Annotated in this window: 381 protein-coding genes, 5 tRNA genes, 23 pseudogenes and 2 riboswitches (1 of these 411 running past the window's edge); of the genes and pseudogenes, 218 read left to right on the forward strand and 191 right to left on the reverse strand. The window is 69.4% G+C overall.

The genetic code is table 11. The features are described 5' to 3' along the window. Positions 1-94 precede the first annotated feature (94 nt). The 3 genes from I8J32_RS09060 (at position 95) to I8J32_RS09070 (ending at position 3,176) form a co-directional block, all read left to right on the forward strand. Positions 95-898: an MOSC domain-containing protein gene (locus I8J32_RS09060; protein ID WP_200611075.1), complete on the forward strand. Its 804-nt coding sequence runs from the start codon at positions 95-97 to the stop codon at positions 896-898. Between the two features lie 186 nt (positions 899-1,084). Next, a complete protein-coding gene (locus tag I8J32_RS09065; protein ID WP_200611078.1) occupies positions 1,085-2,023 on the forward strand; it encodes a right-handed parallel beta-helix repeat-containing protein in 939 nt (312 codons plus the stop codon). 211 nt (positions 2,024-2,234) lie between these two features. Further along, positions 2,235-3,176, forward strand: a complete 942-nt coding sequence (locus tag I8J32_RS09070) for a right-handed parallel beta-helix repeat-containing protein (RefSeq protein ID WP_200611081.1) — start codon at positions 2,235-2,237, stop codon at positions 3,174-3,176. 660 nt (positions 3,177-3,836) lie between these two features. Here the strand turns inward: I8J32_RS09070 and I8J32_RS09075 are convergent. The 3 genes from I8J32_RS09075 to I8J32_RS09085 form a co-directional block, all read right to left on the reverse strand. Continuing rightward, positions 3,837-5,555, reverse strand: a complete 1,719-nt coding sequence (locus tag I8J32_RS09075) for a DUF2207 domain-containing protein (protein WP_200611085.1) — start codon at positions 5,553-5,555, stop codon at positions 3,837-3,839. After that, complete coding sequence (locus I8J32_RS09080) at positions 5,552-6,097, reverse strand: LemA family protein (RefSeq protein ID WP_245156504.1); 546 nt, start codon at positions 6,095-6,097, stop codon at positions 5,552-5,554. Before I8J32_RS09080 ends, I8J32_RS09075 begins: the two co-directional genes overlap by 4 nt. A 145-nt stretch (positions 6,098-6,242) precedes the next feature. Continuing rightward, on the reverse strand, positions 6,243-6,464 hold the full coding sequence (locus I8J32_RS09085; protein ID WP_200611091.1) for an RNA-binding S4 domain-containing protein: 222 nt from the start codon (positions 6,462-6,464) through the stop codon (positions 6,243-6,245). A 175-nt stretch (positions 6,465-6,639) separates the two neighbouring features. Between I8J32_RS09085 and I8J32_RS09090 the strand changes: the two genes are divergently transcribed. From I8J32_RS09090 to I8J32_RS09135, 10 genes and pseudogenes are all read left to right on the forward strand, one after another. After that, entirely contained in the window at positions 6,640-7,662 is a 1,023-nt protein-coding gene (locus I8J32_RS09090; protein ID WP_200611094.1) for a fatty acid desaturase, read from the forward strand. A gap of 374 nt (positions 7,663-8,036) precedes the next feature. Then, a complete protein-coding gene (locus tag I8J32_RS09095) occupies positions 8,037-8,483 on the forward strand; it encodes a hypothetical protein (RefSeq protein ID WP_200611096.1) in 447 nt (148 codons plus the stop codon). 88 nt (positions 8,484-8,571) lie between these two features. Next, on the forward strand, positions 8,572-8,964 hold the full coding sequence (locus I8J32_RS09100; RefSeq protein ID WP_200611099.1) for a hypothetical protein: 393 nt from the start codon (positions 8,572-8,574) through the stop codon (positions 8,962-8,964). 58 nt (positions 8,965-9,022) lie between these two features. Next, positions 9,023-9,418 (forward strand): hypothetical protein, encoded by a 396-nt coding sequence (locus I8J32_RS09105; protein WP_200611102.1) that lies wholly within the window; start codon positions 9,023-9,025, stop codon positions 9,416-9,418. A gap of 182 nt (positions 9,419-9,600) precedes the next feature. Beyond that, positions 9,601-9,867: a hypothetical protein gene (locus I8J32_RS09110; RefSeq protein ID WP_200611105.1), complete on the forward strand. Its 267-nt coding sequence runs from the start codon at positions 9,601-9,603 to the stop codon at positions 9,865-9,867. A 58-nt stretch (positions 9,868-9,925) separates the two neighbouring features. Then, complete coding sequence (locus I8J32_RS09115; RefSeq protein ID WP_200611112.1) at positions 9,926-10,276, forward strand: hypothetical protein; 351 nt, start codon at positions 9,926-9,928, stop codon at positions 10,274-10,276. Positions 10,277-10,362: 86 nt separating this feature from the next. Continuing rightward, positions 10,363-10,794 (forward strand): GFA family protein, encoded by a 432-nt coding sequence (locus tag I8J32_RS09120; RefSeq protein WP_207526514.1) that lies wholly within the window; start codon positions 10,363-10,365, stop codon positions 10,792-10,794. Between the two features lie 118 nt (positions 10,795-10,912). Further along, positions 10,913-11,377, forward strand: a complete 465-nt coding sequence (locus I8J32_RS09125; RefSeq protein ID WP_200611116.1) for a hypothetical protein — start codon at positions 10,913-10,915, stop codon at positions 11,375-11,377. Positions 11,378-11,430: 53 nt separating this feature from the next. Further along, a complete protein-coding gene (locus tag I8J32_RS09130) occupies positions 11,431-11,853 on the forward strand; it encodes a hypothetical protein (protein WP_200611119.1) in 423 nt (140 codons plus the stop codon). A 176-nt stretch (positions 11,854-12,029) separates the two neighbouring features. After that, positions 12,030-12,372: pseudogene (locus I8J32_RS09135) on the forward strand (cupin domain-containing protein). A 132-nt stretch (positions 12,373-12,504) separates the two neighbouring features. On the opposite strand, the gene I8J32_RS09140 reads toward I8J32_RS09135, so the two are convergent. Beyond that, a complete protein-coding gene (locus I8J32_RS09140; RefSeq protein WP_207526515.1) occupies positions 12,505-12,822 on the reverse strand; it encodes a general secretion pathway protein GspB in 318 nt (105 codons plus the stop codon). 8 nt (positions 12,823-12,830) lie between these two features. Here I8J32_RS09140 and I8J32_RS09145 point away from each other — a divergent pair, with 8 nt between their 5' ends. Then, a complete protein-coding gene (locus I8J32_RS09145; protein WP_207526516.1) occupies positions 12,831-13,259 on the forward strand; it encodes a hypothetical protein in 429 nt (142 codons plus the stop codon). Here I8J32_RS09145 and I8J32_RS09150 read toward each other — a convergent pair. The 3 genes from I8J32_RS09150 to I8J32_RS09160 all read right to left on the reverse strand — a co-directional run bounded on the left by I8J32_RS09150 (position 13,256) and on the right by I8J32_RS09160 (position 15,962). Further along, on the reverse strand, positions 13,256-13,855 hold the full coding sequence (locus tag I8J32_RS09150) for a peptidoglycan-binding protein (protein WP_207526517.1): 600 nt from the start codon (positions 13,853-13,855) through the stop codon (positions 13,256-13,258). The genes I8J32_RS09145 and I8J32_RS09150 overlap by 4 nt on opposite strands. Further along, positions 13,818-14,879, reverse strand: a complete 1,062-nt coding sequence (locus I8J32_RS09155) for an ExeA family protein (protein ID WP_207526518.1) — start codon at positions 14,877-14,879, stop codon at positions 13,818-13,820. Before I8J32_RS09155 ends, I8J32_RS09150 begins: the two co-directional genes overlap by 38 nt. Before the next feature lie 138 nt (positions 14,880-15,017). Further along, entirely contained in the window at positions 15,018-15,962 is a 945-nt protein-coding gene (locus tag I8J32_RS09160) for a DMT family transporter (RefSeq protein WP_200611143.1), read from the reverse strand. 135 nt (positions 15,963-16,097) lie between these two features. Here I8J32_RS09160 and I8J32_RS09165 point away from each other — a divergent pair, with 135 nt between their 5' ends. Both I8J32_RS09165 and I8J32_RS09170 read left to right on the forward strand, forming a co-directional pair. Next, complete coding sequence (locus tag I8J32_RS09165) at positions 16,098-16,991, forward strand: DUF2785 domain-containing protein (protein WP_200611146.1); 894 nt, start codon at positions 16,098-16,100, stop codon at positions 16,989-16,991. Positions 16,992-17,028: 37 nt separating this feature from the next. Beyond that, positions 17,029-17,394, forward strand: a complete 366-nt coding sequence (locus I8J32_RS09170; protein WP_200611147.1) for a TfoX/Sxy family protein — start codon at positions 17,029-17,031, stop codon at positions 17,392-17,394. On the opposite strand, the gene I8J32_RS09175 is transcribed toward I8J32_RS09170, so the two are convergent. Beyond that, positions 17,391-18,287 (reverse strand): LysR substrate-binding domain-containing protein, encoded by an 897-nt coding sequence (locus I8J32_RS09175; RefSeq protein ID WP_200611149.1) that lies wholly within the window; start codon positions 18,285-18,287, stop codon positions 17,391-17,393. The genes I8J32_RS09170 and I8J32_RS09175 overlap by 4 nt on opposite strands. 237 nt (positions 18,288-18,524) lie before the next feature. Here I8J32_RS09175 and I8J32_RS09180 point away from each other — a divergent pair, with 237 nt between their 5' ends. The 3 genes from I8J32_RS09180 (at position 18,525) to I8J32_RS09190 (ending at position 20,344) form a co-directional block, all read left to right on the forward strand. Next, complete coding sequence (locus I8J32_RS09180) at positions 18,525-18,917, forward strand: cupin domain-containing protein (protein WP_200611150.1); 393 nt, start codon at positions 18,525-18,527, stop codon at positions 18,915-18,917. 145 nt (positions 18,918-19,062) lie between these two features. After that, positions 19,063-20,007, forward strand: a complete 945-nt coding sequence (locus I8J32_RS09185; protein WP_200611151.1) for a DMT family transporter — start codon at positions 19,063-19,065, stop codon at positions 20,005-20,007. Positions 20,008-20,038: 31 nt separating this feature from the next. After that, on the forward strand, positions 20,039-20,344 hold the full coding sequence (locus tag I8J32_RS09190; RefSeq protein WP_200611152.1) for an antibiotic biosynthesis monooxygenase family protein: 306 nt from the start codon (positions 20,039-20,041) through the stop codon (positions 20,342-20,344). On the opposite strand, the gene I8J32_RS09195 is transcribed toward I8J32_RS09190, so the two are convergent. The 5 genes from I8J32_RS09195 to I8J32_RS09215 all read right to left on the reverse strand — a co-directional run bounded on the left by I8J32_RS09195 (position 20,328) and on the right by I8J32_RS09215 (position 25,936). Then, complete coding sequence (locus I8J32_RS09195; protein WP_200611155.1) at positions 20,328-21,185, reverse strand: DUF72 domain-containing protein; 858 nt, start codon at positions 21,183-21,185, stop codon at positions 20,328-20,330. The genes I8J32_RS09190 and I8J32_RS09195 overlap by 17 nt on opposite strands. A 304-nt stretch (positions 21,186-21,489) precedes the next feature. Beyond that, on the reverse strand, positions 21,490-22,986 hold the full coding sequence (locus I8J32_RS09200) for an amidohydrolase family protein (RefSeq protein WP_207526519.1): 1,497 nt from the start codon (positions 22,984-22,986) through the stop codon (positions 21,490-21,492). 157 nt (positions 22,987-23,143) lie between these two features. Continuing rightward, positions 23,144-24,958: a DUF885 domain-containing protein gene (locus tag I8J32_RS09205; protein WP_200611166.1), complete on the reverse strand. Its 1,815-nt coding sequence runs from the start codon at positions 24,956-24,958 to the stop codon at positions 23,144-23,146. A 135-nt stretch (positions 24,959-25,093) separates the two neighbouring features. Continuing rightward, positions 25,094-25,396, reverse strand: coding sequence for a hypothetical protein (locus I8J32_RS09210; protein WP_200611168.1), 303 nt, complete (start codon positions 25,394-25,396; stop codon positions 25,094-25,096). A 180-nt stretch (positions 25,397-25,576) separates the two neighbouring features. Further along, positions 25,577-25,936, reverse strand: a complete 360-nt coding sequence (locus I8J32_RS09215; RefSeq protein WP_200611170.1) for a helix-turn-helix transcriptional regulator — start codon at positions 25,934-25,936, stop codon at positions 25,577-25,579. Between the two features lie 351 nt (positions 25,937-26,287). On the opposite strand from I8J32_RS09215, the gene I8J32_RS09220 reads away from it, so the two are divergent. The 14 genes and pseudogenes from I8J32_RS09220 (at position 26,288) to I8J32_RS09285 (ending at position 46,041) form a co-directional block, all read left to right on the forward strand. Then, positions 26,288-27,253, forward strand: a complete 966-nt coding sequence (locus I8J32_RS09220; protein WP_200611172.1) for an AfsR/SARP family transcriptional regulator — start codon at positions 26,288-26,290, stop codon at positions 27,251-27,253. A gap of 255 nt (positions 27,254-27,508) precedes the next feature. Next, the gene (locus I8J32_RS09225) at positions 27,509-27,826 is read left to right on the forward strand and encodes a hypothetical protein (protein ID WP_200611174.1); all 318 of its coding nucleotides are present in this window, start codon (positions 27,509-27,511) and stop codon (positions 27,824-27,826) included. An 855-nt stretch (positions 27,827-28,681) separates the two neighbouring features. Further along, positions 28,682-29,197 (forward strand): annotated as a pseudogene (locus I8J32_RS18085) (trypsin-like serine peptidase); the annotation flags it as partial. 104 nt (positions 29,198-29,301) lie between these two features. After that, entirely contained in the window at positions 29,302-33,345 is a 4,044-nt protein-coding gene (locus I8J32_RS09235; RefSeq protein ID WP_245156281.1) for an N-acetylmuramoyl-L-alanine amidase, read from the forward strand. Positions 33,346-33,368: 23 nt separating this feature from the next. Beyond that, a complete protein-coding gene (locus tag I8J32_RS09240) occupies positions 33,369-34,421 on the forward strand; it encodes a hypothetical protein (protein ID WP_245156282.1) in 1,053 nt (350 codons plus the stop codon). After that, positions 34,421-34,654, forward strand: a complete 234-nt coding sequence (locus I8J32_RS09245; RefSeq protein ID WP_200611189.1) for a hypothetical protein — start codon at positions 34,421-34,423, stop codon at positions 34,652-34,654. The genes I8J32_RS09240 and I8J32_RS09245 overlap by 1 nt, the downstream gene beginning before the upstream one ends. Next, the gene (locus tag I8J32_RS09250) at positions 34,651-35,415 is read left to right on the forward strand and encodes a hypothetical protein (protein WP_200611191.1); all 765 of its coding nucleotides are present in this window, start codon (positions 34,651-34,653) and stop codon (positions 35,413-35,415) included. Before I8J32_RS09245 ends, I8J32_RS09250 begins: the two co-directional genes overlap by 4 nt. Next, the gene (locus I8J32_RS09255; protein ID WP_200611193.1) at positions 35,412-36,878 is read left to right on the forward strand and encodes a S8 family peptidase; all 1,467 of its coding nucleotides are present in this window, start codon (positions 35,412-35,414) and stop codon (positions 36,876-36,878) included. The genes I8J32_RS09250 and I8J32_RS09255 overlap by 4 nt, the downstream gene beginning before the upstream one ends. A gap of 151 nt (positions 36,879-37,029) precedes the next feature. Further along, on the forward strand, positions 37,030-39,192 hold the full coding sequence (locus I8J32_RS09260) for a hypothetical protein (protein WP_200611195.1): 2,163 nt from the start codon (positions 37,030-37,032) through the stop codon (positions 39,190-39,192). 101 nt (positions 39,193-39,293) lie between these two features. Continuing rightward, positions 39,294-40,367, forward strand: coding sequence for a hypothetical protein (locus tag I8J32_RS09265; protein ID WP_245156283.1), 1,074 nt, complete (start codon positions 39,294-39,296; stop codon positions 40,365-40,367). 63 nt (positions 40,368-40,430) lie between these two features. Then, positions 40,431-41,852 carry a hypothetical protein gene (locus tag I8J32_RS09270; RefSeq protein ID WP_200611197.1) on the forward strand — a complete coding sequence of 474 codons (1,422 nt, stop codon included), beginning with the start codon at positions 40,431-40,433 and terminating at the stop codon, positions 41,850-41,852. A 36-nt stretch (positions 41,853-41,888) separates the two neighbouring features. After that, a complete protein-coding gene (locus I8J32_RS09275) occupies positions 41,889-43,187 on the forward strand; it encodes a hypothetical protein (protein WP_245156284.1) in 1,299 nt (432 codons plus the stop codon). Positions 43,188-43,197: 10 nt separating this feature from the next. Then, the gene (locus tag I8J32_RS09280) at positions 43,198-44,142 is read left to right on the forward strand and encodes a hypothetical protein (RefSeq protein WP_200611200.1); all 945 of its coding nucleotides are present in this window, start codon (positions 43,198-43,200) and stop codon (positions 44,140-44,142) included. Between the two features lie 9 nt (positions 44,143-44,151). Continuing rightward, complete coding sequence (locus tag I8J32_RS09285) at positions 44,152-46,041, forward strand: hypothetical protein (RefSeq protein ID WP_200611203.1); 1,890 nt, start codon at positions 44,152-44,154, stop codon at positions 46,039-46,041. Positions 46,042-46,596: 555 nt separating this feature from the next. Here I8J32_RS09285 and I8J32_RS09290 read toward each other — a convergent pair. The 3 genes from I8J32_RS09290 to I8J32_RS09300 form a co-directional block, all read right to left on the reverse strand. Beyond that, positions 46,597-47,541 carry a peptidylprolyl isomerase gene (locus tag I8J32_RS09290; protein WP_200611215.1) on the reverse strand — a complete coding sequence of 315 codons (945 nt, stop codon included), beginning with the start codon at positions 47,539-47,541 and terminating at the stop codon, positions 46,597-46,599. An 88-nt stretch (positions 47,542-47,629) separates the two neighbouring features. Next, a complete protein-coding gene (locus tag I8J32_RS09295) occupies positions 47,630-48,139 on the reverse strand; it encodes a GNAT family N-acetyltransferase (RefSeq protein WP_200611217.1) in 510 nt (169 codons plus the stop codon). A gap of 84 nt (positions 48,140-48,223) precedes the next feature. Continuing rightward, the gene (locus I8J32_RS09300; RefSeq protein ID WP_343225236.1) at positions 48,224-48,880 is read right to left on the reverse strand and encodes a HupB; all 657 of its coding nucleotides are present in this window, start codon (positions 48,878-48,880) and stop codon (positions 48,224-48,226) included. Positions 48,881-49,014: 134 nt separating this feature from the next. Here I8J32_RS09300 and I8J32_RS09305 point away from each other — a divergent pair, with 134 nt between their 5' ends. Both I8J32_RS09305 and I8J32_RS09310 read left to right on the forward strand, forming a co-directional pair. Beyond that, complete coding sequence (locus I8J32_RS09305) at positions 49,015-49,377, forward strand: PadR family transcriptional regulator (protein WP_200611220.1); 363 nt, start codon at positions 49,015-49,017, stop codon at positions 49,375-49,377. Beyond that, positions 49,374-50,294, forward strand: a complete 921-nt coding sequence (locus tag I8J32_RS09310) for a sensor domain-containing protein (protein ID WP_200611223.1) — start codon at positions 49,374-49,376, stop codon at positions 50,292-50,294. The genes I8J32_RS09305 and I8J32_RS09310 overlap by 4 nt, the downstream gene beginning before the upstream one ends. 73 nt (positions 50,295-50,367) lie before the next feature. Here I8J32_RS09310 and I8J32_RS09315 read toward each other — a convergent pair whose 3' ends face one another. After that, positions 50,368-51,735, reverse strand: a complete 1,368-nt coding sequence (locus I8J32_RS09315; protein ID WP_200613039.1) for a polyhydroxyalkanoate depolymerase — start codon at positions 51,733-51,735, stop codon at positions 50,368-50,370. A gap of 191 nt (positions 51,736-51,926) precedes the next feature. Next, complete coding sequence (locus I8J32_RS09320; RefSeq protein WP_200611226.1) at positions 51,927-52,517, reverse strand: class I SAM-dependent DNA methyltransferase; 591 nt, start codon at positions 52,515-52,517, stop codon at positions 51,927-51,929. A gap of 201 nt (positions 52,518-52,718) precedes the next feature. On the opposite strand from I8J32_RS09320, the gene I8J32_RS09325 reads away from it, so the two are divergent. Then, positions 52,719-53,171 (forward strand): CopD family protein, encoded by a 453-nt coding sequence (locus tag I8J32_RS09325; RefSeq protein ID WP_200611228.1) that lies wholly within the window; start codon positions 52,719-52,721, stop codon positions 53,169-53,171. Between the two features lie 124 nt (positions 53,172-53,295). Here the strand turns inward: I8J32_RS09325 and I8J32_RS09330 are convergent. Beyond that, positions 53,296-55,003, reverse strand: a pseudogene (locus tag I8J32_RS09330) (alkaline phosphatase). A 151-nt stretch (positions 55,004-55,154) separates the two neighbouring features. On the opposite strand from I8J32_RS09330, the gene I8J32_RS09335 reads away from it, so the two are divergent. Together I8J32_RS09335 and I8J32_RS09340 are read left to right on the forward strand one after the other, a co-directional pair. Next, on the forward strand, positions 55,155-56,498 hold the full coding sequence (locus tag I8J32_RS09335) for a dicarboxylate/amino acid:cation symporter (protein WP_200611232.1): 1,344 nt from the start codon (positions 55,155-55,157) through the stop codon (positions 56,496-56,498). A gap of 174 nt (positions 56,499-56,672) precedes the next feature. Then, a complete protein-coding gene (locus I8J32_RS09340; protein WP_245156285.1) occupies positions 56,673-57,098 on the forward strand; it encodes a GNAT family N-acetyltransferase in 426 nt (141 codons plus the stop codon). A 93-nt stretch (positions 57,099-57,191) separates the two neighbouring features. Here the strand turns inward: I8J32_RS09340 and I8J32_RS09345 are convergent, their stop codons facing one another. From I8J32_RS09345 to I8J32_RS09355, 3 genes are all read right to left on the reverse strand, one after another. Continuing rightward, positions 57,192-57,680, reverse strand: coding sequence for an NUDIX hydrolase (locus tag I8J32_RS09345; RefSeq protein WP_200611234.1), 489 nt, complete (start codon positions 57,678-57,680; stop codon positions 57,192-57,194). 174 nt (positions 57,681-57,854) lie between these two features. Further along, on the reverse strand, positions 57,855-59,837 hold the full coding sequence (locus I8J32_RS09350; protein WP_200611235.1) for a serine hydrolase: 1,983 nt from the start codon (positions 59,835-59,837) through the stop codon (positions 57,855-57,857). 397 nt (positions 59,838-60,234) lie between these two features. Then, positions 60,235-60,750 carry a hypothetical protein gene (locus tag I8J32_RS09355; protein ID WP_207526521.1) on the reverse strand — a complete coding sequence of 172 codons (516 nt, stop codon included), beginning with the start codon at positions 60,748-60,750 and terminating at the stop codon, positions 60,235-60,237. A 107-nt stretch (positions 60,751-60,857) separates the two neighbouring features. Here I8J32_RS09355 and I8J32_RS09360 point away from each other — a divergent pair. Beyond that, positions 60,858-61,347 (forward strand): annotated as a pseudogene (locus I8J32_RS09360) (acyl-CoA thioesterase). A gap of 81 nt (positions 61,348-61,428) precedes the next feature. Here the strand turns inward: I8J32_RS09360 and I8J32_RS09365 are convergent. Beyond that, on the reverse strand, positions 61,429-62,217 hold the full coding sequence (locus I8J32_RS09365) for a C40 family peptidase (protein ID WP_245156286.1): 789 nt from the start codon (positions 62,215-62,217) through the stop codon (positions 61,429-61,431). Positions 62,218-62,333: 116 nt separating this feature from the next. Beyond that, the gene (locus I8J32_RS09370; protein WP_245156506.1) at positions 62,334-62,810 is read right to left on the reverse strand and encodes a C40 family peptidase; all 477 of its coding nucleotides are present in this window, start codon (positions 62,808-62,810) and stop codon (positions 62,334-62,336) included. 204 nt (positions 62,811-63,014) lie between these two features. Here I8J32_RS09370 and I8J32_RS09375 point away from each other — a divergent pair, with 204 nt between their 5' ends. Then, a complete protein-coding gene (locus I8J32_RS09375; protein ID WP_200611244.1) occupies positions 63,015-63,494 on the forward strand; it encodes an FKBP-type peptidyl-prolyl cis-trans isomerase in 480 nt (159 codons plus the stop codon). 120 nt (positions 63,495-63,614) lie between these two features. Then, positions 63,615-65,324 carry an N-acyl-D-amino-acid deacylase family protein gene (locus I8J32_RS09380; RefSeq protein WP_200611246.1) on the forward strand — a complete coding sequence of 570 codons (1,710 nt, stop codon included), beginning with the start codon at positions 63,615-63,617 and terminating at the stop codon, positions 65,322-65,324. Between the two features lie 118 nt (positions 65,325-65,442). On the opposite strand, the gene I8J32_RS09385 is transcribed toward I8J32_RS09380, so the two are convergent. After that, complete coding sequence (locus I8J32_RS09385; protein WP_200611249.1) at positions 65,443-66,549, reverse strand: M35 family metallo-endopeptidase; 1,107 nt, start codon at positions 66,547-66,549, stop codon at positions 65,443-65,445. 88 nt (positions 66,550-66,637) lie between these two features. After that, complete coding sequence (locus tag I8J32_RS09390) at positions 66,638-68,230, reverse strand: M4 family metallopeptidase (protein WP_207526523.1); 1,593 nt, start codon at positions 68,228-68,230, stop codon at positions 66,638-66,640. A 349-nt stretch (positions 68,231-68,579) separates the two neighbouring features. Here I8J32_RS09390 and I8J32_RS09395 point away from each other — a divergent pair, with 349 nt between their 5' ends. The 3 genes from I8J32_RS09395 to hutG all read left to right on the forward strand — a co-directional run bounded on the left by I8J32_RS09395 (position 68,580) and on the right by hutG (position 72,156). Continuing rightward, positions 68,580-69,830, forward strand: a complete 1,251-nt coding sequence (locus I8J32_RS09395; RefSeq protein ID WP_200613046.1) for a DUF418 domain-containing protein — start codon at positions 68,580-68,582, stop codon at positions 69,828-69,830. Between the two features lie 65 nt (positions 69,831-69,895). Continuing rightward, a complete protein-coding gene (locus I8J32_RS09400; protein WP_200611265.1) occupies positions 69,896-71,152 on the forward strand; it encodes an NAD(P)/FAD-dependent oxidoreductase in 1,257 nt (418 codons plus the stop codon). Positions 71,153-71,364: 212 nt separating this feature from the next. Then, positions 71,365-72,156, forward strand: a complete 792-nt coding sequence (gene hutG, locus I8J32_RS09405) for an N-formylglutamate deformylase (protein ID WP_200611279.1) — start codon at positions 71,365-71,367, stop codon at positions 72,154-72,156. Between the two features lie 175 nt (positions 72,157-72,331). Here the strand turns inward: hutG and parE are convergent, their stop codons facing one another. Both parE and I8J32_RS09415 read right to left on the reverse strand, forming a co-directional pair. Beyond that, complete coding sequence (gene parE / locus I8J32_RS09410) at positions 72,332-74,239, reverse strand: DNA topoisomerase IV subunit B (RefSeq protein WP_200611282.1); 1,908 nt, start codon at positions 74,237-74,239, stop codon at positions 72,332-72,334. A gap of 60 nt (positions 74,240-74,299) precedes the next feature. Then, complete coding sequence (locus I8J32_RS09415; protein WP_200611285.1) at positions 74,300-75,013, reverse strand: hypothetical protein; 714 nt, start codon at positions 75,011-75,013, stop codon at positions 74,300-74,302. A gap of 367 nt (positions 75,014-75,380) precedes the next feature. Between I8J32_RS09415 and I8J32_RS09420 the strand changes: the two genes are divergently transcribed. From I8J32_RS09420 to I8J32_RS09470, 11 genes and pseudogenes are all read left to right on the forward strand, one after another. Beyond that, entirely contained in the window at positions 75,381-75,644 is a 264-nt protein-coding gene (locus I8J32_RS09420; protein ID WP_200611287.1) for a hypothetical protein, read from the forward strand. A 176-nt stretch (positions 75,645-75,820) separates the two neighbouring features. Next, a pseudogene (locus I8J32_RS09425) lies at positions 75,821-77,496 on the forward strand (CTP synthase). Then, a pseudogene (kdsA, locus tag I8J32_RS09430) lies at positions 77,493-78,308 on the forward strand (3-deoxy-8-phosphooctulonate synthase); the annotation flags it as partial. The pseudogenes I8J32_RS09425 and kdsA, both read left to right, overlap by 4 nt. 13 nt (positions 78,309-78,321) lie before the next feature. Next, a complete protein-coding gene (locus I8J32_RS09435; RefSeq protein WP_200611290.1) occupies positions 78,322-78,831 on the forward strand; it encodes a hypothetical protein in 510 nt (169 codons plus the stop codon). Continuing rightward, the gene (gene eno / locus I8J32_RS09440; RefSeq protein WP_200611292.1) at positions 78,828-80,114 is read left to right on the forward strand and encodes a phosphopyruvate hydratase; all 1,287 of its coding nucleotides are present in this window, start codon (positions 78,828-78,830) and stop codon (positions 80,112-80,114) included. The genes I8J32_RS09435 and eno overlap by 4 nt, the downstream gene beginning before the upstream one ends. Positions 80,115-80,129: 15 nt before the next feature. Beyond that, positions 80,130-80,522 carry a cell division protein FtsB gene (gene ftsB / locus I8J32_RS09445; protein ID WP_200611306.1) on the forward strand — a complete coding sequence of 131 codons (393 nt, stop codon included), beginning with the start codon at positions 80,130-80,132 and terminating at the stop codon, positions 80,520-80,522. Then, complete coding sequence (gene ispD / locus I8J32_RS09450) at positions 80,519-81,229, forward strand: 2-C-methyl-D-erythritol 4-phosphate cytidylyltransferase (protein ID WP_200611308.1); 711 nt, start codon at positions 80,519-80,521, stop codon at positions 81,227-81,229. The genes ftsB and ispD overlap by 4 nt, the downstream gene beginning before the upstream one ends. Before the next feature lie 28 nt (positions 81,230-81,257). Next, a complete protein-coding gene (gene ispF, locus I8J32_RS09455; RefSeq protein WP_200611310.1) occupies positions 81,258-81,737 on the forward strand; it encodes a 2-C-methyl-D-erythritol 2,4-cyclodiphosphate synthase in 480 nt (159 codons plus the stop codon). Positions 81,738-81,786: 49 nt separating this feature from the next. Continuing rightward, a complete protein-coding gene (truD, locus tag I8J32_RS09460) occupies positions 81,787-82,836 on the forward strand; it encodes a tRNA pseudouridine(13) synthase TruD (protein WP_407061022.1) in 1,050 nt (349 codons plus the stop codon). Between the two features lie 128 nt (positions 82,837-82,964). Beyond that, on the forward strand, positions 82,965-83,198 hold the full coding sequence (locus tag I8J32_RS09465; protein WP_200611312.1) for a hypothetical protein: 234 nt from the start codon (positions 82,965-82,967) through the stop codon (positions 83,196-83,198). Beyond that, the gene (locus I8J32_RS09470) at positions 83,195-83,443 is read left to right on the forward strand and encodes a hypothetical protein (RefSeq protein ID WP_200611314.1); all 249 of its coding nucleotides are present in this window, start codon (positions 83,195-83,197) and stop codon (positions 83,441-83,443) included. Before I8J32_RS09465 ends, I8J32_RS09470 begins: the two co-directional genes overlap by 4 nt. A gap of 4 nt (positions 83,444-83,447) precedes the next feature. On the opposite strand, the gene I8J32_RS09475 is transcribed toward I8J32_RS09470, so the two are convergent. Continuing rightward, on the reverse strand, positions 83,448-84,011 hold the full coding sequence (locus I8J32_RS09475; RefSeq protein ID WP_200611318.1) for a Smr/MutS family protein: 564 nt from the start codon (positions 84,009-84,011) through the stop codon (positions 83,448-83,450). Between the two features lie 157 nt (positions 84,012-84,168). Here I8J32_RS09475 and surE point away from each other — a divergent pair, with 157 nt between their 5' ends. From surE to I8J32_RS09495, 4 genes are read left to right on the forward strand one after another with little or no spacing between them, the layout of a single operon-like run. Next, complete coding sequence (gene surE, locus I8J32_RS09480; RefSeq protein WP_200611320.1) at positions 84,169-84,948, forward strand: 5'/3'-nucleotidase SurE; 780 nt, start codon at positions 84,169-84,171, stop codon at positions 84,946-84,948. Beyond that, positions 84,945-85,622: a protein-L-isoaspartate(D-aspartate) O-methyltransferase gene (locus tag I8J32_RS09485; RefSeq protein WP_200611322.1), complete on the forward strand. Its 678-nt coding sequence runs from the start codon at positions 84,945-84,947 to the stop codon at positions 85,620-85,622. The genes surE and I8J32_RS09485 overlap by 4 nt, the downstream gene beginning before the upstream one ends. Then, the gene (locus I8J32_RS09490) at positions 85,619-86,236 is read left to right on the forward strand and encodes a YqaA family protein (protein WP_200611324.1); all 618 of its coding nucleotides are present in this window, start codon (positions 85,619-85,621) and stop codon (positions 86,234-86,236) included. Before I8J32_RS09485 ends, I8J32_RS09490 begins: the two co-directional genes overlap by 4 nt. Continuing rightward, positions 86,233-87,096, forward strand: coding sequence for a peptidoglycan DD-metalloendopeptidase family protein (locus I8J32_RS09495; RefSeq protein WP_200611327.1), 864 nt, complete (start codon positions 86,233-86,235; stop codon positions 87,094-87,096). Before I8J32_RS09490 ends, I8J32_RS09495 begins: the two co-directional genes overlap by 4 nt. 108 nt (positions 87,097-87,204) lie before the next feature. Here I8J32_RS09495 and I8J32_RS09500 read toward each other — a convergent pair whose 3' ends face one another. Beyond that, entirely contained in the window at positions 87,205-87,582 is a 378-nt protein-coding gene (locus I8J32_RS09500) for an Mth938-like domain-containing protein (RefSeq protein WP_200611328.1), read from the reverse strand. A 42-nt stretch (positions 87,583-87,624) separates the two neighbouring features. Then, positions 87,625-87,930: a ribosome assembly RNA-binding protein YhbY gene (gene yhbY / locus I8J32_RS09505; RefSeq protein WP_200611341.1), complete on the reverse strand. Its 306-nt coding sequence runs from the start codon at positions 87,928-87,930 to the stop codon at positions 87,625-87,627. A gap of 70 nt (positions 87,931-88,000) precedes the next feature. Here yhbY and rlmE point away from each other — a divergent pair, with 70 nt between their 5' ends. The 3 genes from rlmE to folP all read left to right on the forward strand — a co-directional run bounded on the left by rlmE (position 88,001) and on the right by folP (position 91,595). After that, on the forward strand, positions 88,001-88,633 hold the full coding sequence (gene rlmE / locus I8J32_RS09510) for a 23S rRNA (uridine(2552)-2'-O)-methyltransferase RlmE (RefSeq protein WP_200611343.1): 633 nt from the start codon (positions 88,001-88,003) through the stop codon (positions 88,631-88,633). 55 nt (positions 88,634-88,688) lie between these two features. Then, complete coding sequence (gene ftsH / locus I8J32_RS09515) at positions 88,689-90,608, forward strand: ATP-dependent zinc metalloprotease FtsH (protein WP_200611356.1); 1,920 nt, start codon at positions 88,689-88,691, stop codon at positions 90,606-90,608. Between the two features lie 90 nt (positions 90,609-90,698). Further along, on the forward strand, positions 90,699-91,595 hold the full coding sequence (gene folP / locus I8J32_RS09520) for a dihydropteroate synthase (RefSeq protein WP_200611358.1): 897 nt from the start codon (positions 90,699-90,701) through the stop codon (positions 91,593-91,595). Between the two features lie 512 nt (positions 91,596-92,107). On the opposite strand, the gene I8J32_RS09525 is transcribed toward folP, so the two are convergent. Continuing rightward, entirely contained in the window at positions 92,108-92,482 is a 375-nt protein-coding gene (locus I8J32_RS09525; protein ID WP_200611361.1) for a GFA family protein, read from the reverse strand. Between the two features lie 52 nt (positions 92,483-92,534). Further along, the gene (locus I8J32_RS09530) at positions 92,535-92,768 is read right to left on the reverse strand and encodes a hypothetical protein (protein ID WP_200611363.1); all 234 of its coding nucleotides are present in this window, start codon (positions 92,766-92,768) and stop codon (positions 92,535-92,537) included. Positions 92,769-93,024: 256 nt separating this feature from the next. On the opposite strand from I8J32_RS09530, the gene I8J32_RS09535 reads away from it, so the two are divergent. The 8 genes from I8J32_RS09535 (at position 93,025) to I8J32_RS09570 (ending at position 101,373) form a co-directional block, all read left to right on the forward strand. Beyond that, the gene (locus I8J32_RS09535) at positions 93,025-94,446 is read left to right on the forward strand and encodes an amino acid permease (RefSeq protein ID WP_200611364.1); all 1,422 of its coding nucleotides are present in this window, start codon (positions 93,025-93,027) and stop codon (positions 94,444-94,446) included. Positions 94,447-94,595: 149 nt separating this feature from the next. Next, entirely contained in the window at positions 94,596-95,573 is a 978-nt protein-coding gene (gene miaA, locus I8J32_RS09540; protein ID WP_200611365.1) for a tRNA (adenosine(37)-N6)-dimethylallyltransferase MiaA, read from the forward strand. A gap of 125 nt (positions 95,574-95,698) precedes the next feature. Beyond that, the gene (gene hfq, locus I8J32_RS09545) at positions 95,699-95,977 is read left to right on the forward strand and encodes an RNA chaperone Hfq (protein WP_200611372.1); all 279 of its coding nucleotides are present in this window, start codon (positions 95,699-95,701) and stop codon (positions 95,975-95,977) included. A gap of 192 nt (positions 95,978-96,169) precedes the next feature. Then, entirely contained in the window at positions 96,170-97,498 is a 1,329-nt protein-coding gene (gene hflX / locus I8J32_RS09550) for a ribosome rescue GTPase HflX (protein ID WP_200611387.1), read from the forward strand. A gap of 123 nt (positions 97,499-97,621) precedes the next feature. Further along, complete coding sequence (gene hflK, locus I8J32_RS09555) at positions 97,622-98,740, forward strand: FtsH protease activity modulator HflK (protein WP_200611406.1); 1,119 nt, start codon at positions 97,622-97,624, stop codon at positions 98,738-98,740. Beyond that, entirely contained in the window at positions 98,737-99,600 is an 864-nt protein-coding gene (gene hflC, locus I8J32_RS09560; protein ID WP_200611409.1) for a protease modulator HflC, read from the forward strand. The genes hflK and hflC overlap by 4 nt, the downstream gene beginning before the upstream one ends. A gap of 46 nt (positions 99,601-99,646) precedes the next feature. Then, positions 99,647-99,838 (forward strand): DUF2065 domain-containing protein, encoded by a 192-nt coding sequence (locus I8J32_RS09565; RefSeq protein ID WP_200611412.1) that lies wholly within the window; start codon positions 99,647-99,649, stop codon positions 99,836-99,838. A 242-nt stretch (positions 99,839-100,080) separates the two neighbouring features. Then, positions 100,081-101,373, forward strand: a complete 1,293-nt coding sequence (locus tag I8J32_RS09570) for an adenylosuccinate synthase (RefSeq protein ID WP_200611416.1) — start codon at positions 100,081-100,083, stop codon at positions 101,371-101,373. 355 nt (positions 101,374-101,728) lie between these two features. On the opposite strand, the gene I8J32_RS09575 is transcribed toward I8J32_RS09570, so the two are convergent. From I8J32_RS09575 to I8J32_RS09585, 3 genes are all read right to left on the reverse strand, one after another. Then, positions 101,729-102,820: a DUF4241 domain-containing protein gene (locus tag I8J32_RS09575; protein ID WP_200611420.1), complete on the reverse strand. Its 1,092-nt coding sequence runs from the start codon at positions 102,818-102,820 to the stop codon at positions 101,729-101,731. A 134-nt stretch (positions 102,821-102,954) separates the two neighbouring features. Then, a complete protein-coding gene (locus I8J32_RS09580; RefSeq protein WP_200611423.1) occupies positions 102,955-103,524 on the reverse strand; it encodes a hypothetical protein in 570 nt (189 codons plus the stop codon). Between the two features lie 264 nt (positions 103,525-103,788). Continuing rightward, entirely contained in the window at positions 103,789-104,553 is a 765-nt protein-coding gene (locus tag I8J32_RS09585) for a type 1 glutamine amidotransferase (RefSeq protein WP_200611426.1), read from the reverse strand. Positions 104,554-105,183: 630 nt separating this feature from the next. Between I8J32_RS09585 and I8J32_RS09590 the strand changes: the two genes are divergently transcribed. Next, complete coding sequence (locus I8J32_RS09590) at positions 105,184-105,738, forward strand: NADPH-dependent FMN reductase (protein WP_200611428.1); 555 nt, start codon at positions 105,184-105,186, stop codon at positions 105,736-105,738. Between the two features lie 395 nt (positions 105,739-106,133). On the opposite strand, the gene I8J32_RS09595 is transcribed toward I8J32_RS09590, so the two are convergent. The 3 genes from I8J32_RS09595 to ligD form a co-directional block, all read right to left on the reverse strand. Beyond that, positions 106,134-106,973, reverse strand: a complete 840-nt coding sequence (locus tag I8J32_RS09595) for a tetratricopeptide repeat protein (RefSeq protein ID WP_200611431.1) — start codon at positions 106,971-106,973, stop codon at positions 106,134-106,136. Positions 106,974-106,976: 3 nt separating this feature from the next. Continuing rightward, positions 106,977-107,879 carry a non-homologous end joining protein Ku gene (ku, locus tag I8J32_RS09600; protein WP_207526525.1) on the reverse strand — a complete coding sequence of 301 codons (903 nt, stop codon included), beginning with the start codon at positions 107,877-107,879 and terminating at the stop codon, positions 106,977-106,979. A gap of 162 nt (positions 107,880-108,041) precedes the next feature. After that, entirely contained in the window at positions 108,042-110,921 is a 2,880-nt protein-coding gene (gene ligD / locus I8J32_RS17640; protein WP_245156288.1) for a non-homologous end-joining DNA ligase, read from the reverse strand. Between the two features lie 185 nt (positions 110,922-111,106). On the opposite strand from ligD, the gene I8J32_RS09610 reads away from it, so the two are divergent. The 7 genes from I8J32_RS09610 to I8J32_RS09640 all read left to right on the forward strand — a co-directional run bounded on the left by I8J32_RS09610 (position 111,107) and on the right by I8J32_RS09640 (position 117,710). Beyond that, entirely contained in the window at positions 111,107-111,781 is a 675-nt protein-coding gene (locus I8J32_RS09610) for an alpha/beta hydrolase family protein (RefSeq protein WP_200611444.1), read from the forward strand. A gap of 125 nt (positions 111,782-111,906) precedes the next feature. After that, entirely contained in the window at positions 111,907-113,019 is a 1,113-nt protein-coding gene (locus I8J32_RS09615) for an S-(hydroxymethyl)glutathione dehydrogenase/class III alcohol dehydrogenase (protein WP_200611447.1), read from the forward strand. A 9-nt stretch (positions 113,020-113,028) separates the two neighbouring features. Next, positions 113,029-113,877: an S-formylglutathione hydrolase gene (gene fghA, locus I8J32_RS09620; protein WP_200611449.1), complete on the forward strand. Its 849-nt coding sequence runs from the start codon at positions 113,029-113,031 to the stop codon at positions 113,875-113,877. 149 nt (positions 113,878-114,026) lie between these two features. Next, positions 114,027-114,239, forward strand: coding sequence for a hypothetical protein (locus I8J32_RS09625; protein WP_200611452.1), 213 nt, complete (start codon positions 114,027-114,029; stop codon positions 114,237-114,239). 121 nt (positions 114,240-114,360) lie between these two features. Further along, the gene (locus tag I8J32_RS09630) at positions 114,361-115,422 is read left to right on the forward strand and encodes a diguanylate cyclase domain-containing protein (protein WP_200611458.1); all 1,062 of its coding nucleotides are present in this window, start codon (positions 114,361-114,363) and stop codon (positions 115,420-115,422) included. A 164-nt stretch (positions 115,423-115,586) separates the two neighbouring features. Then, positions 115,587-115,775 carry a hypothetical protein gene (locus tag I8J32_RS09635; RefSeq protein ID WP_200611460.1) on the forward strand — a complete coding sequence of 63 codons (189 nt, stop codon included), beginning with the start codon at positions 115,587-115,589 and terminating at the stop codon, positions 115,773-115,775. A gap of 693 nt (positions 115,776-116,468) precedes the next feature. Then, entirely contained in the window at positions 116,469-117,710 is a 1,242-nt protein-coding gene (locus I8J32_RS09640) for a DUF763 domain-containing protein (protein WP_407061023.1), read from the forward strand. A 169-nt stretch (positions 117,711-117,879) separates the two neighbouring features. Here I8J32_RS09640 and I8J32_RS09645 read toward each other — a convergent pair whose 3' ends face one another. Together I8J32_RS09645 and I8J32_RS09650 are read right to left on the reverse strand one after the other, a co-directional pair. Further along, entirely contained in the window at positions 117,880-120,459 is a 2,580-nt protein-coding gene (locus tag I8J32_RS09645; RefSeq protein ID WP_200611464.1) for an ABC transporter permease, read from the reverse strand. Next, on the reverse strand, positions 120,456-121,184 hold the full coding sequence (locus I8J32_RS09650) for an ABC transporter ATP-binding protein (protein WP_245156289.1): 729 nt from the start codon (positions 121,182-121,184) through the stop codon (positions 120,456-120,458). The genes I8J32_RS09645 and I8J32_RS09650 overlap by 4 nt, the downstream gene beginning before the upstream one ends. 283 nt (positions 121,185-121,467) lie before the next feature. On the opposite strand from I8J32_RS09650, the gene I8J32_RS09655 reads away from it, so the two are divergent. The 3 genes from I8J32_RS09655 to I8J32_RS09665 all read left to right on the forward strand — a co-directional run bounded on the left by I8J32_RS09655 (position 121,468) and on the right by I8J32_RS09665 (position 123,149). Continuing rightward, the gene (locus I8J32_RS09655; RefSeq protein ID WP_245156290.1) at positions 121,468-122,148 is read left to right on the forward strand and encodes an arylesterase; all 681 of its coding nucleotides are present in this window, start codon (positions 121,468-121,470) and stop codon (positions 122,146-122,148) included. 93 nt (positions 122,149-122,241) lie between these two features. Then, positions 122,242-122,697: a YeeE/YedE family protein gene (locus I8J32_RS09660; RefSeq protein WP_207526526.1), complete on the forward strand. Its 456-nt coding sequence runs from the start codon at positions 122,242-122,244 to the stop codon at positions 122,695-122,697. Next, positions 122,694-123,149, forward strand: coding sequence for a DUF6691 family protein (locus I8J32_RS09665; RefSeq protein WP_200611466.1), 456 nt, complete (start codon positions 122,694-122,696; stop codon positions 123,147-123,149). Before I8J32_RS09660 ends, I8J32_RS09665 begins: the two co-directional genes overlap by 4 nt. 83 nt (positions 123,150-123,232) lie before the next feature. On the opposite strand, the gene I8J32_RS09670 is transcribed toward I8J32_RS09665, so the two are convergent. The 5 genes from I8J32_RS09670 to I8J32_RS09690 form a co-directional block, all read right to left on the reverse strand. After that, the gene (locus tag I8J32_RS09670) at positions 123,233-124,864 is read right to left on the reverse strand and encodes an ATP-binding response regulator (RefSeq protein ID WP_207526527.1); all 1,632 of its coding nucleotides are present in this window, start codon (positions 124,862-124,864) and stop codon (positions 123,233-123,235) included. Then, on the reverse strand, positions 124,861-126,345 hold the full coding sequence (locus I8J32_RS09675; RefSeq protein WP_207526528.1) for an ATPase domain-containing protein: 1,485 nt from the start codon (positions 126,343-126,345) through the stop codon (positions 124,861-124,863). Before I8J32_RS09675 ends, I8J32_RS09670 begins: the two co-directional genes overlap by 4 nt. A 204-nt stretch (positions 126,346-126,549) precedes the next feature. Then, positions 126,550-126,969 carry a hypothetical protein gene (locus tag I8J32_RS09680; protein WP_207526529.1) on the reverse strand — a complete coding sequence of 140 codons (420 nt, stop codon included), beginning with the start codon at positions 126,967-126,969 and terminating at the stop codon, positions 126,550-126,552. A gap of 55 nt (positions 126,970-127,024) precedes the next feature. Continuing rightward, positions 127,025-127,825, reverse strand: coding sequence for a LytR/AlgR family response regulator transcription factor (locus I8J32_RS09685; protein ID WP_200611476.1), 801 nt, complete (start codon positions 127,823-127,825; stop codon positions 127,025-127,027). Further along, on the reverse strand, positions 127,818-129,071 hold the full coding sequence (locus I8J32_RS09690; protein ID WP_245156291.1) for a sensor histidine kinase: 1,254 nt from the start codon (positions 129,069-129,071) through the stop codon (positions 127,818-127,820). Before I8J32_RS09690 ends, I8J32_RS09685 begins: the two co-directional genes overlap by 8 nt. A 222-nt stretch (positions 129,072-129,293) precedes the next feature. On the opposite strand from I8J32_RS09690, the gene I8J32_RS09695 reads away from it, so the two are divergent. Further along, positions 129,294-131,945: an excinuclease ABC subunit UvrA gene (locus I8J32_RS09695; protein WP_200611480.1), complete on the forward strand. Its 2,652-nt coding sequence runs from the start codon at positions 129,294-129,296 to the stop codon at positions 131,943-131,945. 257 nt (positions 131,946-132,202) lie between these two features. Further along, positions 132,203-132,859 (forward strand): hypothetical protein, encoded by a 657-nt coding sequence (locus I8J32_RS09700; protein WP_200611482.1) that lies wholly within the window; start codon positions 132,203-132,205, stop codon positions 132,857-132,859. Positions 132,860-132,958: 99 nt separating this feature from the next. Here I8J32_RS09700 and I8J32_RS09705 read toward each other — a convergent pair whose 3' ends face one another. The 4 genes from I8J32_RS09705 to I8J32_RS09720 form a co-directional block, all read right to left on the reverse strand. After that, positions 132,959-133,711 carry a hypothetical protein gene (locus tag I8J32_RS09705; protein WP_245156292.1) on the reverse strand — a complete coding sequence of 251 codons (753 nt, stop codon included), beginning with the start codon at positions 133,709-133,711 and terminating at the stop codon, positions 132,959-132,961. A 373-nt stretch (positions 133,712-134,084) separates the two neighbouring features. Next, positions 134,085-134,816, reverse strand: coding sequence for an SOS response-associated peptidase (locus I8J32_RS09710; RefSeq protein ID WP_200611486.1), 732 nt, complete (start codon positions 134,814-134,816; stop codon positions 134,085-134,087). Positions 134,817-134,824: 8 nt separating this feature from the next. Continuing rightward, the gene (locus I8J32_RS09715; RefSeq protein WP_200611489.1) at positions 134,825-135,133 is read right to left on the reverse strand and encodes a hypothetical protein; all 309 of its coding nucleotides are present in this window, start codon (positions 135,131-135,133) and stop codon (positions 134,825-134,827) included. Between the two features lie 106 nt (positions 135,134-135,239). After that, a complete protein-coding gene (locus I8J32_RS09720; protein WP_200611492.1) occupies positions 135,240-135,698 on the reverse strand; it encodes a hemerythrin domain-containing protein in 459 nt (152 codons plus the stop codon). Positions 135,699-135,786: 88 nt separating this feature from the next. On the opposite strand from I8J32_RS09720, the gene I8J32_RS09725 reads away from it, so the two are divergent. After that, positions 135,787-137,001, forward strand: coding sequence for an NAD(P)/FAD-dependent oxidoreductase (locus tag I8J32_RS09725; protein ID WP_200611495.1), 1,215 nt, complete (start codon positions 135,787-135,789; stop codon positions 136,999-137,001). Between the two features lie 122 nt (positions 137,002-137,123). Here the strand turns inward: I8J32_RS09725 and I8J32_RS09730 are convergent, their stop codons facing one another. The 4 genes from I8J32_RS09730 to gcvP all read right to left on the reverse strand — a co-directional run bounded on the left by I8J32_RS09730 (position 137,124) and on the right by gcvP (position 143,907). Continuing rightward, positions 137,124-137,738: a ferritin family protein gene (locus I8J32_RS09730; protein WP_200611498.1), complete on the reverse strand. Its 615-nt coding sequence runs from the start codon at positions 137,736-137,738 to the stop codon at positions 137,124-137,126. Positions 137,739-137,907: 169 nt separating this feature from the next. Further along, complete coding sequence (locus I8J32_RS09735) at positions 137,908-139,950, reverse strand: catalase (RefSeq protein ID WP_245156293.1); 2,043 nt, start codon at positions 139,948-139,950, stop codon at positions 137,908-137,910. 467 nt (positions 139,951-140,417) lie between these two features. After that, positions 140,418-140,627 (reverse strand): hypothetical protein, encoded by a 210-nt coding sequence (locus I8J32_RS09740; RefSeq protein WP_200611501.1) that lies wholly within the window; start codon positions 140,625-140,627, stop codon positions 140,418-140,420. A gap of 361 nt (positions 140,628-140,988) precedes the next feature. Beyond that, complete coding sequence (gene gcvP / locus I8J32_RS09745; RefSeq protein WP_407060959.1) at positions 140,989-143,907, reverse strand: aminomethyl-transferring glycine dehydrogenase; 2,919 nt, start codon at positions 143,905-143,907, stop codon at positions 140,989-140,991. Between the two features lie 33 nt (positions 143,908-143,940). Next, positions 143,941-144,070, reverse strand: a riboswitch (glycine riboswitch). Between the two features lie 34 nt (positions 144,071-144,104). After that, a riboswitch (glycine riboswitch) is annotated at positions 144,105-144,194 on the reverse strand. Positions 144,195-144,342: 148 nt separating this feature from the next. Between gcvP and I8J32_RS09750 the strand changes: the two genes are divergently transcribed. The 3 genes from I8J32_RS09750 (at position 144,343) to I8J32_RS09760 (ending at position 147,098) form a co-directional block, all read left to right on the forward strand. Further along, positions 144,343-145,242: a hypothetical protein gene (locus I8J32_RS09750; protein WP_207526532.1), complete on the forward strand. Its 900-nt coding sequence runs from the start codon at positions 144,343-144,345 to the stop codon at positions 145,240-145,242. Between the two features lie 136 nt (positions 145,243-145,378). Further along, the gene (locus I8J32_RS09755) at positions 145,379-145,795 is read left to right on the forward strand and encodes a VOC family protein (protein ID WP_200611510.1); all 417 of its coding nucleotides are present in this window, start codon (positions 145,379-145,381) and stop codon (positions 145,793-145,795) included. A gap of 46 nt (positions 145,796-145,841) precedes the next feature. Then, positions 145,842-147,098, forward strand: a complete 1,257-nt coding sequence (locus I8J32_RS09760) for a multidrug effflux MFS transporter (protein ID WP_200611513.1) — start codon at positions 145,842-145,844, stop codon at positions 147,096-147,098. Positions 147,099-147,114: 16 nt separating this feature from the next. Here the strand turns inward: I8J32_RS09760 and I8J32_RS09765 are convergent, their stop codons facing one another. Further along, positions 147,115-148,380, reverse strand: coding sequence for an amino acid permease (locus I8J32_RS09765; RefSeq protein ID WP_200611515.1), 1,266 nt, complete (start codon positions 148,378-148,380; stop codon positions 147,115-147,117). Positions 148,381-148,618: 238 nt separating this feature from the next. Further along, the gene (locus I8J32_RS09770; RefSeq protein ID WP_200611517.1) at positions 148,619-149,746 is read right to left on the reverse strand and encodes an aromatic ring-hydroxylating oxygenase subunit alpha; all 1,128 of its coding nucleotides are present in this window, start codon (positions 149,744-149,746) and stop codon (positions 148,619-148,621) included. Between the two features lie 207 nt (positions 149,747-149,953). Between I8J32_RS09770 and I8J32_RS09775 the strand changes: the two genes are divergently transcribed. Beyond that, positions 149,954-150,655: a glutathione binding-like protein gene (locus I8J32_RS09775; RefSeq protein WP_200611519.1), complete on the forward strand. Its 702-nt coding sequence runs from the start codon at positions 149,954-149,956 to the stop codon at positions 150,653-150,655. A gap of 70 nt (positions 150,656-150,725) precedes the next feature. On the opposite strand, the gene I8J32_RS09780 is transcribed toward I8J32_RS09775, so the two are convergent. The 7 genes from I8J32_RS09780 to I8J32_RS09810 form a co-directional block, all read right to left on the reverse strand. Beyond that, the gene (locus tag I8J32_RS09780; RefSeq protein WP_200611521.1) at positions 150,726-153,233 is read right to left on the reverse strand and encodes a M64 family metallopeptidase; all 2,508 of its coding nucleotides are present in this window, start codon (positions 153,231-153,233) and stop codon (positions 150,726-150,728) included. A 180-nt stretch (positions 153,234-153,413) separates the two neighbouring features. Then, on the reverse strand, positions 153,414-155,693 hold the full coding sequence (locus I8J32_RS09785; RefSeq protein ID WP_200611531.1) for an FG-GAP repeat domain-containing protein: 2,280 nt from the start codon (positions 155,691-155,693) through the stop codon (positions 153,414-153,416). Between the two features lie 236 nt (positions 155,694-155,929). Then, positions 155,930-158,089 (reverse strand): M20/M25/M40 family metallo-hydrolase, encoded by a 2,160-nt coding sequence (locus I8J32_RS09790; RefSeq protein WP_200611533.1) that lies wholly within the window; start codon positions 158,087-158,089, stop codon positions 155,930-155,932. Between the two features lie 388 nt (positions 158,090-158,477). After that, complete coding sequence (locus I8J32_RS09795; protein ID WP_200611535.1) at positions 158,478-160,631, reverse strand: M20/M25/M40 family metallo-hydrolase; 2,154 nt, start codon at positions 160,629-160,631, stop codon at positions 158,478-158,480. Between the two features lie 227 nt (positions 160,632-160,858). Then, positions 160,859-162,619 carry a M28 family peptidase gene (locus I8J32_RS09800; RefSeq protein ID WP_207526533.1) on the reverse strand — a complete coding sequence of 587 codons (1,761 nt, stop codon included), beginning with the start codon at positions 162,617-162,619 and terminating at the stop codon, positions 160,859-160,861. Then, the gene (locus tag I8J32_RS09805) at positions 162,520-162,990 is read right to left on the reverse strand and encodes a hypothetical protein (RefSeq protein WP_207526534.1); all 471 of its coding nucleotides are present in this window, start codon (positions 162,988-162,990) and stop codon (positions 162,520-162,522) included. Before I8J32_RS09805 ends, I8J32_RS09800 begins: the two co-directional genes overlap by 100 nt. Before the next feature lie 235 nt (positions 162,991-163,225). Next, positions 163,226-165,238, reverse strand: a complete 2,013-nt coding sequence (locus I8J32_RS09810) for a M2 family metallopeptidase (protein ID WP_200611539.1) — start codon at positions 165,236-165,238, stop codon at positions 163,226-163,228. Positions 165,239-165,469: 231 nt separating this feature from the next. Between I8J32_RS09810 and I8J32_RS09815 the strand changes: the two genes are divergently transcribed. From I8J32_RS09815 to I8J32_RS09860, 10 genes are all read left to right on the forward strand, one after another. Beyond that, the gene (locus tag I8J32_RS09815; RefSeq protein ID WP_207526535.1) at positions 165,470-165,931 is read left to right on the forward strand and encodes a hypothetical protein; all 462 of its coding nucleotides are present in this window, start codon (positions 165,470-165,472) and stop codon (positions 165,929-165,931) included. Between the two features lie 65 nt (positions 165,932-165,996). Continuing rightward, the gene (locus I8J32_RS09820; protein ID WP_207526536.1) at positions 165,997-168,195 is read left to right on the forward strand and encodes an FG-GAP-like repeat-containing protein; all 2,199 of its coding nucleotides are present in this window, start codon (positions 165,997-165,999) and stop codon (positions 168,193-168,195) included. A gap of 66 nt (positions 168,196-168,261) precedes the next feature. Further along, positions 168,262-169,188: an FG-GAP repeat domain-containing protein gene (locus tag I8J32_RS09825; protein ID WP_207526537.1), complete on the forward strand. Its 927-nt coding sequence runs from the start codon at positions 168,262-168,264 to the stop codon at positions 169,186-169,188. Between the two features lie 285 nt (positions 169,189-169,473). After that, complete coding sequence (locus I8J32_RS09830; protein WP_200611561.1) at positions 169,474-172,245, forward strand: RHS repeat domain-containing protein; 2,772 nt, start codon at positions 169,474-169,476, stop codon at positions 172,243-172,245. Between the two features lie 3 nt (positions 172,246-172,248). Then, the gene (locus tag I8J32_RS09835) at positions 172,249-175,203 is read left to right on the forward strand and encodes an RHS repeat domain-containing protein (RefSeq protein ID WP_207526538.1); all 2,955 of its coding nucleotides are present in this window, start codon (positions 172,249-172,251) and stop codon (positions 175,201-175,203) included. 1,007 nt (positions 175,204-176,210) lie between these two features. Further along, positions 176,211-176,915, forward strand: a complete 705-nt coding sequence (locus I8J32_RS09840; RefSeq protein WP_207526539.1) for a DUF3300 domain-containing protein — start codon at positions 176,211-176,213, stop codon at positions 176,913-176,915. Positions 176,916-176,975: 60 nt separating this feature from the next. After that, positions 176,976-177,752 carry a hypothetical protein gene (locus I8J32_RS09845; protein WP_207526540.1) on the forward strand — a complete coding sequence of 259 codons (777 nt, stop codon included), beginning with the start codon at positions 176,976-176,978 and terminating at the stop codon, positions 177,750-177,752. A 59-nt stretch (positions 177,753-177,811) separates the two neighbouring features. Continuing rightward, positions 177,812-178,300, forward strand: coding sequence for a hypothetical protein (locus I8J32_RS09850; protein WP_200611570.1), 489 nt, complete (start codon positions 177,812-177,814; stop codon positions 178,298-178,300). A 200-nt stretch (positions 178,301-178,500) separates the two neighbouring features. Continuing rightward, positions 178,501-179,199 carry a hypothetical protein gene (locus I8J32_RS09855; RefSeq protein WP_207526541.1) on the forward strand — a complete coding sequence of 233 codons (699 nt, stop codon included), beginning with the start codon at positions 178,501-178,503 and terminating at the stop codon, positions 179,197-179,199. 599 nt (positions 179,200-179,798) lie between these two features. After that, complete coding sequence (locus I8J32_RS09860) at positions 179,799-180,692, forward strand: crotonase/enoyl-CoA hydratase family protein (RefSeq protein ID WP_200611572.1); 894 nt, start codon at positions 179,799-179,801, stop codon at positions 180,690-180,692. Between the two features lie 135 nt (positions 180,693-180,827). Here I8J32_RS09860 and I8J32_RS09865 read toward each other — a convergent pair whose 3' ends face one another. The 6 genes from I8J32_RS09865 to I8J32_RS09890 form a co-directional block, all read right to left on the reverse strand. Then, a complete protein-coding gene (locus I8J32_RS09865) occupies positions 180,828-182,978 on the reverse strand; it encodes a sensor histidine kinase (RefSeq protein ID WP_200611573.1) in 2,151 nt (716 codons plus the stop codon). Between the two features lie 387 nt (positions 182,979-183,365). Then, positions 183,366-183,842: a hypothetical protein gene (locus I8J32_RS09870; RefSeq protein ID WP_200611574.1), complete on the reverse strand. Its 477-nt coding sequence runs from the start codon at positions 183,840-183,842 to the stop codon at positions 183,366-183,368. A gap of 172 nt (positions 183,843-184,014) precedes the next feature. Beyond that, positions 184,015-184,272, reverse strand: a complete 258-nt coding sequence (gene minE / locus I8J32_RS09875) for a cell division topological specificity factor MinE (protein WP_200611575.1) — start codon at positions 184,270-184,272, stop codon at positions 184,015-184,017. 4 nt (positions 184,273-184,276) lie between these two features. Further along, positions 184,277-185,086 (reverse strand): septum site-determining protein MinD, encoded by an 810-nt coding sequence (minD, locus tag I8J32_RS09880; RefSeq protein ID WP_200611576.1) that lies wholly within the window; start codon positions 185,084-185,086, stop codon positions 184,277-184,279. Positions 185,087-185,221: 135 nt separating this feature from the next. Then, complete coding sequence (gene minC, locus I8J32_RS09885) at positions 185,222-185,995, reverse strand: septum site-determining protein MinC (protein WP_200611578.1); 774 nt, start codon at positions 185,993-185,995, stop codon at positions 185,222-185,224. Further along, on the reverse strand, positions 185,992-186,594 hold the full coding sequence (locus I8J32_RS09890; RefSeq protein WP_200611580.1) for a GNAT family N-acetyltransferase: 603 nt from the start codon (positions 186,592-186,594) through the stop codon (positions 185,992-185,994). The genes minC and I8J32_RS09890 overlap by 4 nt, the downstream gene beginning before the upstream one ends. Positions 186,595-186,746: 152 nt before the next feature. Between I8J32_RS09890 and I8J32_RS09895 the strand changes: the two genes are divergently transcribed. The 5 genes and pseudogenes from I8J32_RS09895 (at position 186,747) to I8J32_RS09915 (ending at position 191,222) form a co-directional block, all read left to right on the forward strand. Next, entirely contained in the window at positions 186,747-187,943 is a 1,197-nt protein-coding gene (locus I8J32_RS09895; RefSeq protein WP_200611582.1) for a sensor histidine kinase, read from the forward strand. After that, entirely contained in the window at positions 187,940-188,593 is a 654-nt protein-coding gene (locus tag I8J32_RS09900) for a response regulator (RefSeq protein WP_200611585.1), read from the forward strand. Before I8J32_RS09895 ends, I8J32_RS09900 begins: the two co-directional genes overlap by 4 nt. Positions 188,594-188,937: 344 nt before the next feature. After that, on the forward strand, positions 188,938-190,005 hold the full coding sequence (locus tag I8J32_RS09905; protein ID WP_200611588.1) for a polyketide cyclase: 1,068 nt from the start codon (positions 188,938-188,940) through the stop codon (positions 190,003-190,005). Between the two features lie 165 nt (positions 190,006-190,170). Further along, positions 190,171-190,542, forward strand: a complete 372-nt coding sequence (locus I8J32_RS09910; protein ID WP_200611591.1) for a DUF423 domain-containing protein — start codon at positions 190,171-190,173, stop codon at positions 190,540-190,542. Between the two features lie 3 nt (positions 190,543-190,545). Next, positions 190,546-191,222 (forward strand): annotated as a pseudogene (locus tag I8J32_RS09915) (DNA-3-methyladenine glycosylase family protein). 34 nt (positions 191,223-191,256) lie between these two features. On the opposite strand, the gene I8J32_RS09920 reads toward I8J32_RS09915, so the two are convergent. The 6 genes from I8J32_RS09920 to I8J32_RS09945 form a co-directional block, all read right to left on the reverse strand. Then, positions 191,257-192,054 carry a M15 family metallopeptidase gene (locus I8J32_RS09920; protein WP_200611596.1) on the reverse strand — a complete coding sequence of 266 codons (798 nt, stop codon included), beginning with the start codon at positions 192,052-192,054 and terminating at the stop codon, positions 191,257-191,259. Positions 192,055-192,122: 68 nt separating this feature from the next. Continuing rightward, entirely contained in the window at positions 192,123-192,308 is a 186-nt protein-coding gene (locus I8J32_RS09925) for a hypothetical protein (RefSeq protein ID WP_200611598.1), read from the reverse strand. Between the two features lie 88 nt (positions 192,309-192,396). Further along, positions 192,397-193,758 carry an alpha/beta hydrolase gene (locus I8J32_RS09930; protein ID WP_200611600.1) on the reverse strand — a complete coding sequence of 454 codons (1,362 nt, stop codon included), beginning with the start codon at positions 193,756-193,758 and terminating at the stop codon, positions 192,397-192,399. 43 nt (positions 193,759-193,801) lie between these two features. Then, entirely contained in the window at positions 193,802-194,008 is a 207-nt protein-coding gene (locus tag I8J32_RS09935; RefSeq protein ID WP_200611602.1) for an Arc family DNA binding domain-containing protein, read from the reverse strand. 169 nt (positions 194,009-194,177) lie between these two features. Then, positions 194,178-195,041, reverse strand: coding sequence for an SPFH domain-containing protein (locus I8J32_RS09940; protein ID WP_200611603.1), 864 nt, complete (start codon positions 195,039-195,041; stop codon positions 194,178-194,180). Positions 195,042-195,198: 157 nt separating this feature from the next. Then, positions 195,199-196,110, reverse strand: a complete 912-nt coding sequence (locus I8J32_RS09945) for a hypothetical protein (protein WP_200611604.1) — start codon at positions 196,108-196,110, stop codon at positions 195,199-195,201. Positions 196,111-196,205: 95 nt separating this feature from the next. Here I8J32_RS09945 and purT point away from each other — a divergent pair, with 95 nt between their 5' ends. Beyond that, entirely contained in the window at positions 196,206-197,408 is a 1,203-nt protein-coding gene (gene purT / locus I8J32_RS09950; RefSeq protein WP_200613062.1) for a formate-dependent phosphoribosylglycinamide formyltransferase, read from the forward strand. 15 nt (positions 197,409-197,423) lie between these two features. Then, on the forward strand, positions 197,424-197,825 hold the full coding sequence (locus I8J32_RS09955; protein ID WP_200611606.1) for a hypothetical protein: 402 nt from the start codon (positions 197,424-197,426) through the stop codon (positions 197,823-197,825). 121 nt (positions 197,826-197,946) lie between these two features. Here I8J32_RS09955 and I8J32_RS09960 read toward each other — a convergent pair whose 3' ends face one another. From I8J32_RS09960 to I8J32_RS09990, 7 genes are all read right to left on the reverse strand, one after another. Then, positions 197,947-199,173 carry an endonuclease/exonuclease/phosphatase family protein gene (locus I8J32_RS09960; RefSeq protein ID WP_200611608.1) on the reverse strand — a complete coding sequence of 409 codons (1,227 nt, stop codon included), beginning with the start codon at positions 199,171-199,173 and terminating at the stop codon, positions 197,947-197,949. Between the two features lie 120 nt (positions 199,174-199,293). Next, the gene (locus tag I8J32_RS09965) at positions 199,294-199,620 is read right to left on the reverse strand and encodes a hypothetical protein (protein WP_200611610.1); all 327 of its coding nucleotides are present in this window, start codon (positions 199,618-199,620) and stop codon (positions 199,294-199,296) included. A gap of 100 nt (positions 199,621-199,720) precedes the next feature. Beyond that, entirely contained in the window at positions 199,721-200,443 is a 723-nt protein-coding gene (locus I8J32_RS09970) for an arginyltransferase (RefSeq protein ID WP_200611613.1), read from the reverse strand. Between the two features lie 76 nt (positions 200,444-200,519). Next, positions 200,520-201,671, reverse strand: a complete 1,152-nt coding sequence (locus I8J32_RS09975) for an RNA polymerase sigma factor (protein WP_200611616.1) — start codon at positions 201,669-201,671, stop codon at positions 200,520-200,522. 147 nt (positions 201,672-201,818) lie between these two features. After that, positions 201,819-202,673 (reverse strand): hypothetical protein, encoded by an 855-nt coding sequence (locus tag I8J32_RS09980; protein ID WP_207526543.1) that lies wholly within the window; start codon positions 202,671-202,673, stop codon positions 201,819-201,821. Positions 202,674-202,677: 4 nt separating this feature from the next. Further along, entirely contained in the window at positions 202,678-203,559 is an 882-nt protein-coding gene (locus I8J32_RS09985) for an acyl-CoA thioesterase (RefSeq protein ID WP_200611622.1), read from the reverse strand. Between the two features lie 61 nt (positions 203,560-203,620). After that, the gene (locus I8J32_RS09990) at positions 203,621-204,211 is read right to left on the reverse strand and encodes an N-acetylmuramoyl-L-alanine amidase (RefSeq protein ID WP_200611624.1); all 591 of its coding nucleotides are present in this window, start codon (positions 204,209-204,211) and stop codon (positions 203,621-203,623) included. A gap of 43 nt (positions 204,212-204,254) precedes the next feature. On the opposite strand from I8J32_RS09990, the gene I8J32_RS09995 reads away from it, so the two are divergent. From I8J32_RS09995 to I8J32_RS10015, 5 genes are all read left to right on the forward strand, one after another. Next, positions 204,255-204,752, forward strand: coding sequence for an MOSC domain-containing protein (locus tag I8J32_RS09995; protein WP_200611626.1), 498 nt, complete (start codon positions 204,255-204,257; stop codon positions 204,750-204,752). A 55-nt stretch (positions 204,753-204,807) separates the two neighbouring features. After that, positions 204,808-205,332: an alpha/beta family hydrolase gene (locus I8J32_RS10000; RefSeq protein WP_200611628.1), complete on the forward strand. Its 525-nt coding sequence runs from the start codon at positions 204,808-204,810 to the stop codon at positions 205,330-205,332. Then, positions 205,329-207,473: a bifunctional 23S rRNA (guanine(2069)-N(7))-methyltransferase RlmK/23S rRNA (guanine(2445)-N(2))-methyltransferase RlmL gene (gene rlmKL / locus I8J32_RS10005; protein ID WP_200611630.1), complete on the forward strand. Its 2,145-nt coding sequence runs from the start codon at positions 205,329-205,331 to the stop codon at positions 207,471-207,473. Before I8J32_RS10000 ends, rlmKL begins: the two co-directional genes overlap by 4 nt. A 15-nt stretch (positions 207,474-207,488) precedes the next feature. After that, on the forward strand, positions 207,489-208,076 hold the full coding sequence (locus I8J32_RS10010) for a class I SAM-dependent methyltransferase (RefSeq protein ID WP_200611632.1): 588 nt from the start codon (positions 207,489-207,491) through the stop codon (positions 208,074-208,076). 103 nt (positions 208,077-208,179) lie between these two features. Beyond that, on the forward strand, positions 208,180-209,034 hold the full coding sequence (locus I8J32_RS10015) for a pirin family protein (protein ID WP_200611634.1): 855 nt from the start codon (positions 208,180-208,182) through the stop codon (positions 209,032-209,034). Positions 209,035-209,182: 148 nt separating this feature from the next. Here I8J32_RS10015 and I8J32_RS10020 read toward each other — a convergent pair whose 3' ends face one another. The 7 genes from I8J32_RS10020 to I8J32_RS10050 form a co-directional block, all read right to left on the reverse strand. Then, the gene (locus I8J32_RS10020) at positions 209,183-209,626 is read right to left on the reverse strand and encodes a P-loop NTPase family protein (RefSeq protein ID WP_200611637.1); all 444 of its coding nucleotides are present in this window, start codon (positions 209,624-209,626) and stop codon (positions 209,183-209,185) included. A gap of 157 nt (positions 209,627-209,783) precedes the next feature. Next, the gene (locus tag I8J32_RS10025; RefSeq protein ID WP_200611639.1) at positions 209,784-210,677 is read right to left on the reverse strand and encodes a pirin family protein; all 894 of its coding nucleotides are present in this window, start codon (positions 210,675-210,677) and stop codon (positions 209,784-209,786) included. Between the two features lie 6 nt (positions 210,678-210,683). Then, positions 210,684-211,055: a hypothetical protein gene (locus I8J32_RS10030; RefSeq protein WP_200611648.1), complete on the reverse strand. Its 372-nt coding sequence runs from the start codon at positions 211,053-211,055 to the stop codon at positions 210,684-210,686. Positions 211,056-211,247: 192 nt separating this feature from the next. Beyond that, a complete protein-coding gene (locus I8J32_RS10035) occupies positions 211,248-211,958 on the reverse strand; it encodes an endonuclease V (protein ID WP_200611649.1) in 711 nt (236 codons plus the stop codon). Next, the gene (locus I8J32_RS10040; protein ID WP_200611653.1) at positions 211,958-212,491 is read right to left on the reverse strand and encodes a phosphoglycerate mutase family protein; all 534 of its coding nucleotides are present in this window, start codon (positions 212,489-212,491) and stop codon (positions 211,958-211,960) included. Before I8J32_RS10040 ends, I8J32_RS10035 begins: the two co-directional genes overlap by 1 nt. A 79-nt stretch (positions 212,492-212,570) precedes the next feature. Then, positions 212,571-216,062, reverse strand: coding sequence for a transcription-repair coupling factor (gene mfd, locus I8J32_RS10045; RefSeq protein WP_207526544.1), 3,492 nt, complete (start codon positions 216,060-216,062; stop codon positions 212,571-212,573). A gap of 286 nt (positions 216,063-216,348) precedes the next feature. Beyond that, the gene (locus tag I8J32_RS10050) at positions 216,349-216,948 is read right to left on the reverse strand and encodes a GNAT family N-acetyltransferase (protein ID WP_207526545.1); all 600 of its coding nucleotides are present in this window, start codon (positions 216,946-216,948) and stop codon (positions 216,349-216,351) included. A 71-nt stretch (positions 216,949-217,019) separates the two neighbouring features. On the opposite strand from I8J32_RS10050, the gene I8J32_RS10055 reads away from it, so the two are divergent. Further along, on the forward strand, positions 217,020-217,367 hold the full coding sequence (locus I8J32_RS10055; RefSeq protein WP_200611660.1) for an MmcQ/YjbR family DNA-binding protein: 348 nt from the start codon (positions 217,020-217,022) through the stop codon (positions 217,365-217,367). Between the two features lie 106 nt (positions 217,368-217,473). Beyond that, positions 217,474-218,394, forward strand: coding sequence for a cation diffusion facilitator family transporter (locus I8J32_RS10060; protein WP_200611663.1), 921 nt, complete (start codon positions 217,474-217,476; stop codon positions 218,392-218,394). A gap of 55 nt (positions 218,395-218,449) precedes the next feature. Here the strand turns inward: I8J32_RS10060 and I8J32_RS10065 are convergent, their stop codons facing one another. Next, complete coding sequence (locus I8J32_RS10065) at positions 218,450-219,307, reverse strand: 23S rRNA (adenine(2030)-N(6))-methyltransferase RlmJ (protein WP_200611665.1); 858 nt, start codon at positions 219,305-219,307, stop codon at positions 218,450-218,452. Positions 219,308-219,365: 58 nt separating this feature from the next. Here I8J32_RS10065 and creB point away from each other — a divergent pair, with 58 nt between their 5' ends. The 4 genes from creB to I8J32_RS10085 all read left to right on the forward strand — a co-directional run bounded on the left by creB (position 219,366) and on the right by I8J32_RS10085 (position 223,488). Further along, positions 219,366-220,046 carry a two-component system response regulator CreB gene (creB, locus tag I8J32_RS10070; RefSeq protein WP_245156294.1) on the forward strand — a complete coding sequence of 227 codons (681 nt, stop codon included), beginning with the start codon at positions 219,366-219,368 and terminating at the stop codon, positions 220,044-220,046. 40 nt (positions 220,047-220,086) lie between these two features. Then, positions 220,087-221,574 carry a two-component system sensor histidine kinase CreC gene (gene creC, locus I8J32_RS10075; protein WP_200611669.1) on the forward strand — a complete coding sequence of 496 codons (1,488 nt, stop codon included), beginning with the start codon at positions 220,087-220,089 and terminating at the stop codon, positions 221,572-221,574. A 112-nt stretch (positions 221,575-221,686) separates the two neighbouring features. Next, on the forward strand, positions 221,687-223,021 hold the full coding sequence (gene creD, locus I8J32_RS10080) for a cell envelope integrity protein CreD (protein ID WP_455423546.1): 1,335 nt from the start codon (positions 221,687-221,689) through the stop codon (positions 223,019-223,021). Positions 223,022-223,086: 65 nt separating this feature from the next. Next, positions 223,087-223,488, forward strand: coding sequence for a hypothetical protein (locus I8J32_RS10085; protein WP_200611672.1), 402 nt, complete (start codon positions 223,087-223,089; stop codon positions 223,486-223,488). On the opposite strand, the gene I8J32_RS10090 is transcribed toward I8J32_RS10085, so the two are convergent. The 17 genes and pseudogenes from I8J32_RS10090 to I8J32_RS10170 all read right to left on the reverse strand — a co-directional run bounded on the left by I8J32_RS10090 (position 223,485) and on the right by I8J32_RS10170 (position 245,800). Next, positions 223,485-224,033, reverse strand: a complete 549-nt coding sequence (locus tag I8J32_RS10090; RefSeq protein WP_200611673.1) for a phosphatase PAP2 family protein — start codon at positions 224,031-224,033, stop codon at positions 223,485-223,487. The genes I8J32_RS10085 and I8J32_RS10090 overlap by 4 nt on opposite strands. Beyond that, positions 224,030-225,217, reverse strand: a complete 1,188-nt coding sequence (locus tag I8J32_RS10095) for a glycosyltransferase family 4 protein (RefSeq protein WP_200611674.1) — start codon at positions 225,215-225,217, stop codon at positions 224,030-224,032. Before I8J32_RS10095 ends, I8J32_RS10090 begins: the two co-directional genes overlap by 4 nt. A 117-nt stretch (positions 225,218-225,334) precedes the next feature. After that, complete coding sequence (locus tag I8J32_RS10100; RefSeq protein ID WP_200611675.1) at positions 225,335-226,213, reverse strand: DUF6999 family protein; 879 nt, start codon at positions 226,211-226,213, stop codon at positions 225,335-225,337. Continuing rightward, complete coding sequence (locus I8J32_RS10105; RefSeq protein ID WP_200611676.1) at positions 226,210-228,132, reverse strand: 3-oxoacyl-[acyl-carrier-protein] synthase III C-terminal domain-containing protein; 1,923 nt, start codon at positions 228,130-228,132, stop codon at positions 226,210-226,212. The genes I8J32_RS10100 and I8J32_RS10105 overlap by 4 nt, the downstream gene beginning before the upstream one ends. A 32-nt stretch (positions 228,133-228,164) precedes the next feature. Beyond that, complete coding sequence (locus I8J32_RS10110; RefSeq protein ID WP_200611678.1) at positions 228,165-228,992, reverse strand: sterol desaturase family protein; 828 nt, start codon at positions 228,990-228,992, stop codon at positions 228,165-228,167. A gap of 22 nt (positions 228,993-229,014) precedes the next feature. Continuing rightward, positions 229,015-230,920 (reverse strand): annotated as a pseudogene (gene dxs / locus I8J32_RS10115) (1-deoxy-D-xylulose-5-phosphate synthase). A gap of 43 nt (positions 230,921-230,963) precedes the next feature. After that, positions 230,964-231,545 carry a hypothetical protein gene (locus I8J32_RS10120; protein WP_207526546.1) on the reverse strand — a complete coding sequence of 194 codons (582 nt, stop codon included), beginning with the start codon at positions 231,543-231,545 and terminating at the stop codon, positions 230,964-230,966. Positions 231,546-232,443: 898 nt separating this feature from the next. Further along, positions 232,444-233,010 (reverse strand): annotated as a pseudogene (locus I8J32_RS10125) (HNH endonuclease); the annotation flags it as partial. Between the two features lie 236 nt (positions 233,011-233,246). Then, positions 233,247-233,708, reverse strand: coding sequence for a GNAT family N-acetyltransferase (locus I8J32_RS10130; protein ID WP_200611686.1), 462 nt, complete (start codon positions 233,706-233,708; stop codon positions 233,247-233,249). Then, entirely contained in the window at positions 233,705-235,495 is a 1,791-nt protein-coding gene (locus I8J32_RS10135; protein ID WP_200611689.1) for an acyl-CoA dehydrogenase C-terminal domain-containing protein, read from the reverse strand. The genes I8J32_RS10130 and I8J32_RS10135 overlap by 4 nt, the downstream gene beginning before the upstream one ends. Positions 235,496-235,654: 159 nt before the next feature. Further along, positions 235,655-236,086: an NDR1/HIN1-like protein gene (locus I8J32_RS10140; RefSeq protein WP_245156507.1), complete on the reverse strand. Its 432-nt coding sequence runs from the start codon at positions 236,084-236,086 to the stop codon at positions 235,655-235,657. A gap of 188 nt (positions 236,087-236,274) precedes the next feature. Beyond that, the gene (locus I8J32_RS10145; protein ID WP_207526548.1) at positions 236,275-238,962 is read right to left on the reverse strand and encodes a S8 family serine peptidase; all 2,688 of its coding nucleotides are present in this window, start codon (positions 238,960-238,962) and stop codon (positions 236,275-236,277) included. A 210-nt stretch (positions 238,963-239,172) separates the two neighbouring features. Next, positions 239,173-239,826 carry a response regulator gene (locus I8J32_RS10150; RefSeq protein WP_200611698.1) on the reverse strand — a complete coding sequence of 218 codons (654 nt, stop codon included), beginning with the start codon at positions 239,824-239,826 and terminating at the stop codon, positions 239,173-239,175. 34 nt (positions 239,827-239,860) lie between these two features. Continuing rightward, complete coding sequence (locus I8J32_RS10155; RefSeq protein WP_200611700.1) at positions 239,861-240,658, reverse strand: sensor histidine kinase; 798 nt, start codon at positions 240,656-240,658, stop codon at positions 239,861-239,863. Then, positions 240,594-243,602 (reverse strand): serine/threonine-protein kinase, encoded by a 3,009-nt coding sequence (locus I8J32_RS10160; RefSeq protein WP_207526549.1) that lies wholly within the window; start codon positions 243,600-243,602, stop codon positions 240,594-240,596. The genes I8J32_RS10155 and I8J32_RS10160 overlap by 65 nt, the downstream gene beginning before the upstream one ends. Positions 243,603-243,956: 354 nt before the next feature. Further along, positions 243,957-244,871 (reverse strand): FHA domain-containing protein, encoded by a 915-nt coding sequence (locus I8J32_RS10165; protein ID WP_207526550.1) that lies wholly within the window; start codon positions 244,869-244,871, stop codon positions 243,957-243,959. A 122-nt stretch (positions 244,872-244,993) separates the two neighbouring features. Next, on the reverse strand, positions 244,994-245,800 hold the full coding sequence (locus I8J32_RS10170; RefSeq protein ID WP_200611706.1) for a DUF6689 family protein: 807 nt from the start codon (positions 245,798-245,800) through the stop codon (positions 244,994-244,996). 438 nt (positions 245,801-246,238) lie between these two features. Here I8J32_RS10170 and I8J32_RS10175 point away from each other — a divergent pair, with 438 nt between their 5' ends. Further along, entirely contained in the window at positions 246,239-248,770 is a 2,532-nt protein-coding gene (locus I8J32_RS10175) for a S8 family peptidase (protein WP_245156295.1), read from the forward strand. Between the two features lie 108 nt (positions 248,771-248,878). Here I8J32_RS10175 and I8J32_RS10180 read toward each other — a convergent pair whose 3' ends face one another. Continuing rightward, the gene (locus I8J32_RS10180; RefSeq protein WP_200611708.1) at positions 248,879-249,265 is read right to left on the reverse strand and encodes a YybH family protein; all 387 of its coding nucleotides are present in this window, start codon (positions 249,263-249,265) and stop codon (positions 248,879-248,881) included. Between the two features lie 151 nt (positions 249,266-249,416). Here I8J32_RS10180 and I8J32_RS10185 point away from each other — a divergent pair, with 151 nt between their 5' ends. From I8J32_RS10185 to I8J32_RS10195, 3 genes are all read left to right on the forward strand, one after another. After that, entirely contained in the window at positions 249,417-249,815 is a 399-nt protein-coding gene (locus I8J32_RS10185; RefSeq protein ID WP_200611709.1) for a CopL family metal-binding regulatory protein, read from the forward strand. Between the two features lie 105 nt (positions 249,816-249,920). Further along, positions 249,921-251,798, forward strand: a complete 1,878-nt coding sequence (locus I8J32_RS10190; RefSeq protein WP_200611710.1) for a copper resistance system multicopper oxidase — start codon at positions 249,921-249,923, stop codon at positions 251,796-251,798. After that, complete coding sequence (locus tag I8J32_RS10195; RefSeq protein ID WP_245156296.1) at positions 251,795-253,039, forward strand: copper resistance protein B; 1,245 nt, start codon at positions 251,795-251,797, stop codon at positions 253,037-253,039. Before I8J32_RS10190 ends, I8J32_RS10195 begins: the two co-directional genes overlap by 4 nt. 577 nt (positions 253,040-253,616) lie before the next feature. Here the strand turns inward: I8J32_RS10195 and I8J32_RS10200 are convergent. Then, a tRNA-Phe gene (locus tag I8J32_RS10200) sits at positions 253,617-253,692 on the reverse strand. A gap of 162 nt (positions 253,693-253,854) precedes the next feature. On the opposite strand from I8J32_RS10200, the gene I8J32_RS10205 reads away from it, so the two are divergent. Beyond that, a complete protein-coding gene (locus I8J32_RS10205) occupies positions 253,855-254,301 on the forward strand; it encodes a DUF6491 family protein (protein WP_200611711.1) in 447 nt (148 codons plus the stop codon). Between the two features lie 13 nt (positions 254,302-254,314). Here I8J32_RS10205 and I8J32_RS10210 read toward each other — a convergent pair whose 3' ends face one another. The 4 genes and pseudogenes from I8J32_RS10210 to ftsY form a co-directional block, all read right to left on the reverse strand. Continuing rightward, positions 254,315-254,584, reverse strand: coding sequence for an oxidative damage protection protein (locus tag I8J32_RS10210; protein WP_200611713.1), 270 nt, complete (start codon positions 254,582-254,584; stop codon positions 254,315-254,317). Further along, positions 254,584-255,701, reverse strand: a pseudogene (gene mutY, locus I8J32_RS10215) (A/G-specific adenine glycosylase). Before mutY ends, I8J32_RS10210 begins: the two are co-directional and overlap by 1 nt. A gap of 8 nt (positions 255,702-255,709) precedes the next feature. Then, positions 255,710-256,975 (reverse strand): AsmA family protein, encoded by a 1,266-nt coding sequence (locus I8J32_RS17645; protein ID WP_245156297.1) that lies wholly within the window; start codon positions 256,973-256,975, stop codon positions 255,710-255,712. An 8-nt stretch (positions 256,976-256,983) separates the two neighbouring features. Next, the gene (gene ftsY, locus I8J32_RS10220) at positions 256,984-258,309 is read right to left on the reverse strand and encodes a signal recognition particle-docking protein FtsY (RefSeq protein WP_200611717.1); all 1,326 of its coding nucleotides are present in this window, start codon (positions 258,307-258,309) and stop codon (positions 256,984-256,986) included. A gap of 63 nt (positions 258,310-258,372) precedes the next feature. Here ftsY and rsmD point away from each other — a divergent pair, with 63 nt between their 5' ends. From rsmD to I8J32_RS10255, 7 genes are all read left to right on the forward strand, one after another. Then, the gene (gene rsmD / locus I8J32_RS10225; protein WP_200611720.1) at positions 258,373-259,023 is read left to right on the forward strand and encodes a 16S rRNA (guanine(966)-N(2))-methyltransferase RsmD; all 651 of its coding nucleotides are present in this window, start codon (positions 258,373-258,375) and stop codon (positions 259,021-259,023) included. A 15-nt stretch (positions 259,024-259,038) separates the two neighbouring features. After that, positions 259,039-259,542 (forward strand): pantetheine-phosphate adenylyltransferase, encoded by a 504-nt coding sequence (coaD, locus tag I8J32_RS10230; RefSeq protein ID WP_200611723.1) that lies wholly within the window; start codon positions 259,039-259,041, stop codon positions 259,540-259,542. Between the two features lie 142 nt (positions 259,543-259,684). Further along, complete coding sequence (locus tag I8J32_RS10235; RefSeq protein WP_207526551.1) at positions 259,685-260,170, forward strand: hypothetical protein; 486 nt, start codon at positions 259,685-259,687, stop codon at positions 260,168-260,170. A gap of 286 nt (positions 260,171-260,456) precedes the next feature. Continuing rightward, complete coding sequence (locus tag I8J32_RS10240; RefSeq protein ID WP_200611727.1) at positions 260,457-260,711, forward strand: YfhL family 4Fe-4S dicluster ferredoxin; 255 nt, start codon at positions 260,457-260,459, stop codon at positions 260,709-260,711. Next, entirely contained in the window at positions 260,711-262,495 is a 1,785-nt protein-coding gene (gene ggt, locus I8J32_RS10245; protein ID WP_200611729.1) for a gamma-glutamyltransferase, read from the forward strand. Before I8J32_RS10240 ends, ggt begins: the two co-directional genes overlap by 1 nt. 161 nt (positions 262,496-262,656) lie before the next feature. Beyond that, the gene (locus tag I8J32_RS10250; protein WP_200611731.1) at positions 262,657-263,547 is read left to right on the forward strand and encodes an MBL fold metallo-hydrolase; all 891 of its coding nucleotides are present in this window, start codon (positions 262,657-262,659) and stop codon (positions 263,545-263,547) included. After that, complete coding sequence (locus I8J32_RS10255; protein ID WP_200611733.1) at positions 263,544-264,269, forward strand: TMEM43 family protein; 726 nt, start codon at positions 263,544-263,546, stop codon at positions 264,267-264,269. The genes I8J32_RS10250 and I8J32_RS10255 overlap by 4 nt, the downstream gene beginning before the upstream one ends. Before the next feature lie 84 nt (positions 264,270-264,353). On the opposite strand, the gene upp is transcribed toward I8J32_RS10255, so the two are convergent. Together upp and I8J32_RS10265 are read right to left on the reverse strand one after the other, a co-directional pair. After that, positions 264,354-264,986 (reverse strand): uracil phosphoribosyltransferase, encoded by a 633-nt coding sequence (upp, locus tag I8J32_RS10260; protein WP_200611735.1) that lies wholly within the window; start codon positions 264,984-264,986, stop codon positions 264,354-264,356. Between the two features lie 106 nt (positions 264,987-265,092). Next, positions 265,093-266,589: an aminotransferase class III-fold pyridoxal phosphate-dependent enzyme gene (locus tag I8J32_RS10265; protein ID WP_207526552.1), complete on the reverse strand. Its 1,497-nt coding sequence runs from the start codon at positions 266,587-266,589 to the stop codon at positions 265,093-265,095. A gap of 119 nt (positions 266,590-266,708) precedes the next feature. Here I8J32_RS10265 and I8J32_RS10270 point away from each other — a divergent pair, with 119 nt between their 5' ends. The 6 genes from I8J32_RS10270 to secF all read left to right on the forward strand — a co-directional run bounded on the left by I8J32_RS10270 (position 266,709) and on the right by secF (position 272,932). After that, a complete protein-coding gene (locus I8J32_RS10270) occupies positions 266,709-267,140 on the forward strand; it encodes an Lrp/AsnC family transcriptional regulator (RefSeq protein ID WP_200611737.1) in 432 nt (143 codons plus the stop codon). A gap of 109 nt (positions 267,141-267,249) precedes the next feature. After that, a complete protein-coding gene (queA, locus tag I8J32_RS10275) occupies positions 267,250-268,317 on the forward strand; it encodes a tRNA preQ1(34) S-adenosylmethionine ribosyltransferase-isomerase QueA (RefSeq protein WP_200611739.1) in 1,068 nt (355 codons plus the stop codon). Positions 268,318-268,474: 157 nt separating this feature from the next. Continuing rightward, the gene (gene tgt, locus I8J32_RS10280; RefSeq protein WP_200611741.1) at positions 268,475-269,626 is read left to right on the forward strand and encodes a tRNA guanosine(34) transglycosylase Tgt; all 1,152 of its coding nucleotides are present in this window, start codon (positions 268,475-268,477) and stop codon (positions 269,624-269,626) included. 47 nt (positions 269,627-269,673) lie between these two features. Then, a complete protein-coding gene (gene yajC, locus I8J32_RS10285; protein WP_200611743.1) occupies positions 269,674-270,021 on the forward strand; it encodes a preprotein translocase subunit YajC in 348 nt (115 codons plus the stop codon). Between the two features lie 79 nt (positions 270,022-270,100). Further along, positions 270,101-271,969 (forward strand): protein translocase subunit SecD, encoded by a 1,869-nt coding sequence (gene secD / locus I8J32_RS10290; protein WP_200611745.1) that lies wholly within the window; start codon positions 270,101-270,103, stop codon positions 271,967-271,969. A gap of 12 nt (positions 271,970-271,981) precedes the next feature. Beyond that, positions 271,982-272,932, forward strand: coding sequence for a protein translocase subunit SecF (gene secF, locus I8J32_RS10295; RefSeq protein WP_200611747.1), 951 nt, complete (start codon positions 271,982-271,984; stop codon positions 272,930-272,932). A 90-nt stretch (positions 272,933-273,022) separates the two neighbouring features. Here secF and I8J32_RS10300 read toward each other — a convergent pair whose 3' ends face one another. Continuing rightward, a complete protein-coding gene (locus I8J32_RS10300) occupies positions 273,023-273,841 on the reverse strand; it encodes an inositol monophosphatase family protein (RefSeq protein WP_200611749.1) in 819 nt (272 codons plus the stop codon). Positions 273,842-274,018: 177 nt separating this feature from the next. Here I8J32_RS10300 and I8J32_RS10305 point away from each other — a divergent pair, with 177 nt between their 5' ends. The 3 genes from I8J32_RS10305 (at position 274,019) to I8J32_RS10315 (ending at position 278,034) form a co-directional block, all read left to right on the forward strand. Beyond that, positions 274,019-274,813 (forward strand): RNA methyltransferase, encoded by a 795-nt coding sequence (locus I8J32_RS10305; RefSeq protein ID WP_200611752.1) that lies wholly within the window; start codon positions 274,019-274,021, stop codon positions 274,811-274,813. Positions 274,814-274,985: 172 nt separating this feature from the next. Next, complete coding sequence (locus I8J32_RS10310; protein ID WP_200613072.1) at positions 274,986-275,888, forward strand: phosphate/phosphite/phosphonate ABC transporter substrate-binding protein; 903 nt, start codon at positions 274,986-274,988, stop codon at positions 275,886-275,888. A gap of 13 nt (positions 275,889-275,901) precedes the next feature. Next, complete coding sequence (locus tag I8J32_RS10315; protein WP_200611755.1) at positions 275,902-278,034, forward strand: putative bifunctional diguanylate cyclase/phosphodiesterase; 2,133 nt, start codon at positions 275,902-275,904, stop codon at positions 278,032-278,034. A 43-nt stretch (positions 278,035-278,077) separates the two neighbouring features. Here the strand turns inward: I8J32_RS10315 and I8J32_RS10320 are convergent, their stop codons facing one another. Then, a complete protein-coding gene (locus tag I8J32_RS10320) occupies positions 278,078-278,716 on the reverse strand; it encodes an exopolysaccharide biosynthesis protein (RefSeq protein ID WP_200611757.1) in 639 nt (212 codons plus the stop codon). Further along, the gene (locus I8J32_RS10325; RefSeq protein ID WP_200611759.1) at positions 278,700-280,028 is read right to left on the reverse strand and encodes a hemolysin family protein; all 1,329 of its coding nucleotides are present in this window, start codon (positions 280,026-280,028) and stop codon (positions 278,700-278,702) included. The genes I8J32_RS10320 and I8J32_RS10325 overlap by 17 nt, the downstream gene beginning before the upstream one ends. A gap of 337 nt (positions 280,029-280,365) precedes the next feature. Between I8J32_RS10325 and I8J32_RS10330 the strand changes: the two genes are divergently transcribed. Next, entirely contained in the window at positions 280,366-280,992 is a 627-nt protein-coding gene (locus I8J32_RS10330; RefSeq protein WP_200611761.1) for a DUF47 domain-containing protein, read from the forward strand. Between the two features lie 13 nt (positions 280,993-281,005). Next, entirely contained in the window at positions 281,006-282,133 is a 1,128-nt protein-coding gene (locus I8J32_RS10335) for an inorganic phosphate transporter (protein WP_200611763.1), read from the forward strand. Positions 282,134-282,219: 86 nt separating this feature from the next. Here the strand turns inward: I8J32_RS10335 and I8J32_RS10340 are convergent, their stop codons facing one another. Then, positions 282,220-282,630, reverse strand: coding sequence for a type III secretion system chaperone family protein (locus I8J32_RS10340; RefSeq protein ID WP_200611766.1), 411 nt, complete (start codon positions 282,628-282,630; stop codon positions 282,220-282,222). A gap of 76 nt (positions 282,631-282,706) precedes the next feature. On the opposite strand from I8J32_RS10340, the gene I8J32_RS10345 reads away from it, so the two are divergent. Together I8J32_RS10345 and I8J32_RS10350 are read left to right on the forward strand one after the other, a co-directional pair. Next, a complete protein-coding gene (locus I8J32_RS10345; protein ID WP_200611770.1) occupies positions 282,707-283,096 on the forward strand; it encodes an MGMT family protein in 390 nt (129 codons plus the stop codon). A gap of 60 nt (positions 283,097-283,156) precedes the next feature. After that, positions 283,157-283,813: a rhomboid family intramembrane serine protease gene (locus I8J32_RS10350; RefSeq protein WP_200613074.1), complete on the forward strand. Its 657-nt coding sequence runs from the start codon at positions 283,157-283,159 to the stop codon at positions 283,811-283,813. A gap of 127 nt (positions 283,814-283,940) precedes the next feature. Here I8J32_RS10350 and I8J32_RS10355 read toward each other — a convergent pair whose 3' ends face one another. From I8J32_RS10355 to trxA, 11 genes and pseudogenes are all read right to left on the reverse strand, one after another. After that, entirely contained in the window at positions 283,941-285,974 is a 2,034-nt protein-coding gene (locus tag I8J32_RS10355; RefSeq protein WP_200611773.1) for a M13 family metallopeptidase, read from the reverse strand. Positions 285,975-286,207: 233 nt separating this feature from the next. Further along, on the reverse strand, positions 286,208-288,325 hold the full coding sequence (locus I8J32_RS10360) for a M13 family metallopeptidase (RefSeq protein ID WP_245156299.1): 2,118 nt from the start codon (positions 288,323-288,325) through the stop codon (positions 286,208-286,210). A gap of 325 nt (positions 288,326-288,650) precedes the next feature. Then, entirely contained in the window at positions 288,651-289,121 is a 471-nt protein-coding gene (locus I8J32_RS10365) for a group II truncated hemoglobin (RefSeq protein ID WP_200611775.1), read from the reverse strand. 97 nt (positions 289,122-289,218) lie between these two features. Further along, positions 289,219-289,611 carry a DUF1801 domain-containing protein gene (locus I8J32_RS10370; protein ID WP_200611777.1) on the reverse strand — a complete coding sequence of 131 codons (393 nt, stop codon included), beginning with the start codon at positions 289,609-289,611 and terminating at the stop codon, positions 289,219-289,221. Between the two features lie 92 nt (positions 289,612-289,703). Next, positions 289,704-290,066, reverse strand: a complete 363-nt coding sequence (locus I8J32_RS10375) for a gamma-glutamylcyclotransferase family protein (protein WP_200611779.1) — start codon at positions 290,064-290,066, stop codon at positions 289,704-289,706. Between the two features lie 266 nt (positions 290,067-290,332). After that, the gene (locus I8J32_RS10380) at positions 290,333-292,153 is read right to left on the reverse strand and encodes a DUF885 domain-containing protein (RefSeq protein WP_245156300.1); all 1,821 of its coding nucleotides are present in this window, start codon (positions 292,151-292,153) and stop codon (positions 290,333-290,335) included. Positions 292,154-292,351: 198 nt separating this feature from the next. Beyond that, positions 292,352-293,131, reverse strand: coding sequence for a queuosine precursor transporter (locus I8J32_RS10385; RefSeq protein WP_245156508.1), 780 nt, complete (start codon positions 293,129-293,131; stop codon positions 292,352-292,354). 284 nt (positions 293,132-293,415) lie between these two features. Further along, positions 293,416-294,099, reverse strand: coding sequence for a DUF502 domain-containing protein (locus tag I8J32_RS10390; protein ID WP_207526553.1), 684 nt, complete (start codon positions 294,097-294,099; stop codon positions 293,416-293,418). Positions 294,100-294,288: 189 nt separating this feature from the next. Next, positions 294,289-296,286 (reverse strand): bifunctional serine/threonine-protein kinase/formylglycine-generating enzyme family protein, encoded by a 1,998-nt coding sequence (locus I8J32_RS10395; RefSeq protein WP_200611787.1) that lies wholly within the window; start codon positions 296,284-296,286, stop codon positions 294,289-294,291. Positions 296,287-296,545: 259 nt separating this feature from the next. Beyond that, a complete protein-coding gene (locus I8J32_RS10400) occupies positions 296,546-297,022 on the reverse strand; it encodes a DUF4442 domain-containing protein (RefSeq protein WP_200611789.1) in 477 nt (158 codons plus the stop codon). Between the two features lie 618 nt (positions 297,023-297,640). Next, positions 297,641-298,526 (reverse strand): annotated as a pseudogene (trxA, locus tag I8J32_RS10405) (thioredoxin). A gap of 89 nt (positions 298,527-298,615) precedes the next feature. On the opposite strand from trxA, the gene I8J32_RS10410 reads away from it, so the two are divergent. Further along, positions 298,616-299,263, forward strand: a complete 648-nt coding sequence (locus I8J32_RS10410) for a DUF998 domain-containing protein (protein WP_200611794.1) — start codon at positions 298,616-298,618, stop codon at positions 299,261-299,263. Here I8J32_RS10410 and I8J32_RS10415 read toward each other — a convergent pair. The 5 genes and pseudogenes from I8J32_RS10415 to I8J32_RS18090 form a co-directional block, all read right to left on the reverse strand. Beyond that, entirely contained in the window at positions 299,217-299,468 is a 252-nt protein-coding gene (locus I8J32_RS10415) for a SemiSWEET transporter (RefSeq protein WP_200611797.1), read from the reverse strand. The two genes, I8J32_RS10410 and I8J32_RS10415, sit on opposite strands and share 47 nt — an antisense overlap. Continuing rightward, positions 299,465-300,529 (reverse strand): DUF1176 domain-containing protein, encoded by a 1,065-nt coding sequence (locus tag I8J32_RS10420; RefSeq protein WP_200611801.1) that lies wholly within the window; start codon positions 300,527-300,529, stop codon positions 299,465-299,467. Before I8J32_RS10420 ends, I8J32_RS10415 begins: the two co-directional genes overlap by 4 nt. Further along, complete coding sequence (locus tag I8J32_RS10425; RefSeq protein WP_245156301.1) at positions 300,526-301,836, reverse strand: metal-dependent hydrolase family protein; 1,311 nt, start codon at positions 301,834-301,836, stop codon at positions 300,526-300,528. The genes I8J32_RS10420 and I8J32_RS10425 overlap by 4 nt, the downstream gene beginning before the upstream one ends. A gap of 78 nt (positions 301,837-301,914) precedes the next feature. Continuing rightward, positions 301,915-303,366: a diguanylate cyclase gene (locus tag I8J32_RS10430; RefSeq protein ID WP_207526554.1), complete on the reverse strand. Its 1,452-nt coding sequence runs from the start codon at positions 303,364-303,366 to the stop codon at positions 301,915-301,917. A 55-nt stretch (positions 303,367-303,421) separates the two neighbouring features. Beyond that, positions 303,422-303,619, reverse strand: a pseudogene (locus I8J32_RS18090) (hypothetical protein); the annotation flags it as partial. A gap of 151 nt (positions 303,620-303,770) precedes the next feature. On the opposite strand from I8J32_RS18090, the gene leuS reads away from it, so the two are divergent. The 8 genes from leuS to I8J32_RS10475 all read left to right on the forward strand — a co-directional run bounded on the left by leuS (position 303,771) and on the right by I8J32_RS10475 (position 311,469). Further along, positions 303,771-306,569, forward strand: coding sequence for a leucine--tRNA ligase (gene leuS, locus I8J32_RS10440; RefSeq protein WP_200611822.1), 2,799 nt, complete (start codon positions 303,771-303,773; stop codon positions 306,567-306,569). 140 nt (positions 306,570-306,709) lie between these two features. Further along, entirely contained in the window at positions 306,710-307,267 is a 558-nt protein-coding gene (locus I8J32_RS10445; RefSeq protein WP_200611825.1) for a hypothetical protein, read from the forward strand. A gap of 137 nt (positions 307,268-307,404) precedes the next feature. Then, positions 307,405-308,088 (forward strand): LPS-assembly lipoprotein LptE, encoded by a 684-nt coding sequence (gene lptE / locus I8J32_RS10450; RefSeq protein ID WP_200611827.1) that lies wholly within the window; start codon positions 307,405-307,407, stop codon positions 308,086-308,088. Continuing rightward, a complete protein-coding gene (holA, locus tag I8J32_RS10455) occupies positions 308,088-309,134 on the forward strand; it encodes a DNA polymerase III subunit delta (RefSeq protein ID WP_200611829.1) in 1,047 nt (348 codons plus the stop codon). The genes lptE and holA overlap by 1 nt, the downstream gene beginning before the upstream one ends. Continuing rightward, positions 309,131-309,793, forward strand: a complete 663-nt coding sequence (nadD, locus tag I8J32_RS10460) for a nicotinate-nucleotide adenylyltransferase (protein WP_200611831.1) — start codon at positions 309,131-309,133, stop codon at positions 309,791-309,793. The genes holA and nadD overlap by 4 nt, the downstream gene beginning before the upstream one ends. Positions 309,794-309,961: 168 nt before the next feature. After that, the gene (gene rsfS / locus I8J32_RS10465) at positions 309,962-310,396 is read left to right on the forward strand and encodes a ribosome silencing factor (protein ID WP_200611833.1); all 435 of its coding nucleotides are present in this window, start codon (positions 309,962-309,964) and stop codon (positions 310,394-310,396) included. A 233-nt stretch (positions 310,397-310,629) separates the two neighbouring features. Beyond that, on the forward strand, positions 310,630-311,100 hold the full coding sequence (gene rlmH, locus I8J32_RS10470; protein ID WP_200611834.1) for a 23S rRNA (pseudouridine(1915)-N(3))-methyltransferase RlmH: 471 nt from the start codon (positions 310,630-310,632) through the stop codon (positions 311,098-311,100). A gap of 63 nt (positions 311,101-311,163) precedes the next feature. Next, entirely contained in the window at positions 311,164-311,469 is a 306-nt protein-coding gene (locus tag I8J32_RS10475; protein ID WP_200611835.1) for a hypothetical protein, read from the forward strand. A gap of 145 nt (positions 311,470-311,614) precedes the next feature. On the opposite strand, the gene I8J32_RS10480 is transcribed toward I8J32_RS10475, so the two are convergent. Together I8J32_RS10480 and I8J32_RS10485 are read right to left on the reverse strand one after the other, a co-directional pair. Beyond that, on the reverse strand, positions 311,615-312,319 hold the full coding sequence (locus tag I8J32_RS10480) for an energy transducer TonB (RefSeq protein WP_245156302.1): 705 nt from the start codon (positions 312,317-312,319) through the stop codon (positions 311,615-311,617). A 156-nt stretch (positions 312,320-312,475) separates the two neighbouring features. Then, on the reverse strand, positions 312,476-313,219 hold the full coding sequence (locus I8J32_RS10485; RefSeq protein ID WP_200611836.1) for an SIMPL domain-containing protein: 744 nt from the start codon (positions 313,217-313,219) through the stop codon (positions 312,476-312,478). Between the two features lie 158 nt (positions 313,220-313,377). Between I8J32_RS10485 and I8J32_RS10490 the strand changes: the two genes are divergently transcribed. The 4 genes and pseudogenes from I8J32_RS10490 (at position 313,378) to tldD (ending at position 321,267) form a co-directional block, all read left to right on the forward strand. Next, positions 313,378-313,974: a Maf family protein gene (locus tag I8J32_RS10490; RefSeq protein WP_200611837.1), complete on the forward strand. Its 597-nt coding sequence runs from the start codon at positions 313,378-313,380 to the stop codon at positions 313,972-313,974. Beyond that, a pseudogene (gene rng, locus I8J32_RS10495) lies at positions 313,971-315,468 on the forward strand (ribonuclease G). The gene I8J32_RS10490 and the pseudogene rng overlap by 4 nt, the downstream one beginning before the upstream one ends. Positions 315,469-315,609: 141 nt before the next feature. Continuing rightward, positions 315,610-319,510, forward strand: a pseudogene (locus I8J32_RS10500) (YhdP family protein). Positions 319,511-319,821: 311 nt separating this feature from the next. Beyond that, the gene (tldD, locus tag I8J32_RS10505) at positions 319,822-321,267 is read left to right on the forward strand and encodes a metalloprotease TldD (RefSeq protein WP_200611843.1); all 1,446 of its coding nucleotides are present in this window, start codon (positions 319,822-319,824) and stop codon (positions 321,265-321,267) included. A 102-nt stretch (positions 321,268-321,369) separates the two neighbouring features. On the opposite strand, the gene yjgA is transcribed toward tldD, so the two are convergent. Next, positions 321,370-321,966 carry a ribosome biogenesis factor YjgA gene (gene yjgA, locus I8J32_RS10510; RefSeq protein WP_200611846.1) on the reverse strand — a complete coding sequence of 199 codons (597 nt, stop codon included), beginning with the start codon at positions 321,964-321,966 and terminating at the stop codon, positions 321,370-321,372. Between the two features lie 104 nt (positions 321,967-322,070). On the opposite strand from yjgA, the gene pmbA reads away from it, so the two are divergent. Continuing rightward, positions 322,071-323,462: a metalloprotease PmbA gene (pmbA, locus tag I8J32_RS10515; protein ID WP_407060960.1), complete on the forward strand. Its 1,392-nt coding sequence runs from the start codon at positions 322,071-322,073 to the stop codon at positions 323,460-323,462. A gap of 166 nt (positions 323,463-323,628) precedes the next feature. Next, on the forward strand, positions 323,629-323,976 hold the full coding sequence (locus tag I8J32_RS10520; protein ID WP_200613080.1) for a DUF4870 domain-containing protein: 348 nt from the start codon (positions 323,629-323,631) through the stop codon (positions 323,974-323,976). A 235-nt stretch (positions 323,977-324,211) separates the two neighbouring features. Here the strand turns inward: I8J32_RS10520 and I8J32_RS10525 are convergent, their stop codons facing one another. From I8J32_RS10525 to I8J32_RS10560, 8 genes and pseudogenes are all read right to left on the reverse strand, one after another. Further along, entirely contained in the window at positions 324,212-325,549 is a 1,338-nt protein-coding gene (locus I8J32_RS10525; RefSeq protein WP_200611851.1) for a M48 family metalloprotease, read from the reverse strand. Beyond that, entirely contained in the window at positions 325,525-327,405 is a 1,881-nt protein-coding gene (locus I8J32_RS10530) for a CHASE2 domain-containing protein (protein WP_200611853.1), read from the reverse strand. Before I8J32_RS10530 ends, I8J32_RS10525 begins: the two co-directional genes overlap by 25 nt. A 111-nt stretch (positions 327,406-327,516) precedes the next feature. After that, positions 327,517-328,398, reverse strand: coding sequence for a polyprenyl synthetase family protein (locus I8J32_RS10535; protein ID WP_200611855.1), 882 nt, complete (start codon positions 328,396-328,398; stop codon positions 327,517-327,519). Beyond that, positions 328,391-328,675 carry an exodeoxyribonuclease VII small subunit gene (locus tag I8J32_RS10540; protein ID WP_200613082.1) on the reverse strand — a complete coding sequence of 95 codons (285 nt, stop codon included), beginning with the start codon at positions 328,673-328,675 and terminating at the stop codon, positions 328,391-328,393. Before I8J32_RS10540 ends, I8J32_RS10535 begins: the two co-directional genes overlap by 8 nt. Positions 328,676-328,748: 73 nt before the next feature. Continuing rightward, a complete protein-coding gene (gene tilS / locus I8J32_RS10545; RefSeq protein WP_200613084.1) occupies positions 328,749-330,059 on the reverse strand; it encodes a tRNA lysidine(34) synthetase TilS in 1,311 nt (436 codons plus the stop codon). A gap of 99 nt (positions 330,060-330,158) precedes the next feature. Further along, positions 330,159-331,118: pseudogene (locus I8J32_RS10550) on the reverse strand (acetyl-CoA carboxylase carboxyltransferase subunit alpha). 128 nt (positions 331,119-331,246) lie between these two features. After that, on the reverse strand, positions 331,247-334,780 hold the full coding sequence (dnaE, locus tag I8J32_RS10555; protein ID WP_200611857.1) for a DNA polymerase III subunit alpha: 3,534 nt from the start codon (positions 334,778-334,780) through the stop codon (positions 331,247-331,249). A 264-nt stretch (positions 334,781-335,044) separates the two neighbouring features. Then, positions 335,045-335,683 carry a YkvA family protein gene (locus I8J32_RS10560; protein WP_200611858.1) on the reverse strand — a complete coding sequence of 213 codons (639 nt, stop codon included), beginning with the start codon at positions 335,681-335,683 and terminating at the stop codon, positions 335,045-335,047. Positions 335,684-335,817: 134 nt separating this feature from the next. On the opposite strand from I8J32_RS10560, the gene I8J32_RS10565 reads away from it, so the two are divergent. Continuing rightward, positions 335,818-338,022: a winged helix-turn-helix domain-containing protein gene (locus tag I8J32_RS10565; RefSeq protein WP_200611860.1), complete on the forward strand. Its 2,205-nt coding sequence runs from the start codon at positions 335,818-335,820 to the stop codon at positions 338,020-338,022. A gap of 10 nt (positions 338,023-338,032) precedes the next feature. Continuing rightward, positions 338,033-338,494: a hypothetical protein gene (locus I8J32_RS10570; RefSeq protein WP_200611862.1), complete on the forward strand. Its 462-nt coding sequence runs from the start codon at positions 338,033-338,035 to the stop codon at positions 338,492-338,494. A gap of 45 nt (positions 338,495-338,539) precedes the next feature. On the opposite strand, the gene I8J32_RS10575 is transcribed toward I8J32_RS10570, so the two are convergent. From I8J32_RS10575 to pyrH, 14 genes and pseudogenes are all read right to left on the reverse strand, one after another. After that, positions 338,540-339,175, reverse strand: coding sequence for a YkvA family protein (locus I8J32_RS10575; protein WP_200611864.1), 636 nt, complete (start codon positions 339,173-339,175; stop codon positions 338,540-338,542). A gap of 186 nt (positions 339,176-339,361) precedes the next feature. After that, on the reverse strand, positions 339,362-340,018 hold the full coding sequence (locus I8J32_RS10580) for a ribonuclease HII (protein WP_207526555.1): 657 nt from the start codon (positions 340,016-340,018) through the stop codon (positions 339,362-339,364). A gap of 77 nt (positions 340,019-340,095) precedes the next feature. Continuing rightward, positions 340,096-341,244 (reverse strand): lipid-A-disaccharide synthase, encoded by a 1,149-nt coding sequence (gene lpxB, locus I8J32_RS10585; RefSeq protein WP_245156509.1) that lies wholly within the window; start codon positions 341,242-341,244, stop codon positions 340,096-340,098. A gap of 203 nt (positions 341,245-341,447) precedes the next feature. After that, positions 341,448-342,230, reverse strand: coding sequence for an acyl-ACP--UDP-N-acetylglucosamine O-acyltransferase (gene lpxA, locus I8J32_RS10590; protein WP_200611872.1), 783 nt, complete (start codon positions 342,228-342,230; stop codon positions 341,448-341,450). Further along, complete coding sequence (gene fabZ, locus I8J32_RS10595; protein WP_200611875.1) at positions 342,227-342,688, reverse strand: 3-hydroxyacyl-ACP dehydratase FabZ; 462 nt, start codon at positions 342,686-342,688, stop codon at positions 342,227-342,229. Before fabZ ends, lpxA begins: the two co-directional genes overlap by 4 nt. Positions 342,689-342,823: 135 nt before the next feature. Continuing rightward, positions 342,824-343,843 carry a UDP-3-O-(3-hydroxymyristoyl)glucosamine N-acyltransferase gene (gene lpxD / locus I8J32_RS10600; protein ID WP_200611877.1) on the reverse strand — a complete coding sequence of 340 codons (1,020 nt, stop codon included), beginning with the start codon at positions 343,841-343,843 and terminating at the stop codon, positions 342,824-342,826. 23 nt (positions 343,844-343,866) lie between these two features. After that, entirely contained in the window at positions 343,867-346,392 is a 2,526-nt protein-coding gene (bamA, locus tag I8J32_RS10605; protein ID WP_207526557.1) for an outer membrane protein assembly factor BamA, read from the reverse strand. Between the two features lie 284 nt (positions 346,393-346,676). Beyond that, positions 346,677-348,042, reverse strand: a pseudogene (rseP, locus tag I8J32_RS10610) (RIP metalloprotease RseP). A gap of 132 nt (positions 348,043-348,174) precedes the next feature. Beyond that, positions 348,175-349,365 carry a 1-deoxy-D-xylulose-5-phosphate reductoisomerase gene (locus I8J32_RS10615; protein ID WP_407060961.1) on the reverse strand — a complete coding sequence of 397 codons (1,191 nt, stop codon included), beginning with the start codon at positions 349,363-349,365 and terminating at the stop codon, positions 348,175-348,177. 2 nt (positions 349,366-349,367) lie between these two features. Continuing rightward, positions 349,368-350,204, reverse strand: a complete 837-nt coding sequence (locus I8J32_RS10620) for a phosphatidate cytidylyltransferase (RefSeq protein WP_200611883.1) — start codon at positions 350,202-350,204, stop codon at positions 349,368-349,370. After that, positions 350,201-350,944 (reverse strand): polyprenyl diphosphate synthase, encoded by a 744-nt coding sequence (gene uppS / locus I8J32_RS10625; protein WP_200611885.1) that lies wholly within the window; start codon positions 350,942-350,944, stop codon positions 350,201-350,203. The genes I8J32_RS10620 and uppS overlap by 4 nt, the downstream gene beginning before the upstream one ends. 131 nt (positions 350,945-351,075) lie before the next feature. Next, positions 351,076-351,634 (reverse strand): annotated as a pseudogene (frr, locus tag I8J32_RS10630) (ribosome recycling factor). Between the two features lie 429 nt (positions 351,635-352,063). Continuing rightward, positions 352,064-353,017, reverse strand: a complete 954-nt coding sequence (locus tag I8J32_RS10635; protein WP_200611890.1) for a cation diffusion facilitator family transporter — start codon at positions 353,015-353,017, stop codon at positions 352,064-352,066. A 321-nt stretch (positions 353,018-353,338) separates the two neighbouring features. Beyond that, complete coding sequence (gene pyrH, locus I8J32_RS10640; RefSeq protein WP_200611892.1) at positions 353,339-354,070, reverse strand: UMP kinase; 732 nt, start codon at positions 354,068-354,070, stop codon at positions 353,339-353,341. 242 nt (positions 354,071-354,312) lie between these two features. On the opposite strand from pyrH, the gene I8J32_RS10645 reads away from it, so the two are divergent. Then, positions 354,313-355,047 carry an AIM24 family protein gene (locus tag I8J32_RS10645; protein WP_200611894.1) on the forward strand — a complete coding sequence of 245 codons (735 nt, stop codon included), beginning with the start codon at positions 354,313-354,315 and terminating at the stop codon, positions 355,045-355,047. Between the two features lie 625 nt (positions 355,048-355,672). Here the strand turns inward: I8J32_RS10645 and I8J32_RS10650 are convergent. Beyond that, positions 355,673-356,710 (reverse strand): LysR family transcriptional regulator, encoded by a 1,038-nt coding sequence (locus I8J32_RS10650; RefSeq protein WP_200611896.1) that lies wholly within the window; start codon positions 356,708-356,710, stop codon positions 355,673-355,675. 159 nt (positions 356,711-356,869) lie between these two features. Here I8J32_RS10650 and I8J32_RS10655 point away from each other — a divergent pair, with 159 nt between their 5' ends. The 6 genes from I8J32_RS10655 to I8J32_RS10680 all read left to right on the forward strand — a co-directional run bounded on the left by I8J32_RS10655 (position 356,870) and on the right by I8J32_RS10680 (position 365,173). Further along, entirely contained in the window at positions 356,870-357,127 is a 258-nt protein-coding gene (locus I8J32_RS10655; RefSeq protein ID WP_200611898.1) for a hypothetical protein, read from the forward strand. Continuing rightward, positions 357,124-358,071, forward strand: a complete 948-nt coding sequence (locus I8J32_RS10660) for an SDR family NAD(P)-dependent oxidoreductase (RefSeq protein ID WP_200611900.1) — start codon at positions 357,124-357,126, stop codon at positions 358,069-358,071. The genes I8J32_RS10655 and I8J32_RS10660 overlap by 4 nt, the downstream gene beginning before the upstream one ends. Continuing rightward, complete coding sequence (locus tag I8J32_RS10665) at positions 358,068-359,285, forward strand: efflux RND transporter periplasmic adaptor subunit (RefSeq protein WP_200611902.1); 1,218 nt, start codon at positions 358,068-358,070, stop codon at positions 359,283-359,285. Before I8J32_RS10660 ends, I8J32_RS10665 begins: the two co-directional genes overlap by 4 nt. A 255-nt stretch (positions 359,286-359,540) precedes the next feature. Then, positions 359,541-362,711 (forward strand): efflux RND transporter permease subunit, encoded by a 3,171-nt coding sequence (locus tag I8J32_RS10670; protein WP_200611904.1) that lies wholly within the window; start codon positions 359,541-359,543, stop codon positions 362,709-362,711. Between the two features lie 225 nt (positions 362,712-362,936). After that, positions 362,937-363,674 carry an SDR family oxidoreductase gene (locus I8J32_RS10675; protein ID WP_200611908.1) on the forward strand — a complete coding sequence of 246 codons (738 nt, stop codon included), beginning with the start codon at positions 362,937-362,939 and terminating at the stop codon, positions 363,672-363,674. Next, positions 363,671-365,173 (forward strand): efflux transporter outer membrane subunit, encoded by a 1,503-nt coding sequence (locus I8J32_RS10680; RefSeq protein WP_200611911.1) that lies wholly within the window; start codon positions 363,671-363,673, stop codon positions 365,171-365,173. Before I8J32_RS10675 ends, I8J32_RS10680 begins: the two co-directional genes overlap by 4 nt. Before the next feature lie 417 nt (positions 365,174-365,590). On the opposite strand, the gene tsf is transcribed toward I8J32_RS10680, so the two are convergent. Both tsf and rpsB read right to left on the reverse strand, forming a co-directional pair. Then, positions 365,591-366,469: a translation elongation factor Ts gene (gene tsf, locus I8J32_RS10685; protein WP_200611914.1), complete on the reverse strand. Its 879-nt coding sequence runs from the start codon at positions 366,467-366,469 to the stop codon at positions 365,591-365,593. Positions 366,470-366,653: 184 nt separating this feature from the next. Beyond that, positions 366,654-367,514, reverse strand: coding sequence for a 30S ribosomal protein S2 (gene rpsB / locus I8J32_RS10690; protein ID WP_200611916.1), 861 nt, complete (start codon positions 367,512-367,514; stop codon positions 366,654-366,656). A gap of 371 nt (positions 367,515-367,885) precedes the next feature. On the opposite strand from rpsB, the gene map reads away from it, so the two are divergent. From map to dapE, 7 genes are read left to right on the forward strand one after another with little or no spacing between them, the layout of a single operon-like run. After that, positions 367,886-368,662 (forward strand): type I methionyl aminopeptidase, encoded by a 777-nt coding sequence (map, locus tag I8J32_RS10695; RefSeq protein WP_200611920.1) that lies wholly within the window; start codon positions 367,886-367,888, stop codon positions 368,660-368,662. A 25-nt stretch (positions 368,663-368,687) separates the two neighbouring features. After that, positions 368,688-371,294, forward strand: a complete 2,607-nt coding sequence (gene glnD, locus I8J32_RS10700) for a [protein-PII] uridylyltransferase (RefSeq protein ID WP_200611923.1) — start codon at positions 368,688-368,690, stop codon at positions 371,292-371,294. Further along, positions 371,270-372,184 (forward strand): 2,3,4,5-tetrahydropyridine-2,6-dicarboxylate N-succinyltransferase, encoded by a 915-nt coding sequence (gene dapD / locus I8J32_RS10705; RefSeq protein WP_407061024.1) that lies wholly within the window; start codon positions 371,270-371,272, stop codon positions 372,182-372,184. Before glnD ends, dapD begins: the two co-directional genes overlap by 25 nt. An 8-nt stretch (positions 372,185-372,192) precedes the next feature. Further along, complete coding sequence (locus I8J32_RS10710; protein WP_200611929.1) at positions 372,193-372,654, forward strand: hypothetical protein; 462 nt, start codon at positions 372,193-372,195, stop codon at positions 372,652-372,654. 6 nt (positions 372,655-372,660) lie between these two features. Beyond that, positions 372,661-373,020, forward strand: a complete 360-nt coding sequence (locus I8J32_RS10715) for a Spx/MgsR family RNA polymerase-binding regulatory protein (protein WP_200611932.1) — start codon at positions 372,661-372,663, stop codon at positions 373,018-373,020. Next, positions 373,017-373,244, forward strand: a complete 228-nt coding sequence (locus tag I8J32_RS10720) for a hypothetical protein (protein WP_200611935.1) — start codon at positions 373,017-373,019, stop codon at positions 373,242-373,244. Before I8J32_RS10715 ends, I8J32_RS10720 begins: the two co-directional genes overlap by 4 nt. Further along, positions 373,241-374,365: a succinyl-diaminopimelate desuccinylase gene (gene dapE / locus I8J32_RS10725; protein WP_200611938.1), complete on the forward strand. Its 1,125-nt coding sequence runs from the start codon at positions 373,241-373,243 to the stop codon at positions 374,363-374,365. Before I8J32_RS10720 ends, dapE begins: the two co-directional genes overlap by 4 nt. Before the next feature lie 87 nt (positions 374,366-374,452). Here the strand turns inward: dapE and I8J32_RS10730 are convergent, their stop codons facing one another. Beyond that, positions 374,453-376,807 (reverse strand): penicillin acylase family protein, encoded by a 2,355-nt coding sequence (locus tag I8J32_RS10730; RefSeq protein ID WP_200611940.1) that lies wholly within the window; start codon positions 376,805-376,807, stop codon positions 374,453-374,455. Positions 376,808-377,166: 359 nt separating this feature from the next. Here I8J32_RS10730 and asnB point away from each other — a divergent pair. Continuing rightward, positions 377,167-378,877: pseudogene (gene asnB / locus I8J32_RS10735) on the forward strand (asparagine synthase B). Positions 378,878-378,968: 91 nt separating this feature from the next. Beyond that, on the forward strand, positions 378,969-381,935 hold the full coding sequence (locus I8J32_RS10740; protein WP_200611946.1) for an EAL domain-containing protein: 2,967 nt from the start codon (positions 378,969-378,971) through the stop codon (positions 381,933-381,935). A gap of 126 nt (positions 381,936-382,061) precedes the next feature. On the opposite strand, the gene I8J32_RS10745 is transcribed toward I8J32_RS10740, so the two are convergent. From I8J32_RS10745 to I8J32_RS10755, 3 genes are all read right to left on the reverse strand, one after another. Beyond that, on the reverse strand, positions 382,062-382,718 hold the full coding sequence (locus I8J32_RS10745) for a thiopurine S-methyltransferase (RefSeq protein WP_200611949.1): 657 nt from the start codon (positions 382,716-382,718) through the stop codon (positions 382,062-382,064). 51 nt (positions 382,719-382,769) lie between these two features. Beyond that, entirely contained in the window at positions 382,770-385,010 is a 2,241-nt protein-coding gene (parC, locus tag I8J32_RS10750) for a DNA topoisomerase IV subunit A (RefSeq protein WP_207526558.1), read from the reverse strand. Between the two features lie 180 nt (positions 385,011-385,190). Beyond that, positions 385,191-385,826 carry a helix-turn-helix domain-containing protein gene (locus I8J32_RS10755; RefSeq protein WP_200611953.1) on the reverse strand — a complete coding sequence of 212 codons (636 nt, stop codon included), beginning with the start codon at positions 385,824-385,826 and terminating at the stop codon, positions 385,191-385,193. A 217-nt stretch (positions 385,827-386,043) separates the two neighbouring features. On the opposite strand from I8J32_RS10755, the gene I8J32_RS10760 reads away from it, so the two are divergent. From I8J32_RS10760 to I8J32_RS10805, 10 genes are all read left to right on the forward strand, one after another. After that, positions 386,044-388,065 carry a serine hydrolase domain-containing protein gene (locus I8J32_RS10760; RefSeq protein WP_200611955.1) on the forward strand — a complete coding sequence of 674 codons (2,022 nt, stop codon included), beginning with the start codon at positions 386,044-386,046 and terminating at the stop codon, positions 388,063-388,065. 84 nt (positions 388,066-388,149) lie between these two features. Then, positions 388,150-389,166 (forward strand): dipeptide epimerase, encoded by a 1,017-nt coding sequence (locus I8J32_RS10765; RefSeq protein WP_245156304.1) that lies wholly within the window; start codon positions 388,150-388,152, stop codon positions 389,164-389,166. Continuing rightward, positions 389,163-390,461 (forward strand): peptide MFS transporter, encoded by a 1,299-nt coding sequence (locus I8J32_RS10770; RefSeq protein WP_200611959.1) that lies wholly within the window; start codon positions 389,163-389,165, stop codon positions 390,459-390,461. The genes I8J32_RS10765 and I8J32_RS10770 overlap by 4 nt, the downstream gene beginning before the upstream one ends. A 138-nt stretch (positions 390,462-390,599) precedes the next feature. Continuing rightward, a complete protein-coding gene (locus I8J32_RS10775; protein ID WP_200611962.1) occupies positions 390,600-390,857 on the forward strand; it encodes a hypothetical protein in 258 nt (85 codons plus the stop codon). Positions 390,858-390,907: 50 nt separating this feature from the next. Next, positions 390,908-393,286, forward strand: a complete 2,379-nt coding sequence (locus I8J32_RS10780) for a TonB-dependent receptor (RefSeq protein WP_200611965.1) — start codon at positions 390,908-390,910, stop codon at positions 393,284-393,286. Positions 393,287-393,375: 89 nt separating this feature from the next. After that, a complete protein-coding gene (locus I8J32_RS10785; protein WP_200611967.1) occupies positions 393,376-394,413 on the forward strand; it encodes a DUF1611 domain-containing protein in 1,038 nt (345 codons plus the stop codon). Between the two features lie 4 nt (positions 394,414-394,417). Beyond that, positions 394,418-395,554, forward strand: coding sequence for a YkvI family membrane protein (locus tag I8J32_RS10790; protein WP_200611970.1), 1,137 nt, complete (start codon positions 394,418-394,420; stop codon positions 395,552-395,554). 4 nt (positions 395,555-395,558) lie between these two features. Continuing rightward, on the forward strand, positions 395,559-397,181 hold the full coding sequence (locus I8J32_RS10795) for a serine hydrolase (protein WP_245156306.1): 1,623 nt from the start codon (positions 395,559-395,561) through the stop codon (positions 397,179-397,181). Between the two features lie 286 nt (positions 397,182-397,467). Then, positions 397,468-398,346 carry a transporter gene (locus I8J32_RS10800; RefSeq protein ID WP_200611972.1) on the forward strand — a complete coding sequence of 293 codons (879 nt, stop codon included), beginning with the start codon at positions 397,468-397,470 and terminating at the stop codon, positions 398,344-398,346. Next, positions 398,346-398,978 (forward strand): carbonic anhydrase, encoded by a 633-nt coding sequence (locus tag I8J32_RS10805; protein ID WP_200611975.1) that lies wholly within the window; start codon positions 398,346-398,348, stop codon positions 398,976-398,978. Before I8J32_RS10800 ends, I8J32_RS10805 begins: the two co-directional genes overlap by 1 nt. 122 nt (positions 398,979-399,100) lie before the next feature. On the opposite strand, the gene I8J32_RS10810 is transcribed toward I8J32_RS10805, so the two are convergent. Then, positions 399,101-399,185 (reverse strand) — tRNA-Leu (locus I8J32_RS10810). 292 nt (positions 399,186-399,477) lie between these two features. Here I8J32_RS10810 and rnr point away from each other — a divergent pair. From rnr to sugE, 3 genes and pseudogenes are all read left to right on the forward strand, one after another. Continuing rightward, positions 399,478-401,873 (forward strand): annotated as a pseudogene (gene rnr, locus I8J32_RS10815) (ribonuclease R). A gap of 250 nt (positions 401,874-402,123) precedes the next feature. Next, positions 402,124-402,885, forward strand: a complete 762-nt coding sequence (rlmB, locus tag I8J32_RS10820) for a 23S rRNA (guanosine(2251)-2'-O)-methyltransferase RlmB (RefSeq protein ID WP_200611980.1) — start codon at positions 402,124-402,126, stop codon at positions 402,883-402,885. Positions 402,886-403,063: 178 nt separating this feature from the next. Then, on the forward strand, positions 403,064-403,381 hold the full coding sequence (sugE, locus tag I8J32_RS10825) for a quaternary ammonium compound efflux SMR transporter SugE (protein WP_200611982.1): 318 nt from the start codon (positions 403,064-403,066) through the stop codon (positions 403,379-403,381). A gap of 141 nt (positions 403,382-403,522) precedes the next feature. Here the strand turns inward: sugE and rnt are convergent. From rnt to I8J32_RS10900, 15 genes and pseudogenes are all read right to left on the reverse strand, one after another. Next, positions 403,523-404,134: pseudogene (gene rnt, locus I8J32_RS10830) on the reverse strand (ribonuclease T); the annotation flags it as partial. Positions 404,135-404,203: 69 nt separating this feature from the next. Further along, positions 404,204-404,971 carry an HvfC family RiPP maturation protein gene (locus I8J32_RS10835; protein ID WP_200611985.1) on the reverse strand — a complete coding sequence of 256 codons (768 nt, stop codon included), beginning with the start codon at positions 404,969-404,971 and terminating at the stop codon, positions 404,204-404,206. After that, positions 404,964-405,818: an HvfB family MNIO-type RiPP peptide maturase gene (locus tag I8J32_RS10840; RefSeq protein ID WP_200611986.1), complete on the reverse strand. Its 855-nt coding sequence runs from the start codon at positions 405,816-405,818 to the stop codon at positions 404,964-404,966. The genes I8J32_RS10835 and I8J32_RS10840 overlap by 8 nt, the downstream gene beginning before the upstream one ends. 42 nt (positions 405,819-405,860) lie before the next feature. Further along, the gene (locus I8J32_RS10845; RefSeq protein WP_200611987.1) at positions 405,861-406,298 is read right to left on the reverse strand and encodes an HvfA family oxazolone/thioamide-modified RiPP metallophore; all 438 of its coding nucleotides are present in this window, start codon (positions 406,296-406,298) and stop codon (positions 405,861-405,863) included. A 95-nt stretch (positions 406,299-406,393) separates the two neighbouring features. Then, positions 406,394-406,909, reverse strand: coding sequence for an RNA polymerase sigma factor (locus I8J32_RS10850; RefSeq protein WP_200611988.1), 516 nt, complete (start codon positions 406,907-406,909; stop codon positions 406,394-406,396). Positions 406,910-407,230: 321 nt separating this feature from the next. Next, a complete protein-coding gene (gene phoU, locus I8J32_RS10855) occupies positions 407,231-407,920 on the reverse strand; it encodes a phosphate signaling complex protein PhoU (protein WP_407060962.1) in 690 nt (229 codons plus the stop codon). A gap of 70 nt (positions 407,921-407,990) precedes the next feature. Next, the gene (gene pstB / locus I8J32_RS10860; RefSeq protein ID WP_245156307.1) at positions 407,991-408,800 is read right to left on the reverse strand and encodes a phosphate ABC transporter ATP-binding protein PstB; all 810 of its coding nucleotides are present in this window, start codon (positions 408,798-408,800) and stop codon (positions 407,991-407,993) included. Positions 408,801-408,829: 29 nt separating this feature from the next. Next, positions 408,830-409,717: a phosphate ABC transporter permease PstA gene (gene pstA, locus I8J32_RS10865; protein ID WP_407061025.1), complete on the reverse strand. Its 888-nt coding sequence runs from the start codon at positions 409,715-409,717 to the stop codon at positions 408,830-408,832. Positions 409,718-409,731: 14 nt separating this feature from the next. After that, positions 409,732-410,701 (reverse strand): annotated as a pseudogene (gene pstC / locus I8J32_RS10870) (phosphate ABC transporter permease subunit PstC). A gap of 382 nt (positions 410,702-411,083) precedes the next feature. Next, on the reverse strand, positions 411,084-412,154 hold the full coding sequence (gene pstS, locus I8J32_RS10875) for a phosphate ABC transporter substrate-binding protein PstS (RefSeq protein ID WP_200611992.1): 1,071 nt from the start codon (positions 412,152-412,154) through the stop codon (positions 411,084-411,086). Between the two features lie 319 nt (positions 412,155-412,473). Next, positions 412,474-413,493, reverse strand: a complete 1,020-nt coding sequence (pstS, locus tag I8J32_RS10880) for a phosphate ABC transporter substrate-binding protein PstS (protein ID WP_245156308.1) — start codon at positions 413,491-413,493, stop codon at positions 412,474-412,476. A 772-nt stretch (positions 413,494-414,265) separates the two neighbouring features. After that, positions 414,266-415,450: an OprO/OprP family phosphate-selective porin gene (locus I8J32_RS10885; protein WP_200611996.1), complete on the reverse strand. Its 1,185-nt coding sequence runs from the start codon at positions 415,448-415,450 to the stop codon at positions 414,266-414,268. A gap of 140 nt (positions 415,451-415,590) precedes the next feature. Continuing rightward, positions 415,591-416,241: an endonuclease III gene (gene nth / locus I8J32_RS10890; RefSeq protein WP_207526559.1), complete on the reverse strand. Its 651-nt coding sequence runs from the start codon at positions 416,239-416,241 to the stop codon at positions 415,591-415,593. A 245-nt stretch (positions 416,242-416,486) separates the two neighbouring features. Next, complete coding sequence (locus tag I8J32_RS10895; protein ID WP_200613094.1) at positions 416,487-416,864, reverse strand: hypothetical protein; 378 nt, start codon at positions 416,862-416,864, stop codon at positions 416,487-416,489. Positions 416,865-416,943: 79 nt separating this feature from the next. Next, entirely contained in the window at positions 416,944-417,735 is a 792-nt protein-coding gene (locus I8J32_RS10900; RefSeq protein WP_207526560.1) for an enoyl-CoA hydratase/isomerase family protein, read from the reverse strand. A gap of 198 nt (positions 417,736-417,933) precedes the next feature. Here I8J32_RS10900 and I8J32_RS10905 point away from each other — a divergent pair, with 198 nt between their 5' ends. The 3 genes and pseudogenes from I8J32_RS10905 (at position 417,934) to I8J32_RS10920 (ending at position 420,501) form a co-directional block, all read left to right on the forward strand. Next, entirely contained in the window at positions 417,934-418,620 is a 687-nt protein-coding gene (locus tag I8J32_RS10905) for an FKBP-type peptidyl-prolyl cis-trans isomerase N-terminal domain-containing protein (protein ID WP_200612003.1), read from the forward strand. Positions 418,621-418,711: 91 nt separating this feature from the next. Continuing rightward, positions 418,712-419,589, forward strand: a pseudogene (locus I8J32_RS10915) (CoA pyrophosphatase). 51 nt (positions 419,590-419,640) lie between these two features. Next, positions 419,641-420,501 carry a sulfurtransferase gene (locus I8J32_RS10920; protein WP_200612010.1) on the forward strand — a complete coding sequence of 287 codons (861 nt, stop codon included), beginning with the start codon at positions 419,641-419,643 and terminating at the stop codon, positions 420,499-420,501. A gap of 25 nt (positions 420,502-420,526) precedes the next feature. Here I8J32_RS10920 and I8J32_RS10925 read toward each other — a convergent pair whose 3' ends face one another. Then, complete coding sequence (locus tag I8J32_RS10925) at positions 420,527-421,300, reverse strand: enoyl-CoA hydratase/isomerase family protein (protein WP_200612013.1); 774 nt, start codon at positions 421,298-421,300, stop codon at positions 420,527-420,529. A gap of 42 nt (positions 421,301-421,342) precedes the next feature. Here I8J32_RS10925 and I8J32_RS10930 point away from each other — a divergent pair, with 42 nt between their 5' ends. Further along, entirely contained in the window at positions 421,343-421,780 is a 438-nt protein-coding gene (locus tag I8J32_RS10930) for a copper chaperone PCu(A)C (RefSeq protein ID WP_200612015.1), read from the forward strand. Here I8J32_RS10930 and I8J32_RS10935 read toward each other — a convergent pair. Both I8J32_RS10935 and uvrA read right to left on the reverse strand, forming a co-directional pair. Beyond that, positions 421,777-422,211 carry an acyl-CoA thioesterase gene (locus I8J32_RS10935; RefSeq protein ID WP_200612017.1) on the reverse strand — a complete coding sequence of 145 codons (435 nt, stop codon included), beginning with the start codon at positions 422,209-422,211 and terminating at the stop codon, positions 421,777-421,779. The two genes, I8J32_RS10930 and I8J32_RS10935, sit on opposite strands and share 4 nt — an antisense overlap. Continuing rightward, on the reverse strand, positions 422,208-425,162 hold the full coding sequence (uvrA, locus tag I8J32_RS10940; protein WP_200612019.1) for an excinuclease ABC subunit UvrA: 2,955 nt from the start codon (positions 425,160-425,162) through the stop codon (positions 422,208-422,210). The genes I8J32_RS10935 and uvrA overlap by 4 nt, the downstream gene beginning before the upstream one ends. Positions 425,163-426,035: 873 nt before the next feature. On the opposite strand from uvrA, the gene rplU reads away from it, so the two are divergent. The 3 genes from rplU to cgtA all read left to right on the forward strand — a co-directional run bounded on the left by rplU (position 426,036) and on the right by cgtA (position 427,887). Beyond that, positions 426,036-426,344: a 50S ribosomal protein L21 gene (rplU, locus tag I8J32_RS10945; protein ID WP_200612022.1), complete on the forward strand. Its 309-nt coding sequence runs from the start codon at positions 426,036-426,038 to the stop codon at positions 426,342-426,344. Between the two features lie 15 nt (positions 426,345-426,359). Continuing rightward, on the forward strand, positions 426,360-426,617 hold the full coding sequence (rpmA, locus tag I8J32_RS10950) for a 50S ribosomal protein L27 (protein WP_200612024.1): 258 nt from the start codon (positions 426,360-426,362) through the stop codon (positions 426,615-426,617). Between the two features lie 199 nt (positions 426,618-426,816). Next, positions 426,817-427,887, forward strand: a complete 1,071-nt coding sequence (gene cgtA, locus I8J32_RS10955; protein ID WP_200612027.1) for an Obg family GTPase CgtA — start codon at positions 426,817-426,819, stop codon at positions 427,885-427,887. A gap of 251 nt (positions 427,888-428,138) precedes the next feature. On the opposite strand, the gene rpsT is transcribed toward cgtA, so the two are convergent. After that, on the reverse strand, positions 428,139-428,411 hold the full coding sequence (gene rpsT / locus I8J32_RS10960; protein ID WP_200612029.1) for a 30S ribosomal protein S20: 273 nt from the start codon (positions 428,409-428,411) through the stop codon (positions 428,139-428,141). 236 nt (positions 428,412-428,647) lie between these two features. Here rpsT and murJ point away from each other — a divergent pair, with 236 nt between their 5' ends. The 8 genes and pseudogenes from murJ (at position 428,648) to radA (ending at position 438,738) form a co-directional block, all read left to right on the forward strand. Next, a complete protein-coding gene (gene murJ, locus I8J32_RS10965) occupies positions 428,648-430,192 on the forward strand; it encodes a murein biosynthesis integral membrane protein MurJ (protein WP_200612031.1) in 1,545 nt (514 codons plus the stop codon). 158 nt (positions 430,193-430,350) lie between these two features. After that, positions 430,351-431,307 carry a bifunctional riboflavin kinase/FAD synthetase gene (locus I8J32_RS10970; RefSeq protein ID WP_200612033.1) on the forward strand — a complete coding sequence of 319 codons (957 nt, stop codon included), beginning with the start codon at positions 430,351-430,353 and terminating at the stop codon, positions 431,305-431,307. A gap of 73 nt (positions 431,308-431,380) precedes the next feature. Next, positions 431,381-434,194, forward strand: a pseudogene (gene ileS / locus I8J32_RS10975) (isoleucine--tRNA ligase). Beyond that, positions 434,194-434,709, forward strand: coding sequence for a signal peptidase II (gene lspA, locus I8J32_RS10980; RefSeq protein ID WP_200612035.1), 516 nt, complete (start codon positions 434,194-434,196; stop codon positions 434,707-434,709). The pseudogene ileS and the gene lspA overlap by 1 nt, the downstream one beginning before the upstream one ends. 9 nt (positions 434,710-434,718) lie before the next feature. Beyond that, positions 434,719-435,669, forward strand: coding sequence for a 4-hydroxy-3-methylbut-2-enyl diphosphate reductase (gene ispH, locus I8J32_RS10985; RefSeq protein WP_200612036.1), 951 nt, complete (start codon positions 434,719-434,721; stop codon positions 435,667-435,669). Between the two features lie 670 nt (positions 435,670-436,339). After that, positions 436,340-436,415: transfer RNA gene (locus tag I8J32_RS10990), tRNA-Thr, on the forward strand. A gap of 175 nt (positions 436,416-436,590) precedes the next feature. Next, positions 436,591-437,316 carry a class I SAM-dependent methyltransferase gene (locus I8J32_RS10995; protein ID WP_200612037.1) on the forward strand — a complete coding sequence of 242 codons (726 nt, stop codon included), beginning with the start codon at positions 436,591-436,593 and terminating at the stop codon, positions 437,314-437,316. 30 nt (positions 437,317-437,346) lie between these two features. Further along, positions 437,347-438,738: a DNA repair protein RadA gene (gene radA / locus I8J32_RS11000; RefSeq protein WP_200612039.1), complete on the forward strand. Its 1,392-nt coding sequence runs from the start codon at positions 437,347-437,349 to the stop codon at positions 438,736-438,738. Positions 438,739-438,916: 178 nt separating this feature from the next. On the opposite strand, the gene I8J32_RS11005 is transcribed toward radA, so the two are convergent. Next, a complete protein-coding gene (locus I8J32_RS11005) occupies positions 438,917-439,705 on the reverse strand; it encodes a cytochrome C assembly family protein (RefSeq protein WP_200612054.1) in 789 nt (262 codons plus the stop codon). A 239-nt stretch (positions 439,706-439,944) separates the two neighbouring features. Between I8J32_RS11005 and ffh the strand changes: the two genes are divergently transcribed. From ffh to I8J32_RS11040, 7 genes are all read left to right on the forward strand, one after another. After that, a complete protein-coding gene (ffh, locus tag I8J32_RS11010) occupies positions 439,945-441,312 on the forward strand; it encodes a signal recognition particle protein (protein WP_200612057.1) in 1,368 nt (455 codons plus the stop codon). A gap of 103 nt (positions 441,313-441,415) precedes the next feature. Then, positions 441,416-442,012 carry a flavodoxin family protein gene (locus I8J32_RS11015; protein WP_200612060.1) on the forward strand — a complete coding sequence of 199 codons (597 nt, stop codon included), beginning with the start codon at positions 441,416-441,418 and terminating at the stop codon, positions 442,010-442,012. Between the two features lie 63 nt (positions 442,013-442,075). Beyond that, complete coding sequence (rpsP, locus tag I8J32_RS11020) at positions 442,076-442,342, forward strand: 30S ribosomal protein S16 (RefSeq protein ID WP_200613097.1); 267 nt, start codon at positions 442,076-442,078, stop codon at positions 442,340-442,342. Positions 442,343-442,409: 67 nt separating this feature from the next. Next, positions 442,410-442,928 (forward strand): ribosome maturation factor RimM, encoded by a 519-nt coding sequence (gene rimM, locus I8J32_RS11025; protein WP_200612062.1) that lies wholly within the window; start codon positions 442,410-442,412, stop codon positions 442,926-442,928. 99 nt (positions 442,929-443,027) lie between these two features. Then, a complete protein-coding gene (trmD, locus tag I8J32_RS11030) occupies positions 443,028-443,789 on the forward strand; it encodes a tRNA (guanosine(37)-N1)-methyltransferase TrmD (protein ID WP_200612065.1) in 762 nt (253 codons plus the stop codon). Between the two features lie 185 nt (positions 443,790-443,974). Next, positions 443,975-444,373, forward strand: coding sequence for a 50S ribosomal protein L19 (gene rplS, locus I8J32_RS11035; protein WP_200612068.1), 399 nt, complete (start codon positions 443,975-443,977; stop codon positions 444,371-444,373). A gap of 150 nt (positions 444,374-444,523) precedes the next feature. Further along, a complete protein-coding gene (locus I8J32_RS11040; RefSeq protein WP_245156309.1) occupies positions 444,524-444,940 on the forward strand; it encodes an RNA-binding S4 domain-containing protein in 417 nt (138 codons plus the stop codon). Between the two features lie 39 nt (positions 444,941-444,979). Here the strand turns inward: I8J32_RS11040 and I8J32_RS11045 are convergent, their stop codons facing one another. Together I8J32_RS11045 and mutS are read right to left on the reverse strand one after the other, a co-directional pair. Next, the gene (locus I8J32_RS11045; protein ID WP_200612071.1) at positions 444,980-445,594 is read right to left on the reverse strand and encodes a DUF937 domain-containing protein; all 615 of its coding nucleotides are present in this window, start codon (positions 445,592-445,594) and stop codon (positions 444,980-444,982) included. Between the two features lie 202 nt (positions 445,595-445,796). After that, positions 445,797-448,334: a DNA mismatch repair protein MutS gene (gene mutS / locus I8J32_RS11050; protein ID WP_245156510.1), complete on the reverse strand. Its 2,538-nt coding sequence runs from the start codon at positions 448,332-448,334 to the stop codon at positions 445,797-445,799. 326 nt (positions 448,335-448,660) lie between these two features. Between mutS and I8J32_RS11055 the strand changes: the two genes are divergently transcribed. The 9 genes from I8J32_RS11055 to I8J32_RS11095 all read left to right on the forward strand — a co-directional run bounded on the left by I8J32_RS11055 (position 448,661) and on the right by I8J32_RS11095 (position 457,849). Continuing rightward, positions 448,661-451,324, forward strand: a complete 2,664-nt coding sequence (locus tag I8J32_RS11055; protein WP_245156310.1) for a TonB-dependent receptor — start codon at positions 448,661-448,663, stop codon at positions 451,322-451,324. Between the two features lie 77 nt (positions 451,325-451,401). Next, entirely contained in the window at positions 451,402-451,902 is a 501-nt protein-coding gene (locus I8J32_RS11060; protein ID WP_200612077.1) for a CinA family protein, read from the forward strand. 42 nt (positions 451,903-451,944) lie between these two features. Further along, positions 451,945-452,571 (forward strand): transcriptional repressor LexA, encoded by a 627-nt coding sequence (gene lexA / locus I8J32_RS11065; protein ID WP_200612079.1) that lies wholly within the window; start codon positions 451,945-451,947, stop codon positions 452,569-452,571. 189 nt (positions 452,572-452,760) lie between these two features. After that, positions 452,761-453,798, forward strand: a complete 1,038-nt coding sequence (recA, locus tag I8J32_RS11070; RefSeq protein ID WP_200612081.1) for a recombinase RecA — start codon at positions 452,761-452,763, stop codon at positions 453,796-453,798. A 101-nt stretch (positions 453,799-453,899) separates the two neighbouring features. After that, the gene (locus tag I8J32_RS11075; protein ID WP_200613106.1) at positions 453,900-454,391 is read left to right on the forward strand and encodes a regulatory protein RecX; all 492 of its coding nucleotides are present in this window, start codon (positions 453,900-453,902) and stop codon (positions 454,389-454,391) included. A gap of 143 nt (positions 454,392-454,534) precedes the next feature. Next, entirely contained in the window at positions 454,535-457,198 is a 2,664-nt protein-coding gene (gene alaS / locus I8J32_RS11080) for an alanine--tRNA ligase (RefSeq protein WP_200612082.1), read from the forward strand. 150 nt (positions 457,199-457,348) lie between these two features. After that, positions 457,349-457,552, forward strand: a complete 204-nt coding sequence (gene csrA, locus I8J32_RS11085) for a carbon storage regulator CsrA (protein ID WP_200612083.1) — start codon at positions 457,349-457,351, stop codon at positions 457,550-457,552. 58 nt (positions 457,553-457,610) lie between these two features. Next, positions 457,611-457,703: transfer RNA gene (locus I8J32_RS11090), tRNA-Ser, on the forward strand. Between the two features lie 69 nt (positions 457,704-457,772). Beyond that, positions 457,773-457,849, forward strand: a tRNA-Arg gene (locus I8J32_RS11095). Between the two features lie 422 nt (positions 457,850-458,271). On the opposite strand, the gene I8J32_RS11100 is transcribed toward I8J32_RS11095, so the two are convergent. Beyond that, on the reverse strand, positions 458,272-458,508 hold the 3' portion of the coding sequence (locus I8J32_RS11100; RefSeq protein WP_245156511.1) for an alpha/beta hydrolase family protein. Its footprint extends 549 nt past the window's final position; only the last 237 of its 786 coding nucleotides appear in the window; the start codon falls outside the window, past its right edge; it ends in the stop codon at positions 458,272-458,274.

The following is a 458,508-nucleotide window of genomic DNA, read 5'->3' on the forward strand; positions in this document are numbered from 1 at the left end:
GCGATCTGCATCCTTGGGGGGCCGGCAGATTACTCTGGAAGGACAGGGAGCCGCACGCAGGCGCGTGCCGGACCCGCGCGCCAAGGACGCTGCCATGAACCTCTCGGGCCTTTACCTCTATCCGATCAAGTCCACCGCCGCGCTGGCGGTGCGCGAGGCCGCGGTCGAAGCGCAGGGCCTGGCGAACGACCGGCGCTGGATGGTGGTCAATCCGGCCGGCCGTTTCGTCACCGGCCGCGAACTGGCCCGCCTGACCCTGGTGCGGGCACGGCCCGTCGCCGAGGGCCTGGTGCTCGAGGCGCCCGGCATGCCGTCGCTGGCCGTGGCGACGCCGGACAACGGCCGGCCGGTGGACGCGACGGTCTGGGACAGCACCGTGGCGGCGCGCGGCGCCGACCCGGCGGCGGACGCCTGGTTGAGCGACTTCCTGCTGCAGCCCGTGCGCCTGGTCCACATGGGCCCGGACAGCCACAGGACGATCGACGAGCCGCAGGCGCGCGCCGACGACACGGTCAGCTTCGCCGACGGCTATCCGCTGCTGCTGATTTCGCAGGCTTCGCTCGACGGCCTCAACGCCCGGCTGCCGCAGCCGGTGCCGATGCTGCGCTTCCGGCCCAACCTGGTCGTCGGCGGCGCCGATGCGCCACACGCGGAAGACCATTGGCGGCGCGTGCGCGTGGGCGAGGTGGAGTTCGACGTGGTCAAGACCTGCACGCGTTGCGTGTTCACCACGGTCGATCCGCAGCGCGGCGAACGCGATCCCGGCGGCGAGCCGCTGCGCACGCTGGCCAGCTACCGCCGCAGCGACAAGGGCATCACCTTCGGTCAGAACCTGATCCCGCGTTCGGCAGGCACGGTGCGCGCGGGCGATCCGGTCGAAGTGCTCGCGCGCGCCTGACAAGTTCTGCCGGCGCCGGCCGATATCGTGCAGGGCACACCGCATCGCCGCCGGTTGCATGCGCACCCGCATGGGCACCGCCCGGGCCGACGACCGGTTCCGTCCGGGCGCCACCTTCGGGCACCATAGGCACCGCCACACCGATGTGCTGCCGACCGGCGGCCGTCCACCAAAAAGGGGAACTCCATGAATCGTTTTGCTTCCGGCCTGCGCAAGGCCGCGCTGGGTCTCGGCCTGCTCGTCATCGCCACCTCCGCCCACGCGCAGGCCACGCGCACCTGGGTCTCGGGCGTGGGTGACGACGCCAACCCCTGCAGCCGCACGGCACCGTGCAAGACCTTCGCCGGCGCGATCAGCAAGACCGCTGCCAAGGGCGTGATCAGCGTGCTTGACCCGGGCGGCTTCGGCGCCGTCACCATCACCAAGGCGATCACCATCGACGGCGGCGGCGTCATCGGCAGCATCCTGGCGTCCGGCACCACCGGCGTGATCGTCAACGCCGGCGCCACCGACGTGGTCCGCCTGCGCAACATCTCCATCGACGGCGCGTCCACCGGCATCGACGGCGTGCGTTTCGCGGCCGGCGGCACGCTGATCATCGAGAACGTGCGCATCAACGACTTCACCGCCGACGGCGTGAAGTTCCAGCCGTCGGGCAACAGCCGCCTGGTCATCACCGACAGCCACATCAGCAACGTGGCCGGCACCGCCGTGCACACCGTCCCGGGCGTCGCCGGCACCGCCGTCGCGTCGCTGCAGAACGTGCGCCTGTACGAGAGCGGCTTCGGCGTGAAGGCCGAGGACCGCACCAACCAGATGTCGATCCGCGACAGCTTCATCAACAACAACCTCAACAGCGGCGTGCAGGCGCAGAGCACGTCGGGCGTGGTCACGGTGAACGTCGACAACTGCCACGTCAGCAACAACGGCCTGACCAACGCATCGGCCGCCGGCATCAAGTCCAAGGGCCCCTCCGCGACGCTCAACCTGTCCGAGACCCTGGTCACCGGCAATCCGACCGGCCTGGGTGCCGAGGGCGGCGGCGCGCTGGTGTCCTTCGGCAGCAACCGCGTGGTGTTCAACACCGTCAACGGCAACGCGACCGGCAACATCACCACCCGCTGACGTCGGCGGCGGCTCTGCCGGGCCAGCCCCGCTCCGCCAGCCCCGCACCGGAAATCAAGCGCCGCCTTCGGGCGGCGTTTTTTTTGCCCGAGATGACTGGATTGGCCGGCCCTTTGCGTTGGTAGGGGTGTCCCATCCCCCACATGGGGGAGGGGCCCGCGGCCCGACTGGACGACGGTCACCGCCGCCACCCCAACCAAGGAGAACCACGATGAAGAGCTTCAACACCACGGTACGCAAGGCCGCGCTCGGCCTGGGCCTGCTTCTGATCGCCACCTCGGCCCACGCGCAGGCGACCCGCACCTGGGTGTCGGGCGTGGGCGACGACGTCAATCCCTGCAGCCGCACGGCCCCTTGCAAGACCTTCGCCGGGGCGATCAGCAAGACCGCCGCCAAGGGCGTGATCAGCGTGCTCGACCCGGGCGGCTTCGGCACCGTCACCATCACCAAGTCCATCACCATCGACGGTGGCGGCATCCACGGCAGCATCCTGTCGACCGGTGCACCGGCGGGCGTCATCGTCAATGCCGGCGCCGCGGACGTCGTCAGGCTGCGCAACATCTCCATCGACGGTTCCACCACCGGCGTCGATGGCATCCGCTTCCTGGCCGGCGGCACGCTGATCGTCGAGAACGTGCGCATCAACGACGTCAGCGCCGACGGCATCAAGTTCAGCCCGTCGGGCAACAGCCGCCTGGTCGTCACCGACACCCACATCGGCAACGCCGCCGGTTCGGCCATCCATTCGATCCCGGGCGCGGTGGGCACCGCGGTGGTGTCGGTGCAGAACGTGCGGGTGTATGCCAGCGGCTTCGGCATCAAGGCCGAGGACCGGACCAACCAGATGTCGGTCCGCGACAGCTTCATCGGCAACAACCTCAACAGCGGCGTGCAGGCGCAGAGCACGTCGGCCGTGGTGAGCATGAACGTCGACAACTGCCACATCAGCAACAACGGCCTGGGCAATGCCGGCGCCGCGGGCATCAAGGCCAAGGGCGCCGCGGCGACGATCAACATCTCGGAAAACCTGGTCACGGGCAATCCGAACGGCCTGGGCCCGGAGACCGGCGGCGCCATCGTGTCGTTCGGCAGCAACCGCGTCGTGTTCAACACCGTCAACGGCAACGCGACGGGCAACATCACGACCCGCTGAGCCGGGCACGCCACGCGAATCGACGACGCCGCCTTCGGGCGGCGTCTTTTTTTGGTCTGTGTGAGCCGCAGGGTGGGGCGAGTCGTCGCCGGGCCAGTGATTCGAGTGCTTTGACCCGCCGCGAACCGGGCGCATCGGTTTGCCGGCAGGGAGGGTCGAATGGGGTCCGCGGGCTCTGGCGGGATTCAACCAGCCTGGAAACGCTTCTGGAATCCCGGAATGGCTTCACGAGTACCGAAAACGGCTTCGGGAATCCCGAAAAAGGATTCGCGAATACCAAATCGGTATTCGCGAAGGCAAAAAAAGCCTTCCGGAAGGCGGATCTGGTCTTCCCGAATGCGGATTTGGCCTTCCGCCAGACCGTGGAGGATTCGGGAATACCGGATTCGTATTCGGGAAGGGGAAAATCGGCTTCCGGAATACCAGATCCGGATTCGGGAAGGCCGTGGAGCCTTCCGGAATACCCTGGAGCCTTCCGGAAGACCGTGGACGCTTCCGGAAGACCGCGGAGGCTTCCGGAAGACCGTGGAGCCTTCCGGAAGACCGTGGAGCCTTCCGGAAGACCGCGGAGCCTTCCGGAAGACCGTGAAGGCTTCCGGAAGACCGCAGGGGATTCGGGAAGACCACGGAGGCTTACCGAAGGCCGCGGAGGATCCTGGTTCAGCGCCCGCCGCCGCCGCCGCCACCGCCGCCGCCGCCCGAGAAACCGCCACCGCCCGAGCCGGAGGAGCTGCCCGGTGGCGAGGACGACGACGCGATCTGCGAACTGAGCGTGCTGCCCAGCGACTTGGTGAAGCTGCCCAGGTCGCCGCTGTGGCCGCCGTGGTACCAGCCGATGGCGGACGTCGCGGCTGCCGCCGCGGCGGCGCCCACCGCCGCGGTGAACTTGCGCGTCCACGCGTCTTCGACTTCCAGCGCCACCGCGTAGGGCAGCAACTGCTCGAATCGCTTCGCGTCGAGCGCGGGCGGCGCGCCGGGCCCGCCCAGGCGCGCCAGGTCGTCGCGTTCGGCCACGCCCAGGTACAGCCGCAGGCCTTCGATGGCGTCCAGCAGCTTCCGGCCTTCCGGCGTGGGTGCATTCACCAGCACCGCGAAGGCGATGATGGTCAGCAGCATCACCACCGCCACCAGCACGGTCGCGGGCATGCCGGCCTGGCCGCCGACGATGGCGGCCAGCACCACCGAGGCCAGCGCGATGCCGGCCGCGGCCAGGATGCTCGCACCGTTGCGATTGAACATCGCGGGCTGGAACTGGGCGCCCAGCGCCTTGCCCTGTGCGGCCGTCGCGGCGGCCATCGTGGTGGCGTTGCTGTCCTTGAGCACCAGCCTCGGGCCGGACGAGAACAGCGTGGACAGCAGCGCGCGCTCGCTGGCGCCCAGGCCATCCATCTTCACGCCCTGGATGCGCTCGAGCGACCAGGTGTCCTTGAAGATGCCTTCCTCGCGGTGGATGCGCACCTGGCCGGCCACCGCCAGCGCCAGCAGGTCCGAGGAGAAGCAGCGCGTGTCCTGGCGCATCTTCCACATGTAGCGCAGGCCGGCCGGGGTGTGGCCTTCGGGCGGTTCGTACTGCGCGATGACCACGCCGGCGCGCGGGTCGCGGCCCACGCGATGCCAGCGGCGAACGCAGAACACCAGCAGCACGACCAGGCCCAGCAGCGCCACCAGCACGCCGCCGTTGTCACGGAAGAACCAGGCCCACCCCTGGGCCCGCGTCGGCGGCGTCACCACCCCTTTCGGGAACGTCAGCACCACGGCCAGGCCTTCGCGGGCCTGCAGCGGGCGGGTCAGGCGCCAGCGCGCCACGCCCGGCTGCGGAGTGATGGCGACGTAGTCCTGGTCCCTGGAACCCTGTGGACCGGTGTAACCCTCCACGTGGATCTGGTCGACGGGTACCGGCTGCGGCAAGCGCACCTCGACGCTGCCGGCATCGATGGGAAAGTCCCAGCCGGTGCCGATGGCATTGAAGTACAACTCGTCGTTGCCCGCGAAGAACCCCAGCTGGCGCGTGGTCCGGTAGCGCAGGGTGTAGGTGAACTGCGCGGGCACGGGCAGCAGGTCGTCGTTGCCGGTGTTGATGCGGACGCCGTTGCGCTTGTTCTCCGTGAACCAGGCCTCCTCGCGGCCGTCGCGCTGCACGTCCAGCACTTCGAAGCCGACCACCACGCGGTTGTCGAAGCGGTCCGAATAGCGGGTGGGGAAATCGCGGTAGATGCCGCGCCGGATGTTGGTGCCCTCGGCGCGCACCGTGATCTTCTCGGTGACCTCCAGGCTGCCGTCGGCGGCGACCTGGATGCGCGAGTCGTAGGCCAGGATGCGTTCGTCGGCGTGGGCGACGCCGGCGGCCAGCCACAGCAGCAGGACGAGCCAGCGCGTCATGGCGTCATGTCCACGGTGACGGCGGCGCGGCCGTCGGGCTGCGCCTCGAAGTACTCGACCTCCCTGAAGCCGAAGCTGCGCGCGATGACGACGTCGGGGACGCGGGCGATGCCGTTGTGGAAGTCGCGCACCGAGCCGTTGTAGAAGCGGCGGGCGAACTGCAGGTGGTCCTCGACCTCGACCAGATCACGCTGCAGCTGGGCGAAGTTCTCGCTGGCCTTGAGTTCGGGGTAGGCCTCCTTGAGCGCGAACAGGCGGCCCAGCGCCTGCTCCAGCGCCGTCTCGACCTGCGCCAGGGCGGTCGGGCTGCGCAGCGTGATGGCCTGCGCGCGCAGCTGGGTCACCGCTTCCAGCACCGAGCGCTCGTGCCCGGCGTAGGCCTGCACGGCCGTGACCAGCGACGGCACCAGGTCATGGCGGCGCTGCAGCTGCACATCGATGTCGGCCCAGGCGGTGCGGACCTGGTTGCGCAGGCGCACCAGCCGGTTGAAGGCGAACACGGCCCAGGCCAGCAGCGCCAGCGCGAGCACGGCGACGATCATTCCCACGGTGTCTCCCCATCCGGTAATCCCCGGGGAGATCTTAAGCGGTCGGTGCGGGCGTGAAGGAAGCCGGGGCAGGGGCACCCCATGCAAGGAGGCCTTCCGTCCGCGTAGGTTCGATCAGGTGCCCGAGCACCCGCCGACATCAGGGCGCCGCGACCACCTCGATGCGCACGCCGTCCAGGCTGACGGTCTGGCCCGCGTGGATCTTGCAGGTCTTGCGCAGCTCCACGACCCCGTCGACGCGCACCGCGCCACTGGCCACCAGCTGCTTGCCGGCACCCCCGCTGTCACACAGGCCGACCAGCTTGAGCAGCTGGTTGAGCTCCACGTGCTCGCGATCGAGATCGAAACGAAGGGTCTGCATGGCGGTTTCGCGCGTGAAGGCCGGCCAGCCTCGCAGCGTGTTTACCTGGGCGCAAGCGTCGGAAGGGCCGGAATGTGAAGCCCGGCCCATTCAGCCAGTACATCCATACGCCAGCGTCGTTGCGGTGATGGTGTGCGATGGGGACAATGGGTCCTCCACAAGGGGACCCCCGCCTTTGAACGCTGCTACTGCTGCTACTCCGTCCGACGCCTCCAACCTGCGCAAGCTCTGCGCGCAGTTCGCCCGACCCCACATGGGACGCGCGGTGTGGCAGTTGATCAACACCCTGGTGCCGTTTGCCGTGCTGTGGGGCCTGATGGCCTGGAGCGTGGTGGCCGAATGGGGCTACGGCTGGACCCTGCTGCTGGCACTGCCGGCCGCCGGCCTCTATGTGCGCACCTTCATCATCCAGCACGACTGCGGCCACGGTTCGTTCTTCGCCGACCAGCGCGTCAATGACATGGTCGGCCGCTGCCTGGGCGTGGTCACGCTCTTCCCCTACGGTTACTGGAAGAAGACCCACGCCATCCACCACGGCACCTCGGGCAACCTCGACCGCCGCGAGATGGGCGACATCGAGACCCTGACCGTCGCCGAGTACCGCTCGCGCTCGTGGCTGGGTCGCCTGGGCTACCGCCTGTACCGCAGCACGCCCGTGCTGCTGGGCATCGGCCCGGCCTACCAGTTCGTGCTCAAGCACCGTTTCCCGTTCGACCTGCCCTTCACCTGGAAGAAGGAATGGGCGAGCGTGCTGCTCAACAACCTGGTGCTGCTGATCGCCGGCGGCCTGATGGGCTGGTGGGTGGGCTGGCACACCGTGCTGATGGTGCACCTGCCGATCGTGCTGATCGCCGGCGCCGCGGGCGTGTGGCTGTTCTACGTGCAGCACACCTTCGAAGAGGCGTACTGGACCCGTGGCAAGGAGTGGGACTCCAGCCGCGCCGCCGTCGCCGGCAGCTCGTTCTACGACCTGCCCCGCGTGATGCATTGGTTCACCGGCAACATCGGCTACCACCACATCCACCACCTGGCCAGCCGCATCCCGAACTACCGCCTGCGCGAAGCCTTCGAGTCCAGCCCCCTGCTGCAGGCCGCTCCGCGCCTGACGCTGTGGACCAGCCTCAAGAGCGCCCGCATGAAGCTGTGGTGCGAGGAAACCCAGCGCATGGTGGGCTTCCCCAAGCGCGCGCACGCCTGAGACGGCAGCGCGGTGAGATGAGAAAAGCGGACCTTCGGGTCCGCTTTTTTTTGCGCGTTGCGTAAGACCCCTTCCCCCGTTCCACGGGGGAAGGTGGGGATGGGGGCAGCAGATCGCCGTGTCCTCACCCCAAGCCACGGCTTGGCCCCTTCCCCCGTTCCACGGGGGAAGGCTGGGATGGGGGCAGCAGATCGCCGTGTCCTCACCCCAAACCACGGCTTGGCCTCCTTCCCCCGTTCCACGGGGGAAGGTTGGGATGGGGGCCGCCGATCGCCGCGATCCAACTCGTAGCCGATGGGTACTAAGCTGCCGCCTGACAATTCATCCAAGCCGAAGCCGCTTCGCGGCTCGGCCCAATTAAGGCGTCAGGCGGCATGAAACTTCTCAGCATCCTGTTTCTCCTGATCCCATCCCTGGCCTTCGCGCGCGAAGGCACAGTGCCAGACAGGGAACTCGCACTGGGCGGTGTCGCTATCGGGGAGTCACCCGGCGCGGTCGTTGCGCTTCTGGGTCAGCCTCGCCGCAAAGTCGAGGCATCAGATTTCCTCAACCTCCACTATGTCTACCCGAACGTGCGCGTGTCTTTCAGCGACGGGGTTGTGGCCGGGCTCTATTCCGACAAAGCAAAGGGATGCACGCCAATGCATCTTTGCCCTGGAGATCCGCTGGACAGGATGCTCTCCCTGTACGGTCCGCCGCTTGTGGCAGATCGGGAGTCGGGCAGCTTCTATGAATACTATGGAGCCGACGCCGCCTGCTGGCTGCAGATTCCGGCAAAGGGCAAGACAGTCACCTCCATAACCGTTGCTTGCCAGCCTTGACTCTGCCGCCTGACAATTCATCCAGGCCCAAGCCTCTTCGCGGGCTCGGCTCAATCCAGACGTAAGACCCAAGAGTATGGAGAACCTTGTGAGAAAACTCGTCGCAGCCGTTGTCCTCGCGTCCGCTCCTTTGCTGGCTTACGCCGGTGGTGACGGAGTCCGCTTCGATGCCGTGGTAAGCGAAGGCGGCAAGCCCATCGCCACTCCAAGCGTATGGGTGCCATTCGGCCAGGACGCGGTGATCGAGGTGCCAGGCAAGGTGCGGGTCGTGGCAACGGCCGCCGCCCCGAACGGGAGCCTGTCCAATGTCACTGCTCGCATGTACTACTTCTCCCAGGGCGCCTGGGTGCTCGACTGGGATACGAGCATGGAAGCCAACATTGCCCAGACGCCGTCCTTTGAGAAGGATCTCGGAGACAAGGCCCACAGGGTCGTCGTCATGCCTCGTGCGGCGGGCAGGCCATCCGCGGACGGCATCTGACAATCCCGCTCAAGCCGAAGCCACTTCGCGGCGCGGCTCAACCCAGGCGTCAGCCCTCATGAAACGCTCCCTGCTGCTTGGACCTTTGATTGCATTGGCCACGTTCCCGGCCCTAGGGCAGTCCAGCCTGGCAGACCTGTCCGCGCGCGTGGATGCCGGGGACGCCGCTGCATTCCAGCAGGTCGTGGCATTGGCGCAGACAACACCGCCCGGCGAATCACTGGAGGATCTGGCGCAGATCGCCAGTCACTTCGTCCGGGTCGATCCGGCTGCGTTCCTGCGGGCTCAGACCCCGGGCAAGCCGTGCTTCGGCGTTTCCTTCATGGGGCCCGATTTCCTGGACAACCCGGCAGCGCGGGCGCATGAGCGCTCGCTGCGGCGCGCTGCACTGGAGTCCGTGCCCGAGTCGTCATTGTCGGCGGTCAAGCAGCAGTGCCTGGCGGAGCTGCGGTGAGGGCGGGCAGTTCGCTTCGCCACGCAGCTGACAATTCGTTCAAGCCAAGCCGATTCACCGATCGGAGGTAGCACGTCATGACTGAGCCAGCTTCCGATCAACATCCCTACGCTCCACCCCAGTCCGATCTCGGCGTCGGGGGTGGGGATCCCTCACCGCGACTGCGGTTCTGGTTGGCCAGCGTGTGGTCCCTGGTCTTTGCCCCGGTGCTGTTCTATGGGCTCCTGTGGTTGCAGGCGCCGGCGCTGGCGTTTCCGCTGGTCGCCCTGGCTGCCTGGCTGGTTCCGCTGATCTGGGTGCTGGCAGCGCATGTCCAGCTTTCTGGCGGACGAATCAGCGCGGGCCGGACCACGATCGTCGCTGCAGGGCTGACACTTGCCATGGGCATTGCGGCGCTCGTCGGGGTCGGTGCGGTAGCCTCGGTTTTATTTGATCGCGGCTTTGATTAGCTGCAGCATGTCGGCACGTTCGACCTTTCGCGGGTCGGCTCAATTCAGGCGTCAGGCCATGCATCGGGTAGAACGCGCTTGCCGCAGCATCCTCCTCCTCGCCGCCCTGGGTGTTGCCGGGTGCGGCCATCAGGCCCAATCCCAGCCAGGTCCCGACGCGGTGGAGCAGGAGTTGCTCTGCGTGGACGTCAGTATCGCCAGCCTGCCCATCAGTGAATCGGCGCTCTACGACAGGGTGTTCGAGCTCACTGGCCACAGGCAGGATGAGCTGACCGTCGAGCGCGTCTGCAAGGACAGGGATGGATACTTGTTTGGCGCTTACCCCACGGCCAAACGCAAGCAGTTCCACCGTGGCTTTCTCCTCATCATTTCCGCTGATGGAAATGTCCGCCTCGCCAATTCCCAGTAGTTGCGCCTGGGCGCTCCCGGCGATCCACAAACCGAAGCCGTCGCGCCCGGCTTCACTCAGGCGCCGCGTGCGCGGGGGAATCCGTCATGACCGATAGCCATGAGACCACGACCGGCGGCTGCCTTTGTGGAGCGGTCCGCTACGAGGTGAAAGGCCCCCTGCGCGATGTCGTGAATTGCCACTGCAGCATGTGCCAGCGCCTGCACGGCAACTTCGGTCCGCATTCCAAGGCGCGGAAGGTCAACATCACCATCACCGAAGACACCGGCCTGGCCTGGTACCAGACTTCGGATATCGCACGGCGCGGCTTCTGCCGCGTGTGCGGGTCCAGCCTGTTCTGGGAGCCTTTCGATCTGGATGCCATGGGGATCATCGCCGGATCGCTGGACGGGCCCACCGGCCTCAAGACCATCGGGCACATCTTCGTGGGCGAAAAGGCCGACTTCTACGAGATCACGGACGGGCTCCCGCAGTTCGAGGGTTCGTCGAATGGGGAGCTGGTCAATGACTACCGGTAGTCGTCGCGGCGCGCCTGGCATGCCACCGGGGCCGAAGCATGGGGCAGCCAGGCGGCGTGCCAGCATCCATTCAATCCAGAGCGGAGCGGCAACGGCGCCTCTCAGGCGTTCGTCGCCGATGAAATTGCTCTGGAAAATGGCGTTCTTCTTTTTCGGCGTCCTCGCCGTGGGAGTGGGCTTGCAGTTCGGGCGGTACTTCTCTGCGTCCTTCCTCTGCCTGGCCCTCGTGGCCGGCGCGGGCGTGTCGACGTTTGTGATCAAGCTCAGTGCCACGGAAAGGGAAGTGGTCTTTCGCGGAACGGCTGTCAACCCGGCAACCGTGGCCTTGTTCGCAGCCGTGCTGGTCGCATTTGCTTCCTACAACCTGGCTGCTCTGGCCAACATGGCCGTCGGAAGCAGGTCAGTGCAGGACGCCACTGTCGTCAGCGTCAGCAGTGGCAGGCGCTGCCCCCACCTGGCAAGCGCCGACTTGAGCAGCGGCGCCAACGTCACCTACTGTGCGGCCCGCGAGGTATCGGCCGGGGAGCGGGTTCGCCTGAAGCTGGTCAGCTCGCTGCTCGGCGTCTACGCGGCACGCGGCTAGCAATGCATGCGGGCCGGGCATGGGGCCGGCTCTGATCTGCCGACAGGACGCACATGGACAAGCACAAACTGATCCTTGCATGTCTGGCAGCCACCGCGCTCTCCGGTTGCGGCGAGGCTGCGTACCGGGATGTTTCCGGCGAGCATGGCGATCTCATCGGCACGCAGTGCGTCCTGCTGGAGACGCTTCGTGCTCATGGCGTCACCAAGGGGTTCGGGCCGGAGAAGAAAACCGACTTCGTATCGATCTGGAATCCGGGATTCCGGGGCTCGGAAGTCACCTTCGTCATGCCGCTGGAGGCCGGAACCAGAATGCGTGTCCTGGCGGCCCGGGAATGCAGCAACTGTCCGTTCGAACCCATGCTCGAATATCGCGTAGAGCTTGTCCCCGAGCCTGCCGAGTTCGAGGGCAGGCCGGCATTCGTGCGGGCGGCCTCGTTCCTGCCGCACCAGGTGCGGTGCGGCCAGGCGCCCTGACCCTTCGTTCAAGCCCAGGTGGCTCGCGGCGCGAGCGCGACTCACGCGTTCCGCGGGCCGAGGCTCCGGCCGCGTCTGACAGGCCCGGGCCAGCGCTCAACCGGCGCCGTCGATTCTTGTCCTCGCATTGACGTCGCCTGCCGCAGGGTGGAACCGGGTGCTTCCGGGAGATCGCCATGCAGCGCAAGTCACTTCGCTTTGGCAAGGGGTTCCGCGTCGCATTCAATGTGCGCAGGGCGCAGGCGGCGGAGATGGTGCTGGCGCCCGGTGATACCGAGGGCGACGAGGACAATCGCCATCGCGGCGCGGACCAGTGGCTGTTCGTGGTGTCCGGCACCGGGGTGGCCACGGTCGACGGCACGCGTGTGCCCCTGAAGGCCGGCATGTTGCTGGTGATCGAGAAGGGGGGAACGGCACCAGGTGCGCAACACCGGACGCACGCTGTTGAAGACGCTCAACTTCTATTACCCGCCGGCGTTCGCGAAGGATGGCGATGCGATGGGGCCGGGGCGGAAGTAGCCGCGCCGTAATCGGACGGGTCGAAGTCATCCGCGCCGAAACCAGCCGCGCGGGCCACGCATCGATCGCCACCGAGCCGCTGGTTCTCCCGCTCGGCACGAGCGCCGGTCGATCGCGACCGCGTCGCAGGCCTCAGCGGATCGGCAAGCGGATCTGCCGACCGCGCCAGGCCAGGGTGACGCCGTCGGCCTGGATCGCCTGGATGGTCGCATCGGCGACGCGGTCGCCTTCGGCCAGCCGCGTGCCGTCGATGATGACGAAGCGGTCGGCCGCGGCGGGTGCCCACATGTGCATGCTCACCTTGAGCGCGGGCAACTGGCTGCGTTCCTCGGGGGACAGGTCGGCCAGGCGGATCGTGGCCTGCGGGCTGATGAACTCGCTGGACACAGGCGCGGCGGGCGGCGCGGTGATGGGGGGCGGCGGCGAGACGGTCGCGGGCGAGGCCGGCATGGGCGGCGGTGTGGGCTGCCCCCGCGGCCGGCGTCTGCGGCGCGACCACGGCGTCGCTGGCCGCGGGTGCGGACTGCGTCGTCGCCGGTGCCGGCGGCGCGGCGGGCGGTGGCATGGCGATGGCCGTGGTGGTCGCCGCTGGCCGCGGCGTGCGCGCTGGCGCGGGCGACTGGCCGGCCGTGTCTGCAGATGCTTGCGCCGGCGTGGTCGTCACGGGGCTGACCGGTGCCGGCGCATCGCGCATCCGCCAGAGCGCGGCACCACCCAGCGCGACCAGCAGCGCGGCGGCGACGCCGGCGGGCATGGCCCACCGGGGCCCAGGCGCGGGTGGCCGTGGGCGCGACGTTGACGACGGGGGTGAGCAGGTCGGGCGAGGCGCCGCGACGGCGCTCGGCTTCGGACTTGCGCAGGGCTTCCAGGATCAGCGACATGGCTAGTCCAGCCTCTCGGCCAGGCGAGGACCCGGGCCATCGTCGGCGGCCAGCGCCATCAGTGTCTCCGGGCCGGGAACGCCGTCGACCGCGAGTCCGCGATCGGCCTGCAGGCGGCGCACGGCGGCCTGCAAGGTCGCGTCATCCGCGGCTCCGGCCTGGGCCACGTAACCCGGCCCCAGCTCGCGCTGCAGCCAGGCCAGGCGCGCGCTGTCGGCGCCCAGCGGCAGGGTCAGCCCGGTGGGGCCACGCCACAGCGCGGCGTACTCGCCGTTCCAGTGCCGGGGCAGGGTGATGCGGTCGATCTCGACGCGGCGGCCACCGAGCCAGACGCGCACCCGTCGGGAATCGGCGCCGAGCAGGACCGCCCAGGCCTGGGCCGGGCCGGCGCGCAGGCGCAGCAGCACGGGGCGTTCGAGCGCGACCAGGCGATCCAGGCGGGCCAGGCCACGCACGCAATAGAGGCCGTCGGCCTGCGCGAACGCGCAGCCGGCGGCGGCGCGCGCGGCTGCCGCGGGATTGGGTTGCGACCACAGCTCCAGCAGGTAGGCCCAGGGGGCGTGCTCACTCTGTGCGGCGGCGGCGTCGATCAGGGCCTGCAACGCCTCCGCGTCCACGCGCGCGGCCGCGCCGGACTTCTTCGCGACGATGGCTGACGGCGATGGCGCCGGCGTTGCCGCGGGCGTCGGAAGCGCGCGGCGTGCCGGGGCCGCGCGACCACATGCCGGCGGCCAGGGTGACCAGCGCGGCCGCTGCCAATCCGGCGGCCGCGAGCACGGGTCCGGCCCGGCGCCAGGTGCGCGACGAGATTGCCGGCGCCAGCGTCTCGCGCGCGGCGCGATCGACCGTGCGCGCGTCGATGCGCGTGTCGTCGTGCGCGTAGCCGCCCAGCAGGGCGCGTTCGGCGATGACGTTGATCAGCCGCGGGACGCCGCCGGAGTGCCGGTGCAGGCGCGCGATCGCGGCGGTGTCGAAGGGCAGGTGCTGCCCGCCGGCGACGCGATAGCGGTGGCGCAGGTAACCGGTGGTCTCGGCCGCGTCCAGCGGGGTGAGGTGGTAGCGCGCGGTGATGCGCTGGGCCAGCTGGCGCAGTTCCGGGCGGGCGAGCAGGTCACGCAGTTCCGGCTGCCCGAGCAGGATGATCTGCAGCAGCTTCTGGGTGTGGGTTTCCAGGTTGGTCAGCAGGCGCACCTGTTCCAGCGCCGGCGTCGACAGGTTCTGCGCCTCGTCGATGATCAGCACGACCCGCAGGCCCTGCGCGTACGCGTCCAGCAGGTAGGCGTTGAGCGCGTCGGTGAGTGCCTTGATGCTGCCGCGGCGACCTTCGACCGGGAGGTGCAGCTCCTCGCAGATGGTTTCCAGCAGTTCCTCGGGCGACAGGCGCGGGTTGAGCACCAGCGCGACCCGCGTGTTGTCGGGAATCTGTTCCAGCAGCAGCCGGCTGAGCGTGGTCTTGCCGGTGCCGACCTCGCCGGTCAGCTGCACGAAGCCGCCGCCGCCGCCCTGGCCGATGCCGAACAGCAGGTGCGCCAGCGCATCCCGGTGCCGCTCGCTGAGAAACACGAAACGGGGATCGGGGGTGATCGAGAACGGAGCCTCCTTCAGGCCGTAGTGCTCGAGATACATGCGAAGGCGGGATCCGGTGGTCGGGCGAGCGGCGAGCATACCCCGGCGCCGCGCCGGTGCACCCGGGTGAACGGGGGCAACGGGTGAATCGGTGCATGCCGGACGCGGCGGACCGGGCGTGGGGCGCGAGCGGGTCCGCTAGTCCGCGGCGCCCTTGGCCTCGGAGGTGGCCAGCACGTCGGCCTGCAGGGGCCGCGGCCGCCCCAGCAGCGGATGGATGAACACCGCGGCCAGGATCACCGCCACGCCGAGGTAGAACTGGCCGCTGAGCTCGCGCTGCTCGCCCAGCAGCGCGATGGCCAGGACGATCGCGTAGACCGGCTCCAGGTTGACCGCCAGCTGCTGGGCGAACGCGCTCATGTGGCGCAGCGCGATCAGCGACAGGGTGAAGGGCAGCAGCGTGCAGGCCAGGGAGAGGGCCAGCAGCAGCCAGGCATCGCGCGGCCCGGGCATCACCAGCAGGTCGCCGGCGAAGGCGGGGAAGAGCGTGGGCATCACCGGCGCCAGCGCGGTCAGCACCAGCGCGCCGGCGCCCAGCTCGATCGCGGTGACGGCGAGCGGGTCGCCATGTTCGACCAGGCGCTTGTTGAGCGAGCCGAACAGGGCCACCAGCACGGCGGAGATGGTGCCGACGATGATGCCGTCGTGCATGCCTGCGGGGACGCCGCCCACCACCAGCACGACGCCGGGCAGCACCAGCACGCCCAGCGCCAGTTCGCGCTTGGAAAAGCGGCTGCGCGCGAGCCAGGGCTCGAGCAGGGCCACGAACACGGTGCCCAGCGCGATGCAGGTCACGCCGACCGACGCGTTGGAGAGCTTGATGGCGCCGTAGAAGGTCAGCCAGTGCAGCGCCACCAGCGCCCCGATGCCGGCATAGGCCCAGCGCAGCCGCGCCGTCATCGCCCGCAGGCCGCGCCACACGCGCGGCACCAGCGCCAGGGCGGCCAGCACGATCACCAGGCGCCACCACACCAGCGGCAGCGCCGGCAGCGAGATCATCTTGCCCAGGATCGCGGTGAAGCCCCACAGCACGACGCAGAAGTGGATCTGCAGGTATGCCTTGCGGGAGTCGGTCAGGGCCATGCGGGCATTATCGGGTCTGGAGGCGTGCCGGACCGATGACGTCGCCGCGTGGCCGGATGCGGCAAATCCCCGGCGCCGTGCGTGACAGAATCCGCTCAACCGCCCGCACCGGGCATGAGCACCGGAGACACGGCGATGCGCAGATCCGCGGCCCTGCTGGCCCTGACCTTGTGGAGCGGCGCGGCGCTGGCCAGCTGCCCGCCGGCCGGACATGACGCCGGTGCGCGGGGCGCGCTGAAGGCCGCAGGCTTTGCCATCGAAACGGCGTCCACCCGCAACGCGCTGGCGCTGGCCCTGCTCGACTGCCTGGCCGATCCCGACCCGCAGCTGCGCGACGGCATCGCCTACGAGGCGCTGAGCACATGGATGCGGGAGTCGAAACTGGATGCGGCGACCCTGCAGTCCCTGCGGGCCCGGCTGACCGCGATGCTGCAGGCGCCCGATCCGCGGGGATTCGCGCCGCCGTTCGCGGCCCTCGTGCTGTCGGAGCTCGCCCGTACCGATCGCATCGCCGCGTGGATGAGCGACGCGCAGCGCGATGCGCTGGTCACCGATGCCGCCGGCTACCTGTCCGGCGTGCGCGACTATCGGGGTTTCATCGACGGACAGGGCTGGCGGCACGGGGTCGCGCACGGCGCGGACCTCGTGCTGCAGCTGGCGCTCAATCCGAAGCTGGACCGCGCGCAGCTCGCACGCCTGCGCGAAGCGGTGGCGGTGCAGGTCGCCCCGGCCGCGAATCCGTCCTACGTCCACGGGGAGTCCATGCGCCTGGCCCGCGCGGCGTACTACATCGCCCAGCGCGGCCTGCATGACACCGCCGACTGGGACGCATGGTTCGCCCGTCTCGCGACGCCGGCGCCATTGCCGGGCTGGGACGCGGCCTTCCTCAGCGAGGCGGGACTCGCGCGACGGCACGACACGGTGGCCTTCATGACAGCGCTGTATGTGCTGGTGCAGGAACACGGCGACGAGGCCTTGCGCGCACGCCTGCTGCCGGGCCTGCGCGCCACGCTGAAGGCCGTGCCGTGATCGCTGCACCGGCCACGGTCGCCACGGTCGCATCGCGATGAGCGCCGACCTGATCGGTCACCTGCGCGACCTGTTCGCGCCGATGGGCACCTTGACCGCGCGTGCCATGTTCGGCGGCCATGGGCTGTACCTGGATGGCCTGCTCGTCGGGGTGTTCATCGAGGACGCGCTCTATCTCAAGGTCGACGCCCACACCCAGCCCGACTTCGAGGCCGCCGGCTGCGCGCCGTACGTCTATGGTCTGACGGACAAGCCGCTGACCATGAGCTACTGGTCGGTCCCCGAGGACGCCATGGACTCGCCGCAGGCCATGCAGCCGTGGGCGCGTCGTGCCATCGAGGCGGCGCTGCGCAAGCCGGTAAAGAAGCCCGCGGCGCGCAAGCCGCGCGGTCGGACGCGCTAGACCGGCGCGGCGTCCTGCGGCAGGGCCAGCAGCCAGTCGACGAACGCGCGCGCGGCCGGCTTGAGGCGCTTGTGGCTGGGATAGACGACGTAATACCCCCAGCGCGCCTTGAGCGCGGGTCCGGGCAGGCGTTGCAGCACGCCGGCGGCCAGGTAGGGCGTGGCGAGCTTGTCGCGGGCCAGCGCCGCGCCCAGGCGGTGCACCGCGGCATTGAGCGCCGCCGTGCTGTCGCTGAAACGGAAGCGCTCCTCGACCGAGATCGCGTGCACGTCGGCGGCGCGGAACCAGTCCAGCCAGCCCTGCCGAGCCAGGTCGGTGACCAGCGGCAGCCGCGCGATGTCGGCCGGGCTGCGGATCTTCTCCAGCCCGGCCAGCGAAGGCGAGGCGACCGGGTACAGGTAATCGTCCATCAGGTGGTGCGCGGTGAGGCCCGGCCAATGCCCTGCGCCGTGGCGGATGCCCAAGTCGGGGCCGCCGTCGTCGAAGCGCGTGAGCGCGACTTCGGTGTCGACGGTCAGGCGCACGTCCGGATACTGGGCGGCGAACTGCGGCAGGCGGGGCTGCAGCCAGGTGTAGGTGAGCGAATGCAGCGTCGTCACGTGCACGCGGTCGCGCTCGTCGCGCGTGACGCGCAGCGTGCGCACCACGCTCTCCATGTCGGCCATCGCACTGCCGGCGGCGTCGGCCAGCTGCCGGCCCTGCGCGGTGAGCGACACGCCGCGCGCATGCCGCTGGAACAGCACCACGCCCAGCCGCGATTCCAGCCTGCGCACGTGATGGCTGACCGCGCTGGCGGTGAGGTGCAGTTCCTCGGCGGCGTGCGCGAAGTTCTGGTGGCGCGCGGCGGACTCGAAGGCGGCGAGGGCGGGCAGCAGGTCGGCGCGCAGGGCCATGGCGACTCCGGTGGCGTGGTGGTGTGTGGCGTTGTCTGGTGCCGCGTGGGCAGGCGCGAAAGCAGTGCGCGTGGCCCGCGACGAGGGCGTGGCAAGCCGCAAATCTGGCTTGTGCCTGCCGGAGAAAGTATGCGCTTGTGGATGTGGTCCGTCAGCCCAGAATGGACGCATCCGGTTGGCGCCCCGCATCACCGCCAACCGTCTCCCCCACGTCCCACCTTGCCTGGAATCCGCGCCATGGGCCGACTCGACGCCATCGCACCACTGCTGCAGGCCAGTGCCATCGACGACATCCATCCGATCCGCATCGGGCCCGGCTGTACCCGGCGCGACCTGGCCTCCGACCCCGGCGTGCGGGTGTGGGTCGTCGACATGGCGCCCGACAGCAGCTGGCCCTACGTGGACGACCACGACACCGGCGAGCACTACTACGTCGTCAGTGGCGAGGTGATCGAAGGCCACGCCCGCTATGGCGCCGGTACCTACGTCCGCTTCCTGCCCGGCAGCAGCCACCGGCCGCGAACCGAGAGCGGCGTGCGGCTGTTCGGGTTCAACCTGGACCCGGCCGCCGTGGGTGCGGCGCGCGAAGCCGCAAACCGCGCACATCGGTTCAACTCAAGCCAGGGTTGATCATCGACCGGCATCACCGATCAGCGATGTACCGATCAGGGATGTACCGATCAGGGATGTACCGATCAGGGATGTACCGATCAGGCAATGCGCATCCAGGCGTGGGCCCCACGCCTGGTCCTTCCGCCGCACGCGAGAATCTCCAATGACCACGCTGTCCACCCCCGTCCTCGATGGCAATGCGCTCGCCCGGCGCAACGCCTGGATTACGCCGCTGGAACTGGCCGCGCTCGGCGCGATCTGGGGCGCCTCGTTCCTGTTCATGCGCGTGGCGGCCCACGATTTCGGCGCGTTCGCGCTGGTGGTGGTGCGACTGGGCCTGGGCTCGCTCGTGCTGCTGCCCTTCCTGTGGCGCGCGCGCCGCCAGTTCGCCAGCCGTGCCCTGTGGGGCAAGCTGGCGCTGATCGGCGCGATCAACTCGGCCATTCCCTTCATCCTGTTCGCCTGGGCCGCCCAGCGCGCGCCGGCGGGCGTGGGCGCCATCACCAACGCGATGACCGTGCTGTTCACCGCCCTCGTGGGTTTCATGTTCTTCGGCGAAAAGATCGGCACCCAGCGCGCCATCGCGCTGTTCACCGGCTTCGCGGGCGTGGTGGTGCTGGCCAGCGGCAAGGTGGCCGGCGCCAGCATCGGCTGGGCCGTGCTGGCCGGCTGCGCCGCGTCGTTCCTGTATGGCATTGGCATCAACCTGGTGCGCCGCCACCTCACGGGGCTGCCGCCGGCGGCGGTCGCCGCGGCGACGCTGGGCGTCTCGACGCTGCTCACACTGCCTTTCGCCATCGCGACCTGGCCCGCGCATGCGATCCCGCTGAAGTCCTGGGGCTGCGCCGCGCTGCTTGGCGTGCTGTGCACCGGCCTGGCCTTCGTCATGTACTACCGGCTGATCGCGCGCATCGGCGCCAGCCGCGCGTCCACGGTCACCTACCTCATTCCCGTGTTCGGCGTGGCCTGGGCGTGGATGCTGCTCGACGAGCCGCTGACCTGGACCATGGCGATCTCGGCCGCGCTCATCCTGGGCAGCGTGGCGATGAGCCAGCGGCCGGCCGTTGGGCGGCCTGATGCAAGCAGGGCCGAAGGAAAGCGCGCCTGACCGCAGGCGAGCCTGACGGGAACGCCTGACGATGATCGCCCGCCTCTGGCACGGCCGCACGCCGCTCGCGCAGGCGGACGAATACGAGCGCTTCCTCGCGGCCCGCGCCATGCCCGACTACCGCGGCACACCGGGCAACCTGGGCGCGCAGGTGCTGCGCCGGGACGAGAGCGGGATCGCCCACTTCCTCACGCTGAGCTACTGGGACGGCGAGGCTTCGATCCGCGCCTTCGCCGGCGACGACCTGTTACGTGCGAAGTACTACCCGCAGGACGCGGACTTCCTGCTCGAGTTCGAGCCCCGGGTGACGCACTGGACGGTCACGTCGGCCGGCTAGTGGCCCGCAACTGCTCGATCAGCGCCATCGCGGCAGCCGGATTGCGCTCCTTGGCTGCGCTGATGAAGAAGACGAAGACATCGCGCGCCTCCGCGTGCGGAGTGCCATTGGCGCTGATGCGCGGCAGGTCGTCGGGGACGCCGCCGCGTGCCCAGATGCGCGCACGCGAGGCCCAGTGGGCCAGTTCGTCCTCGCTGTAGCCATCCGGGAACTCGCTGCGCGAGCGCATCAGCCGTGCGTAGACGAAGTCGGCGGTGATGTCGGAGAAGGACGGGAACTCGCGTGAATCGGTGAATACCGTCGCCACCCCGTGTTCCCGGGCCAGCGCCACGTAGCGCGCGTCGACGAAGGCCGAATCGCGCACGTCGAGCACGTGGCGCACGCGCCGCCCGTCAACCTGTGCGGGCAACTGCGCAATGAAGGTGGTGAAATCCTCGCGGTCCAGCCGGGGCGTTTCGAACTGCCACACCACCGGGCCGAGGCGGTCGCCCAGCGAGGCGATGCCGCCGAGGAAGTCCTCGACCTGGCCCGCGGCCTTGGCCAGCACCTTCGACTGGACGATGCGCATGGGCGCCTTGACCGAGAACACGAAGCCCTCGGGCGTCTGCGCGGCCCAGTTGGCGTACGTGGACGGCTTCTGCGCGCCGTAGAAGGTGCCGTTGATCTCGATCGCGCTCAGCCGGCGGCTGGCGTATTCCAGTTCCCGGCGCTGCACCAGCTTGGGCGGGTAGAAGTTGTCGCGCCAGGGCGCATAGGTCCACCCGCCCACGCCCACCCGGATGCCGTCGATGGCGGGCGTGGCGCCGGCGAAAGTGTCCTCGGGCAGCTTGCTCGCGGGCATGGAAGTCCGTTCTCCTGGGGCACGGGACATGCTGCGCTCGCGTACGTCAACCACGGGGGAAGGCGGGAGCGTCATGTCGAATCCGGGTCAGGTTAAACGGGTGGGCGTCGCGGCGCCACGCGTGGCTGCATGCCTTTCAGGCACGCACGCGTGGCCGCGCCGGGCGAGGCGTGGCCCAGCCAGCATCGTGCCGGGATGATCGGACTTGAATCCCCCGCGACGGGGGCGCAGGCGCACGGCCGGTCGCCGGGACTTCCCGCGTTACGCATCGGCGCCCTCGGCGGCGCCGGTCGTCCTCGCCCGGCTACGGCGCCGGAGGTTGCGCGCGATAGGTCGCCTCGCGCTGCGCGGTGCGTGCCCGCACCTGCTCCAGCAGGGCGTCCAGGGCGGCCCGGTCGAGGTAATCGCCCTTGAGCACGACGGCCTGGATGCGGCGCGTGGCCTCGATGTCCTGCAGCGGATCTGCATCCAGCAGGACCAGGTCGGCCACCTTGCCCACGGCGATCTCACCCGATTCGTCGCCATGGCCCAGGAAACCGGCGTTGCGCAGCGTCGCCGACTGCAGCGTCTGCAGCGGGGTCAGCCCGTAGCGCACGTACTCGCGCATCTCGTCATGCAGCCCGATGCCGGGATAGTTGTACGAGTTGAGGAAGCCGACGTCGGTGCCGATCAGCACGGTCACGCCGGCGCGCTGCAGCAGCGGCAGCAGCGAAGCGCTGCGTTCGTAGACCCGGTGCCGGGCGGCGATGGCCGCGGCGTCGTCGCGGGCGGCGCGCTCCACGCGCCAGTTGTAGGTCGCCTTCAGTCCGGGCCCGATGTAGGCGAGGAAGTCGTCGCCACGATGGTCCACCTGGTCCAGGTAGGCGGTGACGCGGCTGCCATAGAGGGTGGGCGTGATGGCGGTCCCGTGCGCGGCCAGGCGGCGGTAGGCGGCCAGCGCGCGGGTTTCGTCGAAGGTGTCCGCCGCCAGCGTCAGCGCGTCGCGGTAGGCCAGCGTGCCGTCGGCGGAGCGGGCGCTGATCTCGTCTTCGCGCGGCGAGCCGGACTTGAGCGCGTAGCCCATGTGTTCGATCGAACCCAGGCCGTCGGCGGCCACCGCGTCCAGGCTCAGGGACATCGGGATGTGGGCGGAGGTGACCATGCCGCGACGCCGGGCGCCGCGCAGCGCGGCTTCGAACAGTGGCGTGGGCAGCGCGTTGTCGGTGATCTTCACGAAGTCGACGTGCAGCGCCTGCAACTGGTCCAGGGCGGCGTCCAGTTCGGCCTGGTTGGCGACTTCCAAGTCGCCGGGCCAGATCGAACCCTTGCCTTCGATCTTCGGCCCCGAGGTGTAGAGCGTCGGCCCCTGCAGTTCCCCGCGCGCGATCTGGTCACGCCACTGGAGCACGTGCCCGCTCAGGTCGCCGGCCGCATCGCGCACCGTGGTGACGCCATGGGCGACATACAGGGGCAGCAGGTCGCGATTCTCGTCGACCAGCGCCTCGCCGCCGCCGAAATGCACGTGCATGTCCCACAGGCCCGGAATCAGGAAGCGTCCAGCGCCATCCACGGTCCGCCGCGCGGAGGCCGCGCCGGCGGGTTCGATGGCGACGATGCGGCCATGGTCGACCGACACGTCGCGATGGGCGAGCAGGGCGCCGCTGCGCACGTCGACCACGGTGGTGTCGACGATGGCCAGCTCGACCATGGCGGGATTCGCGTCGGCCCGATCAACGGCGGCCGGGGACTCCGCGCGGGGCGGATGGGCACAGCCGGCGAGCAGCGCGGCGAGCAGCAGAAGGGCGGGGGTCAGGAAGCGCATGGCGTGGGCGCAGGGCGGAGGTACCCCGATCCTGCGCCCTCGACCGCCGGCGTGCCAGCCAGCATCAGGCGGCTGGCGGGTTGACTGGTCCGTACCCGTTGCGGGCCGGATCCGTGACCGGCCAGGCGGACCTGGCCGGCCGGTACGCAACAGACAGTTACTTGATCGGTTCGTCCAGCATCAGCTGGCGCGCGAAGCGGCCCGGGGGCGAACCGAAGGACAGCACCTTGTCGTGGAAGGCCTTCAGGTTGAACTTGGCGCCGTCGCGCTTTTCCATTTCGCGGCGCAGGTCCAGGTGCTCGGCGTAGCCGACGAAGTAGGTCGGCAGCTGCGCCGAGGTGAGCCGCGCGCGCGTCCACTTGCCCGCCGCCTCGCGTTCCTGCTGGAACGTGGTGACGGTCATCAGCTTCATCGCGTCGGCTTCGCTCATGCCGTCGACGTGGATGGCCTGGTCCAGGATCGCGTTGGCGAACGCACGCAGCGCCCACTTGCGCTGGATCAGCTGCATCAGCGGATCGTTGTCCATGTAGCCGGCATCGGCCATGACTTTCTCGGCGTACATCGCCCAGCCTTCGATGAACGAGCCCGAGCCCAGCACCGCGCGCAGCACGGACGGATGCTTGTTGGCGTGCGCGATCTGCAGGTAGTGGCCGGGCATCGCCTCGTGGATGCTCAGCTCATGGATCGAGCGGGTGTTGTACTCGCGCAGGAACGAATCGACCTGCGCGGGCGTCCAGTCGTCGGGGATCGGCGATACCGCGTAGAACGTGTCCAGCCCCTTGTCGAGCGGGCCGGGCGAGTCGCAGTAGGCCACGGACACGCCGCGCTGGAATTCCGGCATCAGGATGATCTGCACCGGCGTGTCGGGCACGGTGACCAGGTCCTTCTCGCGGGCGAACTTTGTCGCCTCGGCGGTGGACGCCTTGGCCAGCTCGACGACCTTGTCGCGCGCCGGACGGTCCGCGTAGGCCAGTTCGAGCGCGGCCTCGATCGTCTTCTGCTGTTCTTCGTCGCTGGGCGCGTCGGGCATCGACGCCGGCGCGCCGGGCTTGCCGGCCAGCACCTTGCGGGAAATGTCGTACATCTCCTTGCGCGTTTCGGTGATGGCCGCCTCGGCACGCTGGCGGATGTCCTGGCGCGTCATCGGCGAGTTCAGGGCAAAGGCGAGCTTTTCGTCGTACAGCTGCTGGCCGATGCGGAAATCGCCCTTGGCGTTGGGCACCAGCGTCTCGTCCAGCCACTTCTGGTGTTCGGCCGCGGCGGTGCGCAGCGTGGTGACCGCGGCGTCCAGCTTCGTTCGGTCCGCGCCGCTGAGGGCCTTGGCTTCCGGCACGATCATCGAATCGACGATGCTCATGATGCCGGCGTGCTGCTTCTTCACCGTTTCGGCGTGGATGGCCGGCACGCGTGCGGGGTCGATGTTCTCGCGCATCTGCTGGAACAGCGCCGGGATCTTCTCCATGCGCGCCGTCGCTGCCTTGAGGCGCTGCGGCATCGGCGCGAAGTCCCGCGCCATGAGCGTGTACAGCGCGCCGCCGGCCAGCGAGTTGTAGACCTGCGGGTCCCAGGCCCAGCTCTGCAGCGTCTGCAGGGTCCAGATGTCGTAGCGGATCTGGTTGCGCAGGATCAGGGCGTCGACCTGGTTGTCGCGAGAGAGCCTGGTCAGGTCCAGCGCGTCCAGTTCGGCCAGCATCTTCGTGCTGAAATCGACGAGCTTCTGGCGGCCGGCGGCACTCAGGTCGTCGATGCGGTCATCGAAGGCGTGGTTGCCGGTCTGGGTGGCCGCCACCGGCTGCAGTTCCATCGAGCCGTCCAGCCAGCGCTTGGACAGGTCGGCGAACTTCGCGTCGGCCTGGGCGGTGGACACCTGCGCGGCGGCGGGGGCTTCCACGGGCGCCGTGGGAGCCTTCTGCTGGCAGGCGGAGGTGGCGATGAGGGTGGCGAGGGCAAGGGACAGCGGGCGAAGTCGCATGGGATCTCGGGCGGTTGGAGCGGACGGGGCCGCGACCGCCGGAGGATAGCGTCCCGCGCGCCGATCCGCCCGGGTCGTTGGTCCAAGTCGGGGCGGCTGCCGGGGGATTGGGTGCGGGGCCCAGGGGCGCGGGGGCTATTCGCCCCAGACGGCGTCGGACTCGAATTCCACCAGTACGTCCAGTTCGAAGGCCAGGGCTTCCACGGCCTCGCGGACCTTCCGGGCCGTGGCGTCGTTGGGAGCCTCGATTTCCAGCTCGTGGATGCCCGGTCCCTGGTCGTCGGGCAGGCCCGCGGAACTGGAGTCGTCGTCGTCCAGATGCGGCATCAGGTCGGCCACCTCTTCCACGTGCTCGATGCCTTCGATGCTGGACAGCAGGTTGGCGATGGTGCGGGCGGCGTCCTCGCTTCCGGTCACTCGCATGCGCAGCTGGGGCATGTCGGGGCGCTCTCTTGTTCGTCGGGGGGCGCCCTCAGGCTAGGAGGACGCGCCGCAAGGGAGTGTGACGGACGCCGGCGCGCGCCTCCGGTGCGGGCCCGCGCGGATTGCCGGGTCGACGGTGAGCCGCACGTCGAACGGCCCGGCCTGGGCGGCTTGTTTCGCGCCGATTCCAGCGACTCAGTGCGCCAGCAGGCGCAGGATGTCCAACGCCAGCCGGCGCCGGCTCGGCGAGAGTTGGCGCATCTGGCCGAGGACGAGGCTCTCGTGTTCGTCGCGCGCGTAATCGTCGACGATGACCGCCGTGGAAGCTTCGGCTTCCTCCAGCTGGCTGGCGCCGCGTCCGGTGGCGAGCCACTCGAAACGCGAGCCGGTTTCCATCGCGATCTGGATCAGGTGGTCCACGCTGGGGGTGGTGCCGGTGGGATGTTCCCACTGGGTGACGGCGCTGCGCTTGACGCCCACGCGGCGGGCCAGTTCCGCCTGCGACAGCTTGGCGAGGTTGCGCGCCTTTCGGATCCGTCCGGATAACCCGCTCATCACGCCTCCGTGGCCGCGCAGGGCCGTGAAACTCCATGGATTACGGGCGTTGCCGGGGTCAGCTTAACGGACAGGCAGGCTTGCACCAAATTGGTACGTATTGCTTGCCGCCGTCGTTGCCGCCTGCCGTGGCGCACCCGATCTGATCAACGGGCAGCGCGGCTTGCCTCGGCCACGGGTTTCCTTTGGCGCCGTTTCATGCGACACACGACACCCGCTTTCGCGCGACGTGCACGCCGACGGCGGGCGAAGGCAGCGGTCGAGGGCAGCAATCGAATCCGCGTCCGGCAGGCGCGCACCAGGCGGTGTGTCGATGCCAGCGGCGCCGGAACGAATGCCGGAGGGAAACGGATGTTCAGGATCTGGCTGTTCGGCTCGATGGCGATCGCCGCCGAGGGGATGTCCGAGGGCGCGCAGGGCATCAGTGGCCGCTGTGCGCACCTGCTCGCCTACCTGGCGCTGGGGCAGGGGCGGTACTTCAGCCGCGCCGAGTTGCAGGACACGCTGTGGCCCGAACGCGGGGCCGGCACGAGCGGGTCGTTCAACACGGCCCTGTGGCGGCTGCGGCGGATGATCGAGAAACCGCCCCTGCGCCACGGCGACCTGCTGGTGTGCGACCGCCGCGGCGCCATCGGGCTCAACCCGGAGGGCGTGTGGCTGGACGTCGACGAGTTCGAGCGACTGGTGCAGCCCGGGCTGAGCAAGCCGACCGAACGGCTGAGCGACGCCGACATCCAGCAGTTGCGAGACGGCGTGGCCCTGTACAAGTCGGACATCCTGCTCGACCTGACCGACGACTGGGCACTGCGCCAGCGCGAGAAGCACCGCCGGCATTACCTCAACGCGCTCGGGCGGCTGATGCAGCTGGCCACGATCCGGCGCGAATACGCCCTGGGCATCGGCTACGCGCAGGCCATCCTCGACAGCGACGCCCTGCGCGAGGACGTGCATCGCGACCTGATGCAGCTGTTCGTCCTCAACGGGCAGCGCGCCCAGGCGTTGCGCCAGTTCGAGCACTGCCGCGAGCTGCTGCGCCGGGAGCTGGCGATCCAGCCGATGCGCGAGACGCTTGCCGTCTACCAGCGCATCGCCGACAACGCGATCGGCGCCGTGCAGGCCGACGCGGCCCCGATGCAGGCGCCGCCGCGCGTGGTGGACGCCACCGAAGTCGCCGACTGGCAGGCGCTGGTCGATCCGCGCCAGCACACCCTGGACCTGGGTGACGAACCCGCCCATCGCCTCATCCATGCGGCGCGCCGCAGCCTGGCGACCGCGGACACCCAGTTGCAGCTGAGCCTGCAGCTCATGGCGCGCTAGCCCCGCTCCCCGCCGGGCGGGGGAAGCCGCACCCCACATCCGCGTACCCGCGAGCCATTCATTACGGCTGGCGCAGCCCTGCGCCGGCGTGCGTCCCACAGGGCGCCCGCCCGATCGCGGGTCCGGCATCACACGGATCACCGCTGCATCACAGCCCGCTCCGCCGATGTGAGACAGGCGTGATCCACGGGTGACCGGCGTGTGATGCCGGCCGTGCAGGCTGCGCTCACGCCTGGCGAAGGACCTCGCCGCACCATGACCCTGCTCGAAGACCGCACCGCCGTATTCATCGTTCGCATCTGGTGCGAACGGGGCGACGGCGAGAGTGCCGCCAGCGAATGGCGCGGCTCGGTCGAGCACGTCGACTCGGGGCAGCGGGTGTTCTTCCGCCACCTGGACGCCGTCCAGGAATTCATGAAGCCCCACCTGCAGGGCATCGGCATCGATGCGCAGCAGCGCTTCTGGGAACGCATCTCCACGGTCATCGAGGACGCGCCCGCGGCCGCCGCGCTCGCGCCGGTGACCGTGCGCGTCGAATCGCCCACCGTCATCACCGCACGCAAGCGCCGTTAGGAGTCTGTCATGGCACTCATTCGAGCCAACCGCGAATCGATCGACGACCGCTTCAGCGTGCTGGGCTTTACCGTCCGCACCCAGACGCCGCTGTTCGAAATCGGCCTGGCGACCGAGCCGGAGCTGCTGCGCGCCGAGAACCGCGGCCGCCGCACGCGCAACAACTTCTTCAGCAGCACCGTGCTGGGCGCGACCGGCCGCCGCGACGGCGAGTCGGTCTACCTGGTGCCGCCCAGCGTGGTGGCGCGCTTCGCCGGCCAGCAGCGGCTCTATTTCGGCCTGGCCACCTACCAGGAAGGCAACCGCGCGCTGCCGGTGGAAGTCCGCATTCCCGACCGCGGGAACATGTACGTCAACATGGCGGGCCTGACCGGGCGCGGCCTGCGTCGCACGGCGCGGGTCGACACCGGATCGGCCTATGGCAACGGCAGTGCCGAAGCGCTGCGCTGGGGCGGCGATTCCCTCACCGCCGGCACCGCGGCGGCGCCCGGAACCGCTGGCAATGGCGCTGCCAACGGCGCGGCGGCGGGCGAGCCCGCGCCCTACAACGATGGCTATTCCGACGATCTGTGGAAGCAGCCCGCGGCGGCCGCGCCCACGATGGCACCGGTATCGGCCCCGACACCGGCACTCGACGTCGCGCTCGCGCCCGCACCGCCCGCAGCTGGCGCGCCCGCCGCCGCGCAGGCCTATGGCTATGCGCCGCGGTCCGCGCAGGCGTACGGCTCGGCGCTTTCGGCGCAGCCCATGCCCGCGCGGCCATTCGCCAAGCCGCTGCTGGTCGGGCCCTACTACACACCCGAGGACTGGTGGGGCGCGCTGACCACGCAGATCGGCCATTTCGCCCGCGGCGCGATGTGGTTCCTCGGCGTGGCCGACACCACGCAACCGCCGTATTCGGCGATCTGCCAGGTGCGCACGCCCGACGGCTCCGCCGAGGGCGCGCACTCCGGCACCGCGTTCTTCATCGGCCCGCGCCTGCTGCTCACGGCGGCGCACGTGGTCGACGGCGAGAGCGAGCTGATCATCGTGCCGGGCAAGAACGGCGGCGGCATCAGCGCCACCGCCGAACCCTTCGGCCGCTTCACCGTCACCTCGGCCAATTTCTGCAAGCACCCGTCCTACGGCAGCGGCGTGCGCGACCACGACATGGCCCTGATCTGCGTTCCGCCGGCCAACGCGGCCCAGGGCGCGAACTATTTCAACCTGGTCGAGGAACTGACCCAGTCGCGGCCCGAGGGCGTGGTGGTCAGCGGCTACGCGGCCCGGTGGTTCGCCACCAGCGCGATCGAGGAGTACGTCAACGCCAACATCGACCAGAACCGCCAGCACATGCACGGCGGCTACATCCGCGAGATCCCCACCGAGGGCACCTTCACCTACGACCTGCAGACCCTGGCCGGCACCAGCGGCTCGCCGGTGTACTGGATCGAGGCCGGCGCCAGGCCGCAGGCGCACCTCTGGTCGGTGTGCACGTGGCCGCCCACGACGACACCACCAACAAGGGCTGCCGGATCACCCAGGAGAAACTGCGCTGGATCCGCGACACCGCGGCGCGCTGGGGCCAGACCCTTACTTTCTCGCTCGGCACCCGCGCGCTGGATGCGCCGCCGCAGGAGGAAGAGGAAGACGACCCCGAGATCTACGGCATCGGCGAGGGCGAGCCCGAATACGTCCAGGCGGCCACCGCGCAGGCGGTGCACGCGCTTACCGCGACCAGTCCGGACTATCCCGGCGCCAGCCGCTTCGCCCCGGCGCATTCCAACAACTTCCGGGTCGGCCGCCGGCGCAATGCCGCGGTCGACCGCATCGTCATCCACATCACGGCGGGCGGGCCGAACATCAACGGCACGATCAGCTGGTTCCAGAACGGCAGTCGCGTCACCTCCAAAGGCAAGCCCAACCGGTCCAGCGCGCACTACATCGTCGGCCGCGATGGCGAGGTGGTGCAGATGGTGCGCAACGCCGACACCGCCCACCACGCCAGCGCCGTCAACCCGCGCAGCATCGGCATCGAGCACAACGCCAACAAGCCCTCGCGCGGCAACGCGCGCGACCTGCCGCCGACCGACCCGCAGTACGAGGCCTCGGCCCGCCTGGTCGCCTGGCTGTGCCAGCAGTACGCACTGCCCATCGATCGCGAGCACATCGTCGGCCACTTCGAAGCCTCGCCGCGCGACAACCACGACTGCCCCAGCGACTACTGGGACTGGGACCGCTACATGGCCTGCGTGCAGCTCGCCGCCACCCAGCTGGCGAGCGGGCAGGGCGTGCGCAGCCTGGCGATGCCCGTCCCGCGCCGCGCGGTGTCCCGGGGATTGGAAATCATCAGCCCCTTCTATGACCCGGCCGACCCGTCCACCGCCCTGAGCTGCCAGGACAACGCCTTCAGCCTGGCCCGCGAGGAGTGGTTCGTGGGCGTGCCCAACACCTCGATCTTCCCGCATTCGGCGATCTGCCAGCTCAACATGACAGCGCCCGATGGCTCCCAGTACTCGGGCACCGGCTTCTACGTCGGCCGCAACCGCATCCTGACTTGCGCGCACAACCTGCATGGCATGAGCCGCTGCGAGATCATTCCCGGCCGCAACGGCGCGGGTAACCGCCCGTTCGGCAGCGCGACCGTGCAGAGTGCCTCATGGCGCATCGCACCGCGCTACAGCGGCAGCGGGGACTGGGACAACGACCTGGCGGTGATCGACAACGTGCCGATCGCCGCGCCCGGCGGCGCCTGCTTCGAATTCCTCAATGCCTCGCCGTCCGACCGCCTGCCGATCGTGGTGTGCGGCTACTCCGCCGCCTCGCGCACCGTGCCGGAACTGGACTACATCATCGACGGCGACAAGCAGCACCTGCACGGGGGCTACGTCTCCAGCGCGCCGACCGCCGACACCATCGACTACCCGATCCTGTCGCTGATGGGGGCGAGCGGTTCGCCGGTGTACACCCTGAGCCGGGCCAGCGGCACGCTGAAGGCGATGATCTGCGCCGTGCACGTCAGCGGCGAGCCGGCCGCGCAGGGTCTCAACCGCGGCTGCTTCATCACCCCGACCAAGATCGACTGGATCGAAGGCCGCGCCACCACGTTCTCCCTGGGCGTGACGGGGCGCGGCCTGTCGCAGGAAGTCGACGACGACAGCCAGCGCGGCATCGAAGGCCCCATCCCCGATGACAGCGCACGGGCACAGAGCCTGGCCGCGGTCGGCCGCGCGCTCACCGCGCCGAGCGCCGAATACCCGCAGGCGAGCCGCTTCGTGCCCGCCGACAGCGGCAACTTCCGCGCCAGCTCCAGCGCCCGCGCGATCGAGCGGATCGTCATCCACATCACCGACGGCGGCGCCAACATCAACGGCACCATCGGCTGGTTCCAGAACCCGGCCGCGCAGGTCAGCGCCCACTACGTGATCGGCCAGGACGGCGAAGTGGTGCAGATGGTGCGCCATAACGACGTGGCCTGGCATGCCCGTTCGGCCAATCGCACCAGCATCGGCATCGAGCACGTGGCCAACACGCGTGGCCTCGTCCCGACGACGGCGCAGCTGTGCGCATCGGCGGCGCTGGTCAACTGGCTGTGCGACACCTTCGGCATTCCCGCCGACCGCGCGCACATCCAGGGCCACAGCGAGGCCGACACCGCGACCACGCACACCGGCTGCCCGAACGCCGTTTGGGACTGGAACCACTACATGAGCCTGGTCAGCTCGCGCAGCTGCCACGCGCCCGACGCCGCCCGCGCGCAGGCGCTGTCCACACGCGCACTCGAGATTCCGCTGGACCCGGGCATCGGCGGCATGTCCATCGGGTACGAAGCGCTCGCACCGGGCGACATCATCGTGTCCACCGCACGCCATGCCGTCTCCTTCGCCATCCGCGCCGGCACGCTGTCGGCCATCAGCCACGCCATGATCTACGCCGGCAACGGCAATGTGATCGAGGCCGTCGGCGACGGCGTGCACGAGGTCCCGCTGGCAACCGCGATCGGCGATGCCATCCTGGCGGTGGCCTACCGCGATCCGCGTGTCGACGCGGCCCGCGCGCAGGCCATGGTCGACTTCGCCCGCGCGCAGGTGGGCCAGCCCTACAACTACACGGGCGTGGCGCGCATCGGCCACCGCATCCTGTTCCCGCTGCAGGCACGCCTGCTCGACGCGATCGCGTCGATCACCGGCGCCGACACCACCACGGCGCGCTCGTTCTACTGCTCCGAACTGGTGTTCGCCGCGTTCGAGGCGGCGGGCATCCCGCTGGTGGCCGCGGCCGCCGGCGACAGCACGCCGCAGGACGTCGTCGCGCTCACCCGCGGCAGCCTGGGCTACGTCGGGCACCTGAAGGCGCGCGACGAGTTCCTGGGCATCGCGCTGGGCCTGTCCGCGCAGGCCCTGTCGGGCGGCTCGGACTATCCGGTGCACCTGATCCCGCAACCGAACAAGGACGCCTGCTGGGCCGCGTCGATGGCGATGCTGCTGTCGTTCCGGCGCAACCAGTCGCTGACGCCGGAGACCCTGGCGCGGGACGTGGGCGCGTCGCTGGCCACCTGCTACAACTGGGACCTGCTGGAGGCCGTGCGCGACCGCTACGGCTTCCAGATCCTGCGCCAGCCGGACAACGCCAGCATCTACCACTCGCCCCAGCAGTGGGCGGACTGGCTGGCCTCGTACGGTCCGTTGTGGGTGGTGATCGTGGGCGCGCCGCATGCGGTGGTGCTCGCGGGCATCCGCGGCAACCTGGCCGATCCGGCGTCCGTGCAGGTCAAGATCCTCAATCCGTGGGATACGCGTGTCGGCTTCGACGCCGATCCGGTCGAGTTCCATCCGCGCAACAACGGCTACGAGGACTGGCTCGGCTTCAATCAGTTCGCCAGTGACTTCGGCAACATGGCCGAGCCCAACTACGGCAACTGGCGCGTGTTGCATCTGCCGGCCGTGGCGGCTTCCTCCCAGTCGCTGGGCCATGGGGGCGGCTATGCGCTCAAGCGCGCGCCCGCGGCGCTGTCGCTCGACCTGGGCGGGCCGCTGACCGGGCAGCCGCAGGAGCCGATCGAACCCACGAGGATCGCCGGGACGCGCATGCATACCGTGCGCGGCAGCGCCGGCGCGTCGCGCTGGGCGCTGGACCAGGTCGAGGGCCTGAAGTCGCCGGCCACGCCCAATCTCACCGTGGGTTCGGCCGCGACCGGCGAGGTCACCGTCGAGCTCAACGACTGGCCGGCCATCGACGGCGCGCCGTGTCCGCTGCCGCTCACGCTCAGCTTCCGCGCCTCGCAGGGCAGCGTCGGCGACGTGCGCATCCGCGCCGGGCTGCCCGCCAACCTCGCCTATGGCGTGGAGGCGACCGCCCGCATCGAGGACCACGAAGACCTGGGCGGCGTGGCGGCCATCCGCGTCACCGTCGATTACCGCTTCAGCGGCCTGGCGCAGGGCAACCCCGCTGCGCGCATCCGGCTGCGGCTGCTGGGTGACGGCCGCTTTGAACGCGAGAACGGCTGGGTGGATGCCGGCGGCATCCGCCAGGCCGCGTAACCAGTGCGACATGGGCCGGCGGCGTGTCCGCCGGCCTGCGACCCGGTCCAACCATCGCCACCTGCCTGCACGAGGAAGCCATCGTGTCCACCGTCAGTCCAACCAGCGGAAGTGGAATCATCTTCCCGCGCCAGGGGCAGGCGGGCGCGCACGCGAACGGATCGGCGAGCGCGCACGCGCTGGCCGACACGCCCGCCGCAGACGGCAAGACACCCAAGCCGCAGGCGACCGAGACCATCGCCGCGCGCACGGGCGCGATGGTCGATGAGATCGATTTCCCGGGCTTCGTCGCCGGACTCGTGCATGGCACCTTCGATGCGATCGTGGATGCCTCGATCCGGCAGATGGAGAGCTACTCCACGCTCATCGCGGCGGTGGCCAAGACAGTTGACCAGTTCACCGCCGAGAACGTGACGCCCAACCAGGCCCGCGACTGGCTGGCCACGCGCTACCCGGGCGAGGTGCGCATCCGCATGCCCGACGGCGGCGAGGTGACCGAGCCCACGCTGGAACCGCGCGCCGACGACCTCACCCCCGCCTGGCTGGCCGATTTCAACCTGGAGGGACAGACCCTCACCACCGAGCTGCTGGAAGAGCAGGTGGTGCCCAACGTCAAGCGCAGCATCGGCGCCGAACGCCACCAGCTGCTGACCTCGATGGTGCTGCTGGGCCTGAACCGCGTGGCGGTGAAGGACGGTTCGATCAGCGCCAAGGTCATGTTCCGCGCCGCGGCGCGCGACGCGGCGGGTGTGCAGTACGCCACCAGTTCCGATCCCAATTCGATCGCCAAGTGGGGCGAGCGCGGCGCGCAGACGTATGGCGGACAGACCTCGACGATGGTGTCCACGCTGCAGGTCAACGCGCAGAACGAATCGAGCGTGCGCGCCGACCTGTTCGGCGAGGTCAAGCTCAACTTCGTCAGCGAGACGCTGCCGCTGGACAAGATGGTCGAGCCGGCGAAGATGGCCATCCTGCAGCGCAATGCGCCCGGCATGCGGGCCCCCGCCGCTCCCGCCGCGGCGCCGGCCGCCGCCCCCGCGCCCGCCGCGCCCGCGCCCGGGCAGGGAGCCGCGTGATGCTGCGCGAACTGTCCCAGCTGCTCGACGAGCTGCATGAGGGCCTGGTGCAGCTGGAGCTGCGCGAGGGCGTCGCCCTGCGCGGCGTCGAGATGACGCTGCCTCTTGAATTCCGCGTGGTCCTGCGCGATGGCGGCTGCGCGCTGCTGGCCGACGTGCCGCGTGCGCGCGAAGGCCATGAATGGCTGCCGCGCGCCTCGCGCCTGAGCGTGGGCTGGGGAGAGTCGCCATGACCCAGATGCCACCGCTGCTGCAGGACGCCGGCGTGCCCTTCGACCTGTTCATCCAGGCGCTCACCGAGCAGCTGGACAAGGCGCAGGCGTCGATGGCGATCAAGGCCCGCGTCGGCAAGCTGCCACTGACCTTCGCGGTGAAGGACGTGTCGCTGGACCTTCGCGCCTTCGTGCAGATGGTCGACGACGAAGTGTTCCTGCGCCCAGCGGGGCCGGGCGAGACCGAAGCCAGTTCGGTGAAGCTGAGCCTGACCACGATCACCAAGCCGATGATCGAGGAGAACGCGGTCGACTACAAAGCCGAGGACCCCAAGTTCAGCCTGCGCGAGGCCATGGGCGGCTCCATGTCGGAGGACGAGCAACGCCGCCTGGCACGCATTGGCGTGCGCACGATCACCCAGCTCAACGAGCTCAAGGCGACGGCCGGGACGGACGTCATCGCGCGGCTGTCGCGCATGCCGGTCAACCGCCTGCAGCAGGCCCTGATGAACGCCGCCGCGCCGCGGGTGACCCGCGTGGAGCACAACGGCGGCGAGAACTCGCGCGTGCACCTGCAGGCGCCGAACCTGCGCATGAACCGCCTGCCCCGCATCTTCGCCGCCGGCCAGAGCGTGCCCGTGGTCGAAGCGCAGGACGGGCAGATCGTGTTGCAACCCCTGGCCATGCAGCTGGGCTGCGAGGCCGAGGTGGATTTCGGCGACGGTGAGGTCGCCCGCGTGCATCTGCGCGAAGGCCAGCTGGGCACCTGGAGCACGCCATGAACAACCGGCCGCCCGTGCGCACGAACCGCCTGCTGGTGACGCTGAAGCTGGGCGAGGTGCCCGAACACCTGCCGGGGCTGCGCGCGGTGCACGGCTATGGCACGCCGATGGCCGAGCACGTCGACCGCGGCGTCATCGACCGCTTGCTGCGCCACCATGGGGGCGCCTTCCGCGCCGCGCGCCTGCACAGCGCACGGACGCGCCGCATCGAGCGCGCCGTGGCCGGTGCGCGCCGCTTCGACGATGTCGAGCAGCTCAGCGGCGTGGCGCGCGTGCTGCGCATCGAAGTCCGCGACATCCTGCGCATGCCCGCGCTGCTGCAGGCGCTTGCCGAACTGCCGATGGTCGATCGGGTGAGCCTGGACCACGTGTGCCGGGCGCCGTTCTCGCAGCCACTGGCCGCGGGTGCGCCCCCGGATGCCGTATCGAACGCGCCCTGGGCGGGAGACGCGATCCACCTGGCGCAGGCGCTGGCCTTCGAGCCAGGCGATCCGGCGATCGTCGTCGGCCTGGCCGATACGGGCGTGGCCGTGGGCCATGCCGAACTCGACCAGCGCGTGCGGGCCGGCTTCGACAGCGTGGACCTGGATCCCGCCGCCGTGGGCGGGCTGCAACTGGTCGGCGACTACCGGCGCCGTGGCGAACGGCCGCAGGACGAAGTCGGGCATGGCAGTGGCTGTGCCGGCATCCTGGTCGCGCGTGGTCGCGGCATTCCTGGCGGGGCGGCCGGCGCCTGCGGACTGACGCCGGTGCGCGTGCTCGGCGCGGCGCTCGGTCCCGGCGACAAGCGCATCGGCGTGGGCGCGCTGGACAACATCGACGCCGGCATGAAGCGGCTGATCGACCTGGGCGTCAAGGTGATCAACATGAGTTTCGGCACGCCCGAATCCGCGCTGCCGGAAGAGGCGCCGCGCCCGCATGAGGAAATCATCCGCTACGCCTTGTCGCGCGGCGTGATCCTGGTCGCGGCCAGCGGCAACTCCGGGCTGACCGAGAAGTACTACCCCGCCGCCCACGAGGGCGTCATCGCCGTGGGCGCGGTGGACCGCCACCTCCAGCCGGCGCCCTTCAGCACCCGCGGCGACCACGTCGCCCTGTGCGCGCCGGGCCGCGACATCCGCACCTGTGGACTGGACGGCTACCAGACCGCCACCGGCACCAGTTTCGCCTCGCCCTTCGCCGCCGCCGTGTGCGCGCTGCTGGCGTCCCGCGCCGCGCGCCGCGCCTGGCCGCTGAGCAGCGAGGACGCGCGGCAGATCCTCGTCCAGAGCGCGCGCCCCTTCGCCGGCGCCGGCGTGCAGGGCTGCGGGCGCGGCGTGCTCGACGCCGCCGCCGCGCTGCGCGCGCTGGACGCCCGCATCGATGCGGCCATCGCCGAGGAAGAGGGCGAAGGGCTGCCGCAGGAATACGACGTTGTACCCGCACCACCCGCGCACGACTCGCTCGCGAGTCTGGCGGCCTGATGAGCAAGGCAAACGCTGCCGAGGAGAGTCCGATGGCGATCACCCGAAATCCCAGCAAGTCCCGCCGGAAAGCGGGCGCCGCGGCAGCCAGGTCCGATGCCGCACGCACCGCCTACGCGTTCCATTCCGCCACCATCACGAGAGAACAGCCATGAACCGCATCCTGCTGGTCGACCTTGGCGAACGCGAGCTGAAAAAGCGTCAGGAGCTGCGTGCACGCCGGCAAGTCCTCGAAACCATCAAGAACACCGCCGCGACCAGCGGCGGCCTGAGCCCGAAACAGAACGACGAGCTGGAGGAGATCCGCAAGCAGCTCGCCAGCGACATCACCACCGACACGTTCTACCAGCTGGTCGCCGCGACCCACCAGCAGAAGGACTGGTCCACGCTCGTTGCCGGTGCCGAGTTCGTCCACGAGTACGGCCTGGTGGGCAGCCAGCGCACTCTGGGCGCCGCGTTGTCACCCATGAAGGAGGCCGAGCGCGAGATCGCGGCGATCTGCGGCCTGCTGCAGGTGGACGGCTACACCGACGCCAGCCGCCCGGATTTCGTCCAGAAGGTCAGCGTGGCCCAGGGCGAGTACCGCAAGAACCGCAAGCTGTTCGATGCCGCATTCCTGCAGCTGGGCGACAAGTACAAGGTCAGCCTGCAGACGCAGATCGCCTCGTGCCAGGTCGACCGCCACATCCTGGGCTGCGTCACCCCGGGCGGTAATCCCGAGACGCGCGACCAGGGCGGCGACTTCGAGACCGCCAAGCGCGAAGCGGTGGCCAAGGCGCAGGCGGCGCAGGCGCAGGCGACCACCGCCCGCCAGGCGGCCAACACCGCGGCGGCGGCGGCCAAGACCGCCGAGGCCGCACGCCTGGCCGCCGACGCCGAGCTGGCCACGGCGGAAGCCAAGGCCACGCTGACCCGCGCGGCCCGCAAAGGCCTGACCGCCGACGAGCTCAAGGCGCTGTCGGATGCCTTGAAGCTCGCCAGGACCAAGGCCAAGACCGCCGCGGCCGACGCGAAAGTCGCCGAGCTGCAGGCCACCACCACGGCCGCGACGGCGACGGCGGCTGAAAACGACGCCACCGCCGCGAACCAGGCCGCGACCGACGCCGAAGTGAGTCGTTCGATCGCCGCCTCCATCGCCGCGATGACGCCCGGACCGAACGAGACCGTCTGCGCCCTGAGTGCCCGCAACCTGGCGGGCGTCGTGCGCCGCCTGGCCACCGATGGGGTCAGCGCCAACGACGCCTGGCTCGCCAGCCGCATCCAGAACGTCTACGACATGCAGACCGGCGTCGTGGCAGGCGCACCGCCTTCGGCGATGGAGATCATGCTGCCGGACCTGGATGAATCCACCGACGTGGAAATAATCAAGGAGAACCTGCATGCGGTGCAGGCGATCTACTTCGCCTACATGCTGGAGGAGATGCGGCTGCCGCAGGTCGTCGAGCGCATCGTCGAACTGTTCCGCGGCGGCCTGCTGCCGCTGGGCCGGGGCAAGGCGGGCGACTACCTGTTCCGCTACTTCAAGACGGCGTCCGAACGCATCACCGAAGGCGAGCGGCGCGACCTGTACATGCGGGCCTTCGGTGCGCCCGGTGGCGACGCCAACAACAACCAGCCCAACCGCGAGTTCAACGAACTGTGGCTGCGCTTCGTCTCGTCGGTGTCGTCCTTCGGCCGCCAGCTCAGCGTCGACCGCCTGCTGCGCACCAACATCCCGGTGGCGGTGTCGCAGGAGCAGGTGCGCAAGTCCGCGCGCGACCTGGCCGCCAGCCTGTCGCGCTGCGGCTACGGCATCGCGTATTTCGCCGCCACCGAGCTGCAGGCGATGATCCTGGAATACCGCGACCTGCTGAGCGACCCGGAAGTGCGCGGTGCATTCGGCGCACGCGACATGTGGCAGGTGATCGACCAGGTGAACGTCAACTACCTGGGCGGCGCGCGCAACACGCACCGCTACCGCACCCAGGCCCGCGCCGGCGCCGTGATCATCCGCTGGCTGGCCAACAACCACCAGCGCATCACCGGCCGCTTCGGCGAGGTGATCTCGCTCAGTGCACTGACCAACCCGCAGCTGCGCGGCAGCGACCAGCCCACGGTCGAGCCCAACGACTGGGATCTGGTCCAGGCCTGCGAGCAGTGGCTGGCGGTGGGCGGGGTGCAGGAGTCGAGCGTGGAGGAATACGCGCAGCCCATGGAATCGCCGGTCATCACCAGCAAGCCCATGGACCAGCTGCCGCAGTTCGCCCGCGACCTGCTCGACTCGGTGCCGATTCCCGCCGGGTTCAACGGCAATGGCGGGTTGCCGATGCATTGACGATGCATTGATCGGTGCCGCCCCACGGCGGACGCGACGGCCGCAGCCTGACCTCCGGCCGCCGCGTCCACCACCTCCCATCCTTCAATGGAACTGCCGTCATGAATGCCATGGTCCAACCGCAGACGCGCACGCAGCAGCCGCCCAAGGCGGTGTCCCACATGGTGAAGCACTCGCTCCAGCAGGCCTCGCAGGCGCTGGGGACGCGCGATCCGCTGCCCTACCTGGACGGGCTGATCGACCGCACGTTCTACCTGCCCGACGACGACACCTCGTACGCGCGCAACGCGCTGGCTCCCGGCGCGGTGCCCTACGAACCGTCGTTCTCCGAGTCCGAACCCAACGCACTGCGCTTCACCATCGCCCCGCTGGGCCCGAACGCACCGCCGGTGGCGCGCCGTGACGAGGCCACCCGCGAGATGCGCCGGCTGATCGCACCGATCTTCGGCCGCGACGCGCTGCGCTGGTTCGACTCGCGCAGCGAGCAATGGCGTGGCTTCGACGGTCTGAGCTGGATGAACTACGGTGCCTGGTTCGGCAGCGCGTTCGACGAGGACGGCCTGTACGCGGCCAAGATCTACTACGAGCTGCTGCCGACCCAGATCGACGCACTCGCGCCCGGCCTCGCCCAGCTCACGCGGCAGGTGATGACCGAGATGCCCAACCTGATGCCGATCTTCACCTCGATCGGCTGCAAGCGCGAAACCGGCAGCCAGCGCGTGACCTTCCTGCACCGCGGGCCGATGCAGGTCGCCTCGCTCGGGCCGCTGATGAACCGGCTTGGCATCGGCCACCAGTTGCCGAGCCTGATGCGCATCGTCGGCGTCGCCCTGGGCGGGCGCTTCGAGTTGCCCGCCGGCGGCGTGCTGGTGGGCATGCGCGAGACGGGCGAGGGCGTGGAGCTCAAGCTGGAGATCCTGCTGGCCGCGATCCCCGACCTGCCGGCGCGCTTCCTCGACCTGCTCAAGCTGGGCCTGGCCGAACGTCCGCGCCAGTTGGCCGCGCTGTCGCGCTGGCTGGACGCCTTCGGCATGGACGACGCCAACGAGCAGGGCCACTTCTCCGTGCTCAGCATCCGCGTGACGCCGCATTCGGCCGCGCGCATCAGCCTGTACGTGCGGCCGATCGAATTCGAGATGCGCGAGCAGATCGAGGAGGGCCGGGCCTTCCAGTAGTCGCCACAGCGCGCGTCGCAGCACGCGTGAGTTCCCGTCACCGCACCACTCCGGAGCGCCACCATGTCCGCCATCTTCCCCAGAACCGCCGCTGCCCCGGTCCGCGCCGTCACGCCGCCGGTGGACCGTTCGCTGATGGAAACCGCGCGGCACAAGGTCCGGGCGCTGCTGCAGAGCACCGACTCCTTCAGCCACCTGCCACCGGACAAGGCCCAGGCGCTGGCCAAGGGCATGGTCGACATCGCGACCTACCTCACCCAGCCCGACGGCGTGCACCTGAGCCGGGCGCAGGTGGCGCCGGCGGTGCGCTCGCTGGCGGGCGATGACAGCACGCCCCTGCCCAATGCCGACCAGCCCGAGTTCGGCACCGCGCTGAAGACCGGTGTCGAGCAGGCTGGCGCGCTGATGCAGGCGGTCAACTTCCCGTCCTTCGTCAGCGGGCTGATCGACGGCGTGTTCAATTCCATCGTGACCTCCTCGATCCAGCAGATGGAGGCCTACGCCAAGCTCGTGGCCGATGTATCCAAGAGCCTCAACCAGTTTCGCGACGACAACACCACGCAGAACCAGGGCCGCGACCATCTGGTCGAGCAGTTTCCGGAAATCTTCCAGCTGCAGATGGGCGGCGGCGACTGGGGCGACTTCGGCGGCTTCGGCGACGACAGCGGCCAGGCCGCGCCCGCCGGCCCGCGTGTCGCACTGCGCCCGGACGTGGACGAGAAGGCCGCGATCGCGCGTATCAACCAGAGCCTGCCGCTGGACCAGCCGATCACCCGGCTGGACGACGAACTGGTGGAGGCCCTGCTGGTGCCGGCCGCGCGCACCCAGATCGCCACCGGCCGGCAGCAGTTGCTGGCGACGATCGTGATGCTGGGCATCAACCGCATCGTGGTGACCGACGGCAAGATCTCCGCCAAGGTCATGTACGACTTCCAGGCGCGCGACAACCTCAAGTACCGCAACAGCGCGACCAAGTACGACCACCAGAAGGACGCCTACGGCAACGTGCAGATGGCACGCGCGGAGGAGGGATCGAACGAGAGCAACGTGGAGCAGGGCACCGTGGCCCGCGATTCCAGCGGCAACGCGATCCGCGGCGGGTACTACTACGGCAGCGGGTATTTCGGCGGCGGCGCGCCGGCGCGGGAGGGCGGTACTTCCTATGCCAAGGGCGACTACAAGTACAACGAGACGCCGATCATCAAGATGATGAGCACCTCGCAGCTGCAGAACGACGCCTCGCTGCAGGCCAAGGCCAGCCTGGCGGGGCAGGTGGAGGTCAACTTCAAGAGCGACTACATGCCGCTGGAGAAGCTCGCCAACCCGGAGGCCATCGCGGCGATCCAGATGAACGCACAACCGGGGATGGTCAGGACGATGGCCAACCGCCCGCCGGCACCGGCCGCCGGCGCCACACCCGCCGCTGGCACGACGCCCGCGGCGGCGACGCCGGCCGCCACGCCGGCACCCACCCCCACACCGTAATTCCGCGCGAGCCCCATTGCTGCCATGAGCGCCGCCATGAACGCATCCGCCACCACTTCCATCCTGCCCCGGCCGACCACCGCCGGGCCTGCGGTCGCCAGCGCGGGCGCCACGCCGGCATGGCTGGACGACGAGACGCTCGACGCCGTGCGTCCCGCGGTCAAGCAGTTGCTCCTGTCGTCCGACGGCTTCCGGCAGATGCCCGCCGCGCAGCAGCAGGAACTGGCCCGCAACATGGTGCGCGTGGCGTCCTACATGGCCAATCCGCAGGGCCTCGCCAAGGAGGAACTCACACCGGGTCGCGGCGTGCTGGCCAAGGAGCAATCGGCGCCGACCGACCTCGCGCGCGCGCTGGCCGGCGAAGTCGACCAGGCCAAGCGCAAGGCGTCGGAGAAGGTCGGCACGTTCGCCGGCAGTGATTTTGACGCAGGGTCGGTGCGGCAGGGCGCCGACAACTTCAAGAAGTTCGTGGGCTCGGTGGATTTTCCCGCGTTCGTCGGTGGCCTGATCCAGAATGTCTTCCAGGCGATCGTCAACGCATCGATCCAGCAGATGAACGCCTACGGCGAGCTGCTCAAGTCCGTGGCGCAGACGGTGGACCAGTTCGCCGCCGACAACATCAGCCTCAACAACGCACGCGACTGGCTGGTCGACCGCTTCCCCGGCGACGTGGTGATCGACACCAGCGATGACAGCAGTGGCCCGCGCCTGGGCGTGGGCAACGAGGACAATGCCGACGCGGCCCTGGCCAGGATGAACCAGGAACTGCAGCTGGCCGAGCCGATCACGGACCTGTCCGATCCCGACCAGGAAGGCCGCCTGGTGCAGGCCGCGCGCATGCAGATGGCGCGCAGCCGCCAGCAGCTGCTGTCGTCGATGGTGATCCTGGGCATCAACCGGATCGTCGTGACCGACGGCGCCATCAATGCCAAGGTCGTGTTCGACTTCCGTGCGTCCGACCAGGCCCAGCGCGTCGCGGCCGCCTCCCTGTACGACCGCGACAGCAGCTACAACAAGAACACCACTGTCGCCGGCGCGCACTTCGGCTGGGGCGGGGCGGCCAGTGCCAACACCAACGTGCAGTCACACATGACCACGGTGGGTTCCTCGGTGGACGAGAACTCCGAGTCGAAGCAGGAGATGAAGGCCAAGCTCACCGGCGAGGTGCGGGTGAACTTCAAGTCGGACTACTTCCCGATGGAAAAGCTGGCCTCGCCCGGCATGATCGCCAGCATCCAGGGCAACGCCACGCCGTTCGACCCCAACGTGCCCGCCAACCAGCGCGGCGCGCCAGCCGCAGCCGGCGGTGCCGCCGCCGCCGCGCCAGCACGTTGAGACAGGCGCCATGCCGCGCCTCGCCCCGCCCCCGCCGGACATCTGCTTCTACCCGAAGCAGGCCTATGCCGCGCTGCTGCACGCCGTGGCCACGGCCTTGTCGGCCCTGGACGCGCACGACGACGGGCTGGCGCGGGCGATGGACCTGGGCGACAGCATCGATCTGCCACCGGGTGCACCCAATGCGCTCGACCGCGCGGCACTGCAGGCCGCCGCGCCGCTGTATTTCGCCAGCGAACTGGAAAAGGCCGGCCTGCTGCCTACGGCAGACCTGGTCTGCGGACTGTTCGCCAGCGGCACGGTGACCCAGCCGCTGGGACCGACCGCGCAACTGCTGCATGCGTTCTGGCGCGGGCGGCGCGAACGGCTGGATGCGAACGAACGCGAAGCGATCTTCGCCCGCGTCATCGAGGCGCCGCACTTCGACGTGCTGATGGCCGGCCTGTGCGAAGCCCTCGTCGCCCAGGCCGACGGCAGCGACCTGCGCGAAGGCGTGACGTTGTCGGCTCGCGCGATGTCGATGGGCGAGTTCCTGGCGCAGCGCGTGGACCCGATGGCGACCCTCGCCGCGCGCGACATCGTGGCCACCATCAACACCGCCCTGGGTTTCCTGCGCGACCGCCTGCTGCAGGTGGCCTTCGGCGTCAATTCGCTGTGGGCACTGGTGGCGATCGCACGCCAGCAGGACGGCGCACCCGCCGGCGCGGGCGCCCTGCAGCAGCACGTGGAGGCTGGACGCAGCGGCCAGACAGTGCTGCTGTGGCTGGCCGAGCATTTCAGCGAAACCACGCCGCAGCTCGACCTGGGCGATCCGGCCCAGCGCGGCGCCGTGGAAGCCGCCCAGCGCTGGCTGGCCTCGCGTCCGCTGGCCGCGCGTCAGCAGCGGCCGCAGCGGCCTGAATCTGCGCCGGACGCGGCCTATCCAGGCTACCCCGCGCTGCAGATGGCCATGTGAGGCCGCGCGATGAACGCCATGGTCGCGCCCACCCCGAGCCTGCACGCACCACCGCCGTGGATCCGCACGGCCGTGCGCGACGTGCTGGAGCGGTCGCCGAATTTCCAGAGCCTGCCGGAGACGCAGCGGACCGCGTTGGCGAAGGCGATGGTGAAGGTGTCCACGCTGGCGGCCGAACTGATCGTCGAGGAAGACCAGGCGCAGGGCGAGATCGACGAGCGCAAGGGCCCGCGCACCGCGGCGCCGCTGGCACGCGCCCAGGAACAGCCCGACTTCGCCGCCTCCGCCGACCGCATGTCGCAGGTGACCCAGAACGTGCTCAACGCGGTGTCCTTCCCGCGCTTCTGTACCGACCTGATCAACGGCGTCTTCAAGGCCATGCTCGATTCCAGCGCGCAGCAGATGCAGCAGTACGTACAGCTGCTCAACGCCGTTGGCGCGTCCGCGGACGGATTCGAGCGCACGCAGTTCGGGTTGCCGCAGGTGCGGCAGTGGGTGGCCGACCACTTCCCGGAGGCCATCGAGTACGAGACCCCCGATCCCGACGACGGGCCGCCGGATCCGGAGGAGGTCGCCAACATCCGGTTGCGCCTCAAGGGCGGCGCTTCGATGCCCAACGCAGAGGAGATCCGCGCCAGCCTGGGCATGGGGCCCGAGGAATCGGTCGATGCCAGCAATCCGGAGCAGCTGGTGCCGCTGGCGCGCCGTTATCTGGCCCGGCAACGCCAGCAGATGCTGGCGACGATGGTGATGATGGGCATGCAGAGGATCGTGATCGACAGCGGCAAGATCAACGCTGCGATGCGCTTCCACATCGACACGCGCAGCGCAGCCAACGAAGACCGCGGCAGCCAGTTCGAGACCCGGCACAAGATGGGCGGCTCGGGCAGCTTCGGCGTCGGCCCGTGGGGCGTGAGTGCGCAGACCGAGCACAGCATCGGCTACGTCTCCACCCAGCGTTCGCAGCGGACCGAGGAGATGAACACCGACCTGGAGCTGAACTCCTCGGTCGAGCTCAACTTCCGCAGCGACTACCTGCCGCTCAACCAGATGGCCGCGCAGGCGCAGGCCGATCGCATCCGCAACGCCTCGATCAATCCCGCGGCGATGCCAGACCCCGGCGCCGAGCGGACCGCGCGACTGCAGGCGCAGATGGGTTCCGAACGCGAACGACGCGCCGGCATCGATACCGCGACGCGCAGTCCGGCGCCGGCGCCGGCGGCCGCGCCTGCCGCTGGGGCGCCCGCAGCTGGAGCGCCTGCGACAGGCGCACCCGCAGCGCGACCACCCGCGTCAGGTGCGCCCGCGGCAGGTGCGCCCGCGGCAGGTGCGCCCGCGGCAGGTGCGCCCGCGGCAGGTGCGCCCGCGGCCGGTGCGCCTGCGGCAGGTGCTCCCGCAGCAGGTACTCCCGCGACTGGTGCACCGGCGACAGGTGCGCCTGCAGCGCGACCCCCGGCAACAGGTGCGCCTGCGACCGGAGCACCCGCGACGGGCGCGCCGGCGGCCGGTGTGCCTGCGGCCGGTGCGCCCGCGACAGGTGCGCCCGCGGCTGGTGCACCCGCCACAGGTGCTCCAGCAACTGGTACTCCAGCGACTGGTACTCCAGCGACTGGTACTCCAGCGACTGGTGCGCCCGCAGCAGGTGCACCCGCCACCGGCAGCGTCGGTGCCACCGTCGGTTCGCAGGTCGGCGGGGCGGTGGGAGCAACGGCCGGCACCGCGGCGGGAACCGCCATTGGCGGCGCGATCGGTGCCGCCGCCGGCGGCGTCGGCGCTACGGTGGGCGCTCCCATCGGCGCGGCGGTGGGTGGTGCCGTGGGCACCGCCGTCGGCACTGCGGCGGGTGGTGCGATCGGTTCGACCATCGAGCAGATGGTGGCGGGCGCCACGCAGCGCTAGCCGGGGCCGGCTTGGCTATCTGCGTCGCTTCGCCGGTCGGGGGCACCAAAGCTCACCAGACGGGTCCAGGCTTGGCAATGTCTGGCCGCCTTTGGGGATAACGTTCCCGCTGCTGGGGATAAGTGTCCGGCGTCCCGGGCAATGACAGCCGAAGGCCGAGCAAAAGATCCCGTGGTTCGGTTCTCTGAGCTCGGCGCGCCGAGCTCTTTGCTCGTGGGTCAGCCGGATTTTCGCCCGACGCCGGCTCTATTTGCTCGGAGCGCCGCGCTTTTTGCTCGGACGCTCCGCGCATTTTGCCCGGGAACCCGGTAATTTTTCGCGGCGCGCCGGATACTTATCCCCAGCAGCGGGAAAGTTATCCCCACGCGACGATTCGGCTTCCTGCTCGGCTTCCTGCTCGGCTTGCCGGCGGAGGGCTGGGGACGGCATGTCGCCGCGGACTTCGAGCAGGCGCCGATTGGTTGTGTCTGTGTGCGATTCAAGGAATGGAAGCGCGGCGATCGTCTGCCCCCATCCCAGCCTTCCCCCGCAGAGCGGGGGAAGGAGCCCCCACCCTCAGGGCGTCTTCGGCGCGCGCACCGGCAGCGGCACGTTGCACAGGTCGATGTGGCCGGCCGGGCGCTTGTACCACTCGTCGCGGCGATTGCGGCGCGCTTCCACCAGGTCGGTGAATGCGGTGGTGTCGGTGCGCAGCAGTTCCAGCGGCGTGCGTTCCTTCTCCGGAACGTCCGAAGCCAGGCGGATGGCCTTGATCGGGGTGCGCTGCTTGGGCTTCTCGTAGAAGCCCAGCGGCCCGGTCCCGCGGGGCAGCACGGACAGCAGTTCCATGCCCTGCACGACGCGTCCGACCACGGTGATGTTGCGGTCCAGCTGGCGAGGCGCCTGGCCGGTGACCACGTACAGCTCGGTGCCATTGCTGGAGTCGGCGGCGACGTCGCGGCCGGCGCCGATCGCGCCGTAGCAATGCGTCAGCCAGGCCTTCTTCTCCTTGTTGTCGCGCGCGGCGGGGAAGCCATCGGCGAAGCCCACCTGCGACGCCCAGCCGTCCTTGTCGGGGAGGCGGGTGAAGTCCACGCCCTCGCTGGAGCGTTCGAATTCCGCCGGGACCTTCTGCTGCGCCGTGCCCAGGGCCTTGCGGTCCTTGTCTTCCTCCGCGGCGTCGCCCCACTGCACCACGAAGTTGTCCTGCGAACGGTTGATGCTCAGGCCGTTCCAGTAGCCTTCCTTCGCCAGCGTGCGGATGTTGGCCACGTGCGCGGGCGCGAAGCCGGGCGCGAGTTCCATCACCACGCGGCCGCTCTCCAGTTCCAGGTACAGCGTGTTCGCCGGGTCGAGCGCGCGCCAGTCCGACGGCTGCGTCGCATCGAGGATCTCCTGCATGGAGCGCGGTTTTGCGGCTTCCTTCTTCGCCGGCTCGGCGGCCGACGCGGACAGGGCGATCGCGAGCGGCGCGAGGGCGAGCAGGAGCGAAACGGCGGCAACGGTGCGCTTGGGATTCATCGGCAGGGCGTCCTCACGTGCGGAAGGGCGAGGATACGACACTCGCGGCGAGCGCCGCAGGTCCCGGGCTGGCGCCAGTGCCGCATGCTCAGCCGAGCGCGCGGCCCATGGCGATCATGTCGAGCACGCGGTCCTCCAGCTGGAATGAGACCGTGCCCAGCCGCTCGAAACCATGCCGGGAGTAGAAGCGCTGGGCGGCCTGGTTGGGCCCGAGCACGTTGAGCCACAGGTGGGGCTCGCCGCGTGCGACGGCTTGCGCGGTCACATGCGCGAGCAGGCCGGCGCCCAGGCCACGGCCGGTCCGCCCGGGCAGGAAATAGATCTTCTGGAGTTCCGCGCCCTGCATCCCGGAGCCGGGCTCGGTGCGGTGCCAGTTGACCTTGGCGAAGCCGGCCGGTCCATCGGCATCGAATGCCACATACCAGGCCTGGTCCTGCGCGGCCAGTGCGCGCAGGAGCATGGCCGGGGCGAACTCGCGCTGCAGGAACGCCGCCAGGCCCCGTGGGCTCCAGATCGATGCGAAGTGCGCGGCGTAGCTTTCGCAGGCCAGCGACGAAAGCCACGCGGCGTCGTCCGGTCGTGCCTGGCGGATCTGCATGGCGCGTCGTCGCGGGGGGAGTTCGACCGATGATCGCGCCGTTGCCGCCGCGGTGCACGGTGCGCCGCGGCGGTAGGTGCCGGGTCAGCCTGCGCGGCTGCGGGATGAGTTGCCGCCCCTCGTCCTGGCGGCGGTCTTCTTCGTCGCCTTTTTGGCTGTCGACCTGCGCGTGGTCTTCTTCGCCGTCTTTTTGGCCGGCGACCTGCGCGCGGTGGTCTTGGCCGCCTTCTTCGCCGTCGACTTGCGTGCAGTCTTCTTCGCCGCCTTCTTCGCCGTCGACTTGCGCGCGGTCTTCTTCGCCGCCTTCTTCGCCGGTGCCTTGCGCGCGGTCTTGCTTGCCGTCGACTTGCGAGTGGTCTTCTTCGCTGCCTTCTTGGCCGGCGCCTTGCGCGCGGTCTTTTTCGCCGTCGACTGGCGCGTGGCCTTCCGGGTCGCCTTCTTCGCCGGGCGGCGACCGGAGCCCGACGCTTTCCCACCGCCGTCCTGCTTGTTCACGGTCGCCCAGGCGATGCGTTCGGCGGTGTCGCGCGAGACGCCGCGCTCCATCTCGCTGTCTTCGATGTGTTCGGCCTGTCGCTTCTGCTTGCTGGTGTAGGCCGACTTGTCTCCACGGGGCATGGCCTTGCTCCGCGCCGCGGGTTCGGGCGGCGCCGGATGTCGTCTAGCAGGCGCGCGGTCGACGCGGAGTCGACGCCGAACCCGGCCCTGCGCCCCGGGGATGCTGCCCTCACGTCCCTTCATATCGGGCTCCGGGGCATGACCGATGGCCTCCCATGACTAATGGCAGAGCCGGTATAGCGAACCTGATAGTAGTGTTTGCTTCGAAATAGGCCGCACCTCGCAACACCCCCCCACGCCCGACCGAGTTCAACGCCATGACCGATCTCGAAATCCTGAGGCGCAAATTCCAGAAGGAGCTCAGCACCGGCACCGTGTCGCTGGCCCTGCTGGCCGTGCTGGCGGCCTCCGCCGAGCCGATGTACGGCTACCAGATCGCCAAGCGCCTGGAGCGCGAGGGCGAGGGGGTGCTGAGCGGCAAGCAGAGCGCCCTGTATCCCGTGCTGCGCAACCTGGAGGCCGGCGGCCTGCTCGACAGCTTCGTCGAGCCATCCGTCGCCGGGCCCCCGCGCCGCTACTACCGCATTACACAACCCGGTCGCGAGGTGCTCGGCGACTGGACCGCCGCCTGGCGCGCCACCCGTGATTCCGTCGACGCCGTCCTTGGGGAAACCAAATGAACGCCTCCCGCCTGCCCACCACCATCCCCGACTACCTGGAACAGCTGCGCCGTGAGCTGGCCGGCGCCGATCCGGCGCTCATCCAGGACGCGCTCTACGACGCCGAGGAGTACCTGCGCTCGGAACTGACCGAGAACCCGGGCAAGTCGGAGGCCGAGGTGATCGCCGCCGTCGCCGGCAGCTACGGCGCGCCGGACGAAGTCGCCGACATCTACCGCGATACCGAGGTGACCGTGCAGACCGCGCTGCGCACGCCCACGCCGCCGCGCAGCAAGCCCAGGGTGGAGCGCTCGCCGATGGCCCGCTTCTTCGGCGTCGCCGCCGACCCGCGCACCTACGCCTCGCTGTTCTACATGTTGCTGGCACTGGCCACCGGCATCTTCTACTTCACCTGGGTGGTCACCGGACTGTCGCTGTCGGCCGGCCTGGCCGTGCTGATCATCGGCGTGCCCTTCGTGATCCTGTACTTCGGATCGGTGCGGGTGCTGTCGCTGGTGGAGGGTCGGCTGGTCGAGGTGATGCTGGGTGAACGCATGCCGCGGCGTCCGCTCTACAGCGAACGCGGCCGACCGCTGCTGGAGCGCATCAAGGAGCTGTTCACCGACCCGCGCACCTGGGCCACGCAGCTCTACTTCCTGCTGATGCTGCCGCTGGGCATCGTGTACTTCACCATCGCCGTCACGCTGCTGGCCTTGTCGGTGTCCTTCATCGCCGCCCCGGTGCTGGTGCTGTTCGGGGTGCCGGCCGCGATCTCCCTGGACGGAGGCTACGTGGACTGGAACTACTGGTCGCTGCCCCTGCTGTTCGTCGGCGGCGTGCTGCTGCTGTTCGGCACGCTGCACCTGGCCCGCGGCATCGGCCGCCTGCATGGGCAGCTGGCCAAGCACATGCTGGTGAAGAGCGCGCAGTACGACTGAACCTGCGGCGCCACAAAAGAAGAAGGCCCGGTGGAGCGATCCACCGGGCCTTTCGTTGTCCGCAGTACTGCGGCTACTTCGAGTGCTTGGCCTGCCTGTGCTTCGGGTGCCTGGCGTGCTTCGAGAGCTCCGGCTGCCGTGCCGTCTGCTGCACCGGCTGCGCCTGCGTGGAAGCCTGCGGCTTCTGCGCGGACGCCACCGGCGCGTAGGCCGCGATGAAGTCGCGCACCTGCGGGTACACCTGGGTGCGCCAGCGACGGCCGCTGAAGATGCCGTAATGGCCGGCGCCTTCCACGGTCAGGTGGCGACGGTCCGGTTCCGGGATGCCGGTGCACAGCGTGTGCGCAGCGCGCGTCTGGCCCTGGCCCGAGATGTCGTCCAGTTCGCCCTCCACGGTCATGATCGCGGTGTCGCGGATCGCGCCGGGGTCGACGCGCTGGCCGCGCACCACCCACTCGCCGCGGGGCAGCAGGTGACGCTGGAACACGACGTCGACGGTTTCCAGGTAGTACTCGGCCGGCATGTCCAGCACGGCGTTGTACTCGTCGTAGAAGCGGCGATGCGAGGCGGCGTCCTCGAGGTCGCCCTTGACCAGGTCCTGGTAGAAGTCCCAGTGCGACTCGAAATGACGCTCGGGATTCATCGCCATGAAGCCGCCGTGCTGCAGGAAGCCCGGATACACGCGCCGGTTGTGGCCCGGATAGTTCGCGGGCACGGCGTGGACGAGGTTGGCCTCGAACCACCACAGCGGCTTCTGCGTGGCCAGGTCGTTGACCTTGGTCGGGTTCTGCCGCGGGTCGATCGGGCCGCCGAACATCACCAGCGAGCGCGGCGTGGGTTCGCCACGGGCAGCCATCAGCGAGACCGCCGCCAGCGTCGGCACGGTCGGCTGGCAGACGCTGATCACGTGCAGGTTGTCGGTGCCGATCGTGCGGATGAATTCCTCGATGTAGGCGACGTAGTCATCCAGGTGGAACGGCCCATCGGAAGTCGGCACCATGCGCGCGTCGACCCAGTCGGTGATGTACACCTTGTGGTCGCGCAGCAGGGTCTTGACCGTGTCGCGCAGCAGCGTGGCATGGTGGCCCGACAGCGGGGCGACGACGAGCACCGTGGGGTCGTCCTTGAAGTCGGCGATGTTTTCCGCGTCGTCGGCGAAGCGCTTGAAGCGCAGCAGGCGGCAGAACGGCTTGCGCAGGATCTCGCGCTCGACGACGGGATAGGACTTGCCGTCCTTCTCGATGCTGTGGATGCCGAACTCGGGCTTCTCGTAGTTCTTGCCCACGCGGTACAGCAGCTCGTAGCCGGCGGCCAGGCGCGAGGCGCCCGGAAGTGTCGACAGCCAGCTGCCCTGCGCGCCGAACATCTTGGCGCTGGCATCGGCCCAGTAATTGAGCGGCTGCATCCATGCGCGGCCCATTTCATGAAAGTGATAAAGCAGCATCTGGCTGTGGTTCCCCTGACCCACGGCTGGAGTGTGGTGCGCCGCAGCATAGCCGAAGGGGGACAAGGGAGTGTGATCCGGTGCGCAGTTCACGGCCGGCTTTCGCGGGGCCGGCTTGCGGGGCTGGGAGCAGGGCCGAAACGTTCAGGTGGGCCGCGCGCCCAGGGACTTCGCGCGGCGGGGGCGCGTCAGTCCGCGGTTTCCAGCGCCGTGGCGTGGTCGCGCAGGCCCGGCGACAGCCACAGGTGTGAACCCAGTGCCTGGAACCCGAGTTTCCGGAAGCGCTGCCGGTAGAACCGGGCGGGGCGCGCCTGGAAATCGTGTTCGTCGCCTTCGGCTTCGTCCTCTTTCGCAAACGTCTCCAGGAACGCGACCCCACCGGTCAGTTCGGCCAGACCGGGCAGGCCGCGATCGAGTTCGCGCGTGTCCAGGTAGTGCAGCACGTCGCTGCACACGAGCAGGTCGACGGGCGGGCAGGGACGCAGCAGGGCGAAATCACCGAAGCGCGCGAGATGCAGGTTGCGTCGTGCGCCGAAGCGCGTGACCGCGTACTGGCTGCTGTCGAAGCCCAGGTAGCGCGCCTTCGGCCGCAGCTTCAGCAGCGGCGCACGCCACACGCCCTCGCCGCAGCCCACGTCGAGCACCGTGCGCAGCGGACGTTCCAAGTGGTACTCGGCGGTCGCCACGGCCAGCGCCACCTTGCGCGCCAGCCGCGCGGCGTCGCCGATGCCGCGCTCGCGGTACCAGGTGTCGAAGTACTGCTGGTCGTAGGATTTCATCGGCGGGCGGCCATCGGGGAAAGGGGGTGGAAGAGGGCGGGCAGGTGGCGTGGAACTGGCCGTGCGGCAGGCTGCAACCGGTCGGCAGCCCTTGACATGAGTACCGGGGAAGAGCGCGCGCGGGTCGCTACGTGCCGTTCGCGGCGCCCATCCACGCAGCCCTCGCTCTATCCTATCGTCCCTGCCGCCCGGACCTGCCGCATGCACGCCTACCTCTGGCTCAAGACCGCACACCTGTTGTTCGTGATGGCCTGGATGGGGGGCGTCTTCTACCTTCCGCGCATCCTGGTGAACCTGGCCGAGGCCGGTGACCAGCCGCAGGTGCGCGCCCGGCTGGTGCTGATGGGACGACGCCTGTACCGCTTCGGGCACATGATGTTCGGCCTGGCCTTCGTGCTGGGCCTGGTGCTGTGGCAGGGCCATCGAATGGTTGCGGGCCTGCCGACCATGGTGGCCGAAGGCAGCGGCTGGCTGCACGCCAAGCTCGCCCTCGTCGTGGTCCTGCTGATCCACTACAGCATCGCCGGCCGCTGGCTGAAGGGCGTCGAGGCCGGTCGCGCGCTGCCTGGCTCGCGCGCGTTGCGCTGGTTCAACGAGATCCCGGTGTTCGTGCTGGTGGGCATCATCTACCTGGTGCTCGCCAAGCCGTTCTGAGCTGGCCGACCCCGGAGGCGGTGACCCGCTCCGGAGTGGAGATTGCCGTCTCCACGCAGGCGGGGGGCGGCGACTTCGCCGTACCCCGCCCCCACGCGTGCAGTGATTCGATCGGTGAATCCGATCAGTGCGCCCGGAATGCCGCCGGATCCGGCAGTTCCACCGGCACGCCGTTGGCATCGCAATCGCCCTTGGCGCACAGAGCCGCGCGTAGCGCGGGGGTGGACTGCAGCAGGAAGTGGAAGATCGCGTTCTGCTCGACGTTGCCGCGCACCGCCTCGCTGCCCGGCCCATGCGCCCAGATGCCGACATCGTCGCCACCGTGGGTTTCATACCCCAGCGGCGAGATCGCTTCCTGCATGTAGTCGGGATCCTGGGTGTCGACGTTGGTGAGGTCCGGTCGACCGTTCTTGGCCGGCTGCGCGCCGCGTGCGTCGTGCGGGAAACGCTTGGGGCCCTCGGCCTGCTTCGCACTGGCGCCCACGTAGCCCGGGCCGTTGCTGTAGTTGAGCGTGGTGTAGGGCAGGCCCAGGCCGTCCAGGGCGTACGGGCCTTCGGCCTCGCCCTCGCCGCTGCTGCCGCGGACCTTGCCCATGATCGGGTTGCCGCGCACGGGATAGCCCACGAAGCTCAGCGTGTGCGCGTGGTCGGCCGTGACCAGGACCAGCGTGTCCTGCGCGGAAGTCATCTCCACCGCCGCGCGCACCGCGTCGCTCAGCGCCACCGTGTCGGACAGGGCGCGGTAGGCGTTGCCGTTGTGGTGGGCGTGGTCGATGCGGCCGCCCTCCACCAGCAGTACGAACCCCTTGTCGTTGCGCTGTAGGCGGGCGATGGCCGCGCGGGTCATCTCCGCCAGGGACGGCTCGCCGGCCTTGTCGTGGCTGCGGTCGTGTTCGAAGTTCATGTGGTCCGGCTCGAACAGCGCCAGCAGCGGCTGGTCCTGCGGTGCCGCGGCGAGCTGGGTCGCGTTCCCACACGTAGGCGCCGGCTGGATGGCGCTGCTTCCACTGCGCCACCAGGTCCAGGCCGTCCTTGCGCCGGCCCATGCGGTCGGCGTACTCCGGGTCGGCCTGCGTCTTCGGCATGAAATTGCCGCGTCCGCCGCCCATCAGCACGTCGGGGCCGTGTCCGAAGGGCGTTTCGATGAATTGCCGGGCGATGTCGCGGCAGCCGGCCTCGCGCGCCTTCGCGCTCAGGTCGCCGTCGCTTTCCCAGTTGCGGTGCGCCGAATGGGAGAACGTCGCGCCCGGCGTGGCATGGGTCACCCGCGTGGTGGTCACCACGCCGGTGGACAGGCCGCTGCTGGCGGCCAGTTCCCACAAGGTGAGCACCGGCGCCTGCAGGGCACCGGCGCAGTCGCCCAGCTTCGGGCCCTGGGCGATGCTCAGCACCCCCGACCGCGTCTTGATGCCGGTCGCCATCGCGCTCATCGTGCCCGCCGAATCGGGCGTCTGCGCGTCGGTGTTGTAGGTCCTGCTCAGCGCGGTGGAGGGGAAATTCTCCCAGCTCAGCCGGTTCTCCTCGCCGGAGCCGCCATGCCGCTGGCCCTCCAGGATGCGCGCGGCGGCCACCGTGGTCAGGCTCATGCCATCGCCCACGAACAGGATCACGTTGCGCGCCTGTCCACCCATCGCGCCGCGCTGCGCCGCCTGCGCCGCACCGTCGCGGAACCACCACTGCGGGGTCTCGCCGTCGGGACGGCGGATCGCGGGGACTTCCACCGTCAGCGCGCGCGAGGCAGGTGCCGCAGGTGACGTGGCCGTACCCGTGGTGGCGCAGGCGCCGACCAGGGCCGTGGTGAGGGCGAGGCAGAGGATGCGGTGCGCGGTCATGGGGCCAGGACAAATGAATGAGGGGGGCGATTATGCCGCGTGGTCGTTACGGAGATGGAATGCTGGAATATGCCGCCCTCTCGGCCGGGCCCGGCCAGCTGCGCTATCGTCGCGGTTCCTTTCCGGCGCCCCGACGGACGACCTGACGATGATGAAGCTCGCGACCGCCTGGCTGCGCATCCCTTTCTGGCAACGGGTGGTGGGCGGATTCGTCCTGGGCGCGCTGGCCGGCTGGCTGCTGGGTGAGGACGCGGTGACGTGGTTCGGCCCGCTGGGCGACATCTACGTCAACCTGATCAAGATGATCGCCGTGCCGCTGGTGTTCTTCGCGGTGGTCAGCGCCGTGGGCGCGCTGCACGGGCAGAAGTCGATCGCCGCGCTGGGCGGGCGGACGTTCGCCTGGTTCGCGGCGACCGCGGTCCTGGCAGTCGTCGTGGGCCTGGCGGCGGGCTGGATCCTGCAGCCCGGCAGCGGCGTGGGCGCGCTGCAGGTCGCGGCTGACTACACCGCGAAAGAGGTCCCGCGGGTGGCCGACGTGCTGTTCAACATCGTGCCGTCCAACCCCTTCCAGGCGCTGGCGGGCGCCGCGCAGACGAAGCTGGCCGACGGCACGACGGTGCTGGTGCCGCGCAACGGCACGGTGCTGCAGGTGATCTTCTTCGCCGGGCTGCTGGGCTTTGCACTGGTGAAGCTGGGCGAGCGCACCGCCCAGCTGCGCAAGCTAATGGGCGAAGCCAGCGAGGCCATGATCCAGGTCACCCGCTTCGTGCTCGAGTTCACGCCGCTGGGCACGTTCGGCCTGATCGCCGCGCTGGTCGGCGGCTACGGTTTCGAGCAGCTGCGGCCGCTGCTCAGCTTCGTGGTGGCGCTGTACGTGGCCTGCGCCTTCCACATCGTGGTCGTTTACAGCGGACTGCTGCTCGCGCACGGCCTCAACCCCCTCAAGTTCTTCCGCGGCGCGGCCTCGGCGATGCAGGTGGCCTTCGTGGCTTCCAGCAGTTTCGCCGCGATGCCCGCTTCGCTGCGCAGCGCCATCCACAACCACGGCGTGGACCGCGACTACGCGGCCTTCGCCGTGCCACTGGGCGCCAGCATCAAGATGGATGGCTGCGGCGCGATCTATCCCGCGCTGGCGGCGGTTTTCATCGCGCAGTACACCGGCGTCGAACTGTCGATGTCGCAGTACCTGGTCATCATGCTGGCTTCGGTGCTGGGCAGCTTCGGCACCGCCGGCGTGCCCGGCACGGCGGTGATCATGGCCACCGTGGTGCTGAGCGCCGCGAACCTGCCGCTGGCGGCCATCGGCTATCTCTACGCGATCGACCGCATCCTCGACATGATGCGCACGATGACCAACGTCACCGGCCAGATGCTGGTGCCGGTGCTGGTGGCGAAGGAGACGGGGTTGCTGGACCGCGAAGTGTATGAAGCGGCGTCGAGCAACGTCGGCATCGCCGAAGGCGAAGTGGCCGAAGTCGCCCGCGAGAAGGCCTGAGCCGGGGCGCCTGACCCGGAATTCCCGGGGTGGATGCATGCCGGAGCCTGAATACATGAACCGGAACAGCGTCGATCCGCCGGCGGGCTCACGCCTCCTTGGCCGGAACCGCCGCATCATTTCCAGCAACCCGGCGCGCTATCCGCGCCAGCAGACAGTCCCCGGGGGCACACCATGACTGCACAGATTGAACTGGTCGAACACTTCCCCGAGGTCGAAGACTATTGCCGCCTGCGCACTGTGGCCGGCATGTCGCCCAAGACCGCGGAAGCCGCGCGCAAGGGACTGCCCAACACCCTGTACGGCGTCAGCCTGCGCCACGACGGCGAGGTGATCGGCATGGGCCGGATCATCGGCGACGGCGGCTGCTTCTACACGGTGGTCGACATCGCCGTGGCCCCGCCCTGGCAGGGGCAGGGCCTGGGCAAGCGGATCATGAATGCGCTGGACGCCTGGCTGCGCACCCACGCCGAACCTTCCGCCTACGTCACCCTGGTGGCCGATGGCGAAGCGCGCCATCTCTACTCGAAATATGGCTTCGTCGAAACCGCGCCGGCATCGGTCAACATGGAGTACATCGTGATGCCGCCGGCCGGGTGATCGGGCTTGTCGAGCTGATCGTCCTTGCAGGCGGTGCGTGCGATGGCCGGGGCGATCGCACGGGTTACCTCGCCGGCCGATCCGGGCGCGGTCTCACACGCGCGAATGGCTCCACGACACCATCCGCCCGTCGCGGTAGGGCATCACCCCGTGGAAGGGCCGCGGATCGCCGTCGAACACCATCGGCAGGAAGTGCCGGTCGCCTTCCCACATCGGGAGTTCATGCAGGCGGTCGAGGTCCACCCATTCCAGCGTGCCCTCGGGATTGCGCTCGAATGGTTCGCCGGCGAAACGGGTGATGAGGAAAACGAATCCCAGCCAGTCCTCGCCGTGCTTGCCGAAACCCGGCCAGCTGATCGTGCCGCGCAGCTGCAGCTCCAGGCAGTCGATGCCGGCTTCTTCGTCGATCTCCCGACGCATGCCCGCCAGCACGTCCTCGAGCGGTTCGAGCTTGCCTCCCAGCCCGTTGTACTTGCCCAACTGGTGGTCATCGGGCCGCGCGTTGCGGTGGACCATCAGCACGCGTTGGCCGTCGGCCGAAAGTACGTAGCCGAGCGTGGCGACGATGGGCGTGTAGGGCATGGAGGGCGGTGGCGAGCGGGGCGGGGCGCGACAGTGTCCGCCATTGCGCCGTGCGCCGCAAAGCGCCCGCGCTCCCGGACAAGAAAAAAGCGCCCGTGCATGCACGGGCGCCGGAAGGTCCGCGCGTGGCCTCCAGGGGAGAGGCCACGCCGGTTCACTTCAGTCAATCACCGATCACCAGGTCATCAGCGCCAGGCGGATCTCGTCGCGGTACAGCTCGTTGGCGGCCTTGGAGTAGGCGGCGGTGTAGTTGGTGTCGGCCGGGCATTCGATCGTGGCCGTATTGGTGTCTTCCCAGCAGCCCGTCTTGACGTCGGAGATGAAGCGGCCGAAGACGTAGGTGCGGTAGGAGGTGACACCGCTGACCTTGATCGGCAGGCGGATGATGCCGGTGCCGGAGCGGACGATCACCTTCTGGCCGCAGCCACCATTGGAGTCGGGCAGGCACGTGTTGTAGCTGCCGCCCTTGCCCCAGCGCTGGATCAGCTGGCCGAACTGCGAGGCCACGGTGGCCGACTTGCCCAGCTTGGTTGCTTCCTCGTTGATGATCGTCTGCAGCGCGGTGCCGGCGACGCTGCCTGCCGGGTTGGCCGATTCCAGGAACTCGGTGCGGGCGTTGTTGGTGTTGCTCAGGAGCGAGCTGTCCCACACGCCTTCGTAGATCCGCGCCAGGTCAGCCGCGGTGGTGTCGTTGCGGCGGTTGGCCGGGTCGATCTTGCCGGTGCTGAAGTTCTTGTAGGCGCAGCCGATGTTGTGGCGGAGCGTGGTGCCGGTCATGCCCGCCAGCGATGCGGTGGCGTTGAACGGGGCGAAGCCGCCGTAGCGGATCACCGAGCCGCGCGTGGTGCGGTTGTCGGAGATGGACATCATCTGGTCGAGACCGGTCTCGAAGTTGTAGTCCATCCGCGAGTTGGCCGGCGTTTCCAGCGACGGGTCCGGGCACGCGTTCTTGCGTTCGGTCAGGGTGCCGCTGCGGTAGTCGTAGTAGACGAACGACGAGGGCAGCGTGTCGGTGCCCGCGGCGACGCGGCGCATCGAGTGCAGCAGGTGCAGCGACTTGAGCGCGCTGGCGGTTTCGGCGCGGCGACGCGAGTTCAGGTCGACCTTGGTGGTGCCGCCGACCTGCTTGAGGTAGGACTCGAAGATGCCGATGGTCGGGTTGCCGTTGCTGTCCAGGAAGCTGGAATGCAGCGAACGCATGCGGCGCGTGCTGGCGTTGGCGGTGTCGATGAAGGCCGCGTCGTAGCGGCGGATGCCCAGGCCATCGACGTAGCTGTTGATGTCGACCGGACGCGAGGCGACCTGGTTGGCGTAGTTGATCAGGTCGGTGCCGGAGGTGAAGCCGTAGCGGTACCACCAGGCGGTGGCGTCCGAACCGGTGTTGCGGGTCAGGATGACGTTGTAGGTGCCGTCCTTCTGGCGGTCCATCTTGACCACGCGGCCATTGAAGGCGCTGACCTTGGCGGCGACGCCGGCCGTGGACTGGTTGATCCACCACTGCCACGCCTTCGCGTCGGCGCCGGTGTTGGCCACGGCCACCATCGAGTAGTACTTGGTCGCGCCGACGTAGTAGGTGTCCACGTCGATCATGCGGTGGCCCGAGTTGGCCAGGTGCGTGCTGATCTGCGGCTGGGTCACGCCGCTGAGGTAGCTCCACGCGCGCGCGGCGGTGCCGGTGTTGGAGACCATGACCACGGCGTAGCGGATGGCGCCGCCGCCGGCGTCGTAGGGTTCCATGTCGATCAGGCGCGCGTTGTTGGTGCTCAGGTAGCTGCCGACCTGCGCGAAGGTCAGGCCGTAGTACCACCACCAGCCCGGCACGGAGTAGCTGCCGGCGTTGCGCACCATGCGCACCGAGAAGCGTGGCGAACCGCTCACGACGCTGTCGACGTTCACCTGGGTCAGCCGCGCGCCATTGGTGCTGGCGTAGCTGCCGACCTGCGCGGCGGTGAGGCCGTGGTACATCCACCAGCCGGTGGGGACGTTCGTGTTGTGGTCGTTGGTGGATGCAGTCGCGTCAAGCGCGGCCTGCGCGGGCTGCGCGCCGGCCAGACAGGCCAGCGCCAGCACCGAGGCGGCAAGCATCGTCGACAGGCGGCGGGTTTGGGGGATGGAGCCAAGCATGGTGGTGTCCTCGTTGTGGAATGCGGTCTTCATTGAGAGCGTGCCGATCGGGGGAGAATCGATCGGCGAAGGTCGCGATCGAATTCCGGCACGTCCGAGTTAACGCATGGACACTGGTGATCCGGACAGAAAAACACGCAAAAAAATGCGATTGACGAACAATCGGCAGATTCTCGATTTGCGTGTCGGGTGGCGTCGTTCTTTTGCGATAAGCACTCCTTCGCCCTGCAGACAAGGCACGCCGCGAGCGTTGCCCGAGTGCGCGCAGACCACGCGCATCGCGGTGCGCGGCACTGCTGGTACGGCGTGATGGGCCGGGTCTTGGAGGCCTGTCGAAATTGAGGTCGCGAACGATGTCGGGATGGACGCCCGTTCTGCGATAAGCACAATGAAGGCCCCGGTTCGCACCGCGGTGCGGCGGTGGGGCAGGCTACCGGGTGCGTATTCGTGCCGCCCGGCGCGCGCCGTGCTGATGGTGTGTGGTGAGTCGGAGTGCGCTCGGCGCGCCGGAATTCAGCGTCGCGATGTCGGCCTGCGCGGGCCGGTCCGCCACGCCGCCAGCAGGGCGGCGGGGACGGGCAACAGCAGGCCGCACAGCGTCATCCACAGCGGGTGACCGGTGATCTCGCTCTGCATCGACCACGCCGCCGCGACCACCGCCAGGCCCACGCAGGCGGCGGCTGCGCGAGGCCAGTGGCGCGAGACGACGGCTGCCACGCCGCCACCCACGACCGCCCCCCAGGACCCAGGCCGCCACTACGCTTGCCAGGGCGCCGAACGGCGCTGCGGCCAGGATCCGCGCCAGGTCCCCGGGACGGGCCGGATCCAGGCCCGGCGGGAGCGGGTACAGGCGCATGCCGGCCCATTCCACGGCGGCGACGGTCAAGCCCATGGCCAGCAGGCCCAGCACCACGCCGACGACGAACAGCAGCACGGCCTTGGCCATCGGAGCGCTCCGGGAAAGGGATGGGGCAGGATTGCGCGTGGCGCCCGTCACCGCAAGGCGCGCACACTGGCAGGCGGCGCGGATGCGTCGCGGCACGAGGCGGTGTCATGAGCGGTCAGCAAAGCGAGATCACCCTGCGGTTCCCTGGCCGAGCCCACGGACGTGAACTACGGCGGCAATGTCCACGGCGGCACGGTGATGAAATGGATCGACCAGGCGGGCTACGCGGCGGCGGTGGGTTGGAGCGGGCACTACTGCGTGACCGTGGCCGTGGGCGGCATCCGCTTCGTCGCGCCCATCCACACGAGCGACCTGGTCACGGTGCGGGCGAAGCTGGTGCATACCGGCACGACGAGCATGCACATCGCGATCGGCGTGCGGGCCGGCGATCCGGTGAAGGGCGGGGCGGCGCGGCTGTGCGCACACTGCGTGATCGTCTTCGTCGCGGTCGACGGGGTGGGGGGCAAGCCGGTGCCCGTGTCGCCCTTGCCGCTGACCAGCGAGGACGACCGCAGCCTGGCGGAGTACGCCCAGAAGGTGATGGCCCTGAGCAAGGACATCGAGCAGCAGGTACTGCAGCTGGGGGTGGAAGGTTAGGGACCCGCGCGGCGCGGTCCCGGCGCCCGCAAATGCAAAGGCCGCCCGGAGGCGGCCTCGTCTGCGATCCGGGCCCGGGCCTCAGCCCTCGGTGCTGACCCGGCGTGCCTGCATGAAGCGTCCGCTCCAGTAGCCCTGCTCCAGGCTGGACACGGTCACGTCCTTGCCGCGGCTGGGGGCGTGCACGAATCGGCCTTCGCCCACGTAGATGCCGACGTGGTTGACCCGGCCCTTCAGGCCAAAGAAGACCAGGTCGCCGGCAACGAGCTTGGCGCGGTCGGTGATCAGTTCGCCGTTCTTGGCCATGTCGCGCGACACGCGCGGAAGTTCGATGCCCAGCGCGTTGCGGAACACGTAGCCGACCAGGCCGCTGCAGTCGAAGCCCTTGTCCGGATCGGTACCGCCCCAGCGGTAGGGGGTGCCCAGCAGGGCCAGCGCCTTCTGCAGGACGGACTTGACCTTGCCGTCGGACTCGGCCGCCACCGGCTCGCCCTCGGCGTCGGCCTGCAGCTCGCCCGAGGGGAGCAGGTTCATCGGGGACAGCGCGCGGTGCACGTCGGCGGCCAGCAGGAGGGCGCGGGTGGACAGCGGGACGGTATCGGTGGCCACGCGCGTCACCGGCGACAGCTGCGGCTTGGCGGGCTTGGCGGCGGGCTTGGCCTCTTCGGCCTTGGTGGCCGGCGCGGGGACGGCGGCGCCCTGGGTGGTGGTGTCGACGCGGCTGCGGAAAGGCGCGGCGTCGTCGAGCGGTGCGGCCAGGGTCGACGCGGCGGGCAGGCACAGGGCCAGCGCCAGCGCGGCGAGCGAGGTGGTCCGGAAGGTCCGGACGGAGGTGGTGGCGGCAGGGCGGCCGGTATTTCGGGTCGTCACGCAGTCATCACTATAAGAAGACCGGGGGATCATGCCCGCCCAACCGCCGAGGTTTGTTCAATATTTGTTAGTAAGTCGTTAAATATTGACGCCGAGTTGGCAAAACTGACCGGTTCCTAGCGAAGGATACGTTTCGCGCCGCTGTAGTGGTCCCGCCAATAGCTGCCATCGAGGTGGTCCAGGCGGACCGTCCCGCCACTGCTCGGGGCGTGGACGAACCGGCCCTCCCCGACGTAGATGCCCACGTGGCTGACGGACCCGCCGCTGCCGAAGAACACCAGGTCGGCCGCGGCCAGGCGCTCGGGTTCGATGCGCGGGCCCTGCCAGGCCGCAAGTTCGCGGGAGCTGCGCGGCAGGCTCAGGTCGAGCATGTCGCGGTAGACGTAGTTGACCAGTCCGCTGCAGTCGAAGCCGGTCTCCGGGGTGTTGCCGCCGTAGCGGTAGGGGGTACCCACCAGGCCGATGGCGCGCATCAGCACCGCATTGGCCCGGACCGGGTCCCGTGGAGCGACGACGGGCCAGACGCGGTGGGCGGGCGCCGGCCGCCGCACGGCCTGTTCGGTGCCGCCGCAGCCGGCGAGCAACAGGCCGATCGCTACATATAAGAGGACACCGCGTGCTGGCGCGGGAGGGAGGTTGGCCGGATAATGCTCGGCTTCCTCGGGCAGGCTCGGCAGTGGCGTCTTCACGGTCCGTAGCTTGGCGGCTCACTGCAATGCGGGCAAGCCGTCCCTCCCACCCCATCGACCCGACCGCGTCCTTCACCCGGCGACGCGGCCCCAGCCTCCAGGCCTGAAATGAAAATCGAAAAAGACCGCGTCGTCAGCTTCCACTACACCGTCAGCGAGCAGGGCCAGGAGCCGATGGAAAGCTCCGAAGGACGCGATCCGCTGGTGATCATGATCGGCCACGGCAACATCATCCCGGGCCTGGAAGAAGCGATGGAGGGCCACGAGGCCGGCGACAAGTTCGAAGTCGACGTGGCCGCCGCGAAGGCCTACGGCGAGAAGCGCGAGGGCCTGAGCCAGCGCATCCCCAAGAAGCATTTCAACGGCCAGCGCCTGGAACCGGGCATGCAGGTCGTCCTGCAGACCAACTTCGGCCCGCGCGCGGTGACGATCCAGAAGGTGGGCATGAGCGTGGTCGACGTCGACCTCAACCACCCGATGGCCGGCAAGGACCTGCACTTCGCCATCGAGATCGTTGCCGTCCGCGAAGCGTCCGCCGAGGAAGTCGAACACGGCCACGTGCACGGCGAGGGTGGTCACCAGCACTGAGGCCCCGCCTCCGGTGCATGCGCAGCGGCCCGCGAAAGCGGGCCGTTTGCGTTGGGGGCCACCTTGCACCGCCCCGCCGATCGCGCTATCGCTGTGCGCCACTGGAATCCGGAGCCGGCCATGACGCAGCGCGTTCTCTCCCTGTTCCTCGCCGGGCTGCTGCTGGTCCCCGGCGCCTGCCGCACCACGCCGCCGGCAGCGTCCTACGACCTGTTGATCCGCAACGGCCAGGTGCATGACGGCAGCGGCGGTCCGGCCCGCGCGGTGGACATCGCCGTGCGCGGCGACCGGGTGGTCGCCCTGCTGCCGCCGGGATCGGACGCGACCGCGAGCCGGGTGGTCGACGCCGGCGGCCTGGCGGTCGCGCCCGGCTTCATCAACGTGCTCAGCTGGGCGGGCGAATCGCTGATCGCGGACGGCCGTGGCCTCAGCGACACGAAGCAGGGCGTGACCCTGGAGATCTTCGGCGAAGGCTGGTCGATGGGGCCGTTGTCGCCGGCGATGAAGGAGCGCGCGCAGAAGGACCAGGGCGACATCCGCTACCCGATCGCCTGGAACTCGCTGGGCCAATACCTCGAGCACCTGGAGCAGCGCGGCGTCACGCCGAACGTCGCCTCGTTCGTCGGGGCCACGACGGTGCGCATCCACGAACTGGGAGAGGACGACGTGCAGCCCACGCCGACCCAGTTGGCCGCGATGCAGCAACGGGTCCGCGAGGCGATGGGCGAGGGCGCGCTGGGCGTGGGCGCGTCGCTGATCTATGCGCCCGCGTCCTATGCACGCGCCGGGGAACTGATCGCCCTGGCGCGCGCGGCGGCCGAATCCGGCGGGGGCTACGTCGCCCACATGCGCAGCGAGGCCAACGGGCTGGAGCAGGCACTGGAAGAGACCGTCGCCATCGCGCGCGCGACCGGCCGCCATGCCGAGGTCTATCACCTGAAGGCCGCGGGCGAGGCGAACTGGCCGAAGATGGCGCGCGCGATCGCCACCATCGAATCGGCGCGTGCCCAGGGCGTGGACATCGCGGCGAACATGTACGCCTATCCGGCCGGCGCGACCGGGCTGGATGCCAGCATCCCGCCGTGGGTGCAGGCTGGGGGACGCGAGGCGCTCAATGGCCGGCTGCGTGATCCGGCGGTGCGCCAGCGCGTGATCGCCGAGATGAAGGACCCCGACGCCGGCTGGGAAAACCTGCGCCTGCAGGCCGGTTCGGCCGACCGCGTGCTGTTCATCGGTTTCCGGTCCCAGGCGCTCAAGCCCCTGACCGGAAAAACGCTGGCGCAGGTGGCGCAGATGCGCGGCACGCCGGTGGAGGACACGGTCCTGGACCTCATGCTCGAGGACGACTCGAGGGTGGACACCGCGTATTTCCTGATGAGCGAGGAGAACGTCGAACTGGGGCTGCGCCAGCCGTGGGTGAGCCTGGGGTCGGACGCGGAGTCTTCCGCGCCGGAAGGGGTCTTCCTCAAGGCCAGCACGCATCCGCGCGCCTACGGCAACTTCGCCCGCTTCCTCGGCCACTACGTGCGCGACCGGCGCCTGGTGCCGCTGGAGGAGGCGATCCGCCGGATCACCCGGCTGCCCGCACAGCACTGGCAGCTGCGCGACCGCGGTTGCCTGGCCCCGGGGTGTTATGCCGACCTGGTCGTATTCGATCCGGCCACGATCCGCGACAACGCCACCTTCGAAAAGCCACTGACCCTGGCCAGTGGCGTGCGCGATGTCTTCGTCAACGGTGTGCAGGTACTGCGCGATGGTGAACACACCGGCGCCAAGCCGGGGCGCGTCGTCCGCGGTCCAGGATGGAGCGGGTGGGCCAAGGCACGCTGACCGCTTGCACGCGGCGACGGGCTGCAGCCGTCAACGCAAGCATTGCCTTGACGTACGCGCCGGGCGCGCGAAAAAAAACGGCCCGCATCCGCGGGCCGTTTCGTTCAACCGGAACCGGTCAGTTCTGCGACGGGGTGTTTTCCGCGAAGTACTCGTGGTTGTCGGCGTTGTCGAGCGCGGAAGTCGGGTTGCTGATCGCCAGGTTCTTGGCGCCGGACTGGCCGTAGACGTGGTCGTCGGTGCCGGCGACGGCATTGAAGTGGCTCATCTCGTGGATCAGCGTGCCGGCCTTGGAGTCGGTGCCGGTGTTGGGCGCGGTCCAGAAGGCGCGGCAGACGAAGATCTCGTACGGACGGGTCGGGTAGACGTAGGCGTAGTAGCTCTGGTTGCAGCCGCAGTTGATCTTGATCTGGCCGCCGCTCTGGTCCATCGCCGCGTCGATGGCGACGAAATGCTGGTTGGCGGTGGAATAGCGCGAGCTGGTGTAGGCGCCGAACCAGGTCGTGTAGCGCGCGCCGACGGTGCCGCCGGCCAGGTAGCCCTTGGCGTTCTCCGAGTAATTGCGCGCGGCGTTCACGGCCGAACCTGCGCCGTTGATCTGCGTCGTCGTGCAGCCCACGTAGGACACGCCGTTCACCACGGTGCCGCCGGTGCCGGGCTTGGCCTTCTGGGTGAGGGGACGCGCGGCGTTGTTGTCGAGCACGTCCGCGCCGTCGACCCACAACTGCAGCGGGGCGGACTGGATCGTCATCGGCAGGCCGTTGGCGCGCTTGAGCATCATGCCCGACGACAGCGAGGCGTGCTGCAGGGGCGAAGCCAGGGTGATGGTGTACTGGCCGCTGCGCGACATGTCGTAGGCGCTGGACAGGTCGACGACGGTGCGCTTGGTCTCGCCCGCGCGCAGGATGGTGAAGTCCTCGGCGGTCGGCAGGCCGCGCTTGACCATCGGGCCTTCGTACTGGACCGGCTGGCCGTTGCGGCTGACCTGGAACAGCTTGGACTCGATGAAATCCGAGGGCAGCGCGTACTTGGGCACGCGCACCGCGTGGCGGCTGGTGTTGGTGATGGTGACTTCGACGGCGCCCAGGAACCCGGCCTTGCCGGCCGGGGCCGCGCTCATGCTCACGCGCAGCGGATTGAACTGCGCCATGGGCGGCGCGGCGACGACGGCGGCGATGCCGCCGGTCAGGAGGGCGGAGCAGGCAACGGCACTGAGCAGTTTCATCAGTCGGGATTCCTCGTAGGGATGGACGATGTCCAGATGAACGATTGACGCAGGCGGCCCGGTGGGGCCGCCTGCATCGCCTTGCACGTCAGTTGACGCTCACAGCGCTCCGGGCCGCGGCGACGGCGTTGTATTCCGCCGAACCAGTGCCGTAGAGATCCGTCGCGGCCTTCAGCGTGGCCGCGCGGGCCTGCGGGTAGGTCGTGGTGGAGGTGAAGTACAGGTCCAGCGCGCGGTACCAGATCGCGCCGGCCTTGGCGCGACCGATGCCGCTGATGGCCGTGTTGCCGTTGCAGACCAGCGAAGCCGGGGTCAGGTTGTAGCTGCTGCCCGCGCCGAAGCCGGCCGGGACCACGGCGCCTTCAGCCAGCAGGTAGAAGAACCGGTTGGCCACGCCCGAGGTGTAGTGCGGATCGTCCGACGGCTTGGTGCCGAAGCCCCGGCGCGGATAGCACACGTACGAGGCGCCATCGATGTTCTGCTTGAACATCACGCGCAGCGCCTTGGTGCCGGTCGGGTTGGACTTGTAGATCTTCTCGCCGATCAGGTAATCGCCCGGATCGTTGGCGTTGTTGGCGTAGAACTCGACCAGGGTGCCGAAGATGTCCGAGTTGGCTTCGTTCAGGCCACCGGAGTCCTTCGAATAGACCAGGCCCGAGGTGGCCTGGGCGACGCCGTGGCTCATCTCGTGGCCGGCCACGTCGAGCACGGTCAGCGGCTGGTAGGTCGTGCCGTCACCGTCGCCGTAGTACATGTTGTTGCCGTACCACACCGCGTTGACCCAGTTGGTGCCGGTGTGGACGTAGCTCTTCACGCCCTTGCCGTCGTTGAAGATGCCGCTGCGGCCGTGGGTGTTCTTGTAGTAGTCGAAGGTCATCGCCACACCGTAATGGGCTTCGGCGGCGGCCGAGGCGCGGTCGGTGTTGGCGTTGTTGCCCCACACGTTGTCGGCGTCGGTGAACAGCGTCGCGCCGGAGGCGGCCGAGGTGTAGGCCACGTTGCGCGCGTCGTAGGTCGAGCCGTTGCCGCGGCTGGGGTCGATCATCTGGAAGCCGGAGCCGGTCGAGTCGGTGGTGATGCCGACATCGCCCAGGCCGATGGTCTTGCCGGTGCCGACGCTGGCGGCGCTGTGCACCATGTCCCAGCCGTCCAGCAGCTTGCCGTTGCGCGCGTCGACGAAGTAATGCATCTCGGTCGGCGTCTGGTCGCGCTTGGTGCCCTTCATGACCACTTCATAGGCCAGCGTCGGCGCCATGTCGCGGGCGTACACGACCAGCTTGGCCGCCGGGACGCCGCGGAAACCGGTGCCGAATGCGGCGCCGGCTTCGATGATCGCCTGCTGCGAGGACAGCTGCGGCACGATGGCCGGGCGCAGCTTGGAGGTCAGGTTCAGGCTGGCCGACTTGAGCTGGCCGTGGCGCGAATGCACGACCGCGTCGCCGCCGATGACGGGCAGGCCGCGGTAGCTGCGGGTGAAGCGCACGTGCTCGGTGCCGTCGCGATCGACGACCACGTTCTTGACGGTCAGCACGTCTTCGGCGGCCTGCTGGAGCAGGGCGCGATGCGCCGGCAGCAGGCCCTTGGCGCGAAGGGCGGCGGAGGAATCGGCGGGATTGGCGGCCAGGACGGACGCGGTGGAGAGCGCGGCCAGAACGGCCACGCTGATCAGGCGGACTTGCATCGAGATAAAACCCCTGTCGTATTGGATGGACCGGCGAACCGGGATAGCGCACACGCATGCCGGGCGTCCGAACCGCGACGCACAGGATGTTGGGTGGCCAATCCGGCTGCGGCCCAGGCAGCACGGCGGGCAAGGGCGCAATCTTTGGCGACTTTGCCGACTCTGTCATGCTGCGGTGCGGTAGAACCCGCCCAAGCCGCCGGAACGGCGCTGGCGGCCGGGATTCCGGCCCACCGCCGGCGCGTTTCGATGGCAGGATCCGCATCCGCACCGCCGCCGCCCACAGGAAACCCGCGTGAGTCCATCGACCCTTTCGCCAGCCCACGAGGGTGAACCGACCGGACCCGCCATGGTGCCCGCGGCCGCGCCGATCGCCCCCGCGGAGCGCATCCATGCGATGGACGTGATCCGCGGCTTCGCCCTGCTGGGCATCCTGCTGATGAACATCGAGGCGATGGTCGGGCCGCTCAACGGCGCACTGACCGGCCTGGATCCTGCACTCGCCGGGGCCGACCGCCTGGCCGACGCACTGGTCTACATCTTTGTCCAGGGGAAGTTCTACACGCTGTTCTCGCTGCTGTTCGGCATGGGATTCGCGGTGATGATGTCCCGGGCCCAGGTCGCCGGCCGGCCATTTGCCCGCCTGTACCTCCGACGCAGCCTGGCCCTGCTGGGCATCGGGCTCGCGCACATGCTGCTGGTCTGGTCGGGCGACATCCTGACCAGCTATGCGTTGATCGCACTGGTGCTGCTGGCCCTGTTCGCCAACGTCCAGACCCGCTGGCTGCCGTGGTTGGCTGTCGCCCTGTACCTGGTGCCGTCGGTATTCAACCTGGGCCTGGGTGCGATCGGATCGCTGGCGCAGCTGGACGCAGGCGCGGCCGGCGAGTTCAACAAGGCGATGGCGCGCAACGCCGGCGAATGGGCCGCCGACATCGAGGCGCAACGCCTGGCCTACGGCGCGGGCAGCTATCTGGCCGCGTCCCTGCAGCGGCTGCGCGATGCCGGATCGATGATGACCTTCCTGCTGTTCTTCGGCTGGCAGGTCCTGGGCATGTTCGTGCTGGGCATGTGGTTTGTGCGCAGCGGCGCGATCGCCGATCCGCGCAACCACACCGGTCTCTACCGGGGCCTGCGCTGGCTCGCGCTCCCCGCAGGGCTGGTGCTGATGCTGTGGTCGTTCTCGCTGGTGCCCACCCAGGACATGGGGCGCCTGGACATCGTCACCGGTTTCGCAGCCACGCTGGGCGCGGTCGCCGCACTGCTCATGTCGCTGGGCTACCTGGCGTGGGTCGTGCGGGGCCTCCAGTCGCCCACTTTCGCCCGGCCCCTGGCGTTGCTGGCGCCGGCGGGCCGCATGGCGCTGACGAACTACCTGCTGCAGTCCCTGGTGTGCACGCTGCTGTTCTACGGCTACGGGCTGGGATTGTTCGAACAGCTCCCGCGCGCGTGGCAGGTGCCCTTCGCGCTGGTGCTGTTCGCCCTGCAGGTGGCGCTGAGCCACGCATGGCTGGCCCGGTTCCGGTTCGGCCCGATGGAATGGCTGTGGCGCACGCTCACCTACGGCGCGCGGCAGCCGATGCGCCAACCCGCGCGCTGACGGAATGATGCGTTCGCGTGGTGGGGAAGGGCACGCGGCGCGCATCGCCCCGTAGAATTCACCGCATGGAATCCCGCGAAGACGTAGTGATCCTCGGCGCCGGCGTGATCGGCCTGGCTGCCGCACTGGCCCTCCAGCAGGCGGGCCGCCGCGTGCGCGTGATCGACGCCGGCCGCATTGGCGGCGGCGCCTCGCACGGCAACTGCGGCACGATCACGCCCAGCCATGCACCGCCGCTGGCCGGGCCGGGCATGGTGTCGGTCGCCCTGCGCTGGATGCTGACGCCCGATGCGCCGCTGTACGTCAAGCCGCGGCTGGACCCGGGGCTGTGGCGCTGGCTGCTGGGCATGGCCGCGCGCTGCAATCCGCGCGACTGGCAGGCCAGCGCACAGGCGAAGTCCGCGCTGCTCAACGACTCGCGCGCGCGGCTGGCGCATTGGGTACAGTCGATGGGGCTGGACTGCGAGTTCGCCGAGGCCGGCGTGGATTACGTGTTTCGCGATGCGCGGGCATTCGCCGAGGAGCAGCAGGAAATGGACGCGCTGCGCGGCCTGGGCGTGCGCGTGGAGGCGATCGACGGACCGCGCTACGAAACGATGGAGCCGGCCCTCAAGCCCGGCCTCGCCGGCGTGATGCGTTTCGACGGCGACGCGGTCCTGCGGCCGGACCGGTACGTGGCCGAACTGGCGCGCCAAGTGCGCGCGCGCGGCGGTGTCATCGACGAGCACGACGCGATGGTCGCCGTCGCCTTCGACCGCGACGAGGTGCGCGTGCGCACCGACCGCGGCCTGGTGCGGGCGCACGAAGCGGTGTTCGCGCTGGGCGCCTGGTCGCCGCGCATGGCCGCCGCTCTGGGTTTCCCGGCGCTGCGCCGCGCGGTGCAGCCAGGCAAGGGTTACTCGATCACCTATACGCGGCCGGAACAGGTGCCGCGAAGGCCGCTGGTGCTGCGCGAGCGGTCCGTGTGCGTCACCGCGTGGGACAGTGGCTTCCGCCTCGGCAGCACGATGGAGTTTTCCGGCTTCGACGAAACGCTCAACGCGCGCCGCCTCGCCGCCCTGGAGCGCGGCGCGTCCGAATACCTGCATGCGCCGGTGGGCCCGCAGGTCTGCGAGCGCTGGTTCGGCTGGCGGCCGATGTGCATCGACGACGTGCCGCTGATCGGACCGGTGCCGGGCCAGCAACGGGCGTGGATCGCGACCGGCCACGGCATGATGGGCGTCAGCATGAGTGCCGGTACCGGCCAGTTGCTGGCGGACCTGATCACGGGGCGCGCACCCGCGCTGGATCCCACGCCATATCGCCCCGATCGTTTCCGGTGACCGTACCGGAGCGCCCGACGGGGCAGTGGTCGCGGGTGTGGCCATCGGGTTGCAGGTGATGCACGACGACAATCGCACTCCTGCCACCCGGTAAAATGCGAAGCTGCTGCCGGGCCCACCAGCGGTAGGTGGAATCGCACACGGCCGGTTGCAGGTGCACTGCCGCACGCCCGGATGCTCCCGTGCCAACTGCAACCCGAGAAGCCCATCCCATGTCCGACGCCGGCCAAACCTACATCCTCCACCGCGGCAGCGCGCCGCTGCTGATCAGCCTGCCGCATGACGGCAGCGAAATCCCGGCCGCCCTGGCCGCGCGGATGACGGAGCCGGCGCGGCGCGCACCGGACACCGACTGGAATGTCTCGCGGCTTTACGCGTTCGCCCGCGAGCTGGGCGCCTCGCTCATCGTGCCGCGCTATTCGCGCTACGTCGTCGATCTCAACCGCCCGCCCGACGACACGTCGCTCTATCCGGGCCAGAACACCACCGGCCTGTGCCCGGCGGTCCGTTTCACCGGTGAGCCCGTGTACCTGCCCGGCGAGGCGCCTGCACCCGAGGAAGTCGTCCAGCGCGTCGAGAAATACTGGCGTCCCTATCACGACGCGCTGGCGGCTGAACTGGCGCGCATCCGCGCCGCGCACGGCCGCGTGCTGCTGTGGGAAGGGCATTCGATCAAGGGCAGCGACCTGGAATTCCTGTTTCCCGGACGCCTCCCCGATCTCAACCTGGGTACCGCCGCCGGCGCGAGCTGTTCGCCGGACGTCCAGGCGCGCATCGAGGCTGCGCTGGTTGCGCAGTCGCAGTTCGATTACGTGGTCAACGGCCGTTTCAAGGGCGGATACATCACGCGCCACTACGGCGATCCGGCGCAGGGCGTCGATGCAGTGCAGCTGGAGAGCAGCCAGCGCATTTACATGGACGAGGCATCGTTCGAATACCTGCCCGAGCGGGCGACGCTGGCCCAGGACGTGATCCGGTCGTTGCTGGTGGCGGCGCTCGCGTAGCTGCGCCGTCCGTGTCAGCCGCGACGATGCTGGCGCGCCGTCGCCACGGCCGCGCCGGGTAGTCGTGTCAGTTGCGGTATTGCATGCGCCGTCGCCACGGCCGCGCCGGGTAGTCGTGTCAGTCGCGATAATGCATGCGCCGTCGCCACGGCTGCGTTGGCGTGCGACCGGCGGATCAGACTTCCAGCGTCGCCAGGTCGCCCTTGGTTTCGAGCCAGCTCTTGCGATCCCCCGCCCGCTTCTTGGCCAGCAGCATGTCCAGCAGCGCGTGGGTTTCCACGTTGTCGTCGACCGTGAGCTGCACCAGCCGGCGCGTGTCGGGATGGATGGTTGACTCGCGCAGCTGCGAGGGGTTCATCTCGCCCAGTCCCTTGAAGCGCGTGGTGTTGACCGGGCCGCTCAGGCCCTTCTTGCGGTCGCCTTTCTCGCGCTCGATCCGTTCCAGCAGGATCCGCTTCTCTTCCTCGTCCAGCGCGTAGAACACCTGCTTGCCCACGTCGACGCGGAACAGCGGCGGCATCGCCACGAAGACGTGGCCCGCGGCGACCAGCGAAGGGAAGTGCCGGACGAACAGCGCGGTGAGCAGCGTCGCGATGTGCAGGCCGTCGGAGTCGGCGTCGGCCAGGATGATCACCTTGCCGTAGCGCAGTCCCGACAGATCGTCCTTGCCCGGATCGCAGCCGATGGCCACGGCCAGGTCGTGCACTTCCTGCGAGGCCAGCACGCTGCCGGACGCGACTTCCCAAGTGTTGAGGATCTTGCCGCGCAGCGGCAGGATCGCCTGGAAGTCCTTGTCGCGGGCCTGGCGCGCGCTGCCGCCGGCCGAGTCGCCTTCCACCATGAACAGCTCGGTACGCGACAGGTCGGTGGAGGTGCAATCGGCGAGCTTGCCGGGCAGGGCGGGACCCTGTGTGATCTTCTTGCGGGTGACCTGCTTTTCGGTCTTCAGGCGCGCACTCGCGCGCTCGATCGCCAGCTGCGCGATCTTCTCGCCCAGGTCGGTGTGCTGGTTGAGCCACAGCGAGAACGCGTCGTGCGCGGCGCCTTCGACGAAGCCCGCCGCCTGGCGCGAGGACAGGCGTTCCTTGGTCTGGCCGCTGAATTGCGGGTCGGTCATCTTCACCGACAGCACGAAGGCGACGCGGTCCCACACGTCTTCCGGGGCCAGCTTCACGCCACGCGGCAGCAGGTTGCGGAAGTCGCAGAACTCGCGCAGCGCATCGGTGAAACCCGTTCGCAGGCCGTTGACGTGCGTGCCGTGCTGGGCGGTGGGAATCAGGTTGACGTAGCTTTCCTGCACCAGATCGCCCTCGGGCAACCAGGCTACCGCCCAGTCGACGACCTCGGTGTCCTTCTTCAGCGATCCGACGAACAGGTCGGGCGGCAGCGCTTCAAGTCCGGCCAGTTCGCCCTTGAGGTAGTCGCGCAGGCCGTCCTCGTACATCCACTCATGCGTTTCGCCGGTGGGCTCGTCCGTCAGGCGCACGGTGAGGCCAGGGCAGAGCACGGCCTTGGCGCGCAGCAGGTGCTTGAGGGCGCGCAGGTTGAATTTGGGCGTGTCGAAGTACTTGGGGTCGGGCCAGAAGCGCAGGCGCGTGCCCGTGTTCTTCTTGCCGACCGTGCCCACGACATTGAGCTGGGAGGCGCGGTCGCCGTCCTTGAAGCTCATGTGGTACTCGTTGCCTTCGCGCTTGATGTACACGTCGACATGCTTGGACAGCGCGTTGACCACGCTCACGCCCACGCCGTGCAGGCCGCCGGAGAAGGTGTAGTTCTTGTTGCTGAACTTGCCGCCGGCGTGCAGCCGCGTGAGGATCAGCTCGATGCCGGGGATCTTCTCTTCCGGATGGATGTCCACCGGCATGCCGCGGCCGTCATCGGATACCTCGCAACTGCCGTCGCTGAACAGCGTCACGTCGATGATGCGCGCGTGGCCGGCCAGCGCCTCGTCGACGGCGTTGTCGATCACCTCCTGCGCCAGATGGTTCGGACGGGTGGTGTCGGTGTACATGCCCGGACGGCGCTTGACCGGGTCAAGGCCGGAAAGGACTTCGATGTCGGCGGCGTTGTAGCGTGAGCTCATTGCGGGAAGTCGGTGGGAACGTCGAAGTGGATGGATGGTTGGGCGCAGGCGCGCCGCCGGTCAGGGCGCGCCGGGACTCAGCACGCCGCCGGTGTACGGATTGAAGCTGTAGCTGCCGGGGAAGGTCTCGCCGGTGGCCGGATCCTGCTTCGGCATGAGCAGGCTGCCCAGCGGCAGCCGGAATGCGTGCTCCTTGTCGCCCACCCGGACCGCGAACCGGCCGGTGCCCAGCGGGTCGGCAAGCCGTTGGTCCTGGCCCTTCCGGCCCGGGAATACGAACAGCTGCATGTTCTCGCCCATCGCGCCGATCAGCTGCTTGAACACCGGGCGCAGGATCCCGATCAGCACGGTCATCCGCGAATCGACTTCGTCGGCGGGAATCGGGTTGTACACCTTGCCCTCGGTGTCCTGGATCCGGACCTTGGCGCGCAGTGCTTCTTCCGGCTCGAACCTGCCCGCGCCCAGTGCACTGACTTCGCCGCGCAGCACTGCCACCAGGGTGAATTCGTCGAACAGGCTCTCCAGCTCACGTTCGGTCCGTTCGCCCGGCCGATCGGCCGACTGCGCCATCGCCGCGACCATGTACTCGCGCGGAATCCACCAGACTAGTTCCAACTCCTGGCCCTGCGCGTCCAGCATCTGGGTGTCGCGCACGAGGTCGGCCAGGTTGACCTGTTCAGGAGGGCGGGGAGCGGGGCCTGCGCCGGCGTGGGCTGGCGAGCAGGCCGCGCAGATACCCAGCAGCAGGGCGAAAAACACGTGCGGGTGGTTCATGCGGGTCCTCTGTGACGGGGCAGCATGGCGACGGGACTATGCAGGGTCAAGCGCGGAGGGCCCGTTGTGCGGCCGTCCACATGCGCGCCAGCGCGGACGCTGTGTCGCAGCCGGTGCAGGGGTCTGGAGCGGACCGAAGCGGCGCCGCGGCCGTGCGTGCTCAGCGGGCGGGCGCGGCCCGGGACCCGGCAGAAAGACTCTGCCGTTCAGGCTGAAACGCATGGACTGGACAGGGCGCCGGGCTCTCGTGCCGTCGGCATCTTCGTTCTGCCGCGCCCATGGCCGGATGTTCAGTCCACGGCGATGATGGATGGGCTACCGTGTCGCCATCGCCCGCAGAGTCCGCGGCGCGCCCGAGGAGATCCACATGAGTTTGCGCAAGCTGTTGCTTCCCACCATGATCGCCGCCGCACTGGCGGGTCCGGCATCCGCCCAGAACGCCCAGGCCGAGCAGGACAAGGATCAGGCGGCACGCAAGGCCGCCGACGCCAACGCCGACGCCAAGGCCGGGCAGGCCCGCAAGGAGCCCCAGGCCGCGGCGCAGAAGGACCGCAAGGACCAGGGGGCCGACAAGGCCCGCAAGGCCCGCGCCGAGGAACAGCCGGACGAACCGGAAGAAGACGACCGCTGAGGCCAGCGCCCAGTGCCCCCGGAAAACGCCCCCTCCCGCGGGGCGTTTTTCGTTTTCGGCGGGTCTCCGGCCGCCAGGACAGCCCCGGAGGGCCGCGTCAAGCTCGCCCGCGCCGTTTCCAGTCTGTAAACTATGGCTTTCCGGGAGCCCGCTTCCCCATGACCCCCTCCAATTCCATAACGCCGCTCGTCTTCGTCACAGGCGGTGTGGTGTCTTCGCTTGGCAAGGGCATCGCGGCCGCCTCGCTGGCCGCCATCCTCGAAGCACGCGGCCTGCGCGTGACGATGATGAAGCTCGACCCCTACATCAACGTCGATCCGGGCACGATGAGCCCGTTCCAGCACGGCGAGGTCTACGTCACCGATGACGGGGCCGAGACCGACCTGGACCTGGGGCACTACGAGCGCTACCTGCGCACCCGCCTGTCGGGCAAGAACTCGATCACCACCGGCAAGATCTACGAGTCGGTGATCCGCAAGGAGCGCCGCGGCGACTACCTGGGCGGCACCGTGCAGGTGATCCCGCACGTCACCGACGAGATCAAACGCCGCATCGACGAGGCCACGGCCGGCTTCGACGTCGCCCTGGTCGAGATCGGCGGCACGGTCGGCGACATCGAGTCGCTGCCGTTCCTGGAGGCGATCCGCCAGATCCGCACCGAACGCGGGCCCGACAAGGCCCTGTTCATGCACCTCACGCTGGTGCCCTTCATTGCCGCGGCCGGCGAGCTCAAGACCAAGCCGACCCAGCATTCGGTCAAGGAGCTGCGCTCCATCGGCATCCAGCCCGACGTGCTGCTGTGCCGCAGCGAGCAGCCACTGCCCGACGGCGAACGCCGCAAGATCGCGTTGTTCACCAACGTGTCCGAGAAGGCCGTCATTTCCGCGATCGACCTGGACAACATCTACAAGATCCCGATGTGGCTGCACCAGCAGCAGCTCGACCAGATCGTGGTCGAGCGCCTGCACCTGGAAGGCAAGGCGGCGCCGGAAGCCGACCTGTCGGAGTGGAATGCGGTGGTGGATGCCACCGACCACCCGGTCGACGAGGTCACCATCGCCATCGTCGGCAAGTACGTCGATCACAAGGACGCCTACAAGTCGCTGGCCGAAGCGCTCAAGCACGGCGGCCTGCGCCAGCGCACCCGCGTGCAGCTGAAGTGGCTGGAGTCCAGCGATGTCGAGGAGCAGGACGGCAAGGCGCTGGAAGGCGTCGATGGCATCCTGGTGCCAGAGGGGGCTTCGGCGACCGCGGTTTCGAAGGCAAGGTGATGACCGCGCGCCATGCGCGCGAACAGCGCATCCCGTACTTCGGCATCTGTTACGGCATGCAGGCTGCGGTGGTGGACTACGCCCGCCACGTACTGGGGCTGGAAGACGCCAACAGCACCGAGAACAACAAGCAGTCCACGCACCCGGTGATCGGACTGATCACGGAATGGCGCACTGCCAGCGGCGACGTCGAGCGCCGTAGCGAGGAGTCCGACCTGGGCGGCACCATGCGCCTGGGCCTGCAGGACCAGCGCATCAAGCCCGGCACGCTGGCCCACCAGCTGTACGGCAAGGACGTGATCGGCGAGCGCCACCGCCACCGCTACGAATTCAACAACCGCTACCTCAACCAGCTGGAAAACGCGGGCCTGGTGATCAGCGCCAAGTCGATGGACGAGACGCTGGTGGAGATGGTGGAACTGCCGCGCGCGCAGCACCCGTGGTTCCTGGCCTGCCAGGCGCACCCCGAATTCCTGTCCACGCCGCGCGACGGCCATCCGCTGTTCATCGGCTTCATCCGCGCCGCGCGCGAGCACAAGGCGCAGGCCGGCGGCCGGCTGCTGAAGGAAGCCACTGCATGAAGCTTTGCGGATTCGAGATCGGTCTCGACCAGCCGTTCTTCCTGATTGCCGGCCCGTGCGTGATCGAGTCGATGCAGCTGCAGCTCGACACCGCCGGGACGCTGAAGGAGATCACCTCCGAACTCGGCATCCCCTTCATCTTCAAGTCCAGCTTCGACAAGGCCAACCGCACCTCGGTGTCGGGCTTCCGCGGCCCGGGCCTGGAGGAAGGGCTGAAGGTGCTGTCCGAGGTGAAGCGCCAGCTGGGCCTGCCCGTGCTCACCGACGTGCATGAATACACGCCGATGAACGAAGTCGCCGCCGTCGTCGACGTGCTGCAGACGCCGGCCTTCCTGTGCCGGCAGACCGACTTCATCCAGAACGTGGCGCGCGCCGGCAAGCCGGTGAACATCAAGAAGGGCCAGTTCCTCTCGCCCTGGGAGATGAAGCACGTGGCCGACAAGGCGTTGGCCACCGGCAACCGCGACATCATGGTCTGCGAGCGCGGCGCCAGCTTTGGCTACAACAATCTGGTCAGCGACATGCGCTCACTGAGCGTGATGCGCGACACCGGCTGCCCGGTCGTGTTCGACGCCACGCACAGCGTGCAGCTGCCCGGCGGCGCCGGCGGCAAGAGCGGCGGCCAGCGCGAGTTCGTGCCGGTGCTGTCCCGCGCGGCGATGGCCGTGGGGATCAGCGGCATCTTCATGGAAACGCATCCCCGGCCCGAGGAAGCGCTCAGCGACGGCCCCAATGCCTGGCCGCTGCCAAAGATGCGCGCGCTGCTGGAGACGTTGATGGAGCTCGATCGGGTCACCAAGAAGAACGGCTTCCTCTGGAGTCGGCGTGAGCCGCCTTCCCGTGGTCCTCTCCTCCTTGCTGCTCGGCGCGCTGGCGCCGGCCTGGGCATCCGGACCATTCGACGACATTGACAACCTGGCCTATGAACACATGGCCGGATGCGTGACGCCCTACGTCGAGTCGTCGCTTCCCGAACAGGACGCGCTGCTGGCGCGCCTTGTCGAAACCCAGGCCGGCTCCGGCCTGGTCGAGCGGCTCCGCGACGGTGCGCCGGCAAAGTGGCATGCGTACTTTGGCGACGCGCACGAGCCCCTCGAGGAGCGCGTCCAGGCTGCCGTGAACCTGGTTGGCATGGCGATGAGCCAGGGCGGCCGCCAGGAGAAAGCCATCGCCCGCGCGTATTCCGCGTATTACCTCTCCGCCGTGACGCAGGGTGAATGCCCCGCGCCGACCGAACTTGCCAGTTTCGTGGCCAGGACTCCGTTCTGGCCGGCCAACGCCGTTGCGCCGAACCCTTCCGCTTCTCCTATAGCTCCCATCGCTCCCAATCCATGACCAACATCGCCAAGATCCACGCCCGCGAAATCCTCGACAGCCGCGGCAATCCCACCCTGGAAGCCGAAGTCACCCTGAGCGACGGCAGCTTTGGCCGCGCGATGGTGCCCTCGGGCGCCTCGACGGGCACCAAGGAAGCGGTCGAACTGCGCGATGGCGACAAGACCCGCTATCTGGGCAAGGGCGTGCGCAAGGCCGTTGAAAACGTCAACGGCACGATTGCCACCGCGCTGGCGGGCTTCGACGCCGCCGACCAGGCCGGCCTGGACAAGCGTCTGATCGACCTGGACGGCACCGAGAACAAGGGCCGCCTGGGCGCCAACGCGCTGCTGGGCGTGTCGATGGCCAACGCACACGCAGTGGCCGCCTCGAAGGGCCTGCCGCTGTGGAAGCACCTGGCCGGCGACCGCGCCGCGGTGCTGCCGGTGCCGATGATGAACATCATCAATGGCGGTGCGCACGCCGACAACAACGTCGACATGCAGGAGTTCATGGTGCTGCCGGTGGGCATGGGCACGTTCGCCGAGTCGCTGCGCGCCGGCGCCGAGGTCTTCCACGCGCTCAAGTCGGTGCTCAAGGGCCGCGGCCTGAGCACGGCGGTCGGCGACGAGGGCGGTTTCGCACCGGACCTGCGCAGCAACGAGGAAGCGCTGGAAACCATCCTGGAAGCCATCGGCAAGGCGGGCTACAAGGCCGGCGAGGACATCCTGCTGGGCCTGGACGTGGCGTCCAGCGAGTTCTTCGAGAACGGCAAGTACCACCTGACCGGCGAGAACAAGCGGCTGACCTCCGAACAGTTCGTCGACTTCCTGGCGAACTGGGCGGCGCAGTACCCGATCGTGACGATCGAGGACGGCATGGCCGAACACGACTGGGCCGGCTGGAAGCTGCTGACCGAGAAGACCGGCCACAAGGTGCAGCTGGTCGGCGACGACCTGTTCGTCACCAACCCGAAGATCTTCCGCGAGGGCATCGACCAGGCCGTGGCCAACGCCATCCTGATCAAGGTCAACCAGATCGGCACCTTGAGCGAGACGCTGGAAGCCATCGCCATGGCCGACGCAGCCGGCTACGCGGCCGTCGTGTCGCACCGCTCGGGCGAGACCGAGGACACGACCATCGCGGATATCGCCGTGGCCACCACCGCCACCCAGATCAAGACCGGTTCGCTGTGCCGCAGCGATCGCGTGGCCAAGTACAACCAGCTGCTGCGCATCGAAGAGCAGCTGGGCGCTGCGGCCAAGTACGCCGGTCGCGACGCCTTCATCTCGCTGCGGCGCTGACGCAGGCCTCCCGCCTTGCGCTGGCTGCGGCTGCTGCTGGTGGTGCTGGTCGGCCTGCTGGCCTTCCTGCAGTACCGGCTGTGGATGGGCGAGGGTGGAAGCCGTTCGGTGGCCGCCCTGCGCCAGCAGGTCGAGCAGCAGGGTCGTGAGAACGCCGGACTGCAGCAGCGCAACGACGCGCTGGCGGCGGAGGTCGAGGACCTCAAGTCCGGCGAAGCCGCGGTGGAGGAACGCGCCCGCAGCGAACTGGGCATGATCAAGCCCGGCGAGACTTTCTACCGCGTAGTCGAATCCGGTGCCGACGCCGCGCCGGACGGTGCGGCGGCGACCGATCCGGCGTCGGCCACCCCGGCGACGGCGCCCGGTGCCGCGCAGGACGACGACGCCAGCGGGCCGCCGCCGCCGTGAGCGGGGACGTCTGGGTGGTGGTGCCGGCCGCGGGCCGTGGCGTCCGCTTCGGTGGCGACATACCCAAGCAATACCTGCAGGCCGCCGGACGGCCGCTGATCGAACACGCCCTGCGCGCACTGCTGGCCCATCCGCGCGTGCGCGGGGCCGTCGTGGCGCTGGCGCCGGACGACGCCCGCTGGCCGGGCTGGAAGATGCTGATGGACAAGCCGGTCCTGCGTTGCGTGGGTGGCGACCAGCGGGCCGATTCGGTGCTGGCCGCGCTCGGTGCGTTGCCCGCATCGGCTGGCGACGACACGCTGGTGCTGGTCCACGATGCGGCGCGCCCGAACGTGCACGCGCAGGACCTCGACGCCCTGATCGCGGCGGCCGACGCCAGCGGCCAGGGTGCGCTGCTTGCCGCGCCCGTACGCGACACGCTCAAGCGCGCCGATGCACATGGCGCAGTGGCGGCCACGCAGCCGCGCCAGGGCCTGTGGCGCGCGCTGACACCGCAGGCAGCGCGGCGCGGACTGCTGACCCGGGCCCTGCGCGAGGCCCGCGACGCGGGCGTACAGGTCACCGACGAGGCGATGGCGCTGGAGCGCCTGGGCCTGCATCCGCGGCTGGTCGAAGGCCGCGAGGACAACCTCAAGGTGACCACGCCGGCCGACCTGGCCGTCGTCGAATTCCTGCTGCAGCAGCGCACGCCGGGAGCATCCGCATGAACCATCCAGCCGCCGCCGGTGCCCCCGCATGACCGGCATCCGCATCGGGCAGGGCTTCGACGTGCACGCGTTCGGCGACGGCGACCACATCGTGCTGGGCGGGGTCCGCATCGCCCACGACCGCGGCGTGGTCGCGCACTCGGATGGCGACGTCGCCATCCACGCCTTGTGCGACGCCCTCCTGGGTGCGCTGGCGCTGGGCGACATCGGCCAGCATTTCCCGCCCACCGATGCACGCTGGAAGGATGCCGACAGCCGGACCTTCCTCCGCCATTGCGTGGCGCTGGCCGCGCAGCGCGGCTGGCGGGTGGGCAATGCCGATGTCACGGTGATCTGCGAGCGCCCCAAGGTCGGTCCGCACGCGGGCGCGATCCGCGAATGCCTGGCGGCCGACATGGGCGTCGAGATGGACGCGGTCAGCATCAAGGCGACCACGACCGAGCGGCTGGGCTTCACCGGTCGTGGCGAGGGCATCGCAGCGCAGGCCGTGGTGCTGCTGGTCCGCTGAAATCCCCGTTGCTTCCCGCCGTCGACGTCAAACTGCCAGGCCGATGAACATCCCGGAAACCGAGTTGCCCGAATCCATGCCCCGCGCGTGCGGCCCGGCCGTGCTGCACGGGCGGATGCGCGCCCGGCCGGAGGACTTCCGGGTAGAGGAGGAGCCGGGTTTCGAACCCAGCGGCAGCGGCGAGCACCTGCTGCTCACCATCGAAAAGCGCGGCATGAATACCGCGCACGCGGCCAAGCTGATCGCCCAGTGGGCGCGCGTGCCCGAAATGGGCGTGGGCTACGCCGGCCTGAAGGACCGTCACGCCGTCACCCGCCAGCGTTTCAGCGTGCACCTGCCGAAGAAGGTGTCGCCCGACCTCGCCGCCCTGGAATCCCCCGAGCTGCGCGTGCTCGAGCACACCTGGCACGCGCGCAAGCTGCCGCGCGGCGCGCTGGCCGGCAACCGGTTCGTGATCACGCTGCGCGAAGTCGTCGGCGACCGCGAGGCGATCCACGCACGCCTGGACGCCATGTCGCGGCAGGGTGTGCCGAACTATTTCGGCGAGCAGCGGTTCGGGCGCGAGGGCGACAACGTCAGCCAGGCGCTGGCCATGTTCCAGGGCCGTCGCGTGCGTCGGGAGCAGCGCACCATGCTGCTGTCCGCGGCGCGTTCGGAGCTGTTCAACCGCGTGCTGGCGCAGCGGGTGCGCCAGGGCAACTGGAATGCCGGGCTCGACGGCGAGGTCTGGGCGCTCGATGGCAGCCGCAGCGTCTTCGGTCCCGAACCGTGGACGCCGGAACTGGCGCAGCGGCTGGAATCCTTCGACATCCATCCCAGCGGGCCGCTGTGGGGCAGGGGTCCCCTGCGCACCACCGGCGAGGCCGCCCGGCTGGAGATGGATGCCCTCTCCGACGAGCTCTGCCTGGCGGTGCGTGCCGGCCTCGAGCAGGCGGGCCTGGAACAGGAACGCCGCGCCCTGCGGCTGCGGCCACGCGACCTGTCCTGGCAGTGGCCCGACGACACGGTCCTCGAGCTGTCCTTCGCGCTTCCGCCGGGCGCCTACGCCACGGTCGTGTTGTCGGAACTTGGCGACACCAACGCGCCCGGCCCCGGCTGACGACCGCTCGTCGGAAAACCATCAAGGACACTGGAAGGCCTTTCCCGCCGGCGTATACCGGAAATTGCAGGACGGCCGAACGCGTCCTGCCGTACGCGCGGCGATCGCGCGCAGATGGGGGAACGGTCATGAAGCAGCCAGTCCAGAAGGCATTGCTGTTGACGTTCGCGGTTGCCCTGACGGGGTGCGCGGGGATGGACGCCAGGTCCACCTACGTCGACCCTTCCGATGTCTCCTCGCCGGAATACCGCAACAACCTGTACGTCACCCGCGTCGAATCGATCGCCCGCCAGAAGGGCATCGATGTGGTGTGGGTCAACCCGCCCCGGATCGCGAAAAAGCAGAAAGTGGAGCCTCGATGAACACATTGATCCGTATCAGTGCCATCGCGTTGGCCGTGAGCCTGCTCGGTGCCTGCGCCACCACCAACCCGGACGCGATGACGTCGCCGCCGCCGTCGCAGGCGAAGAAGCAGCAGTATCGCTACGTCACCGACAGCGACTACATCCGGTACTACGAGAAGACGGCCATGCGCCGCAACTTCGTGCACGTGAACTGGGTCAACGTGCCGAAGAAGCGGGTTGCCGTCGAAGACGACACCGAGTGACCTGCTAGCGCCGCCGTGCCGGCGGCGCCAGCAGTATCAATACCGCTCCGGTGCCGCCCTGCGCGGGTGGCGCGGAGTGGAAGGCCAGGACGTCTGCGCGCTGCCGCAGCAGGCGATCGACCAGGTTCTTCAGCACCGGCGCATCGCGGCTCGTGAACGGGCCCGCGGTGCCGTGCAATCCCTTGCCATGGATCACGCGGACGCAGCCCAGTCCGTGGTCGCGCGCGTGCGCGATGAACGCGCGCAGCAGTTCCTGCGCCTCGCGCACGTCGGCGCCGTGCAGGTCGAGTTCGTCCTGGATCGCCATCTCCCCGCGGCGCAGCCGCTGGAACGTCCGCGCCGGCAGCCGGTCGTCGCGGTGGGAGAGCACGTCGCCCGCCTCCAGCAGGCTGCTCTCCAGCGCGTGGCGGAATTCCTCGCGCGCGGCGGCATCGTCGAGTTCGGCCATGCGGGCGCGCGGACGCGGCTTGGGGGCGCCGGGCGGCGGCGTGGACTCGCGCAGCGGCCGGACCGGGCCGATGGCATCGCGGAACAGGCGGGAATCGTCGTCGTCGGCGGCGGACGTCATGCCACCAGACTAGCGCGCGCGCCATGAATTTGTGGATTCGCAACGCAGGGCGCCCCGCCGCCGCGGCGTGGCCTCGTTCCGTGCGCGGCCACCCGGTCGATGATCGGCCATCGGCTATCATGGGCCTCCTGTCGCAGCGGTTCTCTTTGGCACATTCATGCGCGTTCTGGTCAGCAACGACGACGGCGTCGACGCCCCCGGCATCCGGGTCCTCGCCTCGGGCCTGAGGTCGGCCGGCCATGAAGTGACCGTGGTGGCCCCCGACCGCGACCGTTCCGGCGCCAGCAATTCGCTCACCCTGGACATGCCGGTGCGCGTGCTGCAGCACGACGCGGATACCTGGCGCGTCTTCGGAACCCCGACCGACTGCGTCCACGTGGCGATCACGGGCATGCTGCAGGTCGAGCCGGACATCGTGGTGTCGGGGATCAACAACACGGCCAACCTGGGCGACGACGTCATCTATTCCGGCACGGTCGCCGCCGCGATGGAGGGCCGGTTCCTGGGCCTGCCCGCCGTGGCGATGTCGCTGGTCACCGCCGACCACCAGGGCCACCACTACGAAACGGCCGCCCGCGCGGCGGTGGAGATCATCGCCCGCCTGCGCGCGGAACCCCTGCCGGCCGACACGATCCTGAACGTGAACGTGCCCGACCTGCCGTGGGATCGGGTGGCCGGCTTCGAAGTGACCCGGCTGGGCAACCGCCACCGCGCCGAGCCCTGCATCCCGCAGCAGGACCCGCGCGGCCGGCAGTGGTGGTGGATCGGCCCGGCGGGATCGGAAGCCGACGCCGGCCCCGGCACCGATTTCCATGCGGTGCGCCGTGGTTTCATCTCCATCACGCCGATCCAGATCGACCTGACCCGCTACCAGGCGCTGGAACAGGTCGCCAGCTGGGTCAGCGGCCTCGCCGCGTCGCTGGGGAAGGCGGCATGACGATGCGCATGCGGCTGCAACCCGAGGCGATCGGCCAGGGCATGACCTCCCAGCGCGTGCGGGACCGCCTGGTCGACCGCCTGCGCGAGAACGGCATCGCCGACGAACGCGTGCTCAACGCGATCCGCACCGTGCCGCGCCACCTGTTCGTCGACGAGGCGCTGGCCACCCGCGCGTACGAAGACACCGCGCTGCCCATCGGCCATGGCCAGACCATCTCCCAGCCGTGGGTGGTGGCCCGCATGACCGAGGCGGTACTCGAGGCGGCCCCGGCGAAAGTGCTGGAGATCGGCACCGGCTCCGGCTACCAGGCCGCCGTGCTGGCCGCGTTGGGGCTCGAGGTCCACACCGTCGAACGCATTGGCGAACTGCTGCGCACCGCGCGCAAGCGCCTGCGCTCGCTGGGCATGAACGTGCGCAGCAAGCACGATGACGGCCGCATCGGCTGGCCCGAGAACGGCCCTTTCGACGCCATCCTGGTCACCGCCGCCGCGCCGGCGCTGGTCGATGCGCTCACCCAGCAGCTGGCACCGGGCGGCATCCTGGTCGCGCCGGTCGGCGGGGCGACGTCGCAGTCGCTGCTCAAGCTGCGCAAGGACGCCAACGGACAGATCACCCAGGAGTCGCTGGCGCCGGTCGTGTTCGTGCCCCTGCTGTCGGGGATGATCGATTGAAGATATTCGGGCCGTTGTACGACCGGGCGCTGGCCTGGGCTCGCCATCCCCGCGCGCCCGCCTACCTGACGGCGTTGAGCTTCGTCGAGGCGATCATCTTTCCGGTGATGCCGGAGGTGATGCTCGCGCCGATGTGCGTGGCCAAGCCGAAGCGGGCCTTCTGGTTCGCCACGCTGAGCCTGGCCGGCTCGATGGCGGGAGCAATCGTCGGGTACGCGCTGGGCCACTACGCCTTCGAGGCGGTCAAGCCGCTGTTCGCGGCGGTGGGCATGCTGGACGGCATCGAGGCCGGCATCGCGACCGTGCAGGCGAAGATGGCCGAATCGCCGTGGGCCGTGTTCTTCTTCCTGGTGCTCGGCGGCTTCATGCCGATCCCGATGAAGATATTCACCTGGGCGTCGGGCATCGTGGGCGTGCCGATGCTCCAGTATTTCCTCAGCATGCTGATCGGGCGGGGCAAGCGGGTATACCTGCTGGCCGCGGCGATCCGCATCGGCGGGCCGCGCGCGGAAGCCGCGCTGCGGCGTTACATCGAACCGATCGGCTGGGTGGCGAGCGTGCTGCTGGTGGTCGCATTGGGCTGGCTGATCTGGCACGCACGACAGGGCGCATGACCAAGACTTCGCACTATTTCCTTCTGTTGCTGGCCGCGGTATCGCTGGCCGCCTGCACCAGCACCGTGGTGCGCAAGCCGGCACAGGCGGACCGCCCGCCCGCCGCGCGGCCCGGCACGCCGCCGCCGCCGGCCGGCAGCGTCGCCGTCGTGAAGCGTGGGGACACGCTGTACGGCATCGCCTTCCGCAATGGCCTGGACGTGCGCGAGGTGGCGGCCTGGAACGGCATCGGCCCGCCTTACACGATCTACCCCGGACAGCGCCTTCGCCTGTCCCCGCGCGCCGGCGCCCGGGCGACCCCGTCGACCACCGCTGGCGCGACCCCGCGGCGGGCGGTTTCGCCCGGCACGAGCGCAGGCACCGGGCCCCGGACGCCCGCGGCGACGGCCGGTTCACCGGCGTCTGCCACCCCGCGGCCCACGCGGCCGCCCGCCACCCAGGGCACGACGCCTCCGCTTCCCACGCCCCCGGCGCAGCCCGTCGCAAGCAACTTCGACTGGCGCTGGCCCGCGCAGGGCAGCCTGTTGAACCGCTTCGTCGCCGGCGAGCCGACCCGGCAGGGCATCGACATCGGTGGCGAGAGTGGCGCCCCGGTGCAGGCGGCGGCCGACGGCGTGGTGGTGTATTCCGGTTCCGGCCTGGTGGGCTATGGCGAGCTGATCATCGTCAAGCACAACGACGCCTGGCTTTCGGCGTACGGACACAACCGGGCCCGGCTGGTCAACGAGGGCGCGATCGTGAAGGCCGGCCAGCAGATCGCCGTGATGGGCCGCACCGGCGCTCCCCGCGAAATGCTGCACTTCGAGATCCGCCACAACGGCCGTCCCGTGGATCCGATGCTCTACCTGCCGCGGCGCTAGCCCGGCCTGCCCAGGCACAGCGAGCTGGGCCGATGGAAGTCGCGGCCCCGGCCAGGCCAAGGCCATCAGGGCCGTCCGCCGCGAACCCGATATCGCGGCAAGGCCGCCTCAGGCGGCAGGAGTCAACACGAACGCCGCCACGACACGGCGGCCCTCGCTCGCCAGCACGTTGAAGGTGCGGGCGGCGGCGGCATTGGTCATGGCTTCCAGTCCGACGCCACGTGCGTGCGCGGCGGCGATGACCGCGGCGGGGAATACCTGGCGCTCGCCCGTGCCCAGCAGGATCACTTCCGGCTCAAGCGCCAGCACCGGTGCCAGGTCGGCCGGCTGGAGGGCGTGGATGTCGCGGACGGGCCAGTCCTCGATTAGGCGATCGGTGGCCAGGATGAAGCTGGCCGTGAGGCGGCGGTCATTCACCACCGCCAGCGCGCCATCGGCGCCGCGCAGCAGGAATTCGTGGTCCGGGTGTTCGAGGTTCAGTTGCATGGCGGGGCGGTAGGCGGCCCGGGCAGGCGAATGGGGTGGGGCTCAGGCCCGGGGCAGCACGATGTGCCGCTTGTCCTTGCTCTGGCGGTACAGGACCGCGGTGTGGCCGATGCGCTGGACCAGGCAGGCGTCGGTGCGCTGCGCGATGTCCTCGATCATGGCGTCGCGCCCGTCGCGGTCGTCGGCCGCCACCTTGATCTTGATCAGCTCGTGGTGCTCCAGGGCCTGGTCGACTTCGGCAATCAGCGAGTCGGTGATGCCCTTGCCGCCCACCTGCAGCATCGCCTTCAGGTCGTGCGCCTGCCCGCGCAGGAATCGGGTCTGGGCGGCGGTCAGGGCTGTGGGCATACGGGATCGGCACGGAGCGGAACGGGCACGCAGGGTATCATGGCCGCCCCAGGTTCCAGGCCGTCCCTCCGTGGCCACCCGCAGCAAAAGCAGCCAGCGTTGGTTGCAGGAACACTTCTCCGATCCCTACGTGAAGAAGGCCCAGGCCCAGGGCCTGCGCTCGCGCGCGGCCTTCAAGCTGGAGGAGCTGGTCGAGCGCGACCGCCTGCTCAAGCCCGGCATGGTCGTGGTCGACCTCGGCGCCGCCCCCGGTGGCTGGTCGCAATGGGTGCGCCAGTCGATGGGTGACAGCGGCCGTGTGATCGCGCTGGACATCCTCGACATGCCCAGCCTGGCGGGCGTGGAATTCCTTCATGGGGATTTCAGGGAGGATGAGGTCCTATCGCAGCTGGAATCCACGCTGGATGGCAAATCCGTGGACCTTGTCCTGTCGGACATGGCCCCCAATATGAGTGGCGTGGACGCAGTGGACCTTCCCCGGGCCATGCACCTGGCGGAACTGGCGATGGACTTCGGTGATCGCCACCTCAGGGTCGGGGGCACGTTCCTGATCAAGCTGTTCCAGGGCGTCGGGTTCGACGACTACGTCCGGGAACTGAGACGGCGCTATTCCAAGGTCGTGATCCGCAAGCCGGCGGCCTCGCGCAAGCGGTCGCCGGAGGTTTATGCGCTCGCTCAGGGAAAGCTGGCGCAGATGAAGTAAGGTGCACCCCTGCGCGCCACGCGCGCGCGAACTGAATAGGCGAACGACCCGATCCATGAACGACCTCGCCAAAAATCTTCTTCTCTGGGTGATCGTCGCCGTCGTGTTGATGGTCGTTTTCCAGGCCTTCGGACCACGCACCGGCATCGGCGCGACGTCGGCCGAAGTCACGTATTCCCAGTTCATCAAGGATGTCCAGGGTGACCGCATCAAGGCGGTCGAATTCACCGAGGACACCAACCTCGCCGTGAACGCGCTGCAGTTCGAGCGCAAGGACGGCAGCAAGGCCACCGCCTATGGTCCTTCCGACCAGCAGCTGGTCAACGACCTGGTGAACCACAACGTCGACATCACCCGCAAGGCGCCCAGCTCCGGGCCGTCCTTCTGGTCGATCATCTTCAACCTGCTGCCGATCGCGCTGATCGTGGGTTTCTGGATCTTCGTGATGCGCCAGATGCAGCAGGGCGGCAGCAAGGGCGCCATGAGCTTCGGCAAGTCGCGCGCCAAGATGCAGGGCGAGGACCAGGTCAAGGTCACCTTCGCCGACGTCGCCGGCTGCGACGAGGCCAAGGAAGAAGTGCAGGAGCTGGTCGAGTTCCTGCGTGATCCGGGCAAGTTCCAGAAGCTGGGCGGCAAGATCCCGCGCGGCGTGCTGATGGTGGGTCCGCCGGGCACCGGCAAGACCCTGCTCGCGCGCGCCATCGCCGGCGAGGCCAAGGTCCCGTTCTTCAGCATTTCCGGTTCCGACTTCGTCGAGATGTTCGTCGGCGTCGGCGCCTCGCGCGTGCGCGACATGTTCGAGCAGGCCAAGAAGCACGCCCCCTGCATCATCTTCATCGACGAGATCGACGCCGTCGGCCGCCATCGCGGCGCCGGCCTGGGCGGCGGTCACGACGAACGCGAGCAGACGCTCAACCAGCTGCTGGTCGAGATGGACGGCTTCGAGGGCGGCGAGGGCGTGATCGTCATCGCGGCGACCAACCGTCCGGACGTCCTGGATCCGGCGCTGCTGCGCCCGGGCCGTTTCGACCGCCAGGTGACCGTGGGCCTGCCCGACGTCAAGGGTCGCGAGCAGATCCTGCGCGTGCACATGCGCCGCCTGCCGCTGGCCGAGGACGTCGTGCCGATGACCATCGCGCGCGGTACGCCGGGCTTCAGCGGCGCCGACCTGGCCAACCTGTGCAACGAGGCGGCCCTGTTCGCCGCGCGCGAGAATGCGAAGGAAGTCCGCATGGACCACTTCGACCGCGCCCGCGACAAGATCCTGATGGGCACCGAGCGCCGCTCGATGGCCATGAGCGAGTCCGAGAAGAAGCTCACCGCCTACCACGAGGCCGGCCACGCCATCGTCGGTCGCATGGTGCCCGAGCATGATCCGGTCTACAAAGTGACCATCATCCCGCGCGGCCGCGCGCTGGGCGTCACGATGTACCTGCCCGAAGGCGACAAGTACAGCTACAACAAGGTGGCGATCGAGTCGCAGCTGTGCTCGCTGTATGGCGGCCGCGTCGCCGAGGAACTGGTCTTCGGCGCCGACAAGGTCACCACCGGCGCGTCCAACGACATCGAGCGTGCGACCAAGATGGCGCGCAACATGGCCACCAAGTGGGGCCTGTCCGAACTGGGCCCGATCACCTTCGGCGAGGAGGAGGACGAAGTGTTCCTCGGCCGTTCGGTGACGCAGCACAAGAACGTCTCCAACGAGACCGCGCGCAAGATCGACGAGGTCGTCCGCGACATCCTCGACCGGGCCTACGCCCGCAGCACGGAGATCCTGCGCGAGAACCTGGACAAGCTGCACAACATGGCCGAGGCGCTGCTGCTGTACGAAACCATCGACGCCAAGCAGATCGACGCCATCATGGAAGGCCGCGAGCCGCCGCCGCCGGAAGGCTGGACCAAGAACGGCGGCAGCAAGTCCAACGTCTCCCCGCCGATCCCGCCCATCGGTGGCGCCGCCGCCCCGACGACCTGACGGGCGCGTTGCCAGTCCCGACCGAAAAGGCCAGAGTCCGCTCTGGCCTTTTTCTTTGCGCGGCCCGCCCGCGCCACGGGGACTGCATCCATGTTCGACACCACGCCTTCACTGGATTGCCGCGGACGGGTCGTCGTGTTCGACCGTGCGCGCGTCATGGGCATCGTCAACGTCACCCCGGACTCGTTCTCCGACGGCGGCGCGCACGCAACCACTGAGGAGGCCGTGGCCCACGGGCTGCGCCTGGTCGGCGAGGGCGCCGACATGCTGGACGTGGGGGGCGAGTCCACCCGCCCCGGCGCGCAGCCGGTCGACGTGGAGGAGGAGTTGCGGCGGGTCATCCCGGTCATCCGCAGGCTCGCCGCCGAAACCGGGGTGCCCGTCAGCGTGGACACGTCCAAGCCCGAGGTCATGCGCGCCGCGGTCGACGCCGGCGCCGGCCTGATCAACGACGTCCACGCGCTGCGCCGCGAGGGCGCGCTCGGCACCGCCGCTGCACTGGGCGTGCCCGTGGTGCTGATGCACATGCACGGGGAGCCCGGCTCGATGCAGGACGCGCCGCAGTACGACGACGTCGTCGCCGAGGTCCATCGCTTCCTGGTCGAACGGATCTTCGCCGCGGAAATGGCCGGCATCGACAAGCGTCGGATCGTCGTCGACCCCGGGTTCGGGTTCGGCAAGACACTGGCGCACAACCTGGCCCTGCTGGCGCAGCTGCAGCGTTTCACCGAGCTGGGCGTGCCGGTGCTGGCCGGGCTGTCGCGCAAGAAATCCATCGGCGACATCACCGGCCGGGAGGCCCCGCAGGATCGGGTCCACGGGTCGGTGGCCGCGCACCTGGTGGCGGCCCAGCGCGGCGCGCGCATCCTGCGGGTACACGACGTGGCGGCGACCGTCGACGCGGTGAAGGTGTGGCAGGCCGTCGCCGCGCAACCGATGCCGCGCGCGGGCGGCACGCCTTCGATCCGCTGGCCTGATGACGACTGAGTCGTTCAGCGCGGTGGCGAGTTTTTCGCCAATCCTATTGACACCCTTGTCCCGCCTGCGTCGCAGGTACTTGTCCATAACTTGTCCGCGCGGGTTGCCCACAGCCCCTGTGCACAACCGCGCGGGCGGGAAAAAATTGGCCCGGAGCGGTGTGGTGAAAGTTTAGCCAATCCTATTGACAGGCCCGTTGCCAAAGGCGCGCAGGAAGTTGTCCACAGGTTGTCAGCCGCCTTTGTGCACAGCCGATGTGCACAAACGGATCAGCCCGGAGGCTTGACTTTTTTCGGGGGCGCGGGCCGCGGGGTGTGTGGTGAAAAATTGACCACCCCTCTTGACACGCCCGTCCCGCAAGGCGCGCAGCCACTTGTCCACAATCGGCCCCGGGGGCTTGTCCACAGGCTCTGTGGGCAACTTCAAGTTTCGCCCGCGACGGCGGCACCGTGGGGAGGGCGGGCGCCGGGATGCGGTCGTCGCACGGCGTTTCCGAAGGCGCGCCAATGCGGCCGCGCGGATCAGTCCTCCGCCAGTTCCGCCGGCGTCCACAACTGCGTCCAGCGCGCCAGCTTTTCCTCCGGCCCGAGCTGCTGCGGCGAAACAGTCGCCGGTGCGCCGAACCGCGCGCGATCGTCGAAGGCGTTGCGGTTGGCCGCGCCGAGCCAGCGTCCGTCCTGGCTGCGGGCGATGACCGCGACCAGGACGCCACAACGTGTGCACAGCAGGAACTGCGCCTGCCCCGAACCCTGGCGGTAGCGCAGCAGCGCGCCGTCGCGGGACCGGATGCGCAGCGCGCCCTGCGCATCGGACACCCAGGCGGCGGCGTGCCGGGTGCAGAAGTCGCAGTCGCATTCGCGTGGCGCGGTGTCCGCGAGTGCCCGCCCTGTCGTCATGGTCCAGCGCACGCCGCCGCAGTGACAGCCGCCGGCATGGATGGCCGGGGAATCAGTCGCCGCCACCACCGTCGCCCCCGCCGTCGCCCCCGCCGTCGCAGCCATCGCCGCTTGCGTCGCTGCACCCTGCATCGCTGCCGGAGGAATTCCAGCCGCCGTCGCCGTCGACCTGGACGCCGCCCTGGTCGGCAGTCGCGGCATCGCCCCGCCGGTCGCGGCCGACGCGGGCGAGGAGCCAGCCTGCGGCCAGCACCACCAGGACACCGATTCCAAGGACTTCCAGCATCGCGTTTCCCCGCGGGTTCGGGACTCGCACAAGTCGGTGCCGGCGGAACGCCAGCCCTGTCGCTGCGCTGCGGGTCATCCTAACGGTAAGCTTCGGGCCGGGGGGAGCCACGGCGGAACGCAGGGTTGCCGGCTGACGTCCGCGACCCGCCGACGTGGCGGCAGCCTTTCCACGGCATCCGGACGTCCCACCGCGCATCGGCGCGGCGGGTGGCCCACTATGTGCCCCCATTGGCCTCTTCGACTTCGAGGGTTTTATGCAGACATGGCTCCGGCGCAAGGATATCGACCAGGTCACCGTGCACGAGGAGGGGCGGCGCCTCGTGCCCACCCTGAGTTGGCCGCACCTGATCGCGCTGGGCATCGGCGCCATCGTCGGGACCGGCATCTACACCCTGATCGGCGTCGGCGCGAACCTGGCCGGGCCCGCGGTGCTGCTGTCGTTCGTGGTGGCCGGCGTGGTCTGTGCCTGCGCCGCGCTGGCGTACGCCGAGTTGTCGACGATGATGCCGGCGGCGGGCAGCGCCTACACCTACAGCTACATCGTGCTGGGCGAAACCATCGCGTGGGTGGTGGGGTGGAGCCTGATCCTGGAGTACTCGCTGGTGGTCAGCGCCGTGGCGGTGGGCTGGTCGGGTTCGGTCGTCGAGTTCCTCAACGGGTGGGGTATCCACGTGCCGCAGGCGCTGGCGGCCGGGCCGCACGCGGGTGGCATCGTCAACCTGCCGGCTGTCCTGATCACCTTCGCGGTGGCCGGGATGCTGATCGTGGGCACGAAGGAAAGCGCCACGCTCAACGCGGTGCTGGTGGTGATCAAGGTGGTGGCGCTGGGCGTCTTCGTGGCCATCGCGATGCCGCACTTCAACCCGGACAACCTGCATCCGTTCATGCCCTTCGGTTTCGCCAAGTCGATGGGCGCCGACGGCGTCGAGCGCGGCGTGATGTCGGCGGCGGCGATCATCTTCTTCGCCTTCTACGGTTTCGACGCGATCTCCACCGCGGCGGAGGAGACGAAGAATCCCGGCCGCGACCTGTCCATCGGCATCATCGGCTCGATGGTCGGCTGCACGCTGATCTACATGATCGTGGCCCTGGCCGCCGTCGGCGCGATGCACTACACCGTGTTCGCCGACAGCCCGGCGCCGCTGGCGCTGATCATGCGCGAGCTGGGGCAGGGCACCGCGGCCGGGATCGTCGCCGGCGCGGCGGTCGTCGCGCTGCCGACCGTGCTGCTGGCGTTCTTCTACGGACAGAGCCGCATCTTCTTCGTGATGTCGCGCGACGGCCTGCTGCCGCGCGGCTTGTCCAAGGTCAATCCGCGCACCGGCACGCCCGTGGCCATCACCGCGTTCACCGCGGTGCTGGTGGCGGCGCTGGCGGGCGTGGCGCGGCTGGACGAGATCGCCGCGCTGGCCAACGCCGGCACCCTGGCGGCCTTCGTCGCGGTGGCGGTGTGCCTGCTGGTGCTGCGCAAGCGCGATCCGTCGCGCAAGCGCGTGTTCCGCGCGCCGGTGGCCTGGGTGGTGGGGCCGATCGCCATCCTGGGTTGCCTGTATCTTTTCTGGAGCCTGCCGCAGCGCACCCAGATCTGGTTCCTGGTGTGGAACCTCATCGGCGTCGCGGTCTACCTGCTCTACGGGCGCCGGGGCAGCCTGCTGGCGCGCGGGCAGGAAGCCTGAGCCTGCGGAAGGCCGGGGCGGCCTGCGGCGAGGCTCCGGGCCGCGCGGCACACGACCGCCCGGCCCGGCGCGGCTGACGTACCCGGTTCGCGCCGCTGTCCGCCCGGACGGTTGGCGCGCCGGGTTCCCGGATTTCCACCGAGCCACCGATGACTGCCCAGGCCCGCCCGCTCGCCATCGCCCTCATGGGTCCGACCGCGTCGGGCAAGACGGCGCTCGCGCTGGCCTGGGCGCAACGGCTGGGGGGCGAGATCGTCAGCGTGGATTCCGCGCTCGTCTATCGCGGCCTGGACATCGGCGCCGCCAAGCCCTCGGCCGCCGAACAGGCCGCGGTCCCGCACCACCTGATCGACGTGCGCGAGCCGTGGCAACCGTATTCCGCGGCCGAATTCGCCACCGACGCCCGTCGCGCCATCCAGGACATCGTCGCGCGCGGACGCGTGCCGATCCTGGCCGGCGGCACCGGCCTGTACTTCCACGCCCTGCTCAAGGGCCTGTCCGACATGCCGCCGGCCGATGCCGCCGTACGCGCGGGCATCGAAGCCGATGCCGCCCGCCTGGGCTGGGCCGGGCTGCACGCGGAGCTGGCCCGGATCGATCCGGCCGCCGCCGCGCGCATCCACGCCACCGACGCGCAGCGCATCCAGCGCGCGCTCGAGGTCCATCGGGTGTCCGGCCGCACCATCAGCCAGTGGCGCCGCGATGCCGCGGGGCGGCCGCGCCTGCCGCTGCACGTGCTCAAGCTGGTCCTGTGTCCGCACGACCGCGCGACGCTGCACGAACGCATCGCGCGCCGCTTCGACGCGATGCTCCAGGCCGGCTTCCTGGACGAGGTGCGCCGGCTGCGCGCCCTGCCGGAGCTGCGCGACCATCCGCGCCCGCTCGACCTGCCGGCGCTGCGCGCGGTCGGCTACCGGCAGGCCTGGGAGCACCTGGACGGCGACTGCGACGCCGCGCAGTTCCGCGAGCGGGGCATTTTCGCCACGCGCCAGCTGGCCAAGCGCCAGATCACCTGGCTGCGCGGCGAGCTGGACGCGCGCTGGTTCGATCCCCAGACCGACATGGCGCCGCTCGAGCAGGCGCTCGCCCGCTTCCTTCCGCCGCCGGGCCCGCCCGCCGCAGGGTGACGCGTGTCCCGCTCGCGGCCGGCACGCTTGCGTTACCATCGGGCCATCGTCCGTACCGGGGACAGTACCGACGATGCGGACCAGCCTATGGCCGCCACCTATAACTAGAACGATTGGGGAACACGATGTCGAAGGGGCAATCCTTGCAGGATCCATTCCTGAACGCTTTGCGGCGCGAGCGCGTGCCGGTTTCGGTCTACCTCGTCAATGGCATCAAGCTGCAGGGCACGATCGAGTCGTTCGACCAGTTCGTCGTATTGCTGCGCAACACGGTGAGCCAGATGGTCTACAAGCACGCCATTTCCACCGTCGTGCCGGCGCGCAACGTCCGCGTGGGCCCCGGCGGCGGCCATGTCCAGTCCGGTGACGAAAGCGGCGAAGACGGCGCTGACGAGAACGAGTAAGCGGGCGGGGAGGGCGGCCTTGCCGCCTTCCATGCCGATGCGGCCCGCGGAAGCTGTCGCGGGCGCATGAACCTGGGGTTCGCGGCCCGTCCGGCGCGCCGCGCGGACGCGCTTTCGGCGCGCCAGCCCTTGCATCGGACGCGGCTGCCTCCACATCTGCGGTCTCACTGACTCTCCCACGCCGCCTCCCGGATGTTCGAACGTTCCCGCAAGGGTGAACACGCATTGCTGATCCAGCCCCACGCCGGCGGTCCGCCGGACGAGGGGCTGATGGAAGAGTTCGCCGACCTGGCGCGCTCGGCGGGCGCCTCCGTGGCCGCCCTGCTCACCGCCCGTATCGACAAACCCAATCCGGCCACCCTGATCGGCAGCGGCAAGCTGGAAGAGGTGAAGGCCGCCGCCGACGCCAGTGGCGCCGACCTGATCCTGGTCAACTTCGCGCTCTCGCCGGGCCAGGAACGCAACCTGGAGAAGCTCCTGGAGCGCCGCGTGGTCGACCGCACCGGCCTGATCCTGGACATCTTTTCCCAGCGCGCGCAGAGCGCCGAGGGCAAGCTGCAGGTCGAGCTGGCCCAGCTCAAGCACATGGCCACGCGGCTGGTCCGCGGCTGGACCCACCTGGAGCGCCAGCGCGGTGGCGCCATCGGCCTGCGCGGTCCCGGCGAGACGCAGCTGGAAACCGACCGACGCCTGCTGCAGAAGCGGCTGGAGCAGTTGCAGAAGCGCCTGGACAAGGTGGAAGTGCAACGCACGCAGATGCGGCGCGCGCGCATGCGCAGCGAACTGCCGCGCATCGCGCTGGTGGGCTACACCAACGCCGGCAAGTCGACGCTGTTCAATGCGCTGACCGGCGCGTCCGCCTACGCGGCCGACCAGCTGTTCGCCACGCTCGATCCCACCGTGCGTCGCATCGCCTTGCCGGGCGGCGGCGCCGTGCTCGCCGACACGGTCGGCTTCGTGCGCGACCTGCCGCACGAACTGGTCGCCGCCTTCCGTTCGACGCTGTCCGAGGCGCGCGATGCCGACCTGCTGATCCACGTCGTCGACGCCGCCGATCCGATCCGCGAGGAACGCATCGCGCAGGTGGATCAGGTGCTGGCCGAAATCGGCGCCGGCGACCTGCCGCAGCTGCTGGTGTTCAACAAGATCGACCGCCTCGACCCGGGCGAGGGCGGGGCGCATGAACCCCGTCACGACCGGCCCGCCGAGGGGCGCCCCCGGGTCTGGGTCTCGGCGCAGCTCGGCCTGGGGCTGGACCTGCTGCGCACGGCCCTGGCCGAAGTGCTGGACCTGCGCCATGTCGCCGGCGAGCTGCGGCTGCCTTCGCAGGCCGCGCGCCTGCATGCGCGCCTGCACGAACTGGGTGCCGTGCGCGCGGAAGACCACGATGAGCAAGGTTGGCGCCTGGAAGTCGACCTGGCCATCGCCGACGCCCTGAAGCTGTTCACGCAATCCCACGGCGAAGCACTGCGGCCGCTGCTGGAAGCCGCCGGCGCGCTGGGCGAGGATGAGGCGTTCTGAGCGCCACCGCCGCCCACAGCCCACGCTCCGCCGGCCGCTTGTTTGAGGCGGACCGAGCCCTCACCTAGAATCGACGCGCGCCTTCGGGCGTGCTTCGGCGAAATCGCCCCCATTGGAGCAGGCATGGCCTGGAACACCCCCGGCAGCAACGAACCCGGCCCGGAAGGCCGCCGACCCCAGCGCCCGCGCAAGGCGCCCGGCGGCCTGGACTCCGTCCTCGACGGTCTGCGCGGCCTGTTCGGTGGCGGGGGCGGCGGCGTGGGCGGCACGCCCATCTGGCGCTGGGTCGCCATCGCCTTCGGCCTGTGGCTGGTGTTCAGCACCTTCCTGCTGATCACCGAGCAGGAACGCGGCGTGGTGCTGCGCTTCGGCCACTTCAACCGCGTGCTGCAGCCCGGCCCCCACTTCAAGGCGCCGTGGCCGATCGAGACCGTGCAGAAGGTCAACGCCACGCAGAGCAACGCGTACAGCGAAACCGTGCCGGTGTTCACCCGCGACGGCAACATGGTGAGCGTCGAGATCAACGTGCAGTACCGCATCGGTGATCCGCAGACCTACCTGTTCGGTACCCGCGACGCCGACAGCGTGATGCAGCAGGCCGCGCAGAGCGCCGTGCGCGAGCAGGTCGGCCGTTCCGACCTCGACACCGTGCTCAACGCGCGCAGCGAACTGACCGTGACCGTGCGCGAGAGCCTGCAGAAGACGCTGCAGGACTACCGCACCGGCCTGGTGGTCACCGAATTCAACCTGCCCAACGCCCGTCCGCCGGACGAGGTGAAGGACGCCTTCGACGAGGTGCAGCGCGCCCGCGCCGACAAGAACACCTCGATCAACCAGGCCCAGGCCTACGCCAAGAAGGTCGTGCCCGAGGCCCGCGGCGAAGCCGCGCGCACGCGTGCGGTGGCCGACGGCTACAAGACCGCGACCGTCGCCCGCGCGACGGGTGACGCGACGCGCTTCTCGCTGCTGGTCGACCAGTACAAGGCCGCGCCGGACGTGACCCGCAAGCGCCTATGGCTGGAAACGGTGCAGGACGTGCTGACCCAGAACCGCAAGATCATCGGCGGCGACTCGCGCCAGCTGCTCTACGTGCCGATGGGCGACAAGCGGTCCGGCGCGTCCAGCGCCCCGGCGCCGCTGCTGACGCCCGACGTGCTCTCGCCCGCCATTACCGCCGACCCCGGCACTACCGGCCGTTCGGCGCGCCCGTCGCGCCCGACCCGTGAGGAGGAACGCCGATGAGATCTTCCGCCTGGATCGCGATTGTCGTCGCCATCCTGCTGGGCCTGATGGGCTCGGTCTTCGTCGTGCGCGAGGGCCACAGCGCCATCGTGTTCCGCCTGGGCACGATCGTGCGCACCGACATCGGCCCCGGCCTGCACTTCAAGCTGCCGATGGTCGAGAACGCGACCGTGTTCGACCGCCGGCTGCAGGTGCTCGACGCCGACCCGGAGCGCTACCTCACCGAGGACAAGCAGGACGTCAGCGTCGACTTCTTCGCCCTGGGCCGCATCGACAACCTGCGCGCGTTCTATCGCGCCACCGGCGGCGACGAGGAAGTGGCCGTGCAGCGCCTGGCGCCGATCATCAAGGACTCGCTGCGCAACGAGATCAACTCGCGCGTGCTGCAGGAAGTCGTCTCCGGCGACCGCACCGAGTTCATCGGCCGGCAGCTGGAAGCCATCAATGAAGGCGCCAGCACGCTGGGCGTGAAGATCCTCGACATCCGCATCAAGCGCATCGAACTGCCGCAGGACAGCAACGTGGTCGGTTCGGTGTACGACCAGATGCGCTCCCAGCGCCTGCAGGTGGCCAGCCAGCTGCGCGCCGAAGGCGTCGAGCTGTCCTCCGCGATCCGCGCCAACGCCGAGCGCGACCGTTCGGTGATCATGGCCGAGGCCGAACGCGACGCGCAGAAGCTGCGTGGTGAAGGCGATGCCGAAGCCACGCGCCTGTACGCCCAGGCCGCCAACAAGGATCCGGCGTTCTACGCGTTCCAGCGCAGCCTGGATGCCTACCGCGCGTCGTTCGCCGACGGCGAGAGCGTGATCGTGCTCGACCGCGACGATCCGTTCCTGCAGTACATGAGGAACGACCGCTGATCCCATGGGGCGGCCCGGGCCGCCCCGTGATGCACCCGCTGCCGCCATGGTCCGTGAACTGCTCAGCGCCATCTGCCTCGTCGCCGTCCTGGAAGGCCTGGTGCTGTTCGTCGCGCCGGGTGGCTGGAAGCGCGCCGTCCAGCAGCTGATGCAGCTGTCGGACCGGGGCGTGCGGCTGGTGGGCAGCCTGTTCGTGGTGGCGGGGCTGATCTCCCTGTACCTCGTGCGTAGCACGTGAAGCCCGCGCCGGGGGCGCTGTTCACCGCCCCCAGGTCTTGACGGCTGCGGTTTTCACGGCCGCCGCGGGGTAGCCCCGCCCCCCTAAAACCCGGATAATGCACAAAAGCCGGACGGGGCCCGCCCCTCCGGCTTTTTCCGTGTCGCGCCTTCGGCTTCCGCCGGCTTGCGCGCGGCACCCTGCGCCGCAGCGCGCCAGTCCAACCCGCTTGCGGGAATTCCAGGTTCGGGAGTGCAAAACCAATGGGTCAGTCAGTCGTGGTGTTGGGTGCCCAGTGGGGCGACGAGGGCAAGGGCAAGATCGTCGACCTGCTCACCCAGGACATCGGTGCCGTCGTGCGCTTCCAGGGCGGCCACAACGCCGGCCACACGCTCGTCATCGGCGGCAAGAAGACCGTCCTGCACCTGATCCCCTCGGGCATCCTGCGCGACGACGCGCTGTGCCTGATCGGCAACGGCGTCGTGCTGCACCCGGGCGCGCTGCAGAAGGAAATCGGCGAGCTGGAAGCCAACGGCGTGGAAGTGCGCAGCCGCCTGAAGATCAGCCCGGCCACGCCGCTGATCATGCCGTACCACATCGCCCTAGATCAGGCCCGCGAGAAGGCCGCCGGCAAGGGCGCCATCGGCACCACCGGCCGCGGTATCGGCCCGGCCTACGAGGACAAGGTCGCCCGCCGCGGCATCCGGGTCGCCGACCTGCGCTATCCGGCCGAACTGGCCGAGAAGCTGCGCGGCACCATGGACTACCACAACTTCGTGCTGACCAAGTACCTGGGCGTGGAAGCGGTCGACTTCCAGAAGACGCTCGACGACGCACTGGCCTTCGGCGAGTACGTCGAGCCGATGAAGTCCGACGTGGCCGGCATCCTCCACGAGCTGCGCAAGCAGGGCAAGCGCGTGCTGTTCGAAGGCGCGCAGGGTTCGCTGCTCGACATCGACCACGGCACCTATCCCTACGTCACCTCGTCCAACACCACGGTGGGCGGCGCGTACGCCGGCACCGGCGTGGGCGCGGACGCGATCGACTACGTGCTGGGCATCGCCAAGGCCTACGCCACGCGCGTGGGCGGCGGTCCGTTCCCGACCGAGCTGGACGACGCCGTCGGCCAGGGCATCCGCGACCGCGGCCAGGAATACGGCGCCACCACCGGCCGTCCGCGTCGCTGCGGCTGGATGGACATCGTTGCGCTCAAGCGCGCGGTGGCGATCAACGGCATCACCGGCATGTGCATCACCAAGCTCGACATCCTCGACGGCATGGAGACGCTGAAGGTCTGCATCGCGTACGAGTACCACGGCAAGCGCAGCGAATATGCGCCGATGGACGCCGCGGGCTGGGAAGAGTGCAAGCCGGTGTACCTGGAATTCCCGGGCTGGAGCGAGTCCACCGCCGGCATCACCGAGTGGGACAAGCTGCCGCCGGCCGCGCGTGCCTACCTGCGTGCGCTGGAAGAGCTGTCCGGCTGCAACCTGGCGATCGTTTCGACCGGTCCCGACCGCGACGCGAACATCGTCCTGCGCGATCCCTGGGCCTGAGCGGGCTTTCGGGCGCGCCAGCCGGATTGCGTCAAACCACGTGGTTTGCCGTCCGCAACGCGCGGCGGCGCGCCCACCATGCAAGGTGATTCGGCAGTCAACTGGCGCGGCTGCATTGCGTCAAACCACATGGGTTGCCGTCCGCAACGCGCGGCGGCGCGCCCACCATGCAAGGTGATTCGGCAGTCAACTGGCGCGGCCGGATTGCGTTAAACCACGTGGTTTGCCGTCCGCAACGCGCGGCGGCGCGCCCACCATGCAAGGTGATTCGGCAGGCACCTGGCGCGACCGCGACGCGAACGTCGTGTTGCGTGATCCCTGGGCCTGACCCAGCCCGTGCATGGGGCCGCGCGCGTCAGCGCCGGCCCAGCCAGCGGCCCAGCCGAGACAGCAAGCCGGCCGCGCGCGTTTCGCCCGCGGCCGCTTCTTTTGTCGGCCCCGGCGGCGCTGTCCGCGCCGCCTCGATGATGCCCATCAGTGCCGCGCTGCGCGGCTTCTTCAGCCGACGCGCGTAGTCGGCGTATCCGCTGATCCCGCCCAGGGCGACGGCCGGTACCGGCGGCAATCCGCCACCGGCCAGCAGGATCTCCAGGGCTTGCGGCCGGTCCAGGCGGATGGCCTCGAAAATCGCGGTGCCGCCGACGCCGGGGATCACATCGTTGGCCGCGGCCGGTCCGTCCGCGATCAGGCTGCGCAGGGCATCGACGTCGTCCGCGACGACGGCGGCGTGCAGTTTCGCCAGGGCGTCGGCGTGCTCCGGCGTCAGGCCGTCCACATAGGCGTCGTAGCGGATCGTCTCCGCGTCGCGCCCGTCGCCGCCCTCGATCGCCAGGAAATCGGTGACCAGAAGCACGGGGCTGCCGTCCGCGGACAGCCCCCAGAAGCTGGGATAACTGCCGTCACCGTATCCGGAAAGGAACATCACCACGTTGTGGGCGGAGCCGTCGCCCATCGGATAGTGGTCCAGTGTCTGGCCGCGCATCTCACCGGCGACGACGTGGTTGTAATAGTCGGCGTGCGGGTCTTCCTCCTGCGCCAGCCGTTGCGCGATCGCCTCCGCGGCGTCGGCGTCCATGAAACAGCCGGTGCCGGCATCGACCGGGTAGCCGAAGAACCGGTCGTCGGCGAGCGTGCCGGCATCCTGGCCGGGCAGCAGCGCCGGGCTCCACTGGAGCGTCGCGGCGTCGATGCCTGCCGGGTCGCGCAGCCAGAGCGCGGCGAGCACCGGCATGTCGCGATGTGCGATGACATCGACCGGGTAGGCCCCGGGAGCGACGGCAGGTCCTGCGAAAGGCGCACGATCGTGGTTGACGAACGGATCGCAGGCGACCACGCGCCCGCTGGTGAGTCGAAGCACGCCGGCGCGCCGGCGGGCGAGTTCGCGCCGCTGCAGCGTGGCGTCGTCCAACAGGGTGCAGAGCAGGTTGCCGGTATCGAGATAGGCCATTTGAGACGCAGCGCCGGAGATGGGGCATCCTCCCGCGCGTCGGAGATCGGCGCAATCGCCTGCCCTTCGATGGGGGCGCGCGTCGCGCAGCGCCCGGGAAGCCGCAAGCCTATGGGGCAGCCCTGAGCAATGGCTCAGGCTGAGAAGGCAGACAGCCAGTGACGCGCTTCCAGCGTGGTCGGCGGATCCAGTGACCACCAGGCGTGCTGCAGCTCGGCCAGGATGCGCGCGACAGGTTGATCGATGACGCTGGCCTGCCCGGAGGCGAGCGCGGCGCGCCAGCGGGCGTGATGCGCAGGCCATTGCGGGTCCGGCGTGTCGGGCGCGTCGGGCGTGTCGGGCCCGAGCGTGTGCAGCAGGCATGGCTGGCTTTCCATCACGGCACGCGCGGTGAGCGGCAGGTGCGCCAGTTGCGTCACCGGCGACGGCACGCGCGGATTGTGCAGGGTGATGCCGGTGATCGAGACGTGGACGATGGCATCGGCGCGGGTGGGGCACGCGTTGAAGACGGCCGTGCCGGAGTCCGGGAGGCTGCCCTCGCGCGCTGCAAAGCCGCCCGCACACAGGCCCAGGGCATGCACGTCATCCGCGCCGTGCGGCTCGATGGCGTGGATCAGTACTGTCGGCTGTTCGCCCGGATGGCGTCCGCGCACGCGCCAGCGCTGGCCGGGCGCGAAGGTGGGCAATGAGGTGATCGCCGTCATGGTGTGTGCCCGGGTCGTTCCCTTGATCGCGGGAATGATGCCGCCGCGCGCAGCGACGAGCCTTGCCGATTCGGGCGGGGTGCCGGCATCGGCGCGAGACGCTGCATTCGGCATGCCGCGCGATCACACCGCGTGCAAGTGGTGGCCGCGATACGCGCAGCGCGTTGGGCCGGATCCGTCGGACGTGCACGACGGCGAGCGTGGACAACCGTCCCGTCGTGCCCTGGAACATCGTTGTTGCCGCCTGGGGAGCTTCAGTCGAGCTCAGGCCCACTCGCGCGAGGGCAGCGTGTAGCGGCGCTGCGGGCGGCCGACCTGGTCCAGGAAGCGGTTGAACACCGTGTCGGCGCCGGCCTGCATCGTCGCGATGTGTTCGCGCGTGTGCGACAGCACGGTCGCGGCGGGATCGGGGTCGCGGCCGCCGGTCAGGGCGAGCAGTTCGTCGCGGTAGAGCGGATGCGCGAGCCAGCGTTCGATCAGGCGCTGGTCCATCTCCAGGTGGAACTGGAAACCGTAGGCGTTGTCGCCGTGCCGGAACGCCTGCGGTTCGCAGTTGTCCGTGCGCGCCAAGTGCACGGCGCCGGCGGGGATATCGAAACGGTAGCTGTGCCACTGGAACACCGGCGCCTGTTCGCCGAGCGCGCCCAGCACCGGGTCGAGGCGGCCCTCCGGCGTCGTGTGCAGCCGGTGCCAGCCGATTTCCGGCACCTCGATGCGGCGGATCGGCGCGCCCAGCACGTGGGCCAGCAGCTGCGCGCCCAGGCAGATCCCGAGCACCGGCTTGCCCTGGTGCAGCATGCGTTCGATGGCGCGCATCTCGGCGCGCAGGTGGGCGCGCCGTTCGTGGTCCTCGACGTTCATCGGCCCGCCGAGCACGATCAGGCCGCGGTAGCGGTCCACGTTCGGCTCGTGGTCGGGGTGGCGCTCGAAATTGACGTAACGCACGCGGTGGCCGCGGCGGCGGATCAGCGGATCCAGCGTGCCCAGGGGCTCGGCGGCGACGTGTTGGAAGACCAGCAGGCGGGACATGGGGCGGACGGGGCAGCGATCGGAAACCACTATGCCACCGCCCGGCGCGGCGCCCATGACGCCGCGGCATCTGCACATGCGCGCGCCGGGCCGATGCGTCGGGCGCAGCGCCCGCCAGCCCGGGGCGGCGCCGCGCGCAGGGGGCGTGGCCTTCGCGAGGGCACCGCGATGGACGTGCGTCGTCCCCCGTGTGGCCCGCGCGCGGAGCCCATGGGCTCCAATGTGTCACCCCGGAGAGGTGCCAGCGGAGCTCGAAGACCCCCGCGAGGGGGTGCGCAGCTCCGGCCGGGGGCCGCCGGGGTGCGTGCGAACCCCCCGACACCTCCGCTCGCAGGCCAGGACAGCTCCCCGCGAGCCCGGCCGGACTCCCCGCGAGGAGCCCTGGGATCCGCCCGAACCCTGCACCGGGTCCTCGCGAACACCGCCGGGGTCCGCGCGAACCCGCCGGACCTCCGCCGGAGCCTCTCCGAGGCGCGATGCTGGAGCCCACGGGCTCCGCGCCTGGTCCGGAGGAAGCTCCGGACGGGGAGGTCCGCCCGGCCCCCCGTCGTACCCGCCGGCGCACGACTGCCTCTGCGTAACGTCGGCCCGTCCACACTCCCGGTTTCCCCGCCACTGCCGGAGCCCCGCATGAGCCAGACCCGTATCGCCGTGATCGTCGGCAGCCTGCGCCGCGAGTCCTTCAACCGCCAGCTCGCCAACGCCCTGTGCGCGATGGGCCCGGCGGACTTCGAGTTCCAGCAACTGCAGATCGGCGACCTGCCGCTCTACAACCAGGACGACGACGCCAACCAGCACCCCAACGTGCTGCGCCTGAAGGACGAGGTGAGCCGCTCGCAGGGCCTGCTGTTCGTGACGCCCGAGTACAACCGCTCGATGCCGGGCGTGCTGAAGAACGCCATCGACCACGCCTCGCGCCCTTACGGCAAGAGCGCATGGGCGAACAAACCCGCCGGCGTGATCGGCATTTCCGTCGGCGCGATCGGCACGGCACTGGCCCAGCAGCACCTGCGCAACGTGCTGGCCTACCTGGACGTGCCCACGCTCGGCCAGCCCGAAGCCTTCCTGCAGGCGAAGGAGGGCTTCTTCGACGCCGATGGCAAGATCGGCGAGGCCAGCCGCGGCTTCGTGCAGAAGTGGATGGACGCGTACGTCGCCTTCGTGCGCCGGCACGTGGCGGGCTGAGGCCGCATGAGCCCCTTCCCCCGCTCCGCGGGGGGTGAGAGGACGTGCTTGCGGACCACTGGTCCGCGCGTCATCGAACGCCGGCAATGTCTGGAGCTGGATGATGGTATGCGTGAGAGCAACCGAATAGGGCGGGTCTTGACCCGCCGGTGTCGCGGCGGTGGTCCTGCCCCCACTGGCGGTGATCTGGATCCGCGTCGAACTCACACCATTGCGTTGTCCCGTTCGCGGCCAAGACGTGCCGGCGGAAATGGGGCAAGCCCCGGCTCGTAGCCCGGGCACGCCTCCTGTTGGCGACCAGGTGGCGGGTCAAGACCCGCCCAATGCGCTGGATTGGCGGCGCGGCGATCGTCGGCCCACATCCCAAGCTTTCCCCGCTTGCGGGGAAGGGGCGCTCAGGTCGACTGCTTCTGCAGCTTCCGGTACTGGGCCATGTGCCGGATCGCTTCGCGCGGCTGCTCCAGCGTCTCGTGCAGCAGCGCCAGGTTGTAGTGCGCGTCGGCCAGCAGCGGGTCGGCGTCCAGCGCGGCGCGGTAGGCCTGGATGGCTTCGGCGCGGCGCTCCATGTCGTCGAGCAGCACGCCCAGGTTGAAATGCAGCAGGGCGTCCGCGCCGGCCTGCGCGGCGGCCTCGCGGTACACCGCGAGCGCCTCCTCGTTGCGCTCCAGCTCGTGCAGCAGCCGGCCCAGGTTGATGCGCGCCTCCAGGCGCGCGGGATCGTGCTGGATGGCGCGCCGGTACAGCTCCACAGCGCCCGCCGGATCCTCGTGCTCCAGGGCGAGCGCGCTGGCGTGCCAGTCCGGGCCGGCGGCGGCCGGCGCCGGCGTCGAAGCCGGTGCGGTGGCGACGCTGGCCTGGATCACGCGCAGCTGGCCCTGCGCCGGGTCGCCTTCGAAGGACAGCAGGTACTGGCCCGACTCGGCCTGGTAGCGGTTGCCGCCCTCGCGCACGACCACCTGGTCGGCGAAGGCGGCGATGCTCAGGCCCGACAGCGGCATTTCCTCCGGCAGGCGCGTGCGCAGTTCGCGCAGCGCGCGCAGGATGCGCCGGTTGGGCAGCTTCGCGGCCGCCAGCGCCTGCGCGGTGCGCAGCACGATCAGGTCGCGGAAGGAGAACTGCAGCGCGTTGCGCGGCCCGCGCGCGGGCACGACGAAGCCGGCATTGATGAGCGAGCGCAGGGTGCCGCGTGACAGACCGAGCAGCTTCTCGACTTCACGCACGCCATATTGATGCATGGATCACTTCGCCCGCCGCGTGCCCTTGCGCTTGGCGGGCTCGCTTTGCACTTCGGCCGCGGCCACGCGCTCGGCCGGCTTGCGCGCCGGCTTGGCCTTGGCGCCCGCGGCGGCCTTCTTCGCCGGCGCGCCGCCCTTCTTCTCCAGGCTGGCCCGCAGCGCTTCCATGAGGTCGATGATCTGCGCGCCGCCTTCGGGTTCCTCGGCCATGGTGATCTCCTCGCCTTCCACCTTCTTCTGCACGGCCGCCTCGATGCGCTCGGCGACATCGTCCTTGTACTGCTCCGGATCGAAGGTGCTGGAGCTTTGCTGTTCGATCAGCTGCTGGGCCAGCTTGAGCTCGGCGTCCTTGACGTCGGTGCGCGGGATGTCGATGTCGTTGATCGAGCGCACTTCGTTGGCGTAGAGCAGCTGCTGCATCACCAGCCCGTGCTCGACGGGGCGGATCATCACGATGTACTGCTTGCCGCGCGCGGCCCAGCGGCCGATCGCGCAGCGCTTGGCGTCGCGCAGGGCCTTGGCCAGCAGGGCGTAGGGCTTGGCGCCGCCCTTGTCGGGCGCGATGTAGTAGGCCTTGTCGAAATACACCGGGTCGATGGCCGAGATCGGCACGAACTCGTCGATGTCGGCGCTGTGGCTGCCGGCCTCCTCCAGTGCCTTGAGCTCGTCGGCGTCGAACATCACGTACTGGTCCTTGGCGAACTCGTAGCCCTTGACGATCTCGTCGCGCGATATGGGGATCTCCTCGCGGGCGCACATGGTCTGGTACTTCACCCGCGACCCGCAGGTCTTGTGCAGCAGGTTGAAGGAGATCTTCTGGCTGGCCTCGGTGGCCGAATAGAGCTTGACCGGGATGGAGACCAGGCCGAAGGAAACGGTCAGCGACGCAATCGAACGTGCAGCCATGTCAGGCCTCCCTCTCGCCGTGCGCCGGTGGTGGCGCGGCGGCGGTGGTGTTGCGGATCGGGTTGTCGGTGCCGGCGCCGGGATCGGAGAAAAACCGGTGCCAGTTTCATTCGTTGCCGAACATCTGGTGGCCGCCGCGACCGGCGCCCGCAAGGGCTGGGGTCACGTGCCCGCGCCGCCCAGGGCCTTGGCCAAGTCCTGCTTGTGCGTGAGCGCGTCGCGCCACCGGTCGCCGGTGCGGGACAACTGCTTTAGCACATTAGTCAGCCGGAAGTCGAGCGGATGTGCACGCGCCAATTCCTCCCAGCTCAGGGGCATGGAGACCGGCGCGCCGGCCGCGCCGCGCGGCGAATACGCGACGTTCAAGGTCTTGCCGCGGACATTCATGTTGTGGTCCATGAAGATCTTGCCGGTGCGCTTGGGGATGCTCCATTCCATGGTGATGTCCTTGGGATGCAGCCGCATCAGGTGGCGGCTGACCAGCTCGCTGACATGGCGTGCGCCGTCGAAGTCCAGCGTGCGGCGCACCGGCACGAACACGTGCAGCCCGGTCTTGCCGGAGGTCTTGACGATGGGTTCCAGCGACATGCCCTGCAGCAGCTCGCGCAGCGCAAACGCGATCTGCTTGCCCTTCTCGAACGCCACCGTGTTGAGCTCGGGCTCGTCGCCGGGCGACTCCAGCCCGGAGTAGATGTACGGATCGATGTCGAAGATCACGTAGTCGGGGTAGTTGAGCACGGATGCTTCCAGCGACTGCTCCGAGGTGGCGTAGTCGGTGGCCTGGGAGGCGGCATCGGGGCCGGGCGCGGCGCGCGAATGCCAGACGTGGAACTCCAGCGTGCCCGACTGGGCCAGCCACAGCAGGGTGGGCAGGTTGTTGCACAGCAGGTACTCGTGGTCCTCGTCCTTGCTGCTCGAGTACACGGTGACGGTCTCAACGAAATCCGGCCGCTTCTGCGCCCAGTGCTTCTGGAAGAAGCGCTGGCCGCCGATGCCGTCGGGCATGCGGATCATGGTGAGCGGGCGGTCGACCAGGTGCGGCAGCATCAGCGGCGAGACCTGCGCCAGGTAGCGCAGCAGGTCGCGCTTGGTCTGCGCGGGCTGGTGCAGCGGCGGGTACTCCGGCCAGTACTCGCGGTCGAGGTGGGAGAGGGGAATGCGGTGCGGTCCCACCTCCAGGGTCAGCGTCTTGCGCGGGCTTTCGAGCTGGTCGAGCACCGACCTGATGTCCGTGGTTTCGGGCAGTGGCATATCGGTCCGCGCCGTCGTCTTCGCGTCCGCGCTGCGCGGCCTGGCGCGGCCGGTCGTGGCCGTGGGCTTGGCGTCGCCGTTCCCGTTGCCATTTCCGTTGCCGGTGGCGGACGCGGACGCGCGGGCTGACTCGCGCACCGGTTTTTCAGTTTTCTTCCCGACGGTCTTTTCGACATAGGCCGGACGCTGCAGCGCCAGCTCGCCATGGTCCACCCGCACCACCGTGCTGGGACGGATGTCGTCGCGCAGCCGCTCGAACACCGGCGCGCGCAGCGCCCCATCGCCGGTCCACTCGTGGTAGCTGACCTCGGCCACCAGTTCGGGGCGCACCCAAGTCACCGGCCCGTTGACGGCGGGCTTGGGGTCGAAAGGACAGGTGCGCGTGGTCAGCGCGTCCAGGCGCTTGCGCAGCGTGGCCAGCGTGCGGTCGTCGAAGCCCGAGCCGACGTGCGAGGCGCACACCAGGTGGCCTTCCTCCCAATACCCGACGATGAGCGAGCCCAGGCTTTCGCGCGCGCCCTTGCCCTTCGTGTAGCCGCCGATGACGAAGTCCGCGCTGCGCCGTGGCTTGACCTTGATCCACGCCGCGGACCGCCGGCCGGCTTCATAGCGGCTGTCGCGGCGCTTGCCGATGACGCCCTCGAAACCGCTGGCGAGCGCGGCGATGTTGAGCGCCACGCCGTCGTCCACCGCATGCACCAGGTGCACCAGCGGCGAGGGCAGCAGGCACTGGGACAGGTAACGGCGGCGATCCGCGTACGGGCGCTGGCGCAGGTCGATGCCTTCGTAGTGCAGCAGGTCGAAGGCGAACAGCAGGGTGGGCGTGGCCTTGTCGGCGGCGGCGATGTCGCGCGCGTTCTTGAGCTGGAAGCGGTTCTGCAGCGCGTTGAACGAGGGCCGGCCGGCCGCATCGAAGGTGACCAGCTCGCCGTCCAGCACCACGCCGCCGCTGGCCTGCTGGCGCAGCTCCTGCGACAGGTTCGGGAAGGCGCCGGCAATCTCCAGCCCGCGCCGCGAGCGCAGGCGCACGCCGTCGGCGTCGATGAAGGCCATCACCCGGTAACCGTCGAGCTTGGGTTCCCAGGTCCAGTCCTCGTGGTTGAAGACCTTGTCGGCCAGTTCGGCCAGCATCGGTTCGATCTTCGCCGGCATCGCGCGCCGCGGCCCGCGCGGCACCAGCCGTTCGGCCGGCATCCGGTGCACCGGCACGAGGCGGATCTCGGCCACGCTGGCGCCGCTCAGCACGGAGTGGTCGTGGGCGGTGACATCGTCCTTGGAGACGAAGCGGTCCTTGTGCTTGATCAGCAGCCAGCTCTTGGCTTCCTTCGTGCGTACCAGGGCGAAGGAGCCCTTCAGTTTCTCGCCGCGCAGCTGGATGCTGAGCTTGCCGGCCTCGATGCCGGCGCGCACGCGCGCCTGCGCCTGCTCGCGGTCGTGGAAGCAGGTGCCGTCCTCGTCCGGGCTGTACACGCCGCAGTCCCAGACGATCACTTCGCCGGCCCCGTACTGGCGTGGCGGGATCACGCCCTCGAAGGAGCCGTAGTCGAACGGGTGGTCCTCGACGAGCACCGCCATCCGCTTGTCCGCCGGGTCGAGCGACGGCCCCTTGGGCACCGCCCATGACTTGAGCACGCCATCGCATTCGAGCCGGAAGTCGTAGTGCATCCGGCTGGCGCGGTGCTGCTGGATGACGAACATCAGCGGCCCTTCGCCCGCGGCGGCTTCGGCCGGCGGCGGCTCGGGCGTCGCGTCGAACCTGCGCTTGTCGGCGTATTCGCGGAGCTTGGCCATGCGGGGTCCACCAGGGCAGCCGGGCCACGATACCCAATCGTGCATGGGCGGCGCGTGGGCGCCAGTGGCGATCTCGCCGGCGATCCCGCCCGCGCTGTCGGCCGCGACGACGAGGGCGGCATCAGCGGCGCACTACCCGGCGCCGGGAACGGCGCGCAGACTGATGGCCCGCACGGAGTGACGCCATGGCCGCTGCTGCTCCCTTCACCTTCCAGGTCGCGCCCGACACGCGCGTGAGCGCACGCGCCGACGTGCCGGAACAACCCTGGGCCGTGCTCGTGCTGGCCCACGGCGCCGGCGCGGGCATGGACCATGCCTTCATGGCCGCGGCGGCGCAGGGGCTGTGCGCGCGCGGCATCGCCGTGCTGCGTTACCAGTTCCCCTACATGGAACGCGGCTCGCGACGGCCCGATCCGCCCCGCCTGGCGCAGGCCACCGTGCGGGCCGCGGTGGCCGAGGCCGGCGCGCGCTGGCCGGGCCTGCCGCTGTTCGCCGGCGGCAAGTCCTTCGGCGGACGCATGAGCTCGCAGGCGCAGGCCGAGGGCGGCCTGCCGGGCGTGGCCGGGCTGGTGTTCCTGGGCTTCCCGCTGCACCCGGCCGGCAAGCCCGGCGTGGCGCGCGCGCAGCACCTGGACGATGTCGCCCTGCCGATGCTGTTCGTGCAGGGCACGCGTGACGAACTGGCCCTGCCGGACCTGCTGGTGCCCGTCGTGGCGCGGCTGGCCACGCGTGCGCGCCTGCATGCCGTCGAGGCCGCCGATCATTCCTTCCACGTGCCCGCGCGCAGCGGCCGGACCGATGCGCAGGTGCTCGACGAGGTACTCGACGTCGCCGCCGACTGGATGCGCGCGCTGGCCTGACCGGCGCGGGTTGCCGCATCGCGATGCGGTGCCTGCGATCGTGCCGGCGATAGGGCCGGCGATCGTGCTTGCCATTGGCCGCCGCGCGTTCTATACCGCAGCCTCCCCACGCCCCCGGAGTCCGCATGAAATCCCGAGCCGCCGTCGCCTTCGCCGCTGGCCAGCCGCTGCAGGTGGTGGAGATCGACGTGGAACCGCCGCGCGCCGGCGAGGTGCTGGTGCGCATCACCCACACGGGCGTGTGCCACACCGATGCGTTCACGCTCAGCGGCGAGGATCCCGAAGGCCTGTTCCCGGTGGTGCTGGGCCATGAAGGCGCGGGCGTGGTGGTCGAGGTGGGCGAGGGCGTCACCTCGCTGCAGCCGGGCGACCACGTGATCCCGCTGTACACGGCCGAATGCCGGGAGTGCAAATTCTGCCTGTCGGGCAAGACCAACCTGTGCCAGAAAGTGCGCGCCACCCAGGGCCGCGGCCTGATGCCCGACGGCACCAGCCGGCTGAGCTACCAGGGCCGGATGCTGCACCACTACATGGGCACCAGCACCTTCAGCGAGTACACGGTGGTGCCGGAGATCTCGCTGGCGAAGATCCATCCCGAGGCGCCGCACGAGAAGGTCTGCCTGCTCGGCTGCGGCGTCACCACCGGCATCGGCGCGGTCCACAACACCGCCAAGGTGAAACCCGGCGACACCGTCGCGGTGTTCGGCCTGGGCGGCATCGGCCTGGCCGTCATCCAGGGCGCGCGGCAGGCGCGGGCCGGTCGCGTCATCGGCATCGACACCAATCCGGGCAAGTTCGAACTGGCCCGCCAGATGGGCGCCACCGACGTGGTCAACCCGCGTGACCACGCGCGTCCGATCCAGGACGTCATCGTCGAGATGACCGACGGCGGCGTCGATTTCTCCTTCGAGTGCATCGGCAATGTCGACGTGATGCGCTCGGCGCTGGAGTGCTGCCACAAGGGCTGGGGCGAGAGCGTCATCATCGGCGTGGCCGGCGCCGGCCAGGAAATCCGCACCCGTCCGTTCCAGCTGGTCACCGGCCGGGTCTGGCGCGGCAGCGCGTTCGGCGGCGTGAAAGGGCGCACGCAGCTGCCGGGGATGGTGGAGCAGGCGATGCGCGGCGAGATCGAGCTGGATCCCTTCGTCACCCACACCCTGCCACTGGAACGCATCAACGAGGCCTTCGAGCTGATGCACGCCGGCGAATCGATCCGCACCGTCATCCATTTCGACTGACGCGCGGCCATGGAACGGATCGAATCGCACGCCAGCTTCGGCGGCACGCAGGAAGTCTGGCGCCACCGCTCGCACGTGCTGGGCTGCGACATGCGGCTGGGGGTGTACCTGCCGCCGCAGGCCGCCGAGGGCCCGTGTCCGGTGCTGTATTGGCTCAGCGGCCTGACCTGCACGGAGCAGAACTTCATCACCAAGGCCGGCGCGCAGGAACACGCCGCCCGCCATGGCCTGATCCTGGTCGCACCCGACACCAGTCCGCGGGGCGAGGGCGTCCCGGATGCGGACGGCTACGACATCGGCCTGGGGGCGGGCTTCTACGTGGACGCCACCCGCGCCCCGTGGTCGAGCCACTACCGCATGCACAGCTATGTGGCCAATGAACTGCCCCCGCTGGTGGAGGGGCATTTCCCCGCCGGTGGGGCGCGCGCGATCAGCGGCCATTCCATGGGCGGCCACGGCGCGCTGGTGCTGGCCCTGCGCCATCCCGGGCGCTACCGCAGCGTGTCGGCCTTCTCCCCGATCGTGGCGCCCAGCCGGGTGCCCTGGGGCGAGAAGGCCCTGGGCGAGTATCTGGGCGAACCGCGGGAGGCCTGGGCGGCCTGGGATGCCTGCGAGCTGGTGCGGGCGCCCCGGGCCGAGCGGCTGCCGATCCGGGTCGACCAGGGGGAAGCCGACGAGTTCCTGGCCACCCAGCTGCGTCCCGAGCTGCTCGAGGCCGCCTGCCGGGACAGCGGCCACCCGCTGCAGCTCCTGCGCCGGCCGGGCTACGACCACAGCTACTACTTTGTCGCCAGCTTCATCGGCGAGCACATCGCCTTTCACGCCGCCGCCTTGAACGTGAACGCGGCGGCCTCCTAGGAGGCCGAGGTCCTGAACGGGGCTGGCCCTGTCCCCGGGCACCCTCGAGGTGAATGTTCAGCCCCTCCCCCATGGGGATCTTGCCCTTGCGCCTGGACGGGAGTAAACCTGATCACGTGGCCTTCACGTTTGGCCGCCAGGGGAACTTGATGAACGTCCGCAGCGGACCGAATCACGACGCACCACTGTTCGATGTCATGTTGCGCGTGGCGCGCGAAGAATGCGCGCATGCGCCCTGGAACGACATCGAACCCATGCTGGCGGCGACCTGGGAGCGGCTGCGCAGTCCGTCCGCACCGGCGTGGATGGACATCGTCGAACGCGTGCGGGCCTGTTGCCAGGACGCCGGCACGCGTCACTGAGTGACCGCGGTACCGTTCATGGCGTGACGTGCCGCACGAACCGAGGCATCGTTTCCGAACGCGCGCCAACCGGCCGTAAAAACTCACCCGGTCTTGCACTTTGCGCCGGTAACTTCGCGGCATGGAACGCTTTGACGACGCCTCCACGGAGGGTGACGCCGCCTCCCTTACTGCGCTGCGCGCACAACTGGCGGAAGCCCGGCATGAACTGGCCGGCTGCCGCGCGCACATCGATCGCGTACGCAGCGCCCTGCAGGCACTGCCTGACGGGGTCGTGGTCGTCGACGCGCAAGGCCTGATCACCGACATCAACCTGGGCGCCGTGCACCTCACCGGCTGGGCCGAGTCCGACTGCATCGGCCAGGCCCTGCATGAGGTCGTGCGGTTGCGCGATTCGCAGGGCCGGCAGGTGGACCTGCTCGCGCCGCGCACCAACGATGCCGTCGTCACGACACTGGTGCGGCGCGACGAGCACCAGGTGCTCATCGAGGCCACGCTGACGCCGCTGTTCGACACGCAGCGCCCCACCGTGCCGACCGACGTGCAGGCGCTGGAACCCCCGATCGGCTGGGTGCTGGCTTTCCGCAACGTCACCGCGGCCCGCCGCATCACCGACGAACTGACCTACCACGCCACCCATGACGCCCTGACCGGCGTGCTCAACCGGCGCGCACTGGAATCCCGCCTCAAGCGCGCCGTGATCAACGCGCAGGAACACGGCACGCCGCATGCGCTGCTGTACCTGGACCTGGACCGCTTCAAGGCCGTCAACGACAACGGCGGGCATTTCGCCGGCGACGAACTGCTGCGCACCTTGTCCGCCTTGCTGCAGCGCAGCCTGCGCGACCACGACACGCTCGCGCGCCTGGGCGGCGACGAGTTCGCCATGCTGCTGACGCACTGCACGCCCTCGGAGGCGCGCGTGGTCGCCAAGCGCATCCGCGCGGCGATCAGCGAGTTCCGTTTTCCCTGGCAGGGCCAGGAGTTCGACGTGGGCGCGAGCATCGGCATGGTCACCTTCCGCAACGGCGCGCTGGCGCCGCGCGCGCTGCTGCTGCGTGCCGACGAGATGTGCTACCTGGCCAAGGCCAACGGCCGCAACCAGGTCCAAGTCATCGCCGCCGAGCGGCCCATCGCGCGCTCCGACGCGCCGCGCAAACGGCCGGCGGTGGCGCGGCGCTGAGCACGTCGTGCAGGGCTGACCTGCCACCGGCCGCGCCCTGCTGTCAGCTTCGCTGTTGAAAGCCCCGGGCCAGGCTGCTGCGCGGTCGTGCCGACAATGGCCGCTTTCGCTGGCGATTCACCGACGACGCACCAGCATTGGAGCCTCCGAGTAGAGAAACTCCCATGGCTTCGAGCAAGCGCGAACTCATCGAACCCAACGGCGACAAGCGCCTGATCCGTCGCGACGAACAGGGCCGCATCGTCGAGTCAGACGACCTGGGCAAGTCGCTGGCGCAGGACACCCGCAAGCCCGCCAAGCGCGCCGCCCCCAAAGGGCAGGGCGACCGCGGCGACCAGGCGCGCAGGCACTAGCTGACCATCTAGCTCCTTCCCCCGCTTGCGGGGGAAGGTTGGGATGGGGGCCAACGATCGCGCCGAATCAGCCCCTTCCCCCGCTCCGCGGGGGGTGAGAGGACGCGTTTGCGGACCACTGGTCCGCGCGTCATCGAACGCCAGCAGGCTGTGCCTGCTGGCCGGGAAGTTTGGGATGGGGGACACCGATCGCGCCGAATCAGCCCCTTCCCCCGCTCCGCGGGGGAAGGTTGGGATGGGGGCCGACGATCGCGCCGAATCAGCCCCTTCCCCCGCTGCGCGGGGGAAGGTTGGGATGGGGGCCAACGATCGCCGCGCATCAGCCCCTTCCCCCGCTCCGCGGGGGAAGGTTGGGATGGGGGCCACCGATCGCGTCGAATCAGCTCCTTCCCCCGCTCCGCGGGGGAAGGTTGGGATGGGGGCCACCGATAGCCGCGTCGCCCAAGATCAACTGCAAAATCCCGCACAAGCCAACTCCAACGCTCGACCAGCGTCGCGATCCAAAGCCCCGCGCCACGCCGCTGAATCATTCACCCCACCGCCCGATCCGCCCGATCCCGTCGTAGCCGGTGAGACCCCGCCGCGTCATCCTTCGCCCATGTCGTCCTCCCACGCTTCCACGTGAGCCGCCGCAGCGGCAGCGCCGACCTCCCCCTGCATGGCGGGCGGGTGCCGCGCTGGCTGGCCGATCGCATGACGCGCCTGGGCGCGGTGATGTGCGAGGCCATCGTCCACACCTACGGCCGCGACGAACTGCTGCGCCGCCTGGCGCATCCGTTCTGGTTCCAGTCCTTCGGCGCCGTGATGGGCATGGACTGGCATTCCTCCGGCATCACCACCAGCGTGATTGGCGCGCTCAAGCGCGGCCTGGCGCCGCTGTCGGGCGAACTGGGCGTGCACGTGTGCGGCGGCCGCGGCCGGCATTCGCGGGCGACGCCGGCGGAACTGCACGCCATCGGCGAGCGGGTGGGCATCGACGGCGCTGCACTGGCGCAGGCCAGCCGGCTCGTCGCCAAGGTCGACAGCGCGGCCGTGCAGGACGGCTTCGACCTGTACCTGCATGGCTTCATCGTGACCGACGACGCGCGCTGGGTGGTGGTCCAGCAGGGCATGAACGGCGCACGCGGACAGGCGCGCCGCTACCACTGGCTTTCGGAGGACCTGCGCAGTTTCGTCGATGCGCCGCACGCGGCCATCGAAGGCCCGGGGCAGGGACGCATCGTCAACCTCGCCGACCGGCGAGCCCAGGACTCACGCACGGCACAAGTCGCGCTGCTGCGCGAGCTGGGCCCGCATGCCATCGCATGCGAAGCGGCGCGCATCGAGGGCCGCACGTCGATCGCCCGCCCCGAGCCCGACGCGCCGCAACTGGAATTGCTGCCGCACCTCACCATGCCCGATCACCACGACGTGCGCGACGGGGATGTCGTCGTGCGCCGGCTGCACGGCGCGCTGGCCGCGGCCGCTGAGTGCGGACCGCGCGACTTCGCCGAACTGCTGCAGGTGCCGGGCGTCGGGGCGCGCACCGTGCGCGCGCTGGCGATGGTGGCCGAGGTGATGCACGGCGCGCCGTGCCGCTTTAGCGACCCGGCCCGGTTCTCACTGGCGCACGGCGGCAAGGACCGCCACCCGTTCCCGGTGCCGACGCGGGTCTACGACCACACCATCGGCGTGCTCAAGACGGCGGTCCGCAACGCGAAGCTGGGCCGCGATGAGCAGCTGGCCGCGATCGCCCGCCTGGACGAACAGGCGCGCCGGCTCGAACGCACGGCGACCGGGCCCGGCGTGCAGGCCCTGATCGCGCAGGAGCGACGCGATTCGCACGCCCTGGGCGGCCGCAGCATCTTCGGCTGGGAGCCGCCGCCGGAGGCCGCGCCGTCCGATGCGATGCCGCCCGATGCGATTCCGGCGGACGCCTCGCGCAAGCTCGGCTGACGCCAACGCGGATAGGGCGGGTCTTGACCCGCCATCGCCATGCTTGCGCACCGCGAGGCCGTCGAATCCGAATGACCTGGAGCGGCGGGTCAAGACCCGCCCTATGCACCTGCAGTCGAATCCGAATGATCTGGAGCGGCGGGTCTCGACCCGCCATCGCCGTCCCGTTTCAGCCCTGCAGTTCGCGCAGCGTCACGCTGGGTGGCGCGTCGAGCACGCGGCGCGTGGCGAACAGGCCTGCCGCCAGCGCGGCGCACATGCCCAGCCCGCCGCCGACCGCGGCCAGCGTCCAGTTCGCGGTCCACGGCAGGTCGAAGACCTGCTTGGCAACGACGCCGGACAGGATCGAGGCCGCGATCGCCGCCACCAGTCCCGACAGCAGGCCGATCGCCGCGAATTCGGAGGCCTGCGCCATCCGCAGCTGGCGGCGGCTGCCGCCGAGCACGCGCATCACGCCGCCCTCGAGCAGGCGTTCGTCCTGGCTGGCGCTGATCGCGGCCATCAGCACGAGCAGGCCGGCGGCGAAGGAGAACCAGAACACCACCTGCACGACGGTCGACACCTGGTCGCCGGTCGCGCGCACCTGCTGCAGCACCGCTTCCACGTCGATCACCGACAGGTTCGGGTAGCGCGCCACCAGCTCCGCGGTGAAGCGCGGGCGCGAGGCCGGCACGCTGACCGCCGTGATGTGGCTGGCGGGCAGGCCATCCAGCGTGCCGGGCGAAGCGACCACGAAGAAGTTGGGCCGGAAGCTTTCCCAGTCGACGCTGCGCAGGCTGGTGATGGGTGCTTCCACGCGGCGGCCGGCGACGTCGAAGGCGATGCGGTCGCCGACCTTCCAGTCCAGCGACTCGGCGAAGTCCTCCTCCACCGAGAACTGCGGCGCGGGGTGGGCCTGGCCCTGCCAGAACTTGCCTGCAACGATGCGGTTGTCCGCGCGCACGGCGGCGACCGTGGACAGGTTGAACTCGCGCTCGCGCCGGCGCTGCGCACGCACCTGGTCGGCGTCATCGCCCTCACCGGCGGACGCGGGAGCCCCTGCAGCATCGGCCGGCGCCAGCGTGCGCCCGTTATGCGCCACCAGGCGCGCGCGCACCATCGGGAACAGGGTCGGCGGAGCCACGCCCTGCGCGCGGATGAATTCGCGCACGCCGTCCACCTGGTCGGTCTGCACGTTGATGATGAAACGGTTGGGCGCGTCCTTGGCCAGCGACAGCTGCCAGCGGTCGAGCAGGTCGGTGCGCACGAAGGTCAGCAGCAGCAAGGCCATCAGGCCCAGGCCCAGCGCGGACACCTGCGCGATGCTCGTGGCCGCGCGACGGCTGACGTTGGCCAGGCCGTAGCGCAGGCTGCCGCGCAGGCGCGGCCGCAGGTGGCGCACGAGCAGGATCAGCAGCCACGCCAGCAGGCCGAGCACCGCCAGCGTCGCGCCGATGCCGACCAGCATCGCGGTGGCCAGCGTCGCCGAACCCGCCTTCCACCACAGCAGCGCGGCCAGGCCCGCGATGCCGGCGATGGCCACCGCCCACGCGCTGGGCTCGGTGGCATCCAGGTCGCGACGCAGCACGCGCAGCGCCGACACGCGGCGCAGCGCGAGCACCGGCGGGGCGCCGAAGGCCAGCAGCACGACCATCCCCACGCCCAGGCCCTGCAGCGCCGGCATCCAGCCCGCGGGCGGAATGGACAGCTTGAGCACGCCGCCCAGCCAGCCGCCGATCGCCCATTGCAAGGCGAACGCGATCGCCACCCCCAGTGCGCTGGCCAGCAGGCCCAGCAGCAGCATCTCGCCGACGTGGATCGCCACCAGCGTGCGCTGGCTGGCGCCCAGGCAGCGCATCACCGCCGCGCCCGACAAGTGCCGCGCGCTGTGGCGCCGCGCCGCCATGGCCACGGCCACCGCCGCCAGCACGACCGACACCAGCGCGGCCAGGCCGAGGAAGCGCCCGGCCCGGTCCAGCGCCGAGCGGATTTCGGGTCGCGCCTGGCCGATGGTTTCCAGGCGCTGGCCGCGGCCGAGATTGTCGCGGGCGATCTTCGTGAATTTCTCCACCGCGCCCGCGTCGCCGGCGACGACCAGGCGATAGCCCAGCCGGCTGCCTTCCTGCACCAGGCCCGTGGCCGGCAGGTCGGCGAGGTTGATGAACACCTTCGGCGCGACGTTGAAGTAATCCATCGACGCATCGGGTTCCTGCGTCACCAAACCGACCAGGCGCAGTTTCAATTCGCCCACGTGCACGCTGTCGCCCAGGCGCGCGCCGAGCGTGTCGGCGCCGGCGCGGCTGAGCCAGGCGGTGCCCGCCACGGGCACCTGCGCGAGCGTGCGCTCGGCATCGTCGACGCCGCGCACGCGGAAGGTGCCGCGCAGCGGGAAGCCCGCGCCCAGCGCGCGCACGTCGCCCAGGCGCAGGTTGGCGGTGTTGCCATCGCCGACGCGGATCATGCTGGTGAGTTCGACCGTGTCGGCCACGCGCAGGCCGCCGCTCCGCGCGGCGTCGCGCGCCGCGCCTTCGATCGGGCGGTCGCCGCGCAGCACCGCATCGCCGCCGAGCAGGCGGTTGGCTTCCATCGTCAGCGCGCGCGCGGCGCGATCGGTGACGAAACCCACCGCGGTGACCGCCACCACCGCCAGCACCAGGGCGGCGAGCAGGATGCGGATGTCGCCGGACTTGAGGTCGCGACGCAGCTGGCGCCATGCCAGCCCGGCGGCCGCACGCAGGCTGCCGCTCCCGCGCGGGGACGCGGCGCTCATGCCGGCACCAGCCGGCCGCCGTCCAGCCGCAGCAGGCGGCCGCAGCGGCTGGCGAGGTGTTCGTCGTGCGTGACCAGCACCAGCGTGGTGCCGGCGGCGGCGTTGAGATCGAACAGCAGTTCGATGATCGATTGCCCGGTGCGCGTGTCGAGGTTGCCGGTCGGCTCGTCCGCGAACAGCAGCGACGGCCGCGTCACGAATGCGCGCGCCAGCGCCACGCGCTGCTGTTCGCCGCCGGACAGTTGACGCGGGTAATGGGACAGCCGCTCGCCCAGGCCGACCTGGTTGAGGATGGCGCGCGCCAGCGCCTGCACGTCGGCGTCGCCGCGCAGTTCCAGCGGCAGCATCACGTTTTCCAGCGCGGTCAGGGAGGGCAGCAGCTGGAAACTCTGGAACACGAAACCGACCTTCTCGCCGCGCACGCGCGCGCGGCCGTCCTCGTCCAGGCTCGACATCGGCGCGCCATCCAGCACGACGCGGCCGCTGGTGGGCGTGTCGAGCCCGGCCATCAGCGCCAGCAGCGTGCTCTTGCCCGAGCCGGACGCGCCGACGATCGCGACCGCATCACCGGGCTCGATCACGAAGCCGATGTCGTCCAGGATGGTCAGTTCACCCGTCGGCAGCGTCACGCGCTTGCCCAGGCCGCTGACCTCCAGGGCGTGCGGGCGGTCGCGCGGGGCGGGGGACGGCGTTGCGTGCAGCATCGAGGGGTCGGCCTGGTTCATCGGCAATGTCCATCAGAGCGTGATGGCCCACGACGTGGGCCGGAAAGCGGCAGCAAGCGGGAAGCAGGGCAGTCAGCCCGGCAGGCGGCGAAGGCGCGCAGACGGCAATCCCGCCGCATGCCCGTGTTGCCCACCCATGCACTGCGTCCCGATGCACTGTGTCCCGCGCATCAGAACAGTACCTGCGGGCGCGGGCAACGCGTTCAAGCCATCCCCTGCCGTGGTGCCCAGTGACGACCGGCAGGGTTTCCAATGACGAGCATCCCTGTGCGATAAGGCTGCCATGAATTCCTTGCTTCCTGCCGCGGCCGCCGGCCGCATGCTCCGCGCCGCGCGCCTGCTGGCCGCATTCATGCTGGTGCTGCCCGCGCTGGGGCAGGCCGCGCCGATCCCCGCCACGGTGCAGCCGCAGGCGCCACCGACCGTGCTCGTGTTCGGCGACTCGCTGTCGGCGGCGTACAACCTGGAGGCCGCGCAGGGCTGGGTCGCGCTGACCGAACAGCGCATCGCGCAGGCCCATCCCGGCTGGCGCGTGGTCAATGCGAGCATCAGCGGCGAGACCACCGCCGGCGGCGCGTCGCGCATCGTGGCTGAAGTCGCCCGCGTGCGGCCCAGCGTGGTGATCATCGAACTGGGCGCCAACGACGGCCTGCGCGGCCTGCCGCTGCCGGACACCCGGCGCAACCTGGCGCGCATGATCGGCGCCGCGCAGGGCGTGGGCGCGAAGGTGCTGCTGGTGGGCATGCGCCTGCCGCCCAATTACGGCGCCGCCTACACCCGCGGTTTCGAGCGCAATTTCCACGAACTGGCCGCGCTGTTCGAGACGGCGTTCGTCCCGTTCCTGCTCGAGCCGATCGCACGCGACCGCAGCCGCTTCCAGTCCGACAACCTGCATCCCACCGCGCAGGCGCAGCCTGCGCTGCGTGACCATGTGTGGCCGGTGCTGGAAGAACTGCTGGACTGACGGGCCGCCGCGGCCGCGGGACACCGGCCCGCTCGCGCGCATCGATGCGGCGGGCGCACACTATCGGCTTGCCCGTTTCTGGAATCCGAGTCCATGCCTGACTTGCCCGCCTGGTTCGCGTCCGCCTGGATCGCGTCCACCTTGCTCGCAGGCCTGGCCGGAGGCGTGCTGATCGGCCTGGCGGCCGCGCTGCTCCTGCTGGGACTGGGTCGCATCGCCGGCATCAGCGGAATCCTCGGCGGACTGCTGAGCCGTAGCGGCGACCGCGCCTGGCGTGCGGCCTTCCTGGCCGGCCTGATGGGCGCCGGCGCGCTGACGATGCACCTGCTCGGCCAGGCCACGCCGTCGCCGGCCAGCCCGCCGATGCTGCTGCTCGCCGGGGTGCTGGTCGGCTATGGCACCAGCCTGGGCAATGGCTGCACCAGCGGCCACGGCGTGTGCGGCCTGGGCCGGCTGTCGAAGCGCTCGTTCGTCGCCGTGCTCGTGTTCATGGGGACGGCGTTCCTCACCGTCTTCGTCACCCGGCACGCGCTGGGCGGTGCGCCATGAGGCAGCTCGTCATCGCGGCGACGGCGGGCGCGCTGTTCGGCGTGGGGCTGGCGGTCTCGCGCATGACCGACCCCACCGTCGTGCTGGGCTTCCTCGACCTGGCCGGTGCGTTCGACGCCACGCTGCTGTTCGTGTTCGCCGGCGCGGTGTGCGTCACCGTGCTGGCGTTCCGCGGGATCCTGCGTCGTCCGCGTCCCGTGTTCGCCGGCAGCTTCCAGGTGCCCACGTACCAGGCGATCGACCGCCCGCTGCTGGCGGGCGCCGCGCTGTTCGGCATCGGCTGGGGCCTGGCGGGCTATTGTCCCGGTCCGGCGCTGGTCTCGCTCGCCGCCGGCATCGACTCGGCGATCGTGTTCGGCGTGGCGATGCTGGCCGGGATCGTGCTGCACCGGGTCACCTCGGGCGGCCGACGCGCGCGACGCGTGGGTTCGGCGCGCGAGGCTTCGCGCTGAAAAAAGCGCAGCACTCAGGCCGGGGCAGGATTGCAGGGCAGGATTGACGGGCGCGGACGTCGGCCCGTCCCCGCCCATCGCGCCTACACCGCGCGCGCCAGCGCATCCTCCGAGCGCAGGTCCTCGAGCAACTCGCACAGTCGCGGCAGGTCCACCGGCTTGCGGAAGTGGTGGTCGAAGCCGGCGGCGCGTCCGCGCTGCCGGTCCTGCAGGCGGCTCCAGCCGGTGATGGCGATCAGCACGATGCCCGCATGCGCGGGATCGTGCCGCAGGCGGCGGGCAACCTCGTAGCCGTCCAGGCCGGGCATGCCGATGTCCAGCAGCACGGCGTGGGGGCGGAAGACCTCGGTCTGCTCGAGGGCTTCGGCGCCGTCGTGCGCGATGCACAGTTCCAGCCCGCGCATGCGCAGCACCATGGCCAGCGAGGTCGCTGCGTCCGTGTTGTCGTCCACGACGAGTACCCGGTACGGCATGGCCGACTCGCCTGCGGATGCTGTCTCGGTCTCCGCGAACGGGAGCGACGACGGCTCCGGCGCGCAGGGCGGTGCGGTGGCCGCGCGCACCTGCGCCAGCGGCAGGCGCACCTGGAAAGTGGCCCCTGTGTCCTTGCCTGCGCTGGTGGCGGTCACCGTGCCGCCATGCAGCTGGACGAGCGTGCGCACGAGCGCCAGGCCGATGCCCAGTCCTTCGTGCATGCGGTCCGAGTCGCCCTGGCCCTCGACGAACAGGTCGAACACGTGCGGCAGGTCCGCGCTGGAGATGCCGATGCCATCATCGACCACTTCGACCACGGCCGTGTCGGCCTCGCGGTGCGCGCGGACCGTGATGTTGCCGCGCGGCCGGCCGTACTTGACGGCGTTGTTGAGCAGGTTGCCGAACACCTGCGCGATCCGCACCGGGTCGGCGTCGACCATCAGGCCGTGCTCGCACACGTCCAGGCTGATGCTGTACTGCTGGCCCTCGATGGCCGGGCGGTTGAGCTCGATGGCAGCGTGCACCGCCTCGCACAGGTCCAGTGGTTCGCGGTGCAGGGTGATCATGCCGCGCGACAGGCGCGAGGCTTCCAGCAGGTCGTCGACCAGCCGCACCATGTGGTCCACCTGGCGGCCCATCATCGCGCGCATCTCCTGGCGCAGTTCGACGTCGGTGTCGTCCACCGCCAGCACATGCAGGGCGTTGCGGATCGGGGCGAGCGGGTTGCGCAGTTCGTGCGCCAGCATCGCCAGGAACTCGTCCTTGCGCCGCGCCGCGATCATCTCGCCGTCGCGCGCGGTCTCCAGTTCCTGCAGGTGGGTCTGGATCTCGTACTGGCGGTTGCGCGCGCGCAGGGCGCTGTGCAGCGTGCTCACCAGCGCGGTCACGCGCAGCGGACGTTCCAGCAGGGTGACATTTCCCAGCATCGCCACGGCGTCGCCCACGTCCAGCGAGTTGGCCCCGCCACGGGTCAGCAGCACCACCGGCAGGTCCGACCAGCGCGGCTGGGTCTCGATGTAGCGGGCCAGCAGGCCCTGGGTGCCTTCGCCCAGGCATTCCTCGGCGACCAGCAGCGCGCCCGCGCCGCAGGTCAGTTCCCGCAGCAGGTCCAGGCCGTCCGCGCACACGCACGCGGCGATGCCGCTGCGCTCGAGCAGTTCCAGGGTGATGTCGACGTCGCGCGAAGTCGGCAGGAGCAGCAGGACCCGTCGGCGCAGCCCCTGCGACGCAATCCCATTCATTGCTGCGGGCCGCGGGTGGCGTCCAGGGCATGTGGCACCCCGGTGAGCACGCCGCGGAAGCTGCGCAGGGGTTGGCCGATCCGCAGGCCGGTGTCGGTGATCGACATCTCGCGGATCGTGCGCTCGTGCGGGCCGGTGCGCTTCTTCAGTACCGAGATCGCCTGGCGGACCTCGCCGTCGGCTTCGAAGTAGCGCAGCAGCACCACGGTGTCGGCCAGGTAGCTCACATCCAGCGTGCTGGACATCTGCCCGATCAGCCCCTGCTGGGAATTGATCAGCAGCGTGACCACGCCCAGCTGCGACAGGTAGGCCAGCAGCTCGTGCATCTGCACCAGCACGTAGCTTTCCTCCAGCATCGCGTTCAGATACCCGCTGAGGCTGTCGATCACGATCAGGCGCGCGTCGTGCAGTTCCACCGCGTCCCGGATGCTCTGGATGAACTGGCCGGGCGACAGCTCGCCCGGGTCGATGGGCTGCACGGCGATCAGGCCCTCCTGGATGCGCTTTTCCAGTTCGAAGCCCATCCCGTGCGAACGCGTGACCAGCGTCCGCGCGCCCTCGTCGAACAGGAACATCGCCGAGCGCTCGCCGCGCGCCGCGGCATTCATCACGAAGTGCGTGGCCAGCGAGGACTTGCCGGTACCCGCCGCACCGATCAGCAGGGTGCTGGTGCCGCGCTGCAGCCCGCCGCCGAGCAGCAGGTCGAGTTCGGGCAGGCCGCTCTCGATCTGTTCGTTGGCGCCGTCCCGCCGGAAATAGGCCGCGACCAGGCGCGGGAACACCTGCACGCCACCGGTGGCGATGATGTAGTCATGGTTGCCGGTGCGGAACGCGCGACCGCGCATCTTGGTCACGCGCAGCCGGCGGCGGTCGCCGCCGAACTCCGGGCGCAGCTGGTTGAGCTCGATCACGCCGTGCACGATGGTGTGCACGTGCAGGCCCTGGTCGGCGACCTGGCTGCTCTCGTCGAGCAGCACCACCGTGGTGCCCTTGCCGGCGAAGTACTGCTTGAACGCCAGCACCTGCCGGCGGAAGCGCAGCGGCGAGCCGGCCAGCAGGCGGATCTCGGCGAGGGAATCGATCACCACCCGCTGCGGCTTGAGCCGCTCGACCTGCTGCAGGATGCGCTGCGTGGTTTCGGCCAGCTCCACCTCGGAGGGGTGGAACATCGTGTACTGGGTTTCAGGATCGAGCTGGTCGCCCAGGGGGAACAGTTCGTGCACGTGCACGCCTGCCAGGTTCCAGCCGTGCGACGCGGCGACCTCGTTGAGCTCGACCTGCGTTTCCGACAGGGTCACGTAGAGCACGGTCTCCCCGTGCGCGACGCCATCGAGCAGGAACTGCAGGGCCATCGTGGTCTTGCCAGAGCCCGGCACGCCCTCGATCAGGTACAACCGGTGCGCGGTCAGGCCGCCGTCGAGCACGGAGTCGAGCCCGGATACCCCGGTCCGCACCAGGTTGTCGTCTTGCTGCAGGTTCATGAAAGGGGGGTCCCCGGGTGGCAGGCGCGCGTATTTGCGTATTTCAGCGAAGCGGCTGTCAACGTCCCGTCGTCGTGGGGGCCCCGCTGTCGCGGCCCCCGCGCCCGCGGGGGAAGGAAGAAACAGCCGGGATGGTGCGCGCGCGCCGGGGGAAGCGGCGAATCGCTGCCGGCTGCGCCGCCGGCCCATCCCGACCCTCGAACTTCAGCCGTCCGCGGTCGAGGCCCGGGCGGCGGCGTGGGCCACGGTGGCCTCCTTGCAGCCGATGGTCATCACGCGGGCGTCATGGCTCACGCACAGCTCGAAAGCCGCGGTCATGCCGACCACGTCGCGGCTGGTGCCCGCCGGCAGGGCGAAGCGCTCGGCCGGCAAGGGGGCGCAGGCCGGGGGCCGGGAGGCCGGCGAGGGATCGACCGAGGTGCATTCGCGGGGGAAGACCGTGTAGTGGCACTGGCCGCTGGCGCTGCGCACGCACTCGAAGTGGACGATGCCCGACTGCACGCGGGCCTTGCCGTAGACGATGTCCTCGCCGTCGACGGTGGCGCGGGTAGCGAACGTGGTGGCGCCGCCGTCGCAGCCGATCAGGGACAGCAGGAAGTACAGCGTGGCGAACAGGTTGCGCATGGCTCTTTCCCGGGCAGGGGGGATGGGACAGGGCGGTCCGCGGGCGGCGCGGGCGTCACATGTGTCGGAACAGCGTCATGAAGGGCGCGCTGACGGTGAGTGTCTCGGGGCGATGTTTCAGGCGTACCGTGCCCCGGCCCGCGTCGTCGCGGACGATCGAGGCGATGGCCTTGAGGTTGACGATCGTGGAGCGGTGGATCTGCTTGAAGTGGGCCGCATCCAGCACCGGCAGCAGTTCCTTGATCGGCGTGCGCAGCAGGGACTCGCCCTCGGCCGTGACCACCGTCGTGTACTTGTTGTCGGCGCGGAAGTACGCCACGTCGTCGACCAGGATCAAGCGCGTCTCGCGACCGGCGCTGGCGGTGATCCAGGTCAGCGGCGTCTGTTCCGGCGTGCGGGGCAGGGCCACGCCCAGGCGCTCGACCAGGGCCGACAGCGCGTCCGCGTCGCGCGCGCCGCTGACGATGCGGCTTTCCAGGCGGTGGATGGTCTCGGCCAGCCGTTCCGGCACGATGGGCTTGAGCAGGTAGTCGATCGCGCCGCGGTCGAAGGCGTCGATGGCGTACTGGTCGAAGGCGGTCACGAACACGATGTGCGTGCGCGGACTGGCTTCGGCCGCGGCCGCCGCGACTTCCAGGCCGCTCAGGCCGGGCATGCGGATGTCGAGGAACGCCACGTCCGGCTGGTGCTCGGCGATGGCCTCCAGCGCACTGGCGCCGTCCTCGCACTGCGCCAGCAGCGTCAGTTGCGGCCAGGACTGGCCCAGCTGGTCGACCAGGGCCTGGCGCAGCAGCGCCTCGTCCTCGGCGATGACGGCGGTGACGGGGGCCGCGGTGGGGAGCGCGGGCTTAGCCATGGACGGATTCCTGGTCGAAGGTGGCCGGCACCGTGATCGTCGCGGCCACGCCGGTGGGGAAGTTGGCGACGACGGCGAGGTCGGCGCGACCGCCGTAGACCAGCCGCAGGCGCTCGCGCACGTTGCTCAGGCCGATCCCGGTGCCGCTGCTGTGGTTGTTGAAGCCTTCGCCGTCGTCGGCGACCGTCACCGCGATGCGGTCGTCGGTGGCGCGGGCCAGGATCCAGACGGTGCCGCCGACGGTGCGGCGCTCCAGTCCGTGCTTGATCGCGTTCTCCACCAGCGTCTGCAGCATCATCGGCGGCAGGGCGATGCCGCGCAGGTGCTCGGGGACGTCCACCTGCACCGTCAGCCGCGTGCCCATCCGGATCTTGAGGATCTCCAGGTAGGCGATGGCGCGTTCGAGCTCGTCGCCCAGCGTGGACAGCTCGTCCTGCGTGCGCGGCAGCGAGCGGCGCAGGTACTGGATCAGGTGGCCCAGCATCTCGTCGGCGCGCTGCGCGTCGGTGCGGCACAGGTACTGCGCGCTGGCCAGCGTGTTGTAGAGGAAATGCGGCTCGACCTGCGCTTGCAGCAGGCTCAGGCGGGCGACGGTCAGTTCCTTCTCGGTGGCGGTCTGCGCGGCCACGGCCTGCTCGCCGCGGCGGCGCTCGGCCACGCGCCGGGAGATCGCGCGGGTGATGGCCTCGGCGTTTTCCAGGTTGGTACCGTCGTCGACGCGGAACCAGTCGCTCCACGCGCCGCTCTCGGGTTCGCAGATCAGCGTGACGCTGGCGCTGTCGTGGCCCGGCGTAACGGTGGCGAAGATCTGGTTGCGCTTGCCGAACCACAGCATCGGGTTGTAGCGGCCCAGCGGCAGCTCGCCGTAGGTGTCGGGCCGTTCCACCTTGGCCCGCACCTGCAGGCTGTCGCGCGCGGCTTCGACCTGTTCGGTGCGCGGCAGTTCGCGGATCGCCGCCTCCAGCAGGTCGAAGGCTTCGCCGGCTTCGAACGGGATCTCGATCTGCCGACGCTGGCGATTGCCCAGGTCGGCCGGCTCCAGGTGCCCGGTCATCAGCCGCACGCGCCGCAGGTGCGAGAACGCGCCGGTGATGACGATGGGGAAGGTGATCAGTCCCAGCAGCACGATCGGCCACGGCTCGAACCTGCCCAGGATCGGCAGCGCGTCCCACACCGCCACCAGCAGCAGGAAGCCGAGGAACCATGCGACGGCCAGGCGGAGGATGAAGAACAGGGACTTGATCACGGGGCGTCCGGGACATCGAAGGAGTGCGGCGAAGCGTACCGCCACAAGGACGCCCGGCAAGGCGGGTTGTGACCAAACGTGGTCGCGGCCGATGAAGGCGGGGATTGCCGGTGTGAATTCCGACGGTGGCCGGGCGGCGACCCGCGGCCGCATCGAAACCGTTCGCGCCGGAGCCCGCCGGCCTTCATCCTCCACACCCCCCCGTTACCGTCCAATGCGCCCATGCCCCCGCGCCGCCCCGCCACACCCGCTCCGGTCGAGCCCTCCCGCGACGGCTTCGTCCGCGTGCGCGGCGCCCGCGAGCACAACCTCAAGGACGTCGATGTCGACATCCCCCGCGATGCGCTGGTCGTGTTCTCGGGCGTATCGGGCTCGGGCAAGTCCTCGCTCGCCTTCGGCACGCTCTATGCCGAAGCCCAGCGCCGCTACTTCGAGTCGGTCGCGCCTTTCGCCCGCCGGCTGATCGACCAGGCCGGCGTGCCCGATGTCGACGCCATCGATGGCCTGCCGCCGGCCGTGGCCCTGCAGCAGCAGCGCGGCACGCCCAGCGTGCGCTCGTCGGTGGGCAGCGTCACCACGCTGTCGAGCCTGGTGCGCATGCTGTATTCGCGTGCCGGTACCTATCCGCCGCGGCAGCCGATGCTCTACGCCGAGGATTTCTCGCCCAACACCGCGCAGGGCGCCTGCCCGGAGTGCCATGGGCTGGGCCACGTCTACGAGATCACCGAAGCCTCGATGGTGCCCGATCCCTCGCTGAGCATCCGCGAGAAAGCCATCGCCGCCTGGCCGCCGGCCTGGCACGGGCAGAACCTGCGCGACATCCTGGTCACGCTGGGCTACGACGTGGACAAGCCCTGGCGCGAGCTGCCGAAGAAGGACCGCGACTGGATCCTGTTCACCGAGGAACAGCCCGTGGTGCCGGTCTACGCCGGATTCACCCCGAAGGAGACGCGCGCCGCGCTGCGCCGCAAGGAAGAGCCCAGCTACATGGGCACGTACATGGGGGCGCGCCGCTACGTGCGCCACACCTTCGCCACCACGCAGAGCGCGCTGATGAAGCGGCGCGTCGCGCGCTTCATGGTGGGCAGCCTGTGCCCGGCCTGCGATGGCAAGCGCCTCAAGCGCGAGGCACTGTCGGTCACCTTCGCCGGCCTGGACATCGGCGAGCTCTCGCGCCTGTCGCTCAACGCGATGGCGCAGGTGCTGACGCCGGCCGCGAAGGGCCGCTTCGACGCGCCGGCGACGACCGCCGCACCCAGCCGCGCCGCCGCCAGGCGCGATACCGCGCGTCGCGTGGCGGCCGGCGGCAGCGCCCACGCGGGCGCCACCGACGTGCGCCGCACGCCCGACCTGTCGGAAGAAAAGCGCCTGGCCGCGCAGCGCATCGCGCAGAACCTGGTCGAGCGCATCGGCGCCCTGCAGGCGCTGGGGCTGGGCTACCTGGCGATGGATCGCGCCACGCCCACGCTTTCGCCCGGTGAACTGCAGCGCCTGCGCCTGGCCACGCAGATCCGCTCCAACCTGTTCGGCGTGGTCTATGTGCTCGACGAACCCAGCGCCGGCCTGCATCCGCTCGACAACCAGGCCCTGCATGACGCGCTGGCGCAGCTCAAGGGCGCGGGCAACACCCTGTTCGTCGTCGAGCACGACCTGGAGACCATGCGCCGCGCGGACTGGCTGGTGGACGTGGGGCCCGACGCGGGGCAGCACGGGGGGCAGGTGCTCTACAGCGGGCCGCCCGAAGGGTTGCGCACGGTGGCGGCCTCGCATACCGCGCGCTATCTGTTCGATACCGCCGCACCCGCGGGACGCGACCGGCGCGCGCCCACCGGATGGCTGGAGCTGCGCGGCGTCGCGCGCAACAACCTGCATGACCTGGACGCGCGCATTCCCCTGGGTGTGTTCACCGCGGTCACCGGCGTGTCGGGCTCGGGCAAGTCGAGCCTGGTGAGCCAGGCCCTGGTCGACCTGGTCGCCCTGCACCTGGGCCACGAGCCCGAACTCGACGAGGCCGAGCTTCCCGCCGCACCGGGCGAGATCGCGCCGGCACTCGCCGCCACGGCGGGCCACCTGACAGGCGACGTGGAGCGCATCCGCCGCCTGGTCGACGTTGACCAGAAACCGATCGGGCGCACGCCGCGGTCGAACCTCGCCACCTATACCGGCCTGTTCGACCAGGTGCGCAAGCTCTTCGCCGCGACCCCGCAGGCCCGCGCACGCCGGTTCGATGCGGGCCGGTTCTCCTTCAATGTCGCCAAGGGCCGGTGCGAGACCTGCGAGGGCGAGGGCTTCGTCAGCGTCGAACTGCTCTTCATGCCCAGCGTGTACGCCCCGTGTCCCACCTGCCACGGCGCGCGCTACAACGCGAAGACGCTCGAGGTGGAGTGGCAAGGGAAGAACATCGCGCAGGTGCTGGCGATGACGGTCGACGAAGCGCTGGAGTTCTTCGCGCACGAGCCGGCGGTCTGCCGACCGCTCAAACTGCTGCACGATATCGGCCTGGGCTACCTGCGCCTGGGCCAGCCGGCGACCGAGCTGTCGGGCGGCGAGGCGCAACGCATCAAGCTGGCCACCGAACTGCAGCGGGCGCAGCGCCGCGATGCGCTCTACGTGCTCGACGAACCCACCACCGGGCTGCATCCGGCCGATGTCGACAAGCTGATGCGGCAGCTGCACGGGCTGGTGGATGCCGGCAACACGGTGGTGGTGGTGGAGCACGAGATGCGCGTCGTCGCGCAGGCCGACTGGGTGATCGACGTGGGGCCCGGCGCAGGCGAGGAGGGCGGACGCATCGTGGCCGCCGGCACGCCCGAGGCGGTCAGCCGCACCGCCGCGAGCCGGACGGGGCCGTTCCTGCGCGAAGCGCTGGGCTGAGGTCGATGCGGGGCAGGGCCCTGGCGGCGAAGCGACCAGATCCACGGCAGATTGTCCGCGAGCGTTTGCTGTCTTCGCGGAAACAAGCGGTTTGAGTTGCGTTGCGGCCGCAGCACGCACGGCCGCTTCGCGTCAGGGGCCACGCGGCGCCGACCCGTTCTGCGCGGTGAAAACTTAAACGGTTCAGGAAACCGGCCGCTGATTCAGGAGCGGCCCGGTACCGCGACCGTATGCTCTCCACCCCAGCAGGAGAGCCTATGTCCGCGACCCGAGCCGCACTCGAAGATCCGTTGCTCTTCCGCAGCACCCTGGATCTGCTGCCCGCGGGGGCCTACACCTGCGACGCGGCGGGGCGCATCACCTGGTTCAACGGGCATGCCGTGGCGTTGTGGGGCCGGGAGCCCAGGCTCAACGCCGACGACGACCGCTTCTGCGGTTCGTTCAAGTTGTTGTCCTCGCACCTGCAGCCGATCGCGCACGACGGGTGCTGGATGGCGATGGCGTTGCGCGACCGCCGCGAATACCTGGGGCACGAGATCGTCATCGAGCGGCCCGACCGTACGCAGGTGACAGTGCTGGCCTATGCCACCCCGCTGATCGACGAGGACGGCGAGCTCACCGGTGCGGTGAACCTGCTGGTCAACATCAGCGACCGCAAGCGCGTCGAACAGCTGCTGACCGACGCCAACCGGGCCGCCGACTTCTACCGTGGCGCCGTGGCCGACGCGATGCGCGACGAACTGTCCCCGATGCATGTCGCGCTGGCCGCGCTCGAGCGGCCGGGCCTGGCGGAGCCGGACCGCGCCGAACAGCTGGCCATCCTGCGCCAGCAGCTTTCGACACTGGGGTCGCTGATCGACCACCTGGTCGCAGGCAAGGCGGATACCGTCGTTCCGGACCTGGACGTCGGCTGAAGGCCCGCACGAGGCGCTGAAAAACACCGGAAACGACAAGGGGCCCGAAGGCCCCTTGTTGCAATCTGCGGCGTTGCTTCTTCCTACCGCCGCTATTCCTTAGCGGCCGTCGCGGTCGAAATCGCCGGGCAGGACGTGTTCGACACCGTGCCAGGCGTCGCGCACCGCACCGCGAGCGTCGCTCCAGGCCATGCGGGAAGCGCCCTTGGCCTTGTCCCAGCCGCGCTCCAGGTCCGCTTCCAGTGCATCGTCCCATTCACGGCCGACGTACTGCGTGCGGGCAAAGGTGCCGTAGCGGTAGGCCGGACGGTAGTCGGTATCGAAGTCCAGGCCGGCCGCCGGCTTGGCGGTGGTGGTGAAGCGGTCGCTGTAGTACTTGTCGGTCGCTTCGTAGGTGCGATACGTGCGGTCATCGCGGTTCCAGGCATCGCGCACGGCGTCCTTCGCGTTCTCCCAGGTCAGGCGGGACTTGGCCTTCACGTTTTCCCAGCCGCTGCGCAGGTCGGATTCCAGCGCATCGTCCCATTCACGGTTGCCGTACTTCGCGCGCATTTCGCTGCCATAGGCATAGGCGGGCGCGTAGTCGTTGTCGAAGTCGTATTCGCTCGAATAGTAGGGGCGGGTGTTGTAGTTGGTGCGCCAGTAGTCGGCCTCACCGGTCGGATCCACGCGCTCGGCCACCGAATGGCCGGCCGCGCCACCACCGATCGCACCCACGGCGCCACCGATCAGCATGCCGATCGGTCCGAACAACGCGCCCACCGCGCTTCCGGCCAGCGCTCCGCCCGCGGCACCCACGCCCGTACCGAGCGGATGCGAGCCGGGAGTGCCGGTGATCGGATCACGATTCATGTCACGGTTCTCATTCACGCTCATTGCAGGGGCTCCTCGTTGTGCGGCACGTCGCCGTAGAGCCAACAATGCCTGCAGCTGTGTGGAGCCACCGTGTCGAAACGGATGCGGTTTGTAAAAAACTCGTCGCCGGAAATTCCCTGCGGACGTCGCGTGGTGGCCGTGCGCGTGCCTGCGGCCGCGCGACAGCGCCGCAGGCGAGGACAGCGACATTGCACAGCGGCTGCCGCGTGGGCCAGCGTGAATCGTCAATGAAATGAAATGGGCCCGCGCACATGCGGCGAGGCGACGCGGGCCGGTTGTGACATCCGCCCCGGGGTCTCAACCGGCGTGTTCAACCGGCGTGCTCAACCGGCGTGCTCAACCGGCGTGCTCAATCGCCGTCGACCTCCGCATCCCATTCCGACTCCTCCTCGTCGGCCGCCAGCAGCGCGTCATCCTCGGCCTCCACCGGCTCCATCAGCGTGTAGTCGTCGCGACGCGGATCGCGCATGGCCCGTGACACCCGGTACGCCGTCAGCTCCGGCTGGCGCATCGACGCGAGATAACGCGTGGGAAACCACGGCCGCTGCGTGATCCACTCGTGCCAGCGGTCGGCCGGCAGGAACACGGGGCCGTCGGGCACCAGCGGTGGCGGGATCGCCTCGTTGGGATGGGTGAGCACGGCGAAGCTCAGCAGCGGCGGGGCGTCCTTCTCCCACAGTTCCCACAACCCCGCCGCGAACAGCGCGCGGCCGTCGCGGGCCTGGATCAGCCACGGCCTGGCCGGCTTGCTGCTGCGGTCCCACTTGTAATACCCGTTGAGCGGGATCACGCAGCGCTGGTGTTCCCAGGGGCCGCGGAAGATGCGGCTGCGCGCGGCCCGCTCCAGCCGCGCCGTCACCGTCGTGTATTTCGTGCGCGGTTCCTTCGACCACTTCGGGACCAGGCCCCAGGTGAATTCGCCGACCCGCAGCAGCCCGTCATGCGCGTACAGCACCGCCGCCGGCGTGCGTGCGGAGATGTTGTAGCGCGGTGGCATGGATGCCAGCGCCACGGCCAGCGGCGCCGGCATCGAGGGCGGCAGCAGGTCTTCCCCGTCGAACGCCTGCACGAACCGCCGCACGGCGCCGCCTACAGCCGCTCGCAGGGGCAGGCGCGCACCATGACCTCGTCCTGGACGAAGCGTGCGGCAAGTTCCTTCCGGTACCGCGTCCACCACGCGTGGTCGAGCTGGTCGGCCATCACCTCGAACAGCACGACGTCGTCGCGCTCGACTTCGCCGTCGGGCGCTTCCCACAGGCCCACCGCGGGCGAGCGCTGGTAGGCCGTGACGCCGCCGAAGGCTTCAGTCAGTTCGGTGCGCACGCGGGCGAAGTGGGCGCGGTCGAACGGCTGGCACTGGCCGTCGCGCAGGGGCAGGAAGAGCTGGATGAGGTGCATGGAGGCCTTCGCGGACGCGTGTGGCCGCAGGATTGGTCAGGCCGCGTTGGGCGGCCGTGAATCGGCGGGCCACGCCCTGCACCCGCGCTCACCGGACTGGCGGCCCTCACTCCGCCGCCAGCTTCGCGTGCATGCGCGCGTAGTCCTTCCGGTAGCGGCCGGCTAGCTGCTTCTTCTGCGTGGCCGACAGCACCTTGCCGGACATCTGGAAGAACTTCTTCTCTTCTTCGCGCAGATGGTGGTGGACCTTCTGCGAAAGCTCGCGGGCCTTGTCCAGCCAAGGTTCGCCGCGGGGATCGAGCTTCTGCAGGTCTTCCACGAGCTCGTCGATCTCGTGGTGTTCGTGCAGGGCGTGGCGCGTGGACACCAGGCCCAGGTCGTCCATCAGCATCGGGGCGTAGAGGAAGCGTTCCTCCGCGGCCTCGTGCGCGGCCAGTTCGTGGCGCAGCTGGGTGAACAGGTCGATGCGCTCGCGCGTGCCTGGCCGGGAGCGCAGCAGGCGGCGGGCCAGGCTGCGCTGGATTTCGTGGCTTTCGTGCAGGGCGTCGTAGAGGGTCTCGGCCATGGGGCTCCGGTGGTGCCTGGGAAGGGGTTGACCTGGCCTGCACCGGCGCGCCGCCACGCTGGCGTGACTGAACCGTACAGGGCCTGGTGTGGACGTTAAGAGCGGGTACCCCTACTGGGCCGTGAAGAACGGGCTCATGCACGCGTTCCCGGCGCTGGACGGAGACACGGCCTGCGACGTCGCGGTCATCGGCGGCGGCATCAGCGGCGCGCTGATCGCCACCGAGCTGGCCTCGCATGGCTTCGACGTGATCGTCCTGGAGCAGCGCGACGTCGCCTGGGGCAGCACCGCGGCGAGCACGGCGTTGTTGCAGTACGAGATCGATACGCATCTGACCGACCTGGCCGGGATGGTGGGCGAGGCCCACGCGGTCCGCGCCTACCTGGCCTGCGCGGACGCGATCGATTCCCTGGCCGAGGTGGCGCACGCCGTGGGCGATGTCGGGTTCGCACGGGCGCGCAGCCTCTATTACGCCAGCCGCCGGTGGCACCGCGGCAGGCTGGAGAAGGAGTTCCAGATGCGGCGGCGCTGCGGGCTGGACGTGCACTGGCTGGACCGCGACGCGTTGCAGGCCCGATTCGCGATCGACGCGCCGGGCGCCATCCTCAGTGCCAAGGCGGCGCGGGTGGATCCCTATCGGCTGGCCAGCCGACTGCTCGACCGCCTGCGCCGGCACGGCGGACGCGTGTTCGACCGCAGCTGCGTGGCGCGGCTGGAGCCCACGCCGCGCGGCGTGACCCTGCATACCGCGGCCGATGTGCGGGTGCGGGCCAGGCATGTGGTGATGGCGGCCGGCTACGCCTGCCAGCAATGGCTCGACCAGCGCGTGGCGCGCAACAGCAGCAGCTATGCCTTCGTCAGCGACCCCCAGCCACGCGACGTGCTGGGGCCGTTCGCCCACACGATGGCGTGGGAGTCGGCGCGGCCCTACCTGTATTTCCGGAGCACCGTCGATGGCCGGCTGATGGTGGGAGGCCAGGACGACGCGGTCGACATCCCGTCGCGGCGCGACCGTCGGGTGGAGCGCAAGGCGCGCAGGCTGGTCCAGCGCATGCGGGACATGTTCCCGCGCATGGCGGCATTGCAGCCGGCGTACTCATGGGCGGGGACATTCGCCGAGACGCGCGACGGCCTGCCGTTCTTCGGGGCGCACGCGCAATGGGGGCCGCGGGTCCTGTTCGCCATGGCCTACGGCGGCAACGGCATCACCTATTCGATCCTGGGGGCGCAGGTGCTGCGCGCGCAGATCGAGCGGCGCACGCACCCGCTGGGTGCGTTGTTCGGGTTCGGGCGACTGGGCTGAAGTGGCCTTGCCGGGGGAGTGCGGCGTGCGAGCGCGCCGGCTTGCCCGCGAAGGCAAGGCCGGGTTGCTGGAGCGCAGTGCAGGAGCGGGAAGCCGGCTTCCCGCTCCCTTCGCTTCATCCGTCAGTGCTTGCGCATCTGCTCGCGCGAATGCTCGGCGCGCGCCGCACCGATCGCGGTTTCCACCTGCTTGACCTCTTCCGGCGGCGGCAGGACGGCCGGGAAGCCCAGCGACTGGATCCACAGTTCCCGGCACCAGCCCTTGGTGTGGTAGAGGTGGTGGTCCTCGTCGTTCTCGACCGCCTCGTACGCCTGCTTGAGAACCTTGGTGGCCTCGCCACTGCCATGCTTGGCGACGTGGCCGATCAATTCCCAGTTGCCGTGGTCCTTGGTTTCGGCCAGCACCACGCATTCGCAGGCCACCAGCTGCGCCGCGTCGGGCGTGCCCGACTCCAGCGCCATCTCCATCGCCTTTACGAGCGAACGGCCCTGGTGCTGCACGACGGCGCGGCCGGGCGTCATGGTGTCGGTGTCCATGCCCAGCGCTTCGAACACGCGCGTGAGCACGTCGACGTGGGTGCGGGTCTGGTCGAGGTATTCCTGCCATTCCTTGCGCAGGTCGTCATTGACCGCGCAGCGAAGCGCGGTCTCGTACACCTGCACGCCGCCCAGTTCGGTTTCCAGCGACTGGTAGAGGAGTTCGCTCACCTGGGCGGAGTCGTAGTCAGTCTTTTTCATCGGTGGCAATCCGTGGAGTGGGGTGCGCGCAGCGTGCCGCATGACGCGCCACGCGCTCGTGAAACGCCGCTGCGTGTGGCGCCTGAATGGCCGTATTCAGGCGCCGTTTCCGCGCGCCAACGGCGGCGCGCGCTTTCGGTTCGATGCGGTTCGCGCACGGCGCGAGTACTCAGGGCAGGGTCCTGACCGCAGGTTCGCGCTCCCATTGGCGGGTCATCGCCGCCTTGATGAATTTCGCCGGATTCGCGGCATCGATCACGCCGGCATCGGGCTCGACGCCTGCCGCCTCCAGCACGGCGCGCGCTCCGGCATCTACGGCGATCGCCTTGAGATGCCCGTAGGCATCGCGGACGAAATCCACTGCGGCCGCTTCGGTGGCCAGGCGCGCGCCCGCCTCGTCCGAGAGCACCAGCGCGACCGCGTCGAACACCACCGAAGGCGTGCCGGCGAGCTGTCCGTCGGCCGGCAGCTTCTTCCCGCGTGCCAGCAGCGCTCCGCCGATCCGGGGCGCGACGATCTTCACCGTGGCGCCGGCCTCTTCTGCCGCGCCACGCAGCGCGGCCACGGCGGCGGCGTCGGAGCCGTCGTCGACGAGGATGCCCACGCAACGACCCTCCAGCGTCTTCTTCATCTTGCCGATGATCTGCAGCGCGGGGGAGGGCGGCATGTCGATCACGGGCGCCGCGGCTTTCGGGGCGGGCGGCAGGGCATCCATGCCCAGCCCATCGGCCACGCGCTGGGCCAGGTCGGGATCGATGTGGCGCAGGTGGCCCACGATGGCGGCGCGCACGTGCGGTGTCTCGACCTTGGACAGTTCGAACACCAGCGCGAAGGCCATGTGCGACTGCTCGACCGGTGTCTGGCTGCGGAAGAACAGGCGCGCCTGGCTGTAGTGGTCGGCGAAGGATTCGGCGCGGACCCGGCCCTTGGCGCCGTCGTCGGCCGGCTCGGCGAAACTGCGGAACCCCGCGGCCGGATTCTCGCGGCCATCGGTGCGCTCCAGCGAACTGGGCTCATAGGCGACACGCCCCTTGGGCACGCGCATCTGCATATGGCCGTCGCGCTGGTGGTTGGCGAACGGGCACTTGGGCGCGTTGATGGGCAACTGGTGGAAGTTCGGCCCGCCCAGGCGCAGCAGCTGGGTGTCGAGGTAGGAGAACAGCCGGCCCTGGAGCAGCGGGTCGTTGGAAAAATCGATGCCGGGCACGATATTGGCCGGGCAGAACGCGACCTGTTCGGTCTCGGCGAAGAAATTGTCCGGCCAGCGGTCGAGCACCATGCGCCCGATCACGGTGAGCGGCACCAGCTCCTCGGGGATGAGCTTGGTGGGATCCAGGTGGTCGAAGGGGAATTCCTCGGCCTCCTCCTGGGTGAACAGCTGGACTGCCAGATCCCATTCGGGGAAGTTGCCGGCGGTGATGGACTCGAACAGGTCCCGGCGGTGGAAGTCGTTGTCCGCGCCCTGCAGCTTCACCGCCTCGTCCCACACCGTGGATTGCAGGCCCAGGCGCGGACGCCAGTGGAACTTGCAGAAGGTTGAACGGCCCTTGGCGTCCAGCAGGCGGAAACTGTGCACGCCGAAGCCTTCGATCATGCGCAGCGAGCGCGGAATCGTGCGGTCGCTCATCGCCCACATGATCATGTGCATCGATTCGGGGGTGAGCGAGATGAAATCCCAGAAGGTGTCGTGCGCGCTGGCCGCCTGCGGGAAGGCGCGGTCGGGTTCCATCTTCACCGAGTGGACCAGGTCCGGGAACTTGATCGCGTCCTGGATGAAGAACACCGGGATGTTGTTGCCGACGAGATCAAAGTTGCCTTCCTGGGTGTAGAACTTCACCGCGAATCCGCGCACGTCGCGCGGGGTGTCCACCGAGCCGGCCCCGCCTGCAACGGTGGAGAAGCGGGTGAATACCGGCGTGCGTTCGCCAACCCGGTTGAAGATCCCGGCCGTGGTGAACTTGGCCAGCGAGCGGGTCAGTTCGAAGAAGCCGTGCGCGGCCGAACCGCGGGCGTGCACGATGCGTTCGGGAATGCGCTCGTGATCAAAATGGGTGATCTTCTCGCGCAGGACGAAGTCTTCCAGCAGGGTCGGCCCGCGTGGCGTGGCCCGCAGCGAGTTCTGGTTGTCGGAGATCGGTGCGCCCTGGTTCGTGGTGAGCGTCGCGTCCGCGTTGCCCGCGACCTGGTGCAGCTCGTCGCCGGTGCCGCGCACTTCGCGGGCGGAAGTAGCGCGAGGGGTCGCACCGGTGGTGGCCGGATTGGGAAGGGGACTTGCGCGGCTTCTTGCTCGCGGCCATGGGGAAGCTCCGGCGGGGGGGGATTGCGCCGATGCTGGGCATGACCGCGTCAATGCCGTGTGTCGTGCGCGGGTGGGCGCACCGATCGGCAGATCAGGGTGGAGGCAAGCGCGTTCCACAGTTCCCCGACGAATCTTCCGAGAGCGGGTCGCGACTCCAGGTCGGTCCTCGTCCATTCGGCCCCTCGCTCCAGCCCTCGCGGGGCGACGGACACGGGGCCCGTCGCCGCGCGAAGGCGCCGCGCTGCCGACCACCCCGTTGCAGTGTGACGCACGAAGCCCGCCGGCCCTGGGGCCGGCGGGTATGGACTGCCTCAATGCAGTCCGATTACGGCGTTCTCACGCCGATGCTTGCGCGAGCTCTCGCTCGGCCTTGGCGATCGTTACCGATCGCGGTTCTGCGTGTTGTTGCGATCGTTCTGGTTGGTGCCGCTGCGCAGACTGTCGCTACGGCTGTTGTCGTCGTCCCTCTGTCCGGCCTTCTGGGTCTGGGTCGAACGATCCTGGCCACTCATGTTCTGGCTGCTCTTGTTCTGGCCGCCCTGCATGCTGCGGTCATTCTGGTTGCTGCCGGTCTGCTTGTTGGTAGGCATCAATGGGTCTCCTGATTTAGGGACGCCCGCTTGCTGCGGACGGGGGGACAGCATGCCGGGACGATTGCCAAGCAACCGTGAGATTTTCATTCGGTGATCGTGCAGTGCTGTTCATCGGCATGAAAACCCGTGCGGAATGTGCTGCCAGCCGGCGTCAGTGCGATTCACTTATCTGGTCGATTCAGTCGGCGCTGCGGCGGACAAGCACCTGCGTTGTTCACGTGCGCGGTCTCGTGCGCATGCGTGATCGCGGCGCGCGGCGTGGCGCGCACCCCGCAGCAATTGGCGATGAGACACCTTCGCTACGAAAAAGGCCCCGCGAATGCGGGGCCTTCGTCGTCGTACCGGAAGGGGCGAGGGATTACGCCTCGACCTCATCCTTGTAGGCGTCCACGGGGATGCAGGCGCACATCACGTTCTTGTCGCCGTAAACGTTGTCCACGCGCGCCACCGGCGGCCAGTACTTCTGCTGCCGCAGCGTGGCCAGCGGGAAGGCGGCCAGTTCGCGCGGGTAGGCGTGGGTCCACTCGCTGGCGCTCACCGCGGTGGCGGTGTGCGGTGCGTGCTTGAGCGGATTGTCCTCGCGGTCCAGCGTGCCGTTCTCGATGGCGCGGATCTCGTCGCGGATCTGGATCATCGCGTCGCAGAAGCGGTCCAGTTCGTGCAGCGATTCGGACTCGGTGGGTTCCACCATCAGCGTGCCGGCGACCGGGAAGCTCAGGGTCGGGGCGTGGAAGCCGAAGTCGATCAGGCGCTTGGCCACGTCCTCGGCGGAAATGCCGGTGGCGTCCTTGAGCGGACGCAGGTCGAGGATGCACTCGTGCGCGACCAGCCCGTTGCGGCCGGTGTAGAGCGTCTCGAAATGCGGCGCCAGGCGCGTGGCGATGTAGTTGGCGTTGAGCAGCGCGACCTGGGTCGCGCGGCGCAGGCCGCTGGCGCCCATCATGGTGACGTACATCCAGCTGATCGGCAGGATCGAGGCCGACCCGAAGCTGGCCGCGCTGACCATGCCGACCTCACCCTTGCCCACGCCCTGCGTGCGCAGGCCGTCCGCGGCGAGCGCGCGCGGGAGGAACGGGGCGAGGTGTTCCTTCACCGCGCACGGGCCCACGCCGGGGCCGCCGCCGCCGTGCGGGATGCAGAAGGTCTTGTGCAGGTTGAGGTGGCTGACGTCCGAGCCCCACTTGCCGGGCTTGGCCACGCCGACCAGGGCGTTCATGTTGGCGCCGTCGGTGTACACCTGGCCACCGTGCTGGTGGACGATGTCGCAGATCTCGACCACGTCCTCCTCGAACACGCCATGCGTGGACGGGTAGGTCATCATGATCGCGGCCAGGCGGTCGCTGTACTTCTCGGCGTTGCGGCGGATGTCGTCGATGTCGACGTTGCCGTTCGCGTCGGTCTTGGTGACCACGACCGTCATGCCGCACATCTGCGCGGAGGCCGGGTTGGTGCCGTGCGCGGATTCGGGGATCAGGCAGATGTCGCGCTTGTCGTCGCCGCGCGAGCGGTGGTAGGCGCGGATCGCCAGCAGGCCGGCATATTCGCCCTGCGCGCCGGAGTTGGGCTGCAGGCTCACCGCGTCGTAGCCGGTGCATTCCACCAGCATCGCCTCGAGCCCGTCGATCAGCTCCTTGTAGCCCAGCGCCTGGTCGGCCGGCGCCAGCGGGTGCAGGTTGCCGAACTGCGGCCAGGTCACCGGGATCATCTCGGCGGTCGCGTTGAGCTTCATGGTGCAGCTGCCCAGCGGGATCATGGTGCGATCCATCGCCAGGTCCTTGTCGGCCAGCGCGCGCATGTAGCGCAGCAGTTCGTGTTCGCTGTGGTGCGTGTTGAACACCGGGTGGGCCAGGAACGGCGTGTCGCGCAGCAGGCCGGCGGGCAGCGCATCGGCGGTGGCGCCGTCGAGCGTGTCGATGTCGCGGGCATCGGCCCCGAACAGCGAGGCCAGCGCGAGCACGTCCTCGCGGGTGGTGGTCTCGTCCAGGCTGATCGACAGGCTGGAGGCGTCGATCGCGCGCAGGTTGATGCGCGCGGCCCGCGCCTTGCCGTGGATCGCGGCGGCATCCACGCCCACCACGTGCAGCGTGTCGAAGAAATCCGTGCCGACCGTGACACCGGCCTTGCGCAGCGCGCCGGCCAGGATCGCGGCCAGGCGGTGCGTGCGGCGCGCGATGCGGGTGAGTCCTTCGGGGCCGTGGTAGACCGCGTACATCGAGGCCATCACCGCCAGCAGCACCTGCGCGGTGCAGATGTTGGAGGTCGCCTTCTCGCGGCGGATGTGCTGCTCGCGGGTCTGCAGGGTCAGGCGGTAGGCCGGCTTGCCCTCGGCGTCGACCGACACGCCGATCAGGCGGCCCGGCATGGAGCGCTTGTAGGCGTCGCGGCAGGCCATGAAGGCCGCGTGCGGGCCACCGAAGCCGAACGGCACGCCGAAGCGCTGCGAGTTGCCGACCACGATGTCGGCGCCCCAGGTGCCCGGCGCCTTGAGCAGGGTCAGCGCCAACAGGTCGGTCGCCACCGCGACCACGCCGCCGCGGGCGTGCACGGCATCGCTGAGCGCCTGGTAGTCATTTACCTGGCCGAAGGTGTTCGGGTACTGCAGCAGGACGCCGAAGGCGTCGAGCGTCATCGCGTCGACGTCGTCGCCGACCACCACTTCGATGCCCAGCGGTTCGGCGCGCGTGCGGATGACTTCCAGCGACTGCGGATGCACGCCGCCGGAGACGAAGAACGTGTTGGACTTCGACTTGCACGAACGCTTGGCCAGCGTCATCGCCTCGGCGGCGGCGGTGGCTTCGTCCAGCAGCGAGGCGTTGGCGATCTCCATGCCGGTGAGGTCGGCGCACAGGGTCTGGAAGTTGATCAGCGCTTCCATGCGGCCCTGCGAGATCTCGGCCTGGTACGGCGTATAGGCCGTGTACCACGCCGGGTTCTCCAGGATGTTGCGCAGGATGACGTTGGGCGTGTGGGTGCCGTAATAGCCCTGGCCGATGAAGCTGCGGAAGACCTGGTTCTTCCCGGCGATGGCGCGGATCTTGGCCAGCGCCTCGACCTCGGTCACCGGCGCCGGCAGTGCGAGCGGCTGCGCGGACTTGATCGAGGCGGGGACGATGGCATCGGTGAGCGCTTCCAGCGAGTCGTGTCCGACCGCGCGGAGCATGTGCGCGATCTCGGCGTCGTTGGGGCCGATGTGGCGCTCGATGAAGGCGTCGTGGTGTTCGAGGTCGCGAAGACTGGATGCGCGGGCAGGCGAGGTCTGGGACATGGCGGGCGTCATTGATGGTCGCGGTCGCGGATGCGGTTGCGACGTAGGCGCCCCTCTGTCCTTTTGCCTGAGAGTTTGGAAGCGCCGGGAGGGGGAGGGTGTCCCGTGCGCGCTTCTTGCCCCTTCGGCGCCGGTTCCTGCCCGGGGGCAGGTCGGTCTCTCCAGAGTATTGGACGTGCCCCGGACCGGTCAGGTGGGCGGGGACGTCCTGGCACACGGAAGTACTTGAGCCTGAGCGATTCCGGGCGGTTGCGCCTTCGGCAGCAGGTCGGGGGACCGGCTTCTCCCACCGTGTGCGGGAAGCGGGGATTATAGCCTTTGGGACCGGGGCGGCGGCCAATGACCGACCGCCATGTCCGCGCGAGGCCGCGGAATCGGGGGTGATTGGCCGTAGCATGGCGCGACCCGGTCGCCAGCGCCGGTCAGGATCGAATGGGAGCGGCGCCGATGAACATGGAAACCAGGCCCCAGGCCAAGCCCGGCAAGCGCAGGAAGGTCGGCGCGGCATCGGGCTCGCCGGTGTCCCCGCAGGCTGCCGCTCCGGTAGCCGTCGCGCAGGGGCCAGCAGCCGGCGCCAGTCCGGGCACGCCGGCGGTTCGCGCGCCCCAGACGCCCTGGATCCTCCAGGTCTGGGCTCGCCTCCGCCGCGAGCCGACCCTGATGCTGACCGTGGGCTACCTCGGCGTGTCCTTCCTCGGGCTGTGGGCGAGCTACTGGTTCTTCCGCGGCTTCGGCCTGCCGATCCTCCAGTACATGCAGCCCAGCGACTTCCTGGTCGCGGGCCTGCGTGAACCCACCTACGCCCTGCTGTTGTTCGTGTCGGTGTCGATTGCCTGGCTCATCTCCTGGCCGGAAACGTACCGGGCCAAATACCCCGCGCGCGTGGAGGAATTGCGCCGGCGCTGGTGGGGGCGGCAGTTGTTTCCCGAGTCGCGCTGGTTCCGCTGGAAGCTGTTCGGCGCTTCACCCGAAACCGGGATCGCCGTCGCCGCGGCCTGCTACATGGTCTGGGTGTCGGCGTTCTACGTGCAGCAGAGGGGCGAGAACATCCGCGCCGGCAGTGTCAGGGCCGATGTCGTCGTGACACGCAGTGAGGGCGGTCCCGTCCGTCAGGCGCGGTTGCTGGGCACCAGCAGCAGCTTCGTGTTCGTCTGGTGGCCCGATGCGCGCGTGGCCGAGGCGATCCCGATCGAGACGGTGCAGGGGCTGGTGTCGAAGCCGGCAGACGAACCCGCAGGCAAGCCCGCGGCCAGTCCGGAGGCAGCGTCGCCGCCGATGGGAACGGCCGCGGCAGCGACTGCAGGCGCGTCGTCGGGGGCATCGGCCGACGCCATGCAAGGTCGCTAGCGCGCGACCGCCGTTGCGGACAAAGCCGGGCGCGCGTCACAGGCCGCTTTGCCGCATGGCTGCATTTCATCCGAGTGGCATCGCGCCGGCAGGCATGCACGTACCATGTAGGCCACGCAGAACAGGAGTGCGCTGCATGGATACGCCGCCATTTGCCTTGCGCGGAATCGACCACCTCGTGCTGCGCGTGCGCGATGTCGAAGCGATGATCGCCTTCTATCGCGACGTGCTGGGTTGCACGATGGAACGCAGCCGCGAGGACATCGGCCTCTACCAGCTGCGTGCCGGCGACAGCCTGATCGACCTGGTGCCCGTCGACGGCAAGCTGGGTCGCATGGGCGGTGCCGCGCCCGGTGCCGAAGGCCGCAACCTCGACCACCTCTGCCTGCGCGTGGATGGTTTCGACCGCGACGCGATCGTCGCCCACCTGCAGGCGCACGGCGCTCGCATCGGCGAGTTCGGCATGCGCTACGGCGCGCAGGGCGAAGGTCCCTCGCAGTACCTGTTTGACCCCGAAGACAACGTGGTGGAACTCAAGGGGCCGCCCGCGTGAGGCGCACCCTTCCGGCGCGTCGGCCTTCGTTTTCACGGGATCACGCATGACCGCGCCAACCCCGGCACCGGCACATTCCTATCGTCGCCTCGCCCTCCTGCTGGGCGGCCTGGCGATGTTCGGTCCCTTCTCGATCGACACGATCTTCCCCGCGTTCCCGGTGATGGGCGCGCAGCTGGGTGCGGACAAGATCGCGATCCAGCAGACCATCAGCGCCTACCTCGTCGCGTATGCGCTGATGAGCCTGGTCCACGGGCCGCTGTCGGACGCCATCGGACGCAAGCGGGTGATCCTCGGCGGGCTGGTGGTGTTCACCTTCGCCTCGATCGGCTGCGCGCTGGCGACCGACCTCACCACGCTGCTGGCGTTCCGCGCGCTGCAGGGGCTGAGTTCGGGCGTGGGACTGATCGTCGGGCGCGCGGTGATCCGCGACGTGCTGCAGGGCGAGGCCGCGCAGCGCCTGATGAGCCAGGTGTCGATGATCTTCGGCATCGCGCCGGCGATCGCGCCGATCATCGGCGGCTGGATCCTGGGCTGGTCGGCGTGGCCGGTGATCTTCTGGTTCCTGGCGGCGTTCTCGGTGCTGCTGATCGCGCTGACCTGGTGGGGCCTGCCCGAAACCCATCCGCCGGCCTCGCGCCTGCCGATGCGGGCGTCGTCCCTGTTGCGCAATTACCTCGCGATCTTCCTCAACCCGAGCTTCCAGCGCCTGGCCGCGGCCAGCGCGTTCAACTTCGCCGCACTGTGGCTGTTCATCGCCTCCGCGCCCGCGTTCGTGATCGACCATCTCAAGCTGGGCGAAGCCGACTTCGGCTGGTTCTTCGTGCCGATGATCGGCGGCATGGTGACCGGTTCGTTCGTTTCCGGCCGCAGCGCGGGCAAGGTGCGCGGCGAGCGGCTGGTGGCGATCGGCCTGTCGTGCAGCGCGGTGGCGATGGCGCTCAACTTCGCCTACCACCTGTCGACCGATTCCCCGCAGATCCCCTGGGCCGTCATCCCGATCTCGCTCAACGCGTTCGGCATCGCGCTGGTGTTCCCGATCGTGACGCTGGCGATCCTGGACATGTACCCGCGCCAGCGCGGCTCGGCCTCGTCGCTGCAGGCCTTCACCAGCCTGGTGCTCAACGCGCTCATCGCCGGCGTGCTGTCGCCGCTGATCAGCGGGCACGTGCTGTGGATGGTGAGCGCGGCTTCGATCTTCCTGCTGCTGGCGTGGGGCTTCTGGCGCTGGGAGCGGCGTGCGTCCAGGCCGCTGACGGCGACCGCCGCGGAAACGGAGACGGTGCCGGGCGAGTCGCTCTGAGCGTCCCGCCCCGCGCTCACTGGCGCCGTTTCATCCACGCATACACCGGCAGGCCGGCCAGGACCAGGCCGGCACCCCACACCAGCGATTCGCCGCCGATGCCCCACAGCGCATACAGGCTGTAGGCCAGTCCGAGCGCCGCCACCACGCGTCCCGTGCCGTCGCCGCGCCGCAGCCAGGCCGCGGTGCCGGTGGCGTAGGGCAGCAGCGTCGCCGCCGTCGACAGCAGGATGGAAAAGGTGAACAGCTGCACCAGTGAGCGGCTGAAATTGGCCAGCACCAGCAGCGAGGCCAGCGTCGCGCTGGCGAGGATGCCGAAGCGCGGCGTCCCACGTGCATCCAGCCGCGCGAACGCGGCCGGCAGCATGCGATCGGTGGCCGCCGCCAACGGCACCTGCGCCGATACCAGGACCCAGCCGTTCAGCGCGCCCAGGCACGACACCGCGGCCACCACCGCCACCGCGGTACCGGCAACGGGGCCCCACAGCGATCGCGCGGCATCGGCCATCGGCGCGGCCGAATTCTTCAGCTGGTCCGGCGGCAGCAGGCCCAGCACCGCGGTGCAGGCCATGATGGTCGCCACGCCGGCCAGCAGCGTGCCGAAGATGGTGGCGCGCGGAATCGTCCGTTCCGGTTGGTCGATCGAACCGGCCGGCACCGTCGCCGCTTCCAGTCCCAGCAGGGCCCACAGCGTGAGCGCGACCGTGGCGTTGACCGCGTTGGGCAGCGATTCGCCGGAAGGGTTGAACGGCGTGAACAGTGCCGGCTGCACGAACCACAGGGCGACGCCGCCGAACAGCAGCAGCGGCACCAGCTTGAGCACGGTCAGCAGGACCTGCATGCGGCCGGCCTCGCGGGCGCCGGCGAGGTTGACGCCCACGCAGGCCCACAGCGCGGCCAGGGCGCACAGCGCACTGTGCATCGGCGTCGCCGCCAGCGCGGGAAAGACCGCGCCGATGCTGCCCGCGAAGGCCACGGCGATGGCCGCGTTCGCCGACCACACCGACACCCAGTAGCTCCACGCGATGACGAAGCCCGGCAGTTCGCCGAAGCCGTTGCGGGCATAGGCGTACGGGCCGCCGGTCTGCGGCCAGCGCATCGCCAGTTTGGCGAAGGTCAGCGCCAGGCACATCGCGCCGGCCAGGGTGATGGCCCATCCGGCCAGGCTGCTGGCGCCGTAGGGGGCGAGCGACGCGGGCAGCAGGAACACGCCGCTGCCGATCATGCTGCCGACGACGAGGGCGGTGGCGGACCACATGCCGAGGGGACGTTGGGTGGTCATCGGGCTTTCCGGATGGTCTGGCGCTCGGCCCCTTCCCCCGCTTGCGGGGGAAGGGCGGGATAGGGGGCGGAAGATCGCGTCGACGCCGAAGGAAACGGCGGACTGCATGTCAGAGGAAGACAAGGCAACACGAAGGGCATCGAATGCGCCGCGATCGTCGGCCCCCACCCCAACCCTCCCCCGCAAGCGGGGGAGGGAGCAGTAATGCGCGCCGCGCGCTGTCCGCTGCAAAGGAGAGTCAGGCTCCCGCCTCGCGATACACCTTGCGTAGCAATTCGTGGAAGTGATGCACCGCGTTCTCGCGCAGCGGGTTCAGGCGGCCGGGCACGTAGGAGCCCGACGACAGGCCGCGCTGCACGTCCTCGCAGATGGTGAGGTCCTCGAACTGCACTTCGTCGCTGAAGGACAGGTCGGCCAGGCGGCGGGCCGCGGCTTCCTCGGACTCGTCCACGGCGTAGTAGAAGTCGAACTCCACCCGGCAGCGGTCCACGCCCTTGGGGATCACCCGGTTGGTCTGCAGGCGGCCGGGAAGGATGTTGAGCATCGTGTTCGGCCACATCCAGTAGTACAGCGCGTCGCCGTCGCCGTACAGGCCGTCACCGCTTTCCAGCGGGCTGAACTGGTAGGAGTACCAGAGCGCGGTGTCGGTGATGTAGCTGCGGTAGTCCAGCAGCTTGTTCAGGCCCGGATGGATGTGCGGAACGTGGTAGCCCTCCAGGTAGTTGTCGACGTACACCTTCCAGTTGCAGGCGACGTCGTAACCCACGCGGCGATGGTGGCCGTAGCGTTCCAGGTGGCGGTTGGCGCCCAGGCGCTCGTCGATGCCCTGCACGAAGGCATCGAAGTCCGGCGCGCGCGCCTGATCGACCGCGGCGAACACCATGCCCTGCCACACGCGCACGCTCAGCTGGGGCAGCTTGACGTCGTTGACGTCGAAGTCGGGGGCGGTGCCCATTTCCGGGGCCGAACGCAGGGTGCCGTCGAGAGTGTAGGTCCAGCCGTGGTAGCGGCAGCGCAGCGATTTTGCGGCCAGCCCGTCGCACTGGGCGAGCGGGCCGGCGCGATGGCGGCAGACGTTGTGGAAGACGCGGATCTCGCCGGGCCCGCCGTTGGCGTCGACGCCGCGCACCGCGATCACCGGCAGGCCGGCGAAGTCGCCGATGACGTGGTCGCCGGGGTTGCGCAGCTGGCACACGTGCGCCAGCAGCTGCCAGCCGCGGTCGAAGATGAGCTCCCGGTCCGCCGCGACGATGCGCGGTTCGAAGTAGTAGCGCGCGGGCAGGGCGGTGGCGTGGTCCAGGGCCTGGGGCGCGAGGTCGTCCGGGACGTCGACGCGCGGTACGGTCGGGGTGTCGGCTGGGTTCATGGATCGAGTATCGCGCTTTTCATCCAGGCTGCCATCCGGGCGCCGCGCTGCTGTTTCCGTCCGCCGACACGCGGCCGCCACGGGGTGCGTGGAACGCTGCGGGCCATGCCGGTGGTTCCGCGCAATGGCCCGGATCTGGATCCTTGGCAGGCGGCCGGACGGGCCATGCTGTCCATGCGGCCGCTTCGGCCCCCCACGAGACTGACGATGATCGACCTGTATTTCTGGCCCACCCCCAACGGGCTCAAGCTCAAGCTCTTCCTCGAGGAAACCGGCCTGCCGCATCGGCTGCACCTGGTCGACATCGGCAAGGGCGAACAGTTCGAACCCGACTTCCTGAAGATCTCGCCCAACAACAGGATCCCGGCCCTCGTCGACCAGGATCCGCCCGGCGGCGGCGCCCCGCTGTCGGTGTTCGAGTCCGGCGCCATGCTGCTGTACCTGGCCGAGAAGACCGGACGCTTCCTGCCCGCCGACGTGCATGGCCGCGCGCAGGTGCTGCAGTGGCTGTTCTGGCAGGTCGCGGGCCTGGGGCCCATGGCCGGGCAGAACGGCCACTTCGCGGTGTACGCGCCGGACAAGGTGCCCTACGCCATCGATCGCTACGTCAGGGAAACCAACCGCCTGTACGGCGTGCTCGACCGGCAGCTGGCACGGCACGCCTTCGTCGCCGGCGAGGAGTACAGCATCGCCGACATGGCCTGTTATCCCTGGATCGTGCCGCATGCGCCGCACGGGCAGGACCTGGACGACTTCCCGCACCTGCAGCGCTGGTTCGAGACCATCAAGGCGCGGCCGGCCACCGTGCGCGCCTACGAGGGCGTCGCGGCGCCGTACGCAGGTCGCGGCAACCTGTCGGAGGAGGAGCGCCGGATCCTGTTCGGGCAGACGGCGGCCGCGGTCCGCTAGCCGCGCCCGCGGCGCCAGAAAAAAGGCCGGCATGCGCCGGCCTTTTTTTCATCTGCAGGCGCCGCCTGACTCAGGGCGTCACCGCCCAGCGCGTATCCGATACCTTGGCCAGCACGCTGCGCTGCGAGGACAGGCCTGAGCGCCACATCTCGTTGCTGCCGGTGACGGCATGGCGCCAGAAGATGTCGGCAATGCCGTCGCCGTCGAAGTCGCCGACCATCGCGACCTTCCAGTTCGGATCGGCCACGCTGGTGAGCAGGCGCTGGTTCCACACGTCGCCCGCGCCCCAGATCACGTTGGCGCCGGTGACGGTGTTGCGCCACAGGATGTCGGACCGGTGATCCTCGTCGAAATGGCCGACGCCGGCCACGACCCAGGCCGATGACATCTCGCCCGTGAGCGGCTGGCGCTGGGCGGCGTTGCCCGACGGCCAGACCTCGTGCTTGCCGGTGGCGGCGTTGCGCCACAGCACGTCGTCCATGCCGTCGGCGTCGAAATCACCCACGCCGGCGACGCGCCAGTTGAGGTCGGGCAGGCCCGTGGCCGCCCGCGAGCGGGTGCGGTCGCCGGCGGGCCAGATGCCGTTGGCGCCGGTGCCGGCGTTGCGCCAGAAGATGTCGGCGTAGCCGTCCGCGTCGAAATCGCCGACGCCGGCCACTTTCCAGGCGACGCTGGTTTCGGCCGCGATCGGCCGGCGGGTGGTGGCCACGCCCGAAAGCCAGATGTCGTTGGCGCCGGTGGACGCATTGCGCCAGAGCACGTCGTCGCGCCCGTCGCCGTTGAAGTCGCCCAGTCCGACCACCTGCCATTGCAGGTTGGCGACAGTCGCCGTCGGCTGGCGCAGCGCGGAGCTGGCCGAGCGCCACATGTCGTTGCCACCGGTGCCCGCGTTGCGCCAGAAGATGTCCGAACGGCTGTCCCCATTGAAGTCGCCGCGGGCGTTGGGACGGATGTGGAGATCCCATTCGCGCGAGCGGTTCGACCGGGCGGCGTCCATGTTCGACAGCAGCGGCGACTCGTCGTGCGCCGAGAGGCGGATGGAATCGCGGGCGAGGCCGGTCGCGGGCACCACGTAGGTGTAGCTGCCGCCCGTGGCGCCGAAGATGGGCACGCCCTGGCGGACCCACTGCAGCCGCACGGTGTCGGGCGACGGACGCAGGATCGAGGCCGTGAAGGTGACCCGGCTGCCGGCGACGACATACACCGGGCCGCTGGCCGCGGGGACCTCGCTACCGGGCTCGATCAGGTTGATGGGCATCGAGTTCGCGCCGATCCACGCCGAGTACAGCTGCGCGACGTAACCCTCGGCGCACACGGCGCAGAACGGCACGCCAAGTTCGCGCATCGCGCAGGTGTGCGCCGGCCGGTACATGCCCGTGGACTGGTAGCGGGCGCCGGGGAACAGGCCGATGCCCGGCGTCCCGGGCGGCGTGGGGATCGGGTTGCCCGGCGTGAACCAGTGCCGCCACTTCACCTGCGTGGCCAGCACCTGATTGGTGACGTTGCGTTCGCACGCCGGCCCGGTGCTGTCGCTGCACGGCGGGAATCCCGGGTAGGGCGATTCATACTCGTCGGCCAGGCGGGTGAAGCTGTGGCCGAACTCGTGCACGGCGATCAGGCCCGCGGAGGTATGCGTCGAGAACGTGGACAGCGAGCCGCCGGAGCCGCCGTAGACCGGGTCGTTGACGATCACCATCAGGGCATCCCAGTTGGGATACACGTTCGCGGCCGCGTAGGCCTTGGAGTCGTTGACCGTCACCAGGCGGTGGATCTGCGCGGTGCAGAAGCGGCCGTCCAGGGCGGTGTTCACGAAGGTGCCGGCGCGCGGGTCGGTCTGCGCGGCCGTCTCGGCGCAGCAGCTGGTCGTGGTGCAACCGGCCTGGTACGGCGGGTGGTCCGCGCCGGACTGGCTGGAGGCGACGAACAGGGGCACCACGTTGACGAAGCTGGCGTACTGCTTGTACGGCGTCGTGGAAAACATGGTCGCCTTGAACGCCGCCACGTCGGCGAGGAACCTGGCCTGCTCACTGGCCGTGTAGCCTTCGCCGACCACCACCACGTCGAGCCGGTTGTCGCTGGGCCCGCCCGCGGACTTGAGCACGCGCGCCTGCGGCGCTGCGGACAGGGCCGGCTGCGCGGCCAGCTGGCGCAGGTCGATCACGCTGCGGCGACCCTGGTGGTCGACGGTGATGCGGTTGCCGGCGGAGGCGGGCACCCGCAACACGAAGCTGCGGTACTGCGGCCGGACCGCCACGGCCTGGATGCGGCCGGCGTGCCCGTTGGCGGCGAATTCGCCGCGGATGCGCTCGGGCGACAGCACGACCTGCGTCCAGCCCGCGCCCGTGGCCAGCAGCTGCGAGGCATCGGCCGCGGCGCGCTTGCGGACCGCGTCGGCGGGGCGCAGCGAATGCGCGTGCGCGGCGTCCAGCTCGACCGCGCGCAGGTGCACCGGCGTCAGCCGGCCCTGCGCGTCTACGCGTACGACGACGTAGTGGCCGGGCGCCGCCTGCGCGAGCGCCGCCACGCTGCACAGCGCGAGCGCGAGCAGGCCCTTGAACCGCTTGAGTGTCTTGATCATCTGCCATCCCCGATCGGTGCCGGCGCCGCGATCCTGCGGTGCCGGAAGCGGCGACCTTAGTCGCCTTGGCCCCGCCGCTCAAGCCGGGCCCATATGAAAAAAAAGAGGCCGGCATCGGCCGGCCTCCTTCTGTGTGCCCGACCGCAATCCCAGGGTTCCGGGATCGCGGCGTGCGGACCGTCAGGGAATCACTTTCCAGTTCAGGTCCGCCACCCGGGTCAGCGCCACGCGGCGGGACGACAGCGCGCCCTTCCACAGGTCGTTGTTGCCGGTGCTGGTGTTGCGCCAGAAGATGTCGCCGTAGCCGTCGCCGTCGAAGTCGGCGACCTGGGCGACCTTCCAGTTCTGGTCGGCGACCGTGGTGACCGCCTGCTGGGTGTTGGCGTTCGCCGAACGCCAGATCGCGTTCTGGCCGGTGGAGGTGTTGCGCCACAGGATGTCGGAGGTGCCGTCCTTGTTGAAGTCGGCCACGCCCACGACGGTCCACGACAGCGTGGTCACGGAGGTCAGCACCTGGCGCTGCGTCGCGGTGCCCGAGCGCCACAGCTCGTTGCCACCGGTGACGTTGTTGCGCCACAGGATGTCGTCGCGGCCGTCGTGGTTGAAGTCGCCCACGCCGGCGACCTGCCAGTTCTGGCTGGCCACGGTGGCCTGGGTGACCGACGCGCTGCGGTTGGCCGAGGGCCAGTACGCGGTGCCGCCGGTGCTCGAGTTGCGCCAGAAGATGTCGTCCTTGCCGTCTCCGTTGAAATCGCCCACGCCCACGACCTTCCAGGCCAGGTTGGGTTCGGCCTGGATCGGCAGGCGGGTGGTGGCGATGGCGGACAGCCACACGTCGTTGCTGCCGGTGCTGGCGTTGCGCCAGAGCACGTCGGCCTTCGAATCGCCATTGAGGTCGCCCACGCCCACCACCTGCCAGGCCAGGGTGCTGACCGTCGCGGTGACCTGGCGCTGCGCCGACGACGCCGAGCGCCACACGTCGTTGCCGCCGGTGTTCGTGTTGCGCCAGAACACGTCGGCCTGGCCGTCGAAGTTGAAGTCGCGCGCCGTGGCCGTCGCCGGCAGCGGCGGGGCCAAGTACTGCTGGATGTGCGGGAAGGCGACGTCGAAGCGCGAGTAGTAGTCGCGGTTGAGCGTGTTGTTCACGTCACCGGAGTTGGAGCACAGCGCATCGCCACCGTACAGGCCGCCACGCAGGTAGTAGCCGTTCGCGTTGCTGGTGAACAGGCCCGAGCCGCTGCTGCCGCCTTCGGTCGTGCCGCTGGTCCAGGCCATGGTGTGCAGGAAGTCGTCCTGGCCCATCTTCTGGCCGAGCGAGACCTTCTTCAGGTCGCCGTGCGGATGGTGGATCGCGGTACCGGCGCTGCCGGTGTTCATCGGGGTGGAATCCCAGCCGGCGAAGAACGAGCCGCTCGGCGGCGCGGCGTTCAGGCGCAGCAGCAGCGCGTCGGTGTCCGCGTTGGAATAGAGGTAGGTCGCGCCGCCCAGCAGCTGGATGTTCGCCGCGGCGACGCCGCTGCCGCAGCTGGTGGCTTCGAACCGCCAGTAGGTTTCCAGCGTGCTGGCCGTGGGCTGGTCGCCGATGCAGTGGTTGGCGCCGTAGAAGTAGGGCACCTGGGTCGCGCCGACGGTGTCGGCCAGCAGCGTGCCGGTGCAGATGTAGGTGCCGGTGTCGTCGCTGAACACCATGTGCGCGACGGCGTTCTTGGCGTTGACGAAGTTCTGGCCCAGCTCGCTGACCCGGCATGCCGTGTCCACGTTGCAGCTGCCCGAGTCGCCGATGTCCTTCTCGAACTTGAAGCCGGTGCCGTTGGTCGCCAGCAGGTGCGAGACCTGCGGCACCAGCAGTCGCACCGATGCCGTCTTGACGCCGGCCGGGGCGTAGACCTCGATGGTCTGGGTCTGGCCTTCGGTGCTGGGCGTCCAGAACACGCGGCGGCTGTTGGCGAGCTTGAGCGCCTGGCGGCCGGTGACGCGGCCGACGATGGTGTCGGGCGCACCGGAACCGGCGAAGCGCAGTTCGATGCGCGGATCCAGCGACTGCAGCTGCAGGCCCACGCGCAGGCCCTTCGCACCCGGCGAGGTGATCACCACGCGGGTCGCCGCGCCGCCATCGGGCGTGGCCGCCCACTGCAGCGCGCCCAGCGCCTTCTGCGCGGATTCGGTGCTGGCGTTGCGGGTCAGGCCGGTCTGCGTCGGCTTGGCGACGGACTGCGCGTTGCGCTTGCGCATCGACTGCACGCGTGACGGCGCCAGCGCATCGAACGACAGCTGCGTGGTGGCATGCGCCGGCAGGTGCGCGGCGCGCCAGGCCAGTCGCTTGGCGGCGGCCTTGGGCTGGGCGTGCTCGCCCTTGACGCGCATCCAGCTGTCAGGCGTGCGGGCCGCCTGCGGCGGATCCAAGTGGAGGGACGTGATCGCGAGCGCGGCAACCGAACCCAGGACGAGCAACTGTTTCACTGACTGAACTCCGCAGCGTGAAGAAAAGGGAAGGGCGCCGGAGGGGCCCCGGTGAACGATACCGCAGTCACACAAGCCCGCGCACCGGGCGGCCGGGCGTTGGGGTGGCGTTACTGAACGGTGCGGACTGGACCCGCGTTCCGAGTGATCGTCACGGGGGCGTGCAGCTGAACCACGCTCGGGCTGGACATGGCGAGGCTGGACCGGCCATGGACCATGCCGAACGTGGCGGTGGTTCAGCGCATGACCCGCCAGTCCACGTCCGACACCCGCGTCAGGGGCAGGCGCCGGGTGCTGTCGGCCGACAGCCACAGGTCGTCGTAGCCCAGCGTGGCATGGCGCCACAGGATGTCGGCCTGGCCGTCGCCGCTGTAGTCGCCCACGCCGGCCACCGTCCAGTGGAGGTCGCTCACGCTCGCCAGGACACGCTGGGTGGCGGCGTTGGCCGAGAACCAGATCACGTTGGCGCCCGTGCCGGCGTGGCGCCACAGGATGTCCGCGCGCCGGTCGCCGTTGAAGTCGGCTACCCCGACGACCTGCCAGGCCGTGTTGGTCACCGCGGTCAGCGACCGCCGGCGCTCGGACGTGCCCCACAGCCACAGGTCGTTGGCGCCGGTGGCGCGGTTGCGCCACAGCACGTCGTCGTGGCCGTCGAGATCGAAGTCGCCGGCGCCCACCACGCGCCAGTCGGGGTTGGCCACCGGCACGCGGGTCTGGGCCTGCGCGGCATCGCCGCCGACCCACACCCGGATCTGCCCGGTGACGGCGTGGCGCCAGAACAGATCCGCCGCGCCGCGTTGCCCGAAATCGCCGAGGGCTTCGAGCTTCCAGCCGGTATCGGGCACCGTCGCCAGCGCCCGCCGCTGGCTGGACTGGGCCGAGGGCCACAGGTCGTTGGCCCCGGTGCTGGCGTTGCGCCAGACCACGTCGGCGCGATGGTCGCCATCCAGATCGCCGATGCCGGCGACCTGCCAGGCCAGGTTGGCCACGGGCGAGGTGTACTGGCGCGTGCGCGCGTCGGCCGAGCGCCACACGTCGTTGGCGCCGGTCGCCACGTTGCGCCAGAACACGTCGCTGCGGCCGTCGCCGTCGAAGTCGTGGGTCGTGCCGGTATCGGTCTTGGCCAGTTCGCCGACGAAGGCCAGCGCGAGCTTTGCGAAGTTCACGCTGCTCGCCGCGGTCGGACCGATCTGCTGCAGGTTGTCCAGCGGCGTGTGGCGATAAGGAAACAGCGTGGGCTCGGCGACGAACGCGGACGGGTAGCCCGCGCTGGTCCACGAGGCATGGTCCGAGCAGGCGTAGCCGCAGGTCGCACCGCCGCGGGTCAGGCCGGTCGGCGCCAGGTAATGGTCGAACAGGCCGAGCACGAACTGCTGCAGGGCGGCGTTGGAAAAGTCGCTGATCAGGCGCATCGAGAGCGCGCTGCCGGCGGTGTAGTTGGTCATGTCCAGCTGCAGCACGCCGACGACGTTCGCGCCCTGCGCGCGGTGGGCCTGGGCGATGGCGTGGGAGCCGCGCAGGCCGACTTCCTCGGCGGCGTAGGCCATGAACTTCACCGTCCGCTGCGGCCGCCAGCCGCTGGCCAGCGCGATGCGGATCACCTCGGTGATCGTCGCGATGCCCGAGGCGTCGTCGTCGGCGCCGGGGGCGTCCATGACACCGTTGTTGTAGCTGTCGGAAATGGAATCCTGGTGGCCGCCGACCACCACGATCTCGTCCGGATACCGCGCGCCGCGCACGGTCAGGATGATGGACTGCTGCCCGCCGCAGTTGGCGCAGTCAGTGGTTTCCACGCTCACGTCGCTGCGGTCCACGCCCAGCCCGAGCCAAGTGTCGCGGATCCACTGCGGCGACTGGTGGCCCTGGACGCTGGCGTAGTAGCGGTTCGGATAGGCAGTGGACAGGTGCGAGATCGTGGCCCGGATGCGCGGCTCCTCGACCTGGGCGATCCACGGCGCCACCGTGCGGTCGTTGTCGATCGTGTAGGCGGCCAGCGCCTTGGTGTGCATGGCCTGCACGGTGCGGTCCTGGCGCAGGAAGGCCAGGGCCTGCGCGCGCGAAGCGAAGGCGAAGTAGCCCCCGCACCGGCGTTCGCGTTCGTGCACCAGGCGGCTCACGTCGTCGAGCTGGTGGGCACGGACGGAGGCGATGACCAGGTCGCGGCCCGCGTTGTCGCGCGCGGCACGGGCGTCACGCCCGATCAGTCGCACCCCGCCTTCCCAGGTGGCGCGCGAGGTGACGATGTGCACCGTCGCCATCGGCTCGTACTGCACGCCCAGGCGCGCGCGCTGCCCGCGTGCGTGGTCGTGGTCGTCGGGAGGGGCGGTCACGGCGGCGCTGGCGCCGGACAGCAGTGCGGCCGAGAGGCCCAGGAGGAAAAGACTGCGGCAGTTCACGGCGCACCCCCGTCGATGCGATCGCGCGCAGGCGCGTGCCCGACGAGTATCCGTCCCTCAGCAAGGCAATGGCGAGTGCCGGCCCGCGTTCATCCGGACGCCAGCTTTTGCAGCCTTGGCCCCTTCCCCCGCTCCGCGGGGGAAGGTTGGGATGGGGGCCGACGGTCGCGGGGATTTCAAAAGTAGCCCGGGGCATTCAACAGCGAAGCTCGTCAAGCGCAGCGCATCCGGGGCTCTCCGGACAGATCGCCGCGCCTGTACCCGGGTGCGCTTCTCTTGACGAGCTTCGCCGTTGAAAGCCCCAGGCTACGGACCGGTGGGGGTTCGCGGCGACCTGCGGCCCCCACCCCAACCCTCCCCCGCCAAGCGGGGGAGGGAGCGGATTCGCTCAGCGCACGATGGTCCAGTTCACATCCGCCACGCGGGCGAGCACCTGCCGCAGCGAGGATTGCCCGGCCGGCCACAGCTCGTTCTGGCCCGTGAGGGCATGGCGCCAGAACACGTCGGCGCGGCCGTCGCCGTCGTAGTCGCCGACCGCGGCCAGCTTCCAGTTGAGGTCGGCGATCGTCGACATGCCCATCTGCGTGGCGGCACGGCCCGACAGCCAGGCCACGTTGGCGCCGGTGCTGGTGTTGCGCCAGATGATGTCGTCGGAACCGTCGCCGTTGAGGTCGCCGACGCCGCCGACGATCCACGCCGTATTGGTCACCGCGGTCATCGCCAGGCGACGCTCGGAGGTGCCCCAGCGCCACATCTCGTTCGAGCCGGTGACGCGGTTGCGCCACAGCACGTCGTCGTGCAGATCGCCGTCGAAGTCGCCCACGCCGACCACCTGCCAGTCGGCGCTGGCAACGGTGGCGCGCGGTTCGACCACCGCCGAGTTGCCGCCCACCCAGACCTGGATCTGGCCCGTGGTGGCGTGGCGCCAGAAGATGTCCGCCGCGCCGCGCATGCCGAAGTCGCCCAAGCCCGCGACGCGCCAGCCGGTGTCGGCCAGCGTGCCCAGCGGGACGCGGGTGGCCGCGGACGCCGACTTCCACAGGTCGTTCGCGCCCGTGCTCGCATTGCGCCAGAGCACGTCCTCGCGGCCGTCGCCGTCCAGGTCGTCGATGCCGACGGCCTGCCACGCCATGGCGGTCACGCTGTTGGTCGGCGTGCGGGTGAGCACGTTGGCCGAACGCCAGATGTCGTTGGCGCCGGTGGACAGGTTGCGCCAGAACACGTCGCTGCGGCCGTCGGCGTTGAAGTCCACGGGCGCTTCATGGGTGGTCTTGCCCAGCTCGCCGATGAAGGCCAGCGCGAGCTTGGCGAAGTTGACGCTGCTGGCCGACGTCGGGCCGGAATTGGCCAGCGTGTCGTTGGGCGTGTGCAGGTAGGGGAACAGCGTGGGCTCGACCATGAACGCCGACGGATAGCCCGCGGCGGTCCACGAGGCGTGGTCGGAACAGGCATAGCCGCAGGTGTAGACGCCGCGGGTGAGTCCCAGCGGGGCCAGGTAGCGATCGAACAGCTTGCGCACGAACTCGTTCAGGCCCGTGTTCGTGTAGTCCGAGACCAGCTCCATCGACACCGTGCTGCCGGCGGTGTAGTTGGTCATGTCCAGCTGCAGAACACCCACGACGTTGGCGTGGTCGTCCTGGTGTTCGTCGGCAATGGCGTGCGAGCCGCGCAGGCCCACTTCCTCGGCCGCGTAGGCCATGAACTTCACCGTGCGCTGCGGCTTCCAGCCCTTGGCCAGCGCGACGCGGATGACCTCGGTGACGGTGGCCACGCCGGAGGCGTCGTCGTCGGCGCCCGGAGCATTCATCTCGCCGTTGATGTAGCTGTCGGAGATCGAGTCCAGGTGCGCGCCGACCACGACGATCTCGTCGGGACGCGAGGAACCCAGCACGGTCATCACCACCGAGGGCTGCTTGCCGCAGCCGGTGCAGGTGACGTAGCCGACGCTGACGTCCGGGCGGTTGTGGCCCAGCCCCACCCATGTGCTTTTCAGCCACTGCGATGCCTGCTGGCCGGTGGTGTTGGCGTAATACCGGTTGCGGTAGGCGGTGGACAGGTGGGTGATGGTGTCGCTGATGCGCGACTCGCGCACCAGCGGCAGCCAGGGCGCCACGGTGGCCGCGTTGTCGATGGTGTAGGTGGGCAGCGCCTTGCGCTGCATGGCCCGGACGGTGCGGTCCTCGCGCAGGAACTGCACGGCCTGCTTGCGGGTGGCGAAGGCGAAGTAGCCGCCGCAGCGGCGTTCGCGCTCGTGGATGAAGCGGCTCAGTTCGTCCAGTTGGTGCGCGCGGATCTTGCCGACCACCACGGCGCGGCCGGCGCCGTCGCGCTGCGCGGCCGCTTCGCTCACCAGCGCGTTCACGCCGCCATCGAAGGTGGCCTGCGAGGTCACGATGTAGACGGCGGACATCGGGTCGACGCCCAGCGACGCGCGCAGGGCGCCGGCGTGTCCGTGCGGATCGCCCCCGCCGCTTTGGGCCACGACGGCGCCGGACAGGGCCAGGGCGGACAGGGTCAACAGGGCCAGATGGCGGATTCTCACGGTCACTCCTTTGAGGCGGGCGTCTGGGCGCAGGGGCGCGATGGACGCAGTATCGGTCCATGCAGCGGCGGCGGCCAGTCCCGGCAGGCGTGTACGGCCGTGTCCGTATGGCACCCGGGCGGCGGCCGGCGGTTGTTGTTCCCCGGAGCGGCGGATTCCGGCTCAAACAATGCCGCCGCGGCCGGCATACCGCCGGCCGCATCCACCGTGGTCGACCCGGCTCGGGACTAATGCGCCGGCTGCGGCTGCCAGTCGGCCGGAACGCCGGTGAGTGCCACGCGCTGGCTGCTGTTGCCGCCGAGCCAGAGGTCGTTGTTGCCCAGCGTGCTGTGCCGCCAGAACAGGTCGGACACGGAGTCGCCGTTGTAATCGCCGATGGCGGCGATGCGCCAGCGGGTGTCGGACACCGTGCCGAACGTGCGCTGCGTGCTGGGATTAGCCGAATACCATGCCACGTTCGCGCCGGTGGTTTCGTTGCGCCACACTACGTCGCTGCGGCCGTCGCCGTTGAAATCGCCGGTGCCGGCGACGCGCCAGGCCAGCACGGAAACTGCGGTGAGCGGCTGTCGCATCGCGCGTTCGCCTGCCCGCCACAGTTCGTTCGCGCCAGTCTTCCGGTTGCGCCAGAACAGGTCGTCCCGGCGGTCGCCGTCGAAGTCGCCCACCGCGACGATCTCCCAGTCCGCCGGCACGATGCCCTCGGGCAGGCTCCGTTGATTGGCTTCGCCCTTCATCAAGTCGGTGAGGATCTCCACCGAGTTGTCGCTCGTATTGCGCAGAACAATGTCGGCGGACCCGCTCGCGCCGAAATCCCCGACGGCCGCGATAGCCGCACCGAAGTAGTAGCCGAGCCTTTGGCGCGACGGCGCATAGCCGCCGTACCAGATCTCGTGCAGGCCCTCGTGGTTCGCCCACACAACATCGGCGCGCAGGTCACCGTTGAAGTCGTGGATCGCCGCCACCTTCCAGAGCATGTTGGGCACCGGCGAGGTGGTGATTCGAGAGACGGGGTTGAAGGCGCGCCAGATGTCGTTGGCGCCGGTGACGCCGTTGCGCCAGAACACATCGCTGCGCCGGTCGCCGTCGAAGTCAGAAGGCGTGATCGGGGGCGCGTTCTTGCCCAACTCGCCTACGAAAGCCAGGGCGAACTGCGCGAACTTGGCCGAGCTCTTCGCCGTCGGCCCGGCATAGGTCATGGTGTCCACCGACGAGTGCTTGTACGGAAAGGCCGTCGGCTCGATCACGTAGGCCGCGGGGTAGCCGGCGGCGGTCCACGCGGCGTGGTCGGAGCACGCATAGCCGCACGTGGTCGTGCCGCGGGTCATGCCCATCGGGGCCAGGTACTTGTCGAACAGGCGGGCCAGGAAGTCCTGCAGCGGCGCATTGGAGTGATCCGTCACCATCTTCATGGTCAACGGGCTGCCGGCGGCGTAGTTGGTCATGTCCAGCTGCAGCACGCCCACCACGTTCGCGTTCTGCTGCTTGTGCAGGGCCGCGATCTGCGTCGATCCGCGCAGGCCGAGTTCGCCGGCGGAGTAGCCGATGAACTTCACCGTGCGCTGCGGGCGCCAGCCGTCGGCCAACGCGACGCGGATCACTTCCGTGATCGTGGCGATGCCGGAGGCGTTGTCGTCCGCGCCGGGCGCCTGCGACCCGGTGCCGATGGAATCCAGGTGGCCGCCCACGACGACGATCTCGTTTGCCTTGGAAGTGCCGCGCACGGTCAGCACGACCGAGGACATCGAGCAGTTCTCGCATTCGACGATTTCAGACGTCACGAACGAGCGCCCCAGCGCGAGGAAGTCCCACTCCTGCCGGAGCGAGCGGGAGGCGACGAATCCCTCGTAGGTCCCCGAATTGCGGTTCGGGTACCGGGTGGAGAAGTAGGTCATCGTCTCCAGGATGCGGGCTTCGTCCACCTTGCCCAGCCACGGCTGCACCGTGCGTGCGTTGTCGATGGTGTAGCTGGGCAGCGCTTTGCGGCGCACGGCCTGCGCGGTACGGTCGCCCTCTCCAGGAAGGCCAGCGCCTTGGCGCGGGTCTCGAAGGCGAAGTAACCACCGCAGCGCCCATCGCGATCGTGCAGCGCATGACCCATGTCGTCGAGCTGGTGCTTGCGCACGCTGGAGAGGACGACTTCCCGCCCGGCCCCATCGCGCAAACCCTGCGGCTGCGTGCCGAACCGCTTCAGGCTGGCCTCGAAATTCTCGCGCGAGGTCACGATGTACATCGGCGACATCGGATCGTTCGCAGTCAACCGGGCGGACTGTCCCTGGGGCGCGGCGTGAAGAGGGGCGGCCAATCCCGCGGCGGTCAGGGGAGCGGCCAGGGCCAGGAGGGCGAGAAGACGGAACTTCATGCGGGATGTCGTGCGGGCTTGGGCCGGGAGCGGCGGCGGATTATCACCCAGCCCCCATGGCCTTCCAAAATTGCGAGCGGGCACGCGGCTTGCAGATCAAGTGGGAAGTCCGCCACATCCGGCGTTCCCACCCCTCGCATTGCGCGGCGACTGCGGCAGTCCCTCATCGCCCCGCCTGGAACGCCGAAGGCCGGCATTGCGCCGGCCTTCGGGGGGGTGCCGCTTCGTGGCCGGATCAGCCGTTCGCGGGCTTGGCCGGCTCGGCCGGCTTGGCCGCGGCCGTCGTGCCCTGCGGGTTCCAGCCGCAGGTCTTGCCTTCGTTCTGCTGCTTGAGCCAGGCCTGCAGGGGCGAGAAGTATTCCAGCACCGCCGAAGCGTCCATCTTCTCGTTGCCGGTCAGTTCCTTCAGCGTCTGCTGCCACGGCTGGCTGGCGCCCTTGCTCAGCATCGCCTGGAACTTCGCGCCGGCGGCCTTGTTGCCGTAGAAGCTGCACTCGTGCAGCGGACCCTTGTAGCCCGATGCGTCGCACAGCGCCTTGTAGAACTGGAACTGCAGCACGTGCGAGAGGAAGTAGCGCGTGTAGGGCGTGTTGCCCGGCACGTGGTACTTGGCGCCCGGGTCGAAGTTGTCCTCGCCGCGTGCGGTGGCCGGCGCCACGCCCTGGTACTTGGCCTTCAGGTCCCACCAGGCCTTGTTGTAGCTCACGGGCTTGATCTCGCCACTGAACACGCCCCAGCGCCAGCGGTCGATCATCAGGCCGAAGGGCAGGAAGGAGACCTTCGCCAGCGCCATGCGCATCTGGTTGTTGATCACCGACTCGTTGTTGGGCTGCTGCGCGCCCACCAGGTTGACCGACTCCAGGTACTTGGGCGTCATCGCCAGCACGATGGTGTCGCCGATGGCTTCGTGGAAGCCGTCGTGCGCGCCCTGCTGGAAGATCGGCGGCTTGTCGTTGTAGGCCAGGTAGTAATAGACGTGGCCCAGCTCGTGGTAGATGGTGGTGAAGTCTTCCTCGTTGGGCTTGATGCACATCTTGGTGCGCACGTCGCCGGCCAGGTTGATGTCCCACGCGCTGGCGTGGCAGACCACGTCGCGGTCGCGCGGCTTGATGAACTGCGTCTTGGTCCAGTAGCTGTCGGGCAGCTTGGGCATGCCCAGCGAGGTGTAGAAGTCCTCGGCGCGGCGGGTCATCTCCTGGGCGATGGCCAGGTCGGCGGCGCGCTCGATCTCCACGCGCTGCTCGATGCCGATGTCGGCGTCGGGCGCGGCCATCGCCTTGTTCAGCTCTTCGCCGCGCATCTTCTCCAGCGCGCCGGTGATGTCCAGGTTGCCGGCGACGTCATTGCTGTAGGGCTGCAGGATCGGCCAGAGGTTGCCCCAGTCCTGCTGCCACATGTTGCCGGTCAGGTGCGCCGGCAGCATGCCGCCGGCCACTTCGCCGCGCTCGCCGTACTTCTTCACCAGCTGCGTGCGGGTGTAGCAGTGCAGCTGCTCGTACAGCGGCTTGACCTGCAGCCACAGGCGGTCGGTTTCCGCGGCGATCTCGGCCGGGGTCATGTCGTAGCCCGAACGCCACAGCTCGCCGGTGTCGGCGAAGCCCATGTCCTTGGCGCCGGTGTTCACCAGCTCGACGAAGTTGGTGTAGTCCGCGCGCATCGGCTTGGAAATGGTGTGCCAGCCTTCCCACGCGTCGAGCTGCTCTTCGTACGTCGCCGCCGGATCGCGCAGCACGTCCTCGAGCTCGCCGAGCTGGCGGCACTTGCGCGCGCTGCCTTCGCCCTTGCAGTACTCGCCCGAGCCGTACATGCCTTCCATCTTGGTCGCCAGCTGGGTGAGCTGTTCGAGCTTGGCCGGGTCCTTCGGCGGCGGCATCGCCACCGACAGTTTCAGCAGGCGGATCGCGCGCGCCGTCTCGGGCGACATCTTCTGCCCCTCGAACTTGCGCGACTGCTCGATCCAGGTATTGAGCAGGCCCAAGAAACGCTCGTTGGACTTGGCCGTCAGCAGCTCGGTATCGCTGTTGATGTAGGTCGAGGACGTCCACTGCGCGGCGTTGAGCTCCGGGTAGATCTTGCGGAACTCGTCGTTGATGCGCGCGACGAACTGGTCGGCGGTTTCGCCCTCGGGCGCCTTGACCGTGCCCGCCGGGGCGGTGGCGGTTTCAGGCGTCTCCGACTTCTTGCAGGCCGACAGGGACAACAGGCTCGCCGCGACGGCGAGGGCGAGCAGGGCATGGCGTTGCTTCACGGGTGACCTCAGGGGCGCCCGGACGGGGGCGCGTGGAAAGGCGAGGCTAAACGGGGCGGGGGAGGGGGGCAAGTGAAGGCCGCGCGGCGGGGTGTCCGGGTGCGCGGGGCGGCGGCGCCGGGGGTGGAACCGGCCGGTGGAACTTCGGGAGAGGACCCAGGGGCCTGGGGCGAGTCCGAGTCTTCCGGAGTCGAGCGCGAGTCTTTTAGAGTCGAGCATGAGTCTTTAAGAGTGGAGCGCCAGTCTTTTAGAGTCGAGCGCCAGTCTTTTAGAGTCGAGCGCGAGTCTTTGAGAGTCGAGCGGGAGTCTTTGAGAGTCGAGCGGGAGTCTTTGAGAGTCGAGCGCGAGTCTTTGAGAGTCGAGCGCGAGTCTTTGAGAGTCGAGCGCGAGTCTTTGAGAGTCGAGCGCGAGTCTTTTAGAGTCGAGCGTGAGTCTTTTAGAGTGGAGCGCCAGTCTTTTAGAGTCGAGCGCGAGTCTTTTAGAGTCGAGCGCCAGTCTTTTAGAGTCGAGCGTGAGTCTTTTAGAGTGGAGCGCCAGTCTTTTAGAGTCGAGCGTGAGTCCTTTAGAGCGGAGCGCGTGTCTTTTAGAGTCGAGCGCGAGTCTTTTGGAGTCGAGCGCGGGAGCAAGGGGGCGAGCGGGGCAGGGGGTTCTCCCCGCCCAGCGCGGTCCGGGCCCTGCAGCCGGATTGGCTAGAATCGCCCGACCGGCGGACGGCGCCGGACCGGCCGAAACCTCGGGACACAATGCGAAATTCATGGATGGCAGCCGCGGGCCTGCTGGCGGCTTGTGCGGCAGCGGCCCTGGTCGGCACGCGCGCAGACTTCCGGCTGCTTCCCGGCCGCCAGGCGGAGAGCCTAGCCGGGAACCTGGCGACCGCCACGCCCAACCCGCACGACGGCAAGGCCACCCTGCTGGCCCCCGGCACCATCACCACCATCGCCGGGACCGGCGAGATGGGCGACAGCGGCGACGGCGCGGCCGCGACGCTGGCGCGGATGAGCTTTCCCTACCTGATCGCCGTCCACGCGGGCGGCACGGTGTACTTCGTCGACGGGGTGAGCGCGCGCGTGCGCCGGGTGTCGCCGACGGGGATCATCACCGCGTTCGCGGGCACGGGCGTCGAGGAATTCGCACCGCGCGGCACCGTGCCCACCGGCGACGGTGGCCCGGCGACGCAGGCGCGCTTCGGTCGCATCAGCGCCCTGGCCACGGACCTGGCGGGCAACGTCTATATCGCCGACGACCTCAATCGCCGCATCCGTAAGGTCGGCACCGATGGCGTGATCCGCACCATCGCCGGCACCGGCGATCCGCAACGGCTGGACCACCCCGCGACCTTCGCCGGCGAAGGCGGGCCCGCCCTCGCCGCCACGTTGTCGGCGCCGGACCGGATGACCGTGGACGGTGCGGGCAACCTGTTCTTCCACGACCACCTGTACATCCGCCGCATCTCGCCCAACGGGACCCTCGCCACGATCGCCGGCAATGGCGACTGGCAAGGCGGTGGGGGCGACGGTGGGCCGGCCCGGCAGGCCTCGCTGGACGCCGGTGGCGGGCTGGCGGTGGATGCGGCGGGCAACCTCTTTGTGGCCGACATCAACGGCTCGCGCGTCCGCTGCATCTCGCCGGACGGCATCATCCGCACCGTGGCCGGCGGCGGCAGCCTGGCCGACGACGCGTGGGCGCTGCACGTGGTGCTGGAGCCCAACAACGGCCTGGCCCTGGACGCGCGCGGCCATGTGTTCACCGGGTCCGGGACACTGGTGCAGCGGGTCAACGCCGAAGGCATCCTCGACACGGTGGTGGGCCGCAACGTCGGCGAGACTTTGCCCTACGGCGTGGCGGGCTACGGCGGCGACAACGGGCCGGCCACGCTGGCCCTGATCAATTCCTCCAACGACCTGGGCACCGACGCCGCCGGCAACCTCTACATCGCCGACACCGGCAACCACCGCATCCGCAAGGTGACTCCCTCGCCGGTGACCCCGACCCCCTTCGGCCTGGGCGCCTTCGCACCGGTCGTGGAACTGCCGGCTGGCGGACTCCCGCGCGAAGTGCAGGTGGCCGACGTCAACGGCGATCGCCGGCAGGACCTGCTGGTGATCGTCGACGCCACGCCTGACGTCACCACCGACGCCGAGGAACTGCACGTGCGCGTCCAGCAGGCCGACGGCACGCTGGCGACCGCGACGCGCTATTCCGGCGTGCCGCACGGCACTTCGCTGCTGACCGGCGACTTCAACCGCGATGGCGCACAGGACCTCGTCCTGGGAACCTCGACGACGCTGAAATTGGCCCTTGGCCGTTCGACCGGTCTGCTGCAGTGGATCACCCTGCCGCGCTGGTCGCAGGGCGACATGAACCCGCCCGTGACCGTCGACAGCAACGCCGATGGCCTGCTCGACCTGTGCCTGGTCGAGGCCGGCACGGTGGTCTGCCATCGTGGCGATGGCCGCGGCAATTTCGTGCCGGCAGGCGTGATGGCGGGCAATGTCCCGGTGCGGGGACAGCGGCTGCGCGTGGGCGACTTCAACGGAGACGGCTGGAGCGACCTGGTCACGGAGGAGTCGTCGTGGATCGGCACGCAGCTCAGCGTCAATCGCGCCGGGCTGTTCTCGTCCACGCAGTACTTCGACGGCGGCGGCCCAGGCGCGGTGGGGGACTGGAATTCGGATGGGCGCGCGGACCTGCTCTATCGCCGGTACGACTCCCGCACCGGTCAGGCGGTCGGCTACAACCTCTTTCCGCAGACGGCCACCGGCACCATTGGAACCGCCATCGCGGTCGACAACGCGCAGGTGGCGGTGACGCTGGCCGCCGCCGATGTCCAGAACGACGGCCTCGACGACCTGCTCACCGTGCACGACCAGGGCCAGGGGCTCGGCCTGATGGGGCAGCGCGACGGCGTGCTGCAGCGCGAAGTGCGTTTCCCGATGCCGCCGCTTTCCGGCACCTAGGAGCCGTTCGGACCCGCGCGCCTGGCCGCGGGCGACATCGATGGCGATGGTTGCGCGGACGCGGTCGTGGCCCAGGGCGGCACGTCGTTGCTGTTCTATCGCGGGCTGGACTGCCGCCCCGTGCAGAAGCCGCGCGACGTGGATGTCAACGGCCGGGCCGACATCATCTGGCACAACGCCGGCACCGGCATGGCCGAAATGTGGCGCGACGGCCAGGCCACGCAGCGCCGGTTGCTCAAGCAGATGGCGCCGGGCTGGAACGCCGCCGCCATCGGCCATTTCGATGGCAGCCCCGCCGCCGATGTGCTCTGGCGCGACTCGATCGCCGGCGAGAACGTGCTGTGGCGCTCGGCCTTCGACTTCGAGACCCTGGAGCTGGGCACCGAGCGCGACCCGAAATGGACGATCGTGGGCAGCGGCGACTTCGACAACGACCGCGTCGAGGACGTCTTCTGGCGCCATGCCGGCACCGGCGCCAACGGCGTGTGGTGGGCGGCCAACCGCTACCGTTCGCAGGCGGCGGCGATCGTGCCGGACCTCAACTGGCAGGTCGTCGGCATCGGTGACTTCACCGGCGATGCCAGGGACGACGTGCTGTGGCGCAATGCCGCCACCGGCGCCAACGACCTGTGGCCGTCCGCCACCAAGGCCCTGCGCCGCCCCATGACCGGCGTCACCGTGCTCGACTGGAAGGTCGCCGCCGTGGCCGACTTCAATGGCGACCGCATGGCCGACATCCTGTGGCGCCATGCGCGCACCGGCGCCAACGTGATCTGGCTGTACGGACGCGCCACGGCCCAGCGCCCGGTCGCCACCGTCGCCGACGTCAACTGGCAGGTCGCCGGTACCGGCGACTACGACGGCGACGGCAAGGCCGACCTCCTGTGGCGGCACCGTCTCAGCGGTGCCAACGAGGTGTGGGGCGAGGCGAACGTGAAGTTCCGCAAGGTGCTGCCGGCGGTGTCCACGGCGTGGACGGTGGTGGGGAGATAGGGCGGATCCCAGAGACGGATCCGATCCTGTCGCCGGCAGCGGCGTAGCCGCCGGGGCTTGATACGCGGGGCTCGCGCCCTGCGAGAGCGGCGTGCCCGACAGGGCCCCTGCAACAACCACAGCACCCCGGTGCTGCGGCTCCGCCGGTCTCAATCCGTGCGATGCCCCCGCGTAATCATTTGCCGAGTCTGGTCCACATGCGTACCATCCGCCGCTGCCCGGGGGGACCATGCCGGGCCGTCACGATCGAACGCGCCCGCAACGGGCGCATCCACTGGGGAATACATGAAGTACTCCATCGCCCGCACGGGCCTGCTGGCGTGCGTGCTGCTTGCCAGCGTGCAAGCCGTCGCCATCGAACCGTTCCAGGAATACCGCAAGCGTGTCGAGAGTTCGCAGAACATCGCGGCCTTGAAGGACGATCTGTTCGGAGAGTCCGTCAATCTTTACAACGGGCAGACCTCGTTCTCGAACGTCGATATCAACATTCCGGGCAACAACGCACTGCCGGTTGAATTGAGGCGCCGATTCACCATCCAGTTGCTGGTGGGCAGCACGTTCGACTCGACTCTCGGCGGGGCAGGCGGTTGGGACATCGATGTACCCTATATCGCCGGCACGTTCGGCCCGGTTTCCGGCTGGAGCAGCACGCGCTGCTCGGGCAGTTTTGCCCCCACCGTGACGAGCGGCTTCAACCTCACCGAGATCTGGCAGGGCAACTCCATCCACATCCCGGGCGGCACCGACCGCACCATGTTGGGTTCGGGTGTTCCGTCCGCGGTGTTCACGGAAGGTCCAACCCAGGAGATATCCACGAGCGAACGCGACGCGTTCGCCTGCACGCCGATGAAGAGCGGGCTGGCCGGCGAGGGCTTCATCATGAAGACCACGTCCGGCGTGAAGTACTTCTTCGACACCGCGGTTACTCGATTCGCGGCCAAGATGACCCGGCAAGTGGGCGATATATTCGCGGCCCAGACCTCGAGAACCCGCGTGTACGTGCTGGCCAGCAAGGTCGAAGACCGGTTCGGCAATACCGTCCAGTACACCTACAACGGCAACGGCAACCCGACCCGCATCTGGTCCAGCGACGGCCGCGAGATCGTGCTGACCTATGGCGCCAATGGCGAAGTTGCCACTGCGACGGCGCATGGCAAGACTTGGACGTATACCTATGGGACATTCGCAGGCGTCGAGCGCCTGTCGAAGGTGGATCTGCCTGGCGCGTCAACGGGTGACTGGACGTTCTCCTATGGTGGCACGCTGTGGGTCAATGACGCGACCTGGGATGGCGGCTCGGACAACCAGTGCATGGAGCAGCCGCCGGCAAGCGACGCGGACTTCACCCTGACCGCCAAACATCCCAGCAATGCCGTGGGCACCTTTGTCTTCTCGAATGGGCGTCAGTACCGCTCGGGCGTGCATGTCAGCGAGTGTCTGCAGCGCGTGACAGTGAACCAGTTCGAGGCGAATACCTACTACTACATCCTTAACACCCCGTACTTCTTTGACGTCATGTCGTTGCGGTCGAAGACCATCAGCGGTCCGGCCGTGGCGGCGCAGACGTGGGGGTATAACTATGGCGGCTCCGTGCAGCGGATGTGGGGCAGTCGTGCCACCCCGGCTGCCTACCCGTGCCCGAGCACGAATACGGACTGCGACGTCGAGAAGACGGTAACGGTCACCAATCCGGACCTTACCAAGACCCGCTATCGCTACGGCTTCCTGTACGCCCTCAACGAAGGACGCGTGCTGGGCACCGAGACAGTGGATGCGGCCGGCGTGGTCGAACGCTCCGAATCCAATCAGTACATGGCCGAAGCCGAAGTTGCGGGCCAAGCCTTTGCCGGCACATACGGCGCGAGTTACAGCGGTGACGACCCCTCCACCGCCCGCGTGCGTCCTGTGGTCAAGAAGACCATCGCGCAGGACGGTGTGACCTTCACCTCCCAGATCGACAAGGGCTGCGGCGGTGCGGCGGTGTACTGCTTCGACGCGTATGCCCGCCCCAAACAGGAAACCAAGAGCACCCCGCAGGTGGCGTCCAAGGTCGAAGGCACCGAGTACCACGACGACACCAGTGACTGGGTGCTGGGCCAGATCCGTCGCAGGTTCGTCAACGGCGTGGAGATCGAACGCACCGACTACGATCCGGCCACCAACCTGCCGATCCGAATCTACGAATTCAACAAGCTCAAGCAGGCCTTCACGTACAACGCCAACGGCACCTTCGCCACCATGTCCGACGGCCGCGACGGCGCCGGCATGGAGACGACGGTCACCATGAGCAACTGGAAGCGTGGTACCCCGCAGACGCTGACCTATCCGGCCACGCCAGAGGCGCCGACCGGCAGCACCATGTCGGCGGTGGTGAATGACGACGGCACGATTGCCTCGGTCACCGACGAGCTCCAGAGCAAGACCTGCTACGACTACGATGAAATGGGTCGCTTGACCGAGATCATCTACCCGTCGGAAACGGCGCCCAACCTCTGCGACACCAGCAAGTGGGCGATGACTACGTTGTCGTTCGTTCCGGTGGCCACGGCTGAGTACGGACTGCCGGCCAACCATTGGAAGCGCACGGTGAGCACGGGCAACGCTCGCGAGATCACCTACGTCGATGGCTACTGGCGCCCCGTGGTGCAAGAGAAGTACGACGCGGCCAATGTGGCCGGCACGCGCACCATTACGGTCAAGAAGTACGACCAGGGCAACCAGTTGGTGTTCGACTCCTATCCGGTGGCCAGCATCGTGGCGTACACGGACGCGCTGAAGGGCACACACCGCACCTACGACGTACTCGATCGCATCAGGACGGTCGAGCAGGACTCCGAGTTGGGCACCGCCCGCCTGGTTACGCGGACTGACTACTTGGATGGTTTCAAGAAGCAGGTGACCGACCCGAAGGGCAACGTCACCACGACGAGCTACTTCACCATGGGCGAGCCGGACGACTCCAAGCCGGCGCGCATCGAGCACCCGGAAAGTGCGCTGACCGAAATCCTCCACGACGATTTCGGCCGCACCAAGCAGATCTCGCGGGGGACCCGGTAAGCCATGGCCGCCACATTGAAATTCAAGGGATTGTCAGTAATGTCTCGTGTCTTCAGCTTTCTGCTCTTGTGCCTGGTGGCACCGTGGGCGAACGCCGGCATCCTGGGCTACGTGGATTCCGTGACCCCGTCGGGTACGGGATTCGAGGTCAAGGGTTGGGCGTGCTCCACCGGCGTCTCACAATCTATCGCCATCCACTTCTACGTCGGCGGTTCCGCTGGCACCGGCACCGGCGTCGGGTCGGGTACCGCCAACCTGACCAGCGAGGCGGGCATCTCCAGCGCCTGCCAGACCAGCGGTATCCCCCATCGTTTCAGCATCACGCTGCCCGCCAGCGTCCGCGCGCAGTACGCGAACCAGGCGATCTATGTCCACGGCATCTCGCCCAACGGCGGGACCAATGACCTGCTCGGCAAGTCGGGCGTGTTCACGGTGCCGGCTCCGGTGAGCGGCATCGTCGGCGTGGTCGAGTCCGCGCCGGTGTCGGGTTCGGGCTTCCAGGTCACGGGTTGGGCCTGCTCGGGCGGCGTTTCGCAATCGGTCAGTGTCCACGTCTACGTCGGCGGGCCCTCCGGTGTGGGAACGGGCGTCGGAAATGGCGTCGCCAACCTGACCGTCGATCCCGCGATCTCGACTGCCTGCCAGACCAGCGGTATTCCACACCGCTTCGCCATCACGCTGCCGGCGAGCGTTCGCCACGCGCACGCCGGCAAACCGATCTACGTGCACGGCATCTCGCCAAACGGGGGCAGCAACCTGTTGCTGACCGATTCGGGCGCGCTCAGCGTGCCGGGGCCGCTGTATGTCGCGCGCAAGTACACGTACAACAGCAACAACGAGCTGTGCAAGGTGGTGGAGCCGGAAACCGGCGCCACGCTGCTTGGGTATGATGGCGCTGGCAACGTTGCATGGTCTGCCTCGGGTCTGCCCGAATCGACCGCGTGCGGCAGCACGGCAGCCAACGCCCGCAAGGCTACACGCACTTATGACGCGCGCAGCCGCTTGGTATCGCTGGCGTTCCCCGACGGTCGCGGCAACGTGTCCCACACGTATGTGGCGACCGGCCTGCCCAAGTCACTGGTGGCGCATAACGACGGCGTCAACAGCAATGTGGTGACCACCGAGTACATCCACAATCGCCGCGGCCTGCTGGAGCTGGAGACGCTGAAGTTCGGCGCGAACGCCAGCATCGTCAACTGGCCGATCGACTATGGCTACAACGCCTTGGGTCACCTGCAGGCGCAGCGCTATAACAATGGGCAGCTCGTCGATTTTGCTCCTAACGCCCTGGGCCAGGCGACGCAGGTTGGCGCCTACGCTACTGGTGCGTCCTACTATCCCAATGGCGCCCTGAAGCAATTCACCTACGGCAACGGCATCGTCCACACGCTTACCCAGAATGTGCGTGGTCTACCTGCCCGGAGTTTCGATGCGTACGGCACGACCGAGATTCTCGATGATCGCTATGACTTTGACGGCAATGGCAATGTCGCGGCCATCACGGACGGGCTGACCGGATCCAACCAGCGCGGCAACCGCACCATGACCTACGACCGGCTTGACAGGCTGGTTCGTACGGAATCGCTGATGTTCGGCACTGCCATGAACAGCGCGGCGACGTTCACCTATGATGCGCTGGACAACCTGACGCGGGTCTTCCGAAATTCCCGGTCCGATCAGGCAGGGCGGGACTGGAACTACTTCTACGATGGCACGAACCGGTTGACCAGCATCGAACAGTACTCGACTGGCGCAACGGTCACGGGGCTGGACTACGACGAGCAAGGAAACCTCGAGCAGAAGTCCGTTTCGGAGTCGAACAACCTTCTGTTCGATTTTGACTACGGCAATCGACTGCGCAAAGTCAGCCGCGCCACCGCGACCACGCCTGAGGCGATCTCCGCGTACCTGTATGACGGTCTGGGCCGCCGCATCTGGGATAACAATTCGGCCGCAACGGGCAAGGCCGGCAGCAAGTACAGCCTGTACAGCAAGGATGGTCAGCTTCTGATTGCCTCCGACCTTCGGGCTGGCAAGGCTTTCGAGTACATGTACTTGGCGGGCAGCCTGGTGGCCATCCGTGAGGCGGTCGGATCGGGTGGTACCTACGTCTACGAGACCAAGTATCAGCACACCGATGCGCTCGGTAGTCCGGTAGCAGTCACCAAGGCCGACAGGGCCCTTGACGAGCAGCGGACGGAGTACGAGCCGTACGGAAAGGTACTGCAGCCGTTGCCGGTAGAGGATGGGCCCGGCTACACGGGGCATGTGCTGGATGCGGCAACGGGCATGAACTACATGCAGCAGCGCTACTACGACCCGGCAATCGGATTGTTCCTTAGTGTTGATCCTGTTACCGCTTACGGCGGCGATGTCCGACACTTCAATCGGTATGCCTATGCCTACAACAATCCATACCGGTTCACCGACCCGGACGGTCGCGCCGGGATGACGTGGGAGCAGGGCGGGAAGCTCTTGGGTCGACGCCTGGGGACGGCGGGCCTTCTCTCAGCCGGTGATGGACCGTTGCCCGTGGGGGAAGTGCTGGGTGCCTGCCTTTTGATCTACACTGCTGGAGAGATCGGGTACAAGATCTACCAGTCCTCGGAGGAAGCGTCCAACGATGGCGCAGGACAGCCAACGCCTGGGGAGGTGACCACCGGTGCAATTGCTGGACTTCGCGAAGGCAAGACGCCCGTGCCGGGAACTCCTGGTGAACGCGGTGAACTACAAGGAAACGAGCAGGACGCAGACGGCGATTTCGAGAATCTTGCCAATACCCCCGGGGCAACTCGTAAGGATGACAACAATATTCGAATGCCCGACGGGAGCAATGTTAACCGGCACAAGAGCACGCGACCGTATCTCGATGGCCCGCCTCAAGGCACGGTGACGATCAAGCACTATCAGCTTGGATCGAGAATTCCGTCCACTACTGTCCGGTATCCACCTAAATGAGCAGATTTGCGGCGAGTAGTGATTCATTCTCGGAGTTTGTAGCCTCTGTCTTCACGCACGCCTTTCCACCTCACCGCCCATTTCTTCGGGACGGTTGGGTCGGCGTGGCGTTTGATAGAAACCGGCATGAAGAGCTTGCTCCCTGTGATTGGTGGGGAGCGTTGCTATCGTGTTCGAGCCGAGAGCTTCTTGAGCGGACAGTCGTGGTTGCCGAAAGGAGTGAGCATTCAACGGTGTGTGTGTTGCCGAATTCTCATGCGGCGATCTTCGAGTATCTGGATCGCGATTCAAACTTCCTACGGGATCAGTATCTTGTAGGGGAAAGTGGGAGCTGGGCTTGCCTGCTTGACCAGGATGTGTCGCTATTCGGGGGGGAAGAGTCCTTCATGACACGGTGTTTTCTGGAAGCTGGAGGCAAGGATCACCTGCTTGCTCAGATGAGTTCTGATTTCCTGGGTGACAACGTTTCACTCATGGACTCGGAAGATCCATTCGTGAAGAGCTTTCGTGCGTACTTCCTCGGGCTGTTAGGGTATCAAGTGAACTGATCGAGTTAAGGCCCCATTTCCCATGGCGCGCAAGAGAAGGCCCTGCATTGCAGGGCCTTCTTGTTTCTGAAGGTGTCAATCAACTGCTCCCCTACTTCCGTTCATCAGACTTGTTGCAGAGTCCGCCGCCCCGGATTCCCAGGTTTAAGGGGACGGAAGGAACTGAGCCTCCTTTGCTAGGTCAAAGGGGACGGTCAATGGGGACGGAGGTAATTAAGTCTCCCGTCCTTCCACCGAACAGGCCCGCCATCGTGCGGGCATGGACAGGCCGGCCGAGAGTGCGAGCCCCGGAACTTCGCGCCTCCGCCATTGAGCGTGACTCATCCGCACCACCCCACCCACAGGCCGCCACCCCCTCCCATTCCCGTTACCTTCTGAGTCACAGCCGGCCGCGAACCGACCGGCAGTCCGCCGACCGCAGGGTTCCTGCCCAACCGGCGGCCCACAGAAGGAGGCGCCATGCGCATCGGGCACGTCCTGGCGCTGTCGGCCACGCTGCTCATCGCCGGCGCCTGCAAGCGCGAGGCGCCCGCGCCGGCGACAACCGCGGCCGCTCCTGCCCCGGCGGTCACGGCCCCCGCGCCGCCCGCGCCACCTCCCGCTGCTTCCACCCGCGACGCCGTCTTCGGCAAGCCCCAGCTCGACCAGATGCTGGCGCCGGTTGCGCTGTACCCCGACGTGCTGCTGGCGCAGGTGCTGATGGCGGCCACGTATCCCGGCGATGTGGCGGACGCGGTGGCGTGGTCGCGGGCGCATCCGGAGGCCAAGGGCGAGCACGCGGTCCGGCAGGTGGAGGGGCAGCCGTGGGACGCGAGCGTGCAGACGCTGGTGGCCTTCCCGCAGGTGCTGGCGATGCTCGGCCAGGACCTGGGCTGGGTGCAGCGTCTGGGGGACGCCTTCCTCGCCCAGCCCGAGGACGTGCTGGCGTCGGTGCAGCGCCTGCGTCGCAAGGCGCAGCAGGCGGGACACCTGCGTTCCAACGAATACCAGGTGATCGGGCTGGCTGGCAGTTCTTTGCCCCAGGAGGCGACCTCCCCGAATGACGACGGCACTGCAGCGCCGGCCTACACACCCGACGCGGGTGAGGGCGCCTACATCACCATCGAACCCGTCGACGACGTGTACGTCCCGTCCTACGACCCCATGGATGTCTACGACCCCTAGGAAGACGAGTACTACCTGCCGGTCTACTACCCGCCGCTGGCGGGCTATTACCCGGACGGCGTGCTGGCCAAGGGGATCGCCTTCGGCATCGGGCTGGCCGTGCTCGATGCCCTGTGGGGCGATCTGGACTGGAACGGCGGCGACATCGACATCGACATCGATCGCTTCAACCGGCTGCACCCGGAGCACCACTTCGCCGGGGGCGACAGGAACTGGCGCCACGATCCGGCCAGCCGAGACGGCGTCCCTTACCGCGACCGGGTGAATCGCGAGCGGCATGGGCAGCAGCTCGCCGGCGCGCAGGCGCGCGACGCGTTCCGGGGCGATGATGCCGGGCGCATGCGCTCGCGCGAGCAGGCGCGCCGTTCGCTGCAGCAGGGCGGTTTCCAGTCGCCCTCCACCAGCAACCGCGAAGCGCGCGAGAACGCACTGGCGGCACAGCTCGAAGAAGCGAACGCGCGCGAACGCGCGATGGCGGTCGCGCAGGAGGGCGAACGCGCGCGCGAAGCCCGGATGCGTGGTGACGACGGCGCGGGCATGCCGGGCCGCGACGGGGTCGGCGGGGACCGCATCGCCGATCGCGCGCAGGAGGCCGATCGCCAGCGCGTGCTCGAACAGGAACGTATCCAGCAGATCGCCCGCGAACGCCAGTTCGACGAGGAGCGGCGGCAGCGGCGCGAATTCGAGGAACGGCGCGCACGCGAGAACGCCTTCGAAGGTGTGCGCCAGGCCGAACTGGCCAGGATGCAGCGCGAGCGCGGCGCCGCCAGCCAGGCGCAGCGCATGCAGGGATCGCGTGGGGGAGGGCGGGCGATCAGCCGGCCGTCGCGGCGTTGAGGCCACACCCGGTGAAGCGCCTGCCGCGAGCGGTGGGGCTCGTGAAATAATCCGCGCCTGTGGATTCATCCCTTCCTAATCCCTACGCCGCGCCGGTCGCCCCCGCGGCGTCGCCGTTGCCGCTCGACCGGGTGGGGATCCGTTTCGGCCTGGTCTTCTGCCTGCCGCTGTACGTGCTGTTGGCGGTGACGGCGTCGGAACTGCTGACCCGGGGAAACTTCCGTGACCTGCCCGCGATCGCGGCGCTGGTCGTGCTGTGCGTGGCGGTCTGCGGCTGTGGGTGGTGGTGGGCCGTCAAGGCCCGCGGCGGGTTCGGCTGGTTCCTGGTGACGGGCGCCGTCCAGGGCGTCGCGCTGACCGTCCTGGCCCTCATGTGCCTGCTCGGCTTCCTGTCGGTGGGCGGCGGCTTCAACTTTTCCTACCTGTCGGGCATCTGGGACTTCTTCTTCATAACTCCCTTCCTGACCGCCTGGCTGATGGTGATGGGCGCGCTCGTGCGCTGGCGCGTGCGCGTGCTGCAACGGCGCCTGGCGCGCGCGGCGGGTTGAGCGGCCCGGGTCCGTAGTGCCGCCCTTTAAGGTCGGAATAGCCTGGCGGTGGCGGCTTCGCCCCGAATGTGTGATGCGGCGCCAGGAAACCTCCGCCCGCCGCCCCGGGATGGCCGCACGCCCGCCTCGCGCCCGTTGAGCCTAGAGGACGTCGTATTTCGGGACCCGGCACCGTCCCGGCACCTTTCCCAGGAGGCTCCATGGACGTATCCGCACGCCGCGTCGCCGTACTGCTGTCCTTTGCCGCCCTGTCCTCGCTCGCCCTGCCGGCGCTCGCGGTCGATCCGCTGGATACCTTCAGCGCCCGCATCGGCGGTTACACCAACAGTTTCGAGACCGAGATCCGGGCCGACGGGGAGACCTCCGAGGGCACCGACGTCGACCTGGAACGCGACCTGGACCTGGACCCGGATTCGGTGATCGGCTTTGCCGCCCTGACCTGGCGCCCGTTCGAGCACCACGAGTTCGGCCTGGCCTATTACGGCAGCGACACCAGCAAGACCAACGTGCTGACCCGGGACATCGTGTTCGAGGACACGGTGTACGAGGCTACGTCCACCGTGAAGACCGACCTCAACGTGGACGCCTACGAGCTGTCCTACGTCTGGTGGGCCGCCTCGCGCGAGAACTGGGCCCTGGGTCCGCGCCTGGGCCTGGTGTGGTACAGCATCGACCTGGATATCGACCTGCAGGTCGACTCCGACGGCAACCAGGTCAACGGCGCGATCAGCGACCATGTCTCCACCGATCTGCCCGCGCCGACGATCGGCGGCAGCTGGCGCTGGACGCCGGCGGACGACTGGCGCGTGTCGGCGGATGCGGGCTTCCTGTCGGCCAATGTCAGTTCGGTCGATGCCGATGTCACCTTCGGCCGGCTTGGCGTGGAGTGGTTCCCCTAGGAGCAGTGGGGCTTCTCGCTGGATTACGTGATCAGCCGCGTGCGCGGCGACTCGGACGCCGACAGCTTCCACGGCAACGTCGATTTCGTCGACACCGGCTTGCGGCTGGCGGGCGTGTACCGGTTCTGAGGCCGCCACGGCCTGTGACAGAAGCCCGCCTTCCGGCGGGCTTCGTGTTTCCGGACGCGTCATTGGCGCTGCCTGGTACCGGCTTGCGAGAGAACGGCCGCGGCCGCGGGCCGCAGCGGTCGCTTGTCCCTCTGCTCGAATGACTGCACGCGCTGGCATCGGGCGCCGCAACGCGCTGCCCGGCGGTCTGCGTCGCGCCGCGCCATTGACGGCAACGTCCAGCGGGCCTGCCGACACTGTCTTCGTCCCGGCTTTCGCGTTCCCAGCCAGACGGAGGTAGACCGCATGACCCAACGACCACCATGACGGGCCATCACGCGTACGCGCGCTGACGCGTACGGAGGCCGCTCGCGCCGGCGATCCGCGCGTGCGAATTCCGGTTCCTGCTGCCTCGACATCCACCACGACGCGTGCGCGGGCAGGAGCCCGCGCGGACGCCGTCGAGTGTCAACAGTCAAAGGAGCTGAGCCATGATCACGCCTGCCCAACTGCAGCCATCGACCCAAGCCACGCTGTTCCGCCACGAGTCCGACGACGCGGGCCATAGCGACTGGGGCTACATGCACGCCGACGCACCGTCGGGATATCACCCGTGCTTCTCCGAACGCCTGCTGCATGACATGCGGCGCACGCAGGAACACATCCGCAGCACGCTGGCGTCGGGCCACCATGCCGATGCCGGCGCGCACCACCTGGTGCTGGCGTCCGACGCGGGCGTCTTCAACCTGGGCGGAGACCTGGCCCTGTTCTCGCAGCTGATCCGCAGCGGCAACCGCGACCGACTGCTGGACTACGCCACGCTGTGCGTGGAGGTGGCCTTCAACCTGTACGAGCTGTACGAGGACCGCGTGCACAGCATCGCGGTGGTGCAGGGCGATGCGCTGGGCGGCGGCTTCGAGGCCGCGCTGTGCTGCCACACGATCATCGCCGAGGAGGGCGTGGGCATGGGATTTCCCGAGGCGCTGTTCGACCTGTTCCCCGGGATGGGGGCCTACACCTTCCTCACCCGGCGCGTGGTGCCCGCGCAGGCCGAGCGCATGATGCTCAACGCGCGCGTCTACCCGGCCGAGGAGCTCAGGCAGATGGGCGTGGTCGACATGATCGTCGCCAAGGGCGACGGGCTGCGCGCCGCGCGCGACCTGATCCGCCAGCACCAGCGCATCGGCAATGCGCTGCGCGCGATGAACACCGTGCGGCAGGCCTGCCAGCCCATCCACCTGGACGAACTGCTCGCCGTCACCACGCAATGGGTGGATGCCGCCATGCGCCTGAACGACCGCGGCCTGCGCACGATGGAGCGCCTGATCCGCGCGCAGCGCATGCGCGCGCAGGCAGGTGACGACACCCGGTCGGCGAGTGCTTGAGCGCTGCATGGCTGATCCGCACGCACCGGATGATGCCGCGGGCGACGGGGGCGGCATGATCGGGCGCACGGTGGGTCGCCTGTAGCGATCCGGTAGCGCCGCTGTGTCCAGGCGGGACCGGGCGAGGCGAGGGCGTCACTGCGCGTCAGGGATGTCCTTGCTCCGCCCGGGACGGGTAAGCATGGCGACCTCGTCGCGGCAGTGGACCCCGACGGCGGCGAGCTGGACGGACAGTTCGCCGACCAGGCGCGCCTGTTCGCGCGCGAGCGCCTCGTCGCTGGCGCGCATGATCTGCGAACAGCGCTCCGTCATGGCCACCGCACCCAGGTTCTCGGCGATGCCCTTGTAGGCGTGGGCCACTTCGCGGAACTCCTCCCAGTCGTGCGCGCCGCCGGCCTGGACCAGGCGCTGCTGGCAGTTCGCCGCGTCCCTGAGGCACTGCTCGACGAAGTTGTGCAGGAAATCGTCGCCCAGGCCCATGTCCGCCAGTTCCGCCAGCACCGCCGGGTTGGCCGCGGGACGCACCACGTCGCTGACGGGCCGCAGGGGCGGCAGCTTCTGCGTGTCGGCCAGTTCGGCCACCGCTTCGAGCAGGCGGCCGACCACGATGGGCTTGGTCAGGAAGACGTTGGCGCCGGCGTCGGTGGCCGACTGCGCGGCCTGCACGGTGGCGTCGGCGCTGAGCACGATGATCGGCATGCGCCGCGCGATGCCGGGCTGCATGAAGCGCAGCTGGCGGATCACATCCAGCCCGCTCAGGTTGGGCATGTGCATGTCCAGGATGGCCAAGTCGTAGCCGCCGGGCGCAAGGGCATCGAGCGCCTGTTCGCCGTCGTCGACGGCGTGCACGCGATGGCCGGCGTTCTCCAGCATGCGGCCCAGCACGATGCGGTTGGCGGACTGGTCGTCGGCGATGAGGATGCGCAGGCTGCGCACGCGCATGCGGTGCCGCACGAAGGGATCGTCGAAGGACACGACCTTGTCGCCGGCGCCGTCGCCCACGTCGGTGGGCACGCGCCCGGCGTCCTGCAGGCGGATCGGCAGGTCCACCCAGAAATGGCTGCCGCCGCCGGGATTGGGTTCCAGGCCGATCTCGCCGTCGAGCAGTTCGGTCAGTGTCTTGGCGATCGTCGTGCCCAGGCCGCTGCCGCCGAAGCGTCGCGCGGGGCCGTTGTCGAGCTGCTCGAAGGCCAGGAAGATGCGGTCGTGGTCGTCGTTGGACACGCCGATGCCGCTGTCGCGCACCGAGAAGCGGAGGCGGGCGACGCCGTCGCGCGGCGGCTCGAGCAGCGCCACGCTGACATCCACGCTGCCGTGGTCGGTGAATTTGACCGCGTTGTGGGTGAGGTTGAGCAGGATCTGGGTGAGATGGGTCACGTCGCCGTGCAGGCGCAGCGGCACGTCGGCCGCGGTCTCCACTTTCAAGGCCAGGCCCTTGGCGGAGGCCAGCGGCACGATCATCTTGCGCAGGCGGCTGATGGTGTCCTGCAGGTTGAAGTCCGCGTCGCGCCGCTGCAGCTTGCCGGCCTCGATGGCGGAGATGTCGAGCACGTCGTTCACCACCAGCAGCAGCGACTGCGCCGAGGTGTGGATGACGTCGGCGTACTCGCGCTGCTGCTCGGGCGGCACGCGGGTGGCGTGCAGGAGTTCGGCCATGCCGATGATGCCGTTGAGGGGCGAGCGCAGTTCGTGGCTCATGTTGGCCAGGAAGCGGCTCTTGGCCTCGTTCGCGCGGCGCGCCTCGGCGGTCGCCCGCCGCAGGTTCTTCAGCAGCGAGGTGAGGTAGGTGGGGATGGCGATCAGGCCCAGCCACAGGCCCACGGCCAGGTAGGGCTGCGCGCGCCAGTACGGCGCATCGAGGATGACCACCAGGAACGCACCGCAGGCGATGGCGCAGGCGCAGTAGAGGTAGGTCGGGCCGAAACGCAGGCCGTTGCCCACCGTGACCCACTGCAGCAGCACGTAAAGCGGCGCCAGCGAGACCGGCTCCAGCGACATCAGGATGGCCAGCGTGCCGTAGTCGGCCAGCATGCCCACGCAGCGGCGCAGGTGCGACACGCCCGGATGCAGCACGATCGCCACCAGCAGGCCCAGGCCGACGACCGCTTCGGCCAGCATCACCAGCAGCATCGTGGCATGCGCACCGCTGGCATCCTGGGAGGCGCGCAGTCCGCTCAGGTAGGCCACGATCAGGGAAGCGATGACGAGGCGGACGATGGCCTGCCCGTGCTCGCTATCGGGCCGGTGCGACAACCGTTGCTTCAACAAGGGCCAGACGCTGTCCATTGGCTCGCTCCACGCCGGAGCGGAGCTGCCTGGTCAGGCGGCGGCTGGTGGGGTCAGCCGCGCTCCGCGGTGTTCCGGGGCATCCATGCGACGGTGGCCGCATTGCCGCACTCAGGTGTATGCACGCGTTGGACGGCGTGTGTCGCGCACTTCAGATCGCTCAATTCACGCACCCGAAACCGTGCCGGACAGGCCGGCCGTGGTTCGGGGGCGACCGGTGTGGTCGGGTCGGCCGGGGGCCACGGCAGGCGCGCAGATGAAAGGGTCGCGCGAACGCTGTGGCGATCGTGTGGACGCCATTTCGCGGGGACGTGACGGCCGGCGGCGCGCCGTCCGTGGGCCGGTCATGCCGGTGGACGCGAAAACCGGTCGACCGGCCGCCGGAAACTAAGGAAGGACCAGGCGCCGGCGCGAAGCGTCGGCCAGGCCGCGGGCGCCGAGCCAGTCCCAGGCCGCCTCCGCATCGCGCTCGAAATAGGCCAGTGCCGATCCCAGGCGGAAGGTGTAGCCCCATTCGTCCATGTCGGCCAGGATGCGTTCGCGGCCGACGCCGGGCAGGGCATCGCCGAGCAGCGCCTGCAGGACGCACACCGCGTCCTCTTCCTCGACCGAGTCGGTGGCGTCGGTGTGCACCTGCGCGCGGCGCTCCGGCGGCAGCACGATCAGGTGCGCGGCTTCGTGCAGCAGCGAGTGGACGGGGGTGTCGGCGCGGGCGTGCACCGTGCTGCCGATCAGGCCGGCCTCGCACTCGCCCCAATAGCTGCCGGGAATGGGCTGGCCGTCGGCCACCGGCGCGAAATCCAGTCCGTAGCGGCCCAGCAGGGCCTTGACGTCGGCAATGGCGATGTCCGAGAGCAGGAGCACGGGTGCGGGGAATTCAGTAACAGGCAGTGGGACGGGGCCGTGATGTCGCGGCTTCGCGGAAGCTGAAGTCGCTGGGTCCCCGCGTTCGCGGGGATGACGGCTTGAAAACAGGCATCGGCCCCGGGCGCGGGAGGCCGATAGCCTCCTGCGCCGGGCTTCCGCCAGGGATGCCTCAGGCCGCGTTTTCCGGCAGCGCGACCGAGATGTCCAGCACCTTGTTGTCGCCTTCGCCGATCAGGTCGACCTTCACCGCTTCGTCGTCGACCTTGACGTACTTGCGGATCACTTCCAGCAGTTCGCGCTGGAGCATGGGCAGGTAGTCGGGGCTGGTGCCGCGGCCGGAACGCTCGTGCGCGACGATGATGCGCAGGCGGTCCTTGGCGATGTTGGCCGTGGGCTTCTTGGCGATCAGGAAATCGAACAGGCCCATGGGCTCAGCCTCCGAACAGCTTGCTGAAGAATCCCTTCTTCTCCACGTGGATGTAACGCATCGGACGATCCTCGCCGAGCAGACGGGCCACCGCGTCGTCGTAGGCGCGCGCGGCGTCCGACTCGGTTTCCAGGATGACCGGCTCGCCCTTGTTGGAGGCGTTGAGCACGTCACCGGATTCGGGGATGACGCCGACCGACTTCAGGCCGAGGATCTCCTCCACGTCGCCCACGCTCAGCATCTCGCCGCCTTCCACGCGGCCCGGGCTGTAACGGGTGAGCAGCAGGTGCTCCTTGACGCGCTCGCCGTTCTCGGCGCGGCGGGTCTTGGAGGCCAGCAGGCCCAGGATGCGGTCGGAGTCGCGGACCGAGGACACTTCCGGATTCACCACGACCACGGCCTGGTCGGCGAAGTACATCGCCAGGAATGCACCCTTTTCGATGCCGGCGGGGGAGTCGCACACGATGTAGTCGAAGCCGTCGGCGGCGAGGTCGTCGAGCACCTTCTGCACGCCTTCCTTGGTCAGCGCGTCCTTGTCGCGCGTCTGCGAGGCCGCCAGGACGTAGAGGTTGTCGAAGCGCTTGTCCTTGATGAGCGCCTGCTTGAGTCCCGCTTCGCCGCTGATCACGTTGACGAAGTCATACACGACCCGGCGCTCGCACCCCATGATCAGGTCGAGGTTCCGCAAGCCGACGTCGAAGTCGATGACGGCGACCTTGTGGCCGCGGCGTGCAAGCCCGCAGGCGAGGCTGGCGCTGGTGGTGGTCTTGCCTACGCCGCCCTTGCCTGAAGTGACTACGATGATTTCGGCCAACTTTTGATCCTCCGAGTCTGACTCTGTTTTTTCAGGTCCCGGTGTTGCCCGGGATCCTTGGTGCCGGCGCGCGAATGCTCGCGGGCGAACCGGCTGACCTCGCGTTTTACCGGAAGGTCAGCGGGCAAGCCACCCTCAGTCGAGCGCCTTGAGTCTGAGTTCGCCGGTTTCCAGCCAGATCTGCACGGCCTTGCCGCGCAGTTCCTTGGGAATGTCTTCCAGCACCTTGTAGTGGCCGGCGATGGCCACCAGTTCGGCGTGGAATTCGCGGCAGAAGATACGCGCCTGCTCCCAGCCCTGGGCGCCGGCCAGCGCCCGGCCGCGCAGCGGGCCGTAGACGTGGATGGAGCCATCGGCCATGACCTCGGCGCCGGCGCCGACGTTGGCCAGCAGGCTGAGGTCACGCTGGGCGGCATAGATCTGCTGGCCCGAGCGGACCGGCGAGGCGTGGATCAGGCCGGGCGCCGACGGCGCGGCGGCCGCGGGCGTCGCCGCCGGGCGCGGCGGTTCGTCGACCGGCGCCGGGGCGGCCTTGGCGCGCGCGGGCGCCGCCTCGGATTCGCCGTCGCGCTCGTAGGAGGCGCGGAACTTGGCCAGCAGGGGCAGCCCGAGCTGCTCGGAAAGCCGTTCGATCTCCGTGGTGCCGTAGGCCAGCGCGACCGGCAGGACGCCCGCGTCGCGCAGGCCGTCGATCAGGGCCTGCGCGGTGGCGGCATCGGGCGCCTGGGCCAGGCCGCCGAAGTCCAGGACCACGGCCGCGCGGGCGAACAGCTTGGGCGCGCGCTGGACGCGGCTACGCATCTCGTCGACCAGCCGGGCCACGTCCAGGGTACGGATGCGCAGGTTGGCGATGCCTACCTGTCCGATCTTGAGATCACCCGCCAGTTCGAAATCCACCACCGCGGTCACGGGCAGGTCCCGGTGCGCGGCGGCAGGCTGCCGTGGGCGATGCGGGGTTGCGCGATCCAGGGCTGGTTGGGCAGGGCGTCGCCGTAGGTCTCGCGCACCCAGGCATAACTGCACAGCGGCTTCATCAGCATCGCCGCGCGGGTGCCGGTCTCGGCCATGACGTGCTGGCCCACTTCACGGAAGCCGAAGCTGCCGTGGAAGAGCAGGACCGGGTCGTTGGTGCCGTCCAGGAACACCTCGCAGGCCATCTGCGGGTAGCGCATCTCGGCATAGCTCTGGGCGTCGGCGTAGAACGCGCGGCCCACGCCACCGCCGCGGCGGCGGCTGGCGACCACGATGCGGTCGATATAGAAGAAATCGGGGTAACGCTCGCGGAACCAGCGGAAATTGCTGCTGTCGTGGTCGTTGCCCGAGCCCACGCCGATCAGGAAGCCGGCGATGGTCCCATCGCGCTCGGCGACCCGGAAATACTCTGCGTGCTCGTAGAAATGACGCAGTCGGGCCGCGTCCAGCGGCAGGATGGCGGGTCCGGCGGCGTTGTTCAGGGCAAGGACGGAATCCAGCTCGTGCTCACGCACGTCGCGGACGACGATCGACATTCGGCGTGACTCCATGGTTCCGTACGGCGCGGTGCAGCCACCGGCTCGAGGATTATCGCACGCCCCCCGCGAACTCGGCGACCGGCGGCCATTGGCGCATCCCATTACTTTCGGAGGGCTCCGGAAGGGTTGGGAGTGGTTAGCATGCATTCATGCTTGCCCGCCTGAACCATTCCCAGCTGCTGCGCTACGCCGGCCTTTTCACCTGGGCGGCGGTCGGGCTGTGGCTGTTGAACGTCTGGCTGGACCCGGCCTTCGTCCTGCCCGAGCCGGGGCAGACGCTGACCCTGCGCGTGCTGCGCTGGCTGGCGGTCTTCCTGACCTTCGGCCTGGTGTACTGGTGGATCACGCGGGCCATGGGCCAGCGCCACCCCGGCTTTGCCGACCATGCCCTCCTGCTGGTGCTGACCGCCTGCGCGATCGGCGTGAGCTATTTCTCCGGCACCGGCCTGGGCAGCATCCTGCTGATGGTGGTGGCCGGCCTGCTGCCCTGGCTGCTGCGGGTGCCCGTGGGGGTGGCCTGGCTGATAGGCGGCAACCTCGCCACGGTGCCGGTCTTCATAGATGCACTCGACTTCCCACCGATGATCGCGGTGCTGCAGTCGCTGCTCTACCTCGGGTTCTCCAGTTTCGTGTTCGTGACCGCGCTGGTGGCGCGCCAGCAGGCGGAGGCCCGCGAGGAGCAGCGCCGGCTCAACGCGGAACTGCGGGCCACGCGCGCGCTGCTGGGCGAGAGCGTGCGGGTCAATGAGCGCACGCGCATTTCCCGCGAACTGCACGACCTGCTGGGCCATCACCTGACCGCCCTGAGCCTGAACCTGGAAGTCGCTGGCCATCTGACACCTGAAGGCCGCGCACGCGAACACGTGCAGCAGGCCCACACACTGGCAAAGTTGCTGCTGACCGACGTGCGCGAAGCCGTCAGCCAGCTGCGCGAGGGCGGGGCGATCGACCTCGCCGCCGCGCTGCAGCCCCTGGCGGAGAACGTCCCGGCGCTGGACATCCACATGGACATCGAAAGCCCGCTGACCCTGGACGACCCGGAGCGCGCCCACGTGCTGCTGCGCTGCACGCAGGAGATCATCACCAATGCCGTGCGGCACGCCAATGCGCACAACCTGTGGATCAGCGCCCGGCGCCAGGGCGGCACCATCGTGGTGGAGGCGCGCGACGATGGGCGCGGCGCCGAACAGGTCACCGCCGGCAACGGGCTGCGCGGCATGCGCGAGCGCCTGGTGCAACATGGCGGTGAACTCAAGATCGAGACCCAGCCCCATTCTGGATTCCGCCTGCAGCTGACGCTGCCGGCCTCGGCCACCCTGGCCGCAAGTGAAGGAGCCATTGCATGACCGACAAGAACATCCGCGTGCTGCTGGTGGACGACCAGACCCTGGTGCGCCAGGGTGTGCGTTCGCTGCTGGCCCTGGCCGACGGGATCGAAGTTGTGGCCGAGGCAAGCGATGGCCGGCAGGCGGTGGAGGTCATTCCGCAGATCCAGCCCGACGTGGTGCTGATGGACATGCGGATGCCGGTGATGTCCGGCCTGGAGGCGCTGCAGGCGATGGCGCGTACCAACAGCCTGCCGCCCACCATCATCCTGACCACCTTCGACGATGACCAGCTCGTGCTGGCCGGTCTCAAGGCCGGCGCCAAGGGCTACCTCCTCAAGGATGTCTCGCTGGAGCAACTGGTTGGCGCCATCCAGACGGTCGCCAACGGAGGGTCGCTGGTGCAGCCGGCGATGACGCAGCGGCTGCTGTCCGGCCTGGAGCACATGCGCAACGAGTTCGTCAGCCTGGACCGTCCGGACCCGCTCACCGAGCGCGAAACGGAGATCCTGCGCCTGATGGCCGGCGGCTTCTCGAACAAGGAGATCGCCAATTCGCTGGGCGTGGCCGAGGGCACGATCAAGAACCACGTGTCCAACATCCTGTCCAAGCTCGGCGTGCGCGACCGCACGCGGGCCGTGCTCAAGGCCTTCGAGCTGCAGCTGGTCTGACTGACGGCCCGCCCGGCGCAAGGCACCGGGCGGGCTGCCGATGAATGCCGCGGCCACGCGAGCCCGCGGCCCGCAGTGGCGGCCCACGCTGCCCACGCCGGACATCCCCCATTGCACGCGGGCGGGGCGGGCCGGACCGCCGTGATGGTCCGGCAACCCCGGGGCCGGGCTGCGTCCGGCCGTGCTTGCGAACCCGAGTTCTCATGCCATTGCGTCATGCCCGTCATGGCGGCAATGGACTCATCCGTGGGCGACGGCTACGCCGCGGCCGCCGGCTGGGTTACGATTGCCGACTTGCGCCCCGGCCGCGATTGGCCGGGGTCGCCGGTCCCTGGAGAACCTGAATGACCCGTCTCATCGAGATCCTGATTTCCCTGGCGATCGTCGCCGTGCTGTTCACGGCGGTCGGCATCCTGCTGCCGTCGAGCCGTCACCTCGCCCATGCGGTGGAAACCAACCGCAAGCTGCCGATCGTGTTCGACACCTTGAACAGCGTCCGCCGCTTCAAGGAATGGAACCTCGCCGTCGCCGGCGACCCGAAAATCAAGCTGGCCTACACCGGTCCCGACCAGGGCGTCGGCGCCAAGGTGAGCTGGGACTCCGAAGAGCCGGCCCTGGGTCAGGGCAGCTGGGAGATCACCCAGAGCGAACCGGGCAAGCGCGTGGCCTACGCCATCCAGGACATCGACCGCGGCTTCGACAAGAAGTCGGAGTTCATCCTGAAGCCGACCGGCAAGAACGGCCGCAACATCGAAATCACCCAGACCTACGACGTCGACTACGGCTGGAACCTGCTCAACCGCTACTCCGGCCTGTACGTGTCCAGCAACGTGGGCGAAGAGATGAAGGCCGGCCTTTCGCGCCTGACCAACATGCTCGCCACCATCCCGAACCTGGACTACACGGTCCTGGGCAAGGACGACCCGAGCATGGCGCCGCGCATCATGGAGCGTCCGGCGCAGAACCTGCTGGTCCTCACGGCCGCCGTGCCGCGCAGTGACGCCACCATCCAGGCGCAGATCAAGACCAACCTGGAGTGGATCAAGAAGAACATCGCCGCCAATGGCCTGGAGGCCGTGGGTCCGGTGCGCGTGATCACCAACGAGTTCGGCGAGATGTATTCGTTCGACGTCGCGCAGGAAGTCCGCAAGCCGGGCAGCACCGGCAAGCTGACCGGCCTGAACCTGACCAACAACGTCGAGCTGGCCTACAGCGAGCCGCAGCGCGTCGCCGTCGTCCCGTACACGGGGCACTACTCGAACCTGCAGGGCGTGCGCGATGCACTGCGCGCCTGGGCGATGACCCGCGGCTACGAGCCGACCGAGCGCGCCTACGACATCTGGAAGGGCGGCATCGATGCCGGCTTCACCGGTCAGGAAGGTACGTACGACGTGGTGTGGGCGATCAACTGATCCCAGGCTGCATGGTTTGACGCAAACGCCGCGCACTGCGCGGCGTTTTCGTTTGTGCGGTGCGACGCGGGGCGGTCACGGTGCGTGCGCCGCGGGCATGGACCGCGGGTCCGACAACCGTTGGCTCGCGCTACTATCGCCCGTGCGAAAGACCGGAGCCGCACCATGGACCGCACGCATCCGCCCTTGCCTCCCATCAGCCGCGTTCTTGCCGCGGCCGGTGGGCTGCTGGCCGCCGCGGCGGTCGGCTTGTCCGCGTATGCCTCGCATGCCAGCCAAGGCGATGCGCGCGCCTCGCTGTACCTGGCGGCGGTGTTCGCATTCGGCCACGGCGTCGCGCTGGCTGCTCTCGCACCGCGCGCCGGGCGGCGCATGGACCGGTTGGCGCTGTCGATCCTGCTGGTCGGCACGGTGCTGTTCTGCGGCAGCCTGGCGCTGTCCCGCCTGGCGGACGTGTCCACCGGCCTGGCGCCGATGGGCGGGATGCTGCTGATCGCCGGCTGGCTGCTGCATGCCGCCGCCGCTGCCAGGCACTGAGCGATGGCCCGCCACTCGCGCGGCTTCGACACCGATGCGGCCTACGCCTACCTCTGGCGCGTCGCGACCGCAAACTCGGCGCGTGGATGAAGAAGCTCGGGCCCATCGAGCCCGACCCGCGCTGGCGCAGGCGTTTCGATCCGGTGGACGCGCTGGCGCGCGCCATCCTGTACCAGCAGCTCAGCGGCAAGGCCGCGGCCACGATTGTCGGTCGCGTGGAAGTGGCCATCGACAGCGATCGTTTCCATTGCGACACGCTGTGCCGCGTCGACGATGTCGCCCTGCGGGCCTGTGGGGTATCGGGCAACAAGGCGCTGGCACTGCGCGACCTCGCGCTGCGCGAGGCGCGCGGCGAGATCCCGGACCTGCGCCGGATGAGCACGATGGACGACGACGCGATCATCCAGGCGCTCACGCCCATCCGCGGCATCGGCCGCTGGACGGTGGAAATGATGCTGATGTTCCGCCTGGGGCGTCCGGACGTGCTGCCCATCGATGACCTGGGTGTGCGCAAGGGCGCGCAGGCCGTGGATCGCAGCGAGGAAATGCTCAAGCCGAAGGAACTGGCCGAGCGCGGCGAGCGGTGGGGGCCGTACCGGACCTACGCCAGCCTGTACCTGTGGCGCATCGCCGATGCGCAGGCCCCGGCCGCGACGCCGACCAAACGCTCCCAGGAATAGGCGTGGCAGGTGGCCTGCCGGCGCCGAAAGTCCGCTAGCCCGCGAAGTACCAGTGCCAGGGCTCGTACACGATGCCGTGGGGGTTTTCGCGCGGATAGCTCATGACGAAACCGAACCCAAGCGCGTTCTCGCGCAGCCAGGCGAAGGCCGGCGTGTGTTCGAACGACTCCTCCGCGGGCGGCTCGTCCAGCGTGCCGATGTCGATCGCGCGGCCGCTGTGATGTTCGCTGTAGCCGGGCGCGGCGTTGACGGTGAGGATCTCCTCCACGCCGAGCCCGCGGGCGCGCTTGCGCTCGAAGATGCCCAGTTGGTAGTCGTGGCTGCGATAACCGGAGATCGCATCCAGCGCCACGCCCTCGCGCGCGGCGGCCGAATGCAGTGAACGCCATCCGCGTGCGGCCCCGGCGGTCAGCCAGAGCGGGCGCCGGTAGCGGTCGAAACCGGCCAGCGTCAACGCGATGGGTTCGGCGACCAGGGACAGGCCGGTGCGCTGCCCGTAGCTGTCGTCCAGTCCCAGTGCGTCGAGCCGGTCGTGCAGGCGATCCAGCGGGAGCTCGCCGGCGGCATCGACCCGTCCGGCGCGCGCGGCCGTCAGATGGTCCAGCGCCGCCAGCGCCAGCTCGATGCCCGGCTCGCGCCGCAGGCGCGGCACCATCGCCAGCAGGCCTTCGGGCAGGTCGGCGGCCAGGTACAGCCCGTCGCGCTTGCGTCGCAGCACGTGGCGCGCCCGCGACAGTGCGCGGGCATCGGCGTTGCTGCGCGCGCGCAGCAGGCCCCCGGGCCATATCTCGATATCGGGCGTGTTGATCAGCTGGCCGGACGCGGAGCGCATGGCGGGCAGGGTAACGGCCACCGCCTCGCCACGCCAGAATCCCGGCGGCGGTCAGGCCAGAGGCCGCTTCAGCGCCGCGATTCGCGCCAGGTCATCACCGACAGCACGGCGGGGATGATCGTCGCCAGCACGCTGGCCCAGAGGGGAATCGCGACGCCGTTGACCACCACGTCCCAGGCCAGCAGGACGCGTGAAAGCTGCAGGACCGAGATCAGTGCCAGCAGCACGCAGGTGAGGGTGGTGAAGGGTTTCATTGCCTGCTCCTTGCGCGCCTGGGCGCGTTCGAGGGAACGAACATTCCGCGGGGACCCGGGGCTTCCCCGCGAGGCTGCGTGGTACGCCTCACCGGGCCTGGACCCAGGCGGCGACGTCGTCGATCAGGCCGGCATCGACATGGCCTGCGACGTTGTATTCGGCCACCGATCCGGGCCCCGTGCCGGCGATGCCGAGATGGTTGAGCGCCGGATAGTGCTTCAGGGTGGCGCGCGCATCGGTGCCGAACGCACCGCGCCATCGCTGCCAGTCGGCCTCCACCACCTGGATGTCGCGGCCGCCCTGCAGCAGCAGCAGGGGCAGCTTTGCCGCGCTGGCCTCGGCCACTGCGTCGATGGCCTCGAGCTCGCGCCAGTAGGTCGCCGGCAAGCCCAGCGGAAGGTCCGCGGGCGCGAGGTGCTCGTTCCTGCGCAGGCGCTTGATCTGGTCGTCCAGGGCGGCGATGAAGGCCTCTTCCTCGGGGGTGGTGCGTCCGTCCATGGCCGCCAGCCGCCGGTTCTGCTCGAGCAGGATGTCGAGCAGCGGGCGCGAGGGCGCCGCCATCAGGATCGCGCCGGCGGCCCCCGCGCGCTGCGCGATGCGCGGCGCCAGCATGCCGCCCTGGCTGTGGCCGAGGACGTGGATGCGCGCCGGGTCCACCTGGGCCTGCGCGCGCAGGGTGGCGACTGCTGCGACGGCGTCGTTGGTGACTTCCGCATCGACCGTGATGCCGGACGCGAAATCCGACGGACGTGCACGCGTGCGCTTGTCGTAGCGCAGCACCGCGATGCCGTGCGCCGCCAGGCCCCGTGCCAGGTCGAGGAAGGGCCGGTTGGCGCCGATGGTCTCATCCCGGTCCTGCGGACCGGAACCGTGCACCAGCACGATGGCCGGGAATGGGCCGTCGCCGCGAGGCAGGGTCAGGGTCGCCGGCAGCGCACGCGCGCCGGCGCCCACCGGCAGGTCGCGCTCGATGTAGGAGGCGTCCGCCGCGGGAGCCGGCGGCGGGGGAGGCGGGGCCGGCTGGATCAGGAAACCGGCCACGCGGCCCTGCTCGTCGATGGCGACCGTCGCCAGCAGGTCCACGGTGGCATGGTCGAGCGGAATCTCGACCACGACCATGCCCGACTCGATCCGTTCGCGCGGCGTGCCGCGCCCTTGGGCGACGCCAGCCTGCGCGGGCAGGGATTCCCATACGTGGCGCAGCTTGTCGGCAGGCACGGCCGCGCGCATCTGTGCGGAAAACGACGCCGTGGCGGCGTCGAACCGCCCGGCGTCCAGCTGGTCGAGCAGGCGGAGCGCGGCCTGGGTCGCCGGAGTCGCGACGGCCCGGGTGGTGGCAGGCGCGCCGTCCTGCGCAGCGACCGAGGCCGGCGCGGCAGCGGCACCGCCGGCGGGGATCAGGGCCAGCGCCAGGGCCAGCGCAAGCAAGGCGGTGTTGGCCTTGCGCATCGGGTGGGGCTGCTTTGCGGGGCAGGGGCAAATCGGTTCCATGTCATTCATTCCCTGATGTCTCGTCGGGCGCCGGTTCCGGCGGGTTTTCCGCTTCGGGGGCCTTCAGGCGGCCGGCCTTGCGGAGCGCGTCGCGCAGCACGTATTCGATCTGCGCGTTGAGGCTGCGCAATTCGTCGTCGGCCCAGCGCTGCGCCGCGGCCAGGACATCGGCGTTGATGCGCAGCGGGTAGGCCTTCTTTTCGCTCATGCCAGGTCCCCGGCGATCACGTCAGGCGATCGGCCCGCGCGGGTTCGGGCGCTGCGGGGCGCGTGACGCATCGCCACGCACGACCGTCCATCCGGCGGCCGTTGCTCAGACCTGGCCAGCCGCGTGGCGGCGCCCGCATCGCGTGAGCTTTCCATGCCGATGCTCCGGGTCAATACAGCGTTCCGGCATTGACGATGGGCTGCGTCGAACGCTCGCCGCACAGCACGACCAGCAGGTTGCTCACCATCTGCGCCTTGCGTTCCTCGTCCAGATGCACGACGCCGTTCTTCTGGAGTTCGGCCAGCGCCATCTCGACCATGCCCACGGCGCCGGCGACGATGCGCGTACGCGCCGCGATGATCGCGTTGGCCTGCTGGCGCTGCAGCATCGCCTGGGCGATCTCGGGCGCGTAGGCCAGATGGCTGATGCGCGCATTGAGCACCTGCACGCCGGCGTCGGCCAGGCGTTCGGACAGTTCCTGTTCGAGGTGCTGCGAGATCTCCGCGGCATGGCTGCGCAGGGCGATCTGGCCTTCCTCGTGCTGGTCGTAGGGATAGCTGGTGGCCATCGTGCGCAGCGCGGACTCGGACTGGATGTGGACGAAGCTCTCGTAGTCGTCGACGTTGTAGACGGCCTCCGCGCTGTCCACCACCTGCCAGACGATCACCGCGGCGATCTCGATCGGGCTGCCGTCCAGTTCGTTGACCTTGAGCCGGCCGCTTTCGAAGTTGCGCACGCGCTGGCTGACCTTCTTCTTCGCGTAGAAGGGGTTGTTCCAGCGCAGGCCGTTCTCCTTCACCGTGCCGACGTACTTGCCGAACAGGCTGAGCACGGCCGACTGGTTGGGCTCGACCATGTACAGGCCGATCAGGCAGAAGCCGGCCAGCACGCCCATCACGAACGCCAGCACCAGCAGCAGGGGGGAGTCGGTCTGGACGCCGGTGAAGAACAGATAGGCCGACGCCAGGCCGGCGGCGATCAGTCCCAGCAGGGTCGGGATGCCGGGCAGCGACTGCAGGGGGATCTCTTTCATGGTGGTCTCCTGGGCGATGTCGAATTGTTGATATCAAAATGATATCAAGTCAACAGGGTCCCGACGGACGGATCCGAGCGGTTCCGTCCTCGCCGGAGAGATCGAACGCGGGGGCAGGCGCAGGTCGAAGCCCGTCGGGAGGGCTGGACGCCGGTGGCTAGGGGGTGATCCGGTACATGGGCGCGGGAATGAACTCGCCGGTGGCGTATAGGCTGCGTCCGTCGGCGGACCATCCCAGCGCCTCGGCCTGGGGCAGCCAGGGCAGTTCGCGCAGGCGCGGGGCGTGCCGGATCGCCTCGGACCAGCTCTCCTGAGGTCCGCGGTGGTACAGCAGCAGGTCGCGGTAGGTCATCACGGCCAGGGTTTGCCCATCGGGCGAGAGGTCCGCGGCGGTGACCTGGCGCAGCACGCGGGCCTGCCGTGCGTTGCGCCGCGTCTCTTCCGCGCTGGCGACCGGGACGCCGTGCAGGGTTCCCAGTCGCGTGGCGGTGACGATCCGGGTGGAGGGCTGCAGCGGCAGGGAGAACATTTCCGGCGGCTGGCGCTTCTTCGAAATCAGCAGGATCCGGCGGTTGGGCGCATCGACGGCCACGGCCTCGCAGTCGCGCGCGCCGTCGGGCCAGCGAAAGGCGATCGACCACGCCGGCCGGATGCGTGCGTTCTCCACCTTGTCCGGCTCCTCGACGACGTGCAGCTGCAGGGTCCGCCGCAGGCCGCCGTTGTCGCCGGTGTCGGCGATCAGCAGGTAGTCCTTGCCGTCGAGGCGGAAGGCGGCGAGGTCTTCCCAGTCGGTCTTGGTCACCCCCTCCAGGCGCACCGTGGCCAGGCGCTCGCCGTTCTTCGGACTGATCGCGAACAGCCGCGCGGGGTTGCCGCCGTCGTCGTTGAGCCACAGCACGTCGCGGTGGCGCCGGGAAGCCGCCAGCCCGCTGATTTCCGCCAGTTGCGAGTCCACCAGCAGCACGCCGGACAACGCGCCCGACTCCGGCGGGGCCGCGTCCTTGTCGGTGCAGGCGGCCAGCAGGCAGGCGAGGACGATGGCGGACCAGGCGGGGGAAGGGCGTGGCATGGCCGAAGCATCGCACGCGCACCGCGGCGGCGACCACGCCGGCCTCGCAGGTTGCCCGGCTACACTACCCGGCCCTCGCCATGCCCATGCAGACCATGACCCGGATCGGTACGCCACTGTCGCCCCATGCCCTGCGTGTGCTGTTGCTCGGTTCGGGCGAGCTGGGCAAGGAAGTGGCGATCGAACTGCAGCGCCTGGGCGTGGAAGTGATCGCGGCCGACCGTTACGCCGACGCGCCGGCCATGCAGGTCGCCCATCGCAGCCACGTGCTGGACATGCTCGACGGCAATGCCATCCGTTCGCTCGTCTCCATCGAGCAACCCCATCTGATCGTCCCCGAAATCGAGGCGATCCATACCCAGACCCTGGTGGAACTGGAGGCCGAATTCGCCGCCCAGGGCAACGGCGCCTCGCGCGTCATCCCCACGGCACGCGCCGCACGCCTGACCATGGACCGCGAGGGCATCCGCCGCCTGGCAGGCGAGACGCTGGGACTGGCTACTTCGCCCTACAGGTTCGTCGATACGCGCGAGGAATATCGCGCCGCCATCGAACAGGTCGGCCTGCCTTGCGTGGTCAAGCCGGTGATGTCCTCGTCCGGCAAGGGCCAGTCGACGGTGCGCACCCCGGCCGACATCGATGCCGCCTGGGATTACGCGCAGACCGGCGGCCGCGCCGGCGCGGGCCGGGTCATCGTGGAGGGCTTCATCGATTTCGACTACGAGATCACCCTGCTCACCGTCCGCCACCGCGACGGTACGACTTTCTGCGACCCCATCGGTCACCTGCAGCGCGACGGCGACTACCGGGAAAGCTGGCAGCCGCAGCCGATGTCGCCGCGTGCGCTGGAACGTTCGCAGCAGATTGCACGGGCGATCACCGACGACCTGGGCGGCTGGGGTGTGTTCGGCGTGGAACTGTTCGTCAAGGGTGACGAGGTGTGGTTCAGCGAAGTCTCGCCGCGTCCGCACGATACCGGCCTGGTCACGCTGGCCTCGCAGGACCTGAGCCAGTTCGCGCTGCACGCGCGGGCGATCCTCGGCCTGCCGATCCCCGGGATCCGGCAGAACGGGCCTGCCGCCTCGTGCGCGCTGCTGGCGCAGGGACACGGGGTGCCGGTGTTCGAGGGCGTCGCCGCCGCGCTGGCCCAACCGGACACGCAGCTGCGCCTGTTCGGCAAGCCGCGCGTGGAAGGGCAACGCCGCGTGGGCGTAACGCTCGCGCTGGGCAAGGACATCGACGATGCCCGCGAGCGTGCGCGCGACGCGGCCTCACACCTCACCATCGAGCTGCGCTGAGCGTCGGAGAATTCCATGGCACCACATGACGCCCCCGGCTACGTCGTCTATTTCTTCGACCAGGCGCTCGAGGCACTGGGCGAACCGATCAAGCCCTACCTGCAGGAAGGCAACTGCGTCCTTTGCCGGGAAGTCGACACGGCCGGGTCACTGGTGGAGATGACGCTGGATGCCCGCACGCCGGACGGCACCCAAGTCAAGGTGGAACTGATGGTGCCCACGCAGATGGTGCGGATGATCGTGTCCGCCCACGGCGACGAGAAGTTCGGCTTCCATCCACGCATCCCGATCGCCCCCACCTCGCCGCTGCCGCCCGTCGGCCCCACCGCCGCACCCGCCGACGCTCCGTCCCAGGCGGTGCCCGCGGCGCAAGACTCGCCGACGCAGACGCCCACGCAGACGCCGCCCAAGCCCTGACACGCGCGCCCGCCGGTGCGCGCGATGCCCGCGATCGCTGGCGCGACTTCGGCGCAGAGGGTCGGCAATCGCAGGTCCGCGGTAGATCCACGGTCCTGCTGTCTTCATGCGCTGCCGTGCTTCAGCGCCCGCGCAGGTCCAGCCACACCAGGTGGTGGTCGCTGGCACCGGTGATATCGGCTTCCGGCGTGCCGCTGACGGGCCAGAACACGCCGCCGTCGACGACGCGCAGGTTGCGGGACGGCAGCACGTAGTCCAGCCGCAACGTGCCTGCCGCCGGCCCGAAGTCGCCCGTGTGCGTGCCCACGTCACCCGTGCGCGCCAGGCCGCGATCGGCCGCGCGCTCCACGGCCCCGGCGCTGCGCGGGACGAACGTCGCGTCCACCCGCGGGTGGGCCAGCAGCTGTGCGATCGCCCCCGGACGCCCGGCCCCGTCGGACGGGTCGGCGTTTAGGTCGCCTGCGATGACGAAGCGCGCGTCGGCGGGCAATCCGCCGCAGCGGCCGATGTCGTCGCACAGCCATGGCTGCGGTTCATCGGACAGGTAGCGTGCCCACAGCCCGATCTCGTCGAAGTTGCGCAGACCGTTGCGGTCCTCGGGGCCGTCGAAGACCGGCGGCGTCGGATGCGCGGCCAGCAGGTGCACGACGCCCAGCGCGGTGTGGATGGGAACATCCCAGTGCGACTTCGAGGACAGGCGCAGCCGCGACCACACGGCATCGCGGTGGAAAGGCGCTCCGGTGGCCGGGTTCGACGGTCGCGCGGCGCCCGGCATCGACTGCCACTTCAGCAGGGAAAACGTGCGCACGGCCGGCGCATCGATCGGATGACGCGACAACACCAGCATTCCGTATTGCCCGGGGTGCAGGCCATAACCCCACGCGTCGTCGCCGCGCGCGCGGCCCTGCGTACCCACGACGCCGTCTGCGTTGAGATCCAGCCCACTGGGCACGCCCGTGTTGACCGGAGCGAGGTAGCGGTGCGGATAGTGCAGGGGCTGTCCGCCGCCGGGCTGGGCCACTTCCAGGTAACGGTGCTGGAACAGGTCGGCGGCCCGTTGCGGGGCGTCGTAATCGAACTCGTTGAGCAGCACGATGTCCGGTCGCACGCGCTGCAGCACGGCGGCGATCTTCGCCGCATGGTCATCGCCGGATTCCAGGCGCCGTACCAGGCCGCCCTCGGCGTCGTCGTAGAGCGAGGTGTTGTAGGTCGCCACCCGCAGTTTCGGGCCCATGCCCATGCTCTCCGCCCAGGCGTCCGGGTCGCCGTGCACGGCCACGCGCACGCAACCGGCCAGGAGAAGCAAGGCCGACAGCACGCTGCACCATGCGACGCGGGATCGCTGCATGGCGGGATGATCGCAGGTCGGTGTGAGTCTGTCGTTGATACTTGCCGGACACGCGCTTCGCCGCCGCCAGCAGCTGGCAGCGACGGGTCGCTCAGGACAGCCGGTGTCGCCCCGGCAACGTCACAGGGTGCAGCCCAGCGGGGCCAGTTCCTCGCGTGCCAACGCCTGGCTGACCGTGCAGGACTGCGGCAGCGTCTGGCGGTGTTGGGGGTGGGCGGCGGCCTGCTTCCAGGTGGCGAACGTCTCGCGCGCCTGCGCGGTGAGCGCAGCGCGGCGGTCGGGCGGAAGCTGGCTGATGCACGCGCTGATGCGCGCGAGGTAATCGTCGCACTGCGCCACCCCGATCGTGGCCTCCTCGATGTTGTGGGCGGTGCGGCTCTCCGCCGGGGCGCAGGAGGTGGTTGCCAGGCACAGTGCCGCGGCAGCGAGGATCAGGTCGAGGCGCATGGAGGTTGCTCGCGAAGGCCGTGCCCGTGGACGGCGACGCGGCACAGTTCAGGCGAGGGGTGTTACCGGGTCATGAAACCTGGATGACGCTCCGGGCAGTTCACTCCAGCTCCCGCCATTCGCGGCCGTCGAAGCCTTCCAGTGGCTTGAAGCGGCGCTTGTAGTCCATCTTGCGATGGCCGGCGATCCAGTAGCCCAGGTAGAGATGCGCGCGCTCGGTGCTGCGCGCCCATTCGATCTGCCGCAGGATGGCCAGCGTGCCCAGGCCGCGTGCGACCAGGTCGGGTTCGAAGAAGGTGTAGACCGCTGACAGTGCGTTTTCCACCAGGTCGGTCACAGCCACCGCCAGCAGTCGACCGTCCTCGCGCAGTTCGATGAAGCGGCCCTGGCTCCAGCTGCCCACCAGGAACTGGTCGAACTCGGTCGCGCCATGGGTATCCATGCCGCCGCCCGCGTGGCGCGCGGCCAGGTAGCGGCGATACAGCGCGAGTTGCTCGTCGGTCCGCTCGGCCGGCAGGACGCGCGTTTCCACGGTGGCGTTGGCCGCCAGGCAGCGGCGCTGGCTGCGGTCGGGCCGGAAGCGGTGGACCGGAATGCGCACCGCGGTGCAGGCGCGGCAATTGTTGCAATGCGGCCGGTAGACGATGTCTCCCGAGCGCCGGAACCCCCACCCCAGCGCCAGCGGATACCACTGGCCCATGCGTGGATCGCGGGGATCGAAGACGAGGTCGCGGGCGACCCGCTCGGGCCAATAGCCGCAAGGATGCTCCGCGGTCTGGAACAGACGGAAGTCGTCGGTGTACTGGCCCGGGTCCTTGCCCATGGGGGCAGCATAGCGCGCAGGCGCGCCAATGTTGTCGACAGCGGCGGGATTCTGCCAGCAGCCTGCCTGTGCCCGGTCAGCCGTGGATGTGGCCGGAGCCCAGCACCAGCAGCACCAGCCCACCGATCATCGCGATGTTCGTGATGAGCACGCCGGTGACGCCCCAGACCAGGCGGTAGGCCAGCGCCCGGCGGCCCGCTCCTTCGGGCCGGCGCCGCGCGTCGCGTTCGCGCATCGGATTCATCATGCGGGGCAGGGGCACGAGCAACTGGTAGTTCAGCACCGGCAGCGCACCCAGCGTGAGCGCGGACAGCAACTGCCAGCTCGGCGCCAGCACCGCGGCAGCCATGATCGCGGAGCTGAGCGCGACGCTCGTGAACGCGTACTGGCGGACCCAGCGCCGGATCGCCGTCCGCTCCAGATCGGTATCGGCGTAGGCCTGGAGCTGCCGTGCGCAGAAATAGAGCCCGGCCAGGCCGCCGGCGATGCCCGCGCCCAGGCCGGCCGTGAAGCCCAGGAAAAGCTTGCCCAAGGTCGCACCGGCCACGCCCGAACCCGCGGCGACCATGCCGGCGGCCGATGCGGGTTTGCTCAGCGAACCCAGCGCGGTGGTGACCACCGTGGCGAACGCCGCCGACGGCGCGCTGTTGCGCGCGAACTCGCCGAAGCGGCGCATCAGGTCCTCGCGGACGCTGCCACGGGCACGCGAGAGGCGCTTGCGCACCGCGGCGTCGCTCAGGCCCAGCAGGTGCGCGACCTGCTGCGAACTCTGGCCTTCGCGGTAATACAGCAGCAGCACCTCGCGGCTTTCGTCGGGCAGTGCCGAGATCAGGTCGGCCGCCACGGCCTGCTGTTCGTGCTCGATGATCCGGTCGGCCGGGCCCGGCTGGGGATCCGCGGCGGCTTCGATCGCGGCCTCGGCGTCATCGGCGGCGCGGGGACGGCGTTGCACGCCGCGCAAGTGGTCGTGGGCCAGGTTGCGGGTGATCTGCCGCAGCCAGGGCAGGAAGCTGGAGGGGTTCTGCAGACGTTGCAGGTTCTGCCAGGCATTGAGGAACGCCTCCTGGGCGATGTCCTCGCTGGTACCCACGTCGCGGGTGATCGCCAGCGCCACCGCGGTCACCGTGTTCTGGCTCGCGGCGACGATCCGCCCGTAGGCGTGCGGGTCGCCATTTGTGGCGGCGGGCAGTTCGCGCAGGATCAGGTCTTCGACGGTCAGGGCGGTCATGTCGGCGCGCTCAGCGGGCAGGTCGGGCTTGCAGACCGGGACGCGCGCCGGCGCCGGATGTGACCGCTTCCGGCGCGCGGTGCACCAAAAAACGTCCCGGCGCGCCCTCGGGGCGCGCGCGCCGCCCCGGGGTTCCAGCGGGCGCGCTCAGCCCGACAGGCCAAACGAGGCCACGTGGCGCAGCACCTTCACCACCTGCCAGCGCCCACCCGTGCGCCGCACTTCCAGGGTCTTGTAGTGGGCGAACTCGCCGTGGTGGAAGGATTCGAACTCGATCGTGCCCGAGTTGGCGCCCGTCGACTTGAACGAGTGCACCGCGGCCAGCAGGGCCGGCTTGCCGGTCTTCTTCTCGATGCTGCCGCGGGCAGGGTCGTAGTCGCGCAGGCAGGCCGATCCGGGCACCGCGCCCTGGCCGGTCGGCCGCACCCAGCGGATGACCGCCGGCGAAGCATCGCGGCCATCCACTGTCAGGCACAGCACCATGTTGCGCTGGGTCAGTTCACGCGCGAACACCGCCTGGGCCAGCGCCTCGGGTGTGCCGCCGGCGGCGATCGCCGTCGACGGGACGGGTACGGCGGCCGACGTCACGACCTTCGCGTCGGGCTGGCGGGAGTAGCACCCGCGCAGCATCGCCAGCACGATGATCACGGCCATCGCGGCCAGCAGTCCGACCTTGAAGCGGAACATGCGCTTCTGTGCCGGCGTCTTCGACACCTCGACCGGGTCGTCGCGGAAGCTGAGCGGAATGAAGCTGTCGCTCTGGCGGGTGGATTCGATCAGGCCGTGTTCGCGCAGCAGCTCGCGCGCACGCACCTTGTCTTCCGACCGCACGATCCAGACCGCCGGCTTGGGGGCGTTCTGGTCGGCGTAGCTGTGCCGGCTGCGCATGGCGCCCTTGTAGGAGCGGCCATCGGTGATGCGCACCTCCAGGCCCGCATCCTTGAGGAGCTGGGCCACTCGCTCCACGTTCTCCAGGCGAAGACTGCTGAAAACCTGACGCATCCGATCACGAACCCTTGGCGTCGCGCACGACGCGGATGAGGCCTTCCTGGGCGGTACTGGCGACCAGCCGGCCGTGGCGGTCGTACACCATGCCGCGCGCCAGCCCGCGCGACTGCTGCGCGCTGGGGCTGTCGATGGAATAAAGCAGCCAGTCGTCGGTCCGGAATGGCCGGTGGAACCACATGGCGTGGTCGAGCGAGGCCATCTGCACGTTGGGCTGGTAGTAGCTGATGCCGTGCGGGAACGTCGCGGTGCCCAGCAGCTGGAAGTCCGAGGCGTACGCCAGCAGCGCGCGATGCAGTTCCGGCGCATCGCCGACCGGCTCGCTCAGCTTGAACCACACCTGCTGGAAGGGCGGGCGCTTTGGCGGATTGAGCTCGTCGCGCGGATACACGTGGCGAAATTCGAACGGCCCCTGCCGCGAGACCCAGCGCTGCACCTTGGTCGGCAGCGTGGCCAGCACCTCCGGCGCCAGCGCGGGCGAGGGATCGATGTCCTCCGGCATCGGCACTTCCGGCATCGACAGCTGGTGTTCGGCGCCGGATTCTTCCTTCTGGAAGGAGGCCGCGAGGAACAGGATCGGCTGGCCGTGCTGGATGGCGGTCACGCGCCGCACCGAGAAGCTGCCGCCGTCGCGGGTGCGGTCGACCATGTAGACGATGGGCGCCTCGATGTTGCCCGCGCGCAGGAAGTAACCATGCAGCGAGTGCGCCGCCCGTGGCTCGTCTTCGTCGAGGGTGGCCTGGGCCGCGGAGAGCGCCTGGCCAAGCACCTGGCCGCCGAAGACGTACTTGGTGCCGATATCGCGGCTCTGGCCGCGGAAGAGGTTGTCTTCGAGCCGTTCGAGCGAGAGCAGTTCGATCAGCTCGGAAACGGGAGAGGTCATGGGGCGGCGATTCGGTGGTGCGAGGACGGCAAGTATACGGGCGCGCCCTTGGCGCCCGGGCTCAGGGCTCCGCCGTCCGCGCGGGGACGAGCCGCTGCAGTTCCACCGCCGCCAGCACCCGCGGCCAGGGGAAGCGGGGTCCCGGGTCCCGCTTGCGCGGCACCAGGGCGCCCGGATCGTCCGAGGCCGGTGCGGTGTCGGTATCCAGGTCCTCGTGGCCGGCGATCAGGCGCAGCGCCGGCAATTCCACCCGCAGCCGCCGCAGCAGCGCGATCAGGGCTTCGATCTGGGCGTCGGGGTAGGGCTCGTCCATCGCCTGGTGGCGCGAATCGTGCCAGCGCGGGTAGCGGCCGGTGTTGACCAGTTCGATGCCCACTGAACGCGGGTTGTAGCCGCGGACGTGGTGCGCGATGCGTTGCGGGGCGACGTACTGCAGCACCGCGCCATCCCGGTCGATGTAGTAGTGCCCGCTGTTGCCGGTGCCCGATGCGTAGAGTTCACGTTCGCCGAATTCACGCGCCTGCGCGAGATCGGGCAGTTCGGTGCAATGGATGACGACCAGGTCGATCTGCGACAGGGGGCGCGCATCCAGCCGGGCCTCGTAGGGCAGCGGATCGACCGTGACGGGAAGCGGCGGAAGCTCGGGCAGCATGGGCCGGATGCTAGCATTCACCCTGCGTTTTTCCGGAGCCGTCATGGCCCTGCCTCCTCCCGACTCCGAACTCGGCAAGCTGATGGCGACCCTGCCGCAGACGGGCCGCGTGGAGTGGATCGGGCTGCGGCCGCGTCGCGAGGCCGCCATGCGGATGGTGGACAGCGTGCAGGCGACGGCAGGCCGCGGACTGGCGGGTGACCGCTACACCGGCGGCAGCGGCAAGCGTGGCGTCACCCTGATCCAGGCCGAGCATCTGCCCGTCATTGCGGCGTTGTCCGGCCATGCCGCGGTCGAGCCGGCACTGCTGCGCCGCAATCTGGTTGTCTCCGGGCTGCCGCTGGTTGCACTCAAGGGACGGCGCTTCCGCATCGGCGATGTCGTGCTGGAAGGCACCGACAGCTGCGACCCCTGTTCGCGCATGGAAGCCGCGCTCGGTCCCGGCGGTTACAACGCGATGCGCGGGCACGGCGGGCTGTGCGCGCGGATCCTGGAAGGTGGTTGCCTGCGTGTAGGCGACCCGGTACTGGCACTGGCCTGAGATCTCCGGAGCGGCCTCTTCGCCCGGCGCGCTCCACATCACGGAATTCCTGAGAATGGTTGGACATTGCATCCTGTGCCACGGCTTCGAGAGCGGCCCGGACGCCACCAAGGTGACTGCGCTGGCGCAGGCCGCGCAGCGGCACGGCTGGACCCACGAGCGACCGGACTTCACCGACCTGGACGCAAAGCGCGACGTCAGCGGCCTGGGTGACGTCGCCGCACGCGTGGCGCGCTTGCTGGCCCTGGCGCAGGACGCCGCCGCGCGCGGTCCGCTGGTGCTGGCCGGCTCCAGCCTGGGTGCCTGGATCGCCGGACACGTGTCGATGCAGGTGCCTGTCGCCGGCCTGTTCCTGATGGCGCCGCCGATCTCGCTCGACCCCTCGCACCCGCTGCAGGCGGCCAGCGTTCCCACCAGCCTGGTGCATGGCTGGGACGATGAACTCATCCCCGCCGCGCAGGTGGTGGAGTGGGCCGCCGCGCGCCGCTCGCGCCTGCTGATGGTGGACGACAGCCACCGGCTGTCGGCGCACGTCGATGCGAGCGCGCAGGCGTTCGCCCAATTGCTGGAGTCACTGTGAAGTTTTTCGCCAGTTGCGGAAAGGGCCTGGAATACCTGCTGGCCGAGGAACTGCTCGCCCTCGGCTGCAGCCGCGCGACGGCGACCATGGCTGGCGTCAACGTCGAAGGCACGATGGCCGACGCGCAGCGCGCCGTCCTGTGGTCTCGCCTGGCCAGCCGCGTGCTGTGGCCACTGGCGGAGTTCGAATGCGCGGACGAGATGGCGCTGTATGAAGGCGCCGCCGCGGTCCGCTGGCCCGAGCATCTCGCCTCGGGTGACACGATCGCGGTGGATGCGCACGTGTCCGGCGAGGCGCTCACCCATGCGCGCTATGCCGCGCAGCGGGTCAAGGACGCCGTGGTCGACACCATGCGCGCGGCCACCGGCACGCGGCCGGATGTCGACGTGGAATCACCGGGCCTGCGCCTGAACCTGGTGGTGCGCAAGGGGCGCGCGGTGCTGTCGGTAGACCTGGGTGGCGGTCCGCTGCACCGGCGCGGCTGGCGTCGCCTGCAGGGCGAGGCACCGCTGAAGGAAAACCTCGCCGCGGCCGTGCTGTTGCGCGGCGGCTGGCCGCGCGTGTATGCCGCCGGCGGCGCCCTGGTCGACCCGATGTGCGGCAGCGGCACGCTCGTCATCGAAGGCGCGATGATGGCCGCCGACGTCGCGCCGGGCCTGATGCGGCTCGGAGGCTTTCCACCGACGCTGTGGCGGGGATTCGATGCCGCGGGCTGGGACGTCCTGCGCAACGAAGCGCTGCAGCGCGAGGCCGCGGGCCGCGCCGCATTGCGCCCGGCCTTCCACGGCAGCGACCTGGACCCACACGCGATCCGCGCCGCCCGCGAGAACGCTGCCGCGGCTGGCGTCGCGGAAGCGATCGAGTGGAAGGTGGTCTCCGTGGCTGCGCTCGAGGCGCCGACCGATGCGCCCGCCGTCGGCCTGGTCGCCTGCAATCCGCCTTACGACGCGCGGCTGGCGGCGGACCCCGCGCTGTACCGCGCACTGGGCACGCGACTGCGCGAGGTTCTGCCGACCTGGCGCGCGAGCCTGCTGTGCGGCGACGCCGACCTGGCCTTCGCCACCGGCCTGCGCGCCGGCAAGAAGTACCAGTTGTTCAACGGCGCGATCGAATGCACGCTGATCCAGGTCGACCCTATCGCGCCGCCGCAACGGGAACGTACCGAATCTGCCCCCGCGCTGGCCGAAGGCGCGCAGATGGTGGCCAACCGCCTGCGCCGCAACCTGCGCAAGCTCAAGGCCTGGCGCGAGCGCGAGGGCGTCACCTGCTATCGCGCCTACGATGCGGACATCCCCGAATACGCCGCGGCGATCGACGTCTACGAGACCGCCGAACCCACGCCGCGGCTGTACCTCCATGTGCAGGAGTACGCCGCGCCGGCCGAGATTCCGCTGGATGTGCAGCGGCGCCGGCTGAACGAATTGCTCGCGGCCACACGCGAGGTCTTCGCCGTGCCGCGCGAGCGGATCGCGCTGAAGACCCGCAGCCGCGGCAAGGGTGGCAGCAAGTACGGGCAGTTCGACACCCGCGGCGAATTCATCACCGTTCGCGAAGGCGACGTCCTGCTGCGCGTGAACCTGTTCGACTACCTGGACACCGGGCTGTTCCTCGACCACCGGCCGCTGCGCCTGCGGCTGGCGGAAGAGGCCCAGGACGCGCGCTTCCTCAACCTGTTCGCCTATACCGGGGCCGCCACCGTGCATGCCGCGGTGGGTGGCGCGCGGCAGACGACCACGGTCGACCTGTCCTCGACCTACCTGGAATGGTGCGCAGACAACCTGCGCGAGAACGGCATGGGCGGCACCCGTCATCGCCTGGCGCAGGCCGACGCGATGGAATGGCTGCAGCGCGACACGGGCGAGTACGACCTGGTTTTCTGTGACCCGCCGACGTTCTCCAATTCGAAGCGGGCGCAGGATTTCGACGTGCAGGCGCGCCACGTGGACCTGCTGCGCGCCGCGGTGGCTCGGCTGTCGCGCGAAGGCGTGCTGTATTTCTCCAACAACTTCCGCCGGTTCCGGCTGGACGAGACGGCGATCGCGGAGTTTGCACGCTGCGTTGAGATCAGCGCCGATACCATCCCCCCTGACTTCGCGCGCGATGCCCGCATCCATCGTTGCTGGCAGCTGCGCCGCCTCTGACGGGCAGGTGATGCGATGAAGCGACCCCGGGCCGGCGCGCTCACGTTCTTCTGGCAGTGGCTCAAGAATCCGCTGCGCATGGCCTCGGTCACGCCATCCAGCGCCGAACTGGCGGCCGCGATGATCGAGGAACTGCCCGACGACACCACGCGGGTGATCGAACTGGGCGGCGGGACCGGCGCGATCACGCGAGCCTTGCTGGCGGCCGGCATCCAGGCCCGCCAGTTGCTGGTGCTGGAACTCAACGAAGAGCTGCACGCGCACCTGCACGCGCGCTTCCCCGATGTGTACGTGGTGCTGGGCGATGCCCACTCGCTGCCCGAACTGGCCCGGGGAAGCGGCTACCTGGATCGCGGCCTGGCCGATGCCATCGTGTCCAGCCTGGGCCTGCTGACCATGCCACCATCGCTGCAGGGCGAGATCATCGCCGCAGCGCTGGCCTGCCTGAAGCCGGACGGCGTCTTCATACAGTTCACTTACGGCCCAACCTCGCCGGTGGCCGACGAAGTGACGCGGGAACTGGGACTGACGGTCAGCCGTGGCGAGTTCGTGCTGCGCAACGTGCCCCCGGCCACGGTCTTCGTCTACCGTCGGACGGGATGAGGCGCCGCATTGGCGACGCCGCTGCAACGATGCTTCGACGCAGCCGCGCTGGGCGCGTGCGGGCTTCATCCCCACTAAGGGGGCTCCTACACGGAGGATCGCCATGAATTCTGCCCACGATGCCCGCGCCCGCGTCCAGCGGATCCTGCGCGGCCAGCCGACGTCCGATGGGGCGGGCGTGCGCCTGACGCGTGTGATCGGTGGCCCGTCGCTGCCCGACTTGGATCCGTTCCTGCTGCTGGACGAATTCGGCACCGATCGGCCGGAGGACTACCTGGCGGGATTTCCCGAACACCCTCACCGGGGCTTCGAGACGGTCACCTACATGCTGGACGGGCGCATGCGCCATCGCGACAACCACGGCAACGAGGGGTTGCTGACGCCAGGAAGCGTGCAGTGGATGACGGCCGGCCGCGGCCTGGTGCATTCGGAGATGCCCGAGCAGGAGGAAGGCCGGATGCGTGGCTTCCAGCTCTGGGTGAACCTGCCCGCGCGCGAGAAGATGACCGATCCGCGCTACCAGGAGTTTCCGGCCGCAGGCATCCCCGTCGTGGCGCCCGCACCGGGTGTGAGCGTCAAGGTGATTGCCGGCGAAGTGGACGGCGTGCGCGGACCGATCGTGCAGGCGTCCACGCAGCCGCTCTACCTGGACGTGTCGCTGGACGCGGGGCGGGACTGGTCGCACTTGCTGCCGTCGGGCCACAACGCCTTCGCCTATGTGTACGAGGGCGCCGTGCGGCTGGGCGAGGGCGAGGACGGCCGCGACGTGCGCGCGCAGGAACTGGCGGTGCTCGGTGGCGGCGATGCGCTCTCGGTCACCGCGCTCGAGCCCGCGCGCCTGATCGTCGTGGCCGGACGGCCGCTGCGCGAACCGGTGGCGCGCCACGGACCTTTCGTGATGAACACGCGGCAGGAGCTGATGCAGGCCTTCGTCGATTTCCAGGAAGGCCGGTTTTGAACCAGTTCGTTCAACAGTCCTATTGAGCCCGCGTCGTCCCGGCCCGCCATTCGCCCGGCGCGACGGGGACTTCAATGAAAACGGCGCGGGCCCGGAGGCACGCGCCGCGTTCGTGTCGGCGACCGGACGTCCGGTCGCGCGCGATGCCTCAGTTGCTGCTCAGCCGGGTGCCGGCGAACTTCAGAGACTGGGTCGACTTCAGTGACTGCGTGAGCGCTTCCGGGCTGGCGGCCTGCACCGAGATGTGCGCCACGCGTCCATCGGGCATGTCCACGAGCGCTTCGCGGGCCTGCAGCTTGGTGCCGGCGATCTCGGCGCGATACCACATGACCTCGCGGCCATCGATGTTCACGCGTTCGGCGCGGTTGGCGTTCTTGGGCTTGAAGGGAGCCTGGGGCGAGATGTAGACGCCAAACACTTCGGTGCCGTCGGCCTTGAGTGCGCGGCAGAAGTCGAAGTTCGGGCCGGCGCGGTGTTCCCAGGTCAGTCCGGTGGAGGCGTCCAGGTACGGGCAGGCTCCTGCGCTTTGGGCGGCGGCCGTCCCGGCCAGCGGCAGCAACAGCAGACTCAGCATCCAGTTCGACTTGTTCATGGATTTTCCCCTGTGACGTTAAGAGCCGGTGAAGCTTCCGGCTCGTCCCGAACATAGCGCCGTTTCTGGGGCTTGACAAATTACCGCTATTCAGTTTGCCAATCCTGTCGATAGTGTCTGTTGAAACTGTTTCCAGGGAAACTGCAGCTCTTTAAAATCAATCACTTGTGGGCGTTTTTACCGCAGGTGGGTCGGTTCCCGGCAGCGGGATGAATTCGGTCTCTCCTGGCACTGCGCCAAACCGGCCCGCTTCCCAGTCCTGCTTGGCATGCTCGATGCGTTCGCGGTCGCTGGAGACGAAGTTCCACCACAGGTGGCGCGGCCCATCCAGGGGCTCGCCCCCCAGCAGCATCGCCTTCACCGGCGTCCGGGCGCGCAGGATCGGGCGCGTGCCGTCATCGAGCAGTACCAGGTGCTGCGCCGGCAGGTCGCGTCCATCCAGCTGGGCGTCGCCTTCCAGCACGTAGAGCGCGCGCTGGGCGTGGCCCGCGTCGAGCGGCACGCTCGCATCGGGATCGAGGTCGATCGCAACGTAGAGCGTGCCAGCGAACACCTGCACCGGCGACTCCTCGCCGTACGCGCGACCGGCCAGCACGCGAAGCCAGGCGCCTTCGCGCCGCTGCTGTGGAAGCGTGTCGGCAGGATGATGGAAGAACGCGGGCGCGGCTTCCTCGTGCGCGCGGGGCAGCGCGACCCAGGTCTGCAGCCCATGCAATGCATGCGGGTGCTCGCGCAGTCCCGGCGGCGTGCGTTCCGAATGCGCGATGCCGCGGCCGGCCGTCATCCAGTTGATGTCGCCCGGTGTGATCTCCTGCACGCTGCCCAGCGAATCGCGGTGGGTCTGCTGGCCGGCCCACAGGAACGTCACCGTCGCCAGGCCGATGTGCGGATGGGGGCGGACGTCCACGCCGCGGCCCGCTTCGAACGTGACGGGCCCGAAGTGGTCCACGAACACGAACGGCCCCACCGAGCGCGCCTGCACCGAGGGCACCGCGCGGCGCACCTGGAAGCCTCCCAGGTCGTGGATGCGCGGCGCGATGATCGTGGTCACGTTGGCCTACGGAGCCTGCAGGACCAGGGTCACGCGCGGGCGCTCACCCGGCTGCAGCGCGAGCAGCTGCAGCTGCCATGGGCCGACGTCGGCGCTTTTCGTGCGTTCGGTATTGAGCACGACACGGTGCGCCTTGCCGCCGGCGGGCATGTGGTCGAACAGCACGTCGGCATCTCCGGCGCGGATGCACTGGACGTTCGGCGGGCAACGCGAATCGTTGGAAATGCCCGCGTAGTGCAACGTGGACGCGTCGGGCAGCACCGCGCGTTGGCCTACGTCCAGGCTGAACTCCTGACCCGGCGCGATTCCGCCGCTGGCGACACCGCTGACGCAGCCAGTGAGCATCGCGAACATGGCGAGAGTGAGGATCCGGGTCATGGCAACTCCTGTGCGGGGGGAGTGGGCATGGTGCATGGGCCATCGTGAAGCGGCGATGGTGGGGCCGCAAGGCCCGCCCGCTTGCGATCAGGCACGGTAGGCGCGCTCCTTGGCGCGTGTGCTTGTGGGGCGTGCGTCTTCAAGTGCCCCAATCGAGCGTGCCCTTTCCCAGACCGCCTCGTGAGGCAGCCCTTAGGGAGTCTGCCCGTGCGGCACGTGTTCCAGCAGCAGTTCGGCCAGCCGCAGCGGCTCGGGCAGCCGGTGTCCGACTACCCAGCGCATGACCAGTTCCGGGGCCGATGGCAGTGCGACGCGGTGGCCGGGTGACACGGCCAGCGGCTCATGGCCCACCTGGCTGCGCAGCAGCCAGCCCACCTGCTGGCGTTCGTCGCGCAGGGTGGTGAATGCGCCGCGCATGTCGTGCAGCGTCGTGGAGGAATGTCCCAGCAGTACGCGCTGCGCCACGCCAATCGTCGGCAGGTCGGCGGCCAGGCCCAGGTGTGAGGCCAGACCGAGGCGACGCGGGTGCGCCAGGCCGTGCGCGGGCACGAGCGTCATGTCCGGTCGTGCCGGAAGCTGCGCCAGTGCGGCGAGCATCGCGGGCAGTTCGCGGAAACTGCGGAAGCCCCGCAGGTAGGGCATGCGGGCCCGTTCGCGATGCACGCCGGTGGCGATCGTCTGCAGGCTGTCGGCGTCGAGCAGCACCACGGCCGCCTCGACGAATCCCTCGGAGTCGTCCGGGTCGTTCGCGTCGCCGGGCCAGGCACGCACGTGGAATCCCGCCACGCTGCGCACCGGGCGCGGGAAGTCGTCCCGGATGACCACCTGCCGCGCGAGTGCGGCCTGGATGTCCTGAAGCTGGGCCAGGTCGCCAGTCCATTCGGGGACGACCGGATGCGCCATCAATAGCGTTCCTGGCTGAACACGGCAGCGCCGTCGGAGCCGATTCGCACGGTCATCAGGCGGTCGAACTCGGCATCGTCCATCGCAGCGACCGTGCAGGCGCAAAGCGCCGCGGCGATCTGCGGCGCGGTGTTGCTGTGCCCGACGATGAGCACGTGGCCTTGCGCATGGTCGCGGCGCAGTTGGGCAGCGAGCTGGTCGGCCGGCCGGTCGGCGTCATACGTCGTCACGTCCAGGCGATGCGCCTGCGCGGTGGGTGCCGCGGTGAGCTGCGTACGTCGATACGCGGTGGCATACGCCGCGCGCACGGGGAAGCGGCGCAGACGCGAGGCCAGGACCTGTGCGCGCGCCGTGCCGGCTTCGGACAAGCCTGGATCCTTGCCACCGTCGCTGGCCTTCTCGGCGTGGCGCACGACCACGAAGGTGACGCCCGACGCCGCATCCTGGTGCTGACCTGCCGCACTTGCGCAGGCCGACAGCAACAGGACCAGGGCGAACCCGGCGAGGGTTCCGACACACGTGCGCAGGCTCATCGAGGAAATTCCAGGGACGGAAAGGGGGAGTGTGCCGGCTGTGCGCCGGGGCGAGCAGTGTCCAAAGTCTCGGCCGCCCTCAGGCGGCCTTGTCCAGCAGTGTCAGCAGGCCGCGCGCGGCGTCGAATCGCGTGCCCGCGTCGGGCAGGTCCAGCTTGATGCGCAGCTTGTCCGGACCGTCCATCTGGTACAGCTTCGGCTGCCCCTGGATCAGCCGGATCACGGCCATCGGGTCGACGTTGGGACGCTCGACGAACTGCAGCCGGCCGCCCTTGTCGCCCAGGTCCAGTTTGCGGATGCCCATCGCCGTGGAGCGCAGCTTGAGCTCGGCGATCGCGAACAGGTTGCGTGCCGCTTCCGGTAGCAGCCCGAAGCGATCGATCATCTCCACCTGGAGCTCGCGCAGCTCATCGCTGTCGCGTGCGCCGCTGATGCGCTTGTACAGCGTCAGCCGCGTGTGCACGTCGGGCAGGTAGTCCTCGGGAATCAGCGCGGGCACGTGCAGTTCGACCTCGGCGCCGCGCGCCTCGTGCGCATCGACGTCGGGCAGCTTGCCCTGGCGGATCGAGCGCACCGCGCGTTCCAGCAGTTCGGTGTACAGGCTGAATCCAACCTCGGCCATCTGGCCGCTCTGTTCCTCCCCGAGCAGTTCGCCGGCGCCGCGGATCTCCAGGTCGTGGGTTGCCAGGGTGAAACCCGCGCCCAGCTCGTCCATGGCGGCGATGGCGTCCAGGCGCTTGCGCGCATCGGGGGTGATCGCCTTGCGGTCGGGCACGACCAGGTAGGCATAGGCGCGATGGTGCGAACGCCCCACGCGGCCACGCAGCTGGTGCAGCTGCGCCAGGCCGAAGCGGTCGGCCCGATGGATGATGATCGTGTTGGCGTTGGGGATGTCGATGCCCGATTCGATGATGGTCGTCGACAGCAGGACGTTGAAGCGCTGCTTGTGGAAATCGAGCATCACCCGTTCCAGCTCGCGCTCGGGCATCTGCCCATGCGCCACGCCGATGCGCGCCTCGGGGACCAGCTCCTGCAGCTGTCGCTGCATGCGGCCGATCGATTCGACGTCGTTGTGCAGGAAATACACCTGGCCGCCACGCGCCAGTTCGCGCTGGAACGCCTCGCGCAGCTGCGCGTCCTCCCACGGCACCACGAAGGTCTGCACGGCGAGGCGATGGGCGGGCGGGGTGGCGATGATCGACAGGTCGCGCAGCCCGGCCATCGCCATGTTGAGCGTGCGCGGGATTGGCGTCGCCGTCAGCGTGGCCAGGTGGACGTTGGCGCGAAGCGCCTTGAGCGCTTCCTTCTGGCGCACGCCGAAGCGTTGTTCCTCGTCGACGATGACCAGGCCCAGGTCCTTGAACCGCACATCGGGCTGCAGCAGGCGGTGGGTGCCGACGATCACGTCGATCTTGCCGTCGGCAAGCTTCTCCAGCTCGGCCTTGATCTCCTTGGTGGACTTGAAGCGCGACAGCACCTCCACGCGCAACGGCCAGTCGGCGAAGCGGTCGCGGAAATTGCGGTAGTGCTGCTCGGCCAGCAGCGTCGTCGGCACCAGCAGCGCCACCTGCTTGCCGGCCGCCGCGGTCACGAAGGCCGCGCGCACCGCCACCTCGGTCTTGCCGAAGCCCACGTCGCCGCAGACGACGCGGTCCATCGGCTGCGAGCTGCCCAGGTCGCGGATCACCGCCTCGATCGCGGAATGCTGGTCCGGGGTTTCCTCGAACGGGAATGCCGCTGCGAAAGGCTCGTACATGGCCCGGTCCACGTCGATCGCCAGGCCTGCGCGCGCCTGGCGCCTGGCCTCGATTTCGAGCAGCTCGGCGGCCACGTCACGCACCTTCTCGGCGGCCTTGCGCTTGGCTTTGGTCCACTGCTCGCCGCCCAGCGAGTGCAGCGGCGCGGTTTCCACCGACGCACCCGAGTAGCGGCTGATCAGATGCAGTTGCGCCACGGGTACGTACAGGCGGTCGCCCTTGGCGTATTCGATTTCCAGGTATTCGCCGGGAAGGCCACCGGCCTCCAGCGTGATCAGGCCACGGTAGCGGCCCACGCCGTGGTCCTCGTGCACGATCGGCGCGCCCTCGGACAATTCGCCCAGGTCGCGGATGATCGCCTCGGGTTCGCGCCCCACGCGCTTGCGGCGGCGCGGCTGCGAAGCGCGCTCGGGAAACAGCTGGCGCTCGGTCAGCACAGCCAGTTGTGGTGCGTCCAGCGCGAAGCCGTCGTCCAGCGGCGCCACCGCGATGGCGAAACGCTCCGGCTGGGCGAGGAATGCCGGCCAGTCGGGCAGCACCGTGGGCGAGAGCTGCGCGGCCGCCAGCACTTCGATCAGCGCTTCGCGGCGCCCCGGCGAGTCGGCGGCCACCAGCACGCGCCCGGGGTAGCTGGCCAGGAAGGACTTGAGCGCCTGCGCGGGCGCCGCATCCTTCGCCGCCACCGGCAATGCCGGTGCGGGCTGGTCGCCCAGGGCGGCGGCGCGTTCGTACTGGGCGTGCGCGGGCCCGCAGACTTCGATGCGGACTGACTGGTTCAGGCGTTCGCGCAGCGCGTCGGGCGACAGGTAGAGGTCGGTCGGCGGCAGCAGCGGCCGCTCCAGATCGTGCCGGCGCTGCTCGTAGCGCTCCTCGGTCTGCTTCCAGAACTGCTCGGCCGACTCCATCACCCCCTCGCCGAGCAGGGGTAGCGCCGAGGCGTCGAGGTAGTCGAACAGCGTCGCGGTCTCGGTGAAGAACAGCGGCAGGTAGTACTCGATCCCCGCCGGCGCCAGGCCGGCCTTCAGGTCCTGGTAGAGCACGCTGCGCCGGGTGTCGACGTCGAAACGGTCGCGCAGGGCGTCCAGGGCGCGCTTGAGCGCGATCTCGTCCAGGGGCACCTCGCGGCCGGGCAGCAGGTGAACGGCGTCGATTTTCTCGAGCGAGCGCTGCGATTCGGGATCGAAGGCGCGTATGGTCTCGATCTCGTCGTCCAGCAGCTCGACGCGGAACGGCGAGTCCGCGCCCATCGGGTAGACATCGAGCAGGCCGCCCCGCACCGCGAAATCGCCCGGATCCAGGACCTGCGGAACGTGGCGGTAGCCGGCCGACTCGAGCCGCCGCTTTTCGGCGTCGAGGTCCAGGCGCTGGCCCACGCGCACGTCGAAGCTGCCCCCGACGATGTGGCGCAGCGGCGCCAGCCGCTGCAGCAGGGTCTGTACCGGCACCACGACCACCGCGCGCCTGACGCCGGGCAGCCGGTGCAGGGCAGCCAGGCGTTGGGAGACGATGTCGGGGTGTGGGCTGAACTGGTCGTAGGGCAGGGTTTCCCAGTCCGGAAACGCCAGGACATCGACCGGAGGCTGGCCTGCGACGGCTTCGCGCGGGCCCAGGAAGGTCCGCAGGTCCGATTCGAGTTGATGCGCGGCGTGGTTGTCGCGGGCGACGGCCAGAACCGGCCCGTCATGGGTCGCCGCGGCTCGGGCCACGTGCCAGGCGAGCGCCGACGGCGACGCCGGCAGGCGCCACCAGGCGCGTTGCTGGCCGGTCCGGGGCAGGGGCGGGGCGGGAATGGCGTTCGGATCGGGCTTGGGCATGCGGGCGCGCAAAACGTAGGCGGCGCCGGCAGCGAAGCGCGGCCAGCGCAAAGGGGCGGGCAGTGTACGGGAGGCGGGGTCCGCGGCCTGTGTCCGCAGCCCCGCGGCGGGGAGATGGCGCCGGCTGGGCGCGAAAGCAAGGCGCGTGGGGACAAGGCGCCGGGCGGCGCGGGCGCGTCAGCGGTGGCTCGGGAGGCGCCGCAGAATCGCCACCGCTCGCTCATCAAGCGGCAGTGGCGGCGATGATCGCGTCACCGCGTCCAGGCGATCAGCGGGAAATCCGCGATCAGCGCCCGTGCATCGGGTGTGCGGACGACCGCTGGTCGGACGGCGGGCGCGCGGTGCGCGGCTTGAGTTCGAGGACGATTCGCACCAGGCCTGGCGATTCCTGGCGGAATTCGCGCTGGAAGCCCAGCGACTGCGCCAGCGACAGCATCGGGGCGTTGTTCTCCAGCACGTCGCCATACAGGCGCGACAGGCGCTTCCCGCGGGCCCATTTCACCAGCCGGGTCATCAGATAGCGGCCCAGGCCCATGTTCTTGATGTACCGGCTGACGAGGATCGCGAACTCGGCATCACGCCCATTCGCATCCGCGGCCACCCGTGCCACCGCGCCGATCAGCGCCTCGCCCGGGGGCAGGGGTTCGGCGACCACCAGCGCGAACTCGTTGCGCGGATTGGTGTGGGTCAGCTTTTCGGCGGCCTCGGGAGTCAGTTCCCTGACCATATGCAGGAACCGCTGACGGATCTCCTCGGGCTCGAGCAGGCTGAAACCGGCCCGCAGGGGCTCGGCGTCCTCGGGCCGGATCGGGCGTATCAGCACCTGGCGGCCGTTGGCCAGCGTCTGGCGTTCGTGCCAGGGCGGAAGGCGTTCGCGCGCAGTCATGGGATGATCTTGTCACACCGTTTGTCGAGGGCTTCATCACGTGGGTGCGCGAGTCAGCCGGGATCCCGCACATGAATGAACGCAGTTTGCGAGCATTAGCGGCCTGGCCTGGCGTCGAGGCCGGCACCAAGTGGGAAGACGACCTGGTTTTCACGGTCGCGGGCAAGATGTTCTGCGCCACCTGCCTGCGGGGCCCGCAGAAGGGTTCGATCAGTTTCAAGGTCGAGGACGAGCGCTTCCTGGAGCTCACGGAGCGGCCGGGATTCATCCCGGCGCCCTATCTGGCCCGGGCGCACTGGGTGCAACTCCCGGTGGCTTCAGCGATTCCGCGCGACGAACTGCGCCAGCTCATCCGTCGCAGTTACGAGCTGGTCCGGGCGAAACTGCCGAAAAAGACGCAGCAGGCGCTGGCCGACTGACCGGCCGCGCGAGCCCCCGCCGCGGTCCCGCGCGGGGCATCCTTCGGGTCATTCCGGGGCGCGATGCTAGAATCCCGCGGCTTTTTACATTCAAGAAGGAAACTGCATGGCCGGCGGCGGTGATTCGACCCGCGCGATCTTCTTCGCGCTCGGTGCCAACTTTGCAATTGCGGTGGCCAAGGGCGTCGCGGCCTTCTTCACCGGCTCCAGCGCGATGTTCGCCGAAACCGTGCATTCGCTGGCCGACTGCGCCAACCAGGTCCTGCTGCTGCTGGGCCTGCGCCAGGCCAAGCGCCCCGCGTCGCCCGAATATCCGCTCGGCTACGGCAAGGCGATCTACTTCTGGTCGTTCCTGGTCGCCCTCATGCTGTTCAGCGTGGGCGGCGTGTTCTCGCTCTATGAAGGCATCCACAAGCTCCAGCATCCCCAGCAGATCAAGTTCTGGGGCTGGGCGGTGGGGGTGCTGAGCTTCGGCATCATCGCCGAGGCCGTCTCGATGCGCGCCTGCCTGCAGGAAGTCAACAAGTCCCGCGGCAACCGTTCGCTGTGGCGCTGGTTCCGCGAGAGCCGCCAGGCCGAACTGGTGGTGATCTTCGGCGAGGACCTCGCCGCGCTGCTGGGCCTGGTGTTCGCCCTGTTCGCGGTGGTCCTGAGCGTGGTGACCGGCGATCCGTTCTGGGACGCGATCGGCACCATCGCCATCGGCGCGCTGCTGATCGTCGTGGCCGTATTCGTGGCGATCGAGGTCAAGGCGATGCTGATCGGCCAGAGCGTGGATCCCGAGCGCGAGCAGGAGATCCGCCGCTTCCTGGAAGAGCGCGTGGAAGTGGGCCGGGTGATCAGCGTGATCACGCTGCAGCTCGGCAACGACGTGATGGTCGCCGTGCAGGCGGAAATGAGCGAACTGCAGACCACCCGCCACCTGGCCGAGGAGATCAACACCGTGGAACGCGCGCTCAAGGCGCAGTTCCCGGAAGTGCGCTGGAGCTTCTTCGAGCCCGACCTCAAGCCTGAGCTGCAGCCTTAGTCGACGCCGGGCGGGCGCTTCATCGCGCCGGGGCCGGCCGCTGGGGGCGTGCGCCTCAGGGCGGCGCCATGATCCATTCGACCCGCGCCGACGCCTGGCGTTCGCCCAATGTCTGGGCCAATGCCTTGAGCGCCGGTGCCAGCCTGGCATCGAGCTGGAAGGGCGCATTGAGGATCAGCAGGCCACTGCCGTTCATGTGCAGTGGCGAATCGTCGGGCCGGACCAGCAGTTCGGCGATCAGCGCGGACTTGGCCGGCATCGCGGCGGCGCGCCGGTAGAACGGCTGCAGCGATCGACGCAGCTTGATCGGGTACCAGAGGGCGTAGCAGCCCTGCGGCCATCGGGCCAAGGCGTCGCGCAGTGCGCCGATGGCCTTGTCGAATTCCTCCAGCTGCGCCTCGAACGGCGGGTCGATCAGGACCAGCCCACGCGTGTAACGCGTCTCGCCGATGCGAGGTGGCAACATCGCCTTCATCGCCGCGTATCCGTCGCGGGCGTGCACGGCCATGCGGGGCTCGCGGCTGAAATTGGTGGCCAGCTGGGCCGCCTCCTCGGGGTGCAGTTCGCAGGCGGCGATCCGATCCTGCTCGCGCAGGGCATGGGCCAGCAGCCACGGCGAGCCGGGGTAGGCGTGCTTGCCGTGCTCGTGGCGGCAGGCCCGCACGGCCTGGAGGTACCGCCCGATCAGCGGGTCGGCAGGCGCCTCGGCGACCAGGCGCCCGATACCGTCATCGGCTTCGCCGGTGCGCTGGGCCGAGTTGCTGTCCAGCGCGTACAACCCGCGCCCGGCGTGGGTGTCGAGCGCGAAGACGGGGGCCGGCTTGGCGGTCAGCGCATCGCACAGCGCCAGCAGCGCGACGTGCTTGAGGACGTCGGCGTGGTTGCCGGCATGGAACGCGTGGCGATAGTTCATCCCGATAGGGTAGCCCTGCTGGGGCACAATGGGGCGTCCGGATCCGCTTCCCGTACCGATGCCCCGAATCCTGCTGGTCGAAGACGAGCCCGCCATTGCCGACACCGTCCTCTACGCGCTGCGGATGGACGGGTTCGAAGCCGACCACTGCCTGACCGGAGGCGATGCCCTGCGCCGCGTGCGCAGCGAGGGCTTCGACCTGGCCATCCTCGACGTCGGCCTGCCGGACATCGGCGGGTTCGCGCTGTGCCGTGAGCTGCGGCGCGTCGCCTCGCAGGATGGCGGCGACCTGCCCGTGATCTTCCTCACCGCGCACGATGCCGAGGCCGAACGCATCCTGGGCCTGGAGATCGGCGCCGACGACTACGTGACCAAGCCCTTCTCCCCGCGCGAACTGGTGGCGCGCGTGCGCGTGGTGCTGCGGCGGGGGCGACCCGCAGTCGTCGCCGGTTCAACCGGTTTCGTGCATGACGCCCAGGGGCATCGCATCCAGTTCCGGGGCCACCTGCTCGACCTGACCCGTTACGAATACGGCCTGCTGGCGGCGCTGCTGCAGCGGCCCGGCGCCGTGCTCACTCGCGCGCAACTGATGGACCGCGTGTGGGGCGACGCGCTGGACAGTGGGGACCGCACGATCGACACCCACATCAAGACGCTGCGCGCCAAGCTGCGCGCGGTGGCGGCGGACGTGGATCCGATCCGCACCCACCGCGGCCTGGGTTACTCGCTGGAAGGGTGATGATGTCCGCCGACGGTCGCCAGCGCGGGGCGGGACGCCGATGAAAATCGGGTTGCGCGTCTTCCTGGGATACTTCGTGATCGTCGCGCTCGCCGCGCTGCTGCTGGCCCGCGTCTTCGTGGCGGAGGTCAAGCCCGGCGTGCGCCAGGCCATGGAGGACACGCTGGTGGATACCGCCAACGTGCTGGCGGAACTGGCCACGGACGATTTCCGTTCCGGCCACATCAACGACGGCGGTTTCGCCCGCCGGGTGCGCGCCCTGCACGGGCGCGACCTGGGCGCGAAGATTTGGGGCTTCGACAAGCGGGCCAGCTATTACCGGGTCTACGTCACCGACGCCACCGGCATCGTGCGCTTCGACAGCGCCGGGCGCGACGTGGGCCAGGACTATTCGCGCTGGAACGACGTGTACCTCACGCTGCGGGGGAGGTATGGCGCGCGCTCCAGCCCCGCCGACGGCACCGGCAAGAACGCGGGCGAGGAGGCCACCGTCATGCACGTGGCCGCGCCGATCCGCGACACCGATGGCCGCATCATTGGCGTGCTGACGGTGGCCAAGCCCAACAGCGCGATGGAACCCTTCATCCTGCGCAGCGAGCGCATCGTGAGGCGCTGGGGCCTGGTCCTGCTCGGTGTGGCGCTGCTGATCGGCCTGGGCGCGGCCTGGTGGCTGTCGCGGCAACTGGGCGGCCTGCAACGCTACGCCCATGCCGTGACGGCAGGCGAGCGCGCCAGCCTGCCGCGCTCGGCGGGCGAGTTCGACGAGCTGGGCCGCGCGCTGGAAACCATGCGTCATCGGCTGGAAGGCAAGCAGTATGTCGAACAGTACGTCCACACGCTCACCCACGAGATGAAGGGCCCGCTGGCTGCCATCCGTGGCAGCGCCGAACTGCTCGAGGACGCCGGCCATGCGCGTCCGATGAGCGATGAGGACCGCGCGCGCTTCGCCGGCAGCATCCGGATGCAGAGTGACCGCCTGGCGCAGATGATCGACAAGCTGCTGGCCCTGGCGGGCGTCGAGCATCGCCAGAGGTTGGAAAACCCCGAGCCGGTGCCGGTCGCGCCACTGCTGAAGGGCGTCGCCGAGAGCTGTGCGCCACGGCTGGCGCGCGATGAGCTTCGCCTTGAGATCGAGACCGCGCTGGCGCCGGCGGCAGTGCACGGCGACGGTTTCCTGCTGCGCCAGGCGCTGGTCAACCTGGTGGAGAACGCCGCCGACTTCGCGCCTCGCGGCTCGGCTCTCGTCCTGCGCGTGATCGCATCGCCGTCCTCGCCGCGACAGGTGGTCTTCGAAGTGCTCGATCGCGGCCCCGGCATCCCCGAGTACGCCCTGCCGCGCGTCTTCGAGCGCTTCTATTCGCTGCCACGACCCGAAGGCGGCAGCCGCAGCAGTGGACTGGGGCTGTGTTTCGTCGCCGAAGTGGCGACGTTGCACGGCGGTGAGGCCGCGCTGGCCAATCGCGAGGGCGGCGGCGCCGTCGCGCGCCTGGTGCTGCCCGCCGATCACTTCACCGGGACTTCACCGTAGCGCCATCGGCGGCGCACCCATCGGTCCGAACCTGACGGCACGCCCGCCCCAGGAGGACCCCATGCGACTGCTACTGAAAATAATGCTCGTGTTCGGCATGACGATCGCGATCATGATCCCGTTGCTGCTGATCCGTGGCACGATCAGCGAACGCCAGGAGTATCGCGCGCAGGCCGTGTCCAACGTATCGCGCAGCTCCGCCGGTGCGCAGTCGTTCGCGGGCCCGGTGCTGGTGGTGCCGTACGTGGACCAGGTCGAGGTCGAGGAGAAGAATGCGGCGGGTGAGGTCGTCCGCAAGGTCATCCGCGACGGCGAGGCCGGTCGCTGGACGTTTTTCCCGGAGCGACTGTCCGTGGCCGGCACGCTGCTGCCGCAGACGCGGCGGCTCGGCCTGCACGAAGTGCGGGTCTACACATTCGACGCCGCGGCGCGGGCGCAGTTCGACGTGGTCATTCCCGCCGATGCCGATCCGCGGCTGCCGCGCCGGATCGGCCAACCCTGGCTGAGCTACGGGATCGCCGACGTGCGCGGCCTGGCGAGCATGCCGCAGCTGGTGCTCGACGGCCACGCTCAGCGTCTGCAGGAGGGCTTTGGAAGCCGCGACCAGGGCGGGGTGCACGTGCGGCTGGCTGCGCCGCGCGCCGGCCAGGTGTTGCGTCTGGATACGCGACTGAAACTCCGGCTCGCCGGTACTGAATCGCTCGCGCTCGTGCCGCTGGCCCGCGCCAACACCTTCCAGGTGGCGTCGGCCTGGCCGCATCCGCGTTTCGGCGGGGATTTCCTGCCGAACTCGCCCCAGGTCGGCGCCAAGGGGTTCAAGGCGCAGTGGGAGGTGTCGTCGCTGGCGTCGAGCGCGCAGCGGCAGTTCCTCGCCGGCAGGACGCTTCCCGGCGTCTCGGCGAGCAGTCCGGCGGTGGACGACAACGCCGGCAATCCAGCGACGGAAGGCATCGACGCGGTCGCGATATCCCTGATGGATCCGGTCAACGTCTATACCCAGGCCGATCGCGCAAGCAAGTATGGGCTGCTGTTCGTGCTGCTCACCTTCGTGGGCTTCTTCATGTTCGAACTGATCAAGCAGCTGCGCATCCACCCCATCCAGTACGGCCTGGTGGGCCTGGCGCTGGCGATCTTCTTCCTGCTGCTGGTGAGCCTGAGCGAGCACATTCCCTTCCACTGGGCGTATCTGATCGCCAGCGTGGCGTGCATCGGATTGATCGGCTTCTATCTGAGCTCGGTCCTGCAGAGCAAGGCGCGCGGCATCGGTTTCGCCGCGATGCTCGCCACCCTGTACGCGGCGCTGTACGGGTTGCTGGTGTCCGAGGACAACGCGCTGGTGCTGGGCGCGGCCCTGCTCTTCGTGATCCTGGCCGGGCTGATGGCGGCCACGCGCAAGGTCGACTGGTACCAGCTGGGCGCGATGCGACCGCAGGTGCAGGCGGCCTGAGCCGCGGGTGCGGCCGTGGCGAGCGCCACGGCCGCCTTGCCTCGACGACGAGAACCGGAGCCCCGATGAAGTCCCCCTGGCTGCTGGTGTTGCTTGTCCTGTTCGTGTCCGATCCCGGTGGCGTGCGCGGTCATTACGACACCCGCGCAGCACTCATGGCCGATGGAGGCGGAGGGTTGCCGGCTGTTCTCCCGGGATCGGCGCATGACATCAGCATCGCGAACCACCTCAAGCCCGAGGCCGCCGAGGGCGACTTCGGCTTCAGCGATACCGATGCAGGCGCCTTCTTCGGCCGCCTCACGCTGGGTGCCCCGGCCCAGGGTCCCTTCGACGACTGGGAAGGCATCGTCCGGGAGCATCGCGCATCCGGCCGCGTGGCCTGGACCTACCGCGAGCGCAACATCGTCTGGACATTCTTCTGCCACCCGGTGCGGGACCGGTGTGACTTCCTCGCGTGGAGCGACTAGAAGGCGAGCGTGACGCCGGGCACCGCCCACAGCGATACCGCGGCGATGACGACGCCGATCGCGGTCGCGGCCAACACGTCGCTGGGATAGTGCAGTCCGAGCACTACGCGGGAGGCGGCGACGCTGGCTGTGAAGGGCACCAGGAGCCAGGCCAGGGGCGGATAGTGGGCGATCGCCACCAGGCTGAAGGCCACCGCGTGGAGCGTGTGGCCGGAGGGAAACGAGAACTCGTCCAGCGGCGCGACCCAGGCGCGGATGCGCGTATCGCGTGCGAAGGGACGCGGCCGCCGCGTCCAGCGCTTGAGCGCCTTGTAGAGCAGCAGGGCGACGACGCCGGTGGCGGCGACGTGTGCACTTGCCGCCACCCCGGCCATGCCATCGGCCAGGACGAGCGTAACCATCAGCGCGTACCAGAACAGCCCGTCTCCGAGCCGGCTGACGGCGGCGAAATACCTGCGCGTGCCCTGGCCTTCGCCCAGCCGATTCGCCCGCAGGCACCAGGCACGGTCTCCGGAGAGCAGGCGATGCGCATCGGGCAGTTTCATGAGATCTCCTCAGGCGGCGCGACGGCGGAGGCGATCGTCGGCAAGCCGACCGGCGCCACCCGGCGCAGCGCCATGTCCTGCAGCAGGGCGTCGAAATCGGCGGCCACCTGCTCGGGCCGCAGGCCGGCGACCCGGACGCGACCGGCATGCCGCATCGCGGCGCGCAGCGGGTCGTCGGTGCCGATGCGTACCACCGCCTGGACAAAGCCTTCATCGTCGCCCGTTGCAACGGCCGCTCCGTCGATGTCGTGGCGCAGGTGCTCGTGCGCCGCGCCGTAGTCGAAGGCGATGGTCGGCACGCCACTGGCCATCGCTTCCAGCGTCACGTTGCCGAAGGTTTCACTGTGGCTGGGGAACACGAACAGGTCGCCGCTGGCGAAGTGCCGCGCCAGCTCCTGTTCGCGTTGCACGCCGCAGAACACGAAGTCGGGATTGGCCTGCTGCAGGCGGGTGCGCGCGGGGCCGTCGCCGACCCATACGAAGCGGGCGTCCGGACGCACTGCCTGCAACTGGCGAAATGCGCGTACGGACAGGTCCAGGTTCTTCTCCGCGGCGATGCGGCCCACGTAGATCGCCGCGATGCCGTCACGGTTCAGGCCCCACTGCGCACGCAGGCCATGGTCCCGGCGTGCCGGGTCGAACAGCGCGGTATCCACGGCCCTGGGCAGTTGCACGACGTTGTCGAAGCGCTCGCCTTCCAGGAACCGCTGCAGCTCGCGCGTGGGCACCAGCGTGGCGTCGGCGGCATTGTGGAAGCGGCGCATCCAGCGCAGCGCGGTGGAGGCCAGGAACGGGGCGCCGTAGTCGCGCATGTATTCGTCGAACCGGGTATGGAACCCCGTGGCCGCCGGGATGCCCAGTCGTCGCGCGGCCCGGAGTGCGGACCAGCCCAGCGGACCTTCCGTGGCCACGTAGACCGCGTCGGGCCGTGTCTCGCGCCAGGCCGCCAGCAGCCGGCGGGTGGCCGGCAGGCCCACGCGCAGGCCCGGATAGCGTGGCAGGGGCGCGCTGCGGACCAGCAGTTCATGCGGTTGGGCCTCCAGCGAGGCTTCGTGCGCCTGTCGGGGACGGATCACGGCGATGTCGTGGCCGCGGGCGCGCAGGCCCAGTTCCAGGCCCTGCACGGTCAGGGCGACACCATTGACCTCGGGCGGGTAGGTCTCGGTAACGATGGCGTAGCGCATGCGGGCTCCCCGGTTTGGAGGAGCGTGCGGGCGCCGTGTTGCCGGCCGGTGGCGGCGCGATGACCGCGTCGTGACCGGCGGGGTGGCCTCGGTGGGGCGGCTACAACCGGGTGGGCTTCAGATCTGCGTCACGGCCTGGTGCTGCTGCCGCGCCATCAGGAAGGCGTGCGCCATCTCTGTCGACAGGCCATGCAGGGTCAGCCGGAATCCCGCGCGCAGCGTGGACATGGGGACCAGCGGGTGGCCGTTGTTGACCAGCATCAGGTGCGCGCGTGCGTCCAGGATCGTCGCCACGTACAGGCCGATGGTCTCATCCAGCTGCAGGGAGTTGGTGGCGCGCCAGAAATCGCTGTCGGTGAGCAGGAGCTGGTAGATCGGCGTGAACAGTTCGATCGAGCTCTGCAGGTCGAGGAAGTTGCGGCCCCGGCGCGGCATGTCCTCCAGCCGCAGCGGCGGCGGGGCGATCATCGAGAAGTCCGGCCGCGCCACGGGTTCCAGTTCACGCCCGGCGGCGCGCAGGTTCTGGTTGAGGCGGATCACGAAGTTGTAGAGGTTGAGGTCGTGCACCAGGAACATGTCCTCGCGCACGTCGGCGATCACGCCCGGTCGCAGCGGATTGGTCGGCACCTCGACGGGCGCGTTGGCCGCGATGAAACCCAGGATCTGCGAGCCCAGGTGGAAATGCCGCAGGATCAGCCAGTTGGCCTCGGGGCGGATGAAGTTCTCCATGCCCCAGGCCAGCAGCCGGTGCAGAGCGCGCGAGAATGCCACGCGCGGGATGAAGACCTTGACCACCTGGAACAGCACGATCAGCGTGCGCGCGAAAGGCCGGATGAAGGGCAGCACGAACTGCCGCGAGCGCGAGCTCGAATCGGCCAGCCATGCCCGCTTCACTTCCTCCGACAGCGGCGTGCTCTGGTCCAGGTACAGCGCCAGCCATGGGCTGGGATCGCGCGGGTCGTAGGTCTGTTCCAGGAACTCGGGCGAATGCTTCATGGCGTCACGTGCTCGAACTGCATCAGGTACAGCTGGGCGGTGCGGCGGGCGGTGTCGATGATGGCCTGTGCACCCGCGCCGCCGTTCGCCTCGTCGTGCTCCAGCACTATTTCCACCGCGCGCAGCCAGCGCAACAGGTGGTGCTCGTCGTTGGCGCCATGGTATTCGAGGAAACGGAACGCGTCGGCCGGCAGCGCGTCGGGACCCTGCATGAGGCTGGCCTTCATCAGCGGGAGCAGTGCGGGAATGATCCGCTGGCCGGTGCCTTCGATGATGTAGATCGCACCCAGCAGGCCGAGCGGATTGGGGCGGGCGGCGAGCGCGTGCAGGTAGCTGTTGAGGGCCTCGCCGCCGGGGTTGCGGCGCAGCGCGTCCAGTTCGACGGTGCCGCCGGCGCGCCGGTAGTCAGCGTAGAGGATCTCGTAGTCGTCCTGTTCCTCGCCCGCGTGGGTCTGGATCAGCGACGACAGTGCTTCGTACGGCGCCTGCACCGACGCGGCGCCCTCGCGCATCCACTTGCTGCCCTCGCGTACCTGCGGGATCCAGTTTTCCGCCCAGGCCACGTAGTCGGCGCGGGTGAAACCGCGCTCGCGCAGGCGACGGATCACTGGCGTACGCCACGCACGCGATCGGTAGTCGTGCCAGAGGGTGGCCAGTTCACCCAGCAGGTGCCGCAATGCCGCAGGAGCGTCCGCGGGGTCGTGGGGAGGTGCGATGACATCGTCCGAGGGCGGCGTGGCCGGACGCGTGGATGCCGGCGTCGGCGCGTGCGCAGGCGCAGCCGCTGCTCCCTGCGCCTCTGCGTGCTCCACCTCGATCAGCACGAAGGCCACCGTGAACCGTCCCGATTCGGGAATGAAGCACAGGATCTTCTGCCCGGCCTGCAGCGTGTGCGTGCGCAGGAACTCGTCGAGCATGATGAAGATCGAAGCCGCACCGGTGTTGCCGCGCGTGACCAGGTTTGAGAACCACTTCGATCGCGGGATCGCCAAGCCGGCCTTGGCCATCAGTTCGTCGACCACCGGCGCGAAGCGCTCGGAGGAGTAGTGGCACAGGAAGTGGTCGATCGTGGCCGGATCGATCCAGCCCTCGTGCGCCAGCGTGGCGTACTCGTGGACGCCGATGTCGAACAGGTGCGGCAGCAGGCGGATGTCCTGGCGCAGGAAGAGGGCGCCGTCGGCTTCCGCGTCCCGCCATCCGTCGTAGTCGACATGGCGACGCGTGCCATCGGGCGTCATGCCCAGTTGCATGCACACCGGGTAGTCCCCGGCGAAAGAACGCTGGTGCATGAAGCGCAGCCGCAGCCGCAGGCCCTGCTGCGCGGGCGCCGAGGTCAGCTGCAGCGCGCCGGCACCGTCGGAAAGCATCCAGCGCAGGAAGTGTGCGTCGAAGTCCGCGTCGTAGCCGCGCGCGGCAAAGCGCGAGCGCTTGAACAGGCGGGAGGGCATTTCCGCCGCGGCCACCATGGCATGCGAGTGCGCGCCCAGTTCCACCGCGCTGGCGGCCGCTTCCCAGGCGGCGACGCCCGAGGCGCAGATGCCGTGCGCCGAGAGGATCTGCATCGGGGGGGCGGCGAGTTCGCCCTGCACCATGCTGGTGAACCCCGGCATCAGCAGGTCGCCGCCGGACGTGCCGCAGGCCAGCATGCCGAGGGCTTCCAGCGTCGAGTTCGTTCCAGCCAGGCAATCCTGGATTGCCGCCGCGGCCATCTGCGAACAGGAATGAACGGTCTGGCCGTCGGTGTCGATTGCGTAGTGGCGCGTGAGGATGCCGTTCTCGGCCAGGATGCGGCGCTTGATGCGTGGCGAGAGGCGTGACAGCGGCGCGATGTAGGCGTCCATCTGCTCGTTGTCGACGGGCTCGCCGGGCAGGAACCTTCCGCTGCCATGGATCCAGGTGCGCTCGAAGCGGAGGGGCATGCAGCAGTCCTTGGAAGGAAGGGGACGCGCGCTCAGCGCGCGCGGGTGGTGGCGGGTGCGTCGGAGTCGCGGCCGGCGCGTATCCGCGCATCGGCCGAGTCCGGCGGCAGCACGGAACCGGCCCACCGGTCGAAGACTTCCAGCAGGAAGCCGTAGTTCCCGTTGTAGCAGGCGTGGTGGAGATGGTGGCGACGGCTCGCGCCCAGCCAGCCATGCGCGCTGGGCGTGCGGCTGAACTCGTAGTTCGAGTGCCCCAGGTTGTTGAGCATGATGCTGAACACCGGCAGGCATACCAGCGCTGGAAAGGTGAAGTCGTGCAGCAGCATCGGCACGATCGGCACGCTGCCCAGCAGCAGCGCTTCCACCGGGTGCAGGGCGTAGGTCGACCAGGGCGTGGCCACCTGCGAGCGGTGGTGGTCGCCGTGGAAGCGGCGCAACAGGGGCGCGTGCAGCATGCGGTGGTTCACGTAGAAGTGCAGTTCGTTCCACAGGAACAGCACCGCGATTTCGATCGCCACGCGCATCGGCGAGGCCTGCGCGGCCAGCTGCGCCCATCCCACCTGCAGCAGCGCCCACGGCAGCAGCAGGCCGACGCCGAAGATCAGGACCGACACCACTGACTCGCTCATCTCGCGCCGGACCTGGCCCGGCGCCAATGCGCGCGGATCGAGCAAGCGCCCCCAGCCAAGCGCGGGTAACACGCGACGCGTCAGCAGCCAGGTCACGCCACCGGTAACGAAATAGAGCAGACCGAAGTAGGCGACGCCAAGGGCCACGACCTGCGCTGCGGGCAGGGTCGCGAAGCCGGTGCCCCAGGCCACGGGCGCGGTGAAGTTCGACAGGACCGCGCCGGAAGCCATCGCGCCGGTCGTCCGGGTCGCGTCAGCGCGCTGCGCTTCGCGGGGCCGGGGATGCCAGCTTCGGCCAGCGGCGCAGCACGCTGTCGCGGATGCCGGCCGCATCCAGGCCGGCTTCGGCGAGCAGCTGTTCGCGGCTGGCGTGGTGCTGGAACTCGTCAGGCAGGCCCATGTGCAGCACCGGCATGTTGCGATCGTGCGCGGCGAGCAGCTCGGCGACGCCCGAGCCGGCGCCACCGGCCAACACGTTGTCTTCCAGCGTCACCAGCCCCTCGTGCGAGGCCGCCAGTTCCAGGATGAGTTCGTGGTCCAGCGGCTTGACGAAACGCATGTTGACCACCGTCAGGCCGAGTTCCTCGCCAGCCTGCAACGCCGCCGGCAGCACCGCGCCGAAGGCGAGCAGCGCGATGCCAGCGCCGCGCCGGCGGATCTCGGCCTTGCCGAGCGGCAGCACGTCCAGGTTCGGCTGCACCGCGACGCCGGGCCCCGTGCCGCGCGGATAACGCACTGCCGCCGGCCCCGGGTAGTGGTGGCCCGTGCTGAGCATCTGGCGGCACTCGTTCTCGTCGCTGGCGGCCATCACCACCATGTTCGGCACGCAGCGCAGGTAGCTCAGGTCGAGGTTGCCCGCGTGCGTGGCGCCGTCCGGGCCCACGACGCCGCCGCGGTCCAGCGCGAACAGCACATCGAGGTTCTGGATGGCCACGTCGTGCACTAGCTGGTCGTAGCCGCGCTGCAGGAACGTGGAATAGATCGCGCACACCGGCTTGGCGCCTTCGCATGCCATGCCCGCGGCCAGCGTCACGGCATGCTGTTCGGCGATGGCCACGTCGAAGTAGCGATCGGGGAATTCGCGGCTGAAGCGCACCAGGCCGGAGCCTTCGCGCATCGCCGGGGTGATGCCCATCAGCCGGGAATCGGCCGCGGCCATGTCGCACAGCCAGTCGCCGAAGACATCGGTGTACGTCGGCTTCTTCGCGCCCGCCTTGGCCACCAGGCCCTTGCTCGGGTCGAACGGACCCACGGCGTGGTAGCCGATCTGGTCGCCTTCGGCCAGTTCGTAGCCCTTGCCCTTGGTGGTGATGATGTGCAGCAGCTGCGGGCCCTTCAGCGTCCGGAGCGTCTTCATGGTGGCAAGCAGGGCGCCCATGTCGTGGCCGTCGATCGGGCCGGTGTAGTGGAAGCCCAGTTCCTCGAACAGGGTGGACGGCACGAACATGCCTTTCCAGTGTTCTTCCCAGCGCTTGACGAACTTGGCCGCCGGCTTGTGCTTGTCGCCCAGCAGCTTCTTGCCGCCTTCGCGCAGGGCATTGAGCGTGCGGCTGCCGGTGAGGCGGCCGAGCATCTTGGTCATCGCGCCGACGTTTTCGGAGATCGACATCTGGTTGTCGTTGAGCACGACGAGCAGGTTCGGTTCCGGTTCCATGCCGCCGGCATGGTTCAGTGCCTCGAATGCCATGCCTGCGGTCATCGCGCCGTCGCCGATCACCGCCACCACCCTGCGGTCGTCGCCCGCGCGCTGCAGCGCGATGGCCATGCCCAGCGCCGCGGAGATCGAGGTGGAGGAATGCCCGACGCCGAAGGTGTCGTATTCGCTCTCCTCACGCTTGGGGAAGGGCGCGACGCCGCCGGCCTGCTTCACCGTATGGATCGAGTCGCGCCGGCCGGTGAGGATCTTGTGCGGATAGCACTGGTGGCCGACATCCCATACCAGGCGGTCGGTGGGCGTGTCGAAGAGCCAGTGCAGGGCGACGGTCAGCTCGATCACGCCCCAGGCCCGCGCCGAAATGGCCGCCGACCATGGCCACCTGTTCGATCAGGTAGGCCCGCAGTTCGTCGGCGATGCCGCGCAGTTCATCTTCGGGGAACTGCCGCAGGTCGGCGGGAACCTGGATGCGGGAGAGACGCGGGTAGAGCTGCGGATCGATCATCAGTTCTGGGACGCAGTGGCTCGAGGCCCGGACGGCAAGTCCTTCATTGTCCCGCCGCGCAGGGACAGGGGCAAGCAAATGCCCTGTCCCCCGCCTGGACGGACAGTTCGCCGTCAGCGTCCGCGCAGGCGTCCGAACAGGCCGGACGACTTCTGCGGCTCGGGCTCGGGCTCTGGCTCGCGGTAAGGCTCGGCGTAGCCCGTGGCCACAGGTTGGCGTTCACGAAATCGGCCACTTCAGCCGCGGTGACGCCGCAGGCGCTGGTGACTTCCTCCAGCGTCGCCGGACCTTTCATCATCGCCGTGGCGATGCGGAAATGCTTGGGGAACTCGCGTTCGGTCTGCGGCCACTTGAGCAGGCGATAGCGCGCGGCGTCGCTGAATCCTGCCATCAGTTGGCCCTTGCCGGCCTGCAATGCGCAGAACCAGAGCAGGCGGCTGAGCGGCTGGCCGGCGCCCAGCGTTGCCACGTCACGGTCCCATTGCGTCGGGTCGACGGGGACGAAATCGCCCGCGGCGAGCACCGACTCGACGTGAGAGGCCAGTGGCTTGAGCGTGGCGGGACCGAAGTACAGCTGTTGACCGACGTCGATCAGCAGGTCGGTGCCGGCGCGCTGCAGGCGCACCCGACCCGGCAGCTGACCCGGTGCCAGCCAGTCGATCAGGGTGCGTTCGCGCGGCGGAGCGGGCGGCGGGGGCGGGGCCGGCGCAGGCGGCGGGACCGGCGTGGCGGCGCTGGCCGCCGGCGGGGCGGCGCTGGGCGCTTCCGCGCGGGGTGCCGGCGGTGCGGTCGGCGTGTCCCAGGGTGGCGGCGACGGCCGCCGACGCCGCCTGGTCAGGCGCGGCGCGCTCCTCGCTGGGAACGATCGGACGTTCTTCTGGCAACTGGTCGGCCGGCATCGGCGCGGGCGTGGTGCCGCGCGGAGCCCCGTCCTCGGCCGGCGCGATTTCCTGCAGCAGCTGCGCGACGGACTCCGGGGTAAAAGGCTTGCCGAGGCGGAAGTCGGTCTGCGCGCGCGGCGCGGAGGTCAGTCCGATCACCACCTTGCCGGCGCCATGCAGGCGCAACCAGCTCATCGGGCCATACATGCTGTCCATGTCGACGACCACGTGGGTGGCGTCCTGTTCGGAGACGAGGGGCCAGCGCCCGCCCATCCGCATGCTGGCTTCCGCGAAGGCGGACTGGAGTGCGGATTCGGTGGCAGCGTCCATGCCAGTGAGTCCGAAAGTCGGGAGCATGCGGCGGTGATCCGATATGACAGAGGCCCCGAGTGTTGCGCGGCGGCCCCGGGCCGTCAACGCGAAGTGACGGTCCCTGGCGAAGGTCATGGGGGCGCGGACGGCCCGCGGGCAGGCGGAAGGCCGGGTCGTTCAGCCGACGGAACATGGATCAGGCCGGGATCCAGGCTTGGTCGGGCTTGCCGGCCCTGCGCCTGCACGCAGCCGCGCCAGTGGCGACATCGGCACCGGCCAACCTGCGCGCTGGTCCGACATGCTGCTTAGTCCGACATTCGTCCAGGCCGACTAGGCCGACATCCGCGCGTTGCGAGGCAGCTGGCTTTTCAGGAACGCCATCTGGTCGGCGAGGATGTTGCGGTTGCTCAGGATCAGGTGCTCGACCCAGCTCGGTCGGTAGGGCACGGCCAGCAGCGGCATGCCGGCCTGCTGCGGTGTCCGGTTGCCCTTGCGCGAATTGCAGTGGAAGCAGGCGGCGACCACGTTCTCCCAGACATCGCGCCCGCCCTTGGAAACCGGCAGGACGTGGTCGCGCGTCAGGCTGGGGCGGCTGAATTCATGCCCGCAGTACATGCACAGATGGGCATCGCGCGCGAACAGCGCGACGTTGGTCAGGGCCGGTGTCGGGTCGAGGGCATGGGCGCGTGCGTGGCCGCGCGCGGCGACGATCGGATGCAGTTCGATCAGGCTCTGCACACCGGTGCGCCGGCAGATCCCGCCATGCACCTGCAGGCAGGGGTCGCCGAGTGTCCAGGCGACGGCGCCGCGCGCATAGAGGCAGGCGGCGTCCTGCCAGCTCATCCAGTCCAGCACGCGACCGTGCGCATCGAGCGAAAGCAGACGGACCGCATTGAGGCGGTCCGTGGAAGGTGCGTAGACAGCGGGTAGGGCGGCGGCCGGATCGGCGCAGCCTGGCGTGGGCGGAACGCTGGTGGGACGGGCGCGGAGCGAGGCGAGGTCGCGCGGTGAAGCATCCGCTGCGGTGCGGCTCCCAGGTCGGACCAGCCTCAGGGCTCTGTCGGTCTCCATTGGGAACCCAGCTTATACCGCATTGTTTACGTTTTGTGTATCGCCGTGGGCGATGCGCGCCTTCACGGCTCCAGGCGCTTGGCCATCCGCAGCAGTTCCATGCTGAATCCCTGCCGTTCATAGAGTTCCCGCGCCCGCGTGTTGGCCGGAAACACCGACAGCGTGACCTGGGCGCAACCGTTCTCGCGGCCGAAGGTCTCGCTGTGACGCAACAACGCGCTGGCCAGGCCGCGCCCTTCGAAGGCGGCGTCGATGGCCAGGTCGGAAACATGGCAGTTGCGGCCCCGGCCGAAGAAATCGGTCATCAGCTGCAGGTGCACGAAACCGGCGCGCTGGCCGCCGTCCTCGATCACGAAGAAGAAGGAGTCGGGCGTGTCCTGGCGCAGGTGCTTGTCGATGTCATCGTGGAGCACCTGGGTCACGACCGCGCGGTCACGCCCCAGGGGCAGTTCGAACGAAGTGAAGCGTTCGCACAGGCCGAGGATGAAGGCATGGTCGCCGTGCCGGGCAGGACGGATGGTCATGCGTCGAACGCGGCCTCGTCCAGGGCGGTGAGCGTGCTTGCGGCGCTCGCGATGGCGGCGGCGTGCGTGAGCGTGCGCGGCAGGATGCGGGCGAAATAGAACTTGGCCGTCTCGCGCTTGCCCGACTTGAACGACGCCGACTGCGCCGAGCCTTCCGCGGCCGCCACGCTGCGCGCCCACCACCAGGCCAGTGCCACGTAACCGCTGAACATCAGGTAGTCGTAGGCGGCCGCGCCCACTTCCTCGGCATTGGCCACGGCCCGCTGCCCGATCTGCAGGGTCAGCTGCTGCCACTGCGCGATCTTCTCGCGCAGCGGGCCGATGAATTCGGCCACCGCCTCGTTGCCCGACTGTTCGTTGCAGAAGGTCTCGATCATCGGCAGCAGCAGCTGCAATCCCGCGCCCTGCTGCTGCATCACCTTGCGGCCGAGCAGGTCGAGCGCCTGGATGCCGGTGGTGCCCTCGTAGAGCGTGGTGATGCGCGCATCGCGGGCCAGCTGTTCCATGCCGTGTTCGGCGATGTAGCCGTGGCCGCCGAAGCACTGCAGCGCGTGGTAGGTGCATTCCACGCCCCATTCGGTGAGGCAGGCCTTGACGATGGGCGTCATGAAACCCACCAGGGCGTCGGCCTGCTTGCGTTCCTGTTCCGACGGTGCGCGCTCGGCGATGTCGACCAGCAGCCCGGCGTGGTAGCTCATGGCGCGGCCGCCTTCGATCAGCGCCTTGCAGGTCAGCAGCATGCGGCGCACGTCGGGCTGCACGATGATCGGGTCGGCCGGCTTGTCCGGGAACTTTGCGCCGGAGAGCGAACGGCTCTGCAGGCGCTCGCGGGAATAGCGCAGCGCGTTCTGGTAAGCCCGGTCCGACAGGCCCAGGCCCTGCACGCCGACGCCGAGGCGCGCGGTGTTCATCATGGTGAACATCGCCGCCAGGCCCTTGTGCGGCTGGCCGACGAGGTAGCCCTGCGCGCCATCGAAGTTGAGCACGCAGGTGGCCGAGCCATGGATGCCCATCTTGTGTTCGATGCTGCCGCAGCGCACGGCGTTGGCGCCGCCCATGGTTCCATCGCGCGCCACCTTGAACTTGGGCACGACGAACAGCGAGATGCCGCGGCTGCCGGCCGGCGCGTCGGGCAGTCGGGCCAGCACGAGATGCACGATGTTCTCGGTCATGTCGTGCTCGCCGGCGGTGATGAAGATCTTGGTGCCGCTGATGGCGTGGCTGCCGTCGTCGTTGGGCGTCGCACGGGTCTTGAGCAGGCCCAGGTCGGTGCCGCAATGCGGTTCGGTGAGGCACATCGTGCCGGTCCAGGTGCCGTCGACGAGCGGACGCAGGAAGACTTCGCGCTGCCAGTCCTCACCGTGGTTGAGCAGCGCATCGGTGGCGCCGTGCGACAGCAGCGGGAAATTGCCCCAGGCCAGGTTCGCGGCGTCGATCATCTCCTTGAGCGGCACGCCCGCGGTGTAGGGCAGGCCCTGGCCGCCAAACTCCACCGGCGACACCAGGCCGGTCCAGCCGCCTTCGACGAACTGGCGGTAGGCCTGCCTGAAGCCAGGAGGCGTGGTGACCGCGCCGGTGGCCTTGTCGAAGCTGCAGCCGATGCGATCGCCGGTTTCGTTGAGCGGCGCCAGCACGGTCTGGGTGAAGCGCGCGGCTTCCTCGAGCACCGCGTCGAGCAGGTCGCGGGTGGCGTCGACGTGGCCGAGGCGCTCGAAATGCGACGGCACGTCGAGCAGGTCGTAGAGCACGAAGCGGATGTCGGAGAGCGGGGCGGTGTATGTGCTCATGTCGGTGGCCGTCAAGGGAATTGCAGGGCGAGGTCAGCGCGTGGCCTCGTGGATGGCGTCGAGTGTGCGACCACGCGATAGAGCCGGGGCTCGACCGCGCGGCGCGGGCGTCGCAGTGGTCCAGCCGTGGCGGCGAGCTCGCGCGCCGCCGTCAGCGGCTCAGCGCATCACGCCCGGCAGTCCCGGCGCGGGGCTGAGCTGGCTGCTGCGTTCCACCTCGAAGCGGCGCTGCCGGGATTCGTCGGGCGTGGCCGTCATTTCGCCGGACAGCGTGTAGGCGACGCTGCGCCCGGCGGCGAGTGCATCGGCCACGGCCAGCTTGCCCGCGACCTGGGGGGTGAACACGGCGGTGACCACGTCGCCCGACTCGGGGCCGATCGACACCGCCGGCTGGGCGGTGATGTGGCCGGCGTCCTGGCCCGCGACCTTCATCGCCAGGTCCAGGCTGTCGAACCGCATCGGGACGCTGCTGAAATTCTCGATCCGCAGGTCCACCGACCAGCGTCCGTCCGCGCGCACGGTGAGTTGTTGGATCTGCGCGGCGGGTTCGGACACGCGGCGGACCGGTCCGCTGGAGCAGGCGGTGACCATCGCGGCGAGCAGCACCCACGTCGTCCCCCCGCAGCAGCGCGGCGGCGGACGGGGCGCTCCGGGAGCGCGGACCGCAGGTGTGCGTCCCGCCGGCATTGAGTCGCTGGGTCCAGCCGGTCACCGTCATGTCGCTGCTCCTGGGGGGATGAGTAGCGAGGATAGCGCGGGGTGCCGGCGGCGGGCAGGCGCTACCGGCATGCGCTGTGCCGGCGAGCGGGCCGACGGGGTGCCGCCGCGACTGCGCCAAATGCCGCAAAGAAGAAGCCCGCCACGATGTGGCGGGCTTCGGTGCAGGCCGGGGGGATACCGGCCTGCGGGTGGCGCTCCTTCGCCAGGTCGAGCGCGGGGACGCGCGATTGCTTCGCGGGGTTGCTCCGGGACGCGTTATGACGGTCGCGCTGACTCAGGGGCCGTACACCGCCAGGGTGCGCGACGCCGCCGCCGCGAATCCGGCGCGCGTCACTACCAGGTTGGGGTCGAAGTACGCCTTGAGCTGCGGCTGCAGGTCGAAGGGACCCTGCACCAGCGTGAAGCGCGCGCTGAGCAGCCCCCAGGTCGAGCGCGTGCTGGACATAGCCGCGCAGGCTGGGCGCGATCGACGCCGCGTCCTCCACGGCGATGCGCGTGGTGCCGTTGAGCACGGTGAGCTCACCGCTGAAGGCCTGCGCCGAGGGTTGCAACCCCAGGCCCTGCACCAGGGAATAGGCCAGGCTCACGCGCGTCACCGAGTCGCCGGGACGGAACGCGCCGTTGACGGCGCCCATCACGCCCAGCTGGTTGTGTCCCAGATCGCGCTGCACCGCGCCGCGTGACGCGACGGCTTCGGCATACGGCGCCAGCGGGCTGGTGGCCGTGATGTCGCTGAAGCTGGACGCCGCGCCGGCCGGCAGCCACTGGCGGATGCCCGATCCCATGGTCAGGTAGGTCGCCATCTCGCCGCGGGTAATGGCGCGGTCCGGATAGAAGCGGCCATCGGGCAGACTGTCGGCCAGGCGGTTGGCGACTGCGAACTCGATGAAGCCGCGGCCCGCGTGACCGCCGATGTCCGACAGTCCGGAGTATCCGTCGGTGCGCAACTGCTTGACCCGCACGTTGATCGTGCCGGGCACGCCGTAGCCGTTGGTGACGCCGGCGGGGTCGAGCGCGACGCCCGAAACCGAGCCCACGCCGCGCACCGTCACCGTCCAGGTGCCCGCCACGCCTGGCGCGGAGACGGCGATGTTCTCGCCCAGCACCGGCAGGGCGATCGAGGATCCGTAACGCTTGCCGTTGGGGTCGACGAGGACCAGCGCCACGGTGTTGTCGCCGACCGCGGCGCGTGCATCAACCATCGCCACGTCGCTGCCCACCTGGAAGGTCTGCGATCCCGTCGTGCCGACGGGGCTGAAGTCGATCGCGAAGTCGTCCGAGCGCCCGGCCGAGACCAGCGCGTTGGCATTGAAGGTGTGCGCGGCATTGACGGTGGCGCCAAACGCGCCGCGTCCCAGTGCGGCGCGCACCGCGGCGTAGGCGTTCACGTAGCCGGCGCCCACTTCCCATGGTTCCGCGCCGGGAATGTTGCTGGCGGTGGCCTGCAGGATTTCCTTCACCTCGCGCCAGCCCAGTTGGGGATTGGCTTCCAGCACCAGCGCGACGATGCCCGCGACGTGCGGCGCGGCCATCGAGGTGCCGCTCATGTGCGTGTAGCGGACCGCCAGTGCGGGCCCCAGTACGGTGACGTCCTGCTCCGCGGCCAGCTTGTCGATCGAACCCAGCGAGGCGCGCGTGGACACGATGTCCACACCCGGCGAGGTGACGGTCGGGCGGTCCTGCCACTGGAAGGCCTGGCCGTCGACCTCGACGCTGCCGCCATGGCCGGCCTGGCCCCCGGACGAAAAGTCCGCGCGCCGGCCTTGCTTGTCGCCCGCGGCGACCGCGATCACCCACGGCGCCTTCTTGAAGTTGCCGGTGATCGTGCCCTCGGCCGGACCGGAGTTGCCGGCCGAGAACACGACCACCACCCCACGGTCGGCCAGGCGCTTGGTGGCGATATTGGTCGGGTCATCGGGATCGAATTCGGTGCCGATGTCGCTGGTGTTGCCGAACGAATTGGAGATGACGCGGATGTTGAACTGGCTCTGGTGGGTCAGCGCGTAATCGAAGCCGCCGATGGTGTCGAGCACGAACAGGGCCGCGCCGGAGCCGTAGCCCACGATGCCCGCGCCGGGCGCGACGCCCTCGAAATCACCATTGGGCGAGGAGGCGCCGCTGCCGCCAATGATGCCGGCGCAGTGGGTGCCGTGGCCGCCGCCCAGATCGGTGTTGGCCACGCCTTCGACATAGGTGATGGGCAGCATCGCGTCCTGCGCGGCCAGGTTGGTCTGCGCGGCCACGTTCTGCACGACGTGCGAGGGGTACTGCAGGTCCGAGTGCGTACCGTCGACGCCCGAGTCGTTCACCACCACGCCCACGCCCTTGCCGGTGTAGGGCAGGCCGAGCGAGGTGCGCAGCGAGGCGTCGCTGCGCAGGCGGTCGACGCCGGTGATCTGCGTGGCCTCCTTGTTGTCGTACTCCAGCGGCGCGTTGTACCAGACCGAGCGCACGTCGCTCATCGACAGGAGCGAGCGGATCTGGGCCGGCGTGGCCAGCGCGCCGGCGATGGGCAGCGCCTGCATGGTCACGCCCTTCAGGCCCAGCCCCGACAGGCGCGCACGCTGCGCGGCGGAAAGCGGACCCTGGCCGTCGAAGCTGATGATCACCTCGACCTGTTGCGCGGCGGACAGCGTGGGGAGGAGGGCTTCCAGATGCCGGTCGAGCTGGCGCGCCTGCGCCATGAGGGGAGTGGCGAGGATCGCGGCAGCGATCAGGCTCGCGCGGATTCGGGGGAGGAGCGGCATGGGAACCTTCCAGCGGGACTGAGGCGCGCGGAGTGCGTGCGACAGTGAGCATCGACTGGTTGGCTGGCCGGTCCCATCCGGGAAGTCCCCCATGCCAGGCGGGGGAAAACCCTTACGACAGTGCTCACTTCCGTATCGAGTGACGCCTGCGTGACGCCACGCGAAGGTCTGGGCGTGACGATGACGCCCGCAGCGGAAGAAGAGGTGACGCTAGTCCAGCAGGCCCTTCCGCAACGCAAACCGCACCAGCTCCGCGGTATTGCGCACGCCCACCTTGTCGAGCACGCGGGCGCGATGGTTCTCGGCGGTCTTGGCGCTGATGTCCAGCACACGCGCGACTTCCTTGGTGGTCTTGCCCTCGGCGATCAGGTGGAACACCTCGCGCTCGCGCGGCGTCAGCCGTCCGTACGGGTCATCGACCTGCCGTTCCGGATGCTGGAGCTGCTCGGCCAGGATGCGCGAGGCCTGCGGGCCGAAGTAGCCGCGGCCATCGCGCAGGCACTGCACCGCGGCGAGCAGTTCGGAGGCCGCGCTGTCCTTGACCAGGTAGCCCGACGCGCCGGCGCGGACCAGCTGCAGCACGTACTCGTCCTCGCTGTGCATGGTCAGCACCAGCACGCGCACTTCCGGCAGCTGGTCGCGCAGGCGGCGCACGACCTCGATGCCGTTGAGATGGGGCATGGAGATGTCGGTGATGACGATGTCCGGCCGGGTGGCCAGCGCCTTCTCGATCGTTTCCAGGCCGTCGGAGGCCTGCGCGACCACCTGCACGTCGGCCATGCTCTGCAACAGGTTGACCAGTGATTCGCGGACCAGCGTGTGGTCGTCGGCGATCAGGACACGAACGGCGTTGAGGCTCCCCATGGGGCTCTAAGCTGCGCGTTCGTGGCTGGCAGCGTCAAGCCGTCGGCCCCGGCTCGGAGGGGGCGAGCGGGACCACGGCCCGCAGGCGGGTGCCTTCGCCGGGCGCCGAGCGCAGCTCGAGCCGGCCGTCGTACAGGCGCAGACGCTCGCGCATGCCGCCCAGTCCGCTGCCGCCGCTGACCAGTGCCGATTCCGCGTCGCAGCCGCGGCCGTCGTCGGCCACCTGCAGCTGCAGCAGGCCTCCGCTGGCGACGATCCGCACCAGCACGCTGCGGGCCTGCGCGTGGCGCACGGCGTTGCTCAGGGCCTCCTGCGCGACGCGGAACACCAGCGTCTGCAGGTCGCTGTCGAGCGGGGGCAGCGGGGGAATCTCCACGCCGATCTCCAGACCGCTGGCCTGCGCCAGGCCGCGCGCCAGCGAGCGCACCGCGGCTTCCAGGCCGAGGTCGTCGAGGATCGGCGGACGCAGCAGGCGCGAGAGCTGGCGGGTGTCCTCGAGCGTGTCGCCGCACAGTGCGATCGCACCGTCGAGTTCGCCGCGGGCCGGATCGTCGGCCGGCAGCGACTGCGCGATGGCCGCCAGCCGGTGCTTCAACGCAGTGAGGTTCTGGCCGACGCCATCGTGCAGGTCGCGCGCCAGCCGGCGACGCTCTTCTTCCTGCACGCGCCACACGGCGCGGCCGAGGCGCCGGAAATCGCGTTCGTTGCGCTGCAGGCGGTCGAGCAGGGCCTGGTACTGCTGGCGCAGGGCGGACAGGTCGTCCATGTCATTGCGTCGCGACGGGACGCTGCCTGCCGTGGCCGGCGCGGGCAAGGGCGAGGTCGAAGTCATCCAGGCCGTCCTTGGGCATCCCCGCGCGCAGGCGGGACAGCGCCAGCTGCGCGGCGTCCCCGCAACGCGGCGAAGGCTTGCCGTCGCTGCCGGTGCAGGTCGCACTGGCCAGCTCGTGGATGCGCCAGGCGTAGAGGGAGTCGCCGCGGCGCAGCAGCGCAAGCGCCTTGCGGTAGTCGTCGCGCACGGCGTCGGCACGGCCACTGCGGGCCGTCGTTTCCATCCTGGCCTGCAGCCACTGCAGCTGCAGCGGCACATGCCCCAGGGCGGCGATGTCACGGTCCAGCGGGCCGGATGCGGTGGCCGGCGCGGCCGGATCGGTCATGGCCACCCACAACTGCAGCTGGCGCACGCCCGAACCGCGTGCGAACTGCCGCGCCCGGGTGCGCGCCGCGGCGGCCGCGGGCGCATCGCCCGCGCGCTGCGCCAGTTGCGCCTGCAGCAGCGCCGCGATGCCGCGCTGCTCGGCCGAAGCGTGCTCGATGGCCGGTGCCAGCGCCTTGAGGACCTGCTGCGCCTGCGCGTCGGCGTGCATGGCCAGCAATGCCTGCACCTGCAGCAGGCCGGCGTCGGCTTGGCCGCGCGGATCTTCGCGATCGCGGAACAGAGCCTGCGCCTTGAGCGCCTGCGCGATCGCCGCATCGAGATGCCCCTGGTGCAGTTCCAGCTCGGCCAGGTTGCGCCGGCTCACCGCCGCCTCCTCGAGCATCTGCAGGCCCTCGGCGGACTTGAGCGACGCCTCGAGCTGGCTGCGCGCGCTGTTCCATTGGCCCCTTGCGATGGCCAGCAGGCCCAGGTTCTGCTGCGTGCGGATCGTGCCGGTGGCGTCGCCCAGTCCGGCGTAGGCCTGCGCCGACTGCATCCAGTAGGCCTGCGCGTCGTCGTAGGCGCCCAGCTGGTAGTGGGCGAAGCCGATGTCGTTGAGCGCCTGCGCGATGCCGGGCTTCTCGCCGATCTGCTGCCAGGTCTGCAGCGCGCCGCGGAAGGCGGCCAGCGCGGCGGTGTAGTCGCCACGTTCTTCGGCCAGCACGCCGATCTCGTTCTCGACGGCGGCTTCGCCGGCGCGGTCGCCCAGGGCGGTATGCAGCTCGCCTGCCTGCCGCAGGATCCCCGCGGCTTCGTCGAACTTGCCGCGCTGGCTGAGGATGTTGCCCAGGTTGCGCAGGCTGGTGGCCAGGCCCCGGCGATTGCCGACCGCGCGGCGCAGCTCGACGGCCTTGCGGTACTGCTCCTCGGCGTCGGCGCTCTGGCCCAGCCGCGCGTAGCCGATGCCGAGCGCGTTGGTGGTCTCCCCCGCGCCATAGCGGTGGCCACCCCGGTTGTAGAGCACCAGTGCGCGCACGAGGTATTCATCGACCGCGCGCTGCGCCTGTCCGGCCAGGATGGAGAACTTGCCCAGCTCGTACCACGCGCGCGGATCGTTGGCATCGCGTGCGACCAGTTTTTCCAGCGCGGCGATCGCACCGCGGAAATCACCGCCCGCGCCGAGCGCCCGTGCGTATCCCAGCTGGGCTAACGTGTCGTCGGGGGTGGCGGCCATCGCCTGGCGCCACTGCGCCGCGGCCGCCGGGGCGTCGCCGTCGAGCAGGGCGCGCTCGGCGGCGAGGCGCGCCTGCACCGCGCGCGGCGCCCTGGCGGCGGCAGCCTGGCCGCGCTCGACGGCTTCGTAGGCCAGGTCGATCTCACCGACCGCCTGGGCGGCTTCGGCCAGCGCGATCCAGGCCGGAGTGAATCCAGGAGCCGTCGCGGTGGCGGTGCGCAACGGGTCCAGCGCCTGGGCCGGTGCACCGCGCAGCAGCGCCGCGACGCCTGCGCCGTAGCCGTCCAGCGCGCGGTCGGCGCAGGCCGCGTCACAGGCCGGCAGCGCCAGGTCGAATGGCTTCATGCCGGGCCCGCTCTTGGCGGGCGGGCTCTTGGCGGGCGCGTTCATGCCGCGCGCAATCATCGCCGCGAATACCGGCTGCCCAGCCAGCTGCGCGAGCGCCGCCTGGGGCGTGTCGCCCGAGCCCTGGGCAGGCGCGGCGGCACCGGTCAGGCGCGCCGTTGCCGTCCAGCGTCCCGCGGCCGGGGCGAAGGAGACCTGCAGCGCGCGGTCGGCCCCGGCGCCACGAAGCAGGGCGTCCGGCGCCACGGTGGCATTGCCGGTCGGGTCCAGCTGGCGCAGCGCCTGGGCCGTGCGCTCGCCATCGACGACGGCCACGCCGGGCTGGTTGGCCAGCGCCGTGCGCAGCAGCGAAGTCAACGCCGTCGCCCGCGCCGCCGGAACCGCGGCGGGCGCCTGCACGGGCAGCACCACCAGCCGATGAAGCGGCGCGACCGAGGCGACCGCGGCGGGCGCGGCCGGGCGGCTGAAATACCACGTGGCATAACCAGCGCCGGCCAGCAGCAACGCCAGCACGGCGGCGATCGCCAGCCCACGCCTGCCCGGGCGCCAGTCGAACGGCACGCTGCGGGTGTCGATCGCGTGGATGACCGCCTGCGCGTCGGGCAGGCGATGCGCCGGCTGCACGCGCAGCAGCCGGTCGACCAGCCGGGCGATCCACGGCGGCGTTTCCGGCTTGAGGCGCGTGACCGGCGGCGGCGGACGCAGCATGCGCTGGGCCAGGATCTCGCCCAGGGTGCCGCCCTGGAAGGGCATCGCGCCGGTCAGCATCTCGTAGAAGATCAGGCCCAGTGCGTACAGGTCGCTGCGCGCATCGATGGCGTCGCCGCGGGCCTGTTCGGGCGAAAGATAGTCGGGCGTGCCCACGACGGCGCCGGACTGCGTGAGCCCCTGGCCGGCCAGTGAGCGGGCCACGCCGAAGTCGCTGATGTAGGCATTGCCGTCGCCGTCGATCAGCACGTTGGCCGGCTTGAGGTCGCGGTGGATCACGCCGCGCGCGTGCGCCGCGGCCAGGCCCTGCGCGAGTTGCCGGACGATGGCCGTGGCCTGGTCGGGCGCCATCGCGCCATCGCGGTCCAGGCGGCGGTCCAGGGCCCTCGCCTTCGATGAAATCCATCGAGATCAGCCACTGGCCGTCGTGCTGGGCCAGGTCGTGGATGCGCACCACGTGCGGGCTCGACACCTGCCGCGCCATCAGCAGTTCCTGGCGGAAGCGCTCGAACGCCTCCGGGCGGCCGGCCAGCTCCGGCCGCAGCTGCTTGAGCGCCACGGGCACCAGCAGGGTGAGGTCGGTGGCGCGATACACCAGGCCCATGCCACCGATGCCCAGCAAGCCTTCGATGCGGAAACGCCCGGCCAGTACCGTGCCGGGCGCGTGCTGCTGCTGCGCATACATGCCGGTGGCAGTGGGATCGCTCATCGCGCGGCATCCGCCTCGTGGGCGAGCGTGGCCTGCCGTTCCAGGATCGTCCGCCAGCGCGGCGCGTCGAGCGACTGCATCGCCCGTCGCGCCAGCAGGTAGAGCGTGGCGCTCTCGGTAAAGGCGCCCAGCAGTTCCAGTTCGAAGTCGGTGATCGGTTCACCCGCCGGTGCGCCGGGGCCGTTGCGCCGATCGGCGTAGATCGCGCCGAAGACCTCGTGGCCGTCCGACAGCGGCAGGCACACCAGGGTGGTCATGCCGCCGGTGATCACCGACGCGCGACCGGCCAGCCACTGTTCGCCGCCGACGTCGTTGACCACCAGTGGCCGGCCATCGCCGAGCACGCGCTGCACGGCGCCGACGCTGCCGGAGAAGGCGCGGTCGTCGAGTGCATCGGGATCCATCTGCAGGCTGGCGCGCACGGTGAAGTCGCCGACTTTCGGGTCCGACAGCAGCATGAAGCCGCGACTGCATCCGGCCAGTTCGACCACGCCGCGCAGCACGTGCGCCGGCAGCGAATCGCCCTGGCCCTGGTCGCCGGTCATCTGCCGGGTCAGCGCCTGCGACAGGGCGCGCTGGCGCGACTGGCGGTCGCGCTGCTGCGCGGCGCGTTCGTCGTCGTAGACGCCGAAATCGATGTGGCAGTCGCCCAGCCGCAGCCAGCACCCCTTGGGCAGCGGATGGTCCCGCGCCTGGATGCCGTCGACGAAGGTGCCGTTCTTGCTGCCCAGGTCGCGCACTCGCCAGCCCTCGCCATCGAAATGGATCTCGGCGTGGTTGCGGGATATGGACGGGTGTTCGATCACCAGGCCGCACGTCGGCTCACGGCCGATCGTCAGCCGTTCGCCAGTGGGGATCCACCGGGTCACGGCCGCCGCATCGGGGGGATACGCGATCAGGCGGGCCTGCATGGCCGCATCTTAGCCTGAGCGGCCGTGGACGCTGCTTGACCGGCCACGGTGCCCGCGCGTGGTCCGGCGCCGCCCGCAGGGCGGCGCATGCGAGTCCGTGGCCAGGCCTGCGTGGCCAGGCCTTACTGGCCGAAGTCGCGCAGGTAGGCGACGCTGAAGCGCAGCGTGTTGGCGCCCGCGACGAGTTCGCCGGCGTGGTTGGTCACGTCGCGGGTGGCGCGCCATTCGTTGGCCAGGAAGTTCCCCGACCGGGTCTGCGCGCGGGCGCGGAAACCATCGACAGCAGTCAGCGCCGCGGCGTAGTTGCCGGTGGCCACGCCGGTCTGGACGTCGGCGAGGAACGCATTGAACGCGGCGCGCTCGGCCAGCGGCAGCGCGGCGACCTTGCCCTGCAGCCAGCCGATCTTTTCGCTGATCACCGCGCCCGTGCTGCGCAGGTCGATGACGATCAGGAACTGCGAGAAACCGCCGTAGGTCGTGCGTGCGCGCACGCTGCCCTGGGCGATCTCGTCGGTAACGTCGCGGAAGGCCCCGCCCAGCGGCGCCTTGAGCACCCGGAACGAACTGCCCAGCGAATAGGGAATGGCGTGGGTGTGGATTTCCAGCCGGCCGGTGTCGCGGAAGCTCAGCCCGCCACTGGCCGGCGGCTCGATGGTCACCAGCAGCGGCAGCGCGGAGGGCAGGGTGGTGAGGCTGGCATCGGGCAGGCGCGCCAGCAGGGTCGTGTCGAGCAGGTCCACCTGCTGCGCGCTGACGCCCAGGCTCGACGGGCTCAGCCCGGTGGCGTCCTGGAAGTCGAGGGTCACTTCGGCCAGTGGCTGCGAGGTCGAGCCGATCACCACCTGCGCGTGGTTGCCCGACGCCGAGACATTGACCGGCAGGCTCTGCGCCGCGGCCAGGCCGCTGCCCAGGCAGAGCAGGACAGCCATGGTCCAACGGTGGGGGCGGCGGGAAGAAGCACGCGAGCGGAAGGGCGCGACTCGCGCGAACCAGTTGGGACAGGCATTCATCGTGATGACGCTCCGCAAGACGATCCCCGACGACCCGGCTTCATTTCCGGGTCGCGCGCTGCGGGATGGGCAGCGCGCGGTTGCGCACGTCCTGCGGGCGAGTGGCCCTGGCGCGGGTTGGAGCGTAGGGCAGGGCGGGTGACGAGTCTGTAGGGGATTTCCCTCAGCGGACCGTCGGTTCAGGTTCTGGCCGAAGAGGCGCAGGACGCGCGAACGGCGGTCCACGGTCCAGTCAACGCCCCGGCGGCTGGGCGTTTTCCCCCACGGCCGCTGGGGGCATTCCCGGATGGGACCGGCGCGGCGGCCGGCCAACACTGCAGGCATCCCCCAGTCCCGGGGCCCTGTTGGAGTGCCGTCATGTCGCCCGAAGCCACCCGCCGTCCCACACGACTCATCGCCCGACTCAACACGATCCGCCTCAGTGCCATCGCCGCCGGCATGCTCGCCAGCGGTGTCGCGCTGGCCGACGCGCACCTGGATACCCAGTTGCTGTCGAAGATGGCCGCGGCCGGCTCGGCCGAGCAGCTGCAGATCGTCGTGAGCTACGCGCAGTCCGTGCCCGTGACGCCGGGCCAGGTCGCCGCGTTGCAGGCACTGGGCATCACCAAGGGCCGCACCATGCGCGCGCTGCCGATCGCCGGCGCGCTGGCCACTCCCGCGCAGATCCGCGCGCTGGCCCAGCGTGGCGACGTCGCCTCGATCTACTGGAACGCACCGCTGCGCTACTACAACCAGGAAGCGCGCGAGATCACCAGCGTCGCCCGCGCCCAGGGCAATCCGGGCGACTACGGCCGCGCGTTGCCCTTCAGCGGCAAGGGCGTGACCGTGCTGGTCAACGATTCGGGCGTCGACGCCACCCACGAAGACCTCAAGCTGGGCGAGCACGTCGTCCAGAACGTGCTCGGTGCGCAGAACATCCTCGCCGAGATCGCGTCCGAGAGCGCGCCGGGCATCGTTCCGGTCACCTACCTCGAAGGCGTGCCCAACACCGACCTGGGATCGGGCCATGGCACGCATTGCGCCGGCACCGTCGGCGGCACCGGCGAGCGTTCCAATGGGCTCTACCGCGGCGTGGCGCCCGGCGCCGACCTGATCGGCTACGGCTCCGGCGCCGTGCTGCTGGTGCTCGATGCCGTCGGCGGGCTGGATTACGCGGCGGTCAACCAGTTCAGCTATCGCAACACGATCCGCGTCACCAGCAACTCCTGGGGCAGCTCGGGCAAGTTCGAAGCGCTCAACCCGGTGAACGTCGCCACGTACGAGCTCTACAAGCGCGGCATCGTCAGCGTGTTCGCCGCCGGCAACGATGGCCCGGGCGAAGACACGCACAACCCCTACGCGCAGGCCCCGTGGGTGATCTCGGTCGGCGCCGGCGAAAAGGACGGCGTGCTGACCTCGTTCTCCTCGCGCGGCAACCGCAGCGAGACCGGCAGCTTCACGATGCCCGACGGCAAGGCCTGGACCTATATCAACGAGCCCAGCGTCGTCGCACCTGGCGTGGACATCATCTCCACGCGCGATCCGCTCGGCGCGCTGCCCCCGCTGGAAGCGCAGCACGACGCCGAAACGCTCGCGCCCGAGCACCTGCCGTTCTACACCCACATGAGCGGCACCTCGATGGCCACGCCGCACGTGGCGGGCGTGATCGCGCTGCTGCTGGAAGCCAATCCGCACCTCACCCCCGGCCAGGTGAAGGACCTGCTGGTGCGCACCGCCACCAACATGTCCGGCCGCCTGCCGTGGGAAGCCGGCGCCGGCCACATCAACGCCTATGCCGCACTGGCTGAAGCCGCCGGCACGCGCGCGGGCTGGGGCGGCACGGTGAATGCGCTGCAACTGTTCAATTCGAACGCCTTGCTGGTGCGCGACGTACCCAGCCGCGCCTTCTCCGTCGACTTCGCCCCGGTGGGCACGGTGGAGGAGGAAAGCTTCACCGTCGGCGCGGACATCGCCTGGGTCGCGGCCAAGGCCGAGATCGGCGACAACACGCTGGCCCTGGTGCTGACCGACCCCGACGGCCTCCAGTACGGTTCGGCGATCTCGCTGCCGGAACTGGGTTCCACCGTCACCACCGGCGCGCCGGGCAAGGCCGGCACGTGGAAGATCACCGTGCGCGGCATCGGTTCGGTCTCGGGCACCGGCCTGGATCCGCTGAAGGTCACCAACGGCTATGGCCTGCCGGGCACGGTCGACGGCGAGATCACCTTCCTGCGCAGCGCCGGCTACACCGGCATGAACGACGTGGTCGGCCACCCGCAACGCCAGGCGATCGAGTTCGCGGTCGCCAACCGGCTGATGGACGGCAACGTCAACGGCCAGTTCAATCCCGACCGCACGCTGACCCGCCGCGAGATGGCCAAGTATCTGGTGATGGGCGCCAACGTGCGCCAGCACCTTCCCTTCAACGGCGTGTCCAGCTTCTCCGACCTGTCCACCACGGGCACCGGTTACATCTACGCCGAAGCGGCCGTCGCCAAGGGCGCACCGCTGCGCGACCTGAGCAATGCGCATGACGGCGTCATGGGCACGATCAACGGCCAGTTCCGCCCCAACGACTCGGTGACCCGCGTCAGCCTGGCCTACTCGCTGGTGCAGGCGATGGGTCTGCAGGCGGCGGCGCGCGGCTTCAGTGGTCAGCTCACCGCGTTCTACGACGGTCGCCGGATTCCGGTGGACGACGCGCTCTCCATCCCGGCCAGCCTGCGCGGTTACGTGCAGCAGGCGCTCGACCAGGGCGTGATCAACGCCCGCTTCACCGTGACGCAGGGCCCGTTCGACCTGCAGCCCACGGTCCACGCCTCGTTCGATCCCGGCAAGACCGTTACCCGCGCCGGCTATGCCGTCGCCGCCGGCCGCTACATGAGTGCGTATCGAGCAGCGGAGGACTGACTGGCCGTGGCCCTCGTTGGGTCAGCCTTCCCGTTGAACGGCCCGGCGCAAGCCGGGCCGTTTTTTATGCCATGCCCAACGCGATGCCCAGGGCAGGGCATTCCACGGCTACTCCGCCGACCCGAGCAGGTTCGCATCCCGGGCCAGCTTCCAGTCGCCGTCCACCTTGTGCAGGACGCTGAGCGTGTGTCCGCTGCGGGTCTGCACCGGCGTGCCAGCCTGCGTCGTGGTCACCGACAGCCGCGTCCACATGAAGGCCCAGTCGCCGGCGACACGGATCTCCTCGATCGTGCTGCGGCCGTCGAACTTCACCTCGCGCCCGGCCTGCGCCTGCGCGCCTTCGGCGAATTCGGCCTTCCCGAACGGCGGCCTGCCCGGGACCAGGAAGACCACGTCGTCCGTCATCAGGTCGAGCACGGCGGCGGTGTCGCCGCGACGCGAGGCATCCATCCAGTTGCGGACGAGCTGGCGGATCTGGTCTTCGTCGGACGTCATGGCCGCGGCCTGCTGATGAGGGTCCCACAGGTTTAGCACCGGGTGGGTTGTGGGGGCGCATTGGCGCGGGCGCGGGTCAGGACCGTCAGGACCGCGGGGTGTGTGGACCTGTCCCGTATTCGCCCGTGGCGTGCCGGCGTAAAGTAGTGCCATGTCCGTCGGATCCCTCCTTCTGCGCGTCGTGCTCAGCCTGGCCCTCATCTTGAATGGGGCGGCGACCGCCATCGCGCATGCGCACCCAGTGGCCGGAGGGTCGGGTGCGGTACGGATTGACGCGCCGGAATCGGCGGATGCCAGCATGGACATGCCCTGCCACGGGCAGGCCGGACACGAGCTGGCTCTACCGAAGCCTGCCGGCGAGGACGACGCGGACCAGGGTTGTTGCGAATCGTCGGCGTGCCAGTGCGCCTGCGTGCACCCGGTCCACGCGACGCTGGTGGGATTCGCTTTCGCCGCGCCGGCGCGCATCCATGCGCCATGGGTTCAACCCTTTGCACCCGGGTATCCGGAACCCGCGCAGCCCCACCTGATCCGACCTCCCATCGGCTAGCCGTCGGGGCGCCAGCAGGCGCCCGGTTCGCACGCGTGCCTGCCTTCTTCCGCAGGGTTGCGCTGCATTCGGCGGTCACCGCCACGACATCCATCCGGAGTTTTCATGTCATCTGATCCACGCGGCCCCCGGGCCGGCGATTTCCAGCCGGCGCGGCGTCGTTTCGTCCAGGGCATCGCGGCCGGCGGCACCGTCGCCGGCCTGGGTCTGGGATCCGGCGCAGCGCGCGCGCTGCAGTCCGCCGGGCGACAGCAGGTCCTGACCGGCACCGAGTTCGACCTGGTCATCGGCGAGTCGCCGGCCAACTTCACCGGCCGCACGCGCAGGGCCGTCACCGTCAACGGTTCCATTCCCGCGCCGCTGCTGCGCTGGCGCGAGGGCACGACGGTGAACCTGCGCGTCTCCAACGCGCTGCCCGCCGGTTCCATCCACGGCCACCAGACCTCGATCCACTGGCACGGCATCCTGCTGCCGGCCAACATGGACGGTGTGCCCGGGCTGAGCTTCGCGGGCATCCATCGCGGCGAGACCTACCACTACCGCTTCACCGTGAAGCAGGCGGGCACGTACTGGTACCACAGCCATTCGGCGTTCCAGGAGCAGGCGGGGCTGTACGGCCCGCTGGTGATCGACCCGATCGAGCCGGCGCCCTTCGCCTTCGACCGCGACTACGTGGTGATGCTGAGCGACTGGACCGACCTCGATCCTTCGGCGCTGTTCTCGCGCCTGAAGAAGATGTCGATGTACGACAACCACTACCAGCGCACGGTCGGCGACTTCCTGCGCGACGCGCAGCGCGACGGCCTGGCGGCCACGGTCGAGGACCGGAAGATGTGGGGGCGCATGCGGATGTCGCCGACCGACCTGTCCGACGTCAACGCCAACACCTACACCTACCTGATGAACGGGACGACCTCGCTGGGCAACTGGACCGGCCTGTTCCGCACGGGCGAGAAGATCCGCCTGCGCTTCATCAACGGCTCGTCCATGACCCATTTCGACGTGCGCATCCCGGGCCTGAAGATGACCGTGGTCTGCGCCGACGGCCTGTACGTGCATCCGGTCACGGTCGACGAGTTCCGCATCGCCGCCGCCGAAACCTACGACGTCATCGTCGAGCCTTCCGGGCAGGATGCCTTCACCATCTTCGCCCAGGACCTGGGGCGCACCGGCTACGTCAGCGGCACGCTCGCCGTGCGCGAGGGGCTGCGGGCGCCGGTGCCCGCGGTCGACCCGCGTCCGCTGCTGACCATGGCGGACATGGGGCATGGCGGGATGGCTCACGGCTCAAGCGCGCACGACATGTCCAGCATGAAGGGCATGGAAGGCGGCTGCGGCGCCAGCATGGGGATGGGCGAGATGGATCACGGCGCGCACGCGGCGCAGGCGGCGGCTTCGACGGCATCTGCTCCAGCGCCGTCGAACTCATCCCACGCCGGCCACGACATGGGCGCGGGCATGCAGCAGCACCCGGCGAGCGAAACCGGCAACCCGCTGGTGGACATGCAGACGATGGCGCCGACGGCCAGGCTCGACGATCCCGGCATCGGCCTGCGCGACAACGGCCGCACGGTGCTGAGTTATTCGATGCTGCGCAGCACGTTCGAAGACCCCGACGGCCGCGATCCGGGCCGCGACATCGAACTGCACCTCACCGGGCACATGGAGCGCTTCGCCTGGGGCTTCAACGGCCAGAAGTTCTCCGAGGTGCAGCCGCTGCGCCTGAACTACGGCGAGCGGCTGCGCATCGTGCTGGTCAACGACACGATGATGACGCACCCGATCCACCTGCACGGGATGTGGAGCGACCTCGAGGACGAGCAGGGCAACTTCCTCGTCCGCAAGCACACCATCGACATGCCGCCCGGCAGCCGTCGCAGCTACCGCGTGCGTGCGGATGCGCTCGGCAGCTGGGCCTACCACTGCCACCTGCTGTACCACATGGAAGCGGGGATGATGCGCACCGTGAGGGTCGAGGAATGACGCGCCGTCCCGCCCACGCCGCGACGCTCGTCGCCGGCCTGCTGCTGGCGTTCAATGCCGGCGCGCAGACGTCGGCGCCTCCCGATGTCCATGCCGGCCACGTACCGCCGACTGCGCCGGTCCAGCAAGAGGATCCGGCCGACGCGGCTTCGACCACCCCCACGGACGCGGCGGAAGTCGACCACGCGGCGATGGGCCACGGCACACAGGAAACGACACCCGCGGAAGTCGACCACGCCGCGATGGGCCACGGCACGCAGGAAACGACACCCGCGGAAGTCGACCACGCCGCGATGGGCCACGGCACGCAGGAAACGACGCCCGCGGAAGTCGACCACGCCGCGATGGGCCACGGCACGCAGGAAACGTCGCCCGCGGAAGTCGACCACGCCGCGATGGGCCACGGCACGCACGAAGCGGCCCCCGCGGAAGTCGACCATGCGGCGATGGGACACGGCACGCACGAAGCGGCCCCCGCGGAAGTCGACCACGCGGCGATGGGACACGCCATGCCGGCCGCGCCCGCAGCACCGATCACGCCCGTTCCGCCGCTGACGGACGCCGACCGCGCCGCGGCGCGGCGGCCCGCCAGCAGCCACCCCGCGCACGACGACACGGTGCACAGCCGCGTCCTGTTCAACCGCCTGGAGGGTTTCGACGCCGACGAAGGGCAGGGGCTGGAGTGGGAAGGGCAGGCCTGGTTCGGTACCGACCGCCACAAACTGTGGCTGCGCAGCGAGGGCGAGCGCGTCGCGGGCCGCACCGGGTCGGCGGACATCGAAGTGCTGTACGCAAACGCCATCGCCACCTGGTGGGATCTCGTCGCGGGCATCCGCCACGACTTCCAGCCGGGGCCGTCGCAGGATTTCCTGGCGATCGGTGTCGTGGGGCGGGCGCCGTACAAGCTCGAGGTGGAAGCCACGGGCTACGTCGGCACCTCCGGCCAGGTCGCGGCGCGCATCGAACTCGAATACGAGACGCTGCTGACCAACCGGTGGATCCTGCAGCCGCTGGTGGAGCTCAACTTCCACGGACAGGACGACGAGCGCCGCCGCGTCGGCGCCGGCCTGAGCTCGGCCGAGGCGGGCCTGCGCCTGCGCTACGAGGTGACGCGGCGGTTCGCGCCCTACGTCGGCATCGTCGGCGACTGGTCCTTTGGCAGCACCGCCGACTTCCGGCGCGAGGACGGTGAGGCCACCCACGACACCCGCGTCGTCGCCGGCGTGCGGGTCTGGTTCTGAGCGGCGTTCGGGGCGCGTGCCTGCCGGTGCCGGCGCGGTTGCCACGGTCGGATGGACTGGGGGGGTGGGGCGTCCGGATCCGGTACGCGGGCGTCTGATTCCGGCACGCGAGCGGCCAATTTTTGGCCAACGGCTACCAAAATCGGGACGGCGGCGAGTCTTTTTTTGGACGCTCGCGTCCAAATCCGGGACGCGCGCGTCCAAATTTCGGTCGTCGCCGGGCAAAAATCAGACGCGCGCGTCCAATTTCGGGACGCCGCCGTCCTGATTCGGGACGCGAGCGTCCAAAATTTGGACGCGCGCGAGTCTTTTTCGGACGCGAGCGTCCAAAAATCAGTAGCTCGCGAGCAAACTTTGGTCGGTTGCCGGCCCGTCCGGGCACGCGGAGAGCGGCGCACGGTTGGCTTCCGGGTGCCTTCCGTGGGGGCCTCGACTGTGCGATTCGACGGCGGCGCATCTACGGATCATCCAGCTCCGCGGCCACCAGTCAGTGCGGTGACGGTGACATCCCCTGGGGCGGAGCCCGGAAACAAAAAGCCCCGCGAACGAAGATCGTTGCAGGGCTGATGTTCTTACATGGTGGCCGGGGAGGGAATCGAACCCCCGACACGGGGATTTTCAATCCCCTGCTCTACCAACTGAGCTACCCGGCCGATCACAAGCCGTGTGCGGGCCGTGAAAGAAGCGAGATGATACGGGCGGCCTTTCGGTCTGGCAAGCCGGATGGTGGCTGAATATGCGGCCGGCCCTATTGCCGTGGCCGGGCGCGGGCGGCGCATCATTGGGCTATCCCCTTGTCCGGTAAGGAAAAGCACATGGAACGCCTACGATTCATGCACCTGCGATTCGTCCTGGCCGCGTGCATCGCGCTGCTCGCCGCCGCCGGATGCGCCTCGACCAACACGACCGGCGTGGGCATCGACGCCCAGCGGGCCGCGCTATACCGCGCCCATGCCGGCGAACCCATCGACGGGTTCCTGGGCCGCATCAACGGTTGGACTTCGCTGGACGACACCGCGCTGGTGGTCTGGACGGGCGCCAACCGGGGCTACCTGCTCGAGGTGATGGGCCCCTGCCAGGAACTGCCCTGGGCGCACACGATCACGCTGTCCAACGGGCAGTTCGACCGCGTCAGCCGCTTCGACGAACTTCGCGTGATCGGACGCGGCGTGGCGGCCATCCCGTGCCAGATCCGCGAGATCCGCCCGATCGACGTCAAGGCGGTGAAGGAAGCCCGCAAGCAGGCGCGCGAAGCGGGCTGATTGCGCGCGTGGCTCAAGCCTCGGGGACGTATCCCGCGGGTTTCTCGGCGTCGCCGCCGAAAAGGAACTTCTCCATCTCGCCGGCCAGGAACGCCCGGTGCTTGGGGTCCAGCGGCGACAGCCGGTTCTCGTTGATCAGCATGGTCTGGTGGGCCAGCCACTTCGACCAGGCGGGTTTGCCGACATTGGCGAAGACGCGCTGGCCCAGTTCGCCCGGCCAGGGCACGAAATCCAGTCCCTCGGCCTCGCGCTTTTCGTGGACGCAGAAGACGGTGCGGGGCATCAGGCGGATCCTTCGATAAGTGTGCGGATCGGTGCGGGCAGGCCGAGCGTGGCCAGTTGCGCGCGCGCTACCCAGCGCAGGTCGTCATTGTCGCCCACGCGCGGACGCAGGGCCACGCCGGCCACGTGCAGGGGCTGCAGCTGCAGGCGGAAATGGCTGAAGGCGTGATCGATCGCGGGCAGCGCACGCGCGCTGTCGAAGGCGCCGGTGGCGTGCGTGTCGAACCATTCGCGCGCACCGGCCGCATCGTCGGCCTGCGGCAGCGTCCACAGCGACGCCCAGATGCCCTGCGGTGGCCGGCGCTGCAGGAGCACGGCGCCCGCATCGTTTTCCAGCCACAGGACGTGGGCCTGCCGGCGCGGTGAAACCTTCGAGGGCTTCGCCGAGGGGAGTTCCCCCGGCCAGGCCTTCGATGCGGGCCACGCAATCGGCTTGCAGCGGGCACAGCACGCAGGCTGGCGCGGCGCGCGTGCACAGCGTGGCGCCCAGGGTCCATCTGCGCCTGCGTGTAGTCGGCCATGCGCGTGGCATTCGCACCCGTCGGCAGGTGCGACTGGGCGAACGCCCAAAGCTTTTTCTCGACGGCAGGCAGGCCGGGCCAGCCGTGGACGCCGTGGAAACGCGCGAGCACGCGTTTGACATTGCCATCGAGGATCGCGTGCCGGTCGCCCCAGGCCTGGGAGACGATCGCCGCCGCGGTGCTGCGGCCGATGCCGGGCAGGGCGGTCAGCGCATCCATGTCGCGCGGCAGGTCGCCGCCGTGTTGCTCGACGCAGACCCGCGCGGCCGCGTGCAGATTGCGGGCGCGGGCGTAGTAGCCCATGCCGGACCACAGCGCCAGGACGTCGTCCAGTGGCGCCGCGGCCAGTGCCTGCACCGACGGCAACGCCGCCACGAAACGGTCGAAATAGCCGATGACGGTCCGCACCTGCGTCTGCTGCAGCATGATTTCCGACAGCCACACGCGGTAGGGCGTGCGCGGATGCTGCCAGGGCAGGTCGTGGCGTCCGGCGATGTCGAACCAGGCGAGCAGGCGGGCGGCGTAGGTGGATGCCGTCGTCGTGGCCTGCTCCGGCGCGGCATGTTCGGCGGCATCGGCGCTGCGCCGGCTTTTCAGGCGTGCGCTCACGGGCTGCCGGCCTCGCCGTGGAATTCCACCTCCACGCCTTCCAGTACCGCGCCGGAAATCTCGATGCGCGGCGTGCTCAGCGTGCCGGCGAGCGGCGGCAGCGGATTGCCGGCGGCCGCGGCGTCGGCCCATTCGAGCATCTGCGCGATCTTGAACCGGCCGTCGAAGCGGGTGGCGTCACGGCTGACGCGCAACGCAACCGGATCGGTTAGAGAGAAGTCGCCGGCGTAGTCCAGGCGGAAGGGCAGCGCCGAATCCGACTGGCCCAGCGGCGGCGGCAACGCGGGCCAGGCCGGTGGCCACTGCGCGATGTCGCCCGCGAGTCCGAGCGTGAGGCGCTCGGTCAGCACGACGTCGCCACGTGCATGCAGCAGCGGAATGAGGTCGTCCTTCGGGTCGCCCCTTCCGCGCAGGAACACGCCGGCCTGCGTCAGGTGCACGCCGTCACGCAGCTGCAAGGGCCCGTGCAGGCCGAGGGCGAATGGCAGCCGGGTATCGCCGGATTCGTAGCGCGCGGCGAGGCCGACATGCGCCGGCCGCAGCCGCCAGTCTTCATTCCCGCGGCGCAGCGGCCCGGAGAAGGCGAGGGTGCCGGGCATCGCCCATGCCTGTCCGTTCTGGACGCGCAGCCGGCCATGGGCGGCGAATCCGCTGCCGCCCGGCTTGACCAGGATCTCCGGCCGGCTGAGGGCCACGGCCAGATCCACCGTGGCGGTCAGCGGCGCGTCGAGATAGCGGGCCCGCACGTGCGCCTGCAGCGGCTGGTCCGCACGCAGTCGCGGAGTGTCGATATCGATATCGGCCAGGCGCCACGGCGGTCCGACGAGCTCGCCTGCGCGGATGCGGATGCCATCGGTGAAGGTCGGCAGGCGCGGCGCCGAAGGCGGGCGGCTGTCGAGCCAGCGCTGCAGGGCCGGCAGGTCGATGCGGGGCGCATCCAGTTCCAGCCGGCTGGCGGTGAGATCCCCGCCAGCGGCGCGCAGCGTCGACCAGGGCAGCGAGACCAGGATGCGGCGCGCGCGCAGCACCGGTGTCTTCGCGTCGGGCTGGCGTGCCTGGACATCGCGCAGCACCAGTACCGGGGTGCCGCGCAAGGTGTACTCGGTCGTGCCGTGGGCGGTGATCTCCAGGCCAAGTGCGTTTCCCGCGCGATCGAGCAGGATGCCCGCCACCTGCCTGGGCTGTGCCAGCCAGGCCAGCGCCGCGGCCAGCACGAGCAGCACCAGGGCCGCGGCGACGAGTAGGCGGGAGCGGCGGCTCATCCGGTGGGTCAGTTGCCCAGCGACTCGGGGAGCAGCGCGTCCACGAAGGACTGCGCGTCGAACACGCGCAGGTCCTCCGGACGTTCGCCGATGCCGGCGTACCGGATCGGAATACCGAACTCGCGCGCCAGCGCGAACACGACCCCGCCCTTGGCGGTGCCGTCGAGCTTGGTCACCACCAGGCCGGTGACGCCCACGGCGGCGTGGAACTGGCGCAGCTGCGAGAGCGCGTTCTGGCCGGTGGTGCCGTCGATGACCATCAACACTTCATGCGGCGCGCCGGGGTCGAGCTTCTGCAGGACGCGCTTGATCTTGCCCAGTTCGGCCATCAGACCCTGCTGCGTGTGCAGGCGCCCGGCGGTGTCGGCGATCAGCACCTGCGTGCCGCGGGCCTTGGCGGCCTGCAGGGCGTCGAAGGCGACCGAGGCCGCGTCGGCGTTCTGCCCCTGCGCCACCACGGGCACGCCGTTGCGCTCGCCCCAGGCCTGCAGCTGCGCGACGGCGGCGGCGCGGAAGGTGTCGCCGGCGGCGAGCATCAGCGGACGGCCCTCGTCCTTGAAACGCTTGGCGAGCTTGCCGATGGTGGTGGTCTTGCCGACGCCGTTCACACCCACGGTGAGCAGGACGAACGGCCCGGCCTTCGGGTCGATCTCCAGCGGGACCGCCACCGGCGCCAGGATCGCCAGCAGATCCTGGCGCAAGGCGCGCAGCAGTCCGCCCGCATCGGCAAACTCGCGCGCCTTCATGCGCTTGCGCAGGTCCTGGATGAGCTGGGTGGTGGCCGTGACGCCGACGTCGGCAGTGATCAGCGCGGTCTCGATCTCGTCGAGCAGATCGTCGTCCAGGCGCGGATTGCGCGAGAACAGCCCGCCCAGGGTGCGTGCGAACGCGCTGCCGCGCAGACGGTCTCGCCAGCCCTTCTTGCCCGGCGCGGCTGCCTCGCCGGCTGGTGCGGATGCCGGCTCGGCGAAAGCTCCGGGGCCGGGTTCGGCCATGGCAGGCTCGGAAACGGCGGGTTCGGGAACGGCGGGTTCGGAAACGGCGGGTTCGGGAACGGCGGGTTCGGAAACGACGGGTTCGACCGCTGCGCGGGCATCGACGTCCATCGCCGCGGCGATGATTTCGGCAGGCAGCGGTTCGTCCGGAGCCGACGCTGGCGCCGCGACCGCGGCGTCGGCTTGCGGCGCCGGCGCATGCTGGACGGAAACGTCGTGGACGGAAGCATCCGGTGCCGGAGCATCAGGCCCGCCTGTCGCTCCCGCTGCCGGCGGGGCGTCGGTGGCCGGGACGGCGGGGGGCGTTTCGGGTTTCTTGCGGCGGAAAAATCCGAGCATCGAGAATCTGGGGGAGTGCGCGAGAATGACGCACATGATAGCCCCCGCCCCTGCCCACGCCCGATGAACCGATCCCGAGCTCCATCGGGCGCGACGCCCGGACGCGTGCGCATCATCGGCGGGCGCTGGCGCGGCACCCGGCTGGATGTCGCCGACGCGCCCGGCCTGCGGCCCACTTCCGACCGCGTGCGCGAGACCCTGTTCAACTGGCTGCAGCCGGCGCTGCCGGGCGCCCGCGTCCTGGACCTGTTCGCCGGCAGCGGCGCGCTGGGCCTGGAGGCGCTTTCGCGCGGCGCGGCAAGTGCGGTGCTGGTCGAACACGATGCCCGCCTGGCCGCCTGCCTGCGCGCGACGGCCGGACGCCTGCAGGGTGGGGACGCGGCGCAGGTGGTGCAGGGCGACGCCCTGGCCTGGCTGCACGCGCAGCCCGAACGGTCCTTCGACATCGCCTTCGTCGATCCACCCTTCGACGCCAACCTGTGGGGCGGCGTGTTGCCCGCACTGCTGCCGCGCCTCGCCGAGCAGGCCTGGCTCTACGTGGAAGCACCCCCGGACGCCGATGCCGCGCCGCCCGAGGGCTGGGTCGCGCATCGCGAGGGACGCACCCGCGAAGTGCGCTACGTCCTGTACCGGCGGGGTCCCCGTCGGGAAATGGACGCCACTGATACACTCGGCACCGACCCGGCCGGCGACCCCGCAGCGCCCACACCCTGAGCGAACGACCCGTCCATGACCGCGGCCCGCAACCGTATCGCCGTCTATCCCGGCACCTTCGACCCGATCACCAACGGCCATGTCGACCTCGTCGACCGCGCCGCGCCGCTGTTCGAACGGATGATCATCGGCGTGGCCGAGAGCCCGGGCAAAGGCCCCGCGCTGCCGCTGGAGCTGCGGGTGCGCCTGGTGCGCGAGGCCGTGGCCCACCACGCCAATGTCGAGGTGCGCGGATTCTCCGGACTGCTGGCGCACTTCGCCGCGGAGGTCGGGGCAGGCGTGCTGATGCGCGGCCTGCGCGCGGTGTCCGACTTCGAGTACGAGTTCCAGCTGGCCAGCATGAACCGCCACCTGATCCCGGACGTCGAAACGCTGTTCCTGACGCCGGCCGAACAGTACGGCTTCATTTCCTCATCGCTGGTGCGCGAGATTTCCCGCCTCGGAGGCGACGTCTCGGGTTTCGTGCCGCCAGCGGTGGCCTCCGCGCTGCAGGCCCAATGGCAACGCACTGCGGGCTGATCGGCGGCTGGCTCTGGCGTGCTTGATGCCAGCAGGCCGGTCCGGATCGACCGCACCGATCCAACGTCGCACCTCCAACGCCGCACCGATTCCACCACCGCTGTCCAGAAACATACTTACGAAGACGGGGAGAGACCGAACCATGAAGATGATCCGCCTGCTGATGACTGCCTGCCTGCTGCTGCCGCTCGCGCTGGGCGCCTGCAAGAAGGAAGAGGCCGCCGTCGCCAACGACGTGCCGGTCGCCGTGCCGACCACCAATGACGACAACGCCTGGAGCGCCTACCTGACCGACGTGGTCCGTCGCAACATGGAAGGCGCGACCAACACCTACGTCTACGTGCTGCCGGGTCCGGACAACCCCGACTTCCAGGGCTATTACGACCGCCAGCTCGAGAAGGCCCAGGCCGACATCGAGCGCGGCATCCTGGAGAACACGCTGATCGCGTTCGGTTCGCCCGATTCCACCCGCACCGCCAATCTCGCCGTGGCCTCGTTCGAGCGCGCCGAAGCCGGCAAGCTCAAGGGTGTCAAGGTGGTCTTCATCGGCAAGGCCGCCGACAGCGACCGCGTCAAGGCTGCCGTCGAGCCGTCGGGCGCCACGTACAAGTTCGTCGAAGCCATGTGACCTGCCGGGCCGCGCGCGCCCCGGCGCGCGCGGTCCTGCCGCCACCCCGACCGCCGGGGTGCGCGCAATCGGGCCGCCGGACGCACCCGGCCCGGCCAAACCCTGACCCCGCGCATCTGCACCTGCGCGGGACTGCGTTCCGAGCAGGGACCACCGGCGCCTGCCTTCGTGCCGTACATTGGCCCGTGTAGCGGACACGGCTGCGATCCGCATCCGGTTCCAGCCACCTGCACCGCGCCAGCTCCGAAATGACCAGGCCGCCACGGCCGCCAGAAGCCCCACCGCAATGGCCCTGAAGATCAACGACCTGTGCGTCAACTGCGACGTATGCGAGCCAGCCTGCCCCAACCAGGCCATCTCCCAGGGCGAAACCATCTACGTGATCGACCCGGCGCGCTGCACGCGATGCGTGGGGCATTTCGACGAACCGCAATGCGTCATGGTCTGCCCGGTCGAATGCATCGACCCGGACCCCGATTTCCCTGAAACGAACGAGCAGCTGCTGGCCAAGCTGGCGCGCCTGCAACAGGAGAGCAAGTAATGCGGCAGCAGATTGCGCGGGTGGTGTCCTCCAGGTTGTTCGCCAAAGGTCTCCTTGTCCTGGCGCTGGTCGTCCCCGGGCTGGGTGTCGCGCCGGTACTGGCCGCATCTGCCCTTGCGCAGGAGCAGGCGCGTCCGGCTGCCACGGGCGACGCGCCGGCGGCAACGCATCCGCCCGGCGCCGCCATCGCCAGCGCCCATGCGCTGGCCACGCAGGCCGGCATCGACACCCTGCGCGCCGGCGGCAACGCCTTCGATGCCGCGGTGGCTGTATCGGCGATGCTGTCGGTGGTCGAGCCCATCAGTTCCGGCATCGGCGGCGGCGGCTTCTTCCTGCTGCATGACGCGCGCAGCGGCAAGGACGTGTTCGTCGATGCCCGCGAGACCGCGCCGGAGTCGGCCACGCCGCAGGCCTATCTCGACGGGCAGGGCGAGCTCGACCGCGACCGCGCGACCAACGGACCGTGGTCGGCGGGCATCCCCGGGCTTCCGGCCGCGCTGGTGCATGTCTCCTCGAAGTACGGCCGGCTGCCGCTGGCCACCGCGCTGGCGCCGGCGATCCGGGTCGCGCGCGAAGGCTTCGAGATCTACCCGCGCATGGAGAAGGGCTACGCCAGCCGTCGCGAGGTGATGGAACGTTATCGCGGGACCCGCGCGGTGTTCCTCGCCGACGGCGACCCGCCCACCACGGGCGAAATCCTGCGGCAGCCGGAGCTTGCGCGCACGCTGGAACTGCTGGCGCAGAAGGGCTTCGACGGCTTCTATCGCGGCGAGACCGCGAAGAAGCTGCTGGCCGCGGTGAAGCAGGAGGGCGGCCGCTGGCGTGCCGACGAACTGGCGGGCTATCGGGTCAAGGAACGCGAGCCGCTGAAGTTCGACTACCGCCAATGGCACGTCACCACGGCGCCCCCGCCGTCGTCGGGCGGCGTGGCGATGGCGCAGATCCTCCAGGTGCTGGAGGGATGGGACCTGGGCAAGCTCGACGACGCGCATCGTCGCCACCTCGTGGTGGAAGCCATGCGCCGCGCCTATCGCGACCGCACCATCTACCTGGGTGACCCGGACTTCGTGAAAGTGCCGGTCGCCCGCTTGACGCATCCGGCCTACGCGGCCGGACTGCGCGCGACCATCCATCCGGACAAGGCCACGCCCAGCGCGCTGCTGCCCGGCCAGCCCGCGCCGCTGGAGGACGATGAGACGACGCACTTCTCGATCCTGGACGCGGAAGGCAATCGTGTCTCCACGACGCAGACCGTCAACCTGCTCTACGGATCGGGCATGGTCGCGCCGGGCACCGGCGTGCTGCTCAACAACGAGATGGACGATTTCGCGCTGCGCCCAGGTACGCCCAATGCCTTCGGTGTCATGGGTTTCGGCGCAAACGCGCCGGCGGCGGGCAAGCGTATGCTCAGTTCGATGACGCCCAGCTTCATCGAGTCCGACGACACCCTGGCCATCCTCGGCGCGCCCGGTGGCAGCCGCATCATCACCCAGGTGCTGCTGGGCATCCTGGGCTACGACGCCGGACTGGACGCACAGCAGGTGGCCGCGTTGCCGCGATACCACCACCAGTGGATGCCCGACGCGATTTCCGCCGAACCCGGCGCGCTCCCCGCCGACACGATCGCGGCGCTGCAGGCGATGGGCCATACGGTGAGCCCGGGCGAGAGCACCTGGGGCAATCTGCAGACGGTCTCGTGGGACAAGCGGACCAACACCCTGGAAGGCGGCAGCGATCCGCGCAATCCGGTGGGCCGCGCCGAGGTGCTGCCCGCCGGCAAGTGACTGCCGGTAGTGACTGCCGGCAAGTGACTGCTGGCCGGCGGCGTGCCGGCGCGGATCCCGGCCATGCCGGTGTAGCGCACCGCCGCTGTCGCCCACGCACGGGGTTCGCGCGATAATCACTCCATGCGATCGACGATCGGCGCGTACAGGATGAGACGGCGATGAAACTCTGGTCCCTGATCGGCAACAGCCAGAAGCTCGATGGCGGCGCGATGTTCGGCAACGCGCCGCGCGCGATGTGGGAGAAGTGGGCGCCGCCGGATGACCAGAACCGCATCGAACTGGCTTGCCGGGCGCTGCTGGCCAGCCCGCTGGCCGGCAAGACCGTGCTGTTCGAGGCCGGGATCGGCGCCTTCTTCGAGCCGAAGCTGCGCGAACGCTACGGCGTGGTGGAATCGCGCCACGTGCTGCTGGACTCGCTGGCCGCGGCTGGCTTCAAACCCGAGGACGTCGACGTGGTGGTGCTCTCGCACCTGCACTTCGACCACGCCGGCGGCGTGCTCGCGCCCTGGGCCGAGGGCGAGGCGCCGAAGCTGGTGTTCCCCAATGCCACCTACGTGGTGGGTCGCGAGCACTGGGAGCGCGCGCTGCAGCCGCACTCGCGTGACCGCGCCAGTTTCATCTCGCAGCTGCCGGCGTTGCTGGAAGGCACGGGCCGACTGGAGCTCGTCGACGGTGCGCATTGCAGGACCCTGGGCAACGCCGTGCGCTTCCACTACAGCGACGGCCACACGCCGGGCCTGATGCTGTCGGAGATCGTCGGGCCGGAGCAGGTCAACGGCGAAAGCCACGGCGGCGTCGTGTTCTGCGCCGACCTCATCCCCGGCCGTCCGTGGGTCCACGTGCCGATCACCATGGGCTACGACCGCAGCGCGGAACTGCTGATCGACGAGAAGACGGCGTTCCTCGAGGACAAGCTCGCCCGCAACGTGCACCTGTTCTTTACCCACGATCCGGGCTGCGCGCTGGCGCAGGTCGTGCGCGACGACAAGGGACGTTTCGGCACCGCGCACGAAGTTCCCGAGTTGCACGCCAGGACCCTGTCGGCGTGAACGCCGCCCGCGCAGCCGCCATGTTGTGCGGGCTGCTGCTATGCGCGGCAGCCGCACATGCGCAGGATGCGACCGAACCGGAGGGCTACCCCGCACCCGGCGAGGTGCTGGTCGACCGCGATTTCGGCGTGGACACGCGCGAGTTCGGGCTGGACCGTCGCGTCGAGATGTACCAGTGGCGCCAGCACGAGGGCGGCTACGAGCGTGTCTGGAACGCCGCCCCGATCGACTCGGGGGGATTCGCCGCCGGCCACGAGAACCCGCCGGAGCTGCCGCTGGAGAACCGCCGCTGGTGGGCGGACCACCCGATGCTCGACGGCCACCCGATGGACGCCGACGTCTTGCGTTCGCTGGGCGAATGGCGCGTGCTGCAACCCAACTTCTCGCGGCTGCCGGCCAACCTCGCCGCATCGTTCCAGCCCGAGGGCGAGGGGCTGGGCAGCGCGGAGAATCCGCTGGACCCGCAGATCGGCGATGTCCGCGTGAGCTGGCGCGAACTGGTGCTGCCACCGCTGGCCGGGAAGGTCTCCCTGCGCGAGGGCGTGTGGCGTCGCGTCGCGCAGGCCAACGCGTCGGCCGATCCGAATCCCGCCGCCGCCGCCGCGCCAGCGCGGGAAAAGGGGCACGCGCAGCGCATGTGGCCGTTGTTCGGCGGCGGGCTCATCGCGATCATCGCGATAGTAGTTGCGACGCGCCGGCGCCGCGAGCGGCGCGGACGCTGAGCCCTGGCGGCTCCAGCCGCCGCGACGCCGGGATACCAGAGCCGCGTGCAGTCCTCGATGGCCGCCCGGCTTGGCGGCGCCCGATCAGTAATGCTTGGTGCCGAAGATCTTGTCGCCGGCGTCGCCCAGCCCGGGCAGGATGTAGCCGACGTCGTTCAGGCGCTCGTCGACCGAGGCAACGAACACTTCCACGTCCGGGTGCCGGTCCTGCAAGGCGCGCAGGCCTTCGGGCGCCGCCACCAGGAACAGGCCCTTGATGCGACGGCAGCCGGCGGCCTTGAGCATGTCGACGGTGGCCACCAGCGTGCCGCCGGTGGCGAGCATCGGGTCGAGGATCAGCGCGATGCGTTCGTCCATGCGGCCGGTGAGCTTCTCGTAATAACCCATCGGCTGCAGCGTGGCTTCGTCGCGCTGCAGGCCGACGACGCCGACCTTGGCCGCGGGGATCAGCTCCAGCACGCCGGGCAGCATGCCCAGGCCTGCGCGCAGGATGGGCACCAGGGTGATCTTGGCGCCCTTGATGCGCTGCGTGGCCACCGGTCCGGCCCAGCCCTGGATCACGATTTCCTCGGTCTCCAGGTCCGCCGTGGCCTCGTAGGTCAGCAGCGTCGCGACTTCGGAAGCCAGTTCGCGGAATTCCTTGGTGCTGATGCCGGCCGCGCGCATCAGGCCGAGCTTGTGGCGGACGAGCGGATGGCGGACTTCGGTGATGGGCATGGGATCGGCGCCGGCGGTGGGTGCCGACTATCTAACGCCCGTACCGCCAAAAAGAAAGGCCGGGCGAATGCCCGGCCTTGCTGGATGTCGCGGGGCGGTCGCTGGCTTACGCCGCGGCGGCCTGCTGCGCGCGCGGGCCTTCCTTCAGCGCGCGGGCGACCATGCCCACGACCAGGTCGATTTCCTGGCTGGTGATGGTGAAGGTCGGGGTGAAGCGCAGCGAGTTGACGCCGCCGTGGATCACGCCGATGCCATGTTCGCGCAGCCATTCCTCGGTCGAGCCGGCGCCGTAGCACTTGAACTGGCTGGACAGCTCGCAGGAGAACAGCAGGCCGGTGCCCTGGACCTTGGTGATCAGCCCGCCCAGTTCGCCCTTGAGCTTTTCCAGCTTCTCCAGCGCTTCCTGGCCGCGTGCGCGGATGTTCTCGCGCAGTGCCGGGGTCACCTGGCCAAGCACCGCCACGGCCACGTCAAGCGCGCGCGGGTTGGTCGTCATCGTGTTGCCGTACAGGCCCTTCTTGTAGATCTCGCCGGCCTGGCGGGTGACGGCGAGCACCGACAGCGGGTACTGGCCGGCGTTGAGCGCCTTGGAGTAGGTCTCCATGTCCGGCGCCTGCGCGTTCTCGAAGCCGGGGTAGTCGATGATCGACAGCACGCCGTTTGCGCGCAGGCCGGCCTGGATCGAATCGACCAGCAGCATGGCGCCGTGCGCCTCGGTAAGGTCGCGGGCGGCGTTGTAGAAAGCCACCGGCACGCCCCGGCCCGGGTCGCCTTCGCCCATCACCGGCTCCAGGAACATCGCCTCGATGAACCAGCCGTTGGCATCGGCGTCGCTGAAGGCCTTCTTCAGGGCGTCGATGTCGTAGGGTTCGATCGCGATCACGCTGTCCTCGCCGCGGAAGCTGGCCAGATGCTGCGCGTAGGTCTTGCGGGAGGAGTCCGAATACAGCGCCGGGCGCTCGGTGCGGCCATGGAAGCTGCCCTTCACCACCAGGCGCTTGATGGCGCGGCCGGCATGGCGGCCGCCGGCGTCGGTCATGGTCTTGGCGTTGGCGTCGACGATGCGCGAGGCCAGCGACACCGACTCCGAGCCCGAATTCAGGCACAGGAAGCGGTCGTAGGGGCAGCCGCCGCGCGACACGCCGATGGCGGCGCGGATGGCCTTTTCAAAGCGCAGCTGCGACAGCGACGCGGTCATGATGTTCGCCATCGCCTGCGGCTTGGCCATGGCCGCGATCACCGCCTTGGGCGAGTGGCCGAAGCCGAGCATCCCGTAGCCGCCCGAATCGTGCAGCACCGCGCCCTTGAGGGTGACGATCCACGGGCCGCGGGCGGTGAGGGCGACGTACGGGTTGACGCCGTCGTCCGGATAGAAGTTGACGTAGCCGGCCTGGACCGCACGGATCTGCTCGTCCTCGTCCAGGTCCAGCAGATGGGCGAACTCGCCCTTGATGGCCTCGTACTCGACGGCGGCGGCGTCGATCGCTTCGACCAAGTCGGAATGCGAGGCGGCCAGTCCGGCGACGATCGCGTCGTCGAGGCCGACGGTACGGCGCTTGCCGGCGTGTGCGCGCAGGGGCGCGAGTTTGTCGATCGAAGCCATCGGAATCTCCTGGACTGGGGCCATCCGGTCATTATCTGAATTAAAATCGTCGATCGGTAGTATGGATTTGGACGAAATAGGCTTATATTTCGTCGAATCGCCGAACGGGATGGGTTCTTGTGAAGGTCACCGCCTCCGACCAGCTGCTGCTCAGCCTGCTGCGCGAGAACGCGCGCGCCTCGATCGCGGAAATCTCGCGGCGGCTCAAGCTGTCCCGGACCACCGTCCAGAGCCGCATCGAGCGGCTCGAACGGGAGGGCGTGATCGCCGGCTACACGGTGCGGGTCAACGAGGCCGCCGAGCACGGGCACATCCGCGCGCACATCATGATCACCGTGCTGCCCAAGCAGATGGCGTCGGTCGTGGACGCGCTGCGCGCCATGCCCGAGGTCCGTGCGCTGCATTCGGTCAGCGGCGCCTTCGACCTGGTCGCGATGGGCGTGGCGCCCAGCGTGGCCGAAATGGACGTGCTGACCGACCGCATCGGCGCCATCGACGGCGTGGAGCGGACCACCTCGTCGATCATCCTGTCGGCGAAGTTCGAGCGCTAGACAGGCGGGCGGGGCAGGCGGGCCGTCCCGGGCAAGGCGCCCCGGCCGGTGCGCGGACGCCCAGGCGGCAGGGCCTACAATGGCCGGCTTTCCCCGGTCCCGCGCGCCCTTGAAGAAGTCCGATTTCCATTACGACCTGCCCCCGGAACTGATCGCCCAGGCACCGTTGCCCGAGCGCACGGGCAGCCGGCTGCTGGTGGTGCCGCCCGGCGGGTCCGGGTTCGAGGACCGGGTCTTCCGCGAATTGCCGGAGCTGCTGCGGGCGGGCGACCTGCTGGTTTTCAACGACACCCGGGTGATCCCGGCCCGCCTGTTCGGCCAGAAGAGCACCGGCGGGCGGGTGGAGATCCTGATCGAACGCATGCTCGGCGGGTCCGATGCGCGGGTGCAGCTGGGCGTGAGCAAGTCACCGCGCGAGGGCGCGCGGATCGTGCTCGACGCCGGCGGCGAGGCGGAGGTGCTGGGGCGCGAAGGCGAGTTCTACCTGCTGCGGTTCCACGTGCCCGAATCGCTGGAGCAGTGGCTGCTGCATGCCGGACGGTTGCCGCTGCCGCCCTACATCCAGCGCGAGCCCGGCGTGGACGACGACGAGCGCTACCAGACCGTGTTCGCACGCGAAGTGGGCGCCGTGGCCGCGCCGACGGCGGGGCTGCACTTCGACGAGGCCCTGCTCGACCAGCTGCGCGAACGCGGCGTGGAATTCGGCCACGTCACGCTGCACGTGGGCGCCGGTACCTTCCAGCCGGTCCGGGTGGACAGCCTCGACCAGCACGTCATGCACAGCGAATGGCTGAACGTCGGGGCCACGCTGGTCGAGCAGATCCGCCGCACGCGCGAAGCCGGCGGGCGGGTGATCGCCGTGGGCACCACCGTGGTGCGCGCGCTGGAGAGCGCCACGCGGACGAACGAGTTGGGCGAACGCGAACTGCAGCCGTTCGCCGGCGAGACGCGGCTGTTCATCCTGCCGGGCTACGAGATCGTCAGCGTGGACGCGCTGATCACCAATTTCCATTTGCCCGAGAGCACGCTGCTGATGATGGTGTCGGCCTTCGCCGGCCAGGCGCGCATCTTCGATGCCTACGCGCACGCCATCGACCAGCGCTACCGGTTCTTCTCCTACGGCGACGCGATGATGCTGTTTCCGCGCCGCGAACAACCTGACGGGCCGCGCCAATGACCGCGTCGCAACGCGCTGTTATCTGCGAGCTGCGGGCTTTTCGCCTTCCGCAACTCACTCCGCGCCCAGGCGAAACAGGACCGGCCGCGCCAATGAACGCGTCGCAACGCGCCGTCATCCAGCAGTTGCGGGCATTTCGCATTTTGGAACTGACCCCATGAGCCGCATGTCCTTCCAACTGCTCGGCACCGACGGCGCGGCGCGTCGCGGGCGGCTGAGCTTTCCACGCGGCACGGTTGAGACGCCGGCGTTCATGCCGGTGGGCACCTACGGCTCCGTCAAAGGCGTCCTGCCCGAACAGGTCCGCGACCTCGGCGCGGAGATCATCCTCGGCAACACCTTCCACCTGTTCCTTCGCCCCGGGCTGGACGTGATCGCCGACCACGGCGGCCTGCACGGTTTCGCGCGCTGGAACGGGCCCATCCTCACCGACTCCGGCGGCTTCCAGGTCTTCTCTCTAGCTCACCGGCGCAAGATCACCGAGCAGGGCGTCAAGTTCGCCGCGCCCACCGACGGCTCCACGGTGTTCCTGGGGCCGGAAGAAAGCATGCACATCCAGAAGGTGCTCGGCTCGGACATCGTCATGATCTTCGACGAGTGCCCGCCGGTGCACGTGGACGGCAAGCCCGTTGGCGAGGACCTGATCCGGCGCTCGATGGAACTCTCGCTGCGCTGGGCCGAACGCAGCAAGCGCGCGCACGAAGGCAACGACGCCGCCCTGTTCGGCATTGTCCAGGGCGGCGTGCACCATGAGCTGCGCTCGCGATCGGCGCGTGCGCTGCAGGACATCGGCTTCGACGGCTACGCAATCGGCGGGCTGGCGGTGGGCGAGACCGAGGCCGAGCGCAACCGCACCCTCGACCACACCGCGCCGCAGCTGCCCGCCGACCGCCCGCGCTACCTGATGGGCGTGGGCCGGCCGGAAGACCTGGTCGAGGCCGTGGCGCGCGGGGTCGACATGTTCGACTGCGTCATGCCCACCCGCAACGCACGCAACGGCCACTTCTTCACCGCCGCCGGCGCGGTCCGCATCCGCAATGCCCAGTACGAGCGGGACACGCGCCCGATCGAGGAGGGCTGCGACTGCTACACCTGCCGGCAGGGCTTCAGCCGCTCCTACCTGCGGCACCTGGACCGCTGCAACGAGATGCTGGGCCCGGTCCTGGGGACTTTGCACAACCTGCGCCATTACCAGCGCCTGATGGCCGGAATGCGCGCGGCGATCGAGGCCGGGACCTTCCAGGACTTCCGCGAGGCCTTCTACGCAGCCCGCGGGCTGGCCGTCCCACCCCTGGAAGGCGCGGCCTGAGGCCGTGGCATAATCCGCCGTTATTTGAATTCCCCGGACCCAAGCCCATGAACCTGCTCGACCTCTTCATCGCCCCCGCATTCGCCCAGGCGGCCGGCCAGCCTCCGTCGGCTGGCGCGTTCGGCGGAATGAACATCCTGTTCCTGGTGGGCATGGTGGCCATCATGTACTTCCTGATGATCCGCCCGCAGATGAAGCGCCAGAAGGAGCACCGCGCCATGCTGGACAAGCTGTCCAAGGGCGACGAAGTGCTGACCAACGGTGGCATCGCCGGCGTGGTCACCGACATCGGCGAGAACTTCATCACCATCGAAGTCGCCGACAACGTGCGCATGCGCTTCCAGAAGGGCGCCATCGCCAACGTCCTGCCCAAGGGCACCTTGAAGTCCGCCTGAGCTGTCGCCACCCCAAGGCTTTGCGGCCACTTCCTTTCATGACGTCGGGCGGCGGGGAGCTGCCCGAAGGAACCCTTCGATGCTGACTTACGCACGCTGGAAATACGCAGTCTTCCTGGTCGTCCTGTTGATCAGCGCGTTGTACGCGTTGCCCAATGCCTTTCCGCAGGACCCGTCCATCCAGGTCACCGCCACGCGCGGCGCGCCCGTGGACGAGGCGCTGCGCAAGCGGGTGACCGACAGCCTCAAGACCGCCGGGGTTCCGCTCAAGCAGGCCGAACTGGTCCCGCAGAAGAACAGCCTGGTGGTCCGCCTGCCCAACGCCGACGTACAGGTGAAGGCGGCCGACACGCTGCGGGCGCAGCTGGGCAACGACTATGTTGTCGCCCTGTTCCTGTCCACCGACGTGCCGGACTGGCTCGAGACGATCCGCGCCAAGCCTATGTTCCTGGGCCTGGACCTGCAGGGTGGCGTGCACTTCCTGATGCAGGTCGACCGCGCCGCGGCATTGGACAAGCGCGTCGATGGCCTCGCCGACGACATCCGCACCCTGCTGCGCGACAACGAAGTGGTCTACGACTCCGTCGATCGCCGCCCGGACAACAGCATCGTCGCCAACCTGCGCAATCCGGCCGATGCCGAGAAGGCGCGCCAGCTGATCGCCCGCAGTCAGCCGACGCTGCCGCTGGAAGTGTCCGGCAACACCATCGTCGCCCGCATCCCGCAGGTGCAGCTCGATGCGATGGCGGTCGACGCGGTCGAGCAGAACGTCACCACGCTGCGCAACCGCGTCAACCAGCTCGGCGTGGCCGAGCCGATCGTCCAGCGCCAGGGCTCCGACCGCGTCGTGGTCGAACTGCCCGGCGTGCAGGACCCGGGTGAGGCCAAGCGCATGATCGGCGCCACGGCCACGCTCGAATATCGCGCCGTCGTGGAAGGCAACGCCTACGACGCCATCGCCTCGGGCAGCATCCCCGCCCAGGCCCGCGTGTACTACCGCCGCGAACTGGGTCCGGACGGCAAGCGCATTCCGGTCCTTCTCAACAAGCGCCTGATCGCCTCGGGCGACCAGGTCGAGGACGCGCAGCCGATCAGCGACCAGCAGACCGGCCTGCCGGCCGTGTCGGTGCGCCTGAATTCCGCCGGCGGCCAGCGGATGTTCGATTTCACCAGCGAGAACGTCGACAAGCCGATGGCGGTCGTGTTCATCGAGCGCCTTCCCGAGACGCGCATCGTCGACGGCAAGGAAGTGCGCAGCTTCCGCGTCGACGAACAGGTGATCTCGGTCGCCAACGTCAATGAGCCCTTCGGCCGCCAGTTCCAGACCACCGGCCTGTCGCGCCAGGAAGCCAACGACCTGTCCAAGCTGCTCAAGGCCGGCTCGCTGGCCGCGCCGATGGACTTCATCGAGGAAAGCGTGGTCGGCCCGAGCCTGGGTGCGGAGAACGTCGAGCGCGGCCTGCGCGCGGTGCTGTACTCGTTCTCCTTCGCGCTGATCTTCTTCCTGTTCTATTACCGCGTGTTCGGCCTGATCACCTGCATCGCACTGATGCTGAACCTGCTGATGGTGGTGGCCGTGATGTCGATGTTCGGCGCCACGCTGTCGCTGCCGGGCCTGGCCGGCATCGCGCTGACGGTCGGCATGTCGGTGGACGCCAACGTGCTGATCAACGAACGCATACGCGAGGAGCTCCGGATGGGGCTGCCGCCGCAGACCGCGATCAGCGAAGGCTACAAGCATGCCGCCGGCACGATCGCCGACGCCAACCTGACCGCCATCCTCGCCGGTGTCGCCCTGTATGCCTTCGGCACGGGCCCGGTGAAGGGCTTCGCCGTCGCGCTGATCGTCGGCATCCTGACCTCGATGTACACGGCCGTCTCCGTGTCGCGCGGCCTCGCCACGCTGATCTACGGCGGCCGTCGCAAAGTACAAACGCTCTGGATCTGAGGGAACGCAGACATGAAACCCTTCAACGTGTTCCCCTACGGCAGCACCATCAACTTCATGCGCCTGCGCATGGTTTCGTTGATCGTCGCCGGTGCCCTGATGTTCGCCGCCATCGGTGCGATCGCGATCAACGGCTTCAACTTCGCGCTCGACTTCACCGGCGGCATCGGCGTCGAACTGCGAATGGACAAGCCGGTCGACATCGAGGTCGCGCGTGACCGCCTGGCCAAGGCCGGTTACTCCCATGCCCAGGTGCAGACCCTGGGCGCCGGTACCGACCTGCTCGTGCGCCTGCAGCACGAAGGCAAGGGCGGCGCCGAGCAGGCCGCCAGCGTCGGTGAGCAGGTCCGCAAGGCCGTGGCCTCGCCGGACAACCCGGCCACGCTGCGCAGCAGCGCGGAGATCAGCGCCCAGGTCGGCAAGGAGCTGGCGATCAACGGCATCTGGGCACTGGTGTTCGTGGTCGTGGGATTCCTGATCTACATCTCGTTCCGCTTCCAGGCCAAGTTCGCCGCCGCGGCGATCATCACCACCCTGCACGACGTGGTCGTGGTGGTGGGCTGGTTCGCGCTGACCGGCCACGAGTTCAACCTGACCGTGCTGGCGGGCGTGCTGTCGGTTATGGGTTACTCGATCAACGACACCATCGTGGTGTTCGACCGCGTCCGCGAGAATTTCCGCACGATGCGCGCCGAGCCGACCGCCGTGCTGAACGCCTCCATCAACCAGACGCTGTCGCGCACGGTGATCACCTCGTTCGTGGCCTTCCTCACCGTGCTGGCGCTGTATCTGTTCGGCGGCGAGTCCCTGCGCGGTATGGCCGAGGCGCAGATCGTCGGCATCGTGCTGGGTACGCTGTCCTCGATCTTCGTCGCCTGCCCGCTGCTGCTGTGGTTCGGTACGACCAAGCAGGACCTGATGCCCAAGGCCCGCGACGAGGCGGAGCTGGCGCGCCGTCCGTAACGGTCGCCAGTCTCCAAAGAAGAAGGCCGCGCACTGCGCGGCCTTTTTTTTATTGTCCTCCGCTGCCGCAGGGGGCAGGGGAGGCGAGGCTCAGTCCAGCGCGGTCGCGTAGCCGGTCGCCACGATCTTGGCCTGCAGCGCGTCGCAGATCTTCAGGTTGCCCGCCACCACGTGGCGGCCTGCGATGCCGCGCGTGTCCATCGGCCCGGTGGAACGGCCGCGGTAGTCGACGACCTTGCCGCCCGCCTCGCGCACCAGCAGCACGCCGGCGGCGATGTCCCAGGGCTTCACCCCGGACTCGAAGTAGGCGTCGGCACGGCCGGCGGCGACATAGGCCAGGTCCAGCGCCGCCGAGCCGGTGCGGCGCACGTCTTCGGCCTCCAGCAGCAGGGCGTCCAGGCACTTGAGCTGGGCGCTGGCGTTCTTGCGCTCGCGCGGCGGGAAACCGGTGATCAGCAGGGAGCCGTTGAGGTCCTTGCGGTCGGCGACGCGGATACGCTTGTCGTTGAGCATGGCACCGCTGCCGCGGCTGGCGGTGAACAGGTCGTTGCGGAGCGGATCGAAGATGACGCCGTGGGTCGGCTCGCCGTTCTCCACCAGCGCGATGGAGACGCAGAAGTGCGGGAAGCCGCGCAGGTAATTGCTGGTGCCGTCGAGGGGGTCGATGACCCAGGTGTAATGGCCCTTGCCGGAGGCGCCGGTCTCTTCGCCGAGGATGGCGTAGTCGGGCGTGGCGCGGCGCAGTTCCTTGACGATGACGGCTTCGGCCTGCTCATCGACCTCGCTGGCGTAGTCCATCCGCTCCTTCTGCACGACGTTGAGGGCGTCGAGCTTGTGCATGTGGCGCAACAGCACGTTGCCGGCGGCGCGGGCGGCCTTGACCATGAGGGTGACGGCGGGTTTCTGCATGGCGATACGGCCTCTGGTTCGGGGCTGGGGACGGACTGACGGTGCGAAAGAACAGGCCGGCGCGGCAGGCGCGCGGGCCCCCGGGACCTGGGCGCGGGCCGTGCTACGGCTCCGTGCCCGCGGGCGGGGCCAATGGCCCGCCCGTCACCGGGGGCGCGGAGTTTACCATTGACCGGCATGACTACCGACCCAACCGATCTCCTTCTCCCCGATGCCGCCGCGGCCGCCAGCCGGATCCGCGTCGTCCTGGTGGGCACTCAGCACCCCGGCAACATCGGCTCGGCCGCCCGGGCGATCAAGACCATGGGCCTGTCGCGCCTGGTGCTGGTCGCCCCCGAGCGGGCGCCCGACAGCGAATCTGCCGCCCTCGCGGCCGGCGCCGACGACGTCCTGGCCGGCGCCGCGGTCTACCCGACCCTGGCCGAGGCCGTCGCCGACTGCCGGCTGGTGCTGGGCTGCACCGCGCGCAGCCGCCGGATCGCCCTGGAGGAGGTCGAGCCCCGGGTGGCCGGCGTCCGCGCCGTCGCCGAGGCGGCGGCGGGCACGGAAGTGGCGCTGGTGTTCGGGCGCGAGCGCACCGGACTGACCAACGACGAGTACGAGCTGTGCCACGTGGCCGTCCATATCCCGGCCAACCCCGAATACAGCTCGCTGAACCTGGCCATGGCGGTGCAGGTACTCAGCTACGAGATCCGGCTGGCGATGCTGGCGGCCGGGCCCGCCGCCCCCGCCGCGGATGATGAACGCCGCGAGCCGGCCTCGCACGGCCAGATGGAGGGCTTCTTCGCCCAGCTGGCCGAGACCCTCGACGCGATCGATTTCCACAAGGGGCGGGCCCCGGATTCGGCGATGCGCAAACTGCGCCGGCTGTTCCTGCGCGCCCAGCCCGACGAGCGCGAGGTGCGGATCCTGCGGGGGGTGCTGGCCGATGCCCAGCGCATGGCCCGGCTGGCGGGCGAGCGGGGCGGTTGAACCCCCGTCCGGGGGATGGCGCGGCAAGCCGTCACGAACCGCGCACCGCGTCCCCGTCGGCCGATTCCCCAGCCGCGCACTTTTGCATTAGTCTGCGGCGTCGTCTTGCCGTGAGTTCATGTTCTTGAGCTTCAGCCTGGCCGCGTCACCGCGCCGTTTCGCCATCCTCGGGATGGTCACGGCCCTGCTGGCGCTCTTCCTGTCCGTCCTGCCCACCCCGGCCCGCGCTGGCGATCCCGGCGTGCTGGTACTGGGCCGGATCAGCGACGACCCCAAGGCGCACTACGAACAGCTCAAGGCCCTGCTGGACTACGTCGTCCCGCGCATGAAGGACGTCGGGATCCGCGAGGGCAGGATCCTGATGGCCAAGGACGCCCAGCAGATGGCCAGCTACCTGCGCCGTGGCCGGGTGGACTGGGTCACTGAAACCGCGGGGACCGGCATGATGCTGCGCCAGCGCGCGGACGCGCAGACGCTGCTGCTGACCGAGCGCGACGGCACCAGTCATTACCGCGCGGTGTTCTTCGCCCGGGCCGACAGCGGGATCAACTCGCTCGACGACCTGCGCGGCCACAGCGTCGCCTTCCAGCGGCCGACTTCCACCAGCGCCTATTTCCTGCCCGCCACCGAACTGCTCGGCCGCGGCAACACGCTGGAACTGCTGCTCTCGCCCACCGACGAACTCGATTCCAGCGTGGTGGGCTACGTCTTCGCGCGCTCGGAGCTGAACATCGCCACCTGGGTGCACAAGAAACTCGTCGACGTCGGCGTGATGAGCAACCTGGACTGGGAAAACCCGCGCCGCGTGCCCACCGCGTTCCGCCGTGACCTGAAGATCATCGGCCAGACCGGCAACGTGCCGCGCGCGCTGGAACTGGTGCGCAAGGACCTGGATCCGAAAATCGAAGCCCGCCTGCGCGAGGTCCTGCTGCAGGCGGCGGCCGATCCCGACGCCGAGGAGGCGCTGCTGGGCTTCTTCAAGACCACGCGCTTCCTGGCGATCGACCCCGCTTCGCAGGAAGCGCTGGATCGCCTCGCCCAGGGCGTGGCACGCGTGCGCAGCGAAGTCGAATAGGGCTGGCGCGCGGATGAACCTACGCTACGGCCTTCAGGCCCGGTTTCTTGCGGTGATGGCGCTTGCCCTGCTGGTCGTCCTGGCGTTGATGACGCTGCTGTGGACCCGCCAGGAGCGCATGCAGGGCGAAGTCGAAGGCGTCAGCCGCGAGGCCATGGAGCGCGTGGCCGGGACCAGCCTGCGCCGCCAGGGCGAGGGCATGGTCAGCCAGCTGTCCGATTCGCTGGCCAACCCGCTGTACTACTTCGACCTGGACGCCATCGGCGTGCTCAGCCGCGCCACGCTCAACCAGCCTGGCATCCGCTACGTGCTGGTGTTCGACGCGCAGGGCAACATCCTGCACGACGGCAGCGAGGAGATTCCCAGTTACGGCAAGCGCATGGACGATGCGATGGCCTTCGACACCATCGCCGCCGAAAAGCTGATCACGCAGTTCGGCGAGGACCTGATGGACGTCGCCGCGCCGATCCGCATCGGCAACAAGCGCATCGGCGGCGTGCGGGTGGGCTTCGACCTGCGCGGCATGCGCAACGACCAGGACGCCGCGGTCGCCGACCTGCGCGGCCGCCTGGAAGAACTGGGGCGGCGCCAGCTGCTGTGGGTCTTCCTGCTCAGCGCCAGCCTGCTGGCCCTGGGCGTGGTGATGATCTGGCTGATCCAGCGCTCGCTGGTCCGGCCGATCCGCCAGCTGGCCGATGCCGCGCACGCGATCGAGCTGGGGCACTTCGAAACGGCCCGCACCCCGGTCAGCCACCGCAACGACGAAGTCGGCGACCTGCTGCGCGCGTTCTCACGCATGAGCACGTCGGTGGCCCGGCATGATCGCGAGATCCGCCGCATGGCCTACACCGACGCGCTGACCAGCTTGGCCAACCGCCTGGCGTTCCGCGAGACGCTGGACGAACGCCTGCTGCAGATGCAGGGCGCCGGGCGCCAGCTGGCCTTGCTGTTCGCCGACATCGACGACTTCAAGCGCGTCAACGACACCCTGGGCCATGACGCCGGCGACGAAGTGCTGCTGCAGTTCGCCCAGCGCATCCGCGACACCGTTTCGCGCATCGGCGGCAGCGCCGCGGCGCTGGCCCGCTTCGGCGGCGACGAATTCGTGATCCTCGTGGAGGCCGATGCGCAGGGCAACCGCGAGGTGCGCGAGGTCGCCAGCCGGCTGGCCGAAGCGCTGGTGCTGGAGCTGGGCCAGCCGATCACCGTGCACGAAAGGCAGGTGTTCCTGGGCACGTCGATCGGCATCACGCTGTTCCCGCAGGACGCCTCAGGCGCGAACACGCTGATGAAGAATGGCGACATCGCCATGTACCAGGCCAAGGTCGCGGGCAAGAACTGCTACCGCTTCTACAGCCGCGCGATGGACCAGGCCGTGGAACGGCGCGTGCACCTTGAGCACGAGCTGCGCGGCGCCTGGGACCGGGGCGAGCTGAGCCTGGTGTACCAGCCGCTGTTCCGCGTCAGCGACCACACGCTGGTCGGCGCGGAGGCGCTGCTGCGCTGGCAGCATCCCGACCACGGCATGATCGCGCCCTCGGTGTTCATCGACGTGGCCGAGCAGAGTGGCCTGATCGAGGTGCTCGGCCCGCAGGTACTGCGCGCGGCGTGCGAGGACGCGATGCAGTGGCGCGGAACGCGCGCCGAGCGCGAACCGCTGTTCGTCTCGGTCAACCTGTCTCCGCGCCAGCTGCGCGGCACCGACCTGCCCAGGCTGGTGGCCGAAGTGCTGCGCGACACCGGACTGCCGGCGCAGCAGCTGCACCTGGAGCTGACGGAAACGGCGGTGCTGAGCGATGAGTCCCAGGCCAGCGCGCTGCTGTCGGAGCTGCGCGCCACCGGCGTGCAGGTCTGGCTGGACGATTTCGGCACGGGGTTCTCCGGCCTGAGCCATCTGCGCCGCGTGCCCATCGACGGCGTCAAGATCGACCGCAGCTTCGTCGCCGACATCCTGCGCGACCCCGACGACCTGGCGCTGACCACGGCCATCATCGCCATGGCGCACTCGCTGGGCATCATCGTGATCGCCGAAGGCGTCGAGAAGGACGGCCAGTACGGCCTGCTGCGCGAACGCGGCTGCGACCTGGCCCAGGGTTACCTGCTGGGCCACCCGCTGCCCATGTCGGAGTTCATGGCGCTGCTCTAGGCGGTTGGAGGGCAATCGCCAGCACGCGCCGGCCAAACCGGCGTCAGTTCACCATGTCCAGCCAGCGCCCCAGCATCGTCGCCAGGCTGCCGGACAACACCCCGAACACTCCGATCGCCACCGCGCTGACCACCCAGGCCAGCACCATCAGGCGGCCGTCGCGTTCCAGCAGCGCCAGCGCGAACACCAGCAGCACCATCGCGAACAGCACGTTGGTGAACGGGATCGGCAGCGAAAGCAGCAGGCCCTGCAGGATCAGGTGCAGGCCGGTGAATGCGTTGGCCGCGCGATGATCCAGCAGCACCTGGGCGCGGGGTTTGACGAAGCGTTCCAGCCGGCCCAGCGACGGACTGATGCGATCGCGGAAGCGGCTCATGGCCCGCCGGTGTGGCCCGCGCCGGCCCAGCCAGCGTGGCAGCCACGGCCGGTGCAGCCCGAACAGGAGCTGCACCCCCACCAGGATGACCAGCGGTCCGCTGATCACGCCCGCCACCCCGGGGATCAGGGCGGTCGGGATCGACAGGAACAGCAGCATGCCGAACGCGCGCTCTTCCAGGTCGGCAAGCACCTCGTCCAGCTGGATGACCTGTTCGGGATCGCCCTCGGCGAAGTGCTCGAGCAAGGCCCGCGTGCCCGTCTCCTCGGGGCGCGGCGTCCGGCGATGCTCAGAACGCGGTGTCATCGCCGGTGCTTTCCTCTACGTGGTGCTTCTGCAGCAACAGCTTGTCGATGCGCGGCCCGTCCAGGTCCATCACCTCGATCTGCCAGGTGTTCCAGGCGAAATGCTCGCCCACGTGGGGGATGCGGCCGTAATGGGCGATGACCATGCCCGCCGCGGTGTGGAAGTCGTGCTCCTCCTCGCCCGGCAGGCGGCCGCCGCCGATCAGCTCGCGCAGTTCCTCCAGCGGCAGGGCGCCGTCGATCAGGAACGAGCCATCGCTGCGCTCGACCACCGGGGCCTCGAACTCCTCGTCCTCCGGTGGCGGCGTCGACAGGAAGCGTCCCATCACCGCGCCCATCAGGTCGTTGATGGTGACCAGGCCGGCCACGTCGCCATACTCGTCCACCACCAGGGCGAGCGAGAGCTGCTCTTCGCGGAAGATCTCCAGCAGCTTCAGCGCATGCGTGGATTCGGAAACGAACAGCGGCTCGCGCAGGTTCACCAGCAGGTCCGGGGTGGGTTCGCCCAGACGGTCGAGCAGGGTCTTGACCTCCAGCACGCCCAGTACGTCGCTGTCGCTGCCGCGGTAGACCGGGTAGCGCGAGAAGCCGTGCTCGCGCATCACCGCCAGGTTCTCCTCCGCGTCGGCTTCGGCATCCAGCCAGGCGATCCGCACGCGCGGCGTCATCAGGCTCTCGGCGGTGCGGTCGCCCAGGTTGAGCACCCGGTTCATCATCTTGCGTTCGTCGGCGTCGATGACGCCCTGCTCGTGGCTTTCGGTCACCAGCAGTCGGATTTCCTCTTCCGTGATGTCGGCGCGCGCGTCGTCCTTGATGCCCAGCAACCGCAGCACGCCGCGGTTGATCGCCCCGAGTGTGGCCACGATGGGCTTGGCGAAGCGGGACAGGTAGTACAGGGGCAGGGCCACGGCCGCGGCGATGCCCTCGGAATTGGTCAGGGCCAGGCGCTTGGGGATCAGTTCCCCGAAGATGACCGAGGCGGCGGTGATGATCGTGGCCGCGGTGGCGAAGCCGATCTTCTCGGCGTACTCGGCCGAGGCCGGCCAGGTGTCCAGCAGCCAGCCGGCGATGATCGGGCCAATGGCGTCTCCGCCCAGCATGCCGGCCAGCACGCCGATGCCGGTGATGCCGATCTGGACGGTGGACAGCAGGTTGTCGGGGTGCTCGGCCAGTTCCAATGCCTTGCGCGCCCCGCGGCTGGTCTCGGCCATCTGCTTGAGCCGCAGCTTGCGCGAGGTCATCAGCGCCATCTCCGACAGGGCGAAGAAGCCGTTGATGAGGATCAGGAGCAGCAGGATCAGCAGTTTGAACATGCGGCGCTCCAGGGCGACGGGTCCAGGCGTTCAAGGCCGGGAGCGGGAGCCGGACGGGTCGGGCAGGGCAGGAGGCGCAGCAGGAGCGCGTGGGCAGGTTCGTCGTCGTCCATGGATCTTGAGGCCGGGGGAAAAGCGCGGCCGATCTTAACAGGGCCTCCCGGAGGCGCTTGGCAAGATGGGCGCGCCGGGGGTGATGTCGATCAGCCCCGGCGACCCGCCGGGACCGGCGCTGATCCCGGCGTTGGGCGAATGGCCACGCAGCCGTCATAATCGCGCCGGTTCCAGCGGCCCTGCGGCCGCCACCCCAGACCGCAGCACTCGACGAGGCTCCCCCATGTTCTCCCTGCAAACCATCTTCGGCCAAGGCATGCAGTTCTATACGCTGCTCGAAGCGGCCGCGACGGCGGCCCACGACAGCACCAAGGCGCTGCATGCGATGTTGAAGGAGACTGCGCGCGCCCCGTCGCTGGATGCATTCAAGCTCGCCCGCCAGCGCGAACGCGAAGCCTCGGACAAGATCAGCCGGGAGCTGGTGAACAGCTTCATCACGCCGATCGAGCGCGAGGACATCGAGGCCCTGGGCTCGGCCCTGTACAAGATCCCCAAGCAGGTCGAGAAGTTCGCCGACCGCTACGCGATGGCGCTGAACCACCTGGACGGCATCGACTTCGCCCCGCGCGCGGCCATGCTGGAACAGGCCGCTTCGGTCGTCGTGGAGATGGTGCACGAGCTGCGCCACATGAAGCTGGAACGCATGAAGTCGCTCAACGACCGACTGCGTTCGATCGAGATGGAAGCCGATCGCCTCATGCTCGAGCTGTATCGCGACATCTACTCGGGCAAGCTCGACCACCTGCAGATGTTCCTGCTCAAGGAGTTCTTCGAAATACTGGAAAAGGCCATCGACCGCTGCCGCGAAGCCGGCGTGGTCGCCTACGAAATCGTGCTGAAGAACTCCTGAGCGGGGCCGGGCGATGCTCACCCTGGTCCTGATCGTGGTGTTGACCGCGCTGGTGTTCGAATACATCAACGGGTTCCACGACACCGCCAATTCCATCGCCACCGTCGTGGCCACCAAGGTGCTGACCCCCTTCCAGGCCGTGTGCCTGGCCGCGGGCATGAACCTGGTCGGCGCGATGTGGGGCACCGCCGTGGCCAAGACGGTGGCATCCGGCATCATCGACTCCGGCGTGGTCGATGTGTCCTCGCAGCTGATCCTGTGCGCCCTGCTGGGCGGCATCACCTGGAACCTCATCACCTGGGCCCTGGGCCTGCCGTCCTCCTCCTCGCACGCCCTGATCGGCGGCCTGTGCGGTGCGGCCTTCGCCGCGGCCTCCAACGACTTCGGCGCCATCATCTGGTCCGAAGCCAAGGACCCGATCTGGAAGAGCGGCGGCGTGCTGTGGAAGGTCGTCGTGCCGATGCTCACCTCGCCGCTGCTGGGCTTCCTGACCGGCCTGGTGGTGATGGGCGTGCTCTTCGCGATCATCTCGGGCATGGCCGCCAGCGGCGGCGTGCTGCGCCGGCTCGCGCGGCCCCGCTGGGTGAACTCGTTCTTCGGCAAGGCGCAGATCGTCAGCGCGGCCGGCATGGGCTTCGCGCACGGTTCCAACGACGCCCAGAAGACGATGGGCATCATCGCCCTGACCCTGGTGGCCGCCCAGGCCGACGGCACGCTGTCGAACCTGCCGGGCTGGCTGGCCTTCCTGCACCCCTCGCAGCAGGCCATCGACAACAACGACATCGACCTGTGGATCAAGCTCACCTGCGCGGTGGTGATGGCCGCCGGCACCGCCGCGGGCGGCTGGCGCATCATCAAGACGCTGGGCCACAAGCTGGTCAAGCTGCACCCCATCCACGGGTTCGCCGCCGAGACCAGCGCCGCGTCGGTGATCCTGCTGGCCTCCAGCCTGGGCATCCCGGTGTCGACCACCCACAACATCTCCTCGGCGATCATGGGCGTGGGCGTGGCCAAGCGCTTCAATTCGATCAAGTGGACCGTGGTGGAGAAGATGATCTGGGCGTGGATCCTCACCATCCCGGCGGCAGGCGGCTTCGCCTACCTGTTCTTCCGGCTGTTCAAGGCCGCGGGCTGGGTGTAGCCCGGCGCAAGCGGGCGCCGGCCCGGAAGCAAAAAGAAAAGGCCCGCATCGCGGGCCTTTTTCATTGCGTGGTGCTGCGCGGGGCGTCAGAACAGATCGCCGCCGGCCGACATCATCCGCTCCATCCGGTCACCCAGTCCGCCGATCTCCAGGATCAGGCGATCGACCTCGGCGGCATCCAGGCCTTCGTACGGGCGGTTCTCCACCAGCTGCAGGTAGGGCACGCCATCCAGGTCGCCGATGGCCAGGTAGCCGACCACGCTCTGCCAGTTGAAGGCCAGCGCGCGCTTGGCGTCCATGCCGGTGGTGGGGGCGATCGCGGTGCTCACGCGCAGGTAGGGACGCCCGTCGTCGTCGTCCAGCTCGGAGAGGAACAACGACTGGTGCCGCGTACCCTTCTCCAGCGACAGCTCGATGCAGATGACGTCCTCGTCGTGCATCTTGGAGTTGTAGCCGGTCGTGTTGATGTGGCGGCGGATCGATTCGAAATTGCGCACCGGGGGCTCCCTGCGTTGCGTCTGGCGGTGATTCACGCGCCCGGCGGGGGCCGGAGCACGCCGCTATGCTACCGCGATGGACGCAGACACGAGCAAACGCATCCTCGCCGCGATCCGCGCGATTCCGCGAGGGGAAGTGGCCGGTTATGGCGAAGTCGCCCGCCGCGCGGGGCTGCCGGGACGCGCACGGCTGGTGGCCCGCCTGCTCAGCCAGAACGAGGATGCCCGCTTGCCCTGGCATCGCGTCCTGCGCTCGGACGGCCGCATCGCGTTTCCGGAAGGCTCCGCGCAATGGCGCGAACAGGCGGCGCGCCTGCGCAGCGAAGGCGTGCGGGTCGAGAACGGGCGTGTCCGCGGCCAGCGCGCCGCCGCGACGCCCGAGCAGGCGCTGGACGCCGCCCTCTGGGGCATGCCGCCGCCCGCGCCCGCGCCGGCGGCGCGCCGGCGCGGGCGTGCGGGTTCCTGATGTGGAGGAACGTGCACACCCACAGCCGCTAAGATGTCGGACCCCCGTCAGGTCGTCGCGATGTTCTCCCGCATCCCCCCGGTCACCCGCTACCTGCTGATCGCCAATCTCGTGGTCTTCGTCCTGCAGCTGGTGCTGGGCGAGGCGCTGAATGCGCTGATGCTCTGGCCGCTGGGTTCAGCAGACCATGGCGCGCCGGGATTCTGGCCCTGGCAGCTGGTCACCTACGCCTTCCTGCACGCCCCGGACAATCCGCTGCACCTGGCCTTCAACATGCTGGCCCTGGTGATGTTCGGCGCCCAGGTGGAGCATGTGTGGAAGACGAAGCGCTATGCCACGTACTACTTCGTGAGCGTGGTGGGCGCGGCGCTGTGCCAGCTGGCCGTGGCCTGGCTGACGATGTCGCAGGGCGTGCCTGCCTATCCCGTGCTGGGGGCATCGGGCGGCATTTTCGGGCTGCTGCTCGCCTACGGCGTGCTGTTCCCCAACCAGCGGGTGATGCTGCTGTTCCCGCCGATCCCGATGAAGGCGCGCACGCTGGTCATCCTGTACGCCGCGGTGGAGCTGCTGCTGGGGCTCAACGGCTGGCAGCCCGGCGTGGCGCATTTCGCCCACCTGGGCGGCATGCTGTTCGGGTGGCTGCTGATCCTCTACTGGCGCCGTCCGCGCCCGCCCCGCACACCGCCGCGACGCCGCCACCTGCGCAGCGTGAACTGAGGCCACGGGCGTTCCGCGCGGCTCGATGCCGCGCAGGCGGTAACGCAGATGCTTGAAGCCGCACGCGGCAGGCCGGACGACAGCGCCGACCCTGCCGTCCCGGCTGATGTTCCCGTCCTGATTGGGCTTACATCGAGGTGGCGGGCCCCGGCCACAGCGTCACGCGCTGGTCGGCCTTGGCCTGCATCGCGGCCCCGGCCTTGCACCCGAATGCTTCGCCGAATCCGGACTGGTTGATCAGCGGCGCGTTGGCGCGCCACTGGCCCGGTGGGTGCACGCCGCTGGCGGCCAGGGTCGTCGCGGCTTCGCGGGTGAGCAGCTGCGGCCACAGGCGCGCCCAGCCGGTGTAGAAGTTCTGCCGGGCTTCCTGCGCCGGGTTGGACTGGGTTGCGTTGAAGGCGGCCCACGCCAGCTCCACGCCGGCCTGGTCGGCGATGGCGACATCGCGCACCTGGGTGCCATTGACCTTCGGCCCGCCCGCCATCGGCACCGGGTAGGCGCCGTACTGCGAAGCCACGCGCCCGGCCAGCGTGTCCCACGCGGCGGTTTCGCTGGGTGTCCACCAGTCGCGGAACTCCGCCTTGGCATCGACGAAGCGGCCCTTGTTGTCGATGGCATGGTGCAGTTCGCGCCCGACCAGCGCGCCGAAGCTGCCGTACTGCGACGCGGTGTCCTGGGACAGGTCGAACACCGGCGCCTGCAGGACCGCCGCGGTGACGATCAGCCGGTTCTGCGTGATGTCATAGCTCAGCGCCGGCTGCTGCGGCAGCACGTCCCAGCGCCGGTCCGCGTTGCCACGGCCGATGCGCTTCATTTCCTCGCGGTGGTGCCAGGTGGATGCGATGAGCATGTTGCTGCCGAAACTGCCGCGGCCCATCGGCTGCACGGTGTAGTCCAGGTCGCGGCGCGGCGCGCCGACCTCGATCTTCAGCGCCTCCAGCTTGGCCTTGGCCTCCGTGCGGGCCTGCGGGCCCAGCCGCGGGTCGGTGTCGATCGAATTGGCCAGCGCGGTGCGCACGTTCGCGGCGATTTCCTGCGCGCGCGCGCGGCTGGTGTCGGGCAGGTAGCGGGCGACGTACTCGCGGGCCAGCATCGGCCCGGCGGCCTGGTTGATCGCGTCGAGCACGGCGTACTGGCGCAGGACCGGCAGGCGCTGGCCGCCCAGCAGCCGGCCGCGGAATTCGAAATTCGGTTCGCGCCACGCGCGCGACAGGTACGGCGCCATTGCATCGCCCACGCGCCAGCGCAGGTAGGTCTTCCACTGCGCCGGCTTGAGCTGGCTCACCAGCACGTTGAGCTGCGCGAACAGTTCGGGGTTGGCGATCGACACGGCGTCGTCCTTCACGCCCTGGGCCTTGAGGAACTCGGCCAGCTGCAGGTTGCGGTAGGTCTTGCCCAGCGTGTCGACGGGGACGGCGGCGTAGTTGCGGCGCGGATCGCGCAGGTCCACCAGCGGACGGCTGAACTGGGCGATGCGCGTTTCCAGTTCGATCGCCTGCTGTGCCTGCGCGGCGGCCTCGGCCTGGGGCACGCCGGTCAGGACGAGGATCTTCTGCATGTAGCCGTTGTAGCGGCCCACCAGGTCGCGCGTGGGCGCGTCGGTGCGGGTGTAGTAGGCGGGGTCGGGCAGGCCCAGGCCGCCCTGGCTGAAGTAGCCGATATGGCGGTCCAGGTCATTGAGGTCGACATCGGCGCCGAAGTTGAACGCCACCGGGATGCCCACCTGGTGCAGGGCGGCGATCGCGGCCGCGACGTCCTTGGGCTTCTTGATCGCATCGATGCGGGCCAGCAGCGGCGCGATCGGCGCGGCGCCGTCGCGCTCGACCGCCGCTTCGTCCAGGCCGCTGGCCCAGAAGTCGCCCAGCAGCTTCTGCACGTTGCCCTGCGGCGCGCTCATCGAGGCGTTGAGCAGGTCCAGCTGCTGCTGGCGCGCGCGGTCGTTGAGCTGCTCCATCGCCGAAAGCGCGGGCACGCCCGGCAGCAGCGCGTTGACCTTGAACCAGCCGGCGTTCGCGTGGGCGTAGAAATCGGTGCAGGCGGCGGAGACGGCAGCCGGCTTGGCCTTGGCGCGCTTCTTCTTCTGGGCCAGGGCGTCGGGCGCGGCCAGGCCGGCAACGAGGGCAAGGATGAGGGCGCAGGCAAGCGGCTTGGCGTGGGGCATTCGCAAAATCCCGGTGCGTGCGACCGCGGGGGCGGTCGCCAGGGTCGAGGTGCGCATGGAGCGCGCCCGAGTGTAACAAGCGTGCTCGCCCGTCCGGCATGAAGGCGCGGGGCGGGGCGGGCGCGGCGCACAAAAAAACGAAGGCCCGGACGACGAGGTGCCGGGCCTTCGGGGCGGCCGCCTTCACGCGGCCATTGCACGGGGTCAGCGCCGGGGCGCTGACGCGTGACGCATTACCAGATCACGACCTGCTGGTCCTGCGCACGCACCATCGGAGAGCCCGCCTTGCACGAGAACGCGGTGGCGAACGCGGGCAGGTTCGACGGCGCGCCGATCGCGCGCTGCGGCGCGGGGGCGTGTTCGTCGCTGGCCACGCGCACCTTCAGCGCTTCGGGCGTGTAGCTGGTGCGCCAGATCGTCGCGTAGTTCAGGAAGAATCGCTGGTCGCGGGTGAAGCCGTCGATCATCGGATCGGGCTTGCCCTCGGTGGCCTTCTTCATCGCGTCGTAGGCCGTCGCCACGCCGCCCAGGTCGGCGATGTTCTCGCCCAGGGTCAGCTTGCCGTTGACCTTCATGCCAGGCGCGGCTTCGTAGTCGTTGAACTGCTGGATCAGCTTGTCGGTGCGCGACGAGAAGCCCTTGGCGTCGGCGTCGGTCCACCAGTTGGAGAAGTTGCCCTTGGAATCGAAGCGGCTGCCCTGGTCGTCGTAACCGTGCGTCATCTCGTGGCCGATCACCGCGCCGATGCCGCCGTAGTTGACCGCGTCGTCGCCCTTGGGATCGAAGAACGGCGGCTGCAGGATCGCGGCCGGGAACACGACCTCGTTGAGCGAGGGGTTGTAGTAGGCATTGACCATCTGCGGCGGCATGCCCCATTCGGTTCGGTCGACCGGCTTGCCGATCTTGCCCAGCTGCCACTTGTAGTTGAACTCGTTGGCGGCCAGCACGTTGCCGATGTAGCTGTCGCGCGAGGTCGACAGGCCGTTCCAGTCACGCCACTTGTCCGGGTAGCCGATCTTCGGCATGAAGGTGGACCACTTTTCCAGCGCCTTCTTCTTGGTCTCGTCGCTCATCCACGCCAGGTTCTCGATGCGGGTCTTGAGCGAGGCGCTGAGGTTCTTGACCAGTTCCTCCATGCGCGCCTTGGATTCGGGCGGGAAGGCCACCTTCACGTACAGCTGGCCCATGGCCTCGCCGACGTTGTTCTGGATCGTGTCCAGCGTGCGCTTGCCGCGCTCCTTGAGCTCGCGCTGGCCGTACAGCTGCTTGCCGTAGAACTCGTAGTTCTGCTGCACGAATGCATCGCTCAGGTACGGCGAGGCGGCGTCGACGAGGCGGAAGCGCAGGTAGGTCTTCCACTGCTCGGCCGGCACGTCGGCCAGCATCTTGCTGACTTCCGAGTGGAAACCGGGGATGCCCAGCGAGAACATCTTCGGCGCCTCGACACCCTGGGACTCGAAGAACTTCGTCCACGGGAAGTTCGGCGAGATCTTGTCGGCATCAGCCAGGCTGACCGGGTTGTAGTACAGCGAGACGTCGCGCGACATGTCTTCGTTGGACTTGGACGCCTTGGCCAGGCGGGTCTCGAAGGCCATCACGTCCTTGGCCTGCTTGGCCGCGTCGGCCGCCGGCACGCCGGACAGCTCGAGCACCTTGGCGACGTGGCCCACGAATTGCTTGCGCTTGTCGGCCTTGTCGGCGTCGAAGTAGTACACCTTGTCCGGCAGGCTCAGGCCGCCCTCGAAGGCCGACGCGATGTTCATCGTCGAGTCCTTGAAGTCGGCCTGCGGGCCGAAGCCGAACAGGTTGTTCTCGCCCTTGAGCGCGGTCTGGCGCAGGTATTCGGCGATGGTGTCCTTGTCGCTGAGCGCGTCGATCTCCGCCAGGCGGCTCTTCAGCGGTTCGATGCCCTGGGCGTTGATCTTCGCCTCGTCCATGCCGGTGGAATAGAAGTCACCGACGATCTTCTCCACGCCGGTGGCGCCGGTCCTGGCGGCGACCTGCTCGGCCAGCTGGCGCTGCACGGCCTTGGAGCGCTCGTCGAGCACGGAGAACGAACCCCAGGTGCTGCGGTCGCCCGGCACCGGGTTGGCGGCGAGCCACTTGCCGTTGACGTAGCCACCGAAGTCGGTGCAGACGTCCTTGGACGGATCGAGGTCGTCCTTGGTGAAACGGGTGGCGGCCAGCAGCTTGCTCTCGTCGAGGGTCAGCGCATCGGCGGCGGCAACGGTTGCGGGTTTGGCCGCATCGGCGGAAGCCTTGCCCTCATCCTTGGAGCAGGCGCCCAGGGCGGCGGTGATGGCGAGGGTCAGCAGCAGCGCGGCCGGCTTGGCGGTCTTGTTGAAGGTCACTTCGGGCTCCGGGGCTCGGATGGATAAGAGCGGATGGGTAAGACGGATGAGGGGTGGGACGCGGTCAGGCGAGGAAGGACAGTCCCCGGCCCATGGGGACGAGCGCCGACCTTAGCCCGGCCGTGGAACCGGCGCGGGTGTAGAAAGTCATCGCCGCCGCGGCCGGGTGGGCACAATGGGCCTGCAGAGCCCGTCACACGGGGCTTTGATGGGCCTTGGCGTGTTCGCCGGCGGGCAGGACGTCGGCGTTCATCTTTGCCGGGGGGCGGCAGAAGTCGCTGTTCAGGAGCGCTCGGGCCTGGCGGGGCGCGCGGCGGCTCGTGGCTCAGGCCACGTACGGACCCTTCACCTCGCCCCAGCCCCACTGCGGCATCGGGGCGTCCTCGTCCACCGTGGCGCCCGGCTGCGAATTGATCACGGCCAGGCGGGAACCCCATTCCAGGTAGCCGACCAGCGCCGACCGGAATTCGGGGTCGTCAGGCATGCCCAGATCGTCCGCGGTCTCCAGCAGGAGGGCGACCCAGCGCCGCCGCCTGGCCTGGTCCAGGTGGCGGTTGAGATGCTGCCGGATCATGTGCGGATGGCCGCCGTGCTGGCTCGAATACAGGCTCGGGCCACCCAGCACCTCGGCCAGGAAGGCCGCGACGTGACGCGGGTGCGCGGCGTCCATGTGCGCGAACACCGGCCCGAGCAACGCATCGGTGCGCACGCGCTCGTAGAACCTGTTCGTCAGCCGTTCCAGTGCATCGATGCCGCCCAGCCATTGGTAGAGCGTGGGAACTTCATTGTCTGGCATGGGGATCTTCCCTGGTGGGTTGGTGGCGAGCACCGGCCTGCATCGCTGCGGGGGCGCGAGCGTGGTCCAGTGGATACAGGCCGGGCATGCGCAAGGGTCAGTCCGCCTTCGCTACGGAAGTCGGATCGCCCAGGCGCTGGTTGAGTTCGATCGCGGCCTTTACCAGGCGGCGCGCCCCGGCCGCGCTGATCGTGTCGCCCTCGTTGAGCGCCAGGGTGGCCATCTCGTACTTGCCGCCGGGCTTGAGCCGCGTTTCCAGTTCCACGAGGCGACGCCCGCGCCAGAAGCCGAACAGCACGCGATGCGCCTCGGCGCGGATCAGCAGCACGGGGCCATGGCAGAAATAGACCAGGTGTCCCCACTTGATGCGCTCTTCAAGCGGCCCGGCCGCGAGGGTCGATCTGCGCAGCGCTTCCACCCGCGTCCGCTGCCAGCCGGCGAGCGATTCCACGTAGGCATCAGGCGACGCGGCGGGCGGGGTCTTCTGCATCGGCGAAGCCTACATCCCCAGTCCGTCCCGGCGCCTGTGCATCGGGCGACGGAGCCGCGCGCCGGTCCACGGCCCGCAGCGCGCGCGAGGCCTCAACCGGCGCCCGAGGGACCGTCGGCGTCGGCGGTTCCGCTCAACGCATAGACATGGGCATCCACGCGCGAGCCGTCGTGCAACGTGACCGTGATCGGGACACGTTCGTAGCCCTCGCCCTCGAATTCGTCCAGGCGGATCCAGTGTCCGGCCAGGGCCGGCGAAGTGAAGAGCAGGCCGTCGACCTCAGACCCCTGCTCGTCGGGAATCAGGCCCGGGTAGCCCGCGGCCGCGCCCCAGCCCTGCGCAAGCAGCGTGCCGCGCGCGGTGGCCGGCTGCCAGCTGCCCGGCAGGTCCGCCAGGACATGCGCGTTCTGCCGTCCGGGCGCGAGGGTTCCGTAGACGAAGAGCCGATCAGTCACGCGGCCCCCGGTCGTCCGCGCCAAGGTCGACCGGGGCGGACCTCCTGCCAGTGGTGTTCACGCTCATGGGCCTGGCACCTCCCTGCCTTCCGTGTTCAGCGAGTCGACGCCGCGCCGGCTGGACACGCGCGCAAGGGCGTCTGCGCTGACTCTACGCCCTGGACGGCCGCGTTGCGCAAGGCCCGGCAGGCCAAGCCGGCGGCGCGCACCGGGCGCAAAAGAAAAGGGCCGGCATGGCCGGCCCTTTTCGAAAAAACACCAGGCGATCAGCCCTTCTTGCTCGCGATCCAGCGGTCGATCTTGCCTTCCAGCACCGACAGCGGGACGGCGCCGTCCTTCAGCACTTCGGCGTGGAACTCGCGGACGTCGAACTTGTTGCCCAGTTCGCGTTCGGCGCGGTCGCGCAGTTCCTGGATCTTCAGCTCGCCGATCTTGTAGGCCAGCGCCTGGCCCGGCCAGGCGATGTAACGCTCGGCTTCGGCGGTGGACTGGGTTTCGCTTTCGGCGGAGTTGTCGAGCATGTACTTGATGACCTGCTCGCGCGACCAGTTCTTGCTGTGCAGGCCGGTGTCCACGACCAGGCGGATGGCGCGCCACAGCTCGTTCTGCAGGTAGCCGAAGTAGTCGTACGGATCGGTGTAGACGCCCAGGTCGCGGCCCAGCGACTCGGCGTACAAACCCCAGCCTTCGGCGAACGCGGTCTCGCCGCCGAAACGCCGGAACTTGGGCAGGTTGGTCAGCTCCTGCTGCAGCGCGATCTGGAAGTGGTGGCCGGGGATGGCCTCGTGCAGGTAGAGGTCCTCGGCATCCCAGGTCTTGCGCGTGGGCAGGTCGAAGGTGTTGACGTAGAAGATGCCGGGGCGGCTGCCGTCCTCGTTGGGCGGGTAGTACTGGCCGCCGGCCGCGGACTGCGCGCGGTACGGTTCGACCGGGCGGATCTCGAACGGCGACTTGGGAATCAGCGAGAACTGCTCGGGGATCTTCTTGTTGATCTTCGCTTCCAGCGCGCGGTAGTGCGTGAGCAGCGCCGCCTCGTCCTTGAAGCTGAAGCGCGGGTCGGTCTGCAGGAACTTGAAGAACTCCTGCATCGTGCCCTTGAAGCCGACCTGCTTCATGACCTTGCCGATCTCGCCATGGATGCGGGCGACCTCGTCCAGGCCGATCTGGTGGATTTCCGCCGGCGTCTTGTCGGTGGTGGTGCTCTGCGCGGCGCTGAACGCATACCAGGCCTGGCCGTTGGGCAGCTTGTCCAGGCCGTAGGTCGCGCGCGTGGCGGGGAGGTATTCGTCGACGAGGTAGCTGCGCAGTTCGCGGTAGGCCGGCAGGATCTCGTCGGCGATCATGGCGCGATACTCGCGCGTCAGGCGCTCCTTGTCGGCGGCGGAGAACTCGGCCGGCATCTGCGAGATCGGGCCCCAGAACAGCGTGTCCTCGGGCTTGTCCTTGATCAGCGCATCCAGCTGCGGCGTCACCTTTACCATCAGCGCGCGCGGCTGCACGACGCCCTGCTTGACGCCTTCGCGCATGTTGGCGATGGCGGTGTCGAACAGCTGCGGCAGGCGGTGGCCGCGCTTGAGCCAGTTGTCGTAGTCCTTGACGGTCTTGAACGGCTGCGGGCCCGTGCCCGAACCCAGCATCACCGCGAAGCTGGCCATCGACTGCATCTGGTTGACCGGCATCATCCAGTCGGGGAACTGCTCGGCTTCCAGCGCTTCCTTCGCGTCGGTGACGAAGATCTCGTAGCTGAGCAGGTCCTGGCCGGACAGGCCGGACGGGCCGACGGCCTCGACCTTCTTCAGCCACTTGTCGGTGAAGTCGTGGACCTGCTTGCGGTACTGCGCCGAGCCGAAGTCGGGCAGCTGGTCGTTGTAGCGCGGGTCGCCCTGGAAGGTGGCGCTGATCGGGTTGAGCTTGAGGTTCTCTTCCCAGAACTCTTCGTACATCGCGTTCAAGCGGGCCGCCTTGGCCTGGTCGCTCTGGGCGGCCCCACCGTGGTTGGCGTGCGATTCGGCGGCAAGGGCAGGCGCGGCGCCGGCGGCGAGGGTGAGGGCAAGGGCGAGGGCGAGGGCGAGCGGACGCAAGGTCATGGGCGGGTCCTGGACATTCCTGTCGTTGGGGAGCCCGAGCATCGCCGATTGCCGCCGGCCGCGCACCTTGTCGGAAGTCATGGTCCGCGCGACCGCCTTCACGCCCGCGGCAGGCCACGGGCCCGCGGGCGTGCGGGAGACCGGGATGCGCGTCCTGCGGGAGCGCCTTGCAGGCGCGTCCTGCGGCGGAAAGTCAGCTCAGGCGGCGGCTTCGTCGCGCAGCTGGCGCGCCCGCGCGGCGCCCAGGTAGCCGGTGATGAAGCGGCGCATGAGGTAGATCAGCGGGATCATCGCCACCGCGGCCAGCATCTTGTAGCCGTAGTTCACCGTGCTCACCGCCAGGAACAGCGAGGTGGGCCAATGCTGCGGGCCCAGCACGAAGGCGATGTAGAGCACGACGAAGCTGTCGACCAGCTGCGACACGGCGGTCGAGCCGGTGGCGCGCAACCACACGAACCGTTCGCCGGTGGCGCTGCGGATGCGGTGGAAGACCGCCACGTCGATCAGCTGGCCCAGCATGAAGGCCACCAGCGATCCGGCGATGGTCCACAGGCCCTGGCCGAACACGGCCGCGAACGCAGCCTGGTAGTCGGGCACGCCCTGCGCCTGTGCGGCCTGCACCCACCAGCCGGCTGGCGCCAGCGCGATGGCGGCGAAGGCGAACAGGAAGCCGTACACGATCAGCGCCGCCGCCAGCCAGGAGATCGCGCGCACGCCGCGGCGCCCGTAGAACTCGTTGACCACGTCGGTCATCAGGAACACCACCGGCCACAGCAGCGTGCCGGCGGTGAAGCTCATCGAGCCCTGCTGCCCGAACAGGTTCCACTGCAGCGGCGCGATGCCCAGCGTGTCCTCCAGCGCGAAGATCTTGACCCCGATGAACTCGGCCAGCACCGCGTTGCAGCAGAAGAACGCCGCCAGCGCGATGAAGAGGCGGACGGCGCGGTCTTCGAGCAGGCGGGTGGGGGCGGGGGCGATGGCGATGGCAGGCGTGGGGGGCGGCGTGCTGTCGTTCACGGGGCGCGGTCCTGGGTGGCGTTGCTGGATTGAAGCGGCGCAAGTGTAAATGGCGTCGCTGGCCATGCCGCCTGTGGCTTTGGCGCGATCACCTCTTGCGGGGCGGGGATTTGCGTTGAAAAGCCGTCGCAGCTTGATGTCGGCGGCCGCCCGCGCGGCATTATTTTCTCGGCGCTTCAGTTCAATCGCGGCTGGGTACGTTGGAAAGCCGTCGCAGCTTGATATCGACGGCCGCCCGCGCGGCATCATTTCTTCGGCGCTTCACTTTTTTCGTGGGCGGGAGGGGAGAACGGGATTGAATCGGGGGATACCGCGCCACCGGAAATGATGAAGCTCATCGCCTCGTCCACCGTCCAGTCGGTCGGCGTGATCAGTTCCACCGGCACGATCTCCAGGTAGCCGGAGGTCGGGTTGGGCGTGGTCGGCACGTAGACGGCCGCCAGCTCGCGTCCGGTGCCCTGTTCGCGCAGGACACGGGTGACGAAGCCGATCGACTTCATCTGCGTGTGCGGGAAGTCGATCAGCACCACGCGCTGCGTCCCGTCGGGCTTGGTCTGCAGGATGTCCAGCAACTGGCGTGCGCTGCCGTAGATGGTGTTGGCCAGCGGGATGCGCTTGATCAGGGCCTCGAACCAGCGCAGCAGCTGCTGCCCGATCACCGCGCGCGCCATCACGCCGGAAAGCAGGATCACGCCCACCGTCGCCAACAGGGCCAGTGCGGTCTGGACCCACGGCTGGACCAGCCAGCCCAGCGCGGCGGGCGAGGTGGCCGCCAGGTTCTGCAGCAGCGGGCCGATCACCGGCCGGCTGGTGTCCGAAAGCAGGACGAAGACGAATTTCACCACGACCCAGGTCAGCCAGATCGGCAGCAGGGTCAGCAGACCGGTGAGGAAGAGCTTCTGGAAACTGGGGCGGGCAGGCGTGAGCATGCGGGCATTGTAGTGGCCCGGGCCCCGGCTTCATCGCGGTGGGGCTGACGCTGTCCGCGGGAGCATGCGCATTGGGAACGTCCGGGCGGCCCGCAAACCTCTCGATCTCCTGCCGCGACCGCAGTCGCCGCCACGATCGCGGGCAGTGCCCGCAATCGCCATCACGATCGCGGGCAAACGCTCACAGCATCACAGGTCGCGCACCAGGCGGAAGCCCACGTCGTCGTAGCCGCGATTGGCCAGCAGGCTGCGCTGGGCCTGCTTGCTGCGCCAGGACGCGCCGCTGGTCTTGCGTTTGCTGCAGTCGCCGGCGCAGTCGCGCAGCCACAGCGCCACGGCTTTCCCGGACGTGCCGGAAGCCGCGGTCTGCTGCGCCTCGGTGGCGTTGGGCAAGCGCCATTTCTGGCCGGTCTGCTGGCTCAGCCAGTGGGCGTACGCCTCGGCGTCCTGCAGGGACACGCAGACCACCGGTTCGCCTTCCTTCTGGTCGAAGCCGGGCGAACGCCAGTCGCGCGGCGCGAGCACGCGCAGCAGCGAAGCGCGTTCCCGGCACAGCGTGGAGGTGCGGCCGCTGGCGTTGGCGAAGCGGGCATATTCGGCGCGCGTCACCGGCTTGCGGTTGATCGCCACCGCGCCGCCGCGCGGTCCCTCGCTCAGCACGCCGCCACCGGGCAGCGGCTGGCCGGCGCGCGGGAACGCGTGGGCCTGCTTGTCGAAGGCCTGCCCGAGTGCGGGCAGCTCGAAGTCGCGGGCCAGTTGCGCCGCGGCCAGGGCGGCGGTGCGGTCGAAGCGCTTGGCGGCCTCGTCGAAGCGGGCCTTCACCGCGGACTGCGTGGAGTCGCGCAGCGCCAGGTAGGCCGGTGCGTTGACCGTGCCGGTCTGCTGGGCCAGGGAGGTCGCCATCGCGTTGATCTCGCGGGCGCGGGCATCGTTGCCGCTGCGCAGGTTCTCGGCGATCGCCTTGCCAAGCGCCTGGGTGAGTTCACCGATCACCGCCTGCACGTCGGCGTCGGTGGCGTCGGCGTTCCAGGCCTCCAGCACGCTGGCGTAGGCGTTGCCCTCGACCGGAAGCGTGAGGCGGCCCGCGCCGATATGTTCCCGCGCCGCCGCGACCGGACGGCGTGCGGGCGACTCGGGAAGCGGCTTGAGCATCTGCGCGGTGACATCGTCGTGCACCTGCGGCGACGCATCGACGGAGACGGGTGAGTCGATGGCGCTGCGCTGGGCGATGTACTGCACGCCCAGCGCGACCACGCCGAACACCGCCAGCATCGCGCCGGCCACCCACACCGGGCGGGCGTACTGCTGCAGCGGCGCCAGGCGCGCGAAGCGGTCGCGCAGCGCCGGCATCATGCTGCGCTGGGTGACCGAATCCATGCTGGCGCGCATCTGCGCCGCATCCTGGAAACGCTGCGCCGGTTGCTTGGCCAGCGCGCGGTTCATGAAGCCCTGCCAATGCGACAGGTGGGCGGGCAGTTTCGGGATCGGGTCCTGCGCGTGCATCACCGCCATCGACAGCGCGTCCTGCGCCTCGAAGGGCAGCTTGCCCGTCAGCATTTCCCAGATCAGCACGCCCAGCGCGTACAGGTCCGCGCGGCCATCGACGACCTCGCCGCGCGCCTGCTCGGGCGCCATGTAGGCGGTGCTGCCGACGGCCAGGCCGGTGGCGGTCATCCGCGCGCCGCCCCAGTCCTTGCGCAGGGCGATGCCGAAGTCGGCCAGCAAGGGGCGATCGGAATCGTCGAACAGGACGTTCTCGGCCTTGACGTCGCGATGGACGATGTTGCGCGCGTGCGCATAGCCCAGGACGGACAGCAGGATGGCCGCGATCTCGACGGCGCGGCGCTCGCTCTTGGCGTAGTTGCGCTGGCCCAGGTGGCCGCGCGACATGTAGGGCATCGCGTAGTACGGCAGGCCCTCGTGGGTGCGGCCGACTTCGTAGATGCGCACGACATGGGGGTGTTCCAGGCGCGCGATGGTGCGCACCTCGTTCTCGAAGCGGCGACGGCTGACCTCGTCGCCCAGCGCCTGCGGCGACATGACCTTGATCGCGACGTCGCGTCCCAGCGCGTGCTGGCGGCCCAGGTACACCGTGGACATGCCGCCGTCGTTGAGCTTGCGCAGCAGCCGGTAGCCGGTGATTTCCGGCAACGGCACACCGTCGTCGTGTAGCGGCTGTTCGACCATGATTCCGCGCCCCCTGTTGCGGAGCGCCCAATATACCCCGGTGCGACCGGGCGCATTGCGCATTGCGCGCGCAGCGGGATGTCGGGAACGTGAACTGCGTCGTGTCCTGTTTTTTGCGCGAGGCAAAAGGGTGCGCGCCGCGTCAGGAACTGACGCTGGAGGGAGGTTTTGGCAGTGCCGTGAAGTATGGTCCGGCCACGCATTGCGCAGTGCAGCGCGGACAGCCGGTGCCCGATGGGAAGGCCGCTACTCGCTTTGGTCAGGCGGTGGCCGGCTGCCGCTCGCGCTTGCGCCGCACGTAGATCTGCTTGCGCACGCGCGCGACGACTTCGCCCGCGGCGTCCACCACGTCGGTCTCGAACCAGCGCAGGTGCTTGCCGCCATCTGCGGTCTGCGCGCGGATGTCGTCGAGCACGGCGTCGTCCAGCGCGAAGTCCGCGCGCACCGTGCCGCGGCCGGGCTTGAGGAATTCGATCGAACCGGCCTGGTCCCAGACGATGTAGTCGCGGCCCAGCGACTTGAGGGTGAGGAACATCCAGAACGGGTCGGTCATGGCGAACAGGCTGCCGCCGAAGTGGGTGCCGACGTAGTTGCGGTTCCAGGGGCGCATGCGCAGCACGACCCGCGCCCGCCGCCAGTCCTTCGCGATCGCCTCGACGTGGATGCCGGCGAACAGGAACGGCGGCCACAGGTTGAGGACGCGGCGGATGCCGGTGGCGGAAATCGAGGCTTTCATCGGGCGAACCGGGGGTGGGGTGGGGGCGTGCGAAGGATCGCCATACGGGGGCGTATCGTCAAGGCCGGAATGGATTTCCGGAACACCTGGGAGGCTTCGGGAAGACCTAGGAGGCTTCGGGAAGACCTGGGAGGCTTCCGGAAGGCCTGGGAGGCTTCGGGAAGGCCTGGGAGGCTTCCGGAAGACCCGGGAGGCTTCGGGAAGACCAAAAACGGATTCGGGAAGACCAGAAATGGATTCCGGAAGTCCGCAGGGGCTTCGGGAAGACCGGAAATGGATTCCGGAAGACGAAAAACGGATTCGGGAAGACCAGAAATGGATTCGGGAAGACCAGAAATGGATTCCGGAAGACCGCAGGGGCTTCGGGAAGACCGGAATTGGGATTCGGGAAGACCGGAAACGGCTTCGGGAAGACCGGACAGCCTTCGGGAAGACCGGAAATGGATTCCGGAAGACCGCAGAGCCTTCCGGAAGACCGCAAATGGATCCGGGAAGACCGCAGGGCCTTCGGCAAGACCGTCCGGCCGGATCTCCAGGATCCAGGCCTCGCGGGTCGAAGCCTGGATACCGAAGGCGCGGACGACCCGAAGGTCGCCATCAACGCCCGATCGTGCGGGATCAGAACAGCAGCGACGACATCCGGCGGCGGTAGGTGCCCACCAGGTCCTGGTCCTCGACGATGCGGAAGGCATCGAGCAATGCCTTGCGCGGCAGGCCGTCCTCGAAGGCGCGGTCGCGGCGGAGCATTTCCAGGAACTGGTCGAGGCCGGCCGCCGCGTCGCCGGCGACGATGTGGTGCACGCCCAGCAGGTGGCGCGCGCGCAGGTCGTCGGGGTTGCTGGCCACGGCGGTTTCGAGCACGGCCGCCGGCGGGGCATCGCGCAGCAGCCCGGCGAAGGCCAGGCGGGAACGGGCGCCGATGGCGCGGTCGTCATGGGCCCAGGTTGGCGGGCAGGCCGTCGAGCAGCTGCTCGGCTTCCGGCGCGGCGCCGGTGCGCAGCAGGGCCAGCGCCAGGTCGAGCTTGAGTTCATCGTTCTCCGGCGCCGCCGCCGCCTGGCTGCGCAGGCGCATCACCTCGACGTGCGGATCGACCGACTCAGGCTCCATCTCCTCCGCGTTGGCCGCTTCGGCGGGGGCGGGCTGGATGCCGTGGTGGGTAAGGAATTCGCGCAGCTGGCCCTCGGGCAGGGCGCCGGGGAAGCCGTCGGCCAGCTGGCCGTCCTTGACCAGGAACACGGTCGGGATCGAGCGCACCTGGAAGGCCGCGCCCAGTTCCTGCTCGGCATCGACGTTGATTTTGGCCAGGCGGAATGCGCCGTTGTATTCGGCGGCCAGCTTTTCCAGGATCGGGCCCAGCTGCTTGCACGGCCCGCACCACTCGGCCCAGAAGTCGACCAGGATCGGCGTCTGCTGCGAGGCCTGCAGCACCTGCGCTTCGAAATTGGCGGCGGTGGCGTCGAAGACGTGGGCGTTGGCGCTGGCTTGGGCGGGATCGGGAGTCATCGTGCGGCTCGGTGCGGAATGGGGTTCAGATGGGGGCGCATGCGCGCCCGGGCAAGCCGGGCAATGGCGCGCACGCTAGCATGGGGCCCATGTCCCTCCGCTCCACGCCGGTCTCACGCCACCTGCCGCTGCTGGCCGGCCTGTGCTGCCTGCTGTCCGTGCTGGTCTTCGCCGGCATGCTGCAGGGCTACTCGCACCGCATCCATCCGGTCGCGGTGCTCGGCGGGCTGACCATGCCCCACGCGTGGGTCTTCAACACGTTCACCTTCATCGTGCCGGGCCTGCTGATGGCCTGGCATGGCTGGCTGATCCGCGACGCCCTGGACCACCACGGCGCGCCCGCGCACTGGATCGCGCGCGTGGGCGCGCAGTTGCTGCAGGTGTCCGCGCTGGCCTTCGCCGCGCAGGGCGTGCTGCCGCTGGACCTGTCGGATCTGGAAAATCCCGTCAGTGCACGCCACGCCGCCGCCTGGATGATCTGGTGGCTGGCCTTCGCCGTGGGCGGGGTGCTGATGGCGGGCGGCCTGCGCCGGCGCGCGCCGTGGCGCCGGCTGGTCTGGGCCACGGGCTTCGTCGCGCTGGCATTGCCGATATGCGCGCTGGTGCTGCCGCAGCACATGGCCGCCGGCCTCGCGCAGCGGATCGGCCTGGCGCTGTGGTTCCTGTGGGGCGTGCTCGTCGCCGGCGAGGTCAGCCGAAACGCAGCTTCATCCCGAGGATCGTCGCGGAAAGGATGAAGGTGATGATGTTGGAGATGATCATCGGCCAGGAATCCAGGTAAAGGCCGTACCCCAGCCACAGCGCGACGCCGACGGTGAACATCGCGTACATCCCCGCCGAAATTCCGCTCGTGTCCTTGCTGCGGATGGTCTTGATGGCCTGCGGCACGAACGACAGCGTCGTCAGCGTGGCCGCGGCAAAGCCGATCCACTCGCCGTTCACGGCGTGCCTCCCGCGACCCGGCTGCGCCAGCGCGTGGGCCAGTGGTCGGCGTGCGCGCCCGCGCAGCGCTCCATCGACGCGTACTGCGCCAGCTGGAACCGCTTGCCATCGAAGATCCACTGCGCGGTCTCCCCGCAGTCGCCCAGGCCACGGCCCTTGGCGTAGTGGGCCAGTTGGCCGGTGGCGGGGTCGTAGTCGGCAGACGTCAGCATCGTCATCGCCGGTTCGCCCGGCACGGAGGGAAGCTGCAGCCGGCGTGCGCTCGACGCATCACGCCGCGCCACCTGGAACAGCAGTCCCGATCCCTGGTAGGCGCCCATCAGACAGCCCACCTGCACCAGTGCCTGCGTGTCGGTGAGTGCCCAGGCCTGGTCCAGCACCGTGGCCTCGTAGCAGTCTTCCTGGGCCAGCGTATCCGCCTGCAGGCGCCTGACGGTGGCAACCAACGCGGTGGCGTCGGCGTCCGCCAGTGGCGCGGGTGGCGGAGCGGCTTGCAGTACCGGCAGGGCAGGGGCGGCCGGCACGCGCTCGTCGCCGCGCTCGCCGCGTCGAAGCAGCGCGCCGCGCGTATCCAGGCGGCCCTGCAGCTCGTCGATCAGCAGCAGCGCGGCGCTCAGGCCGCGCAGCGGGATGCCGCCGTCCTGCGCGTCGGCGCCGGGCCGCAGCCGACGCCCGTTGCGGATCGCATCGATGAAGCGCTGCGTTGCGGCCAGGTCGGAGGTCGTCGGCGACTGGAAATCGCCGGCGTCGTCGGTCGACCATGCCGGCGCCGGAAACCGCAGTGGCGTCGCATCCACGAAGCCCCCTGCGGCGCCGATGAGTTCGACCCGCGGCGCCGCGTGCGGTCCGGCATCGCGCTCGATGGACAGCAGGCGGCCACCGTCTTCCTCCGCGCCCAGGGCGACGCAGCGCAGGCCGTTGTCGCAGGTCACCGTCCAGTCGGCGAACTGGCGATGGACCGGTGTCGCGGCGGACGCGGGCAGCCAGGCGGTCAGCGCGATCGCCGCGGCCAGGCGCGCGGCCTGCGTGGACAGGCGACCTGGACGCGCAGGCGCTTTCACTTCGACGGCTCCGCGTACACCGTGCCGTCCTTCATCACGAAGTCCACGCCCAGCACCGCCTGGATGTCCTCCAGCGGATTGCCCGGCATCGCCACGATATCGGCGCGCAGGCCCGGCTCGATCGCGCCCTGGTCGGTCACTCCCAGCACCTGCGCAGCGTGCACCGTGGCGGTCTGCAGGGCGTAGGCGGCGGGAATGCCGGCCTCGACCATGTAGATGAACTCCCGCGCGTTGTCGCCATGCGGCCCGACGCCCGAATCGGTGCCGAACCCGATCCTGACGCCGTTGCGGTACGCCTTCGCCGCGGTGTCCTGGATCTGCGCGCCGACCTGCTGCGCCTTGGGCCGCACGATCGCCGGGAAATAGCCTTCCACTTTGGCCTTGTCGGCGACGAAGCGGCCGGCCGAGATGGTGGGCACGTACCAGGTGCCCTTCTGCTTCATCAGCGTCATCGTCTCGTCGGAGAGGTAGGTGCCGTGCTCGATGCTGGTCACGCCGCCCAGCACGGCGCGGCGGATGCCCTCGGCGCCATGCGCGTGGGCGGCGACGCGGTAACCGTAGTCCTTCGCGGTATCGACGATGGAACGGATTTCCTCGACGGTGAACTGCGGCGCGTCGGCGGACTTCGCGTACGACAGCACGCCGCCGGTGGCGGTGATCTTGATGACGTCGCTGCCGTCCTTGTACGCCTGGCGCACGGCCTGGCGGGCGTCGTCCACGGAATTGATCACGCCCTCGCTCGGGCCGGGCGGGCCGAGCAGGTGGGACAGTTCGGCGTTGTAGCCGTTGGTGGGATCGCCGTGGCCACCGGTGCTGGCGATCGACTTGCCGGCCGCCCAGATGCGCGGGCCGTCGACCAGGCCCTGGTTGATCGCATCGCGCAGGTGCAGGGACACGCTGCCGCCCAGGTCGCGCACGCTGGTGAAGCCGGCCCGCAGCGTCTTGCCCGCGTAGGAGCTCGCGCGGAAGGCGTAGTCCGCGTCATCCAGGCGGAAGCCTTCCTCGTAACTCTTCGGGCTGCTCTGCGAGCCCAGGTGCACGTGCAGGTCGGTCCAGCCGGGGCTGCAGGTGTGCGTGGACAGGTCGATCAGCTTCGCGCCGGGCACCTGCGCGGCGCCATCCAGGACCTGCGTGATGCGGCCTTCGCCGACCACCACCGTGCGCGCGCCCAGCATCTGGCCGCTGCGCGCATCGAACAGGCGGCCGCATTGCAGCGCGGTCAGGCCGGCTTCGGACGCCGAAGCATGGCCTGGCGCGCACGCGGCTACGGCCAGGACGAGGAGGGCGGGACGCAGGTGCACGGGCATGCGGGTCTTCCGGCGGCAAGGGAGCCGCATTGAACCACGCCCGTTGCGACGCCGGGCGGCGCCGCGGTCGCCGATGGATCAGGCGGGCTGGCCGTGCCCGATCACGCGGTTGCGGCCGGCGTGCTTGGCCCGGTACAGCGCCGCGTCGGCCAGCTGCAGCAGTTCATCGGCCACCTGCGCATCGTCCGGGAACATCGCCAGGCCGAGCGATGCGGTGTTGGGCCCGATGATCTCGCGCGCATGCAGCACCGTGGTCGAGCCGATCGCCGCGCGGATCACCTCGGCGCGCGCCAGCGCCGTCTCGCGATCGGTCTCCGGCAGGACCAGGGTGAACTCCTCGCCGCCGTAACGGCAGGCGACGTCCTCGTTGCGGACCAGTTCGCGCAGCGTCTGGCCCACGCGGGCCAGCAGCGCATCGCCGCCGGCGTGGCCGTAGCGGTCGTTGAAGCGCTTGAAGTGGTCCACGTCGAGCATGATCACCGCCAGCGGCTTCTGCCGCCGCTGGCAGCGCAGGATCTCGCGCTGCAGGTGCTCTTCGAGGTAGCGCCGGTTGTACAGGCCGGTCAGCGGATCGTGCAGCGACTGCAGGCGCAGGGTCTCGCGCAGTTGCAGGTTGACCAGCGACAGGCTCAGCTGCTCGGCGATGGCCTCCACCAGCGTGGTGGCCTCCTCGTCGCCGCCGTGCAGCCCGTGCAGGTGCAGCAGGCCCAGCGACGTACCCTGCGCCATCAGCGGCACGCACAGCATCCAGGCGCTGTCGGGCGAGCCTTCGGGATGCACGTGCCGGCAGTGGACATGCCCGCCATGACCCCCGCTGCGGTGCGGCTGGCCGCGGCGCAAGGCCCAGCAGTCGTCGGGCAGGAGCATCGCGTCGCTGGGAATCACTTCGGTGCCGAACTGGGCAAAGGTCTCGGCCAGGTTCTGCGAGGCGCGCAGCACGTAGCAGCGGCCGGCGGCATGCGGGAGGAGCTGTTCGATGACGCGGGCGGTGACGGCCATCGCCTCATTGCGGTCATGGCAACTCTGCAGCAGGCCCGCGTAGGCCCCGAGCAGGCGGCGCTGCTCGGCCAGCCGGTCGCGCTGTTCGATCGATTCGGCCAGGCGCACGACGGTCGCGCGCGCCTCGCGCTCCAGGCCTCGCGCACGGCGGTTCTCGCGGGCCAGGCCCCACAGCAGCACGCCCAGCAGCACCAGCGGCACCAGGATGCCGGCGATCACGATCGACGTGGTCAGGCTGGCCCGACGCTCGGCCTCGGCGCGGCGCTGGCGCAGGAGCACGCGCTCCTCGGCCAGGATCTGCTCGGTGGCGGCATTGATGCGCTGCATCTGGGCGAAGCCGGTGCCGACCGCGCCGGCCCGCTGCGCCGCCGCCATGCCCTGCGCGCCCTGCAGGTCGATCAGCCCCTGCAGGGTGGCGACGCGTTCGTTGACCTGGGCGCGCAGGGCCCTGGCGCGCTCCAGCTGCGCCGGGTTGTCGCCCACCAGCGTGACCAGCTCGGCCAGCGCCCGGCGGTTTTCCCGGGAGGCCACCCAGGTATTCGGCCAGCATCGCGGCCTCCCCGGTCAGGCGATAGCCGCGGGCGTGGGACTCCAGCGAGCGGGTCGTCGAGCGCGCGGATTCGGCGGCGGCCATCACCTGGTAGGTGTGCTCGACCATGTCGCCGCTGCGGGTGTAGCCCCGGATCGCCAGGATCATGGTCAGGCCGACGCCGCCCAGCAGCAGCGCCGCCAGGATGAAGGCGGGCATCCGGAACGCCTGCTGGCGGGTCAGGGGGGCATCCATGGGCGGAAATGTCCTGCGCCTGTGCAACGCCGCGATCCTAGCGCCTGAATGCGGCCTGCGACGTGAGGGCCGCCGGCCCCGCACGCATGCATGGCAGGGTTTTGTGCGCTGCGGTAGGCTTTCCGGTCTTTCCTCCCGTCAAGTGCCGACCGTGTCGACCCACCCCGTCCAGCCCGATCCGAATGCCTCCGAACCGCGCGGGTACGACCCGCAAGCCGTCGAGGCGTCCGCCCAGCGGTTCTGGAATGCCCCGTCGTGGGACGGCCGCCGCGCCTTCGAGGTCGACGAGGCCTCCGGCAAGCCCAAGTACTACTGCCTGTCGATGCTGCCGTACCCCTCCGGCGCGCTGCACATGGGCCACGTGCGCAACTACACCATCGGCGACGTCATCAGCCGCTTCAAGCGCATGACCGGCCACAACGTCCTGCAGCCCATGGGCTGGGACGCCTTCGGCCTGCCGGCGGAAAACGCCGCGATCAAGAACAACACCGCGCCGGCGAAGTGGACCTACGCCAACATCGCGCACATGAAGGAGCAACTGCAGCAGATGGGCTACGCGATCGACTGGTCGCGCGAGTTCGCCACCTGCCAGCCGTCGTACTACGTGCACGAGCAGCGCATGTTCGTACGCCTGATGAAGATGGGCCTGGCCTACCGCAAGAACTCGGTCGTCAACTGGGACCCGGTCGATCAGACCGTGCTGGCCAACGAGCAGGTGATCGACGGCCGCGGCTGGCGCACCGGCGCGCTGGTGGAGAAGCGCGAGATCCCGCAGTGGTTCCTGAAGATCACCGACTACGCCCAGGAGCTGCTCGACGGCCTGGACGCGCTGCCGGGCTGGCCCGACGCGGTCAAGACGATGCAGCGCAACTGGATCGGCCGCAGCGAGGGCCTGGAGATCGGCTTCGATGTCGTCGACGCCGACGGCCAGCCGGTCGCGCCGCTGACGGTGTTCACCACCCGGCCGGACACGCTGATGGGCGCGACCTTCGTGTCGATCGCCGCCGAGCACCCGCTGGCCCAGCACGCCGCCGCGGGCGACGCCGACCTGGCGGCGTTCATCGCCGAACTGCGCCAGGGCGGGGTGTCCGAGGCCGAACTGGAAACCCAGGTCAAGCGCGGCCGGGACACCGGCCTGCGCGCGATCCACCCGATCAGTGGCGAACAGCTGCCGGTCTACGTCGCCAACTTCGTGCTGATGAACTACGGCACCGGCGCGGTGATGGCCGTGCCCGGCCACGACGAGCGCGACTGGGAATTCGCCACCATGTATGGCCTGCCCATCCGCATGGTGATCGTCCCGACCGACGTGCGCGACGCGCTGGAGGAGATCGAGCGGCACGTGGCCGCCCACGACGACGCGATGAACAGCGCGCTGGGCGGCGGCGGCGCCATCGACGTCTACGACACCGGCGCGGCAGTGCAGGTGGTGGAGGAATTCCAGCGGCGCATCGCCGAAGAAGTGCCGTACTGCGAGCGCGGCTGGCTGGTGAATTCTGGTGAGCTGGACGGCATGGATTACGCGCAGGCGTACGAGGCCCTGGCTACGCGCTTCGAGCAGGCCGGGACCGGCCAGCGCCGCGTCAATTACCGGCTGCGCGACTGGGGCGTGAGCCGCCAGCGCTACTGGGGTTGCCCGATCCCGGTGATCCTGTGCGCCCATTGCGGTGACGTGCCGGTGCCCGAGGACCAACTGCCGGTGGTGCTGCCGGAGGACGTGGCCTTCAGCGGCGTCGCCTCGCCGATCAAGAGCGACCCGGAATGGCGCAAGACCACCTGTCCGCAGTGTGGCGCCGCCGCCGAGCGCGAAACCGACACCTTCGACACCTTCATGGAGTCGAGCTGGTACTACGCGCGCTACACCTCGCCCGGTGCGGCGGGGCAGGTCGACGATCGCGCCAAGTACTGGACCCCGGTGGACCAGTACATCGGCGGCATCGAGCACGCGATCCTGCACTTGCTGTATTTCCGCTTCTACCACAAGCTCATGCGCGACCAGGGCCTGGTCGCCTCCGATGAGCCGGCCATCAACCTGCTCACGCAGGGCATGGTGATCGCCGAGACCTTCTATCGCGAGCGCGCGGACGGCTCGAAGGACTGGTTCAACCCGGCCGATGTCGAGGCCGTGCGCGACGAACGCGGCCGCATCATCGGCGCGACGCTGAAGTCCGACGGCGCGGCCGTGCATATCGGCGGCATCGAGAAGATGTCCAAGTCGAAGAACAACGGCGTCGACCCGCAACTGATGGTCAGCAAGTTCGGCGCCGACACGGTGCGGCTGTTCTCCATGTTCGCCGCGCCGCCGGAGCAGTCGCTGGAATGGAACGAAGCCGGCGTGGAAGGCATGGCGCGGTTCCTGCGCCGCTTCTGGCGCGAGGTGACCACGCATGTGTCGCAGCCGGACCATCCGGACGTCGCCACGCTGCTGGCCTCTGGCGCCGCCCTGACGCCGGCGCAGAAGACCCTGCGTCGCCAGCTGCACGAGGCCATCCAGAAGGTCGGCGACGACTACGGGCGTCGCCACAGCTTCAACACCGCCATCGCGGCGCTGATGGAACTGCTCAACCACCTGTCGAAGTTCGACGACATGAGCGATGCCGGTCGCGCCGTGCGCCACGAGGCGCTGCAGGCCATGGTGCTGCTGCTCAATCCGGTCACCCCCCATGTCAGCCACGCACTGTGGCAGGCCCTAGGGCACCCGGAAACGCTGCTGGAGGACGTGCCGTTCCCGGTCGCCGATCCCGGCGCGCTGGCGCGCGACAGCGTCACCCTGGCGGTGCAGGTCAACGGCAAGCTGCGCGGCACGATCGAGGTCCCGGTCAATGTGGCCAGGGAAGAAGCCGAACGGCTGGCGCTGGCCGAACCGGCGGTGGCGCCCTTCGTCGCCGGCCAGACGGTGAAGAAGGTGATCGTGGTGCCGGGCAAGATCGTCAACATCGTGGTGGGTTGAGGCCCACCGGCACGACCGGCCGGCAGGAGCCGGCCGCGCCGTGCATGGCGGCCCTGGCGGCCCGCCGCCGCTACCGCCGGCTATGATCGGCGCGCCGGCAAGGGGCCGGCGTCATGCCGGCCGGACCGGGGGAAGTGGACATGCGCGTCGTGATGGCAGGAGTGCTGGGAGGCGTGCTGCTGTTCCTCTGGGGCATGGTGGCGCACATGATGCTGCCGTTCTCCGAGAACGCGATGCTGCAGATTCCCGACGAGGAACGCGTGATCGCCGCGGCGCAGGGCAACATCACCCAGAGCGGCGTCTACTTCTTCCCCTACGTCAATTACATGCAGGCCTCGCCGCAGGAGCAGGACGCCTACGCGGCCAAGCTTGCGCGCGGCCCCAGCGGCCTGCTGGTGGTGCGGGCGGGCGGCTACGACATGGACATGATCCCGGAGCTGCCGATCGAGGCGATCAGCAACATCCTGGCCGCGCTGCTGGCCGCGATGGTGGTGTGGGGCCTGCGCGTGGCGACGTACGGCAGGCGGGTGGCCTCGATCTTCGCCTTCGGCGTGGTCGCCTGGCTGTCGGTGTGCGTGTCGCAGTGGACCTGGTACGGCTTCAGCACGCCCTTCCTGATCAGCGACCTCGTCGACCAGTGGGGCGGGTGGCTGGTGGCGGGCCTGGGCATGGCGGCGGTACTGAGGCCGCGGGCCTGATCGTTGCGCGGCATCGCGCGGGGACGGCGTGTCCACGCGGGGTGAAAGGCCCGGCCAGCGGACCTTTCACCCGCCGCCGGCCGAGGGCTGAACGTCCCGGCTTGCCGCATCCGTCCGCGTCGTCCAGACTTCAGCGCATGATTCGTCAAGCCCTGATCGTCTCCCTCGCGCTGGCCCTGACGGCCTGCGGCTTCCACCTCCGCAACGACCTCACCCTGCCGCCCGACCTCGGTCCGGTGCAGGTGAAGTCCGTCGATCGCTACAGTCCGCTGGCCGACTCGCTGCGTTCCTCGATCCAGCGCGCCGGCGTCGCCACCGGCACCGGTGGCCAGAACACCGTGGTGCTGGACCTGTTGTCCGAGCGCTGGGGCGACACGCCGATCAGCGTGGACCAGTTCGGCCGTTCGCAGGAATACAGCCTGCGCCATGCGGTGATCTTCGAACTGCGCCTGGCCGACGGCACCGACCTGATGCCGCGGCAGACGATCGAACTGTCGCGCGACTACATTTCCAACCCGGTGAACACCATCGGCACGGAAGGCGAACGCGAGATGCTCGTGCGCGAACTGCGGCGCGAGATGTCCGCGTCCATCCTGCGCCGCATCGGCGCCGTCGCACGCACCACGGGCCTGACGGCACCGTCGGGCTCGCTGCTCGACGAGCCGGTGGCCGAGGATGCCGCCAAGGCGGCGCTGGAAGCGGCCGATGCCAATCCGCCGCCCGAGGACACGGCGCCGACCGAGCCCGCGCCTGCCCAGCCTGCGCCGACCGAGCCCGCTCCGATCGAGCCCGCGCCCGACGTGCCGCCCAAGACGCCCTGATGGAACTCAAGCCGGAACAGCTGGCCGCTCAGCTGGGCTCCGGACCGCTGCGCACGGCCTACCTCATCGCGGGGCCCGAACCGCTGCGGGTGCTCGAAGCCGCCGATGCGATCCGCGCCGCCGCGCGGGCGCAGGGCATCGGCGAACGCGAGATCTTCGAAGCCGAAGGCAACCAGCGCGAGCCCGACTGGAGCGCGATGGAGGCCAGCTTCCGTTCCCCCAGCCTGTTTTCCAGCAAGCGGCTGATGGAAGTGCGCTTGCCCAGCGGCAAGCCGGGCACCGAGGGCGGCCGGCTCATCGCGGAGTTCTGCGCGCAACCTCCGTCCGACATCACCCTGCTGGTCACCTGCGGCGACTGGAGTCGCCAGCACGGGGGCAAATGGAGCGAGGCGATTGCCCGCGTCGGCCAGGTCGCGATCGCCTGGCCGATCAAGCCGCATGAACTGCCCGGCTGGATCGAACAGCGCCTGCGTTCGCGCGGGCTGAAGGCCGAGCGCGACGCCGTCCAGCGGCTGGCCGATCGCGTCGAGGGCAACCTGCTGGCCGCCGCGCAGGAAATCGAGAAACTCAAGCTGCTGGCCGATGGCGAAGTCATCACCGCCGCGCGCATGGACGACCTGGTCGCCGACGCGGCGCGATTCGACGTGTTCCGGCTGATGGACGCGGCCATGAACGGCCAGGCGGCGCAGGTCGCCCGCGTGCTGCGTGGCCTGCGCGGCGAGGGCGAAGCCGTGCCGGCATTGCTGGGCATGGTGATCCGCGAGCTGCAGACGGTGGCGTCGCTGGCCCGCGCCGGCAACCTCGCCACGGCGTTCAAGTCGCTGCGCGTGTGGGATTCCAAGCAGCCCATGTATCGCCGGGCGCTGCAGCGGCACGAGCCCGCGCGCTGGGATGGATTCCTCGCCCAGGCAGGCCGCGTCGATGCGATCGCCAAGGGCCGTCCGCGTCGCGGTGTCGAGCCCGACGATGCCTGGGTGGCGCTGGAGCGCCTGCTGCTGGCCGTCGCCGAGCCGCGCGCGGCGCGCCTGCTCGCCGCCGCTACGTGAGCCTGGCCGTCTACTACGGCGGCACGTTCGATCCGGTGCACCAGGGACACCTCGCGGTGGCGTGCGCGGCGCGCGACGCGCTGTCGGCCACGGTCTTCCTCCTGCCCGCGGCCGACCCGCCGCACAAGGGGCCCACGCATGCCGACGCCGACCAGCGCGCGCGCATGCTCGACGTGGCCATCGCCGGCGAGCGTGGCCTGCGCGTGGATCGCCGCGAACTGCGTCGCGGCGGGCCTTCCTACACGATCGACACGCTGCTCGAACTGCGCGCGCAGTTCGGTCCGCAGGCGCCCCTGGCCTGGCTGGTCGGCGGCGATTCTCTCAATACGCTGCACACCTGGCACCGCTGGACCGAGCTGTTCGAGCAGGCGCACATCGTGGCCGTGCAGCGGCCGGGCGCGCGCATCGACGACGAAGCGCTGGCCCGGCAGGCGCCGGAAGTCCACCAGGCCGCCCGCGGCCGGTGGCGGCGGCTGGACGAACTGTCCGCCACCCCGGCCGGGGGCTTGGCGGTGCTGCCCTTGCGCGAGCTGCGGCCCGAATCGTCCAGCGAGCTGCGCCGCCGCATCCAGGCCGGCGCGCCCTGGCGCGACTGGGTGCCCGCGCCGGTGGCGGGCTACATCGAGCATCAGGGCCTGTATGGCGTGGCGACACCGTAGGCGGGCCGTTCGTCGGCCGGTGCGGCCGCAGACGGCCGTGGGCCCGGCGCTGTCCATGGAAACGATGGGGTCCAGCCCGTCCGTGAAGCCGGTCCAGCGCCCCCGCACACCCGCGTCCACACCGGCTTCCCTATAATCGACCCGCATCCCGCCGAGACCGAGTTCGCCTTGACCAGCCAAGCCCAAGTCATCAAGACCCGCCTTCCCAATCCCCCGCCGTCGGCCGATGCGCTGCTCAGGACGGTGCACGCGGCGGTCGAGGAGCTCAAAGCCCGGGACGTGGTCGAGATCGACGTGCGTGGCAAGAGCAGCGTCACCGACTTCATGGTGATCGCGTCGGGCACCTCCACCCGCCACGTCAAGTCGATAGCCGACGAAGTGGTGAAGTTCGCCAAGAAGCTCGACATCCAGCCGCTGGGCGTGGAAGGCGAGCGCGAGGCCGAATGGGTGCTCGTCGACCTGGGCGATGTCGTGGTGCACGTCATGCTGCCGCGCGTGCGCGAGTTCTACGCGCTCGAGCGCCTGTGGACCGTCGGCGACCAGCCGCCCACGCAGGATGAAGAAGACCGCGAAGGCCACGCCGGGCCGCGCAGCCGGTTCTGAATGATGTCGACCGGCGCCGCGCGATCGCGGCGGCCGGTGGAATGGAAACGGCGCCCCGCGGCGCCGTTTTCCTTTGTGGGGTTTGCCGGTCGGGTCGTGGAATGCGGCGTGGTAGCGGGTCCTGCCGTCGCCGCACGTCGAACTCACGTGGACTGTCGCCCGCCCAGCGGTCCAACGCGCCGACCCTGCACCGTCCGGCGCGTGAGCCCTGGCGCGTTCGCTACCATGCGTGCATGAAAGCCAGACTGATCGCCGTGGGCGAGCGCGCGCCGCGCTGGGTCGCCGAAGGCTTCAGCGAATACCAGAAGCGCCTGTCGCACTGGCTGCCGCTGGAACTGACCGAGGTCGAACCCGGCCTGCGCGGCAAGGGACGCGATGCCGCGCGCGCGATGCAGGACGAGGGCGCGCGGGTGCTCGCCGCACTGCCCCGGCAGGCGACCGTGGTCGCGTTGGACGGGCGCGGAAAGATGTGGTCGTCCGAACAGCTCGCCCAGCGCCTGGAGCACTGGCGCGGGCAGGGCCGCGACCTGGCGTTCCTGATCGGTGGTCCGGAGGGACATGCGGGAGAGGTGCTCGCCCGTGCCGACGAGCAGTGGTCGCTGGGGCCGCTGACCCTGCCGCACATGCTTGTGCGGCTGGTGCTGGCCGAGCAGATCTACCGCGCGGCGGCGCTGCTGGCCAATCATCCCTACCACCGCGCGTAACCGCGGCTGCGGCAAAGCCGGGTGCGGGGGGCGAAAGGCCGACCCGCGGGCTCCGAAAGCCCAATGCTGGGCATTGAAAGCCGCATGCTGGGCTCCGAAAGCCAAACGCTGAGGTCTCAAAGCCAAACGCTGGGCTCCCAAAGCCAAACGCTGGGGTCTCAAAGCCAAACGCTGGGCTTTCAAAGCCAAACGCTGGGCTTTCAAAGCCAAACGTTGGGCACTGAAAGCCAAACGCTGGGCTCCCAAAGCCAAACGCTGGGCTCCCAAAGCCAAACGCTGGGCTTCCAAAGCCAAACGCTGGGCTTCCAAAGCCAAACGCTGGGCTCCCAAAGCCAAACGCCGGGCATTGAAAGCCAAACGTTGGGCTGAAAGCCAAGCGCTGGGCAATGAAAGCCAAAACCCTGCGGGGCGGCGCGGGCGACGTCCGCGCAAGCCGGCAGGATCGCGGCGTACCGCAGGCATCACGTGCCATGCGGCCTTCCCCGGCACGCGGGGAAGGCCATTCCGGAGGGCGCTACCGGTTGAGCGTGAAATCCACCGGCACCAGGCCGATGGCCTGCACGGCGCGGCCGTCCTGCATGGCGGCCCGGAAGCGCCACTTCGACAACACCTGGCGCCTGGCGGCCTGGTCGAGCGAACGATTGCCGCTGCTGCGTTCGATGCTCACCTCCAGCGGTTTGCCGTCGATGCCGACCAGCACCCGCAGGACGACGGTGCCTTCCGCGCCCGCGCGGGCGGCATCGCCCGGGTAGCGCGGCGGCGGCGCGATCTCGTATTCCAGGTGGGCGCCGGTGAGCGGTTCGCTGATCGTCGTGGAGCGGACGGGGGTGACATCGGCGACGACCTGCGCCGGGGGCGGGTCGATTGGCGTCACGTCGGTGAACTCGACCGGGGGCGGCGGCACTGCGATGGGCTGCGTGACCGGCGTGGTCACCCGCTGGGCCGGGCGTTCGACCGGCACCGTTTCCGGCGGCGGCGGGGGCGGGGGCGGCGGGACCTTGATGGACTCGTAGATCGTGGTCTCCTCGTCGGCGGCGGGCGCCGGCGGCGCCGCCATCGGCGCCAGCAACAACAGCAGCGCGGCCACGTGGACCGCGATGGCCCCGGATTCGGCGGCGATGCGCGCCACGTCGAGTTTTCCCATCGCCTCGCGCAGCACCGAGCCGCGGACGGCCCCGGCCTGCAGGCGGGCGGTTGTCAGATCGAGGGTTTGCGCCATTTGCCACCTCCACATGTTGTCGGCACCTCTCTCAACGGGCCGGAACAGGGGACGGGGTTGGCAATGGCGAAGTTTTTTTCAGCGGGCACACCCGGACGGACTTCCAGAACGAACGAGGCCCGCCGGAGCGGGCCTCGTAAGACATTGCGGGCGGGGTCAGCGGCCCAGTTCGAACACCACGTCCAGGTTGACCGAGAGCGTGTTCTCGCCGGGCGAGACCGACGTGTCGGCGCCCTTGGCCATTTCCATCGCCTGCATGCGCATCATCGGCATCGGCGGGCCAAAGCTGCCGCCTTCGTTGATGCTCACGATGCGGCGCACGCGCATGTTCAGGGTCTTGGCGTACATCTCGGCGCGGGCCTGCGCCTTCTCGATCGCCTGGCGGCGCGCCTCGTCCATCGCCTCGTCCTTCTTGTCGACGTCGAAGGTCGGGCCGTTGATCTGGTTGGCGCCGACGGCGGCGAGCGTGTCGAGGATCTTGCCGAGTTTGGCGATGTCGCGGACCACGACATTCACCGTGTTGTGCGCTTCATACCCGGTGATCTTCGGCGGCTGGTTCTCGCCGTACTGGTAGGTGGGATTGAGGCTGATGCCGCTGGTCTGCACGTCCTTGGCGGGAATGCCCGCCGCCTTGATCGCATCGACGACCCGGGCCATCTGCTCGGCGTTGGCGCGCATGGCCGAATTGGAATCGACCGCGCGGGTCACCACGCCGGTGGAGATGGTCGCGATGTCGGGGACGCGCTTGGCCTCGCCCTGCGCCGAGACGTTGAGCAGGGTGCCATCGGTGGCGACGTATGGCGTGGTCTGGGCGGTGGAGGACATGGGCGAGCAGGCTCCGAGGACGAGGGCGGCGGCCAGCGCCAGCGGGCGCAGGGCGGGATGGGACAGTTGCAGCATCAGTCAACTCCTTGTGGACGTGCGGGGGCGCGGGATATGTCGCGGGTACGGTAAACGATCCGCATGGCGCATCAGGGTTACGTGACGGCAGCCGGGTCGGGCTTCAGTCAGCGCGGGTTATCCTTTCGCCCATCCCGCACCGGCCCCCTCAGGACCTGATGCTCTATCTCGCTTCCCAATCCCCCCGCCGGCGCGAACTGCTCGGCCGGCTCGGCTTGCCTTTCGGTCTGCTCGAACTCGACGTGCCCGAACACCGCCAGCCGGGCGAACCGGCGGAGGAGTACGTCCGCCGGGTCGCGCGGGAGAAGGCGGGCGCGGGCCTGCTGCAGGTGATGGGCAACCCGGCGGCGATCGTGCTGGGCAGCGATACCGAGGTCGTGCTCGACGACGAGGTGTTCGGCAAACCCGGCGATCCGGACGACGCGGCCGCCATGCTGCGACGCCTCTCCGGGCGGACCCACCAGGTGATCAGCGCGGTGTCGCTGGTCTCGCCCTCGCGCGAGGCGCAGACGGTGTCCGTGTCGGAAGTCGCCTTCGCCGCGCTGAGCCCGGCGCAGATCGACGCCTACGTCGCCGCCGAGGCCGAATGGCGCGGCAAGGCGGGCGCCTACGGCATCCAGGGATTCGCGGAAACCTTCATCACCCGCCTCAGCGGCTCGTACTCGGGCGTGATGGGCCTGCCGTTGCACGAGACGGTGGAACTGCTGCGCCAGTTCGGCCTGGATCCCATGCCTGCCGCGGAGGCGCGCGCATGAGCGAGGAGATCCTGGTCAACGTCACCCCGCGCGAGACGCGCGTGGCGGTGGTCGAAAACGGCATGCTGCAGGAACTGCACATCGAGCGCGGCTGGCGCCGTGGCGTGGTGGGCAACATCTACAAGGGCAAGGTGCAGCGCGTCATGCCGGGCATGCAGGCCGCCTTCGTCGAAGTCGGCCTGGAACGCGCGGCGTTCCTGCATGCCGCCGACATCATCAAGCCGGCGCAGGTGACCAGCGAGGGCGAGAACGCGGGCGACGCGGCCCCCCTGCCACCGACCCCGACGCGGCCGATCGCCGAGTTGCTGCGCGAAGGGCAGGACATCATCGTGCAGGTGGTGAAGGACCCGATCGGCAGCAAGGGTGCGCGCCTGACCACGCAGCTGAGCATCCCCTCGCGCTACCTGGTGCTGCTGCCGCGCACGCGCGTGGTGGGTGTGTCGGCGCGCATCGAGGACGAAGCCGAACGCGCGCGCCTGAAACAGCACGTCACCCAGCTGGCGCCGGCCGGCGCGCAGCACGGATACATCGTGCGCACCAACGCCGAAGGCCAGCCCGAAGAGGCCCTGGGCGAGGACATCGCCTACCTCAGCCGCGCGTGGGCGCTGATCGAACAGAAATCGGCCAGCGCGCGCGTGGGCGAACGCGTGTACGAGGACCTGACCCTGCCGCTGCGCGCCGTGCGCGACCTGATGCGCAAGGACGTGGAGAAGGTGAAGGTGGACTCGCGCGAAACCTGCGACCGCCTGCGCAGCTTCGCCGCGCAGTACATGCCGGGCCTCGCCGAGAAGATCGAGCATTACACCGGTGCGCGCCCCATCTTCGACCTGTACGGCGTCGAGGACGAGATCCAGCGCGCGCTGGAGAAGGAAGTGCCGCTCAAGTCCGGCGGCTACCTGGTCATCGACCAGACCGAGGCGATGACCACGATCGATGTGAACACCGGTTCATTCCTGGGGCAGCGCAACCTGGAGGAAACCGTCTACCGGACCAACCTGGAGGCGGCGCAGTCGGTCGCCCGTCAGCTGCGCCTGCGTAACCTTGGCGGGATCATCATCATCGATTTCATCGACATGACCGACTCCGAGCACAAGCGGCAGGTGCTGCGGCAGCTGGAGAAGTCGCTCACGCGCGACCACGCCAAGACCACGGTGTACGACTTCTCCCCGCTGGGCCTGGTCGAGATGACGCGCAAGCGCACGACCGAGAGCCTGGAGCGCCAGCTGAGCGAGGCCTGCCACGAGTGCAGCGGCCGGGGCACGCTCAAGACACCCGAAACGGTCACCTACGAGATCTTCCGCGAGATCGTCCGCCAGGGTGCGGCAGTTCGATGCGGCCCGCCTGCTGGTGATCGCCTCCCCCAAGGTGGTGGCGCGGATCACCGACGAGGAGTCGGCCTCCGTGGCCGAGCTCGAGGAGTTCCTGGGCAAGTCGATCCGTTTCCAGGCCGACGACCAGTACGCGCAGGAACAGTTCGATGTGGTCCTGCTCTGATCGGGGCGGGACGGCGACCGGGCAGGCGACCGTCGGCACCCTGCGTTCAATGTCCGGGGTCCATGGTGTAGGCGGACGGGGAGCCCCTGGTCTCCCCCGCGTCCCCCTGCCGCTGCTTCCGCCCTCGCGCGGTTTTCGCTGATGCCCACACCCCTGCGCCGCCGCCTGCGCTTCGCCCGTCGGGGGCTCGCCTATTCGGCGGCCGTCGTGCTGGTGCTGGTCGCGCTGCTGCTGGGCGCGGCCAGCCAGGTGCTGCCGCTGGCCGAGAGCCATCCCCAGCGGGTCGCACAGTGGCTGAGCGAGCGTGCCGGCCGGCCGGTCGCGTTCGACCGGCTGGAAACCGCCTGGACCCGCCGCGGGCCCCTGCTCAAGCTCGACGGCCTGCGCATCGGCCAGGGCCGCGAGGCCTTCACCGTGGGCGATGCGGAAATGCTGGTGTCGGTGTACGCCGGCCTGCTGCCGGGCCGTGCCTTCACCGAACTGCGCCTGCGCGGCCCTGGACCTCACGCTGGAACGCGCCGACGACGGCCGCTGGCACGTGCGCGGACTGCCGGGCCAGCAGCAGGCCGGCGCCGACCCGTTCGCGGCGCTCGAGGGCCTGGGCGAACTGCAGCTCATCGGTGCGCGGCTGGCGGTCGTCGCGCCCTCGCTGGGGATGGATGCGGCGCTGCCGAGGATCGACATGCGCCTGCGCGTCGACGGCGATCGCGTGCGGGCCGGTGTGCGCGCTTGGCCGGTGCCGGCGCGGACGGCCCGGCCTGCGCCCCCCGTGGAAGGCGTGCTGGATTTCAACCGCCGCACAGGCAACGGCGACGCCTACGTCGGCGCGACGAAGGTCGACCTGGCGGCCTGGGCCTCCCTGCTGGACATCGGCGGCATCGCCCTGGAGCAGGGCGCCGGGCGCGCCCAGGCGTGGGCGCGGCTGAGGGCCCGGCGGGTGGATTCGATAACGGCCGACGTGGCCCTGGGCAACATCGCCCTGCGCGGCGCCCCCATCGAGGCCGGTGGCGCGCCCACGCGGCACCGCTTTCCCCGGCTGGTCGCGCTGGCGCGCTGGCAGGCCGTCGATGCGGGTTGGCGCGTGGATGCGCCGCGCCTGCGCGTGGGCGGGGAGGGTCGGGAACATCAGCTCGACGGGCTGATGATCGCCGACGGCGAACAGTACGCCCTGCGCGCGCAGCGGATCGACGCCGGCCCGCTGCTGGCGGCGCTCACGCTCAGCGACCGGCTGCCGCAGGCACTGCGGCGCTGGATCGCGACGGCGCGGCCGACCGTGACCCTCCATGGCATCGACATCGCGGGCCGCCGCGGGGGCGCATTGAGTGCGTCCGGACGCGTGGCCGCCCTGGGCTTCCGGCCCGTGGGCCGCACGCCCGGCATCGACGGCATGGGCGGGACCATCGCGGCCGACAGCGAGGGTTTCACCTTCCGCTTCGATCCGGCTTCGACCGTGCGCTTCGACTGGCCCACGGGTTTCGGTGTCGTCCATGCGGTGAAGCTGCGGGGCGAGGCGGGCGGCTGGCGCGAAGGCAAGGGTTGGCGCGTGGCCACGCATGCACTGCGCATCGACGGCCAGGACCTTGGCGTGGACGCGCGCGGCGGCCTGTGGTGGCAGGGCGATGGCACGCGTCCCTGGATCGACATTGCCGCCGAACTGGACTCGACCGTCATCCCGGTCGGCAAGGGGTTCTGGCTGCGCCAGGACATGCCGGCCAGCGCGGTCCATTGGCTGGATACCGGACTGGTCGCCGGCCAGCTGCATGAAGGTCGTGCGGTGATTTCCGGCGACCTGGACAACTGGCCCTTCGGCGCCGACAGCCCGGGGTTCTTCGAGGCCACCGGCAAGATCCGCGACGCGACCATCCGTTTCCAGGAGGAGTGGCCGCCGGCGCAGGACGTGGACGTCGATGCCCTGTTCACCGCGCGTGGCTTCGAGGTGACCGGCAGCGGCCGCCTGGGCGACGTGGCCATCCCGAAGCTGCGCGCCGGCATCGACAGCTACCGTGGTGGCGCGCTGACGGTCGATGCGCAGGGCGCGGGCGACGCGGCGCAGCTGCTCGAAGTGCTGCGGCACAGTCCGCTGCAGAAGGAACACGGGCAGACCCTGGAAAGCGTCAGCGCCAGCGGTCCGGCGGACGTCGGGTTCGCGCTGCGCTTGCCGCTCGCACACGAGGCCGGTGGCATCAGCATTGGCGGCACCGTCGCACTGAAGAACGCCAGGCTGGCCGACAAGCGCTGGAAGCTCGCCTTCGAGCAGGTGGAGGGGCAAGCAGAGTGGTCGCGCGCAGGCTTCGGCGCCCAGGACCTGACCGTGCGCCACAAGGGCGAGCCCGGGCGGCTTTCGCTGCGCGCGGGCGGCCCCTACGTGCGCGACGACGGGCATGTATTCGAGGCCGACATGGAAGCCAGCCTGGCCGCCGCCGACCTGCTGGACCGCGCCGAGGAAATGGCCTGGCTGAAGCCCTACCTGGATGGCCGGTCGCAGTGGACCGTCGGGCTGGCCATTCCGAAGACCGCGCCGGGCGCCAGTGCGCCCACGCTGCTGCAGTTGCGTTCGGACCTGGTGGGCACGCGGCTGGACCTGCCGGCCCCGCTGCGCAAGTCCGCCGGCAGCGTGCTGGCCACGAGCGTGGAAACCCCCCTGCCGCTGGGCAGTGGCGACATCCGGGTTGCGCTGGGCCGGATCCTGGCTGTGCGCGCACGCTCCACCAACGGACAGACCGGCGTGCGTGTCGAGCTGGGCCAGGACAGTGTCGAGGAAGCGCCGCCGGCTTCCGGCCTGGTGGCCGTCGGACAGGCCGACAGCCTGGACGCGATCGACTGGATCGCGCTGGCCCGCGGAGGCAGTGGCGAGAGCCGCGTGCCGCTGCAGCGCATCGATGTCACCGCGCGCCGGCTGCGCCTGCTCGGCGCGGAGTTTCCCGAGACGCGCGTGCGGGTGATGCCCGGCGCGCGCGGCGCCATCGCCGTGCAGGCCGAAGGACGCGCGCTGGAAGGCGCGTTGATGGTGCCGGCCGCGGAAGGTGAGGCCATCGCCGGCAAGTTCGAGCGCGTGCACTGGCGTTCGCCTCCGCGGGCCGGTGCCGGTGCCGCCACCGCCGGCGCGGAGGCGACGGCGGCAGCCGGTGAGCCGGCGCAGGGGCCGGCGGCCAGCGCCACCACCACGACATCGCGCGACGACGAGATCGACCCGTCCCGCATTCCCGCGCTGGTGTTCGAGATCCAGGACCTGCGCGTGGCCGATGCCGCGCTGGGCACCGCGTCGATCCGCACGCGGCCGTCGGCCACGGGCATGCGCATCGAACAGTTGCAGACGCGGGCCCCCCTGCATCGGCTCGCCGTCACCGGGGACTGGAACGGACGCGGCAACAGCGCGCGCACGCACATCGCGCTGGGCATCGACAGCGACGATTACGGCACGCTGCTGACCGGCCTGGGCATCGGCGGTCGAATCGCCGGCGGCGAGGGCAAGGTGCAGCTGGATGCGGCCTGGCCGGGCAGCCCGCTCGTGTTCCGCCTGGAATCGCTCGAGGGCAGCCTGGTGGTGGATACGCGCGACGGCCGTCTGCTCGAGATCGAACCCGGCGCGGGTCGCGTGCTGGGACTGCTGAGCCTGGCGCAGATTCCGCGCCGGCTCACGCTGGACTTCCGCGATTTCTTCGCCAAGGGTTTCAGCTTCGACCAGCTAGGCGGCACCGTGCGCTTCGGGAGCGGGCAGGCCCGCAGCGAAGCGCTGGTGATCGACGGTCCCGCGGCGACGATCGACATCCGCGGCACCGCCGACCTGCGGGCGCAACGCTACGACCAGACCATCGAAGTCCGGCCGAAGGCGGGCAACCTGCTGACCGCGATCGGCGCGGTGGCCGGCGGTCCGGTCGGCGCGGCCATCGGCGCGGCGGCCAATGTCGTGCTCAACAAGCCGCTTGGATCCCTGGCGTCGAAGACTTACCGCGTCACCGGCCCGTTCAAGGAACCCAAGGTCGAGGTGGTATCGCGCGAAGAGAGCCGCGCGGCGACCACGGCCGCCGTGCCGCAGGGTTGATCGGCAGGGTTGATCGGCAGGCCGGCGCCCGCACATCCTTGAGCGTGGCCGCGGACTCATCGTGCTGTCCGCGGTGGGTTCCCTTGGCTGCCTGGCCCCGGCCAGTTCACCCCTGGCGGCCCGGCCTGCTTTACTGGGGCCTGCTTGGCTGAGGCTTGCTCCACCCAGGCTTTCTCCACTCAGGCCTGGGCAGTTCACGCGTCCTCCCGCTCGACCGGACGACCCTTGCGGCGGCCGGCAACGGGGTCGCCAAACGCGCATCCGGCTACGCCGGATGCCGTTGGCTACTTTTCCCATTTCCGGAATCTTCGATGACCCAGCCTCTCCAGCTAGCGCAATCCCGCCTGCTCCTGCCCGCCGGGCTCGACGAGGGAGGACTGGAACGCACCTTCGGCACGCTGCTGGGCCCCGGCATCGATTTCGGTGACCTCTACTTCCAGCATGCGCGCCGCGAGAGCTGGACGGTGGAGGACGGCATCGTCAAGGAGGGCGCGCATTCCATCGAGCAGGGCGTGGGCGTGCGCGCGATCAGCGGTGAGAAGACCGGGTTTGCCTATTCGGACGAGATCAACTCCGCCGCGCTGCTGGAAGCCTCGCGCTCGGCGCGCGCGATCGCGCGCGACGGCGTCACCCAGTCCACGCGCGCGCTGACCTTCGGTGGCGGGCGTGCGCTGTACACCAGCGACGATCCGATCGACTCGCTCGGCAACGAGGACAAGGTCGAGGCGCTGCGCCGCATCGACCGTTTCGTCCGCGCCTCCGACCCGCGCGTGCAGCAGGTGGTGGTGAGCCTGTCCGGCGGCGTCGATACGATCCTGGTGGCCCGCAGCGACGGCGTGCTCGCGGCTGACATCCGCCCGCTGGTGCGGATCAACGTGCAGGTGATCGTCGAACAGAACGGACGCCGCGAGAGCGGCTACGCCGGTGGCGGTGGCCGTTATTCCTACACGCAGTTGCTGGCCGACGGCCGCCCCGAAGCGCTGGCCCGCGAAGCGGTGCGCCAGGCCCTGGTCAACCTGGAGGCGGTCGACGCGCCGGCCGGCGTGATGCCGGTGGTGCTGGGCTCGGGCTGGCCCGGCGTCCTGCTGCACGAGGCGGTGGGCCACGGACTGGAAGGCGACTTCAACCGCAAGGGCACCTCGACCTATGCAGGCCGCATCGGCCAGCGCGTGGCGTCGCCCGGCGTGACCATCGTCGACGACGGCACGCTGCCGGGACGGCGCGGTTCGCTCAACGTCGACGACGAGGGAACCCCGACGAACTGCACCACGCTGATCGAGGACGGCGTCCTGGTCGGCTACATGCAGGACACCCTCAATGCGCGGCTGATGGGCATGGCGCCCACCGGCAACGGGCGTCGTGAATCCTTCGCGCACCTGCCGATGCCGCGCATGACCAACACCTACATGCTGGCCGGCCCGCACGATCCGGAGGAGATGATCCGGTCGGTGAAGAAGGGCCTGTACGCCGTCAACTTCGGCGGTGGCCAAGTCGACATCACCTCGGGCAAGTACGTGTTCTCGGCGACCGAGGCCTACCTGATCGAGGATGGCAAGGTCACCGCGCCGGTGAAGGGCGCGACGCTGATCGGCAACGGACCGGAGACCATGCAACGGGTCAGGATGATCGGCCACGACCTCGCGCTGGACGAGGGCGTGGGCGTTTGCGGCAAGGACGGGCAGAGCGTGCCAGTCGGCGTGGGTCAGCCGTCGCTGCTCATCGAGGCACTGACGGTCGGCGGGACGCAGGCCGGATGAGGGTCGCGATGCCCGTGCGCGTGGACATGTCCGCGCGCGGTGTGTGACCACTGCATGGAGATGGCGATGAGCCGTGCCCGCCCCGCGATGCCCCGTCCCGCGTCAGCCGGCGGGGGCGTCGTCGTCGTCGATGTCGGCGCCGGTGTCGGCGTCGGCGTCGGACATCCCGTCGGCTCCGCCGGCGCCGAGGAGCAGGTCCCGCAGGGCCCGGTACAGTTCACGGAACGCACGCGGGGGCTTGTTGCGCTTGCGTTCTTCCAGCGTGTTGCGCACCAGTTGGCGCAACTGCTGGCGATCGGCGCCGGGATGCTCGTCGAGCAGTTCGGCCAGCGCCGCGTCGCCGCCTTCGATGAGGCGCTCGCGCCAGGTTTCCACGCGATGCATCGCGGCCACTTCGCGCCGCGCGGCCTCGCCCTTTTCATCCAGCGCGTCGCGGATCGCCTCCAGCACTTCGTCGTCCTCGCGGCGCATCTGCTTGGCCAGGTACTGCAGCTGGCGCTTGTGCGCGATCTGGGCCGTGATGCGCCGGCATTCGCGGATGTGCGGCAGCAGCGATTCGGGCACGGGCAGGCGGGCCAGCTGGGCCTCGGTCAGGGCAACCAGCTGTTCGCCCAGCGACAGCACCTCCAGCGCCTCGCGCCGGTTCTGGCTGCGGCTGGGGCTCAGGAATTCGCCGGTTTCGTCGTCTTTGCCACGCATGCATCCACCTCGGCGCCGGCGCGCCGGCTTTACAGTCCACTTCCAATTCCACGTCCGTTCCGGACGCGCCGGGCATGCCCGGATCTGAAAACAAGGATAAAGCATTGAACGCCACCCTCCCGCCGCAAGCCCTGCATGACGACAGCCAGGCCCGGCTCGACCGCCTGGCCGACATTTCACAGCGACTGCTCGAACGGTGCCGCGCGCGTGGCGCGAGCCAGGCCGAGGTGTCCTGTTCGGAGGAAAACGGGCTCAGCGTGAACGTGCGCATGGGCGAGGTGGAAACCGTCGAGTCGACCCGCGACCGGGGCATCGCGGTCACCGTCTATTTCGGCCAGCGCAAGGGCAGCGCCAGCACGGCCGACCTGCAGGACGAGAGCCTGGACGCCACGGTGGAGCAGGCCTGCGCGATCGCCCGGCACACCGAGGACGATGCCGCCGCCGGCCTGGCCGAGCGCGAGCTGATGGCGACCGACCTGCGCGAATTCGACGGCTGGCATCCGTGGCGGATCGACGCCGACCGGGCCATCGACCTGGCCATGGCCTGCGAAGCCGCCGGCCGCGACTTCGACCCGCGCGTGGAGAACTCCGACGGGGCGTCGCTGGGCAGCGGCAACAGCCTGAGCGTGTATGCCAACTCGCACGGCTTCATCGGGCGTGAGCGCAGCAGCAACCACAGCATCGGTTGCGCGCTCATCGCCGGCCGCGGCGAGGGCATGCAGCGCGACGGCTGGTACAGCTACGCATTGGCCGAGGAGGACCTGGAAACGCCGGCCGCCATCGGACGCAAGGCGGCCGAGCGCACGGTGTCGCGGCTGTCGCCGCGCCAGATCGCCACGGGTGACTACCCGATCCTGTTCGCGGCCGAGGTCGCGCGCTCGCTGATCGGACACCTGATCGGGGCGGTGTCCGGCGGCGCGCTCTATCGCAAGGCCAGCTTCCTCGTCGACAGCGCGGGCACGAAGCTGTTCCCCGACTGGATGACGATCGAGGAGCGTCCCTTCCTGCCGCGCGGCCTGCGCTCGTCGGCGTTCGACGCCGAAGGCGTGGCCACGCGCGAGCTGCCGCTGGTCCAGGGCGGCGTGCTGCAGCGTTACGTGCTGGGCAGCTATTCGGCCCGCAAGCTCGGCCTGGCATCGACCGCCAACGCCGGCGGCGTGCACAACCTCCACGTCGGCGCCAATGCCGGAGACCTGGCCAGCCTGCTGCGCGGCATGGGACGCGGCCTGCTGGTGACCGAGTTGATGGGGCAGGGCGTCAATACCGTGACCGGCGACTACTCGCGCGGCGCGGCGGGCTTCTGGGTCGAGAACGGCGAGCTGGCCTATCCCGTCGACGGGATCACCATCGCGGGCCAGTTGCGCGACATGTTCTCGGCCATCGAGGCGGTGGGCACGGATATCGACCCGCGCTCGCACCTGCGCACCGGCTCGATCCTGGTCGGACGCATGATGGTGGCCGGCGACTCCGGCGTCGGCGAGGCCGCGCCGGGCTGAGTCCGGCGGCCCGGCCGTGGGGCGTTTTTCGCGTGATGGCGCGGTGATAGAGTGCCATCACGGCACATCGCCGAATATGGGGAGTCCAGACATGACCGACTATCAACAGCCGCCTGCCGAAACAACCGCCGTGAGCGGGATCTCCGCCGACGAGCGGCAATGGGCGATGTTCGCCCACCTGTCCGCCCTGGTGGGCGGCATCCTGACCTCCGGCTGGGCCGGCAGCTTGGGCTGCTTCATCGGCCCGCTGATCATCTGGATGATCAAGAAGGACACCATGCCCTTCGTCGACGACCAGGGCAAGGAAGCGCTGAACTTCAACATCACCGTGGGCCTGATCTTCCTGGCGCTGCTGCTGCTGTCGATCTTTACCCTGGGAATCGGCCTGATCATCGCCATTCCCGCGTGGATCGTGATCGGCATCGCCTGGCTCGTGCTGACGATCATCGCCGGCATCAAGGCCAACAACGGCGAGACCTACCGTTATCCGCTGACGCTGCGCCTGATCAAGTAAGCGCAAGTGCGGCATCGAGAACGCCGGCCATTGGCCGGCGTTTTTCTTTGCGCGTGCGCGGTGACGGATTCTGCGTTGGCCCGCCCTGCAACCGACATGCATGCACGCCAGCGTGCAGCGTCTGGCGCACCGCCGCGGAGCAGAGCGGGCCGACGCTGCGGTGGCCAGGCGGTGAAAAACGAACGCCGGCGCGAGGCCGGCGTCGTCATGGAGCATCGCGGCGATGCCGCGGGGCCTACTTGCTGGCGGTGTACCCGGCGACCTTGGCGCTGCGCCCGTCCAGGCTGTCCATGCGGGCCTCGAGGGACGGGTGGGTCTTGTAGAGCTGCTCCAGGTTGCCCTTGGCACTGCCACGCGCGGCCATCTTCTGCAGCACCATGTACAGCGCCAGCGGATCGTAGCCGGCGCGGGCCAGGTAGATCTCGGCCGCCTCGTCCGAGCGGTACTCGACATCCTGGTCGAGCCTCTGCATCAGCACGCTCGCACCGAAACGGGCGACATAGTCCTTGACCATGGAGCCGGCGACACCCCCTCCGACGGTGACGTTGGACGCCGCGATGTCCTTCAGTTCCGCGGTCGAGTGCTGCTTCTGGATCACGTTGTAGTGGTCGCGCTGCACGGCGTGGCTGATTTCATGGCCGAGCACCGCGGCGACTTCATCGTCGGTGTCCAGCAGTTCGTACAGGCCCTGGGTGATCAGGATGTAGCCGCCGGGCGCGGCGAAGGCGTTGATGTCGCCGGTCTTGATCACGCCGAAGCTCCACGGCAGGTCCGGCCGGGTGGTCTGCGAGGCGACCCAGCGGCCGATGCGGTTGACCCGCTCCTGCGCCGCGGGGTCATCGACGAGATTGGCGGCGCCCAGCACGCGACCGGCGATCTCCGGCCCCAGGGCCAGTTCCTCGGCGGACTGCTCGGCTTCGGACTTGCCGGTGGTGGCCGAGGCCACGTCGATCGCCGAACCGGCCGTGCCGCCGACGCCGATCGCGCCCAGCACGCCGCGCAGGGCGGACAGCCCGCCGCGCTTCTGCGCCTGCGACGCGCTGCCCTTGCCGGCCTTGGCGTTGGGCTTGAACTCCGCCGCGTATTCGACCTTGCGCGTCTTCAGCCCATGGCCCTTGGCGTGCTGCGCCGCGGCCTGCGGGGCGACGCGGTTGGCTTCCAGCTCCGCGAACTCCTGCGCGTTGAACGAGGCCACCTTCAGGTCGTTCTCGTTGAGGCCGCGCACGCCGGCGGTTTCCTTGACCTGGCCCGCGCCGGCCATGTTCTTGAACAGGCCGCCCTTGCCCCCCTTGGCTGCGGTGCCCGTCGACATGCGCACGTCATTGACACGCACGAAGCCCGCGCCGCCCGCCGTCTCCACCTTGAACCAGAGCCCCTGCTGGCCGGCGACGGTGATTTTCTGGTCGCGCTTGAGCGTGGTCACCGTGGTCGAGCCGAAGTCGGGGGCGCTCTTCACCTCCACTGCCGGCTTGTGCACGACGGCCGTGGCGCCGGCGGCGGCGGCGAGCGCGGCCACGCTCAGGGCCAGGCTTAACGGAACGATGAAGCTCAGGCGGTGGAAGGCTGCTCGCATTCGGGTTCTCCGGAAGATATTTCGCTTTGGTTGACTAACGTATTTCGCGGGCAAAGCGGCCACTCTTCGCTGGCATTGAGCACCTTGCCGAGCGCTTCGCGCAGGCGCAGGCGCTCTCCGCGATCGGAGTCGTCCAGGTCATCGTCCACCAGCGCACTGATCGTGCACACCTTGATGGTGCCATCGTCGTCGAGGCGGTCATCGAGTTCATTCAGGTGAACGTACAGGTCGTCCAGGTCCTGTTCGGCCAGTCGCAGTGCGTGCCCACGGTCGGGCGCGTGCCACACCAGCAGCATCAGGTCGTCCAGCGTGCCGTGCAGCCAGCTCTTGCGTTCGACCACGCCTTCCAGCATCACCGCGTTGCTGCCGGCATAGAGGAAGCGGCGCAGGCGGCGGCGATATTCACGGCGACGGCGCGCGGCGGCCTTGCGGTCGAGCGAGGGGTAGGGGACGAAACGCACGCGCCCCAGCACCAGCCAGCGGTCGCGCCTGGGATCGAAGACGGTGATGAAATCCTCGTGGCCAACCGCGCGCCCGCGCTGCACCGCGGCCCAGGTGCGGCACAGGCCGAAGCACAGGCTGACGAAGCCGATGCTGGCGTAGATGTCGAAGAACACACCGTAGAAAGTCAGGCCCGCGTAGGCGGCGCCCAGCAGCACCAGGTTGGTGGCCACGAAGATCGAGTCGATGTCGTTGGCCGGTTCGCCGCGGAAGAAGGCGAAGGCGGTGAGCAGCACCAGGACCGCCGCCAGCACGTACTTGAGCCAGGTCGGCGGCATCCAGATCGCGCTGTGGTCCACCAGTGCGGCGGTTGCTTCGGCCTGGATCTCCACGCCGTTCGTCGCGGCGCTGATCGGTGTGGGCTTGATGTCATTGAGACCGGAGGCGGTCCAGCCGACCAGCGCGATCTTGCCTTTCAGCGACGGAACCTTGTCGCCGCGCTTGCCCATGCAGATGGGCTTGCCCTCGATGAGGTTGGCCGCGCTGACGTACTGCAGGCGGTTCTGGCTGCGCCAGTTGATGCGGATCTTGTCGGGGAAACTGGCCGGGGGATCGCCCGAGTCGTAGGCGGCCAGCCGCAGCGCCATGGACGGAATTCCCCAGTCGCCTTCGGTGCTGCGCAGGCTGACGTCACGGATCACGCCGTCGGCAGCGCGGTCGATGTCGAGCAGGCCGGATTGCCGGCGCATCGCTTCGCCGTAGGGCAGCAGCAGCGCGACTTTCGGGCCCGGCTTCGCGGCGTTGCGCGTGAGCGCGAAAGCACCCGGTGCCTGCGAGGCCGGCGTCGCGCCTTCCGACGCGTCGAACGCGCGGTCCACGCGCGAGGCGCCGAAGACGAAGCGTCCTTCGCCCCCCTGCGCCATCGCTTCGAGCACGCTGTCGCCCATCGGGTCCTGCGTCGACGGATCGACGAACAGCACGTCGTAGCCCACCGCCCGCACGCCGGCGCGGTCGAGCGCGTCCAGCAGGTCGGCGTGGCGCTGGCGGCTGAGCGGCCAGCCGCCTTCGCCGAGCTGGCGGAAGTGTTCGATGGTGCAGTCGTCGATCTCGACCACCACCACCCGCTTGGAGGCTTCCGGCTGGAACGGACGGCTCTTGATGACCTTGTCGAAGACCGCGTCTTCGGCGGCATCCAGCGAGCGGCGCTCAGGTTGCCAGTCCCAGGCAAGCCAGCCGATCGCGGCGATCGCCAGCAGCGGGTAGAAGGCGAAGCGAAGGCGGCCCACCAGCCAGGACAGCGGCCGCTTGTAGTAGCTCTCGAGCCTGCCCCAGGCACCGATGAAGCTGCTGGCGGCGCCGGCCATCCACGCGTCGATCCAGCTGAGCAATGTGCGTGTGCGCTGGCGCAGCGTCACTGGCCGTCTCCCCATTCGGCAATGGGGCAAGCCTACGCCCAAAGGTGGGGCCGCCCCAATGCCACAGGTCAGCCGGCCGCGGTTACTGCAGGGGAGCCGGTGGTTGCAGCTTCAGTGGCTGCGGTCGATCGCGCGATGGCCCAGCGCGTCCAGGCGCGCGGCGGCGTCGCCAAACGGTGCCAGCGCCTCGCGCATGACGACGGCCAGTTCGTCCAGCCGCGCGCGCGAGGCGGCGAGCCCGATCAGCGCGGGGAAAGTCGCCTTGTCCTGCGCGGCGTCCTTGCCCGCGGTCTTGCCCAGGGCCGCGCTGTCGCCTTCCACGTCCAGCAGGTCGTCGCGGATCTGGAAGCCCAGGCCCAGTGCGTCGGCGAAGCGGTCCAGGCGCTGCAGCGTGTCCGCCTCGACGCCGGCGGCCAGCGCGCCCAGGCGCACGCTGGCCCGGAGCAGCGCGCCGGTCTTGAGGGCGTGCAGGCGCTGGAGTTCGGGAACCGCCATGGTGGCCGCGTTGCCCGTGGCGTCGATGTCGAGCGCCTGTCCGCCGCACATGCCGGCCGCACCGGCCGCGATCGCCAGCTCACGCAGCATCGCCACGCGTCGGGCGTCGTTGACGGGGGCGTCGGCCAGCAGTTCGAAGGCCAGCGACTGGAGCGCGTCGCCGGCGAGGATCGCAGTGGCCTCGTCGAAGGCGACATGCACCGTGGGCTTGCCGCGGCGCAGGCTGTCGTCGTCCATTGCCGGCAGGTCGTCGTGCACGAGCGAGTAGGCGTGGATCAGCTCCACGGCGGCGGCGGGCGCGTCGAGCACGGTTTCACTGGCGCCGAATGCGGTCCCCGCGGCGTACACCAGCAGCGGCCGCATGCGCTTCCCACCGTCGAGCACGGCGTGGCGCATGGCGCCATGCAGTCGGCGGGGCGAGTGTTCCGGCAGGGGCAGGGCGCGCTCGAGGACCGCCTCGATCCGCACCCGCCAGGCGGCGAAGGCGGACTCAGGCATCGGGCGAGGCGAAGGGCTCGGCGCTGGCCGGGTCCTGCGGATCGCTCAGCAGCCGCACGCGCAGTTCGGCCTGCTCCAGCGCGGTCTGGCACCGGCGGTACAGCCCGACGCCGCGCTCATAGGCCGCCAGCGATTCCTCCAGGCTCATCTCGCCGCGTTCCATCTGTTCGACCAGCAGTTCCAGGGCATCCAGGGAACGTTCGAAATCCGCGACGGGGGACGCACCCGTGGCGGCTGCCTCGGAGCTGCCCGCGCCGGCCTGCGCCGTCGAAAGCATCGGATCGGAACTGTCGGGGAGGTCGGGGGATTTGCGGGCCATGGGTGAAGTGTAGCCGCCGCGTGCAGGCGGGTCAGCCGGGAATTGATTCAGAAGGGGTCCAGCGCAGGCGCGCGCCGCGCTCGCGCAGCCAGGTGTCCATGGTGGCGGAAAGCACGAGGTCGCCCGCGGCCAGCACCTCCCCGGCGGCCGTGCTCAGCAGGGGCAGGCGCTCGCGCTCCCACGGTGGGATGCACTGGTCCTGCAGGACATGCTTGAGTGCATGGGAATGGCTCCGCCCGGGCAGCGTGATGCGCTCGCCACCCTGGCGGGCGCTGACGAGCACCGGCGGATCGAAGCGCGCCGCACCTTCCACGATCAACATGCCACCGCCGGGAAGTGCCAGCGGCGCGCCGCCGTCCCAGGCCTGCGTGAACGCTGCCGGCAGCGCGTCCCGGATCACGCCGGCATGCAGCAGGTCCGCCCACGCCTGCACGCGGGCCTGCCGCCAGTCGAATCGCGCGCGGGCGTCGCCGTCGGCGAACAGCAGGTCGCGTTCGATATGGACCAGGCCCTGGCCAGGCAGCGGTGGCAGGCCCAGTTCCTGGATCCAGCGTCGCAGCGCGCGCGCGCGTCGCGCGGGTTCCAAGTCGCGCAGCGCTGCGCGCGACAGGACCGCCGGATCGGCCGTCCGCGCGAGGGCCAGTGCCTGGGCGTCTTCCGCGGCCAGCAGCGCGTGCGCCTCGCCTGAAAGGGCTGCCGAACGGGCTAACGCGGCGCCGGCATGCGGCCAGCGTTCGCGCAGCAGCGGCAGCACGCGGTGGCGCAGGAAGTTGCGGTCGAGGGTGGTGTCCCGGTTGCTGGGGTCTTCCATCCAGCGCAGTCCATGCGCGCGGGCGTGGGCTTCGAGCTGTGCACGCGTGAGTCCCAGCAAGGGGCGCCACATCCAGCCGAGACCGAACGGACGCCAGGGCGTCATCGCCGCGAGCCCTTCCGGGCCGGACCCGCGCAGTGCGCGCAGCAGGAAGGTCTCGGCCTGGTCGTCCAAGTGGTGGGCGAGCGCCAGTACGTCGCCATCGGCGATCCCGGCTTCGAACGCGGCATGGCGCGCGCGGCGCGCGGCCGCCTCGAGGCCTTCGCCTTCGCCGTGGGAAACCTCTACGCGTGCGATCGAAAGCGGTACGTCCAGCGCGTGGCACAGCCCGGCGCAGTGCCGCGACCAGGCATCTGCCTGGGCCTGGAGGCCATGATGGACGTGCAGGGCCCGCAGGCCGCGCGCGCGCGCCTGGGGCTGCGCCGCCAGCAAGTGCAGCAGCACGCACGAATCCAGTCCGCCGCTGAGCGCGACGACGAATCCGCCCGATCCCGTCCGGGCGAGGGTGTCTTCGCTGAGGAACGCGTCCAGGGTCACGGCGGCATCCTAGCGTGCGCGCGTGCTACAGCACCGGAAACCGCGCGACGATCCCGACCCGCCGTGGCGGCCGGGCATCGGCGCCCATGCCGGTCAGAGCGCTTCGTACGCGCCGTAGCCGCGCAGGCGGCGGTAGCGGCCTTCCAGCAGCTGCGGCACCGGGATGTCCTGCAATGCGTCGAGTTCGTTGACCAGCACCGCTTTCAGGCGCTTGGCCATCTGCACCGGATTGCGGTGCGCGCCGCCGATGGGTTCGCGCACGATCTTGTCGATCAGGCCGAACTCCTTGAGGCGCTTGGCGGTCATGCCCAACTGCTCGGCCGCATCCTTGGCCTTCTCGGCGGTCTTCCACAGGATCGAGGCGCAGCCTTCGGGCGTGATCACCGAGTACGTGCTGTATTCGAGCATCAGCGTGCGGTCGCCCACGCCGATCGCCAGCGCGCCACCGGAGCCGCCTTCGCCGATCACGGTGCACACGATCGGCACCTTGAGTTCAGCCATCTCCAGCAGGTTGCGGGCGATGGCCTCGGACTAGCCGCGCTCCTCGGCGTCGATGCCGGGCCAGGCGCCGGCGGTATCGATGAAGGTCAGCACCGGCAGGCCGAAACGTTCGGCCAGCTTCATCAGGCGCAGCGCCTTGCGATAGCCCTCCGGCTTGGGCATGCCGAAATTGCGGCGCACCTTGGCCTTCGTGTCGCGGCCCTTCTCGTGGCCGATCACCACGACGCTGCGGCCGTCGATGCGCGCCAGGCCGCCGACGATGGCGTTGTCATTGGCGAAGGCGCGGTCGCCGGCCAGCTCCTGGAATTCGTCGCAGATCACGCGCAGGTAATCGAGCGTGTACGGGCGCGAGGGATGACGGGAGAGCTGGGAGATCTGCCACGGGCTCAGGTCGCGGAAGATGTGCGCGGTGCGCACGCGCAGCTTCTCGCGCAGGGCGTGGACTTCGGCATCGACATTGACCGCCGGGCCATGGCTGGCATGGAGCACTTCCTGGATACGGGCTTCCAGGTCGGCGATGGGCTGTTCGAAGTCGAGGTAGTTCGGGTTCATGCGCGGGCCGGGGCCGGTGAGGCCGGGAAGTTTAGCCGAGGTGACGGGAAGGGGCCGTACGGGGGCGACTGTTGGGGCCCCCGCGCCGCCGGGACGTGACGCAGGTCCGCCCGGAGCGGCCGCGGGGCTCAGTTGGCCCAGGGCTTGGAAAAGGCCAGCTTCACGGTCCGCACGCCGGGCTGCGAGCGCAGCGCACCAGGCAGGTCGGCGTCCACGCGGACGGACTGGCTGCCGTTGAGGTCGAGCATGCCGGCCGCGCCCTCACGCAGCAGGTCCAGGCGCAGGGGCGTGGAGCCAGGGCGGTTGCGCGAGAGCAGGGATTCCACGCGCGACCAGGTGCCGGGCACGCGCAGGTCCAGTCGCAGCGACAGGCGCTGTGCATGCCGGCTGCACAGTTGCGCGTAATCCCAGCAGCGCGCGGCCTTGAGCGCGAACCCGCCGCTGAAGGCGTCCTCTCTCAGCCCGCCCTGCACGATGAGCAGGCGGTCGCGCGCGATCAATGACGCGAACTCGGTGTAGGTCTCGGAGAAGAACGCGCACTCCAGGCGGCCGCGGCCGTCCTCGATCTGCACGAACATCTGGCTGTCGCCCTTCTTGCGCAGGCCGACCACCAGGCCGGCCACCACCATTTCCAGTTCCGGGCGCCAGCCGCTGCGCGCGCTTTCCGGGCGGCCTTCCCAGATGCGTTCCAGGTCGCCCAGGTCGTGGCCCACCAGGCCGCGGAGTTCATCCCGGTAGGGGTCGAAGGGATGGCCGCTGAGGTAATGGCCGAGCGTCTCACGCTCGCCGGTGAGCACCTGCACCAGCGGCCATTCGTCGACTTCGCGCAGTTCGATCTGCAATGCCGGCGCGGCGGCCTGGCCGCCGAAAAGCGAGACCTGGCCGGCTTCGCGTTCGCGCGCGAGCTGGTCGGTGGCGCGCAGCACCTCGGGCATCTGCAGGCTCAGGCTGGCGCGGTTCTTCCCCAGCGCGTCGAGTGCGCCGGCCTGGATGAGGGCTTCCAGCGCGCGCTTGTTGAGCTTGCCGCTATCCACCCGCTTGCAGAAGTCGAGCAGGTCGGTGAAATGCCCGTTCGCCGCTCCGCCCGCCCGGCGCGCCTCCACGATGGCCTCGCACGCGCCACGGCCGACGCCCTTCACTGCGCCGATGCCGTAGCGGATCGTGTCCGGCGTGGTGGCCTCGAACATGTAGGCCGAGGCGTTGACGTCGGGGGGCAGCATCGTCAGGCCCATGGCACGGGCCTCGTCGAGGAAGCCGACCACCTTGTCGGTGTTGTCCATGTCCGAGGAGAGCACCGCGGCCATGAACTCGGCCGGGTAATGCACCTTCAGCCAGGCGGTCTGGTAGGCGACCAGCGCATAGGCGGCCGAGTGCGACTTGTTGAAGCCGTACTCGGCGAACTTCTCCATCAGGTCGAAGATCGGGCTCGCCTGGCGCGAGGGGATGCCACGTTCCGCGCAGCCGGCCTCGAACTTGGCGCGCTCCTTGGCCATTTCCTCGGGCTTCTTCTTGCCCATCGCGCGGCGCAGCATGTCGGCGCCGCCCAGCGTGTAGCCGGCCAGGACCTGGGCGATCTGCATCACCTGTTCCTGGTACACGATCACGCCGTAGGTGGGCGCCAGCACCGGCTCCAGTGATTCGTGCGGATAGGTGACCTGCGCGTTGCCGTGCTTGCGGTCGACCCAGTCCCGGTCCATCCCCGAGCCCAGCGGGCCCGGGCGGAACAACGCGGCCAGCGCGATGATGTCCTCGAACGTGTCAGGTTTGGCGCGCTTGAGCAGCTCGCGCATGCCGCGCGATTCGAACTGGAACACCGCCACCGAGTCGCCGCGCGCGAACAGCTCGTAGGTGAGCTTGTCGTCCAGCGGCAACGCGGTGATGTCGAGCGCGTCCTGGCCCTCGCGCGCGCGGCGCACGTTGATGGCCTTCACCGCCCAGTCGATGATCGTGAGCGTGCGCAGGCCCAGGAAGTCGAACTTCACCAGGCCGACGGCTTCCACGTCGTCCTTGTCGAACTGGGTGACCGGATTGCGTCCGCGTCCCTCGCCGTCGTGTTCGGCGAAAAGCGGGCAGAAGTCCGACAGCGGCGAGGGCGCGATGACCACGCCGCCGGCGTGCTTGCCGGCGTTGCGGGTGAGGTCTTCCAGGCTGCGGGCGAGGTCCAGCAGGTCGCGGACGTCGTCTTCGGCGTGGTAGCGCTGGATCAGTTCGCTCGAGGCGAGGTTGCTGTCCTTCTTCGCCGCTTCCGATTCGCCCAGCGCGTCGTCCAGGCAGATGCCCAGCGTGTTCGGGATCAGCTTGGCGATGCCGTCGACGAAGCCGTACGGGTGGCCCAGCACGCGGCCCGAATCGCGGACGACGGCCTTGGCCGCCATGGTGCCGTAGGTGATGATCTGCGAGACGCGGTCGCGGCCGTACTTGCGCGCGACGTAGTCGATCACCTCGTCGCGGCGATCCATGCAGAAGTCGATGTCGAAGTCGGGCATCGACACGCGTTCGGGGTTGAGGAACCGCTCGAACAGCAGGTCGTAGGGCAGCGGGTCCAGGTCGGTGATGCCCAGCGCCCACGCCACCAGCGAGCCGGCGCCCGATCCGCGGCCCGGGCCGACCGGGATGCCCTGCGCCTTGCCCCAGTTGATGAAGTCCGCAACGATCAGGAAGTAGCCGGGGAACCCCATCTTGATGATGACGTCCAGCTCGATGTCCAGGCGCGCGTCGTAGTCCTCGCGCGTCTTGCCCTCCGCCAGCGGCGCTTTCTCCAGGCGTCCGGCGAGGCCTTCGCGGGCGCTGCTGCGCAGCCAGGATTCGATCGTGTGGTCGCTGGGCACCGGGAAGGCCGGCAGCGCATATTCACCCAGCTTCATGGTGACGTTGCAGCGCGTGGCCAGTGCGACGGCGTTGTCGAGGGCGTCGGGGATGTCGGCGAACAGGGCCGCCATGTCTCCCGAGGATTTCAGGTACTGCTCGGCGCTGTATTCCTTCGGGCGCTTGGGATCGTCGAGCACGCGGCCCGACGCGATGCACACGCGCGCCTCGTGCGCCTCGAAGCCGTCGGCATCGAGGAAGCGCACATCGTTGCTGGCCACCACCGGCAGGCCGCGGCGCGTGGCGGTGTGCAGCGCGAAGGCGTTGAACGTCTCCTCGCCCTCGCGGCCGGTGCGGGTCACCTCCAGGTGCAGGCGGTCACCGAACACGCCGCGCCAGTCGGCGAGCGAGGCCTCGGCCAGTTCGAACCGCTGCGAGGTCGCCAACCGCCCGGCCAGGCTGTGCCGGCCCAGCAGGGCGAACAGGCCTTCGTTGTCCTCGCGCAGCCAGTCGGGGCGGATCGCCACGCCGTCGACGCGGTGGCCTTCCATCCAGGCGCGCGACAGCAGGCGCGAGAGGGTGAGATAGCCGGTCCGGTCGCGGCACAGCACGGTCATGCGGGCCGGCGCCTCGTTGCCGTCGGCCAGGCCGATATCGGCGCCGATGATCGGCTTGATGCCCGCGGCCTCCGCGGCCTTGTAGAACTTCACCGCCGCGAACAGGTTGTCCAGGTCGGTGAGGGCGACGGCAGGCTGGCCGATCTTCGCGCAGCGTTTGACCAACTCGGCGATCCGGATCGTCGAGTCGGCGAGGGAATACTCGCTGTGCAGGTGGAGATGAACGAAACGTGCGGACATGCGGGCCGTCAAAGGCTGAGCACGCAGGGTAGCAGCACGGTCGCCGCGGACAAGGCTTGCGCCGCGCCACGGATAGTGCTGACCGGGTCGCGGGCGGGCCGGGTCGCACGCGGGGTCCGCCGGCAAAACGAAGGCCGCCCATGGCGGCCTTCGATCCGGTGCCTTGTCGATCCCGGGTCCAGCCGCCCGTGGCACCTCCAATCCCTGTGTTGCCGCTGGTGCGCCATCTTCCCTGGGCGGATTTCCGCAGCAGGACGACCCGACCTAGTGGATGAAGAACCGTCCGGCCGGCGTCGGCAGGTAGCTGCTGGTGAAGATGCGTTCCCGCTGCGCTGCCAGCGCGACTTCGGCATGACGCGCCTGTTCCCAGTCTTCGCGGGTGAAGCGGAATCCGCGGGGCGCCGGCGACATCCGGGCCTCCAGGGCGCGAACGCGGCGGTAGTCGAGGTACTGGGCGACTTCCTCGCCCACCTGCGGCCAGGCCGTCTCGACGACGATGGCGTCGTCCAGGCGTCCCAGGCTCGGCAGCTGGTCCGGGATCAGGTCTCCGGAGCTGTCCAGGTATTCCATGACCAGCTGGGCGATGCCGAGGGCGTCATTGGCGGCGTTCCAGTTGGCGTCGGTCGCCATGCGCCGCAGCGCCGTGGCCCGCTTGAGCTGGTAGGCGATGCAGGCCGGGGTGTCGTTGCCCTGGCGGCAGACCTGGCGGGCGGCGGTGGCCACCTGGTCGCGGTCCAGCGGGGCCTCTTCACGGCCCAGGCGCCGCAGCAGCACGTTGAAACTGTCCAGGCGCGCCGCATCCAGCACGAAATCGGCAATGTGGCGGCGGCGGTGGGGGCCGGGGACCACAGGATTGGAGGCGAGGATCTGCGGCAGGTTGTTGTCGATGAGGACGGCGTTCATGGCGGTGTCTCGGGGGGAGGGCACCCATCTGGTGCATGGCCAGCGTCCATTTTCGGTGCGTTTAATTCATGAGGTGGCCGGGAGCCTTGAAATCCGGTACGCGCAGATTTGTGAGGGAGTCGTGAGGTTTTCAGATGGTCCGGCCAACGGGGGCGGGCAACGGGGATGAACAGGGCGAGTGCTATCGCTTCGGCGAAGTCGTGGTCGACGTCCGCGCGCACACCATCACCCGTGCCGGGCAGGCCCAGTCGGTCGAGCCGAAGGCCTTCGCCGTGCTGCTGGTCCTGCTGCGCCATGCCGACCAGCTGGTCCTGCGCGACGTCCTGCTGGACGAGGTCTGGGGCCATCGCCACGTCACCCCGAATGTCCTGACCCGGGCCATCGCCCAACTGCGCGCCGCACTGGGCGACCACCCGCACCAGCCGGAGTTCATCCAGACCCAGCACGCGCTGGGGTACCGCTTCATCGGTCAGCTGATCGAGGATCCGGCCGCGTGTCCGCCCGTGGCCGATGAGGATGTCCCGCAGGCGCCTGCGCCCGTGGCGGAACCCGCGGAAGCCATGGCGGCGCCGGAGCGGTTCAGCGACCGGCGGCGGCCCGTCGTGGAACCCGGGAAGACCGCGCGGAGCGGGAGACGGCTCTGGCTGGGAGCGGGCCTGGCGGCGGTTCTGGTGGCTGCCGGCGCGGCGTGGTTCCTGTACCCGTCCGCGCCCGGGCACAAGGCGGCCGACCCGTCGGTGGCCGTGCTGCCCTTTGCCACCCTCGGCGGAGCGTCGGGGGACGACTATTTCGCGCGCGGTCTCGCTGTCGAGATGCACGACGCGCTCGCCGGCGTACCGGGGCTGAAGGTCGCTGCATATCCCTCGCTGGACGGGGCACGCCAGGACCTCGACGCGGTGTCCGTCGGCAAACGCCTCGGCGTGGCCACGGTGCTCGACGCGACCGTGCGCCGTGAGGGCAAGCGCGTGCGCGTCAATGCACGGCTGACCGATACGCGCACCGGATTCACCCTGTGGGCGCAGTCCTACGATCGCCGGTCATCCGACCTGCTGGCGGTGCAGAGCGAGATCGGCGAAGAGGTCGTGCGCGCGCTGCTGGGCGTGTTGCCCGAACCCGGACGTCCGGCCCTGCAGCGCAGGCTCGCTCCCACGCGCAACCTCGCCGCCTACGACCTGTACCTCAAGGGACTGGGCCAGTTGCGGCAACCCGGCACGGCGCCCGCGGCGGCGATCGCGTCATTCCGGCAGGCCCTCGCGGGCGACGCCACGTTCGCTCGTGCGCAGGCCGGCATCTGCCGTGGCGAGCTGCTGCAGTTCGAAGCCGAACGCAATGCCGCGGCTTTCGCGCGGGCAAGCTCGGCGTGCACGCAGGCCGAACGCATGGATCCACGCCTGCGCGAAGTAAGCCTGGCGATGGGCGAGATGCACCGCATCAGCGGCGACCTTGAGGCCGCGACGCGTGCCTACACGCGGGCGCTGGAAGACATCTCGCTGCGACCCGATGCCTACATCGGCCTGGCACGCGTGGAGAACTCGCGCGAGCGCAACGACGTGGCGATGGATTACATCGAGCGCGCCCACCAGCTGCGCCCGGGCGATGCCCAGCTCCAGCGCGAACGCGGCTACCTGCACTACCTCCAGGGCAACCTCCCGGCGGCCATCGACGCCTATCGCATCGCCACCACGCTGGAGCCCGATGACGCGGCCACGTGGAGCAGCCTGGGCGGCCTGCAACTGACCAAGGGCGACGCCGCGGCCGCCGCGTCCGCCTTCCTGCGCTCGCTCTCGATCGAACCCAGCTACGGCGCACTGAGCAACCTGGGCACGTTGCGCTACGAAGAGGGGCGCTACGCGGAAGCGGCCGCCCTCTATCGGCAGGCGGCAGCGCTCAATGCCGAAGACTTCCGCATCTTCGGCAACATCGGCGACGCCTTGTCGGCGCAATCGGGTGCCACGCCGGAAGCACGCGCGGCCTACGGTCGTGCCGCCGCGATGGCCGGGCGCTACGCCGCGGTCAAGACCGACGACTCGCAGGCCATGGCGCTGCTCGCGTGGTACAGCGCCAACCTCGGCCAGGCGGAGGCCGCGCGGCAATGGCTCGCCAAGGCCGAGGCGCTGCGCAGCGAGGAAGGGGAAGTGGCCCTGCTCGCGGCCCAGACGCTGGCGCGACTGGAAGACGGGGACGCCGCGCGCGCGCGGCTGGTCCGTGCCCGCAACCTGCAGGTGCCCGAACGGCGGATCCGGGCATCGCCGCTGCTGCGCCGCCTGGGCGGTCCAGGCAACCCCTCGGGCGCGCGTGCAGCGCATTCGCCCGCATCCGCTACCCCCACCACTCCATGAGGTCGTCGACATGCACACTTCCACGATGCGCGCTTCCACGATGCGCGCTGCCACGCTGGTCATCGCCGTTCCACTGCTGGCCATGCTGGCCGCCTGCGCGCGCCAGCCCAGCCCCCCGGGCCTGGCCGAAGAAGACGGGGAGTCCTGCGCCGTGCCGGCCCACGGCAAGAAGGTGTACATCGACGTGGCCTACGACGGCAGCGGACGTCCCTCGGTGACGCCGGACGAATGCGAGGTCGACAACGGCACCGCGATCGTCTGGCGCACGGCCAAGGACGTGAAGGGCGCGTTCGAGATTGAATTCGAGGGCGAAAGCGCCGCAGGCCCGGGCGCGCCAAAGCGCGTGCGCTCGGAAGAGAAGGACGCGCGGCAGAAGGCCCAGGTGACGTCGGAAAACAAGGTCGCCCGCTACAAGTACGCGATCGAGGCCAACGGCCATCGCGTCGATCCGGCGATCATCATCCGGCGCTGAGCGCGACGACCGCCTGCCCGGGCCGCGCCGGCGCGCGGCCCCGGATCACTTCACCCGCAACTGGTATTCCTGGGTGTAGCCCACGAAATGCTCGTCGGCGATGCGGGTGTTGAGCCGCAGCAGTTCCAGTTCGGCAAGACGGTCGCGCAGCCAGGCTTCGCGCTGTTGCGTGGGCGATCCGGCGGGATGCTCGGTGTTGCGGTAGTTGCAGAAGTCGCGGTATTCGTCGGCTTCGGCGGCGAAGGCGGGCCAGGCCAGTTCGATCAGCAGCACGTCGTCCAGGCGGCCCAGCAGCGGCAGGCTGTCGGGGATCAGGTCGTCCTCGCGATCGACGTAGGCCAGCAGCTTGTCGATCCGCTTGCGCTGGGCTTCGTGGCAGTCCCAGGCGGGGTCCTGCACCAGTGCGCGCAGTTCGTCCATGCGCGACAGGCGGGCATCGAGTTCCTCGACGGCCTCCTCTTCGCGCAGCGACAGCAGCCACGCGGCCAGTTGCTGCAGGCGGGCCTGGTCGACACGCGCTGCATCGGGATAGAGCTCGTGGACGAGGTTGTCGAACTGCGTCACTGCCGGGCCCGACAGCGCGATTTCCGCAAAGCCCGCCGGTGCGCCGAGGTCGTCGCTGATGCCGCCGCGGTACTGCTCGTAGGGCAGCGGGCGGGCGGTGGGGGTGGGATGGGGCATGCGCATGCTTCACCTCGCATCCGGCCGTCTCTCCCTGCGGAGCCGCGTGCCGGCCGGGAGGCTCACGCGACCCAGGATGTCTCGTGGAATTCCATGATGCGCCGCCGGCGGGGGCAGGCAAGCCGGGTTCCGACAGACGGTCCAGCCGGCGTTCGGTTTGCTGAACCCGCGGCCGGCGGGCAGCGCTCAGGCGGGCAGGGGATCGCCGGCCGGCAGGCCGAACAGGTCGCCCTGCGCGATGCGGACCGGGGCGAAGCTACGGCGGTGCTGCGGACACGGTCCGTGCTGCTGGAGCGCGGCCAGGTGGGCCGGCGTTCCGTAGCCCTTGTGCTCGTGGAACCCGTAAACGGGCCACTGGGCGTGCAGGTCCCGCATGTGCCGGTCGCGGGCGACCTTGGCCAGGATGGAAGCGGCCATGATCGCGCGGTCGCGGGCGTCGCCGCCGATCCAGGCTTCCGCGCGGCAGGGCAGGCCGGGCGGCACCGCGTTGCCGTCGATGCGGGCCTCGTCGGCCACGTGCATCACGCCCTCGAGCGCGCGCCGCATGCCCTGCATGGTGGCGTGGAAGATATTGATGCGGTCGATCTCCTCGACTTCGACGAACACCACCTTGAACGCCAGTGCGCGCTGGACGATGCGGTCGTAGAGGACCTCGAGGCGCGCGGCGTCCAGCTGCTTGGAATCGTCCAGCCCGTTGATCGGCGTGCGGCCGGGGGCGAACACGACGGCGGCCACGACCACCGGGCCCGCCAGCGGCCCGCGGCCGGCCTCGTCGATGCCCGCGATGCGCAGGCTGCGCGGGTCGATCGGGGGCGGCGAAGGCAGGAGCGGAGCGTCGGACATCGCGGTGGAGAGGCGGCAGGCGGGCGCAGCTTGCGCGAGGATCACGCGTTCACGCAAGCCGGAAACGACGCGCTGGCTTACCCGATCAGCTCGAGCACCGCATCGGCGGCACGGGCGGAGGCGTCCTGCCGCAACTGCTCGTGGATCGCGCGGAAGCGGGGCGCCAGCCGCGCGGCGACGGCGGGGTCGCCGAGGGCCTGCGCCGTGGCCTGCGCGAGGCGTTCGGGCGTGCAGTCGTGCTGCATCAGCTCCGGCACGAGCGCTTCGCCGGCGAGCACATTGGGCAGCGAATAGCGGTCGACCTTGAGCATCCCCAGGCCCTTGACGAGCGCGTAGGTCAGCGGGGCGACCTTGTAGGCCACCACCATCGGGCGCTTGGCCAGCAGGGCTTCCAGCGTGGCCGTGCCCGAGGCCAGCAGGACCGCATCGCTGGCGATCATCAGCGGCCGCGCCTCGCCGCGCAGGATCCGCAGGCAGCGGTGCAGCGCCTGCGCGTCCGGATGTGCCGCCAGGACGCGGGAAAACGCCTGCGCCGCGGCTTCGTTGGCCATCGGCACGACGACCTGCAGTTGCGGGTCGCCGGCCAGCAGGCGGGCGGCGGCGGCGAGGAAGTCGCTGCCCAGCCGGGTGATCTCGCCCACGCGCGAGCCCGGGAGCAGGGCGAGCACGGGCCGGTCGGCGTCGAGCCCCAGGCGCATGCGGGCACCGGCGCGGTCCGGCTCGAGCGGCATCTCGTCCGCCAGCGGATGGCCTACGAAGCGGGCGTCGACGCCGTGGCGGGCGTAGATGGCCGGCTCCATCGGAAACAGGCAGAGCACGCGGTCGGCCGAGCGCCCGATCTTCGAAGCGCGCTTCTCGCGCCAGGCCCAGACCGACGGACTGACGTAGTGCACGGTGCGCACGCCGCGCTGCTTGAGCCAGCGCTCCACGCCCAGGTTGAAGTCCGGGGCGTCGATGCCGACGAAGACGTCCGGGGCCCAGTCCACCACGCGCTCGCGCAGTTCGCGGCGCACGCGCAGCAGGCGCGGCAAATGACGCAGGACTTCCGCCAGGCCCATCACGGCCAGTTCGGTCGCGTCGAACCAGGTCTCCATGCCGGCGGTGCGCATCGCTTCGCCGCCGATCCCCGCGAACTGCGCCTCGGGATGGCGCCGGCGCAGTTCGGCGATCAGGCCCGCGCCGAGCAGGTCGCCGGAGGCCTCCCCGGCCACGAGCGCGATGCGCAGCGGACGGCGCGCGGCAGTCGGCGTGTCGGACGCTGCCGGGGCGCGGACGGCCGAAGCGGACGGAAAGGACGAGACCGGTGGGGACTGGGACAACGAAGGCTCCTGCGGACGCGTCGCGGCGACGCGGCATGGTCGGGCATCACAGGCGCATTCTGCCCCAGCACCGGGATGCGCAGCCGGGTCGTTTGTCGACCCGTATGGCCTCAGCGCAGCAGGCCGCGCTGGGCGCCGTCGATGAAGGAGACGAACTCGCGAACGTCCTCGCTCTGCGCGGCGATTTCCTCCAGCCGGGCGCGGGCGTCGTCGAGCGAGGCGCCGGACATGTACAGCGCGCGGTAGGCGCGCTTGATCGCGGCGATGCGTTCGCTGTCGAAGCCGCGACGTTTCAGCCCTTCGCTGTTGATGCCGCGCGGCTTGCCATAGCCTTCCTGGGCGACCATCACGAACGGCGGCACGTCGCCGTTGACGAAGGCGCCCATGCCGATGAACGCATGCGCGCCGATCCGGCAGAACTGGTGGATGCCGGCGAAGCCGCTGAGGATTACGTGGTCGCCCACGGTCACGTGGCCGGCCAGGGTCGCGTTGTTGGAGAACACGCAGTGGTTGCCGACATGGCAGTCGTGGGCCACGTGGGTGTAGGCCAGCAGCCAGTTGTCGTTGCCCACGCGGGTGACGCCGCCACCGCTGCCGGTACCGCGGTTGACGGTGCAGAACTCGCGGAACAGGTTGCGGTCGCCGATCTCGAGCCCGACGCGCTCGCCGGCGTATTTCTTGTCCTGGGGCTCGCCACCGATAGCGCAGTGGCCGACGAAGCGGTTGTCGCGTCCGATCGTGGTCGGGCCCTGCACGCTGCAATGCACGCCAAACGTGGTGCCGTCCCCCACCACCACATCGTTGCCGATGTAGCAGAACGCGCCCACCTGCACGCCCTCACCGAGCGTCGCGCCCGGCTCGACCACCGCGGTGGGATGGATCAGCGCACTCATGCCTCGCCCTTGACCTCGGCGCAGAGGATCTCGGCGCTGGCGGCCACCTCGCCATCCACGCGCGCGGTGCCGATGTACAGCGCCATGTTGCGGATGGTGCGCTTGAGCGTGACGTCCAGTTCGAGCCGGTCGCCCGGGACCACCATGCGCGAGAAACGTGCGTTGTCGACCTTCACCAGGTAGAACAGCTTGCCGTCGGTGCCGGCCTCGTTGGACAGCTGGGTGAGGATGCCGCCGGCCTGGGCCAGCGCTTCCACGACCAGCACGCCGGGCATCACCGGGTGGCCCGGGAAATGGCCGTTGAAGAAGGGTTCGTTGCAGGTGACGTTCTTGTACGCCAGCACGCGCTTGTGGGGCTCCAGCTCGAGCACGCGGTCGACCAGCAGGAACGGATAGCGGTGCGGCAGCAGCTTCTGGATCGCGGTGACGTCGAGGGGCAGTTGAAGAGGCTGGGTCATCATCGATTCCTGGTGCGACGGGGCCGCGCGTGGCAAACGGCGATTATCCGCTTTCTCCGCCCGGTGGTCTGCCTCGGCAACATGCGCGTGCGTACGTCGCGGGGTCTGCGCGGCGCGGCGGCGGCTGCGCAAGGGTCAGTCGGTGTCCCGCGCGGGCCCTAAACGGCGCGCCAGCGCATCGAGCTTCTTGAAGCGCGCGGCGTTCCGGCGCCAGCTGCGATTGTCCATCAGCGGCGTGCCCGAGGAGTATTCGCCGGGTTCGCGGATCGAATGGGTCACCAGGCTCATCGCGGTGATCACGACCTTGTCGCAGATCTCCAGATGGCCCACCACGCCGGCGCCGCCGCCGATGAGGCAGTAGCGGCCGATGCGCGCGCTGCCGGCCACCGCCGAGCAGCCGGCCATGGCGGTGTGGGCGCCAATGTGGACGTTGTGGCCCACCTGGATCTGGTTGTCGAGGCGGACATCCTCCTCGATCACCGTGTCCTCGATCGCGCCGCGGTCGATGGTGGTGTTGGCGCCGATCTCGCAATCGTCGCCGATCACCACGCCGCCCAGCTGCGGCACGTTGAGCCAGCGGCCGGCGTCCATGGCCAGGCCGAAGCCGGCCGCGCCCAGCACGGCGCCGGGATGCACGACGACGCGTTGTCCCAGGCGCACGCGCGTGACCAGGGTCACCCGCGCCACCAGTTCACAGCCGGGGCCGACCACGCAATCCTCGCCGATGATGCAGCCCGGGCCGACCACCGCCCCGGCCTCGATGCGGCTGCGCTCGCCGATGCTGACGAACGCGCCCACGTGGGCGGACGGGTCAACAACGGCATCGGCGGCGATGTCGGCCGACGGATGGATGCCCGCGTCGCGACGCGGCGTCGGGGCGAACAGTGCGGAGATGCGGGCGAACGCGGCATACGGATCGCGCGCCACCAGCGCGGTGCCGGCGTGCGCGGCGGCGTCATCGGCGCCAAGCACGACCACGCTGGCGCGCGAGTCGGCCAGCTGGCTGCGGTACTTGCTGTTGGCCAGGAAGGCCAGCTGCCCGGCCTGCGCGCGGGCGAGCGTGCCCACGCCGTGGACCCGCACGGCGCCGTCGCCCTGCAGGTCCAGGCCGAATTGCCGGGCCAGGTCGGCGGCGCTGTAGTCGGGTCGTTCCACGTCGGGCCCGGTTCGCCCCGCCGTCAGAAGTTGCCGCCGAAGGTGAACTGCAGGCGCTCGGTCTTGTCTTCGTCCTCGGTACGCAGCGGCAGCGCGTAGCTGATCGAGATCGGACCCATCGGCGAACGCCACATCAGCGAGATGCCCGCCGAGGCGCGCAGTTCACCGGCGTCGAAGCTGTCCACGTCCTTGTAGACGTTGCCGAAGTCGACGAAGGCCGACGGACGCGCGGCCGGGGAGTCGAACAGGCTCGGGAAGTAGAACTCCAGCGAACCCACGGTCTTGAGCGCGCCACCGATGGGCTGGGTGGCGCAGGTCGCGCAGGGGCGCTCGCGCGGACCCAGCGTGTTGTCGACGAAGCCGCGCACCGAGCGCACGCCACCGGCGTAGAAGTTCTCGAAGAAGGGCAGGCCGTCGGCGGTGACCGACTCGATGAAGTCAGGCGAGGTCCCGGGGATGCAGGGATCGCTCGGCTGCGGCGTCTCCGGCGGATCGATCGGATTGCCACCGCCCTCGTCGCTGCCCGGGATGCCGCCGACCGGTGCGCTGAAGCAGATGTTGCGCGTGACCGCGTCGCCGTAGCTGTCGCCGTAGCCCAGTTCGGCGCGGGTGTTGAGCACCAGGTGGCGCGAGATCGGCCAGTACTTGGAGAAGCTGTAGTTGAGCTTGAAGTACTCCACCGTCGAACCCGGCAGCGTGGTCTCCAGCCAGATGCGCTGGTGGGTGCCGCGGCTGGGCGTGAGGGCGTTGTCGACCGAGTTGCGCGACCAGCCCGCTTCCATGCGCCAGGCGTGGAAGGTGCGCGTGTTGAGCGCGGCGATGTAGTCGCGGATCGGCTCGGGCGTGGAGCCGCTGGCCAGGATCTGGTTGGTGTCGATGCCGAACAGGCCCGAGACGGTGTCGGTCTCGGTGATCGGCAGGCCCAGCACCATCTGCGCCGCGCCGGAGTTGCTGTTGTACTGCGCGGTGTTGAAGTCCGAATAGTCCAGCTCGCGCCACCACAGGTTGTAGCCGAGCGAGAGACCGTTATCGAGGAAGTAGGGGTTGAGGAACGAGAAGTCGTAGCGCTGCTGGTAACGGCTGCGCTGCGCCTGCACGGACACGCGGTTGCCGCTGCCCAGGAAGTTGTCCTGCGACACCTGGATCTGCGTGGTCAGGCCGCTGAGCTGCGAATAGCCCAGGCCGAACACGAAGCTGCCCGAAGCGGTTTCCTTGACGTTGACGACCACGTCGACCTGGTCGTCGGTGCCGGCCACCGGCTCGTTCTCGAAGTCGACCGTCTCGAAGTAGCCCAGGCCCTGCAGGCGGATCTTGGAACGGTCCAGCGCGGCCTGCGAGTACCAGCTGCCTTCGAACTGGCGCATCTCGCGGCGCATGACCTCGTCGCTGGTGCGGGTGTTGCCCTTGTAGACGATGTTGCGCACGTTGACGCGCGGACCCGGCACGACCTGCAGGTTGATCCCCACGGTCTTGTCGGCGCGGTTCACGTCCGGAATGGTGTTCACCTGGGCGAATGCGTAGCCCACGTTGCCCAGCGCGGCGGTGATCGAGTCGGAGGTGATCTCGAGGATGCGGCGGGAGAAGATGCTGCCTTCCTTCAGCAGCACCATGTTCTCTACGGTCTCCTTCGGGAGCACGGTGTCGCCGGTGACCTGGACCGAGGAGACGGTGTACTGCTCGCCTTCGGTCAGGCCCGCGCTGATGAACATGTCCTGCCGGTCCGGGCTCATCGACACCTTGGTCGAGTCGACGTTGAAGTCGATGTAGCCGCGGTCCAGGTAATAGTTGTTAAGCTTTTCCAGGTCGCCGGAGAGCTTCTCGCGCGAGTACTGGTCGTCGCGGCGGTACCAGCTGAGCCAGTTGTGCTCGCTGGATTCCCAGTTGTCGAGGATGGCCTTCTCCTCGAACTTCTCGTTGCCCACCAGGTTGATGTGGCGGATGCTCGCGGCCTTGCCTTCCTTGATGGCGATGGTGACGTCGACGCGGTTGCGGTCCAGGCGCTTGACGCTGGGCTCGATCTGCGCGTTGTACTTGCCGCGGTTGTTGTACTGGCGGTTGAGTTCCTGCGTCATCCGGTCAAGGACCAGGCGGTCGAAGGTGTCGCCTTCGGCCATCCCGTTTTCCTTGAGGCCGTTCATCAGGTCCTCGGTCTCGATGTCCTTGTTGCCGGTGATCTCGATCTTGTTGATCGCCGGACGCTCGGTCACGGTGACCACCAGCACGTTGCCCTGGCGGTCCAGGCGCACGTCCTCGAAGAAGCCGGTCTTGTAGAGCGCGCGGATCGCATTGGCCGCGCCGACCGAGTCGAGGGTGTCGCCGCGCTCGACGGGCAGGTAGGTGAAGATCGTGCCGGCGGAGATGCGCTGCAGGCCGTCCACCCGGATGTCGCTGACGGTGAACGCCTCCGGCGACTGGACGCTGGGCGCCACCGGCGCCGGGCCCACGGCAAACGGATCGGCCGACTGCGCCATCGCAGGCAGGGCCGACGCCTGGAACAGGGCGGCGGTAAGGGCGAGGGCGAGCAGGCGGCGATTGGGGAGTCGCGTCATCATCAAATCCGGTTGGGGGTTGCCGCGCCCAGGCTGGGGCGGCAGGTCGAATCGCTGCCGTTTCCAGCCGCAGGGCTGCGCGCCGATCCTGGAGCGCGCCGCGGTGAAACTTGCCGCTTGAAGGCGGGTGTCGCGGTAATGCGGTGTCGCGGTGGTGCGTGCCGAAATGGAGCGTACCGAGATGGAGCGTGCCGAATGGAGCGTGCGTGCCGCCGGAGCGGGTGTGGCCGGGGCCGGCCGGAGTGGGACAAGCGTCCTCCCGACTGGTTCCCGCGCTGCCTGGATCAGGACAGCAGGTTGTTCACGATGTCGTTGTAGAACGCCAGGCCCATCAGCCCGGCGATCAGCACCAGGCCCACGACATTCCCGGCGGCCATGACCCGTTCGCTGACCGGGCTGCCTTTGACAAGCTCGATAAGGTAATACAGCAGGTGACCGCCGTCCAAGATCGGGATCGGGAGCAGGTTCAGAATGCCCAGGCTCAGCGACAGCAGGGCGAGCAGCCACAGGTAGGCTCCCGGTCCCCGCTGGGCGAAGTGATTGCTTGCGCGCGCGATGGTGACCGGGCCGCTGACGGTGTTGCGGACCTCGACCTCACCGCTGAAGGCCAGCCGCACCATGGCCAGCATCATGCTGGTCTGGTAGGGCATTTCGCGCAGGGCGGCCGGGATCGCCTCCAGCGGGCCCAGGCGCAGCATCCGGTCCTCGACCGGCGCGGCCGTCTCCGCCCTGGACCAGGCCCAGGCGCCAGGCTTTCCGGCCATCCCGGGTGTTCCAGCGGGGGGTGAGCTCCATCGCCAGCCGTTCGCCGTCGCGCTGGACCTCGACCATGCCCGGGCCACCGCGACGCCCCAGGGCGGCGGTGAGGCGCGGGATGTCGTTCCAGGAGACCACCGGCTCGCCATCGATGGCGGTGATCACGTCGCCCTCGGCGAGGATGCCCCACGCGGCGCTGTCGGGTTCGACCTGGCCCACCTTGGCCGGCGGCAGCTCGTGGCGCCAGTACACGCCCAGCAGCGTCACGGCCTGGCGTTCGTCGAACTGCGCCGGCAGGCGCGAGAGCGGCAGCGTGCGTGTCACCTGCTGGCCGTCGCCGCGGCGCAGGTGGACGTCGACGTCCTGGCGGTCGAGCGCCGCCAGCAGCAGGGCGGCGTTGGCATCGTTCCACGTAGGCGTCGGGCGATCGCCCACGCCGGTGAGTTCGTCGCCGCGCTCCAGCCCCGCCTGTGCCGCGATGCCCTGCACGGCGCCGAACACCGGCGCGAAGTCGGCGCGGCCCACCACGAACATGGCCCACAGCAGCAGCAGGCACAGCAGCAGGTTCGCCACGGGGCCGGCCAGCGAGATGGCCATGCGCTTGAACACGCTTTGCCGGTCGTGCGCCTGGGACGCCAGTTCCGCCGGAATGGGCGTGTCGCCGTCGTGTTCGCCCAGCATCTTGACGTACCCGCCCAGCGGGATCATCGCGATGATGTATTCCGTCCCGTCGCGGCCCCGCCGCGACCACAGCGGGCGGCCGAAGCCGATCGAGAACTTCAGCACCTTGACGCCGCAGCGGCGGGCCACCCAGAAGTGGCCGAACTCGTGGATGGTCACGAGCACGCCCAGGCTGACCAGCAGCCAGAAGACCGAACCGATCACCTCACCCATGGGACGGACCCTGCCGCGATGCGGTGCCCGCGGGCACGTAGTGGGAAACGGTGGCGCCCACGCGCGCGGCGCCCACGGGCGCGCCGGTGGATGCCGCCAATGCGAAGCACGGGGAAATGGGGCGGAGCGGGATCATGCGGCGGACAACTGCGGAATGGCCGACTGCGCGTGCCGGCGGGCCTGGGCATCGGCCTCGCGCAGCGCGTCGAGCGAATCGGCGGGCGAGACCTGCAGGGCGTGCATCGTGGCCTCGACCAGGGCGGAGATCGACAGGAAGCCGATGCGCCGCTGAAGAAACGCTGAAACGGCCACTTCGTTGGCCGCATTGAGCATCGCCGGCGCGGTGCCGCCGGCCTGCAGGGCCTCGAAGGCCAGGCGCAGGCAGGGGAAGGCCTCCAGGTCCGGTGCCTCGAAATCCAGTCGGCCATGCTGCAGCAGGTCCAGTCCGGCCACGCCCGAGGCCATGCGCTGCGGCCAGGCGAAACCGACCGCCAGCGCGGTGCGCATGTCCGGAAGGCCCAGCTGCGCCAGCGTGGAACCGTCGATGAACTCCACCAGCGAATGCACCAGGCTCTGCGGATGCACGACCACGTCGATCTGCGCGCGCGGCACGCCGAACAGGTGGTGGGCCTCGATGACTTCCAGGCCCTTGTTCATCAGCGTGGCCGAGTCGACCGAGATCTTCGGCCCCATCGACCATTTGGGATGCGCCACGGCCTGTTCCGGGGTCACCCCGGCCAGTTCGTGCCGGGGCCGGCCGCGGAAGGGTCCGCCCGACGCGGTCAGCACGATGCGCTTGAGGCCCTGGCGCGCGTGGGCATCGGGCAGGCACTGGAAAATGGCGTTGTGCTCGCTGTCGATCGGCACGATGTCCGCGCCGCTGTCGCGCGCGGTGCGCATGAGCAGCTCACCGGCCAGCACGAGTGATTCCTTGTTGGCCAGCAGCAGGCGCTTGCCGGCACGCGCGGCCGCCAGCGTCGAGGCCAGTCCCGCGGCGCCCACGATCGCCGCCACCACCGTGTCACAGGCCTGGCTGCCGGCCAGTGCCGTGATCGCGTCTTCGCCCGCATGCGCCTGCGTGGACAGGCCGGCCGCCCGCAGGCCGTCGCGCAACGCGTCCAGCTGCGACGCCTCGGCGATGACGGCATGATCGGGACGGTGCCGCGCGCACAGCGCCACCAGCGCATCGACCTTGCTGCCGGCGGCCAGGATGCTGGCGCGCAGGCGGTCGGGATGGCGCGCGATCACGTCCAGCGCGGAGGCGCCGATCGAACCGGTCGCCCCGAGCACGGCGACATTGCGAACCTGCAGTGGAGCGGACATCGTCAGAAACCCAGCAGCGCCTTTCCGAGTGCGAAAACCGGCAGCGCGGCGACAACGCCGTCGATGCGGTCAAGGATGCCACCGTGGCCCGGGATGAGGTGCCCCGAATCCTTCACGCCCGCGTGCCGCTTGAGCAGGCTCTCGAACAGGTCGCCGACCACCGAGGCCAGCGTGGCCAGCAGCGCGACCGCGCCGACCAGCGGCAGATGAGCCACGGGCGCGCCCGCCAGCAGGGCGCCGCCCAGGCCGACGGCCAGTCCGGCCACCAGCCCGCCGATCAGGCCCTCGACCGTCTTGTTGGGGCTGATGTTGGGCGCGAGCTTGCGACGGCCCAGCTTGCGTCCGACGAAATAGGCGCCGCTGTCGGCGGCCCAGACGATGGCCAGCCCGGTGAACAGCCACAGGTGGCCGTTGGGGGCGGTGGCGTGGATCCAGCCCAGTGCGCACCAGGCGGGAATGACGGCCAGCGCGCCGGCGGCCAGCTTGAACATGCGGGCCCAGGTCTCGTGATCGCTGGCGAAGCGCGGCACGCGCAGCCAGGCCAGCGCGATCAGCCACCACGCCACGCCGATCACGCTCGCCAGCTGGAACAGGACGTAGCTGAAACCGGCAGCCGAACGCGACGCCCACACGATGGCGACCATCAGCGCCAGGTTGGCGACCAGCAGCACGGTGCGGGCGAGGGTGTCCTCGATCTCCGCCAGTTCGAACCATTCCCACAGGCCCAGCAGGAACACCACCGCCGCCAGCGCCATGACCCAGGGCGTGTCCAGCAACAGGATCGCCGCAATGGTGACGGGCGCCATGATGAGCGCGGCGAGCAGGCGGGTTTTGGTCATGCGTGATTCCCTGATGGCGATGGCCCGGCGGCCTGATCCCCGGTGAGCCCGAAGCGGCGCTCGCGGCTGGCGTAGTCCTCCAGGGCACGCCGCAGTGTCGCCGCATCCAGCTCCGGCCACAACGTTTCGGTGAACCACAGTTCGGTGTAGGCCAGCTGCCACAGCAGGAAATTGCTCACGCGCACGTCACCACCGGTGCGGATGAACAGATCCGGAGGCGGCAGGTCGGCCAGCGCGACGCGCGCGGCCAGCAGGCCTTCATCGATGGCCTCCGGATCCAGACGCCCGGCGGCGACTTCGCGCGCCAGTTCGCGCGCGGCCTGGGCGATGTCCCAGCGGCCGCCGTAACTGGCGGCGATGGTCAGGTGCAGGCGGGCGTTGCCGGCGGTCTGCGCTTCGGCGGCCGCCATCCGGTCGCGGATCGCCGGCGCGAAGCGCTCGCGCTCGCCGATGAAGCGCACGCGCACGCCGCGGCGATCCAGTTCGTCGACCTCGCGTTCCAGCGCGCCCATGAACAGCTTCATCAGCGCGCCGACTTCTTCTTCGGGTCGGCCCCAGTTCTCGCTGGAAAACGCGAACAGGGTCAGCGCCTGGATGCCGGTCTCCAGGCAGAAATCAATGCAGACATTGACAGCGCGCGCGCCGGCGCGATGGCCGATCATGCGGGGACGCCGGCGCCGCTGCGCCCAGCGCCCGTTGCCGTCCATGATGACGGCCAGGTGGCGCGGGATCTTCGTCATGGGGCGGGGGCGGAAGACCGCGCGGGGACCGGGCTGGGCGCTGCGGCAAAGCACGCGCGCAACCCGCCGCGGGCGGCGCCTGCGGACATCGCCACTTCGCGCTGCGGGGATTGCATGCCGGTCCCTGCCGGTCAGACCGCCATCAGTTCCTGTTCCTTGGCCTTGACCACTTCATCGACGTCCTTGATCGCGCTGTCGGTGATCTTCTGGATGTCCTGCTCGCAGCGGCTGGCCTCGTCCTCGGTCACCTTCTTCTCCTTGAGGAGTTCCTTGACCTGGTGGTTGGCATCGCGGCGGATGTTGCGGATGGCGACCTTGGAATCCTCGCCCTCGCCGTGCACGTGCTTGGACAGTTCCTTGCGGCGCTCCTCGGTGAGGGCGGGCATGTTCAGGCGGATCACGGTGCCGGCGGTATTCGGGGTCAGGCCCAGGTCGGAGGCCCAGGATGGCCTTCTCGACCGCGGCGACCATCTGCTTCTCCCACGGGGTGATCGTGAGCGTGCGCGCATCGGAGACGGCGACGCTGGCGACCTGGCTCAGGGGCATGTCGGAGCCGTAGTAATTGACCTTCAGCGTATCCACCAGCGCGCTGGAGGCCCGGCCGGTGCGGACCTTCACCAGGTCGTGACGCAGGGATTCGACGCTCTTGGCCATGCGGGTCTGCGCGTCTTTCTTGATTTCATTGAGCATCGCCGGCTCCGTCCTGATTCGTAGGCGGCGGATTATAGCGGGGGCGGGGCTGGGGCGCGGGGCGGGCCGGGCCGGGGGGGCACGACCGGGCGGGTTGGACGCCGGAACGCGCGGCAGGCGCGAACGTCCATGGATCCCCGCCTTCGCGGGGATGACGAGCAATGAGATTGAGGGCCGCGGGAAGATGGACTGCGGGATGATGGATTGCCGGATGGACTCGCTCTCGATCCATGGGGTGGTCGACGCCGAGCATCGTCGAGCAACGCCTCGAAGTCCTTCCAGTTCGTCACCCCCGCGAAGGCGGGGATCCAAGGGACGTGGGGCCTTTGGCGCGAACCCGCCGAATTTCCAGCGTCGCTGTCGACTGCCGCCTCGCGTGGAATTGCCGACGCCCCAACCCACCGCTGCACCCTCAACCTGTCGACCCGCCTAGTAATGCGGCGCCCGATCATGCCGGTCGTGTTCGCACCCTGTGCCGCGTTCCACCTGGATGGTCGGGTGGTTGATGCCGAAGCGCTCGTCGAGCTCGCGGTTGATGCGGTCGATGAAGGCATCGTGGTCGCTGTCATCCGGACGCACCAGGTGCGCGGTCATGGCGATCTCGCCGGCGCCCAGCGACCAGATGTGCAGGTGGTGGACCGCGCCGACCCCGGGCTGCACGGCCAGGTACTGCTCCACCTGCGCCTGGTCGATGCCGCGCGGGACGGCGTCCATCGCGGCGTTGAAGCTCTCGCGCAGCAGGCCGAACGCGCCCACCGCCACCACCGCGCCGATCAGCACCGCCGTGGCCGGATCCAGCCAAGACCAGCCCAGCCACCACATGCCGGCGCCGGCCACCACGGCGGCCAGCGACACCGCCGCGTCGGCCATCAGGTGCAGGAAGGCGCCGCGCTTGTTCAGGTCGTCGTGCCCGTCGCGCACCAGCCAGGCCGCGCCCAGGTTCACCGCGATGCCGATGGCGGCCACGATGATCACCGGCAGGCCCGGGATCTCGGGCGGGGCGCTGAAACGGCGGATGGCCTCCCACCCCAGCGCGCCGGAGAAGGCGACCAGCAGCAGGGCGTTGGCCAGCGGGGAGAGCAGGGTGGCCCGCCGCCAGCCGTAGGTGTGGCGCGTGGTGGGCGGCCGCCGCGCGATGACCGCCGCGCCCCAAGCCAGCGCCAGGCCCAGGACGTCGCCCAGGTTGTGCAGGGCGTCGGACAACAGGGCCAGCGAGTTGGTGGCGAAGCCGTAGCCGGCCTCCAGCACCGTGTAGGCCAGGTTGATCAGCGTGATCGCGGCGAAGGCGCGGGTGCTGCCCGCGCCGTGGTGGTGCGCGCCCGGTGCGTCGTGCGCGTGGTGGCCCGAGTGATGGCCCGAATGATCGTGGTGATGGTGACCCATGCCCGCGATCGTGCCACGTCGCGCCGGTGCCGTCCCATGGGACGGGTTTCAACCCGCCATCGCCCTGCAATAGGGCGGGTTTCAACCCGCCATCGCGCGCGGCGAAGAGGTGACGCAACTCCGGCGGCGGCAATAGGGCGGGTTTCAACCCGTCATCGCGCGCGGCGAAGAGGCGACGGAACTCGGGCGGCGGGTCAAGACCCGCCCTATGGCGCCGCGATGGGGCGCGCAATTGCGCACGCCGGAAATAGGGCGGGTTTCAACCCGCCATCGCGCGTGGCGAGGGGGCGACGGAACTCCGGCGGCGGGTCAAGACCCGCCCTACAGCCCCGGGTTGCGTCCCTGGACCAGCGTGCCGATGTTCTCGCCGCGCAGCACGCGCAGCAGCACGCCGGGCTGGCCCATGTCGAAGATGCGCAGGGGCAGGTCGCTGTCGCGGCACAGGGCGAAGGCGGCGGTGTCCATCACCTGCAGGTTGCGCGCGATGACCTCGTCGTAGGTAAGCTTGTCGAAGCGGACCGCATCCTGGTGGCGCTGCGGATCCTTGTCGTACACGCCGTCGACCTTGGTCGCCTTCAGCAGCAGGTCGGCGCCGATCTCGATGGCCCGCAGCGCGGCGCCCGAGTCGGTGGTGAAGAAGGGGTTGCCCGTGCCGGCGGCGAAGATCGCCAGGCGGCCCTTTTCCATGTGGCGCACGGCGCGGCGGCGGATGTAGTCCTCGCACACGTCGTTGATCTTGATCGCGCTCATCACCCGGCACTTGGCGCCCAGCTTCTCCAGCGCGTCCTGCATGGCCAGCGCGTTGATCACCGTGGCCAGCATGCCCATCTGGTCGCCGGTGACGCGGTCCATCCCGCCGGCGGCCAGGCCCGCGCCGCGGAAGATGTTGCCGCCGCCGATCACCAGGGCGATCTCCGCGCCGGCGTGCTGGGCCTCGATCACCTCGCGGGCCAGGCGGTTGAGCACGGCCGGGTCGATGCCGTAGTCCTCGCTCCCCATCAACGCCTCGCCGGACAACTTGAGCAGGACACGGCGATAGGCGAGCTGGGACATGGAGGCCTCTTCTGGTGGCGCGCCGGCGGGGCGGCTGCGGACGGACGGGTGCGGCTCGACGCGGGGCACGGCACCCGCGGTCATCAGCGGGATTGTAGCCGAGGGCGCGCGGGGTCGTGGCGGGGACGTGCCTTCCGGACCATCACCGGCGGGCTCGCGCCGCCTATCATCGCAACGCCGCCGCAGCCGCAGGCCGGCCATCAGCCCCAACACCCCCCATCGGCCCCATGGAGAAGAAGGACGTGGCAATCAGGAATCTCAGCGAGTTCGTCGAACAATCCCGGCAGAAGGATGTCAGTGCCGAAGTGTTCGAACTGGAAAGCTCGCACCTGCTGGAAGTGAAGTTGAACGGACGCGTCTGGGCCAAGTCCGGCTCGATGGTCGCCTACCGGGGCGGGGTCAAGTTCACCCGCCAGGGCATGCTCGAGCAGGGCCTGGGCAACCTGCTGAAGAAGGCGGTCAGCGGCGAAGGCACCCAGATGATGAAGATGGAAGGCAACGGCCGCGTCTACATCGCCGACGCCGGCAAGAAGATCACCCTGCTGCGCCTGGGCGGCGAGGCCATCTTCGTCAACGGCAACGACGTGCTCGCCTACGAGGACGGCATCCAGGCCGACATCAAGATGATGCGCAAGGTGTCCGGGATGGTGTCCGGCGGCCTGTTCAACATGCGCCTGGCCGGCAGCGGCGTGGTGGCGATCACCTCGCACTACGAACCGCTGACCCTGGCCGTGACCCCGGACCAGCCGGTGTTCACCGACCCCAACGCCACGGTGGCCTGGTCGGGCAACCTGAGCCCCGACATCGTCACCGACATCTCGCTGGGCACGCTGTTCGGCCGCGGCTCGGGCGAGACGGTGCAGCTGAAGTTCGCGGGGCAGGGCTGGGTGGTCGTGCAGCCGTACGAGGAGATCTATTTCCAGAGCGGCCAGAACGGTGGTGGCGGCGGCGGCCTGCTGGGCGCGCTGACCTCGTAACGGCGGGCGGCCGGCGGAGCCCGGTTTGGCGCGTCGCCGCCGGGCTCCCGGGTTTGTCCATGGCTGGCGGGGGAGGGTGACCGTTCCGGGGATATCGGCAGACCGGCGGATGGGTCGGAAGGGCGGCGGCGTTCCGGAAACCCTTCGGCCCATATCGGGCCCCATACCCGGCCATGTGGCCTGTGTCCGATGAGTTCCGGCGAGTGTCGGGCCATAGGCCGCCATATGTCCGGACACATGCCCGCATGTGTCCGGTGAGTACCGGGGAGTGTCGGGACATATGCCGCCATATGTCCGGACACATGCCCGCATATGTCCGGTGAGTCCCGGCGAGTGTCAGGACATATGCCGCCATATGTCCGGACACATGCCCGCATATGTCCGGTGAGTTCCGGGGAGTGTCGGGACATATGCCGCCATATGTCCGGACACATGCCCGCACATGTCCGGTGAGTACCGGAGAGTGTCGGGCCATATGCCGCGATATCTCCGGTCATAGGCCGCCAAATCACCCGAGCGTTTCCGCAACGCCCGGGAGACATGCAGCCATCTCCTTCCGCACGTCCGGATCGGCCCGTGACCTGCCGGGACCGGTCGGAAAGGTCCGGCAATTGTTGCCGGCGGCCTACACCGTCACCGGCGTTACGTTGTCTTCCAGCGCCGCCTCGGCGGCGGCCTGCGTCGCTTCCTGCGCGACCTTCGCAGCCAGCAGCGCGGCTTCTTCCGGGCACATCTTGTTGCCGGGGCAATGCAGCTGCATGTAGTCGGCGTCGAAGTTCAGGTGCTCGACGAGGAAATCGACGAACGCGCGGATCTTGGGCGACTGCACGCGCCCGCGCGGGAACAGCGCATTGAGTTCGTATTCCGGCCCGGTCCAGCCGGGGAGCACGCGGCGGATGATGCCGCGCTCCACATAGGGCTTGACCATCACGTCATTGGCCAGCATCAGGCCTTCGCCGCACAGCAGCGCGCCGCGCAGGCCGGCCGGGTCGTTGGCGACGAAGACCGGATCGACGCGGAACTCCGTCACCCGCTCGCCGTCGTTGAGCGGCCACAGGAAGCCGCCGTTGCGCCGCTGCTTGTTGAAGGCCAGCGTGCGGTGGTGCTGCAGATCGTCCGGGTGCAGCGGTTCGCCGTGGCGCTGCAGGTATTCCTCGCTGGCGAACACCTGCGTGCGCAGCGTGGCGAGCCGGCGCGCGACCAGGTTGGAGTCGGGCAGGTGGCCCACGCGCAGGGCGACATCGATCTCCTTGTCGATCAGGTCGAGCGGCTCGTTGGTCAGCACCATCTCCACGCGCACTTCCGGATGGCGGGCGTGGAATTCGCCCAGCAGGGGCGCGATGCGCTCGATGCCCATCGAATAGGGCGCCGTGATGCGCAGCCAGCCGCGCGGGCCGCCCTGCAGCTGGCCGACCGCGCTTTCGGCTTCGTCCAGTTCGCGCGAAATACGCTGGCAATGTTCGAAGTAGATGTTGCCGGCTTCGGTGAGCCCCAGCTTGCGCGTCGTGCGATGCAGCAGCTGCGCGCCCAGGCGCGTTTCCAAGTCCTGCACCTTGCGGCTGACCGTGGTCTTGGGCAGGCGCAGCGCGCGTGCGGCGGAGATGAAACTGCCGTGTTCGACCACCTTGACGAAGATCAGGGTGTCATTGAGATCGCGGGTCATGGGGGAACTCCGGATGCGGGGGCGCGGGGGAAATGGGCGCCGGAAAGTGCGGGCGGGAGGATTGGACCGTTTCCGGGACAATTATTCCCTTAATGAACGGCTAATCAAGTGCCATCGGCAGGCCTAGTCTGAGCGCCACTTCCCCGCAGGCCCCCTCCCGTGACCCGCCGCCGCCTCTCCCGCCTCACGCTCGTTCCCTTGCTGGTATCAGGCGCAATTGCCTTGATCTGGCTGGCGTTCCTGCTGCTGAGGCAGGCCTGGTCGATCGGGGTGCCGGAGGGCCTGATGGTGGCCATGACCCTGGTATTCGTGGTCGCGCTGCCGCTGGCGCTGCCGGTCCTTAGTTGGGCCGGGCAGTGGGGCGCCCATGAACACCGGGGCCGTATCGTCCCAATGGCGGGAGGAAAAGTTCCGTGATCGGGATAATCCGCTCCCCGCTGCTGGTCCTGGGCGCCACCGGCACGGTCGGCCAGGGCGTGGTCGAGGCCGCCGTGGCGGCGGGGCGGCCGGTCGTTGCCGTGGCCCGCAAGGCCGGCGAACTGGCCCGCCTGGGCGAACGCCACGCCGGCGCGGACCTCACCACGCTGGCCGGATCGGTGGCGACCGACGAGGACGCCGAGCGCCTGGCGACGGCCGTGCGCGCACTCGGGCGGCCCATCGGCGGCGTCATCGCGGCCGTGTCGTCCTGCGCCAACCGCGGTGGCCTGCTGCAGCAGTCCAGCCAGGCGCTGCGCTGCCGCCTGGACACCGACCTGTTCCCCCACCTGGCCGCCGCCCGCGCCTTCCTCCCCCTGCTGGCGCAGGCCAACCGTGGTGGCAGTTACGTCGTCGTCGGCGGCCCCGGCAGCGATCGTCCATGGGCCGGCTACGGCCATCGTTCGATTGCCGCCGCCGCGCTGCGCATGCTGGTCAGCGCCCTGCACGACGAAGCCCGCCCGCTGGGCGTGCGCGTGCAGCTGCTCAGCGTCGAAGCGCCGGTGCGCACCGATTGTCGCGATGCCTGTCCGCACTGGCCCGCCGCCAGCGAGATCGGCCGCCAGGCGCTGGCGCTCGTCGATGGTGCCGGCGCGCGCGGGAGGCCGCGCGCGGTGGTGCCGTTCGTGGCGACGACGTTCGTGGCGACGACCGCACCGGTGGCGAACGCCGCGGCCGGCGTCCCCGTTCCGGACCTCGCGCAAACCCCCGGCGGGAACCCGGCCCTACTGACAGAACGCTGGCTGGAGGACACGCGCACGCTGCTGGCCTCCATCGCGGGCGGCGACGAGCAGGCCGGCGCCGCCGCCGTGCCCGACGCGCCTCCCTCCTGCCATGCCCATTCCAACGCTCTGACCTCCGACCCCCACAAGGAAGCCTCCCCATGATCTCCAGCAAACGACTTGCCCGGTCGGGCACACCCACGCTGCTGTCCCGCAGCGGACTGGCTGGCCTGGCCCTCACCGTGCTGGTGGCGGCCGTCGTCACCGCGTGCAGCAGCCAGGCCGCCCCCGGCCAGGCGATGCCGCCGCCGCCCCAGGTCAGCGTCGCCACGGTCCTGACCCGCGAAGTCAGCCAGTGGGACGATTTCACCGGCCGCGTCACCGCGGTGGAATCGGTCGAACTGCGGCCGCGCGTCAGCGGCTACGTGCACCAGGTCGCGTACACGGAGGGCCAGGAAGTCCACAAGGGCGACCTGCTGTTCGTCATCGACCCGCGCCCTTACCGCGCCGCACTCGACAGCGCGCAGGCCGGACTGGAACGCGCCCGCAGCGAGGCGCGCCTGGCGCAGGCGCAGGGCGCCCGCGCACAGATGCTCGTCGACGCCAAGGCGATCTCCCGCGAGGAGTTCGAATCGCGCAAGGCGGCCTCCGCGCAGGGCGACGCCGGCGTGCGCGCCGCGCAGGCCGCGGTCGCGGCGGCGCAGCTGGACCTGCAGTTCACCCAGGTGCGCTCGCCGATCAACGGCCGCGCCGGGCGCGCGCTGATGACCGAAGGCAACCTGGCCCAGGCCGACGCGACGCTGCTCACCACGGTGGTTTCCCAGGACCCGGTGTTCGTCTACTTCGAAAGCGACGAACGTAGTTTCCTGCGCTACGCCGAGATGGCCCGCAAGGGCGAGCGCGCCGGCACCCGCAACGCGGTGCGCGTCGGGCTGGCCAGCGAGGACGGCTACCCGCACGAAGGCACGGTGGACTTCGTCGACAACCAGGTCGATCCGAACACCGGCACCATCCGCGCCCGCGCGGTGCTGCGCAATCCCGACCGCGTGTTCACGCCCGGATTGTTCGCGCGCGTGCAGCTGGAAGGCAGCGGCAAGTTCAAGGCCGCGCTCGTCGACGACAAGGCCGTGCTCACCGACCAGGACCGCAAGTACGTCTACGTGCTCGGGCCGGGCAACACGGCGGTGCGCAAGGACGTCGTGCTGGGCCGCAGCATCGACGGACTGCGCGTCATCGAGTCGGGCCTGGCGCCGACGGACAAGGTGATCGTCCATGGCGTGCAGAAGGTGTTCTTCCCCGGCATGCCGGTCGCGCCCCAGTCCATCGCGATGGGGGCTCCGGCACCGTCGGGTGGTCCCGCCGTGGCGGGCGCCAAGTAGGGGCGCGGCAAGAGGCGCTCCAGCAAGAAGGCGACCGCGCGCGGACTGATCCCGTTGCCGTCGCCGACCGGTCCCCTGCAGGCCGCCGGCCCTCCCCGCCGCGCGCCCCGCGATGCGTCCCCCTCCCCTGGCGGGGAGGGCCGGGCGGTCCTGCATCGGGTCTTCCATGACCGGGTTTCATGAATCGCGCTGCCGGCCAGGCCGGCCGGCAGCCCATCGCGTCAAACGCCTGCCCCGCAGGCCCAAGGACATCCCATGGACTTTTCAAGATTCTTCATCGACCGGCCGATCTTCGCCGCGGTGCTGTCGATCGTGATCTTCGCCGCCGGCCTGATCGCGATCCCGATGCTGCCGATCAGCGAGTACCCGGAAGTCGTGCCGCCCTCGGTCGTCGTGCGCACCGTGTATCCCGGCGCGAACCCGAAGGTGATCGCCGAGACGGTGGCCACTCCGCTGGAAGAGGCGATCAACGGCGTCGAGGACATGATGTACCTCAAGTCCGTCGCCGGTTCCGACGGCGTGCTGCAGATGACGGTCACCTTCCGCCCGGGCACCGATGCCGATGACGCCGCCGTGCGCGTGCAGAACCGGGTCAGCCAGGCCCTGGCGCGCCTGCCCGAGGACGTGCGCCGGCAGGGCGTGACCACGCAGAAGCAGTCGCCGACCTTCCTGATGGTCGTGCACCTGACCTCGCCCAGCGGCAAGTACGACACGCTGTACCTGCGCAACTACGCGCGCATGAACGTCAAGGATGCGCTGGCGCGGCTGCCCGGCGTCGGCGATGCACAGATCTTCGGCGGCGGCGACTACGCCATGCGCGCCTGGCTGGACCCGGACAAGATCGCCTCGCGCGGGCTGACCGCCGGCGACGTCGTGCGCGCCATGCGCGAACAGAACGTGCAGGTCTCCGCCGGCCAGCTGGGCGCCGAACCCCTGCCCAGCAGCGACTTCCTCACCCTCATCAACGCCCAGGGCCGCCTGCGCACGCAGGAGGAGTTCGGCGACATCGTGCTCAAGGCGGGCGAGGGCGGCGAAATCGTGCGCCTGGCCGACGTGGCGCGGCTGGAGCTGGGCGCCGGGGACTACACCCTGCGTTCCCAGCTGGACGGCAAGAACGCGGTGGGCATCGGCATCTTCCAGGCGCCGGGCGCCAATGCGCTGCAGATCCAGGAGCAGGTGATCGCGCAGATGGACGAGATGTCCACGCGCTTCCCCGAGGGCATCAAGTACGAGGCCGTCTACGACACGACGATCTTCGTGCGCGACTCCATCAAGGCCGTCGTCACCACGCTGCTGGAAGCCGTGCTGCTGGTGGTGCTGGTGGTGATCCTGTTCCTGCAGACCTGGCGCGCGTCGATCATCCCGCTGATCGCGGTGCCGGTGTCGGTGGTGGGTACCTTCGCCGCGCTGTACCTGCTGGGCTTCTCGATCAACACCCTGAGCCTGTTCGGCCTGGTGCTGGCGATCGGCATCGTGGTCGACGACGCGATCGTGGTGGTGGAGAATGTCGAGCGCAACATCGAGGAAGGGCTGACGCCGCTGGCGGCGGCCCACCAGGCGATGAAGGAAGTGTCCGGCCCCATCATCGCCATCGCGCTGGTGCTGTGCGCGGTGTTCGTGCCGATGGCGTTCCTGTCGGGCGTGACCGGGCAGTTCTACAAGCAGTTCGCGGTGACCATCGCGATCTCCACGGTCATCTCCGCGATCAATTCGCTGACGCTGTCGCCCGCGCTGGCCGCGCGCCTGCTCAAGCCGCACGGCGCCCCGAAGGACGCGCCTTCGCGCCTGATCGACCGCCTGTTCGGCTGGGTGTTCGCGCCGTTCAACCGCTTCTTCAAGAGCAGCTCGACGAAGTACCAGGGCGCCGTCTCGCGCGCGCTGGGCAAGCGCGGCGCCGTGTTCGGCGTGTACGCGGTGCTGCTGCTGGCCACCGGCGCGATGTTCCAGTGGGTGCCGGCGGGTTTCATCCCGACCCAGGACAAGCTCTATCTCATCGCGGGCGTGAAGCTGCCGGAAGGTTCCTCCATCGGCCGCACCGACGCGCTGCTGAAGAAGGTTACCGACATCGCGATGCAGACCGATGGCGTGGCGCACGCAGTGGCCTTCCCCGGCCTCAACGCGCTGCAGTTCACCAACACGCCCAACACCGGCGTGGTGTTCTTCCCGCTGCAGCCGTTCGACGAACGCGGCCGTTCGGCGGTGGAGATCGTCGGCGAGATCAACCAGAAGATCGCCGGCCTGCAGGAGGGCTTCACCTTCGCGATGATGCCGCCGCCGATCCTCGGCCTCGGCAACGGCAACGGCTACCAGCTGTTCATCGAGGACCGCTCCAACCTGGGTTATGGCGCGCTGCAGAACGCGGTGCAGGGCATGCAGGGCGCGGTCGCGCAGACACCCGGCATGGGCTTCCCGATCAGCAGCTACCAGGCCAACGTGCCGCAGCTGGACGCGGAGGTCGACCGGGTCAAGGCCAAGGCGCAGGGCGTGCCGCTGACCGAACTGTTCGACACGCTGCAGACCTACCTGGGCTCGGCCTACGTCAACGACTTCAACCAGTTCGGCCGGACCTGGCAGGTGATCGCCCAGGCCGACGGCAGCTTCCGCGACAGCGTGGAGGACATCGCCAACCTGCGCACCCGCAACGACCGCGGCGAGATGGTGCCGATCGGCTCGATGGTGAAGGTCACCCAGACCTTCGGCCCCGATCCGGTGCTGCGCTACAACGGCTATCCGGCGGCGGACCTGGCAGGCGAAGCCGATCCGCGCGTGCTGTCCTCGGCACAGGCCATGGCCACGCTGACTGACATGGCCGGCAAGGTCCTGCCCAACGGCATGCACATCGAGTGGACCGACCTGAGCTACCAGCAGGCCACGCAGGGCAAGGCCGCGCTGATCGTGTTCCCGCTGGCCATCCTGCTCGCCTTCCTGGTGCTGGCCGCGCTGTACGAGAGCTGGACCCTGCCGCTGGCGGTGATCCTGATCGTGCCCATGTGCATGTTGTCGGCCCTGCTCGGCGTGCAGCTCACCGGCGGCGACAACAACGTGTTCGTGCAGATCGGCCTGGTGGTGCTGATGGGGCTGGCGTGCAAGAACGCGATCCTGATCGTCGAGTTCGCCCGCGAGCTGGAACTGCAGGGCCGCGGGATCGTGGAGGCCGCACTGGAGGCCTGCCGCCTGCGCCTGCGTCCGATCGTGATGACGTCCATCGCCTTCATCGCCGGCACGGTGCCGCTGGTGTTCGCCCACGGCGCGGGCGCCGAGGTGCGTTCGGCGACGGGCATCACGGTGTTCGCCGGCATGCTCGGCGTGACGCTGTTCGGCCTGTTCCTCACCCCGGTGTTCTACGTCGCGCTGCGCAAGCTGGTCACGCGCCGCGCCGCCGCCCCGCTGCAGGCGCAGCCGGTGACGGCGTCCTCCCACCTGTAAGCGGGAGCGCGCGAAACCGGCAGATTGGAACCTCCGCCTCGCCACGGCGGGTCAAGACCCGCCCTATGAGGAATCCCCCACGCATAGGGCGGGGCTTGCCCCGCCATCGCGAAACCCCAGAGGCGCGAGACCGACGGAATAGGGCGGGTCTAGACCCGCCACCGCGTCCATCCCGGACATCCCCACGGCGGGTCAAGACCCGCCCTATTGCAAGAGGTTTCCCCCATGACTTCTCAAAGCCACTCCAAGATCGCCCTCGTCACCGGCGCCACCCGCGGCATCGGCCTTGAAACCGTGAAGCAGCTGGCCCGCACCGGCGTCCACGTGCTGCTGGCCGGGCGCGATCGCAGCAAGGCGGTCGAAGCCTCGCTGGAACTGCAGTCGCTCGGCCTGCCCGTCGAAGCCATCGTGCTCGACGTCACCCAGCCCGACAGCATCGCCGCGGCCGCGCAGGAGGTCGAACGCAGGCACGGCCGCCTGGACATCCTGGTCAACAACGCCGGCGTGTTCCGCGACGACATGCAGCGCAAGCCGTCGGAGCAGTCGCTGGACACCTGGCGCGAGACTTTCGACACCAACGTGTTCGGCGTGGTCGCCACCACCCAGGCGTTCCTGCCGCTGCTGCGCAAGGCGCCTGCCGCGCGCATCGTCAACGTCTCCAGCCTGCTGGGTTCGCTGGCGGCGAACGCGGACCCCGCGTCGCCCATCTACGACTTCAAGGTGCCCGCCTACAACGTGTCCAAGAGCGCGGTGAATGCGTGGACCGTGCAACTGGCGCACGAGCTCAAGGACACGGCGATCAAGGTCAACGCCGTGCACCCCGGCTCGGTCAAGACCGACATGAATGCCAGCGGCGAGCTCGAAGTGGCCGACGGCGCGCGCACCAGCGTGCGCATGGCGCTGCTCGATGCGCAGGGGCCCAGCGGTGGTTTCCATTACTTCGAGGAGTCGCTGCCGTGGTGAATCCAGCGCAGGCAACACGGGTGCTGAGCCTGGCGATCGCCAGTGTGCTGCTGGCGGCGTGCACCGTGGGGCCGGATTTCGTCCGGCCCACGCTCGACGCGCCGGCGCAGTTCGCGCAGGGGCAGGGCGGTGGCGGTGCTTCGGCGGATGCCGCCGATCCCGCGGATGCCAACCTCGCTGCAACCGCGTCCGCGGCCGTCGTCCCCGCGGCCGACGCGGCGTTCTGGGAAAGCTTCGGCGACCCGCTGCTGACGCAGCTGGTCGAGGACGCGCTGGCGTCCAACCACGACCTGCGCATCGCGCTGGCCCGCTACGACCGGGCCAATGCGTTGCTGCGGGGCGCGCGTTTCGACCAGTGGCCCACGGTGACCGCGCAGGCGACGGCGAGCGACGCCCGCGCGAGCGCCGACCAGCAGCCCGGCGTCGACCGTGAAGCCCGCGACGGCGAGTCGTATTCGGCCGGCATCGTCGCTTCGTGGGAGCTGGACCTGTTCGGCCGCGTGCGCCGTTCGGTCGAGGCCAGCCGCGCCGAGACCCTCGCCGATGCGGCGGACCTCGCGGCGGTGCAGGTGGCCATCGCCGGCGAGGTGGCCAGCGGCTATCTCGAACTGCGCGGCCTGCAGGAACGCCTGCGCGTGGCCCGCGACAACGCCGACAACCAGCGCCAGACGCTGCGGCTGGTCGAGGCGCGGATGGAGGCCGGGCGCGATTCTTCCTTCGATACCTCGCGCGCGCGGGCACAACTGGAATCCACACTGGCGACGGTGCCCGACCTGGAGGCGCAGGTGGCGCAGGGGATGCACCGGCTGGCGGTCCTGACCGGACGCACGCCGGATGCCCTGATCGTGCACCTGCAGGCGCCGGCGCCGCTGCCGGCGCTGCCCGCGAAGCTGGATGCGGGAACCCCGGGCGAGCTGCTGCGCCGGCGGCCGGACGTGGCGGCGGCCGAAGAGCGCCTGCATTCGGCCACGGCCCGCATCGGCGTGGCCACCGCCGACCTGTTTCCGCGCTTTACCCTGGGCGGACTGATCGGCAGCCAGGCGATCGACAGCAGCGCGTTGTTCGAACGCGGCAGCGAGACGCGGCTGGTCGCGCTGGGCATCGACTGGTCGTTCCTGGACATCGGCCGCGTGCGCGCGAGGATCGCCGCGGCCGATGCCGATGCGGCGGGCGAGCTTGCACGCTACGAGCAGACGGTGCTGCTGGCCTTGGAGGACACCGAGAACGCACTGGTCCGGCAGGGCCGTGCGCGCGTGGAAGACCAGCACCGCGCGGCCGCCGCCGAGCAGAGCGCCGAGGCTGCACGCCTGGCGCGGGTGCGCTTCGAGGTCGGCGCCACGGACCTGTTCGAGGTCCTGGACGCCGAGCGCACGCGGCTGCAGGCGCAGGACGCGCTTGCCCAGGCCCGGACCCGCAGCGCTACGAGCGTGGTGGCGCTGTATCGGGCGATGGCGGGTGGATGGCCGTCGCGGATGGTGGAGCGGGTGGGGGGCAGGTGATCCAGCTCCTTCCCCCGCTCCGCGGGGGAAGGTTGGGAGAGCAACAGCAACGGCGCATAGGGCGGGTCTTGACCCGCCGAAGCTTTGAGTGTGGCGGGTCTTGACCCGCCGAAACCTCTGTGGCGGGTCTTGACCCGCCGAAACCTCGAGTGTGTCCGGCCTGGCACTGGAGCTGATCTGGATCCCGCGCCGAACTCACATCACTGCGTTGCCCGTCGCGGTCAAGATGCCAGCGGAGGTCGGCAGCCCTGGCTTGAAGCCAGGGCACGCCTCTTGTTGGCGGCCAGGTGGCGGGTCAAGACCCGCCCTATGCGCTCACCGCTCGGATCAAACCGCGGCAGGCGGCCCCGGAAAACAGGCAACAAAAAAGCCGCGGTCTCCCGCGGCTTTTCCGTGACACTCAAACGACGCGGTCGATCAGACCTGCATCGCCTTGGCGACCTCGGCGGCATAGTCCTCCACCACCTTCTCGATGCCTTCGCCGACCACCAGGCGCTGGAAACCGATGACGTCGGCGCCGGCGGCCTTCACCGCGGCTTCGACGGTCTGGTCGGAATTCAGCACGTAGGGCTGGCCGTACAGCGTGACCTCGTTGACGATCTTGGCGATCTTGCCCGCCATGATCTTCTCGAGGATCTCGGCCGGCTTGGACTTGTCCTTGTCGGTCATCTTGGCCAGTTCGATTTCCTTTTCCTTCGCCACGAACTCGGCCGGCACGTCGCTGGCCTTGTTGTGCGGCGGGTTCATCGCGGCCACGTGCATGGCGATGCCGCGGGCGAGCTCGGCGTCGCCGCCCTTGAGCTCGACCAGCACGCCGATCTTGCCGCCGTGGACGTAGGCGGCCACGTTGTTGGACGAGTCGATCACGGCCACGCGGCGGACCTGGATGTTCTCGCCGAGCTTGACGATGGCGGCGGCGCGCGCCTCTTCCACGGTCTCGCCGGAAGCCAGCTTGGCGGCCTTCAGGGTTTCGACGTCGGCGCTGCCCGAGGCCAGGGCGGCCTGGGCGACGGCGTTGGCGAAGTTGATGAAGTTCTCGTCCTTGGCGACGAAGTCGGTCTCGGAGTTGACTTCGACCAGCACGGCCTTGCCGCCGTTCTGGGCGACGGCGATGCGGCCTTCGGCGGCGACGCGGTCGGCCTTCTTGACGGCCTTGATCGCGCCGGACTTGCGCAGCCACTCGGCCGCGGCCTCGAGGTCGGCGTTGTTCTCGGCCAGGGCCTTCTTGCACTCCATCATGCCGGCGCCGGTGCGCTCGCGCAGTTCCTTGACGAGGGAAGCGGTGATTTCTGCCATGGGGGTTACCTCAATTCGGAATTGGACGGCCAGGGCGCGGACGCCGCTGGCCTGCTGGAACCGTCATCCCCGCAGGAGCGGGGATCCAGTGCCTTTGCGTTGCAAAGGCCAGGTCGCTGGACTCCCGCCTGCGCGGGAGTGACGAAGGGGCCGCGCAGCATGGCGCGGCCGGATGACGCGGTGCTTACTCGGCGGACTCGGTCTTGCCGGCGTCGGCTTCGACGGCGGGCGCCTCGGCAGCAGCCGGCTCGGCGGCGGGCTTGTCAGCCGCGGCCTTGCGGGCCGGGCCGCGACCACGCGGAGCCTTCTCGCCTTCGCCACCCTCGGCGAACTCTTCCTCGCGGACCGAAGCGGCCTGCGGCGAAGCGGCCTTGCCTTCCAGCACGGCGTCGGCGGCGGCGCGGGCGTACAGCTGCACGGCGCGGATGGCGTCGTCGTTGCCCGGGATCGCGTAGTCGACCAGTTCCGGGTCGTAGTTGGTGTCGACGACCGCGATCACCGGGATGCCGAGCTTCTTGGCTTCCTTGATGGCGATGTCTTCGTGGCCGACGTCGATGACGAACAGCGCGTCGGGCAGGCGGTTCATTTCCTTGATGCCGCCCAGCGAGGCTTCCAGCTTCTCGCGCTCGCGGCGCATGGTCAGCACTTCGTGCTTGACCAGCTTCTGGTAGGTGCCGTCGGTTTCAGCGGCGTCCAGTTCCTTCAGGCGGGCGACCGACTTCTTCACGGTGGCGAAGTTGGTCAGCGTGCCGCCCAGCCAGCGCTGGGTCATGAACGGCTGGCCGCAACGCTGGGCTTCTTCCTTGATGGCTTCGCGCGCGCTGCGCTTGGTGCCCAGGAAGAGGATCACGCCGCGCTTCTGGGCGACGCCCGAGATGAAGTTCATCGCGTCGTTGAACAGCGGAACGGTCTTCTCGAGGTTGATGATGTGGATCTTGCCGCGGGCGCCGAAGATGTACGGGCCCATCTTGGGGTTCCAGTAGCGCGTCTGGTGGCCGAAATGGACGCCGGCTTCCAGCATCTGGCGCATGGTGATCTGGGGCATTGCTGTTACTCCGATAAGGAACCTGGCCGCGGGAAAGTGGTGCGGCTGCCCCATGCGCGAGCATGGAGCCATGGTTCCGGGGTTGGGCCTCCCCGCTGCTTCCGTGTCCGAACTTCAGTCGCCTGAAGCACCCCGGCACGGGCTGTGGCAGCGGGTGTGGATTCGCCGGTGTCGCCCGGCGTGGCGGTCTGTCGGACGGGCCGGCAGAGCCGCGGAAGTATGCCGGCTGGGGCGGCCACGGGCAACCTGGCAGGTACTCCAGGGCCGGAAGGCCCCGGAAACGGCCTCGCGAGGCCTTCCGGACGCCCTCATGCCCCCACGTCCTGTCCGGATCGGGGCATGAACGGGCCGACATGGGCGATAATTCGCCCATGCCCATCACCCTCAAGACCCCGGACGACATCGAGAAGATGCGCGTCGCCGGCCGACTGGCCGCCGAAGTGCTGCAGGTCGTCGCTCCGCACGTGAAGCCCGGCGTGACCACCGCCGAACTCGACCGCATCTGCCACGACCATATCGTCAAGGTCCAGCAGGCCATCCCGGCCAATGTCGGTTACAAGGGCTTCCCCGCCACGATCTGCACCTCGGTCAACAACGTCATCTGCCACGGCATCCCCAGCGAAGCCAAGGTGCTCAAGGACGGCGACATCATCAATATCGATGTCACCGTCATCAAGGACGGCTGGCACGGGGACACCAGCCGCATGTATTTCGCCGGCACGCCGTCGGTGATGGCCAAGCGCCTGGTGGACGTGACGCGCGAGGCGATGTTCCGCGGCATCCGTGCGGTCAAGCCCGGCGCCACGCTGGGCGATATCGGCAACGCCATCCAGCAGTACGCCGAGAGCGAGCGCTTCAGCGTCGTGCGCGAGTACTGCGGCCACGGCATCGGCAAGGTCTACCACGAGGATCCGCAGGTGCTGCACTACGGCCGCGCGGGCGAGGGCCTGGTGCTCAAGCCCGGCATGACCTTCACGGTCGAGCCGATGATCAACGAGGGCCAGCGCCATACCAAGCTGCTGCCCGATGGCTGGACCGTGGTCACCAAGGACCGCAGGCTGTCGGCGCAGTGGGAACACACGGTCGTGGTGACCAACAGCGGCGTGGAGATCCTCACCCGCCTGCCTGGCGACGACAACGACCTATGACGCGAAGCCGCGTGGCGGTGGGTCCATGAGCGATCCGGTACCTGGCACGCCGCGCGACGCCGACTGGGCCGCCGCCACCCGCGCCGCCATCGCCGAGAGCGATGCGGCCCTCGCCGCCCGCTTCGACGCCGACGGCGACATCGACCGGCTGCTGGCCGCGCGCGCGCAGGCGGTGGACGCGCTGGTGCGCGAGGCCTGGTCGCACTGCGTGCCACAGGACGCCAACCTGTCGTTGTTCGCCGTGGGTGGCTACGGCCGCGGCGAACTGTTCCCGCAATCGGACATCGACCTGCTGGTGCTTGGCCCGGCCGAGGCACAGGCCCGGCACCGCGATGAGCTCGCGCGCTTCTTCACCCTGCTGTGGGACGCCGGGCTGCCCGTCGGTCACGCCGTGCGTTCGCCTGCCGAATGCACGCAGGCAGCCGCGGCCGACATCACCGTGCTCACCGCGCTGCTGGAGGCCCGGCCGCTGCTGGCCGACCTGGATGCCGCGGCGGAGCTGGCCGCCGCCGTGTCCGCGCAACGCATCTGGCCGGCGCACGAGTACTACATCGCCAAGCGCGAGGAACAGCGCGCGCGCCACGCCCGTTTCGGCGACACCGCCGACAACCTGGAGCCCAACCTGAAGGAAGGCCCGGGCGGCATGCGCGACGTGCAGACGCTGCGCTGGATGGCGCTGCGCATCGTGGGCACCTGGGATCCGGATTCGCTGATGGCCATCGGCCAGCTGGGCGCGGACGAGTTCGCCACGCTGGAGCGCGAGCGCCGCGCGTTGTCGCGCCTGCGCTTCGGCCTGCACCTGGTCGCGGGCAAGCGCGAGGAGCGGCTGCGTTTCGACTACCAGAAGCTGCTCGCCGAACGGCTCGGACACGTGGACACCGCCGACAGCCTGGGCGTCGAACAGATGATGCAGGGCTTCTACCGCAGCGCCGCGCTGGTGCTGCGCATCGGCGACCGCCTGCTGCAGCGCTACGAGGAACAACTGGAAGGCGAGCCGGTCGCGCAGCCGGTGGATGCGCAGTTCGAGCTGCGCCGCAGCTACCTGGCCGCGCGCGAGGCCGACTGGCCGCGCGGGGCCGACGACATCTTCGCCCTGTTCGCCGTCTGGGCCAGCCGCGAGGACGCCCGCGGGCTGCACTCGCGCACCGCGCGCGCGCTGGCCGAGGCATTGCCCGGCATCCCGTCCTTCCGCGACGCCGACAGCGGGCTGCGCCAGCGCTTCCTGCGCCTGCTGCGCGGACCGCAGGCGGTGGAGACGCTCAAGCGCATGGCTCGCCTGGGCGTGCTGGGCCGCTGGATTCCCGCCTTCGCCAACGTTTCCGGGCGGATGCAGTTCGACCTGTTCCACGTGTTCACGGTCGACCAGCACACGCTGGCGGTGCTGAAGAACATCGCGTCCTTCGCATCGGGCTCGCCCGACGAACGCTTCGCCCTCGCGCACCAGGTATGGCCGAAGCTGCGCAAGCCCGAGCTGCTGCTGCTGGCCGGGCTGTTCCACGACATCGCCAAGGGGCGCGGCGGCGACCATTCGGAGTTGGGCGCCGTGGACGCGCGCGAGTTCTGCACGGCGCTGGAATTGTCCGAAGGCGATACCGCACTGGTCGAATGGCTGGTGCGCGAGCACCTGCTGATGTCGGTCACCGCGCAGAAGCAGGACATCGGCGATCCCGATGTCATCCATCGCTTCGCCACCCGCGTGGCCGACCGCGAACGCCTGGATCACCTGTACCTGCTGACCTGCGCCGATATCGCCGGCACCTCGCCCAAGCTGTGGAATGCGTGGAAGGACCGGTTGATGGCCGACCTGTACACCGCCACGCGGCTCGCCCTGCGGCGCGGGCTCGAGCATCCGGTGGCGGCCGAGGAGCGCGTCGCCGAGACGCGGCAGGCCGCGCACGCGATCCTGGCCTCGTTCGGCAGCGGCGACGAGGAAATCGACGCCCTGTTCGCGCGCATGCCGCGCGTGGGGTTCGAGCGCAGCCGCCCCGACCAGGTGGCCTGGCAGGCGGCCTCGTTGCGGGAGGTGGCGGTGGGGCAGGGCTGCATCCGCGCCCGGCCGCTCACCGGCTATACCGGCGCGCTGGAAGTGTTCGTGCATTCGCCCGACCGCGACGGCCTGTTCGCCGCGATCGTGGCGACGCTGGACCGCCTGGGGCTCACGATCCACCAGGCGCGCGTGCTGGACGGCCCGCTGGACATGGTGTTCGACAGCTTCGAGGTCGAACCCAGCGATGCCCGCCACGCCTGCAGCGCCGAGGACGTGGAGCGCCGGCTCAGCCAGGTGCTGGCCGGCCCGCTGGACGGCATCCGTCCCACGCGCCGCACGCAGCCCCGGCACCTGCGGCACTTCCGGATCGCGGTGCAGGTGGGTTTCGACACGATCAGCCACGCCGAAGGTCCCCGCACCATGCTCAGCCTGGTCTGCAACGACCGGCCCGGGCTGCTGGCCGACGTGGCCATGGTGCTGCGCGACCAGCACCTGCGCGTGCACGATGCGCGCATCGCGACCTTCGGCGAACGCGCCGAGGACGTTTTCCAGATCACCGACCGGCGGAATCTCCCGCTGGATGACGCTCAACGGCAGGCGCTGCACACCGCGCTGCTCGCCTGCCTGGATGGAGAAAGGCAATGACCGAGAAGAAGCCGGGTCGCAAGACCTCCCGCCGGACCGCAGCGGCCAAGGGGCCGGGCGTCGACGAACTGAAGTTCATGGTCGACAGCGCCTTCGAGCGCCGCACGATGCTCAGCGTCGACGAGATCGAGGGCTCCACGCGTCCGACCGTCGAGCGGGTGATCGCCGGGCTGGAAAAGGGTGAGTTCCGCGTCGCCGAGCCGGACGGCAAGGGCGGCTGGACCGTCAACGAATGGCTGAAGAAGGCGGTGCTGCTGTACTTCCGCGTCAACGAGATGCACCTGGTCGACGCGCGTCCGGCGCCGTTCTGGGACAAGATCCCGGCGCGCTTCGAGGGCTACAGCGAAAGCGATTTCCGCAAGCTGGGCGTGCGCGTCGTGCCGGGCGCGATCGCGCGCCGTGGCGCGCACCTGGGCAAGGACGTGGTGCTGATGCCCAGTTTCGTCAACATCGGCGCCCATGTCGGCGAGGGCACCATGGTGGATACCTGGGCCACGGTGGGGTCCTGCGCGCAGGTCGGCAAGCATTGCCACCTCAGCGGCGGCGCCGGCATCGGCGGCGTGCTCGAACCCCTGCAGGCGTCCCCGACCATCATCGAGGACCACTGCTTCATCGGCGCGCGCTCGGAAGTGGTCGAGGGTTTCGTCGTCGGCCACCACAGCGTGATCGGCATGGGCGTGTTCCTGGGCCAGAGCACGCGCGTCTACAACCGCATGACCGGTGAGATCAGCTACGGCAGCGTGCCGCCGTACAGCGTGGTCGTCTCCGGCCAGTTGCCGGCGAAGGACGGTTCCCATTCGCTGTATTGCGCGGTCATCGTCAAGCAGGTGGATGCGAAGACGCGGTCGAAGACCTCGATCAACGACCTGCTGCGCGGGCTGGCGGACTGAGGCTGGCCATGGAGAAGATCTCCTCTTCGCAGACGTTCTTCATGAAGCGGGTGTTTTCGGCGATCTGGTTCAGCTTCCTCGGCATCTTCGTCGCCACCGCGATCAAGGCAGGCGACTGGCGGGCATCGGCCGTGTTCATCATCCAGCCGCTCGTCATGGCCGTCATCGGCTACTTCATGTTCCGCCACCTCCTGTGGGGCCTTGCGGACGAGGTCCGTGACGCCGGGACGCACCTGGTGGTTCGCAAGGGTGACGTCGAGGAGCGGATCGCGCTGGCGTCCGTGATCAACGTGGATTCCTCGCGCTACGCCAACCCCAGGCGGATCACCCTGCGTTTGCGCCAGCCGGGAAAGCTCGGCGACGAGGTGGTGTTCATTCCGCGCGGCTCGTTCCAGTTCAATCCCTTTGCGCGCAATCCGGTCGCCGAGGCACTGATCGTGCGCATCGACGCGCTTCGCCAGAAGGGCTGAGACCCGATGACCACGCTCTACGGCCTCAACAACTGCGATACCTGCAAGAAGGCCCGCAAGTGGCTCGACCGCTTCGGCGTCGCCCACACCTTCATTGACTACCGCGACAACCGGCAGGCGCCGGAGACGCTGGTGGAGTGGAGGGACAAACTCGGCGGCTGGGACGCGATGATCAACAAGTCGTCCACGACCTGGCGCACGCTGCCCGACAACCGCAGGACGCCGGGCTCGGATGCCGAGTGGAAGCTTCTGCTGAAGGAGTACCCGCAGCTGATCCGCCGGCCGGTCGTGGTGACCGACGACGGCACGGTGACGCAGGGATTCAGCGACAACGGATTCAAGAAGCGGTTCGGGGTAGGCGCATGAGCACACGCTGGATGGGGCTGCTGGTGGCGAGCCTGGCCTGCTTCGTCCTGGTCGGGCTCGGGACGGCCTGGCTGCTGGTCACCTATGGGCAGGCGCTGTTCCCACCCCATCTGACCGCGGCCCCCGAACTGCTGACGGGCGCGAGCGTCGGTGGCCTCTGCGGCCTGTCCCTCATCGCGTTGGAGTCCGCGCGCATGCGGCGTGCGCGGGGAGCGGCGGCATGAGCGTATTGGCGTTGACCTGCGACCTGATCGCCCGGCCTTCGATCACCACCGACGATGCGGGTTGCCAGCAACTGATCGCGCAACGCCTCGCGGCGGCGGGGTTCGCCTGCGAGCACCTGCGCTTCGGCGACGTCGACAACCTGTGGGCGACGCACGGCAACCATGGCCCGACGCTGGTGCTGCTGGGTCACACCGACGTGGTGCCGCCCGGTCCGCGCGAGGCCTGGTCCAGTGATCCGTTCGTGCCGGACATCCGCGACGGCGTGCTCTACGGCCGCGGCGCGGCGGACATGAAGGGCAGCGTGGCGGCTTTCGTCGTCGCGCTGGAACGCTTCGTCGAAGCGCATCCCGGCCACCGTGGCCGCGTCGCGCTGTTGCTGACGTCGGACGAAGAGGGCGACGCCGTCGACGGCGTGCGCCGCGTCGCCGATTTGTTCCGCGAGCGCGATGAGCGCATCGACTGGTGCGTGACGGGCGAACCTTCATCCAAGGCGGTGCTGGGCGACCTGCTGCGCGTCGGCCGCCGCGGCACGCTGTCGGCTACCCTGGCGGTGCGGGGCATCCAGGGTCACGTCGCCTATCCGGAAAAGGCCCGCAACCCGATCCACCAGGCGATGCCCGCGTTGGCGGAACTGGCGGCGCGGCAGTGGGATGAGGGGTTCGAGACCTTTCCGCCGACCAGCCTGCAGGTCAGCAACATCCATGCCGGCACCGGCGCGAACAACGTGATCCCGGGCGAGCTGCAGGTGTTGTTCAACCTGCGCTACAACCCGCACTGGCGCGCGGAGCAGCTCGAGCGCGAGTGCGAGAAGATCCTGCAGGCGCATGGCCTGGAGTATTCGGTGCACTGGCATCGCGGCGGGGAACCGTTCCATACGCCTGAAGGCCCGCTGCGCGCGGCGGCGCGCGAAGTGCTGACGCAGTTTGCCGGCGCGGCGCCGGAGGAAAGCACCGGCGGCGGCACGTCGGATGCACGCTTCATCGCGCCGCTGGGCGCGCAGTGCATCGAGATCGGTCCGGTGAATGCCAGCATCCACAAGGTGGATGAGCACGTGCGGGTGGCGGATCTGGAAGCGCTGCCGGACCTGTATCTGCAGTTGCTGGAGCGGTTGCTGGGATAAGAGCCCGCGGCCTGTGTTGCGCGTGTCGCGACGGGCCGCGCCATCCTGCCCCTCCCCCTTGATCAGGGGAGGGAACGCAGCATCAGCTCAGGGCCGCAGCCGCAACACATGCTCCGGCGGACCCGGCAGGAACGGCGTCGGCCTTCCGTGCACCCAGTCGTCATGGCCCGCGCCCCAGTACGGCGACATCGGGTGCCCGCTCTGGCCGCCCGGCATGTGGATGAAGCCATCGGCTTCGCGCCCCGGAGAAACGACCATGCGTTCGGATGCGCCGAAATCCGGGTGCTGCACGCGCGGCATCGAAGCGTCACCGGCCAGCGGTTCGAAGGGCATGCACAAGGCAGGCTTGAGGAAGCCGGGCAGGGCACGCGACAGCGGGTGGCAGATGCGCGCGGTGTTCTGCTCGCCCCAGCTGCGCTGCGCCAGCGGGCCGATGGCTTCCAGGTCGCCGCGCACCTGTGCCGCCGCATCCTCGAACAACGCGTTCCAGCTCGCAAAGCGCGGCGGCAGCAGGTGCGCGGGACGCTGGGTGACCATCGGCCAGATGAAGCCTTCCTGCTGCGGCAGCCCCGGCATCTCGAAATCCTTGTCCAGCGCGGCGCGCGCCGGCCCGGTCAGGCCATCGACCACGCGCGTGTGCACCGCCAGCCGCCATGCGCGCGTCAGCCGATAGCTCACCGAATCCGGGCTGGCGCGTTCGGGCCGCGTTGCAGCGGCCGCGGCGAGCGCGCTGAGCGCGTCGGATCTGGCGACGCGCGCGCGATCGTGGAGCAACTGCCACCACGGCTGGAGGAACAGCGCGCGGTCGTCCAGCTGCACGGCCAGCAGGTCGCGTTCGTCGAGGAATTTCTTCGCGAACAGGTCGTCGCGGATCTGCTTCGCGCGCGCGCCCAGGACGGCGCCCCCATCGCCGGCCAGGTCGAGGATCTCGTCGCCGACCACCCGGTTGTTGCCCGTCCACAGGCGCCCGCGCGTGGGCTGGAGCAGGGGCGCGCGCGATGTGCTGATCGGCCAGGGTCCGCAGGCGGTGCCGGTCGGAGCGGTCTCGACGGGAAGCTGCCCGTCGCATCCGGCTGCGCGTTGCGGGATCGGTCCGAGCCAGCGCCAGCCGATTGCGCCGTGGCGGTCGGCCAGCAGCATGTTCTGGGTTGGAATGGCCACGCGACGGGTGATCTCCACCGCGCTGGCCAGCGTGGATGCGTGGGCCATTTCGCCCAGGCCGACGTTGAGCGCCCCGGGCAGATGCGCGACCCAGCGCAGCGACAACGCGCGGCCCTGCGCATCGCGGCCGATCACCGGGCCCCAGGCGGTTTCGTCGACGTCCATCGGCACAGGCGCGGCGCCGGCCACGACGATCGTTTCGCGGTGGCGCGTGGCCGGCACGCAGCCTGCCGTGGCGCGCTCGCCGCAGACGTCCTGCAAGGCCCAGTCCATCGTGTCGATGTAACTGTTCGTATACGCCCAGGCGACGTGGCCGTTGCTGCCGACCACCACGAACGGCAGGCCGGGCAGGGTGAAGCCGCCCATGTCGACGCGGCCGCCCGGCGCCTGGTCGTCGGCATAGCGCAACTGCGCGCGGAACCACAGGTTGGGGGCGCGCAGGCCCAGGTGCATGTCGTCGGCGACGATCGCCCGGCCATCGCGCGTGGCCTCGCCGGAGACGGCGAAGTTGTTGCTGCCGACGATGCGCGGGGCGGGCAGCGCGTCACCGGGATCCTTCGGGCTGGGAAGGCGGCGCAGGTCGACTTCTTCGGCGGTGGGCAGGCGCGCATCGCCGCGCACAGGGCCGGTCAACGGCGCATCCCACTGGCTGCCGTCGTGGGTCAGCAGCGCATAGAGCGGGGGCGGCAGGTGCGGGCGCATCTTCCACAACGCCAGTTCACGTGCGTTCTCGCCGTCCTGCAGGTCGAAGTACATCGCGAAGGCCACCAGCGCAGAGTCCTCGAGCTGCCAGGGCTCGGGTTGCGTTCGCAGCAGCAGGTAGGGCCAGGGGCGCGTGCGCAGTCCGGCCAGACCCGCGTTGACGCCGTCGACATAGGCCTGCATCGACGCACGGTGCTGGCCCAGGATCGTGTCCATGCCATCGTGGACCCGCGCGCGGAAACGGTGCACGCGGTGCCGGCGATCGGTGTCCACCGCCAGCGGACCGAACAGTTCGGCCAGCTCGCCCGCCGCCGTGCGGCGCAGCAGGTCCATCTCGAAATAGCGCTCCTGCGCATGGACGTAACCCAGCGCGCGCATCGCGTCGGCCTCGTTGGCGGCCTGCACGGTGACCACGCCGCGGTGGTCGCGTTCAAGGGCGACCGGGGCGGACAGGCCGGACAGGGCGAGCTCGCCCTCGAGCGTCGGCAGGCTGCCGCGCATCAGCCACCAGCCCACGAGCATCGCGGCCAGCACCAGCAGCACCAGGCCCAGCAGGCCGCGTCTGATCCACTTGCTCATGATGTCCTCCCCCGGGCCTGCGAGCTTAGCCGATGCCGTCCGCGCGGCCGATGCCGGGAGGCCCTGATGCATTCCAGTCGTTTGACAAACCCGCCGGGCCTGAAGGAGGATCGGGTCATGCCCCACACCCCGGCCATCGCCCTGCTGATCTCCACCGCCCTGCGCGGTCGGGCGTCCGTGGCCGCCGTCAGCAATAACAACCGCAATAACGCCAGCCTCCCGCGGGCCGGCGATTAGCGCGCGCAACACACGCCCTATTCGCTCACGAAGCCCGCGCCGAAAGCGCGGGCTTCGTCGTTTCTGGCTGTCGAAAGTCCACCCGGCCCCTTTCCAGTCCGCCATCCACCAGGAGTTCCACCATGTGTTCCATCTTCGGCATGTTCGGCCTGCAGGCCGGCGACGATCTCCACAGCCTGCGCCGCCGCGCGCTCGAACTATCCCAGCGTCAGCGCCATCGCGGCCCCGACTGGAGCGGTGTCCACGTCGACGCCGGCGCGATCCTCGTGCACGAGCGGCTGGCCATCGTCGATCCGGCCGGCGGTTCGCAGCCGCTGCGGTCGGCCGACGGGCAACTGGTGCTGGCCGTCAACGGCGAGATCTACAACCACCGCGAACTGGAAAAGCAGCTGGCCGCGCCCTATGCGTTCCAGACCGGCTCGGACTGCGAGGTGATCAACGCGCTGTACGCGCAGCGGCCGGGCATCGGCGACTGGCTCACCGAGCTCAATGGCATCTTCGCCTTCGCACTGTGGGACGCCGCCGCCGGCCGGGTGGTGATCGCGCGCGACCCGCTTGGCGTGTGTCCGCTCTACTGGGGCCACGACGCTGACGGCCGCCTGTGCGTGGCGTCGGAAATGAAGGCCCTCGCCGATGTGTGCGCCGACGTCGCGCAGTTCCCGCCGGGGCACTACTACGACAGCGCTTCCACCGCCGGCAAGGACGCCGGGCTGGTGCGCTATTACGACCGGCCCTGGCGCGATCACGCGTCCACGCAGGGCGTGGAGGTGGGGCTGGACGAACTGCGCCAGGCCTTCGAGCGCGCGGTGCACCGCCAGTTGATGAGCGACGTCCCCTATGGCGTGCTGCTGTCGGGCGGTCTGGATTCATCGCTGGTCGCCGCCGTCGCCGCGCGTTACGCGCGCCGGCGCGTGGAGGAGGACGACCAGGCCGAAGCCTGGTGGCCGCGCCTGCATTCCTTCGCCATCGGACTGGACGGCTCGCCCGATCTCGCCGCGGCCGAGGTGGCCGCCCCAGGCACTGGGCACGGTGCACCACGGTTTCACCTACACCTTCGACGAGGGGCTGGATGCATTGCCCGAGGTCATCCGCCACATCGAGACCTTCGACGTCACCACCATCCGTGCCTCGACGCCGATGTTCCTGCTGGCGCGGCGGATCAAGGCGATGGGAGTGAAGATGGTGCTGTCGGGCGAAGGCAGCGACGAGGTGTTCGGCGGTTACCTCTATTTCCACAAGGCGCCCAACGCGCGTGAGTTCCACGAGGAGACGATCCGCAAGCTCGATGCGCTGCACAGCTACGACTGCCTGCGGGCGAACAAGTCGATGATGGCCTGGGGCGTGGAGCCGCGCGTGCCATTCCTCGACGTGGAGTTCCTCGAAGTGGCGATGCGCATGGATGCGAAGTACAAGATGGCCGGCCGGCAGCAGGACGGCACCCACCGGATGGAGAAGGCCATCCTGCGCGAGGCCTTCGCCGGCTACCTCCCCGACTCGATCCTGTGGCGGCAGAAGGAACAGTTCAGCGACGGCGTCGGCTACGGCTGGATCGACGGGCTCAAGGCGCACGCGCAGCAGCAGGTCAGCGACCGGGTCTTCGCCGCGGCGGCCAACCGGTTCCCGCTGAACCCGCCGCAGACCAGGGAGGCCTACCTGTATCGCCACATCTTCGAGCAGTTCTTTCCCGGGGCGGCCTGCGCGCAGACGGTGCCGGGGGGCAAGTCGATCGCCTGTTCCTCCCCCGCCGCCATCGCCTGGGACGCGGCATTCGCCACGGCGGCCGACCCCTCGGGGCGGGCGGTGGCAGGGGTACACCAGGCGGCACTGGCGTAGACTGCGGCTCAGCAGCCCCACCGCCTGCGGTCGCAGGCCACTGCCCAGGAAAAGCAGTCATCCCGGCTGCAAAGGCGTTGGAATCAATGCCATGGCCAGTCTGTTCCAAGGGTCGAAGGCGCGCGGGACCACCGCGCGCACGTTGAAGGGGATCTCGATTCCCGAGCCGCCCACCCGGCCGGGGGAGATCGACGAGGTCGTCCTGCGCATGGCCGAAACCGTGTTCGGTTGTCGCGACGCACGGCTGGTGTGGATTTCCGGTACCACGCGGGAAGGTCGTCTGCGCGGGCACCAGTGGCCGACCACGCCGCTGTCGCAGGAGGAGTCCGAGCTCATCGACGAGGCCCTGGCACGCAACGGGAGCGTGGCCAGCGGAAATGTGCAGGACGGTTGGCTGCGCATTGCCCACCCGCTCCAGTACGCCCAGGCCGTATTCCTGGCCCGATGGCCGCAGGCGACCGCCCTCGCCGGTGGTGATCCGCCTGGCCTGCTCGATTTCCTGACCCTGCTGGCCGCGCGCATGCGCGCGGAGATCGAGCTGGTGGCCGCCAACCACGCCACCGGTCGGATGGGAAAGGCAGCCCAGCTGCAGAAGGCGCTGTATTCGCTCGCCAGCCTCGCCAGCAGCGAGCTGGACATGCAGGAAATGCTCCCCCGCACCCATGCGGTGGTCGCCGGGCTGATGTACGCGGCGAACTTCAAGATCGCGCTGTACGCGCCCGAGCGGGACACGCTGCAGTTCGTGTACGTGGCGGACGAAAAGGGCGGGCACGGCGTGGCGGTCGGCAAGGAGATTCCGGCCGGGCAACTGCGCGAGAGCCTGACCATGGCGGTGATCCGCAGTGGTTCTCCGGCGATGGGGCCCTCGCAGAAGCTGCGCGAGCAGTTCGGGCTGGCGCCCCCGGGCGGGTTCGGGCCGGAAAGCGCCGATTGGCTGGGCGTTCCGATGGTGGCCGAAGGCATCGTGCGGGGCGCCGTCATCGTGCAGAGCTACGACCAGCGTGGTCGTTTCAGCGAGGAGGACCGCTCCCTGCTGGGCTATGTCGCCCAGCACATCCTGACGGCCCTGCAGCGCAAGCAGGCCCACGTCGAGCTGGAGAACCGCGTCGAGGACCGTACCCGCGCGTTGACGGCCGAAGTGATGGAGCGCCAGCGCGGCGAGAAGCTGCAGGCCGCGCTTTACAGCATCGCCGACCTGGCCAGCAGCGACCTGGACATGAGCGAGATGCTGCGGCGCATCCACCTCGTCGTCGCCGAACTCATGTACGCGCGCAACCTGATCATCGCCATGTACGACGCCGACCGGGAAGCCCTGCGGGTGATCTACCACGCGGACGAGAAGGACCCGGGGCTGGTCGAGATCGGAGTGGAAATTCCGGAAGCGCAGATGCGCGACACGATAACCCTGGGCGTTATCCGCACCGGGCGGGCGGTGATGGGGTCGCCGGCGCAGGTGAACCGCGAGCTTGGCATTCCGGAGGGTGTGTCGTTCGGCGCCCCGGCGGAGGACGTGCTGGGCGTGCCGATGGTATTTGAAGGCACCGTGCGCGGAGCGCTGGTGGTCCAGAGCTACGACGTCGCCGAGCGCTTCGGTGAGGAAGACCGCGCATTGCTGACCTACGTGGCCCAGCACATCCTCACCGCGCTCGACCGCAAGCAGGCGCGCGGCGAGCTGGAGGACCGGGTGGCCGAGCGCACGCGCGAGCTGGCCAAGGCCGTGGGCAAGCTGCGCGAGCAGATCGTCGAGCGCGAGCGGGCGGAGCAGCAGCTGATGCATGAAACCATGCACGACTCGCTCACCGGCCTGCCCAACCGCAGCTACCTGTACGACGCGCTGGAGCGGTCCCTGGCGCGGATGGAACGCGATCCCAAGCATCGCTTCGCCGTGCTGTTCCTCGACCTGGACCGGTTCAAGGTGGTCAACGACAGTGTCGGCCACCTGGCGGGCGATGAAATGCTCAAGGAGGCCGGCGCACGCCTTCAGGCCTGCGTGCGCCCGTTCGATGTCGTGGCGCGGCTGGGCGGTGACGAGTTCGCGCTGCTGCTGGAAGACGTCAACCTGCCGGAGGAAGCCTGCCACGCCGCGGAGCGGGCCATCGAACTGCTCAGCGAGCCGATGCACATCGACGGCAAGGAGTTGTTCACCTCGGCCAGCATCGGCATCGCGCTGGGACATCCCCGCTACAAGCGCGCCGAGGAACTGCTGCGCGATGCGGACGTGGCGATGTATCGCGCCAAGGCACATGGGCGGCAGCGGTTCGAGATCTTCGACGAGCGTCTCCACCAGGAGGCCATCGCGCTGCTGGAGCTGGAAAGCGACCTGCGCCGGGCCATCCAGCGCTACGAGTTCGAGCCCCATTTCCAGCCGATCGTGCGCCTGGCCGACCGCAAGGTGCTGGGCTACGAAGCGCTGCTGCGCTGGCGCCATCCGCGGCGCGGACTGGTGGCTCCGGATGAATTCCTGGCGCTGGCCGAGGAAAACGGCAGTGTCGAGCAGATCGACTGGCAGATGTTCGAGCAGACCTGTCGCGAGATCAGCCTGCTCGGCGAGGACAGTGGTTACGTGACCTTGAACGTGTCACCCCGCCACTTCCGCTCGCCCACGCTGGCGCGACAGATGCTGGAGCTGTTCGACAGCTTCCATCTTTCCCACGACCGGATCCGGGTGGAAGTCACCGAGGGCGCGCTGCTGGACAATCCCGACCAGGTGCGCGAAACGCTCCAGGCCCTTCGCACCGCCGGCGTCGTGGCCGCGCTGGACGATTTCGGCACGGGATATTCCTCCCTGAGCTATCTGCACCGTTTCCCGCTGCATACCATCAAGATCGATCGCTCCTTCGTCAGCGCGCTGCAGCGCGGCGATGGCCACGGCAGCACGCCGGTGGTGAAAGCCGTGCTGGCAATGGCGCAGACGCTCGGCATGGATGTGATCGCGGAAGGCGTGGAGACCGACGATCAACGCGAATGCCTGCTGGAAATGGGGTGCGAACTGGGGCAGGGATTCCTGTTCTCCAAGGCGCGGGCGGCGTCGGAGTGGGCGGCCCGGCTCCCGCACTGAGTCTGGGCGGGCGGCTTCCGGCGAGCCCGGCCCCTGCGGGTTGCGGTTCGTCAGGGTCACCGCGACCCCGGCGCGGATCCCGGTTTCCTCCCCCTCAAGGAGAGGAACGGGTCAGCGCCCGGCGACTCACTTGCGGTTGAGCCGATAGACGACGGTTTCCAGCCTGGTCACGCCTTCGGCAACGAAGCCGGGTTGCTGTTCCAGGATGTCGCGGCGCTCGAGCACGTCGATGTCCCAGTCGCGTCCGAACAGTTCCGACACTTCCGCTTCGGGCACGCTGAAGGGCGGACCCTGCTTCTCGTGCGCCGGGTACTCCAGTGTGATCAGCAGCGCGCGGCAGCGCTGGGGCAGCCTGGCGTAGAGCTCGTGCACGTAGCGCCGCCGCAGGTCCGGCGGCAACGCGATGAGGGCCGCGCGGTCGAATGCCGCGGCGCAGTCGACGAGGTCGTCGGCGCCCAGGGCGAAGGCGTCGCCGTGGATGAGTTCGATGTTGCCCGCGGTGTAATGGGTGCCGTGCGGCGTGTCCCGGAACTCCGGGACCACGCCATGCTCGCTGAGGAACTGCTTGATCGCCACGGGCGAGATCTCCACGCCCAGCACGCGGTAACCCTGCGAGGCGAACCACACCATGTCCAGGCTCTTGCCTGCCAGCGGCACGAAGACCGTGGCGCCCACCGGCATCCCGACGGCGGGCCAGTGCTTGAGCAGCAAGGGCGTCGGCTTGTCCTGGTGGAAGCCGATCTGGTTGTCCTGCCAGCGCTGGAGCCAGAAGTCAGGGTGCATCGCGATCCTCGCGTCGGAGTCTTGGGTGGCGGCGCATGCGGTGGCGCTGCGTCAGTCGACCGCCAGGCCTTCCACCTTCTGCCATCCGCGCGGAAGCAGGCCGCCCCGCGTCGCGCGCGCGCCGACGTAGGCATCCAGGTCCTTGAAGGACAGCGACATCGTGCGCGCACCCGAACGGACCACCAGCGTGCCGCCCGGCGGCACCACGGCGATCGCCACGACGCGCTCGGTTCCCAGCTTGGCCTTGGGAATGTCGATGATCTTGTTGCCCTTGCCCTTGTCCAGTTCGGGCAGCTCGGACACCGGGAAGGCCAGCAGGTGGCCGACGTTGGTCACGGCCACCACGCGGTCCTTCTCGCCGCTGGCCACGGGCACCGGCTGCAACACCTTGGCATTCGGCGTGAGCGACAGCATCGCCTTGCCGGCCTTGTTGCGGCCGGTGAGGTTTTCGAAGCGGGTCACGAAGCCGTAGCCGTGGCTGGAGGCCAGCACGAAGCGGGTGTCGTTGTCGCCGGTGGCCAATGCCTGGAACGAGGCGCCGGGCGTGGGCGAGAAGCGACCCGTCAGCGGTTCGCCATTGCCGCGCGCCGACGGCAGCGTGTGCGCCACCGTCGAGTACGCGCGCCCGGTGGAATCCAGGAAGGCGACCTGTTGCGTGCTGCGGCCACGGGCAGCCTGCAGCAGGCCGTCGCCGTCGCGGTAACTCAGTGTGGCGGCGTCGATGTCGTGCCCCTTGGCCGCGCGCACCCAGCCCTTCTCGCTGAGCACGACCGTCATCGGTTCGCTGGGCACCAGTTCGGTTTCCGACAGCGCCTGGGCGGCGCCACGCGCGACCAGCGGGGAGCGCCGGGCATCACCGAACTTCTTGGCGTCCGCCAGCAGTTCGTCCTTCACCAGCTTCTTCAGCTTGGGCTTGCTGTCCAGGATGGCCAGGATGCGGTCGCGCTCGGACTTGAGCTCATCCTCCTCGCCGCGGATCTTCATCTCTTCCAGGCGGGCCAGCTGCCTCAGGCGCGTTTCCAGGATGTACTCGGCCTGCTCGTCGCTCAGGCCGAACCGCGCGATCAGCACAGGCTTGGGTTCGTCCTCGGTACGGACGATGCGGATCACCTCGTCCAGGTTGAGGAACGCGATCAGCAGGCCTTCCAGCAGGTGCAGGCGCCGCTCGACCTTTTCCAGCCGGTGCTTGAGCCGCTTGGTGACCGTGTCGCTGCGGAAGCGCAGCCATTCGGTCAGGAAGGCCTTCAGGCCCTTCACCTGCGGACGGCCTTCCAGCGTGATGACGTTGAAGTTGACCCGGTAGCTCTTTTCCAGGTCGGTCGTCGCGAACAGGTGGCCCATCAACTGGTCGGCGTCGACGCGGTTGGACCGCGGCACCATGACGATGCGCGTGGGATTGGCGTGGTCGGACTCGTCGCGCAGATCCTCCAGCCAAGGCAGCTTCTTGGCGCGCATCTGGGTGGCGATCTGCTCGATCACCTTGCCTGGCGAGACCTGGTAGGGCAGGGCGGTGATCACCAGGTTGTTGCCGTCGCGCTCGAACACAGCGCGGGCGCGCACGCTGCCCATGCCCGATTCGTACATCGCGCGCAGGTCCGCGCGCGGGGTGATGATTTCGGCCGCGGTCGGGTAGTCCGGGCCGAGGATGTGCTCGCACAGGTCGGCGGTGGTCGCGTCCGGATCATCCAGCAGTCGCACGCACGCACTGACCACTTCGTTGAGGTTGTGCGGCGGGATGTCGGTCGCCATGCCCACGGCGATGCCGGTGGTGCCGTTGAGCAGCAGGTGGGGCAGGCGCGCCGGCATCCACGACGGCTCTTCCATCGTGCCGTCGAAGTTGGGCGTCCAGTCGACCGTACCCTGGCCCAGTTCGCCCAGCAGCACTTCGGCGATGGGCGTGAGCTTGGCCTCGGTGTAGCGCATGGCCGCGAACGACTTGGGGTCGTCGCTCGAGCCGAAGTTGCCCTCGCCTTCGATCAGCGGATAGCGGTAGGAAAAGGGCTGGGCCATGAGCACCATCGCCTCGTAGCAGGCGCTGTCCCCATGCGGGTGGTACTTGCCGATCACGTCGCCGACGGTGCGGGCGGATTTCTTGGGCTTGGCCGCGGCATTGAGGCCCAGCTCGCTCATCGCGTAGATGATGCGACGCTGCACCGGCTTGAGGCCGTCGCCGAGGAAGGGAAGGGCGCGGTCGAGGACGACGTACATCGAGTAGTCGAGGTAGGCGCGCTCGGCGTACTCGCGCAGGGGAATCTGTTCGAAGCCGTGGAAGGGCGGACGTACGTCGCTCATTTGCTGCTGCGGAGCCTGGAAGGTTCTGGAAGGGGGATTCTACCGGCGGGGGTGGCGCCGTGCCGACCGTCGGAGTGCGCACCGCGCAACGAAAAACCCCGCGCGGGCGGGGTTTCGTGACGCCTTGCGGGCCTCTGGAGGGGCCAGCTGTGCTTCAGCGGGGTCGGTCAGCGCGGTCGGTCAGCGCGGTTTGGCGCTGTCGCCGTGGATGCTGAGCAGCGATTCCATCAGGTGCTCGTCGGAGCTCGAGCACACACCCAGCAGGACCACTTCCTCGCAACCCTCCGCCGCGATGTAGGCGTGCCCCATATTGGAGTCGATGTACACCGATTCGCCGGTGCCCAGCACGATCGGGTCGTAGAACTCGGTGTGCACTTCGGCGCGGCCTTCCAGGACATGGATGTATTCCTCGCCCGGATGGCGGACGAGCTCGCCAAACTCCTCGATGCTCTTGGCCCGGACCCGTGTCACCACCGGGATCATCCGCTTCCGCCGCAGTTCCGGGCACAGGTAGAAGTAGTCGTAGTTCGGCGTCGTCACCCGGACGGCGTCCTCGATCCTGCCGATGCTCCGCCGCGCGGTCACGGCCGGCTCGGGGGAGCTGCCTTCCTCGGCGAACAGCTCCGACATGCGCAGGTTCAGGCGCTCGCTGATCTGCAGAAGTTTGTCGTAGGTCAGGCTGAGGCGGTCGTGCTCGACCTTGGACAGCGTCGACAGGGGGATCCCGCAACGCTTGCTCATCTCCTTGAGGGTCCAGTCGTTGCGGGCGCGCAGCGCGCGCAGAAGGCTGCCGATGGTGGGGTGCTGCTGGGTCATGCCGGTTCGTCGCTCCTGCTGGGCCGGGCGCCAGGCCCGTATTCAGGGGGTGATTCCCCCGTCCCGGGGTGGCACCAAGGTACATCCACGTCGCAATTTTAGGCCATCGTGACCAAAGTGGGTTGACAATTCTCTGATCAGGATCGTTATTCTCTCTCAAGGTCAGTGGCGCCCGGCGCCGGATTGGCCACCGCCATCGTCTAGGGGAGAGGGTCCGATGCAACTGTTCAAACGAGCTCAGGTGTTCATTGCGCTGCTGGCGCTGGGCCTCGTGACGGCCACCGCCGGCGCGCAGGCGCCTGCCACCGAGGTGCCGCCGACCCTGCAGCCGCCCGCCACGTCCGCCGCTCCGCCGCCGGCCGACGCCATGCCCGGCCCGACCGACCGCCTGACCGCCAGCGACCTGGAAGCCTGGCTGGACGGGTTCATGCCCTACGCGCTGGAGCAGACCGACGTCGCCGGCTCGGTCGTGGTGGTGGTGAAGGACGGCCAGGTGCTGCTGCAGAAGGGGTACGGGTTCTCCGACCTGGCCAAGCGCACGCCGGTCGATCCGGAGCGCACGCTGTTCCGTCCCGGCTCGGTGTCCAAGCTGTTCACCTGGACCGCGGTGATGCAGCTGGTCGAGCAGGGCAAATTGAACCTCGACGAGGACGTCAACAAGTACATCGACTTCAAGATCCCGGCCTTCGATGGCAAGCCGGTCACCCTGCGCAACATCATGACCCACACCTCGGGCATGGAAGAGGTGATCCGCGGGCTCATCGCCAACGACGAGAAGGAGATCCTCCCGCTCGCCACGACCCTCAAGCACTGGGTGCCCGAGCGCGAGTACGCGCCAGGCTCCACGCCGGCCTACTCCAACTACGCCACCGCGCTGGCCGGCTACATCGTCGAACGCACGTCCGGCAAGTCGTTCGACGACTACATCGAGCAGAACATCTTCCTGCCGCTGGGCATGCAGCATTCCACCTTCCGCCAGCCGATCCAGCCGAACCTGAAGGCCATGACCTCGAAGGGCTATGAGACGGCCTCCGACGGCAAGGAAAAGCCCTACGAGTACATCAACCTCGCGCCTGCCGGCAGCCTGGCCTCGCCGGGGTCGGAAATGGGCAGGTTCATGATCGCGCACCTGAACAATGGCGCGTTCGGCGACCGGCGCATCCTGCGCGATGAAACCGCACGCGAGATGCACGGCACCGGGCAGGCCTCGGTGGGCCCGCTCAACAAGATGATGCTGGGCTTCTACGAAACCACCGCCAACGGCCACCGTGCGATCGCGCACGGCGGCGATACCCAGTGGTTCCACAGCGACCTGCAGCTGTTCCTCGACGACGGCATCGGCATCTACGTGTCGACCAACAGCTCCGGCAAGGAAGGCTCCGCGCGGCTGATCCGCGACGGCCTGGTCACCGGTTTCGTGAACCGGTACCTGCCCGGCCCCGCGCGCACCGACGGGGGTGTCGATGCCGCCACCGCCAAGGCGCACGCGCAGATGATCGCCGGCTCGTACATCAGCAGCCGCCGCGCGGCTTCGAACTTCATGAGCCTCGTGTACATGATGGGCCAGACCAAGGTCGTCGCAAATGACGACGGCACCATCAGCGTGCCGATGCTCGGCACCTACAGCGGCGCCGCGAAGAAGTGGCGCGAAGTGAGTCCCTTCCTGTGGCAGGACACCAGCAGCGGTGACCGCCTGGCGGCCGACATCGTCGACGGCCACGTGACGCGCTTCAGCGCCGAGCCGCTCGCCGCGATCATGGTGTTCCAGCGTGCATCGTGGTGGCAGTCGCCGGCGGTGTTCATGTCGCTGCTGTTCGGCAGTCTCGCCGTGCTGCTGCTCACCGTGCTCGCCTGGCCGGTGTCCGCGCTGGTACGCCGCCATTACGGCGTGCGCTACCCGCTCTCGGGCCAGGATGCGCGCGCGCACCGCTGGATCCGGCTGGCCTCGCTCGGCGTGCTCCTGTCGGTCGGTGGCATGGTCGCGATGATCTTCACGATGATGTCGGACCTCGCGATGATGTCGCCGAGCAAGGACGGCCTGGTCATCGCCGTGCGTGCGATCACGACGATCCTGCTGCCGATCGGTGCCGCCATCGCCTTGTGGAACGCGTGGAGCGTTCTTCGCAGCGGGCGTTCGTGGTGGGCCAGGCTGTGGGCCATCGTGCTCGCCGTCGCCTGCCTGGCGCTGCTGTGGATCGGCATTGCCTGCCATCTCGTCGGCTTCAGCGCGAACTACTGACCGACCGCGCCAACCCGACCCCTCGAATGAACTCGACAGCGGCCCTGCATGGGCCGCTGCTCGACCGCACCCGGAAGAAAGCCTGTGAGCCAAGTTGACCGCATCGAACTGGAGCTGGCGAACGAGTTGTTGCAGCTCTCCGCCCCGTTCCGGATATCCGGGCACGTGTTCCGCGACTCGCCGGTGACCGTGGCAACGTTGCGGCAAGGCGGCTGCACCGGACGCGGCGAAGCCGCCGGCGTCTATTACCTGGCCGACCGGCCCGCCGACATGCTGCCGGCTTTGGAAGCGGTCCGCGGCACGATCGAGGCGGGCATCAGCCGCGATGAGTTGCGCGAACTGCTGCCGCGCGGCGGCGCCCGCAATGCGGTCGACTGCGCCTTGTGGGAACTCGAAGCCGCGCGTGCCGGCGTTCCGGCATGGCAACTGGCCGGAATGGAGCGCCCGAGGCGCCTGCTGACGACCTTCACCGTCGGCGCCGACGAGCCGGCGGTGATGGCCCGGCGCGCGCAGGCCTACACCCATGCCCGCGCGATCAAGGTCAAGCTCACCGGCGAACTCGAGCTGGACCAGGACCGGGTACGCGCCATCCGCGCAGCGCGGCCGGAGGTGTGGCTGGGCGTGGACGCCAACCAGGGTTACGAGGCCCAGGCACTGTCACGGCTGTTGCCGACGCTCGTCGACGCGGGTGTCAGCCTGCTGGAACAGCCGTGCGCGCGCGGTCGCGAGTCCGAGCTGGACGGGGTCGAGCACATCATTCCCATCGCCGCCGACGAAAGCATCCTCGACCTGGCGGAGCTGGAATCGCGCGGCCGCTGGTTCGACGTGGTCAACATCAAGCTGGACAAGTGCGGCGGCCTGACAGAAGGCCTGCTGATGGCGCGGCACGCACGCGAGCTGGGTCTGCAGGTCATGGTCGGCAACATGGTGGGGACGAGCCTGGCCATGGCGCCTGCGTTCCTGCTGGGACAGTACTGCGACGTCGTCGACCTGGACGGCCCGCTGTTCCTGACCCGCGACCGCGACCACGGCCTGGTCTACGCCGACGGCCACGTCGACTGCCCGGAGAACGTGTGGGGTGCCCCGGGCGCGGTGTCATGAGCGTGCTGGCCCCGCCACGCGCCATCGCCCGGTCGCACTGGTTCAACCAGCCGCCGGGGCTGGCGGTTCTGTTCCTCACCCAGATGTGGGAGATCTTCTCCTACTACGGCATGCGCACGCTTCTCGTCTATTACATGACCAAGCAGCTGCTGTTCGGCCAGCAGCATGCCTCGCTGGTCTACGGCGTGTACGTGGCGACGTTCTACTTCACCCCGATCGTCGGGGGCGTCATTTCCGATCGCTGGCTGGGCCGCAAGCGCGCCGTCATCATCGGTGCGGCCATCATGTCCGTCGGGCACTTCCTGATGGCCTCGGAATCGTTGCTCTATTTCGCCCTCGCGGCGATCGCGCTGGGCAACGGCCTGTTCCTGCCGAGCCTGCCGAGCCAGATCGACGACCTGTACGCGAAGGACGATCCGCGGCGCGGCTCGGCGTACAACTTCTACTACGTCGGCATCAACGTCGGCGGGCTGCTCGCCCCGCTGGTGTGCGGCACGCTGGGGGAGCTGTACGGCTGGCATTGGGGCTTTGGCGCGGCTGGCATCGGCATGCTGCTGGGCCTTGTCATCTACGTCCTCGGCGCGCGCTGGCTGCCGCCAGAGCGACCCAGGGCGCGCGAGCTGGCGCCCGCCACGCGCATGCCGCGTGACGCGATGCGCAAGCGGATCCTCGCCCTGCTGGGCATCGGGCTGTGCGTCATGGTGTTCCGGGGTGCGTACGAGCAGTCCGGCAACACGATCGCGCTGTGGGCCGACGTCGGCCTGGATCGCGCGGCCGGGGCCTTCACCATTCCGATGACATGGTTCCAGGCGCTCAATCCGCTGCTGGTGATCTTCCTCACGCCGTTGCTGGTCATGCGGTGGACCCGGCAGGCCGGGCGGGGCCAGGAACCGTCGCCGGCGAAGAAGATGGCGACGGGGGCGTTCGTGGTCGCGTGCGCATTCGCGATGCTCGCCTGCGTCGATGCGGGCGCCGGCGGGCACGCGCACTGGAGCTGGCTGGCGGGGTTCTTCCTCCTGTTCACCATCGGCGAGCTTTTCATCCTGCCGATCGGGCTGGGCCTGTTCGCACGGCTGGCCCCGGCGGGTTACGCCGCGACCACGATGGCCGCCTGGTACTTCGCGTCGTTCGGCGGAAATCTCCTGGCAGGTGCGCTCGGCACCCTGTGGAGCGTGATGGGACACGCGGCCTTCTTCGGCGCGATGGCGGCGGTCGCCGCGCTGGCCGGCGCGCTGCTGGGGCTGCTGGACGCCCCGGTGCTGCGGGCCGAGGCGGACAACCGGGTGCCGGCATGACCGCCGTCCCGAATTGATTCTTTTCGATTGACAATTCTCTGATTGGGATGATTAATCCCTGATCAGGACATCAAGGGGCGCGATATGGCAACTCAGTGGGCGGATCGGAGGCAGTGGCTCGGGGCAGCCGGCACCGCGTTGGCCGCCGCCTGGTCGCCGTCGCTCGCGGTCCCTGCCGGGGGCACCGCCGACCGCGAGCGGTGCCACGACCAGCCGTCCGACCGGCTGAAGTCGCGTCGCGGGCGCCACGACCGGCGAGGCAGCGATGGTTTCGGCCATCCACAGAAGATCCACGAACCGACCGGGGCGCTGATGGGCCGCGGTCATTGCGATACCGACACCGGGCGCGTGCTGGCGGCGAATTTCCGCCCGCTGCCCGGGGAAATCCTGGGCTGACAGAACCGGACGCAAGGCCGGCCATTTTTTCTTTGGGGGGAGACAGGGGCATGCACAAGCAGCACACACCGCAAACGTCGTCGGCCATGCGACGCCGTTCGTTGACCACCGCGATCGCATTCTCCCTGGCATTGGGAATGGCCGGTCCGGTCCTGGCGCAGGAGTCCTCCGCGGACGCGCCGGCCGACGGCGCCGCATCCGGCCGCACCCAGGCAACCGACCTGGACGCGGTGACGGTGACGGCGAACAAGCGCGAAGAGAACATCCGCGAAGTCGCCACCGCCATCACCAAGATCGGCGAGCAGCAGCTGGAAAACTTCAACGCCACCCAGATGACCGACTACGCCAGCTACGTGCCCGGCCTGCAGGTGCAGTCCTCCGGCACGCCGGGGCAGTCGCAGGTGTCGATGCGCGGCATCGCGCCGTTGTCGGCGGGTTCGACGGTCGGCACGTACATCGATGAGACGCCGGTGGGCTCAAGCAGCCTCTACCAGGCCGCGACGCTCTTCGCGCTCGATCTGCTGCCCTACGACGTGGAGGCGATCGAAGTGCTGCGCGGCCCGCAGGGCACGCTGTACGGCGCCGGGGCGATGGGCGGCCTGATCAAGTACACGATGCGCCGCCCCGACCTTGCGGACACCGAGTTCCGCGTCGGCGCCGGCGTGTCGAGCACGGAGGGCGCCGACGACCTGGGCTTCAACTACCGCCTGGGCATGAACGTGCCGCTGTCGGAAACCTTCGCCCTGCGGGCAAGCTACTCACGCAACGACCTGGCGGGCTACGTCGACAACCTGGATCCCGACCCCATCGACGTCGGCCGCGAGGACATCAACGAAGGCTCGCAGTCCAGCGCGCGGGTCGCGCTGCTGTGGCAGGGTGAATCGACCAGGGTGCAGCTGTCGGCGATGCGCCAGGACGTCGACAGCGACAACAACGCCATCATCGCCCTGGATCCGGTGTCCCACGACCCGATCGACGGCCTGAGCAACTTTGTCCACCTCAACGAGCCCTTCGAGAAGACCCTCGACTACTACGCGCTGACCGTGGACTGGGACGCCGGCTTCGCCGATTTCGTCTCGGCGACGAGCTATTCCGACACCCATACGTTCCTGCGTAGCGACCAGACCCTGACCTACGCCACCCTGTCGCCCGCACTGGGCGGCCCGGTGGCAAGCGCGTCCCTCGAGAACACGCTCGACCTGCAGCAGTTCACCCAGGAGTTCCGCCTGCAGTCGAAGGCCGGCCAGCCGTTCGAATGGCTGCTGGGCACCTTCTACTCGAAGGAGGACGGCAAGAACCACCAGTTCGTCCCGATGACCGCGATGGACGGCGGACCGCTGCAGCTGCCGCCGCCGTTTGACTTCTTCGACGGCGTGCTGGGCAACATCTACATGCCCAGCACCTACGAGGAAACCGCGCTGTTCGCCAACGGGGCCTACAAGTTCAACGAGCGGTTCAAGCTGGGCGCCGGCGTGCGCTTCTCGCGCAACGACCAGGAATTCACCCAGAACGTCACCCAGGGCTTCTTCCTGGTGAGCCCGGGCGTGACCAGCAACAGCTCCAGCGAGGACGTGTTCACCTGGAGCATCACCCCGCAGTTCCAGCTCACGCCCGATACGCTGGTCTACGGCAAGGTCGCCACCGGCTACCAGCCGGGCGGGCCGAACTCGGTCACGCCGGGCCTGCCGCCCGCCGTTGATTCGTCGACGCTCACCAGCTACGAGCTCGGCCTGAAGACCGCCTTCGCCGACAACCGCGTGCTGCTCGACCTGGTCGCCTACCAGATCGACTGGGAGGACATCCAGGTTGCCTCGCTGGTCAACGGCGTCAGCGGCCTGGTGAACGGCGGCCAGGCCACCAGCCGCGGTATCGAGCTGGCCACGACCTTCCGTCCGGTTGACGGGCTTACCCTCGGCTTCAATGCGGCCTACAACGACGCGAGCCTCGACGAGAACTTCCCGACGATCGTCGTGACCGCTCCGGGCGTCAGGCAGGAGCTCAACACGGGACTGAAGGGCGATCGCATGCCCTACGTGCCCGACCTGACCTGGTCGCTCACCGCCGACTACTACCTGCCGCTCAGCGGCAGCTGGGGCGCCTCCTTCGGCGGAGGCGTGCGCTGGGTGGACGACCGCACCAACGCCACGACCCAGCGCGAGGCGCTTTTCCTCGACGGCCCGCCGGCCATGTCGTTCGAAGTGATCACGCCGCCGCTGGAGATCGACAGCTACTACGCGCTGGACCTGTACGCCGCGCTCTCCAACGACAACTGGACGCTGCGCGCCTACATGAAGAACGTCACCGACGAACGTGCGTACTCGACGATGAACGACGTCGCCGACCAGGTCGGGGCCGCCGGTACGCACCACACCGCCGCCACGCCAATCCAGCCGCGCATGTTCGGGCTCGAGGTCGATTACCGCTTCTGACCCACGCGCATCAACGCCGTACCCGCGCCATCGGGCACCGCGGCCGGATTCATTCCGCCCGCGGTCCCCGGCAGCGCCCTTCTTATCCGGTGATTTTCTTGAACTACGACGTCTCGCTTCCGCAGCCCTACCTGCTGTTCCTCGGCGACACGACCGAGCCGGGCTACGCGAAGACCGCGTTCGGGCTGCGCGACTGGGCTGGTGAACGCTGCGTCGGCGAATTCGCCTGCGCAGGCGCCACCGTCACCACCGGCCTGCGCGCGATGACACCGGCGCAGGCCCATGCCGCGGGCGCGCGGGCGCTGGTGATCGGCGTGGCCAATGCCGGTGGCTTCATCCCGGCAACCTGGCTTGCGGCGCTGGTGGAAGCGATGGAGGCCGGTCTGGATATCATCAGCGGCATGCACGCCCGGCTGCGCGACTTCGATGTCCTGCGCGACACCGCCGACCGCCTCGGCCGCCGGCTGATCGACGTGCGGCAACCGCCGGCCGGCATTCCGGTCGCGTCCGGCCGCCGTCGCGGCGGTCGGCGCCTGCTCACGCTGGGCACCGATTGCGCGCTGGGCAAGAAATACACCGCGCTCGCGCTGACCCGGGCTTTCACTGCGCGTGGCGTCGATGCGACCTTCCGCGCGACCGGGCAGACCGGGATCCTGATCGCCGGCGGCGGCATTCCCATGGACGCGGTGGTCGCCGACTTCGCCGCGGGCGCCGCCGAGCTGCTCTCGCCCGAAACCGCCGCCGACCACTGGGACGTCATCGAAGGGCAGGGCTCGCTGTTCCATCCGGCCTACGCCGGCGTGTCGCTGGCGCTGCTGCACGGCAGCCAGCCCGATGTGATCGTGGTCTGCCACGAACCCGGCCGCGAACGCGTACTGGGCCACCCCGGTTACGCCGTGCCCGACATCGGCGAGACCATCGAGCTGGCCTTGCGGTTGGGGGCCCGCACGAACGCCGGCATACGCTGCGCAGGCGTCAGCCTGAACACGTCGAAGCTGGATGTGGCCGCGGCACGACACGTGATCGCGCAGACCCGGGAGCGCCTGGGACTGCCGGTCGCCGACCCCCTGCGCGGCGGCGAGGCGTTTGAACTGCTCGTCGACGCCTGCCTGCGGACGGACACCTGAGTCCATGGGCAACGTGAGCGCCACCTCGAGCCGGTTCCAGCGCCTGATCCTTCCCGGCCTGGCCTTCAAGGCCGCGGTGATCGGCGGCGGCTACGCGACCGGCCGCGAACTGGCGGAGTACTTCATCCCCAGCGGTCCGCAAGGCGGCGTCCTGGCGATCCTGGTGGCGATGGTGTGCTGGAGCGTGGTGTGCGCGCTGACCTTCGCGCTCGCGCACGCGACGCGGCGCTTCGACTACCACGGCCTCTTCGGCGACCTGCTCGGGCCGTTCGCCTTCGTGTTCGAACTGGCGTACCTGGTGTTCATGGTGCTGATCCTCGCCGTGTTCGGCGCGGCCGCGGGGGCGATCGGGGAAGCGATGTTCGGCTGGCCCAAGCTCGTCGGCACGCTGGCGCTGATGGTGGGGATCGGCGTGTTCACCGCCTTCGGGAACCAGTCTGTCGAAAGGCTGTTCAAGTGGGTGTCGTTCTTCCTGTACGGCATCTACGTGCTGTTCGTCGTCTTCGTGCTGTCCTCGTTCGGCGACCGCGCCCTGGCGATCTTCCAGACCCCGGTACCCACCGATGGCTGGCTCTCCGGCGGGCTCACCTACGCCGGCTACAACATCGTCGGCGCGGTGATCGTGCTGCCATTGGCGCGCCACTTCACCTCGCGGCGCGACGCGGTCGTCGCCGGCGTGCTGGCCGGGCCGCTGGCGATGGTGCCCGGCCTGCTGTTCTTCATCTGCATGGTCGCCTGGTATCCGCAGATCGGCGCGCAAGCGCTGCCATCGGACTACATGCTGGGCAAACTGGACATGCCGGTGTTCCACCTGCTGTTCCAGGCAATGATCTTCAGCGCGCTGCTGGAAAGCGGCGCCGCCGCGGTGCACGCCACCAACGAACGCATCGCCGTGGCGTGGCGCGAGCGCCGCAAGGCGGAGCTGCCCCATGCCTGGCGCTTCTTCATTGCCGCGGCGGTGCTGGTCGGCTCGATCTTCATCGCCGACCGCTTCGGCCTGGTCGCGCTGATCGCGAAGGGCTACCGCGGCCTGGCCTACCTGTTCCTGGCGGTCTACGTGCTGCCGCTGTTGACCGTCGGCGTGTGGCGGTTGTGGCGGCGTGCGCCGCGTGCGGCCGTCGTCCCTTTCCATGAGGCGTGATCCCTTGAAGACAAGCATGATCGCGGGCGTGTGCAAGCCCTTGCGTTGGGCGGCCCTTGCCGCGATGGCCATGGTGGCGGGCACCGCGACGGCGGCCCCGCCGGCGGACCTCGACATGCGGGTCGAAACCGCGATGCGCAGCCACGGCGTCCCCGGCATGGCGATCGCCATCGTGGAGGACGGCAAGGTCTCGCTCACCCGGGGCTATGGCGTGCGGCGGCTCGGCTCGCCCGAGCGCGTGGACGCCGACACCATCTTTCCCACCGGTTCCACCGGCAAGGCCATCACCAGCGCCGCGCTCGCGGTGCTGGTCGACGACGGCAAACTGGGATGGGATGACAAGGTCATCGACCACATGCCGTGGTTCCGGATGTACGACCCGTGGGTGACCAACGAGATCACCGTGCGCGACCTGCTCGTGCACCGCAGCGGCCTGGGCCTTGGCGCCGGCGACCTCATGTTCGTGCCGACATCCTCCCGCAGCCGCGCCGACACCGTGCGCGCCCTGCGCCACATCAAGCCGGCGACGGGTTTCCGCAGCGGCTATGCCTACGACAACCTGCTGTACGCCGTGGCGGGCCAGCTGATCGAGGAGGTCAGCGGACAGACCTGGGAAGTCTTCGTGCGCGAACGCGTGCTCAAGCCCGCCGGCATGGGCAGTTCGGTCACCGAACAGTCCGCGCGCTTCGCCAACCCCAACCGCGCCTGGCCGCACGCGCGCACCGGCGGCCGCGTACGCGGCATGGGCGAACAGGCGGTGCTGGACGAGCGCAGGACCCTGGGCGACAACGGCGCGCCGGCAGGCGGTCTGTCGTCCAGTGCGAACGACATGGCGCACTGGCTGCAGGTGCAGCTGGGGCAGGGCACCTGGACCAATGCGGCCGGCGAGCCGATCCGCGTGTTCAGCCAGGCGCAGTCCAGGCAGATGTGGACGCCGGCCGTGCTCACGCCCACGCCGACCTGGCCGGGCAAGCTCGCCGCGGCTGCGCCGAAGTTCTCGGCCTATGCGCTGGGCTGGAACGTGCGCGACTACCGCGGCGAGAAGATGATCGACCACGGCGGCGCCATCTTCGGCGTCCTCGCCTACGTCGTGATGGTTCCCGAGCGCAACTTCGGCATCGCGATGCTGATGAACGCCGAGGACATGCCCGCGATGCGCGGCGTCGCGCTCGAGCTGGTCGACCACTACCTGGGCGCGCCGAAGACCGACTGGGTGGCGGCGTTCGACGAATTCATGGAGCTGCGCTTCAACGGCGGTATCGAAGCGCTGGACGCGGCCGCGAAGTCGCGCGTGGGCTCGACCGGCAAGGCCTCGCTGGCCACGGCCCGATATGCCGGCCGCTACCGCGATTCGTGGTACGGCGAGATCGACATCAAGCAGGACAAGGGCGGGCTGCGGATCGACTTCACCCGCACGCCCGGGATGGTCGGGCGCCTGGAGCACGCGCAGCACGACACCTTCCGCACGGTCTGGGACGACCCGACGATCGAGCCGGCCTACCTCACCTTCGGGCTCAGCGCCGAGGGCAAGGTCGATCGCATCACCCTCAAGTCCGTCTCGCCGATCGCCGATTTCAGCTACGACTACCAGGATCTGCTGTTCACGCCGGAGGACAAGGGCTCGTAACGGCCGCACTTCCACGGACTGCAGCCGGGCTGCGTCGGCAGTTCCAGTCCCACCCGTCCGGGCAGCCCGATGGCCGCGCGTTGCGCGCGTGGCCAGCGCCGGGCGGAGGGATCACGGCACCTGCCCCAACGGCCAATGGTGCGCCTGTGGCCGGCTAGTAGAGTAGGGCTGTCCAGAAGAGCCCGATGCACGGCGACCGATGAGCCGGCCCTGGTGCGCAACCGTCCCCATGCCCCGGCCGCGGCGCCGGCAGGCAGCGTTTGGCAGTGCGGTGCTGGTGGGATCGATGCTTGCCCTGGCCGTTCCGGTGGCCCACGCGCAGGACATCGAGCCGCGCGCCTATTCCAATGCGCCCGTCGGCGTGAATTTCGTCATCGCAGGCGCCGTCTTCACCCGGGGCGGTTTGTCGTTCGACACCTCGGTGCCGATCACCGGCGCGCAACTGGAATCCTCGACGCTCGTCCTCGCCTATGCGCGCACGCTCGACCTGTGGGGCAAGTCCGGCAAACTCGACGTGATCGTGCCCTATACCCGGCTGGTGGGAACCGCCGACTACCTGGGGCAGCCCGTGGAACGCGATGTCACCGGCTTCGGCCGCCCCGCGTTGCGGATGTCGATCAATCTCCTGGGCGCGCCGGCGCTGGGGCTGCGTGAGTTCGGTCAATGGAAGCAGGACGTGATCGTCGGCGCTAGCCTGCAGGTATCCCCGCCCTGGGGCCAGTACGACTCGAGCAGGATCGTCAACATCGGCAGCAACCGCTGGTCGTTCAAGCCTGAAGTCGGGATTTCCAAGGCCGCCGGGCCGTGGACGCTGGAGCTGCAGGCGGCCGCCACGTTCTTCACCGACAACGACGAGTTCTACGGCGGCAACACGCGCTCCCAGGATCCGGTGTACTCCCTGCAGGGGCATGTGATCTACGGATTTGCCTCGGGCAAGTGGGTGTCGGTCGACGCCACGTACTTCACCGGCGGACGCACCCGCATCAACGGCGTGCGCGGCGACGACCTGCAGCAGAACTGGCGCGTGGGCGCGATCCTCGCGATCCCGGTCGACCGCCACAATTCGATCAAGCTGTCGGCGAGCAGTGGCGTGTCGGCGCGCACCGGCAACAACTTCGACGCCATCGGCGTGGCATGGCAGCATCGCTGGGGAGGTGGGCTGTGATGGATTCCACTTCCGGCCACGGCACGCGGCCGGCATACACCGCGGACCAGGCGCTGGCCCGGCTGAAGCGCGGCAACGTGCGCTTCGTCGCCGGACACGCGCGATTTCCCACGGTGCAGAAGGAAATCCTGGCCAATCTCGCCAAGGGCCAGCATCCCTTCGCCACCATCCTGGGCTGCAGCGACAGCCGCGTGCCGCCCGAGCTGGTGTTCGATGCTTCGTTCGGCGAGCTGTTCGTGATCCGCGTGGCCGGCAACGTGCTGGGGCCTTCCATCGCCGGCACGCTGCAATATGCCGGTGCCCACCTGCGTACGCCGCTGCTGGTCGTGTTGGGCCACGAGGGCTGCGGCGCGGTGGAGGCGGCGCTGGCCGATGTCTTCCACGGGGCGGAGTTCGGCAGCCGGGTCGAATGGCTGCTGGAGAACATCGCCCCGGCGCTGCAGGAGCTCGACCCGAACCTGCCTCACGTGCAGCTGCTGAGCGCGGGCGTCGAAGCCAATGTCCGCTGGACATTGCGGCAGATCGTGGAGTCGCCCGAATGGACGGCGCACGCGGGAAGGGATGACGGGTTCAAGGCGCTGGGCGCCGTGTACGACATCGCGACCGGACGGGTCCGGTTTCTCGAGGATTGACCGCGCGCCATCGCGCGGCGGGGCGGGGCGGGGCGCGGATGGAATGACCGCGGGCGCGAGCGGACCCCTGAAACGACAAACCCCCGATTGCTCGGGGGTTGTGTTGGAACCTTGTTGAATCGTGGTGCCCAGGAGAGGACTCGAACCTCCACGGTTTTACCCGCTAGTACCTGAAACTAGTGCGTCTACCAATTCCGCCACCTGGGCTTCGCTGTCGGCCGGAGCCGTGCGAGGCCGCGAATATTGGAGCGGGGCGGGACCTTTGTCAACGGATTGCGAAGAAAATATTCATGCCGACTTGGTCTTCATGATGATGTGCGACCATGAAGCCATGAAAAACAAGTCTTCCGGCGGTCGCGGACCCCGAGGAAGTGCGACGGGGAAGTCCACCACAGGCCAAGGCGCCGGCCCGGGCAAGCCCGGCAGGAACGCCAACGGCCCAGCAAGAAAATCCGCCGCCGGCGCGCGACCCAAGAGCGCCGCGCCACGTCCGGCCTGGATGCCTGAACCCGATCCCCGCTCCCGTGATGGCGCTTCCCGCGCTGGCGCCTCCCGCGGCGGCGCTGCGGCCAAGCCCGCCGGCCCCTCGGGCCGGGGACCCCGGCCCCCCGGCCGCCGTCCCGGCGGGCCATCCCCCGTATTCCACGCCGATCCGGCCGCGCCGTCGGGCTTCGCCGATCCGCACGCCCAGCGCGAAGCGCACCGCTATGAGCAGCCCATCGCCAGCCGCGAGCTGATCCTGCGCGTCCTGGCCGACGGCCCGCTGGGCCCCGATGCCCTGGCCGAACGACTGGACCTCGCCGGCCCCGAGCGCTCCGACGCCCTGGGCAAGCGCCTGGCCGCGATGCTGCGCGACGGCCAGCTGCTGATGAACCGTCGAGGCGAATTCGCACCGGCCGAACGGCTCGACCTGATCCCCGGCACGGTGATCGCCAATCCCGACGGTTTCGGCTTCCTGCGCCCGGAGGGTGGCTCCGACGATCTGTTCCTGCCGCCTTTCGAGATGCGCAAGGTGATGCACGGCGACCGCGTGCTGGCCAGCGTCACCGGCATGGACCGGCGCGGCCGCCGCGAGGGCGCGATCGTGGAGGTGCTCGAGCGTCGCCTGACGCGCCTGATCGGCCGCTTCGAGACCGAATCGGGCATCAGCTACGTGGTGCCCGATGACCGCCGCATCCAGCGCAACGTACAGATCCCGCCGGATGCGCGCGGCGACGCCCGCCACGGGCAGCTGGTGGTGATCGAGATCACCCAGGCGCCCGATTCGCACCGCCCGCCGATCGGTCGCGTGCTGACCGTGCTGGGCGAGCGCCTGACGGCCTCTCTGGCCGTGCAGGCCGCGATCCACGGCCACGAACTTCCGCACGAGTTTCCGCAGGAAGTCCTCAACGAGGCGTCCGCGGTACCGCTCACCGTCGACGCGCCGACCATTGCCGGCCGCGTGGACCTGCGCCAGCTGCCGCTGGTCACCATCGACGGCGAGGACGCGAAGGATTTCGACGACGCCGTCTACTGCGAACCCAACCGCGACGGTTTCCGCCTGGTCGTGGCCATCGCCGACGTCTCCCACTACGTGCGCCCGGGCGCGCCGCTGGATGACGAGGCGCAGAAGCGCGCGCGACGTCGGTCTACTTCCCCGGCTTCGTCGTGCCGATGCTGCCCGAGACGCTGTCCAACGGCATCTGTTCGCTCAATCCCAAGGTCGACCGCCTGTGCTTCGTCTGCGACATGCAGGTTGACCGCAAGGGCGAGGTCACCGGCTCGCGCTTCTACGAAGCGGTGATGCATTCGCATGCGCGGCTCACCTACACGGTGGTCTGGAATTCCGTCGGCGAGGTGCCCGACGACGTGCGCGAGGACGCGCGGGGCCAGGTCGGTGGCGTGCTGCCGCAGGTCGAGGCGCTGCACCAGCTCTACCAGGTGCTGGCCAAGGCGCGTAAGCGGCGCGGCGCGATCGAGTTCGAATCCAGCGAAGTACGTTTCGTGCTGGGCCCGCAGGGCGAGGTCGTCCAGGCCGGCATGCTCCAGCGCAACGACGCGCACAAGCTGATCGAGGAATGCATGATCGCGGCCAACGTGGAGGCGGCGAAGTTCCTGCTGTCGCGCGAGGTGCCCGCGCCGTACCGCATCCACGAGCGTCCGCCGGAGCAGAAGTACGAGGACCTGCTGGAATTCCTGCAGGAGTTCGCCCTGCGCATGCCGCCGTGGTCGAAGGTGGAGCCCAGGGATTTCACCGCGCTGCTCACGCGCATCCGCGAGCGTCCCGACGCCGCGCTGCTGGAGTCCGTGCTGCTGCGCAGCCAGTCGCTGGCGGTGTATTCGCCGGACAACGTCGGCCATTTCGGCCTGGCGCTGGAGGCCTACGCGCACTTCACCTCGCCGATCCGCCGCTATCCCGACCTGCTGGTGCACCGCGCGATCAAGCACGCGCTGTCCGGCGCGCGGCCGGAGGCCTTCCGGTATTCGCCGGCGCAGATGGCGGTCCTGGCGCTGCAGTGCTCCGAGCGCGAGCGCCGGGCCGACGAGGCCGAGCGCGAGGTCGACGAGCGCTACCGCGCGGCGTGGATGGAACAGCACGTGGGCGGCCAGTTCTCCGGCGTGATCAGTGGCGTCACCAGCTTCGGCCTGTTCATCGAGCTGGACGATTCCAAGGTCAACGGCCTGGTCCACGTCACCCAGCTGCCGAGCGACTTCTACCACTTCGATCCCATCCGCAAGACGCTCACCGGCGAGCGCACCGACCGCCAGTTCCGCCTGGGCGATCGCGTCGACATCGTGGTGCTCAAGGCCAGCGTGGAAGACCGCCGCATCGACTTCCGGCTGGCCGAGGAGCGTGGGGTGAAACCGCCACCGCCGCGCGGCAAGCCCGCCAAGCGCGAAAAGCAGAAGTACTAGCCGCAGCGGTCGCGCGCGTCTTCCTGCATCGTGCATGCGGTGCAACGGGCCCTTCCCGCGCTCGCGGGAGGCCGGAAGGGGATTGATGCTCGCCTGATGGCCCGGCGCGGCCCGACGCGGCGCTGCGTTTGCCCGGGACCGCCACGGCCTGCGCCTCGCAGCCCGCGGGCGCCGTCACCCGGGGGCAGGGAGCCGGCGGCATCCGCCCGTACAATATGCCGCCCCGGCTTTTTCACGAACGACGACCCCCATGAGCGCAAAACAGTGGATTGCCGGCATCAACGCCGTGGCCGCGGCCGTGGAGCACGACGCAGACAACGTCCGTGAAGTCCTGATCGAGGCCGGCGCCAAGAATCCGCGCCTGGTCGAGATCGAGACCGCCGCGCGCCGCAAGGACATCGACGTGCGCCGCGTGGCGACCCAGGCGCTCGAGGGCGTGGTCGGGAACCTGCGCCACCAGGGCGTGGTGGCCCGCTACGCCGCGGCCAAGACCTTCAGCGAGCACGACCTGGAGGGCCTGATCGAAGCCGCGCAGGGCAAGGCGCTGGTGCTGGTCCTGGACGGCGTCCAGGACCCCCACAACCTGGGCGCCTGCCTGCGCAGCGCCGCTGCCGCCGGCGCGACGGCGGTGATCTTTCCCAAGGACAAGGCGGTGCAGATCAACGCCACGGTCCGCAAGACCTCCGCCGGCGCCGCCGACAGCATTCCGGTGATCCCGGCGACCAACCTCTCGCGCACGCTGCGCGACCTGCAGCAGATGGGCGTGTGGATCTACGGCCTGGCCGGCGAGGCGCAGGCCTCGTTCTATTCGGTGGACCTGCGCGGCAACGTCGCCCTGGTCCTGGGAGGCGAGGGCGATGGCCTGCGCCGCCTCACCCGCGAGAACTGCGACCAGCTGGTGACCATCCCCATGCCCGGCGGCGAAGCCGGTGCGGGCGTGGAGAGCCTGAATGTCTCCGTCGCCGCCGGCGTGACGCTGTTCGAGGCGGTGCGGCAGCGGGTCGCTTCCTGAGGCCTGGTCAGGCAACGCGGCTGCCGCTGGGGTAGCCTGCGCGGGGTCCGGCCAGCCGCCGGTCCATTGAATGCCGGCCCGCCGCCTCGCGGCGGCCCGGCATGCAGCATCGGCGCAGGGACGACCCTGCCGCCTCATCGGATTCCGGGGACGACCCCGCTCTCATGGGAGCGCGGACATGCCCTGGTTCATCCTTTTCCTCGCCGGCGTCTTCGAGATCGGCTGGGCGATCGGCCTCAAATACAGCGAAGGATTCACCCGGCTCTGGCCGTCGGTGGGCACGCTCGCGGCCATGGCCGTCAGCCTGGGCCTGCTGGCCGTGGCGATGCGTTCGCTGCCGCTGGGCACGGCCTACGCGGTGTGGGTCGGCGTGGGCGCGGTCGGCACGGTCATCCTGGGCGTGGTGCTGTTCGACGAGCCGGTCAACGCCCTGCGCGCCGTCAGCGTCTGCCTGATCGTGATGGGCCTGGCGGGGCTGAAGGTCGCCGCCGGCTAGTGCCGCCGGCGCGGGTCAGTCGTCGAGCGCGTCCAGCGGCGCGTCGGCCGCGGCCGCCACGTCCAGCGGGGTCTGCGCCGTCGCCACCGCGGTCTCGGGCGCGCTGTCGGCCGGCGCGCCCAGCGCCGCCATGCCGGTGCCCCAGGCGTTGACGATGCGGCAGAACAGCTGGGCCGTGCGCTCGGTGTCGTAGACGGCCGAGTGCGCCTGCGCGGTGTCCCATTCCAGGCCCGCGGCCTGCAGCGCGCGCGACAGCACGGTCTGGCCATAGGCGACGCCGGCCAGGGTCACCGTGTCGAACACGCTGAAGGGATGGAACGGACTGCGCTTGTGGTTGCAGCGCGCGATCGCGGCGTTGAGGAAGTTGAGATCGAAGTGCGCGTTGTGGCCGACCAGGATCGCGCGCTGGCAGCCGTGCTTCTTGAGCGCTTCGCGCACCGGTGCGAACACCAGGTCCAGCGCGACGCGTTCGGGCTTGGCGTCCAGGAACGGATGGTCCAGGACGATGCCGGTGATTTCCAACGACTTGGGGTCGATCTGCGTGCCCGGCGCCGGCTGCACGTGCGTGCTCGTCATCGGCCCGACGATCAGCTGCCCGGCTTCGTCCAGGTCGATCGGCGCGACGGCGATTTCCAGCAGCGCGTGCTTGTTCCAGTCGAATCCACCGGTCTCCACGTCCACCACGACGGGCAGGAAGCCGCGGAACCGGGTGGCCAGGCGTGAGAGGGCGGGTTTCGCGGGCGAGTGCGGCATCGCGGCAGTGTAGCCGGGTGCGTGCGCGGGCGCGCCGTTGCCCGTGCGGCCCGGACGTGCTGTGGGTTGTTACGCCGGCCGCGTGCCCGTCACGACGCCGGTGCGGTGGAACTGCTCGAGCAGCTGCACACCCTGCGCAAGAAAGGCGGCGGTGTCGTCCACGCCCGCTTCGGCGGCCAGCGCCACCAGCTGCGCGCGCCCCGTGAGCCCGGGCTCATCGCCCAGGCGCTGGACCAGCCGGAAAGCGAGCGGACTCAGGCGCGAGAAGCGCACGCTGCCATCGGCTTCCCGCCGCAGCAGCAGCAGTGTCGGCGCCGGCGGTGGCGCATCGGGCTGGTGATCGGGTCCCAGTTCCGGCACGGGCCAGGCGTAGGCCAGCGGCCAGGCCAGCGGCGAGAGCACGGGAATATCGTCCAGCAGGTCGCCATCCACGCGCAGCCCGGCCGCGGGTGGTTCGACCTGGGCAATCTGCAGGGCCAGCTCGACCCACTCGTAATGCGCCAGTTCGCGCAGGAACGGCGGATCCAGTCGATCCAGTGTGTCCAGGTAGCGCAGGAACTCGCGCGCGATCTCGGGAAACAACGGCGTCTGGCTGCGGTGGTCGCGGTAGAAATCGCGGACCAGCGACCGCCAGCGCGCCTCCCCCAGCGTGGCCCGGATCACCGGGAAATTACCGCCCAGCAGGTTCTCGATGTTGTTGAACAGCAGGTCGCGGTACACCGCCACCCGTCGCGCTTCCAGGCCCGGCGGCGCGTCCACGCCGTCGGGATCACGCAGGTGGCGCGTGAGTTCGAGCTGCTGCTCGCGCAGGCGGATGGGCGCGTCCGGCTCAGCCATGGGCGGACAGGCCGGGGTGGCCGGCCTGCGCACGGGGCATCAGGCGCCGGATGGTGTGCACCTCGCCCAGCAGTTCGGCCCATGGCGGGAAATTGAAGTCGCGTTCCAGCAGCGTGGGATGCGGGCCGAAGCGGCGGTAGGCCGCCTCCAGCAACGTCCACACCCCATCCTTCACCGCCGCGCCGTGGGTGTCGATCTTCAGGTCGTCGGCTTCGTCGAAATGCCCGGCGACGTGGAAGCTGCTGACGCGGGCGACCGGCAGCTGTGCGATGTACTCCAGCGGATCGTAGCGATGGTTGATCGCGTTGACGTAGACGTTGTTGACGTCCAGCAGGAGGTCGCAATCCGCGCGCTCGATCACCGCGTTGACGAAATCGATTTCCGCCATCGCCTGGTGCGGGGCGGCGTAGTAGGAGACGTTCTCCACGGCGATCCGGCGGCCCAGCAGGTCCTGCGCCTGGCGGATGCGCGCGGCGACGTGTTCGACGGCCTCTTCCGTGAAAGGAATGGGCAGCAGGTCGTAGAGCTGTCCGTCGTCGGCGCAGTAGCTCAGGTGCTCGCTGTACAGCGCGACCCGGTGCTGCTCAAGGAAGCGGCGCACGCGGCCGAGGAAGGTCTCATCCAGCGGGGCGAACCCGCCCAGCGACAACGACAGCCCGTGGCAGGTGATCGTGTGCTGCGCGGCGAGGCGCTCGAAGGCCTCGCCGTAGCGCCCGCCCACGCCGATCCAGTTCTCCGGCGCGCATTCCAGGAAATCGAAATCGCCGGGGGCGGCGTCCTGCAGCGGGCCCAGCAGGGCCCGCCGCAATCCCAGGCCGACGCTGGTGGCCGACAGCGTGCCGCTCATGCCGTCATCCACGCGCCTCGCCGTGCGTCCAGCCGTCGTGCGTCAGGCCATGCCGCCGCACTTGCCTTCACCGCACTTGCCTTCCATGTCGGCCTTCTTGTCGACCTTCTTGTCGGCCTTCGGATCGGCCTTCTTGTCGTCGCCGCACTTGCCTTCGCCGCACTTGCCTTCCTGGTGCGCCTTCATCTCGTCGGCGCTGATGAAGCCATCGGAATTGCCATCGTGGGCGGCGAACTTGGTGGTGTCGCCCTTGTGGGCGGCGCCGAACTCGGCCGAGGAGATCTTCCCGTCCTTGTTCGTGTCCATCTTGTCCATCCCGCACTTGCCTTCACCGCACTTGCCTTCCTCACCGGCGTGGGCGGCGGCGACCATGTAGCCGCTGGCCAGGTCGGTCATCGCGAAGGCCGAGGCGGACAGGGCCAGGCCACCGACGAGGGCGGCGCCGACAGCGAGGGCGAGGGGTTTGTTCTGCTTGGACATGACTGTTCTCCTGTTGCATTGGGTCGGGCCAGGCCCGGGGGGAAATGCCGGCCGAGTATGTCGGATCGGCGTAAGGAAAAGTTGGCCTGAAGGCTTCAGGCGTCCAGGTACTCCCGGGCCAGCAGGCGTGCGCGGTGCAGGCGCGATTTCACGGCCTGCCGCGTGAGGCCCAGCTGCTGGGCCATCTCCTCGATGGTCAGCCCTTCCAGGTCGCGCAGCAGGATGATCTCCCGGTAATGGGCCGGCAGGGATTCCAGCGCCGCGGCCACGTCACGCCGCCAGTCCATAGGTTCGGGGTAGACGATGGGGAGGATGCACTCGGCGATCTCCTCACCGGTCACCAGCCGCATGGCGCGCTTGAGGCGGTTGCATTCGCGCTTGACGATGCGGAAGACCCACGAGGTGAAGCATTCCAGCTGGCGCAGGTCGCGCAGCTTGCGCGACACCTGCAGCAGGCTCTCCTGGACGGCGTCCTCGACGTCGTTGATCACGCAGTGGTACTCGGCATAGCGCCGCAGGTTCTGCCGCGAATGGCCGAGCACGCGTTCCAGCGCGGGACGGTCGCCCCGCTGGGCCGCTTCCAGATCACCCGTGTGCAATGACAGTTCCATGCCAGGACCCCTCGCGGACCCCGAGAATGCGCGCCGACGCCGGCGCCCGCATATCCCAAGAGTGGGGGCAGGGGCCGGCGGATGCGCGCCAGGGTGCCCTGGGGCGGTCTGGTTCAGGATGCGTTTAGGGAATCCGCGGGTGCACGCCGTGCCGAATAGGGCGGGTCTCGACCCGCCATCACGCAATAGGGCGGGTCTCGACCCGCCATCGCGCAAACCCGGCGTCCGGACGAACCCGTCCCCCTGGCGCGTGCAGGGCGATCGCATCGTCGGGTTACGGGCGGCGGGTCAAGACCCGCCCTATGCCGTCCTGCAGGGGACTCAGAGCGTGCTGGACTCGTCCCGCTTCTCGCGCGGCGGCAGGGCCAGCTCGCCCTTGACCAGGAACCAGATGTTCTCGGCGATGTTGGTGGCGTGGTCGCCGATCCGCTCGACGTTCTTGGCCATGAACAGCAGATGGGTGCACGGCGTGATCGCGCGGGCGTCTTCCATCATGTAGGTCAGCAGTTCGCGGAACAGCCCGGTATAGGCCACGTCGATCTCGGCGTCGCGCGCACGCACGCGCTGGGCCAGTTCGACGTCGCTGTCGCGGTAGGCGGCCATCACGTCGCGGACCTGCGCCACCGCGAGCATGCCGAGCGCGTGCAGCCCGGCGATGTGGGGCAGGGCGGGCGACTGGTTGAGCGTGCGCGAGCGCTTGGCGACGTTGGCCGCGTAGTCGCCGATCCGCTCGATGTCCGAGGCGATCCGCACCGCGGCCAGGATCTCGCGCAGGTCGCGCGCCATCGGGCCGCGCAGGGCCAGCTTCATGACGTCATGGCTGATCTCCTGCTCCAGCGCGTCGATGGCCACGTCGTTGGCGATGATGCGCTCGGCGGCCTTGTCGTCGCGACGCTGCACCACGTCCAGCGCGGCCTCCAGCTGCGCGGCGGCCATCTCGCCCATGCGCAGGGTCTCGTCCAGCAGGCGCTTCTGCTCGTCGTCGTAGCTCTTGACTATGTGTTCGTGCATGGGAATCGCCAGGAAATGGATGCCAGTGGAGGAAGCGGGGTGGATCGCGGAAGCCGGGCCGTCGGGCCGCTCAGCCGAAGCGGCCGGTGATGTAGTCCTCGGTCTGCTGCCGGGTGGGCTGCGAGAAGATCGTCGAGGTCGGCCCGTGCTCGATCAGGTCGCCCAGGTACATGAAGGCGGTGAAGTCCGAGACGCGGGCGGCCTGCTGCATGTTGTGGGTCACGATCGCGATCGTGTAGTCCTTCTTCAGGTCCTCCACCAGCTGCTCGATGCGGCTGGTGGAAATCGGATCCAGCGCCGAGGTCGGCTCGTCCAGCAGCAGGACATCGGGCTTGAGCGCGACGGCGCGCGCGATGCACAGGCGCTGCTGCTGGCCGCCGGACAGCCCCAGTGCGCTCTGGCCGAGCTTGTCCTTCACCTCGTCCCACAGCGCACCCTGGCGCAACGCGCTTTCCACGCGATCGTTCATGTCCGACCGGGAGAGCTTCTCGTGGTGGCGGATGCCGTAGGCCACGTTCTCGAAGATGGTCATGGGAAACGGCACCGGCTTCTGGAACACCATGCCCACCTTGCTGCGCAGGCGGTTCATCGGGTAGCGGGCGTCGAGGATGTTCTCGCCGTCCAGCAGCACCTCGCCCTTGGCCACCAGCTTGGGGTAGAGCGCGTAGATGCGGTTGAACACGCGCAGCAGCGTGGACTTGCCGCAGCCCGAAGGACCGATCAGCGCGGTCACGCGCCTCTCCGGGATCTCCAGGTGGATGTCCTTGAGCGCGTGGAACCTGTCGTAGTGGAAGTCCAGCCCGCGCGCGGCGAGCTTGACCGGCGAGGTGGCCGCGATGGCGCGCTCGGGCGTGGCAAGGTTGAGGCGGGCGTCATTCATGGCCGGGGTCCAGGCGAGGTTGCTCATGGTCAGTCGTGGGTGATCTTGTTGCGCAGCAGGAGCGCGCGCGCGGCCAGGCTGATGGTCAGCACGAACAGCGTCAGCACCAGCGCGCCGGCCCAGGCGATGTGTTCCCAGTTCTCGTAGCCCTTGCCGGCGAAGTTGTACATGACCACCGATACCGCAGCCATCGGCTCGGTCACGTCGGTGCTCCAGAACTCGTTGCCGAAGGCGGTGAACAGCAGCGGTGCGGTTTCGCCGCTGATGCGCGCCAGCGCCAGCAGGACGCCGGTGACGATGCCGGGCAAGGCGGAGCGGTAGAGCACCTGCATCGTCACCTTCCACTGCGGCACGCCCAGCGACAGCGCGGCTTCGCGCATCTGCGTGGGCACCAGGCGCAGCATCTCGTCGGTGGTGCGCACCACGACCGGCAGCACGATGAAGGCCAGCGCGATGCCGCCGGACAGGGCGGAGAAGCCCAGCAGCGGATCGCTGTCCGGGCCGGGCTTGGCCACGAAGATCGCGTACACGAACAGGCCCAGCACGATCGAGGGCGCCGACAGCAGGATGTCGTTGACGAAACGCACGGTGGTGCCCAGCTTGCGCGCGTTGCCGTACTCGGCCAGCCAGGTGCCCGCGGCGATGCCGAGCGGCGTGCCGATGAGCAGGCCCATCGCGCACATGACCAGGCTGCCGAAGAAGGCGTTCTTCAGGCCGCCGGCCTCCAGCGGCGGTGGCTGGTTCTGCGTGAACAGCGCCACGTTGATGTGCCCCAGGCCCTTGGCGACCAGCGTCCACAGGATCCAGCCCAGGAACAGCAGGCCCAGGATCGCGGCGGCGGTGGCCAGGATGACGGCGACGGCATTGCCCAGGCGGCGGCGACGGTACAGGTGCTGCGAGGCGGGCTTCATGGGCACGGCGACGGCGTTCATCAGTTGCCCTCCCTGCGCGAGAGCTGCATCAGCATCAGCCGCGCCGCGGCCAGCACGACGAAGGTCACGATGAAGAGCACGAAGCCCAGCAGCAGCAGGGCGGAGCGGTAGGTCTCGGTGGCCTCGCCGAAATCGTTGGCGATCAGCGCGGCGATGGTGGTGCTGGGCTCGAGCAGCGAGGTGGTGAACTGCACGCTGTTGCCGATCACGAAGGCCACCGCCATCGTCTCGCCCAGCGCGCGGCCCAGGCCCAGGAAGATGCCGCCGATGACGGCCGAGCGCGTGTAGGGCAGCACGATGTCCCAGCTGACTTCCCACTTCGTCGAGCCCAGCGCGTAGGCCGATTCCTTCAGCCGCGTGGGCACGGTCAGGAACACCTCGCGCATCACCGAGGAAATGAACGGGATCACCATGATCGCCAGCACGATGCCCGCGGTGAGCATGCCCACGCCGATCGGCGGGCCCTGGAACAGGCCGCCGATCACCGGCCAGGGTACCCAGGTGGTCGTTGAGCCACGGGGCGACCTTCTCGCCCATCACCGGCATCAGCACGAACAGGCCCCACATGCCGTAGATGATCGAGGGGATGCCGGCGAGCAGTTCGATGGCCGAGCTCACCGGTCCGCGCAGCCAGCGCGGCGCGACTTCGGTCAGGAAGAAGGCGATGCCGAAGCTGACCGGCACCGCGATCACCATCGCGATCACGGCGGTGACGATGGTGCCGTAGATCGGCACCAGCGCGCCGTACCTGTTCTCGACCGGGTTCCAGTCCGAGGACACGAAGAAGCTCCAGCCCGCCGCCTGCAGGGCATCGCGGCCGCCCCACAGCATCGACAGCGCCGCGCCGGCGAGCGCCACCAGGACGAACATGGCCGTGCCGGTGACGATCCAGCGGAAGACGCGGTCGTTGCGCGCGTCCTTGAGGTCGCGCGTGCTGCCGGCGGGAGTGGGGAGGGCTGTGGTGGTCATCGTATCCGCGGGTTGGCTTACGTGGATCTGAAGGCGTCGTTGAGAGGCTTGCTGCGCTTGTGCTCGTCACTCCCGCCAAAGCGGGAACCCAGTGACTTGGAATCGCATGGGCTCGATCGGGAGCGAAGTCGCTGGATCCCCGCGTTCGCGGGGATGACGATTTCTGCCCGAGTCGCGCCCTGGGAGCTGGTTCGGGTGCCGTTCGCCCTTTTCGCCCTGCTCGTCATTTCCCGCGAACGCGGGAAGAGCTCTTCAACAGCGCAGCTGGTCATCCAGTGACTTGGAACGGAGCGGGCTAAATCAACAGCAGAGTCCATGGATCCCCGCCTTCGCGGGGATGACGCATTGGCAAAGCCGCGCGCTGCGCGCGCGGGCCAATGCGTCACTTGAATTCCTTCGCCCAGTACGCTTTCACCTGCGCCACCAGCGACGGCGGCAGCGGCACGTAGTCGAGCGAGGCGGCCTGCGCCTGGCCGTGGTCCAGCGACCACAGGAAGAAGGCGAGCGCGGCGGCGCTGCGCTGCGGGTCGCGGGGCTGCTTGTACATGAGGATGAAGTTGGTGGCGGTGATCGGCCACGACTTCTCGCCCGGTGCGTTCGTCATGACCAGGTGGAAATCCTGCGCGCTGGCCCAGTCGGCGCTGGCGGCGGCGGCCGAGAAGCTTTCGTCGGAGGGCAGAACGAACTGGCCGGCGGCGTTCTGCAGCGCGGTGTACGCCATCGAGTTCTGCAGCGCGAAGGCCAGTTCGACGTAGCCGATGGAGCCCTTGATCTGCTTCACATAGGCGGCCACGCCCTCGTTGCCCTTGCCGCCCACGCCGGTCGGCCATTCCAGCGCGGTCCCTTCGCCGACGGCGGACTTCCAGGCCGGGCTGACCTTGGACAGGTAGCTGGCGAAGTTGAAGGTCGTGCCCGAGCCGTCGGAGCGGTGCACGACGCTGATCTTGCCGGCGGGCAGGATGACGCCCGGGTTGACCGCGGCGATGGCCGGGTCGTTCCACTGGGTGAGCTTGCCCAGGAAGATGTCGGCCAGCAGCGGACCGGTCAGGCGCAGCTTGCCCGCGTCGATGCCGGCCAGGTTCACCACCGGCACCACGCCGCCGATCGCGGACGGGAACTGCCCCAGGCCCGCCGCGGCCAGTTCCCCGGGCGGCAGGGGCTTGTCGGTGGAACCGAAGTCCACCGTGCCGGCCTTGATCTGGGCGACACCGCCGCCCGAACCGATGGACTGGTAGTTGACCTGGTGGCCGGTGGCGCGGTGGTAGTCCGAGGACCACTTGGACATCAGCGGGTAGATGAAGCTCGCGCCGGCGCCGGTGATCTCCGCGGCCACGTGTTCGCCCGCGGTGGCGGGCGCCGTGGCTTGCCTGGCGCCCGTCGGAGCGTCGGCCTTGTTGCAGGCGGGCAGGGCCAGGATGAAAGACGCGGCGAGGATGGCGAACGGGTACTTCATGGTCACTCCGGGCGGCCGACCGGTGGGTCGGCGAGGTGACGCCATGAAATGATGTTTTTGTTACAGGGGAATGACATCTGCCCGAAACATGGCTGTCATCCAGGCCGATCGGCCCATAGGGCGGGTCTGGACCCGCCGGCCGGTACGGCCCAGGCAACGAGGCTTCTGGCGATTCGACTGTCTCCCACGGATGGTTGAGCGCCGACTGCGGCGAGGGGCGGGTCAAGACCCGCCCCATCGCGGCCAGGGGCGGGTCAAGACCCGCCCTGTCAACGAGAACGGGCCCGAAGGCCCGTTTCCGTGGCGTCCGGGGAAGGTCTCAGAACTTCATGTTCTGGGCCCAGTAGGCCTCGACCTGGTCGACCAGCGCGTCGGGCAGCGGCACGTAGTCGAGCGCCTTGGCCGCGGCATCGCCGTTGGCGTAGGCCCAGGTGAAGAATTCCTTCGCGTTCTTCGCGCCCGCGGCGTTCTTCGGCTGCTTGTACATCAGGATGAAATTGGTGGCGGTGATCGGCCAGGACTTCTCGCCCGGGGCGTTGGTCATCACCAGGTAGAAGTCCTTCGCGTTCTTCCAGTCGGCGTTGGCGGCGGCGGCCTGGAAGGTCTCGTCGGACGGCAGCACGTAGTTGCCGGCCGCGTTCTTCATGCGGGCGTAAGCCATCTTGTTCTGCAGGGCGTAGGACAGCTCGACGTAGCCGATGCCGCCCTTGATCTGCTTGACGTAGGCGGCCACGCCCTCGTTGCCCTTGCCGCCGATGCCGATCGGCCACTTCACGGCGGTGCCTTCACCGACCTGGGACTTCCACTGCGGGCTGACCTTGGACAGGTAGTTGACGAAATTGAAGGTCGTGCCCGAGCCGTCGGAACGGTGCACGACGGTGATCTTGGCGTCGGGCAGCTGCACGCCACTGTTGAGCGCGGCGATCGCCGGGTCGTTCCACCGGGTGAGCTTGCCCAGGAAGATGTCGGCGAGCGTCGCGCCGTCCAGCTTCAGCGCGCCGGAGGCGACGCCCGGGGCGTTGATCACCGGCACCACGCCGCCGATCACCGACGGGAACTGCGCCAGGCCGTGCCTCGCCAGCTCTTCGGGCTTGAGCGGGGCGTCGGAGGAGCCGAAGTCGACCGTCGCCGCCTTGATCTGGGCGATGCCGCCGCCCGAACCGATGGACTGGTAGTTGACCTTCTTGCCGGTCGTCCTGGCGTACTCGGACGACCACTTCGACATGACCGGGTAGACGAACGACGCGCCGGCGCCGGTGACGTCGGCAGCCTGCGCATGGGCCGCGACCGAGACGGCGAGGGCGAGGGCGGCGACGCGCAGGGGGATGGACTTGATCACGGATGCACTCCTGGAGAGATACGACGGGTCGAGCCCGTTCGTCGTGCATTCCATAACCGTGCGGTTACAGCGGAAGGTCAGGAATATTTCAGTTCGATGACGGCGCAAGGTTCCACGTCAAGGCAGGAGGAGCGATACGTGGATTGCATAGGGCGGGTCAAGACCCGCCCTATGGCTTGGGGGGAGACGCAGGGGCGGCGGGTCAAGACCCGCCCTATGGTTTTGGGGGAGACGCAGGGGCGGCGGGTCAAGACCCGCCCTATGGCTTTGGGGGAGACGCAGGGGCGGCGGGTCAAGACCCGCCCTATGGCTTTGGGGGAGACGCAGGGGCGGCGGGTCAAGACCCGCCCTATGGCTTTGGGGGAGACGAGGGGCGGCGGCGCGTTCGAGGCCTGCGCCGGTTTGCGCTCCCCTTGGCGCGGTTCCGGGGATCCCTTTAAAGCATCTCTCCCATGCCTCCAAAGCGATGGGGGAATCCCTCCAGAGCTATTCCCCAATCCCTCCCGAGGGTTTCCGGAACCCTCGAGAGCTATTGCCCAATACCTCCGGAGGGATTGGGGAATAGCTTCAAAGCGATTGTCCAATACCTCCGGAGGGTCTCCGGAACCCTCGAGAGCTATTGCCCAATACCTCCCGAGGGATTGGGGAATAGCTTTAAAGCGGTTGTCGGATAGCTTTAAAGCAATGCCTGGATCCATCGGCGGACAAAAGAAAAGGGCGCGACCGAGGCCGCGCCCTTCAAACACCATCGCCGGAGAGAGAGAGAGGCGCCTTACCAGTAGAACTGCAGGCGCGCCTCCAGCGCGTTCGGGTTGTCTTCCAGCGCGCCCTTCTCCTGGTTGACGATCACGTAGTTCAGCATGAACTTGAAGTTCGAGCGCCAGTACCAGTTCACGCCCGCCGTGACGCTGTCCATCTCGCCGCCGACGACGATGCCGTCGGTCAGGTCGATCGCGTCGTAGCGCAGGCCCAGCTGCCACATGCCCTTGGCCGGGTCGTCCGGCAGGCCGGTGGTCGGCACGCCGGCCTTGTAGCCCCAGGTCTCGCCGGTGATGTTCCACAGGCCGGACACGTAATAGCCGTCGCCGTCGAAGTCGGCCAGGCCTTCGGTGCGCTGGACGTCGGTCTTCATGTACTCGCCCTGCAGCTTGAACGGCCCCTTGACCCACAGGCCCTCCACGCCGAGCGAGCTGGCGCGGTCGGTGCGGTTGCTCAGGCTGCTGGCGCTGGTGCGGCTGCTGCCGGTGTCGACGAAGCGGGTCGGCACGATGTCGGCCATCGGGCGGGCGCGCAGGCGGATGGCGTCGCCGTCGGTGTCCTTGTCGAGGAAGGACGCGCCGATGTGGAAGATGTTGCCGGCATCGTTGATCGGAGCCCAGTAGCCGCGCAGGGCGTAGCCGCTGCCGTGCTCGCGGTTGCGGGTGAGTTCGCGGCCGAAGAAGCTGCCGGTCACGCCCCAGTTGACGTCACCGTAGTTGTACTGGACGCCGAGGCGGCGCGGGGTGCCCAGGGTGTTGGTGATCGACGACTTGGAGATGAAGTCGTTGTTCTTGGTCGACGACAGTTCTTCCATGGTGGCGCCGGGCTGCTTGAACTGGCCGACCTGGATGAAGTGGTTGGCGTTGTTGCCGAACTTGTACTTCGCGTTGACGTCCAGCCACTTGTCGTCCTTGGCGTCGTAGCCCAGCACCCACTCGAAGTTGCCCGGGCCCTTGCCCTTGAGCACCAGCTCGGCGCGGCGCAGCTCCTGCACATAGTCCTCGCCGTCCAGGTCGGTGGCCGAGTCGGCGCCGTAATCGATGGTGTCCGTGTCGAAGTTGTAGAAGTCGGCTTGGACCAGGCCTTCGAACGAGACTTCCGAACCGCCGATGACGTCGAGCGCGACTTCGGCGTGCGCGGCCGGAGCGATCAACGCGGCGAGCAGCGCGACGGACAGGGTGTTGCGGGAGAGTTTCATGGGACGGGCCTGCGGATGGCTGGGAGAGGACCCGCGCAGGCTAGTTAGTAAAGATTGCGTGAATGTGACAACGCTGACTTATTTCTGCAGCGTGGCTGCCGCGCATCCGGCCGCCGGTTTTCCGCGCCTTCCCGCCCGTGTCAGGGGCGCTGCGGACGGTCCGGATCCACGCCCGCGGGCTCGCCCGGCGTCTTGTCGGGGAAGCGGCACAGATCGCGGATCGGGCAGTGCGGACAATCGGGAGTACGGGCCTTGCAGACGTAGCGGCCGTGCAGGATCAGCCAGTGGTGCGCGTCCTGCAGGAACCTGGGCGGCACCGCTTTTTCCAGCGCATCCTCCACCGCGCGCACGTCCTTGGCCGGGGCCAGCCCGGTGCGGTTGGCGACGCGGAAGATGTGGGTGTCCACGGCGATCGTGGGTTCGCCGAAGGCCGTGTTCAACACGACGTTGGCCGTCTTGCGGCCGACGCCGGGCAGCGCCTGCAACGCTTCGCGCGTGCGCGGCACCTGGCCGCCGTGGTCGCGCAGCAGCTGCTGCGCCATCGCCACCACGTTGGCGGCCTTGGTGTTGAACAGCCCGATCGTGGCGATGTAGGGCTTGAGTCCCTCGACGCCGAGCGCGGCGATGGCGGCGGGGGTGTTGGCCACCTTGAACAGCTTGCGGGTGGCCTTGTTGACGCCCACGTCGGTCGCCTGCGCGGACAGCGTCACCGCCACCAGCAGCTCGTAGGGCGTGCTGTATTCCAGTTCGGTGGTGGGCGAGGGATTGAGCTGCGCCAGCCGGGAAAACATCTCGTCGACTTCGTCCGGCAGCAGGCGGCGCGGGCGTTGGGGCGATGCGGTCTTGGCCGCGGGCGTCCTGGCCTAGGTGGTCTTGGGTGCAGACGATGTTGCACCCGACGCGCCACGCCTGGCCGCCGCGGACTTCGACGCGGGACGCCTGGGTGCCGGACGCTTCGACGCCTCACCCTTCGATGTCGTCGGCGTCGGCGTCGCGTTGGCCGCGCCGCTGGAAGCCGGCCGCTTCCTGCGGGTGGTCATGGTTTATGCCGTACGGCCGCGCGGGCCTTGGCCCGTGCCAGCGCGGCCGCGGCGGCGCTGGGCAGGGCGGGGGCCGTCGTAGGCGGCAGTGGGGCGTCAGCAGGCACGCCGTCGGTGGGCCTGCCGCCTCCGGGCAAGTCGGCCGGCGCAGGACTGGGCGCGGCGCGTGCGGCCGCGCGCGCCTGGGCGCGGGCCTCCAGTCGCGCCTGGCGTGCGCGGAAGCGTTCGCGTGCTTCGAGTGCGCGCTGGCGTTCTTCGCGGGCCAGGGTGAACGCGTGCGTGCACGCCGGGCTGCAGTGCGGACATGCGGGCGCGTGCAGCAGGCCCGCGTCGATCGCGCGGTCGATGTCGTCGACCTGCAATGCCGCCGCCACCGCATGCGCGGGGGCGGATGCGGGGCAGCCGCAGGCTGGACAGGGCCCGGAGGTCATCGCGCGCTCGGGGCTGCGGGGGTCATTCGCCGCGGAAGGCCGGCTTGCGCCGCTCCAGGAACGCCGCGGTGCCCTCGCGCATGTCCTGCGTGGAGAACACCAGGCCGAACTGCACCGACTCGTATTCCAGGCCTTCCTCGATGCCGCATTCGCCGCCGATGTTCACGCAGTCGATCATGCCGCGCAGCGCCAGCGGCGCGGCGTTGGCCAGCTGCTCGGCCAGCGCCATGGTCTGGGCTTCCAGTTCGGCCGCCGGCACCACGCGGTTGACGATGCCCAGCTGCAGCGCGCGCTGCGCATCGATGGGCGCGCCGACCAGGCACAGCTCGAGTGTGGCGGCGCGTCCGGCCAGCCGCAGCAGGCGCTGGGTGCCGCCGAAGCCGGGGATCAGGCCGAGGTTGATCTCGGGCTGGCCGAGGCGGGCGGTGTCGGCGGCCACGCGCAGGTGGCAGCACATGGCCAGCTCCAGCCCGCCGCCCAGCGCGAAGCCGTTGACCATCGCGATCACCGGCTTGGTCATCCGTTCCACGCGCCGCATCATCCGCGTGCCGCGCAGCGAGAAGTCGCGGCCCTCGACCGGGGTGAGCGTGTTCATCTCGGCGATGTCCGCGCCGGCGACGAAGGCCTTGGCGCCGGCGCCGGTCAGCACGATCACGCGGACGGCCGCTTCGTCGGCGGCGGCGTCGAAGGCCTGGTGAAGGGCGTCCAGCGTGGCGCCGTTGAGCGCATTCAGCTTGTCGGGGCGATTGACCGTGATGACGCGGATCGCGCCGTGATCGGCCACACTCACGGGGGGGGCAGTGCTCTCGGACATGGTCATACCTAGGTCATACCTTTTTCCGCCCGCGCGGAACTCCGCCGGGGGCTGGGTGTCGAAGGGGTTGGCGTCAGTGGCGGTTAAGCCCGGCCGCCGTTATCCTAGCGCGCCCTCCCGGTCAACCGTTCGGGCAGGACGCACATCAGTTTGCCGGGCGGCGCAGGCCGCCTTCTTTACGATAAGAGGTTCCAACGAATGAAGTTGCGTCTGATCGCCGCCGCCGTCGCGGCTCTGCTCCTGACCGCCGGCAACGCTGTCGCACAGGATACTTCCTCCGAAAAGGGCAAGCTGAGCTACGCGCTGGGCTATGACCTTGGTCGCAATGCTGCCGAAAGCGGTGAGCAGGTCGACATCAATACCGTCATCAAGGGCCTGCAGGACGGCTACAAGAAGGCCGCGCCTTCGGTGCCCGTCGACCAGCTGCGCACCGCCGTCCAGGCGATGCAGAAGCGCCAGGCCGAGAAGGCCAAGGCCGACTGGGACAAGGCGGCCGCCGAGAACAAGACCAAGAGCGACACGTTCCTGAGCCAGAACAAGGGCAAGCCGACCGTCAAGGTGCTCAACGCCAACAACGTCCAGTACCGCGTGATCGAGACCGGCACGGGCGCCAAGCCGAGCCAAGCCAGCACGGTCAAGCTCGAAGTGTCCGGTCCGTATCCGTGGGGCCAGCGCCCGCAGCAGGCCCAGCCTGCCGCCACGCCGGAACTCAAGCTGAGCGAGATCCAGATGCCGGCGATGCGCGAAGTGCTGCTGCAGATGCCGGCTGGTTCCAAGTGGGAAGTGACCCTGCCGCCGGCCCAGGCCTACGGCGCCGACCCGCGCACCAACTTCCCGCCGAACGTGGCGGTGCAGTTCGAGATCAAGCTGGTCAGCGTCAAGTAAGCGCAACGCTTGCTTGGCTGAGTGAGTCCATTGCGCCGGCCCAGGCCGGCGCAATGCGTTGGGGCGGTATCGATCGCGTAGAGTCTTTTCCATGACGACCTATTTCCGTGCCGTGCTCAGCCCCTGCGTCGGCGTGTGCACCCTTGCCGACGATGGCCTGTGCGAAGGCTGTCATCGCACCGGCCCGGAAATCGCGCGTTGGCCGCAGATGAATGACGACGAGCGCCTGCAGCTGATGGAGCGCGTCCTGCCGGACCGCGAGTCGCGCCGGGGCTGATGACGCGGCACCCGTTCCCCGATTCGCAGGCCGCGGGCGAGGCATCGCGCAGCGGCCCTTCACCGACGTTCGCCGACACGCTGGTCCGCCTGCGCGCCGGCCTGCATCCGCTCGATCGTCCCCCCGTCGCCGCCGGCTGGAACCAGTCCGAACTGATCGACCTGCTGCCGTCCTCGGTCCGGCTGGTGGAGGCCGCGGTCCTGGTCGGCCTGATCGATCGCCCCGATGGCGTGCAGGTGCTGCTGACCCGGCGGACCGACGACCTGCGCAACCACGCCGGCCAGGTGAGTTTCCCCGGCGGGCGGGTCGAGGCCTCCGATTTCGACGCCACCGCCACCGCCCTGCGCGAGACCTTCGAGGAAGTGGGCGTCGCGCCCGTGCAGGTCGAGCCGATGGGGCTGCTCGATCCGCTGGTGACCATCAGTGGATTCCGCGTGCTGCCGGTGGTGGCGATCGTCGATCCGGCCTATGTCGCGCGCCCCGACCCGAGCGAGGTCGCCGAGGTGTTCGAGGTGCCGCTGGCCTTCCTGCTGGACCCCGGCAACCTGCAGCGCCACGAGATCGAGCATCGCGGCCGCGCCCGCACCGTGCTGGAATTCCGCTGGCCCGCGCAGCGGATCTGGGGCGTGACCGCCGCCATCCTGCTCAATTTTCGCGAACGCGTGGCCCAGGTCACGGACGCGCGCGGCTGAAGACTCCGCTCCGACCCTACAATTGCCCCGTCCGGGTAAAGGGAGCGGGTCATGGTCTGGAACACCCTCGTGCAGGCGGAAACCCTGTCAGTGGCGCTCAGCCGCCCCGACGTGGTGGTGCTGGACTGCCGCTTCTCGATCCTTGCGCCGGCGGCCGGCGAGGACGCCTACCAGCAGTCGCATGTGCCGGGCGCGTTCTACGCGCACCTGGAGCGCGACCTGTCGGACATGTCCCGCCGGGGCCAGGGCGAAGGGCGCCACCCGTTTCCCAACGCGCAGGATTTCACCGCGCGGCTGTCCCGATGGGGCATCACGCCGCAGCACCATGTCGTGGCCTACGACGATGGTGATGGCGCCCAGGCAGCGCGGCTGTGGTTCCTGATGCGCCTGCTGGGGCATGAGAAGGTCGCGGTGCTGGACGGTGGCTGGGCGCGCTGGAAAGCCCAGATGCTGCCGACGACGCACGAGATCCCGCGCGCCACGCCCGCGCGCTATGCGGGCCAGTTCGATGCGCGCCGGCTGCTCGACGCGCAGCAGGTGCAGGCCCACCTCGCCGCGAACGAGCTGCTGGTGGATGCGCGGGGCGCCGACCGCTTCCGCGGCGAGAACGAGATGATCGATCCGGTCGCCGGCCACGTGCCCGGCGCCGTGAGCCGTCCCTTCGTGCAGAACCTGCGCGACGGACGCTTCAAGCCCGTCGCCGAACTGGCCGACGAATTCCGCGCCCTGCTGCAGGGCCGCAGCCCCGACCAGCTGGTCGCCATGTGCGGCTCGGGCGTGACCGCCTGCCACCACATCCTGGCGATGGAACGCGCGGGCCTGAAGGGCGCGCGCCTGTACACCGGCTCGTGGAGCGGATGGATCGAGGATCCGCGGCGCCCCGTGGCGCGCGACGTGGAAAGCGTCGACTAGCCTCGCGCGCCGGCTGGAGCGCTGCCTACTTGCCCAGGCGCGCGACGAGCGCGCGCAGGCCGGCCTGGGTGTCCGGTGCGGTCCACGCGTCGATGAAGCGGGGCAGGTCGATGCGCGCCGGTGCGAGGGCTGCGATGACATCGGCGCGGGCGATCGCGCGGGTTTGCAGCACCGGCTGGCGCGGCAGCTTCAGCAGGTCCTGCAGCCAGGCCACCGCGCGGGCGGTCACCTCGTCCGCGGCGACCAGTTCGTCGACCAGGCCGATGGCCAGCGCCCGCGACGCGTCCACCAGTTCACCGGTCACCAGCAGCAGGTCGGCGCGGTGCTGGCCGACGACGCGGCGCATCAGGTGCTGGATGCCTTCCGGCGCGACCAGGCCGACCTGGGTTTCGTTGAGGCCGATGCGCAGCGGCTTGGCCGGGTCGGGCGATATGCCCATGACGCGGTAGTCGCAGCACAGGGCGAGCACGCAACCGCCCGCGGGCGCGTGGCCGGCCATCGCCGCGACCACCGGCACCGGGCTGGCGGCCAGCGTGCGGGCCGCTTCGAAGAAGGTTTCCCACGCGGCCATCAGGGCATCGCGATCCTCGCCCAGGCTCAGCAGGTGGGGGACGTCCAGCCCGGCGGAGAACACCTTCGGGTTGCCCGACAGCACCAGGCCGCGGGCGCCGTCGGCCAGGGCGCGGCCGATCGCGTCGGTCAGTGCGCGGCACAGCGCCGGATCCAGGGCATTGACCGGCGCGCGCGCCATCTGCAGTTCGACGATGTCGCCATCGTGGCGAAGGAGTTCGATGGACATGGGCGCGGATGCCGGCTGGGGGAGAACCGATATCATAGGGGCATGAAGATCCTGCGCACCCTCGCCCTGGTCCTGTGCACGCTGCTGGCGCTGCCCGCCTGCGCACGCGACTGCGCACCGCAGGTGCGCGAAGGCTGGGTGCGGCTGATGCCCGTGGCGATGCCGATGATGGCCGGCTTCGGCCGCATCGATAACCCCTGCGCGACGCCGGTCACCATCGTCGGCGTGAGCAGCCCGTCCTTCGGCGAGGTGTCGCTGCACGAGACGCGCATCGTCGGCGGCGTGAGCCGCATGCGCGCGGTGCCGGAACTGCGGATCGCGCCGCAGGGATCGGCCGTGCTCAAGCCCGGCGGACTGCACCTGATGCTGATGAGCCCCGGCGCTCCCTTGAAAGAAGGCAGCCGCGTGGCGGTCGAGTTCCGGCTGAAGGACGGCGGCGTGCTGCGCGGGGAACTGGAAGCGCGCCGGCCGGCGGACTAGCCGGCGGGCCGTTCCATCGCCGCGCGCACCGCGTCCGGCAGGGGGATCGGACGCTGGTTCTCGCGGCCGATCCAGACCACGACGACGTGGCCATCGCAGTACAGCGTGGCGCCGTCGGCCGACACGATGCGATGGCCGATGGTGACGCTGCTGCCGCCGATGCGGTCGGTGAACAGTTCGACCACGACGTCCGACGGATACGGGATCGGCAGCCGGTAATTGAGCTGCACCGCCGCCAGCAGCGGCGCCATCGCGTCGTTCACCCATTCGCCATCCCAGCTGGCGAACCAGCGGATGCGCGCTTCCTCCAGGTAGGTGAGGAAGTTGGAATTGTTGACGTGGTTGAAGGCGTCCAGGTCGCGCCAGCGCAGGGCGACCGGCATGCGGAACAGCGCAGGCCGGCCCTGCGGCGCCAGTGCCGGCGCGCTCATGCGGCCGACCTCTTGGATGGCTTGGCCTTGGCCTTGGCAGGTGCCGACGTCGCGGGCTTGCCCTTGGCCGGTGCCGGCGCAGCGGCCCTCGCCTTGGGCTTGTCCTTGGCCGCGCCGGGCGTGATGCCCAGCAGCGGCGCCAGGAAGCGGCCGGTATGCGAATGCGGCAGCGCGGCGATGGTCTCGGGCGTGCCCGTGGCCAGGATGGTGCCGCCGCGGTGGCCGCCTTCCGGGCCCAGGTCGATCACCCAGTCCGCGGTCTTGATCACGTCCAGGTTGTGCTCGATCACCACCACGGTGTTGCCGTCGTCGCGCAGGCGGTGCAGCACCGCGAGCAGGTGCTCGATGTCGTGGAAGTGCAGGCCGGTGGTGGGCTCGTCGAGGATGTAGAGCGTGCGGCCGGTGTCGCGACGCGACAGCTCCTTGGACAGCTTCACGCGCTGCGCCTCGCCGCCGGACAGCGTGGTCGCGCTCTGGCCCAGCTTGATGTAGCTCAGGCCCACGTCCATCAGCGTTTCGAGCTTGCGCGAGATCGACGGGATCGCCTCGAACAGGTTCAGCGCATCCTCGACGGTCATCTCGAGCACGTCGTTGATGTTGTAGCCCTTGTAGAGGATCTCCAGCGTCTCGCGGTTGTAGCGCTTGCCGTGGCAGACGTCGCAGGGGACGTAGACGTCGGGCAGGAAGTGCATCTCCACCTTGATCAGGCCGTCGCCCTGGCAGGCCTCGCAGCGGCCGCCACGCACGTTGAAGCTGAAGCGTCCGGGCGAGTAGCCGCGGGCGCGCGATTCGGGCACCTGCGCGAACATTTCCCGCAGCGGCGTGAACAGGCCGGTGTACGTGGCCGGGTTCGAGCGCGGCGTGCGCCCGATCGGCGACTGGTCGATGTCGACGACCTTGTCCCACAGGTCCAGGTTCTCGTGCGAGCGGTGCGGCGCCGGCGTGTGCGAGGCGCCGTTGAGCTCGTTGGCGGCCAGGGCGAACAGCGTGTCGTTGATCAGCGTCGACTTGCCCGAACCGGAAACGCCGGTGATGCAGGTGAACAGGCTGGCCGGGATGGCCAGGTCCACGTCCTTGAGGTTGTTGCCGGTGGCGCCATGCAGGTGGAAGGTCGTCTTCGGGTCGGGCTTGTGCCGCTTGGACGGGATCTCGATCCGCTTCTTGCCGCTCAGGTACTGGCCGGTCAGCGAGCGCGGCCCCTTCAGGATGTCGGCCAGCTGCCCCTGCGCCACGATCTCGCCGCCGTGCACGCCCGCGCCGGGCCCGATGTCGACCACGTAGTCGGCCAGGCGGATCGCGTCCTCGTCGTGTTCGACCACGATCACCGTGTTGCCCAGGTCGCGCAGGCGCGTGAGCGTGCCCAGCAGGCGTTCGTTGTCGCGCTGGTGCAGGCCGATCGACGGCTCGTCGAGCACGTACATCACGCCCACCAGGCCGGCGCCGATCTGCGAGGCCAGCCGGATCCGCTGGGCCTCGCCGCCGGAGAGCGAATCGGCCTTGCGCTCCAGGGTGAGGTAATCCAGGCCGACGTCGACCAGGAAACGCAGGCGGTCGGTGATCTCCTTGACGATCTTGACCGCGATCTCGCCGCGCCAGCCGGGCAGGTTGAGCGACTTGAAGAACGACAGCGCCTCGTCGATGGGCAGCACGACCAGCTGCGGCAGCGGACGCTCGGCGACGAAGACATTGCGCGCGGCGCGGTTCAGGCGCGCGCCGCCGCACTCGGTGCAGGCGCGCTCGCTGATGTACTTGGCCAGTTCCTCGCGCACCGCGGCCGATTCGGTTTCCTTGTAGCGCCGCTCCAGGTTGGGGACGATGCCCTCGAACCGGTGCTTGCGCTGGTGCCGGCTGCCGCTTTCGCTGGTGTAGGTGAAGTTGATCAGCTCGTCGCCGCTGCCGAACAGCACGGCGTCGCGCTGGGCCTGCGTCAGCGACTGCCAGTGCGTGTCGACGCTGAAGCGGTAGTGCTTGGCCAGAGACTGGATCAGCGCGAAGTAGTACGCGTTGCGACGGTCCCAGCCGCGCACGGCGCCGGCGGACAGCGACAGCTCCGGATGGATGACGACGCGCCCCGGATCGAAGAACTGCGCCACGCCCAGCCCGTCGCAGGTCGGGCACGCGCCAACGGGCGAGTTGAAGGAGAACAGGCGCGGCTCCAGCTCCGGCAGCGAGTAGTCGCAGACCGGGCAGCTGTACTTGGAGGAGAACAGCTGCGGATCGGCCTCGGGCTTGTCCAGGCTGTAGACCGCGGCCATGCCGTCGCCCAGCTTGAGCGCCGTCTCGAAGGATTCGGCCAGCCGCTGCTTGAGGTCCTCGCGCGGCTTGAAGCGGTCGATCACCGCCTCGATGGTGTGTTTGACCCGCAGGGCAAGCGGCGGCACGGCATCGATCTCGTGCAGCGTGCCGTCCACGCGGACTCGCACGTAACCCTGCGCGCGCAGCTGCTCGAAGATCTGGGCGTGTTCGCCCTTGCGCTCCCGCACGACCGGGGCCAGCAGCATGTAGCGCTGCTCGGGGTCGAGCGCCAGCACCTGGTCGACCATCTGGCTGACCGTCTGGGCCTCGAGCGGGTAGTGGTGGTCCGGACAGCGCGGCGTGCCCACCCGCGCATACAGCAGGCGCAGGTAGTCGTAGATCTCGGTGATCGTGCCGACCGTGGAGCGCGGGTTGTGCGAGGTGGCCTTCTGCTCGATGGCGATGGCCGGGGACAGGCCCTCGATGTGGTCGACGTCGGGCTTCTCCATCACGCTCAGGAACTGGCGCGCGTAGGCCGACAGCGACTCCACGTAGCGGCGCTGCCCCTCGGCGTAGATGGTGTCGAAGGCCAGCGAGGACTTGCCCGAGCCCGACAGGCCGGTGATGACGATCAACTTCTCGCGCGGGAGGTCGAGGTCGATGTTCTTGAGGTTGTGCGTCCGCGCACCGCGGATGCGGATGAAATCCAGCGCCATGAGTCTTTGGGAATCCGGGGGCGAACAGGGGAGCCTAGCGAGCCTGGGAAATTGGGGCAAATGGCTGCAACACCAGTTTCAGGTTGGCCGTTCGCAGGGATTGCGATTGCGAGGCGGGCAACGGTTCAGCCGGGCGGTGAATGGCGGCTTGCCCGGCGGGCAGCGCGGTTGGTGGCTGGCTGGGCAGTAGGGCGGGCGGCGCCGGATCGTCTGGGTTGAATCGTCTGGGTTGAATCGCCTGGGTCGAATCGCCTGGGTTGATGAGGGTCGTCGGTCCGGCTGAGGGGCGCGTGGGTCGTGCCGGGGGGCGCGTGCTTCGCGCGGAGGGTCGTGTGGGGTTGGCTGAGGGTCGCCTGGGTCGCGCCGGGGGGCGCCTGGGTCGCGCCGGGGGGCGCCTGGGTCGCGCCGGGGGGCGCGTGGGTCGGGCTGAGGGACGCCCGGGTCTGGCTGAAGGTCTCCCGGGTCGGGCTGAAGGTCGCCCGGGTCGGGCTAAGGGTCGCTTGGGTGGGGCTAAGGCTCGCGTGGGTGGGGCTAAGGCTCGCGTGGGTGGGGCTAAGGCTCGCGTGGGTGGGGCTAAGGCTCGCGTGGGTGGGGCTAAGGCTCGCGTGGGTCGGGCTGAAGGGCGCCCTGGGTCGGGCTGAAGGGCGCCCGGGTCGGGCCAAGGGGCGAGTGGGTGGGGCGAGGTGACCCCCGGAGGGTGATAGCCGGGTCAGGGCCCGAGACGGGTCGGCAGGGCCGATCGCCCGCATTCCGCCCATCCTGGCCCCGGGTCAGGGGTGGTTGACCCTAACTTGCTGAAACCTATAGAATTCCGCTTCTGTTCGCCCACGAGGGTGCGACAGGCGACCAAAATAACTACAGAGGAATCTGGTCATGTACGCAGTTGTACTCACCGGCGGTAAGCAATACCGCGTGATGAAAGGCGAGACGCTCCGCGTCGAGCTGCTCGATGTCGAAGCCGGCAGCGAGCTCAAGCTGGACAACGTGCTGATGCTCGGCGATGGCGAGTCCATCAAGATCGGCGACGCCCTCAAGGGCGCTTCGGTCACCGCCAAGGTCATCGGCCACGGCCGCGCCGACAAGGTGCGCATCGTCAAGTTCCGCCGCCGCAAGCACCATCGCAAGCAGATGGGCCACCGGCAGCATTACACCGAAATCGAAATCACCGGCATTGCCGGCTAAGCAGGAGAAGCAGCCATGGCACACAAAAAGGGCGTAGGTTCCTCGCGCAACGGCCGCGACTCCAACCCGAAGTACCTGGGCGTCAAGATCTACGGCGGCCAGGCCATCGAGGCCGGCAACATCATCGTGCGTCAGCGCGGTACCAACTTCCACCCGGGCATGGGCGTCGGCCTGGGCCGCGACCACACGCTGTTCGCGCTGGTCGATGGCAAGGTCGAGTTCTCGACCAAGGGTCCGAAGAAGCGCCGCACTGTCAGCGTCGTCGCCGCGTAAGCGCGACGATGGTTGCGAAGGGCCCCGCTTCGGCGGGGTTTTTCGTTTCTGAGCGCTTGCCGGTGCGCTCGCAGATCCATCCCCGGGTTCCTGCCTTGCACGGCCCGGAGCGTAGACTCGGCGCAGCCTCCGCCGCGGCCGGTCCGCAACGTTTCCACCACGCATCTGCTGTTCCACTTTTCCCTGGTCCCCTGATCCCATGAAACTCGTCGACGAAGCCGAAATCCAGGTCACCGCAGGCGATGGCGGCAATGGCTGCATCGGCTTCCGCCGCGAGAAGTTCATCCCGCTGGGCGGGCCGGATGGCGGCGACGGTGGCGAAGGCGGCAGCGTCTGGCTGCTGGCCGATGAAAATCTCAACACGCTGGTCGACTTCCGCCACCAGAAGACCTTCCGCGCCCGCCGCGGCGAGAACGGCATGGGTCGGCAGATGTACGGCAAGGCCGGCGACGACCTGACCATCACCGTCCCCGTCGGCACCGTGGTGACCAACGTGGAAACCGACGAGGTCATCGGCGACCTCACCCAGCACGGCGATCGCCTGCTGGTGGCCAAGGGCGGCAAGGGCGGCCTGGGCAACATGCATTTCAAGAGTTCGATCAACCGCTCGCCGCGCCGGGCGCTGCCCGGCCTGCCGGGCGAGGAGCGCGCGCTCAAGCTCGAACTCAAGCTGCTGGCCGACGTGGGCCTGCTGGGCTTCCCCAATGCCGGCAAGAGCACGTTCATCCGCGCGGTGTCCGCGGCGACGCCGAAGGTGGCGGACTATCCGTTCACCACGCTCTACCCGAACCTGGGCGTGGTCAGCGTGGAAGCGCACCGCAGCTTCGTGATCGCCGACATCCCCGGGCTGATCGAGGGCGCGGCCGACGGCGCCGGCCTGGGCGCGCAGTTCCTGCGCCACCTGCAGCGCACCCGCCTGCTGCTGCACCTGGTGGACATCGCCCCGATGGAGGGCGGCGTGGAAGGCGTCAATCCCGCCGAGCAGGTCCGGGCGATCGAGCGCGAGCTTGAAAAGCATGATCCGGAGCTGCTGGCCAAACCGCGGTGGCTCGTGCTCAACAAGGCCGACCTGCTGCTGGAAGAGGAGCAGCAGGCCGCCGCGCAGGCCATCGTCGACGAGCTGGGCTGGAAGGACCGCTGGTACCTGGTGTCCGCCATCGGCCGCGAGAACACCTGGCCGATCATGAAGGACGTCATGGCCTTCTTCGATTCGCTGAAGGAAGCCGCGCAGGAAGCCGCCAACGAAGCGGCCTATCGCGCCGGCGAATGACAGCGGGCGCCGATTCCGTGGAGGTTCCGGAAGGGCGGGCGCCCGGCGCGCCCCGCCTGCCTGGCTGCGCGCCGGTGTCGGTCGCGGCGGTCAGGCCGGCCACAGGCGTGCTGACCACGAGCGTGCTGACCACAGACGTGCCGGCCTCATCCGTGCGGGAATCCGCGGAAGCGGCAGCCGTCAATTTCCAAACTGCAGAAAGCAAAAACCCGGCCGAAGCCGGGTTCTGCGTGTCGACCGGAGCGTGGGGCTCAGGCGGCGACGGACAGCGCCTTGATGCGCGCGGTCAGACGGCTCTTGTGACGGGCAGCCTTGTTCTTGTGGATCAGGCCGCGCGAGCTGAAGCGGTCGAGAATCGGCTGCGCCACGTCGAAGGCCGCCTTGGCGCCAGTGGCGTCGTTGGCGTCGAGTGCCTTGAGCACCTTCTTGACGGCGGTACGCAGCATCGAACGCTGAGCGGCGTTGCGGGCATTGCGCACGACGGTCTGCTTGGCGCGCTTCTTGGCGGACTTGATATTGGCCACGACAGGGATCCTGGAAACTGGGTGTTGAAGAAGAAGGGTTTTGGGTCAATCAGACAGAAAATTATGGGCGATTCAGTAGCTTGCGTCAACAGCCGGGTTCGCCCCGGTGCGGGGGAGGGCCGGGCCCGGCATCCGGAACCGGTCCGGGAAGCAGCCAATCAGGCCCCCGTAGCGGTCATTTTCGCGGATCTGGGCCCCGGAAGCCCGATACAGGCGGTCCCGGCATGAGCCGCGGCATGCTCCGCTCGACCGTCGTGTTCAGCACGATGACCTTCCTCTCGCGGATCGCCGGGTTCGTCCGCGACTGGCTGCAGGCCAGCATGTTCGGCACCAGCGCGGCGGTCAGCGCCTTCGTGGTCGCCTACCGGATCCCGAACTACCTGCGCCGGATTTTCGCCGAGGGCTCGTTCTCCTCCGCCTTCGTGCCGGTCCTGTCGGAGCTCAAGCAGCGCGGCGACGAGGCGGCCCTGCAGGATTTCCTCGACCACGTCGCCGGCGCCCTGCTGGGCGTGGTGATCGTGGTGACGGGGCTCGGGATCCTGCTGGCGCCGTGGATCGCCCAGCTGTTCCTGCTGTTCGCCGACGAAAGCGCTTCCAAGATCGTCCCGCTGACGGCGCAGATGCTGCGGATCACCTTCCCCTACCTGGCCTTCATCTCGATGACGGCGCTGGCGGGGTCGGTGCTGAACACGTTCCGGCATTTCGGCCTGCCGGCGCTGACCCCGGTCCTGCACAACCTGGGCGTGATCGCCGGCATGCTGCTGCTGGCGCGGTTCTTCGCGGTGCCGGAGAAGGCGCTGGCCTGGGGCGTGGTCCTGGCCGGGGCGCTGCAGCTGCTGGTGCTCTGGCCGGCAATGGCGCGCTGGGGACTGCGGCCGCGCCTGAAGTTCAACCTGCGCCACGAAGGCGTGCGGCGGGTGTTCAAGCTGATGGCGCCGACGATCTTCTCCTCGTCGGTGGCACAGGTGAACCTGCTGGTCGGCACGATCTTCGCCTCGCTGCTGGTGCCTTCGGCGCAGTCCTGGCTGTACTACTCCGACCGTCTCACCGAATTGCCGCTGGGCCTGTTCGGCGTGGCGATCGGCACGGTGATCCTGCCCCAGCTGTCGCGGCACCACGCCGACGCCGACACGGCGGGGTATTCGAAATCGCTGGACTGGGGCCTGCGGATGGTGCTGCTGGTGGGCATGCCGGCCGCGCTCGGCCTGGCGCTGCTGGCCGAGCCCCTGACCGCCTCGCTGTTCCGCTATGGCAAGTTCGTGGCGTACGACACCCGCATGGTCGGGTACGCGCTGACGGCGATGAGCGTGGGCATCCCGGCCTTCATGCTCAGCAAGGTGCTGCTGCCGGCCTTCTATGCACGGCAGGACACCCGCACGCCGATGCGCGTGGCCGTGACTACCGTGGTAGCCAACGTCCTGATGACGGTGGCGATCGTGACGCCGCTGTATCTGTCGGGATTCGAGGCCGCGCATGCCGGCATCGCGGCGGCCACGGCCCTGGCGGGGGTGCTCAATGCCGCGCTGCTATGGCGGCGCCTTCGCCAGCAGGGCCTGTATGCGCCGGAGCCCGGCTGGAGGCGCTGGCTGCTGCGCATCTTCGCGGGGCTGGTGGCGATGACCCTGGCGGTGCTGGCGGTACGCAGCGCCGTGGGGGACTGGAGCGCGCTGCGCGGCTGGATGCGCTGGCTGTGGCTGCTGGTGGCGGTCGGCGCGGGCGCGCTGGCCTACGGCGCCGCACTGCTGGCGCTGGGCCTGCGACCGCGCCACCTGCGCCACTGAACGCCGCCGCGCACAACCGGGCGGCGCAGGATCGGGCGGCGCAGGATCGGGCGGCTCGCGAACGGCAGGCTCGCGAACGGCAGGCGTACGGGCCTGCGTCCGCGCCTGGTGCCGGCGTCCCGGTGGCTGGTGGCCGCGCGGCTATACTTCCCGGTTCAATGAGCAGGTTATTCCGCGACGTCGAGGGCGGGCCCAGGAGCCCGCACGGCAGTGTGGTCTGCATCGGCGCCTTCGACGGCCTGCATCTGGGGCATCAGGCGCTGGTGCGCCGCACGGTTTCGCGTGCGCGCGAGCTGGGTCTGCCGGCGATCGCGTTGAGTTTCGAGCCCCTGCCGCGCGAATTCTTCGCCGCCGCCTCGCCGCCGCCCCGGCTGCTGTTGCCGCGGGCGAAGGTCGAAGGACTGCTGGCGCTGGGCGTCGACCAGGTGGGCCTGCTGCGGTTCGACCGCGCGCTGAGCGGGCTGTCGGCCGAGTCGTTCGCGCGCGCCGTGCTGCACGAGCGCGTCGCGGCGCGCGAGGTCTGGGTGGGTCCGGACTTCCGTTTCGGCAAGGCCCGCGGGGGCGACTTCGCCACCCTGCGCGCGTCGGGCCAGGCGCTGGGTTTCGTGGCCGGCGAGATCGAACCGGTACTGCTCGATGGCGAGCGCATCTCCAGCACGCGGATCCGCGCCGCGCTGCAGGCGGGCGAATTCAGCGCCGCCGCGCGCTGGCTCGGCCGCCCGTACGCCATCGGCGGACGCGTCGTGCGCGGCCGGCAACTGGGCCGGACGCTGGGATTCCCCACCGCCAACCTGCGCCTGGCGGGCAAGATGCCCGCATTGCGCGGGATCTACGCGACCTGGGTGCACGGCGTGGGCGCGGCACCCGTCGCTTCAGTGTCGAGCCTGGGCACCCGTCCCACCGTGGACGGGGTGGAGCCCCTGCTCGAAGCGCATCTGTTCGACTTCGATGGCGACCTCTACGGGCGCCGGATCGAAGTGGAGTTCGTCGCCCGCCTGCGCGACGAACTGCGTTTCCCCGACCTGGCCACGCTGACCGCGCAGATGCAGCGCGACGCGGACCAGGCGCGCCACCTGCTGGCGCACACCCCGCATTCCCCACGAGTTCCTGCCTGAGCATCCCGCTGTGACCGACCAAGACTCCAGCCGCTACAAGTCAACGCTCCAGCTGCCCGCGACGGATTTCCCGATGCGCGGCGACCTGCCCAAGCGCGAACCCGACACGCTTGCGCGCTGGGAGTCCGAGGACCTGTACGCGGCCATCCGCGCCAGGACCGGGCAGCGCGAGCGCCGCTTCATCCTGCATGACGGCCCCCCCTACGCCAACGGCCAGATCCACATCGGCCACGCGGTCAACAAGGTGCTCAAGGACGTGGTGGTGAAGTCCAAGCTGATGGCGGGCTTCAATGCACCCTACGTGCCCGGCTGGGACTGCCACGGCCTGCCGATCGAGCACGCGGTGGAGAAGAAGTTCGGCAAGGTCGGCGACAAGCTCGACGCCGCCGCGTTCCGCGCCCAGTGCCGGGCCTATGCCACCGAGCAGATCGACCTGCAGCGCCGCGACTTCAAGCGCCTGGGCGTCCTGGGTGACTGGCAGAACCCGTACCGCACGATGGATTTCGCCACCGAGGCCGGCATCATCCGTTCGCTGGCGAAGATCGTCGAACGTGGCCACCTGGTGCGTGGCGCCAAGCCGGTGCACTGGTGCTTCGACTGCGGTTCGGCGCTGGCCGAAGCGGAGATCGAATACGCCGACAAGGTCTCGCCCGCCGTCGACGTCGCCTATGCCTCGCGCCATCCGCAGCAGTTGGCCGCCGCGTTCGGCGTGGCGGTGGAGGAGGGCATCGAGGTCGCGATGCCGATCTGGACCACGACGCCGTGGACGCTGCCGGCCAGCCTGGCGGTGACGCTCGGCCCGGACCTCGAATACGTGCTGGTCGAAGGCCCGCGCAGCGCCGACGGTGGACGCCGCCTGCTGGTGCTGGCCGAGGCACTGGCCACGCGCGCGCTGGCGCGCTACGGCATCGACGAACCCGTCGTCCATGGCCGCGTGATGGGCACCGCACTGGAAGGCCAGCACCTGCGCCATCCGTTCTACGCCGAGCGCGACATCCCGGTGATGATTGGCGACCACGTCACCGCCGAGGAAGGCACCGGCGTCGTCCACACCGCACCCGGCCACGGCCAGGAAGACTTCGCGGTCGGCCTGCGTTACGGTCTGATGGACAACTACACCGCCGCGCAGATGAATCCGGTCGATGGCCGCGGCCTGTACCTGCCTTCCACGCCGCCCGCCGACGGCGTGACCCTGGCCGGCCTGCACATCTGGAAGGCCAACGACACCCTCGTCGAGGTGCTGCGTGCCAGCGGCTGCCTGCTGGCCTTCTCCAAGCTCGAGCACAGCTACCCGCATTGCTGGCGCCACAAGACCCCCGTGGCCTTCCGCGCGACGCCGCAGTGGTTCATCTCGATGGAGCAGCAGGGCCTGCGCCGCGACGCGCTGGCGGAGATCGGCAAGGTCGCCTGGGTGCCCGAGTGGGGCCAGGCGCGCATCTTCAACATGATCGAAGGCCGGCCCGACTGGTGCATCAGCCGCCAGCGCACCTAGGGCGTCCCGATCGCGCTGTTCGTCGACCGCGAGACGGGCGAGCCGCACCCGCAGTCCGCCCAGCTGATGCGGCAGGTCGCCGACATCGTCGAGCGCGAGGGCGTGGATGCCTGGTATTCGCTGGATCCGGCATCGCTGCTGGGCGGGGAGGCGGGCCGCTACGACCGCATCACCGACATCCTCGACGTCTGGTTCGACTCGGGCGTCACCCACGAGTGCGTGCTGGCCCAGCGTCCGCAGGACGGCCTGGGCAAGCCGGCCGATCTCTACCTGGAAGGCTCGGACCAGCATCGCGGCTGGTTCCACAGTTCGCTGCTCACCGGCGTGGCGATGGACGGCGTGGCGCCGTACCGCCAGGTGCTCACCCATGGTTTCGCCGTGGACGAGCACGGCAAGAAGATGTCCAAGTCGATCGGCAACACGGTCGAGCCGCAGAAGGTGATCAACGCGATGGGCGCCGACGTCCTGCGCCTGTGGATCGCCTCCACCGACTACCGCAACGAGATGTCGGTCTCCGACAACATCCTCAAGCGCAGCGGCGATGCGTACCGCCGCATCCGCAACACGGCGCGCTTCCTGCTGGCCAACCTGGCCGGCTTCGATCCCGCCGCGCACCTGCGCCCGCTGGACGACATGGTCGCGCTGGACCGGTGGATCGTCCATCGCGCCCACGAGCTGCAGGTGCAGATCGCCGACGCCTACGACCGCTACGACTTCGCGGCGATCGTGCAGATGCTGTCGAACTTCTGCAGCGTCGACCTGGGCTCGCTGTACCTGGACGTCACCAAGGATCGCCTGTACACGATGCGCGAGGATTCGCGCGGCCGCCGTTCGGCGCAGAGCGCGATGTACCGCATCGCCGAGGCGTTCGTGCGCTGGATCGCGCCGATCCTGAGCTTCACGGCCGACGAGATCTGGCGCCACCTGCCGGCCAACACCGACGCCGGTCCGCGCGAGGGCAACGTGCTGTTCACCACCTGGTACGAGGGCCTGGCGCCCCTGCCGGCGGATGCGCCGCTGTCGGCGGCCGACTTCGACCGCCTGCTGGCCCTGCGCGAGGAGGTCAGCCGCACGCTGGAGCCGATGCGCGCCGCCGAGGCGATCGGCGCCGCGTTGCAGGCGCAGATCGTCCTGCGCTGCGGCGTGGCCGACCAGAACTGGCTGGCGCCGTTCGAGAACGAACTGCGCTTCCTGCTCATCAGCGGCGATGTGGAAGTGCTGGCCGACGACGCGGTGAAGGACATCGCCGTCATGGCCACGCCCACGGCGAAATCCAAGTGCGTGCGCTGCTGGCACTATCGTGCGGACGTCGGCGCCAACGCGTCGCATCCGGAATTGTGTGGCCGCTGCGTCGACAACGTCGACGGCGACGGCGAAGACCGCAGGTGGTTCTGATGACGAACAATGTTCCCGTGCGCCCCAACGCGCTTGTCTGGCTGGTGCTGTCCGCGGTCGTGATCGGCCTGGACCAGTGGAGCAAGCAGTGGGTGATGTCCTCCCTGCCGGAGTTCACCCCCGTCCCCGTCGTGGATGGCTTCTGGAACTGGTACCGCACCTACAACACCGGCGCGGCATTCAGTTTCCTGAGCGACGCCGGCGGCTGGCAGAAGTACCTGTTCTCCGCGCTGGCCTTCGGCATCAGCGGGTTGCTGGCGTGGTTGCTGGCGCGCACGCCGCGCGCGGACTGGAAGACCGCGATGCCCTTCGCCCTGGTCATCGGCGGGGCCATCGGCAACGTGATCGACCGGCTGGTGCACGGCAAGGTCATCGATTTCATCCAGTGGTACTGGCAGGACTTCCATTGGCCGGCGTTCAACATCGCCGACTCGGCCATCGTGGCCGGCGCGATCGGCATCGCCCTGTTCGGCCTGTTGGGCGGGCGTAAGGCTGCCGTCGGCGGCCGGGCGTAGAATTGCCGCATGGATGTCCTGCTCGCCAATCCCCGCGGCTTCTGCGCCGGTGTCGACCGCGCGATCGAGATCGTCAAGCGCGCCCTGGAAACCCTGGGCGCGCCGATCTACGTGCGCCATGAAGTGGTGCACAACCGCTTCGTGGTGGACGACCTCAAGAGCCGGGGGGCGGTGTTCGTCGAGGAACTCGACGAAGTGCCCGACGGCGCCACCGTCATCTTCAGCGCCCACGGCGTCTCGCAGGCGGTGCGCACCGAAGCGGCCCGTCGCGGCCTGAAGGTCTTCGACGCCACCTGTCCGCTGGTGACCAAGGTCCACCTGGAAGTCGCGCGCAATTGCCGTGCGGGGCGCGACGTCGTGCTGATCGGCCATGCCGGCCATCCCGAGGTCGAAGGCACGATGGGCCAGTGGCGGCGCGAGGCCGGCACGGGTCAGATCTACCTGGTGGAAGACATCGAGGATGTGCAGGCGCTGGAGATCTCCCAGCCCGGCAATGTCGCATTCACCACGCAGACCACGCTGTCCGTCGACGACACCCGCAGCGTCATCGAAGCGCTCAAGACCCGGTTCCCGCAGATCCAGGGGCCCAAGAACGACGACATCTGCTACGCCACCCAGAACCGCCAGGACGCCGTGCGCGAGCTGGCCAGCCGTTGCGACCTGGTGCTGGTGGTCGGTTCGCCCAACAGTTCCAACTCCAACCGCCTGCGCGAGCTGGCCGAGCGCGAAGGCGTAGCGGCCTACCTGATCGACGGCGCGGATGAGATCGATCCGCGCTGGGTCGACGGCCGCAAGCGGATCGGCATCACGGCCGGCGCCTCGGCCCCCGAGGTCCTGGTCCGCGGCGTGATCGCGCGGCTGGAGGAACTGGGCGCCAGCGGCGTGGCCGAACTCGACGGCGAGCCGGAGGACATGGTGTTCGCCCTGCCCAAGGAATTGCGCCTGCAACTGGTGGATTGAGCGGCGTCCGCGCGGCCCGGATCGCGGGTCGTCGCGGGTTGCACGGGCGCGCGGCACTTTCGCGCCCCGCATGTAACCGGCCCGGGCGTTGGCGGAAGATGTCGTCCGGCTTCCGGAACCCACGGGACACGTGGACGCGTATGGCGGGACTGTCTCCGGGACTCTCGGCACATCTGCCCGCATATGTCGGGACACTCTCCGGAACTGTCGCGACATATGCCCGCATATGTCGGGACACTCTCCGGGACTGTCGCCACATATGCCTGCATATGTCGGGACACTCTCCGGGACTGTCGCGACATATGCCCGCATATGTCGGGACACTCTCCGGAACTGCCGCGACATATGCCCGCATATGTCGGGACACTCGCCGGAACTCTCGGGACACATGCCCGCATATGCCGGGACAGTGTCCGGAACGCTCGAGACATCCTTCAGGCGTCGCTGGCCTGAATCCAGTATTCCGCGAGCAGTTCCAGCCTGTCGGCTCACCGGTCCGGATCCCGCGGAGCGGCGCAGGGATATCTCAACGGGTATCCAGCCTGGATCACCGGTGCCCGGGCTCCGCGGCGCGCAATCGGCCCGGCGGGGCGCGGGACCACCCGTAGCCGCCACGCCCGCCCGCTGAATTGACCTGACGCGGGCCGGCCGCCTACAATTCCGCCCCTTCGCCGGAATAGCTCAGTTGGTAGAGCGGCGCATTCGTAATGCGTAGGTCGTAGGTTCGATTCCTATTTCCGGCACCAGCAAGACAACCAGGCCGCCTTCGGGCGGCTTCGTTGTTTTCGGGTTCCGCTGAACCGGCAGCGGGTGCCGCAAAGGGGCGGTGAGCCGACGTCCGGATGGTCGCGCCCATGCCGCCGACGCAGGCGGTCGTGCTTTGCGGCGACCTCGCCGGACCTATTTGCTAGGGTTGTCCCCATGACCGAATTCGGCACATCCCCCAATCGCGTGGCCCTGTGGACCGCATTCCTGCGGGAACGGCAGGTGCGCAGCATGGCCGAAGTGGGTGTCTACCGGGGCAAGTTCGCCGCCCACCTGCTGGCCAATCTCCCCGAGCTGTCGCGCTACGTGATGATCGACCCGTGGCGGAACATCCCGGAGTGGAACAAGCCGCTCAACAAGGACGACGCCACCTTCGAGCGGGTCTACCAGGACTGCCTGGCGGCCACGGACTTCGCCGCGGACCGGCGGCAGGTGCTGCGCGGCAGGACGACCGAGGTGGTCAGCCAGATTCCCGACGGCTCGCTCGATTTCGCCTATATCGACGGGGACCACACCCTGCGGGGCATCACGATCGACCTGGTCGCGATGTACCCGAAGGTTCGCGAGGGCGGCTGGATCGCCGGTGACGATTTCTGCCGCTCCATCTGGCAGCACAACGCCTCCTTCGAGCCCACGCTGGTCTTCCCGCTGGCGGTGCACTTTGCCGAGGCCCTGGGGCTGACGATCCATGCGCTGCCGCACGAGCAGTTCCTGATCCACAAGCAGCCGGGCACGTTCCGGTTCGTGGACACCGTCGGCGGTTATGAAGACGCCTGCCTCAAGTCGCAGTTCATCGATGCCTGCGGTCCAGGTCCGCGCGACGGCGGGCCGCGCGACGGCGGGCCGCGCGACGTCTCGCATGGCGAGACAGCCAGCGTCTAAGCTGACGATCCTCCCGCTCTCTCCGAAGACATGGCCAAGTCCGCCGGCAAGTCCAAGCTCGCCTACGTCTGCAGCGAATGCGGCGCCGAATCCAGCAAATGGCAGGGCCAGTGCGGTGAATGCGGCGCGTGGAACGCGCTCAGTGAATTCGTCGTGGAGCCGGCGTCCGCGGCCAAGGGCGTCGCGGCCAGCCGTCGCGGTAGCTGGGCCGGAGCGGTGGCGGCGCCGGCCGTCACCGCGCTGAAGGATGTCCGGCATCAGGAAGACGCACGGGTCTCCACCGGTATCGGGGAGTTCGACCGCGTGCTGGGCGGTGGACTCGTCCACGGTTCGGTCGTGCTGGTCGGCGGCGACCCGGGCATCGGCAAGTCCACGCTGCTGCTGCAGGCCGTCAGCCGCCTCGCGTCGACGCTGCCCGGCCTCTACGTCACCGGTGAGGAATCCCTGGCCCAGGTCGCCGGTCGTGGCGCCCGCCTCGGGCTGCCGCTGGAGGGCGTGGATGCGCTGGCGGAAACCTGCATCGAGCGCATCCTCGAACAGGCCGCGGCCACGCGCCCGCAGGTGATCATCGCCGACTCCGTGCAGACCCTGTGGACCGAATCGCTGACCGCCGCGCCGGGATCGGTCAGCCAGGTGCGTGAATCGGCGGCGCGCCTGGTGCGCTACGCCAAGGAAACCGGCACCGCGGTGTTCCTGGTCGGCCACGTGACCAAGGAAGGCGGCATCGCCGGCCCGCGCGTGCTGGAGCACATGGTGGATGCCGTGCTGTATTTCGAGGGCGAGAGCGGCAGCCGGTTCCGCGTGCTGCGCGCCTTCAAGAACCGCTTCGGCGCCGTCAACGAACTGGGCGTGTTCGCGATGGGCGACAAGGGCCTGCGCGAAGTGCCCAACCCGTCGGCGATCTTCCTGTCCGGCTCCGGCACGCCGCAGGCGGGCAGCTGCGTGATGGTCACGCGCGAGGGCACGCGGCCGCTGCTGGTCGAAGTGCAGGCGCTGGTCGACGCCTCACCGCTGTCCAACCCGCGCCGTGTGGCGGTGGGCATGGAAGGCAACCGTCTGGCGATGCTGCTGGCGGTGCTGCACCGGCACGGGGGCGTGGCGGTCGGCGACCAGGACGTCTTCGTCAACGTGGTCGGCGGCATCCGCGTGCAGGAGACCGCGGCGGATCTCCCAGTACTGCTGGCGGTGCTGTCCTCGCTGCGCGACCGGCCACTGGCCGACCAGACCATCGTCTTCGGCGAAGTCGGCTTGTCGGGGGAGATCCGTCCCGTGCCCAACGGCGAGGACCGACTGAAGGAAGCCGCGACGCACGGGTTCAAGCGCGCGATCGTGCCCCGCGGCAACGCGCCGCGCAGCGGGCGGGTGGGGGAGATGCAGGTCGTGGCGGTGGACCGTCTGGCCGAGGCGCTGGATCACGCGTGACAGGATCACGCGTGACAGGAGCACGCGTGACAGGAGCACGCGTGACAGGCGCACGCCGACCGGCTCGTGCTGACAGGATCGCGCTGACCAGTTCGCGCTGACCAGTTCGCGCTGACGAAATCGCGCTTACAAGTTGGCGCTGACCAGATGGCGCTGACCAGGTCGGCGCCGGACCGGCTCAGCGCGGCGCGAGCAGCAGTTCCAGCACAAACTTGCTGCCGAAGAATGCCAGCACCAGCAGGGCCATCGCGCTCAGTGTCCAGCGCACGGCCGTCGCGCCGCGCCAGCCCAGTCGCCAGCGTCCGAGCAGCAGCGCGCCGAAGGCCAGCCACGAGAGCACGCTCAGCACCGTCTTGTGCACCAGGTGCTGGGCGAACAGGTTCTCCACGAACAGCACGCCGGTCAGCAGCGTGGCGGTCAACAGGGCAAAGCCGACCGCGATCGTGCGGAACAACAGGGTTTCCAGTTCCACCAGCGGCGGCAGCGCGCGCAGCCAGGCGTGGAATTCGCGCCGGCGCAGCGCGCCTTCCTGCACCCAGAGCATGACCGCCAGCAGGGCCGCGACGGCCAGGGTCGCGTAGGCGAGCAGGGCGCACCACGCATGCATCTGCAGGCGCCAGTCGAGCTGCGTGGCGGGCGTATGGCCCTGCCAGTGGTAGCCGGCCAGGGCGAGGGCGGCCAGCGGCATCACGATCACGCCAAGCGCGGCCATGCGTCCCATGGCGCCGACCAGCGCGGTCAGCATCGCCATGCCCAGGCCGACGAGCGAGAGCGCGGCGAAGAAGTGCAGGTCCGGTCCGCCGGCCTGGCGCCAGGCCACGACGTGGGCGGTCAGATGCAGGGCGATGGCGACCACGGACAGTGGCAGCCACAGGCTCGCGCGGCTGCCGCGCTCACGACGCACTTCCACGACCAGCGCGGCCGCCGCGGCGAGATAGGCCAGGATGGCGATGAGAACGAATGTCATCGCGCGAGTGTCGCACAAGCACCCGGCCTCTCCGGAAGGGGGGCAGCGGGCGGATCGTGGGACGCCGATCGGCTGGAGGCGGTCCCGGCGGGGTGATTGACGGCGTATTTGGCGTAGTAATCGATGCTGCGGTCTGGAAGCGATGCCGCGGCGGCGGTCCGACCGGGGCAAGTCCGGGCGCAAAGCCGGCGGGCTATACTTCACGACCGTTTTCCGCACGTTCCAGTGGGTTGCCCGCCATGTTCGAATCCCTCACCCAGCGACTCTCCGGCACCATCGACCGCCTGCGCGGCCGCGGCCGCCTGACCGAGGAGAACATCCGCGAGGCCACGCGCGAGGTGCGCATCGCGCTGCTGGAGGCCGACGTCGCGCTGCCGGTGGTGCAGGCGCTGGTCGAGCGGATCAAGGTCCGCGCGGTCGGCCAGGAAGTGCTCAAGTCGCTCACGCCGGGCCAGGCCCTGATCAAGATCGTGCGCGACGAGCTGACGGCCGTCATGGGTTCGGCGGCCACCGACCTCAACCTCAACGTGCCGGCGCCGGCGGTGATCCTGATGGCCGGCCTGCAGGGCGCGGGCAAGACCACCACCGTCGGCAAGCTCGCCAAGCACCTGAAGGAAAAGCGCAAGAAGAAGGTGATGGTGGTGTCGGCCGACGTGTACCGTCCCGCCGCCATCGAGCAGCTGCGGACGCTGGCCGAGCAGGTCGACGTCCTGTTCTTCCCGTCCAGCGCCGACCAGAAGCCCGAAGCCATCGTCCGCGCCGCGATCGACGACGCGCGCAAGTCCTATGTCGACGTGCTGATCGTCGACACGGCCGGCCGCACGAGCATCGACGAGGCCATGATGGCCGAGATCAAGGCGCTGCACGCCGCCGTGTCGCCGGTGGAGACGCTGTTCGTCGTCGACTCGATGACCGGCCAGGACGCCGCCGTCACCGCCAAGCACTTCGCCGAAGCGCTGCCGCTCACCGGCGTGGTGCTGACCAAGACCGACGGCGACGCCCGCGGCGGCGCCGCGCTGTCGGTGCGCTACATCACCGGCCGCCCGATCAAGTTCATTGGCGTCGGCGAGAAGCCCGATGGCCTGGATGTCTTCCATCCCGACCGCATCGCCAGCCGCATCCTCGACATGGGCGACGTGCTGTCGCTGGTGGAGCAGGTCGAGCAGCAGGTCGACAAGGACAAGGCCGCCAAGCTGGCCGAGAAGGTCGCCAAGGGCAAGAAGTTCGACCTCAACGACCTGAAGGACCAGCTCGAGCAGATGCAGAACATGGGCGGCATCCATGGCCTGATGGACAAGCTGCCGGGCATGGGCCAGATACCGGACAACGTCAAGAACCAGGTGACCGGCAAGGAAGTGCCGCGCATGGTGGCCATCATCAATTCGATGACCAAGAAGGAGCGTCGCAACCCGACGCTGCTCAACGGCTCGCGCCGCGCGCGCATCGCCAAGGGCGCCGGCCTGACGCCCGCCGACGTCAACAAGCTGATGAAGCAGTACCAGCAGATGGAAAAGATGATGAGCAAGCTGTCAGGCGGCGGGATGAAGGGCCTGATGCGGGGCATGAAGGGCATGATGGGTGGCCGCGGCGGAATGCCGTTCCGGTGATGGCGCAGGGCGCACGCGGCTGGAAGGCTGCGTCGCCTGGCCTGCGCCAATCCGGCGGGACGCGAGGGCTAGGCTGGAGGCCTGGTTCCCTGGAAGCGCACTGATGACCGACCCCCGCCATGTCCTGTTCCTGCTGGGCAGCGCGCGCGCCCACGGCAACGCCGAGCAGCTCGCGCGCCGCATGGCCGAACACCTCGCGCCCCGCGATGAATGCCGGTTCCTGCGGCTGGCCGACCACCCGCTGCCGCCCTTCGTGGACCACCGTCACGACGCGGGCGTCTACGCCGCGCCCACCGGGCACGAGGCGATCCTGGCTGAAGCGACCCTGGCGGCGACGGACCTGGTCATCGCCGCGCCGCTGTACTGGTACAGCCTGCCGGCCAGCGTGAAGCTCTATCTGGACTACTGGAGCGCCTGGATGCGGGTGCCCGGCCTGGGCTTCCGGGAACACATGGCGGGCAAGCGGCTGTGGGCCGTCTGCGTGACCAGCGACGAGGACTTCGGCCCCACCGCGCCCTTCGTGGAAGCGCTGCGGCTGAGCGCCGATTACATGGGCATGGAGTGGGGCGGGGCGCTGCTGGCCCGGGGCAACCGGCCCGGCGACGTGCGCCAGGACCCCCATGGCTGGGCCGCCGCTGCCAGTTTCCTCCAGACACCCCTCGTGCCGGTTCGGGTGGAAGATGGGGTTTCGCTGGCCTAATCAATGGCTTACAATTGTCGGCTTACCCTGCCACCCCGGCAGCTGGGCAACACCGAGAACGCAATGGTCAAGATCCGCCTCACCCGTGGCGGCGCGAAGAAGCGCCCCTTCTACCACATCATCGTCACCGACAGCCGCAGCGCACGCGACGGCCGCAACATCGAGCGCGTGGGTTTCTACAACCCGGTTGCCCAGGGCAACGAAAAGCGCGTCGAGCTCGACCTCGAGCGCGTCAAGCACTGGGTTTCCAAGGGTGCGCAGCTGACCGACAAGGTCGCCGTGCTCTGCAAGGACGCGGCCAAGGCCGCTCCGGCCGCCCCGGCTGCCTGAACCGGCGGGCCGCGGTTCGATCCGCGGCCATGCTGTTCTGCGGCACGCTTTCCGGCGACACGCACACATGAATCATGATCCGGGGCGCCGCATCCTGCTGGGCAGGGTGAACGGCGCCTTCGGTGTGCGTGGTGAAATCAAGCTGGAGTCGTGGACGGAACCGCGCGAAGCCATCTTCCGCTACCAGCCCTGGATCCTGCGGGACCCGCAGGGCGGCGAGCGGGAGTTGCGCGGCGTGCGCGGCAAGGTCAGCGGCAAGAGCCTGGTGGCCACGTTTCCCGACGTCACCGACCGCGACATGGTCGAGGCGATGCGTGGCACCGAGATCTACGTCCCGCGCAGCGCGCTGCCGCCGCCCAGCCCGGGCGAGTACTACTGGGTCGACCTGGAAGGCCTGCGCGTGCTGACGGTCGAGGGCGTGGACTTCGGCACCGTCTCGCACGTCTTCGCCACCGGCGCCAATGACGTGCTGGTGGCCCGCGACGGCGAGCGCGAGCGCCTGATTCCCTTCGTGCAGCCGCAGTACGTCACCGGCGTCGACTTCGACGCGGGCGTGGTCACGGTCGACTGGGATCCGGATTTCTAGCCCGGCCCGGCCGTCACCCGCCCAGCCCACCGTCACCGCGGATGCATCGCGCGATGACACACTTCCGTCCAGCCGCTCCTGCCTTTCGAGGGTGTCCGCGTGCGCATCGACGTCATCAGCCTGTTTCCCGAATTCGTCGCCCAGTGCGCCGCGTTCGGCGTGACCGGGCGGGCGGGCGAGCGCGGCCTGCTGCAGCTCCACGGCTGGAATCCGCGCGACTTCGCCCAGGGCAACTACCGCCGGGTCGATGAGCGCCCGTTCGGCGGCGGGCCGGGCATGGTGATGATGATCGACCCGCTGCGGGCTGCCCTCCAGGCGGCGCGCGAGGCCGATCCCAGGCCGACGCGCGTGATCTACCTCAGTCCCCAGGGCGTTCCGTTCACCCAGGCCAGGGCCCGCGAGCTGGCCACGCGGGAACGCATGGTGCTGCTGTGCGGGCGTTACGAAGGCATCGACGAGCGGCTGATCGAGGCGGAGGTCGACGAGGAGCTGTCGATCGGCGACTACGTGCTGTCCGGCGGCGAGCTGGCCGCGGCGGTGGTCATCGACGCGGTGGCGCGGCTCCAGGAAGGCGCGCTCGGGGACGACCAGTCGGCCGTCCAGGACAGCTTCGAGGACGGCCTGCTGGACTGCCCGCATTACACCCGGCCGGTCGAACACGAGCTCGGGCAGGTGCCGCCGGTGCTCATGTCCGGCAACCACGCCCAGATCGCCCGCTGGCGCCGGCTGGAGTCGCTGGGGCGCACCTGGCGCCGCCGGCCGGACCTGCTGGACGAGGCCGCCCTGTCCAAGACCGACCGGGCGCTGCTGGATGCCTACCGCGCCAGGCTGGCCGAGATCGGCGACGACTCGGACGGCTGAACGGCCCCCCCGGGGTCCGGCGGCGCGGCCAAGGCGCGATGTCCCGGCCCGGCCAGGCGGGGAAAAAACCGGCTAACCCCTAGCCACGAAAGGAAAAAGGCCGCTACAATTGGCGGCTAGCTCCACCGATGCCCGACGCGGGTCCACGTGCACTCGCGCGATAACTACTCAAACAGGCCATAGCCATGAACAAGCCCTCTCTCCATACGCTCCTGCAGAATTTCGAAGCCGAACAGGTGCAGCGCCAGCTGCCGGACTTCGGCCCGGGCGACACCGTCGTCGTCAACGTCAAGGTCAAGGAAGGCAACCGCGAACGCGTCCAGGCCTATGAAGGCGTGGTGATCGGCAAGAAGAACGCCGGCCTGAACTCCTCGTTCACGGTCCGCAAGATTTCGCACGGCTACGGCGTCGAGCGCGTGTTCCAGACCCACAGCGCGGTCATCGATTCGCTGGAAGTCAAGCGCCGCGGCAAGGTCCGCGCCGGCAAGCTGTACTACCTGCGTGGCCTGGAAGGCAAGAAGGCGCGCATCAAGGAAGACCTCGCCGCCTACGCCAAGGCGAAGGCCGCACAGCCGCAGAAGTAATTTTCGCGCCTGCGCGACCCGAACGGCCGCCCTTGGGCGGCCGTTTGCGTTTGGACGATCGCGCAGCCGACGGATCTCGCGACCGCGGTGCGTGTCGTCCACACCATCTTTCCATCGCGGCGGGACACTATCCGCATGGGAACTGTCCGAATGGAATCCACCCGAATGGAAGCTGCGAACTCCGACAGCGTGCGCCTGGACCTGTGGCTCTGGGCCGCACGCTTCTTCAAGACCCGCGCCCTCGCCCGGCAGGCCATCGACACCGGCAAGGTGGAGTGGGGCGGTCAACGCGCGAAGGCCTCGCGCGCGGTGCGCGTGGGCGACGCGCTGCGCATCGCCCGTGGCGAGGATCAGTACGAAGTGCAGGTGCTGGCGGTCAGCGACACGCGCGGGCCGGCCAGCGTCGCCCAGGGGCTCTACGCCGAAAGCGAGGAGTCGCGGATCAGGCGGGAAGCCGCGCGCGCAACGCGGGCGGCCGAACGCGCGGGCTTCCGACCGCCGGAGACCAAGCCCGACAAACGCGCGCGGCGTCTGATCCGCGCGCTCGGGGACATCGACGCGACCTGACCCGTTCCCGTCGGACGCACCGACGGGCCGGTTGTGCGCTCAGCGCAGGTCGCGACCGGGTTGCCGGTTCCCCAACGCCGATCCGGCCAGGCCGATGAGGTCGGAGAAGTCCGTGTCCCCATCGCCATCGCGATCGAGCACGGCGCCGAGCAGGCCACCGCCCAGCCCGCCGCGCTGCCGGATCTGCTCATGTTCGTCGCCCAGGGTCTGGCCCAGCGCCTGCGGGCTCGCGCGCCCCTGCGAGAAGGTCCGCTTGGCCAGATAGGCGAGCACGATCGGTGCCAGCATCTTCAGCAGGGAACCGGCCTGGCTGCTGCCCAGTCCGGTGGCCGATCCCAGTCCGCGCGCCGCGCCCTCCTGGCGGTTGCCGAAGATGTGGCCGAGGATTTCCGCGCCCTGGCCGCCGCCGCCCAGCGCCGAGCCGAGCACGCTGCCGATATCCAGGCCGGCATGGTCACGTTCGAGCGCGCCGTAAAGCGCGTCGGCGCCCTGCGGCTGGCTGGCGTTGCGACCCAGCGCGCCCAGCAACAGGGGCAGGGCCGCGGACACCGCGCCGGAGGCCTGCGATTCGGAGAGGCCCAGTTGCTGGCTGATCTGGGCAAGTTGGGGGCCCTGCAGCTGGTTCAGGAGGTCGTCGCTCAGCAGCGTGTTCATGCCGGACCCTCGGGGGAATGATGGGAACGCAATCGTAGTCCCGCATCGTTCGCGACGAGTGACGAAGGCCGCCGCCACCAGGCGGGAATCGCCGGCATCCACCACGCCCATCCGGGCTCGCGCGCGAACGCCGACGGCCACCGTTCCAATGCCGGGTCGGGAACGGACTACCACGCGCCCGTAGTGGGCGGCTGCGCCGTGCTCAGAGCAGTTGCTTGAGCCGGTACAACGCCTCGAGCGCCTGCTTGGGCGTGAGATCGTCGGGGTCGATGCCGGTCAGTGCATCCAGTGCCGCCGATGTGGGCGCGAACAGGCCGAACTGCTGCGGCTGGTCCAGCGCGGGAGCGCTGAGGTCCGGACGCGGCGCATCGCGTCCCTGCTGTTCGAGTTCGGCCAGGCGGCCGCGCGCCTGCTTCACCACGGCCTTGGGCAGGCCGGCGAGCGCCGCGACCTGCAGTCCGAAGCTGCGGTCGGCCGGGCCGTCCTTGACCGCGTGCATGAAGACCAGCGATTCACCGTGCTCGACCGCGTCCAGGTGCACGTTGGCGATGCCGCTGCCGGGTTCGGCCAGCGCCGTGAGCTCGAAGTAGTGCGTCGCGAAGAGCGTGTACGCGCGATTGGCGTGGGCCAAGTGCCGCGCGCAGGCCTCGGCGAGGGCGAGGCCGTCGTAGGTCGACGTGCCTCGGCCGATCTCGTCCATCAACACCAGCGACTGCGCGGTCGCGTGGTGGAGGATGTAGGAGGTCTCGCTCATTTCGACCATGAAGGTCGACTGCCCGCGGGCCAGGTCGTCGCCGGCGCCGATGCGGGTGAGGATGCGGTCGACCGGGCCGATGCAGGCGCGCGTGGCCGGCACGAAGCTGCCGATATGGGCCAGCAGCACGATCAGCGCGTTCTGGCGCATGTAGGTGCTCTTGCCGCCCATGTTCGGGCCGGTGATCACCAGCATGCGGCGGGCGTCGTGCAGGTCCAGGTCGTTGGGTTCGAAGGGCTCGGCGCGCACGGCCTCCACGACCGGATGCCGGCCGCGTTCGATGCGGATGCCATCGCCGTCGGTCAGTTCGGGGCGCGACCAGTCCAGGGCCTGGGCGCGTTCGGCCAGGCAGGCCAGCACGTCGATCTCGGCCAGGCTGGCGGCGCAGCACTTGAGCGGTTCCAGGCGCGCGTTGAGCGCATCGAGCAGTTGTTCGTACAGCAGGCGCTCGCGCGCGAGCGAGCGTTCGCGGGCGGACAGCACCTTGTCTTCGAACTGCTTGAGTTCCTGGGTGATGTAGCGCTCGGCGCCGGTCAGCGTCTGGCGGCGCGTGTAGTGGGCGGGCGCCTTGTCCGACTGGCCCTTGCTGATCTCGATGAAATAGCCGTGGACGCGGTTGTAGCCGACCTTGAGCGTACCGATGCCGGTGCTCGCCCGCTCGCGGGCTTCCAGGTCGATCAGGAACTGGTCGGCATGCGTGGAGAGCGTGCGCAGCTCGTCCAGTTCGGCGTCGTAACCGTCGGCGAAGATCCCGCCGTCGCGCGCCAGTACCGGTGGCTGCGGCATCAGCGCGCGGGCCAGCAGGCCGGCGTGTTCGCCGTGGTCGCCCAGCTGCGCGGTGAGTTCGGACAGGCGCGGCGAGTCGAGCGCGGCCAGGTGGCCGCAGGCGACGGGCAGCAGGCCCAGGCCGTCGCGCAGGGTGGACAGGTCGCGCGGCCGGGCGCTGCGCAGGGCCACGCGCGCGAGGATGCGCTCGAGATCGCCCAGCGCGCGGAAGGCCTCGCGCAGCCGCTGCGCCACGCCCGATTCGATCAGCGCCGCCACCGCATGGTGGCGCCGGCGCAGCACCTCGCGATCGCGCAACGGGCGGTGCAGCCAGCGGCGCAGCAGGCGTCCGCCCATCGGGGTGATCGTGGAGTCCAGCACGCCCAGCAGCGTGGTGCGGGTGTCCCCGTCGACGCGCGTGTCCAGTTCCATGTGCCGGCGCGTGGCGGCGTTCATGGCGATGGCGCCATCGCCCGATTCCATGGCGATGGAGGTGAGGTGGGGCAGGCGCTGCTTCTGGGTTTCCTCGACGTAGCCCAGCAGCGCCGAGGCGGCCGCGATGCCCAGCGGCCGGTCGTCGATGCCGAAGCCGGAAAGGTCGTGCACGGCGAAGAACCGCAGCAGCTGGCGGCGGCCGCTGTCGGCGTCGAACAGCCACGGCGCGCGGCGACGCAGGCCGGTACGGGCGAGCAGGAAACCGCTCCAGCCCTCCTCGTCGGGAATCAGCACTTCGGCCGGCTCCAGGCGGGACAGTTCCGCTTCCAGCCCGTCTTCGGTGGCGACCTCGTTGACCAGCAGGCGTCCCGCGGCCAGGTCCGCCCAGGCGATGCCGAAACCGGCCTTGCCCCTTGCCACGGCCATCAGCAGCGTGTCGCGGCGTTCGTTGAGGAGGGCTTCGTCGGTCACCGTGCCGGGGGTCACGATGCGCACGACCTTGCGCTCGACCAGGCCCTTGGCCAGGGCGGGATCGCCGATCTGTTCGCAGATTGCCACCGATTCGCCAAGCGCGACCAGCCGTGCGAGATAGCCTTCGTACGCATGGACCGGCACGCCGGCCATGGGGATGGGCTGGCCGGCCGAACTGCCGCGCTGGGTCAGGGTGATGTCGAGCAGTCGCGCCGCCTTGCGGGCGTCGTCGAAGAACAGCTCGTAGAAGTCGCCCATACGGAAGAACAGCAGAACGTCCGGATGCTCCGCCTTGGCGGCGAAGAACTGCTTCATCAGGGGCGTGTGCTCGGCGGGAGGCGCGGCGGGGGCGCGTTCGGGTTCCACGGTGCGGTCGTGCGGAGGGGGCGTGCTGTCCATCGAGGTCCGGTGCGGCTGGTACGTGCAACGGGCTGCATGATGACAGCAAGCGGGCGGCCGATGCGCGCCGCGCCGCACGGCCCGTGAAGGGAGCCGGGGCATATGCTAGCTTCACACCCGACTGCCCTGTATGCCGCGACAGCGGGCCACGGGTAGGGCACACCGCGCAAGGGGCGGCGCGGACAAGAAAAACCGGAATCCGGAGCGGCGCGGGCCGCTCCCGACCAAATGGGGGCTCGTCCATGAAAGGCAACGCGCAGAGAAAAGTCTTGTCGCTGGCGGTGATTGCCGTGCTGGCCACGATGGTGGGCCTGCCGGCGCACGCACAGGAGGCTCCGGCGGCCGCGCCGGCGCCTGGCGAGCGTGCTCCGGGTGAGCAGGAGAAGGCCACCACGCTTTCGGAGATCGTCGTCACCGCCCAGAAGCGCGAGGAGACGTTGCAGAACGTCCCGATCGCGCTGACCGCGTTGCCCGAGCAGTTGCTGCAGGACACCGGCGTCAAGGACATCAAGGACCTGCAGATCCTGGTGCCCGGCCTGACCGTCACCAGCACCCAGAACGAAGCCATCACCACCGCGCGCATCCGCGGCATCGGCACGGTCGGCGACAACGCCGGCCTGGAATCGTCGGTGGGCGTGGTGATCGACGGCGTCTACCGCCCGCGCAACAGTGTCGGCTTCGGCGACCTGGGCGAGCTGGAGCGCATCGAAGTGCTCAAGGGGCCGCAGGGCACGATCTTCGGCAAGAACACGTCGGCGGGCGTCATCAACGTCATCACCCGCCGGCCCTACTACGGCACCGGCGTCGAGGGTGAGGTCACGGTCGGGGACTACAACGCCCTGGGCCTGGCCGGTGCCTTCAACACCACGCTCGGCGAGCGGTCGGCGATGCGCGTTTACGCGGTCAAGCGCGAACGCGACGGCTTCATGGACGTGCATACCGGCGGCGGTCCGCGGCAGGAAACGGAGGACGGCGACCAGAACTTCCATTCGCTGCGCGGCCAGCTGCTGTTCGAGCCCACCGATACGCTGGATATCCTGTTCGCGGCCGATTACACCAGCCGTGAGGAAACCTGCTGCGCGGCCGCCACCATCGTGCGAGGCGGCACGGCGGCCATCATCAATGCGCTGTCGCCGGATGAAGGCGTGGCGCCCGTGGCCGATCCGTTCGCCCGTGATGCCTGGAGCAACCGCAGCACCGAACAGGACGTCAAGGACAAGGGCGTCCAGGCCGAGGTCAACTGGGATACGCCCTGGTTCTCGGGCGCGACGCTGACCTCGATCACCGCCAATCGCGAGTGGGATGCCATCAACGGCCTGGACTTCGACTTCACCAGCGCCGACCTGCTCTACCGCAATCCGGATCCGAACGAATCGCTGACTGCTTTCGACACCTTCAGCCAGGAATTCCGGCTGACCGGCTCGACCGATTCGATCGACTGGATGTTCGGCGCGTTCTACTCGGACGAGGACCTGGCGCGCAACGATTCCTACCGGATCGGCGCCGCGTACGAGCCTTACCTCTCCACCCTGGTCGGCGCGCGCGTGCTCGGCGCACTGGCGCAGCAGCTGGCGCCGCTCGGCATCACGGTGGACCTGTCCAACCCGGCGATCTTCCTGTCGCAGGTAAGTGGACAGCCGTTTGGCACGAACTTCACCGGCCTGGGCGCGCTCGACCGGCACCGCCAGAACTCCAAGAGCCTGGCGTTCTTCACCAACAACACCTGGCACGCCACCGACGCCCTCGACCTGACCCTGGGCCTGCGCTACACGCGCGAGGACAAGGAAGTCGATTCGACCTTCAGCAATCCCAACGGCAGCATCGGCTGCGGATCGGTGCTGGCCAACCCGGCGGCACGCGTCGGTGGCGCGCTGGCGCAGCGGATTCCCAACTTCGCCGCGCTGCCGCCTGCCATCCAGGCCCAGCTGATCGGGGCCGTGGCGCCGCAGATCGCGGGCTTCATGTGCCTGCCCTGGGCCAACGCGCTGCACAACGGCCGCGCGACGCACCAGGAGCGCGAGGAGAAAGAGTGGTCGGGAACGGTGAAGGCGGCCTACCGCTGGAACGAGACCGTGATGACCTACTTCTCCGCCGCGCGCGGCTACAAGGCCGGCGGCTTCAACCTGGACCGGGTGCAGTCCGCCGACGGCCTGTCCACCAGTGGAGCAGGCGTCCGGCCGGTGAACGACACCTCGTTCCCGGGTGAGTTCGTCGACAGCTATGAACTGGGCGCCAAGACCACCTGGGCCGACGGCAACCTGCTGCTCAACGCGACCTTGTTCCACCAGACCTACAGCGACTTCCAGCTCAACAGCTTCCTGGGCACCAGCTTCGTCGTCCGCTCGATCCCCGAAGTGATATCCCAGGGTGTCGACACCGAAGTGCTGTGGAAGTCCGGCATCGACGGCCTGAGCTTCCAGGGTGGCCTGACCTACGCCGACACCAAGTACGGCGATGAACGGCCGACTGTGGAATTCCTGGACACGCCGGCCGCCAATCCCGGTTCGCTCTACAAGCTGCCCGGCAGCCAGGCCAGCTTCGCGCCGAAGTGGTCGGGGTCGGGCGCTGTCACCTACGAATGGGATTTCGGCTCCAGCCTGGTCGGTCGTTTCAACCTGGGCGCCAAGTACATGTCGGATTTCAACACCGGCTCGGACCTGGACGTGGAAAAGGAGCAGGACGCCTACACGGTGGTCAACGCCCGCATCGGCTTCGGCCGCAAGGACAAGCGCTGGATGGTGGAAGCCTGGGCGCAGAACCTGACCGACGCCGAATACATGCAGGTGGCGTTCGATGCGCCGCTGCAGGCGCCGGGTACTTCGCTGCCGGGCGATCCGCTGAACTCCTACAACGCGTTCCTCGGCGCGCCGCGCACCTACGGCTTGACCCTGCGGGTGCAGTACTGAGACATGCGCACGACGGCCCGCCGCGAGGCGGGCCGTCGCATGCCCGGCGCGATCGGCGGCCCGGCTATAGTTCGCCGATGGACGACACCGCCAGCCCCGAACACCTTTCCCGCCTCGCCCAGGAACTGGGCGCCGCGGCGCTGGCCCGCCACCACAGCCTGGTGACCGCCGAAAGCTGCACCGGGGGCTGGATCGCCAAGGTGCTGACCGACATCGCCGGGTCTTCGGCCTGGTTCGAATGCGGCATCGCCGCCTACAGCTACGAATCCAAGCAGGCCCTGCTGGGCGTGCGTCCTGAGACGCTGGAGCACCATGGCGCGGTCAGCCGCGAGACCGTCCTCGAGATGGTCTCCGGCGCGCTCGTGCACTCGGGCGCGACGCTGGCCGTGGCCGTGACCGGGATTGCCGGGCCCTCCGGCGGCACCGCCGACAAGCCCGTGGGCACCGTGTGGATCGGCTGGAAGCGACGAGGCGGCTACGCGGCGGCCGAGGTGTTCCATTTCGAAGGGGACCGGGACGCGGTGCGTCGCCGGACCGTGGCCGCGGCCCTGAAAGGCCTGCTGGCGCTGGCGGTCTGAGGGCTTGCAATTGCCGGAAGGGCGTTAGTAGTATTGCTACTAATGAACCTGACCGACACCCAGCGCGCCATCCTCGCCCTCATCGCCGAGCGGATCGAAGGCGAGGGCGTCCCGCCTTCGCAGACCGAGATCGCGACGGCCTTCGGCTTCAGCAGCGTCCGCGCCGCGCAGTACCACCTCGAGGCCCTGGAGCGCGCAGGCGCCATCCAGCGCATCCCGGGCCAGGCGCGGGGCATCCGCCTCACCCAGGCCGGCCGCCCGCCCGCCGCCAACGACGATGCCCTGCGCCTGCCGGTGCTCGGCCAGGTCGCAGCGGGTGCGCCGATCGGCGCCGGGACGGATCTGGAAGCCGACAACTACGTCCTGCTCGACAAGAACTTCTTCGCGCCCGCGCCGGACTACCTGCTCAAGGTCAAGGGCGACTCGATGCGCGACGAGGGGATCTTCGACGGCGACCTGATCGGCGTGCACCGCACGACCCAGGCACGCAGCGGCCAGATCGTCGTGGCCCGGATCGACGACGAAGTCACGGTGAAGCTGCTCAAGATCGGGCGGGACCGCATCCGGCTGCTGCCACGCAACCCGGACTACGCCCCCATCGAGGTCTTGCCCGACCAGGACTTCGCGATCGAAGGGCTGTATTGCGGCCTGGTGAGGCCCAACCGATGACATCGGACCTCGCTGCCACCCAATGGCGGCGTTTTCCTACCCCGCCGCAGGCCGCGCATCCCTCGCGCGACCGCAGGCTGGACCGGATACTTTTTTTGCAGGCAGTCCGTCGCGTCTCAGTCTCTGCGATACCCGGCCGCTAACCTGACCTCATTGCGACATTCACCTCCGAACCAAGGAACCGCCACGATGGATGAGAACAAGAAGCGCGCCCTCTCGGCCGCCCTGGGCCAGATCGAAAAGCAGTACGGCAAGGGAGCGGTCATGCGCATGGGCGACCAGGTGGCCGAACCGGTCGAGGTCATCGGCACCGGCTCGCTGATGCTGGACATCGCGCTGGGCATCGGTGGCCTGCCCAAGGGCCGCGTCGTGGAAATCTACGGTCCCGAGTCCTCGGGCAAGACCACGCTTACCCTGCAGACCATCGCCCAGTGCCAGAAGCTCGGAGGCACCTGCGCCTTCGTGGACGCCGAACACGCCCTCGATCCGACCTACGCCTCCAAGCTGGGCGTGAACGTGGACGACCTGCTGGTGAGCCAGCCCGACACCGGCGAACAGGCGCTGGAAATCGCGGACATGCTGGTCCGTTCCAACGCGGTGGACATGGTGGTCATCGACTCGGTAGCTGCACTGACGCCCAGGGCGGAAATCGAAGGCGAAATGGGCGACCAGCTGCCCGGTCTGCAGGCTCGCCTGATGAGCCAGGCCCTGCGCAAGCTCACCGGCAACATCAAGCGCAGCAACTGCATGGTGATCTTCATCAACCAGCTGCGCATGAAGATCGGCGTGATGATGCCCGGGCAAAGCCCGGAAACCACCACGGGCGGCAACGCGCTGAAGTTCTACGCCTCCATTCGCCTCGACATCCGCCGCATCGGCGCAGTGAAGAAGGGCGACGAGATCGTGGGCAACCAGACCCGCATCAAGGTCGTGAAGAACAAGATGGCCCCGCCTTTCAAGCAGGTCATCACGGAAATCCTGTACGGCGAGGGCATCTCGCGCGAAGGCGAGCTGATCGACATGGGCGTGGAAGCCAAGCTGGTCGAGAAGTCGGGTGCCTGGTATGGCTACAGCGGGGAACGCATCGGGCAGGGCAAGGAGAATGCCCGTCAGTACCTCAAGGACAACCCGCAGCTGGCCGCCCAGCTGGAGGCGTCGCTGCGCGAGAAGTTCACCCCCGCCGAAGCCCGTCGCGACGAGGGCGATGCTCCCGTCGCCGATGACTGATCGAAATTCCGGCACCCAGGTCGATGCGTGATTCGGATCTCGAAGTCCCGGACGGCCATGAATCGCCCGGGGCCCGCCGGCCAGACCCGGCGGCGGACGAGATGTCGCCGCTTCTGGCACCTGGGGCGCCGGGCAAGTCCCGGCGCAGGGTAGCCACCGTCACGGAGCGCGCCCTGGGGCTGCTGACGCGCAGGGAACATTCAAGGAAGGAACTGGTGCAAAAGCTCACCTCGCGCGGCATGGAAGCGGCCGAGGTGGAATCCACAGTAGCCCGTTTGGCCAATGACGGCTGGCAGGACGATACCCGGTTCGCCGAGAGTCTGGTCCGGGCGCGGGCCTCCTCGGGCTACGGCCCGGTCCGGCTTCGGGCCGAGCTGGCTACCCACGGGCTGGACCGGGACGCCGTCGCCCGGGCCCTGGACAGTTTTTCTGGCGACTGGGCCGAGATCGCCTCCGACCTCGTCCGTCGGCGCTTCGGCCCAGTCGCCAATTTTGACCTCGCCCGACGGCGCAAGGCTGTCGATTTGCTGGTCCGGCGGGGCTTCGACCGGACGGCCGTGCTGGCTGCCCTCCGGCCCGCCGACGAGGATTGAGGCGCCAACCGGCGGCGCTTGCGCCGCGTGCCTGATAGGCTAGAAGGCTTTCCGCATTGGGTTGTCCGCTGGGCCCGTCGCCGCCATGTCTGGTGGAACGGCCGGCGAGCAGCCCGGCCCAGCCCTTCGACTTTGCGCCAGGCATGAATACGCCCCGTCAACTTTCCACGACCGAAATCCGACGCGATTTCCTCGAATTCTTCCGCTCGAAGGGCCACGCCGTGGTGCCTTCCAGCCCGCTGGTGCCGGGCAACGACCCGACCCTGCTGTTCACTAACGCGGGCATGGTCCAGTTCAAGGATGTCTTCCTGGGTGCCGAGAAGCGCAGCTACGTGCGTGCGGTGTCCTCCCAGCGCTGTGTCCGCGCGGGTGGCAAGCACAATGACCTCGACCAGGTGGGCTACACCGCGCGGCATCACACGTTCTTTGAAATGCTGGGCAACTTCAGCTTCGGCGACTACTTCAAGCGCGATGCGATTGTCTGGGCCTGGGAGCTGCTGACCGACACCTGGCAGCTGCCCAAGGAGCGTCTGCTGGCGACCGTGTACCACACCGACGACGAGGCCTTCGAAATCTGGAACAAGGTGGTCGGCTTGCCAGCGGAGCGGATCATCCGGATCGGCGACAACAAGGGCGCGCCGTTCGCATCGGACAATTTCTGGCAGATGGCCGATACCGGCCCCTGCGGTCCGTGCACCGAGATCTTCTACGATCACGGTGCCCATATCGCGGGTGGTCCGCCCGGTTCGCCTGACGAAGATGGCGATCGTTTCATCGAGATCTGGAACAACGTCTTCATGCAGTTCGATCGCCAGGCCGACGGCACCTTGCTGCCGCTGCCTGCACCCTGCGTCGATACGGGCATGGGGCTCGAGCGTCTTGCGGCCGTGCTGCAGCACGTGCACAGCAACTATGAAATCGACCTTTTCCAGCACCTGATCAAGTCCGCAGCCCGCATCACCGGGACCCAGGATGTCGAGCACAAGTCGTTGCGGGTCATCGCCGACCATATCCGTGCGTGCGCATTCCTTATCGTCGACGGCGTGTTGCCCAGCAATGAGGGGCGCGGGTATGTGCTGCGCCGCATCGTCCGTCGTGCCGTGCGCCACTTCTGGAAGCTGGGCGCGCTGGATCCGCAGGGCGCCTTCTGGCGCATGGTCGAGCCCCTCGCCGAAGTGATGGGCGACGCCTACCCCGAACTGGTGCAGAAGCGCGAGCTCGTGGAGCGCGCGCTCAAGGGCGAAGAAGCCGCATTCGCGCAGACGCTGGATGCAGGCATGCAAAGGCTCGAAACCTACCTTGCACAGTCTGGCGGCACGATTGACGGCGAGCAGCTGTTCCAGTTGCACGACACCTACGGATGCCCGCCCGACCTGATCGCCGACATCCTGCGCGAGAAGGGCAACGAGCTTCCGGCCGGGGCCATGGCCGACTACGAACGGCTGATGGAACAGCAGCGCGAGCGCGCACGCGCGGCGGGCAAGTTCGGCGGCGCCACGACGCTGCCGGCGGAACTGGTCGCCCAGCTCAAGCCGACGGAATTCCTGGGGTACGAGAAGCTCACCGAAGGCGGGCTGGAAGTCGTCGGGATACTGAGGGACGGCAAGCCGGTGGAGACCCTCCAGCCGGGCGAGGAGGCCGTGATCATGCTCGATCGCACGCCGTTCTACGCCGAGAGCGGCGGACAGGTGGGTGATACCGGCGAGCTGGACGAAGCCGGTACCCGATTCCTGGTTCGAGACACGGTGAAGCTGGCTGGCCAGTTCCACGGCCACGTCGGCCAGCTGACTGCCGGGACCTTGCGCCGCGGCGATCGGCTGCTGGGCGCCGTTGATGCCAAGCGCCGTTCCGCCACCGTACTCAACCACAGCGCGACCCACCTGCTCCACGCCGCGCTTCGCGACATCCTCGGCACGCACGTGACCCAGAAGGGTTCCCTTGTCGCCCCCGATCGGCTGCGCTTCGATTTCTCCCATTTCCAGCCGCTGACCGTCGACGAACTTGCCCGCGTCGAGCGCCAGGTCAATGCGCAGATCCGCGACAACCACGCCGCCGAGGTCCACCACATGGGCATGCAGGAAGCGCTGGATTTTGGCGCGATGGCGCTGTTCGGCGAGAAGTACGGCGAACACGTCCGCGTGCTCCGGATGGGCGAAGCGTCGACCGAGCTGTGCGGCGGCACGCACGTGACCCGGACTGGTGACATTGGCCTGTTCAAGATCATCGCCGAAGGCGGTGTCTCCGCCGGTGTCCGCCGGATCGAGGCCGTCACCGGCCAGGGGGCGCTGGACCACGTCGCCGAGGGCGAGCGACGCCTGGACGAAGCGGCCGCGCTGCTTGGCGGCAATGCATCGGACCTCGCCGACAAGGTACGCAGCCTGCTGGACCGCCAGAAAAAGCTGGAGCGCGAGCTGGATTCGATCAAGGCCAAGGCTGCCTCGGGCGCCACGGCTGACTTGGCCGGCTCGGCCGTCGAGGTCCGTGGTGTCAAGGTAGTGGCCTCGCGACTGGAGGGTTTCGACGCCAAGGCGCTGCGCGAGGCGGTCGACAGGCTAAAGCATCAGTTGGGGTCGGCCGTTGTTGTGCTGGCCGGTGCCAACGCTGGCAAGGCGGCCCTGGTGGCCGGAGTCAGCGACGGGTTGTCTGGCAAGGTCAAGGCGGGCGAGCTACTGTCCCACGTGGCGGGCCAGATCAATGGCAAGGGCGGCGGTCGACCGGACCTTGCCCAGGGCGGCGGCGACGATGGTCCGGAGCTGGTCCGGGCACTGGCCGGCGTCACGGACTGGGTCACGCAGAAGCTGGCATGATGGCTGAATGTTGTATGTAGACAGGGGACGCCAAGCTGTTCGGGCCCAGGCGGGCTCCGTAATATGTGCGGCGTTTGTATTTGGAAGTAGGGCGTTCCAGAAGGACGGAGTGCCCAGTCCGGCGATCGAGGCCGGTAAGAGGAGATTCACATGCTTATCCTGACGCGTCGCGTCGGTGAGACCCTGATGATCGGTGACTCGGTGACTGTCACCGTGCTCGGCGTCAAGGGCAACCAGGTGCGTATCGGCATCACCGCACCCAAGGACGTCGCAGTCCATCGCGAGGAGATCTATCAGCGCATCCAGCGCGGCGAAGGTGCCCCCGAGCACGACCGAAAGGAAGATGCCGGCTGAAAGTTATTGCCGTATGAGGGTCGGAGCCGTTATGCTCTGCGCCCGCTGAGTTTGCCGCGGAGACTTGCCCGAGTGGCCGAAGGGGCTCCCCTGCTAAGGGAGTATGGGGTCAAAAGCTCCATCGAGGGTTCGAATCCCTCAGTCTCCGCCAGTTTCCAAAACGTCTCAAAATTGTTTGACGAGACGGATTCACAAATGCATAATTTCGCTTCTAGCTTTTGCGCCCGTAGCTCAGCTGGATAGAGCACCAGGCTACGAACTTGGTGGTCGGGAGTTCGAATCTCTCCGGGCGCACCACTTGCAGGGGCCGACAAGTCAACTTGTCGGCCCCTGTTTTTTTTGCAGAGCGGAATGCGGTGTATCGCATCCAGGCCGCTGGCACACCGGCAATCGCGCAAGGCGAAGTCGGATGATGCTGGAGATGCCACGCGGCATGAGTCAGCTCCCGAGCGCTCGCGCATGTTCGCAATGACCCTCGACACACCCGCACGGCAATCTCGCCGATGCTCGCGCACGCGCCTGCACTCCATCCGATTCCATTCGCGCGCATCGGCCAACGCACATGGCCAGGGGAACCAGTCCGAATTCCCTGCGAACGACGTCGCCGAAGGTGGCGGCGGCAGTTCGGTTGTTGGAATCGCGGAAGCAGTCCGCGGCGTACGCGAACGGGATGACGCACCGCTCCGGGCAGTTCCAGGACGCCCGCGCCGGCCGAAGCGTCAGTCGTCAGCCAGCAGCGCTGAAACGACGGGCCCGGGATGCTTCATCCAGGTGAAGTGGTCCGCCAGTGCGCCAAGCGCACGGCCATCCAGGACGCGGATGTGGCTTTGCGCGTGCGGGAGTTTTGACAGCAGGAAGCGCAGCGACGATGTCGGTGCAAGCCAGTCGCGATCGAGCACGACGCCCCTGGCCTGGACAAGCAGTCGCGCCATTCCGGCTTCAAGGTCGGCTGGCAT

This window comes from Lysobacter solisilvae (assembly GCF_016613535.2).
GTDB lineage: Bacteria > Pseudomonadota > Gammaproteobacteria > Xanthomonadales > Xanthomonadaceae > Agrilutibacter > Agrilutibacter solisilvae.

Excerpts from the sequence above, each read along its gene's own strand:
- I8J32_RS09585 (WP_200611426.1), bottom strand. The coding sequence starts at position 104,553 with ATGTCCCGCCTGCTGGTCTTCCAACACGTCGCCGCCGAGCCCCTGGGC.
- I8J32_RS10900 (WP_207526560.1), bottom strand. The coding sequence starts at position 417,735 with ATGTCCGAGAGCACTGCCCCCCCCGTGAGTGTGGCCGATCACGGCGCG.
- I8J32_RS10760 (WP_200611955.1), top strand. The coding sequence starts at position 386,044 with ATGCAACTGTTCAAACGAGCTCAGGTGTTCATTGCGCTGCTGGCGCTG.
- csrA (WP_200612083.1), top strand. The coding sequence starts at position 457,349 with ATGCTTATCCTGACGCGTCGCGTCGGTGAGACCCTGATGATCGGTGAC.
- creC (WP_200611669.1), top strand. The coding sequence starts at position 220,087 with ATGAAAATCGGGTTGCGCGTCTTCCTGGGATACTTCGTGATCGTCGCG.
- I8J32_RS09345 (WP_200611234.1), bottom strand. The coding sequence starts at position 57,680 with ATGCCCTACACGCCCATCGTCGCCACGCTCGGCTACGTACTTTCGGCC.
- I8J32_RS09125 (WP_200611116.1), top strand. The coding sequence starts at position 10,913 with ATGAAATTGCTCTGGAAAATGGCGTTCTTCTTTTTCGGCGTCCTCGCC.
- ligD (WP_245156288.1), bottom strand. The coding sequence starts at position 110,921 with ATGGCCAAGCTCCGCGAATACGCCGACAAGCGCAGGTTCGACGCGACG.
- I8J32_RS10790 (WP_200611970.1), top strand. The coding sequence starts at position 394,418 with ATGGGCAACGTGAGCGCCACCTCGAGCCGGTTCCAGCGCCTGATCCTT.
- minE (WP_200611575.1), bottom strand. The coding sequence starts at position 184,272 with ATGGGCCTGTTCGATTTCCTGATCGCCAAGAAGCCCACGGCCAACATC.
- I8J32_RS10675 (WP_200611908.1), top strand. The coding sequence starts at position 362,937 with ATGACTTCTCAAAGCCACTCCAAGATCGCCCTCGTCACCGGCGCCACC.
- I8J32_RS09245 (WP_200611189.1), top strand. The coding sequence starts at position 34,421 with ATGCTGCGCGAACTGTCCCAGCTGCTCGACGAGCTGCATGAGGGCCTG.
- I8J32_RS09120 (WP_207526514.1), top strand. The coding sequence starts at position 10,363 with ATGACCGATAGCCATGAGACCACGACCGGCGGCTGCCTTTGTGGAGCG.
- I8J32_RS10240 (WP_200611727.1), top strand. The coding sequence starts at position 260,457 with ATGGCCCTGAAGATCAACGACCTGTGCGTCAACTGCGACGTATGCGAG.
- I8J32_RS09905 (WP_200611588.1), top strand. The coding sequence starts at position 188,938 with ATGACCCGTCTCATCGAGATCCTGATTTCCCTGGCGATCGTCGCCGTG.
- parE (WP_200611282.1), bottom strand. The coding sequence starts at position 74,239 with ATGAGCTCACGCTACAACGCCGCCGACATCGAAGTCCTTTCCGGCCTT.
- rplS (WP_200612068.1), top strand. The coding sequence starts at position 443,975 with ATGAACAAGCCCTCTCTCCATACGCTCCTGCAGAATTTCGAAGCCGAA.
- I8J32_RS10520 (WP_200613080.1), top strand. The coding sequence starts at position 323,629 with ATGTTCGCCCACCTGTCCGCCCTGGTGGGCGGCATCCTGACCTCCGGC.
- I8J32_RS10350 (WP_200613074.1), top strand. The coding sequence starts at position 283,157 with ATGTTCTCCCGCATCCCCCCGGTCACCCGCTACCTGCTGATCGCCAAT.
- I8J32_RS10715 (WP_200611932.1), top strand. The coding sequence starts at position 372,661 with ATGACCACGCTCTACGGCCTCAACAACTGCGATACCTGCAAGAAGGCC.
- fghA (WP_200611449.1), top strand. The coding sequence starts at position 113,029 with ATGGAACGGATCGAATCGCACGCCAGCTTCGGCGGCACGCAGGAAGTC.
- coaD (WP_200611723.1), top strand. The coding sequence starts at position 259,039 with ATGACCGCGGCCCGCAACCGTATCGCCGTCTATCCCGGCACCTTCGAC.
- nth (WP_207526559.1), bottom strand. The coding sequence starts at position 416,241 with ATGTTTTCCCGGCTGGCGCAGCTCAATCCCTCGCCCACCACCGAACTG.
- I8J32_RS09470 (WP_200611314.1), top strand. The coding sequence starts at position 83,195 with ATGAACACATTGATCCGTATCAGTGCCATCGCGTTGGCCGTGAGCCTG.
- I8J32_RS09990 (WP_200611624.1), bottom strand. The coding sequence starts at position 204,211 with ATGCTGCCCGAGCTTCCGCCGCTTCCCGTCACGGTCGATCCGCTGCCC.
- I8J32_RS09855 (WP_207526541.1), top strand. The coding sequence starts at position 178,501 with ATGGACGTATCCGCACGCCGCGTCGCCGTACTGCTGTCCTTTGCCGCC.
- I8J32_RS10485 (WP_200611836.1), bottom strand. The coding sequence starts at position 313,219 with ATGCTGCAACTGTCCCATCCCGCCCTGCGCCCGCTGGCGCTGGCCGCC.
- I8J32_RS10090 (WP_200611673.1), bottom strand. The coding sequence starts at position 224,033 with ATGAAACTGCCCGATGCGCATCGCCTGCTCTCCGGAGACCGTGCCTGG.
- I8J32_RS09840 (WP_207526539.1), top strand. The coding sequence starts at position 176,211 with ATGCGCATCGGGCACGTCCTGGCGCTGTCGGCCACGCTGCTCATCGCC.
- I8J32_RS10565 (WP_200611860.1), top strand. The coding sequence starts at position 335,818 with ATGGTCCGGCCAACGGGGGCGGGCAACGGGGATGAACAGGGCGAGTGC.
- I8J32_RS10540 (WP_200613082.1), bottom strand. The coding sequence starts at position 328,675 with ATGCTTTCGACGGCGCAGGCCGGCGCGGGCAGCTCCGAGGCAGCCGCC.
- I8J32_RS10745 (WP_200611949.1), bottom strand. The coding sequence starts at position 382,718 with ATGCACCCTGACTTCTGGCTCCAGCGCTGGCAGGACAACCAGATCGGC.
- I8J32_RS10970 (WP_200612033.1), top strand. The coding sequence starts at position 430,351 with ATGAGCAGGTTATTCCGCGACGTCGAGGGCGGGCCCAGGAGCCCGCAC.
- I8J32_RS10490 (WP_200611837.1), top strand. The coding sequence starts at position 313,378 with ATGCTCTATCTCGCTTCCCAATCCCCCCGCCGGCGCGAACTGCTCGGC.
- I8J32_RS09750 (WP_207526532.1), top strand. The coding sequence starts at position 144,343 with ATGAACATGGAAACCAGGCCCCAGGCCAAGCCCGGCAAGCGCAGGAAG.
- I8J32_RS09660 (WP_207526526.1), top strand. The coding sequence starts at position 122,242 with ATGCCTGACTTGCCCGCCTGGTTCGCGTCCGCCTGGATCGCGTCCACC.
- I8J32_RS09380 (WP_200611246.1), top strand. The coding sequence starts at position 63,615 with ATGACGCAGCGCGTTCTCTCCCTGTTCCTCGCCGGGCTGCTGCTGGTC.
- I8J32_RS09300 (WP_343225236.1), bottom strand. The coding sequence starts at position 48,880 with ATGAAGGGACGTGAGGGCAGCATCCCCGGGGCGCAGGGCCGGGTTCGG.
- I8J32_RS09700 (WP_200611482.1), top strand. The coding sequence starts at position 132,203 with ATGTCCGCGACCCGAGCCGCACTCGAAGATCCGTTGCTCTTCCGCAGC.
- hfq (WP_200611372.1), top strand. The coding sequence starts at position 95,699 with ATGTCGAAGGGGCAATCCTTGCAGGATCCATTCCTGAACGCTTTGCGG.
- I8J32_RS10330 (WP_200611761.1), top strand. The coding sequence starts at position 280,366 with ATGTTCTCCCTGCAAACCATCTTCGGCCAAGGCATGCAGTTCTATACG.
- I8J32_RS10650 (WP_200611896.1), bottom strand. The coding sequence starts at position 356,710 with ATGACCCGCGATCTCAATGACACCCTGATCTTCGTCAAGGTGGTCGAA.
- I8J32_RS10160 (WP_207526549.1), bottom strand. The coding sequence starts at position 243,602 with ATGGCGCCCGACCAGGCCACGGCCATCGTCCGGCAACTCGCGCAGGGC.
- I8J32_RS10185 (WP_200611709.1), top strand. The coding sequence starts at position 249,417 with ATGTCCGTCGGATCCCTCCTTCTGCGCGTCGTGCTCAGCCTGGCCCTC.
- I8J32_RS10305 (WP_200611752.1), top strand. The coding sequence starts at position 274,019 with ATGACTACCGACCCAACCGATCTCCTTCTCCCCGATGCCGCCGCGGCC.
- I8J32_RS10065 (WP_200611665.1), bottom strand. The coding sequence starts at position 219,307 with ATGAACTATCGCCACGCGTTCCATGCCGGCAACCACGCCGACGTCCTC.
- I8J32_RS09390 (WP_207526523.1), bottom strand. The coding sequence starts at position 68,230 with ATGCAAGTCCGCCTGATCAGCGTGGCCGTTCTGGCCGCGCTCTCCACC.
- I8J32_RS09495 (WP_200611327.1), top strand. The coding sequence starts at position 86,233 with ATGACCAAGACTTCGCACTATTTCCTTCTGTTGCTGGCCGCGGTATCG.
- I8J32_RS09965 (WP_200611610.1), bottom strand. The coding sequence starts at position 199,620 with ATGCGCCTCGACCTGATCCTCGCTGCCGCGGCACTGTGCCTGGCAACC.
- I8J32_RS11005 (WP_200612054.1), bottom strand. The coding sequence starts at position 439,705 with ATGACATTCGTTCTCATCGCCATCCTGGCCTATCTCGCCGCGGCGGCC.
- I8J32_RS09685 (WP_200611476.1), bottom strand. The coding sequence starts at position 127,825 with ATGGCTAAGCCCGCGCTCCCCACCGCGGCCCCCGTCACCGCCGTCATC.
- I8J32_RS10840 (WP_200611986.1), bottom strand. The coding sequence starts at position 405,818 with ATGAGCGGCACGCTGTCGGCCACCAGCGTCGGCCTGGGATTGCGGCGG.
- pstS (WP_200611992.1), bottom strand. The coding sequence starts at position 412,154 with ATGAAGTACCCGTTCGCCATCCTCGCCGCGTCTTTCATCCTGGCCCTG.
- I8J32_RS10845 (WP_200611987.1), bottom strand. The coding sequence starts at position 406,298 with ATGTCCAAGCAGAACAAACCCCTCGCCCTCGCTGTCGGCGCCGCCCTC.
- I8J32_RS10310 (WP_200613072.1), top strand. The coding sequence starts at position 274,986 with ATGGTCACGGCCCTGCTGGCGCTCTTCCTGTCCGTCCTGCCCACCCCG.
- I8J32_RS09635 (WP_200611460.1), top strand. The coding sequence starts at position 115,587 with ATGGCTTCGAGCAAGCGCGAACTCATCGAACCCAACGGCGACAAGCGC.
- I8J32_RS09335 (WP_200611232.1), top strand. The coding sequence starts at position 55,155 with ATGAAGCTCGCGACCGCCTGGCTGCGCATCCCTTTCTGGCAACGGGTG.
- I8J32_RS09295 (WP_200611217.1), bottom strand. The coding sequence starts at position 48,139 with ATGCAGATCCGCCAGGCACGACCGGACGACGCCGCGTGGCTTTCGTCG.
- I8J32_RS09420 (WP_200611287.1), top strand. The coding sequence starts at position 75,381 with ATGAGTTTGCGCAAGCTGTTGCTTCCCACCATGATCGCCGCCGCACTG.
- I8J32_RS09465 (WP_200611312.1), top strand. The coding sequence starts at position 82,965 with ATGAAGCAGCCAGTCCAGAAGGCATTGCTGTTGACGTTCGCGGTTGCC.
- I8J32_RS10720 (WP_200611935.1), top strand. The coding sequence starts at position 373,017 with ATGAGCACACGCTGGATGGGGCTGCTGGTGGCGAGCCTGGCCTGCTTC.
- rlmB (WP_200611980.1), top strand. The coding sequence starts at position 402,124 with ATGAGCGCAAAACAGTGGATTGCCGGCATCAACGCCGTGGCCGCGGCC.
- I8J32_RS10560 (WP_200611858.1), bottom strand. The coding sequence starts at position 335,683 with ATGAACGCCGTCCTCATCGACAACAACCTGCCGCAGATCCTCGCCTCC.
- tldD (WP_200611843.1), top strand. The coding sequence starts at position 319,822 with ATGACCCAGCCTCTCCAGCTAGCGCAATCCCGCCTGCTCCTGCCCGCC.
- I8J32_RS09830 (WP_200611561.1), top strand. The coding sequence starts at position 169,474 with ATGAAGTACTCCATCGCCCGCACGGGCCTGCTGGCGTGCGTGCTGCTT.
- I8J32_RS09695 (WP_200611480.1), top strand. The coding sequence starts at position 129,294 with ATGCCCCCGCGCCGCCCCGCCACACCCGCTCCGGTCGAGCCCTCCCGC.
- I8J32_RS10400 (WP_200611789.1), bottom strand. The coding sequence starts at position 297,022 with ATGAAAGCCTCGATTTCCGCCACCGGCATCCGCCGCGTCCTCAACCTG.
- I8J32_RS10905 (WP_200612003.1), top strand. The coding sequence starts at position 417,934 with ATGAAGTTGCGTCTGATCGCCGCCGCCGTCGCGGCTCTGCTCCTGACC.
- I8J32_RS09340 (WP_245156285.1), top strand. The coding sequence starts at position 56,673 with ATGACTGCACAGATTGAACTGGTCGAACACTTCCCCGAGGTCGAAGAC.
- I8J32_RS09095 (WP_200611096.1), top strand. The coding sequence starts at position 8,037 with ATGAAACTTCTCAGCATCCTGTTTCTCCTGATCCCATCCCTGGCCTTC.
- I8J32_RS09175 (WP_200611149.1), bottom strand. The coding sequence starts at position 18,287 with ATGGCCCTGCGCGCCGACCTGCTGCCCGCCCTCGCCGCCTTCGAGTCC.
- mfd (WP_207526544.1), bottom strand. The coding sequence starts at position 216,062 with ATGCCCAAGCCCGATCCGAACGCCATTCCCGCCCCGCCCCTGCCCCGG.
- I8J32_RS09895 (WP_200611582.1), top strand. The coding sequence starts at position 186,747 with ATGCTTGCCCGCCTGAACCATTCCCAGCTGCTGCGCTACGCCGGCCTT.
- ffh (WP_200612057.1), top strand. The coding sequence starts at position 439,945 with ATGTTCGAATCCCTCACCCAGCGACTCTCCGGCACCATCGACCGCCTG.
- I8J32_RS09925 (WP_200611598.1), bottom strand. The coding sequence starts at position 192,308 with ATGAAACCCTTCACCACCCTCACCTGCGTGCTGCTGGCACTGATCTCG.
- I8J32_RS10395 (WP_200611787.1), bottom strand. The coding sequence starts at position 296,286 with ATGGTCGAACAGCCGCTACACGACGACGGTGTGCCGTTGCCGGAAATC.
- I8J32_RS09615 (WP_200611447.1), top strand. The coding sequence starts at position 111,907 with ATGAAATCCCGAGCCGCCGTCGCCTTCGCCGCTGGCCAGCCGCTGCAG.
- I8J32_RS10570 (WP_200611862.1), top strand. The coding sequence starts at position 338,033 with ATGCACACTTCCACGATGCGCGCTTCCACGATGCGCGCTGCCACGCTG.
- I8J32_RS10315 (WP_200611755.1), top strand. The coding sequence starts at position 275,902 with ATGAACCTACGCTACGGCCTTCAGGCCCGGTTTCTTGCGGTGATGGCG.
- mutS (WP_245156510.1), bottom strand. The coding sequence starts at position 448,334 with ATGAAGCAGTTCTTCGCCGCCAAGGCGGAGCATCCGGACGTTCTGCTG.
- I8J32_RS09680 (WP_207526529.1), bottom strand. The coding sequence starts at position 126,969 with ATGCGCAACCTGTTCGCCACGCTGTACTTCCTGCTGTCCCTGATCGGC.
- tsf (WP_200611914.1), bottom strand. The coding sequence starts at position 366,469 with ATGGCAGAAATCACCGCTTCCCTCGTCAAGGAACTGCGCGAGCGCACC.
- I8J32_RS10325 (WP_200611759.1), bottom strand. The coding sequence starts at position 280,028 with ATGTTCAAACTGCTGATCCTGCTGCTCCTGATCCTCATCAACGGCTTC.
- I8J32_RS09980 (WP_207526543.1), bottom strand. The coding sequence starts at position 202,673 with ATGCGTCAGGTTTTCAGCAGTCTTCGCCTGGAGAACGTGGAGCGAGTG.
- I8J32_RS10730 (WP_200611940.1), bottom strand. The coding sequence starts at position 376,807 with ATGAGCAAGTGGATCAGACGCGGCCTGCTGGGCCTGGTGCTGCTGGTG.
- I8J32_RS10095 (WP_200611674.1), bottom strand. The coding sequence starts at position 225,217 with ATGCGCTACGCCATCGTTACCGAGACCTACCCGCCCGAGGTCAATGGT.
- rplU (WP_200612022.1), top strand. The coding sequence starts at position 426,036 with ATGTACGCAGTTGTACTCACCGGCGGTAAGCAATACCGCGTGATGAAA.
- I8J32_RS09595 (WP_200611431.1), bottom strand. The coding sequence starts at position 106,973 with ATGCATCAATATGGCGTGCGTGAAGTCGAGAAGCTGCTCGGTCTGTCA.
- I8J32_RS10835 (WP_200611985.1), bottom strand. The coding sequence starts at position 404,971 with ATGGCTGAGCCGGACGCGCCCATCCGCCTGCGCGAGCAGCAGCTCGAA.
- I8J32_RS10740 (WP_200611946.1), top strand. The coding sequence starts at position 378,969 with ATGGCCAGTCTGTTCCAAGGGTCGAAGGCGCGCGGGACCACCGCGCGC.
- I8J32_RS10235 (WP_207526551.1), top strand. The coding sequence starts at position 259,685 with ATGAAGATGATCCGCCTGCTGATGACTGCCTGCCTGCTGCTGCCGCTC.
- rpmA (WP_200612024.1), top strand. The coding sequence starts at position 426,360 with ATGGCACACAAAAAGGGCGTAGGTTCCTCGCGCAACGGCCGCGACTCC.
- I8J32_RS09105 (WP_200611102.1), top strand. The coding sequence starts at position 9,023 with ATGAAACGCTCCCTGCTGCTTGGACCTTTGATTGCATTGGCCACGTTC.
- hflX (WP_200611387.1), top strand. The coding sequence starts at position 96,170 with ATGTTCGAACGTTCCCGCAAGGGTGAACACGCATTGCTGATCCAGCCC.
- I8J32_RS10805 (WP_200611975.1), top strand. The coding sequence starts at position 398,346 with ATGGATTCCACTTCCGGCCACGGCACGCGGCCGGCATACACCGCGGAC.
- I8J32_RS10620 (WP_200611883.1), bottom strand. The coding sequence starts at position 350,204 with ATGACCAAAACCCGCCTGCTCGCCGCGCTCATCATGGCGCCCGTCACC.
- I8J32_RS09995 (WP_200611626.1), top strand. The coding sequence starts at position 204,255 with ATGGCCCTGCCTCCTCCCGACTCCGAACTCGGCAAGCTGATGGCGACC.
- eno (WP_200611292.1), top strand. The coding sequence starts at position 78,828 with ATGACCAACATCGCCAAGATCCACGCCCGCGAAATCCTCGACAGCCGC.
- I8J32_RS09065 (WP_200611078.1), top strand. The coding sequence starts at position 1,085 with ATGAATCGTTTTGCTTCCGGCCTGCGCAAGGCCGCGCTGGGTCTCGGC.
- I8J32_RS09655 (WP_245156290.1), top strand. The coding sequence starts at position 121,468 with ATGAATTCCTTGCTTCCTGCCGCGGCCGCCGGCCGCATGCTCCGCGCC.
- I8J32_RS09130 (WP_200611119.1), top strand. The coding sequence starts at position 11,431 with ATGGACAAGCACAAACTGATCCTTGCATGTCTGGCAGCCACCGCGCTC.
- I8J32_RS10035 (WP_200611649.1), bottom strand. The coding sequence starts at position 211,958 with ATGGCGCATCCGGTCGTCCCCGAATGGACTGGCGACCTGGCCCAGCTT.
- I8J32_RS10250 (WP_200611731.1), top strand. The coding sequence starts at position 262,657 with ATGAAACTCTGGTCCCTGATCGGCAACAGCCAGAAGCTCGATGGCGGC.
- rpsB (WP_200611916.1), bottom strand. The coding sequence starts at position 367,514 with ATGCCCCAGATCACCATGCGCCAGATGCTGGAAGCCGGCGTCCATTTC.
- I8J32_RS09485 (WP_200611322.1), top strand. The coding sequence starts at position 84,945 with ATGACGATGCGCATGCGGCTGCAACCCGAGGCGATCGGCCAGGGCATG.
- I8J32_RS09170 (WP_200611147.1), top strand. The coding sequence starts at position 17,029 with ATGAGCGCCGACCTGATCGGTCACCTGCGCGACCTGTTCGCGCCGATG.
- I8J32_RS10365 (WP_200611775.1), bottom strand. The coding sequence starts at position 289,121 with ATGCCAGACAATGAAGTTCCCACGCTCTACCAATGGCTGGGCGGCATC.
- I8J32_RS09985 (WP_200611622.1), bottom strand. The coding sequence starts at position 203,559 with ATGACCTCTCCCGTTTCCGAGCTGATCGAACTGCTCTCGCTCGAACGG.
- I8J32_RS09205 (WP_200611166.1), bottom strand. The coding sequence starts at position 24,958 with ATGCGACTTCGCCCGCTGTCCCTTGCCCTCGCCACCCTCATCGCCACC.
- I8J32_RS09570 (WP_200611416.1), top strand. The coding sequence starts at position 100,081 with ATGGGTCAGTCAGTCGTGGTGTTGGGTGCCCAGTGGGGCGACGAGGGC.
- I8J32_RS10135 (WP_200611689.1), bottom strand. The coding sequence starts at position 235,495 with ATGAGCACATACACCGCCCCGCTCTCCGACATCCGCTTCGTGCTCTAC.
- I8J32_RS09275 (WP_245156284.1), top strand. The coding sequence starts at position 41,889 with ATGAACGCATCCGCCACCACTTCCATCCTGCCCCGGCCGACCACCGCC.
- I8J32_RS10770 (WP_200611959.1), top strand. The coding sequence starts at position 389,163 with ATGAGCGTGCTGGCCCCGCCACGCGCCATCGCCCGGTCGCACTGGTTC.
- I8J32_RS10300 (WP_200611749.1), bottom strand. The coding sequence starts at position 273,841 with ATGCAGAAACCCGCCGTCACCCTCATGGTCAAGGCCGCCCGCGCCGCC.
- I8J32_RS09780 (WP_200611521.1), bottom strand. The coding sequence starts at position 153,233 with ATGATCAAGACACTCAAGCGGTTCAAGGGCCTGCTCGCGCTCGCGCTG.
- gcvP (WP_407060959.1), bottom strand. The coding sequence starts at position 143,907 with ATGACGCCCGCCATGTCCCAGACCTCGCCTGCCCGCGCATCCAGTCTT.
- I8J32_RS10010 (WP_200611632.1), top strand. The coding sequence starts at position 207,489 with ATGAAGCGACCCCGGGCCGGCGCGCTCACGTTCTTCTGGCAGTGGCTC.
- yajC (WP_200611743.1), top strand. The coding sequence starts at position 269,674 with ATGAACCTGCTCGACCTCTTCATCGCCCCCGCATTCGCCCAGGCGGCC.
- I8J32_RS09165 (WP_200611146.1), top strand. The coding sequence starts at position 16,098 with ATGCGCAGATCCGCGGCCCTGCTGGCCCTGACCTTGTGGAGCGGCGCG.
- I8J32_RS10930 (WP_200612015.1), top strand. The coding sequence starts at position 421,343 with ATGAAGATCCTGCGCACCCTCGCCCTGGTCCTGTGCACGCTGCTGGCG.
- I8J32_RS11045 (WP_200612071.1), bottom strand. The coding sequence starts at position 445,594 with ATGAACACGCTGCTGAGCGACGACCTCCTGAACCAGCTGCAGGGCCCC.
- I8J32_RS09590 (WP_200611428.1), top strand. The coding sequence starts at position 105,184 with ATGAGCCAGACCCGTATCGCCGTGATCGTCGGCAGCCTGCGCCGCGAG.
- I8J32_RS10170 (WP_200611706.1), bottom strand. The coding sequence starts at position 245,800 with ATGGCTGTCCTGCTCTGCCTGGGCAGCGGCCTGGCCGCGGCGCAGAGC.
- I8J32_RS09400 (WP_200611265.1), top strand. The coding sequence starts at position 69,896 with ATGGAATCCCGCGAAGACGTAGTGATCCTCGGCGCCGGCGTGATCGGC.
- I8J32_RS10995 (WP_200612037.1), top strand. The coding sequence starts at position 436,591 with ATGACCGAATTCGGCACATCCCCCAATCGCGTGGCCCTGTGGACCGCA.
- I8J32_RS09630 (WP_200611458.1), top strand. The coding sequence starts at position 114,361 with ATGGAACGCTTTGACGACGCCTCCACGGAGGGTGACGCCGCCTCCCTT.
- I8J32_RS09060 (WP_200611075.1), top strand. The coding sequence starts at position 95 with ATGAACCTCTCGGGCCTTTACCTCTATCCGATCAAGTCCACCGCCGCG.
- I8J32_RS09775 (WP_200611519.1), top strand. The coding sequence starts at position 149,954 with ATGATCGACCTGTATTTCTGGCCCACCCCCAACGGGCTCAAGCTCAAG.
- I8J32_RS10925 (WP_200612013.1), bottom strand. The coding sequence starts at position 421,300 with ATGTCCATCGAACTCCTTCGCCACGATGGCGACATCGTCGAACTGCAG.
- I8J32_RS09535 (WP_200611364.1), top strand. The coding sequence starts at position 93,025 with ATGCAGACATGGCTCCGGCGCAAGGATATCGACCAGGTCACCGTGCAC.
- I8J32_RS09625 (WP_200611452.1), top strand. The coding sequence starts at position 114,027 with ATGAACGTCCGCAGCGGACCGAATCACGACGCACCACTGTTCGATGTC.
- I8J32_RS09290 (WP_200611215.1), bottom strand. The coding sequence starts at position 47,541 with ATGAATCCCAAGCGCACCGTTGCCGCCGTTTCGCTCCTGCTCGCCCTC.
- I8J32_RS10320 (WP_200611757.1), bottom strand. The coding sequence starts at position 278,716 with ATGACACCGCGTTCTGAGCATCGCCGGACGCCGCGCCCCGAGGAGACG.
- I8J32_RS09935 (WP_200611602.1), bottom strand. The coding sequence starts at position 194,008 with ATGAGCGAAAAGAAGGCCTACCCGCTGCGCATCAACGCCGATGTCCTG.
- rpsP (WP_200613097.1), top strand. The coding sequence starts at position 442,076 with ATGGTCAAGATCCGCCTCACCCGTGGCGGCGCGAAGAAGCGCCCCTTC.
- I8J32_RS09350 (WP_200611235.1), bottom strand. The coding sequence starts at position 59,837 with ATGAAGACCGCATTCCACAACGAGGACACCACCATGCTTGGCTCCATC.
- I8J32_RS09140 (WP_207526515.1), bottom strand. The coding sequence starts at position 12,822 with ATGCCGGCCTCGCCCGCGACCGTCTCGCCGCCGCCCCCCATCACCGCG.
- uvrA (WP_200612019.1), bottom strand. The coding sequence starts at position 425,162 with ATGGCGCTGGATTTCATCCGCATCCGCGGTGCGCGGACGCACAACCTC.
- I8J32_RS09670 (WP_207526527.1), bottom strand. The coding sequence starts at position 124,864 with ATGAATGGGATTGCGTCGCAGGGGCTGCGCCGACGGGTCCTGCTGCTC.
- lpxA (WP_200611872.1), bottom strand. The coding sequence starts at position 342,230 with ATGAGTGCGCTGATCCATCCCACCGCGGTGGTCGAGCCGGGCGCGACG.
- creB (WP_245156294.1), top strand. The coding sequence starts at position 219,366 with ATGCCCCGAATCCTGCTGGTCGAAGACGAGCCCGCCATTGCCGACACC.
- I8J32_RS10130 (WP_200611686.1), bottom strand. The coding sequence starts at position 233,708 with ATGACCATCCGTCCTGCCCGGCACGGCGACCATGCCTTCATCCTCGGC.
- I8J32_RS10165 (WP_207526550.1), bottom strand. The coding sequence starts at position 244,871 with ATGCAGGCCCGCCTGATCGCGTATCCCCCCGATGCGGCGGCCGTGACC.
- I8J32_RS10110 (WP_200611678.1), bottom strand. The coding sequence starts at position 228,992 with ATGGCTTCCGGCGCGGTCCTGTCGAACTTCACCGCGCCCGTGGCCTGG.
- recA (WP_200612081.1), top strand. The coding sequence starts at position 452,761 with ATGGATGAGAACAAGAAGCGCGCCCTCTCGGCCGCCCTGGGCCAGATC.
- I8J32_RS11060 (WP_200612077.1), top strand. The coding sequence starts at position 451,402 with ATGGACGACACCGCCAGCCCCGAACACCTTTCCCGCCTCGCCCAGGAA.
- I8J32_RS10085 (WP_200611672.1), top strand. The coding sequence starts at position 223,087 with ATGAAGTCCCCCTGGCTGCTGGTGTTGCTTGTCCTGTTCGTGTCCGAT.
- I8J32_RS10425 (WP_245156301.1), bottom strand. The coding sequence starts at position 301,836 with ATGCCCGTGCACCTGCGTCCCGCCCTCCTCGTCCTGGCCGTAGCCGCG.
- I8J32_RS09975 (WP_200611616.1), bottom strand. The coding sequence starts at position 201,671 with ATGACCGCCCTGACCGTCGAAGACCTGATCCTGCGCGAACTGCCCGCC.
- I8J32_RS10380 (WP_245156300.1), bottom strand. The coding sequence starts at position 292,153 with ATGACCTTGCGTCCGCTCGCCCTCGCCCTCGCCCTTGCCCTCACCCTC.
- I8J32_RS10885 (WP_200611996.1), bottom strand. The coding sequence starts at position 415,450 with ATGAAACTCTCCCGCAACACCCTGTCCGTCGCGCTGCTCGCCGCGTTG.
- I8J32_RS09960 (WP_200611608.1), bottom strand. The coding sequence starts at position 199,173 with ATGCAGCGATCCCGCGTCGCATGGTGCAGCGTGCTGTCGGCCTTGCTT.
- I8J32_RS10670 (WP_200611904.1), top strand. The coding sequence starts at position 359,541 with ATGGACTTTTCAAGATTCTTCATCGACCGGCCGATCTTCGCCGCGGTG.
- I8J32_RS10030 (WP_200611648.1), bottom strand. The coding sequence starts at position 211,055 with ATGACCCGGATCCTCACTCTCGCCATGTTCGCGATGCTCACTGGCTGC.
- I8J32_RS09160 (WP_200611143.1), bottom strand. The coding sequence starts at position 15,962 with ATGGCCCTGACCGACTCCCGCAAGGCATACCTGCAGATCCACTTCTGC.
- I8J32_RS10755 (WP_200611953.1), bottom strand. The coding sequence starts at position 385,826 with ATGACCCAGCAGCACCCCACCATCGGCAGCCTTCTGCGCGCGCTGCGC.
- surE (WP_200611320.1), top strand. The coding sequence starts at position 84,169 with ATGCGCGTTCTGGTCAGCAACGACGACGGCGTCGACGCCCCCGGCATC.
- I8J32_RS10145 (WP_207526548.1), bottom strand. The coding sequence starts at position 238,962 with ATGCCGCTCCTCCCCCGAATCCGCGCGAGCCTGATCGCTGCCGCGATC.
- I8J32_RS11055 (WP_245156310.1), top strand. The coding sequence starts at position 448,661 with ATGAAAGGCAACGCGCAGAGAAAAGTCTTGTCGCTGGCGGTGATTGCC.
- lexA (WP_200612079.1), top strand. The coding sequence starts at position 451,945 with ATGAACCTGACCGACACCCAGCGCGCCATCCTCGCCCTCATCGCCGAG.
- I8J32_RS09715 (WP_200611489.1), bottom strand. The coding sequence starts at position 135,133 with ATGCACCTCATCCAGCTCTTCCTGCCCCTGCGCGACGGCCAGTGCCAG.
- ispH (WP_200612036.1), top strand. The coding sequence starts at position 434,719 with ATGGATGTCCTGCTCGCCAATCCCCGCGGCTTCTGCGCCGGTGTCGAC.
- phoU (WP_407060962.1), bottom strand. The coding sequence starts at position 407,920 with ATGCACGAACACATAGTCAAGAGCTACGACGACGAGCAGAAGCGCCTG.
- lptE (WP_200611827.1), top strand. The coding sequence starts at position 307,405 with ATGATTCGTCAAGCCCTGATCGTCTCCCTCGCGCTGGCCCTGACGGCC.
- ggt (WP_200611729.1), top strand. The coding sequence starts at position 260,711 with ATGCGGCAGCAGATTGCGCGGGTGGTGTCCTCCAGGTTGTTCGCCAAA.
- rimM (WP_200612062.1), top strand. The coding sequence starts at position 442,410 with ATGAATCATGATCCGGGGCGCCGCATCCTGCTGGGCAGGGTGAACGGC.
- I8J32_RS09255 (WP_200611193.1), top strand. The coding sequence starts at position 35,412 with ATGAACAACCGGCCGCCCGTGCGCACGAACCGCCTGCTGGTGACGCTG.
- I8J32_RS10355 (WP_200611773.1), bottom strand. The coding sequence starts at position 285,974 with ATGCCCCACGCCAAGCCGCTTGCCTGCGCCCTCATCCTTGCCCTCGTT.
- I8J32_RS10525 (WP_200611851.1), bottom strand. The coding sequence starts at position 325,549 with ATGCGAGCAGCCTTCCACCGCCTGAGCTTCATCGTTCCGTTAAGCCTG.
- I8J32_RS09155 (WP_207526518.1), bottom strand. The coding sequence starts at position 14,879 with ATGTATCTCGAGCACTACGGCCTGAAGGAGGCTCCGTTCTCGATCACC.
- sugE (WP_200611982.1), top strand. The coding sequence starts at position 403,064 with ATGCCCTGGTTCATCCTTTTCCTCGCCGGCGTCTTCGAGATCGGCTGG.
- I8J32_RS09115 (WP_200611112.1), top strand. The coding sequence starts at position 9,926 with ATGCATCGGGTAGAACGCGCTTGCCGCAGCATCCTCCTCCTCGCCGCC.
- I8J32_RS09675 (WP_207526528.1), bottom strand. The coding sequence starts at position 126,345 with ATGAACCTGCAGCAAGACGACAACCTGGTGCGGACCGGGGTATCCGGG.
- I8J32_RS10205 (WP_200611711.1), top strand. The coding sequence starts at position 253,855 with ATGGAACGCCTACGATTCATGCACCTGCGATTCGTCCTGGCCGCGTGC.
- I8J32_RS11015 (WP_200612060.1), top strand. The coding sequence starts at position 441,416 with ATGACCGACCCCCGCCATGTCCTGTTCCTGCTGGGCAGCGCGCGCGCC.
- upp (WP_200611735.1), bottom strand. The coding sequence starts at position 264,986 with ATGCCCATCACCGAAGTCCGCCATCCGCTCGTCCGCCACAAGCTCGGC.
- tgt (WP_200611741.1), top strand. The coding sequence starts at position 268,475 with ATGAGCCGCATGTCCTTCCAACTGCTCGGCACCGACGGCGCGGCGCGT.
- I8J32_RS09730 (WP_200611498.1), bottom strand. The coding sequence starts at position 137,738 with ATGAAAAAGACTGACTACGACTCCGCCCAGGTGAGCGAACTCCTCTAC.
- ftsH (WP_200611356.1), top strand. The coding sequence starts at position 88,689 with ATGAACGACCTCGCCAAAAATCTTCTTCTCTGGGTGATCGTCGCCGTC.
- I8J32_RS10850 (WP_200611988.1), bottom strand. The coding sequence starts at position 406,909 with ATGGAACTGTCATTGCACACGGGTGATCTGGAAGCGGCCCAGCGGGGC.
- secD (WP_200611745.1), top strand. The coding sequence starts at position 270,101 with ATGCTGACTTACGCACGCTGGAAATACGCAGTCTTCCTGGTCGTCCTG.
- I8J32_RS10410 (WP_200611794.1), top strand. The coding sequence starts at position 298,616 with ATGTCCCTCCGCTCCACGCCGGTCTCACGCCACCTGCCGCTGCTGGCC.
- I8J32_RS10020 (WP_200611637.1), bottom strand. The coding sequence starts at position 209,626 with ATGAACAAGTCGAACTGGATGCTGAGTCTGCTGTTGCTGCCGCTGGCC.
- I8J32_RS09860 (WP_200611572.1), top strand. The coding sequence starts at position 179,799 with ATGATCACGCCTGCCCAACTGCAGCCATCGACCCAAGCCACGCTGTTC.
- I8J32_RS10015 (WP_200611634.1), top strand. The coding sequence starts at position 208,180 with ATGAATTCTGCCCACGATGCCCGCGCCCGCGTCCAGCGGATCCTGCGC.
- I8J32_RS09310 (WP_200611223.1), top strand. The coding sequence starts at position 49,374 with ATGAACGCCTCCCGCCTGCCCACCACCATCCCCGACTACCTGGAACAG.
- folP (WP_200611358.1), top strand. The coding sequence starts at position 90,699 with ATGTTCGACACCACGCCTTCACTGGATTGCCGCGGACGGGTCGTCGTG.
- I8J32_RS09200 (WP_207526519.1), bottom strand. The coding sequence starts at position 22,986 with ATGCGCTTCCTGACCCCCGCCCTTCTGCTGCTCGCCGCGCTGCTCGCC.
- I8J32_RS09770 (WP_200611517.1), bottom strand. The coding sequence starts at position 149,746 with ATGAACCCAGCCGACACCCCGACCGTACCGCGCGTCGACGTCCCGGAC.
- I8J32_RS09575 (WP_200611420.1), bottom strand. The coding sequence starts at position 102,820 with ATGGCCTATCTCGATACCGGCAACCTGCTCTGCACCCTGTTGGACGAC.
- parC (WP_207526558.1), bottom strand. The coding sequence starts at position 385,010 with ATGAGCGACGTACGTCCGCCCTTCCACGGCTTCGAACAGATTCCCCTG.
- I8J32_RS09760 (WP_200611513.1), top strand. The coding sequence starts at position 145,842 with ATGACCGCGCCAACCCCGGCACCGGCACATTCCTATCGTCGCCTCGCC.
- hutG (WP_200611279.1), top strand. The coding sequence starts at position 71,365 with ATGTCCGACGCCGGCCAAACCTACATCCTCCACCGCGGCAGCGCGCCG.
- murJ (WP_200612031.1), top strand. The coding sequence starts at position 428,648 with ATGCTCCGCTCGACCGTCGTGTTCAGCACGATGACCTTCCTCTCGCGG.
- I8J32_RS09500 (WP_200611328.1), bottom strand. The coding sequence starts at position 87,582 with ATGCAACTGAACCTCGAACACCCGGACCACGAATTCCTGCTGCGCGGC.
- I8J32_RS09665 (WP_200611466.1), top strand. The coding sequence starts at position 122,694 with ATGAGGCAGCTCGTCATCGCGGCGACGGCGGGCGCGCTGTTCGGCGTG.
- ispF (WP_200611310.1), top strand. The coding sequence starts at position 81,258 with ATGACCGGCATCCGCATCGGGCAGGGCTTCGACGTGCACGCGTTCGGC.
- rsmD (WP_200611720.1), top strand. The coding sequence starts at position 258,373 with ATGAACCGATCCCGAGCTCCATCGGGCGCGACGCCCGGACGCGTGCGC.
- I8J32_RS09080 (WP_245156504.1), bottom strand. The coding sequence starts at position 6,097 with ATGATCGTCGCCGTGCTCGCGCTGGCGCTGCTGGCCTGGGCCGTGTTC.
- I8J32_RS09280 (WP_200611200.1), top strand. The coding sequence starts at position 43,198 with ATGCCGCGCCTCGCCCCGCCCCCGCCGGACATCTGCTTCTACCCGAAG.
- I8J32_RS09285 (WP_200611203.1), top strand. The coding sequence starts at position 44,152 with ATGAACGCCATGGTCGCGCCCACCCCGAGCCTGCACGCACCACCGCCG.
- I8J32_RS09640 (WP_407061023.1), top strand. The coding sequence starts at position 116,469 with ATGACGCGCCTGGGCGCGGTGATGTGCGAGGCCATCGTCCACACCTAC.
- fabZ (WP_200611875.1), bottom strand. The coding sequence starts at position 342,688 with ATGACCCAGCCTCTTCAACTGCCCCTCGACGTCACCGCGATCCAGAAG.
- secF (WP_200611747.1), top strand. The coding sequence starts at position 271,982 with ATGAAACCCTTCAACGTGTTCCCCTACGGCAGCACCATCAACTTCATG.
- ku (WP_207526525.1), bottom strand. The coding sequence starts at position 107,879 with ATGGCTGCACGTTCGATTGCGTCGCTGACCGTTTCCTTCGGCCTGGTC.
- I8J32_RS09910 (WP_200611591.1), top strand. The coding sequence starts at position 190,171 with ATGGACCGCACGCATCCGCCCTTGCCTCCCATCAGCCGCGTTCTTGCC.
- I8J32_RS09930 (WP_200611600.1), bottom strand. The coding sequence starts at position 193,758 with ATGCGCAAGGCCAACACCGCCTTGCTTGCGCTGGCCCTGGCGCTGGCC.
- I8J32_RS09900 (WP_200611585.1), top strand. The coding sequence starts at position 187,940 with ATGACCGACAAGAACATCCGCGTGCTGCTGGTGGACGACCAGACCCTG.
- I8J32_RS09265 (WP_245156283.1), top strand. The coding sequence starts at position 39,294 with ATGAATGCCATGGTCCAACCGCAGACGCGCACGCAGCAGCCGCCCAAG.
- I8J32_RS10390 (WP_207526553.1), bottom strand. The coding sequence starts at position 294,099 with ATGCTCACGCCTGCCCGCCCCAGTTTCCAGAAGCTCTTCCTCACCGGT.
- I8J32_RS10575 (WP_200611864.1), bottom strand. The coding sequence starts at position 339,175 with ATGCCCCATCCCACCCCCACCGCCCGCCCGCTGCCCTACGAGCAGTAC.
- I8J32_RS10040 (WP_200611653.1), bottom strand. The coding sequence starts at position 212,491 with ATGAGCCTGCGCACGTGTGTCGGAACCCTCGCCGGGTTCGCCCTGGTC.
- I8J32_RS10050 (WP_207526545.1), bottom strand. The coding sequence starts at position 216,948 with ATGACTGCGCGCGAACGCCTTCCGCCCTGGCACGAACGCCAGACGCTG.
- I8J32_RS10480 (WP_245156302.1), bottom strand. The coding sequence starts at position 312,319 with ATGGCGCAAACCCTCGATCTGACAACCGCCCGCCTGCAGGCCGGGGCC.
- holA (WP_200611829.1), top strand. The coding sequence starts at position 308,088 with ATGGAACTCAAGCCGGAACAGCTGGCCGCTCAGCTGGGCTCCGGACCG.
- I8J32_RS09740 (WP_200611501.1), bottom strand. The coding sequence starts at position 140,627 with ATGCCTACCAACAAGCAGACCGGCAGCAACCAGAATGACCGCAGCATG.
- glnD (WP_200611923.1), top strand. The coding sequence starts at position 368,688 with ATGAGCGATCCGGTACCTGGCACGCCGCGCGACGCCGACTGGGCCGCC.
- I8J32_RS10920 (WP_200612010.1), top strand. The coding sequence starts at position 419,641 with ATGGTCTGGAACACCCTCGTGCAGGCGGAAACCCTGTCAGTGGCGCTC.
- I8J32_RS09355 (WP_207526521.1), bottom strand. The coding sequence starts at position 60,750 with ATGGCCAAGGCCGTGCTGCTGTTCGTCGTCGGCGTGGTGCTGGGCCTG.
- I8J32_RS09525 (WP_200611361.1), bottom strand. The coding sequence starts at position 92,482 with ATGACGACAGGGCGGGCACTCGCGGACACCGCGCCACGCGAATGCGAC.
- I8J32_RS10800 (WP_200611972.1), top strand. The coding sequence starts at position 397,468 with ATGCTTGCCCTGGCCGTTCCGGTGGCCCACGCGCAGGACATCGAGCCG.
- I8J32_RS09185 (WP_200611151.1), top strand. The coding sequence starts at position 19,063 with ATGACCACGCTGTCCACCCCCGTCCTCGATGGCAATGCGCTCGCCCGG.
- I8J32_RS09415 (WP_200611285.1), bottom strand. The coding sequence starts at position 75,013 with ATGAACCACCCGCACGTGTTTTTCGCCCTGCTGCTGGGTATCTGCGCG.
- I8J32_RS10535 (WP_200611855.1), bottom strand. The coding sequence starts at position 328,398 with ATGCCTGAGTCCGCCTTCGCCGCCTGGCGGGTGCGGATCGAGGCGGTC.
- I8J32_RS09325 (WP_200611228.1), top strand. The coding sequence starts at position 52,719 with ATGCACGCCTACCTCTGGCTCAAGACCGCACACCTGTTGTTCGTGATG.
- I8J32_RS09320 (WP_200611226.1), bottom strand. The coding sequence starts at position 52,517 with ATGAAATCCTACGACCAGCAGTACTTCGACACCTGGTACCGCGAGCGC.
- I8J32_RS10370 (WP_200611777.1), bottom strand. The coding sequence starts at position 289,611 with ATGCAGAAGACCCCGCCCGCCGCGTCGCCTGATGCCTACGTGGAATCG.
- I8J32_RS10445 (WP_200611825.1), top strand. The coding sequence starts at position 306,710 with ATGCGCGTCGTGATGGCAGGAGTGCTGGGAGGCGTGCTGCTGTTCCTC.
- map (WP_200611920.1), top strand. The coding sequence starts at position 367,886 with ATGCCCATCACCCTCAAGACCCCGGACGACATCGAGAAGATGCGCGTC.
- I8J32_RS09220 (WP_200611172.1), top strand. The coding sequence starts at position 26,288 with ATGTTCAGGATCTGGCTGTTCGGCTCGATGGCGATCGCCGCCGAGGGG.
- I8J32_RS09270 (WP_200611197.1), top strand. The coding sequence starts at position 40,431 with ATGTCCGCCATCTTCCCCAGAACCGCCGCTGCCCCGGTCCGCGCCGTC.
- I8J32_RS09920 (WP_200611596.1), bottom strand. The coding sequence starts at position 192,054 with ATGCGCTCCGCGTCCGGCCAGCTGATCAACACGCCCGATATCGAGATA.
- I8J32_RS09970 (WP_200611613.1), bottom strand. The coding sequence starts at position 200,443 with ATGGGCAAGGACCCGGGCCAGTACACCGACGACTTCCGTCTGTTCCAG.
- purT (WP_200613062.1), top strand. The coding sequence starts at position 196,206 with ATGACCCGGATCGGTACGCCACTGTCGCCCCATGCCCTGCGTGTGCTG.
- I8J32_RS10335 (WP_200611763.1), top strand. The coding sequence starts at position 281,006 with ATGCTCACCCTGGTCCTGATCGTGGTGTTGACCGCGCTGGTGTTCGAA.
- I8J32_RS09755 (WP_200611510.1), top strand. The coding sequence starts at position 145,379 with ATGGATACGCCGCCATTTGCCTTGCGCGGAATCGACCACCTCGTGCTG.
- I8J32_RS09210 (WP_200611168.1), bottom strand. The coding sequence starts at position 25,396 with ATGCCCCAGCTGCGCATGCGAGTGACCGGAAGCGAGGACGCCGCCCGC.
- I8J32_RS10345 (WP_200611770.1), top strand. The coding sequence starts at position 282,707 with ATGGACGCAGACACGAGCAAACGCATCCTCGCCGCGATCCGCGCGATT.
- I8J32_RS10055 (WP_200611660.1), top strand. The coding sequence starts at position 217,020 with ATGAATGAACGCAGTTTGCGAGCATTAGCGGCCTGGCCTGGCGTCGAG.
- I8J32_RS09075 (WP_200611085.1), bottom strand. The coding sequence starts at position 5,555 with ATGACGCGCTGGCTCGTCCTGCTGCTGTGGCTGGCCGCCGGCGTCGCC.
- rlmH (WP_200611834.1), top strand. The coding sequence starts at position 310,630 with ATGAAAGCCAGACTGATCGCCGTGGGCGAGCGCGCGCCGCGCTGGGTC.
- I8J32_RS09945 (WP_200611604.1), bottom strand. The coding sequence starts at position 196,110 with ATGCCACGCCCTTCCCCCGCCTGGTCCGCCATCGTCCTCGCCTGCCTG.
- I8J32_RS10475 (WP_200611835.1), top strand. The coding sequence starts at position 311,164 with ATGCTGGGCATTGAAAGCCGCATGCTGGGCTCCGAAAGCCAAACGCTG.
- I8J32_RS09650 (WP_245156289.1), bottom strand. The coding sequence starts at position 121,184 with ATGAACCAGGCCGACCCCTCGATGCTGCACGCAACGCCGTCCCCCGCC.
- dnaE (WP_200611857.1), bottom strand. The coding sequence starts at position 334,780 with ATGTCCGCACGTTTCGTTCATCTCCACCTGCACAGCGAGTATTCCCTC.
- radA (WP_200612039.1), top strand. The coding sequence starts at position 437,347 with ATGGCCAAGTCCGCCGGCAAGTCCAAGCTCGCCTACGTCTGCAGCGAA.
- uppS (WP_200611885.1), bottom strand. The coding sequence starts at position 350,944 with ATGACGAAGATCCCGCGCCACCTGGCCGTCATCATGGACGGCAACGGG.
- I8J32_RS09955 (WP_200611606.1), top strand. The coding sequence starts at position 197,424 with ATGGCACCACATGACGCCCCCGGCTACGTCGTCTATTTCTTCGACCAG.
- I8J32_RS09260 (WP_200611195.1), top strand. The coding sequence starts at position 37,030 with ATGAACCGCATCCTGCTGGTCGACCTTGGCGAACGCGAGCTGAAAAAG.
- I8J32_RS10060 (WP_200611663.1), top strand. The coding sequence starts at position 217,474 with ATGGCCGGCGGCGGTGATTCGACCCGCGCGATCTTCTTCGCGCTCGGT.
- pstB (WP_245156307.1), bottom strand. The coding sequence starts at position 408,800 with ATGAATGACGCCCGCCTCAACCTTGCCACGCCCGAGCGCGCCATCGCG.
- dapE (WP_200611938.1), top strand. The coding sequence starts at position 373,241 with ATGAGCGTATTGGCGTTGACCTGCGACCTGATCGCCCGGCCTTCGATC.
- I8J32_RS09395 (WP_200613046.1), top strand. The coding sequence starts at position 68,580 with ATGGTGCCCGCGGCCGCGCCGATCGCCCCCGCGGAGCGCATCCATGCG.
- I8J32_RS09835 (WP_207526538.1), top strand. The coding sequence starts at position 172,249 with ATGGCCGCCACATTGAAATTCAAGGGATTGTCAGTAATGTCTCGTGTC.
- creD (WP_455423546.1), top strand. The coding sequence starts at position 221,687 with ATGATCCCGTTGCTGCTGATCCGTGGCACGATCAGCGAACGCCAGGAG.
- I8J32_RS09765 (WP_200611515.1), bottom strand. The coding sequence starts at position 148,380 with ATGACCACCCAACGTCCCCTCGGCATGTGGTCCGCCACCGCCCTCGTC.
- I8J32_RS10155 (WP_200611700.1), bottom strand. The coding sequence starts at position 240,658 with ATGACTTCGACCTCGCCCTTGCCCGCGCCGGCCACGGCAGGCAGCGTC.
- yhbY (WP_200611341.1), bottom strand. The coding sequence starts at position 87,930 with ATGCCCACAGCCCTGACCGCCGCCCAGACCCGATTCCTGCGCGGGCAG.
- bamA (WP_207526557.1), bottom strand. The coding sequence starts at position 346,392 with ATGACGCGACTCCCCAATCGCCGCCTGCTCGCCCTCGCCCTTACCGCC.
- I8J32_RS11040 (WP_245156309.1), top strand. The coding sequence starts at position 444,524 with ATGGAATCCACCCGAATGGAAGCTGCGAACTCCGACAGCGTGCGCCTG.
- I8J32_RS09580 (WP_200611423.1), bottom strand. The coding sequence starts at position 103,524 with ATGACGGCGATCACCTCATTGCCCACCTTCGCGCCCGGCCAGCGCTGG.
- I8J32_RS10000 (WP_200611628.1), top strand. The coding sequence starts at position 204,808 with ATGGTTGGACATTGCATCCTGTGCCACGGCTTCGAGAGCGGCCCGGAC.
- I8J32_RS10210 (WP_200611713.1), bottom strand. The coding sequence starts at position 254,584 with ATGCCCCGCACCGTCTTCTGCGTCCACGAAAAGCGCGAGGCCGAGGGA.
- ftsY (WP_200611717.1), bottom strand. The coding sequence starts at position 258,309 with ATGCTCGGATTTTTCCGCCGCAAGAAACCCGAAACGCCCCCCGCCGTC.
- I8J32_RS10265 (WP_207526552.1), bottom strand. The coding sequence starts at position 266,589 with ATGGCTTCGATCGACAAACTCGCGCCCCTGCGCGCACACGCCGGCAAG.
- I8J32_RS09215 (WP_200611170.1), bottom strand. The coding sequence starts at position 25,936 with ATGAGCGGGTTATCCGGACGGATCCGAAAGGCGCGCAACCTCGCCAAG.
- I8J32_RS17645 (WP_245156297.1), bottom strand. The coding sequence starts at position 256,975 with ATGAGCCGCCGCTCCCGCCTACTCGTCGCCGCGGCCCTGGTGCTGCTC.
- I8J32_RS09305 (WP_200611220.1), top strand. The coding sequence starts at position 49,015 with ATGACCGATCTCGAAATCCTGAGGCGCAAATTCCAGAAGGAGCTCAGC.
- I8J32_RS10710 (WP_200611929.1), top strand. The coding sequence starts at position 372,193 with ATGGAGAAGATCTCCTCTTCGCAGACGTTCTTCATGAAGCGGGTGTTT.
- I8J32_RS10105 (WP_200611676.1), bottom strand. The coding sequence starts at position 228,132 with ATGCCCCTCCGCTTCGAGCGCACCTGGATCCATGGCAGCGGAAGGTTC.
- I8J32_RS09085 (WP_200611091.1), bottom strand. The coding sequence starts at position 6,464 with ATGCAGACCCTTCGTTTCGATCTCGATCGCGAGCACGTGGAGCTCAAC.
- alaS (WP_200612082.1), top strand. The coding sequence starts at position 454,535 with ATGAATACGCCCCGTCAACTTTCCACGACCGAAATCCGACGCGATTTC.
- I8J32_RS10175 (WP_245156295.1), top strand. The coding sequence starts at position 246,239 with ATGTCGCCCGAAGCCACCCGCCGTCCCACACGACTCATCGCCCGACTC.
- cgtA (WP_200612027.1), top strand. The coding sequence starts at position 426,817 with ATGAAACTCGTCGACGAAGCCGAAATCCAGGTCACCGCAGGCGATGGC.
- I8J32_RS09180 (WP_200611150.1), top strand. The coding sequence starts at position 18,525 with ATGGGCCGACTCGACGCCATCGCACCACTGCTGCAGGCCAGTGCCATC.
- I8J32_RS09375 (WP_200611244.1), top strand. The coding sequence starts at position 63,015 with ATGAAAATCGAAAAAGACCGCGTCGTCAGCTTCCACTACACCGTCAGC.
- I8J32_RS09250 (WP_200611191.1), top strand. The coding sequence starts at position 34,651 with ATGACCCAGATGCCACCGCTGCTGCAGGACGCCGGCGTGCCCTTCGAC.
- I8J32_RS09475 (WP_200611318.1), bottom strand. The coding sequence starts at position 84,011 with ATGACGTCCGCCGCCGACGACGACGATTCCCGCCTGTTCCGCGATGCC.
- I8J32_RS09070 (WP_200611081.1), top strand. The coding sequence starts at position 2,235 with ATGAAGAGCTTCAACACCACGGTACGCAAGGCCGCGCTCGGCCTGGGC.
- hflC (WP_200611409.1), top strand. The coding sequence starts at position 98,737 with ATGAGATCTTCCGCCTGGATCGCGATTGTCGTCGCCATCCTGCTGGGC.
- yjgA (WP_200611846.1), bottom strand. The coding sequence starts at position 321,966 with ATGCGTGGCAAAGACGACGAAACCGGCGAATTCCTGAGCCCCAGCCGC.
- I8J32_RS10195 (WP_245156296.1), top strand. The coding sequence starts at position 251,795 with ATGACGCGCCGTCCCGCCCACGCCGCGACGCTCGTCGCCGGCCTGCTG.
- I8J32_RS09195 (WP_200611155.1), bottom strand. The coding sequence starts at position 21,185 with ATGCCCGCGAGCAAGCTGCCCGAGGACACTTTCGCCGGCGCCACGCCC.
- I8J32_RS10180 (WP_200611708.1), bottom strand. The coding sequence starts at position 249,265 with ATGACGTCCGACGAAGACCAGATCCGCCAGCTCGTCCGCAACTGGATG.
- I8J32_RS10635 (WP_200611890.1), bottom strand. The coding sequence starts at position 353,017 with ATGGGTCACCATCACCACGATCATTCGGGCCATCACTCGGGCCACCAC.
- I8J32_RS10190 (WP_200611710.1), top strand. The coding sequence starts at position 249,921 with ATGTCATCTGATCCACGCGGCCCCCGGGCCGGCGATTTCCAGCCGGCG.
- I8J32_RS09865 (WP_200611573.1), bottom strand. The coding sequence starts at position 182,978 with ATGGACAGCGTCTGGCCCTTGTTGAAGCAACGGTTGTCGCACCGGCCC.
- I8J32_RS10935 (WP_200612017.1), bottom strand. The coding sequence starts at position 422,211 with ATGAGCGCGCCGGCACTGGCGCCGCAGGGCCGGCCTGCGCTGTTCCGC.
- I8J32_RS09610 (WP_200611444.1), top strand. The coding sequence starts at position 111,107 with ATGGCCGCTGCTGCTCCCTTCACCTTCCAGGTCGCGCCCGACACGCGC.
- I8J32_RS09530 (WP_200611363.1), bottom strand. The coding sequence starts at position 92,768 with ATGCTGGAAGTCCTTGGAATCGGTGTCCTGGTGGTGCTGGCCGCAGGC.
- I8J32_RS09890 (WP_200611580.1), bottom strand. The coding sequence starts at position 186,594 with ATGTCGATCGTCGTCCGCGACGTGCGTGAGCACGAGCTGGATTCCGTC.
- I8J32_RS09190 (WP_200611152.1), top strand. The coding sequence starts at position 20,039 with ATGATCGCCCGCCTCTGGCACGGCCGCACGCCGCTCGCGCAGGCGGAC.
- hflK (WP_200611406.1), top strand. The coding sequence starts at position 97,622 with ATGGCCTGGAACACCCCCGGCAGCAACGAACCCGGCCCGGAAGGCCGC.
- I8J32_RS10140 (WP_245156507.1), bottom strand. The coding sequence starts at position 236,086 with ATGGTCACCGCCTGCTCCAGCGGACCGGTCCGCCGCGTGTCCGAACCC.
- I8J32_RS09565 (WP_200611412.1), top strand. The coding sequence starts at position 99,647 with ATGGTCCGTGAACTGCTCAGCGCCATCTGCCTCGTCGCCGTCCTGGAA.
- I8J32_RS09820 (WP_207526536.1), top strand. The coding sequence starts at position 165,997 with ATGGCAGCCGCGGGCCTGCTGGCGGCTTGTGCGGCAGCGGCCCTGGTC.
- I8J32_RS11075 (WP_200613106.1), top strand. The coding sequence starts at position 453,900 with ATGTCGCCGCTTCTGGCACCTGGGGCGCCGGGCAAGTCCCGGCGCAGG.
- I8J32_RS10150 (WP_200611698.1), bottom strand. The coding sequence starts at position 239,826 with ATGGGGAGCCTCAACGCCGTTCGTGTCCTGATCGCCGACGACCACACG.
- miaA (WP_200611365.1), top strand. The coding sequence starts at position 94,596 with ATGACTGCCCAGGCCCGCCCGCTCGCCATCGCCCTCATGGGTCCGACC.
- I8J32_RS10615 (WP_407060961.1), bottom strand. The coding sequence starts at position 349,365 with ATGTCCGCTCCACTGCAGGTTCGCAATGTCGCCGTGCTCGGGGCGACC.
- I8J32_RS09705 (WP_245156292.1), bottom strand. The coding sequence starts at position 133,711 with ATGAATCGTGATCCGATCACCGGCACTCCCGGCTCGCATCCGCTCGGT.
- I8J32_RS09225 (WP_200611174.1), top strand. The coding sequence starts at position 27,509 with ATGACCCTGCTCGAAGACCGCACCGCCGTATTCATCGTTCGCATCTGG.
- I8J32_RS09720 (WP_200611492.1), bottom strand. The coding sequence starts at position 135,698 with ATGGCCGAGACCCTCTACGACGCCCTGCACGAAAGCCACGAAATCCAG.
- I8J32_RS09385 (WP_200611249.1), bottom strand. The coding sequence starts at position 66,549 with ATGAAACTGCTCAGTGCCGTTGCCTGCTCCGCCCTCCTGACCGGCGGC.
- I8J32_RS10780 (WP_200611965.1), top strand. The coding sequence starts at position 390,908 with ATGCACAAGCAGCACACACCGCAAACGTCGTCGGCCATGCGACGCCGT.
- I8J32_RS09940 (WP_200611603.1), bottom strand. The coding sequence starts at position 195,041 with ATGAAAGAGATCCCCCTGCAGTCGCTGCCCGGCATCCCGACCCTGCTG.
- lspA (WP_200612035.1), top strand. The coding sequence starts at position 434,194 with ATGACGAACAATGTTCCCGTGCGCCCCAACGCGCTTGTCTGGCTGGTG.
- I8J32_RS10100 (WP_200611675.1), bottom strand. The coding sequence starts at position 226,213 with ATGAAGCATTCGCCCGAGTTCCTGGAACAGACCTACGACCCGCGCGAT.
- pyrH (WP_200611892.1), bottom strand. The coding sequence starts at position 354,070 with ATGTCCCAGCTCGCCTATCGCCGTGTCCTGCTCAAGTTGTCCGGCGAG.
- I8J32_RS09805 (WP_207526534.1), bottom strand. The coding sequence starts at position 162,990 with ATGAAGTTCCGTCTTCTCGCCCTCCTGGCCCTGGCCGCTCCCCTGACC.
- I8J32_RS09645 (WP_200611464.1), bottom strand. The coding sequence starts at position 120,459 with ATGAGCGCCGCGTCCCCGCGCGGGAGCGGCAGCCTGCGTGCGGCCGCC.
- I8J32_RS10665 (WP_200611902.1), top strand. The coding sequence starts at position 358,068 with ATGATCTCCAGCAAACGACTTGCCCGGTCGGGCACACCCACGCTGCTG.
- I8J32_RS10580 (WP_207526555.1), bottom strand. The coding sequence starts at position 340,018 with ATGTCCGACGCTCCGCTCCTGCCTTCGCCGCCCCCGATCGACCCGCGC.